The organism is Herbaspirillum sp. NPDC101397 (assembly GCF_044767325.1).
GTDB lineage: Bacteria > Pseudomonadota > Gammaproteobacteria > Burkholderiales > Burkholderiaceae_D > Herbaspirillum.
This window is the reverse complement of the sequence record NZ_JBIWNS010000001.1, coordinates 284021-745393: the sequence shown is the minus strand read 5'-3', so window position 1 is coordinate 745393 and position 461373 is coordinate 284021. Positions and strand designations below refer to the sequence as shown.

Here is a 461373-nt window from a genome sequence, read left to right as displayed (position 1 = left end):
ATGACGCCGCTGATGCTGGCGGCCGTACGCGGCCGTACGATGGCGGTGCGTTTGCTGAAGGAAGAGGGCGCCGACGTGACGCTGAAGAACGCCGACGGCATGACCGCGCTGGACCTGGCGCGTCGTTTCGACCAGAAGGAAACCGTTGAAGAACTGACCGGCAAGCACACGCCGTGGTCGCAGCAAAAGCCGGAGTAAATTCCCTTCACTTCAATCGTTCTGCAAAATAAAAAATCCCGGCGATGCTTGCGCAAGCCGGGATTTTTATTTGCTGCCTTGAATGAGATATCAGCGGCGGATCAGGATTTGCGGACCGACGTCCTTGATGTCCTTGGTGCCGGTCAGGGCCATGCTGACGTCGAGTTCCTTGTGCAGGATTTGCAGCATCTTCGTCACGCCTTCGCCACCCATGGCGCCCAGACTATACAGGAAGGCGCGGCCGATCATGGTGCCCTTGGCGCCCAGCGCGGTGGCCTTGAGGATGTCCTGACCGCTGCGGATGCCGCCGTCGAACCAGACTTCGATCTGGTCGCCGACTGCTTCGGCAATCGCCGGCAGCGCTTCGATGGACGACATCGCGCCATCCAGCTGGCGACCGCCGTGGTTGCTGACGACCAGCGCATCGGCGCCGGTTTGTGCCGCCAGCTTGGCGTCTTCGACGTCGAGGATACCCTTGAGGATCAGCTTGCCGCCCCATTGTTCCTTGATCCAGGCGACGTCGTCCCAGTTCAGGGTCGGATCGAACTGGCTGGCGGTCCATTGGCTCAGGGTCTGGATGCCGCTACCGCCGCCGGTGATGTGTCCGGCCAGGTTGCCGAAGGTCTTGCGGCCGGTCAGCGCGCGCAGCGCCCAGCCCGGCTTGCTGGCCAGGTCCATCAGCGTGTCGAGCGTCAGTTTCGGCGGCACCGACATGCCGTTCTTTAGGTCCTTGTGGCGCTGGCCGAGGATCTGCAGGTCGAGCGTGAGCACCAGTGCCGAGCACTTGGCCGCCTTGGCGCGATCGATCATCGACTTGACGAAGCCGCGGTCGCGCATCACGTACAGCTGGAACCAGAATGGTTTGGTCGTCACGCTGGCGACGTCTTCGATCGAACAGATGCTCATGGTGGACAGCGTGAAGGGGATGCCGAATTTTTCCGCCGCAATCGCGCCCAGCATTTCGCCGTTGGCCCATTGCATGCCGGTCAGGCCGGTCGGGGCGATCGCCACCGGCATGGCGACGTCGTGGCCGATCATGGTGGTGCGGGTGGAGCGCTGGTCAACGTTGATCGCCACGCGCTGGCGCAGCTTCAATGCAGCCAGGTCGTCGGTGTTGGCGCGATAGGTGCTCTCAGTGTACGAGCCGCTGTCCGCGTAGTCGTAAAAAGCCTTGGGAACCCGTTTCTTTGCGAGCACGCGCAAGTCTTCAACACAGGTGATCACGGGCATGTTTCTTCTCCAAAATAGGTTAAATCTATGAAATTTGACCGTATCGTAGATCAAACCGGCGCGTCATGGGGTGAATCCCTTTGACAGAAAGATGAAAAGTTTCGCTGAATAAAATTCGTGCAGGCGCAGACCGCTTACGAGAACAGCGCTGCTGCAGCAACCCCGCTGCGCACGGCGGCTTCCAGCGTTGCCGGATAGTCGCCGGCAACGTAGTCGCCGGCCAGCGCCAGGCCGGCGGGCATGCCGGTATTGTCCGGCCGCAGCAGTCCGGGTGTGCAGGAAAAGGTCGCGCGTTTTTCCGAGATGACTTTGCTCCACAGTGGCGTCTGCAGCAGAGGATTGCCCAGCTGGCGCGCCAGTTGTGTGGCAATGCCGTCGGTCATGGCAGCGTGACCCTCTGCAATGGCGTCGCCGGCGGCGCTGACCACGACCGCCAGCAAGCCGGCATCGGCGGCAACGCCGTTGAGCTGGCCGCGATCAAACACGAATTGCCCCCAGGCGGCAAGCCCGGCATCGTCGGTCAATGCGAAGAAGGGTTGTTCCAGTCTGACCACCGCCGGGTATTGCAGATAGCAGGTGGTGATCGGTTCGTAGGCGAACGCGCGCAGCGTGGTCGTGTCGCACAGGCCGTCGAGCAGATTGGCGGCGGCTTCCGGCGCGGTGGCAATGACCACGCCGTCGAATGATTGCGCGTCGGCATCTTGTTTGAAAGCGACGTTCCATCGTCCCGGCGTCGATGCCGAGATGGAGGCAACGGCCTGGCCGCAGGTCACGCTGCCGCCGCGGCTTTCCACAAAAGCGGCCGCCTGCTGTGGAAACAACGCGGTCAAATCGGTGCGCGGAATCAGCATGTCGGAGGCGGCGCGGCGTGCGCCCAGGCTGTCGCGCAGCACGTTCAGGAATATCTGCGCCGAAGCGCGCTGCGGCGGCGTGTTGAGCGCGGCGATGCACAGCGGCGTCCACATCAGGCGATTGAGCCGGTCGGTCTGGTCGAAACGGTCCAGCAATTCAGCGACGGAACAATCCTCGTGCAACTGCCAGCCCATCCAGCGCGCCGTGGTCGAGAAGCGCGCCAGCGCCAGCTTGTCCTCGCGCGCCAGTCCGGTGGCGCGGAACAAGGCGAGCAGCATGTGCCACGGCGCCGGCAGCCGCGGCGCGACGAAATCCATGCCGTCGGTGCCGGCCGGATAGCGCATCTGCAAAGGCAGGCGCAGCATCGCGCGTTCGGCGTCGATGCCGACGGTTTTCATGAGAGAGAGGGTGGAGCGGTAGGCGCCGAGCAGGATGTGCTGGCCGTTGTCGAGCGTGCGGCCGTCGACGTCTACGCGGCGTGCGCGGCCGCCGAGGGTGCGACCGGCTTCGAACAGGCTGACGCGTTTGCCTGCTTTGGCGAGGATGACGGCAGCGGCGCATCCGGCCCAGCCGCCGCCGATGACGGCGATGTGATCACTGCTTTTGTTCTCAGGGAATGTTCCCATTCTTGATCCGGTCCGGTAATTCCCGCTGCTGCACTTCTTCCCATGCCGTTACCTGGCCGGCGGAAGACACGTACAGCCGCAGGTAAGTGTCGAGCGACAATTGCTTGGTCGCCGTGAAGGTCAGCGTCTTCTGTGCGCCGCTTTCGCCGACGGCCAGCAACCTGTATTCATAGTATTGCCTGACGTAGGCGCCCGGCAGGATCTTCTTGCCCGGGTCGACCACGTAGACATAGAACTCGTCCTTGCCGACGCGCTTGAGCAACTCGTTGAAGCCCGGGCTCATCAATACGCAGGCGGCGAAGGCGACACCGGCGAGCAGCGATAGTACGTAAATGCGTTTCATGCTTCGGTCCGTCAATTTCGGAAAGTGAATTGACGTCCCGACCGCGCTAAAGTTCAGCCGCGAATATAGGTTTTCCAGGCCAGCCAGAGCTTGCGTATCGGCGTGAGCGAAATGCGCTGATTCAGCACGTGAAAGCCGTCGCGCTCGATTTCAGTGAGCAGCGTGCGGTAAATTGCCGACATCATCAGACCGGGACGTTGTGCACGACGGTCTTCTTTTGGCAGTAATGCGAACGCCTCATCGTAAACACGTTGAGCACGCTCCACCTGGAATCGCATCAGCTTCTCGAAATTTTCGCTGTGACGTGCATTCAGGATGTCGGCGGCAGTGACGTTGAATTGCTGCAATTCGTTGACCGGCAAATAAATGCGACCCTTGCGTCCGTCTTCGCCGACGTCGCGGATGATGTTGGTGAGCTGGAACGCCAGGCCGAGCTTTTCGGCGAACAGTAGCGTGCCGCCCTGGGTCACGCCGAAGATGCTGGCCGACAGGATGCCGACCACGCCGGCGACATGCCAGCAGTAACGCTGCAAGCCGGGGTAGTCGAGGTAGCGGGTCTGGTCCAGGTCCATTTCCATGCCGTCAATGATGGCCTGCAGATGCTCGCCCTTGAGGCCGTAGGTCGCCACGTGCGGCTGCAGCGCCAGCGTCACCGGATGGCTGGGGTTGCCGTTGAGCATGGAGGCGATTTCCTTGCGCCACCACATCAGCTTGGTGCGCGCCACGCCGGCATCCTCGATTTCATCCACGGTGTCGTCGACTTCGCGGCAGAACGCGTACAGCGCGGTAATGGCACGGCGGCGTTCCGGCGGCAGGAACAAAAAGCTGTAGTAGAAGCTGGAGCCGCTTTGGGCGGCTTTTTGCTGGCAATATTCGTCAGGAGACATGGGGTGGGATGAGGTAAAAAAGCGGGCGCCGCGAGGTCGCCGTCATGCAAGAAGCCGCTATGCTAGCCGACTAGGGGGCCGAGGGCAATCTGCTTCGCGTTCCGACATGGGTGCGCACCTTCGTAATTGCAGTGAAAGCTGGTTGCAGCAGCAGACGTTGTACATTAAGCTGAGGGCAACGAGGCATGACTGAGGACCGGCGGCAAGTTCGACGGGAACTGCAGAAAATCATGCCGATGCTGTTGATAAAAACACAAAACGACAGACGCATTGCGCGACTGGGGTGAGCAATCAAGGCGAGGAGACCATTTCTTCATGAACAGACTGGAAGCTTTCAGAAGCATTGCAGTGCAGGCCGGACGGGGCGAGCTGGTGTTCCCGACCAACGTCAATGCATCGATCAAACTGCAGCAGGCCCTCAACGATCCGAATTGCCACCTCGAGGCGGCGTCGAAACTGGTGATGGCCGAGCCCTTGCTGTCGGCGCGTACCGTGGCGATTGCCAATTCGGCTGCCTACAACCGTTCCGGCGGTGAAATCAACAACGTACGAACGGCCGTCATGCGGTTGGGGTTCAAGACCCTCAACGCCATCACGACGGCAGTCATCGTGCGCCAGCTCGGCCGCAATATTTCGGACCCCGAGATGCGCGTCAAGGCGGCGCAGCTGTGGGAGCACACCGCCAACGTTGCGGCTTTGGCGCAAGTCATTGCGCTGAAGATGACACGTCTCGATCCGGAGACCGCCATGTTCGCCGGCATCGTGCATGAAGTCGGCGGCTTCTATCTGCTCTCGCGCACCGATGAATTCCCCGGCCTGCTCGATGGCAACGCCGAAGACTGGGCGGAATACGGCGAAAAGATGATCGGTCGCGCCGTGCTCAAGAAGCTCGGCATTCCCGAAGCCGTGGTGGCTGCGGTCGAATCGCTGTGGCACGGCATCCGCGTGCTGCCGCCGGAAACGCTGGGCGATGTGCTGCTGCTGGCCAAGGAGTTGTCGCCGGTGCCGTCGCCGTTCCAGAAGAGCGTGCTTGAGGCTGGTCGCCAATCCGACACCATCGTTGATGAATACATGGGCGATGATTCGCTGCGCGACGTGCTGGAAGATTCCGCCGACGAAATCCGTTCGCTGACTTCGGCGCTGCTGATCTGACGCGACGTTTCGGAAGCAAAAAAGGCAGCCCTGAAACGGCTGCCTTTTTTATTGCGCGAAATGAATCGCAAATACGTCACAAATGAGTCGCATCAGGCGCTGCGCAGCAGACGCATCTTGAAGTTGCGGCCCTTGATGTTGCCTGCCTCAAGCTTCGCGCAGGCCTTCTCGGCGATGCGATGGTCGAGCGCGACATAGGTCGAGAATTCAAACACGTTGATCTTGCCGACCTGTTCCTTGCTCAGGCCGACGTCGCCGGTGAGCGCGCCCAGCAGGTCGCCCGGACGCAGCTTGTCCTTCTTGCCGCCCTGGATGCAGAGCGTACGCATTGGTGCGCGCAAGACCTTGTCTTCGTTGGTGTCGAGCGCGGCGAGGTCGAACCATTGGACCGGCGCGTGCTGGTATTCCTCGATCAGCTTGACCCAGCGCTTTTCGTTCGGGGTGCACAGGTTCAGCGCGAGTCCGCGCTCCTGGCCGCGACCGGTGCGGCCGATGCGGTGGATGTGTACCTCGGTGTCGCGCGTGACGTCGACGTTGACGACCGCGCTCAGGTTGGCGATGTCGAGGCCGCGTGCCGCCACGTCGGTCGCCACCAGCACCGAGCAGCTCTGGTTGGCGAACTGCACCAGGATTTCATCGCGCTCGCGCTGTTCCAGATCGCCGTACAGGGCGAGTGCGCTGAAGCCTTGAGCGCGCAATTCATCGGCCAGTTCGCGGCAATGGATCTTGGTGTTGCAGAAAGCCAGCGTCGACACCGGTTGATAATGCTGAAGCAGGCGCGCTACGGCGAAGTTGCGCTGTTCCGCCGAGACTTCAAAGAAGCGCTGCTCGATCTTGTCGCCGTCATGGCGGGCCTCGACCTTGATCTCTTCCGGGTCGCGCAGGAAGCGTGCGCTGGCCTTGCGGATGTCATCGGGATACGTGGCCGAGAACAGCAGCGTCTGGCGTCGCGCCGGGCAGGCGCTGACGATGCCCTCGATGTCTTCGTAAAAGCCCATGTCGACCATGCGATCGGCTTCGTCCAGCACCAGCGTCTGCACGGTCGACAGATTGATGGTGCCGCGGCCAATGTGATCGCGGATGCGGCCGGGGGTGCCGACCACGATATGGGTGCCGTGTTCAAGTGAAGCGATTTGCGGGCGCATTGCAGTGCCGCCGCACAGTGTCAGGATCTTGATGTTTTCCGTGAAGCGCGCCAGGCGGCGCAACTCGTTCGAGACTTGGTCGGCCAGTTCGCGCGTGGGACAAACCACCAGGCCCTGGATCGCGAAATAGCTGGGATTGAGCTTGTGCAAAATGCCGATGCCGAACGCCGCCGTCTTGCCGCTGCCGGTCTTGGCCTGCGCAATCAGGTCGCGTCCCTCGAGCGCCGCCGGCAGGCTGGCGGCCTGGATCGTGGTCATCTCGTGATAACCGAGCTGCTCGAGATTGGCGAGCATCGCCGGCGTCAACGGCAGGCTGGAAAAGGAAGATGAGGTCATGATCGGAGCAATCGAATGGGAGAGGTTCAGTCTAACAGGGCGTGGTCGGCGACTGTGCGACAACGCGGGTGTAAAAGCGAGCGCGCAAAACAAAAAGCCTTTGACGTCTAAACGCCAAGGGCTTTGATATGCCTGCTGATTCATTTTTTGGAAACTGGTTGCGGGGGCAGGATTTGAACCTACGACCTTCGGGTTATGAGCCCGACGAGCTGCCAGACTGCTCCACCCCGCGTCTGAGGGACCGAATTCTACAGAGCATCGTTTTGAATAGCAAGAAATCATTTCCGCAGAGGGATAAATAAGCGCTGAACGTGGACGCAGGCGCGCGCCGCGCATACACTGCGCGCTTGATGAACGATCAGATGGACGAAGGCGAGGGCGAGCAATGAGCAAGATGACTTATGAAGAATACCTGGACGAAGTGACGACGCTGATCACTGAGCTGTATGACGTCGCCGATCCTGATGCGATCAAACTGGTGGTGCAGGCGCAGGCCGCCGAGTTCTTCGTCGCGCACGACGATAACGAAAATTTGCGCACCGAGGAGCGAGCGCTGCAGGATGCGCGCACGATCTATAAACAGAGCCGGAAGAAGCGTTGAAGCAAGCGCTTTAACAATAAGTTTCAAATGCTTGAGAACCATCCTGAGTTTTTACCTTCTACTACACGTGCCCCTCGCAAAGCCAGACTGGAAGCGGTGTCCGGCGGTGTCTGACAGACATCGTGAATATGTCGGAGATTCGCTGTCAGTCGTTGTGATGCGACGGATTCATTTAACCAAGTAAAGGAGATTCACTCATGAAAACACGTCAGTTCATCATTGCAGCGGCAATGCTTGCCGTCACAGGCGGCGCCATGGCGCAACAAGCCAGCACCACTGAAGCAACATCTCCCGGCGTGACCGTTCCTGCATCGGCAGCCAACGGTGTCTCCAATGATCCGTATGTGCAAAAGCGTCAATCCGACGCCGACGCCAAGGCGGAATACAAGACACAGAAGAAGTCCATCAAGCAGCAAGCCAAGGCTGACAAGAAGGCCGCCAAGGCTGACCTGAAGGCGGAGAAGAAGGAAGCCACCGCCGAGCGTAATGCCCAGCTGGCTCAACCGCAGCCGAAGACCGACAAGACTCCGTAATCGTGCTTTAGCGTTTTCTGCTGCTTGACGAATGCCGCGACGCATGACCTGCGTTGTCGGCAATAAAAAAGCCTCTTCGATGAAGAGGCTTTTTTTCGTCCACACGACAGCGCGCCGTATCACATCGTCAACGCGCGCCACAGCACCAGCAGCCAATCGCGTTTGCCCAGTTTCGGCCGGCGCGTGAAGATGTCGCCCTCGGCTTGCTCCAGGCGTTCGAGGATACGCAGGCCGCCTTGCACCACCATACGCAACTCCCAGCCGATCCGTCCCGGCAAGCGGCGCGCCAGCGGTGCGCCTGACAGCATCATGGCGCGCGCGCGGTTGATCTCGAACTGCAGCAACGCCTGCCAAGACGGGCCGGCATTGGCTGAAGCGATGTCTTGCTCACTCACGCCAAAACGTCCCAGGTCTTCCAGCGGCAGGTAAATGCGCTGCTTTTGCCAGTCAATGGCGACGTCCTGCCAGAAGTTGATCAGTTGCAGCGCCGAGCAGATGGCGTCGGAGTCGCGCAGGTTTTCCGGCGTGGCGGCGTCATACAGATGCAGCATCAGCGTGCCGACCGGATTTGCCGAGCGGCGGCAGTAATCCAGCAATGCATCGAAATTCTGATAACGCGTCGTCACCACGTCCTGTCTGAAGGCCGACAGCAGATCGCGAAACGGCGCCAGCGGTAAGCGGTACGCGCGGATGACGTCGGCCAGCGCCGCAAACATCGGATCGGTGATGGGGCGGCTCGCGTCTATATCGTCAAGCGTCTGGTCGTATGCGGCCAGCGCGGCCAGCCGTTGCGGCGGCGTGGCGTCGCCTTCGTCGGCGATGTCGTCGGCGCTGCGGGCGAAGGCGTAGATTGCCTTGACGGCAGGGCGCAGACGCGCGGGAAGCAGTACCGAAGCGACAGGGAAGTTTTCGTAGTGGTCAACGGCCATGCCAGTGAAATATCCAATAAAAACGATGAAAACCCGATATATATCCAAACGGCGGGCCCGCGATTATAATTACTAACCGCAAAGTCAGTAAGTTGCTCGCATCACCATCCGCTTGTCTCAAGTCCGTAAAAAGCCGTCTACTCCTGCCGCAGCGGCGTCGCTCTAGGCGTCGCGCCGTCCGGTGCGCGTCGGCCTGTGTAATTTCTGCCCGAATAGTAAAGGAAAAACGTGATTGCTCCGACTTCCGTGCCCACTCCTGTGCGAGCGTTGACCCGACCGGCATCGGGCCGTCGTCGATTGCAGCAAGCCGTCGCGCTCTGTCTGGCTGTCTCCGCGCTGGCCGCGTGTTCAAAAAAGGTGGAAAAGGTCGAGGAAATCCGCCCCGTCAGGGCCATCGTCATCGCCGCCGGTAATGCCGATGTCGTGGCCGAGTTCCCGGGCGAAGTACGGGCGCGGGTGGAGTCTCGGCTCGGATTCCGGGTGGGCGGCAAGATCGTGGCGCGCAAGGTCGATGTAGGCAGCATCGTGCGACGCGGCCAGGTGCTGATGCAGCTCGATCCGCAAGATCTGCAACTGGCGCAACGCCAGGCCGATGCGGCGATGAAGTCGGCGCTGAGCAATCGCGATCTGGCCTCCGCTGAACTCAAGCGTTATCAGGAACTGCGCGACAAGAACTTCGTGAGTCAGGCAACCCTCGATTCCAAGCAGACTGCCTATCAGTCGGCATTGTCGGGCTACGACCAGGCCGTGGCGTCGCTGCGCAATCAATCGAATCAGACCGGCTATGCCGTATTGACGGCGGACGTTGACGGCGTGGTCACGGCGGTCGATGCCGAGGCCGGCCAGGTGGTTGCCGCCGGCACGCCCGTGGTCAGCGTGGCGCAGGCCGGCGACAAGGACGTGGTCATCGGTGTACCGGAAGACAAGGTCGATGTCTTGCGTCGCAGCGCCGATGTGCGCGTGCGCCTGTGGGCCAATCCCAAGGACACGATCGTCGGCAAGATCCGCGAAGTCTCGCCGATCGCCGACGCCGCCACACGGACCTATACTTTCAAGGTGGCCTTGCCCGATTCCGCGAAAGAGGTGCGCTTGGGCATGACGGCTTACGTCGCGTTCGCCGGCAAGACGTCCGGCGACATGATCCGCCTGCCGTTGACGGCCTTGTATCCGGTCAACGGCAAGACTTCGGTATGGCTGGTGGAAAACGGCGCTGTGAAGGTGGTCCCGATACAACTCGGCGGGCAGAGCGGCAATGACGTGCTCATCGCCAGTGGCCTGGCGCCTGGACAGACTGTGGTGACGGCGGGCGTCAACCTGCTCAAGCCGGGGCAGAAGGTGAGGATCTTCGGCGCTGAGCCGCTTACCGGTGATACGCCTGATGCCAAGACACAGCAAGGAAGAAATCCATGAGCGACGCCGAAAAGGATGCGCCGCCTGCTGGCAAGGCTGGCATCGACGCGGCTGCCCAACCGCGCGGCTTCAACCTGTCGCGCTGGGCGCTGGAACATGTCCCGCTGATCCGCTATCTGATCGTGGTGCTGATCATCGGCGGCGTCATCGGTTACGGCAAGCTTGGGCAGGACGAAGATCCGCCGTTCACGTTCCGCGCCATGGTGGTCACCGCAAAGTGGCCCGGGGCGAGCGCCTTGCAGATGGCCAACCAGGTCACCGACAAGCTGGAAAAAAAGCTGCAGGAGACGCCCTACATCGACGTCATCCGCAGCTATTCCAAGCCGGGCGAAACGCTGATTCTGCTGCAATTGCGCGAATCGACGCCGCCCAAGGAAGTGCCGCCGACCTGGTACCAGGTGCGCAAGAAAATCAGCGACATCAAGCTGACCTTGCCGTCAACGGTGCAAGGGCCGTTCTTCAACGATGAATTCGGCGACACCTACGGCTCGATCTTCGCGCTTTCCGCCGACGGCTTCACCTATGCCGAGGTCAAGGACTACGCCGACTTCGTACGCCAGCAATTGCTGCGCGTGTCGTCGGTCGCGAAAGTGGAATTATTCGGTGTGCAGGACGAAAAAATTTACATCGAATTTTCGCAGAAGAAATTTTCGCAACTGGGCGTTCCTTTCGACACCATCGTCAACCAATTGGCTGCGCAGAATGCACTGGAGTCCACCGGCGTACTGGTGACGCCGGGCGACAATCTGCAGGTGCGCGTGAGCGGCGCCTTCCGCTCGCCCAAAGAGCTCGAGGAGATGCAACTGCGCGCCAACGGCACCACGTTCCGGCTCGGCGATTTCGCCGTGGTCAAGCGTGAATATGTCGATCCGCCGGTGACCAAGATGCGCTTCAACGGCAAAGAGGCGATCGGTCTCGGCGTGTCGATGGAGAAGGGAGGCGACATCATTGCGCTCGGCCGCAACCTCGACAAGATGTCCGCCGAATTGCGCACCAAGCTGCCGGTCGGCATCGAGCTGGAGCGCGTATCCGACCAGCCGAAGATCGTCGCCGATTCGGTTGGTGAATTCATCCATACGCTGGTCGAAGCGGTGCTGATCGTGCTTGCGGTGAGCTTCATTGCGCTCGGCCTGCACACCAAGCCGCTGCGCATCGACGTACGGCCGGGGCTGGTGGTGGCGCTGACGATTCCGCTGGTGCTGGCGGTGACCTTCCTGTTCATGCGCATCTTCGACATCGATCTGCACAAGATCTCGCTCGGCGCGCTGATCATCGCGCTCGGGCTGCTGGTGGACGACGCCATCATTGCGGTGGAAATGATGGTGCGCAAGATGGAAGAGGGCCTCTCGCGCTTCGATGCGGCCACCTTCGCCTACACTTCGACCGCGATCCCGATGCTGACCGGCACGCTGATCACGGCGGCGGGTTTCCTGCCGATCGGCCTGGCCAAATCGGCGGCGGGCGAGTACACGTTTTCGATGTTTTCCGTCAATGCGCTCGCCTTGCTGATTTCGTGGCTGGTGGCGGTGGTGTTCACGCCCTACATCGGTGTGCTGCTGCTCAAGGTCAAGCCGGCGGCCAATGCCGACGGCCATCATGAATTATTCGACACGCCGTTCTATTCGCGCTTCCGCAAGCTGGTGACCTGGTGCGTGGAATGGCGCAAGACCACCATCCTGCTGACCTTGGCGGCGTTCATGCTGGGCCTGCTCGGATTCCGCTTCATCGAACAGCAATTTTTCCCGGATTCCAGCCGGCCCGAACTGATGATCGAACTATGGCTGCCGGAAGGCTCCGCCTTCAAGGCAACCGAGGCGCAGGCGAAGAAGTTCGAAGCCTTCATCCGTAAGCAGGACGGTGTGGAAAGCGTGACCAGCTACGTCGGCACCGGCAGCCCGCGCTTCTATCTGCCGCTGGACCAGATTTTCCCGCAGACCAACGTGTCGCAGATCGTGGTGTTGCCGAAAGACCTGAAGACGCGCGAGTCCCTGCGCCTGAAAATCGTCGACGCCTTCAAGAACGATTTCCCCGGGGTGCGCGGCCGCGTCAAGCTGCTGCCGAGCGGACCTCCCGTGCCGTACGCTGTGCAGTTCCGCGTGACCGGCACTGAAGTAGACAAGGTGCGCACCATTGCCGACCAGGTCAAGGCGGTGATGAACCGCAATCCCAACGTGATCGGCCTCAACGACAACTGGAACGAATCGGTCAAGTCCTTGCGCATCGATCTCGATCAGGACAAATTGCGCGTGCTCGGCATAGGTTCGCAAACCGTCATGCGCACCGTCAACACCTTGCTGACCGGTACCGCCGTCGGCCAGTATCGCGAGAACGACAAGCTCATCGACATCCTGGTGCGCCAGCCGCTGGAAGAACGCGCCACCATCGACGCGCTCAATCAGGCCAACATCCCGACAGCGAGCGGCAAGAGCGTGCCGCTGGCGCAGGTCGCGCGCGTGAGTCTGGCATGGGAGCCGGGCGTGGTCTGGCGTGAAGACCGCGAATGGGCCATCACGGTGCAATCCGACGTCGCCGACGGCATCCAGGGGCCGACCGTGTCGAGCCAGATCAGTCCGCAACTCGACGCCATCCGCGCCCAGCTGCCGGCAGGTTACGCGATCGAACTGGCCGGCGCCGCAGCCGACAGCAGCAAGGCGCAGGATTCGATCGCCGCCAACGTTCCGCTGGTGATCTTCATCATCTTCACCTTGCTGATGCTGCAGCTGCATAGCTTCTCGCGCGCCATGCTGGTGTTCCTGACCGGCCCGCTGGGTGTGGCGGGCGCAGCGGTAGCCTTGCTGGTGCTGCATCGTCCGTTCGGCTTCGTGGCGCAACTCGGCGTGATCGCCTTGTTCGGCATGATCATCCGCAACTCGGTGATCCTGATCGACCAGATCGAGCACGACATCGCCGCCGGCGCCGCCCCATGGGACGCCATCGTCGAATCTGCGGTGCGGCGCTTCCGTCCCATCATCCTGACCGCGGCGGCGGCGGTGCTGGCGATGATCCCGCTGTCGCGCTCGGTCTTCTGGGGCCCGATGGCGGTAGCCATCATGGGCGGCCTGGTGGTGGCGACGGCGTTGACGCTGCTGTTCCTGCCGGCGGCGTACGCGGCGCTGTTCAGGGTCAAAAAGCCCTAGGAAATTTGCAGGGGGGACGGATAAAAAACGCAGACAGCCCGCCAAGCTTGCAGTAGAATAGCGGGCTGCATTAAAACTGCTACCTCATTGACAGGACCTGGTTCTCCGGCGTACACGCTGAAAAATCCAGCGCAAGCCGGTCAATGATTGCACCTTTCAGCGAGGGTGGCGAAATTGGTAGACGCACCAGGTTTAGGTCCTGACGCCAGCAATGGTGTAGGGGTTCGAGTCCCCTCCCTCGCACCAGTCATTCCCTTTGTTTTTCCGTTCGCCCGGCTCCGCAGCGCTGACTTGTTCGCGCAATGCGCCGGGCGATTTTCATTGGCAACGTGATGTTTATCCAACCGGGAGCAGGCATGCGCTATCAGCATTACAAGGGCGGCATTTACGAATTCCTGTACGAGGCGACTCTGGAGTCGGACCTGACGCCGATGGTGGTGTACCGTGCCGTCAACGGCACCGTCTGGATTCGCCCGCGCGAGGTGTTTCATGAAATGATCGAAGTCGACGGCAAGCGCGTGCCGCGTTTTGCGGCAGTGACAGACGCTGGTTAGGCCTCGGCCAAGCTTGCTGCGCAATTCAGGAAAATTCAGTCATTCTTCTATCGGGCAGGCCGCGCGATATCTGCTAATGTCGCAGCCTCGTCTTCACCTCCATAGCAAAGGAAAAATCATGCGCAAGCTTTCATGTCTGGCAGCGATCACGCTGTCCTTGTCGGCCGTCGTCATGCCTGCCGCGGCGCAGGAACTCGGCGACGTCAGCACGGCATTCCGCTGGCTCGGCAAGAACGATCGCATCGCGGTGGAAGCGTATGACGATCCGAAGGTGGTCGGCGTGACCTGCTACGTGTCGCGCGCACGCACCGGCGGCGTCAAGGGCACCGTCGGCCTGGCCGAGGACAAGGCCGAGGCCTCGATCGCCTGCCGCCAGGTGGCGGCGTCGATTTCCTTCAAGGGAACCGTACCGGTGCAGGAAGATGTATTTTCGGAGCGCATGTCGATCCTGTTCAAGCGCCTGCACATCGTGCGGCTGGTCGATGTGAAGCGCAACACCTTGGTATATTTGACGTATTCCGACAAGCTGATCGACGGTAGTCCGATGAATGCCATCACTGCCGTCCCCGTATCGACGTCCACTCCCATTCCAGTGAAATAAATCATGAAAACCATCCGGGCTCTCGCAGCCGAATTGCAGGCAGGGCAAACCACCAGCGTCAAACTGGTCGAACAGGCGCTGGAGCGCATCGTCGCTTATCGCGGGCAGGGCGGTGCCGCCTATGTCAGCGTCGACGCCGACCAGGCCCTGGCCGCTGCGCGCGCCAGCGATGCCACACGTGCCGCCGGCAATGTCCCGTCGCTGCTGGCAGGCTTGCCGGTGTCGATCAAGGATCTGTTCGACGTCCAGGGCCAGGTGACGGCTGCCGGTTCGAAGGCGCTGGCGGATGCGCCGGCGGCACAGGCCGATGCGCCCGCCGTGGCGCGTCTGCGGCATGCCGGCGCGGTCCTGCTGGGACGCACCAACATGAGCGAGTTCGCATTTTCCGGACTGGGCCTGAATCCGCATTACGGCACGCCGCGCAATCCGCTGGATAGTGCGCGCGTCAGCGGCGGTTCGACCTCGGGCGGCGCAGTCAGCGTGGCGGGCGACATGGCGGTGATGGCGCTGGGCACTGATACCGGCGGTTCGATCCGGATTCCTTCGGCGTTCTGCGGCCTGACAGGTTTCAAGCCGACTGCGCGACGCGTCAGCCTGGACGGTGCGGTGCCGTTGTCGACCACGCTGGATTCGGCCGGGCCGCTGACGCGCAGCGTCGATTGCTGTGTGATTGCGGACGCCATCCTGTCGGGCGAAACTCTGGTCACCGATGCCGTGCCGCTGGCCGGATTGCGTTTCGGTGTGACGGAAGATTTCGTCAACGATGGCATGGACGATACCGTGCGCGCTGCATTCGAAGCGGCGTTGTCGCGCCTGCAAAAGGCGGGCGCATTGATCCAGCGTTTTTCCTTCCCTGAATTGAAAGAACTGCCGTCGATCAATGCCGGCGGCGGCTTCAGCGCAGCGGAATCCTGGGCCTGGCATCGCAATTTGCTGGAACGCGCCGGCGACAAGTACGATCAGCGCGTGGCGGTGCGTATCCGCCGCGGCGCGCAGCAAAGCGCGGCCGATTACATCGATTTGCTGGCGGCGCGCCGGCGCATGATCGCCCAGGCCGAACGCCGTCTGGCGGTGTTCGACGCCTGGCTGATGCCGACTGTGCCGGTGGTGCCGCCGCTGTTGCAGCCTTTGCAAGACAGCGATGAAACCTTTTTCGCGACCAACGGGCTGGTATTGCGCAATCCCAGTGTGATCAATTTCCTTGACGGTTGCGCGCTGAATTTGCCTTGTCCGTCCGACAGTAAGTTGCCGGTTGGCATCAGCATTTGCGGCAACCGCGGCGCTGATGCCCGGGTGCTTGCCATCGGCCGTACGGTCGAGGCGCTTTTGCACGGCGGGCAAGGCTGAGCGGCGTCTTTGGCGGTTTTTATCAGCTCCGATTCGCCGTTTTGGCGCAAGGGCATCTTTTCCGTATAAAATAGCGGACTTTAGCGCGGCCGGGCAGGGCAAAAAGCGATGGTTTCCACGCTTGTTCTTTCCGGGCCGCACCACGGAATTTATTAATTTTTGGACGATTCACATGGCAACTGCAGTCGAAACTCTGAGCAAACTTGAGCGCCGTATCACCCTGACATTCCCCCTGGCCGACGTGCAGGCTGAAGTTGAAAAACGCCTGAAAGTGCGCGCGCGCACAGCCAAGGCGCCAGGCTTCCGTCCAGGCAAAGTGCCGATGAAGATGGTTGCCGCCCAGTTCGGCTACCAGGTCGAAACCGAAGTGCTGAACGACAAGGTCGGTCGCGCATTCAACGACATCGCCGTCGAAAACAACCTGCGCGTTGCCGGTTACCCGAAGATCGAGCCAAAGACCAGCGAAGGCGTTGCTGAAGGTTCGTTGGCGTTCGACGCCACATTTGAAATCTATCCTGAAGTCGTCCTCGGCGATCTGGCCTCGGCTGAAGTCGAGAAGACCACATCGGCTGTTTCCGACACTGAAATCGACAAGACCCTGGACATCCTGCGCAAGCAACGCGTGCACTACCACGTCAAGGGCGAGCAAGGCGCGCACGGCGACGGCGGCGAGCCTGTTGCACAAAATGGCGACCGCGCCACTGTCGACTTCGTCGGCAAGATCGACGGCGTTGAATTCCAGGGTGGCAAGGCTGACGCTTTCCCGTTCGTGTTGGGCGAAGGCCGCATGCTGCCGGAATTCGAAACAGCGACACTGGGCCTGAAGGTCGGCGAGTCGAAGACTTTCCCACTGGCTTTCCCTGCCGATTACCACGGCAAGGACGTGGCCGGCAAAACTGCAGAATTCACCATTACGCTGAAGCAACTGGAATGGGCGCATCTGCCGGAAGTCGACGCAGAATTCGCCAAGTCGCTGGGCATCGAAGACGGCGACCTGACCAAGATGCGCGAAGACATCAAGCGCAACCTGGAACGTGAAGTCGCCGCCCGCACCAAGGCCAAGACCAAGGACAGCGTCATGGACGCCCTGATCAAGGTCAGCGAGCTGGAAGTGCCGAAGGCATTGGTCGAGCAAGACATCGAACGCCTGATCGAAATGGCGCATCAGGACATGCAGCAACGCGGCATGGATCCAAAGGGCATGCAACTGCCGCGCGAATTGTTCACTGCACAAGCGGAACGTCGTGTTCGTCTGGGCCTGATCCTGGCTGAAGTCGTCAAGACCAACAAGCTGGAAGCCACCGAAGAACAAGTCAAGGCGCAAGTCGAAGATTTCGCACAAAGCTACGAAGACCCGCAACAAGTCCTGAAGTACTACTTCAGCGACCGTCGCCGTCTGGCTGAAGTCGAAGCCCTTGTTTTGGAAGAAAACGTCGTCAACTACGTGCTGGGTAAATCCAAAGTTTCCGAGAAACCGGTCGCGTTTGACGCCTTGATGGGCAACCAGCCGCAAGCGTAATCCGACCTTCCCGGGTAACATCTGAGAAGACTACGACGCATAAGGAATGCACATGACAGGTTTGATTAGGCAGTCTGCACTGGATACAGAAATGCTCGGCATGGTGCCGATGGTGATCGAGCAAAGCGGTCGCGGTGAGCGTGCGTACGATATTTATTCGCGTTTGCTGAAAGAGCGCATCATTTTCCTGGTTGGTCCGGTCAATGATGCGACCGCCAATCTGGTGGTGGCGCAGCTGCTGTTCCTGGAGAGCGAAAATCCTGACAAGGATATCTCGCTGTACATCAACTCCCCGGGCGGTTCGGTCTCGGCCGGCATGGCGATTTTCGACACGATGCAATTCATCAAGCCGGACGTCTCCACGCTGTGCACGGGCCTGGCAGCCTCGATGGGCGCTTTCCTGCTCGCCGCCGGCGCCAAGGGCAAGCGTTTTTCGTTGCCGAACTCGCGCATCATGATTCACCAGCCTCTGGGCGGTGCGCAAGGCCAGGCGTCGGACATCGAAATCCAGGCACGCGAAATCCTGTACCTGCGTGAACGTCTGAACGCCATCCTCGCTGAAAAGACCGGTCGCACCATTGATCAGATCAGCAAGGACACCGATCGTGACAACTTCATGTCGGCGGAAGCCGCTGCGGAGTATGGCCTGATCGACCAGGTGCTGGAAAAGCGCGCGTAGTTCGGATTTGTCGCATGTGTGTCGCCGATTCGGCGTCGCATTGCTGCATTTCAAGAAAACAAGAAAATGCCCGGACTACGGTCCGGGCATTTTTCTTTTGCAGCGCATCATCGTACAACTCTGTCAACGCGCGCTGTCAATGCGGCGATTAGGGACGGATTTCCGTCTCATTGCTTTTTTTGTCTGCGATCCCATATGGAGTACTCTGGAAGCTCGTTTTTACCGGCTTCCAAATATGGCGATTCCGTGACGAATCATGAAATCGCAGGTATGATCAAGCCGAACTCTATTCACATTTGCCCTATATGTCCGAGAAAAAATCTTCCAGTGGCGAAAAGCTGCTTTATTGCTCGTTTTGCGGCAAAAGCCAGCATGAAGTCAAAAAACTGATCGCAGGTCCGTCGGTCTTCATTTGCGACGAGTGCATCGATCTTTGCAATGACATCATTCGCGACGAAGCTTCCAGCGTTGAGTCTGTCGCCGGTGCAAAATCCGACCTGCCGACGCCGCAGGAAATTTCCGAATTGCTCGACCAGTACGTGATCGGTCAGCAGACTGCCAAGCGCATTCTGTCGGTTGCTGTCTACAACCACTACAAGCGCCTGAAGCATCTCGGCAAGAAGGATGACGTCGAACTCGCCAAGAGCAACATCCTGCTGGTTGGTCCGACCGGTTCCGGCAAGACCTTGCTGGCGCAGACGCTGGCGCGCATGCTCAACGTGCCGTTCGTGATCGCCGATGCGACCACGCTGACCGAAGCCGGCTATGTCGGTGAAGACGTTGAGAACATCATTCAGAAGCTGCTGCAGAACTGCAACTACGAAGTCGAGAAGGCCCAGAGGGGCATCGTCTACATCGATGAAATCGACAAGATCTCGCGCAAGTCCGACAATCCGTCAATTACCCGCGACGTGTCCGGCGAAGGTGTGCAGCAGGCGCTGCTGAAGCTGATCGAAGGCACCATGGCGTCGGTGCCTCCGCAAGGCGGCCGCAAGCATCCGAACCAGGATTTTGTGCAGATCGACACGACCAACATCATGTTCATCTGCGGCGGCGCTTTCGACGGCCTGACCAAGATTATTTCCGAGCGTTCGGAGAAGAGCGGCATCGGTTTCGGCGCCAACGTCAAGAGTCAGACCCAAAAGACCGCCAGCGAAGTGTTGCTGCACGCGGAGCCGGACGATCTGGTCAAGTTCGGCCTGATCCCTGAACTGGTCGGCCGTTTGCCAGTGATCGCCGCGCTCAACGAATTGAACGAAGACGCACTGATTCAGATTTTGCTGGAGCCGAAGAATGCGCTGATCAAGCAGTATTCCAAGCTGCTGCAAATGGAAGGCGCGGAACTCGAGATTCGCCCGGCCGCGTTGCAGGCGATCGCCAAGAAAGCATTGGCCCGCAAGACCGGCGCGCGTGGCCTGCGCTCCATCCTTGAACACGCTCTGCTGGATGTGATGTACGAACTGCCAAGCCAGCAAAACGTCGCCAAGGTGGTGATTGACGAAAACACCATCACCAACGGCGCCAAGCCTTTGCTGATCTACCACGAGCAGCCCAAGGTTTCGGGCGCTTGATCCTCCTGTGAAACGGGCTCCGGCGACAAAAATCGCCGGCCCGATTCGCCTGGACTAAAAGCGGTACAATAAACCGCAGACATCACTCAGGCTTCCATCGTAAAGCCACCCGAGGGCGACTTCGTGTGTGGCTTTTTTTGTTTCAGATTTCATTGTTTGTTTGGCATTTTCTGTTTTTAGCAACCGCAGCACTTACCTGGTTTTACCCGAAAGTTGTCGTGTTTTTATTTCAATCTGGGCTTGTGTTTTAACAGCTCGCGCCAACATCACTAACAGTAACTTTTGATAAGGCTCGCCATGACGACTTCTACTCTCACAGAACAAACGCAATTGCCTCTGTTGCCGTTGCGGGATGTTGTTGTCTTCCCGCATATGGTGATCCCATTATTCGTCGGACGCCCCAAGTCGATCAAGGCCCTGGAAGCCGCGATGGAGCAGGGCAAGAGCATCATGCTTGCCGCTCAGAAAGCCGCCGCCAAGGATGAGCCGTCGGCTGATGACATTTACGAAATCGGCTGCGTCGCCAACATTTTGCAAATGCTGAAGTTGCCCGACGGCACCGTCAAGGTCCTGGTCGAAGGCGCACAGCGCGCGCGCATCCATCACATCAGCGAGCTGGACACGCATTTCGTCGCCGATCTGACGCCGGTCGAATCCGAACTGGGCGACGAGGCTGAAGTCGAAGCCATGCGCCGCACCATCGTTCAGCAGTTCGACCAGTACGTCAAACTTAACAAGAAGATCCCGCCCGAGATCCTGAGCTCGCTGGCCGGCATCGATGACGCCGGCCGTCTGGCCGACACCATCGCTGCGCATCTGCCGCTCAAGCTCGAGCAAAAACAGGTGATCCTGGAAATCTTCAATGTCGCCAAGCGCCATGAGCATCTGCTCGGCCAGCTGGAAGGCGAACTGGACATCCTGCAGGTTGAAAAGCGCATCCGCGGCCGCGTCAAGCGCCAGATGGAAAAGTCGCAGCGCGAGTACTACCTGAACGAACAGGTCAAGGCCATCCAGAAGGAACTGGGCGAAGGCGAAGACGGCGCCGATCTGGAAGAGCTGGAGAAGAAGATTCTCTCCGCCAAGATGCCGAAGGAAGCGCTGGAAAAGGCGCAATCCGAACTCCGCAAGCTCAAGCTGATGTCGCCGATGTCGGCCGAAGCCACGGTCGTGCGCAACTACATCGACACGCTGGTCGGTTTGCCATGGAAGAAGAAGTCCAAGGTCAACAACGACTTGCCGAATGCAGAGAAAGTCCTTGAAGGCGACCATTACGGCCTCGACAAGGTCAAGGAACGCATCCTGGAATACCTCGCCGTGCAACAGCGCGTCGACAAGCTGAAAGCGCCGATCCTGTGCTTCGTCGGTCCTCCGGGCGTGGGTAAGACCTCGCTGGGTCAATCGATCGCCCGTGCGACCAACCGCAAGTTCGTGCGCATGGCGCTCGGCGGTGTACGCGACGAAGCCGAGATCCGCGGCCATCGCCGTACGTACATCGGCTCCATGCCAGGCAAGATTCTGCAAAGCCTGTCCAAGGTCGGCGTGCGCAATCCATTATTCCTGCTCGACGAAATCGACAAGCTGGGCATGGATTTCCGCGGCGATCCATCGTCGGCGCTGTTGGAAGTGCTGGATCCGGAACAGAACCACACCTTCTCCGATCACTACATCGAAGTCGATTTCGACTTGTCGGATGTAATGTTCGTGGCGACGTCGAACTCCTTCAACATCCCGCCGGCGCTGCTGGACCGGATGGAAGTGATTCGCCTGTCGGGTTACACCGAAGATGAAAAGACCAGCATCGCACAACGTTACCTCCTGCCGAAACAGATCAAGAACAATGGTCTGAAAGAGGGCGAGATCAGTGTGGCAGAGTCGGCGCTGCGCGACATCATCCGCTACTACACCCGTGAAGCCGGCGTACGTTCGCTGGAACGCGAAGTGTCGAAGATCTGCCGCAAGGTCGTGAAGATGCTGCTGCTGAAGAAGCAGGAAAAGAAGGTCACCGTGACTTCGCGCAACCTGGACAAATTCCTCGGCGTGCGTCGTTTCGACTTCGGTATCGCCGAGAAGGAAAATCAAGTTGGTCAAGTCGTCGGCTTGGCATGGACCGAAGTGGGCGGCGATCTGCTGACCATCGAAGCCGTGACGATGCCGGGCAAGGGCGGCGTGATCCGCACCGGCACCTTGGGCGACGTGATGAAGGAATCGATTGAAGCGGCGCGCACCGTCGTCCGCAGTCGCGCCAGCAAGCTCGGCATCAAGAGCGAAGTGTTCGAGAAGCGTGACATCCATATTCACGTTCCCGAAGGCGCGACGCCGAAAGACGGTCCATCGGCAGGTATTGCGATGACCACGGCGATGGTGTCGGTGTTCACCGGTATCCCGGTTCGCGCCGATGTGGCGATGACTGGCGAGATCACCTTGCGCGGCGAAGTATTGCCGATCGGCGGTCTGAAGGAAAAACTGCTGGCGGCGCATCGCGGCGGCATCAAGACGGTCCTGATCCCTGAGCAAAACGTCAAGGATCTGACTGAGATTCCCGATAACGTGAAGAACAAGTTGGAAATCGTGCCGGTGCGCTGGATCGACAAGGTCCTGGAAATCGCGCTGGAGAGCCAGCCGGTTCCGTTGACCGAAGAGGAAGCCGCAGTGGTTGCAGTCGCACCGAAGGAATCGAACGATCCCAACGTCGTGAAGCACTGAGGTAATTCGTGCGGCGGCCTCACGGTCGCCAGTGATGAAAAGGCGCTCTCCGGAGCGCCTTTTTTTATGCATCGCCACATCAACACAGACAGTCGTTAATAAAAAGATAAACGTTTTACATCATTTCGAAAGCGGCGTTTCAGGAACCGGATGAAACCCCGGTAAACCGCTTGACACAAGGATTTGCGGCTTGTTTAATACCTTCTGCAGATTTTTCTGCTGGGTCCGTGATGCTTGTTTGGCTTCACCGAATCGAAGTCGCAGGCGTCACGAAATGAAGCTTTGTTCAATCTTTAGTCTGGAGGGGCGTAAGTGAATAAAACCGAATTGATCGATCATATTGCGAAGCAGGCCGACATCTCGAAAGCGGCATCGGCGCGTGCGCTGGAAGCCGTGATCGGCGCAGTGAAAACCACGTTGAAGAAAAACGGTTCCGTGACTCTTGTTGGTTTCGGCACCTTCTCTGTCGGCAAGCGCGCCGCACGCACGGGCCGCAACCCGCGCACCGGGGCCGCAATCAAGATCAAGGCTGCCAAAGTGCCAAAATTTAAACCTGGCAAAGGTTTGAAAGATGCGCTAAACTAGCGGTCTTTCGTCGTTGACAGACGATAAAAGACTGTTTGGGGTTAAGGTGCGGGTGCTTAGCTCAGTTGGTAGAGCAGCGCCCTTACAAGGCGCGGGTCGGGAGTTCGAGCCTCTCAGCACCCACCAAATCTCAAGTGGTCAGCAACGATTTAGGAGTGGTAGTTCAGTTGGTTAGAATACCGGCCTGTCACGCCGGGGGTCGCGGGTTCGAGTCCCGTCCACTCCGCCAGACAACAAACGCCCGCGCAAGCGGGCGTTTTTGCGTTTACCCCATGATTCGCAGCGCGAATCCCGAATTAAAAGCGGAGTGGAGGGAGCCGCCTGCGCGGCTCCCGGCGGGGCGAGAAGGGAATCGCTTGCAAGCGATTCAGCGGCCTGCAGCATGTAGGAGAGTCCCGTCCACTCCGCCAGACAACAAACGCCCGCGCAAGCGGGCGTTTTTGCGTTCATGTCTTTTTTCATTTTCACTGAGCAAAAAGCTCAGCTTCAACAAAAACGCCTGCCGGGAAATCGGGCAGGCGTTTTTGTTTGTATTCCACGTCAAATCAATAAGTCAGCGTAACTGTCACTGTGTCCGTATAGACGCCGGCCAAAGGTGTCTGGGCGCTGGCGATACGGCCGTAGACCGTGAGATTCTGGATCAGACCGTTGCCGGTACCGGCTTGTGTATCCGTGCCGATGGTCGAGCCCCAGTTGTTGGTGCGGCCCGAATCGCGATACAGCGCGTAGTTCAATGTGCCGCCCAGGGTTCCGCTCAGTTTGCGCACGCTGGTGGTGGCGCCGGTGCCGGCGCCTGCATCCAGGCCGATGGTGTAAGACGTGCCGTTGGTGCAAACCACGGCGATGTTGCCGGTCTGGTCGATCTGGGTGCTGGTGTAGTTGCCGAAAGCGATGGTGGAGCCGACCACGGCGCAGGCGGACAGGACGGTAGCGGTGTTGATCAGCGAACCGGTAGCTGTCGAAGCGGCGAGGACTGGCGCGCTGGAAGCCATGACGGCAGCGGCGAGGGTGACAGCGATGATGCGATTTTTCTTGGTTGTGAACATGGTGGTTTCCCCTAAGTCGGCCCCGTATTCTTGCCCTTGCAAGAATTTCTGATTCGCCGGGTACAACTGCACTTTATATTTCCAACATACTCGAGAGTATCGGGAGTTTCCTGAATCGTGCTTTAAATACATCAGGAGATTCCTGATCCCAGATTCTGTTGACTGGATCGCCTTGAAGCCACGGCAAGCAGTTCTGCCAAGCTTAGTAAGTCAGCGTCACCGTCACCGTGTCCGTATAGACGCCGGCCAAAGGTGTCTGGGCGGAAGCAATACGACCGTAGACGGTCAGGTTTTGCAGCAAACCGTTGCCGGTGCCGGCTTGTGTATCCGTCCCGATGGTCGAGCCCCAGTTGCTGGTGCGGCCGGAATCGCGATACAGCGCGTAGTTCAGTGTGCCGCCCAGGGAGCCGCTCAGCTTGCGTACGCTGGTAGTGGCACCAGTGCCGGCGCCTGCATCCAGGCCGATAGTGTAGGACGTGCCGTTGGTGCACAAGACGGCAAGGTTGCCAGTCTGGTCCACTTGGGTGCTGGTGTAGTTGCCGAAAGCAATGGTGGAGCCGACCACGGTGCAGGATGCCAGCACAGTCGCAGTATTGATCAGTGAGCCGGTGGCAGTCGAAGCAGCCAGGACAGGTGCGCTGGAAGCCATGACGGCGGCGGCGAGAGTGGCGGCGATGATGCGATTCTTGTTCGATGCAAACATGGTGAGTTCTCCTGATTCCCGGGATGGCTTCCACGTCCCATTACGTGGATTGCGATGTCGTCGGGCACAGGTGAACTTTACGTTTTTGAGGGGGCTTTCAAAATCAGGGGAATCCTGATTCTCTTGTTTTTTATGTCAGGAAATTCCCCATAGGCGAGCGAGACCGTGGCTGCAACGCCTGCAGCCGGCCGCTCAAGTGTGTACCGCCGGGAGCGGTCAATATGTCAGCGTAATCGTCACGGTGTCGCTGTAGACACCGCTCTGCGGCGTTTGCCCGCTGGGGATGCGGCCGTAGACGGTCAGGTTTTGCACGATGCCGTTGCCGCTGCCCGATTGGGTGTCGGTGCCGGCGGTCGAGCCCCAGTTGCTGGTGCGGCCTGAATCGCGGTACAAACTGTAATTGAGCGAGCCGCCAAGTGATCCCGTCAGCTTGCGAACCGCAATGGTGGCTCCGCTGCCCGCGCCGGCATCCAGGCCGACGCTGTAGGAAATGCCGTTGGTGCACACCACGGCAATCGAGCCGGTCTGGTCGACTTGCGTGGAACTGTAATTGCCGAATGCAATGGCCGAGCCGACCACCGTACAGGAGGCCAGCACAGCGGCCGAGGAATTCACACCGCTGGTGTTGTTTGCCTGCGCCGCCATGGGCGAGCCGGCCGCGAGCATCACGATGGACGCGGCGGCGCAGAGCCTGCGGGCACGATCTTGTTGTGCGAAAAACATGGTTTTCTCCCTATCCCGTCCTCTGCGCTCTCCTCTGTGAAGAGCTCCCCTGCAGCGGCGGGCGCCAGTGAACATCTGTATCAATCGGCGCTACGGCATCTTCGATGCGTTCAGCGCAAGACGGCTTGCAATCGGCCTGGAGCAGCGACAAGTCGCCACAGGCCGGTTGCACGCCGGGAAATTTTTAGTAGGTCAGGGTAACGGTGACGGTGTCCGTATAGACGCCGGCCAAAGGTGTCTGGGCGGAAGCAATACGACCGTAGACGGTCAGGTTTTGCAGCAATCCGCTGCCGGTGCCGGCTTGTGTGTCGGTCCCGATGGTCGAGCCCCAGTTGCTGGTGCGGCCGGAATCGCGGTACAGCGCGTAGTTCAGGTTGCCGCCCAGGGAGCCAGTCATTTTACGCACGCTCGTAGTGGCACCGGTGCCGGCGCCTGCATCCAGGCCGATGGTGTAAGAGGTGCCGTTGGTGCACAGAACGGCGATGTTGCCGGTCTGGTCAACTTGTGTGCTGGTGTAGTTGCCGAAAGCGATGGTCGATCCGACCACGGTGCAGGAGGCCAGCACTGTCGCAGTCACGACCAGCGATCCGGTCGATGTGGCGGCGTAGACCGGTGCGCCGGAAGTCATGACGGCGACGGCGAGTGTGGCGGCGATGATGCGGTTTTTGTTGATGTTGAACATGGCGTTTTCTCCTGATCGGCGGTCTCACATCCTTGTCCCATTACAAGAATGTCGAATTCGCCGGGTACAGGTGAACTTTAAGTTTTTGTCACCGTTTTCAAAATCGGGAGTTTCCTGAAACATGCAGGAAATGCATCAGGAAAAACCCTAACAGTTACGTATTCGAGGTAAGTCCTAGTAAGTAATGAGGATCGTCAAGGTATCCTGATAGCTGCCTGCGTAGACGTTCTGCAGCGCCGGAATACGTCCATAGGCGGTATAGGTTTGGGTCACCGGCACCAGCACCGAGAGCAAATAGCCACCGACATTGAATGCCGAGCCGCCGCTGCCATCGCCCCATACCGTCGCGCGCGTTGCATCGGTGTAGATCTGATACGACAGCTGCGAACCGGTGATGATCATCTTGCGCGCAGCGATATTGCCGCTGGCGCCACCGTTGAGTTTGACGGTGTAGGCCACCAGCAGCGCGATCGTGGCCTGGCATGTCACGGACACGCTGCCGGTGATGTCGCTCGGCGATGAGGCCTTGGGGTCGTAGAGACCAAACGCCACCGGTGTGGCCGACGCGATGCAAGCCTGGGCTTGGGCATTGGCGATGCTGTTCAGACCGGCAACCAGCAGCACGGCGACGCGAAACAGGTTACGTAGATTTTTCATCAGTGACATTCCAGTGTGTTACTGCTCATGCCGCCCTCGATATTGCGATCCGGGAGCAGTGACGCCTGGCATTTTTCGCCCGACGGCAGCACGATATCCAGCGTATTGACCGGCAACAACTCGGACAGGTAGGCCGCGCCTTCGTAGCCGACCGGCGCCTTCTGGCCGTTCTCGCGGATGGTTACGGTGGAGCCGACCGGCACGTATTCGCCGTTGGCGGTTTTCAGGATCAGGTTGACGTCAGAGGTGCGTTTGGTCTTGAAGCTGATCACCGCGCCGGAGCGGTCGCGCGGCTTGACGTATTGCTCGTTGTGATCCATCTGCAGCGTCATCGGCAGGTCGAGCACTTCGACCGAGACCTTGTTGACGTCGTAGGCGCGCAAATCGGTGATCAATAGTTGGCCGTTGCTGTCGGTCTGGCCGGCATAGCGGTTTTCGGTATAAATGCCGACGTCGCGGGCGCCTTCGGTATTGACCACGGCAAAACTGTCTTCCACCCAGTTGGAGAAGAACACCGAATTGTCCATCCACGCGATGGCGCCGCGCAGGCCTGCGCGCTGGCTGGTGATGTTGTTGCTCTGTGCGACCGTGAAGTTGGCGCGGCCGTTGCGTCCCTTGTAGTCAACCTCGCCGTAGCGCTGCTGGTAAGCGCCGTCTGTGGTCTGTACCTGCCAGCCGACGTCGCCCGGCGAAATGGTCGGCCGGCTGGCTTGGACGGAGACGGTGCGCTGGCCATTGTTGTTGCTGGCGCTGACGCCGCCTGCGCTGCTGTCTCCGAAAGGCATGATCAGGCCGATGGTCGCACCATAGCCGCCGTTGCGAAAGTCGCGAAAGCCGGTAACAAACATATTGGTGTTGCGTCCGACCGATTTGAAATACGACAGCGTCACGCTTTCGCTATCGGTGATGCCGATGCGGCCGTCGGCGGATAACAGCACAGGGCTCTTGGCGGACGTGTAGGCGACGCTCAGCGAACCATACGTGCCCAGGTTCAGCCCGATCGTACCGACCGTGGTGGAGCGGGTCGTCGGCGAGCCTGCCATCGCGCCGATATCGCGATAGTTCGATCCGGATTGTGTGCGCGTCAGCGACATGCTGACCAGGCTGGTGCTGCGCTCGAAGCCCAGCGCTAACTGCTGGCCGCTGCCGGCGTCCGAAGTGCTGGCCGAGAGCGCACCGGTCAGTACGCCCCAGTTATCTACATTGAACACCAGTCCGCCGCCAGCCAGCGTCATGCCCTTCATCGTTTCGCCGTGGCCTTCGATCGTCAGCGTCTTGCTGTAGCCGTGCCGAGCGGTGCCGGCGAGGGCGAACTCGCCATAGTTGTTGCTGCGCAGGCCGTAATTGCGTCGGACAAAACCGCTTTCCAGCGTATAGGACGACAGGTTTTCGGCGAGCAGCTTGTCGGTGGCGTAAAAGGAAATCGTGCGGAACGTCTGACGTCCTAATTCATCAGTCACCGCCACTGCGATCTGACCGGCGCCGGTGGCGATCGGCGCCTGGCGAATTTCAAACGGTCCGGGCGGCACCGGTTGCGACAATTGGCGCACACCGTTGACGAACAGGTCGACCGTCGACGGCACCACGGCTTCGCCGCCCAGGCTGGGCGTCGGATATCTGACCAAGTCCGGCCGCAGCGAAAAGTCTGTGCCGAACTGTGCACCGCCGAAGCGTACCGGGCGCGTCCAGAACAAGCCGCTGGTGATGAAATCGCCCACGCGGTAGCGCGTCAGCTCGCGTGGATTGGAATAGGTGTAGGTGGTTTCGAGCCGCGTGGAAGTGGCCGGCGTGCTGTCGAAATACGCCAGCCCGGTCGAGCTGAATACGCTGCTGCCGGCAAAGTAGCGGCCGTCGAAATAGCCTGCGATGCTGCGTACGCCCTGGCTGGTGGTAGCGAGCAAATCGTAATTGAGCAGGGCGCCGCGCGCGTTTTCCGTCAGCGGTACGTTGTCCGCTGTCTTGCCTGCCGTCGCGATATCGGTGGTGTTCAGAAAACTCATGGGCACGTCCATGTCGATTTTCAACGCCGACTGATCCAACTGGACCTTGCTGGCGATTCCGCTCACCGGCAGCAATTCGTCGTCCTTGCCGGGCGTCTTGATGCCGAGGCTGCGCAGCTCCGCCGCCGTCGCGAACAAACCGTCTTGCCGCTTCACGAACTGCGCCACCAAATCCGTCGGACGGCCGTTGATGGATACCTCCAGCAACAAATTTTCGACGGAACCTTCACTGGCGCCATGCGCATGGGCGCTGACGATCAACAGCAACAGGCCGATCCAGTTAGACGGTCTTCTCAAGGCGTCACGGTGATCTCGGTTTCAATCGGGCCGGTGTCGGAGTTCGCGGACATTTTCACCAGGGAGCCGGCAGCCAGCGGCGCATCGACATCGAACGGATATTGTCTGATCATGCCGGCCAGGGTGTAGGGGTTGGCGCCGGCGGGTGGAGTGATTTTCTTGCCGTTGGGAAGGGTCAGCACAAGATTGAGCAAGCGTCCGCGCCGGTTGCCGGTGTTGGCGACATTCAGGCGAGGCGCCTTTCCGGCGCTAAGCGTCCAGCCCATTTTCAGGTTGGGCGCAGTATTGGGCGCGATGAAGATCGGCATCGAAATGCGGAATTTGAAGTTGATCGCCGGACCGGCTGCAGCCGTGGGAATCTCGTCGACCAGCATGCGGTAAGCGACTTCATTGGCCTCGGCCGGACGTTTGGAGATGATGCGGATGGTCTGCGAGGCGCCCGGCGCGACGGTGAACACCGGCGGGCTGATGATCAGGCTCTGGGTAGGGTTGAGCACATCCTGGCTGTCCTTTTGCTCCCAGTCGTAGGCGCGGATCTGCAGCGAGACGTCATGATTGTCGTTATTGACAATCTTCACCACGCCCGCGGTGCGGGCTGACGATAATTCCAATACTACCGGGGATATTTCGAAGTTGGAGGCAATTGCCGCCGGGCTGCAAAGCGCTCCGGCTATGCATATGAGGAAAGACGAGCGAGCAAGGTAGCTAAAAATAATTTTCCCCCGTGACGACGAAAGAACGCTAATTCGACTACGAACAATGACTGCGGATGTGGGTGCTAAGTTGACTGCTAGTTAAGCAAGAATGTAATTTTGTTGTTGAGAATATCAGAAACGCACGAAAAATGGTGCGTATTAATTTCTCAGGCAGAACTTATTAGTACGAGAGTGTGATGCCAACAACATCGGTATAGCTACCGGTCTGGACATGTGGGCCACTGGGAATGTAGCCGTAGACGGGGAGGTTTTGCTGGGCGCCGTTGGCGGCCACGAGATTGATCGTGTAGCTGGTGTTGTTGGAGCAGTTAACGCCGACTGCAGGTGATTGCTTGACTGCGGAAGAGTTGCCGGTGCCGAAGGGCAGGGCTGCACTGTTGACGCTGCAAGTCGAGGTGACGATCGCGGAGACGGAAAGGTTGCCCGTGGACGTGGCCGCCTGAGCCAGGCTGCTTACGCACAGGACTACCATCCCCGTTACTACCCCGATTTTTTGCAGAGTTTTCATTTGAATAAAATGCTGTTTGGTAACGCCACTTGTTTGAGGCTATTATAAAATAACTTCTAAGGAATTCCCTGAGTTGACAGCTGGTTTTAGGTGGGTTCAGCAAATAAATGTGCGTAGTAGGTCACATTTAATGTCTGGATGAAAACTTTTGATGTTAATGAGGAAATTAACTTTCCCGTAAAAAATATAATAAAAGCAAATAGTTACGAATATTCTCTCAGTTGAAGTTGTTAGTAGATCCGAAGCCGAATGAACGAAAACGGATGGATGTGCATCGTTGGCGTCCGTGAATCCGTTTCGTCGATTTCGCCAGGCTGGAAAGCGCAAGAAAAAACGATCATGCAAGCCGATGCAGGAGAACGCTAATCGACGTAACCAAAAAGCTCTCTTTGAAGTGAATTCGAGCCGGTGTTGAAATACAGCCGGTCACTATCGACAAACCATCAGCCTTATCGGGGACCCGATATTACGATGCAGAGATCAAACAAGGCGGAACCGAAGAGCAGATCGGCGCTGGTCACCACCGGAGCGTTCTTCATTCTCGCCATGCTGCTGTCGATAGGGGTTACCGTCGTGGCCTATCGCAGTGTGCGTCTGTTCGAGGCGCGGGCGATCTGGGTCGAACACACGCACACCGTCTTGCAGCGGTTGGAAGAAACCCATTCCACCTTGCGCGACCTGGTCGCGAATGCGCGCGGGTATGCGCTGTCGAGCCGGCATGAATACCTGCTCGGCTTCGAATCGGATCGCAACTTGCTGCATCAATTGCTGGGCGGCTTGCGCGCGCTGCAGATCGATAACCAGGATCAACTGGATCGCCTGACGCACCTCAGCATCACCATTGCCCAGCGGATCGAGCTGGCGCGCACCCTGATCGAAGCGGACAAGGAAGTGCGCATCGACAACGCCTATGAGCATGGACGTGACCTGAGCGAAGACATCCGCAGGCAGTTCGTGGCCTTGAAGGAAGTCGAGCAGGCGCTGCTGACCGAGCGCTCCGCCGACACGCGGGAAAGCATTCGCTGGACCATCCTGGCCATCCTCGGCGGCAGCTTTGTCAGCATCGCCATCCTGATTGCGGTCTACCTGCGCCTCAAGCGGGAGACGCTGCGCCGCAGGGAGGCGCAAATCAAGGCACAGTTATATGCCGCCGAGATCGAGGACTTGTACAACCAGGCGCCATGCGGCTATCACTCCATTGATGAAAAAAGCGGCCTGATCGTGCAGATCAACGACACCGAATTGGCCTGGCTCGGGTATGCGCGCGAACAAGTGGTCGGCAAGATGACCCAGACCGATCTGATGACGCCTGCGAGCGCAGATCGCTATCGCCAGGAGTGGCGGCCGCGTCTCTTGCACGACAAGGCCGTGGGCGGCGTCGACGTCGATTGCCTGCGCGCCGACGGCACGCATTTTTCCACTCTGATGAGCATCAGCACCGTGCTGAACCCGGACGACGGCCGTGTGATGAGCCGCAACGTCATCTACGACGTCTCTGACCGCAAGCAGACCGAAAAGGAAATCGAAGAGCTCAACGCCAGCCTGAAGCGCCAGACCCAGCACCTGAGCAATATCAACAAGGAACTGGAGAGTTTCTCGTATTCGGTCTCGCATGACTTGCGCGCACCGTTGCGGGCCATTTCCGGCTACGCCTTGATGGTCGAGGAAGATTATGCCGATGCGCTCGATGCCAAAGGCCAGGAGCTGTTGCAGGTGATCCGCAGGAACGTCAGCAAGATGGACGCGCTCATCAACGACCTGCTGAAGCTATCCAAGTCGGCGACCGGCGAGCTGACGCTGGGAAATTTTTCCATGCAGGAGCAGGTTGAGCAAAGTATCGTTGGCCTGCGTCGCGAAAACGGGAATGTCGAATTCATCGTCGATCCGCTGGAGGACGTCGTCGCTAATCAGGGTTTGCTCAGCCAAGTCTGGGAGAACTTGCTGGGCAACGCCGTCAAGTTCAGCAAGAAGGCCGAGCATGCGGTGGTGCGCGTGTCGTCGACCTCGACGCCGGAAGAAGTCATCTATCAGGTGCAGGACAACGGCATCGGCTTCGACATGCGTTACGTGCACAAGCTGTTCGGCACCTTCCAGCGCCTGCATCGTCAGGAAGACTATGCCGGGACCGGCATCGGACTGGCGCTGGTGCAGCGCATCGTGGTCAGACACGGCGGGCGCGTATGGGCGGAAAGCCGATCAGGAGAGGGCGCCAGTTTTTATTTCACGTTGCCGCGACAGGCCCTGTAACGGCGCGACGACGAGGCAGGAAGACAACCACGACCGGCGCCAACGGGCGCCGGGCTCAACAACAATGAGGGCGGGAAGCGAGCATGAGCATATGAGTATTCCACTCCGGGTATTGTTTGTCGAAGACATGGAAGAGGATGTGATCCTCATGGTGCGCGAACTCAAGCGCGGAGGTTTCGAGCCGACCTGGCAACGTGTCGACACCGAGCCGGAAATGGAGGCCGCCCTGCGCGACAAGTGGGACATCGTCATTTCCGATTATTCGATGCCCATGTTCAGCGCCGTCGACGCGCTGGAACTGGTCAAGCGGCAGCACGACCAGATTCCTTTCATTATCGTCTCCGGCGCCATCGGCGAGCAGACCGCCGTCGAGGTGATGAAGGCGGGTGCACAGGACTACTTCCTCAAGAGCGCGATCGCCCGTTTGCCGATTGCCGTCGAGCGCGAATTGCGCGACGCCCTGGTACGCCGCAAGCAGCGTGCCGGCGCCGCCGCCTTGCGAGAAATGCAGGCGCGTTTTTATGCTTTCATGAGCGCCGCACCGATGCCGGCCTGGATCAAGGATGCCGACTTGCGCTATCTGTACGTCAATCCGGCGCAATCGACGTTTTTCGGCATGACCCCGAACGACATGATCGGCCTGAGCGACTTCGACATCATGTCCAGCGGCTCGGCGCAGAACGCCCAGAAAAATGATCGCAAGGTACTCGACGGCAATCAGGAGATGCATACGCAGGAAACCGTTTTCGACGCCGACCACAATCCCAAGATCATGGACATCGTGCGTTTTCCGATCGGCAGCGACGGCAAGATCCTGGCGGCCGGGCTGGCGATGGACGTGACCGAACGGGTCAATTCGCAAAAAGAACTCGAGGAGGCCATGCAGCGCCAGAAGATGCTGGCCAGCCGTGTGATCGAGGTGCAGGAGCGTGAGCGCCAGCATCTGGCGCGCGGCCTGCACGACGACGTCGGCCAGTCGCTCACGGCGCTCAAGATCAACCTTGAGACCATCAAGAAAACCGGCTCGCTGGAAGGTCCGTCGCTGCAGAACGGTATCGACATCGTCGCTGCGGTGCTGTCGCAGGTGCGCAGCTTGTCGCTGGACCTGCGGCCGCCGCAGCTGGACAACCTCGGCCTGATCGCGACCCTGCGTTCGTACGTGGAAAACAAGTCCACGCTGGCAAATGTAAAAGGCTGGTTCGAGAGTTCGCCCTTGTCGGGGGAGCTGCACCACGATATCGAGAACACCTGCTTTCGTATCGTGCAGGAAGCGGTCACCAATATCTTGCGCCACGCCCACGCCGAGAACATCTGGGTCAAGGTCAGCCAGCGCCAGGACCAGCTCAACGTCAGCATTCGCGACGACGGCAAGGGCTTCGACCTGGAAAAGGCGCGCAGCAATGCGATTTCCGGCACCAGCTTCGGTTTGCTGAACATGGAAGAACGCGCCGTGCTGGTGGGCGGCGAGATGGACATCACCTCTGCGCCCGGGGAGGGCGTGGAGATCGTTTTGCAATTACCTGTGACACCTGTCATGCGGAGGGGATAAGACATGTTGACAAGAATTGTGCTGGCCGACGATCACGCGCTGGTGCGCAGCGGCATCAAATCACTGCTCACTGCGATGCCCGGCATCGAGGTGGTGGGCGAGGCCGACGACGGCAATGCCGCCATCGAGCTGACCGAAAAACTCAAGCCCGATGTGGTCATCATGGATATCGCCATGAAAGGCATGAATGGCCTGGAAGCGGTGCGCCGCCTGCGTGCGGACCATCCGACCACCAAGTTCCTGATGCTGTCGATGTACGGCAGCGAGGAATACGTGATGCAGGCCCTGAACGCCGGCGCCAACGGCTATCTGTTCAAGGATTCTGCGGCCTACGAACTGGAGAAGGCGCTGATTGAAGTCATCCACGGCCGGCAATACCTGGATTCGCACATCTCCAAGGATGCGCTCGATCTGTACATGAAGAAAGTGGCCCAGGACGGCACGCCGGTGGAAGTATTGACGCCGCGCCAGCGCGAGATCCTGCAACTGATCGCCGAAGGCAACAACACCAAGGAGATCGCCTATCGCCTCAATGTCAGCGCCAAGACCATCGAAACCCACCGGGCCCAGCTCATGGAGCGCCTGGAGATCCGCGACGTGCCAGGATTGGTGCGCTATGCAATCCGCACAGGTCTGACGACGTCAGATAAGTGAAAAAAGGAAACAAAAGTCGATAAATAGCCCCATTTAAATGCCGGATCTAAGGGAAATCCTGATATCTTCCGTTGTCGATCATGCCATAATTAATTCACCCGACGTGATACCGCGAATGTCGATTCGCGGTAAAAGTCTGCGTCGTCCAAGCCTGCACTGGTCACAAGCCGGCGCAGAAACTGGTGGTGTCTGGGCAATAAAAAACGCAAGAAAGTGATCTGCACATGGAGCAAATGGATATCATGCTGGTGGACGATAGCCCGGAGGTTGCCGAGCTGACGCGTATTGCCTTGGACAGCAAGAAACTGGCCGACAAGATGACCTGGTTCGCCGACGCCGAAGAGGCTGCGGACTACATGTTTTCGGACAACGGTTTTGCCGCCCGCAAGGACCTGCATCCGCGTCTGATCCTGCTTGACCTGCACCTGCCGCTGATGAGCGGCCATGATTTTCTCAAGATCATCAAATCCAATGCCGCCACGGCGCATATTCCGGTGGTGATGTTTTCCTCCTCCGACGACCAGCGCGACATCGTGCAAAGCTACCAGCTGGGCGCCAACGGCTACCTGATGAAGTCGGCCGATCCGCGCGAATTCATCGGCACGGTGGTTGACGCCGGCATGTACTGGGTGAACCGCAACAAGGCGGTGCGCTGAGGCTGAGCTTGTTTGCATCGATCGCGAAAAACAAAAAATGCAGGCTGCGGCCTGCATTTTTTATGGCTGAAATGAACCCGGACAATTCACGAATGAAATTGCCGCAGCCCGTCCAGGTCGAGAATGGTGATGCTGCCGTAATCCACCTTGAGGAGGCCGGCCTTTTCAAGCACCTGCAAAGCCTGGTTGGCGCGCTGCCGTGATGCGCCCGACAGGTTGCCGACTTCTTCCTGTGAAATCTGCAGCTCCAGGCCGATGCCGGGATTCAGGTAAGGATTGAACAGCGCCGCCAGGCAACGCGCCACGCGTGCATCGGGTTCCAGCATGCGGTCGTACTCGACCAGCGAGATGAATAGTCCGAGGCGCTCGTTGAGCTGCGTCACGAGGAAGCGGTTGAATGGAATGCTGTTGTCGAGCAGCCAGAGATAGGTCGCCTTCGGCATGTACAGCAACTCGCTATCGCGCAGCGCCACCACGTCGTACTTGCGCGGCTCGTCCTTGAGCAGCGAACCTTCGCCGAGCCAGCCGCCGTTGGCCATGCCGGCGAACGACACGGTCTTGCCTTCGGGCGACACGCTGCTCATCTTCAGCAGACCTTCATGCACGCCGATCCAATGCGACACCGGATCTCCCTTGTGGCAGACAAAACCGCCCGCCGGAATCTTGCGGCTGAATACTTCGGATTGCACGCGCGCCAGTTGGTCACTGGTCAGCGCGCGCGCCCAGATGCTTTTGCCCAGCATGTCTTGAATCGTTGTCTTCGATGTCTCTATTGTCATTATGATGCGTTGCAATATCAAAAGTTTGGCGATTGTTCGGCAATTGTCCGCGAGATGACAACCCTGCCTCCCGACTCACACTACTATCATCGCACAAAAGCAGCGCACAACCGCCTGACTTGCCGCAGCACAAGAGCAGTAAGTGCAACGTAAGCATGTCGGTTCAGACTGACTTGACACACTGAACCCAGAACGTCCGGCACAAGACCGTTATCCGGCAAGCGGACGTTTATAAATAAAGGTGGGACGATGGTGGAGACAACACAACGTCCAGGAGCGCAGACATTTCCTCAGCTGCTCCTGATGCATGCACAGGCGCGCCCGGATCGTCCGGCGTTCCGCGAAAAGGATCTCGGCATCTGGCAAACCACGACGTGGGCCCAGGTGGCGGATGAAGTGAGAGCGTTCGCCTGCGGCCTGGCCGCGCTTGGTTTCAAGCGCGGCATGAGTCTGGCGATCATCGGCAACAATTGCCCACGCCTGTATTGGGCGATGTCGGCCACGCAATGCCTGGGGGGCATGCCCGTGCCGCTGTATCAGGACGCGCCGGCGGCCGACATGTCCTATGTGCTCAACGACGCCGAGATTGATTTCGTCGTCGCTGAAGACCAGGAGCAGGTCGATAAGGTCTTTGACATCAAGCTGAATTTTTCGGATGGCACCGAACGTCCGACGCACATCATCTATGACGACGAACGCGGCATGCGCAATTACCGCCAGCCGGAGCTGTCGTCGTTCGCCGGCGTGCAGGAACTGGGTCGCGCCTACGACAAGGCCAATCCGACATTCTTCATGGATCAGGTCAATGCGCTGACCACCGACGACATCGCCATCATCCTCTACACCTCCGGCACCACCGGCAAGCCCAAGGGAGTGTGTCACACCCATGCGGCGATGATCGCGACGGCGCAGACGCTGGTCGATTTCGACCAGCTGAACGAGAATGACGACGTGCTGTGCTACCTGCCGCTGGCGTGGGTGGGCGACTTCCTGTATTCATTCGCACAGACTCACGTGGCCGGCTTTTGCCTGAATTGCCCGGAGTCGCCAAGCACCGTCATGAGCGACTTGCGCGAAATCGGACCGACCTATTATTTCGCACCGCCGCGCATCTATGAAAACATCCTCACGCAAGTGATGATCCGCATCGAGGACGCCGGCTGGGTCAAGCGCAAGCTGTTCCACGGGTTCATGAAAATCGCTCGCCGCGTCGGCATGCGCATCCTCGACAAGAAGCCGGATGTCTCGCTGGCCGACCGCCTGCTGTACGCGATCGGCAACCTGGTCATCTACGGCCCGCTCAAGAACGTGCTGGGCATGTCGCGCATCCGCGTGGCCTACACCGGCGGCGAGGCGATCGGCCCCGACCTGTTCGACTTCTACCGTTCGCTGGGCATCAACCTCAAGCAGCTGTATGGCATGACCGAAACCTGCGTGACCGTGTGCATGCAGCCGTCCGGCGATGTCAAGCTCGATACCGTGGGCCGGCCGATGCGCGGCGTCGAAGTACACATCGACGCCAGCGGCGAAGTGCTGGTGCGTTCGCCCGGCCTGATGAAGTCCTACTTCAAGCGTCCCGACGCCACCGCCGAAGCGATCGACGAAAACGGTTACTTCCACACCGGCGACGCAGGGTTCTTCGACAGCGACGGCCACCTCAAGATCATCGACCGCGCCAAGGATGTCGGCAAGATGGCCTGCGGCACGATGTTCGCGCCCAAGTACATCGAGAACAAGCTGAAGTTCTTCCCCTTCATCAAGGAAGCCGTGGTGTTCGGCAACCAACGCGAGCAATGCACGGCTTTCATCAACATCGACATGGACGCCGTCGGCAACTGGGCCGAGCGTCGCAATCTTGCGTACAGCGGTTATACCGACCTGGCCGCGCACGAGAGCGTGTATGCGTTGGTGGCCGACTGCGTGGAAAAAGTCAACGCCGACCTGGTGCAGGATCCCTTGCTGGCCGATTCGCAAGTGCATCGCTTCCTGGTGCTGCACAAGGAGCTGGACCCCGACGACGACGAGCTGACGCGCACACGCAAGGTGCGGCGTGGTTTCATCGCTGAGAAATACGCGGTGCTGATCGATGCACTGTATTCCGGCAAACAGTCGCAGTACATCGAAACGCAGGTGAAATTCGAAGACGGTCGCCAGGGCATGATCGCGGCCGATCTCAGGATTGCCGACGTCAAGACTTTCGCCAACCTCAACCAAGCGGCATAGGCCTGCATGACCACCATGAAAAGACATATCACGGAAGAAGTGCAGCCGATGGAGCAGGAACGACAGGCCAGCGCAGGAGAAATGGGCGGCGAGGGTGAGGGTGACGGCGTGCGCAAGATCGGCGAAGTCATCCTCGACTTGCAGAACATCTCGCTGTCCTTCGGCGGCGTCAAGGCGCTGACCGACATTTCATTCAATGTGCGCGAACATGAAATTCGCGCCATCATCGGCCCCAACGGCGCCGGCAAGAGCTCGATGATCAACGTCATCAATGGCGTCTACCATCCGCAGAAGGGCAATATCGTGTTCCGCGGCGAGCAGCGTCACAGCATGCATCCGAGCAAGGTGGCGCGCCAGGGCATCGCCCGTACCTTCCAGAACATCGCCTTGTTCAAGGGCATGACCGTGCTCGACAACATCATGACCGGGCGCAACACCAAGATGCATTCGAGTTTCCTCGCCAACGCAATCTGGTGGGGCAGCGCCCGCAACGAAGAAATCCTGCACCGGCACAAGGTCGAAGAAGTGATCGACTTCCTCGAAATCCAGCACATCCGCAAGACGCCGGTCGGGCGCCTGCCGTACGGCCTGCAGAAGCGTGTCGAGCTGGCGCGTGCGCTGGCGGCCGAGCCGGAGATGCTGCTGCTGGACGAACCGATGGCTGGCATGAACGTGGAAGAGAAGCAGGACATGTGCCGCTTCATCCTCGACGTCAATGAACAATTCGGCACCACCATCGTGCTCATCGAGCATGACATGGGCGTGGTGATGGACATTTCGGATCGCGTGGTGGTGCTCGATTACGGCAAGAAGATCGGCGACGGCACACCGGACGAAGTGATGGCCAATCCCGAAGTCATCAAAGCTTACCTCGGCACTTCGCATTGAAGTTGTCGAGGATTGGAACAAGCAAAAGAAGCAGAACAAGCGGAACAAGTGGAGAGTGCAGATGCAATTTTTCTTTGAAGTGACGCTGAGCGGATTGTTGTCCGGCCTCATGTATTCCCTGGTGGCGCTCGGCTTCGTGCTGATCTACAAGGCCTCCGGCGTCTTCAATTTTGCCCAGGGCGCGATGGTGTATTTCGCCGCGCTGGCGGTGGTCGGACTGATGGAAAAGGGCATGCCGATGTGGGCGGCCATCATCGGCGCCTTCGTGGTGATGATCCTGGTAGGGCTGGCGACCGAGCGCTTCGTGCTGCGCAAGCTGGTCAATCAGCCGCCGATCACCTTGTTCATGGCGACCATCGGGCTGGCGTTTTTCCTTGAAGGCCTGGGACCTTTGCTGTTCGGCAGCGAAGTGCGTCCGATCGAACTGGGCATCGTCGACGAACCGATCATGTCGGTGATGGATAGCATCGGCATCGGTATTTCCAAATTCGACCTGTTTGCCTCCGGCATGGTGATCGGACTGGTGGCGCTGCTGGCGCTGTTCTTCCAGAAGACCAAGGTCGGTCGCGCTTTGCGCGCCGTCGCCGACGATCACCAGGCGGCCTTGTCGCTGGGTATTCCGCTGCAACACATCTGGGCGGTGGTGTGGGGCGTGGCCGGATTCGTGGCGCTGGTGGCCGGCTTGCTGTGGGGTTCGCGTAACGGCGTGCAGTTCGCGCTGACGATGACGGCGCTGAAGGCGTTGCCGGTGCTGATCCTCGGTGGTTTTACGTCAATCCCGGGCGCAATCGTCGGCGGCCTGATCATCGGCGCATCGGAGAAGCTGGCCGAGATTTACATCCCGCCGGTCTTGCAGGATCTGTTCGGCGGCAACTTCGGCGGCATCGAGGGATGGTTCCCGTACGTGTTCGCGCTGCTGTTCCTGCTGGTGCGTCCGGAGGGGCTGTTCGGCGAACGACACATTGATCGGGTCTGAGCGGGCCTGATCCCGGCCAAGCAATGAAAAATAAAGGACGAAGCACATTGACGCTTCGCCGCATGGAGACACAGGAGAAACACTATGCTTTATCGTGAGGCAGGGCAGTTCAAGACGTCGTACATCGCTGATAGCCAGATATTCCCGATCCGCCAGGATCGCATCGGCATGGCGATCCTGCTGGCCATCGCCTTCGTCGGCATTCCGCTGATTGGCAGCGAATATTGGTTTTCGGCGATCCTGATTCCCTTCCTGGTGTTTGCACTGGCGGCATTGGGGCTCAATATCCTGACCGGCTATGCAGGCCAGTTGTCGCTGGGCTCGGCCGCTTTCATGGCGGTGGGCGCCTACGCGGCCTACAACTTCCAGCTGCGCATCGAAGGCATTCCCATCGTGCTGTCCTTCATCCTGGCCGGCGGTTGCGCGGCGCTGGTGGGCATCGTGTTTGGTTTGCCTTCGCTGCGCATCAAGGGCTTCTATCTGGCCGTGGCGACATTGGCGGCGCAGTTCTTCGTGGTGTGGGCGCTGACCAAATTTTCCTGGTTCTCCAACAACAGCTCCTCGGGTGTGATCAGCACGCAGAAGATCGACTTCTTCGGCATCGCCATCAACTCGCCGGTCAGGAAGTATCTGTTCGTGCTCGCCATTGTTTGCGTGATGGCGATGCTGGCCAAGAACCTGGTGCGCTCCTCTACCGGCCGCGCCTGGATGGCGGTGCGCGACATGGATGTGGCGGCGGAAGTGATCGGCATCCAGCTGATGCGCACCAAGCTTCTGGCGTTTGCGGTGAGTTCGTTCTTCTGTGGCGTGGCCGGTGCGCTGTATGCGTTCTGCTACCTCGGTTCGGTGGAGCCGGACGGCTTCTCGCTGGACCTGTCGTTCCGCATTCTGTTCATGATCATCATCGGTGGCGTCGGCAGCATCCTCGGCGCCTTCCTCGGTTCTGCCTTCATCCTGCTGCTGCCGATTTTCCTCGACAACGTGCTGCCGCCGCTGGCGTCGCTGTTGCACCTGCCGTTCACGAATGCGACGGTGTCGCATATCCAGCTCATGCTGTTCGGCGGGCTGATCATTTTCTTCCTGATTGTCGAGCCGCACGGACTGGCGCGCCTGTGGCAGATCACCAAGGAGAAGTTGCGCCTGTGGCCGTTCCCGCATTAACAGATCTACTGTTTTTCAGAAGCAAAACGATGCGTTCAATACAAGTACGCACATGGGTAATAAAACTCAAGGAGACACGTATGAAAAATATCAAACAGCTGGTGCTTGCCGCGACCGTCGCTGCAAGTCTGTTGGCTCCCGCGTTGCCGGCGATGGCCCAGGCCAGCGACCAGTTCATTGCGATTCCGAGCTATCGCGTCGGCCCGTACGGCACCAACGGCCAGTCCTACTACGGCGGCTACGTCGATTACCTGAACTACGTCAATCTCAAGGAAGGCGGCGTCAATGGCGTCAAGCTGTCCTGGGAAGAGTGCGAAACCGAGTACAACAACGCGAAGGGCGTCGAGTGCTATGAGCGCATGAAGAACAAGAATCCAGTGACCAAGGGTACCGCGATCAACTCGATGGCGACCGGCATTTCCTACGCGCTGATCGACAAAAGCGTGGAAGACAAAGTGCCGCTGCTGATGATGGGCTATGGCCGTACCGATGCAGTGGACGGCTCGGTGTTCCCGTACGCCTTCCCGCTGGTGACGACTTACCAGATGCAGGTGTCGGCGATCGTCAAGTTCCTCACGACCAAGAACGGCGGTTCGCTGGCCGGCAAGAAGATCGTGTTCCTGTATCACGATTCGGCCTACGGCAAGGAGCCTATCGTGGCGCTGGAAGCTGAAGCCACGCTGGGCAAGTTCAAGGTGGTGCAGATTCCTGTCGCCCATCCGGGCAACGAGCAGGGCGCGCAATGGCTGAAGATCCGCCAGGAGAATCCTGATTACGTGATCTTCTGGGGCTGGGGCGTGATGAACCAGACTGCGCTGAAGGCGGCGCAGAAAGTCGGTTTTGCACGCGACAAGATCATCGGTTCGTGGTGGGCCGGCTCTGAGGAAGACACGATTCCTGCAGGCGACGCCGCCAAGGGTTACATGAGCGCGACCTGGAACGTGGCCGGCAAGGGTGTGCCGCTGATTGCCGATATCGAGAAAGTGGTCTACGGCGCCGGCAAGGGCAACCTGCAGGACAAGGCCAAGATCGGCTCGATCCTGTACAACCGCGGCGTCTCCGCAGCCATCGCCACGGTGGAAGCCGTGCGTACGGCACAAGGCAAGTTCGGCAAGAAGGTCATGAGCGGCGAAGACGTGCGCTGGGGCCTGGAGAACCTGAACATCACCAACGCGCGTCTGCAACAGCTGGGCGCTACCGGGCTGCTGCCTGAGATCAAGACTTCCTGCGACAACCACGAGGGTTCGGGCAAGGTCAAGATCCAGCAATGGGACGGTACTAAGTGGGTGCTGGTGTCGGACTGGATCGAAGGCAACAAGAACCTGATCCACCCGCTGTTCAAGGCCTCTGCCGCGAAGTACGCGAAAGAAAAGGGTATTACCCCTGCCTGCATGAAATAAATACAGGCCTTGGCGTCGGTGCGTTGAAATGTGTCGGGCGCATCGACGCTTTTTTGAGCAGGAAAAAATCTGAACAGGCAGGTCCGAACACGCAGGTCCGGACAAGTTTGTCCAAGCCGGAGCAAGCATGGGTACAGCACTCAACATCAACAACATCGAAGTCATCTACGACCACGTGATCCTGGTCCTCAAGGGCGTCTCGCTGGCGGTGCCGGAAGGCAAGATCGTGGCGCTGCTGGGCGCCAACGGCGCCGGCAAGAGCACCACGCTCAAGGCGATTTCCAATCTGCTGGGGGCCGAGCGCGGCGACGTCACCAAGGGCAGCATCGAATTCAAGGGCGAGCGTGTCGACCGCATGACGCCCAACGACCTGGTCAAGCGCGGCGTGATCCAGGTGATGGAAGGCCGGCATTGCTTCGGCCATCTGACGGTCGAAGAAAACCTGCTGACCGGCGCCTACACGCGCAACATCAGCAACGCCGAAGTGAAGCGTGAATTGGAAAAAATCTACGACTACTTCCCGCGCCTGAAGGTGCGCCGCAAGTCGCAGTCCGGCTACACCTCCGGCGGCGAGCAGCAGATGACCGCGATCGGCCGCGCCATGATGGCCAAGCCGTCAATGATCCTGCTCGACGAGCCGTCGATGGGTCTGGCACCGCAGATCGTGGAAGAGATTTTCGAGATCGTCAAAGACCTCAACACCAAGGAAAACGTGTCCTTCCTGCTGGCCGAGCAAAACACTATGGTGGCGTTGCGCTATGCCGACTTCGGCTACATCCTGGAGAACGGCCGGGTGGTGATGGAAGGTGCGGCCAACGATCTCGCCAGCAATGAAGACGTCAAGGAGTTCTATCTTGGCGTGTCGGCGGCGGGGCGCAAGAATTTCCGCGACATGAAGTTCTATCGGCGACGCAAGCGCTGGCTGGCTTGATGCAATCCTTCCTCAGTCCACGCATACGGTAAATTCATGTCCGACATTCTCGATCCTCTTGAACAACGCGATCCGCAACAACGCGAAGCCGCACTCATGTCTGCCTTGCCCGGCCTGGTGGCGCGTGCGCAGGGCGGCGAAGGCTGGAGCCGCATCCTCAAGGGCGTCAGCGCCGGCGACATCGGCACGCGTGCTGCACTGGCGCAATTGCCGGTCACGCGCAAATCGGATCTGAAAGATCTGCAGGCGACCACGCCGCCGTTCGGCGGACTCAACACCACGCCGCATCGCCAGCTGCGCCGGCTGTTCGTGTCACCGGGGCCGATCTTCGATCCGGAAGGACACAGCCAGGACTGGTGGCGCTTCGAGCGGCCGATGCGCGCGCTGGGGCTGCGCTCCGGGCATATCATCCAGAACTGTTTTTCCTACCATTTCACGCCGGCGGCTTTCATGGCCGAAGGCGCGGCGGCCAAGCTCGGCTGTGCGGTGATTCCGTCGGGCATCGGCCAGACTGAACTGCAGGTCCAGACCATGGTGTCGCTGCGTCCGGATGCTTATGTCGGCACGCCGTCGTTCCTCAAGATCATCATCGAGAAGGCGCAGGAAATGGGCGCCGACCTCGGCAGCCTGCAACGCGCGCTGGTCAGCGCCGAAGCATTGCCGCCGTCGCTGCGCAGCTGGTTCCACGACAACGGCGTGCCGAACGTGTTGCAGCTATACGCTTCGGCGGACATCGGCAACATCGCATATGAGTCGATCAGCGAAGGCAAGGTCAATCCGGGCATGGTCCTCGACGAAGACCTGATCCTCGAAATTGTCCGTCCCGGAACCGGCGACCCGGTCAAACCGGGCGAGGTCGGCGAAGTGGTGGTGACGTCGTTCAATCCCGACTATCCGCTGATCCGGTTCGGCACCGGCGACCTGACCGCTGCGCTGGACGGCGTCTCGCCGTGCGGCCGCACGAATACACGCATCAAGGGCTGGATGGGGCGTGCCGACCAGACCACCAAGGTGCGCGGCATGTTCGTGCATCCTTCGCAGGTGGCGGAGATTACGCGGCGCCACGGATTGATTCTGAAGGCGCGTCTGGTGGTCAGCGGCGAGATGGCCAACGACAGCATGACGCTGCATTGTGAAACTGCAGACATGGAAAGTGCAGCGGCGCAGGCGGTGGCGATTGCCGACAGCGTGCGCGACATTACCAAGCTGAGGGGAGAGGTTTTGTTTGCGGCGCCGGGAAGCCTGCCCAATGACGGCAAGGTCATCGAGGACGCGCGCAAGTACGAATAATCAGCGGGCGATCACTCTTCGGCGGTCTTGACCACGGTCAGGCGGGCGATCAGAAATTCGCCGTCGATCACCTTGCGAAAAGGCACGCCGGCAGCCTCGAAACCGGGGCCGCCGTGCTCGAGCCAGGTCTGCGCGACCGTATCGAACGTCTCCACATCCATGCCCAGCATCTGAAACGAGAGCACGAATTTCGCGCCTTGCTTTTGCCGTTTGACGATTTCTTCCAGCTTTGTCATGACCGATTCCTGTTTGCCTTGGGACGTTTACGGGCCGGATGATAACGCAAACTCGCGCAAACGCACCCTGATCCCCGTTTTTGACGCATTTCCCCAAGGCAGCATCGGTGACTTGGCGCAGCTGGCTGTGTATAATGACGCGCGGGCGTTGTTGCCAAGGCGGCATCTCCCAGAGCAGCGCAATCTGCTCCGCCAGCATGAGCATTGCTACGAGGCGAACGTGAGTTCGCCTTTTTTCTTATGCGTTCCTGTGTGCGCACTGGCTGACCGGTTTCCGGACGGCGAGTGTGCGGTAACTGATGTCATTTGATGTCCTTGTTTCTGATTTCGTGATCGGCTGACCAATGTTTGAATTTATCCGTAACCATCAGCGCCTGATGCAATTCCTGCTGCTGCTGTTTATTTTCCCGTCCTTCGCGTTCTTCGGCCTTGAAGGTTACAGCCGTCTGTCCGATGGCGACAATGCCGTGGCCAAGGTGGCCGGGCAGACCATCACCAAGGAAGAATGGGACGCCGCGCAGCGCCAGCAACTGGAGCGCATGCGCCAGATGTCCGGCGGTCAGATCGATCCGAAGGTGTTCGACACGCCTGAAGCGCGCCGCGCCGTGCTGGAAAACCTGATTGCCCAGCGTGCGCTGGCGGCTGAAGTCGTCAACGACAAGCTGTCCGTGTCGGACCTGACGCTGCAGCAAAGCATCATGCAGATTCCCGGCCTGCTGAAGGCGGACGGCACGTTCGACAGCGAACAGTACCGCGTCCTGCTGGCGGCCCAGGGCCTGACCCCGAAGGGTTATGAAGCCAGCCTGCGCCGCGACATGGGCCTGCAGCAGCTCAACGCCGCCGTGCAAGGCACCGCATTCGCGCCGAAGACGGTCGCCGCGCGCCTGTCCGACCTGAACGATCAGGAACGCACCGTGCAGGAATTGCCGTTCAAGGCAGCGTCCTTCGCCGGCCAGGTCAAGGTGACCGACGACATGCTCAAGGCTTACTACGACAAGAACGGCAGCAAGTTCGAAGTGCCGGAACAGGCAAAAATCGAATACGTGGTGCTCGACAGCGCCGCCGTGGCTGCGCAGGTCAGCGTGTCCGACGCCGACGTCAAGTCCTACTACGACCAGAACATCAAGCAATACTCTACCGACGAACAGCGTCGCGCCAGCCACATCCTGCTGGAAGTGAAGAAGGGCGCATCCGCCGCCGACAAGGCTGCCGTCAAGGCCAAGGCCGAGGGCCTGGTGGCGCAACTGCGCAAGACGCCGGGCGATTTCGCCAAACTGGCCAAGGCCAACTCGCAGGATCCGGGTTCCAAGGACCAAGGCGGCGACCTCGGTTTCTTCGGCAAGGGCGCCATGCTCAAGTCGTTTGAAGACGCTGCCTACAAGCTCAAGCAAGGCGAGATCAGCGATCCGGTCGAGTCCGACTACGGCTATCACATCATCCAGCTGACCGGCATCAAGCCGGGCTCGGTCAAGCCGCTGGACGAAGTGAAGGGTGAAATCTCCGCTGAGATCAAGAAGCAGTTGGGCGCCAAGAAGTACGCCGAACTGGCCGAGACCTTCAACAACACCGTCTACGAACAGGGCGACAGCCTCAAGCCAGTGGCCGACAAGCTCAAGCTGAAGATCGAAACTGCCACGGGCGTGACGCGCCAGGCCAATCCGACGCTGCCGCCGAACACGGTCTACAACAATCCGAAGTTCCTGAAGGCGCTGTTTACCGACGACACCATCAAGGGCAAACACAATTCGGAAGCGGTGCAGGTCGCACCGACCACGCTGATCGCCGGTCATATCGTCGAGTACAAGCCGGTCACCAAGCGCGCCTTTGACGACGTCAAGACCATCGTGCGTGAACTGGTGACGCAAACCGAAGAACTTGCCTTGGCCAAGAAGGCCGGTGAAGCCAAGATGGCCGAGCTGAAGGCCAAGGATGATGCCGCCGGTTTCGGCGAAGCCAAGGTGGCTTCGCGCGTGAAAACCCAGGGCTGGAACCAGGATGCCTTCCTGGCCGTCATGAAGGCCGATACCGCCAAGCTACCGGCTTATACCGGTATCGAAGTGCCGGGCCAGGGCTACAGCGTATTCCGCATCACCAAGGTGGCGCAGCCTGCTGCGCCTGACGCAGCCCGCCGCAAGACTGAGCAGGAGCAGATCGCCAACACGCTGGCTGAGCAGGAAATGCTCTCCTACATCAACTTCCTGAAGGAAAAGGCCAAGACCAAGATCCTGAAGGGCGGCGAAGCAGCCGGGGCGACCGACGGTAAACCAGCCGACGCTGCCAAATAAATTGCTTTTTCGCAAATTATTGCATCAGACAAAAAAGGCCGCTTATGCGGCCTTTTTTGCAGCTTCGGCGTGCCGCGCCGCACGTACAATCAACCTTAACCTTAGTCCTTGAAGCCGCGTCCATGTCAGCCTCAGTGTCAGCCGCAGTATCAGCATCTGTTCCAGCCGCAGCCGGATCGGTCACTCCCGTACTGATCATCCACACCGGTGACCCCGTCGACGATTTGCGCCAGTCGTACGGCAGCTATGCCGTCCAGCTGCAAAAAGCCGCCGGCCTGCACGATGACGAGACTGAAATCGTCTCGGTGTTCCAGGGCCAGTTCCTGCGTGAGCCGGAGCAATACCGCGCGGTGCTGATCACTGGTTCGCCGACCATGGTCACCGACCTGGTCGACTGGAGCGAGCGCACTGCGGCGTGGTTGCGTCGCGCGGCCGAACACGGGCTGCCGATGTTCGGCGTCTGCTATGGGCATCAATTGTTGTCGCACGCCTTCGGCGGCAAGGTCGGATACAACCCGGCCGGGCGCGTGGCCGGCACCATGGCGGTGACACGGCATGCGGTCGCTGCCGGTGAGCATTTGCTGAAAGAGATTCCGGAGAGTTTCGAAGCCCACATGCTGCATTCGCAAGTGGTGCTGGAACCACCGCCGGGCGCAGCCGTGCTGGCCAGCTCGCCGATGGACCCGCATCACATGCTGCGACTGGCGCCGAACATTTTCTCAGCGCAGTTCCATCCGGAATTCACCGGTGAGTTCGTTCGCGCTCATCTGGCCTATTACACCGAGGTCTACGGCAAATGCGGCATCGACACCGCCGCCATGTGCGCCCAGGTTTGCGAGACGCCGCAATCGGCGACGCTGCTGCGGCGCTTCCTCGATCTGCACGCGCCGGTCAAACAAATCCCCGTGACTATTTGAGCAAAGGCTTGAGCGCCGGCCAGACATTGTCCAGCAGCGTCTGCTGCGCCTGTTCGTTGGGATGCATGCGGTCGGCCTGAAACAGCGCCGGCTTGTCGGCCACATCCTTCAGGAAGAATGGCACCAGCGCGGTCTTGTTCTGCTTTGCAGCCGCAGGGAACAACTGCGAGAACTTGTTGGTGTAATCAGCGCCGTAATTCGGCGGAATCTGCATCCCCACCAGCACCACCTTGGCCTTGGCCGCGCGCGCCATGTCGATCAGCGCCTGCAGGTTGGCTTGGGTGGCGCTCAACTGCAGGCCGCGCAGCGCGTCGTTGGCGCCCAGTTCGATGATCACGATGTCGGGCGCATGCTTGCTCAGTAGCGCCGGCAGGCGGGTTTTGCCGCCGATGGTGGTTTCGCCGCTGATGCTGGCATTGATAACGGCGATGACGCCGGCGCCGATTTTCTCCTGCTGCAGCCGTTTATCGAGCAGCGCCACCCAGCCGCTGCCGCGCGTCAGGCCGTATTCGGCGGAGAGGCTGTCGCCAAGCACAAGCAGGTTTTTTGGTGCAGAATAGGCGCTCGCTGCGAGCATCAGCAGGGGCATCGTCAGCAGCGCGGCCAACAGGCGGCGCCAGCGTACATCATGTCTTTTCATCGCCTTCATCCATCTTCCATTCGATTGCATGCCTGATTCCTCTGTGTCTTCAAGTTCCACCATTGCCAACACTTCCGCCATCGAAGTCGTCAATCTATCCAAGCGCGTCGCTGATGTCGCCGCCGAGGCGACCGCCATCAGCAAAGCCGGCGAGCTGGCGATTTTGCACGACGTCAATTTTAACGTGCGTGCGGGAACCACGCTGGCCATTGTCGGTGCTTCCGGTTCCGGCAAGTCGACGCTGCTGGGATTGCTGGCAGGGCTGGATACGCCTTCCGACGGCACCGTCAGGATTGATGGCGTCGACATCTTTGCGCTCGACGAAGACGGCCGCGCGGCGCTGCGCAAGCACAAGCTCGGTTTCGTGTTCCAGTCGTTCCAGCTGCTCGGCCATCTCAACGCGGTCGAAAACGTCATGCTGCCGCTGGAGCTGCGCGGCGACGCCGATGCGCGCGGCAAGGCCGAACGCATGCTGGCGCGGGTCGGACTGGGCAGCCGTCTCAAGCACTATCCCAAATACCTGTCCGGCGGTGAGCAGCAGCGCGTCGCGCTGGCACGCGCTTTCGTGACCGAGCCGCCTCTGCTGCTGGCCGACGAACCGACCGGCAGTTTGGACGCCACCACCGGCGAAGCGGTGATCCAGTTGATGTTCGAGTTGAACAAGGAGCGTGGCTCGACGCTGGTGCTGGTCACGCACGATCCGTCGATCGCGGCGCGCTGCGCGCAGACGATCACGATTGCAGCAGGGCGGTTGGTCGAAACTTAAGCGGCTGTTTTCGCGGCATCCGCCATCGCCCGCAACGGATGCGCGCGCCGGTGTTCGACATACGCGATGCCCATGCCGCTGGCGCAGATGATGGCGATGCCGAGGATGGTGATGGCGTCGGGAAACTGGTTGAACACCAGCCAGCCCATCGCGCTGGCCGAGATGATCTGGCTGTAGGCGAACGGCGTCAGTACGGACGCTTCGGCGTGCCGGTAAGCGCTGTTCATGAAGAAATGGCCGATCGTGCTGGTGATGCCGGTCGACGCCAGGATCATCCATTCAGTCGCATCGGGCGTATGCGGCGACCAGAAAAACGGCACCATCAGGCTGCTGATCACCATCCCCACCAAACCACCGTAGAACAGCGTGACCATCGGATCGTCGGCCTGGTTGGCCTTGCGATTGAGGATCGACACGGTGGCATACGTCGCCGCCGACAGCAAGCCCAGCACCACGCCGTGCGCCGGAATGTCGCCGCCCGGACGGATCACGATCAGCATGCCGGCGAATCCCACCCCCACGGCGATCCAGCGCGAGATATACGTGGTTTCACCCAGCAGCCACGGGGACACCGCCAGCACGATCAGCGGCGCGCAGAAATTCATCGCGGTGCCTTCGGCCAGCGGCACGATCTTGAGCACTGAAAAGAACACCAGCGTCGACAGTAGCAACGCCAGTGCGCGCAAGACCTGCAGGCGTGGCCGGGTCGAATGCAGGATGCTGCGACCGTGGCGACGCTTGTACAGCGGCATCAGCGTGGCTGCCATGAACACGGTGTTGATGGTGTAGCGCATCCACGCAATCATCACCACGTGATAGCCGGCCATGCCGAGCAATTTGCCTGCGGTATCCAGCAACGACAGTGTCCACAATGCCGAAATCAGAAAGATGATGCCAAGCCAGAGCCGTGGGTGTGACGCAATATTAGCGGGCATGGTCTCTGATGATTTGATTGAGAAGGGTGCGCACCGCCGGAATCACTTCGCTGGCGGTCAGGCCGACCGGGCCGATGCCGAGGTCGACCAGTTGATCGGCGGCTTTGCCGTGCATCCAGACGGCCGCCAGCGCCGCCAGCGTCGTCGGCCAGCCCTGTGCCAGCAAGGCGCCGCACAGGCCGGACAGGACGTCGCCGGTACCGGCAGTGGACAGTGCCGGATTGCCGGTGGCGTTGATGACGATGTCGCCGTCAGGGAACGCGATGACGGTGCCTGCACCTTTGAGGATGGCGATGCTCTTGAAATGGCGCGCCAGCAATCGTGCGGCGGCCGGCCGGTCGTTCTGAATTTCGACGGTGGTGACGTCCAGCAGGCGCGCCGCTTCCAGCGGATGCGGCGTGATGATGCTGGTATGCTGCGGGCGACTCTGCAGCTTGTGCTGCAGGCCGGGTTCGGCGGCGATCATGTTCAGCGCGTCGGCGTCGATCACGATGCGGCCGTGTGCATCGAGTGCGCGCGACAGCACGTCATGCGCGTGGCGCGAGGTACCGAGGCCGGGACCAACCACCACCGAGGCGGCGCCGAATTCGACGCGATCGGCCTGGCGCATCATCAGTTCCGGATGCACGCTGTCGTAGGCCGGTGCATCGTCGACGAAGGCGATGAACACACGTCCGCTGCCGGCATGCGCCGCCATGCGCGCCGCCAGCACCGGGGCGCCGCCCATGCCGTGGGCGCCGCCGACTACGATGACGTCGCCGTAGCTGCCCTTGTGCGTGTTGCCGGCGCGGGGTTTCAAGGCGGACGCGAACAGCGCGAGTTCATTGAGTTGCGCATGCGGCGCGGGCAGGTGTTTTTCATCGATATCGAGGTTGTCGATGACGATCTCACCGCTGAAATCCTGACCGTCGCACGTGTACATGCCGGGCTTGTCGCCGATGAAACTGAGCGTGTGTGTGGCGCGTACCGCCATGCAGCCGGCGCCGCCGACGATGGCGCCGGTATCGGCGCTCAGGCCGCTGGCGATGTCGATGGCCAGCACCGGGCAACGCAGCGAATTGACGTAGTCGACGCAGGCGCGCAGCTTGCCGCCGATCGGCCGCGTCTGGCCGATGCCGAACAGGCCATCGATGACCAGCGTCCAGCGCTTATGTGTCAGATGTGCCGCGTCGGCGACGTCGAGGAATTCCACCTCGGATTCGCGCGCGCGTTGCAGCGCCTTGCGGGCATCCTCAGGTTGTTTTCCTTCATCGGCGTGCAAGGCGACCGCGACCTGCAGTTCAAATTGGGACAGGTAATGCGCCGCTTCCAGCGCGTCGCCGCCATTGTTGCCGGGACCGGCGAGGACGAGTACATGGACATCGTCGTCGCCGGCCACCAGGCTCAGCGCACGGCGGGCGCAGGCTTCGCCCGCGCGTTGCATCAGCGTGTAGGAGGGCAGTTCCGCCTGGGCGGCATGTTCGATCTGGCGAATCTCGGCAATCGAATAAAGCGCACTCATAGACGACGCAGCCCGATAAGGTAAAAGGTGAGTATGAAACGGAGGGAAAGCAGGAATGGTGCTGGCGCGACCATTCTAAGTCAATTGAAAAAAATCCGCAGACATGAAAACCGCGCAGGCTGTGGCGACCGCACCGCCGCCTGCGCGGCGTGTCAGCCTGGAACCGAGGAGATCAGCAAACCGTCGCTGTCGATTTCCGTCTCGCGGCCGGCCATGGCGTCGGCCAGCAACTTGCCCGAGCCGACGGCCGCCGCCCAGCCGTGGGCGCCGTGGCCGGTGTTGACGAAGACATTGCCGTGCGCGGTGCCGCCTACCAGCGGCATGCCGTTGGGTTGCAGCGCGAAGGTGCTGCTCCAGAAGTTGGCGGTGTTGAAGTTGGCCGCGTTCGGATAGTAGTCGTTGGCCACCTTGAGCAGGCTGGCGATGGCCTTGGGATGCGGCAGTTCGGTGCGCGGCAGGAAGCCGAGCAGGCCGGAGACGCGGATACGATTGCCGACACGGGCGATGGCGACTTTGTAGGTCTCATCGAACAGCGTCGTGTTGGGTGCTTCGTCGAGATTCTTGACGGCGGCCATGGCGTTATAACTCTGCACCGGGCACAACGGCAGGGACAATCCGAGCGGCTTGAGCAGCGGCAGGTTTTGCATGCCCGCAGCCAGCACCACGCCGTCAACGGTGAGGGTGCTGTCGCCGTCAGCGCTGCCGACGTCGATCGAGACGCGGCCACCCAGTTCAGGCCGGACTGCTTTCACCGATTGCGAAAAATGGAATTGCACGCCGATCGACTGGGCGATTGCGCGCAGTTGCTTGACGAACAGGACGCAGTTGCCGGCGCCATCTTTCGGGTAGTACAGCGCGCCCGAAATCGGCGTGTCCGACTGGAACGCCGGTTCGACCTCCCTGATGGCATTCTGGCCCTTGAGTTGCTGGCGCGGCAGTTCGAATTGTTTAAGGCTCGTCTCGATCGCGGCGCAGCGTTCTGCGTCCGCTTGATTACGGAACAGATGCAGCAGGCCCTGGCTGTTTTCTTCTTCCAGGGCGTACTGTTCCTGCAGGTGCTGGGTCAGCATCTGGCCGTAGGCCGACAAGCGCGTCAGGCGCTGCTTGTTGAGCGAAAAATAGTCCTGGTATTCGCGGCGCGATTTGCGCACCCAGCGCCAGCGCGACGGGTTGAAGCCGGACTTGACCAGGATCGGCGGTTCATTCTTGAACAGGTTGGAAAAAGCGGTGCGCGTGATCGCCGGCAGAACCAGCGGCTGCACCACGCTGGGCGCAAGCAGGCCGGAGTTGCCGAACGTGGCTTCTTCGGCGACGTTGGCGCGGCGTTCCAGCACCGCGACCTCGAAACCGGCACGCGCCAGGAAATAGGCTGTGGTTACCCCAGACAGGCCCCCGCCCACAATGGCAATCTGCTTCAGTGTTTTGTTATGCGTCACTATTATCGTCACTAATTCAATCGAGGCCGACCCGGTGGAAAAGCCTTGTCGACCCGTGCTGGCGCTGCTTGCCGAGGTGCGCCGATGATCCGTCCGGGGTGTTCGCCCGATACTCGCCCCGTAATGCGGCCTGAATGATACCAAATCGCGGCGGCGTACAGCGTAGTTGCCGCTTTTTGCGGCAATATCGCAGCGGGATCGAAAAAGGATCCAACCGATTTCGACATTTTGGGAATTGTCGCCCGGTTACGGGAACCTGCAACCTGACTTTTCCTCTGAAAGGGGCTTGTTATTTCAGGCGTTGACTGGTTACAGTAGCGCCAGCCGCAGCAAAGCGGTTTACCGGTTTGCCGGAACAAGCGTCTTGTATCTTGTAGTTTCGTATCAACACGCATCCATAAATTTAAAAAGGTGAACACCATGACCAAACGTTTTGCCACATTCTTTTTTGCCCTGTTCGTCTTGGCGCTGGCCGGTTGCGGTTCGACGCCCCAACAGGCCAGCACCGGCCAGTACATCGACGACTCGGTGATCACCACCAAGGTGAAGGCGGCGATCTTCGAAGAGCCGAACCTGAAAACGCTGCAAATCGGCGTCGAGACCTTCAAGGGCATCGTGCAACTGAGCGGTTTCGTGAACAACAGTGCTGCCTCGCTCAAGGCATCTGAGGTGGCGCGCAAAGTAGAAGGCGTCAAGGGCGTGAAGAACAGCCTGGTTGTGAAGTAAGCGACCGCATCTGTTCCCGCCGGCCCGGTTCGACGCCAGTCGACCGGGCCGTTTTTCATTTTGCATTTGATTCGTTCAATGCGTCCAGCGCGTCGAAACGCGTACGCAAAAACGCCACCAGCGCACGCACGGTCGGCGACGCGCTGTTGCGATGGGGGTAGACCGCGTTGAGCGGAATCTCTTCCTGGCAATACGCGTCCAGCACGGTCGCCAGCCGTCCGGCGCGCACGTCGCTGCGTACATCGATCCAGGATTTGTAGGCAATACCCACGCCCGCCACGGCCCATTCGCGCGCAATCGACGCGTCGTCGGTCATGCGGTCGCCTTGCACCTTGACGTCAATGGCTTGCTTGCCGTTCTGGAAACGCCATTGATTGAACAGGCCCTGTTTCAGGTAGAACAGCAGGCAGTTGTGACGCACCAGGTCGTTCGGCGTTTGCGGCGTACCTTGGCGACGGAGGTAATCCGGCGACGCCACCAGCACGCGCCGGCCGGTCGCCAATTGTTGCGACACCAGCGATGAATCGCCCAGTTTGCCGGAACGGATGGCAACGTCGACCGCGTCCCGGAACAGATCTGCGACCCGGTCCGAAAACTGCATCGTGAACTTCACCGCGGGATGCAGTGCCTGGAATTCGTTGAGCCACGGGAACAGCACATTGCGTCCGATGTCGGACGGCATCGACAGCCGGATATGCCCCTGGATCGCATCCTTGCCGCTGCTGAGCAGGGTTTCGCCTTCCTGCAGCAGCGCCAGCGCGTCGCGGCAATATTCCAGGAAAATTTCCCCCTCGGGCGTGAGCCGCATGCTACGCGTGGAGCGCGCAAACAGGCGAGTATTGAGGCGCTGCTCGATACGCTTAAGGCTGGCGCTGGCGGTGGCCGGCAAAACCCCGAGTATGCGCGCGGCCTGCGACAGGCTGCCGGTGTCGGCGGTGTGGATCAGCAATTGCAGGTCGGTGGTCGCGTACATGGCGAATGTTAATTTTCAAATTAAATTTGTAAGTAATTCAATTTTAAGTCTATTTATCTGTTTTTGCGATGCGGTGATAATGCCTCATCTCCCGGACGTTGCCGGGTGCTTTGATAAAGGAAAAACACCATGAAAGCCGTGGCCCTGAAGCGTTATCTGCCCATCGCCAACCCCGAATCCCTGTTTGATGTCGATCTGCCGCGCCCGACGCCGCAAGGCCGCGACCTGCTGGTGGCAGTCAAGGCAATCGCCGTCAATCCAGTCGACACCAAGGTGCGCGCACCCAAGGACAAGATCGAAGACGCGCCGCGCGTGCTCGGCTGGGATGCCGCCGGCGTGGTCGAAGCGATCGGCGCCGACGTCACCGGCTTCAAGGTCGGCGACCAGGTGTTCTACGCCGGCGACATCACGCGTCCGGGCAGCAACAGCGAATTCCAGCTGGTCGATGAACGCATCGTCGGCCACGCGCCGGCTTCGCTGTCGGTGGAGCAGGCTGCAGCCTTGCCGCTGACCGCCATCACCGCCTGGGAAGCCTTGTTCGAACGTCTGCGCGTTCCGCGCAAAGCGGCTTCCGGCAAGGCCCCCAGCATTCTCATCATCGGCGGCGCCGGCGGCGTCGGCTCAATCGCCATCCAGCTCGCGGCCAAGGTGGTCGGCCTGAACGTGATCGCCACGGCCTCGCGTCCGGAGTCGGAAAAATGGGTGCGCGAACTGGGCGCGCAGCAGGTGATCAACCATTTCGGCGACATCCCGGCGCAGCTCAAGGACATCGGTTTCGAGCAGGTCGACTATGTGCTGATCCTGAACGACACCGACAAGCATTTCCCGGCGGCGGCGCAGGCCATTGCGCCGCAGGGCACGATCGCCACTATCGTCGAGAACAGCGCACCGCTGGACGTGTCCTTGCTGAAAGCCAAGAGCGCCGGTTTCGTGTGGGAATTCATGTTCACGCGGTCGATGTTCCAGACCCCGGACATGGGCGAGCAGGGCAAGCTGCTCAATGAAATCGCCGCCCTGATCGACCAGGGCGTGATCCGCACCACGCTCAGCAAAGTGTTGTCGCCGATCAATGCCGCCAACCTGCGCCAGGCGCATGCCGACCTGGAAGGCGGCCGCGTGATCGGCAAGATCGTGTTGAAGGATTTTTAAGTCTTCGCCCCTGATGTTGCCAGTCGACTGCCATTCCGGATTGCTTTCCTGCCGGAATGGCGTTTTCGTGGGCTGGAACAGGGTGGGCAAGGTATAATTCGGGTTTTCGTATTTTCCGACGCAGATGCAGGGCCTGTTAACAATTAATTTGCGAATGCGAACGCGCGGCAGGCGTTGACTGTCTAGGCGCAGCGACGCGACGTAGCGGTGCTACGGCAAGGAGCTGCAACAACGACAGGCGACGCCTGCAGCCGTTCCCGAAGGGTTGCTGCCAGAAAGCGCGCTGGCGGCGTTGCATGGCTTGCAGGTGGGCCCACCAGCTGCTGCGCCACGCGCCTTGCCAGCACGCTTTCTGGCAGCAACGCATCTCGCAAATTAATTGTTAACAGGCCCTAACGCTCCGGACCTGATGCGACTCGATTCCACCGCCAAATCCTGACTTCCTGCCATGCTGATTCTGCCGGGCTCCAATGCCCTTTCCGCCTTCCGCACCCAACGCCTCCTGTCCCAACTGCAAGCTGTCGACGCCGCCATCACGGGCGTGACCGGACGCTTCATCCATTTCATCGACGCAGTCGGTGAGGTGTCGCAACAAGACCAGGATCGCCTCGACGGTTTGCTGACCTACGGCGAGCCGTTCAGCGGCGCCGCCGAGGGTGACGAATTCGTGGTGATCCCGCGCTTCGGCACCATTTCGCCGTGGGCCAGCAAGGCCACTGACATCGCCCGCAACTGCGGCATGGCGAACATTCACCGCATCGAGCGCGGCATCGCCTATCACGTGCAGGTCAAGAGCGGCCTGCTGGGCGGCGCCAAGAAGCTCGGCGAGGCCAGTATCGCTGCAGTCGCCGCACTGCTGCACGACCGGATGACCGACATGGTCCTGCGCACGCCGCAGGAAGCGGCAGGCCTGTTCAGCGAGCTGCAAGCCAAGCCGCTGGAATTCATCGACCTGCTGGCCGGCGGCAAAGCGGCGCTGGAAAACGCCAATACCGAACTCGGCCTGGCCCTGTCCGACGACGAGATCGACTATCTGGTCGACGCCTTCACCCGCGCCCAGCGCAATCCTACCGACGTCGAACTGATGATGTTCGCGCAGGCCAACAGCGAACACTGCCGCCACAAGATTTTCAACGCCGACTGGACCATCGACGGCGAGAAGCAAAGCAAGTCGCTGTTCGGCATGATCCGCAACACCCACGAGCTGCATCCGGAAGGCACCGTGGTCGCCTACAGCGACAACTCGTCCGTGATCGAAGGCGCCAACATCTCGCGCTTCTACCAGCGCGGTGCGGCCAAGGGCAACGTCTACGAAGCATCGGACGAACTGACCCACATCCTGATGAAGGTCGAGACGCATAATCACCCGACCGCGATTTCGCCATTCCCGGGCGCCTCCACCGGCGCCGGCGGCGAAATCCGCGATGAAGGCGCAACCGGCCGCGGCGCCAAGCCGAAGGCAGGCCTGACCGGCTTCACCGTCTCCAACCTGATGGTCACGCATGCCGTGCAGCCGTGGGAAAACGCCCGCGACGTCGCGCAAGCGCCGGCACAGCGCGATGCACTCGCGCAAGGCGGCATCTACGGCAAGCCCGATCGCATCGCTTCGCCCTTGCAGATCATGATTGACGGCCCGCTTGGCGGCGCCGCGTTCAACAACGAATTCGGCCGTCCCAACCTGGGCGGCTATTTCCGCACCTACGAACAAAATGTCGGCGGCAACGTGCAGGGTTATCACAAGCCCATCATGATCGCCGGCGGCATCGGCAGCATCAACGCCAAGCACACCAAGAAGAACGACCTGCCGGTCGGCAGCCTGTTGATCCAGCTGGGCGGTCCCGGCATGCGCATCGGCATGGGCGGCAGCGCTGCGTCGTCGATGGCAACCGGCGCCAATACGGCGGACCTGGACTTTGACTCGGTGCAACGCGGCAATCCCGAAATGGAACGCCGCGCGCAGGAAGTCATCAACGCCTGCTGGACCATGGGCGACGACAATCCCATCCTGTCGATCCATGACGTCGGCGCCGGCGGCCTGTCGAACGCATTCCCGGAAATCACCAACGACGCCAAGCGTGGCGCGATTTTCGACCTGCGCAAGATTCCGCTGGAAGAGAGCGGCCTGGCGCCGAAGGAAATCTGGAGCAATGAATCGCAGGAACGCTATGTGCTGGCGATCGCGCCTGAGCAACTGCCGCTGTTCCGCTACCTGTGCGAGCGCGAGCGCTGCCTGTTCGCCGTGGTCGGCACTGCCACGGAAGAGCGCCAGTTGAAGCTGGTCGACGCCGAGCAGAACAACAACCCGGTTGACATGCCGATGGACGTGCTGCTGGGCAAGCCGCCCAAGATGCACCGCGACGTCAAGCACGTTGCAGTGGAATTGCCGCCGGTCGATCTGACCGGCATGGATTTGGTGGAAGTGTCGCACCGCGTGCTGCGCCTGCCGACAGTGGCCGACAAATCCTTCCTGATCACCATCGGCGACCGCAGCGTCGGCGCCATGACCGTGCGCGACCAGATGGTCGGTCCGTGGCAGGTGCCTGTCGCTGACTGCGCCGTCACCGCAATGAGCCTGGAAGGCTATCTCGGCGAAGCAATGGCGATGGGCGAGCGCACGCCGCTGGCGGTGATCAACGCCGCTGCGTCGGGCCGCATGGCGGTCGGCGAAGCGATCACCAACATCGCCGCTGCGGCGATTGACAAGATTTCCGACATCAAGCTGTCGGCCAACTGGATGGCGGCTTGTGGCCAGCCTGGTCAGGACGCCGCACTGTTCGACACCGTCAAGGCCATCGGCATGGAATTGTGCCCGGCGCTGGGCGTGTCGATCCCGGTCGGCAAGGATTCGCTGTCGATGCGCACAACGTGGAAAGATGACGGCGCCGCGAAGTCCGTGATGTCGCCGGTGTCGCTGATCGTATCCTCGTTCGCACCGGTGCAAGACGTACGCCGCACGCTGACGCCGCAGATTCGCACCGACCTGGGCGACACCGTGCTGATCGCCATCGACCTCGGTCGCGGCAAGAACCGCATGGGCGCATCCGCTCTGACCCAGGTCATGCAACAGATCGGCAACGAAACGCCGGACGTCGACAGCGCCGAAGACCTCAAGGGCTTCTTCGCCGCGATCCAGCAATTGAACAAGGAAGGCCAGTTGCTGGCTTACCATGACCGTTCCGATGGCGGCCTGTTCGCCACGCTGGCGGAAATGGCCTTTGCCGGTCGCAGCGGCCTGTCGATCAACCTCGACATCCTGGCCATGGAGAGCGAACATGCCGCCGATTGGGGCGACTCCAAGAACTGGACCGCGCAAGTTGGCGAACGCCGCAACGAACTGACGCTGCGGGCCTTGTTCAACGAAGAGCTGGGCGCGGTGATCCAGGTGCGCGCCGACCAGAAGTCGGAAGTCATGAACGTGCTGCGCACTTATAACCTGGGGGCCTGCAGCCACATCATCGGCAAGCCGAACAATCGCGACGTGATCGAGTTCATGCGCGACGCCAAGAACATCTACAGCCAGCCGCGCAGCGCACTGCATCGCCTGTGGAGCGAAACCAGCTGGCGCATCGCGCGCCTGCGCGACAATCCGGCCTGCGCCGACGCTGAATACGAGCGCCTGCTGGACCTCGCCGATCCAGGCATCACACCGAAGCTGACGTTCGATCCGCAGGAAGACATCGCGGCGCCGTTCCTTAACATCGGTGCGCGTCCGCGCGTGGCGATCCTGCGCGAGCAGGGCGTCAATTCGCATATCGAAACCGCCTACGTGATGCACAAGTCCGGCTTTGAGTCGGTCGACGTGCACATGAGCGACCTGATTGCCGGCCGCGCCAAGCTGGACGATTTCAAGGGCCTGATTGCAGTGGGCGGCTTCTCCTACGGCGACGTGCTTGGCGCCGGCGAAGGCTGGGCCAAGACCATCCTGTTCAACGCGCAACTGGCGGAGCAGTTCTCGCAATTCTTCCAACGCCAGGACACGTTCTCGCTGGGCATCTGCAACGGCTGCCAGATGATGAGCAACCTGAAATCGATCATCCCGGGCGCGCAGGACTGGCCGAAGTTCACGCGCAACAAGTCGGAGCAATTCGAAGCGCGCTTCTCGATGGTCGAAGTGCAGGACTCGCCGTCGATCTTCCTGCAAGGCATGGCCGGCACGCAAACGCCGATCGCGGTCGCGCACGGCGAAGGCTTTGCCGACTTCTCGCTGACCGGCGACGTCAACAAGGCGCTGGTGGCGATGCGCTTCATCGACAACAAGGGCGCAGTGACCGAAGCCTATCCGTACAACCCGAACGGCTCGCCGCAAGGCATCACCTCGGTGACCACGCCGGATGGCCGTTTCAACGTGCTGATGCCGCATGCCGAACGCGTGTTCCGCAGTGTGACGCAGTCCTGGCACCCGGAGGGCTGGGGCGAGGATTCGCCATGGATGCGCATGTTCCGGAATGCGCGCAAGTGGGTGGGCTGACGTAGGCTGACGGCCCCCCGCTGCAAAAAGCGAACGCAATAAAAAAAGCGCAGTTCCGGAAGGAACTGCGCTTTTTGCTTTCTGACGCCGTCTGACTTGCGCCGCCTGCTGTGTAAAGCAGGCGGCGCGCGTCAGGCCGGATCAGAAAATGTGACGGATACCGACGCCGACAGTGGTCACGCTGTTCTTGCCAGATGCCGAGTTGGTCAACTCGTACACGGCTGCGTCGCGGGCCTTGTTGTAGTCGATCGTGGTGTACAGCTGGGTGCGCTTGGACAGCGCATAGTCGGCCCAACCGACCACGGCATAACGCTTGCCGTCGCCGACGTTGCCCAAGCCGGTGTACGACACGTTCTTGCTCTTGTCGTAGTAGAACGCGCCCGTCAGGGTCAGGGCGCTGGTGGCCTTGTAGCTGCTGCCCAGGAAGAAGCCATTATCCTTGCGCTGGTTGCCTGGAGTTGCCGCTACCGTGGTCGCGGTGGTCCAGCCGGTGCCGACATCGCTGTCGGCAGCCATATAGGCGCCGGTCAGGCCGGTTTGGTCCTTGATGTTGAACCAGCCGCCGAATACCTTGGCCGGGCCGAAGTCATAAGACGCCGACAGGTTCCAGACCTTGTCCTTGTAGCTGGAATTGGTGGCGCTGACGGTTTGCTGGTAGCCGCCGCCGATCGCGAAGCCGCCGACGGTATAACGCAAGGCGCTGCTGAACTGGCTGCCCGTGCGCAGCGAACCGGCCTGCTCACCGAACGCCCAGCTGACCGAAGCCGACACCGGACCGAAGTCGTTGTCATAGCGCAGCATGTTGGGAGTGCGAATCAGGGTGCCGGCGGCCGGCAGCCAGGAGTTGCTTGCATAGTTGCCGACGGTCAGCGGGTCGAAATGATCGGCCAGCAGATCGAACAGAGGGGTGTTCTGACGACCCACACGGAGCTTGCCCAAACTGCCTTGCAGGCCAACCCACGATTGACGGCCGAACAGTGAGCCGCCTTGCAGCATGGCGCCGTTATCGCTGCTGAAGCCGTTTTCCAGCTGGAACATGGCTTTCAGGCCGCCACCCAGATCTTCGGTACCCTTGAAGCCGATACGGCTATTGGCAATCGCGCCGTTATCCACGCGAACGTTGCTGTTGCCCTGGGCATTGGCGTTGCTGAGGTAGTGGATGCTGGTGTCGACGATACCGTAGATGGTGACGTTGGACTGTGCGAAGGCGCTGGTGCAGGTCAGACCTGCAATAGCCAGGGCCAGGTAAGTTTTTTTCATTTATATCTCCTGAACTTGCATCTGTTATGGATGGCAGGGAGCGTGCACGGTATCGTGTACCGGCTGCCTCCTGCCTTTCATCGTCGCGCTTGCTTTTGAATGTTGGTGCGCGGCGTCGCCCCGATAGAGGCAAGGCGCAAGAATATCAGGACGTTTTTCCGCTGAAAAAGGAAATCGGCGGCAACGGTGTTTTTTGTCGTTTTTCGGTAAATGCGTAAATAATTTCCTCATCCTTATTGACTGAAATGCGTGTTTCGCGCACGGATGGTAATTTTTTTTGGTTTTTTACGCATGAAGCGTCATTTTTTGTAGAAATCAAAAAACAAGGCCTTAAAATTAAAAAAACGCCCAAACCGTTTCCGGCAGGGCGTTTTTTTCGGTCCGCGGAACGCTTGCGCGCGCCACGAGATGATGCGGGGTACTACTGAGTCTTATTGAACCTTGGCTTTCTTGCGCAGTTCTTCCTGATAAGCCTGCAGCTTCTTCTGTTGCAGTGCTTCAGCGATTTGCGGCTTCACTTCTTCCAGGGTCGGGACCTTGGCCGGACGTGTGTCTTCCAGCTTGATCACGTGGTAACCGAATTGGGTCTTGACAGGTGTGTCGGTGACTTCACCCTTCTTCAGTGCAACCATGGCGTCGGAGAACGGCTTCACGAACGAAGCAGGCGTGGCCCAGTCCAGATCGCCGCCGTTGGCTGCGGAACCGGTGTCCTTCGATTGCTTGGCCAGGTCTTCAAACTTGGTGCCGGCCTTCAGCTTGGCGATGATTGCCTTCGCGTCTTCTTCCTTGTCGACCAGGATGTGGCGCGCGTGGTATTCCTTGTCGCCGGCTTGCGCCTTGAACTTGTCGTACTCGGCCTTGATGTCGGCGTCTGCAACCGGATGCTTCTTCAGATAGTCGCCGATCAGGGCGCGGATGACGATACCCTGGCGCGCCAGTTCGAGCTGGTTCTTGACGTCGGCGTTGTTGCTCAGGCCTTGCTTGTCGGCTTCCTGCATCAGGATTTCGCGGTTGATCAGCTCTTCCTTGACGGCGCCGCGCAGTTGCGGACTGTCAGGCTGACCTTGTGCAGTCATTTGCTTGACCATGGCGTCGGCACGCGACGATGGGATGGACTTGCCGTTTACGACGGCCAGGTTTTGCGCCATGACAGGCAGAGCAGCGGCTGCAAACAGCAGTACCAGCAAACGAGCAGGTTTGAATGTCATTATCGAATCCTAAAAAATGGAGGTAATAAGGTAACTAATAGCTAACAAGCTAGGAAGTGAGAGATATAAGAGGGGGGATAGTCTTGTTAGTTCGCTATTTCTGATGGTGCGATAGCCGTGATGGCCAGTGCGTGTATATCCTTGTGCATCATGTCAGCCAGGCAATCATACACCAGCCGATGCCGAATTAAACGATTTTTCCCCTCAAAAGCGGCTGAAATCAGGCGTACGCGATAGTGCCCGCCGCCCGACGCAGCGCCCGCATGACCGGCATGCAGGGCGGATTCGTCTTCCACCAGACACTCGCTCGGGGTGAAGGCGGCAAGCAGCCGTTCGCGGATGACATCCGGCCGCGCGCTCATTCCGCGTCCTTCATGTATTTCGACAGGAACACGCTCTGCGCGATGATGAAAGCGAACATCAGCCCCATGCTGCCGAACATCTTGAAATTGACCCAGACGTCGAGCGTGTAATTGAATGCCACATACAGATTGAGCAAGCCCATCGCGAGGAAGAAAACCGACCACGCCAGGTTCAGCTTGACCCACACCGGCTCAGGCAGGGAAACCTGTTTTTCCATCGTTGTGCGGATCAGATTCTTCTTGAAGAAAAGTTGGCTGACCAGCAAGGCGACCGCGAAGCACCAGTACAGAATGGTCGGCTTCCATTTGATGAACGTGTCGTCACGGAAGTAGATGGTGGCGCCGCCGAATACCACGATGATGGCCAGCGACACCCACAGCATGCCGTCGACCTTCTTGCGGCGCGCCAGCAGGTAACCGATCTGCGCCAGCGAGGCGACGATGGCGACCGCCGTAGCCAGTAGAATCGGCGCCAGCGTGGCCGTTGCCGTGCCGCCGGACATCACGCCCGACAGGTACTGCGACACCAGGCCCTGGGCGGCGTCGGCATGGCCTTCCCCCCATTTGAATACGCCAAAGAAGAGGATGACGGGAAACAGGTCGAACAAGAACTTCATGTGCGTGAGTCTTTTTAAAAGTAGATGGGCGGATGCCGCAGGATGATACAGACCCGCAGCTTATCAGGTGGCCGGATCAAAGCGCAATGAAGCCGAATTGATGCAGTAGCGCAAGCCGGTCGGCGGCGGGCCGTCGGGGAACACATGTCCCAGATGCGCATCGCAGACGTTGCAGACGATTTCGGTGCGGATCATGCCATGGCTCTTGTCGACGATCTCGCGCACGTTGGCCGGGTCGAGCGCCTTGAAATAGCTGGGCCAGCCGCAACCCGAATCGAACTTGGTGTCGGAGGCGAACAAGGGCGTATTGCAGCAGACGCAGGTGTAGATGCCGGCTTCGTGATGGTCCCAGAATTTACCGGTGAATGCGCGCTCGGTGGCTGCATGGCGGGTCACCTGGTATTCCATGGTGTCCAGTTGGGCGCGCCATTCGGCATCGGTTTTTTGAATTTTGGCAGTCATGGAGAGGCTCCTTGGCAAGGGTGATGAATATTTTTGAATGCGGTGCATATGGCTTGGTCGCGCGGCGCCGGACAATCTTACGCTCACGAGGAGCAGCTGACTTCCAGATGGCTGGCCCAGTCCGGCGGCAGGTCGGCGTACTTGTCGTGTTCCGGCTGCTCGTCGAAAGGCCGGCGCAGGATTTCCTGCAGCTTGGCGACCTCCGAGAAGTCCTTGTTCTGCGCCTTGTCGATGGCGACTTGCGCCAGGTAATTCCTTAGCACGTATTTGGGGTTGCTTGCATCCATTGCAAGTTTCCGTGCGGCATCAATGCTGTTTTCCTGTTGCAGGCGGGCGCGGTATTGTTCGGCCCAGGCATCGAAGGAAGCTCGTTCGATGAACAGATCGCGCAATGGTTCATCGCCACCCTTGTCGGCCGCATGCAGATCGCTCAGGCGGCGGAAGAACGATGTGAAATCGACATGGCCGGCCTGCAGGATGGCGAACATGGACTCGAACAGTTTGTCGTCGTCAGCCTGACGGGTCGCCAGGCCGAGTTTTGCGTGCAGCAAGTCATCGTTCTTTGCCGCGAATTCAGCCTCGTATTGGCCCAGCGCGGCTTCGGTCTCTTCCACGCTGTCGATCAGTGGCAGCAGCGCCTGACCCAGCGCAAAGCAGTTCCACTGGCCGATGCGCGGCTGCATCTGGTACGAATAGCGCCCTTGTTGGTCAGTGTGGTTGCAGATGTGGCGCGCATCGAAGGCCTCCATGAAACCGAAGGGGCCGTAATCCAGCGTCAGGCCGAGGATGGACATGTTGTCGGTGTTCATCACGCCGTGCATGAAGCCGACCGCCTGCCAGTGCGCCATCAGGTGCGCCGTACGGCGCGTGACTTCGGTCAGCAGCGCACGATAGGGATTGTCGGCGCCGAGCAATTCGGGATAGAAATTGGCGATGACGTTGTCGGCCAGCAGTTTCAGTTCATCGTGGCGCTTGTTGTAGTACCAGTGTTCGAACGAGCCGAAGCGGATGAAGCTGGGCGACATGCGTGCGACCACCGCCGTGGTTTCCAGCGTCTCGCGCCGGACTTGCTGATCCGATCCGGTCACGCACAATGCGCGTGTGGTCGGGATGCCGAGGCCGGCCATGGCTTCGGAACACAGGAATTCGCGGATCGACGAGCGCAGCACGGCGCGGCCGTCGCCCATGCGCGAATAGGGCGTCTGCCCGGCGCCCTTGAGCTGGATCTCCATGCGGCCGCCATCGCGTGCCGGCAGGTCGCCCAGCAGGATCGCGCGGCCATCGCCAAGTTGCCCGGCCCACACGCCGAACTGGTGGCCGGAATACACGGCCGCTAACGGCTTGGAGTGCTGCGCGATGACGTTGCCGGTGAAGACGTCGATGAAGTCCTCGCTGTCGGCGGTCGCAGCATCGATGCCGATCAGCGCAGCGGCGTCCGCACTGACGCCGACCAGATATGGCTGCGGCAATGGCGTCGGTTGCAGGCGTGTGAAGAACGCCGGCGGCAATTCCGCAAAAGCATTGGCAAAGGGCAGCGCGGCGGGATCGATATTGCCGGACGGGGTGACGGGTGCGTTCATGAACTTGGGCCAGCACAAAGAATCCGCCATTTTGACAGAGAAGCGGGCAGGCCATCGGATGAGGCTGCAGTTTGGGCTGGAGTTCAGGGCGCACTAGGTCCGGCATTTCTTCGGAGGATGTGAGACCATCCCGCCAAACCTTCACCGCGAGTCCTCCATCATGAGCACATTACCCAGCCGCATCCGTAGTCATGTCCTGTTGCTTGCCTTCCTGACAGGCAACGCCTTTGCCGAGGTTCCAGCCTATGCCCCGGTCAAGGCGCATGTCTGCGGCGAGTGCGCAGTCACCGTGCCGGCTGAAATGACGCCTGCGCGCGGCGTGGTCATTTCCCAGGGCGCATTCGGCACGACGGTCGGTTACTGGTCGGCAGTCGATCTCGACCGGCGCAGCATGACGCGCTTCATCACCCAGCTGAAAAGTCCGACCGAAAAGCCGGCGCTGGTGCAAAGCCGTACGGTGCAGCTGAGCGACGACGACCTGGCCGTTATCGTGCCGCTGATGAATGCGGTCTGGAGCCTGCCTGAAGCCTTGCCGCTTCAACGCAGCACGGATGCGGTATGGGCGCTTGAACTGTTCGATGGCGGCGTGCGGCGCAAGGAGTACGGCTTGGGCGCGATCCAGGCGCAGGGCGCCGAACTGAACAACGTGCTGGATGCAATCTGGCGCCGGCTGGCGCGCTGAAGCCACGCAAAGCGGGCGCATAAAAAAACGGCGGAGTCCCTTGCGGGCTCCGCCGTTTCTTATTGAGGATGCCGTCTTACTTGTTGACCAGCTTGGCCGGCACCGCCAGCGTCAGCAGCCCGCCCAGCAACAATGACGCCGCCAGTACGTACATGCCGGTGTTGGTGCTTTGGGTGGCGTCTTTCAGCCAGCCGACCAGGTAAGGGCTGACGAAACCGGCCAGGTTGCCCAGCGAGTTGATCAGCGCGATACCGGCAGCCGCCGCAGCGCCGCTCAGGAACGCCGTCGGCAGGCTCCAGAACAAGGGCAGCGTGGTCAGGATGCCGACCGCAGCCAATGTCAGCGAAGCCATCGCCAGCAAGGTGTTGTGATCGTAGACCGTGCTGAACAGCAGGCCGACGCAGCCCAGGAATGCCGGGATGGCGACGTGCCAGCGACGTTCGCGATGCTGGTCGGCGCTACGGCCGATCATGATCATCGCGACAGCGGCGACAGCGTAAGGAATCGCGGTCAGCAAGCCGATATTCAGCGGGTCCGTGACGCCGGTGGTCTTGATGATGGTCGGCAGCCAGAAGCTCACGCCATACAGGCCCATCACGAAGCAGAAGTAGATGATCGCGCTCAGCCATACCTTGCCGTCGGCGAACATCTGGCCCAGCGAGACTTCAATCTTCTCGGACTGTTCCTGTGCGATCTGCGATTCCAGCAGGCGCTTTTCATCTTCGCTCAGCCAGTCGGCGTCGCGGATGCGGTCCTTCAGGTAAAAGATCACGACCACGCCCAGCACCAGCGACGGGATCGCTTCGATGATGAACATCCATTGCCAGCCGGTCAGGCCGTGCACGCCTGGGAAGGCATGCATGATCCAGCCCGACAGCGGGCCGCCGATGACGCCCGAGATGGCGATGCCGGTCATGAACAACGCGGTGATCTTGCCGCGGCGATGCGACGGATACCAATAGGTCAGGTACAAGATCACGCCGGGGAAGAAGCCGGCTTCGGCCACGCCCAGCAGGAAGCGCATGACGTAGAACATTTCCGGCGTCGTCACGAAAATCATGGCGCCCGAAATGATGCCCCAGGTGATCATGATGCGCGCGATCCAGAGCCGTGCACCGACCTTGTGCAGGATGATGTTGCTGGGGACTTCAAAGATGAAATAGCCGATGAAGAAAATGCCGGCGCCAAGGCCATACACGGTTTCACTGAACTTCAGGTCCTGCAGCATTTGCAGCTTGGCGAAACCGACGTTGACGCGGTCCAGATAAGAAGCAACATAGCAGAGGAAAAGCAGCGGAAGCAGACGCCATGTGACTTTGGAAAAAGTCGCTTCTTCAAACGATACATCGGTGCCGGGCGACGCAGCGACGCCTTGTGCTGGGGTATACGACATGTCTCACTCCATACGTATTAAAAATGGATCAGTCTTGTTGTTATGAAAAGCCAGTCTCGTGGACTGGCCTTATTAAGTACTGATTGTGTTTTTTGGTTCTTGTTTTTTATTGCAGCGTGATTATAGGCACAAATTTCGCCGATTTAGCGTAAAGCGTTTCATCACTGACAAAACGCTTACAGCCGGTCTTGTGCTTGACTACACGCAGCGACCGCCATCGACTTCCAGGCAGGCGCCGGTAATGAACGACGCTTCATCCGAACCCAGGTACAGGCAGGCGTTGGCGATGTCGTCCGGCGTCGAGAAGCGGCCCAGCGGAATCGTCGCGGTGAATTTCTTGCGATTTTCCGGGGTGTCGGGTACGCCCATGAATTCGGTCAGCAGGCCGGTAGCCGAGATCACCGGATTGACGCAGTTGACGCGGATGTTGTCCGGGCCGAGTTCGGCCGCCATCGACTTGCTGGTGGTGATGACCGCGCCCTTGCTGCCGTTGTACCAGGTCAGGCCCGGACGCGGGCGGATACCGGCAGTCGAGGCGATGTTGATGAAGGCGCCGCCGCCGACCTTGCGGAAATAGGGCACGAAGGTCTTCGCACTAAGGAAGATGCTCTTCACGTTGATCGCATAGACGCGTTCGAACTCGTCCTCCTCGATTTCCAGCATCGGACGATTGCGGTGGGTGGTGCCGGCGTTGTTGACGACGATATGCACGCCGCCGAAAGCCTCCAGCGCAGCGGCCAGCATCGCCGCCGTATCGGCACTCTTGGAGACGTCGGTCTTGATGAAACGGGCCTGTCCGCCTGCCGCGACGATGTCGTCGACGACGCGCTTGCCGCCGGCTTCATTGATGTCGGCCACCAGTACGCGCGCACCTTCGCGCGCATAGCTCTTGGCGATGCCTTCGCCGAAACCCGAACCGGCGCCGGTCACGATGGCTACTTTGTCTTTGAGTCGCATGTCTTCTCCTTGTGGTGTTGAATGGTTTTTTTAGTCGTGTATTTAATCGTGTACAGGCGTGTACAGGCGTGTACTAGTCGTGTTTGATGGCGATGGTCTTCAGGACCGTGAAGCCGTACAGCGCTTCGAAACCTTTTTCGCGTCCGTGGCCGCTGGCCTTGACGCCGCCGAACGGCAACTCGACGCCGCCGCCCGCACCATAGTTGTTGATGAAGACTTGGCCGCTGCGGATCGCCCGCGCCAGGCGGAACTGGCGTCCGCCGTCGCGCGTCCACACACTTGCAACCAAGCCGAAATCGGTGCCGTTGGCGAGGCGGATGGCGTCGGCTTCGTCTTCAAACGACATCGCCGCCAGCACCGGGCCGAACACTTCTTCCTGCGCCAGACGGTGTTGAATCGGCACGTCGCGCAACAAGGTCGGCGCCTGGTAGAAACCGCCTGCCGGCGCGCCGTCGGCGATGCGGCCTTGCGCCACCACCGGGATCTTGCTGTCGGCGGCGTCGCGCAGGAAACCGGCCACGCGTTCCTGTTGCGTCTTGCGGATCAGCGGGCCGCAGTCGAGATCCATCGCCGCCGAGCCGACGCGCAATTTGCCGAAAGCGGCGCCGACCCGTTCCAGTACCTGTTCGTACGCACTGCGCTGGACCAGCAGGCGGCTGCCGGCGGAACAGGTCTGTCCGGAGTTCTGCACGATGGCGTTGACGATCACCGGCAGCATGGCGTCGAAGTCGGCGTCTGCAAACACCACCTGCGGCGACTTGCCGCCCAGCTCTAGCGTGACCGGCGTGTGATGTTCGGCGGCCGCGCGCACGACGATCTTGCCGACGTTGGGCGAACCGGTGAAGGAGACGTGATCGATGTCGGCATGCTTGACCAGCAGGTCGCCGGCTTCATGGCCGTAGCCGGTGACGATATTGAGCACGCCTTCGGGAAAGCCGACTTCGGCCGCCAGCTCCGCCACACGCAGCAGCGACAGGCAGGCGTCTTCGGCGGGTTTGACCACGCAGGTGTTGCCGGCGGCGAGGGCGCCGCCGACGCAGCGGCCGAAGATCTGCATCGGGTAATTCCACGGCACGATGTGCGCGGTGACGCCATGCGGCTCACGCAGCGTCAGCACGGTGTAGCCGGTCTGGTAGGGAATCGTCTCGCCATGCAGCTTGTCGGCCGCGCCCGCATAGAACTCGAAATAGCGCACGATGGCGGCGGCATCGGCGCGCGCCTGCTTGAAAGGCTTGCCGCAGTCGCGCGCTTCCAGTTGCGCCAGTTCTTCCTGGTGCTCGGCCAGCTTTTGCGACAGCTTCATCATCAGGCGGCTGCGGTCGGCGGCGCTGGTGCGGCTCCAGACGTTGTCATAGGCCTTGCGCGCTGCTTGTACCGCGAGGTCGATGTCGGCGGCGTTGCCGCGCGCCAGCGATTCGAAAACTTCGCCGTCGGAAGGATCGATGACGGGAATGCTTTCGCCCGAAGACGGCGCGGTCCAGCGATTGTTGATGAAGTGCTGTTTCATGGTTTCAAGGTCCTTTGATTTACATGGCAATCGACATGCCGCCATCCACGTACAGGACGTGGCCGTTGACGTAGGAGGCGGCGTTGGAAGCGAGGAACACGGCGGCGCCGGCGATTTCCGCCGGCTGCGCCCAGCGCCCCAGCGGCGTGCGCGTGGCGAAATGGGCGTTGATTTTTGGATCGGCGATTGAGGCGGCATTGGCTTCGGTGGCCACGCCGCCGGGTGCAATCGCGTTGCTGGTGATGCCCAGCGGACCGTATTCAGCGGCCAGCGCGCGCATCATGCCGGTCAGCCCGGCCTTGGCGCCGGTGTAGACCGCGTCGCCGGAGCGTGCGATCTGGCCGGCAATCGAGGTCACGGTAATCAGGCGGCCGCGCTTGTTCGGCACCATCAGGCGCGCTGCTTCGCGCGACAGCGTATAGCCGGCGATCAGGTTGGTCTCCAGCATGGCGACGATGTCGTCGTCGCTGAATTCGAGCAGCGGCTTGCGGTTGCGCACGCCGGCATTGTTGACCAGCACGTCGAGGCCGCCATGTTCCTTGGCGATGCGGGCAAAGGCATCCTTGACGGCGGCTTTGTCGGTCACGTCGAAGGCGAGAGCGCTGGCTGACAAGCCTTGCGTCGTCAGGCTTTGCACAGCGCTTGCCAAGGTCTCTGCGCTGCGGCCGTTGAGAATCACATGGGCGCCGCTGCCCGCCATGGCCCGGGCGATTTCCAAGCCGATGTCGCGCGCTGCGCCGGTGACGAGTACGGTCTTTCCTGCAAGCGAAAACTGTTCGAGGTAAGGCTGACTGTAAGGCTTATTCATGATTGGCTTTGATAAACAATGGACGGCAAAAGATATCACCGTCGCAGCCATTGAGCCGGACCGTCTGTCTCCTGTCGTTTTTGTTTTATGGGCAGCCGGTCGGAAGATCCCGCCGCTGCCTCGTCTGGGGTCAATGTAGTTTGATCGCCAAAAGATGTCAATTGATATTACTACTTATTGGATGGCGGCAATGCCACGAAAGGCCCATAAGGAGGGCTTATGGCCGCGGCGCAAATACGCTACCATGCGCAATCATCAGAACATCGCCATCGGAGACCCGCCATGCCGAAATCGCCGGCCGACCAGCCGCAGGAAAAGCAAGACGCCAAAGTCGTCAGCATCCGCACCCAACTGTCCACCGATGCGCTCGCACTGGCTGCCGCCGGCCTAGGTCCGGTGCGCCAGGAGCGTTTTGCCGAACGCGTCTACGAAAACCTGTTCCACGCCATCGTCGAAGGCAAGATCAGCGTCGGCAGCCGTCTGCCGTCGGAAAACGACCTGGCGACGCTGTTCGACGTCTCGCGTCCCATTGTGCGCCAGGCGCTCGACCGGCTGCGCGAAGACCAGTTGGTCGAATCGCGGCGCGGCTCCGGCACCTACGTCATGGACAGTCCCGGGGTCGCCGGCAAGTCCGCCACAGCCGAGCCGTCCGAGCGCATCGGCCACATCATGAACGGCCTCGAGCTGCGCATGGTGGTCGAGCCCGAATGCGCCTACATGGCGGCCCTGCGCCGCAGCACCGCCGACCTGACCCGGATGGACGAGTTGCTGACCGGGTTTGAAGAGGCCAACGCCGTCGGCGGCATTGCCCACCATTTCGATTTCGCCTTTCACGAGGCGATCGCCACGGCAACCGCCAACCTGCGCTTCGTGCAGGTGTTGAAGACGCTGGAATACGACGTCAGCCACGCCGTCAATATGCTGCGCCACCTGATGCACATCCAGCCGTGGAAGCGTACCCAGGATGCCATGGACGAGCATCGCAACATCTTCGAGCTGATCAAGCGCCAGGACGCTGAAGGCGCGCGCCGGGCCATGCGCGGGCATATCGAAAATGCGCGCAGCCGCATGTTCAACAGTCGTCCCGGCTTGTAATTAAAAATAACAACTTAAAACAACAACCTGAATCGGATCCGTCTGCATGGAATTGCGCCAACTCAGATATTTCGTCGCCATCGTTGATCACGGCTCGCTGTCGCGCGCGGCGCGCGTGCTGCACATCGCCCAGCCGGCGCTGACGCAGCAGGTTCGTCAGCTGGAAGAAGAACTTGAAGCGCAATTGCTGCATCGTTCCGCGCAAGGCGTCATTGCCACGGACGCCGGCAAGACCTTCTACGAACACGCGCAAGCCATCCTCAAGCAGGTCACCGATGCTAAATCGGCGGTGGCGCAATCCAACGACAAGCCGTCCGGCACCGTGGCGCTCGGCATTCCGCAAAGCGTCTCGGGTGCGCTGGCTCTGCCGCTGCTGACCGCCATTCGCGCCACCTATCCGGAAATCACCTTGCTGCTCACCGAAGAGCTGACCGGCAACCTGATCGTCCAGCTCAAGTCGGGCCGCATCAACCTGGCGGTGCTGTTCGATGACGGCCAGTTGTCGCCATTCGCCAGCACGCCGATGGTGGAAGAAGAGATGATGTACATCACGCGCGCCGATTCGCAATACGGCGCCGGCAAGAAAAAATCGGTCACGCTGGCGCAGGCCATCAAGGCGCCGCTGATCCTGCCCGGATTGCAGCACGGCGTGCGGCCGCGCATCGAAAACATCGTGCGCGCGCAGGGCATGTCGCTCGCCAACGTGATCGAGATCAATTCGGTGGCGATCCTGAAGTCGGCCATCCTCGCCGACATCGGCGCGACCATTTTGCCGGTGGCGCCCTTGCTGTCGGAAATCGAACGCGGCGACATGGTCGCACTGCCGATCAGCGGTGAGCGCATGGCGCGCACCTTGGCTTTGTGCGCCTCTAAGAATATCCCGCTGACCAATGCAGCGGCGGCGGTGGAACGGCTGGTGCTGGATGTGACCGATGACTTGTGCCGCAAGGGCAAGTGGCTGCACGCAGAGGGACTGGCGCGCGAGTAATTGTTTTTGCAGAGTCATCACTATCCCGGTACACATCGGGACAGTGTTGATTTCAGTTCTTGTCGACCGCCGGATCCGGCAACTTTGCGCCATCGAGCAAGGCGCCGATCACCCGTTCACCCAAGGCCAGGCCTACGCTCATGCCGATGCCGGTATGCATCAGCACCACCGTGGTCTTGCCGTCGACCGTTGTAGCCGAGAACGGTCCCGGCCCCTTGCTGCCGTAGACGCCTTGCCAGCGTTCCAGCACGTTCAGTTTCACGCCCAGCGTCTCTTCCGCCAGACCGATCATGAGCTGATCGATTTCTTCGTTATTGAACGGCGGCGCATCGACGCCGTAGTAGTGCGAGTCGCCGATGATCAGCTCCTGATAAGGCGTCGGGCTCACCAGCAGATGGATGCCGTGGCGGTTCAGCACCGGATACTGCGCCTCGATTTCCGCATTGACCCCGGCCGCACTCGGCAAGTCGGAGAACGCGCCGTAATGCGTGCACGACAAACCGGTCAGGACCGCATGCGTCAGCGGCAAGCGCTCCTTCGGCGCCGCGCGCAACATCTGCAGGCGGCATACCTTGAGATTCATTTCGCCGAGCTTGTCGGCAAACAGCGTCTGGTAATCGTGGCCGGAACAGACGATGGTGCGCTCCGCGCGGAACTCGCCGGCGGTGGTCGACAGATGACCGTCGCGTGCTTCCCGGACCAGCGTGTTGAAATGGAATTGCACGCCTTGCGATTGCAGGTAGCACACCAGCGCCGGCACCGCCTCGCGCGAATACAGCTGCAAGTCCTGGGTGCCGTGCAGGGCCGAGCGATGATGGCGGAAACGGCCGCCGTACAACGTGTCGAGCTGTGCGCCTTCCAGCAGCGAGGCGTCGTAGCCGTGCTGGCGCGCCCGCACGATCATGAATTCTTCGAGTACCGCGTGTTCGGCAGCGGTGCGGGCGAACAGCAGGGTGCCGGATTCGCGTGCGCTGAAGTTGGCGCGCTGCGCCAGGTGCAGCCACAGTGCGCGGCTTTGTTTTGCCAGGCCGAGCATGATGCCCGGCGGTTGGCCGGTGACCAGGCCCATGCCGAAATTGCGGATCGAGGCGCCGATCGGCGTCGAGCTGCGTTCGAACACGACCACACGCAGGCCGCGCTTGACTGCCGCAAAGGCGTGCGCCAGGCCGAGTATGCCGGCGCCGACGACGGCGACGTCGATGTGATCCTTGTTGGAATTGGTGTTGGTGTTGCCCATCTGATGCTCCACGTTCTTCTGTTCAGCGCCGCCCGCGCTTTAGATGGCGCGGGCGGCAGGTCTGCATGCTCTCAGCTTATTGCTTCTTTTCAGCCTTGCTTTCGTAGCGCTTGCTCCACTCGGTCAGGATGCGGTCGCGGTTGCTGCTGGTCCAGACGAAGTCGTTCTTGGTGAGGCGCTTTTCATAGTCGGCCGGCAGCAGCGGATCAGGCTTGGCGATGCCCGGCACGGCCAGCACGGCGAAGTTCTTTTCGTATTGCATCATGGCGTCCTTGCTGGCGGAGAAATCAGCCAGGCGCTTAGCGGCGTCGAGGTTCTTGGTGCCCTTGACGATGGCAGTCGCTTCCAGATCCCAGCCCAAGCCTTCCGACGGCAGGATGATGTCGATCGGGGCGCCTTCCTTCTTGGTCTTCACGGCGCGGTATTCAAACGCGATGCCGATCGGGAATTCGCCGGTGGCGGCTTGCTTGCATGGTTTGGAGCCGGAATGGGTGTACTGGCCGATGTTCTTGTGCAGCGCGTCCATGTAGGCCCATGCCTTGTCTTCGCCCATCATCTGGATCCAGGCGGTGACGTCGAGGTAGCCGGTGCCGGAGGAGGCTGGATGCGGCATCACGATCTTGCCGGCGTAGATCGGCTTGGTCAGGTCGGCCCACGAAGTTGGCTTCGGCAGACCTTGCTTTTGCGCTTCGACGGTGTTGAAGCAGATCGCCGAACCCCAGACGTCCATGCCGACCCATGCCGGCGGATTGGCCGGGCTGCGGTACTTGGCTTCAATCGCCGACAGGTTCTTCGGCGCGTAAGGCGTCAGCATGCCTTCCTTGTCGAGGATCGCCAGGCTGGAAGCAGCCAGGCCCCAGATCACGTCCGCCTTCGGATTGGCCTTTTCAGCCAGCAGCTTGGCGGTGACGATGCCGGTGGAATCGCGCACCCATTTGATTTCGATGTCCGGATTGCTCTTTTCGAACTCGGCTTGATAGGCCTTGATCTGGTCGGCTTCCAGCGCGGTGTAGACGGTCAGTGTGGTTGCTGCATGCGCGGACAGCAGGGCGCCTGCACCCAGTACGGAAGCAAGCAGTTTCAGAATGGTTGTAGGTTTCATGGTTGCTTTCTTGTGATGGAAAAGTAAAACGACGAACGAGTGAATCAATGGATCAATGCGTTTTCAATGTTGCTTGCCGGCGCTGCGCCATGCCTGCGCGCGGCGCACCCAGTAGCCCAGGCCCCAGTGCATCAGCAGCGAGACGGCAATCGAGGTCAGCAGGATCAGCGTGGACATCGCCGCGGCCGGGCCGACATCGCCGGCGTCGTCCATGTTCAGCACGGCGATCGCGGCCAGCACGGTGTTGGAGCTGTAGAGGAAGATCACGGCAGACACGGTTGTCATCGACGACACGAACAGGTAGCGGAAAATCTCCAGCACGGCCGGCAGGCACAGCGGCACGGTGATGCGCAGGTAGGTGCGCAGCAGCGGCACCTTGAGCGAAGCCGAGGCGGCCTCGAATTCGGGATCGATCTGCTTCAACGCAGTGACGGCGGTCAGGTGCGCGGTGGTGTAGAAGTGCATCACCGAACACAGGATCAGGATCGCCATGCTGCCGTACAGGAAGTTGAGCGGATTGGCCGGGTGATTGAAGAAGAACACGAAGCCCAGTCCCAGCACCAGCCCCGGCACCGCCATCGGCAGGAAACTGAGGAAGCGCAGTGCGTTGTCGAGCAGGCGGTTGCTGCGCGTCTTTTCCATCAGCCAGGCGCCGGTGAAGATCACGATGGTGCCGACGATGCTGGTACCGATGGCCAGGCGCAGGCTGTTCCAATAGGCCAGCCAGCCGCCGCCGTCCATATTGTCGAAGTCGTAGTGCATCAGCGTCAGCTTGAGGTTGTACGGCCACAGCTTGACCAGCGACGCGCCGACCGCCACGGCAATCATCAGCAGCAAGGTCGCGCTGATCGCCAGCAGGATCAGGGTATAGAGCGCGTCGCGACGCCATTGGCGGCGCGGCGTCAGCACTTCGGCGCGGCTGCTCATCTGGGCGCGCTGGCGTTTTTGCAGCCAGCCGTCGATGCAGAAAGTCAGCAATGCCGGAATCAGCAACAGCAAGCCGATCAGTGCGCCGCGGTCGAATTGCTGCTGGCCGACCACGGCCTTGTAGGCTTCCACCGCCAGCACGCTGAAGGCACCGCCGACGATCTTGGGCACGCCGAAGTCGGTGATCGCCAGCGTGAACACCAGACAGAACGCGCCGAAGATGCCGTAGCGCGTGGCCGGCAGCGTTACCGTGCGGAAGGTCTTCCAGCTGCCCGCGCCCATTGCCGAGGCGGCGTCATACAGGCGCGCATCGGCCAGCGACAGCGCCGACAGCAGGATCATCAAGGCATGCGGAAAGGTGTAGAACGCTTCGCCCAGCAAGATGCCCCAGAAGCCGTAGATGCTGCCGTTCATCCATTCCTTGAACAGGCCCTGGTTGCCGAACAGGTAGATCAGCGCGATGCCCGGCAACAGCGACGGCGCCAGCAGCGGCAACAGCGCGATGGCGCGCCACAAGCCCTTGAGCGGCGCCAGCGTGCGTTGCAGGCCGTAGGCGAACAGGTAGGCCAGCGGCACTACCAGCAGGGCGGTTGCGGCCGATACGCCGACGCTGCGCGCCACCATCGGGAAGAAGTTGGGATTGGCGACCAGCTTGCTCCACGGCGCCAGGCCGGCCCATGCGCCGTTGCGGTCGAGCAGCGCCTGGCCGAGCACGGCCACCAGCGGCAGGGCCAGCGCCAGCACCAGCAAGAGCAGCAGGAAGTATTTCAGGCCGTTCGCGGTCGCCGTGTCGCGATTGAAAGTCGACGCCGGCTTTGATACGGACGGGGAAGTGATGGCCAGTGGCGGCGCCTGGACGGAGGTATTCATGCCGGGCTCAGGCAAACAGATGCAGCGATTGCTGCGGCAAGGCGATCCACATGCGCTGGGCGGAGACGTCCGGCAGACGTGCACGTACGTCGTTGGTGACGTCGGCCATCAGGCGCTGGCCCGGCAATTCGTCGAGTTCCAGCATCATGCGGTAGCGGTCGCCGAGATAGATCTGATCGACCACGCGCGCCGAAAACCGGTTTGCTGCATCGGCTGCAGGCGCCACGTCGACCGCTTCCGGACGGCAGAACAAGCGGCCGTTGTCATTGTTGCCCATGTGCTGGCGCGGCGCCTCGTCAACCGTGAGCGTGAGCGCGCCGACGCTGACCTGATGCGGCGACAGGCGCTGGAACGGCAGCCAGTTGGCCTGGCCGATGAAGTCGGCGACAAAGGGTGTGGCCGGATGGCGGTAGATGCGGTCGGGCGTGTCGAATTGTTCGATGCGGCCGTGCTGCATGATGGCGATGCGGTCCGACATGACCATCGCTTCTTCCTGGTCATGCGTAACCATCAGCGTGGTGATGTTGAATTGCTTTTGCAGGCGGCGGATTTCCAGCTGCAGGTGTTCACGCACCTGCGCATCCAGCGCCGACAGGGGTTCGTCGAGCAGCAGCAGCGAAGGCGAGGGTGCCAGCGCGCGCGCCAGGGCGACGCGTTGCTGCTGGCCGCCGGAGAGCTGGCCGGGATATTTCTTCTCGCTGCCCGTCAGGCCGATCATGTCCAGCATCTCGGCCACGCGCTGCTGCATCTGCACGCGCGACAGGCGGCGCGCGTTGAGGCCGTAGGCGACGTTTTGCGCCACTGTCAGGTTGGGGAACAAGGCGTACGACTGGAACAGGATGCCATAGTCGCGTGATTGCGGCGGCAGGTGCGAGATGTCCGTGCCGTGGGCATGGATGGCGCCGTCGTCCTGTTTCTCGAGTCCGGCGATGGTGCGCAGCAGCGTCGTCTTGCCGCAGCCGGATGGTCCGAGCAGGCAAACCATCTCACCCTGGCGCACGTCGAGCGACACGTTGTCGAGCGCTGTGAAGGCGCCGAAGCGTTTGCGGATATTGCGGATCGACAGGAAAGTTGCGGAGGTCGGAGAGATCGCCTCGGCGGCAGTGGATTCAGATGCAGATGCAGGGGCAGTGACGGACAAGGAAGTAAGCATCGCGCTCTTTCGTCAGGACTATGCCGGGTTCGGCCAGAAAGTGAGCGGATATTACGTAGCTAATATGACCGCTGGATGACAGTTGCGACGTTATATATGGAATGGATTTCATCCATAGGTTGAGGTTATGGATGGATTGCTTCTGACAAGTAATCCGCTGCCGGAAGGCAAGCCTCTTGCCGCATGAAAACCCGATCTGAATTTGTCTGCAAAATAGCGGGAACGCACACGCATGGCGGCGTGGTCTAATCTGTATGGTCTAATGACTGCTAATGACAATCCCGATCTTCTCCTTGCCATGGATTACTCTTTGAACAAGTCCTCAATGAAAACTGTCGCCGTGCTGGTCGCCCTCGGCAGCATCAGCGCCGCGCTGCTATCGGCCTGTTCGTCGCAAAAGCCCGACACCCAGGCCAATCGGGACGCCACCGCCAAGGAGATCATCGAACAGGTGAAGACCACGCCCGACGGCACCTCCACGGCGGACTCGCTGGGCGCCTACAAGGAAGACCTGGCGCGCCGCATTTCGCAGGTCAACTCCACCAAAGTCCACGTCGAACGCCCGCAGGCCTTGCTGCGCTCGGTCATCGTGATCAAGTACGTGGTCGACAAGGACGGTAACCTGGTGCGCAGCGAAGTGGTGCGCACCAACAAGGACAAGATCACGGAAGCCACCGCACTGGCCACCTTGCGCAGCACAGCGCCTTTTCCCAAGCCGCCGGTGGCGCTGCTGAGCGGCGGCAAGGTCGAGTTGTCGGAGACCTGGCTGTTCAACAACGACGGCCGCTTCCAGCTGCGCACCATCGCGCAGCCGCAAAAGGGAGAGTGAGCAGGCTCTCGAACGCAATAGCTGCCGCCGTTCCTTCTTTTTATTTTCCGCAGATGGAGTATTGAGTTGATCAATCTGGTTGATTTCACACCGGGCCTGTCGCTGGCAGGCGGTTTAATGATCGGTGGGGCGATCGCCTTGCTGATCCTGTTTAACGGCAGGATAGCGGGCATCAGCGGGATTCTCGGTGGTTTGCTCAGTCTGCCGAAAAAAGATATCGCATGGCGTGCTGCTTTTCTGATCGGCATGATGCTGGCGCCTGTGATCGCGATCTGGGCCGGCAGAGGAATTGAGATCGAGATTCAGGCCGGCTGGGGAGAAATCCTGACGGCCGGTTTTCTGGTAGGTATCGGCACGCGTTACGCAGGCGGCTGCACCAGCGGCCACGGGGTCTGCGGAATATCGCGCGGTTCCGTCCGCTCCGTTGCAGCGACGCTGACGTTCATGGCGGCGGGTTTTGCCACGGTGTTTGTCAAACTGCATCTGGTCGCAGCATGAAGAACCTGAAGGACATCACATGGCCGCTGTAAGCGCCTTATTTGCAGGCCTCTTGTTTGGCCTTGGATTGATGGTTTCCGGCATGGTCGATCCAGCCAAGGTGCTGGGTTTCCTCGATCTGTTCGGAGCGTGGGATCCCTCACTGATATTCGTGATGGTGGGCGCCATCCTGCTGAGCGCGCCGGCTTTCTTCCTTGCGCGCCGACGGCGTCGCTCCATGCTGGGCCTGCCGGTGCAGATCCCTGCCGCAGCTGCGATAACCGTGCGATTGATAGCGGGCAGCGCGGTGTTCGGCATCGGCTGGGGCCTGGCCGGTTTCTGCCCCGGTCCTGCGCTGGTATCGGCTGCCGCCGGTTACCCCAAGGCGATCGGGTTCGTTGCGGCAATGATTGCCGGCATGCTGGTCTTCGATCAGCTGGAGCGCATAAGGCGCCGGTGAGGAGTGCCGCAGGCTGTTTCGTCCGGAGCTGGAAAATGCGCAGGCATAAGGCGACGAAGTCTAAGCCTGCTTGCGCGAAGCTTCGTGCAGGCGTCTCACCGCCAGCCCCAGTTCGTCGGGCGTCATTGACGCAAATCCCAATCTCAGTCCATTGACCGGCTGGTCCAGCGGCGAGAACTGACGCCCGCTGCGCACGAACAACTGCACGTCTGCGGCATGCCGCACCATGGCGTCGACGTCGATATCTTCGCGGAAGGTCACCCACAGCGCCAGTCCGCCTTCAGGATTGCGCAGCGTGACGCGTTCGCCGAAACGTGCGTGCAGCGACTCCATCAACGCATCCTTGCGCGCGCGATACAGCTTGGCGGCACGGCGCAGATGCTTGCGCAATTCACCATCGGCGATCAGATCCGCCAGCATCTTTTGCAGGACGGCGTCGCCGTGCGTGGAAATCAGCAACTGATTCTTGCCCAGCGCTTCGATCAGGTTTTCCGGTGCGACGATGAAGCCGCAGCGGAACGACGACCCCAGCAGCTTCGACAGGGAGCCGATGTAGACGACGCTGCGCTGGCCCGGATCGCTGGCCAGCGGCAGGTAGGGGCGGCCGTCAAAGTGGTACTCGTGGTCGTAGTCTTCCTCGATGATGGTGAAGCGATGCTGCTGCGCCAGCGCCAGCAGTTTCTGGCGGCGGTCGGCGCGCAGGCTGACGGTGGTCGGGAACTGATGGTGCGGCGTCAGATAGATCAGGCGCACCGGTTTCTTCAGGCACAGCGCTTCGATCTGGTCGACGCGGCAACCGTCGCGGTCGACGTCGATGACTTCAATCTGCGCTCCAAGCGCGCGGAAGATGGCCCAGGCCGGCGGATAACTGAGCCGTTCCACCAGCACCAGGTCGCCGGGGCGGATCAATGCGCCGGCAGCCAGGTGCAGCGCCATCTGTGTGCCCTGCGTGAGGCAGATGTTGGCGGCGCCGGCGGTCAGCCCGCGCGTGGCGCGCAGCATCTCGGCCAACGCCGTGCGCAACTGGCCGGCCGATTCCAGGTTGCCGTATTTGACCCAGTTGGACTTGAAGGCGGCCTTCATGGCGTTGCGGTAATAGCGATGCAGGACAGCTTGCGGCAACAGCCGATGATCCGGCGCGCCGTTGTCGAAATACATGGTGTCGCGCGTGCGTCCCGCACGCACCGCAGGTACGTAGAGGTCGTCGAAGTACGGCGGCAGCGCCGGCGTCATGAAGTCCGGTGCAAAGGCTGCACCGACACCGGCTGCACGTCGCGACTGCGGCGTTTTGGCGGCCGCCATGGCGTGGTCGGCGAAGCGCGCATTGACGAAGGTGCCGCGGCGCGGTTCACTGACCAGCCAGCCTTTGATGATGGCTTCTTCATAGGCCAGGATCACGGTCTTGCGGTTGACGTCGAGGATATCCGCCAGCTCGCGCGTGCCGGGCAAGGCTGCACCCGGCTCCAGTCGGCCGCTGCGGATGGCGTCGGCAAGGCCGTCGACGATCTTGCGGTAGGACGCTTTCTGTCCGGCGCCATCGGCGTCGAGATCGAGCAAGGGACGCCATTTTCTCATCTGGACCATGTGGATTGTTAAAATCTGGAGGTTTCAATGGTCCTATTCTACCGCCACAATCCTCGCATCCGATAAACGCTCGACGAGGACATCATGCAAGGCAAGCACATCATCACACTGGAGCAATCCGGCAAGACCTTCGTCGCAGGCGAGGAGTTGTTGCTCGACGCCGCGCTGGCGCAGGGCGTCTCGATTCCGTTTTCCTGTCGTCGCGGCGAATGCGGCTCGTGCAAGGTCAAGGTGCTGGAAGGCGCTCACGAGACCGAGCCGTACGTAGCCTTGGGCACGCCGTATCCGCTGGCGCATGACGAGATGCTGTTGTGCCGCAACCGCGCCTGCAGCGATATGCGCATAGCCATTCCGGGCTGGACGCCGGAAGCGCAGGCGTCGCGCTTCGAGGCGCACGTGCTGGAAAAACGCTTGCTGACGCCGGGCGTGGTACGGCTGGTGTTGCAGGCTACGGCAGCGATGCCGGTGCGTGCCGGCCAGTACGTGAAGGTCTACCTCGATGACGGCAGCAGCCGCTGCTTTTCGGTCGCCAACATTCCTGCCGACGATGACGGCAAACTGGTCTTCCATATCCGGCGCGTTGCCGGCGGCCGCTTTTCGGAAGGCATGCTCGACCGTCTCGCCGTCGGCGACGTGCTCAGCATCGAGGGCGGCTTCGGCGCCTGCACCTGGCAAACCGGCGAGCGTTCGGCCTTGCTGCTGTTTGCCACCGGCACCGGCTACGCCGGCATCAAGCCGATCCTGCTGGCGGCGCTGGCGGAAACAGATTCTGCCCCTGTGACCCTGTACTGGGGCGGCGCCCGCGCCGATGATTTCTACGACAGGGCATTCCTCGACGGTCTTGCCGCGACCGATGCCCGATTCACGTGGGCCGGCGTCATCGCGCAGGCGGAGCACATTGAAACCGGCATGCAGCAAGGCTACGTGCAGGACGTCGCAGCCGGCGGTGATCATGCCTGGACGAATGCTCGCGTGTATGCCTGCGGCAATCCGGCGATGGTCGCGGCCGTGCGCGAACGCTGCCTGGCGCTCGGCGTGGCGACGCATCACTTCATTGCGGAGGCGTTCGTGCCGTCCGGGGCCAGCACGGCGCCGATGGCGCGCGGCGGTTTCGATCCGGTGTGGGAGCGCGTCGGCCCCAAATATTCACTCGACGGCATGCTGGCGGCGCGCGAGCAATCGATCCGCGCGCTGGCGCAGATCGTCGGCAAGCTGCGCGTGGGCATGACGACCGGCGAGGCCGTGAGGATGGCGAATGATCATCTGCGCGCGATGGGTTCGTCGCATACATGGCATCCGACCTACATCCGCTTCGGCGACGACACGGTCAGGACGCCGCGCGAGGGCGTGGACAAGGAACGCCGACTGCGCGCCGCCGACATCGCGGTGGTCGATCTGGGCCCGGTGTGGGATGGTTATGAAGGCGATTTCGGCGACACCATCGTATTCGGCGACGACAGCCTGCACCGCGCCTGCGCGCAGGCGGCGCGCGATGTCTTCAGCGAAACGCGCGATGCCTGGCGCACCGGCCTGACCGGGCGCGCGCTGTACGATTTCGCCGAGGCGGCGGCGGCGCGCGGCGGCTGGCAGCTGGAGCGCAATCTGGCGGGGCACCGGGTGTCCGACTTCCCGCATGCGCTGTTCGGGCCGGCCAAGCTGGCCGAGATGGACATCGTGCCGGGCGACGCCGTCTGGGTGCTGGAAATCCAGCTGCGCCACCCGACCGAAGCGATCGGCGCCTTCTACGAAGATATCCTGATCGGCACGCCGTCGGCGCGTGCGGCGGAACCGGTTGCCGCAGTGCCTGCGTAGAAGGTCGACGTATTCGGCCGAAGCTCAGTCTTCGGCGACGATGCAATTGCGCCCGCGCTGCTTGGCCATGTACAGGCGTTTGTCGACGGCTTCCATGAATTCGATGCGCTGGTCCTGGCGGGACGGGATGATGGTCGCCATGCCGAGGCTGATGGTGACGACGCTTTCGACCTGCGATTTTTCGTGCGGAATTTTTTCTTTCACCACCAGCTTTCGGCAGCGTTGCGCCACCTTCAGGCCGGAGGCCCGATCGGTCTCGGGCAAGATCAGGACGAATTCTTCGCCGCCGTAGCGCGCGAAGAAGTCACGTGTGCGCGTGGCGGCCTTGCCCAGTACGCCGGCGATCTGCTTGAGGCAGGCGTCGCCGCGGATGTGGCCGTAGTGGTCGTTGTATTGCTTGAAGTAGTCAATGTCGAGCATGATCACCGACAGCGGCGTGCGGTTCCTGACGGCGTTGGCCCATTCCACTTCCAGCGCCGAGTCGAACATGCGGCGATTGGCGACGTCGGTGAGGCTGTCTCGGTAGGACAGCGCTTCCAGTTCCTTCTGCAGTTCGGCCAAACGTGCTTCATTCTTCTTGCGCTCGGTGATGTCGAACATGAAGCCGATCAGCGCGTCGACTTCACCATCCGGCTTGCGCACCACGTGCACCACGTCGCGGATCCAGACGTGCTCGCCGTCGCGCGTGATGGCGCGGTAGTCGGCTTCGTGATCGACGCCTGCCTTCGATTGCGCCACGCAAAAATTCACCACGCCTTCGCGGTCTTCCGCATGGATGCGCGCGGCCCAGTCCTCCACCGAGACCCAGCTCTCCGGCGTCCAGCCCAGCAGCGCTTCGATCTGCGGACCGACGTAGGCAAACTTCATCGTGCTCCAGTCGATTTTCCAGGGTATCGCCTTGGTCGATTCAAGCAGTGTTTTGTAGACGGCGCTGTCGGGTTCCATTTGTTTTTGTACTTGTTTGATCATGTGGACGTCGTGATGAATTTTGCCAAGGGTTGCTTGAGGTTTTGAGTAACTCCGGGCAGCCGTCGGCGGCAAGGAAGATTGTCGTAAGGATAACCCGGCGTGTTGCAAGACGTATGAAATCTGTGTGAAAAATACTCGAAAAAGTTTAAGTCAAATCGATGCCGATTCAGGCCGATAGCGGAGTTGCGGGGCTTATCGACGACGTTATTGCGTCAATAGTCATCATCAATTGATTTAAAACATTTAATCAATTGTGCAAAAGACTTTCGTCTGCTTTATCTTTTAGTACATGACTTGCAGAAAGATTCGACGCTGCCCGAGCAGCGCACTCGCCCCTCAACTCATCAAACAGGAACGCAGCACATGTCTTCGAATGCCTCCGCAACCACCCTCAGCTCGCCCGGCGAGCTTCAACAAGATTCGGCAATCTTCCGCGCACTGGCCGAGATGCTCGCTCACGGCGGCATCCGCATCAACGGCAACAATCCCTGGGATATTCAACTGCATCGCGCCGGCGTGCCGGAGCGCGCCTTCGCACAGGCCAATCTCGGCCTCGGCGAAGCGTACATGGACGGCGACTGGGACGCCGAACAGCTCGACGAATTTTTCTCGCGACTACTGCGCACGCGACTGACCGACAACATCAAGCCGCTGCGACTGGTCGGCCATGTGCTGGCGGCGAAATTCATGAATCGCCAGAACCTCAAGCGCTCGCGCATGGTCGGCGAAGTGCACTACGACCTCGGCAATGATTTCTATGCCGCGATGCTCGATTCCCGCATGACCTACACCTGTGGCTACTGGAACACCGCGACCACGCTGGAAGAAGCGCAGGAGGCCAAGCTCGACCTGATCTGCCGCAAGCTGCAACTCAAGCCCGGCATGCGTGTGCTCGACATCGGCTGCGGCTGGGGCAGCTTCATGTCCTTTGCCGCTGAACGTTACGGCGTCGAAGCGGTAGGCGTGAGCATTTCGAAAGAACAGATCGCGCTAGCGAAAGAGCGCTACGGCCATCTGCCGCTCGATTTCCGCCTGCAGGATTATCGTGAGCTCAACGAACGCTTCGATGCCATCGTCAGCATCGGCATGTTCGAACATGTAGGCCGGCGCAACTATCGCACCTACATGGAAGTGGCGCATCGCTGCCTGGCCGACGACGGCCTGTTCCTGCTGCACACCATCGGCAAGAACCAGCGCAAGTCCTCGCCCGATCCGTGGATCGACAAATACATTTTCCCCAACGGCGACCTGCCGTCGGTGGGCCAGATGGGCGACGCCTTCGATCACTTGTTCGTGGTCGAGGATTTGCACAATTTCGGCGCCGACTACGACAAGACGCTGATGGCCTGGCACAGCAATTTCGAAGCGGCGTGGCCGCGTTTCGAGGCACAGCTTGGCGCGCGCTTCCGCCGCATGTGGCGCTATTACCTGCTGTCCTGCGCCGGCGCCTTCCGCGCTCGCGACATCCAGCTGTGGCAATGGGTGTTGTCGAAGAAGGGCGTGATGGGCGGCTATCGTCGCGAACGGATCTGATCAGATCGACCGTCCGAAGGCGGATCGTTTGTTCAAATTGGATTCAAGATGAATTCAGTTTGCACCCAGACGATTCGCCAGCAAAGGCAACAGCAATTCCGCCGCCTCCTGGCATTTGAGTGACAGCAAAGGATCCGCGCGCGTGACGCCGCGGTTGATGGCGGCGATAGGTTTTCCCGCTTCCGCAGCCATGCGGCAAAAGCGGTATCCCGAAAACACCACCAGCGACGACCCCACCACCAGCACTGCATCGGCTGCCGCCACTGCGCGTTCGGCAGCTTCGCTGCGTGCACGCGGCACGCCGTCACCGAAGAACACCACGTCGGGTTGCAACATGCCGCCGCACACCGGGCAAGGCGGCACATGGAAATGGGCGAGGGCGGCTGTCTCCAGATCGGCGTCGCCGTCCGGCAAGGCAGCCGCATCACTGGCCGCCAGTTCGGGGTTGGCGTGTTCCAGCAAGTCCTGCACGCTGCGGCGTGCTTGCACCGTCGCGCAATCGAGGCAGACCACGCGATGGATGTTGCCGTGCAATTCGATGACCTCGCTGCTGCCTGCCTGCTGGTGCAGGCCGTCGACGTTTTGCGTGAGGATGGCGGAGACCTTGCCTGCAATTTCCAGCGTCGCCAGCGCACGGTGGCCAGCGTTCGGCGCGGTGCCGGCCAGCTTGGGCCAGCCGATCATGCTGCGCGCCCAGTAGCGCCGGCGCATGGCTTCCGAACTGCGGAAAGCGGGGCCTTCCATCGGCGCCTTGCCGCGCCGCACGCCGTTGGCGTCACGGTAATCGGGAATGCCCGATGCGGTGCTGATGCCGGCGCCGCTCAGGACCAGCACGTGGCGATGCGGCGCCATGAACGCGGCCAGCGCGTCCAGGTCCGCATCAAGCCGGCTGGAGATGTTGTCTTCCAAGAAAGTCTGTTCTTAAACCCGGTCCATGCCGGCGGTCACGATGAACGACACCAGCGCGGCCGTGATCGACCAGACCGCCAGGCGATATTGCGGGATGAATTTGGTGATGACCGGCAGCAGGAAATACAGGACGACGCCGATGAGGATGCAGGTGATGACTCTTTTCATGACTTGATCTTGTTGATGTTGATGAATATGCCCGCCGGCTCGTCGCCTGCGACCGTTGCGATCCTATCATTGATTGGGGGCAATGGCAGCAGGGTGACCGGCAACGGGCAGGGGCAAGAACGCACAAGGGTATATTTAAAACTTATACCCCCATCGACAAACGGTATTTCCTTGATCTTCTCTTAAAAGAATAGACTTCAGTCACAGCAGTTTCGGAGGACGGATTGTTGTGAAGGTCGCTACCACGGCCGCTTTGTCTGACAGTAACGCATCGTACCCGGTGCAGTAACGGCAGGCGATATCTGAATAATCATTTTGGAGACGTACATGGAATACCGTTCGGCAGCCGAGCCTGTTGAATTGTCAGCCCCTGACCGGTCGGGGCGGGCAGTGACACCGGCAGCAACCACTGTAGCAAACTCAGCGTCATCAGTATCTATTCCCGTCTCGGGGACCGCACCGCTCGCGACGGTGAGTCTCGACGACAAATATACGGCAACTTCGGGTTCGATCTTTCTGTCCGGCATCCAGGCGCTGGTGCGCTTGCCGCTGCTGCAGTATCTGCGCGACCAGAAAGCCGGACTCAACACCGCCGGCTTCATTTCCGGCTATCGCGGTTCGCCGCTGGGCGGACTCGACGAAGCCCTGTGGAAGGCGCAGCCGCATCTGGAGGCGCACAAGATCAAGTTCCAGCCCGGCACCAACGAGGACATGGCGGCCACCGCAGTCTGGGGCACGCAGCAGGTCGACCTGATCGGCCCGGCCAAGGTCGAGGGCGTGTTCTCCATGTGGTACGGCAAGGGCCCCGGCGTGGATCGCTGCGGCGATGTACTCAAGCACATGAACCATGCGGGCACCTCCGCCAAGGGCGGCGTGCTGCTGGTGGCCGGCGACGACCATGGTGCGTATTCGTCGACGCTGCCGCATCAATCCGATCATATTTTCTCGGCATCGATGATTCCGATGCTGTACCCCTGCAATGTGCAGGAATACCTCGATCTCGGCCTGCACGGCTGGGCCATGTCGCGCTTCTCCGGCTGTACGGTGGGCTTCAAGGCGCTGGCCGACACCGTCGAATCGAGCGCCTCGGTGGACGCCGATCCGTTCCGGGTCGAGATCAAATACCCGGCCGACTTCGTCATGCCCGAAGGCGGCCTCAACGCCCGTTTGTCGACCGACACGCTGGGCGTGCAGGCGCGCAAGCAGGAAGCGCTGATGCAGGATTACAAGATCTACGCCGCGCTCGCCTACGCGCGCGCGAACAAGCTCAACCGCGTGATGATCGACAGCCCCAAGGCACGGCTGGGCATCATCGCCTCGGGCAAGTCCTATCTCGACGTGCTGGAAGCGCTGAGCGAACTTGGCATCGATGAAGACTTCGCCGCCGAGATCGGCTTGCGCCTGTTCAAGGTGTCGATGCCGTGGCCGCTGGAGCCGGAAGGCGTGCGTGAGTTCGCCCAGGGCCTCGACGAAATCCTGGTGGTCGAAGAAAAGCGCCAGATGGTCGAATACCAGCTCAAGGAACAGCTCTACAACTGGCGCGACGACGTGCGTCCGCGCGTGATTGGCAAGTTCGACGAAAAGGGCGAGTGGGTTGCGCCGCGCGGCGAATGGCTGCTGACCTCCAAGGCGGACTTTTCGGTAGCCCAGATCGCGCGCGTGATTGCGGCGCGTATCGCGCGTTTCCACACCAGCGACCTGATCAAGGCGCGCCTGGCTTTCCTCGACGCCAAGGATGCGGTGCTGAACAAGGCGGTCAGCACGCCGCCGCGTCCGGCTTACTATTGCTCGGGTTGCCCGCACAACACCTCGACCAAGGTGCCCGAAGGCAGCTTCGCGCTGGCCGGCATCGGCTGCCACGTGATGGCCACCGCCATCTATCCCGAGTTCAACAAGCTGACCACGCACATGGGCGGCGAGGGTGGGCCGTGGATCGGGCAGGCGCCGTTTTCGAAGGTGCCGCACGTGTTCGCCAACCTCGGCGACGGCACCTATTTCCATTCGGGTTATCTGGCGATCCGCGCTGCGGTGGCGGCCAACGTCAACATGACCTACAAGATCCTCTACAACGACGCAGTGGCGATGACCGGCGGCCAGCCGGTCGACGGCACCACCTCGGTGCCGATGATCGCGCAGCAGATGGCGGCCGAAGGCATCAAGCATATTGCGCTGGTGAGCGAAGACATCAGCCGCTACAGCGATCGTTCCAATCTGCCGGACCTGGTCACCATCCACGATCGCAAGGACATGGACGCAGTGCAACGGGACATGCGCGAGTTGAAGGGTGTGACCGTCATCATCTACGACCAGACCTGCGCCGCCGAGAAGCGTCGTCGCCGCAAAAAAGGCGAATATCCCGACCCGGATCAGCGCCTGTTCATCAATGAAGCCGTCTGCGAGGGCTGCGGCGACTGCGGCGTGCAATCGAACTGCACCTCGATCCTGCCGCTGGAAACCGAGTTCGGCCGCAAGCGCGCCATCGACCAGTCCTCGTGCAACAAGGACTATTCCTGCGTCAAAGGCTTCTGCCCCAGCTTCGTCACCGTCAGCGGCGGCAAGCTCAAAAAATCGAAGACCGGCGTCATCAAGAAGGACAGCGCAGACGACTTCGGCGTGCTTCCTGAACCGGCAATCCCGTCCTGCGACACGCCGTTCAATATCCTCATCAACGGCATCGGCGGCACCGGCGTCATCACCATCGGCGCATTGATGGGCATGGCCGCGCACCTGGAAGGCAAGGGCGCGTCGGTGCTGGACATGACCGGCATGTCGCAAAAGAACGGTTCGGTGACCTCGCACGTGCGCATCGCGCGCACGCCGCAAGCGATCCGCGCCCAGCGCATCGCCACCGGCGAGGCCGACCTGATCCTCGGCTGCGACATGCTGACCGCCGGTTCGCATGACGCGATTTCCAAGATGCGTCCGGGCCGCACCCGTGCGGTCGTCAACGTGCATCAGCAACCGCCGGGGCAATTCGCCAAGAATCCCGACTGGCAATTCCCATTCGAAGACGTCAAGGCGCTGATCGAGGAGTCGGTCGACAATCAAGCTGACTTCATCGACGCCACACGCCTGGCGACGGCGCTGATGGGGGACTCGATTGCGACCAACCTGTTCATGCTGGGCTACGCTTATCAACGCGGCGAATTGCCGCTGACCGAAGCCGCCTTGCTGCGCGCCATCGAGATGAACGGCGTCGCCGTCGAGTCCAACAAGACCAGTTTCCTGTGGGGCCGCCGCGCCGCGGTCGACCTGGCGCGCGTCGAGCGCATCGCCGTGCCGGCGCAACCGGTGGTGATCCGCATGCCGGAGACCTTGGACAAGCTGATCAAGCGCCGTGTGGCTTTCCTGACCGATTACCAGGATGCGGCTTATGCTGAATCCTTCATGCGCTTCGTCGAGCAAGTGCGCGCGAAGGAAGCCGCCTTGGATCTGGGCGACAAGCTGACCATGGCGGTCGCACGCAATCTGTCCAAGCTGATGGCCTACAAGGACGAATACGAAGTCGCGCGGTTGTACACCGACGGTCGCTTTGTGGAACAACTGAAGCAGCAGTTCGAAGGTGACTTCTCGCTGAGCTTCAACCTGGCGCCGCCGCTGTTCTCGAAGAAAGATGCACAAGGCCGCCTGGTCAAGGCGAAGTACGGTTCCTGGATGATGTCGGCGTTCAAAGTGCTGGCGAAGTTCAAGGGACTGCGCGGCGGCAGCTTCGACGTCTTCGGCTACACCGAGGAGCGCAAGACAGAGCGTCGCCTGATCGCCGAATATCGCGATACGGTGACCACGCTGCTGGATGGCCTGAGTGCGGACAAGCTGGCGCTGGCCGTCGAGATTGCGCAGTTGCCGGAGCAGATCCGCGGTTACGGCCACGTCAAGGACAAGGCGCTGGCGCAGGCGCGCGGCAAGCAGGATGAATTGCTGACGCGCTATGCCGCCGCCGTGCCTGTCGGACTGGCGCAGAAGGTCAACGTGGCAAATATCGTTGCGGCTTGATTCTGTAGCCTGATTCAGAGGGGCGCGCGGTGTGCAGAGATGCAAAGCAGTTTGGGATTGCTGCACACCGCGCGCTATTGACCGGATCTCTCAGCCATTACCCCATTTCGTGCACAATGACTGTCGTGAATGACGGCTTCAGCTTCAGCGCCAATGTCGCCCAGGCGACATCATTGGCGCTGCTTTTGCGTTAGTCTTTTGCCAAACAAGATAAAACAGACCTCAGGAGACAAGCATGGATTTTGAACTGAACGAAGACCAGTTGGCCTTCCAGGCCAGCGCGCGCGATTTCGCCGCCGGCGAGATGGCGCCGCATGCGGCCCGCTGGGACGAGGAATCGCATTTCCCCGTCGACGTCATCGCCAAGGCCGGCGAACTCGGTTTCTGCGCGCTGTACACGCCGGAGGAAGTCGGCGGCCTCGGCCTGTCGCGCCTCGACGCCACCGTGGTATTCGAAGAACTGGCCTACGCCTGTCCGTCGACGGCGGCGTTCCTGACGATCCATAACATGGTGAGCTGGATGATCGCCTCATGGGCCACGCCGGAAGTCAAGGCGACCTGGTGCGGCGACCTCGCGGCGGGCAAGAAGATCGGCTCTTATTGCCTTACCGAACCGGGTTCGGGCTCCGATGCCGCCTCGCTCAAGACGACCGCCAAGCTGGTCGACGGCCACTACATCATCAACGGTTCCAAGGCCTTCATCTCGGGCGCTGGCGCAACCGACGTGCTGGTGCTCATGGCGCGCACCGGCGGCGACGGCGCCAAGGGCGTCTCGGCCATCGTGGTGCCGGCCAATACACCCGGCGTCAGCTACGGCAAGAAGGAAGTCAAGATGGGCTGGAACAGCCAGCCGACGCGCGCCATCAGCTTCGACAACGTCAAGGTGCCGGTCAATCATCTGCTCGGCGCCGAAGGCGAGGGCTTCAAGTTCGCCATGAAGGGCCTCGACGGCGGCCGCATCAACATCGCCACCTGTTCGGTCGGCGCAGCGCAGGCGGCGCTCGACGCGGCGCATGGCTACATGAAGGAGCGCACGCAGTTCGGCCGTCCGCTGGCCGACTTCCAGGCGCTGCAGTTCAAGCTGGCCGACATGCAGACCGAACTGGTCGCGGCGCGCCAGATGGTGCGCCTGGCTGCGGTCAAGCTCGATTCCAAGTCGCCCAATGCCACCACGTATTGCGCGATGGCGAAACGCTTTGCCACCGATCTCGGCTTCAAGATCTGCAACGAAGCGCTGCAAATCCACGGCGGTTACGGCTACCTCCGCGAGTATCCGCTGGAGCGCTATTTCCGTGACGTGCGCGTGCACCAGATCCTGGAAGGCACCAACGAAATCATGCGCGTGATCATCGCGCGCCATCTGCTTAGCAACGATTCCAACGAGGACATCCGATGACCAGTTACACCAATTTGCGACTTGAGAAAGACGGCCACACCGCCGTCCTCACGCTGGCCAATCCACCGGCCAACACCTGGACGCGCGAGGGCCTGGTCGATCTTAAGCGCCTCGTCACCGATCTCAACAATGACCGCAACATCTACAGCTTGGTGGTGACGGGCGAAGGCGAGAAATTCTTTTCCGCCGGCGCCGACCTGAAGCTGTTCGCCGACGGCGACAAGGCGTTGGCGCTTGAGATGGCACGCCGTTTCGGCGAAGCGTTCGAGACGCTGAGCCAGTTCAGCGGCGTCTCGATTGCCGCCATCAACGGCTACGCCATGGGTGGTGGTCTTGAGTGTGCGCTGTCCTGCGACATCCGCATCGCCGAGGCGCAGGCGCAAATGGCCTTGCCGGAAGCGGCGGTCGGACTGTTGCCTTGCGCCGGCGGCACCCAATTGCTGCCGCTGCTGGTCGGCGAAGGCTGGGCCAAGCGCATGATCCTGTGCGGCGAACGCGTCACCGCCGAAACGGCCTTGCGCATCGGCCTGGTGGAAGAAGTGGTTGAGAAGGGACAAGCGAAGCAACGCGCGCTGGAGCTGGCAAAGCAGGTCGACAAGCAGAGCCCGTCGAGCGTGGCCGCCAGCAAAAAGCTGATTCAAGGCGCACGTCATCAGCCGCCGATGGCCAACCTGCCGGTGGAGCGTGAACTGTTCATGGATCTGTTCAGCACCCAGGATCAAAAAGAGGGCGTCAATGCCTTCCTGCAAAAACGCAGTGCGGAATGGAAGAATGCCTGAGGCCGGAATACTGACCTGAAGTTGATGTTTTATAAACAATCAAAAAGCCGAAAGTGAAAACTTCCGGCTTTTTTTGTGTTTCAACAGGTTGCGCTGCAATATATTTGGTCCTTGGCATGGCATGATTACGATCGTTCTATTTTTCTTTTGATGTTAATTTACTGGTAAGACCATTCAAGTTCGTACTTCCTGCAGTTATAAAAATATGAAACAGCAAATCATCACACTGGGCGGCGGCGGTTTTTCGACCGAGAGCGATCCGTCTCTCGACGAATACATCCTCAAGCAAGCCCGCACTGCGCATCCGCGCATCGGCTTCGTGCCGACCGCCAGCGGCGATGCGCCGTCTTATCTCCTTAAATTCTATGCACGCTTTGCGGCGCTCGATTGCATGCCGACGCATCTGCCGTTCTTCGATCGCACGCCGGACCTGCGCGAATGGGCCATGGCGCAGGACGTGATTTTCGTCGGCGGCGGCAACACCAAGAGCATGTTGGCGGTGTGGCGCGCCTGGGGCTTCCCGGCGATCCTCAAGGAAGCGCTGCAAAGCGGCACCGTGCTGGCAGGCGTGAGCGCCGGCGCGATGTGCTGGTTCGAACACGGCGTGACCGATTCCAACGCCGGTGTGCTGGCGCCGCTGGATGGCCTCGGCTTCCTGCGCGGCACCTGTTGCCCGCATTATTCCCATGAACCGGAACGCCGCCCGGCGTTCGAGGCTTTCGTGCGCGACGAAAAATTACCGGCCGGTGTGGCTGTTGATGACGGTGCGGCCTTGCACTTCATCGACGGCAAGCCGGTGCGCGTAGTGGCCGGCAGGTCGGGCGCCGGCGCCTACCTGGTCAGCAAGCAGGGCTCGGTGATGTTGGCAGATAGTCAAGCATCGCATTAAACTGGGGAACTGACGTCCCGCCCCGGCGATCTCCTTTCAGAGTCATGAACAGGAGTCGCCTATGGAAATACCTTACCTCAACAATCTTCAACCGGGGCAGCTGCAGTCAGGCGTGATCGTCGCGGTCGCCGCCGTGCTGGCGATCCTGCTGGCGATGATCGTGCATCGCATTGGCATCGTGGTGTTGCGGCGGCTGGTGCGCAACCGGCCGTTCACCACCAACGCCACCCGCATTGCGTTTCGCGCCAGCCAGGTCTGCGTGGCCTTGTTCGCCGTGCGCGTGGTGCTGACGGCAGCCCCCGACGATACGCCCGGACTGCGTTCGCTGTCCTATGTCTGCACGGTGGCGCTCATCGTCGCGCTGACCTGGTTCGTGATGAGGTGCATCGTGTCCGTCAGCGCCACCATCACCCAGCTGAATCCCTACGACGTCGCCGACAACCTCAAGGCCCGCCGCATCCTGACGCAGACGCGCGTGCTCACGCGCAGCGCGTATTTCATCACCGGTTTGCTGGGACTGGCCTTTGTGCTGCTGACCTTGCCCGGTGCGCGCCAGTTCGGCGCCAGTCTGCTGGCCTCGGCGGGCGTGGCCGGGCTGGTTGCCGGTATTGCAGCGCGGCCGGTGCTGGGCAACTTCATCGCCGGTCTGCAGATTGCGTTTTCACAGCCGATCCGCATCGACGACGTGCTGATCGTCAACGGCGAATGGGGCCGCGTGGAAGAGATCACCGGCACCTTCGTGGTCGTGCGCATCTGGGATGAGCGCCGCATGATCGTGCCGCTGCAATGGTTCATCGAAAATCCCTTCGAGAACTGGACTCACACCTCGTCAACCATCCTCGGCACCGTGTTTCTGTGGCTCGATTTCAAAGTACCGTTGGCGGCGCTGCGGACCGAGTTCGAGCGCGTCTGCAAGGCAGCGCCACAATGGGACGGGCGTGTCTGCGTCTTGCAGGTGACTGATTCGAACGAGCGCGCGATGCAGGTGCGCATGCTGGTCAGCGCGCAGAATTCAGGCAACGCCTTTGACCTGCGTTGCGCCATCCGCGAATCGATGATCGCCTTCATCGCCGAACATCATCCTGAGGCCTTGCCGCGCCTGCGCTCGGCGATTGATCCGGTTGAACTGACACCATCCACTTTGGCCGACGCCGGAGTGCACGACAAGATATTGGATGGCGCGCCGATGCAGCGCTGACTTGGCTGGAATCGCCTATACTTGCGCGATTCCAAAAACTGGCGGCAAGGCAGCAGTAACGTGACGCAACAACGAGCAGGTTTTCTCCTCACCAGGCACTGGCGCGACACGCCGGCCGGGACCGAAGTCGAGTTCTGGCTGGCGACCGATGACGGGCCGCAACTGGTGCGCCTGCCGCCGCAGCATTCCGTCGCTTTCATCCCTGCAGAACAGCGCGAACAAGCCGAAGCGCTGCTGCGCAACGAGCGCGAGGTCGAGTTGCGGCCGTTGCAGCTGACCGACTTTTCGCACCGTCCGGTGCTGGGGTTGTATTGCCGGCAGCATCGGCAGCTGATCAAGATCGAGAAGCAGTTCCGGGACTATGGCCTCACCATTTACGAGGCTGATATCCGTCCGCCGGAACGCTATCTGATGGAGCGATTCATCACGGCGCCGGTGCTGTTCAGCGGCGACGCGAATGGGACGGGACCGTTGCTCAATACCCAGCTCAAGCCGGCGCCCGACTACCGTCCGCAACTGAAGCTGGTGTCGCTCGACATCGAGACGACCATGGGCGGCGATTTGTATTCGATCGCGCTGGAAGGCTGCGGCCAGCGCCAGGTCTACATGCTGGGCCCGCCCAATGGCGATGCCGGCGGGCTTGATTTCGACATGGAGTATTGCGACAGCCGCGCGCAGATGCTGGAGAAACTGAATCAATGGATGGCGCAGCACGACCCCGACGCCATCATCGGCTGGAACGTGGTGCAGTTCGACTTGCGCGTGTTGCGCGAGCACGCCGCGCGCTTCGGCATCCCGCTGCGGTTCGGCCGCGACGGCAGCGAGCTGGAATGGCGCGAGCACGGCTTTCAGCAGAATCATTATTTCGCTTCGGCGGCGGGGCGACTGATCATCGACGGCATCGAAGCGCTGCGCTCGGCGACTTGGAGTTTCCCGTCGTTCAGCCTGGAGTCGGTGTCGCAGACCCTGCTCGGCGAGGGCAAGGCGATCAACAATGCCTACCAGCGCATGGACGAAATCGACCGCCGTTTTGCCGAAGACAAGCCGGCGCTGGCGACCTACAACCTCAAGGATTGCGAACTCGTCACGCGCATCTTCGCCAAGACCGAATTGCTGAGCTTTCTGCTGGAGCGCGCCTCGGTGACGGGCTTGCCGGCAGATCGCAACGGCGGCTCGGTGGCGGCATTCGGCCATCTCTACATGCCGCACATGCATCGGCTTGGATTCGTCGCGCCGAACCTGGGCGATACGCCGGGCGAGCCGAGTCCGGGCGGCTTCGTGATGGATTCGCAAAGCGGCCTGTTCGACTCGGTGCTGGTGCTCGACTACAAGAGCCTGTATCCGTCCATCATCCGCACCTTCCTGATCGATCCGGTCGGCCTGATCGAAGGACTGGCGCATCCGGGCGACGCCGACTCGGTGCCGGGTTTTCGCGGCGCGCGCTTTTCGCGCAGCAAGCACAGCCTGCCGGCCATCGTCGAAAAGATCTGGCAAGGCCGTGAAGTCGCCAAGCGCCGGCAGAACAAGCCTTTGTCGCAGGCGCTCAAGATCATCATGAATTCGCTCTACGGCGTGCTCGGCTCGACCGGTTGCCGCTTCTTCGATGCGCGCCTGGCGTCGTCGATCACGATGCGCGGCCACGAAATCATGCATCGCACGCGCGAGCTGATCGAAGAACAAGGTTATGAAGTCATCTACGGCGATACCGATTCCACCTTCGTCTGGCTCAGGAAGGCGCACGACGAAGCGGCTGCCGACGCCATCGGCAACGCGCTGGTGCGGCACGTCAACGACTGGTGGGCGGCGCATCTGCAGGAAACCTACGGCCTGGCCAACGCGCTCGAGCTGGAGTACGAAACCCACTACCGGCGCTTCCTCATGCCAAACGTGCGCGGCACCGATTTCGGCAGCAAGAAGCGCTACGCCGGCATGGTCATCAAGCCGGACGGCCGCGAAGAAATGGTCTACAAGGGACTGGAATCGGTGCGCACCGACTGGACGCCGCTGGCGCAGCAGTTCCAGCAGGAACTGTATCAACGGATTTTCCGACGCGAGCCGTACCAGGACTACGTACGCGACTATGTCGAACGCACGCTCAGCGGCGCACTCGACGACGCGCTGGTGTACCGCAAGCGCTTGCGGCGACCGCTGGATGCCTATGAGCGCAACGTTCCGCCGCACGTGCGCGCCGCGCGCATGGCCGACGAGTTCAACCGGGAACAGGGGCGACCGCTGCAATACCAGGACGGCGGCTGGATCAGCTACGTCATGACCACCGCCGGTCCTGAGCCGCTGGAGACGCGCCGCACCGCCATCGACTACGACCACTACGTCACGCGTCAGCTGCAGCCGGTGGCCGACGCCATCCTGCCGTTCTTGCAGGATGACTTCAGCGCACTGGTTGGTGGGCAGAAGGAACTGTTCTAGTCGGCCACCTTCACCACCACCTTGCCGAACTGCTTGCCGGATTCCAGGTGAGCGTAAGCCTGCGGCGCCTCATCGAAGGCGAACACGCGATCGACGACGGGACGCAGTTTTGTCGCGGCGATGAAATTGCTCAACTCATCCAGCATGGCGCGGCTGCCGACGAAAATGCCGCTGAGTCGCTTTACCCCTGCAATCAGCGCCAGCGGCTCGATGCTGGCGCCGCCGAAACCCGTCAATCCGCCGATCACCGACACCACGCCACCCATGCGCGTGGCCGTGAGCGAGCGCGCGATCGTATCTTCGCCGCCGACTTCGACGGTGAGGTCGACGCCGCGGCCGCCGGTCAGTCGCAGTACTTCGTCCTGCCACTCCGGCGTGGTCCGGTAGTTGATGGTCTCGTCGGCGCCGAGCTCACGCGCGCGCGCCAGCTTGGCGTCGCTCGACGAGGTGATGATCACACGCAAGCCGGCCGCCTTGGCGACTTGCAGCGTGAATATCGAGAGCCCGCCCGTGCCTTGCAGCAATATCGTCGCGCCCGGCAACAGCCCGCCGTCGCTGAACAGCGTGTTCCAGGCGGTCGTGCCGACGCAGGACAGCGTCGACGCTTCTGCATAGTCGAGATGCGGCGGGATGGCGACCAGCGTGTCTTGCGGCGCGACAAAGAATTCCGCCAGCGTGCCGTTGATGTGCGTGCCGAACGCGGCTGCGGTCTTGTACGGGTCCGGCTTGCCGTCGATCCAGCTTTCAAAGTAACTGTGAGTAACGCGGTCGCCGACGGCAAAACGCGTCACGTCCGCGCCGACTGCGACGATCTCGCCCGCGCCGTCGCCGGCCGGCACCAGCGGCGCCTCGGCCAGGTTGATGTAGTTGCCGCGCGCATACATCAGGTCGCGGTAGTTGAGCGCGGCGGCGTGGGTCTTGATCAGCACTTCATGCGGACGCGGCTGCGGTGTCGCGATGCGCGTGAGCGCCAGTTCGGCGACGCCGGCGCCGGGGCGCAGTTGATAGGCTTTCATGGTGGAGAGGCTCATGGTGGCTCCGAAAAAATGTTGCAGGGAAGGCGGTGCAAAAATTTCACCGAGCAGCTACGATATAAGAGATGTTATGGAAGCATTGGATAGAATTCGATCAATCATTGATTCTGAAATGGAACCAATATGAATGAACGCCTGGATGGGATTTCAGTCTTCGTCGACGTTGCCGAAGCCGGCAGTTTTGCGCTGGCGGCGCAGCGCCTCGGGGTCACGCGCTCGGCGGTCGGCAAGATCGTCGCGCGGCTGGAGCAGCGACTCGGTGTCCGGCTGTTCGTGCGCACTACGCGACGCCAGACGCTGACCGAGGACGGCCAGATTTATTACGAACGCTGCCTGCGCGCTCTGGCTGAACTGGAGGCCGCCGAGGAAGCCTTTGAAGGCGGACGCCGGGCGCCGGCCGGGCGTTTGCGCATCAGCGTGCCGGTCTTGCTGGGGCGGCATTGCATCGCGCCGGTGATGCTGCGCCTGATGCAGAAATATCCGTCGCTGCAGATCGAGATGTCGTTCAACGACCGCGTCGCCGATCTGGTGGAGGAGGGCTACGATCTTGCCGTCAGGGTCGGCACGCTGCCCGACAGCGGCAAGCTGGTGGCGCGACGTTTGGGCGTACAGCGCATGGGCATTTGCGCGTCGCCGTCCTATCTCGCGCAGCATGGAACGCCGGTGAATGCGGAGCAACTGGCGCAGCATGCGGGCATCGCCTACAACAACGGCGGCCGCGATGCACCATGGGAGTTGCAAGGCGACGATGGTGAAATACATGAAGTCAGGGCGGACTGCCGTCTGCATCTGGACGATTTGCAGGCCATCAACGATGCGGCCGTCGCCGGAGCTGGCCTGGCGTGGCTGCCGTGCTGGATGATCCTGCACGAATTGCGCCAGCAGCGTCTGTCGCTGGTGATGGGCGCGGATCAACTGGTGGCGAGTCCGATCCACGTGGTGTGGCCGCAAGCGCGCCACTTGCCGTCCAAGGTGCGCGTCGCGATCGATGCGCTGGTGGAAGAGGTGCCGCCGCTGTTGGGACAGGACGAGGTGCTGGCGAACTATCCCGCCACGCTGCTGCAGACGCAAAAAAGCCCGCCGGTGGAACTGGCGGGCTAACAGGAGCTAATGGAAGCTAACAGAGGACTACCGCTAAAAACGGTGATTACAGATACTGCACTTCAATCGTGGCCGAGCCGTCGAGGTCGATGTTCTGCGTCAGCGGCAGGTTGGCGCCCTTGTCCAGAACAGCGGTGACGCCCAGGTTGCCGGAGATGGTCTTGTACGAACCGGGCACGGTCGAACCGCTGGCGGAGAACGACTGGCGGCCGGTGCCGTCAGCGTTGAAGCGGCCGTAGGTCGACTTGGCCCAGGTGTTGTTGTTGGCGGCGTCGGCGACGACATCAGGGGTAGCGCCATCAGCGGTGAACGAACCGACGATGGAGCGCACGCTGTAGGCGCCGATGTTCTTGCCGCCTGCTGCGCCCAGACCGTAGGCATGCTTGTCGGCCAGATTGGAGTTGATCGCAGTCATCAGGCCGGCGACGACGGTGGACGCCTTGTTGTCGATGGCGCGCACGGCAACTTTGGTTGCTGCATCGCAAGTGACGGTGAAGGCGATGGTTTTTTCATCCAGTACGTTCGGTGCGGTGGCGCTCAGGCCCTTGGCGGCGATGGTGCCGTAGTCGACCACGTTGGTGCCGGTGAAACTAGGTGTACAGGCCGAAGGGCGGATCACGCCTTTGACCTTCAGTTCAGCGGTGTCGGCGGCTTGCGCAGCGAAGGACACCAGCAGGGACGCCGACAGTGAAGCAGCCAGGGCGGAGAAGAGGGCGATTTGCTTGTTCATGATCGTTTCCTTAAAGAGTCAAAATGGGTTCAATTCGGTTTGCATTCGTTGTGCCTGAGCACCTTGTGTTTGCTTAAGCAGTGAAGCCATTTTGACGATTTAAAGATCGGATTTATATGAGAAAACTCTCAAAAAATCGGTGTTGCGGAAATGTGGAAATTACTAAGTTGGACTCCCGGCGCCAGGCCGGGAGCGGGATTGCAGAGGGATGAGAGAATTTCTGTTGCTTTGAGGAATTGGGGTGGGACGCTTAATTCAGCGCTTCCTTGGCAGCTTCTTCCGGCGTCAGGCCGTCATAAAACAGGTCAGTGAACCATTCGACTTCTTCCTCGATATGTTCTTGCGCCTGTTCCAACGTGGCGCCGCCTTTGACGAGGAATTTTTCGACTTCGGTACACCACTGAATGAGTGCTTCGGTTTCCGGATCGAGCTTTTCTTTCTTGGGCATGATGATTTCCTTGTTTCGTTATTGCAGGGGGTGTTATCCGGATGGTGTTGCAAGCATATGCCAAAGCGCGCCATTGTGCAGGAGCGAAATCAGCTCAGCGCCGCCCACAGCAGCGACAAACCCGATGCCAGCAGCAACAGGTCCAGCAGGCGCTGGAAATTGGCTTCGCTCATTTTCATGACGAAGACTTTGCCGACAAAGGTGCCGGCCATCAGCGACGCGCCCACCAGCACGCCTTGCAGGAACACCGACAAGGGCATCGCGCCGAGCTCGCGGAAAGTCAGTACCTTGCTGACGTAGAGCAGCAATGAACTGGCCGCTTCGGTGGAGAGGAAAGCGCCCTTGCTGAGGCCGTAGGCGGTGAACACGGGTACGCTGAGCGGCCCGGTCGACAGCACGATGCCGGTCAGGTAGCCGATCAGGGCGCCGGCCAGCGCGAGCTGCCAGAGACGGATGCTGAAGTTGCGTTTTTTGACCCAGTGGCGGAACGGGATCATGACGATGAAGAACAAGCCGAGGCTGATGTCGATGAAGTGCGGCGGCAATTCCAGCAAGGTGCGCGCGCCCAGCGCCGCGGCCGGCACGCCGGGAATGGAGTACGCCAGGAAGGCGCGCCAGTCGACTACGCGCCACCACACCAGCACGCGCGACAGGTTGGCCATCACGGCGGCCACCGCCATGATGGGCACCGCCTGCTTGGGACCGAAGTTGTAAACCAGCACCGGCAACAGCATGATGGAAGAGCCGGTGCCGATGATGCCGCTGACCATGCCGGCAATCAGGCCGACGCTCAGGACGAAGATGTAAGCTGCCACAGGGTGTGTTCTGAAGGAGTTTTTATGGAATGCTGCGGCGGTATTGTACGCCGTCGTTCAGCACCCCGTTGGCGGCCGCGCTATTGACTAAGGACGTTCGCCGGCCTTGAGTCGCGTGGCGATCTCATTGACTACTGCCGGCAGGTCCGCCACCGAGTCGATGACGTAATGCGCGCCGGCTTCGCGCAGGCGCATTTCGGCCAGCGCCTTGAGCGCCTTGATCTGTTCCGGCGACAGCTGCGCCAGTTCGGCCTTGGTGCAACCGACTTCGTTGCCGGACAGCGAGACGCCGACGGTCCACATGCCGGCGTGGATGCCTTCTTCAATGCCGGGTACGGTGTCGTCGACCTTGATGCAGGCGGCGACGTCGCCGATCTTCAGCGCCAGCATGTTAGCCAGCGCCATGTAAGGACCGGGACGGCCGCCGGCTTCCAGTTCATCGCCGGCGATGACGTGGTCGGGCGCGATGCCTTCGGCCGCCGCCAGTGGCAGCAGCACGTCCAGCACCTGGCGGGGATAGCCGGAGCAGGAGCCGACTTTCAGGCCCTTGTTGCGCAGCCATGCCAGCATGTCGGCGGCGCCGTCGATGGCTTGCGAATACTCGCCGACCTTGGCGATCTGCATCGGCATGAAGCGCGCATAGATGGCGTCGACGTCGGCGTCGCTTGGAAGATTGCCGTGACATTCCTGCCATTGGCGGGCGATGTCAGGGTTGTCGAGCAGGGTGCGGATGTGCTGCCACTTGGACAGGCCCATCGGACCGCGCGCCTGCTTGAGCGAGATGTTCATGTCGAAGCTCTTGAAGGCATCGACGAAAATCTGCGTCGGCGCCAGCGAGCCGAAATCGACCAGCGTGCCGGCCCAGTCGAAGATCACCGCTTGCAGGTCGATGGAGGCGTGGAGGGGACGTGTCATGGAAATTCCTTTACGGTCAAAAATGCGATCAAGAGTGGATGGCGGCGATGAAATTGCGTCCGCGCGGACCTTGCAGTGCGCGTTGCACCAGCGCGTCCCAGGCTTCGGCGACGCCGTAGTGCGCGGGATCGGTGCTGACGCCGAGATGTTCCAGGAAGGCCGACAGGGTGGCGACGGCTTGCTGCGCATCGGCGGCGCCGAAGATGTCCAGCAGCAGGGCGTCGACGGCGTCATCGTTGCCGAAGGCCAGCGCCATCACATGCGGCAGCGAGAACGAGCAGGCGATGCCGTGGGCGACGCCGTGGTGCAGCGTGATGTCGTAGGACAGCGAATGCGCCAGCGCGGTCTTGGTGTTGGAAAACGCCAGGCCGGCTTGCAGCGCGGCGGTGGCCATGCGTTCACGCAGCGCCAGTTCGCGCGGATGCGCCATGAGGTCAGGCAAGGTCGCCACGATGTTGCGTGCTGCGGCGGCGGCCAGGCTGGAGGAGACCGGATTGCGGTTGACGTTCCAGATCGATTCCAGCGCGTGCGACAGCGCATCGAGGCCACTGGCCAGCGTGATGCCTTGCGGCAGGCTCAGCATCAGTTGCGGATCGATGATGGCGGCGGTCGGCCAGGTCCATGATTGATGCAGGGAATACTTGCTGCCGGCATCGGCATCCCAGATGGTGGCCCAGGGCGTGACTTCGCTGCCGGTGCCCGCGGTGGTGGGAATGGCGATCAGCGTCTTGGCGCCGTCGCCAGACAAAGGTGATCCATCATTTAAACCCTGTAAATGCGCCAGCAATTCATCGAAGCGGCCCGAAGGCGTGCGCGTCAGCATGGCCTTGGCGCAGTCGATGACGCTGCCGCCGCCGAAGGCGACGATGCAGTCGACATCGGCATGTTCACGCCACACGCGTTCATACATCGCGGCCAGCCAGCTGACGTCGGGATTCGGTTGTACGGCGTTTTCAATACCGGCCAGTTGCGGGCCGAGCAATTGCGCGATGCGTGCCTCCAGTCCGAGTGCGGCGGCTTCGGGGAAAGTGATCAGCAGGGCGCGCCTGCCGTTGAGCAGCGCCGGCACTTGCGCCAGGCTGCCGCTGCCGGCCTGGATGGCGACCGGGTTGTGATAATTCCACATAAGGTTCTTTGCTAGAAATTAATGGGTCTTGCCGTCCTGGATCATCTGGCGCAGGCGGCTGGAGATGGTGTCGGCAACCACCACCATCAGCGTCACGACCACGATGCAGGTGGCGGTGTCCTGGTACTTGAACAGCTTCAGGCTGCTGACCAGTTCGAAGCCGAGGCCGCCGGCGCCGACCATGCCCAGCACGGTGGCCTGGCGCAGGTTGACTTCAAAGCGGTACAGCACGGTGGCGATCCAGGCGGTGATGACTTGCGGCAGCACGCCGAAGACGATCACCTGCAACGGCCGCGCGCCGGTGGCGCGCAGGGCTTCCAACGGGCCGTCGTCGATTTCCTCGATGCTTTCGGCAAAGAACTTGCCGACCATGCCGATGCCGTGCAGCGCCAGCGCCAAGACGCCCGGGAAAGGACCGAGGCCGACCGCGGAGACGAACACCAGGGCCAGGATCAGCTCGTTGATGCTGCGCGTGACGTTGAGCATCTGGCGCACGGCCTGATAGACGACACGGTTGCGATTGAGGTTGCGTGCCGCCAGGAAGGACACGGGAATCGCGCCGATCACGCCCAGCAGCGTGCCCCAGATGGCGATCTGAACGGTTTCCACGGCGGGACCGACCAGATTGCCGAGGATCTTCCAGTTGGGCGGGAAGGAGCGGCTCAGGAAGTCGCCGATCTGCGGCAGGCCGTCGGCCAGTTCGCCCCAGCTCAGTTGCGTGCCTTGCGCGCTCCAGGCCAGGATGAAGGCGACTGCAGCCACGGCGGCGATCGACAGCAGCCAGGAGCGCAGGGTCAACGGGCGGGCGCCGGTCCAGACGTAGTCGTGATAGCTGGCGCGGTCCATTTGAGTAGACAAGGGCGTGCTCATGACAGGGCTCCTTCCAGGACCATTTCCGACGGTTGTCGCGCAGCGTATGTTTCGTCCTGCGCCTTGACCTGATCCAGACCGGAATAGATGAGATTGAGATGAGACTCGCGCAGCTCGTCGCCGCGGCCGTCGAACACCAGCTTGCCGCCGGCCAGGCCGACGATACGATCGCCGAACTCGCGTGCATAGTCGACCTGGTGCAGGTTGCAGACCACGGTGATGCCGAGTTCGCGGCAGGCGGCGCGCAGGTATTGCAGCACCAGGCGCGAGGTTTTCGGATCGAGGCTGGCGACCGGTTCGTCGGCGAGGATGACTTGCGGACGCTGCGCCAGGGCGCGGGCGATGCCGACGCGCTGGCGCTGGCCGCCGGACAGCGCATCGGTGCGCTGTTCCGCCTTGTGTTCCAGTTCGACGCGGCGCAGGCAGTCCATCGCCAGCGCCACATCGTGGCGGCTGAACAATTGCAGCACCGAGGCGAGCGTCGAGGTCTGGCCGAGCCGGCCGGTCAGTACGTTCTTCAGTACCGACAGGCGCGGCACGACGTTGTGATGCTGGAAGATCATGGCCACTTGCTGGCGCAACTTGCGGATGTTGCCGTTGCGCGCATCGGTGGCGTCGAATCCGGCGGCCACCAGTTCACCGGAAGTGGGCGTGGCCAGACCATTGATACAGCGCAGCAAGGTCGACTTGCCGGCGCCGGACGGTCCCAGCACGACCAGGAATTCTCCCGGAGCGACATCGAGGTCAATGCCGCGCAGCACGGCATTGCTGCCGTATTGCTTGGTGAGCGAACGGATCTTGATCATTTCATTGCCTTGAGATCGAGATTGAGGATCTTGGCGGTATCGCGCACGATGTTGTAGGCGGCGTCATTGGTCGGCACGAAGCCGTTGAGCACGCCCTGGTCGCCCCATTCGACGTTCTTGATGTTGGCGAAAGCGGCGGCGATCTTCTTCTTCAGCTCAGGATCGAGATCCTTGCGCCAGACCATCGGCGATTCAGGAATGTCCGGCGAGGTCCAGACGATATTGAAGTCGCTTTGCTTGACCACGCCCTTGGCGAGGGCGGCAGCGAGGATACGGTCGGCCACGGCGGCGGCGTCAACCTTCTTGTTGGCGACGGCGAGGATGCTGGCGTCATGCGAACCGGAGAAGATCACGCGGGAGAAATACTTGTTCGGCTCGACGCCTTGCTTTTGCAGGCCGGCGGTCGGGAACAGATGGCCGGAGGCCGACGACGGATCGACGAAGGCCATGGTATGGCCCTTGAGCGCGGCGACGCTGTCGATGCCGCTGTCCTTGCGCACGATGATCAGGCTCTTGTAGGCGCTCTTGCCGGTCTTCTTGGTTTCAGCCACGGAGAAGGCTTCGACGTTGGCGATCGAGGTCGCCAGCACGTAGGAGAACGGACCGAGGTAGGCGACGTCGAGCTTCTTCGAACGCAGCGCTTCGATGATGCCGTTGTAGTCGGTGGCGATGAAAGGCTTGACCGGCATGCCCAGTTGTTCTTGCAGGCTGTCGATGACCTTCTTGCTGTTTTCCAGCATGGCTTGCGAATCTTCGGCGGGTATCAGGCCGACGGTAAGCTGTTGGGGCTGGGCGGCGAACGAGACTGAGGCCGAAACCAAGCTGAGGCACAAGGCCACAGGGCGTAACAAGGCGGAAAGGCGTTTCATGATGCTCCTGGCGGTAGTGATGCTGAGGAAGGTCCGCCGCGGACGGCGCGTCCAGGCGGGTTTTTGTTCATGACCGCAAGATTAAGGCGCTTTTGTGACGTCTTTATTATCGATATAATCAGGAGATTGACGCTTACCTATTGATTGGATCTATAGATGACGCCTTCACAACTACGTGCTTTCCTCGCCGTCGCCCGCAATCGCGGCTTCAGCGCCGCCGCGCGTACGCTCGGCGTGAGTCAGCCGACGCTGACCTCGCAGGTGCAGGCGCTGGAGCGCCAGCACAATGTGGAGCTTTTCTATCGGCGCGGCCGCAGACTTGATCTGACCGACACCGGCCAGCGCCTGTTGCCGATCGCACAAAAGATCGCCGAGCTCGAACTTGATGCTTACAACCTGCTGTACAACTCCGGCGTGCTGAATATCGGCCATCTGAAGCTGGGTGCGGTGGGGCCGTTCCACGTGATCGAAATGGTCGACGCCTATCGCCGCAAGTTTCCCAATGTCGAGCTGTCGATCCGTATGGGCAATTCGGCCGAGACCATGGCCGATCTGGAAAACTACGTCACCGACGTCGCCGTCCTGGCCAGCTTCAACGACGATCCGCGCTTCGTGGCGGTGCCGTACGCCGACCATGCGATCGTGGTGTTTGCCCATGTCGATCATCCGTTTGCCAAGCGCGATTCAATCACCTTGCAGGATTTGCACGGACAGCCGATGGTGATGCGCGAGCAGGGTTCAACCACCCGGCTGGCGCTGGAGAAGGTGTTGAAGGAAGCCGACGTCATGCCGCGCGTGGTGATGGAGATCGGCAGCCGCGAAGCGCTGCGCGAGGCGGTGGCGCGCGGCATCGGGCTGGGGGCGGTGTCGGAGGCGGAGTTCGTGCCGGATCCGCGCTTGAAATTGCTGCGGATCGAAGGCAATCCGGTCAGCACGCATACCTACATCTATTGCCTGGCCGATCGCAAGGACAGCCGGCTGGTGGCGTCGTTCCTGGAGCAGGTGGCGACGCTGTAAGTGTTCAAGTTGCTGCGGTCATGCGTTGCAGGATGAAGTCGCGCATCAGGTCGAGCACCGCCTGCGGCTGCTCCTGGTGCGGGCTGTGGCCGCAATCGGGCAGCATGGCTTTGTGCGTCGGCGGACCGTTTTCTTTTGCTATTCCGGTCACGATGGCGTCAACCTGAGCCGGCGTGCCGTACTGATCGTCAATACCTTGCATGATCAGCGCCGGACAGGCGATACGCGGCAAGTCGGCCTCGATGTTCCAATCGGCAAAAGCCGGCGTAAGCCAGGTGTCGGACCACGCCTTGAAGATCTGTTCGGTCTTGTCGCCATGATATTTTTGCAGGCCCTTGAGCTTGCCATCAGCATAGGCGCGGTCGGCCACGCGGATTCCTTCCAGCGTCACCGGTTCGACAAAGACGTGCGCCGCTTCGGTGACGATCGCCTGCAGCAAGGGCGGACATTGTGCGGCATGCAACAAGGCGATGCTGCCGCCGTCCGAATGGCCGATCAGGATATAGGCTTGTCCGGGCAACAAGAGGGCCAGCACTTCCGGCAATTCGTCGAGCGCATAGCGATGCAGATAATCCGCTGCACGGGTTTGTTGCAGTGCATCGGAAAGGCCGTAACCAAGACGGTCGAAAAGCAGCCCGCGACAGCCGGTCGCCATACACAAACGCTGCGGAAAATCCTTCCACATTGCAGTGCAACCCAAACCTTCGTGGAGGAACACCAGCCAGGGTTTTGCTTGATCGCCTTCGATGATTTCGTAGTGGATTTGTTGTCGTTTGTTATTCGTCAGGAAAGGCATCGGGACCGGGTTTTGCGAGTCGTAAGAACGGCTAGTTTTCCATGTTTTTAAAACGCAGTGCAAATATCTTCAAATCTCTGCCGCGCAGAAAAATAAATCTGCTATCTTTATAAACGGCACTGACCTGAAACCACGAGGAGACGCATATGGATTTGGTTGAAAAATTTGACGCCAAAGGCAAGACAGGAGGCGCTTATCACGTCGAGGTGTACCAGACGGAGATAGAAGAAGCCGATAAGGCTGCTCCGCCCGGACTCAAGACCTACAAGCTGGCTGACGGCCGCGCGCTCGATCCCTTGTCGGACGCCAAATTCAAGATTGTCCAGACCGGCGAAAAGATATACCGGGTCTGACAGAATAAAGAAGCGCGCAAGCGCAAGCTCAAACGGCAGACTTTTCGTCTGCCGTTTTTTATTGGATCAGGATTTTATTGCGTCAAGACTTCGCGTTCTTAACCTGAGGTCGGCTTGCGATAACCGCCTTCAACCCAGCGCTCGGCGCTGGCGGCGCTCAGTTTGAAGTTGGGAGCGACCTGCGCCTTGGCCAGCATCTCACCCATCTCATCCCAGGCCTTCAGATCGGCATACGGGAAGTCGTCATCGGGCACGATGTCCAGCGTCACCTTGATGCTGCCTTCGGGACCGTCCACGGTCACATGCTTGTGCAATTGCGCATGCAACTGCTGCTCGCTGCGGCGGCGGAATTCCGAGGCCGTCTTCACCAGCGTGTTGAAGGCGTTCTTGTCCATCGGTTTCGGGTTCTTCTTGTCGCGGCCCATGGTCCAGGGACCGATCAGCGTCGGTTCGCGTTCGCCTTCACGCGTCATCTCCACCGCCCAGCCGTCATCGTCGTCGTTCTTGATGATGCGCGCGGTCCAGCCTTCGTCACGCCACAGGCGCGGCTCCTGAATCACGTCGGAAATGTCGGTGGCGGGTTCTTCGGTATCGGGGGATTCGGGCACAAGGTCGGACATGAGGGACTCAATGAAGCAAAGTCCGCCATGATACGACAGGTTTGCGGGTAAACTCCCGGCCATGGAAATCGAACTCAAATTACTTATCGCCACCGAAGATGTGGCGGCTTTCTGCGCCTTGCCCCTGCTGCAGCAACACGCCGTCGCGGCGTCGGAATCTCAGGATCTGTTCAGTACCTATTTCGACACGCCCGCGTTGCATCTCAAACAACATCGATCGGCGTTGCGTGTGCGCAAGGCCGGCGCATTGTGGATCCAGACCTACAAGGGCGGCGGCAGCGTCGCGGCGGGGCTGCATCAGCGCCATGAATGGGAATGCGAAGTGGCCGGCCCGCGCATCGAGTTGGCGAAGCTGCTGCCGCTGGTCGACAATCCCGCTGCGTGCACCGCGCTGGAACTGCCCGGACTGGCGCAGCAGTTGGAGGAGGTCTTCACCACCAGTTTCCGCCGCACCGCCTGGCAGTTGCGCCTGCCGCAGGGCACTGAAGTAGAACTGGCGCTCGATCAGGGCGTGGTCGAGGCGGGTGGTCGTACGCTGCCGATCTGCGAGATCGAACTGGAACTGAAATCTGGCCAGACCGACGAACTGCTGGCGTTTTCGCAGGCGCTGCGGCAGGCGATTCCCCTTGCGCCGAGCAATGTCAGCAAGGCCCAGCGCGGCTTTGCCTTGCGCTTCCCGGGCAAGGACAGTTCGCTGTAACAGTGCTGTAACGGCGAATCAGCGCTGCAACATTTTTTCCCAACAATTTTCCCCGACATTCGGATGGAGTCTCGTTCCTGCAGTGGCATGGATGCTGCTTGCCTGGAACAGGACGGCAAACTTCGCTGATTTGCACAGCAATGGTGCAAATCGAGGTGACCGTCACGGATTCGATTCATCCAAGACAGGGGAGCCCATGAACACCATCGCCGCAGCCGCGCCTGCCAACATCGACATCGCCGTGGAAGAGCGCGACGTCACCTTCCGCCGCGTCATCTGGCGCATTGTCCCGTTCGTCACCCTGATCTGGTTCCTGGCCTGGGTCGACCGCGTCAATGTCGGTTTCGCCAAGCTGACCATGATGAGCGACCTGCAATGGTCGGATGCCGTCTACGGTGCCGGTGCGGGGATTTTCTTCATCGGCTACTTCATCTTTGAAGTGCCGAGCAACCTGGCGCTGCAAAAATTCGGTGCGCGCAAAACCATCATGCGCATCACCATCGGCTGGGGCATCACCTGCGCGCTGATGGCGTGGGTGCAGACCTCGACGCAGTTCTACGTCTTGCGCTTCCTGATGGGCGCGTTCGAAGCCGGTCTGCAACCTGGTGTGATCCTCTATCTGACCTACTGGCTGCCGACGCACCGGCGCGGCAAGGCGCTGGGGATTTTCGTCTCGGCCTCGGCCGTGTCGCTGGTGGTGGGAAGTCCGCTGGCGGCTTACATCATGGAGTTGTCGCAAGGCATGGGCGGCTTCAAGGGCTGGCAATGGCTGTTCGTGATCGAAGGGGTTCCATCGATCCTGGCCGGCGCGGCGGCTTATTTCCTGCTGACCGATCGTCCGCGCGATGCACGCTGGCTCAGCGAGCGCGAAAAGGAACACGTCGAAACCGAACTGGCCGCCGAAGACCAGGCGCTCGGACCGCGCGAGCACAGCTTCTTTGCATCCCTGCGCAGCGCGCGCATGTGGGCGCTGATCGCCGTGTTTTTCTGCATCATCGCCGGCAACGCCACGCTGGTGTATTACGGCCCGAGCCTGGTCAAGGAAGTCGGCTTCACCGATATCAAGACGCTGGGCTGGGTAATGGGTGGGATTTATTGCTGCGGCTGGTTCGGAATGCTGCTCAACGGCTATCTGTCGGACCGCAACAAGGAAGTGCGTATCCACACTGCGGTGGCGGCGGCCATCGGTGCGCTGGGTTTGCTGCTGGCAGCGTATTTCCTGGGCGAGAAGAGCGCCGCAGGCGTGGTGTTTGCGCTGGCGTTGTCATCGGCCGGCACGATGGGCGCGATTCCGGTGTTCTGGCAGTTGCCGGGGCGCTTCCTGTCTGGCACGGCCATCGTGGTCGGCCTGGCGGTGATTAATTCGGTGGCCAACCTGGCGGGCTATTTTTCGCCGCAGCTGCTGGGCTACCTGAAAACCACCACCGGGCAATACGGCAAGGGCCTGACCACCATCGCCATTGTCGAGCTGATGGCGACGGTGATGATTTTTGCGTTCATCAGCAAGACGGCCCGGCTGGGGGAGCAGGCTTTAGCCAGATGAGTTGCCCGGCCTTCGTTCAATCATGCGCACCAGATGGCATAGCGTTTCGGTGACCGGGGCCGGCACTTGATGGGTGCGTGCCACGGCGACAATGGCGCCGTTGATGGATTCGATCTCGGTAGCCCGTCCCTGCAGAATATCCTGCAGCATCGAAGGCTTGTGCTGCGCGTGTTCGACAAACACGGTGCGGATCGATTGCCAGATCGCATCCGCGTCGATCACAATGTTCTTGGCGCGGGCCACGTCCGCGGTCTCAGTGACGATCTGCCTGGCCAGAACGGGGCCGGACATGCTCGCGCCAACTTGGCCGACGGTCATGCCGGTGACGGCCGTCAGGCTGTTCATCGCGGCATTGAAGGCGACCTTTTCCCAAATGGCGCGTTCGACGTCGGCGTCCAGCGTGCAATTGAATCCGGCTTGGCACAACGCATCCGCTATCGCCTGCTGGGCATCGGAGCATAGACCGGCCACGCCGTAAATACGGATATAGCCGCTGCCATGCGATGACACATGGCCGGGACCTTTCAGGTCGCTGGGGTAGTTGGTGACGCCGTGCATCAGCCGTTCAGCCGTGGCGAACCTGCCGAGGGTTTCAACATTTCCCAATCCGTTTTGCAAGGTGAGCAGGTACGTCTGTTCTCCGAATAAATGACGGACGGATTCCAAGGCTGTCGCCGTATGCAGCGTCTTGGTAAAGACAATGACCAGATCCGGGTGGACATTGATATCGGCGGCGCTGCCGGCTTTTATCCGCACGGTGTGTTCGCCATCATCGCTGTGGAGTTTCAAGCCGGCGGCATTGATGGCCTCGATATGTTCACGCCATACGTCGACCAGCGCGACATCGTAGCCGGCTTGCGTAAGCCTGGCGCCGAACAGGCAGCCCATGGCGCCGGCGCCGAGAATCATGATTTTGTTCATCGGTGACTTTCAGAATGGATAGTGGCGAGGGGTGGTCTGCACTGTGACCCAGCGCAAATCGGTAAAAGCGTCGATGCCGGCCTTGCCGCCGAAATGACCTACGCCGCTGCCTTTGACGCCGCCGAAGGGCATCTGCGGTTCGTCGTGGACGGTGGCGCCGTTGATGTGGCAAATGCCGGATGCGATGCGCTGGGCGACACGCAACGCGCGCGCTGTGTCGCGACTGAAGACTGCAGACGACAGCCCATACTCGTTGTCGTTGGCGCAGGCAATGGCGGCGTCGTCACCACTGACGCGAACGATTCCCTTGACAGGGCCGAACGATTCTTCACCGTAGATGTTCATGTCGGGCGTGACATGGTCCAGCAGGGTGGCCGGCATCAGCGTGCTGTCGGTTTTGCCGCCGCACAGTAACGTGGCGCCCTTGGCGACGGCGTCGTCGATCAGGGCATTGCAGCGGATGACCGTCGTCCGGTCGATGACCGAGCCGAGTACGACCGGCCCACGACGTGGATCGCCAAGGGACAATTTGCCAGCTTTGGCGGCCAGGCGCCGGACGAACTCATCAGCGACCTTGTGATCGACAATGATGCGTTCGGTGGACATGCAGATTTGCCCAGAATTGGCGAAGGCGCCAAACGTGACGCCGTCGACCGTCGCATCCAGGTCTGCGTCGTCCAGCACCAGCAGCGGCGCTTTGCCGCCCAGTTCCAGTACGGCGGGCTTCAGGTGGCCGGCGCAATGTCGGGCGATGATTTTACCGATGCGCGTTGATCCGGTGAAGTTGACGCGCCGTACTGCGGGATGCGCGATCATTGCCTCCACTACGGCGGCAGCATCGTCCGGGGCGTTGGTGATGAAGTTGATCACGCCCTTGGGCAAGCCGGCTTCCTGCAACGCATCGATGATCAGGCCGTGCGTGGCCGGACACAATTCGGAACCTTTGAGGACCACGGTATTGCCGCAGGCCAGCGGCACCGCGATGGCGCGTACGCCGAGGATCACCGGCGCATTCCATGGCGCGATGCCCAGCACCACGCCGGCAGCCTGGCGGATGCCCATCGCCAAGCTGCCGGGAAGATCTGAGGGGATCACCTCGCCGCTGATCTGCGTGGTCAGGGCCGCGGCTTCGACCAGGATATTGGCAGCGAGATGGACGTTGAAACCGGCCCAGATCGCGGACGCGCCGGTCTCCGCCGCCATGGCGGCGGCAAACGCATCGCCCTTTGCCTCCAGTGCATGCGCCGCTTTCAGCAGCAAGGCGCGGCGCTCTCCCGGGCCGGTCGCCGACCAGAACGGAAATGCCGCGGCCGCTGCATCTACCGCCCGGACGGCATCGCTGGCCGTGGCAGCCGGAGCGCGGGTCGCGACTTGCCCATCAAGGGGACTATGACGTTCGAAAGTGGCGCCGTTGCCGGCCATGGTGCGCTCGCCGTTGATTGACATGGTGATGGTGTTCATCATGCGACCTCGATTTCGACTAAGACGGGGGTTGGTGAATTCAGGGCTTGCAGCAATGCTTCGCGCAGCGCTGATGCTTCCGACACGCGTACTGCGCCGCAACCCATGCCGTTGGCGAGCGCAACGAAGTCAATTGCCGGCAGTTCGGTTCCTTGCACGACGTCAGTTTCGGAAAAGCCGAATACCGGTGCGAAGTCCTGCAGCGCCGCATAGCGCCGGTTGTTGAGGATGACGAACGTCATCGGCAGCCTGGCTTGTGCCGCGCTCCACAGCGACTGGATCGAGTACATGCTGGAGCCGTCGCCGAAGATGCCGATGATGCGCGCGCCTGGCTTGGCCAGTGCGACACCGACTGCGGCGGGCATGCCGTAACCGAGGCCGCCGCTGTCCATCGTGAAGAAGCCCTCGCTGCGCGTGATCGGCAAATACTTCTGCATGACCGAGCGCGCGCTGGGGGCTTCTTCCACCACGATGTCGGAAGTTGCGCGGACCTCCGACAAGGTCTGCAGTGCATAGGCGACCGAGATGACCTGGGACGGTTCGGCTCGCGGCGGGATGGCGCGCGCGGCCGGCAGCGGCCGAACCGGGGAGGATGGCCGCGCCAGCAAATCAAGTACGCTCAGGCGGATGCTGCCCAGTGCCGACGTCCCCAGCGGCGTCCAGGCTGCGGTCGCGGGATCGTCGGTGAGCTGGCAAAGCGTGGCGCCCGGCGGGATGTGCGGTCCGTTGCCTTCGATGTGGTACGTGAACGCCGGCGCGCCGAGTGCAAAGATACAGTCGTGTCCTTCAAGCAGCTGCACGATTTTTTCGCGCATCGCGGGCAGGAAGCCGGCAAACAGACGATGGTTTTCCGGAAAGCTGCAACGTCCCGACATCGGCGCAGCCCAGACGCGCGCATGGTGTTTCTCGGCCAACTGCACCACCGCTTCCCACGCATTGTCGCGATCAACGGCCGCACCGACCACGAAGGCGGGACGCTGGCTGGCCTCGAGCGTCTTGCCGATCTGATCCAGCAGCAGCGGTTCCGCGCGGAGTTCGGTACTGACGCTGCGGGCGGACAGCAATTGCGCCGGCTGGTCCCAGTCATCAGCCGGGATCGAGATCAGGACCGGCCCGCGCGGCGGCATCATCGCGAGGTAGTAGGCACGGGCGAAAGCCAACGGGACGTCTTCGGCGCGCGCCGGTTCGATGCTCCATTTGACGTAGGGCTTGGGCAGTTCCGTCGCCTGCGCCGATGACAGAAACGGATCGAAAGGCAAGATGGATCGCGCCTGCTGGCCGGCGGTGATCACCATCGGCGTCCGGTTCTTGTGCGCGGTAAAGATATTCCCCATGGCATTGCCGACGCCCGCAGCCGAATGCAGGTTCACCAGCGAGGCATTGCGCGTGGCCTGCGCATAGCCGTCGGCCATGCCGACCACGACGGCCTCCTGCAAGCCCAGAACATAACGAAAATCCTCGGGAAAGTTTCGGAACATGGGCAATTCGGTAGAACCGGGATTGCCGAATACGGAGGTCATGCCGAATTGGCGCATCAAATCAATGACTGCATCTCGGACGGTAGTGGGGGCGGTAGGGGACAAAGGACTCACGGGACATTCTCCTGTTGGCAATGAGAGAGGGAGAGCAATCGGCTCAGGTCGGTGTTTTTGGCGTGGCGCGCGGGATGTGGTTTCGCACCACGGCCAGCGCGATCAACACGAAGGCCATTGCAGTTCCGAGCATCGCCAGATAGCCGCTTGCGCCGGTCGCGGTGATGATGGACGCCCCTGCGAATGCGCTCAGGATGGCGCCGATACGGCCGAAGGCCAGTGCCGATGCGGTGCCGGTGGCGCGTACATTGGTCGGATAGATGTAGGCGCACAGCGGATACATGGTCGATTGGACTGCGTTGACGAACATCCCATGCACGCCCAGCCCGAAGATGAACAGGTTGGTGTGGTTTGCTGCATCGATGCTCAGCAAGAGCACGGCGCTGGCCACGCCGCCCGCAGCGCAGGCAATCAGCGGCAGGCGCGAGCCGATTCGCATGATTGCCAAGGCGCAGCTCAGGGCGCCGATGACGCCGCCAAGGTTGTAGGCGGTCAGTCCGGAGCCGGCGATGCTGACGCTGAGGCCTTCAGCCGCGAGCATGGTCGGCAACCAGCTGAAGGCGCTGTAGATCGCCAGCAGGCACATGAAAAACGCCGCCCACAGCGCCAGCGTATCGCGTGTCTTACGCGTGCCGAAGAGCGATGAGAAGCCTTCGCGCTGCTCGTTTTTTTGCTCAGCGGCATCGATAAACACCGCATCGGCGGGAACCGGCCTGGACAGGCGTCCCAGCAATTCCCGCAACTCGGACCAGCGATGCCGCTGATGCGCCAGATAGCGCGGCGACTCAGGCAGCGTCAGCAGCAAAAGCACGGTCAGTCCCAGAGGCAGTGCGCCGCCGATGAAAAACAAGGCGCGCCAGCCGTAAGCAGGGATTACCACGCTGGAAAACAAACCTGCCAGCATGCCGCCCAATGGCACGCAGACGATGGTGGCGGTGACCGCCATGGTGCGATAGCGCGTCGGCGTAAATTCTGCGGTCATGGTGGTCGAGCTGGGCAGGGCGCCGCCAATCCCCAGACCGGCGATGAAACGCAGAACGGCAATGGTGAAAACATCAGGCGCCAGCCCGATGGCGCAGGTCGCGGCGCCAAAGACGAATACGCTGCCGATCACGGCCCAACGCCGGCCGAAGCGGTCCGCGAACAAACCGGCGCAGGCGCTGCCGATCGCCATGCCAATCAGGCCGGCCGCCACAGCCGGGGCAAAGGCGCCGCGGGTGATGCCCCATTCCTTGATCAGCACGGGAATGGCAAAGCCGATCAGTTGCCCGTCAAAGCCGTCCAGCACGATCGACAGCGCCGCCAGGCAGACCACGATTTTCTGCATGGTGGTGTAAAGCCCGTCGTCGAGCGTTTTTCCAATATCGATGAAAGCATTTGCAGGTGTAGTCGATGTATTCATTTTTCCTCCGCTCAGGCAAATCAGGCAAACGCCAGTCCCACATAGTTTTCGGCCAGCGCCGTGGCTGCCGCCCGTGAACTGACGATATAGTCCAGTTCGGATCTCTGTAACTGCCGCTCAAACGGCGACGCTTCCCTGGAGGTATGCAGCAGGCTGGTCATCCACCACGAAAAATGCTCGGCGCGCCAGATGCGTTTCAGCGCGGTGGCGGTGTATTCATTCAACTCGTCTCGCTTGCCCGTGGTGTAGAAGCGATCCAGTCCACGCGCCAGAAGACGGACGTCGGATACCGCCAGATTGAGCCCCTTGGCCCCGGTCGGCGGCACGATGTGGGCGGCGTCACCTGCCAGGAACAGACGGCCGTGCTGCATCGGCGTCGAGACGAAACTGCGCATGCCGATGATGTTCTTCTGGAAAATCTTTCCTTCCTTGAGCTGCCAGCCGTCGTGATTGGCCAGGCGTGCGTTGAGCTCGGACCAGATGCGATCGTCCGACCAGCGATTGACGTCGTCATTGGGATCGCATTGAAAGTACAGCCGCTGTACCTGGGGCGAGCGTGTACTGACAAGCGCGAAGCCGCGTTCATGTTGCGCATAGATCAGTTCGTCCGACGACGGCGGCGCGTCGACCAGAATGCCAAACCAGCCAAACGGGTAGATTCGTTGGAAGTCCTGGCGTTGTGCTGCCGGCATTGCAGAGCGCGAGACACCGTGAAAACCGTCGCAGCCGATCACGAAATCTGCCCTCAGGGTGCGCGGTTCGCCTGCTCGCTGATACGTCACCGACGGCGTGTCGGTATCGAGCTGGTGCAGCCTGACCTCGCTGACTTCAAACTCGATTCTGCCATCGGCCGCCAGACGCGCAGCAACCAGATCCTTGATGACTTCGTGCTGGGCATAGACGGTAATGGCGCGTCCCGTCAATCCGGTCAGATCGATACGATGCCGTTGTCCGCCGAACGCCAGTGCAAAGCCATGATGCACCGTGCCCTCGCGCTGCATGCGCGCGCCGATGCCGCTCTCGTTCAGGATATCCATGGTGCCTTGTTCCAGCACGCCGGCGCGGATGGTGGCTTCGATTTCTGCGCGGCTGCGCGTTTCCAGTACGACCGATTCGATTCCCTGCAGGTGCAGCAGGTGTGACAGCAGCAGGCCGGCAGGGCCCGCGCCGATGATGGCGACTTGCGTTGACATAGGTCTCCTTTGAGGCGATGCCCGGAACAGCCTCGCATCCGGGATTCGCGATCAATTGTTTTTTTGAAATGTTCTTTTTTGAATGCAACAGATCATAGGGAGTCCATACGTGTGAATCAATGCGAAAGACTGCCGTGATAGCCGCTTATCGCCCAACATGCGCGATAAACGCCCAAACGAAAAAAATGTGAAGAGACGTGAATTAACCGACGACTATCTGCGAGAAAAAATATCGGTCATTAGCAGCTTTAGCGGCAGAGAGGCGGCCGCGCAGTGCACAGGATTCAGTTGGGGGAAGAGGAGGGGCTCGCGATCAACCTCAGCGTGCATGCATTGCACATGCACGCTGATTTTTCGATAGATCAGAGATCCGGTGGCGGCGGCGCCAGCACATCGCGGCTGCCGCTCTTGGACATCGACGACAGGATGCCGGCGGCTTCCATCTGCTCCACCAGGCGCGCTGCGCGGTTGTAGCCGATACGGAACTGGCGCTGCACCGACGAGATCGATGCGCGCCGACTGCGTGTGACGTAGGCCACCGCTTCGTCGTAGAGCGGGTCGGCTTCATCGCCGGGTTCGCCGAACATGTCACCTTGTTGCGGCTCTTCCGACGCCGGGCCGGCCAGGATCGCTTCCTCGTATTGCGGCTCGCCGTGGGCCTTCAGGTGTTCCACCACGCGGTGCACTTCCTCGTCCGACACGAACGCTCCATGCACGCGCTGCGGATAACCCGAGCCCGGCGGCAGGAACAGCATGTCGCCGTGACCGAGCAGCGTTTCCGCGCCCATCTGGTCGAGCACGGTGCGCGAGTCGATCTTGGACGACACCTGGAAGGCCACGCGCGTCGGGATGTTGGCCTTGATCAGGCCGGTGATGACGTCGACCGAAGGCCGCTGCGTCGCCAGGATCAGGTGGATGCCGGCGGCGCGCGCCTTTTGCGCCAGACGCGCGATCAGTTCTTCGATCTTCTTGCCGGCCACCATCATCAGGTCGGCCAACTCGTCGATCACGACCACGATCATCGGCAACGGATCAAGCGGCTCAGGCGCATCCGGTGTGAGCGAGAACGGATTCTTCACGCGCTTCTCGGCGGCGATGCCGTCGGCGATCTTCTGGTTGTAGCCGGCGAGGCCGCGTACGCCCAACGCCGACATCAGGCGATAGCGCTTGTCCATTTCGGCAACACACCACGACAGCGCATGCGCTGCCAGCTTCATGTCGGTCACGACCGGCGCGAGCAAGTGCGGGATCCCGTCGTAGACCGACAGTTCCAGCATCTTCGGATCGATCATGATCAGGCGCACGTCGTCGGGGGTGGCCTTGTACAGCAGCGACAGAATCATGGCGTTGATCGCCACCGACTTGCCGGAGCCGGTCGTGCCGGCCACCAGCATGTGCGGCGCACGCGCCAGGTCGGTCGCGACCGGGACGCCGGTGATGTCCTTGCCCATCGCCAGCGTCAGGTGCGACGCCGAGCGCGCATAGGCTTCGGACTGGATGATTTCGGCCAGGCGGATCATTTGCCGCTTGGGATTGGGCAGCTCCAGGCCCATGCAGGTCTTGCCGGGGATGGTTTCCACCACGCGGATCGAGGTCAGCCCGAGTGCACGCGCCAGGTCTTTCATCAGGTTGACGATCTGCGCGCCGCGCACGCCCAGCGCCGGTTCGATTTCAAAGCGTGTAATTACGGGGCCGGCGTAGGCGCCGAGGACGGTGACCGGGACCTTGAATTCCTTCAGGCGCTGCTCAATGAGCTGGCCGATTTCCAGCAGTTGCGTTTCGTCCATCTCGATCGGCATGTCGCTGCCCTGGTCGAGCAGTTCGATGCCGGGCAGGGGGACCTCGGTCGGACGATACGGGCGCACCGGCGCCGCAATGGGAGCAGTCGGTTGCGTTGCCGGCGCCTGCGTCCAGGTGCGAATCTGCATGGGCGCAGCTGGGGTGGCGACAGGCTCCTGAATCGGTTCTTCAAACAGCAAAGCCGGCGCTGGTGCCTGCGCGACGTAGGCGGGCTCGGAGATCGCAGCGACTTCCGGTTCAATACGGGTGTCGATGATGTTGAATGGCTCGGGCGCAATGATGACTTCCGGTTCCGGCTCGGGGGCATGGAAGGCGACGGTATGCGGTACAGCCGGCGGCAGGACCGGAATAAGACTCGCAGCAACCGGAGGAATAATGACCGGTTCAACAGGCGCGGCCGGTTCGCGCCCACGCAGCGAAGCGCTCAGCGATGTCGGAATCGCCTGGCTGCGGTCGCTGGCGGTGCTGATGCGGACCTTGGTGCTGCTGCCGACGATAGGAGTGATCTTCGGTTTGCTGATGATGCTGGTGGCAAGCGAGGGCTTGGGCGCCGCACTATGTGCCGGCGCTTCAGGTTGCTGACTGGAAGTCGAACGCGCCAGCATCGCTTGTGTCGGCCGCAGCGATTCAAATGCCGCCCATTCGGACGCGGGACGCGCCGGGCGTTTGGGTGGTTCAGCTTTTTGCTGGGCAGTGCCCGGCCAGTTGCCGGCAGGATTGGCAGCGCGCGGCAGTTCATTGGGCAGCGGCCAGGGATCACGCTTGCGGGTCAGGTTGCCAAAGGCAGCTGCAGCGGGTGCGGCGGGCGGTTTTGGTTGTGCAGGCGGCGTACGGTGCGACTGCGCGGCCGGCATGTTGCGAATGGTGGGGGCGATGTTGGCCTGGGTGCGGCGCGGCACCGACGCCTGCAACGGCAGGGAACTGGTGTCGACCTCGAGGTCGACCTTGGCCTTGCGGCGGCCGAACAACCAGAACAGCCCGATCAGTCCTGTTGCCATCAAGGAAATAACGGCGATCAGCTTGCCGAAGGCGGCGGTGACGTTGCGTGCGAGCGCCTGGCCGAAGAGGTCGGTTTCCAGTACAGCATCGCCCTGCGAGCGCAGCATGGCCTCGATCGCGCTGCTGGCGCACAGCACGGCCAGCGTGCCGAGCCAGATGCGGATCGAACCGCGTCCGCGCAGGCCTTTTCCGGACAGCAAAGACAGGAAAACTCTGCCCAGCAGGGGCAGTATCCACAAGAACGACCAGCCAAACCAGTCAAGTAAAAATAAGCGCATCCCGCAAGTTTACAGGAAGCGGGGACAGAATCTGAAACTTGGCGCAAATTTCCCGAAGGAAGGCTGAAAAAACACTGCAAGCGAAGACGAAAAAGTCCCGCTTTCCAGAAATCAGAGAGAGGGACTGCGGGCTGGAATGATTACTTTTCCAGCGGCACCGTCAACGGCTTGCCGTCCTGCACCAGCGACCAGACCAGTAACTTTGCCGGTTTGCTGGCGCTGGCGTTGCGCGACACCAGGTGCGGCGTGTCCGGCGCTTCATACCAGGATTCACCTGCCTTGTAGGTCACCGGCGCGCCGCCCTGCAACTGCGAGATGACCTCGCCTTCCAGTACGTAGGCGAAGATCGAGCCGGGATGGCGGTGCGCCACCGAGCTTTGGCCCGGACCGTAGGCGACGACGGCCATGACGCCGCTTTTGCCGGGCGCATCGGACAGGGCCTGATGCTGCAAGGGCGTGACGACCTCGTCGCCATGTTTGCCGTCGTGGGCGCCTGCACCGGCCGCCAGGGCCAGCAGAGTAAGCAGCAGCGCGCTTTTCGCTGTAGAGATGAATCGCATGTCAGGCTCCTTGTCCGTCACTGTTTCAGGCGACAGGCATCTTGCGGAAGCCGATGGCGAAACGGTTCCAGGCGTTGATGGTGTTGATGGCCAGGGTCAGGTTGACCAGTTCGGCATCGGTGAACTGGGCGCGCGCCAGGGCGTAGTCTTCGTCGGGAGCGCCGGTTTGCGAGATCAGGGTCAGCGATTCGCTCCAGGCCAGGGCGGCGCGCTCGCGTTCGGTGAAGAACGGGGTTTCGCGCCAGACCGGCACGGCGTAGAGACGGCGCTCGGTTTCGCCGGCCTTGCGGGCGTCGGCAGTGTGCATGTCGACGCAGAAGGCGCAACCGTTGATCAGCGACACGCGCAGGCGGACCAGTTCCAGCAGGGAGGTTTCGAGGCCGAGCTTGCCGACCACGTTTTCGAGGGCGATCATGCCCTTCAGGACTTCAGGGGATGCTTTGTAGAAATCGACGCGTTGTTCCATGGTAATGCTCCTTGGTAAGTGAGTTAAGTCAGTAAGTCAGTAAGTAAGTCGGTCAGTGAAAATCGTCTTGGCGGTATTGCGTGTTTGCTTAGCCAGTGACGTCATCATAAGGAGACCACTCCCTGTCGCGGATAACCAATTCCTCGAAAAAACAGGAGACCACTTTTGATCGCCCGGCTAGAATCGCCAGGAAAGAACAAGCAGCAAAAAACAAACAAAAACGCATGAGCACAAGGGAGCAGGCGCCGTATGGAATTGCATATCGTCATCGAAGGCAGCAAGGACCTGGCCGGCCAGGTGTATCGCCAGTTGCGCGACGCCATCCAGAGCGGTCGCCTGGCGCCGGGCGAACAGGTGCCGCCGTCACGCCTGCTGGCCACGCAACTGGGCCTGTCGCGCAAGACCGTATCGGAAGCCTATGGCCGCCTGACGCTGGACAAGCTGCTGGTAGGGCGGACCGGCAGCGGCACCTTCGTCAATGCGCCGGCCGAACCGAAAGCCAAGCCGAAACGCTTCGAGAGCGATGACCTGGCCTCCGGAAAACTGATCGCGCACTGGCTGAATCAGTCGTTCCCATTGCTGATGCGCCACGTCGGCCCGGAAACCCGTTCGCACTACGATTTCATGGGCGGCATCCCGGTGCGCCGGCAATTTCCGCAGGAAGAGTGGCGCCAGTGTGTGCAGTACGGGTTGCGCCAGATCGCCGAATCGCGCGGCTTCTATGCCGAGACCGAAGGCCTGCCGGCATTGCGCGAAGCGATTGCGCGGCATGTTTCGTTCTCCCGCGGCGTGCAATGCACGGCCGCTGATGTGCTGGTGACCAATGGCGCGCAGCAGGCGCTGGACCTGATCGCACGCGTGCTGGTGGAGCCGGGCAGTGTGGTGGCGGTGGAAGATCCCGGTTATCCGCCGGCGCGCATGCTGTTCTCGGCGCAGGGGGCTACGGTGGAGAGTGTTCCGGTGGACAGCGAAGGCATGCAGGTCGATCTGATTCCGGACGGCACGCGCCTGATCTACACGACTCCGGCGCATCAGTTTCCGCTCGGCATGCCGATGAGCCAGGCGCGGCGCACGGCCTTGCTGGCGCGCGCACGGGAATTGCGCGCCATCGTCATCGAAGACGACTACGACAGCGAATTCCGCTATGAAGGGCGGCCTCTGGATTCGCTGCAGAGCATGGATCAGGATGGGCTGGTGGCATTTGTCGGCACGTTTTCCAAATCGATGAATCCGGAGTTGCGGGTCGGCTACGTGATTGCGCCGCCGGCGATTCTGCGCGCCATGACCGTGGTCAAGGGCCTGTCGGACTGGCATACGCCGACCATGACGCAATGGGCCATGGCCAGGTTCATCGACGAAGGCTACTTGCAAAAGCACATCCGCCGCTGTCACGGCATCTACGTTGCGCGGCGCGAAAAGCTGCATGCCGCGCTCAACGGCAGTCTCAAACCCTGGATGCGCGCGGTGCCCACCAACGCCGGCTTCCACCTGGCGGCGCAGATGACGGCCGAGGTCGACATGACGCAGTTGTTGCGGCTGGCACGCCGGGTTGACGTCGCACTGTACACGCTGGACGAGTTCTACTACCGGGTCAAGCCGGAGCCGGCGCTGTTCTTCGGCTATGGCGCCATCGAGTCGCTCGACATCGAGACGGCGCTGGGACGTGTGAAGACGATCCTGGAAGAACTTGGCAACTGAGCAGCAACGAGCACCGGCCAGGCCTGGTCTGGCTCAGACCTTCTCGATCATGGGATAGAAATCACGGTCTTCGCGCTGCATGCGGTCGAATAAAGTCTTCAGCACCTTGTTGGCTTCGTTGCGGAAACCGTCCGGATCGGCCGCCACGTGGCCGGCATCGTTCCATTTGCGGGCAAATTCGCCATACGCTTCGGCGATGTGCGTCATTTCATGCTGGTATTGCTTGCCCATCATGGCCAGGCGCGGATTGTTGGCTTCCTGCAAGGCTGGATAGAGGAATTTGTCCTCGATCGACAGGTGCAACTTGATGACCGAACTCATCTTGATCACCTGCGCCGCGATGTCGGCGGCGTGTTCGGCGATGCCCAGATGGGAAAATTCCTTGAGCTTGCGGATATTGTCGAAGATGACGGTGTGCTGGTGTTTGTATTTGTCGATGTCCATGATGTGTCGGTGAAAACCTGATCAATTCTGAAAAGACGCCGGACTGCGTGCAGCCCGGCGCACGAGAACTTAGTCCAGCGAAGAAGCCGGGCCGAAGAACTCGTAACGGGCCTGCGCTGCCGGTACGCCCAGCTCATGCAGATGGCGCTTGACCGCCTTCATGAAGGACTTGGGGCCGACAAAATAGGCGTCCACGTCCATCGATTCAGGCAACCAGCCGGCCAGCTTGTCGCGGTCGATGTAACCGATCGCATGCGGCGCCTGGTCCTGTTCGCGCTGTTGCTCGTAGCAGAAGTAATGCCGCAGCTGCGGATGCTCCTGCGCCAGGTCGGCGATTTTCTTGCCAAAGGCGTGCACACCGCCATGGCGCGCCGCGTGGATGAACACCACCGGACGCTTGCTCGGCAGCGCCGCATCCAGCATCGCCAGCATCGGCGTGATGCCGACGCCGCCGCTGATCAGCACCAGCGGGCGTTCGCTCTCGGTCAGCGTGAACTCGCCCGACGGCGGCATCAGATCGATCTGCTTGCCGACGGTCATGTGGTCGTGCAGGAAGTTCGAGACCTTGCCGTTCGGCTCGCGCTTGACGCTGATGCGGTACATCTTGCTGTTCGGCGCGGCCGAGAGCGAGTACTGGCGGCGCATTTCTTCGCCGTCGACCGTGACGCACAGGCCGATGTACTGGCCGGGGTGGTATTCCAGAATGGCTTTGCCGTCTTCCGGCGCAAAGTAGAAGGAGGTGATTTCCTCGCTTTCGTCGACGCGGCGCACCACCACGAACTTGCGCAGGCCGCGCCAGCCGCCGTCGGCCTTTTCGGTGGCCTGGTAGATGCCTTCTTCGGCGCCGATCAGGATGTCGGCCAGCTGGCCGTAGGCGGCGCCCCAGGCTTCGATGACCTGGTCGGTGGCGATTTCCGCGCCCAGCACTTCACGGATCGCGCGCAGCAGGCAGTCGCCGACCATCGGATAATGTTCGGGCTGGATTTGCAGCGCAACGTGCTTGTTGATGATGGTGGTGACCAGGCCGCCCAGTTGCTCGAGCTGGTCGATATGGCGCGCGTACATCAGCACGCCGTTGGCCAAAGCGCGCTGCTGGTCGCCGCTGCCTTGGTGGGCTTTGTTGAACAACGGGATGACTTGCGGGTAGTCGCGCATGAGCATCTTGTAGAAGTGCGTGGTCAGCGCTTCGCCGCCGCTTTCGAGCAGGGGGACGGTGGATTTGACGATGGCGCGGTGGGCGTCGGAGAGCATGGCGGTACCTTTCAGTGTTGAACAAGCGGGGTCGAGGTCAAAAATCCTCGGTTTTTTGTATCTTCTTATCCCTTCTTAATCAAACTCCATGCCAGACTGAAAATCTTTTATAATCAGTCACTTAAAAAATGACCGAGTCGAATCGACCTGAGTCATAACGACTCAATAAGGGTAAAAATGACTCCAAAGCTCATGTTGGACGCATTGATTCCGCTGATGGCCGATTTGTCCAAGGAGCTGCACGACAGCGAACGCTATCGCCGCCTGCTGGACACGCTGCGCATGCTGTTTCCGTGCGACGCTGCGGCCTTGTTGCGGCTTGACGGTGACGTATTGGTGCCGCTGGCGATCAACGGTTTGAGCAGCGACACACTCGGGCGGCGTTTCCGCGTGAGCGAACATCCGCGCTTTCGGGTGCTGTTGTCGAACGTGCCGCCGACGCGTTTTCCGGCCAACTCGTCCTTGCCCGATCCTTACGACGGTCTGGTCGAAGCGCATTCCGGCGAACTTCACGTGCACGATTGCATGGGCTGCCAGATCACCATGAATGGCCGTCCCTGGGGTTTGCTGACGCTGGATGCGCTCGGTCCCGGCCGCTTTGATTCCGTCGACACGGCCTCACTGCAGGCCTTCGCCAGTTTGGCCGCCGCCACCGTCAACGTCGCCGAACGCATTCATAACCTTGCTGAGACCAGCGAGCAGGAGCGCCAGCGCGCCGAAGCCTACCGGCTCGCCGCCAACCAGAGCCGGCGCGAACTGATCGGCCAGAGTCCCGCGCACAAGCGCATGATGAAAGAGGTGCGGCTGGCCGGGCCGAGCAACATGACCGTGCTGATCACCGGCGAAACCGGCACCGGCAAGGAGCTGGTTGCCAACGCCATCCACGCCGCCTCGCCGCGTGCGCGCAAACCCATCATCAGCCTCAACTGCGCCGCCTTGCCGGAAACCCTGGTCGAGAGCGAGCTGTTCGGCCACGTGCGCGGGGCGTTTTCGGGCGCGGTCAGCGACAGGCGCGGCAAGTTCGAGCTGGCCGACGGCGGCACCTTGTTTCTCGATGAAGTGGGAGAATTGTCGCTGACGGTGCAGGCCAAGCTGCTGCGTGCGCTGCAAAGCGGGCAGATCCAGCGCGTCGGTTCGGACGAGGAGCACAAGGTCGACGTGCGCGTGATCGCCGCCACCAACCGCGATCTGGAGGAAGAAGTGCGGCTGGGCCGCTATCGCGCCGACTTTTACCATCGCCTCAGCGTCTATCCGTTGGCCGCGCCGCCGTTGCGCGAACGCGGTCACGACATTTTGCTGATCAGCGGATTTTTCCTGGAAGAAAACCGTTTCCGGCTGGGTTTGCTGAGCCTGCGCCTGGCAACTGATGCCCAGGAAGTGCTACTCAGTTATCGTTGGCCGGGCAATGTGCGCGAGCTGGAGCACGTGATTGCCCGCACCGCGCTCAAGGCGCTCGGCAAGCATCCCGAGCGGCCGCGCATCCTGACGCTGGCGGCTGAGGATTTCGATTTATCCAATGAGAAGGCGAACGCACTGTCATCGCATGAGGCGTCGCTTGAAGAACAGGTCCAGTCCGAGCTTGACCTGCAGAACGGCAGCGGCCTGCGTGACGCCGTAAGCGCCTATGAGCGCAAGTTGGTCAGCGCCTGCCTGGCGCGCAACGGCGGCAATGTGGCCTCGGCTGCACGCGAGCTGGGTGTGGACCGGGCCAATCTGAACCGGATGGCCAAGCGGCTCGGTCTGAAGTAAGCGGCTGCGACCGCCTTAAAACTGTTCCCACGAACCTTCATCATGCGCGAGCGCAGGGCTTGGACTGGCAACGGCTTTACCTTCCGGGGTCGATACCGCACGCAGTGCAGGTCGGGAAGCAGCTTTCGGTGCGGCGGCAGCAGGGCGCTTGAGCATGGTCCTGGCTGCAGAGGGCGGCGCCGCTGCGTTGCCGTCGAGCTTGAAGACGCTGACGGTCTGGGCCAGCTTGCCGGCCTGTTCCTGCAGCGACTGCGCGGCGGCGGCCGCTTCTTCCACCAGCGCGGCATTCTGCTGGGTGACTTCATCCATTTGCGCAATGGCCCGGTTGATCTGTTCCAGGCCGGTGCTTTGTTCCTGGGTGGCCGACGAGATTTCCCCCACGATATCGGTCACGCGCTTGACGCTGCTGACCACTTCATCCATGGTCGATCCGGCCTGTTCCACGAGCTTGCTGCCGACATCGACCTTGGCGACGGAATCGTCGATGAGCGTCTTGATTTCCTTGGCGGCGGCCGAGGACCGCTGGGCCAGGCTGCGTACTTCCGACGCCACCACGGCGAAGCCGCGGCCTTGCTCGCCGGCGCGGGCGGCTTCGACGGCGGCGTTCAATGCCAGGATATTGGTCTGGAAGGCAATGCCGTCGATCACGCTGATGATGTCGAAGATCTTGCGCGACGACTCGTTGATCGATCCCATGGTGTCGACCACCTTGCCCACCACGGTGCCGCCCTGGACCGCGACTTCCGAGGCAGTGGTTGCCAATTGGTTGGCCTGGCGTGCGTTGTCGGCGTTCTGTTTCACGGTTGAAGTCAGTTCTTCCATCGCCGAAGCGGTTTCTTCCAGTGAGCCTGCCTGCTCCTCGGTGCGCGACGACAGATCAAGGTTGCCCGAGGCAATTTCGCTGGACGCCGTGGCAATGGTATCGGTGCCCTGGCGTACGCTGCCGACGATGCGCAGCAGGTTGTCGTTCATTTGCCTGAGCGCGCCGAGCAGCTGGCCGGTTTCATCTTCGCTGTTTTGTCGGATGTCGGCAGTGAGGTCGCCGTCGGCAACCTGGCGGGCGACTTTGAGGGCCTCCGTCAGCGGCCGTGAAATGATGCGCGCCACCATGATCGCCAGCGTCATTGCCGCGACGATGCACAGCACCAGCATGGCGATGATCCACAGCCGTGCGCTGCTGTAGGTGTCGTCGGCCAGCTTGTTGGAGATGTTCGAGCCGCGCTCGTTGACGGCGGTCAGCTGATCGAGGAGCTCAATGGCCTTGCGATAGTTTTTGGTCGATTCGCCCTTCATGAGGGCGCGTGCTTCGACATTCTTGTTGTCGCGCGACAGGGCGATGATCTTGGGATGTTCCGCGACCACGACGTCCAGCATCTTGCTGACTTCCGGATAAATGGCGCGTTCTTCAGGCTCTGTGATCTGGCTCTCGTACAGCTTGCGCGATGCGGCAAGGGCTTCGAGCTGCTTGTTGGCGCTCTGCTCGATTTCCGCAAACTCCTTGGCGTCGGAGGCAAGAATATGTTGCTGCTCAAAGCTGCGGATACGCGAGGCCGTGAATTTCAGCTGCGCCAGGGTGCGGATGGTCGGCAGCCAGTTGGTGGCGATATCGGTGGAGGCGCGATTGACCTTGTCGAGTTGCCCGATGGCGAAAATGCCGAGGCTTGTCGCCAGCACGATCACGGCGAGAAAAGCGGCGATCAGCTTGGTGGCGATCTTCAAGTCGTAGAACCATTTCATTACGTTTCTCCCCGCTTTTTTTTGTGAGTCGGCGCAACGATTTCCCGGCGCGTCGGATCCTGTCCGGAGCAGCGGGCAGTTGCTCACAGAATTGCATGAAAGATAACGTTGCTCAAACAAACATCGTTGTTATTTGTGTATTTTTTGATAATTTTTCTTCTTGCAATCCAAAGGGGATATGCAGGTGCTGACAACAAGCTGGCGATGTTGCAGAAACGGTTTTTTGGACGATGCGACGGGAGATCGTCAGCGGTTCAGGCCAGCGTGATGGCGATGCCTTGCGCTTGGTAAGGCGCGATCAATTCGGGGGCGGTGTCGCGGTTGATCACGATGCGGCTGACCTCGGCCAGCGGCACGATTTCGAACGGCGAGGTGGTGTCGAGTTTGTCCGGAGAAGCCAGCACCACGGTGTCGGCGGCGGCGCGGCTGAAGGCGCGCTTGATGCCGGCTTCGTCGAAGTCGAGCGAAGTGATGCCGGTGCGCGGATGCAGGCTGCACACGCCCATGAAATACTGGTCGGCGCGCACGCGTGCAATCTCCTCGATGGTGCCGCTGCCCATCGCCACCACGGAATGCTTGAACAGCTTGCCGCCGATGATGATGACGTCGATATGCGCATGGTTGGCCAGCTCGACCGCGATCGAGGGGCTATGCGTCACGACCGTCGCCTTGAGATCGGGAGCAAGGTGACGCGCCAGCTGGACGCAGGTCGTGCCGCCGTCGATGAACACCACCTGGCCCGGCAGCACCAGCGCCGCCGCCGCGCGGCCGATGTCGGCCTTGGCGCCGGGTTCGATGTGCTGGCGATCGGCGAACATCACCATCGCCGGCGTGCCAAGCAAGGGCAAGGCGCCGCCATGCACACGCCGCAGCAATCCTTCCCTGGCCAGTTCACGCAGATCGCGCCGGATCGTGTCTTCGGACACGTCCAGTTGTTCGCTCACCGGCTTGGCGACGATGCGGCCGTCGCGGCTGAGCAGGTCGAGCAGGTGTTTCTTTCGTTGACTGGTCAGCATGCTGGTTTGATCCGATCTGATGTATGAGCTGGGGAGTGTACAAGAAATGCGTAAATTCGTGCAGTTTCATGGAATTAATCGCGACATTTTTGCACGAATATTCTTGATAATTCCTGATGTTGCATGATATTTTAAATAAAGCGTGCAATACCGGCATGGATGAATGCGGGTTTGCGGTCTTACGAATTCACTGCACAGGAGTAAAACAATGGAAAACGAGCGCGTCCGCATCCGCAATGTCAAAGTCTTGTCCGACGACTGGTACCTGCTCAAGAAGACTACCTTCGACTACCGCCGCGCCGACGGTGTCTGGCAGACGCTCGACCGCGAAACCTACGATCGCGGCAACGGCGCCACCATCCTGCTGTACAACCTGGAACGGCGCAGCGTCATCCTGATCCGGCAATTCCGGTTTCCGACGTATTGCGACGGTCACGACGGCTTCCTGGTCGAAACGCCGGCAGGTTTGCTGGACAATGCCAGCCCGGAACAACGCATACGCGCCGAGGCGGAAGAAGAAACCGGCTATCGCGTCGGCGACGTTCGCAAGGTGTTCGAAGTCTTCATGAGCCCGGGTTCCGTCACCGAGAAGCTGCATTTTTTCGTCGGCGAATACGCAGCGGATGCGCGCCCAGGTGAGGGCGGCGGCAATGTCGCCGAAGGGGAGGATATCGAAGTGATGGAAGTGCCGATCCAGCAGGCGCTGATGATGATTGCCGAAGGCGAAATCGCCGACGGCAAGACCATCATGCTGCTGCAGTACGCGCAATTGCACCTGTTCGGCGCGGGGCCGAACTAAAGCAGGCGAATCAGAATCAGGACGGCCTGGCGACGCGCCACTGACGCCACACGTGGCGTGTCACGACCGCCACCGGAATGCCCAGACCCAGCCAGCACAGCCAGTCCCAGATGCCGTCGCCGAAAATCCCGGCCGCCAGTCCGCCCAGCGACAGTGAGCCGAGCAGCAGCGGCATGCTCCACGTTCCCTTCATGCTTTTTCTCCAGATAAGCTCAGTGCCGATTCCAGTTCTGCTTCGCCGCCAACGACCTTGCTGCGCCGATGCCGTTTGAGCCAGACCACGAACCCGGTCACCGTGGCTCCCGCGGTCATGATGGTCAGCAGCGCCCACAGGATCTGCAGAGGACGTCCGGCGTAATTGCCGAAGTGGAACGGTCCCGACAGCAGCAATACCTGCAAATACCACGGCATGCCGCGCACCGCCGATACGGTGCCGTTATCGGCGTCGACCATGGCGATGGTGAAGACGCGTTTTTCCAGTTCGGTATGGCCGCGCAGGACCACGCCGTAATGGCGGCCGGTGGAATATTCCGTGCCCGGGTAGAACACGTAGGCGATGTCCTTGCCCGGCACTACCGCCTGGGCGGCGTTGATGGCGCTGTCGACCGCGATCAGGCGCGACGGTGTCGGCCCCGGCAGTGTCTCGATCAGGTGCTGCAATTCGGTCTTTTGCCACAGACCGAGGATCAGCGGCGAGAACGACAGGAAGGCGCCGGTCAGGCCTACTACCAGCGCCCACACCATGACGACGATGCCGAACAGGTTGTGGAAGTCGGCATTGACCACGCGCGTGGTTTTGCCGAAACGCAGCAGCCCGAATGCCAGTTTGCGCATGAACGGTGCATACAGGACCAGCCCGCTGACCAGGCTCAGCACGAAGATGATGCCCATGACGCCCATGAACAATTGCCCCGGCAAGCCGAGGAACAGGTTCACGTGCAGCTTAAGGATGAAGCCGCTGAAGGTTTCGCCGGGAACGGTATTGTTGCGCTCGCCGGTGGCGCCGTTGAATTGGACGCTCTTGCCGACGGCCAGCTTGGGTTCGCCGGGCGGGCCGACGCGCACGTTGACGAAGTGTTCATCGCCGAAAAAGATGGATTTGGCGACTTGTCCGGCATGCATGGCCTGCGCCATGTCGATCAGCGACTGCACTGATGGTTTGGGGCCGGCCTGCGCCATGGTCGCTTCGGGATGGCCTTGTCCCAGCCAGTCGTCGATGTCGTCATGGAAAATCAGTAGCAGCCCGGTCAGGCACAGCACCAGCAGATTAAGGGTGCAGATCAGGCTGGTCCAGCGGTGAATGGCATACCAGGTCCGTAAAGTGGACGCTTTCATCAGGGGGTTCCTTGCGCGATGCCGACCGGTCGTCATGGGACAGAGCGAGGCGGTTGTTGTGATTGTTGTTGATTCTTGGGGACGACTTTTTCGTGCAGGCGATTATAGATGAAAATAATTCTTATTCATATTCGATTGATTCACTATAAATCAGTAGTGAATAGCAGGCATTGTTGCGGCGTTGATAGTGGACATAGAAGGTTGGAGTGTTGGCAAAGTGAAAATCCGCCGATGTTAAAACTTGTCATGGATGCAATAAGAAATATGCTTTTCCGCTGAAAGCCGCTGTAGAAGGGGTCTTTACATCTACGGGGATTGTGACGTGGTATCGGCATGGATTAAAATAAGAATCATTCTTATTAATTCAGATCCTTCGCCGTGGCCGAATCCACCTTTCAGCCGGACATGCATTCCTTTTACAGCAGCCATCACGGCTGGCTGTACGGTTGGCTGCGCAAGAAGCTGGGCTGCGCGCATAACGCCGCCGACGTCGCGCAGGATACTTTCATGCGCATCATCGCCTCGCGCGACGCCTTGCTTGGCGTGCAGGAGCCGCGCGCCTACCTGACTGCCACAGCCAAACGGCTGATGCTGGACCGGGCGCGCCGGCAAGTCATCGAACAATCCTATCTGGCGGAACTGGCGCTGACCATGGAGCAGGCCGAAGGCTACCCAAGTCCCGAAGAAATCCTGCTCGCCGTGGAAGCGCTTGAGCAGATCAGCGCCGCACTGCAGGCCGTCGCCGCCAAGGCGCGGGATGCCTTCCTGCTGCATTACCTGGAGGGGCAGACGCAGGCGGAGGTGGCGCTCGCGCTCGGCGTATCTACCCGCATGGTGGGCAAGTATCTGGTGCAGGTGCTGGTCAAATGCAGGCTGGAGCGAGCATGAGGCGAGACCTGTGAAGCGCGACCTCGAATTCGACGCGGACACTGCGCAAGAAGAGCGCATCGCCGAGCACGCAGCACAGTGGATCGTCCAACTGAGCGCTGACGACGAAGCGCTTCGCATCACTGCGCAACGCGACTTCGACGCCTGGAAGAACGCCGATCCGCGCCACGCCGTTATGGCTGCGCGGGTGGAAGGTTTCATCAGTCGCGTGCAAGGCTTGCGCGGTACGGACGGCAATCAACGGCAACCGGCGCGCGCCGCGCTTGAAGCCACTTTTTCGCTCCAGCAAAAACGCAGCGGCCGCATCAAACAGGTCAAACGCATAGGCGCCGCCGTGGCGATTGCAATGGCGCTGGGTTTGCCGGCATGGCTTGCGGTGCGGGTATTTCCGCCGGCTTACCTGACCGCAGACCTGCGCACCGCCACCGGCAAATGGGAAACCCGGGTGCTGGCCGATGGCAGCAGCATCACCCTGAACAGCGCCAGCGCGGTCAACCTGCATTTCAACGCCGCACGCCGGACGCTGGAACTGGTGCAGGGAGAAATCCTGCTCGACGTCGCCAAGGATTCCGAACGTCCTTTCGTGGTGGAGACTGCGCATGGCAGCGTTCGCGCTCTCGGAACGCGCTTCGTGGTCAGCCGCGAGGCTGACGCCACGGTGCTCAGCATGCTGGAGTCGCGCGTTGAAGTGCGCGCGGCGCGTCAAAATCCCGATCATCCGACGGTGGTGGCGGCCGGCCAGCGCATACGCTTCACTGCCGACAACATCGGCTCGATTGAAGACATCGACGCCCGCAGTCTTGCCGACGCCTGGAAATTCCATCAACTGGTGGTGCGCAACCAGCGCCTGCCCGACGTGCTCGACGCGCTGGACCGCTATCGTCCCGGCACCATCAGCTACAACCGCGAGCAGATCGCCCGCATCAATGTGTCGGCAGTGCTGCCGCTGGACGACACCGGCCGCGCGCTGCAATTGTTGGGCAATAACTTCCCGGCGCTGCGCATACGGACCTTGTCGCCGTATCTGGTGCGCGTGGATGCGCCCGCCGTGTCTGATGAATCTGCGGCGCGCTGAGCGATGGAAGATTTTTTCAACTTATTTTTCAAACAGTAGTTCCACTTTTCGTTTTTCGTGCGTCAAGCGGGTATGACCAACGAAAAGGAAGTCTCCACCATGCAGCACCACGACGTTCATCCACAGCACCGGCATACAACCCGGACATCTTCCCGTTTCAACCTGCGACCGCTGGCGTTTGCGGTCCGGATCAGCCTGCCGACCGTGCTTTTGAGCGGCGCGGCAATGCAGGCGCACGCGCAAACCGCAGCGCAGACGATTTCCTACGACGTCCCGGCGGGCCCGCTGGCCGATGCATTGAATCGCTATGCGCAGCAATCGGGCATCTCGATTGCGATCGATGCCGACAAGGTTGCGGGCAAGCAAAGCGCCGGCATCCGCGGCAGCTACGGCGTGGACGAGGGTTTCCGCGTGCTGCTGCGCGATACGGGATATGAGATGCGCAAGACGGATGCAGGTTATGTACTGGTCGCGCCAACTGCAGACAACCGCAGCAGCGGCAGTCTGCCGGCTGTGAGCGTGACGGCGGCGGCCGACAGCGGCCTGCATCTCAACGAACGCGTGACCAGCGGTGCGCTCGGTACGCGATCGCAACTGGACACGCCGTTTTCGATGGCCGTGATCAAAGCCGACGACCTGGCCGAGCGCCAGGTCACCAAGCTGGGTGACGTGTTTGCGCTGGACGCCTCGGTTACCGATAACAGCGGCGGTTACAGCAGCTGGGCCAGCTATGTGACCGTGCGCGGCCTGCCGCTGGACTGGCAGAACGCTTACCGCATCGACGGCCGCCCGTTCATGAGCTATGCGATCACCTTGCCGTATGAGCACTTCGAGCAGATCGACCTGCTCAAGGGTTCGTCGGGCTATATGTACGGTTTCGGCGCGCCGGGCGGCATGATCAATTACGTCACCAAGCGTCCGACCGATGAGCCGGTGCGCAGCGTCGAAGTCGGTTTCAAGTCGAACAACATCTGGAGCGAGCATGTCGACCTCGGCGGACGCTTCGGCCAGGACGGCATGTTCGGCTACCGCGTCAACGCCACGCACGAGCAGGGCCGCACCTTCAACGAGGGCAACGTGCGCCGCGACACGCTGTCGCTGGCGCTGGACGCGCGCCTCACGCGCGACCTGACCTGGGACTTCCAGTCCATGTATCACAACCGCAATTCGGAAAACCAGACCCCTTCGATCAGCACCAGCAAGCTGACCGGCAACGTCCTGCCGGGCGTGCCGGCCGGCGACGACCAGTCGTTGCAGGGCCGCGGCCAGCATCTGAACACCAACTTCCAGTTCTATTCGACCGGCCTGAAGTACGCCATCAATCCCGACTGGAAGCTAAGCCTGAACTACAGCCACAGCACCTCGCGCCGCAGCCGCAACGAGTCGTCGCTGTATCTGGCCAACGCAGCCGGCGATTACGGCGATACGCGTTCGGACAGCCGCGAAGGACATACTTTCGACTACTGGCAGGGCGTTCTCGAAGGCAAGGCGAAGACCGGCTTCATCGACCACCAGATGGTGTTCGGCGCCTCCTGGCAAAAGCAGGTCAACGACTACACCATCAGCAGCTTTTACCAGTCCATCGGCAACGGCAACCTGTATCGCCAGAACACCAACGATTACGTCAGCGCGACCGACCTGCGTACTTACCACGACTCGGATATCAGACAGCAGTCGCTGTTTGCCAGCGATACGCTGACATTCTCCGAACAATGGTCGTTGCTGGCCGGCCTGCGTTACACCAATTTCGAGCAGAACAGCTACGGTCTGACCGGCGCGCGCACCGCGCAGTACAAGAAGGATGGCGTCGTCACGCCGACCGTGGCGCTGATGTTCAAGCCCGAACCGAACACCACGATCTACACCAGCTACGTCGAATCGCTGGAGCAGGGCGGTATTCCGACCATCGACAATTCCAATTACCGCAGCACGCTCAATCCGCTCACCAGCAAGCAATATGAATTCGGCGTGAAAACCGAACAGGACCGCTGGAGCGCCACGGCTGCGCTGTTCCGCATCGAGCGCGGCGCCGAGTACACCAATACCGTCACCAAGGCGCTGGTGCAGGACGGCGAGTCGGTCTACCAGGGCCTGGAGCTGGGCGCAGGCGTGAAGCTGGGGCACGACTGGAAAGTGTCCAGCAACCTGATGTTCCTCGACAGCAAATACAAGAAGGGACTCACTTATAATGGCAACCGTGTCGCCGGTGCCCCCGATTTTGTCGCCGCCGGACAGGTGGTTTATCAGGTGCCGCAGATCAGCGGCCTGAAACTGTCGACCGACGCCAAGTACACCGGCACCACCATGCTGCGCGCCGCCAACGATATCAAGCTGGCCGGCTATACGCTGTTCAACGTGGGCGCCAACTACACCACCCGCATCGGCAAGTTCGACACGACATTCCGTGCGGCCGTCAATAACATTACGGACAAACGTTACTGGGAATACCAGTACGAAAACTGGATCAAGCCGGGCGATCCGCGTACCTTCAGCCTTAGCGTCAAGGTGGATTTCTGATCCATTTGCAACGCGGTTGAATAGTTAACCTGCCGGCGGTCTTGCTTCGATACCGAAGCAGGGCCGCTCAGGCATTTTTTGAAGCGACTTTATGCGTGCTGTTCTCGTCCTCCTTCATCGCTGGTTCGGCCTCGGCGTGGCCGTGTTCCTGTTCATTTCAGGCGCCACCGGCGCGATCATTTCGTGGGATCACGAGCTCGATGCCGCGCTCAATCCGACCTTGTTCCGCGCCAACAGCGCCAACCCCGGCAACGTAGCCGGCACGCCCAAACCGGGCCTGGAACTGGCAAACATCATTGAGGCGCGCGAGCCGAAGCTGCGCGTCACCTACGTGATGAACGAGAGCGAGCCCGGCCACACCAGCAGCATGATGGTCGAGCCGCGCCTCGACCCGGCCACCGGCAAGCCGTACGAGCTGAGCTACAACCAGATCGCAGTCGACCCCGTCACCGCCGAAATCCAGGGCAAGCGCATGTGGGGCGCAATTTCGCTGAGCCCGGAAAACCTGCTGCCGTTTCTCTACAAGTTGCACTACACCATGCATCTGCCCGAGATCGGCGGGATCGAATTGGGCATTTGGCTGATGGGCATCATCGGCATCGTCTGGGCGCTGGATTGCTTCATTGCATTGTGGCTGTCTTTCCCCAACTGGAAGAGCTGGCGCAAGTCGTTCGCGTTTCGCTGGAAGGACGGCGGCCACAAGCTCAACTTCGACCTGCACCGCTCGGGGGGCGTGTGGGTGTGGGGCTTGCTGCTGATCCTGGCCGTGACTTCGGTGTCGATGAACCTCAACAACCAGGTCATGACGCCTCTCGTCAAGATGTTCTCGACGGTCACGCCGACCGCTTTCGACACGCGCACGCCGGTGGCGCCTGACAAGGTGGTCGAGCCGAAAGTGTCGCGCGAGCAGGTGACACTGCTGGCAGTGGAAGAGGGCAAGCGTCGCGGCTTCGAGGTGCCGGCCGGCGGCGTGTTCTACTCCTCGATGTTCGGCCTGTATGGCGTCGGCTTCTTCGAGGCCGGCAACGACCATGGCGACGTCGGCCTCGGCAACGCCTGGCTGTACTTCGATGCTGCTACCGGCGCACCGGCCGGCACCCGGATCCCGGGCACCGGCAGCGCCGGCGACTTGTTCATCCAGGCGCAGTTCCCCTTGCATTCGGGACGCATCCTCGGCTTGCCGGGGCGCATCTTCATTTCCTTCATGGGGGCGCTGGTGGCGATGCTGTCGGTGACCGGCGTGGTGATCTGGATGCGCAAGCGCAAGGCGCGCGTGGCGCAGAAGCGCAAAGGGCAGGAGAAGGAGAAGGAGAAATCAGGATCAGCCTCGCCACGACCGGCCGTCGCCAAAACGGCAAAGCAAGTGGACGGCCGCGAGAGCACATCCTTGTCGTAACACGATTCAGCTTAAAAAAAGAGCCGCATCAACCTGGTTGAGCGGCTCTTTGTCTTTGCTGGTTCATCTTCATCGCACCGGCAGGTTGCGGGTGGTCCAGTACGACACGGCGTCGACCACGGTATCCATCATCTGGCCTGCATCGGCGGCCTTGTACAGATAGCCGTTGGCGCCCAGCTCGTAGCTCTTGCGGATATCTTCGCGATCGGTTGAGGTCGAGAACATCACCACCGGAATATGTGACGTCGCCTTGTTGCCCTTGAGCATGCGCAGCAGGTCATGGCCGCTCAGGCGCGGCATGTTCAGGTCCAGCAGGATCAGGAACGGATGCAGGTCGCGGCGCGCGGTGTATTCGTGATGGAACAGGAAATCCGACGCCGTCTCGGGATCGTTGAACCAGGTCCATTTTTCAGTAAGCTTCTTGCGCAGGATGGCGAACTTGGTCAGTTCTGCCACTTCGGAGCTGTCGTCCACCAGAAGGATGTCGGATTGTTGTAAGTCTTGCATGCTCATCGCCTTCACAAAATAGGAACTCAACCTGTTGACTGAGTCCATCCACACCGGCAAAGCGCGATACGGCTGGCAACCGCTGCATCTCGTTTACCCGGTGTTCATGAAGCCATTTTGGCACGCACGTACAGAATGGATATCGGGCAATTCCTTAATACATACTGATCAGTAGGTTTTGTGGGTGTTGTCGTGACGAGAGCGCGCGGGCAGGCTTACTCCAGCATCGCATCCAATCCGGCCGTCAACTCCTTCAACGGCGGCATTGCCTTGTCCGGATCGCTCTTGCCGGTGCCTGCGGGGGACCAGCCGGAATCGACGCCAAGGCGCTTGGCCACAGCGGCCGGATAGCTGGCCGCCATGTCTTCGTCACTCAGTTCCAGCACTGCTGCACGTGCGCGCCAGGCGCCCAGGTGGACCCATCCGGCCATCCGGTCGAACGGCGTGGAGGCGAGCGGGGCGGGGATGTCCTTGAGGGCGTTGGAGAGCGTTTCGGGAAAATTCCAGATCTTCGCCAGTTCCGCTGATACGTCGGCGAAGTGGAAGCCCAGTTTCTCTTTTTCGAGTTCGGCGCGGCCTGCGTCGAGCACGTTGAGTTGCTTGTCCAGCGGCGCCACTTCGGCGGCCGCGACGGCATGCAACTGCAACTGGCCGATGCCATGCATCATGCCCAGCGTGAAGGCGGCGTCGCCGTTGTCGCCCTCCCGGTGCGCCAGCCAGCGCGCGGCGCAGGCGGTGTAGAGGTTGTAGCGCCAGAACTGCTGCAGCTCCATGCCCTTGGTGTTCTTGAAGGCGGCCACCATGCCATTGCCCAGCACCAGGTTGCGCACCATCACGAAGCCGAGCATGCGCAGCGCGTCGTCGACCGTGCCAACCGTGCGCGAGACGTGGAAGTAAGCTGAATTGGCCAGGCGCAGCAGCTTGGCCGAGAGCGCCGGGTCGCCGGCGATCAGGTGGGCGATCTCATTGGCGGAGATGTCTTCGGAGTTGAAGCTCTCGATCAGTTGCTGGACGACTTTGGGGACGGTTGGCAGCTTGTTGGGCTGGTCGACGAGGCTCTTGAGTTCCATGCGTTGTTCCCTTGTGTCAATACTGGGTATCGATATTGTGCGTGCGCGGTTCGTACGTGAAGCGTTCCTGCCGATTTCATCAAAACCGAAGCGAGACAGGTCTATGCTTCAATTCAACGAATTGCGGTTTTATTGTCGCAGAGATCAGAGGCTGTGATTGCGTCTTTCTCGGTATGATGTTTCAGAACATTGTATATTCCAACACTCAGGAGCGGACTCATGGCCACGCGCAAGACCCCGGCAGCAACGCGAAAAGACGAAGCAGCTTCATCGCAAGCCGCTCCTGCAGTGGGAATGCCGCAGATGGGCGACGTCAATGCCTACCTGACCGACGCCATGCAGCGCACCTACCTGTTCCTCGACACCTTGCTCGATCGTGGCAACAACTATCTCGAACATCTGGACCAGGGCACGCCTCCGCTGCTGAAGTTCGAGCATGAAGTGGTGATGGATGGCCACGACCTGCCGAACCCCTGCAACTACGCCTTGCTGCGGCTGCAGCCGCCGGCCTCGATGCCGGTCAAGCCCGAAGCGCGGCCGGTGGTGGTGGTCGATCCGCGCGCCGGACACGGTCCCGGCATTGGCGGCTTCAAGTTCGATTCCGAAGTCGGCATGGCCATGCGCGCCGGTCACACGGTGTATTTCGTCACCTTCCGGCCTGAGCCGGAAGACGGCCAGACGCTGCTGACTGTGATGGACACCGAAGCCCTGTTCATCGAAGAAATCATCAAGCGCCATCCGCAATGCCCGGCCAAGCCGGTGGTGATCGGCAACTGCCAGGCCGGCTGGGCCATGATGGCGCTGAACGCACGGCGCCCGGAGCTGTTCGGCCCGCTCATGATCGTCGGCGCGCCGGTGTCGTACTGGGCCGGCAGCTCGACGCTCAATCCGATGCGTTACAGCGGTGCTTCACTGGGAGGATCCTGGCTGGCGTCGATGACCAGCGACCTTGGCGCCGATCGCTTTGACGGCGCCTATCTGGTGGAGAATTTCGAGAAACTCAATCCCGCCAACACCCTGTGGAACAAGTATTACAACCTCTGGGCCGGCGTCGACACCGAAGCCGAGCGCTTCCTTGAGTTCGAGCGGTGGTGGGGCGGCTACTTCCGCATGACCGGCAGCGAGATCGAATCCATCGTCGAGAATCTCTTCGTCGGCAACAAGCTCGCTCGCGGCACCATGATGGCCGGCGACAAGGCTATCGACCTGCGCAACATCACCTCGCCGATCGTGGTGTTCGCCTCCTGGGGCGACAACATCACGCCGCCGCCGCAGGCGCTCAACTGGATCATCGACACCTGGGGCGACGAGCGCGCGATTGCCGCTGCGGGCCGCACCATCATCTACGTGCTGCATGAAAGCGTCGGCCACCTCGGCATCTTCGTCGGCGGCTCGATTGCGCTCAAGGAGCACGATCAACTGGTGACCTCGCTGGACGTCATCGAAAGCCTGCCTCCCGGCCTGTACGAAATGAAACTCGAAGCCAAGGCGGGCAAGGACGAACAACGCTGGGATCAGCTGGAACCGGGCGACTACACGGTGCATTACCAGCACCGCACCATGGACGACATTCGCAAGATCAATCCGGAAGGGCGCGAAGAAGAAGAAATGTTCTCGACCATCGCGCAATGGTCTGAATTCAACGCCAACCTTTACAAGACCTATGTGCGCCCGTGGGTGAAGATGAGCGCCACCCGAGAGATGGCCAACGCCATGGTCAAGATGAACCCTTTGCGCATGCAGCGCCAAATGTTCTCGGACAGCTTCTTCATGGCGCCGTTTATCCGCCAGAAGGCGGCAGAAGCACGCGCTGAGCGAGCTACAGTTCCCGAGGACCATCCGCTGAAGCAGCTGGAAAAGAAAATGGCGCAGCAGATCACCGACGAACTCAACCTGTACCGCGATCGTCGCGACGAGCGCACCGTCAAGATGACGCGGCAACTATTCGGTCCCACGGGACTGGGTGCGTGGCTCAAGCCGCATGAGCCCGACGCCGTCGTTGCGCATGAACGCGCATTGCGCGAACTCGAGGTTTATCGTGAAAAGGCGCTGGCGCACATCGCCGAAGGTGGTTTTGCCGAGGCAGTGTGCCGCATCGTGGTGTCGGGGATGATCTCGATCGGCGCATTTGAACGACGCAGCCTGCGCCTGGCGCGTCTGCTGGCGCAGCTGCCGATGCATGCGAGCGTGTCGCCCAAGACCAACTGGGTGCAATTGCTGAAGGATCAGGCGCGCCTGACGGCCGTGGCGCCGGTGGAGGCGCTCAATGCCCTCGAACAATTATTGCCCGATACGGCTACGCGCGAGCGTGCGCTGGCGGTGTCGGCGGCGGTGATGATGATCGAGCCGACGCTGGCCAATCCGCGCTCGGAAATCATCGAATTCCTGATCGGTACCCTGGGTGTCGATCCGCAACGCGTGATCGGGTTGGCGCGCAAGTTGACGGATGCGCTGGAGAAGCCGGAGGCCAAACCGGCGTCGGCGAAGAAGTCCGCCGTCAAGAAGGCGGTTGCAAAGCCGGCTGCAGCAAAGCCGGCATCGAAAAAAACGACAGCCGTAAAAAAAGCTGCCGCCAAGCCCAAAACAGCAAAGGGCAAGGCGACAGCAAAGGCGGCTTAGCGCCTTCGAAAATTGCTAAGCCGCTTCCACAACTGCTCTTTGCACGACCGCCCTTAACGGTTCGCTGGTCGGACGTCCCTTGAAGTCCGTCCAGCACAGGCGATCGAAGTCATACAGCTTGCAGCGCCGTGCGGTATCGAAATACCAGCGCCACGAAAATTGTTGGATCACGATGCGGCCCGGCAGCATCGTCTCCAGCAGCTTCTGCGCCTTCTTCAGGCGATACAGCGGCACGCTCATGTCGACGTGATGGGCGGTGTGCTCCATGATGTGATGCAGCGCCGCGCCGACGCCATGGCGGAAGGTCAGGTGCACCGTGGTCGAGACGAACGGTTGCGCCGCCGACCATTCCGACTTGTCCTGGTACCAGGCCACGCCGACGTGGGTGTGATGGACGTAGACCACGAAGCCGATCATCGCCTTCCAGAACAGCACCGGCACCACGAACGCCGTCAGCAGCAGTGTCCAGAACGATTGCCCGCCGGCCTGCGCGGCCCAGGCCAGTCCGCCTATCCAGATCGCGGCGGCGAAGGTGACCAGCACGCCGTCCCAGATGAATTCCGCACGGCGCGTCGGCATCTGCTTGCGCGACGGGAAGTACATCTTCTTCCACCACATGTCCACCGTGTAATACAGCCAGGGCGCCCAGCCGCTGCGGTAGAGGCGCTCGAGCTTCTGGCGCCAGCGCGGCAGCGCCCGGAACTCCTGCAGCGAATGCGGCTGCCAGACGAAGTCGAAGCCTTTCAGGTTGGTATAGCCGTGATGCACCACGTTATGCCCGACCGCCCACAGGCTGTATGGCGTCAGCGAAGGCATGAACACCAGCCGGCCGAGCCAGGTGTTGAGCCGGCGGTTGGCGGTGAAACTCTGATGGCAGGCGTCATGCCCGAGAATGAACAGGCGGCCGATGATGAAGCCGGTCAGCATGCCCAGCAAGACTTTTGCGACGAAGCTGTCGACCGCAATCGTCGCCGCCAGCGCCAGGCCGAACAGGCAGAAATCCAGTACCACCAGCGCAATCGCCAGCGGCGTGCTACGCGCGACGATGGGCGTCAGCCAGGAACGGATGACCTTGCGATGCGGCATGGGGACGTGCGGATCGACGGGCGTCAGTGTTGAATCATGATGCTGCATTGGATAAGACCTCAAAACATGGATGAGACGTTTCTTGCCGGTGTCGCATTCGGGCTGACGAGACCGCGTCGCGGCGGCGTCAGCCCGTCAGACTCAGAAGCGATAGCCGACGCCGACGCCGATCAGCCACGGATCGATCTTCACCGTGCTGAGCTTGGTGCCGTTGGCGGCCAGCACATCGCTGCGGATCTGCACTTTCTTGATGTCGAAGTTGATCAGCCAATTGCGATCCAGCTTGACGTCGAAGCCGGCCTGCAGGGCACCGCCGATGCTGTGGTTTTCCAGGCGGGCGCCGCCGTTGAGCAGGTTGACGTCGGAGATGCGCGTGTAGTTAATGCCGGCGCCGACATACGGGCTGAAGGTCGAAGCGGGCGTGAAGTGATACTGCGCCAGCAGGGTCGGCGGCAGGTGTTTGAAGCTGCCGATGTTCTGGCCATCCAGGCGTACGTCATGTTTTTGCGGATAGGTCAGGACCAGTTCGGCAGCCCAGTTGGGCGTGAAGAAATAGCTGATGTCCACTTCCGGGATGGTCTTGGAGCTGACGGTCAGGCGATCCGAGGCGCCGACGCCGCCGACCGGATCGGATTTGTTGTCGGGGCTGATGTTGACGGCGCGCACACGCACCAGCCAGGGGCTTTCTTGCGCTGCAGCGAAGGGAGCAGCGACAGACAGGGTGGCGACGATGGCGACTGGTGCCAGCAGCATTGCGATCTTTTTCATGATGGATTCCCCGCGCCTTCTCTCGATGAAAGCGCATTGTTGTGAATGAAGTTGCGACGCAGCGAAATGTACGCGTGATGACGGCCGCAAGATTTGATGTCGATCAAAAAGAGAAAAAGAAGCGTCTTGGGCGGACTCGCCAATCGGCGGCAATGCCCTGATTCATCAGCGTTTGCGCGCCTCTTGATGTAGGTCAAGGTATATGGGGGTGCGACTCCTTACACTTGCACCGTTTGGGTCGTAGTCCGTCCTATCTCATCTTCAACTCGCTCATTTCATTTTTTCGCTGCGACCAGCCTCTGGAGCTAACAACATGGTGGTATCCGCAATGACGATGGTCGCTGAACCGTCAGTCGAATTCGACGCCCGGCTGATTCGCAAGCTGAGCCAGTCAGGCCCGCGCTACACGTCGTATCCCACCGCAGACCGTTTCAGCGACACGTTCGGTTATCGCGACTACCTGCAGGCGGTGGCGGGGCTGCGCACGCGCGGCAGCCGCAATCCCTTGTCGCTGTATGTGCACATCCCGTTTTGTGAAAACATCTGCTACTACTGCGCCTGCAACAAGATCGTCACCAAGAATCGCGACAAGGCCGGCATCTACCTCAGCTATCTGAAGCATGAGATTGAAATGCAGGGCAAACTCTTCGACGGCATGAACCAGATCGAGCAGTTGCACCTCGGCGGCGGCACACCGACCTATATTTCCGATGCGCAGATGGGCGACCTGATGGCGCATCTGCAGCGCTGGTTCCGCTTCGCTTCGGATGAAGTCGGCGAATACTCGATCGAAGTCGATCCCCGCACCGTCTCGGCCGAGCGCGTCGCCAGCCTGCGCGCGCAGGGCTTCAATCGTCTCAGCCTGGGCGTGCAGGATTTCGATCCGCTGGTGCAGCGCGCCGTCAACCGCGTACAGCCGGAACACCTGACCATCGACATCATCAAGGCCGCGCGCGCACAGCGTTATCGCTCGGTCAGCATCGACCTGATCTACGGCCTGCCGGGACAAAACGTGATCAGCATGGCGCAGACGCTGGCCAAGGTCATCCAGGCCGGGCCCGATCGCATTTCTCTGTACAACTACGCGCATCTGCCGCACCTGTTCAAGCCGCAGCGCCGCATCCTCGAGGCGCAGCTGCCGGGCGCGGAAGCCAAGCTCGACATGCTGGCGCTGGCGATCCGTCGCCTGACCGACGCCGGCTACGTCTACATCGGCATGGATCATTTCGCGCTGCCGACCGACGACCTGGCGATCGCGCAGCAGCAGGGCCGGCTGCATCGCAACTTCCAGGGGTATTCGACGCATGCCGAGTCGGACATGGTGTCCTGCGGCGTGTCGGCCATCAGCGCCGTGGCGTCGACCTACAGCCAGAACGTCAAGACGCTCGACGCCTACTACGACGCCATCGACAAGAACGAACTGCCGATCGTGCGCGGCCTGCGCATGAACATGGACGACGTCCTGCGGCGCCTGATCATCCAGCGCCTGATGTGCAACTTCGAGTTGTCGATCGCCTCCATCGAGACCGCGTATCCGATCACGTTTTCTTCGTACTTCGAGGGGGAGATGGAGGGATTGCGCCGTCTTGAGCTGGATGGGCTGGTGGTGATCGACGAAGAGTGGATCACGGTCACCATGAAGGGGCGCCTGTTGATTCGCAATATCTGCATGGTGTTCGATCGCTATCTGCAATCGCGGCCGGACGAGCAGCGCTATTCGCGCACCATCTGAGTCGCCATGACCGGCCTGAGTCTGATCCCCGTCTTCATGATCGGCCTGCTCGGCAGCGTACACTGCATCGGCATGTGCGGCGGCATCGTCGGCGCGTTCTCGATGGCGCCTGTGACGGTCCGGACGAAGCCGTTTCCCGTGGTGGTCAATGTCATGAAGAGCGAAGCCAACGGCACGCTGCTGTTGCGCACGCTCTCTTATAACCTTGGCCGCATCGGCAGCTATGCCGTCGCCGGGGCACTGGCGGGCAGCGTTGCCGGCGGCGCACGGCTGCTGGCGGACATGCAGGTATGGCAGGCCGGCGCCTACGTGCTGGCGCACCTGATGCTGGTCGCCTTGGGGCTTTATCTGATGGACGCCTGGCGCGGCCTGACCAGGATGGAAGCATTCGGCAACATCCTCTGGAAACGCCTGCGGCCATTGACCGGCTTGCTACTGCCTCTCGACAGTCCTTTCAAGCTGGTGCTGGCCGGCGGACTGTGGGGCTGGCTGCCTTGCGGCATGGTCTACAGCGTGTTGCTGACGGCGCTGTTGAGCGGTTCGGCCCTGTCGGGTGCGGCGGTGATGCTGGCGTTCGGTCTCGGGACCTTGCCGGTGCTGCTGGCGGCCGGCATGTTCGGCGCGCAGTTGCGCGGCGTCCTGCAGCGACGCAGTGTCCGCTTGGCCAGCGGCATGGTGGTGTTGCTGTTCGGCGTGTTCGGCCTGCTGCGTGCGCAACATGGCCTCACGCCTGACTGGCTGGCGGCCTTGTGCATCACGCCCACGCATGTCGCGGGATCTGCGGCGGGGCAGCCATGATTGCCGTCGAGCGCGGCGTGAGGGACGTGATTGGCGGGGCCGATGCAGCCGGCACCGCCTGTTTCCACTGCGGCTTGCCGGTGGCTTCGGAAACGGCATGGCGCGTGACGATAGACGGCGCCGAGCGCGCCATGTGCTGCCCCGGATGTGAGGCGGTGGCACGCAGTATTGTCGATAGCGGCTTCTCCGATTACTACGCTTCGCGCACCGGCTTTGCCGCCACGGTCGACGAACGGGAGTTGATGCCGCCTGAACTGCTGCTGTACGACCATGAGTCCGCAGCTGCAAATTCCGCAACTTCGGCAACGGATGCGCATGCCGCAGCGGCGATCTATACGGTGTCCAATATTCGTTGCGCTTCCTGCATTTGCCTCATTGAGCTGCGTCTTGCGCGCGTGCCCGGCGTACTGAGCGCCGAGGTCAATGCGGTGACCGAGCGCCTGCACGTGCGCTGGCGTACCGATGCATGCAAGCCCAGCGACATCCTCGCCGCCATGCGGGCGATCGGATACCCGTCCTATCCCTACGATCCGGTGCGACACGGCGAGCAGTTGGAACGCGCGCGCAAGACGCTGTTCCGGCAACTCTTCATCGCCGGCTTGTCGATGATGCAGGTGATGATGTACGCCGTGCCCGCCTACCTGGCGGGCGAGGGCGGCATGGATGACGACATGGCAAGCCTGATGCGCTGGGCCGCCTTGCTGATGACCGTGCCGGCGCTGGTGTATTCGGCGCAACCGTTCTTCCTCGGCGCCTGGCGCGACATCCGCAACCGCGCGCCGGGCATGGATGTGCCGGTGACGCTGGGCATCATTGCCGCATTTGCTGGCAGTGCGCTGGCGACATGGCGCGGAGCGAGCGGGGGCGAAGTGTACTTCGACTCGGTGACGATGTTCATCTTCCTGCTGCTGTGCAGCCGATACCTGGAGCTGACGGCGCGGCGCAAGGCCGCTTCGGCGCTGGACCGGCTGCAACGGTCGCTGCCGTCATCGGCGCTGCGCGTACTGGCCTATCCGCAGCCGGATGCCGAGCTGGTGGCGGCCGCACGGCTGTGCGCGGGCGACGTCATCCTGGTCAGGCCCGGCGAGGCATTGGCAGCAGATTGCGTCGTGCTCGCAGGATCATCGTCAGTCGATGTGTCCCTGCTGACCGGAGAAAGCCGCCCGGTGCACAAGAAGGTCGGCGACGCCATCCCCGGCGGCGCCGTCAACATCGCACAGGCGCTGACCGCGAAAGTCGTGCGCACCGCCGGCGACAGCACGCTGTCGGCACTGGTCGGCCTGGTCAACCGGGCCGGGCAAGCCAAACCAAAACTGGCGCTGTGGGCCGATCGCGTAGCGGGTTGGTTCGTGGCGGCGCTGTTGCTGCTGGCGGTCGTGGTGTTTTGCGCCTGGTACGTGATCGACCCGGCCCGCGCGTGGCCGGTGGCGATTGCCGTGCTGGTGGTGTCCTGTCCTTGCGCCTTGTCGCTGGCGACGCCGACAGCCCTGGCGGCGGCCACTGATCGCCTGCTGCGGCAAGGCATCCTGGCAGTGCAGCCGCATGTGCTGGAAACGCTGCATCGCGCCACCCACATCGTGTTCGACAAGACCGGCACGCTGACCGTCGGCAAGCCCGCGCTGCGAGAGATTTTGAAGCTGGGCGCCTTGTCCGCGGCGGACTGCCTGCGCATTGCCGCCGCCATGGAGCGCACCAGCGCGCATCCGCTGGCGCAGACCATCCTGCAGGCGGCAGCGGAGCAGCAACTGCACGATATTCCGGAAGCAAGCACGCTACGCCATGCGGCCGGACAGGGTGTGGAAGCGACCGTTGACGGGGTGCTCTGCCGGCTCGGCAATTTCGCGTTCGTACACGCATTGATTCCGACTGCGTCGAGCATGCCGGCAGCCGATGCCGACGAGCAGGCCGAGGCCAGCTACGTGTTCCTGGCGTCGAGCAACGGTTGGCTGGCGCGCTTCGATATCGCCGACGCTCTCCGACCGGAAGCGCAGGCGGTGGTCGCGCATTTCCAGGGGCAAGGCAAGAGCCTGGTGTTGCTGAGCGGCGATCGCCATGAAGTGGCACAACACGTGGCCGACCGGCTCGGCATCCAGACTGCGCTCGGTGACTGCCTGCCTGAAAGCAAGCTGTCCTTCGTGCGAAGGCTGCAGCAGGGCGGCGCCATCGTCGCGATGGTAGGCGACGGCGTCAACGACGCCGCCGTGTTGCGTGCGGCCGATGTCTCCTTCGCGATGGGCAACGGCGCCGCGCTGGCGCAGACCAGCGCCGATTGCGTGCTGCTGTCGGGGCAACTGTCGGCGCTGTGCGAAGCCGATCGCGTCGCCACGAAGACGCTGGCCGTAATCCGCCAGAACCTGGCCTGGGCCACGCTCTACAACGCAGTGGCGATTCCGGCGGCGGCGCTGGGCTGGATCAACCCGTGGCTGTCGGGCGTGGGCATGTCGCTGAGTTCGGTGGTGGTGGTGCTGAACGCGCTGCGTCTGCGCCGGGCCGGGAAAGGGAACTGAAGATGGAAGCACTCTACCTGCTGGTGCCGCTCAGCATTGCCATCGTGTTCGCGGCGATCTGGCTGTTCTTCCGCATGTCCGACGACGGCCAGTTCGACGACCTGGTGAGTCCGGGCTGGCGCATCCTGCAGGATGACGACAAGGCGCCGCCATCGTCCATGGCGAGTGAAATTCCCCTTGAGGACGACGCCGTCTCCCATTGATGCCGGTCCTTTTGATGCACATCAAGGACAGTGACGGCGGATAAAACTACTCTCTCCCCATCAACATCGCCCATGGTCGACATGGGCGAAAAATTCCGGGAGAGGGTGTGGACAAAGAACTCAATTACAACTACAGGATCGTGAAGCAGTTCACGATCGCCACCGTGGTGTGGGGCGTCATCGGCATGCTGGCCGGCGTCTTCATCGCAGCGCAGCTGGCATGGCCGGCGCTCAACTTCGACATTCCCTGGCTGACCTATGGTCGGCTGCGGCCGCTGCACACCAACGCGGTGATCTTCGCGTTCGGCATTTGCGGACTGTTCGCGACGTCTTACTACGTCGTGCAGCGCACCTGCCAGGTCCGGCTGTTCTCGGACAAGCTGGCCGCCTTCACGTTCTGGGGCTGGCAACTGGTGCTGGTATCAGCTGCAATCACCTTGCCGATGGGCTTCACGCGCGGCAAGGAATACGCCGAACTGGAGTGGCCCATCGCCTTGCTGATCACCGTCGTGTGGGTCAGTTACGCGGTGGTGTTCTTCGGCACCCTGATCAAGCGCAAGGTCAAGCACATCTATGTCGCCAACTGGTTCTTCGGCGCCTACATCATCGCGGTGGCGCTGCTGCATGTCGTCAACGGCGCCGCCATGCCGGTGTCGATGTGGAAGTCCTACTCGGCCTACGCCGGTGTCCAGGATGCCATGATCCAGTGGTGGTACGGTCATAATGCGGTCGGCTTCATCCTGACCGCCGGCTACCTCGGCATGGTGTATTACTTCATCCCCAAGCAGGCCGAACGTCCGGTGTACTCGTACCGGCTGTCGATCGTGCACTTCTGGGCGCTGATCTTCACCTACATGTGGGCCGGTCCGCATCACCTGCATTACACCGCGTTGCCGGACTGGACCCAGTCGATCGGCATGGTGTTTTCGCTGATTCTGCTGGCGCCGTCGTGGGGCGGGATGATCAACGGCATCATGACGCTGTCGGGCGCGTGGCACAAACTGCGTTCCGATCCGCTGCTGAAGTTCATGATCGTGTCGCTGTCGTTCTATGGCATGGCCACCTTCGAAGGCCCGATGATGTCGATCAAGACCGTCAACTCCTTGTCGCACTACACCGACTGGGGCATCGCCCACGTTCACTCGGGTGCGTTGGGTTGGGTCGGCTTCATCACCATGGGTTCGATCTATTACCTGATCCCGCGCATGTCCGGCAAGCGCGAGATGTGGAGCGTGCGCCTGGTCGACCTGCATTTCTGGGTGGCCACCATCGGCGTGGTGCTGTACATCGCCTCGATGTGGATCGCCGGCGTGATGCAAGGGCTGATGTGGCGCGCGGTCAATGCCGACGGCACGCTGACCTACACCTTCGCGGAAGGCGTCAAGGCGACCTATCCCTACTATGTAGTCCGCTTCACCGGAGGCCTGTTGTATCTGACCGGCATGGTGATGATGGCCTACAACACCTTCATGACCATGCGGGACGGGCAGCCGGTTGAGGCACGCATCCCGGCATTGTCCACCACCCACGCATGAGCAGGAGCATCGAATGAAATTTTCCCATGAATGGATCGAGAAGAATCCCTGGCTCCTGATCGCGCTGGTGGTGCTGGTGGTCAGCGTCGGCGGTCTGGTGGAGATCGTGCCGCTGTTCTTCCAGCGCTCGACCACCGAACCGATTGCCGGTCTGAAGCCGTACTCGCCGCTGCGCCTTGCAGGTCGCGACGTCTACATCCGCGAAGGCTGCTACAACTGCCACTCGCAGATGATCCGGCCGTTCCGCGCCGAGACCGAGCGCTATGGTCACTATTCGGTGGCGGGCGAGTTCGTCTACGACCATCCGTTCCAGTGGGGCTCCAAGCGCACCGGGCCCGACCTGGCGCGCGTCGGTGCACGCTACAGCGACGAATGGCATCGCATCCACCTGAACAATCCGCGCGACGTGGTGCCCGAGTCCAACATGCCAGGCTACCCATGGCTGGCCAGGACCAAGCTCGATCCGAAGAGCATCGCGCCCAAGATGCGCGCGCTGCATCGCCTGGGTGTGCCGTACTCGGACGAAGAGATCAACGCCGCATCGGCCGAACTGGTCGACAAGACCGAGGAAGACGCACTGATCGCGTACTTGCAAGGCCTCGGCACGCAAATCAAGACAAGAAACTAGGGGAAACAAATGGCTATCGACAATTTCACGATCCAGGCCAGCAGCGTGATGACGGTCATCAGTCTGACCACGTTCATCGGCATCCTGTGGTGGTCGTTCAGCAAGCGCCGTGACGACGATTTCGCGGAGGCAGAGCGCATCCCGTTTGCCGACGACTTCATGGACGCGCCCTCGGCAGAAGCCTCGGAGAGCCGCCATGTCTGATTTCACGAGCGGGTTCTGGAACATCTACATTACCGGCCTCACCATCATCAGCATCATCGGCTGCGGCGTGCTGCTGTGGTCGCAGTCGAAGGTCAAGGTCGAGAAGAAGCCCGACCAGGATCCCGCGACCGTCGGCACCACCGGCCATGTCTGGGACGGCGACCTGACCGAGCTCAATACACCCATGCCGCGCTGGTGGATGTGGCTGTTCTACCTCACCATCGTGTTTGCACTGGTCTACCTGTACCTGTATCCGGGGCTGGGTACGTACGCCGGCAAGCTCGGGTGGAAGTCCAGCGAGGCCTACCAGGGCGAGTTGAAAAAGGCCGACGCCGACTACGGTCCGCTGTTCAACAAATACCTGCAGCAAGACATCAAGACGGTCGCCGCCGATCCGCAAGCGCATGTGATGGGCGAACGCCTGTTCCTGACCTATTGCGCGCAATGCCATGGTTCGGACGCGCGCGGCAGCAAGGGCTTTCCCAACCTGACCGACAAGGACTGGCTGTACGGTGGCGATCCGGAAGTGATCAAGACCACCATCCTGCACGGCCGCAACGGCCAGATGCCGTCGATGGCGGCGGCGCTGGGTTCGGACAAGGACGTCGAGAACGTTGCGCACTATGTCCTGAGCCTGTCGGATTCGACGCATGATCCGATCAAGGCGGTGTTCGGCAAGTCCAAGTTCGCGGTCTGCGCCGGCTGCCACGGCGCCGGCGGCACTGGCAACCAGGCGCTGGGTGCGCCCAACCTGAGCGACAAGATCTGGCTGTATGGCGGCGGCGTCGAAACCGTCATGGAAACCATCCGCAAGGGCCGCAACAACACCATGCCGGCATTCGAGAGTTTCCTCGGCGAAGCCAAGGTACACGTGCTGGCCTCCTACGTCTGGAGCCTGTCGAACGCGCCGTCCAACGCTGACCAGAAGTAGGGACGCACGACCATGGACAAGCCGCCGCCGGACATTGCCGTCGTCAAGATGTACGCCGCCCGCGAGGACATCTATCCGCGCGAGATCAAGGGGCGATACGCCAGCCTGCGCTGGGTCTGCCTGTGGCTGACCCAGCTGGTGTTCTACGGCGTCCCGTGGCTGCAGTGGAACGGCCGCCAGGCGGTGCTGTTCGATCTTGGCGCACGCAAGTTCTACATCTTCGGCATCGTGCTGTGGCCGCAGGATTTCATCTACCTGGCGGCGTTGCTGATCATCTGCGCCTACGCGCTGTTCCTGTTTACGGCAGTGGCGGGGCGCGTGTGGTGCGGCTTCTCCTGCCCGCAGACGGTCTACACGGAAATGTTCCTGTGGATAGAGCGGCGCATCGAAGGCACGCGCAGCGCGCGCATGCGGCTGGACCGCCAGCCGTGGGGTGCGGAGAAGTTGTTCCGGAAGGGCTCCAAACATGCCGTGTGGATTGCGTTGTCCTTGTGGACCGGCTTCAGTTTCGTCGGCTATTTCACACCTGTCCACGACCTGATGCACCTTGTCACCTCGCTGTCGCTGGGGCCGTGGGAGACGTTCTGGATTCTGTTCTACAGCTTCGCCACCTATGGCAACGCCGGCTGGATGCGCGAGCAGGTGTGCAAGTACATGTGTCCGTATGCCCGCTTCCAGAGCGCGATGATCGACAAGGACACGCTGATCATCACGTATGACCGCGAGCGCGGCGAACCGCGCGGCGCAAAAACCAAAGCGGCGCAGAAGACCGGTGACTGCATCGACTGCTCGATGTGCGTGCAGGTTTGCCCGACCGGCATCGACATCCGCAACGGCCTGCAATATGAGTGCATTGGCTGCGCCGCCTGCATCGACGCCTGCAACGGGGTCATGGCCAAGGTCGACTTGCCACCCGGACTGATCCGCTATTCGACCGAGCGCGCGCTGACCCTGCATTTGTCGCTGCAGGAAATGCGCCGGCGCGTTTTGCGGCCGCGCGTGCTCGCGTACACGGCGCTGCTGGTGTTGATCGTGGCCGGGTTCTGTACCGCGCTGGCGCTGCGTACGCCGCTCAAGCTCGACATCATCCGCGATCGCGGCATGATGGCGCGCGAAGTCGAAGACGGCATGATCGAGAACGTCTACCGGTTGCAGATCATGAATACCGGCGAGACGCCGCATCGGTTCCGCATCAGCGTGTCCGGCATTGCCGGCATCACCCTGGCAACGCCGGCCGAGATCGACATTGACGGCGCCGCCACACGGGCCGTCCCGGTGCGGGTGCGGGTGCCGCACGGCGCGGGTGAGCACGGCACCAACAAAGTGGCGTTCGAACTGAACGCCGTCGACGATCCTCTGTTGCAGGTGCAGGAAAAAGCAGTCTTCTACGTGCCGCGCTGACAATGAAAAGGAACATCATGCAAGCTACTCCGACAATGCGCCCCTGGTACACGCACCGCTGGCCCTGGCTGCTGATGCTGGGTCCGGCGCTGGTGATCGTGGCCGGCTCCTTCACGATCTGGCTGGCGGTGACGCGCGAGGATGCCATGGTGGTGGGCGACTACTACAAGGAAGGCCGCGCCATCAACCAGGACTTGCGTCGCGACCGCGTGGCGACCTCGCTGGGCGTGGCGTTGCATCTCGCTTATGACGCCGCCTCGGGAAAACTGATCGGCAACGTACAGACCCACGGCGGACCGCTGCAAGGCAAGCTGCAATTGCACCTGGCGCATCCGACCCGGCCCGAAAAGGACCTGCGCCTGCCCATCGAGACTAACGAGCGCGGCGACTTCAGCGTCGCTTTGCCGATGCTGGAACTGGCGCGCTGGCAGGTGTTGCTGGAGAACGATGCGCGCGAGTGGCGCGTGGCGGGTGTCTGGCACTGGCCGCAGCAGCGCATGCTGGACCTGATCGCGGACCAGCCGGCGGCCGGCTGAAAACGGAATTCACGAAGGAGATTGCCATGCAACGCATCGTGCCGAATATCCTGTGGGCCTCGTTCCTGGCGGCGATCGCAGCGGAGGGGTGTTTCTTTGCCTGGTTCGATCCGAATGAATTGCTGAATCTTGCCGACCAGCGCGAGCGGCTGGCGGCTTATACGGTGGGATTCTTTTTCCTGTGGCTGTTTTGCGCGCTGTCCGCCGGGCTGGCATTCCTGCTCAACCTGCCGGGCCAGCGCGAGTACCTGGTCAGGCCATCGGACAAGTCTCGGTCCCGGCGGCAAGAGCCTTGATGCGGACCGGGTCGAGCAGCTGGATCTCGCGCTTGTCGACGCCGAGCCAGCCGAGCTTGCGGAACTTGGAGACGAGCCGGCTGATGCTTTCGATGGTCAGGCCGAGATAGTTGCCGATGTCTTCGCGCGACATGCGCAGCTGGAAACTGGTGGAAGAATAACCGCGCGCCGCATAGCGCGACGACAGGTTGATCAGGAAAGCGGCGAAGCGCTGTTCCGCGCGCATGTTGCCGAGCAGGAGCATGGCGTTCTGCTCGCGGGTGATTTCCTGGCTCATGATGCGGTGGAAATGGCGCAGCAGCATCGGGATCACGCCAAACAATTCCTCCAGTCGCTGGAACGGAATCTCGCACACTTCGCTGTCTTCCAGCGCGGCGACGTCACAATGATGCTTGTCGGTGCTGATGGCGTCCATGCCCATGAGTTCGCCGGCCATCTGGAAGCCGGTGATCTGCTGTTCGCCGCCGGCATTAAGTTGGTAGGTCTTGAAATGGCCGAGCCGAATCGCATACAGATTCTTGAACGGGTCGTCCATGCGATACAGGCTCTCGCCGCGCGCCACCCGGCGGCGACGGCCGATGATCTGGTCCAGCCGGTTCATGTCGGAGTCGTCCAGTCCCATCGGCAGGCACAGCTGGTGCATGCTGCAATTGACGCAACTGGTCTTCATCGCGTGGAGGGGCGACGGCAAGGGCCGCTGGATCTGTTGAAGCTCGCTCATGGCAGTGGACGTGTGGACGCCTGTCGTTGTTTTGCCAAATATAGCGCAGGGCGAAGCCCGGGAGACAGCGTACGGCGGGGTTTCTGGACACTCCTTGATCTGGATCAAGCAGCGCGTGGTTAATCGGTCGGGCCCGGATGGCACGATGAGCATGTTGCTTGCATCAATCCAATAATTCAATAATAATTGAATCATTGTATTGACCGAGATCGCCATGGACAACAAAACCGCCATCACCGCGCTGGCCGCGCTCGCCCAGGAGTCGCGCCTGGCCGCGTTCCGTCTGTTGGTCCAGGTGGGACCGCAAGGCCTGGCCGCCAGCAAGATCGCCGAGCAGCTGGAGGTGGCGCCGTCGGCGCTGTCCTTCCACATGAAAGAACTGTCGCATGCCGGCCTGGTCACTGCACGCAGCGAAGGGCGCTTCGTCATCTATTCGGCGAATTTCGACCGGATGAACGGTCTGCTCGGCTTTCTCACCGAGAACTGCTGCGGCGGCAATGTGTGTTCGCCGGTGCAGGAGTGTTGTCCCGGCACGGAAGAGGAATAGGGCGGAACGGTCATGAACATCCAACCTGAACTTGCCGTCCGTGCGAAGACGGCGGTCATCCCGCTAAGCCTGTTCGAACGCTATCTGACGCTCTGGGTGGCGCTGTGCATCGTCATCGGCGTCGTGCTGGGGCAGGCCTTCCCATCGACCTTCCGGATCATCGGCGGGATGGAAATCGCCCGCGTGAACTTGCCGGTTGGCGTGTTGATCTGGGTGATGATCATCCCGATGCTGCTCAAGGTCGACTTCAGCGCCTGGCGCCAGATCGCCGGACACGGCCGCGGCATTGCCGTGACGCTGTTCGTCAACTGGGCTGTCAAGCCGTTCTCGATGGCCTTGCTCGGATGGCTGTTCATCCGGCACTGGTTCGCGCCGTATCTGCCCGACACGCAGCTGGATTCCTACATCGCCGGGCTGGTATTGCTGGCGGCGGCGCCGTGTACGGCGATGGTGTTCGTCTGGAGTCGCCTGACTGGCGGCGATCCTTATTTCACCTTGTCGCAGGTGGCGATGAACGATCTGATCATGGTGTTCGCCTTTGCCCCCCTGGTCGGCCTGCTGCTGGGCGTGTCGAGCATTACCGTGCCGTGGGCCACGCTGCTGACCTCGGTCGGACTCTACATCGTCGCGCCCGTCATCATCGCGCAAGTCTGGCGCCGGTCGCTGCTGCGTGGCGGGCAAGCGCGGCTGGATAGCGCGACTGCACGCATACAGCCGTGGTCGGTTGCGGCGTTGCTGGCGATGCTGCTGTTGCTGTTTGCCTTCCAGGGCGACGCCGTGATCAGGCAGCCGCTGGTGATCGCCTTGCTGGCGGTACCTATCCTGATCCAGGTCCTGTTCAATTCCGCTCTGGCGTATTGGCTCAACCGCGCGGTCGGCGAAAAACATGCGGTGGCATGTCCTTCGGCGCTGATCGGCGCTTCCAACTTCTTCGAGCTGGCCGTTGCCACCGCGATCAGCCTGTTCGGCTTCGAATCCGGCGCGGCGCTGGCGACGGTCGTCGGCGTGCTGATCGAGGTGCCGCTGATGCTGCTGGTGGTCGGTGTCGTGAACCGCACGCGGGGCTGGTACGAGGACGGCCCCGGAGCATCTTCGCTTAAACACCATTCAACCCGGGAGCCATTATGACCATACGCATTTATCACAACCCCGCCTGCGGCACCTCGCGCAATACGTTGGCGCTGATACGCAATTCAGGAGAGGAGCCCGAGGTCATCGAGTACCTCCTGCATCCGCCGTCGCGCGAAACCCTGCTCGCCCTGATCGGTGACGCGGGCCTCACCGTGCGTGACGCGATCCGCCAGAAGGGGACGCCTTATGCCGAACTCGGCCTCGACAATCCGCAGCTGAGCGACGACCTGCTGCTTGACGCGATGCTGGCGCATCCGGTGCTGATCAACCGGCCCTTCGTGGTTACGCCGAAAGGCGTGCGCCTGTGCCGCCCCTCGGAGCTGGTGCTGGACATTCTCCCCAATCCGCAGCAAGGTCCGTTCACCAAGGAAGATGGTGAAGTCGTCATCGATGCGGAGGGACGCCGTGTCGCTTCCTGATCTGCCCAACATCGACGCCGCACTGTTCCATGCGCCGCAGGCGAGCGACTTCGCTGCAGTCGGTCGCGCCACGCATGCGCCGCGCTTTCTGCTGCTGTACGGATCGCTGCGCGAGCGCTCCTACAGTCGCCTGCTGACGTTGGAAGCGGCGCGCTTGCTGCAAGCCATGGGTGGTGAAACGAAGATTTTCGATCCACATGGTTTGCCATTGCCCGACAGCGAGCCGGAGACCCATCCCAAGGTGCAGGAGTTGCGCGAGCTGGCGCAATGGGCCGAAGGCATGGTGTGGTGCTCGCCGGAACGGCACGGCGCCATGACCGGCGTCATGAAGGCGCAGATCGACTGGATCCCGTTGTCGTCCGGCGCCATCCGGCCGACGCAGGGCAAGACGCTGGCGGTGATGGAAGTCTCCGGCGGATCGCAGTCGTTCAACGCCGTCAACCAGATGCGCATCCTGGGACGCTGGATGCGCATGCTGACCATCCCGAATCAGTCGTCGGTGGCCAAGGCATTCCAGCAATTCGACGAGTCCGGCCGCATGCATCCTTCCGCGTACTACGACCGCGTGGTGGATGTGATGGAAGAGTTGATGAAATTTACTTTGCTGACACGCGACGTCTCGCCAACGCTCGCAAATCGTTACAGCGAGCGGAGGGAGAGTGCGGAGATGTTGAGCAAGCGGGTCAATCAGGGCACCATCTGAAATTGCGAGCATAAAGTTCCAGCAGCATCGACCGTAAAGCAGCTAGCGGATGTCCTGATCCCGGATGTCCATTTACCACTTCTTTGCTGTTACTTGTTGCCATGACAAACTTATCCGCAGTGAGCACCTCGGTGCCGGTCACGCCGGTGACGACGACACGCAACGCCTCGGCTCAGAGCGCGGCGTCGAACCAGAGTCTCGCGCAATCCTATACGTCCGTTACGCTGGGCGGCAGCAATGCGGCCGCGAGCGCGCAACTGTATTCCATGTCCGGCACAGCGCCTTCGACGGACAAGACGCCTTCGTGGCTGAACAAATCCAACGACGCCGTCAGCACCATGATGGCGGGGAATTTTTCTTCGTCATCGCTGGGCGCCCGGTTCAAGGGACTCGGCGCGGCGCTGCTCAATCGCTTCGATAGCGACGCAGGCAATTTCTCGCAATCGGTGGTGGCGCTGCCGGCCGGCACGCCGAAGGGATCGGCGTTGGAAACGACGTTGCGGGCACAGACCGATGCCCAGAGCGACAACAAGATTTCACTGACCATCGTGACGGCTTCCGGCGCGCAGGTCGACCTGACGTTGTCCAATCAGGAAGACGGTCTGTCGGTGCAGGTGCAGGTCAGCAAGGGCAAGCTGACCGACGCCGAACGCGGCGCGCTGCAAAAGCTGTCGGACGGATTCCAGACCGCCATCGACGGCATTGCCGCCAGTCCGCCGAGCCTGAAGCTGGATGGCCTGACCCAGTTCGACACCAGCCTGTTGGCGTCGGTAGACCTGCATGCGAGCGTGCAGGTCGGCGGGCAGTCGCAGACCATCGACTTCCATGCCGACAGCAAGCAGCGCACCGTGAGCGCGGCCGGACCTGCGGGTACGCTCAAAGTCAGCGTCGACCTCAGCAACCTGGCTATTGTCGGCACGGCCAAGCAACAGGGCGAGGCCATCAAACGTTATCTGAAGCAATTCGACGACGCGCAGAGCCGCGGTCATGGCGACGCCTCGCTGGTGGCCATGTTCAAGGATGCTTTCAAGGAAATGAACAGCAACGTCACCAACGCAGCGCAACAGGCGCGCGCGCAGTCGCCGGCGGCGATCTGGCTCAACAAGGCCGATCAGAGCATGACCACCGGGCTGGCGGATTTCAGCGCCTCGATGACGCAGGAAGCGACGTCGCCGAACCCGGCGCGTCAGAATGAAAACGACACCTTCTCGTACCAGACTTCACAGAGCAGCAATGTCAGCGGCAATGGTCAACTCAACCGCGCCATCACGCAGCAGCAGGAGTCGCATCTGAGCGCGAGCTACCACGAGTCGCTGTTGGCGGACGTGCCGCTCAGGCTGACCACCGACAAGAATTCGCAGAACTACACGTATCACCAGATCAAGGACGACGCCAGCAGCAAGGCCACCATCGCCTACGACAAGGGCGTGCTGGTCAAGGCCTCGCTGCAGCAGTCGGCCAGCCAGTCGACGCGCGTGCAGAAGTACATCATGGGTGAGATGATCAGCGATCAGACCACACCGCAGAATGCCACGCTGTCGCGTGACTTCCTCGACCTGCTCAAGCCGCTGCAAAAGAAAGAGGGCGCCACCAGCGCAGCCGATATTTCCAAACTCGATCAGGCGCTGGCGACCATCAATAATCTGGTCTATCTGCAACCCGATCCGCTGACACTGCGCAGCGAGCGCTAGTTCGCGTCCGCTGTGGCGGCGATAGTTTGCAGGAAGGTGACGGCGGCCTGTTCCAGTTGGGCGATGCCGGGTTGCTCGATGGGGAAGTGGCCGCAATTGTGGAGCAGGACCAGCTCCTTGCGTCCCTTGATGCGATCGAAGAACGGCCGGCTCGAGGCGATGGTGGTCCATTGATCGGCGGCAGGATGCGCGAGCAGCACGGGACAGGCGTCGAAGTCATCGGGTTCGACGTCCGGTTTCACCGTAAATATCGACGCCATGAATCCGACCGGCACGCGCGCGCCGCCGCCGCAAGGATCGGCCGCCACCAGTCGGGCCAGCGTCCGGTCGTTGGACATGGCGTGCATCTTCGTGAACCATTTGACCGGTAACCGGAGTCTCCCGCCGAGTGCGGCGAATACCGGCATCAGCGGCATCAATCCATGGCGGACCAGCGCATTGCGCGCGAACTGTTCTTTCGTCAATTCCAGACGTGGATCGGCCAGCGTCGTGGCGATGACGCCGGCAATCGCGCCGCGCGGCATTTTCGCTGCACACAAATAAGCCAGATATCCGCCCAGGCTGCCGCCGAGCAATACGATGCGACGGCTGCTGCGTTGACGTTCGGTAGCTGCAATGTCGGTCAGCAAATCAACCCAAGCGTCGTAGCGAATCAATTTGGACGGGGCATCGCTGAGTCCGTAGCCGGGCAGGTCGGGGGCAATCACTTCATAACCTGCCTTGTGCAGCAACAGCGCCAGCGGCGCGAACAGGCGACCGTAACCGCCGCCGCCATGCGCCAGGATCACGGTCAGCGGCGCGTCGTCGCGGCGATAGCGATCCAGGTGGATATCGGCGCCGCGCCAATGCAGCCATTCCTCGTCAGGCGCATTGGCGGCGTCGACGCGGGCGTGCGGCGGAAAGAAGCGCTGATACTGCTGCCAGTAAGTGATCGTGCGATAAGTCTTTTTCTGCATGCGCGTGCCGGTGTCAGTCAGCGCGAAGCCGCCAGCGCGTCGCGCACCGCCGCCAGCCACAAGCCTACGGCATGAGCGCCCGGATCGGCGAAACCCAAGGCACGGTCGCCCAGGTAGCTGGAGCGGCCACGTTTGGGCGTCATCGAGGCGGTCTTTGCGGCACCGTCAACTGCGGCGTCCACGGCCGCACTGATTGCCGCGTCTTCATTTTTCCCACTATCGAGCGCAGCTTGCAGCGCCTGTGCGGCAGGGTGCAGTGCATCGATCATGGTGCGGTCGCCGGGATGTGCGCCGCCCAGCTCCGAAACGCCTTCGACTGCCGCGCTGAAGGCGGCACTCCAGGCGCGCACGTCATTTGTTTTTACATTGTCGAGCGTCGCCGCAGCGCGCATCAGCAGGATGGCGTAGAGCGGGCCGGAGGTGCCGCCGACCACGCGGCGGATGGTCGCCGACATGGCGCGCAGCACCGCGGCCGGATCAGTTTCTGCGGGCCATTCGTCGATTTCGTCACGGATGCCTTGCGCCGCGCGCGCCATGCTGATGCCGAGGTCGCCGTCGCCGACGCGCTGGTCCATGTCGGTCAGTACGGCTTCGGCGCCGGTCAGGCAAGCGCAGACGGCTTCAATGACCCGACGCAAGCGCGCATCGGCGGCCATGCGGTCGCTGCGTTTGGCATGGGGTGCCGCCGGAGCCGGTTTTACCGGCGTTTTTGCCAGATGGCCGCCCAGCGTCGGCCAGGCGCTGGTGAGCGCGGGTGCGTCGAGCAGGCTGAGGAGCTGGTCGTGCACGCGCACGACGGTCAGCGATATGCCGGCCATGTCGAGCGCACTGAGGAAGGTGCCGGCCCAGGCGCGCTCGACTTCGACGCCGCGTGTACGCAGGTCGCGCAGGGCGGCGTCGGCGACGATGTCCAGCTCACTGGCGGGCGTGCCGCCGAGGTTGTTGACCAGCAGCGCAACACGGTCGCCGCGCTGGAGCTTGAGGTCGCCGGCGATCTGTTGCAGCAGGCGCGCTACGATGGCGTCGGCCGGCACCAGCGCGCCGCGTTCGATGCCGGGTTCGCCGTGGATGCCCAAGCCCCATTCGATTTCATTGTCGGCCAGCGTGAAGCCGGGCTTGCCGGCGGCGGGCACGGTACACGGCGTCAGCGCCACGCCCATGGTGGCGAGCGCGGCGATGGTGTCGCGCGCGACCTGGGCTACTTCAACCAGCGATGCGCCTTGGGCGGCAGCGGCGCCGGCGATCTTGTGGACCAGCACCGTGCCGGCCAGGCCACGTCGTCCGGCATGTTGGCCGTGCGCGGAGAGGGCGACGTCGTCGGCCACGATCACCATCTCCACCGGGATGCCTTCGGCGCGCGCGATCTCCGCAGCGAGGCCGAAGTTGAGACGGTCGCCGGTGTAGTTCTTGACGATCAGCAGCACGCCCGCCGGACCCGCGACTGCGCGGATGGCGTCGAGCACGGCATCGGTCGAGGGTGAGGTGAAGACTTCGCCGGCGACAGCCGCGCTCAGCATGCCGGCGCCGACATAGCCGCCATGTGCCGGTTCATGACCGGCGCCGCCGCCCGAGATCAGCGCGACTTCGCCGCGCGCCGCCGCCTGCGCCGCATCGGCGCGCACCACGATGGTCTTGCCTTGCAGCAGCGCCAGATGCGGATTGAGCGCGACCAGGCCGTTGAGCATGTCGGGCACTACTTGCGAAACGTCGTTAATGAGCTTTTTCATGGGTCTCCAGTCGGTGAAAGTGGGGCGCTTATTCTGTTGTTGTGTTCGCCTTGGGTATGCAGGGATTCTATGCGATTGACGGCATTCGCCTCAGGATGCTTCGGCGACAGCCTGTTTCGCCTGGCGCCGATACAGTCCCGGACTGACGCCGGTGCGGCGTTTGAAGGCCTTGTTGAAGGCGGCCTCGGATTCGTAGCCGACGGCCGCGGAGATTACCGCCAGCGCCTGCTCCGAGTGGCGCAGCATGCCTTGCGCGCGGAACATGCGCCAGTGCGCGAGATAGTCCAGCGGCGGCCGGCCGACCTTGTCGCGGAAGCGCTGGGCGAACGCCGAACGCGACATCCCTGCGGCTACCGCCATCGACTCGACCGTCCAGCCGGCGGCAAGGTCGCGATGCACCAGCCGCAGCGTGGCGCCGATCTTGTGGTCCGCCAGTGCTGCCAGCCAGCCGGTGGCGCCGTCCGTCGCCAGGGATTGGACATGAGCGCGCACCGCCTGCGCGAACAGGATGTCGGCGAGGCGGCTGACGATCAGCCCGGAACCGAGGCCCGGTTGGCTGGTTTCCAGCGCCAGCAACTGCAGCGAAGACTGCAGCATGCGCGTGCGTGCGTCGTCCATGCGGACATGCAACAGCGGCGGCAATAGTTCGAACAGCGGGCGTGCGCCGTGCGGATCGACGTGGAACCAGCCGCTGAGTAAGGTTGCCCGGTCTTTTTCATTCCTGCCCCCTTCGTCTTTATCGCCGATCACGACCACGCCGTCCACGCTGTTGCGCACGGCGTCGACGCAATTGATGGTGGGCGAGCCGAGCTCGTCCTGCAGCGTATAGGCGGCGCCCTGCGGGATGAAGAAGCAATCGCCCTCGGCCAGTTGCACCGGCTCTGCGCCGTCTATGCTCAGCCAGGCGCGGCCACGCAGCATCAGGCCGAAGCGGGTGGTACCGTCGATACGGCGCGTATGCAGGCCCCACGGGGCGGTTGCTTCGAGCCGGGCGTGCAAGGCTTGTTCGACGCGCATGGCGGCGAAGACTTCATCAAGCGGATCCATGGCGGACAATGATTTGGACGAACGGACAATAAATATAACCTGTCAGGCATGGCTCGTCTTGATGCTGCCCTTTAGGATGGCGCATCGATCAAGGAGCCGGAAATTTTCCGGTCTCGTCGGCACCTTTTTCAGGACATCAAGATGACGCTTCAGGCACAAGAACTGGCGGACCGTTACGCCGCCGCATGGAATCAATCCGACGCCGCCACACGCGCCGCCGAAATCCGCGCCCTGTGGGCGGCAAACGGCGAACATTACGTCAAGGAGCGCGAGGTGCGCGGCTACGAAGAGCTGTATGTCCGCGTGACCGGTTCGTACGAAAAGAACGTGCTGGGCAACGGTTTCCGTTTTCGCGCCGTGCGCGATGCCCAGAAGCTGCGCGACGTGGTGACGTTTCATTGGGAAATGATCCGGCCGCAGACCGGCGAGGTGCTGGCGACGGGACTGGAAGTCTTGCGGCTTGATGCCGACGGAAAAATTCTGGTCGATTACCAGTTCATTGTGGGGTGACCGGAAACGCTCACCCCAGCCGCTCCAGCACGAAGTCGACGAAACTGCGCACCTTGGCGCTGGGACGGTTTTCCGGCCGGCGCACGATGTGCAGTGCCCGGGTCGGCAGTCGCCAGTCGGGCAGCAAGGCTGTCAATCGGCCGGCGGCGATGTGTTCTTCCAGCAGGGTATCGGTCTGAACGAGTACGCCCATGCCGGCCAGCGCCGCCGCCAGCAACGCCTGCCCGTTGTTGCTGGCGAAGCTGCCTTGCACCGGCACGTGGACAGTCTCGGCGTCGCGGCTGAAGCGCCATGTATGGCCGGGTTCCAGCGCGCCGAAGATCAGGCAGTCGCGGCGAGCGAGATCGTCCGGATGTCCCGGCGTACCGCGGCGCGCCAGGTAGGCCGGGCTGGCCGCGATCAGCATGCGCGCCGGTCGCAGCGGCCGCGCGATCAGGCCATCATCGGATAGTGGGCCGGAGCGCACCGCGACGTCGACGGCTTCTTCGGCGAGGTCAACCACGCGGTTGTTGAGCGCCAGATCGATGTGAACCTGCGGATGGATGGCGGCATATTCGCCGATCACCGGCATCAGTCGCTGCAAGCCATAGGAAACCGGGGCGCTCACGCGCAGCACCCCCTGCGGCATGGCGCGCAAGGTCTCCGCCACGCGGTCGGCATTGTCCACGCTGGCCAGCACATCGCGGCATAACTCCAGGTAGCGCGCGCCGATTTCGGTAAGGGCCTGTTTGCGGGTGGTGCGCTCCAGCAAGCTCGCCCCCAGTTGCTGCTCAAGCGTTCGTACGTGTTTGCCCACCATGACCGCCGAAATATCGAGTAGTTGCGCCGCGGCGGCAAAGCTCTCTGCCGTCGCCGCCGCCACGAATACTTCCATGCTGCGTAGTTTATCGCTCATTTTAATCGCCCATTTTGTGCTCTTCTCCGCAGTATTCCGAACTATAAGTTCTGAATGATCGAATAATTATGCCATTTATCGGTTCACGGCTTCTATTGATAATGGCCCCAAGACGATCTCGCCGCCATCCGGCAGGCGGGAAGTACGTCGGTTTTTCGACAGGAGAGCAAGCATGGCTGCCTATGCAATCGGTGCGCTGACAGTGCGCAATACGGACTGGCAAAAGGAATATGGTGAAAAGATGGCGCTGCTGATCAGGAAGTACGACGGCAAGGTTATCGCCAAATCGGCGCCGCAGGTGCTGGAAGCGGTGAATCCCACGCCCGATGCGGTGGTGGTGATCGAGTTTGCCTCGGCTGAGCAGGTGCAAGCTTGGTACGACGATCCGGATCATGCGCCGCTGAAGCAGCTGCGTCGCAGCGGCAGCGACATCGATTTATTGCTGGTCAAAGGCCTGTAACACAGGCGACGCCCATAAAAAAACCGAAGCCGAAGCTTCGGTTTTTCATTTCAGCATGTCAGCGTTGCAGACCAGGATCAGGTCGGCGCCGCAAACCGCACTGCCTGGCGCGCCAGCAGACGCCATTGGCCGCCGGTCTTTTTCCAGACCATCAGGATCTTCAGCGACACGTTGCCCGGCTTGCCTGAGTCGTTGGTCGCTGCTGTCAGCGTGTGGCGGACCACGGCGACGTTTTCCTGGACGTTGACGGTTTGCGCCGTCAGGTCAATCTTGACGAAGGTCGATTCGCCGCTGACCAGTTGGCCGATGAATTCAGCCTTGGTCTGCACCACGCCGTTCGAGTGGCCGTAGCTCAGTTGCTCTTCGGTCAGCGCATCCAGTGCGCCGCGGTCGATCTGCGACGTCATTGCCACGCGCAGCTTTTCAACCGCTGTCGCCACTGCCTGTTCGTCGGCGCTTGGGGCAGCCGCTGCGCCTTGGGCGATCACCATTGAGCACACCATGGCGCTGGCCAGATACATCCATTTCCTGAACATCTTGTCTCCTTGAGTAGTTGTGGTTGGGTAAGACTGATCATGGCTTGTTGTTCTGTCATTGCGGACCCAGCTTGGCGATCAGCGCGCCCAGTGCTTCGCATTCCGCGGCGTTGAGGTCGGTCAGCGGTGCGCGCACCGGACCGGCATCGTGGCCGACCAGGCGGGCGCCGGCCTTGACGATGCTGACCGCATAGCCTTGCATGCGGTTACGGATCTCCAGGTAGGGCATGAAGAATTCGCGCAGGAGGTGATGTTGGGTGGCGAGGTCGTCTGCGGCGACGGCGTGGTAGAACTCCATCGCGGTTTTCGGGATGAAGTTGAACACCGCCGACGAATACACCGGCGTGCCCAGCGCCTTGTAGGCCGCAGCATAGACTTCGGCCGTCGGCAGGCCGCCGAGGTAAGCAAAGCGGTCGCCCATCTTCATGTAGATCGAGGACATCAGTTCGATGTCGCCGATGCCGTCCTTGAAGCCGACCAGGTTCGGGCAACGCTCGGCCAGGCGCGCCAGCGTGGCGGGCGTCAGGCGGCATTGGCCGCGGTTGTAGACGATGACGCCGAACTTGACGCTCTTGCACACTGCTTCCACGTGTGCAGCCAGGCCATCCTGGCCGGCTTCGGTGAGGTAGTGGGGCAGCAGCAGGACGCCGTGGGCGCCGGCTTTTTCCGCGGCCTGGGCGCATTCGATGGCGTAGCGGGTCGGGCCGCCGGCGCCGGCGATGATCGGCACCTTGCCGCGGCAGGTGTCCACCGCGGTCTTGATGATGGTCGGGTATTCGTGACCGGTCAGCGAGAAGAACTCACCGGTGCCGCCGGCGGCGAACAGTGCGCTGGCACCGTAGGGAGCCAGCCATTCCAGCCGTTCGGCGTAGCCGCGCGCATTGAAGTCGCCGTTGGCGTCAAAGTCGGTCAGGGGAAACGAAAGCAGGCCGGAGCCCATGATGGTTTTAAGTTCTTGTGGCGTCATGATGGCGTGAAGTTGGCTGAAGAAGTGTCTCGGGAAGGCGTTGTTATTGATGCGTTACTATTATTTGTTATCAGTCATCATACAATGTGAATTCTGAATTTGCCAATGGCTACTTGCAACTATTTTTGAGAACCGTGGGCAGGAGCGGAGGAGGAACGGAAGGCGTTGTGCATCGCGGTGAAGCGGTCCGAGATTACGGATTCATTCATTCTATTTCACTTTATATATCTTCCTCAATGCATTGTATTTAAACGACTATTATTATTTAAAATAGTTAATGTAATTTCTGAAGAGTGCGATTTTTTTGATGCTGTTCTTGGTTATCTTCTGCTGCATTGCGAAACGAATTATTTTTTGAATTTTCAACGACTTCGTTTGACAAGGAAACGAGGCGAAGTCGATAATCCTTGCTTTCGTTATAAGACAACGTATCACGCGGCGCAACATTTCCACCCGTTGGAGCAGCGCGCCGCCACAGACTGATCAATTGGAATACAACCATGGCCGACCAAGCATCACGGGCAGCAGAAGACAAGAATCAACCCAAACTGGGCCGCCTGTTGCTGACCGGCGCTGCCGGCGGCCTCGGCAAGGTACTGCGCCCGCGATTGGCGGCGTTTGCCGACGTGCTGCGGGTATCCGACCTGGGCGCCGCCCTGGGCAACGATGCCGCGCCGCATGAAGAAGTGGTGGCCTGCAACCTGGCCGACCGTGCGGCCATGGATGCCCTGATCGCCGGCTGCGACGCCATCGTCCATCTGGGCGGCGTGTCGGTCGAGCGGCCGTTTGAAGAAATCCTGGAAGCCAATATCAAGGGCGTGTTCCACGTCTATGAAGCGGCGCGCCGCCATGGTGTCAAGCGTGTAGTGTTCGCCAGTTCCAACCATGTCACCGGCTTCTATCGCCAGGATGAGCGCATCGATGTGCGCGACCTGCGCCGTCCGGATGGTTATTACGGCCTGTCGAAGTCCTATGGCGAAGACATGGCGCAATTCAATTACGACCGCTACGGCATCGAGACCGTCAGCATCCGCATCGGCTGGTCGTTCCCGGAACCCAAGGATCGCCGCTCGCTGGCCAGCTGGCTGAGCTACGACGACCTGACCGAACTGATGCGCTGCTGTCTGTTTACGCCGGATGTCGGCCACACCGTCGTATATGGGATGTCGGATAATCCATCGACCTGGTGGGATAACCGCTACGCCGCGCATCTCGGTTTCAAGGCGCGTGACACGTCCGACATCTTCCGCGCCAAGATCGAGGCGCAGCCGCTGCCGCCGGCCGATGATCCGGTGCGGGTCTATCAGGGCGGCATCTTCACGGTTACCGGTCCTTTCGAGCCGAAGTAACAGATATCGGGATTGCAGCAAGGTAACGCGAAAACGCAAAAAAAGTTATCGCGCCCGGTTCTACATTCTGGATTGTATGTTATCGTACATCTATGTTATCTTTGCTGCCGCCTGAAGTTCGGACGCCGCGAAATAGAGTGAATGCAGCCGTGAAAGCCATGGTGCAAACGGGCGCCTGAACAGGTTGCGACAAGAGATGACGGCAATAGCAATAACGAGCAACACAGGCTGGTAACAATACAGCCGCCTTGTCCGGCAACCCGGCGGAGACAGCGCAACGCGCCGGCGTTTGACAAGGTGAAGGGAGACGGTAGTAGTGACGGTGAGCGACAGTAAGCAAAAACAATAACGCACACACCGCAGGCAGCGACGCTATCGCAGAGGGTGCAGCACAGACCTCGCTGATGACGCCGCAAGCTCAGGGAAAAATCGATTAGTTTCGTTCCACGGTGGATCGCCTTGTTGTCGGTCGGCTCCTCGTGTCCTCCACTGTCATTACATCGCCGAACTAAACGCCACGTATAAAGGGCATCATCGGCATGGGTTTTTCACTTAATTTCGCTCCTCTGGCGCCATACTGGCCGGTCTTCCTGACCGGCGCGTGGCTGACGCTGAAGATGACGACGGTCGCCATTGTGGTCGGCGTCTCGATCGGTACGCTGATCGCCTTCCTCAAGCGCGGCAGCAATCCTTATATCGCCAAAGCCTGTTCCGCCTATATCGAGGCGGTCCGCAATACGCCTTTCCTGGTGCAGATTTTCTTGCTGTACTTCGGCCTGGCCAGCCTCGGCATCCACATGCCGACGTTTGCCGCTGCGGTGCTCGCGATGATCATCAACATCGCCGCCTATGCCGCTGAAATCATCCGCGCCGGCCTGGAATCGGTGCCAAAGGGCCAGATCGAAGCAGCCGAATGCCTCGGCCTGTCGCGCTGGCGCATCGCGTGGCACGTGATGCTGCAACCGTCGATCGAGCGCGTCTATCCGGCGCTGACCAGCCAGTTCCTGCTGATGATGCAAGCCTCCGCCATGGCTTCGCAGATCTCGGCCGAAGAACTGACCGCGATCGCCAACACCGTGCAATCCGACACTTTCCGCTCGCTGGAAACCTATATCGTCGTCGCCTTCATGTACCTGGCGCTGTCGATCCTGGTCAAGCTGCTGGCATGGGGCTTCGGCGAGTACCTGTTCAAGCGCCGCCGCATCATCCGCCGCGCCGCGCTGGAAGCCGCTCGCCGCCGTCCGCCTGCGATTCCGCCGTTCAAGCCGGGTGTCGCGACTGCAGCCGCTACAGCTACGAACACGACTAACACCACCAACGGGAGCGCATCATGATCGGCAGTTTCTCCTGGGGACATTTCTTCTATCTGGTGCAGTCGATCTGGTGGACGCTGGTGCTCTCCGGCCTGGCCTTCATCCTCGGCAGCATCGGCGGGTTCGGCGTGATGCTGGCGCGCATTTCGCCGCGCCGCTGGCTGTGGATGCCGACACTGGTGTACATCGAGTGCATTCAGGGCATTCCACTGCTGATCCTGCTGTTCATCGTGTATTTCGGCCTGTCGGTGTACGGTTTCGCCTTGCCGGCTTTGGTGGCCGCGGGTCTGGCGATGATGGTCTACACCAGCGCCTATCTGGGGGACATCTGGCGCGGTTGCGTCGAAGCCATGCCGCGTCCGCAATGGGAAGCCGCCGAATGCCTGTCGCTGACGCGCTGGCAGACGCTGCGCCTGGTGATCATTCCGCAGGCCTTCCGCCTGTCGCTGCCGCCGACCGTGGGTTTCCTGGTGCAGGTCATCAAGATGACTTCGCTGGCGTCCGTAATCGGCTTTATCGAACTGACCCGCGCCGGTCAGATCATCAACAACTCAATTTTTCAGCCTTTCCTGATTTTCAGTCTGGTAGGGGCGTTCTATTTTGTACTGTGCTACCCGCTCTCGCGCTGGAGTGAATCGATGGAGAACAAGCTCAATGTCAGCAATCGTTAAACTAGATCAGATTTACAAGAGCTTCGGCTCCAACCAGGTACTGAAGGGCGTTTCCTTCGAGGTGCAAAAGGGCGAGATGATCGCCATCATCGGCGCCAGCGGCTCCGGCAAGAGCACCGCGCTGCGCTGTATCGACCGCCTCGAGAAGATCGATTCCGGCACCATCGAAGTCTGCGGCATGCGCGTCGACGACCCGGCCATCGACCTGCACAAGCTGCGCCAGGAAGTCGGCATCGTGTTCCAGAGCTACAACCTGTTCCCGCACCTCACGGTGCAGGAAAACATCATGCTGGCCCTGCGCCACGTCAAGCAGCAGCCCAAGGCGCAAGCTTTGACCGTGTCCATGGCGGCGCTGGAGCAGGTCGGCCTGGGCAACAAGGCCGATGCCTATCCCGAGCAACTGTCGGGCGGCCAGCAACAGCGCGTGGCGATTGCCCGCTCGCTGGCGATGTCGCCCAAGGTCATGCTGTTCGACGAAGTCACCTCGGCGCTCGACCCGCAACTGACCGGCGAAGTGCTGCGCGTGATGGAAGACCTCGCCGCCGGCGGCATGACCATGCTACTGGTCACGCACGAAATGGCCTTCGCCAAGCGCGTGGCCGACCGCATCATCTACATGCATCAGGGCACCGTATGGGAAGTCGGCCCGGGCGAGATGCTGGACAACCCCAAGACACCGGAATTGCATGCCTTCCTGAACAACGGCCTGTAATTCCTACGTAGCTTTTCATTGCAACACAATCAAACCAAGGAGACCTGCATGAAACTGAATCACATCTTCGCCCGTACCTGCATCGCTGCACTGCTGACCGCGGGCCTGGCCCACGTCGCCATGGCCGATCAGCTCGACGACATCAAGAAGGCCGGCAAGGTGCGCGTGGCGATTGCCATGGGCACGCCGCTGTTCAGCTTCGCCGACGCCAACCTGCAACCAGCCGGTTCCGACGTCGAAACAGCCGAACAATTCGCCAAGGACCTGGGCGTCAAGCTGGAAATCGTGCCGGTTACCAACGCCGCGCGCATCCCGACATTGCAAGCCAACCGCGCCGACGTCGTCATCGCCGACTTGTCGATCACGCCTGAGCGCGCCAAGGTGGTTGACTTCTCCGTGCCTTACGCCGTCATCACCATCATCGTCGGCGGTCCGAAGAACATCCAGATCAAGGATTACAACGATCTCAACGGCAAGCGCATCGGTCTGACCCGCGCTACCGTCAACGACACGCTGACCACGGCGCAAGCCAAGGGCGCTGAAATCGTGCGCTATGAAGACGACGCCACGCTGATCACCTCGATGGTGACCGGCCAGGTCGAAATCTTCTCCAGCACCCCATCGAACCTGGGTGAAATGATCAAACGTGCACCAGGCAAGAACCTGGAACTGAAATTCGCGCAAAAGGACTTTGACCTGGGCATCGCCTTCAACCAGAACCAGCCGCGCCTGAAGGAATGGATCAATAACTGGGTCCTGACCAACATGCGCAGTGGCAAGCTGGACCAGATCTACGTGAAATTCCACGGCCGTCATCTGCCGGCTTCGGTTGCCAAGCAATAAGCAACAAGAAACAAGCAGTTGCAAACAAGTTATAAGCGATAAAAACAGCCGTACCTTATTGTTCCTGCTTTGGCAGGGACGAACTGAAAGCCGCTCCTCGGAGCGGCTTTTTTATTTGGATCGCGACACGTGGAATCAGGATCAGGATTGCGGCAAGCGTCGCGCTCCCTTGAAGCGGCTCTTCCAGTAAGGCTCGTTGAGCCGGGATTGGTAGATCACGCCATGCTTGCGCGAGGCATGCACGAAGTTTTCGTCGCCGACGTAGATGCCGACATGCGCGATGCCACGCTGCGCATTGCGAAAGAACACCAGGTCGCCCGGCTGCAGGGCGGCGACATCGACGGCGGCGCCGACTTCGCTGATTTCACGGGCGGTGCGCGGCAGCTCGCCGCCGCCGGCGTCCCTGTACAGAAGCGCGATGAAGGCGCTGCAGTCGAGGCCACTGTCGGGATCGGTGCCGCCGAACTTGTAGCGGATGCCGCTGGACAGGCTGCTGACCGCACGGGCGGCAAAGCGCTCCGAAGATGGCGGAGTTTCGCCCGCACAAGCGATGGTATTGATGAGACACAGCAGCGGCAACAGCCATCGGCGTGGAAAAATCGGCATGAGCGAACTCCCGAGCGCAGTCCGTGAGGACGCGACCTGATGAAGATGGATAAGTGGAAGGCGCATGTGCGCCGGACGACGAAGCGAAAAGATGAGACGAAGCGAAGCGAACGACTGCAGGCAGTGTAGGGGGAGGGCGTCCTGCAAACTATAAGAAAACTCTCAAAAGCAGTGGTAAGAAGGCAGGAAAAATACAAACCGCAATAAGAAAGCCGCCCCTGAAGGGCGGCTTCTTGCTTATCCCCGCATGGGATAGGACCTAAGAACCTCGAACAGGCTGCGCAATATTGCGCTTACGTGTTCTCATGGCTTTGGCGGCCGGAGGCGGCATGTTGCTCGCTGGAGCCGCCGCGCGTGCCGGAACCGGAAGCTGAGCTGCCCGAATTCGACCCGCTTGCGTTCTTGTGGCCTTGCTGACCTTGACCTGCATGCATCTGCTGGTTGTGCGAACCGCTGCGCGGTGATGGCTGTTGCTGATGTCCGTTGTTCTTGTGACTTTGCTCGCCCGCCCGGACGTGCTGATCTTGGTTACCGCCGCGATTCTGATTGGATTGTGTAGTCATCATGTTTCCTTTTTCAAAAATGGAAAGGCTCATTGAAGCTGTCACCGCCCGGCGTCAGGAAAGCCGAAAACGACGCCGAACGATCATCCCCGGAGGACGCCACGCAAGGAGGAGGGGCCTGCGCCGCGCCGATATCCGGGAATGAGCAACCATGGTAGGCCTTCAGCGTGGCCATGCCTATGTGGCATCCTCCGATTCGGGCGTGGGAGGATGTTGTCGGACCTGACAGAGAGACTCTGTAGCCGATGACGATAATCAGGCCCCGTGGCGGGCCTGGACCTGAAGACTGAGCGAGGAGGCGAAGTCCCACAAGCCAATCAGCGCAGTCCTACTGCGCCGGACTTCGGCAGGGGATATGATCAAGGTGTCGCCACTCCCACCGGACGCCATGTTTTCACAAGACCTGATTGTCGACCGCCTGCAGCATTCCGCCTTCCGCATGCGCTTTGCGCTGAAGCCGCCGGAGTACCGTTATCTGCAGGAGCACGGTCTGGAAGAAGTATTGCAGCATGCCGAGAGTTTCATTGCGACGCGTCTCGCGCCTGCGCATCCCGACAAGGACGGCAAGCAAACGCCGTTTCGCGGTCATCCGGTGTTCGTGGCGCAGCATGCGACCGCGACCTGCTGCCGCTCCTGCCTGGAAAAGTGGCATGGCATCGGCATGGGCCAGGCGTTGACGACGCTACAGACCCAGCACGTCATCGACATGCTGGCGCGCTGGCTGCAAGACCAGAAGGCGCCGGTGGACATCCCGCGTCCTGCGCGCAAGAAAGCCGCAAAGCCATCTCCCCGCAATGCCCTCGCCGACGAACGCCAAGGCGTATTGTTCTGAAGCGGTTCTGAAGCGGGGCGCGCTTCCCGCATGCAGTTCCGCCCTTCATCTCCTTCCTGCATCCGCTTCCGTATTTCCCTCCGCCGTCTTCAAAAAATCTGACGCCCGAACAGGGCGTCCGCTTATGTCGCCCGCATCGCTTTGTCGCTAGGCTCGTCCTTGGCTAGCGTAGTAGCGCGTCTTCACGGTGTGCATGCGCTGTTTTTCGAGTGCATACATAAAGAGGTTTTCATCATGGCAGTAAAAAAATCAGGTAACGGCGTTAATGAAGCCGCAGGGTCCGTGCTCGGCACCATGTCGGGCGCGGCGGTGGTCAGTTCCAACAGCGGCAAAAAAGTCATACCGGCGGACTTGCTGAAAAAGGTCGTCGGCGGCGCCGATCTGGCTGCCGCCATCACGCATAACGCCTCCAAGCCGGACGAATTCCTTCGTCCCGGCGACGACACACCGCATATTCCCGACGCCGGCACCATCGCTGCACCCGGCTCGCCGCAGGCCACTGCCGGGACCATCAGCGAAGCCGTCATTTCGGACAAGACGGGTGGCGCTGCGGTCCCCAGTCACAATGCGGTCGGCGGCAACCTGGATCGCGTGCGTGTCGACTCCGGCGCACAGGCCCTGACCACCAACCAGGGCGTCGCCATCGCCGACAACCAGAACTCCCTGAAAGCAGGCGTACGCGGACCGACCGCACTGGAAGATTTCATCCTGCGCGAAAAGATCACCCATTTCGACCATGAGCGCATTCCCGAGCGCGTGGTGCATGCGCGCGGTTCGGGCGCGCATGGTTATTTCGAATGCTACAAGGACCTCAGCGCATTGACCCGTGCCGCGCCGTTCTCCGGCGATGGCAAGCGCACCCCGGTGTTTACGCGCTTCTCGACGGTGGCCGGTGGCGCCGGTTCGGCCGACACCGTGCGCGATGTGCGCGGCTTCGCCGTCAAGTTCTACACCGACGAAGGCAACTGGGATCTGGTGGGCAACAACATCCCGGTATTCTTCATCCAGGATGCGATGAAATTCCCGGACCTGGTCCATGCGCTCAAACCGGAACCGCATTTCGGCATGCCGCAGGCCTCCAGCGCGCACGATACCTTCTGGGACTTCGTCTCGCTGATGCCGGAGTCGACCCACATGCTGCTGTGGCAGATGTCGGACCGTGCGATTCCACGCAGCTATCGCATGATGCAGGGGTTCGGCGTGCACACCTTCCGCCTGGTCAACGCCGCCGGTGAGTCGGTGTTCTGCAAATTCCATTGGACCCCGGTGGCCGGTACGCATGCTCTGGCCTGGGATGAAGCGGTCAAGATCGGCGGCGCCGATCCTGATTTCCATCGCCGCGATCTGTGGGAAGCGATCGAATCCGGCCATGCGCCGGAGTGGGAACTGAGCCTTCAGGTGTTTTCGGAAGAGCAGGCCGAGGGTTTCGATTTCGACGTGCTCGACCCGACCAAGCTGGTGCCGGAAGAACTGGTGCCGCTGACGCCGGTGGGCAAGATGGTGCTCAACCGCAATCCCGACAATTTCTTCGCAGAGACTGAACAGATTGCGTTCTGCACCGCGCATATCGTGCCGGGCATCGACTTCAGCAACGATCCCTTGCTGCAAGGACGCATCCATTCCTATCTGGATACCCAGATCAGCCGGCTCGGGGGTGTCAACTTCCACGAGCTGCCGATCAATGCGCCGCTGGCGCCGGTGCACAACAACCAGCGCGACGGCATGCATCGCCAGGCGGTGCACCGCGGCCGCGTCTCGTACGAGCCCAATTCGCTGGGCGGCGGCTGTCCCTTCCAGGCCGGTGCCGCCGGTTTCACCAGCTTTCCGCAGCCGGTGGAGGGCGACAAGGTGCGTGCGAAGCCCGAGAAATTCGCCGAACATTACGCCCAGGCCAAGTTGTTCTGGAGCAGCCAGTCCGCCGCCGAGCAACGCCACATCATCAAGGCTTTTCGCTTTGAGCTGACCCGTGTGCAGACGCCGGCGATCCGACAGCGCGTGGTGTCGCTGCTGGCCAATGTCGACGATCTGCTGGCCGAGAGCGTGGCCGAAGGCCTCGGCTTCAGCGTACCGGACCCTGCACCCGATGTGGGGCCGGTGGTCAAACCTGTTTATGCGCCGTCACCGGCCCTGTCGCTGACTGCCTATCCGGGCGACGGCAGCATCCGTACGCGCCGCATCGCCATTCTTGCGTCGGACGGCGTTGACGTCGAGGCTCTTTCCAAAATCTGCGATGTGTTGTTGCAACAAGGCGCAGTACCCCGGGTGCTGGGATCAAAGCTCGGCGCAATCAAGGGTGCGGACGGCAAAGCCGCAAGCGGCTGGCAAGCGGACGTCACCATCGAAGCGGCGCCCTCGGCGCTGTACGACGCACTGATCGTTGCGCCGGGTGAAGCCTCTACTATCAGCCTGTGTGAAAACGGCCTGGCAATCGAATTCGTCAAGGACCAGTATCGCCATTGCAAGCCGATTCTCGTGATCGACGGCGGTGCCGATCTGCTCGACCGAGCCGGATTGCCGGCGGTGCTGCCAACCGGCGACCCCGACTTTTCGCTGATCGACGTGGCCCTCGATCAGCTCGATGAAGGGATGGCGCAATTTATCCAGGCCCTCGGCGGGCCGCGCGAACTGGATCGTGAAACCGATCCGCCGGTGGTCTGATGAATACGTCCGCTAAAGATAGCGTCGACGGCATCCGCCGCTTTCTCGCGGCGTTGCCGGAGCGGCCTGATGCCGGGCAACTACTGTGCGAGATGGTCGACGCCGGGCTGGATCGCCTTAGCCTGCCGGGCTCGGGACAGACGCTGCAGCGTTGGCGCACGCTGGCGGCCGTGGCGGCTTATGACCTGAGTCTGGTCAAATTGTACGAAGCCCACACCGATGCGCTCGCCATCCTTGCCGAGGCCGACGCCGACATCGCGCCGCCGCTCAGTGTCTGGGGCGTGTGGTGCGCCGAACCGCCCAAGGCGCGGCTCGACATCCACGCGGCCTCTGCCGAAGATCCGGGACGCGTCATCGTCGACGGCGTCAAAGCGTGGTGCTCCGGCGCCAATGCGCTCAGCCATGCCATCGTCAGCGGCTGGAATCCCGACGGCCATCCTTGCCTGGCGGCGGTCGACCTGGATCAGCCGGGCGTGACGGTGACCGACGAAGGCTGGAACGCCGTCGGCATGGCCGAGACCATGAGTGTCAACGTGCATTTTGACAACGCCCGCGGCACGGCCGTCGGCGGCGCTGATTTCTATACCGACCGGCCCGGTTTCTGGCAGGGCGGGGCCGGCGTCGCGGCATGCTGGCACGGTGCGGCCGCGCAACTGGCAAGTTACCTGCGGCACCAGCTGGCCGGCCGCGACGATGCCCATGCGTTGGCCCATCTCGGACGCGCCGACGTGGCGTTGAGCGCATCGGCGGCAGGGCTGCGCGCCGCAGCAGAAGCCATCGATGCGGCGCCGGCAGCGGACGGTTATCGGCTGGCGATGCGTGTGCGGTTGGCGACCGAGCAGGCCGCCGTCGAGGTCATGCAGGCGGTGGGACGCGCGCTGGGCGCTGCGCCGCTGTGCCGCGACCCTTGGGTCGCCCGCATGATGGCGGACTTGCCGGTGTTCCTGCGCCAGAGCCACGCAGAACGCGACCTGGCGGCGCTGGCGCAATCGACGCTGCAACAGGCCGAACACGAGAACGCGGGAGAAGAAGAATGGCGACTCTGACAGAAGAAACACGCGGCGAGACCGATCTTCCCGCCACCGATGAAGCGCGTTGGCGCGACGACCCGCAACTGGCCAAGGTGCCGCAAGTCCATCCCGAAACCCTGGTATCGCCCGATTCGCGCGCCGTTATCGTTGCGCCCCATCCTGACGACGAGGTGCTCGGCTGCGCCGGCCTGTTGATGCAACTGGCGGGCAGCGGGCATGAGATCCTGCTGATCGCGGTGTCCGACGGCGAGCACAGCCACAGCAACGAGTCGGCGTTCAGCAGCGACTTGCTGTCGCATGTACGCCCGGCCGAAACCAGCGAAGCCCTGACCGCGCTGGGCATTTCCAATATCACCATCATGCGCGCGCAGCTGCCCGACAGCAGGGTGGGCGAACATCAGCGCAAATTGCAGGACTTGCTCGGCGCCTATCTGCAGCGCGGCGACACCGTCTTCGCCAGCTGGCATCGCGACGGTCATCCGGACCATGAAGCAGTTGGCCTGGCCAGCCGGGACGCCGCGCGCGCCATCGGTTGCCGGCTGATCGAAATCCCGATCTGGATGTGGCATTGGCGCACTCCCGAGCATCACGAAATTCCCTGGCAGCGCGCACGCAAACTGATGCTTGGCCCGGACATGCGGGCCCGCAAGAAGGCGGCGCTGGAATGCTATCGCAGCCAGCTTGAGCCGGATCATTCGACCGGCAACGCCGCGATCCTGCCGCCCGAGGTGCTGGCGCATTTCCATCGGGACTTCGAAATTTACTTCGTCTGAACGGACAGCACGCCATGCGCGCCTCTTCACAAGATTATTTCGACGCGCTCTATGAAAGGAGCGACGATCCCTGGCGCATCGCCGGCAACTGGTACGAGCAGCGCAAGCGCGGCCTGGTCACGGCCATGCTGCCGCGCTTGCGCTTCCGCCACGCGTTCGAGCCGGCCTGCGGGAGCGGCGAACTCTCGCTCGAGCTGGGGCGGCGTTGCGACCGGCTCCTGTGCAGCGATTTTTCGGCCACGGCGGTGGAAATCGCGCAAGAACGCTGGCAGCAAGCCGGTGCCGGCAGCCGCGGTGCGACCTGTGACGCCCGCTTTGTCCGCATGGCGGTGCCCGAGGAGTGGCCGGAGCAGCTGGGGCCGGCGTTCGACCTGATCATCCTGAGCGAATTCGGCTATTACCTCGCCCCCGACGCCCTGAACACCTTGCCTGCGTTGGCCAATGCTTCGCTGGCGGCCGACGGCGTGCTGGTGGCCTGCCACTGGAAACACGACTTCGCGCAGCGCGTGCACAGTACGGCGGCCGTGCATGCGCTTTTCGACGCACTGGACGGATTGCACCGCTGTGGGCATTACGAGGACGCCGATTTCCTGCTCGACGCCTGGAGCCGGGAGCCGCGCTCGGTGGCGACCCTGGAGGAATTGACATGATCGGCGTCGTGATTCCCGTTCACAACGAAGAAGATTATCTGCGCGCCTGCCTGGCGTCGGTGCAGTTGGCGATTGCGCATCCGGGTTTGCCTGCCGAAGAGGTGCGCGTCCTGGCGGTGCTGGATGCCTGCAGCGACGGCTCCAGCGGCATCGCGCAGGGGCTGGACATCGATTTCCTCAGCATCGACTCACGCAATGTCGGCCTGGCACGGGCAGCGGGCGCCGCTGCATTGCTGGAGGCGGGCGCGCGCTGGCTGGCATTTACCGACGCCGACAGCGTGGTTGCACCGGCCTGGCTGGCGACCCAGCTCGCCCTGTCGGTACAGGACGCAGCCGATGCTGTCTGCGGCACCGTCGCGGTGGACGACTGGTCGGCGCATGGCGAGCGCGCCCAATTCCTGCGCAAGCACTTCCAGTCGACCTATTTCGACCAGGATGAGCATCGCCATATCCACGGCGCCAACCTGGGCGTGTCGGCGGCGGCATACCGGCTCGCCGGCGGCTTTGCGGCGCTCACCTGCGGCGAGGACGTGGCGCTGGTGCAGGCGCTGCTGGCCTGCGGCGCCCGCATCGCCTGGAGCGCCGCCCCGCGCGTGACCACCAGCAGCCGCATCGCCAGCCACGCGCGGGGCGGCTTCGGCGATACCTTGTCCGCCGTGGCAATGCGCGGCGCATAGGAAGACTTCCGTTTGTCCTACAAGAAAATCGGTGTTCGGCCACCTCCTCAAATCCTGCGGCGATGAGGATACTCGCTGCTTGCGCTTTGCAATTACTTGCGCAAGGAAAACTCCGTCGAAAAATAGTGCCACAGGGTACAAAAATGCGGGCAATCCGTACAGGGGAAGGGGATGCACATCACTATCGAAGCATGGTTTCCGCGCGGCTCCACGCCGGCGCGACCGGGACCTTTCTGCCAAATTCAGATCCTCCGGACGAACACATTCACGCCCCTTTGCGGACGCCATAGGCACGCGTGCAGCTAAAGCACCCGGCAATCCCATTGACTCTTTTCAATTTCATACAAGACCCCAAGGAACAGCATGCCGACCAACAATGACGCCGCACAATTGGCAACGTTGATACAAAAATTCCACGAACCGATCCTTCAGAGCTGGTTCGAGCAACTGAAGTCGAAGGCAATGACCTTCGATTCCGGCGCCGGCGACACCACGCGCAAGCAATGCGCACAGTTGCTGAGTCTGCTCGGCAGCGCCGCCCAGCGCGGCCAGCTGGACAACATCGAAGGGCGCGAATGGGATGAAGTGCGCCAGTTGCTGGCCGAGGTGTCGCAGAATCGCGCCCGCCAGGGCGCCACGCCCAGCGAGACGGCGATCTTCGTGTTTTCGCTCAAGCAGGCGCTATTCCCGTTCCTGCGCAGCGAACTGGAAAAACAGCCGGAGGTGCTGGCCAGCACCACTTGGTCCATCACTGGCTTGCTTGAACAGCTCGGCCTGTACACCGTCCAGGTGTTCCAGGAGAGCCGCGACCGCATCATCGCGCGCCAGCAACAGGAACTGCTGGAGTTGTCCACGCCCGTGGTCAAGCTGTGGCAAAACATCCTGGCGCTGCCGCTGATCGGGACGCTCGACAGCGCGCGCACGCAGGTGGTGATGGAAAACCTGCTGCAAAAGATCATCGAGACCGGCGCCGCCATCGCCATCATCGACATTACCGGCGTGCCCACCGTGGACACGCTGGTCGCCCAGCATCTGCTCAAGACCATTGCGGCGGCGCGCCTGATGGGTGCGGACTGCATCATCAGCGGCATTCGTCCGCAGATCGCGCAGACCATCGTCCACCTCGGCGTCAACCTGGAGGATGTGATCACCAAGGCGACGCTGGCCGACGCCTTCCTCATTGCGCTGGAACGCACCGGCGCCAAAATCACAGTGGACAACAAGGGGTAAGCCAGGCATGGAGCGCATTCCCATTCTTCGCATGGGCAACCTGCTGCTGGTCACCATCCAGGTGGACATGCACGACCGGCTTGCCATGACCTTGCAGGACGACTTGACCGACCGCATCGTCAAGGACGAGGCCAAGGGCGTCCTGATCGACATTTCCGCGCTGGATCTGGTGGATTCCTTCATCGGCCGCATGATCAGCAACACTGCGGCAATGGCGCGCGTGCTTGACGCCAGCACGGTGGTGGTCGGCATGCAGCCGGCGGTCGCCATTACGCTGGTCGAACTCGGCCTGACGCTGACCGGCGTCAAAACGGCACTCAACGTTGAGAAGGGCGTGGCGTTGCTGGAAAAGAGCATGCGCAGATGAGCGGCTATGCGGTGCCGGCATTTGAATTTGCCCCCAGCCTGCTCCCCGTCGGCGGAGCGGCGGTCCAGCAATCGCAGAGTTTGCCGCTGCATTCGGACGAGCACGTCGTCATGCTCAGGAAAGTGGTGCGCGAGCGCGCCATCGAACTGCAGTTCGGCCTGGTCGATCAGACCAAGCTGATCACCGCCGCCAGCGAAATTGCGCGCAACACGCTGAAGTACGGCGGCGGCGGTGAAGTGCGCCTGCAAAACCTGGTCACTGGCGCAAAAGTGGGCATATGCCTGACCTTCGTCGACGACGGCCCCGGCATCGTCGACATGGAGCGCGCCATGACCGACGGCTACACCAGCGGCGGCGGCCTGGGACTTGGACTGGGCGGTGCACGCCGGCTGGTCGATGATTTTGAAATATGTACACAACCGGGGAAAGGCACAGCTGTGATTCTGATCAAGTGGAAGCGATGCTGAGCAATGGGCAGCAAGCCTTCACGATTGCCCATTCCAGCGATATCTCCTCGGCGCGCCGCTATGCGGCGCTGCTGAGTTCGTCGCTTGGCTTCGGCGAAGTGCAGGCCGGCCGTCTGGCGATCATCGTCACCGAGGCGGCAACCAATATTCTCAAGCATGCCGGCGACGGACTGATGCTGGTCACGCCGGTGTCCGATGGGGCCCGGCAGTCGATCGAAGTGCTGGCGCTGGACCGCGGCAAGGGCATCGCCAACCTCGGTGAAAGCCTGGCCGACGGCGTCTCCACCAGCGGCACGCAGGGTACGGGACTGGGCGCCATCCGACGACTGTCGCGCACGTTCGACGTCTATTCGGCGCCGGGCAAGGGCAGCGCCTTCTATGCGGTGATTGACCATGTGGAGGCCCAGACTGCACCGCTGCGGCCGGTCGAACATGCCGCCATTTGCATCCCGATCGCAGGCGAGGACGAGTGCGGCGACGCCTGGGCTGTGGAAATCGACGACACCGGTGTTTCCATGATGGTGGCCGATGGCTTGGGGCACGGGCCTGAAGCGGCGCGTGCATCGGGCACGGCAGTCCAGGAGCTCAAGTCCCGCCCCGGACTGGCCCCGGCGGTCGCCATGGAACACATCCACAAGGCCTTGCGACCCACACGCGGCGCCGCGATCGCTGTAGCGCGCCACGCCTTGGGCAGCGAGGAACTCGTATTCGGCGGCATCGGCAACATTGCGGCCGCCGTGATGGGACCGGAGTCGCGCAAGCAAATGGTCTCGCACAACGGCATCGTCGGGCACAACATGCGCAAGGTGCAGGAATTCGCAGCACCATGGCCGCAGGAAGCGGTCTTCATCATGTGTTCGGACGGCATCACCACGCAATGGGACATCGCCGGCTATCCCGGTTTGTTTGCGCGCCATCCGGCGGTGATTGCAGGCGTGATTTACCGCGATTTTTTGCGCGGTCGCGACGACGCCACCGTGCTCGTCGTCAAAAAAAATGCATAGGCAAGTCATGATCCATCCACTTTTCAGCCTCGGCATCGGCAGCGAGCAGGACATCGTCACCGTCCGCCAGCGCGCGCGCGAAGTATCGGCCATGCTGGAATTCAGCGGACAAGACCAGGTACGCGTGGCGACCGCCGTGTCCGAACTGGCGCGTACGATTTTTGGATATGCGTCAGGCGGGCAGGTCGAATTTGAAATCGGCAGGGCCGGTTCGCTGCCGGCACTCTACATTCGCATCAAGAGCAGCGGCGGCGGGATTCGCGCGGCCACTGCCGATAGCGCGGCCGCCAGAAACATGCCGTGGCGCCAGGACGAAGCGCTGGACGCCGCACTGGTCAGCGCGCAGCGCCTGATGGACGGGTGCGATATCCGCGAAGAGAGCGGTCGCATGCTGGAAATCGCCTTGCACAAGTACATGCCGTCAAGCGTGGTGCTGACGCCGGAAAAAATCGTGGAAATCGTCCGTCTGGAAGCGCGCCGGCCGGTCACCAACACCTATCAGGAAGTGCAGTTGCAGAATCGCGAGTTGCTCGACACGCTGGCCGAGTTGCGCGTCAAGCAGGACGATCTGCTGTCGCTGACGCAAGAACTGGAAGACACCAACCGCGGCGTGCTGGCCCTGTACGCAGAGATTGAAGAGAAGGCCGAGCGCTTGCGCGAAGCCGACGCCATGAAATCCCGCTTCCTGTCCAACACCAGCCATGAGCTGCGCACGCCGCTCAGTTCCATCCGTGCGCTGTCGCAGATATTGCTCGATCGTATCGACGGCGAACTGACCGGTGAACAGGAAAAGCAGATCCAGTTCATCAACCAGGCGGCCACCAATCTGTCGGATCTGGTCAACGACCTGCTCGATCTGGCCAAGATCGAATCCGGCAAGACCGAGATCAACAGCAGCAGCTTCACCATCGGCAACTTGTTCAGCACCTTGCGCGGCATGCTCCGGCCCCTGTCGGAAAACGCCACTGTGGAACTGTTCTTCGAAGAGCCGGGATCGCTGGAAATGGTCACCGATGAAGGAAAACTGTCGCAGATCCTGCGTAATTTCATTTCGAACGCGCTCAAATTCACCGAGGAAGGTTCGGTGCGCGTCTCCGCAAGTGCGGACGCCGGACTGCAAACCATCCGTTTCAGCGTGGCCGACACCGGCATCGGTATTTCACCCGAGAACCTGCAATTCGTCTTCGAAGAATTCAGCCAGATCGAAAGCCCGCTGCAACGCCGCGTCAAGGGCACCGGCCTCGGCCTGCCGCTGTGCCGCAAGCTGGCCGCATCGTTGGGCGGGCACGTCGAACTGGCCAGCGAACCGGGCAAGGGCTCGGTATTTTCCGCCGTACTGCCGCTGGTATATCGTCCCGCACCGAACGACGGCGCCCGTCGCGCCGAGCCTCTCATCACAGCATCATCCGTAAAAGGCTCACCATGACCTCGCCCACGAACTTACCGTTTCCGGCACTGATCCTCAACGTCGACGACGACGACGGTGCGCGTTACGCCAAGACGCGCATCCTGCAAGTCGCCGGCTTCAACGTCATCGAAGCCGCCAACGGCGCCGACGCGCTGGCGCTGGTGCAAAGCCGGACGCCCGACCTGGTGTTGCTGGATGTGAAGTTGCCCGACATTAACGGCCTCGAAGTCTGCCGTCGCATCAAGGCCGCGCCGGCTTCGGCCACGGTGCTGGTGCTGCAGACCTCGGCCGCGCTGACCGGTCGCGCCGACAAGGTGCGCGGCCTGGAAGGCGGCGCCGACAACTACCTGGCCGCGCCCATCGGCGCCGACGAACTGGTCGCCAACGTCAACGCCTTGCTGCGGTTGCGCCACACCCAGGCGGCGCTCGTGGAGTCGCAGGAACGCTTCCGCGAGCTGGCCGAAAATATCACCGACGTGTTCTGGATATTTTCGCTGGGCGACCACGCCTTGCAGTACGTCAGTCCGGCCTATGAACTGCTGTGGGGGCGCACGCTCGATACGCTTGCGGACGATGCCGGTTCGTGGCTGTCGGCGGTGCATCCGGACGACGTCATTCGCATCCGCAACAGTTTCGACGCCATGTTCAGCGAGCAGCGTTTCGACGAACAGTACCGCATCACGCTGCCGTCCGGCCAGTTGCGCTGGGTGCACGACCGCGGTTTCCCGGTGCGCGACGCCGCCGGCGAGTTCTATCGCATGGCGCGCATCACCAGCGACATCACCGCCACCAAGGAAGCCGAACGGGCGCTGCGCGAAGCCGACTTGCACAAGGACGAATTCATCGCCACGCTGGCGCATGAGCTGCGCAATCCGCTGGGCCCCATCCGCAACGCCATCGCCATCATGCGCCAGGTCGCGCCGCCGGAGATCAAGCCGTTGTCGGCAGCCTATGGCGTGGTGTCGCGACAGGTCGACCACATGGCGCACCTGATCAACGATTTGCTGGACGTGGCCCGCATTTCCCACGGCAAGATCGCGCTCAGGATGGCGCAAATCAGCGTTGATAACATTCTCGATGCAGCGCTGGAGACATCGGCGCCCTTCATTGAAGAACGCGGCCACGTACTGGAAGTGAGCAAGAATCATGGCAACGCCATCCTGCACGGCGATGCCATCCGGCTTGCGCAAGCCGTAGGCAACCTGCTCAACAACGCCGCCAAGTACACGCCTTACGGCGGCTCGATCAAGGTCTCTACCGCCGCGGGTCCTGGCAGCATGGTCAGCATTACCATCACCGACAATGGCATCGGTATCCCGGCCGAGCGCACCACCAGCATCTTCCAGATGTTTGCGCAAGGCGACACGGCGCCCGATCGTGCACAGGACGGGCTCGGTATCGGCCTGCCGCTGGTCAGGCAGATCGCCGAACTGCACAAGGGCGCGGTGCGCGTGGAAAGCCGTGGAACAGGGCAGGGCAGCACCTTCACCCTGGTGTTGCCGGCGGAACATCCGGTGCGCGAGGACAGCCCGGCCGAGAACGCACTTGACGGCGCCAGCGCCGACGCCTCGGTGCGCAAGGTGCTGATCGTTGACGACAATATCGACGCTGCGGAAATGATGGCCATGCTGCTGTCCTCCTATGGACACGAGGTGCAGACGGCCGGCGATGCCGAGTCAACGCTGCGCATCGCCAACGAATTCGTGCCGGATGTGATCCTGCTCGATATCGGCTTGCCGGGCACGGACGGCTATACGATCGCGCGCATCTTGCGGCGCGATCCGCGTTTCCATACCACCACGCTGATTGCCTTGACCGGCTATGGGTCGGCGCGTGATCGCGAGCGCTCGATGGAAGCCGGATTCGACCATCACGTAGTCAAGCCGGCTCAGGTTGACCAACTGCTGTCGATGATCGGGACGCCGGAAGAGTAACGTCGGCGCCTTTCGCGTCAGCGCCCGTCTGACAAGGCATTCAGCCGATTGCTGACTGAATCGGCAGCGACTTTGCGCGATACTTTTTCCCATTACAGGGGAAGGCTATCATGCGACGAGCACTGTGGAAGGGCGCGATCAGCTTCGGGCTGATCAACATACCGGTCGAGCTGTTCACGGCCGAGAAGCATGACGAGCTCGATTTCACCATGCTCGACAAGCGCGACCTGTCGCCGGTCGGCTACAAGCGCATCAGCAAGAAAACCGGCAAGGAAGTGGTCTGGGACAATATCGTCAAAGGCTACGAATATGAAGACGGCAAGTACGTGTTGCTGTCCGACGAAGACTTGCGTCGCGCCAACGTCGAAGCCACTCAGACCATCGACATCGAATCCTTCGTCGATGCGATCCAGATTCCGATCACCTACTACGAACAGCCGTATTACCTGGCGCCCCTGAAAAGCGGCGCCAAAGCCTATGCCTTGCTGCGCGAGACGCTGCGCAAGAGCGGCAAGGTGGCGCTGGCGCGCATCGTCATCCGCACGCGCCAGCACATCGCCGCGCTGACGCCGTTCGACGACATCATCAATCTGATCACTCTGCGCTATCCGGCGGAGCTGCGTGCGCCGGACGACTTGCCGGTGCCTGATGCCAATCCGAAGAAAGCCGGTTTGAGCGCCAGGGAAGTGGAGATGGCGCAATCGCTGGTGGAAAGCATGTCGGGCGACTGGGACCCGGAATCGCTGCGCGACACCTACCGCGACGACATCCTGGCGATGGTGCAAAAGAAGATCAAGAGCCGCCAGACCCACGAGATTGCCGAGCCGGAAGACGATGAAGACAGCAAGCCGCGCAGCAGCGCCAAGGTCATCGACCTGATGGCCTTGCTCAAGCAGAGCATCGACGGCAAGGGCGACGGCAAGAAAAAGCCGGCTGCCCCGGCCGCAAAACGCGCCAAAGCAACAGCCAAGCCTGCCGCCAAGGCCCGCACCCGCACCGCGCCGTCGGCGCGCGCCCGCGCATGAGCCTGGCACGTTACCGCGCCAAGCGTGATTTCAAGATCACGCCCGAGCCGCCGCCTGCCCCGGTTGTGCGCCGGGCCGGCAAGACGCTCAGCTACTTCATCCAGCGCCATCACGCGCGCGCCTTGCACTACGACTTTCGCCTCGAGGTCGGCGGCGTGCTCAAGAGCTGGGCGGTGCCCAAAGGGCCGAGCCTGGATCCGCACGACAAGCGTCTCGCGGTGCACGTGGAAGACCATCCCTACGACTACGGCAGTTTTGAAGGCCGCATCCCGGCGCACCAGTACGGCGCCGGCGAGGTGGTGCTGTGGGATCGCGGCGAATGGCTGCCGCTGGGCGATCCGGTGGCCGGTCTCAAGAAGGGGCACCTGGAATTCGAATTGCGCGGGGCCAAGCTGAACGGGCGCTGGAACTTGGTGCGCATGGGCAAACCGGCGGACAAGGATGGCAAGGCCAAGGAGAACTGGCTGCTGATCAAGGAAAAGGACGACGCCGCACGCGAAGGGAAGCAAGCCGATATCACCAGCTTGCGGCCGGAAAGCGTGGCGAATGCATCGGCGGACACAGCTGAAAAGAGCATTGAGAAGCCTGCCGGATCTACGCCGAAAAAACGCAAAGGCCGTCGCGCCGCCATACCCGACAAGGTCGGCGTACAACTGGCGACCTTGGCCGAGCACGCCCCCGCAGGCGACGAATGGCTCAGCGAAATGAAGTTCGATGGCTATCGCGGTCTGTGCCGGATCGAAGGCGGCAAGGCGCGCATCTTCACGCGCGAACATCTGGACTGGAGCAAGCGCTGGCCGCAACTTACGCAGGCGCTGGCGGCGCTCGAGGTCGATGAAGCCTGGATCGACGGCGAAGTGGTGGCCCTGCTCGATGACGGCAGCATCAGTTTCGAAGCGCTGCAGGATCAGGCCGGCTATGACGGCGTCACGCTGGCGATGTACGTGTTTGACCTGCTGTGGCTGAACGGCGAAGACCTGCGCGACATGCCACTGCTGGAACGCAAGCGCCTGCTGCGCGAAGTGGTGCCGGGCGTGGATGACAGCGGCCTGATCCGTTTCAGTGAACACATCGTCGGCGATGCCGCTGACGTCTATCGCCACGCCTGCCAGCACGGCATGGAAGGCACCGTAGTCAAACGCGTCGACGCCGCTTATGCAGGACGGCGCGACCGCAGCTGGCTCAAGCTCAAATGCGCCATGCGTCAGGAATTCGTGATCGCCGGCTACACCGATCCGGGCGGCAGCCGGGTCGGCTTCGGCGCGTTGCTGGTGGGCGTGCATGACGCCGCCACCGGGGAGTTGCATTACGCAGGCCGCGTCGGCACCGGTTTCGACGACCGCAAGCTGACACAGTTGCTCAAGCGCTTCAAGACCTTGGAGCGAGATCAACCTGCCTTCGTCGATCCGCCAAGAGGTCGCCTGGCGCATGGCGTGCACTGGCTGGCGCCCAGGATGGTGGCGGAAGTGAAGTTTGCACAATGGACCAAGTCGGGCATCTTGCGCCACGGTGCGTTCGTCGCTTTGCGCGAAGACAAGAAGGCGGAAGAGATCGTGCGTGAAAAGGCGCCCCCGACGTCAAAAACGAAAACAAAAGCGGACGAAAAAGAATCGTCTCAAACCGCCTCGAAAACCAAGGCAGCGCGGAAACCGGCTTCCGGCTCCGCCACCGACACCTTCGAAGGCACGCGCCTGACGCATCCCGACAAGGTGCTGTTTTCCGATCCCGACCTGACCAAGCGCGACCTCGCGCACTATTACGCAAGCGTCGCCGATTGGTTGCTGCCGCATGTGCAGCGCCGCCCGATGACCATGGTGCGCTGCCCCGACGGCAGCGTCGGCAAGTGCTTCTTCCAGCGCCATATCGGCCAGGGTGTTCCTGCCGCGGTGGAAAAGATCGAGGTGCCGGAAGGCGAGGGCAGCGCCGACTACATGATGGTCAACGACCTCGCCGGGCTGGTCGCCACCGTGCAGATGGGAGTGCTGGAGCTGCATACCTGGGGCGCGCGCGAGGGCAAACTGATGCAGCCCGATCGCGTGACTTTCGATCTCGATCCGGCGCCCGACGTCCCTTGGAGCAAGGTGGTCGACGGCGCCAGGCTGGTGCACGGCCTGCTTGAGGAGATCGGCCTGCGCAGTTTCGTCAAAACCTCCGGCGGCAAAGGCTTGCACGTGGTGGTGCCGATCGTGCCGGAACATGACTGGGACATCGTCAAGGAATGGTCGCGCAGCGTCGCCGAGCATATGGCGCAAGTGCTGCCGGACTATTTCACCGCAAAGATGGCGAAGGCGGCGCGCCATGGCAAGATCTTCATCGACTACCTGCGCAACGCGGCGGGGGCGACCACGGTTGCCGCGTACTCCCCGCGTGCCCGGCCCGGCGCGCCGGTATCGGTGCCGTTGACCTGGGACGAACTGGGCGGCAAGTCACGCGCGGAGAATTTTACCGTGGCCACCGTGCCGAAGCGGTTGGCTTCGCTCAAGCGCGATCCCTGGCACGACTACGCCGGCACGAAGCAACGTCTCACCAAAAAAATCCTGTCGCTGTTCAAAACCCAAAAGGAGTCATCATGACCGTACCCATCGATCTGCCCGGCGGCGAGTATTTGCCGGAGCTCAGCAGCCCTTCCTTGCAAGCCGGCATTGCGCGTCTCGGCCCGTCGCGCTACCGCGGCATCGTGCTGGTGGACGGCGGCTATCAACCCAGCTATAGCTGCTTGGAAGTGCGCGCCACAGAGATGGCGGCGATCTGCGATGCGCAGGAATTCATTGCCATGCAGGCCGCCGAGACTTGCAAGCAGCGCCGCGCCTGACTCAGGCCGGATCCGCTCCGGCAGGGGTGCCGACCGCCACGCTGCCGGGCAGGTCGGCAGCCGGCGTCGCGGCCGATTCGGCCAGTGTGCTGCGGATCAATTCTTCCACCACATCGATGTCCACCGGCTTGACCAGGTGATGATCGAAGCCGGCCTGCAACGAACGCAGTTTGTCGCTGGCCTGGCCGTAACCCGTCAGCGCGATCAGGCTGATGCCCTGCAGATGCGGCATGGCGCGCAAATGGCCGGCGACTTCGTAACCGTCCATGATCGGCAAACCGATATCCAGCAAGGCGATGCGCGGGGTGAAATGCTTGACGATGTCGAGCGCGGACGGCCCGTCGTAGGCGATGCGGATCTCGTGTCCCTGCATCGTCAGCAACTCGCCGAGGATCTGGGCGGCGTCAAGGTTGTCGTCGACGATCAGGATGGCGCAGCCTTCGTCGACCGGTTGCAGCGCCTGCATGTTCTCGCTGGTCAACGGCAGCAGGATCGGCGTCGCATCGCTGAGCACGGCCGGCAGTTTGATCGTGAAGACGCTGCCTGCACCAGGGCCGGCGCTGAACACGTGCACCGAGCCGCCATGCAGTTCCGTCAGGCTGCGCACGATCGCCAGGCCGAGGCCGAGGCCGCCGCCGGCGCGGTCGATGGCCTGGGTTTCCTGGGCGAACATTTCGAATACGTGCGGCAGCATGTCGGCACGGATACCGATACCGTTGTCGCGCACTTCCACCACGATCTGGTTGTTGTCGAGCATGGCGTCGACGCGAATGTGGCCGCGGTTTTCAGTGTACTTGCAGGCATTGGTCAGCAAGTTGGCGAGGACCTGGGTCAGGCGCTCCGGATCGGCATGCACCTGCAGGCCTTGCGCCGACACGTTCAGGGTAAGGCGATGCTGGCGCTCTTCGAGCAGCGGGCTGGCGGTTTCGATGGCCTTCGAAATGATGTCGGCGATCTCGAGTTTCTTTTTCTGCAGGTTGATCTTGCCTTGCGCCACGCGGGACACGTCCAGCAAGTCGTCTACCAGCCGCACCAGGTGGCGCGCCTGGCGTTCGATCACGCTGCATTCCTTTTCCATGCCGCCGCCACCGCGCAGGCGCATCAGATGCACCGCCGTCAGGATCGGCGTGAGGGGATTGCGCAGCTCATGGCCGAGCATGGCGAGGAATTCGTCCTTGGTGCGGTTGGCGACTTCGGCGGTCTGGCGTGCGCGCGTCAGTTCGGTGACTTCGAAGGCGACTACCGCAATGCCTTCGATGCTGCCGTCGGTCTTGAGCATCGGCTGGTAGACGAAATCAAAGAAACGTTCTTCCGCCGCGCCCGGGCTGCGCCGCAGCATTACCCCCTGCGAACGGCCGATGTAGGGCTCGGCGGTGCGGTAGACGTTGTCGAGCAGGTCGAGCACCACCTGGCCTTCCAGTTCCGGCAGCGATTCACGGACGGTGCGGCCGATGATGGGGCGATTGCCGACCAGCTCCTGGTAAGGCGCGTTGGCCAGTTCGAAGACATGATTGGGGCCGCGCGTGATGGCGATGGCCACCGGCGCCTGCGCGAAAATCGTCGCCATGCGGTCGGCATGGCGCTTTTCCATGGCGCGGATCTGCGAACGCAGCAGCATGGATTCGATGCGGGCGATCAGTTCCCGGCTGGAAAACGGCTTGACCAGGTAATCGTCGGCGCCGGCGGCCAGTCCCTCAAGCCGCGCCTCTTCGCCGGAGCGTGCGGACAGCAGGAAAAACGGGATGTCCTTGCTCGCATCATCGCTGCGCAGCGCAGTGAGCAGGCCGAAACCGTCGAGCTGCGGCATCATGACATCGGACAGGATCAGGTCGGGCGGATTGGCGCGTACGGACTCCAGCGCCTCGACGCCGTTGCCGACCGCTTCAATGCGCCAGTGCGATTGCAGCAGATTGCACAGGTAGTCGCGCATGTCGGCGTTGTCGTCGGCCACCAGGATGCGGGCGCCTGCCGACAATACCTGGTTGGCGCGCGTGGGCTCGGCGGCGATGGCTTCATCTGGTTCGGCGGCATTGCTCGTCTTCACGCCGCCCCAGCGGTTCGCTTCGGCGGCGTAGGCGTCGGCCAGTGCACTTCTGCTGGAATTGACCGGATCGATCGAGTCGACCACGCGATCGGCCGGCAGGTGTTCGCGTCCGGCCGGGATCGTCAGCGTGAACGACGAACCTTGCTGCAAGTTGCTGTCGACCTCGATCAGGCCTCCCTGCAGCGTGACGAGATCGCGCACCAGCGCCAGCCCGATGCCCGAGCCTTCATGGGTGCGCGACTGGGAACCTTCGATGCGATGGAAACGCTTGAACACCAGCGGCAGTTGCTCGCTGGCGATGCCGACGCCGGTGTCGATGACGGTCAGGCTGATGTGGTCGCCATGGCCCCTGAGGCGGATGCCGATCTTGCCGGCGAAGGTGAACTTGTAGGCGTTGGAGAGCAGGTTGAGAACGATCTTTTCCCACATGCCGGGGTCGACGTAAGTCGTTTCAGCCAACGGCGGGCAGTCCACCTCAAACGTCAGTCCCGCGCCTTCGATGGTCGAGCGGAAGGTGCTTGCCAGGTCGGCGGTGAACGCCGCCAGGTCGATCTGTACATAGGAGGCCTGCGTACGACCAGCCTGGATGCGCGAAAAATCGAGCAGGGAATTGACCAGGCGCTGCAGGCGCAAGGCGTTGCGCCGGAGCATTACGGCACGCTCCTGCTGCGCCGCCGGCAGGCTGTGTTCCTTGTCGGCCAGCATGTCGTCCAGGGGACCGAGTATCAGCGTGAGTGGCGTGCGGAATTCGTGGCTGACATTGCTGAAAAAAGTAGTCTTGGCCTGGTCCAGTTCGGCCAGCAAGTCGGCGCGCTGCTTTTCGGCTTCGACCGTACGGGCGTTCTGGATGGCCATGCCGACCTGGCCCGCAAGCAAGTCGAAGAAGGTCGCGTAGTCCTCATCCAGCGGGCGGGTCGGGTTGACGCCGCAGATCAGCACCCCGAGCGGATGCTCCTGTCCGGGCGTTTGCAGCGGTATCATGACGGCCTGGCGCAGCCGCTGGTCGGCCAGTCCGAGCGGCAGCGTATCGACGCCGCTGACATCCACCACGATTTTTTCGCCGCTGCTCAGTACCTGATTGAACGGCCAGAACGCGCTGTCGTCGCTGTCGCAAATGTCAGCGCTGTCGGGCGCCACCAGGTTCAGCGGCAAGACGTTCACGCTTTGCTCGCGCAACACCTGGCGGCGACCGCAATCGGTCAGGTACAGCAGCGCGAACGGAATGTCGTCCGGATTATGGGCGAGGATGGCAGCGGCCGTGGCGCAGGCACCGGCGGCGGTTTTTTCGATCAGGGCGCGTTGGGCCAGGTCGGACAAGGTGCGCAGGCGACGCGCATTGAGATGCTTGGACGTCATCTCGGCATTGGTGCAAAACAAGCCGGCGACTTTGCCCGATTCGTCGCGGATCGGGCTGTACGAGAAGGAAAAGTAATTTTCTTCGGGGCCGTAGTCGCGGCGCATGAACAGCCGGATATCGTCCACCAGCGGCGCTTCGGCATGCTTGAACACGCGTTCGGCCAGCGGTCCGCAGATATCCCAGATTTCCGCCCATACCTCGGTGACCGGGCGGCCCAGCGCCCACGGATGCTTGGATTCGCTGAGGATGGCAATGTAGGCGTCGTTGTAAAAGAAGGTGGCGTCTTCACCCCAGCCCAGCCACATCGGCTGGCGCGAGTTGATCATCAGGCTGATGGACGTCTTCAGGCTCTGTGGCCAGTTGTCGATCGGGCCCAGCGGCGTGGCGGACCAGTCGTGTTCCAGTATCAGTTGTCCCAGGGTCCCTGTGCCCCGGAGAAAACTGTACTGCGTCAATGTTGCGTCAAGCTTCATGTGCAGCCTCTGTATTCACCTTGGTGGAGCATTTTTTTTGGATTTTGAATAGTGAATCTTCTGACCTGAGGAATCAGTCTCCGGTCGAACGGCTGGTGCGGAAGGTTCGGACAACAGAGGGATTTCTTCGCCTGCTATGTTACGAAGATTTTGAAGAAAAGGGGGAGATCGCCGCGAGCGCAGCGAACTTTCTTACCGGGGATTCAGTGTTTGTCCTACATGAAACGTTGTCATTTCAGACAGTCTTTGCGGCGCGCTCCCATTCACCCAACCAGGCGCCCAGCGCATCAGCCGGCATCGGTCGTGCGATGCCGTAGCCTTGCGCCAGTTCGCAACCGATCTTGAGTAGCTTGGCGGCGTGCTGCTCGGTTTCCACGCCTTCGGCAATGACCTTGCGCCCGAACGCCTTGGCCAGGCCGATCACGCCGCGCACGATGGCCAGGTCTTCGCGGTCGCTCAGCATGTCGCGCACGAAGCTCTGGTCGATCTTCAGCATGCAGGCCGGCAAGCGCTTGAGGTAAGTCAGCGACGAATAGCCGGTGCCGAAGTCGTCGATGGAGAAGTGCACGCCAAGCTGGCGGCACGACTGCATTACGCGCGAGACCGCTTCGATGTCTTTCATGGCGCTGGTTTCGAGGATCTCGAGTTCAAGGTCCCCGGGCGCGACATGCGGATGCCGCGCCAGCAACTCGCGCAACACCGCCGGGAAGCGGGCGTCCTGCAACTGGTTCGGCGCCAGGTTGATGCTGACCGGCATGCGGATGCCGGCCTGACGCCATTGTTCCATCTGCGCCAGCGCGCGGCCGGCCACCCAGATACCGATATCGTCGTTGAGATGATGTCCTTCGATCAGCGGCAGAAACAGCGCCGGCGCCAGCAGGCCGCGCTCCGGATGCTGCCAGCGCAGCAGCGCTTCGACGCCGACCACCGCGCGGGTCTTCATGTTCACCTTGGGCTGGTAATGCAGCACCAGTTCATTGTTCTCTATGGCCTGGGTCAGGCGGCGCACGTAGATATGGCGGCTCTTGTCTTCGGCCTCGCGGAAGGCGTCGAACAGATGGTAGCGATTCTTGCCGGCCTGTTTGGCTTGGTACATGGCGAGATCGGCGTGGCGCATCAGCTGATCTTCGCTGACCTCGTCGTGCGGATACGTTGTCACGCCGATGCTGGCGGTGACTTCCAGCCGCTTGTCGGCGATATGGACCGGGATGGCGCAGGCCCTGAGAATACGGTCCAGCACGCGTTTGAGCTTTGTATTGCTGTCGATGTCGACCAGCACCGCGACGAACTCGTCGCCGCCGATGCGTGCCAACGTGTCGGTGTCGCGCAGGGTGTCGCCAATGCGTTTTGAAATCGCCATCAGCAATGCATCGCCGACGTCATGACCGTGCTGGTCGTTGATCTGCTTGAAGCCGTCGAGGTCAAGGTATAGCACCGCAAGCGGTTTGCCGCTGCGCTTGCTCAGGGCGATCGCCTGGCGCAAGCGGTCCGACAGCAGCAATCGGTTGGGCAGGTCGGTGAGCGCATCGAAATGCGCCAGGTGTTCGAGCTGTTCCTGATGGCGGCGCAGCATGCTGATGTCGCGCGCGATCTTGGATGCGCCGACAATGTTGCCCTCGCGGTCGCGGATCGGCGAGATGGTCGCCGACACGTGGATGCGATTGCCGTTCTTGTGAATGCGTACGGTTTCAAAGTGTTCGACCTTTTCACCGGCGAGAATTTTGCCGAGGATGAAGCTTTCTTCCTCGATGCGATCCTGGGGAAACAGGCGCAACATGGGCTGGCCCAGCATTTCCTTTTCGGTATAGCCGAAGATGGCTTCAGCGGCACGATTCCAGCTGCTGATGCGGCCCTGCAGGTTTTTCGAGATGATGGCGTCGTCGGAACTGTCGACCAGGGCGCGGAACTGCTCCGCGGCAACTTCGAGATTGACCTGTTTGCTGATGTCACGGGCGATGGTGGAGGCGCCGATGACATCGCCATCCTTGCCGCGCACGGGAGAAATCGACACCGACACATGTACCTGCGAGCCGTCCTTGTGGATGCGAACGGTGTCGAACGGCGCCACATGCTCGCCGTTGAGGAGGCGTTCAAGGATGTAATACTCCTCGTCCAGCCGCTCGATCGGGAACAGGCGTAGCAGCGGCCGGCCCAGCATTTCCTTTTCGGTATAGCCGAAAAGGCGCTCGGCGCCTTCGTTCCAGCTGGTGACGATGCCGTTCAAGGTCTTGCCGATGATGGCGTCGCCGGACGATTGCACGATGGCCTGGAAGCGGTCGTCTGCGAGATTGCCGCCGATCGAAACGACCACCGGTTTGAGCCGCAATTTTGGCGGGCGCCGGTGTTGCATGCCGCCGTTGGTCCGGGCTGCAGAGACGCTGTCACACTGATGAGTTTTCATGGAAGCGGTCCTTTGCAAGGCAGTCGGCGTACGGAAGGGGACGGTGTAGAGGACATGGTACGTGCGCATGTCCGGCACCAGTATCGGGATTTTCCTGAACAGGGCGCGCATGCCTGCAAATGCGCCTCCCGGTTGCATCGGCAAAAATGTTTTACTATCTGAAAAGCAACAAAATCGCGCCTACCCGCACATGCAGCCACTTACGGAGACAACATGCCAGAGCTTCCCGATTACAACGACGTGGTCGCCGCCGCCGGACGCATCGCCGGCCATGCCAACAAGACGCCGGTGCTGACGTCGCGCACGGTCGACGCCGAGATCGGCGCTCAGGTGTTCTTCAAGTGTGAAAACTTCCAGCGCATGGGCGCGTTCAAGTTTCGCGGCGCGATGAATGCCTTGGCGCGCTTCACTCCGGAGCAGCGCAACGACGGTGTCGTGACGTTTTCATCCGGCAACCATGCGCAGGCCATCGCCCTGGCCGCTCGCGAACTCGGCATGCCGGCCACCATCGTCATGCCGGAAGACGCGCCCGAAGCCAAGGTCGCCGCTACGCGCGGTTACGGCGGCAAGGTGGTGCGCTTTAATCGCTATACCGAAAACCGCGAAGAGATTTGCGCCGCACTGGCCGAGAAGCACGGCCTGACCATGATTCCGCCCTACGACCATCCCGACGTGATTGCCGGGCAGGGCACCGCCGCCAAGGAACTGATCGAAGAAACCGGGCCGCTGGACGCGTTGTTCGTCTGCCTCGGCGGCGGCGGACTGCTGTCGGGCTCCTTGCTGGCGGCCAAGGCCTTGTCGCCGGATTGCCTGACCTACGGCGTCGAGCCGGAAGCCGGCGACGATGCGCTGCAATCGCTGCGCGCGGGCAAGATCATCCACATCGACACGCCCAAGACCATCGCCGACGGCGCTCAGACCCAGCACGTCGGTCATTACACTTTCGAGATCATCCGCCGCGACGTGGCCGACATCCTGACCGTCAGCGACGACGAGCTGGTAGCGTGCATGCGCTTCTATGCGGAACGCATGAAGATGATCGTCGAGCCGACCGGCTGCCTCAGCTTCGCCGCCGTGCGCAAGATGAAGGACCAGCTCAGGGGCAAGCGCGTCGGCGTGATCGTCAGCGGCGGCAATGTCGACCTGGCCAAGCTGTCGGGCTACTTTGCCGCAGCCTGACGCTTTTCACTATCTTTAGCAGACATCAAGGAACAGGAATAATGAGCAACACCAACGACACCGCATTGCGCACGCTGTATCCACCCATCGCGCCGTATGAGAGCGGCATGCTCGACGTCGGCGACGGCCACAGCGTGTATTGGGAAACCTGCGGCAACCCCAAGGGCAAGCCGGTGGTGTTCCTGCACGGCGGCCCGGGCGGCGGCTGCGGCCCTTCGCACCGGCAACTGTTCAATCCGGAGAAATACCGCATCGTGCTGTTCGATCAGCGCGGTTGCGGCCGCTCGCAGCCGCATGCCAATCTCGACGCCAACACCACCTGGGACCTGGTGGCCGACATCGAGCGCTTGCGTGTGCTGCTGGGTATCGACAAATGGCAGGTGTTCGGCGGCTCATGGGGCAGCACGCTGGCGCTGGCTTATGCCGAGACGCATCCGGAACGCGTCAGCGAACTGGTGCTGCGCGGCATCTTCCTGTTGCGTCAGTCCGAGCTGGACTGGTACTACCAGGAAGGCGCGTCATGGCTGGCGCCGGATCGCTGGGACGAGTTCCTGGCGCCGATTCCGGAAGCCGAACGCGGCGACCTCATGAGCGCCTATCGCAAGCGGCTGGTCGGTGACGACGAAGCTGCCAAGCTGGAAGCGGCGCGCACCTGGAGCCGCTGGGAAGCCAGCACCGTGACGCTGGTGCCCAATGAAGGCATGATCGCCGGCTTCAGCGACGCGCACTTTGCATTGGCGTTCGCGCGCATCGAGAACCACTATTTCGTCCATCACGGTTTCATGGAAGAAGGCCGGTTGCTGGCCAATGCCGGCCGCCTCAAGGGGATTCCGGGCGTGATCGTGCAGGGCCGCTACGACATCGTCACGCCGGCCAAGTCGGCATGGGACCTGCACAAGGCCTGGCCGGAGTCGACCCTGCACCTGGTCGGCAGCGCCGGCCATGCCTATAACGAGCCGGGCATCCTGGATCAGCTGATCCGCGCCACCGACGGTTTTGCCGACTGACGAAAATTCTTCATTCCGGACGCGTCTTGTGCGAAACGACTTCGTCGATCAGGCCGTACTCACGAGCACGTTCGGAGGACATGAAGTTGTCGCGCTCAAGGTCGCCGGAGACACGCTCCAACGGCTGTCCGGTGTGATGGGCCAGGATGCTGTTGAGGCGCTCGCGCAGGTAGAGGATTTCGCGCGCCTGGATTTCAACGTCGCTTGCGGTTCCCTGCGAGCCGCCGGACGGCTGGTGCACCATGATGCGGGCGTTGGGCAAGGCCAGCCGCTTGCCGGGCGCGCCGGCCGCCAGCAGGATGGCGCCCATGCTGGCGGCGAAGCCGGTGCACAGCGTCGACACCTGCGGCCGGATGAACTGCATGGTGTCGTAGATCGCAAGCCCGGCATAGACAACGCCGCCGGGCGAATTGATGTAGAGGGAGATGTCCTTGTCTGGATCCTCCGATTCAAGGAACAGCAACTGCGCCACGATCAGGTTGGCCGATTGATCGGTGACTGGACCGACCAGAAAGATGATGCGCTCGCGCAGCAACCTCGAGTAAATGTCGTAGGCGCGTTCGGAGCGTCCCGATTGCTCGACGACCGTGGGGACCAGGTCCAGAGCGCGAGGGGAAAATGCAGGCATGGCGTGTCCTTTTTCGATGAAGAAGTTGATGTAAGGACATGACGGCTGCCGGCGGCCTCCCGTGACGAAATGAAAATATTTTTCGCAAGCTGTCACGTTTCGGTCGGCCCGGACGTCAACAAGGAGCAGTCGCTCGGCGCTGCATACATGGAGAGATCACATGACAAGAACCCCGATCAGCGCCACCGCCACGTTCGAAGCCGCACGGCGACGGCTGCTGTCGATCGCCTATCGCATGCTGGGCAGCGTGGCCGAGGCAGAAGACGTCGTCCAGGAAACCTGGATCCGCTGGCATGAAGCGCAGGAGTTGGCGTTGAAAACACCGGTAGCCTGGCTGACCACGGTCGCCACGCGGCTGGCGATCGACCGCCTGCGGCATCTGCAGTACGAGCGCGCGACCACCGCCGTGCCTTGGCTGCCGGAGCCATGGATGGACGAGCACGCGCCGTCGGCCGAAGATGCCGTGTCGATGTTGTCTGACTTGTCATACGGCGTGCTGCTGATGCTGGAGCGCCTGAGCCCGGACGAGCGCGCGGCCTTGTTGCTGCATGAAGTGTTTGATTGCCAGTACGAGGAAATCGCGCGCACGCTGGACAAGACGCCGGTGCATTGCCGTCAGCTGGTGCGACGGGCGAAGGAACGCGTCCAGTCGGATCGCGTACGCCGGGTCACGGATGAGCAGGCATGTCGCGAGACGGCGCGAGAGTTCGTGGCGGCGATCTGCCGTCAGGACAAGCAGGCCATGCTGCAATTGCTGGCGCCGGATGCTGTGGTGATGGGCAATGGCGGCATTGGCGCCCAGGCTGCGAGCAGCTTTGTCGACGGCGTCCTGTCGATGCAGGCGAGCGGCATGCAGGTCGCTTGCGCCGGCATCAACGGCGGCTGGGGCGCGACATTCTTGCAGCACGGAAAAATTGCGCTCGTCCTCAGCTTCGAGATGGACGGACCGGCGATCCGTACGGTGTACGCGATCGCCGGTTCGGGCCGGCATGGACAGAGCTGTCCACCGGCGGCCATGCAATTACTTCAAGAGGCTGTTTTGGCCTGAGGCCGTTTGCGGATCAACGCTTTTGGCCGGCCGCTTCCAGAATGAGGCTGGTGATTTCATCCGGGTGCGACAGCATCGACACGTGGCTCGATGCGATTTCGATGGTTTTGGCCTTCATGCGTTGCGCCAGGAAACGTTCCAGTTGCGGCGAGGTGGTGCGATCGTTGGTCGACACGGCGTACCAGGTCGGCTTGCTGCGCCATGCCGCCTGGGTGGTGCGTGAAGCGAACAGCGTTTCCGAGATGCGGCCTTGCACGGCATACATCGCCTTGGCCTTTGCCGGATCGATGTCGCCGGCGAAATCACGTACGAAGGCTTCTTCGTTCAACTGGGCATAGCCGCCCGACTTGACCAGTCCGGCGCCGGCCGGCGCAGGCGGGAAGGTCCCGGCCAATGCCGCGTAATCTTCGCCTGCGTCCGGCGCACGCGCTGCCACATACACCAGACCAACCACCTTCGGATCGACGCCGGCTTCACTGATCACGGTGCCGGCCCAGGAATGGCCGACCAGGATGGTCGGGCCGTCCTGCAGCGCCAGGATGCGGCGTGTGGCGTCGACGTCGTCGGCCAGCGACGATAGCGGGTTCTGTACCGAGGTGACGTGCAGGCCGGCTTTTTGCAGGCGCACGATGACTTCCGACCAGCTGGAGCCGTCGGCGTAGGCGCCGTGCACGAGGACCACATTTTTTACCGGAGCGGCGACAGGTTTGATGACTTCCTGTGCGCTGGCGGCGTGAGCAAGCAGCACGGCAAGCGAAGCAGCGCCGGCCAGGGTGGAGCGGATGAAGTTGCGTTTGTTGAGCATGGTGTTCCTCAGTGGTGGATGAATAAGTAAATGAACAAAGGCGAGCGGCGAATTCATGCGACGTGCCGCTGCCTGGTCGAAAAGCAGCACGCACGTCTCCATCCGCTCCGGTCAGCGGTTGTGTTTTACAACGGGGAAGTCAGATCAGGACTGTGGTCGGTTCGGTTCTACCGCGCGTTGTACCGGCAGCGCCGACGGTGAATCGGCCGGGCTGACCACGGCGTAGAAGTAACGCCCCTGGCGCCAGTACTGCGTCAGCAGGTTGCCGTCCTGGCGATTGCCGGCGCCGAAGTTGAACAGTTCGCCGGGCGGGCGCACGTAATACACGATGGCCTGGCCCTGGTCGTTCACGTACGTCACCATCGCCGCGGCACCCTTGTCGCTGGCCATCAGGCGTCCGCCCACAGGACGGAAACCATAGGCGCTGAAGTCCGGCATCGGCGCCGCCTGGACGAAGTGATGGTTGAGCCAGGATTGCAGCTGCGCCGGCTGGTCAGTCTTCATGTCGACCTTTTGCGCCATGTCGCCGATGGCGAACAGGCGATAAGCCTGGGTGGCATCGGCCATCGGCAGGTACGTTTTGCGCATCGACATGTCGCGCAACTGCCAGCCGCCCAGCGTGCCCAGGCTCAAGGTCAGCACCAGCGACGCGGCGATTGCCATGCGTCGCTGTGAGCGCGCACGCAACTCGCGGCGGACGCGAAACGGATCGAGGCGGGCCGGTGTTTCCGTGGCGGGGATGTTGTCGAGCGCAGCGCGCAGACGCTGGCTTTCCTGGCGCAGCAGTTCGACTTCACGCGCCGCTTCGGGATGGGACTCCAGATACAGCGCGACCTGGCGGCGCAGCGTCTCGTCGACCTGACCGTCGGCATAGGCCTGCAGATCGTATTCGGAAGGAGAGAAGGCGTTCATTTCAAAATCCGTAGTGGAGGAGTGACAGGCTGGCCATCATTGAATCCACGCAGCGCCTTGCGGGCGCGCGACAGGCGCGACATTACGGTGCCGAGCGGGATGTCGAGGGCGTCGGCGGCTTCCTGGTAGCTGAGTCCTTCGACCGATACCAGCAACAGCAGCGCGCGCTGCTCGGCCGTCAGCTTGCCGAAATCCTGCAGCGCGGCGCGCGACATGGCGACGTCTTCGGCTGAGGGCGCCAGTTCTTCTTCGCGGCCGGCGAACAGCGACAGCAAGCCGGCATAGCGTTTGGCGCGGCGCTCGCCGTCGAGGAAGCGGCGGTACATGATCTGGAACAGCCACGCCCGCAAGTCGCCGTCTTTGCGACGCCGGTCGCTGTGCGAGAGCGCACGTTCCAGGCAGGACTGCACCAGGTCGTCGGCGCTGTTTTCATGGCGCGTCAGCGACAGCGCAAAGCGCCGCAGCCGGGGCAGCAGTTCGCGCAAGTCGTTGTCGTTGAAATCGGTGCTCATGTGCAAATGTTGTCAGTGGCGGTCAAGCGCGTCATATCGTTCGTGCACAGTAAGACGAACGGGCTCCGGGCTTATTCCCTTGCCGTGCAATTATTTTTTGAGCAGCGACAGACGAGCAATGGATTAGCAATAAATTAGCAAGAAGCGCCGTGCGCGCCGGCTTGCTTTGTCGCATCATAGCGGCTTGCCAGCGGCGTTCCTATTATTGACATGACAACAAACACCAGCAGCGACGTGCCCGGACTGATCACGACGGAAGATGGAACAACATATTGCGCCTGGCATGCAGCCATGCCCGAGTACCACGGCGGCGAATGGGGCCGGCCGGTGGCTGACGATGTGCGACTGTTCGAGAAAATCTGCCTGGAAGGATTCCAGTCGGGCCTGGCGTGGATCACCATCCTGCGCAAGCGCGAGAATTTCCGTGCGGCGTTCGACGGTTTCGATTTCCACCGGGTGGCGCGTTATACCGAGGCAGACATTGAACGCCTGCTCGGCGACGCCGGCATCATCCGCAACCGCGCCAAGATCGTCTCGGCCATCAACAATGCCCGCCGCGCCATCGAACTGATCGACGAAGCCGGTTCGCTGGCCGCCTGGTTCTGGCAATTCGAACCCGCCGCCAAAGATCGGCCCAAGACGCTCACGCTCGATTACTGGCAGGCCAATCCCACCTCGGAAGCTTCGGTGGCACTATCGAAGGCGCTCAAGAAACGCGGCTGGACTTTCGTCGGCCCGACCACCATCTACGCCTTCATGCAGGCGATGGGGCTGGTCAACGATCACCTGACCGGCTGTGCCTGCCGCACGACGGTGGAAGCAGAGCGCAAGGCGTTCAGGCGGCCGGGCTGAGCAATCAGATTCCGCCCATGCACAGATACTTGATGACCAGGTAGTCGTCAATGCCGTAGTGCGAACCTTCGCGACCCATACCCGATTGCTTGACGCCGCCGAACGGCGCCACTTCGTTGGAGATCAGACCGGTATTGATGCCGACGATGCCGCTCTCCAGGCCTTCTGCGACGCGCCAGATGCGGCCGATGTCGCGCGAATAAAAATAGCTCGCCAGCCCGAACTCAGTATCGTTGGCCTGTGCCAGCACTTCCTCATCGGTCTTGAAACGAAACAGCGGCGCCATCGGCCCGAAGGTTTCTTCGCGCGCGATCTTCATGTCGGCGGTGACGTCGGCGATCACGGTGGGTTCGAAGAAACTGTGTCCCAGCGAGTGGCGTTTGCCGCCCAGCAGCACACGACCACCCTTGGCCTGCGCATCGGCGACGTGCTGCTCCACTTTCTGCACCGCCTTTTCATCGATCAGCGGACCTTGGGTCACGCCGCTGTCGAGGCCGTTGCCGACTTTCAGCTTTGCCACCGCGGCGACCAGCTTGTCGGCGAATTTGTCATAGACCCCGTCCTGCACATAAATGCGGTTGGCGCAGACGCAGGTCTGTCCGGTGTTGCGGAATTTGGAGGCGATTGCGCCTTCCACCGCAGCGTCCAGATCGGCGTCATCGAACACGATGAAGGGCGCATTGCCGCCCAGTTCCAGCGATATCTTCTTGACGGTTGCCGCACATTGTTCCATCAGCAACTTGCCGACCGCGGTCGAACCGGTGAAGCTCAGCTTGCGCACGATGGAATTGCCCGTCATCTCGGCGCCAATCACCTTGGACGATCCGGTAACCACGCTGAATACGCCTGCCGGCACGCCCGCGCGTTCGGCCAACACCGCCAGCGCCAGCGCGGAAAACGGTGTCGCCTCAGCCGGCTTGAGCACCATCGGACAGCCTGCTGCGAGCGCAGGACCAGCCTTGCGCGTGATCATCGCCGCCGGGAAATTCCATGGCGTGATTGCCGCACAGACACCGATCGGTTCCTTGATCACCACGATGCGGTTGCCGGGCACCGGCGAGGGAATGGTGTCGCCGTAGGTGCGCTTGGCTTCTTCGCCGAACCATTCGATGAATGATGCGGCATAGGTGATTTCTCCTTTGGATTCGGCCAGCGGCTTGCCTTGTTCGGCCGTCATGATCAGCGCCAGGTCATCGGCGTTGGCCAGCATCAGGTCGTTCCATTTGCGCAGGATCGCGGCGCGTTCTTTTGCTGTCTTCTTGCGCCAGACCGGCCATGCCGCCTGTGCAGCTTCGATGGCGCGGCGGGTTTCATCCGTGCCCATGTCGGGCACCGTGCCAAGCTTGTCACCGGTGGCCGGATTGGTGACCGCACGCGTGCCGCCGCCGTCGGCATTGCACCAGGCACCGTTGATATAGGCCTGCTGACGCAGCAGGGAAGGATCCTTGAGTTGCAGCATTGATAACTCCTGTCCGTTGAAAAGCGTCACTGCAGTCACGATGTCTGCAGCAGATAATCTTTTGGATCGGTTTTGCCCGAAAGGTTCGGATGTTTTTCTGCGCCGCAAAGAACAAGGCCCGTCGCGCATGCAGCGCGACGGGCCTTGAAAGCAGAAACCGCGAAGGATCAGGCAAACACGCTGCGATACCAGGCAAGGGCGCGGCCAAGGAAGCCTTCCGCTTCTTCTTCAAACAGATAGGGTTTCTTGTCGCGCAAGCGATCGAGGATTTCTTTTTCGTCCTTTTCCTTGACCGTGCCGTAGGCAATGCCGAGCGTCAGCAGCGTGCGCAGGGAACCCAGCTTCTCTTTGGCGACCGAGCCGCGCGCATGTTCAACAGCGATCTTGGCGTCGTGCAGTTGCTGCGCCCACGAGCGCGACAGGCGCCATGCCGGGGTCTTCAGCGCTTCTTCGGCTTTCGCAATGCTGATCGCAGCCGATTTGATTTGTGCGGCGAGGACGTCGATTTGCGATTCGTCCCCCTTGGCTTGCTTGACGATGGACGTGGCCCAGGCCTTCGACGCGGCGGTCAGTTCATCGACGCTCCAGTCATGCCGCACGGCGATGTGGAAACCGTAATTGGACGCCTGCGAGATCAGGATCGCGACCACGTCCGGGAAGTCCTTGTCGAGCGCGCGCTTGGCCCATGCGTACTGGCCCGACAGCATCAGATGCTGCACGGCGGCTTCGGTCAGGAAGGTGGTGTTGTCGGAGAGCTTGGCCAGCATGAAGCTTTCAAAGCTCGGCGAGACGAATCCCGAATCGCACTTCAGCGAAAGGCGGTTGAAATTTTTGTAGTCGCGATCGAGCGAATCGTAGACTTCATCTTTGAGGTTGATGTTAAGTTTTTTCATATTGTTTCCCTGGAGCCCTGGCGTGTTGTCGGATCGACATGCATGCCGCTGTCGAACATCGAAATTTTAATCGCAAATCAGCCGCTGCATTGGATCCGCAGCGGCAGGGCGTTGACGCATGAGAGCGCATGGAACGTTAACGGCAGCAATCGGAAAAACTTTTTCTATGGAAATTTTGCGCCAGATCAAGGCATTGACCACGATTCCGTTTTATATTCCTCTTGTCGTTCACCTTCCCGTGTATCGACGCCGAAATTTTTATCACGCATTTTAGCGCCGAGACGTAGCCATGCGGCAAGATCAAACGGCAAACGACCTGCGGATGAGACGGGAGCTCATCCCTTCAGAATTACTTCTACCCTAGCAAAGACGCAGATCATCGCTTTCAAGTGAACGCATCGATGCCCACGTGATTTGGTCGCGCGTGGTGGTCGATCTTCGACACCTTGTCATCGGGTTGCTTATGCTCAGTGCCATTGCCGGATTGCCAACAGCAATTCCGGAGGTTGCTTTGTTTTCATCGTCGGTCATCGGATATAACCGGGTGCAAACAAAGCTTGGGCAGATTCAAATAGACGCAGTATGTGGGATGCTCGTCGCGGCGCTGCGATCTGGCAGGCCGATGTCGTGCCCGACATGCATGTCGAGACGGTATTTTTCACGCTGTTCATCTTCGCGCCCGGCTTTTCCGGCGGTCCGCAATCCCTCTTCAATTCCAACTACCCGTGCGACTTCAAACTTCGTGCTGCCGCTGGCGGGGCTGGTGCGGCGATTTCAGCTTAAAGCGTGAAGATTCAACGAATTCATCAGACGGAAAGGTCTTAATCATGGAATGGCTGCATCACTTGTTCGCGCGCTCTCCCGAGATCGCATTGTTTCTCTCGCTGGCGGTCGGCTACTACGTTGGCAAGATCCAGTTCGGCAAATTCCAGCTCGGCGGCGTCGCCGGCTCGTTGCTGGTGGCGGTATTGGTCAGCCAGGTCGGCGTGACCGTCGACCCCGGCGTGAAGTCGGTGCTGTTCGCGCTCTTCATCTACGCGGTCGGCTATGAGAGCGGCCCGCAATTCTTCAACTCGCTGGGCAAGCAATCGATACGCGAAATCATCCTGGCCGCCGTGCTCGCCATCACCGGCCTCGCAACCGTGGTCATCATGGCCAAACTGTTCGGGCTGGACAAGGGACTGGCGGCAGGAGTCGCCGCCGGCGGCCTGACGCAATCGGCGATCATCGGCACCGCCGGCGACGCCATCACCAAGCTGGGGCTGGCAGCCGATGAAGTCAAGCGCCTGCAGGGCAATGTCGCAGTCGGGTACGCCGTGACCTATGTGTTCGGTTCGTTCGGTGCGATCCTGGTGTGCGTGAACCTGTTGCCGAGGCTGATGGGGCGCAGCATCAAGGAAGACGCCGTACGCGCCGAAGCCGCCATGCAGCAGGGCGTGCAGGTGCTGGCGCCGGGCCAGCTGGACGCCGCGCCGGACCTGGTCGGACGGATCTACCAGATCGGCGGCGGCACAGGCGCCGCCGGCCTCACCGTCAACAAGCTCGAACATGAGCACGCCGCCCATGGCATCACCATCGAACGCGTCAAGCGCGCCGGCAAGATCATCGAAGTCACGCCCGAACTGGAACTGCAAGCGGACGACATCATGCTGGCGGTCGGGCGGCGGCAGGCGATGGTCAGTATCGCACCGGTTTTCAGCAAGGAGCTGTACGCCGTCGAAGGCATGGAACTGACCATGGAACGGCGCGACATCGTGCTCTCCAACAAGGAATATCAAAATCGCACGATCGCCGATATCCGCACCAACACCTCGCAGCAGGTGCGCCACGGCATCTATGTCGTGCAGCTGATGCGCATGGGAAAGGTCCTGCCGATGCAGGAAAAAACCATCGTACAGATCGGCGACGTGGTGTCGGTATTCGGTTCCGAGCAGGACGTCAAGCGCGTCTCCTCGCTGATCGGCTACGTGATCGTGCCGAGCGCCAAGACCGACTTCGTCTATCTCGGCGCCGGCCTGGTGGTGGGTTTGCTGGTCGGGCTGCTGACGGCGCGCGTCGGTTCGATCCCGCTGACGCTGGGCAGCGGCGGCGGGGCGCTGCTGTCGGGCCTGCTGTTCGGCTGGCTGCGCGCCAAGCGCCAGACCTTCGGTGCGATGCCCGGCGCTGCGGTGCAGATATTGAAGGACCTCGGGCTGGCCGGCTTTGTCGTCGTGGTCGGTTTGTCGTCCGGCCTGCAGGCGGTGCAGACCGTCAAGGCACAGGGACTGACCCTGTTCGGCGTCGGCGTGGTCGTCACGATCTTGCCGCTGGTGTTGACCATGCTGATCGGCCGCTATGTTTTGCGCTATGAAAACACGGCTGTTTTTGCAGGTGCGCTGAGCGGTTCACGCAGCGCCAATCCGGCCTTCGGTGAAGTGCTCGACAAGGCCGAAAACGCCATTCCCACGGTTCCCTTCGCGATCACCTATGCGCTGGCCAACGTTTTCCTGACCTTGCTGGGGCCGCTGATCGTGGCACTGGTGTAGCGCCATAACGGAAGAGCGGAACGATTCATTTTTACTTTGCATGTTCATCAATAAAGGAGCAACACCATGGATTTCAGCGACCCGGAAAAACTCGCCCTGCTAAGCCCCTTCGAGCTCAAGGACGCACTCATACAGAGCGCGCTGAAGAATAACAAACTCATGCTCAACGCCGGCCGCGGCAATCCCAATTTCCTGGCCACCACGCCGCGCCATGGCTTCTTCCAGTTCGGCCTGTTCGCCATGAGCGAGGCCGAACGTTCCTATATCTATATGGACGGCGTGGGCGGCTTCCCGCAGCGCGACGGCATCGAGGCGCGCTTCGAACTGTTCGCCAAGAACCACGCCGGCGTGCCCGGCATCCGGTTCATCGAAGCAGCGGTTTCGTATGTCCGGGACCAGCTGGGCATGTCGGCCGGCGACTTCATCTATGAGATGTGCGAAGCCATCCTCGGCTGCAACTATCCGGTGCCGGACCGCATGCTGCGCATGACCGAGCGCATCGTCGGCAACTATCTGCACAAGGAGATGATCGGCACGCATCCCTTCGTCGGCCATTTCGACATGTATGCAGTGGAGGGCGGCACCGCCGCGATGACCTACCTGTTCGGCAGCCTGAAGGCCAATCACGTCATCAAGGAAGGCGATACCATCGCGCTGGGCATGCCGATCTTCACGCCGTATATCGAGATCCCGCATCTGGCAGAATTCAACCTGGTCGAGCTGGTCATCGACGCACCGCAATCGAACAACTGGCAGTACACCAAAAAGGAACTCGACAAGCTGCTCGATCCCAAGGTCAAAGCCTTCTTCCTGGTCAACCCGAGCAATCCGCCTTCGGTCAAGATCGACGACAAGACGCTGGCCTACATCGCCGAGATCGTCAAGAAGCGGCCGGACCTGATCATCCTCACCGATGACGTCTACGCCACCTTTGCCGACAACTTCACCTCGCTGTTTGCAATCTGCCCATACAACACCATCCTGGTGTATTCGTTTTCCAAATACTTCGGTGCGACCGGCTGGCGCATGGGCGTGGTCGCCACGCACAAGCACAACGTCATCGACGAGCTGATTTCAAAATTGCCGGAAAAGACCGCTCGCCAGCTCGACGAGCGTTACAGCTCCATCACCACCGCGCCGCGCACGATCAAGTTCATCGACCGGCTGGTGGCCGACAGCCGCACCGTGGCACTGAACCACACCGCCGGCTTGTCGACGCCGATCCAGGCACAGATGAGCCTGTTCTCGCTGTTCTCGCTGATGGACGAAGCGGGCAGCTACAAGGCCTCCATGAAGCGCATCGTCCTGCGTCGCAAGGAAGCGCTGTATCGCGAGCTCGGCCTGCCCATGCCTCACGATCCCAACTCGGTGCGCTACTACCATTTGCTGGACATGGAATCGCTGTCCGCGCAAATGCATGGCGTCGAGTTTTCAAAATGGCTGCTGAAGCGTCTGAAACCGAATGAGGCGCTGTTCCGGCTAGCCGAGGAAACCGGCGTCATCCTGCTGCCGGGACGAGGCTTCGGCGCCGCGCATCCATCCGGTCGTGTCTCGCTCGCCAACCTCAACGAGTACGATTACGCCAACATCGGGCGCGCGATCAGGAAGATGGCGTCAGAGTACTTTGAATTGTTTGAAAAAGAGAAGGGCGGGGGGAAGGCCAAGACCGCCAAAACGACGAAGAGCAAGCGCTGAACGTGGCTTGATCCACTCCTGACGGCAAAAAGAAAAAGCCCGGCGAGACCGGGCTTTTCGCATGCATTGGCGAGGCTTTCCCTTAAAATACGCTCACTCAGGATCGAAAGCACACAATATGAACAACAAGCCGCAACCCGATATGGTCACCATCGTGATCCAGCACGACATCCGCGCCGGCGCCCATGCCAGGTATGAGGAATGGCTGAAGCACATCGTGCCGCGCGGTGCATGCGCGCCGGGCCATCGCGGCGTCAACGTGATCAAGCCCTCCGACGGCGGCAACCGCTATACCATCACGCTGCGTTTCGACAGCCTGGAATATGCCGAGCAATGGCTAGGCTCCGCCGCCCGGCGCGAACTGATCAGCGACGTGTTGCCGATGCTCGAACAGGAAGAAAAAATCGACACCGTCACCGGCATGGAATTCTGGTTCACGCCGCAGGGACAAGCGCAGAAGCGCGCCAAGCCGTACAAGCAATTCCTGCTGACGCTCTCCGTCATCTACCCGCTGACGCTGATCCTGCCGTGGATCCTGGCGCCGCTGTTCGACGCGGCGCCGGTGCTGCAGCACCACCTTCTCAGCCGCCTGATTGTGGCGGCAATCATCGTCGGCCTGATGACTTACGTGATCATGCCGCGCTATTCCAAACTGGCGCAGAAGTGGCTGTATAGCTGAACTGCCGCCGTCACGCCACAAAAAATGCCGATTGGTCTGTAGCGCAAACGTGCTACAGCGCCGCGGCGCAAGCGGATTGACTTGTCGGGACCGGAAATGGAGACTGATCGGCTTCGGCAGATTCCGCCCAATTGCCGGCTTTTAAAAAAATAAACGGAAAGTGAGACAGGCGGTCAAGCCCGTGAAGAAACATCCATTATCCTGACGACAAAATCACCAGACACGTCGTACAAGGAACCAGCGGGCAGCATGAGCAAACTAGAACAACGGCGGCAGGCGGTCAGCAGCGGGCGTCTGACGCTCCTGACACCGCTGACACTCCTGGCGCTGGCATTGTCAGCGGCGCTCGCGACGATGAGCGAGGGGCGCGCCCAGAACGTCAACAATACCGGCAACGTCAACACCAGTTTCGCGTGGCTCGACAACGGTTCCGGCACGATCACCAGCGTAACCAATAGCGGCACCGTCGTCGCGCGCCTTGGCGTCATCGCCAACGGCGGTACGATCGGCAGCGTGGACAACAGCGGCACCCTCGCCACGTATGGAAGAAGTACCGCCATCCTCAACACCGGGTCGATCGGCAGCATCACCAACAGCGGCAGCATCAGCGGCGACTATGTTTTTGCCAGCTTCGGCAGCACCGGCATCTCCAACAGCGGCACCATCGGCAATCTGAACAACAGCGGCGAGCTCCGGGGCACCACGGCGCTCTATCTGGCGCCGGGCAGCACGCTGACGTCGTTTACCAATTCCGGCACGATTTACGGCGCCATACTCAACAGTTCGGCAGCGCCGCTCACCATCAACGGCGGCACCGGCGCCAGTGTCGGCACGTTGACGGGAAACTCCCGCGACGGCCGCGAGGTGGGTCGCATCAACAGCGAAGCGGGCGTTATCTTCGCCAGCGGCAATCATCTGCTCAACGACATCATTGACGCTGGGTCGGGTACCGTCACCAACGCCGCCACGTTGCAAATCAATAATCCGATCGCCATCTACGGCAACTTTGTTCAGAATGCGGGCGCGACGCTGATTTTCGGCGGCGGCGATTCGTACGGCTTCGGCAGTGTGCTGGTCAATGGCAACGCGACCTTCGCCGCCGGCTCCACCATCAGCCTCAAGCCGCTCAACTACCATTTTGCCCAAGGCCAGCGCTACGTCGTGGTCACCGCAAGCGGGACCGTGACCGTCAATGGCGTCACCTATTCGGCGCCCGGTTTCAGTGTCAGCGGCGCGGTCCAGGACAATTCGCTGGTGCTGACGCTGGGGCGCTTCGGGCTGGGCAGCGGCGGCAGCGTCCCCGTCAACAGCGCCACCAACGACGATGCGGCGTCCTCGTTGCACGGACTGTTCAATTACAGCGGGACGAATACGTCCCTGTTGGCCTTGTTCAATCCGGCGGCGGCACTGGATACGGCGGATGCCGCCAACAAGGCGGGCGAGATGTTGAGCCCCGCATCGATCAAGGGCGCCGCCAACGATGCCCAGGGTGTGCTCAACCAAGTCATCGGCAACGTGGCGAATGATCACATGGACGGCTTGCGCGTGGCCCAGGGCAACGGCAATAGCAGCAATAGCGGCGTCGCCACCGGCGAGGCCGTTCGCGACTTTACGCTGTGGGGGCAAGTGTTCGGCGGCGGCGCTTCACAGGGGCTGCGCGACAACATCTCGGGATATCACGCCAATTACCGTGGCTTGCTGATCGGCGGCGACAGCCTGGTCAGCGATACGCTGCGCATCGGTGCGCTGGTCAATGCCGCCAAGACCTCGCTGGCCAGCGACGGCGACAATACCGGCAGTTCGGTCAATATCAACAACTACGGAGTGACTGCGTACGCCAGCTACAGCGGCTCGCCGTGGTACGTCAACACGCAGGCCGGTTTTGCCCATCAGCAGTACAGCACCACGCGCGTCATCAATTACACCGGCTTCAACGGCGTCGCCAGCGGCAGCTTCAATGGCCGCCAATACATGACTTCGGTGCAGGCCGGCTATCCGCTCGCCCTGGATGCCTGGCTATCGGACGCTACCCTGACGCCGATTGCCGGCTTGAGCTACAGCACGCTGCGTCAGGATGGCTATGTCGAAACCGGCGGCAACGGCGCAGCGTTGAAGGTCGACGCATCGTCGGTCAATTCGCTCAAGAGCGAACTGGGAGCCAAGCTGGAGCGCGGTTTCGAGACCTCGTCCGGCAAACTGGCGCCGTCGCTGCAACTCGGCTGGCGGCACGAGTACCGGGGTGGCCGGACACATGCCGGCGCCAGTTTTGCCGCCGACAGTACCGGCTCAACGGCTTTTGTCACGCAAGGCGCCGCGCCGGTTGCCGATATCGGCGTGCTCACGCTCGGGATGACGCTACTGCAGGGAAAGCAGCTGAATCTGACCGCCCGGTACACGCTGGAATCCGGCGGCGGCTACAGGGCGCAGACCGGCAGCCTGCAGGCGCGCTGGCAGTATTGATATTTGCAGCACCATTCGGGTTGCAATAAGGAAATTTTTTTCAGGCTACGCAGCGTGGCGCGCCAATCCCCAGGATTATTTTGAAAATGTGAGACAAGATGTCAATTCCGGATGCCATTCAATGGCACTATGGCAAGCAGAAAATCGCCTCGTTTTTTTAACAGGGAAAAGATGAAAAGCGCAGCAATGCTGGCCATGACCGGCAGCGCTCAGGGGAGTGGGATGCTGGAACGTACGACGCCGGAAAACACGATCATTGCGACACTCAGGACACAACTGCTGGCGGTGCCTGCGGTCACGGCCGTTCACCTCGTCGCAACTGCGGCGCAGGCCGGTGCCAACGCTACTGTCTATGTGGTCGGCGGCCAGCGCAAGGCGCTGGAGACCGTCATTGCCGAGGCCGGCTATCCGGGCCGGATCGCATTGGTGCGCGTGCACGCCTTGCCGTTGCGATCTGACGGCGCTGTGGATGAAGAAGCCCTGGCCGCATTGCCGGCATGGGATGATGCATCACTACCGATGACGGCGGTTTACCGTCCGATCGCACCATTGCGCCCGCGCGTGCATCTGGCCGATATGCTGCCGGATTACCCCTTGCTGACCTCCACGGTGCAGGAGATTGCCGTTGTCAGGACTCCCATGGCCGGTGCGGCAAGCACACCGGCCGTTTCCGTTCTCAAACCGCTTCCTGCACAACCCTGGATGCCGGCCAGCCTGGCCGCAGCGTTGGAACGCGCGGCGCAGCAACCGGAACTCGGCATCGTCCATGTCGCCGCCGACATGAGCGAAACCCGCGTCAGCTACGCCGAACTGTTCGAGCAGGCGCGCCGGATGCTGGGCGGTCTGCGCTCGCAAGGCCTGCGTGACGGCGATCTGGTCGTGGTCGATGCCGGCGACAGCCGCAGCCTGTTGCCGCTGTTCTGGGCCTGCCTGCTCGGCGGCATGGTGCCGGCGCCATTCAAGGTGGCTGCCGCGGCAACCGGCGGCGCAGCGCTGAAACGTCTGCGCGACTCATGGGAAGTCTTGGGACGGCCGGTGATTGCCGCCGACCCGGTGAGTTTGCAGGCGCTGGCGCCGCTGGGCGCGGAGGCGCTGGAGGGAATGACGTTTCTGGATGCGGCAGCACTGGCCGATGGCGCGAGTGCAACGCCTGCACCGGTCACGGACTTGCAGGCGTTGGCGATGGTGTTCATGACCTCCGGCAGCACCGGTCTTCCCAAAGGCGTCATGCTGAGCCAAGCCAATGTACTGGCGATGATCGGCGGCGCCGCCGAGCGCGGGGAGGCATTGAAGCCGGGCGCGACCAGCATGAACTGGATGCCGCTCGATCACGTCGGCGGCCTTGGTTTCCTGTCGATCCTGCCGCTGGTGCTCGGCATGAACCAGATCCAGGTTGACACAGCGACCGTGCTGGCGGCTCCCGTGCGCTGGCTCGACCTGGCGCACCGGCATCGGGTCTGCATGGTCTGGACGCCCAATTTCGCATTCGACGTATTGCAGCAGGCGGCATCTGCGCCAGGCGCTGCACGCGACTGGGACTTGTCGAACCTGCGCATGATTTTCAATGGAGGCGAAGCGGTTTCCGACAGCGTGTTAACCGCTTTTGCGAAGCGTTTCGCAGAAAACAAATTGCCCGCCGGCGCGATCTGGCCTTCGTTCGGAATGACGGAAACCGTCAGTGGATTTTCCATGTCGCCTTGGGCTCCAGGCCACGGCGAGGTAGTTTCTCTCGGGACGCCGATTTGCGGTGCGGCGCAGCGTATCGTCGATCAGCATGGCGCGGTGGTGCGGGAAGGCGTGATCGGCGCCGTTGAGTTATCCGGCGCGTCCCTGTTCACGGGCTATTTCGGCCGCGACGACCTGACCGCCGAAGTGATGAGCGACGGGTGGTTCCGCACCGGCGACATGGGCATCATCCGTGATGGCGAGCTGTTTGTGGTCGGCCGCATCAAGGAAATGATCATCGTCAACGGCGCCAATTTCTACAGCAGTGAAATTGAAGAAGTCGTGGCGCAGACGGAAGGCGTCGAGCGCCTGAGTGTGGCCGCCATCGGCGTGCGCGCGCCGGGTGCGCGCACTGATCAGCTGGCCTTGTTCTTCGATGCTCCCGTTGCGCGTGACGGCACCGCGCTCAAGCGTGTCATGCAGGACATGCGCATGCGCCTGGGCAAACAGTTATCGCTGATGCCGGCGTATTTCATCCACGTGCCGGCCGATCGTCTGCCGCGCACCAATTCGGGCAAGGTGCAGCGCCTGGAACTCAGACGCCTGCTGGAAGCCGGCGCTTTCGACGCCGAGATCAAGCGGGCCGCATGTCTGCTGGAGGCTGCGGGCACCATACCGCGCTGGTTCGCCGAGCCGTTCTGGAAACCCTGCGCTATCGGGGCAAGTGTGTCGGTACGAGGGCAGAGCGTTGCGGTCCTGGGAGACGCCTCCCTCGGCGACGCGGCGATCCGGGCGACGCTTGCTGCGGCAGCTGCCGATATCGACTGGCGACAGTGCGCGCTTGAGGACGGCGATCCAGACAGCGTCCTCCATGCGATGACGCAGCAGCCGTCGCCGGACGTGATGCTGGTATTGCCCGGCTGGGCTCGTTTGCCGCTGCTGCTGCTGCTGTGTCAATCACTGGCGGCGACCCCGCGCGCGAACCGTCCTGCGCGCCTGATCGTGTGCGGCGCTGTCGGGGATGCTGCTGCAGCAGCTTTCTTGCGTACCTCGGCGGCGGAAATCGACGGCGTGCATTGCATGCATATCCAGTTTTCCGGTACAGACTTTGGCAGCGACGCCGGCATGATTCTCGGTGATCTGCGCAACGTCACGCACGAAACCGAATTGGCATATATCGACGGCCGGCGCCATCTGCGGCGCTGGCGCGAGGTCGCATTATCGAAACCGGATCATCCGGCATTGCGTTCCGGCGGCCTGTACCTGATCAGCGGCGGGCTTGGCGGCGTCGGTCTCCTGTTGGCGCGCCATCTGCTTGATCGCCATGACGCCAGATTGCTGATTGTCGGCCGTACCGCGCCGTCGCAACTCGACGACGCCCGCACCAAGGCGTTGCGTGAACTGGAACGCAGCGACCGCGTGCTGTACGCCTGCGCCGACGTGACCGATGGCCATGCCTTGCGGGTTGCCGTGGAACAGGCGCACGCCCGTTGGCAATGCGGCCTGGATGGCATTCTGCATCTGGCGGGAGAGGGACGGCAGACTGAATTGGTTCACGAAACTGCGGCAACGCTGGCGCAGATGATGCGCGCCAAGGTAGCCGGCAGTCTCGCCTTGCATGCACTGCTGCAAGATCATCCCGAAGCATGGTTCGTGCTGGTCGGCTCCGTTGCCGGCATGGTGGCGGGGCGGCAGGACGCCGCCTACGCCGCCGCCAATGCCTATCAGGCGGCGCTGGCCGAACAACTCACGGCCGCCGGCAATACGCGCTGCCGTTACCTGGGATTCTCCTCCTGGCGCGATACCGGCCTCAGCAAGCACGGCGCAGCGGTGTCGACCATGGAAGCGGCAGGCTATTTTTCGCTGGAGCCGGACAACGCCCTCGCCAGTTTTGACATTGCGCTCTCGACCTCCCGGCCAGTGCTGGCGATCGGACTCGACCTGCAGCATGCGCGTCACGCCGCGCTGCAAGACGCCGCCATTGCAGTGGATGAGCCCGTCATCGTTCAAACCGACACCGCATCCGAAAATTGCATGGCCTTGCGCGACCACTCTGGCCGCAGCATGCCGGTTCCCGTGATGACGGTGGCGGCGATACCGCACGATGCGTCGGGCGCGATCGACCGTGATCAGTTGACCCGGCTGGCCGGCGGATTTCTGCAGGCGGGGCGGCCGGACAACGAATTCGAGCGTTACATGGCGCAACTGTGGCGACGGACACTCGACTTGCCCACTTGCGGCGTACATGACGATTTCTTTGCGCTGGGCGGAAATTCGTTGCGCGCAGCACAAATCGCGGCAGTCACGCGCGAGCGCTTCCGCCTGGATGTGACGATGCCCGATTTGCTGCAACACCCCACTGTAGCTGGATTCTGCGCGCACGTGCGGCGCGGCGAAAGCAAGCCCGGCATCACCGAAGCCATCGCCCGTCGCTGGCTTGAGATCGAACAAATGACAACCGAACAAAAAGCGGCACGTGTTGCTGCGAGGACTGTATGACAACACCCGACATGTCGGCGATGGATGACGGACTGGATGCGGCGCTGCTTGCCGAGTTGCTGGCTGAAGACGGATTCGAATTGCCGTCGGAAGGACCGGCGATTGCTCGTCGCGCTGCCTCTGCACGCGTGCTCGCCACGCCTGCCCAGCAGCGCCTGTGGACGGTGGAACGCATCGACGGCGTGACCGGCGAATTCAATCTCGGCCTGGATATCCGCTTCAATGCACCGGTCGACGTGGCCGCGCTGGAGCGCGCCTTGCTGGCGCTGCTGCAGCGTCACGAAGGCTTGCGCGTCCGCTTTTCCGATCAGGATGACGGCGTCATCGAGCAGAACTTCACGCAGGTCAACAGCATTTCCTTGCCGCAGCATGCCGTAGCCGTCGCGCTGTGGCCATCGCATTTGCGCGACGCCGTGGCGCAACCTTTCGACCTGGCTGCCGACCTGTTGCTGCGTGCGCAGGTGCTGCACGACGATAAGTCGGGTGAAAGCGCCTTGTTGCTGACCTTCCACCACAACATCATCGACCTGTGGTCGGGACAACTATTGCTGCGCGAACTGGTCACGCTGTATGCGCGCGAACTCGGTGAAGCGGCGGCGCTGCCCGAGCCGGTGCAGTTCGGCGACTACGCGGTCTGGTTGCGCGAGCCGAAGCAAGTCGCTGCGCGCGAACAGTTGCACGCTTACTGGCGGAAGCGCCTGGCGCAATTGCCGGTAGCGCTCGAGATACCGTTTTCCGGTCCACGCGGACAAGCCGGGTCGGCATTGTGCGAACGCATTCCGGTATTGTTGCCCGCATCGCTCACCGCGGCCGTCAAACGCTTTGCCGATACGGTGGGGACCACGCCCTTTGTGGTCGTACTGTCCGCGTTCCATACCGTACTGGCGCGCTATTCCGGCATGGACGACATCGCCATCGGCGTGCCGGTGGTCAACCGTGCGCAGCAACAGACCCAGGCCATCGTCGGCTTCCTGGCGGAGAACATGGTGTCGCGCAACGTCTCGGAAGGCAGCCAGAGTTTCCAGGCCCTGACCGAACAGGTGCGCGATCACATGCTGGAAGACATGCGTCATCAGGATCTGGCGTTCGACGAGGTCGTCAATCTCGTCAATCCGGAGCGACGCAAAGGTCTGGCGCCATTGTTCCAGGCGATGCTGGTGTTCCAGACCATGGCGCCGCTCGAAGCGCAAGCCGGTGCAGTACACGCGCACGCCATGCCGGTTCCGCTGCCTGCCGCCCGGGCCGATCTGGTGCTGGAACTGGATGCCGGCGCAGAAGAGATCGCCGGCGGACTCGAATATCGCTGCAATTTCGTCGATCCCCGGCTTGCCGCCGCGATGGCGGCGTCGCTGGAGGTCTTGCTGGAAGCCGGGATGGCCGATCCGCAGCTGCCTCTGTCGCAATTGCCGCTGCAACGCCAGGCCGAAGCGCGCGATATGCTGGCCAAACTGAATCCGCCGTTGCCGGCGGCGTCGCCGCGCACAGTGAGCGCCTGGTTCGTGGAGCAGGCGGCGCAGATGCCGGAGGCCGTAGCGCTGATTGAGAATGACCGGGAAGTCACCTACGCCGAACTCGACCTGCGCTCTGCCGCGTTGGCGGCGCATCTGGCGCAGCTGGGCGTCGCTGCAGAAACGCCGGTCGCAATTTGCCTGCCGCGTTCGGTCGACCTGGCCGTGGCCATCCTGGCGACCATCCGCGCCGGCGGCGCCTTCGTCCCGATGGATCCCGAATTTCCGACCGAGCGTTTGCTCTACATGCTCGGCGCCAGCAGCGCAACGGTGCTGATTACTGCAGGAGCGGGAGAATGGCTTCCGGCCGACTCGGCCGTGAGACTGGTCGATCCTGCGCAGGCATTGCTGCAAGTGCCTGCGCCACAGGACCTCAATCACGCAGACAGCCTGCTGTACATTCTTTTTACGTCCGGATCGACAGGACGGCCGAAAGCCGTGATGGGCTTGCATCAAGGCGCAGTAAATCGTATTGCCTGGATGTTGGAGCGCTATCCATTCGAGCCGACTGACCGCTACTGCCAGAAAACCACGCCGACCTTCGTCGACTTTGTCTGGGAGTTGTTTGGCCCGTTGCTGGGCGGCGTGCCATCCGTGATTTTGTCGGCAGCCCAGGTGCGCGATCCGCGTGCGCTGGCGTCGGCGATTCAGCGTTACGGGGTCACGCGCCTGACGTTGGTGCCATCGTTGTTGAAATCGCTGCTCGATCATGTTCCCGATGTCGGCAACGTCCTCGGCGGACTGCGTCATTGCATCTGCAGCAGCGAGACTTTTCCGGGCGATCTGGCGCGCCGCTTCCGGCGCTGGTTGCCTGACTGCCAGCTGCTCAATCTCTACGGCTCGTCGGAAGCATCGGCGGATTCAACCTGCCATGAAGTAGATGTCGCTGACGGAGCGCAGGTGCACATCGGCCTGCCCATTCCGGGAAATCTTCTGGCGATTCTCGATCCGGCCGGCAATGTGCTTCCCATGGGCGCCGCGGGCGAGATCGTGATCGGCGGCATCGGCCTTGCGCGCGGTTATCTCAATCAAAATGACGGCGAACCCCGCTTCATCAACTTGCCGGCGGACGTCGCCGGCGGGCGGGCATTCCGTTCAGGCGACATCGGACGTTGGCGTCCTGACGGCAACATCGATTACCTGGGCCGGCGCGACCGTCAGGTCAAGATTCGCGGTGTGCGCATCGATCCGGAAGAAGTCAGGGCGGCATTGCGCCGATGCCCCGGCGTGACGGACGCGGTTGTGGTGGCGCGCGAAATCGGTGGCGACCTGATTTTGATGGCCTATGTCGTGGCGAAAGAAACCGTGGAGGCGGCCATGCGACGATGCCTCCAGGATATCTTGCCGACCGCGCTGCAGCCTTCACGCTACGTGTTCATGCCGGCCTTGCCGCATAACACCAATGGAAAAATCGATTTCCTGAGCTTGCCCGCACCCGATTCGGAATCACCTCAGCCGGCGCAGGAGCAGCAAGAGATCGCCCTGACGCTGGAAGAAAGCCTGCTGGCCGATATCTGGCGTCAGATCATCGGCCATCGGCTGCGACAAGCCGATGCCAATTTCTTCCAGTCGGGCGGACACTCGTTGAGCGCAATACGCCTGGTCGTCGCAATTGAAAAGAATCTCGGCGTACGCTTGCCGGTGACGGCCGTCTTTGACGCGCCGACCTTGCGCGCCATGGCGCTGGAAGTGCACCGCGCGCAACCCGGGGCCGACGTGCCGGAGCCGGTGGCCGGCGGTCCGCACCGGCGCGCGCGGGCGTCGTTCAATCAGGAGCGCCTCTGGCTCATCGAACAATCCGGGCAACAACGCGGCGCCTACAACCAGGCGGTGGCTTACCGCTTGCGCGGCCGCCTCGATATCGCACGCCTCGAACTGGCGTTCCGGTGCGTGATGCAACGCCATGAAGCGCTGCGTACGCGGCTGGTCCTTGCCGATGGCGACTTATGGCAGGAAGTGGACGCCTCTCCCGAATTTATCCTCAAACGAATCGACGCCGGCATTGATGCGGCCGAACGGCAGATGAAGGAATTCAGCGAACGAATTTTCTCGCTGTCGGACGACCTGCCGTTGCGGGCACAGCTGATCCGGCTCGGGCCTGACGATCATTTACTGGCAATCGTGGTCCATCACACGGCCTTCGACGGCGGTTCAGGACGCGTGATCGTCGAAGAACTGGGGCAGGCTTACGGCGGCACGTTGGATGCCGCACCTGCAGCATTGCAGCAGATCGATTTTTCGACATGGCAGCGGGATTGTGATGAACAGGGCGCTTTCGAAGCGCAAGGCAATTACTGGCGCGATCAGCTGGCCGGCGCTCCCGCCGTCCTCGGCCTGGCGTTGAGCCGGATGCCGGAGCAACGCGACTTCCGCCTTGGACGCGCACCGCTGGCGCTGGGACGGGAGCGCAGCCAGCGTTTGCAGCAGGCGGCCAACGCTGCCGGAGTGAGCACGTTCGCGCTGTTGCTCGGCGTATGGGGATTGACGCTGGCGCGCTTCGGTGACGAGCACGAGGTTGTCGTCGGTATTCCGGTAGCCGCTCGCAGTCGTACCGGGCTGGACGGTGTGGTCGGCTTTCTTGCCAATACCTTGCCGATGCGCCTGGATTGCCGGGCCGCCAACCTTGCTGAATTCGGACGGCGTGTGCAGCAGCGTGTCGCCGGGGGATTGCAGCATCAGGATATTTCCTTCAGCCGTATCGTCGAAGCCGCCGGCGTCGAGCGCGTGCCTCAGCGCCCGCCGTTGCTGCAGGCGATGTTCGTGCTGGCCGATCTGCGCCAGTGGCAATTGCAGCTGGACGATATCGACGCAGTGGCCCAGCCGGGATCGGCGCCGCTGGCGCGTACGGATCTCAGCATGGCCTTGCAGGAGGACGAACAAGGCATCGCCGGCGAGATGGAATATGCGGCTGACATCATTGCGCCCGCACTGGCCGAACGTATCGCGGCGGGCTTCGTGCATTTGCTGGACGCCTTGCTGGCGCAGCCCGACGCACCGCCTTTGTCACACTCGCTGCTGGATGCACAGGCGCGCACTTTGCTGATGCAGTTCGGGCGCGCGCGCCGCGTCTTGCCGCCGGCAACCCGGCCCTTGCGGTTGCACGACCTGTTGCGCGCCAGTGCACAGCGCAACGGCGATGCAGCGGCGCTGGCGACACCCGAGGGCGAGGTCAGCTATCGGCAACTGGATGATCTTGCCGGCGCCTTTGCGCAGAGTCTGCGTGCGGCAGGCCTGAATCCGGGTGCGCGCATCGCGCTGATCGGGGAGCGGTCCGTCGGCCTGATCGCCGCGTTGCTGGGCATCTCCAAAGCCGGCTGCATCTTCGTACCGATTGATCCTACTTATCCGGCGCCGCGTATTGAACAGATGCTGCTGGATGCCGAAGTTGCGTTGGTGGTCGGTGATTGTCCCGCTGCGTGGGACGAGGCGCGGTGGATGCGCCTGCCTGCACTGCGAGACTTGCCGTCTGCGCAGGAACCTGATGAGGCCGGGCATGGCGATATTGCCGACACGGACTTCGCGGCAACGGCGTGCATCATCTTCACGTCCGGCTCTACCGGTCGTCCCAAAGGGGTGGCGCTGGCGCATCATGCCTTGTGCCGCCTGGCGTCGAGTGCCGTGGAGGAGTTTTCGGTGCAGCAGGACAGCCGCATCCTGCAACTGGCTGCCTTCGGTTTCGACGTCGCAGTGTCCGACATCGTGTTTGCGCTGGCGGCCGGCGCCTGCCTGTGCCTGGCGCCGCGTGAGCATCTGTTGCCCGGGTCGCCGCTGGTGCAGACGCTGGACGCAATGAATATCAGCCACCTGCAGATTCCGGCGTCGTTGCTGGCGGCAATGCCTGCCGCACCGCTACCCTTGTTGCGCACGCTGATCGTGGGCGGGGAGTTGTGTCCGGCGTCGGTGGCGGCACAGTGGGGGCAAGGCCGTGACCTGTTCATCGCCTACGGCCCGACGGAAACCACCGTGACCGTGACCGCCGGTCGTTACCTCGGTCCGGATGCGCCTTTGCAGATCGGCCGTCCGGTGGGCGACGCCCGCATCTACGTACTGGACGGGCAGGGCGCACCGGCGCCGGTCGGCGTCGTGGGCGAATTGTGCATCGGCGGATCCGGCGTGAGCATCGGCTACCTCAACAATCCGGTCTTGACGCAAGAGCGATTCGTACCTGATCCGTTTTCCGATGATCCCCAGGCCCGCATGTACCGCAGCGGCGACCGGGCGCGCTGGCGTGAAGACGGGACGCTGGACTTCCTCGGCCGCAGCGACCGCGAGTTCAAGCTGCGCGGCTTCCGTATCGCACCGGCTGAAATCGAAGCCGCTTTGTCGCAGCAGGCCGGCGTGACGCAGGCCCTGGCGATGCTGCGTCCCGATGGCGCCGGACAGACCCGCCTGGTGGCATACGTGGTCGGCACCGACGTGAATGCAGCGGCGCTGCGCGCAGCATTGCGACATGCCTTGCCATCCTTCATGGTGCCTGATTTCATCTCTGTCCTGGATCGCATGCCGCTAACAGGCAACGGCAAGATCGACCTGAACGCCTTGCCGCCGCCGGTGTTCGGACGCGAGGGAGGCGCAGTTGCTCCGGGTCGCGATGCAGGCGATTGTCTGACGCGCGTTACCGGCCTGTGGCTTCAGGTGCTCAACCTCACCGACGTCGATCCGGACGCCAACTTCTTCGACGTCGGCGGGCATTCGCTGCTGCTGGTCCGGCTATACGACATGGCCGTCGCCGAGTTCGGCGCGGTGCTGTCGATCAGCGATCTGTTCCGTTTTTCCACGATCCGCAGTCTCGCCGCGCATTTGTCCAGTCGTGGCGAGATAGCCAAGCCCGTGGAGCCGGCGCAAGCGCCTCTGCCTGCTCAAGCGGAAATTGCCGTTATCGGCATGGCGTGCCGTTTTCCGGGGGCGCCGGATGTCGACGCGTTCTGGCAGCTTCTGGTCGAAGGCCGGGAAGGCATCAGCCGCCACGATGCGGCGTCGCTGGCAGCCGCAGGGCGGCCCGGCAACGTACTTGACCACGCCAACTTCGTCGCCGCCGGCGGCGAGATCGATCACGCCGACTGCTTCGACGCCGACTTCTTCGGCCTCGGTCCGCGCGATGCCGTGACGCTGGACCCGCAGCATCGGGTGGCGCTGGAATGCGCCTGGCACGCGCTCGAGCACGCCGGTTACGCCGCGACGGAGTCGCGCGGCGATGTCGGCGTATTCGTAGGGGTGGGCGTCAATACTTATCTGCAGGGACAGTTGTTCGCCGCCGGGCCGATGCCCGAAGGCGCCGACAGTTATCACGCAATGTCCGGCAACGACAAGGATTTCGGCGCCACGCGGATTGCCTATCACCTTGATCTCAAGGGGCCGGCGCTGGCCGTGCAGACCGCATGCTCGTCCTCCCTGACGGCTCTCGACATGGCCTGCCGCTCGCTGCGCAGCGGTGCTGCGACCATGGCGCTGGCGGGCGGCGTGGCGATCCGTTTCCCGCAGGGCGGCGGCTATTTCCATGAACCGGGCATGATCCTTTCGCCGGATGGACATTGCAGACCGTTCTCGGCCGATGCGCGCGGCACCGTCCCCAGCGGAGGCGTCGGCATGGTGCTGCTCAAGCCGCTGGCGCAGGCACAGGCCGACGGCGACAACGTGCTGGCGGTGATCCGCGGCAGCGCCGTCAACAACGACGGCGGCCGCAAGGTCGGCTACGCCGCTCCCGGCGTCGACGGCCAGGCCTCCGTGATTGCCTCCGCATTGCGCCAGGCGGGACTGGAGCCGGCCGATATCGATTATGTCGAAGCGCACGGCACCGGCACCGAGCTGGGCGATCCTGTGGAAGTCGCGGCATTGACGCGCGTCTTCGGGGGACGGCAACGACCGCTGGCGCTGGGCTCGGTCAAGAGCAACATTGGCCACGCCGATGCCGCCGCCGGCGTGGCCGGCTTGATCAAGACCATCCTGGCGTTGCAACACGGTGTATTGCCGCCCAGTCTGCATTTTTCCGAACCCAATCCGCACGTCGATTTCACGACGGCGTCGATCAGCGTTGTCGGTGCGGCGCAAGCCTGGCCGGATCATGGCGATGCGCGTCCGCGCCGCGCCGGCGTCAGCGCCTTCGGCATCGGCGGCACCAATGTGCACGTGGTGCTGGAGCAGGCGCCTGCGCGCGTTCAAGCAGTTTCCGTAACGGCCTCGCCGCAGATCCTGCCGCTTTCCGCGCGTACGCCGGAAAGCTTGCGCAGCAGCATGCTGGCGCTGGCCGAAGCCCTGCAGCGTCAGCCGCAACTGTCATTGCGCGACGCCGCCTTTACCTTGCAAGAGGGACGCGCCGTCTTCGGCTCCCGCCATGCCGTGGTTGCGTCCACGGTTGAAGAAGCCGTCGCGGCTTTACGCACGGCGACGCAACCGGTGGCGGTCGCAGGAACAGGCAAGGTGGCCTTCCTGTTCCCCGGCCAGGGCAGTCAATATCCGCGCATGGCGCAGGCGATGTACGAGGGCGACCCCGACTATCGATTCTGGTTCGACCGCTGCGCCGTCGCGCTGTTGCCGCATCTGCAGCTGGATCTCCGCAGCGTGCTCTATGGCGCCGATGTTGACGAATCCGCCGCCGCAATCGCGCTCAGGCAGACCGCGCTGGCACAGCCGGCGCTGTTCGCCGTGATGTATTCGCTGGCGCGCAGCCTGGAAGCGCGCGGCGTCGAAGCCGTCGCCATGCTGGGACACAGCCTCGGCGAGTACGTCGCGGCGTGCCTGGCCGGTGTGTTCGGGCTGGAGGATGCGCTGGCGCTGGTGGCTGCACGCGGTCGCCTGATGCAAGCCCTGCCGGGCGGCGCCATGCTGGCGGTGCAGGCGGATGAAGCGCAGGCGCACGAACTGATCCGTAGCAGCAATGGCGCTGTCAGTCTGGCCGCCGTGAATGGACCGGGCCAGTGCGTGCTGGCCGGTGCGACCGGGGCAATTGATGCATTGCAGGCAGGCCTGGATGCAATCAACGTGGCGGCCGTGCGTCTCGACACCTCGCATGCTTTCCATTCGTCCTCCATGGATGCGGTGCTGCCGGCTTTCGTCGCCGAGTTTGACCGGATTACCCTGAGTCCGCCGCAACGTCGCTTCATCTCCAACGTCACGGGCACATGGATCAGCGACGCCGATGCCGTCGATCCCGCCTATTGGGCGCGCCATTTGCGCCAGGCCGTGCGTTTCGGCGACGGTCTCGGCACCTTGCAGCGCGAGGGTATCGATTTGTTGCTGGAAGTGGGCCCCGGCAGTGCTCTGCAAAAGCTGGCGCGTACCAGCGGCTGGTCTGCGCAGCAACTGGTTGCGCTGGGGCTGAGCCGGCAACAGCCGCAACAAGCGCCGGCGCTGGCCGCCAGCGTGGCGCAACTGTGGACGCGCGGTGCGACGATAGCCTGGCGCAAGACAAGCCGTCCGGAGCATGCCGAGGAACCTGCGCCGTCGCGTATCGCATTGCCCGGTTACGTGTTTGAGCGCAAGCGTCATTGGCCCGCGACACCCGTGCCCTCTATGGTGCAAGAGAATTCCCCGGTACGGCGTGCAGAGATCGCCGACTGGTTCTACCTGCCGGGCTGGCAGCGCGCACCGCAACTGCCACCGGTCTCTTTGGCCGCGGCATCGACCGATGTCTGGCTGTTGCTGGGTTCCGAAACCGATGCCGGCCGCACCCTGGCCGCAAGCCTGCGCGCGCTGGGCAGGCAGGTCGTTGAAGTCAGGGCCGGAGCCGGATTCGAGATGTTCTCTGCGCAGGACTACGCCATCGACCCGACCCGCGAGGGGGACTATCGCCGCTTGTTGGACAGCACCGCAGCGACGCACGTTGTGCATCTGTGGAGCAGCGAAAGGCAGCCCTTCGTGACGGCGCTGGAACGCGGCTTTGACAGTGTCATGCTGCTGGCGCAGGCATTCGGCGCACGCTCGCAGGCGCGTCCGCTGCAACTCGACATCGTCACCTGCGGCGGCGCCGACGTCACCGGCGACGAGCCGTTGGCGGCGTCGCTCGGCACGCTGCTCGGCCTTGCCAAGATAATTCCGGTGGAATACCGCAGCCTGGCCTGCCGTGTCATCGATGTCGAGGCCGGCGACTCCGGCGCCATGCTGCTGAGTGAACTCCTGCACGGCCAAGCCGCGGCCCAGGTTGCCTTGCGTCGTCGCCATCGCTGGATTCCGCAGGTGCAGCGGGTACCGATCGCCGCTCCGGTGACGGGTGGCGATCGCCTGCGCGAGCAGGGTTGCTACCTGATCACCGGCGCGTTCGGCGGCATGGGCGCGAGCATTGGCCGCGATCTCGCCGCGCGTTGCCGCGCACGACTGGTATTGCTGGGACGTCATGTCGATCACGGCCTGGTTGGCGAGCTCGAAAAGGCCGGAGCCGACGTCCTCGCAAGCGCCTGCGACGTTGCCGACTCGGTCGCGCTGACGCAAGCGATTGCGGCGGCGCACGCGCGCTTCGGCATCATCCATGGCGTATTCCATTGCGCCGGCGTGGCGGATCTCGGCGGCATCATCCAGAACCGCAGCGTCGCCTCCATGTATCAGGTGATGGCCGCAAAAGTGCACGGTACGGTGTGGCTGGATCGCTTGCTGGAAGACGATGCACTTGATTTCATGGTGCTGTTCTCGACGCTGGGCAACCTGCTGCCGCAGGCCAAATTCGGGCAAGCCGCCTATGCCGCCGCCAACGAATTCCTCGATCTGTTCGCGCAGGAACGCAATGCACGCGGCGGCTTCACCATCGCACTCAATTGGGACGACTGGAGCGAAGCCGGCATGACCGTCGAAGCGGGCCGACGGCGCGGCCTCGCAGCTCCCGACAGCAGCGAGGCAATGCGCTCGGAAGAGGGCGTCGAGGTCTTGCGCAGGGTCTTGTCGGCGCCGCATGCGCGGGTCGCCGTCTCAATACGCGACCTGCCGGGCCTGCTGGCGCGCGCAGACACGTTGCTGGACAAGCTGTCGATGCCGTTGGCGGCAGCGAGTGCCGGGACGTCGCCATTACCGTCATCGGCTGCTGCAGGCATGACCGACACGGAAGCAAAACTGGCCGCCACCTGGCGCAGCATCCTGGGCGTTGCCGACATCACGCGCGAAGCGAATTTCTTCGAATTGGGCGGACATTCGCTGATCGGCATGCGCCTGCTGGCGTTTGTACGGGAGAGCTTCGGCGTCGATCTGAACATCGCTGCGATTTTCGAGTACGCCACGCTTGCCGCGCTGGCCGGCCATATTGATGCATGCCGCTCCACGGACGACGGCATAGAGGAGTTTACGATTTGAACAGCGTTGAACAGTTGATCGTACAACTGGCGGAGCTCGGCGTGACGCTGGCGTGCACCGGCAATGATTTGCGCGTGCGCGGCCCGGCAGGCGCCTTGTCGCCTGCGCTGCGCGCCGAGCTCGGCGCGAGGAAAGCCGAACTGGTCGCGCATTTGCAGTCGTCGTCGATCCCAGCTGCAACGTCGTCGTTCCCGGAACTGGCGCGCAGCGCGGTGCAGCGTACGACCGCGCCGCTGTCGTTCAACCAGCGCCGCCTGTGGTTCCTCGACCGGCTCGAAGGCGGCGGCAGCGCTTTTGTCATCATGGCCGGATGGCGGTTGCAGGGCACGCTCGACCTGCCGGCGCTGGAACGTGCATTCGGCACGCTGACGGCGCGGCATGAGCTGCTGCGCAGTGTGATCCGCGATGACGGGGTCGAGCCCGAGCTGCACATTCTTCCCATCGTACCGTTCTCCCTGAGCGTCGAATTCCCTGCGCCCGGCAGCCGCCCCGATGCGGCCGAGCAGGCGTTGCTTGCCCGAGAAGCTGCTCTGCCTTTCGATCTGACCGTCGCGCCGCCGTTGCGCGTGAGCCTGTTGCAGCTGACGTCGCGCGACCACGTGCTGACGCTGGCAATGCATCACATTGTGTCCGATCACTGGTCCATGGGCGTATTGATCAATGAACTGGGAATGCTGTACGCGCTCGAAACCGATGCATCTTCACTGCAGCCGACCGCACTGGCGATCCAGTATTCCGACTATGCGGTATGGCAACGCGCCATGTTCAGCGAGGAACGACTGGCGCCCCATCTGCGTTATTGGCGCGAACAACTGGACGGGGTCGTCACCGAGCTGGCCTTGCCGCTGGACCGGCCGCGTCCCGCTGAACGCGGCAACGCCGGCGCCATGCATCAGCTGCGACTGGCGCCAGGCACGGTGCAGAAAGTGCAGGCCATCGGCTTGCGCACCGGCGCGACGCCATTCATGGTGCTGCTGGCTGTCTACGCGCAAGTCTTGTCGCGCTGGTCGGGGCAAGATGAAGTGGTGATCGGCTGTCCGGTCGGCAACCGCGATCGCAGCGAGACGCATGGACTGGTCGGCTTCTTCGTCGACACCATGCCGTTGCGGATCAGCTTGCACGGCGACCCGGATCTCGCCGAATTGATCCGACGCGTTCGCACCACCTGCCTGGAGGCGTTTGAACACCAGCAGGCGCCGTTCGAGCGCATCGTCCAGGCCGTACGGCCTGAGCGCGCGTTGAACAAGGCGCCGCTGTTCCAGACCATGTTCGTACAGCAAAGCGGCGCGAGCCCGCAGCTGGCGCTCGCGGGACTGCAGGTGGAAGCGGTGCCGCCGGCAGCGGGCGCCCCGGAGCTGGACCTCAATTTTTTCGTGCATCTCGATGGCGACGACTATCGCTGCGTGATGGAGTACGACACCGACTTGTTCGATCAGCACACCATCGCCGGATTCTGCGAGCAATTCGCCTATGTACTGCAGCACGCGACCGTCGACGAGTCGACGCCGTTGTCTTGTGTGCAACTGGCGCTGCCTTCTGCGCCGACGCTGCCAGACGTCGAACCGGAGCCGTGGCTGCCGCAAATGATCACCGCCGGCGCGCTGCGTCATCCGGACCGGGCGGCCGTAGAGGAGGGCGCAACAAGCCTTTCCTATCGCGACCTGATGCTCCAGGCCGACTTGCTGGCGCGACGCCTTGTCGCCGCCGGAGTCCAGTCCGGGGCAGTAGTCGGGCTCGGATTCTCCTCCTCCGTTGGATTGGTGGCGGCAATGCTGGCGACCTGGCGCGCCGGCGCGGCTTACGTGGTCCTGAGTCCGCAGCAACCGGCGGCGCGGCGCGCGCAGATGATCGCCACGGCAGGTATTGCACTGGTGGTTACGACCGCCTCGGAACAGGACGGCTGGCCGGTGCCGGTCTTGTTGTCGGATGTGCGCGAAACCTCACCGCGGTTGCCGGCGCTGCCTGCCGTCGCGGAACATGCCGCGGCATTGGCCTACATCTGCTTTACCTCCGGCTCGTCCGGTACGCCCAAGGGCGTCGCCGTGACACACGCCAATCTCGCCAATCATGCGCGCGCAGTGGTGCAGGATTTCGGGCTGAGCGAGAGCGACCGGGTCATGCAATTTGCCGCAGCAGATTTTGACGTCGCAGCGGAGGAAATCTTCCCTGCGTTGATGGCCGGCGCTTGCGTGGTGATCCGCGCCGAGGGCGTCACCGACAGCATTGACGCTTTCCAGGAGCACGTGCAGCAAGCAGGCCTGACCGTACTGAATCTGCCGGCGGCGTTCTGGCATGAGTGGGTGCGTGCGCTTGGCCATGCACGTCGTGCGCCGCCGGCTTGTCTGCGTCTGGTCGTGACCGGCAGCGACCGGGTATTCGCCCGTCGCTGGCGCGAGTGGCAGGCCCTGTGTGCGCATCCGATTGCTTTTCGCAGCGGCTATGGTCCGACCGAAGCGACTATCACGTCTTCCTTCTTCAATCCCGCCGCACAGGCGCTGCCATCGGCCGCCGACGTCTTGCCGGTCGGCCGGGCGATTGCCGGCGTCGTGCTGGAAGTCGTGGATGGCCGCGGTCTTCCGGTGCCGCCGGGCGTCATCGGCGAAATCCTGATCAGCGGTGCCGGCGTCGCGCAAGGCTACGTGGGCCAGCCCGGCCAAACCGCCGCCGTCTTCCAGGCACATCCGCTGGTTCCTGCGTTGCGCAGTTACCGCAGCGGTGATCTGGGACGCCGTCGTGTTGATGGCACGTTGGAGTTCATCGGCCGCAAAGACCAGCAAGCCAAGGTGCGCGGTTACCGGATCGAACTGGCAGAAATCGAGGCGGCGCTGATGGCGCATCCGCAGGTACACGAAGCGGTCGTACTGATGCGGGCGGACAGTGCAGACAGCGCAGGTGCGGGCCAATTGCTGGCCGCGGCAGGCTGCGATGCGAAACTGGAATCAGGCTCGTTGCGGGCGTGGCTGGGTGAACGTCTGCCCGCATACATGGTGCCGGCGCTGTGCGTCACGCTGCCTCGATTGCCCCGCACCGCATCGGGCAAGACAGACCGGCGCGCATTGCTGGAGATGGACGTCACACGCGATCTCCCGTCTCTGCACGATGTTGCTGTCGTAGCCGCCTCGGCGGCCGAAGCGCCGCTCGCGGCATTGTTTGCCGAGGTGCTGGACCGGCCTTCGGTCGGACCTTGCGACAATTTCTTCGAGCTGGGCATCGATTCGATCCGCAGCCTGCAGGTCGTTTCGCGCGCACGGCAGTTGCAGCTGAGCCTGACGGTGCGTGACATTTTCCGGTTCCAGACGGTGCGCGACCTGATGCGCGCGCTGGAGTCGCGCGGGCAAGCCATGTCCGGCTACAAGCCGCCTGAGATCGCTGACGGTGAATTGCCGGCAACGCCGATTCAGGCCTGGTTCTTCGAGCAGGCGGGAGAACATCGCGGCCACTACAACCAGTCGGTCGTGCTGCAGACGCCGGCGCAGGTCGATGCGGCTGCACTGGAACGTGCTTTGCAGGCGGTGGCGGCGCGCCATCCGATGTTGCGGCTGCAGGTCGAGGGAGAGGATTTGCACGTTGCCGTCGCTGCGCCGGGGACGATCCTGCGCGTGCTGGACGGCGTTGATGCCGAATTGCCGGCGCGCATAGCCGCCTATGAGCAGGCGCAGCGCAACATGGATTTGCGCAGCGGCCGGGTGCTGCAGGCGGTGCTGGCAAAGCCGGCTGCGCGGCTGATGATCGCGGTGCATCATCTGGCGATCGATGCCTATTCATGGTCGGTCTTGCTGGATGACCTGAGCCTTGCCTACGACCAGGCGTTGCGTGGCGAGATTGTGTTGCCGGCGGCGACCACCTCGTATCGCACCTGGTCGCGCAAGCTGCGCGAACTGGCCGCCACGCCGGCGGCGCAGTCGTCGGTAGAGTATTTTGTCGAACGCTTCGCCGATCGCGGGCTTTCCGTGTTGCCCGCGGATTTGCCGGCCGGCGCCGCAGGCGCTGCAGAGACCATGTCGCTGTCGCTCGACAGCGAGACCACGACCATCCTTTTGCAATTGGCGCCGGGCGTTTTCAACGCCCGCGTCGATGAAATGCTCATGGCGGCATTGTTCATCGGAGCCGGCCGCATCGGCCTCAAGGGAGCTTTGCAGATCGATCTGGAGCGCAATGGCCGCGTCGACCTGTTTGACGATGTCGATCTCTCGGGCACCGTCGGCTGGTTTACGGCAGTGCAACCGGTGCTGTTGCAATGGCCGGAAGCAGGACCGACTCCATCCGAAGCAGTGGCGCACGTGTGCAAGCGGGTACGGGAATCGCCGTGCCAGGGGCTGGCGCTGGGCGTCATGCGTTACCTGTCGGCAGATCCCGCACAGCGCGCCGCGTTGCAAGGGTTGCCTGGCGCCGGGATCCTGCTGAACTACCTCGGCAGGCTCGATATCGGCGCTGCCGGAGGCGAGGGTTTTGCCGCCGTGGATGAAGACAGCGGGCAAGGGCAGAGCGCGGCATTTGCGCGCAGCCACGTCATCGAAATCAATGCCGGCATCCGTGCCGGCTGCCTCAGCGGCGCAATCAGCTTCCCGGCCGGCGCAGCGCAGCGCGAACGCGTCGGCGCGTGGCTGCACGAAGCGACGGCGGCATTGCACGAGATCGCCGCTGACGCACAGCGACGTGCTGCTTCACCGCAGGACAGCATTGAGGAAGAACTGCCGCTGACGCCGTTGCAGCAAGGCATTGTGTTCCATAGCTTGCGTGACCCGGATATTTACTGCAACCAGCTGCGCCTGACGCTGGACGGTGAACTCAACACCGAGGCCTTGCGGCGCGCATGGGAGCAGGCGCAACAACGTCACAGCATGCTGCGCACCAGTTTCCACTGGCGCGACATACCTGCGATGCGCCAGCGCGTGCATGCTCATGTCGCATTGTCGTGGAGCGTAGCCGACTGGCGCGGCCTCGATGAAGCCGGCCGCGTGGCGGCGCTGGATCAATTGATGCGCGCCGAGGTTGCGCGCGGCTTCGAACTTGAGCAGGCGCCGCTGCAGCGTTTGCAACTGGTACGCGTCGCGGAGCAGCGCCATGAGCTGGTCTGGAGTTCGCATCATTTGCTGCTGGACGGCTGGTCGGTGTCGCTGCTGCTGGCCGACATCTTCGCGCTGTACCGCCAGGCGCAGGGCGACGCCTCGGTGCGGCTCAAGATTGCGCCGCGTTTTAGCGACTATGTGCGCTGGAGTGAGCGACGTGATGACGCTGGGCGCAAGGACGACATCGCCTTCTGGCAGCGGTCGTTGCAAGGAATAACAGAGCCGACCTCGCTGGCGTTCGCCACGCAGGCGGGCGATGCCGTCTCGGGAGACGCGGCGGTGCACACGATGGAATTGTCGTCGTCACGCACGCAAGCAGTACAAAAACTGGCGCAACGCGCCCGCACCACGTTCGGTACGGTGTTGCAGGCAGCCTGGGGGTTATTGCTGGCGCGCTGCAGCGCAAGCCGCGACGTGGTCTTCGGCGTAACCGTCTCCGGCCGGCCGGCGGAACTCGATGGCGTCGAAGAAATGATCGGCATGCTCATCGCCACAGTGCCGGCGCGCGTGACGATCCCTTCTGCGACGCCATTGTCGGATTGGCTGGCGCAATTGCAGGAGCAGCATCTGGAACGCGAGCAGCATGCCGGCGCGTCGCTGATTGAAATCCGCCAGGCCGCGGCCTTGCCCGGCAGCCAGGAATTGTTCCAGAGCTTGCTGCTGGTGCAGAATTATCCGAAGGCGCAGTCCCTGTCCGGCGGCGGCCTGCGCCTGGCCGGTGTGGAAGTGAGGGAGCGCACCAACTATCCGCTGACGCTGGCTTGCAGCGCCGGTGAAACCCTGAGCCTGGCATTGCACCGCGACGGCAGCATTCCCGCAGCAGCAGCCGAACGCCTGCTGGCGCAACTTGGACGCTTGCTCGATAACATGGCCGCGCATCCCGACTGGCCGGCGGCACGTCTGCTGGCGCTGGACGATATCGACGCGCAGGCGGCATTGGCGGCGGGTCGCGGTCCCGTTGAGGCGATTGCGCCGGCATACTTGCCCCGGCAGATTGACGCCTGGGCAGAGCGATCACCGGATGCGCCGGCCCTGACCGATCAGGAACGGGCTCTGAGTTACGAGGCCTTGCGTACCGAATCAACACTGCTCGCGCGACGCCTGCAGGCGCTCGGCGTCGGCGTAGAAACCAAGGTCGCGCTCTGTTTGCCGCGCTCGGCTCGCTATGTGATTGCGGTGATTGCCATCCTGCGTTGCGGCGCAGCCTTCGTTCCCCTCGATCCCGCCTATCCGGTCGCGCGCAGACGCTTCATGCTGGAAGACAGCGGAGCGTCCTTGCTGATTGCCGATCGCGCGTGCGCCGAAGCCTTGCAGGCGCAGGCGATCGCGCAGGATCCGGATGTCTTGTTTGCAACGTCGACTGCTGAAGAAGCCGACGACGCCGATGCGATCGCCGCTGTCGACCTTCAGCAGCCGCATCCGCAGTCGCTGGCTTACGTGATCTACACATCCGGTTCGACCGGCACCCCCAAGGGCGTCGGCAACACCCATGCCGGCCTGCGTTCACTGGCGCATGCCCAGCGCAGCACATTCGGCCTGCAGCCGGATGCACGCGTCTTGCAGTTTGCGTCGCTGTCATTCGATGCCTCGATCTGGGAAATGACGATGGCTTTCGGCGCCGGTGCGGCGCTGATCGTGCCCGGCGCCGATACCGCCCGGGTCGGTGAAGGACTGGAGCAATTCATGCAACACCAGCGCATCAGTGCGGCGACCTTGCCGCCGACTGCACTGGCGACGCTGGATGAACGTCGTCTGCCAGGTTTGCAAACACTGGTGGTCGCAGGCGAAAGCTGCGCGCCCGAACTGGTCCTGCGCTGGGGACCTGGGCGCAAGTTCTATAACGGTTACGGCCCGTCCGAAGCATCGGTGGCCGTCAGTGTCGAAGCCTGGTCCGCCTCCAAGGACAGCTCCGGACAACTGCCACTCGGCCGGCCGCTGCCGAACATGCAGCTGCATGTGCTGGACGCCGATATGCAACTGCTGCCGCCCGGCGTGGTCGGCGAGCTGTACATCGGCGGAGCAGGGCTGGCGCGCGGCTATCTGAACCGTCCTGATCTGACGGCGGCGAGTTTCTTGCGGGATCCCTACGGAGCTCCCGGCTCGCGCCTGTATAAAACCGGCGATCGCGGCTATCGCCTCGCCGATGGCAGGGTGCAGTTCGTCGGACGCAACGACCATCAGGTCAAGCTGCGCGGTTTCCGCATCGAGCTGAGCGAGATCGAGGCGGCGCTGATGCGACATGCCGACGTGCGTCACGCCGCCGTGCTGCTGCGTAGCCACGGCTCGGAGGATCGCCGCCTGACGGCCTATCTTGAGACACGCGTTCCGGTGGCAACTGACGGCTTGCGGGCCTTCCTCGGCGAACAGTTGCCGCCGCATATGGTGCCGGCGCATTTCGTTACATTGGAATCGATGCCGCTGACCGTCAACGGCAAGATCGACCGCAAGGCGCTGGAGATGCTCGAGACCATGCCGGAGCAGCCGCCGGCGGCCATCGTGATCGACTATGCCGGCGAGACCGAGCGCCAATTGGCGGCCATCTGGGCGCAAGTGCTCAATGTGGCGCAGGTGCTGCCGGGGCACAACTTCTTTGAACTCGGCGGCGACTCGATCCTGGCGATCCAGGTAGTGTCCAAAGCCAACCGCCAGGGCATTGCGCTGACGCTCAATCAGATCATGGATCCGGATGCGTCGACCTTGGCGGCGCTGGCGGCACAGGTTGACGCCGGGGTGGGGCAGAGCGCACAACGTGCGCCGATGCCGATGCTGACCAGCGGCCCCGTACCGCTGACGCCGATCCAGCATTGGTTCCTGCAGCAGAATCCGCCAGACCTGCATCACTACAACCAGAGCTTCTTGCTCGAGGTGCCGGCCGAACTGGATGCGCAGGCATTGCAACGCGCACTCGACGCCGTTTGTGCGCGCCATGATGCGTTGCGGCTGCGGTTCGAACAAATCGACGGCGTCTGGCATCAGCATCTGAACGAGCATATCAGCGAGCATGTTGCGGCACTGCTGGAGATCGTGCCGCCGCCGGCAGACCCGGCCGGATGGCATGCCTTGCTTGAACAAGGCGCAGCAGACAATCAGACGCGCCTCGACATCGAACAAGGTCCCTTGCTGCGGCTGGTGCTGTACGCACCGCCGGCGGGATCGGCGACAGCAAGACTGCATATCGTGGCGCATCACCTGATCATCGACGCGGTGTCGTGGCGTGCGCTATTGGAAGATCTGTTCGACGCCTATGCGCAAGCGCGGACATCCGCGACCATCAGCCTGCCGCTTGCGCGTGCTTCCTTCGCGCAATGGGCTGCTGCGGTGGAGCGGCATGCAGTGTCTGCACAAGCACGCAACGAACTTGGCTACTGGCTGGACCAGCCGCGCAACATGGTGCGACTGCCGCTGCTGCGTACCGACATCGCCGCTACCGCAGGTGCCGCGCACACCATGGGGTTCACACTGGATGAAGCCGTCACCGGCATGCTGGTGCGGGAGCTGCCGCGCTGCCGTGGGGTGCAAGTACAGGAAATTCTGCTGACGGCATTGAGCGTGGCGTTGGGCGAACTGATCGATGACGCAGGCCGGCGCGGGATCGGCAGCGAGATCGGCATTGCACTCGAGTCCCACGGCCGCGACGTCGTGCTGGAAGGCGTCGACGTTGGCGGCATGCCGGGTTGGTTCACCGTGCTGGCGCCGTGGAGCATGCCGCTGGGCGAGCAGCGTATCGACAAGGTGCGCGAGAAACTCAAGGCAATGCCGCGGCACGGATTCAGCTTCGGCGTTCTGCGTTTCCTCTCTCCCGATCCCTCCGTGCGCGAAGCGCTGGCGGCGTTGCCGGTTCCGCAGATCGCTTTCAACTATCTCGGCCAATGGGATACGGCATGGCCTGAAAACCTGTCTGTCCGCCCGGCGCCGGAAACCGACGGCGCCGGCTTTGCGCCGTCGACGCCGCGTCCTTATGTGCTGGAAGTCAACGCCATGATCGCCGGCGGGCGTCTGCAGCTGGACCTGACTTTCGATCCGCGCGTGCTGCCGCAGGACTTCGCCGGGCGCTTGAGCGACGGGATGCGCAACTGGCTGCAGGAGTTGGCAGGGAGTACGCAACAGGAAGAGGCGCGGCGTTACCCATTGGCGCCACAACAGGTCTCCATGCTGGAACACGCCGTTGCGTATCCGGAGTCCCCCGCCTACGTGGTGCAATTCACGGCGCGTCTGCCGGCGCAACTGGAGGTCGACGATTTCATCGCCGCATGGCGGGCGGTGTTGTCGCGTCATTTGGCATTGCGCGCCGGTTTTGCGATCGGGGAGAGCGGCGAGGCCGGTCAATATTTCGGCGAACCATCGACACTGGTCTGGCAGCGCGAAGACTGGAGCGGCTTGCCGGAAGCAGAGGCCGGCGCCGCTGTAGACGCCTATTGCAGCCAAGACCGGCAGCGCGGCTTCGACCTGGCCAAGCCGCCGCTGATGCGCTTCGCGCTGCTGACTACCGGGACCGGCTGGCATTTCGTCTGGACTTATCACCACATCCTGGTCGACGGCTGGTCGATGCCGGTGTTGCTCGGCGAGGTCATGGCTGCGTATGCCAAGCAGCTGACCGCTGCACCGGCGCCGGACTTCCGGATTTTCCTTGATTGGCTGGAACGCCAGGACGGGGTGGCCGCACGCAGCTTCTGGCGCGGTGAGCTGGCGGGGATGAAACCCTCACGCTGGCCTGCCGGGCCGGGCGCTGCGTGCAGCGGCAACTTTGCGGAAATCAGCGTGCAGCCGCAAGCGGGAACCGGCGCGCGCCTGAGTACGTTTGCACGCAAGCATCGCCTGTCCGCGCCCAGTATTTTCATGCTGGCATGGGCGCTGGTGCTGGCGCGTCACAGCAGTGCGCACGAGGTCTGTTTCGGCGTCACCACGGTATTGCGTCCGGCTGACGTCGACAGTATCGAATCCATGGTGGGCAACCTGATCAACACGCCGCCGTTGCGATGCGAGATCGATCCGGCCGCGGACTTCGTTGCCGCCTGCCTGCAGATTCAGCGCAAGCGGACGGCCACAACCGCGCACGCCACGCTGGCCTTGTCGGACATCGCAGAGTGCATCGGCCTGTCGGACGGCGACGCTTTGTTTGGGACGGCGCTGCGCATCCAGAATTATCCGCTGGGCGAGGTCGGACAAGGCAATGCCGCGCTGCAAGTCAGCGATGTCGCCATTTGTGACCAGTGGCATTACCCGTTCAATGTGGAAGTCACGCCGGGAGAGCAACTGAGCCTGATCGCGGTCTATGACGCCGGCCTGGTTTCAGCGGCACAAGCCGAGGCCATGTTGCGCTCCTACGCCGGGCTGCTGGATGTGCTCGGTGTGCCGGATGAATCGACGCTGGGAATCCTGATGGCGGGCATGCATGGTTGACGCCCTTTATTCCCTGCGATACGGCGTTAAACCGGGCATTTTTCCAACCGGTCAGTACGGAGGGGCCGGCATATGAGATGAATCAAGAAAGTAATCAGGTTTTTTTGTTGGGAATTTGTTGAATATATTGGCTGTATGCCCAATAATTTCTGCGGTCTGCGTATATTGACGATGAGTTGACGATGAGTTGACGCGTTGGCCTCATATTCGACGATTTCCCGATAGTGACGCTCTGTCGAACGCGGCAGAGTCTTTTTCCCCCGCCTTGAGTCATGCAGCAAGCCTCATGTGCGTCAGGGCGTTTAATTGATGAAGGAGATTTCCATGAGCACTACGGATCAAGCAGAACAAACCATCGCCGCAGAAGAACCGGTCGCAGAGCAGGCGGCCGAGTTGACCCCGGAAGAGCGCCAGAACGAAGCGCTGCATTCCATCAAGAACCATGCAATGACCGCCATGGGCGTCGGCATCCTGCCGATCCCGGGCCTCGACCTGATCGCCCTGACCGGTGTGCAACTGAGCCTGCTGCGCAAGCTCGGCGGCCTGTACGGTTTTACGCTGTCCGACGAAACCGGCAAGAAACTGCTCGGCTCCGTGCTCAGCGGCTATCTGCCGTTGCTCATCGCTGGTCCCGTCGGCAGCATCCTGAAATTCATCCCGGGCGTGGGCATCGCCGCAGGCGTACTGGCGCAATCGACGCTGGCGGGCGCCACCACCTATGCGATCGGCAAGCTGTTCCTGCAGCACTTTGAATCGGGCGGCACCTTCCTCGACGTCAAGACCAAGGAAATGGGGCAGAAGCTCAAGCAGCAGGTTCAGGAAGGCAAAGACTTCCTGAAGAAGCACGTTCCCGGCGGCAAGAAGGACGCGGTCTGATCCTTGCCTGCACAAGCTGCGGGCAAGGCATACCGGGAGTCAATGCGCTTCCGGTATTTTTTTACGCGTCCCGACGGTGACTGCTGACATGAACGTCCTTCAATGAGTCCGCTGCAAGAATCACGCGCCTGGTTTCCTTTCGGGCTGGGCCGGGAAGACGCGCATATGCGCCTGTTCTGCCTGCCGTTTGCGGGCGGTGGGGCATCCAATTTCCTTTCCTGGCGCACGCGTCTGGAAGATGCCGGGGTGGCCGTGGCGCCGCTCCAGTATCCGGGGCACGAGACGCGCCTGGGCGAAGCGCCGCTGCACGCATGGGATGACATGCTGACGGCCTTGCAGGAAACGATCATGCCTCTGCTGGATCGCCCGTATGTCTTGTTCGGCTACAGCATGGGCGCGCGTCTGGCATCCGCGCTGGCGGCCAGGCTGGCGAACGCCGGTTGGCCGCCGATGCAGCTGATCGTCGCGGCGCATGTGCCCCCGGACTTGCCGTCGCCGGCATTACGGGCGATCGGCCTGGACGACGACGCATTCAAGGCGCTGTTATTGCAGTACGGTGGGATCCCTGTCGAGATGTCGCACGAGCCGGCCTTCTGGGAGATGGTGCTGCCGGTGATGCGGGCCGACTTTGCGCTGGCCGCAGCGCCATTCGCGGCCGCGCCTGCCGCATATCCGATCACGGCGTATGCCGGTGCCGACGACAGGCATGCCGATGCAGAAAGCATGGCCGGGTGGCAGCGTTTTACCACAGCAGATTTCGTGCTGAAAGAATTCGCAGGCGATCATTTTTTCCTCCGTAGCGCGGATGTCTGCGCGGCGTTGAACACCGACCTTGCACGTGTTGCGCGTGTGCGGTCGGCCGATTTACACCCACTTGTCTCCGCCTGAGCGGAGCTGCCTCATGAACATCAAAAGAATATTGCCGAAGGTCGTCGCACGTACAGTCACAGGGGCAGGCTGCGTACTGCTGCTGTCGGCGCTGAGCGGCGTGCTGCCGGCCCGAGCCAATGCGCAGGACGCCAGCCATCATCTGGGCGCAGGCGCCTTCGTTTCCGATCAGCCGCTGCAGGAGCTGCTCAAGAAGCGTCGCCCGAAAGGCCTGATCTATCTTGCGGTGCCGCAGGCGATCATGGTCGCCAACGAGGGCGGGGCCAAGAAGACCAGTTGCTCGCCGCAAATCCAGCTGACCAATTCGTCCAACCAGACGCTGGAAGAACTGGTTGTCGGCATCCGGTACAAGAAAGCCGGCAAGACCATCGGCAGCACGTTGTCGCGCTTCTATCTGATCAAGACCGGCAAGCAGGACATGCATTTCTTCCCCAGCGTGCTCGACACTTCCAGCTGCGAAGAAACCATCGGTGAAGCGGAAGTCATCCAATGCCTGTACGACACCGGCGAGAGCTGCGCCCAGGACGTGCGTGCGTTGGAATACGGCGCCGTGCCATTGAAAATCCAAGACAAGAAATAACAAGGAGTCAACATCATGCCTATCGCATTCTTAATCTATCTGGTGCTGTGCGTTCTGGTCGCCTTCGTCGCGCGCAGGAGCCGGCTGGGATCCCTGCGCACGCTGTTGCTGGCGTTCCTGCTGACACCGCTGGTGGCGTTTATCTATGTGCTGCTGTTCGCCGCCATCGACGACAAGAGCAAGGTGTTCTACAACGGTCCGGCCGAGCGATGATCTGATGCGTCTGACCGAACTTCTTATTCGCGATTCAAAGACGTCGCTGCAACGTCTCGGATTAATGGCCCTCCTGGCCGGCGGCGCCAGTACCGGGATACTGGCGGTGGTCAACTCGGCCGCCACCACGCAGGCCAGCGGCGGCAACCAGCTTATTCCCATCCTGCTCTACGGCCTGGCCTTGCTGGTGTACATTTTCAGCCAGCGCTACGTTTTGCAGACCACCACCGACGAGGTCGAGCGCATTGTCGACGAGCGTCGCCGCAGCCTGATCCGCAAGCTGGCCGACTGCGAACTGCTCGGGGTGGAAAAGATCGGCCACGGCGCCATCTTTTCCGCGATCAACACCGACACGCAGACCATCTCGCAGACTGCCGGCAGCCTGATCCTCGGCGTTCAGGCGGTGATGATGATCTTCTGGACCACCATTTACATCGCCACCTTGTCGATTCCGGCGCTGGCGCTGGTGGTCGTGGTCCTGCTGGTGGCAGCGCGGCTGTATCGCAAGCGCGGCGAGCGTGCCAGTATCGACTTGCGGCGCGCACACGATGAAGTGGTGTCCCTGCACGAAATGGTCGAAGGGCTGCTGGCCGGCTTCAAGGAAGTGAAGCTGTCGAGCCGGCGCGCTGCGGAGTTGTTGCAGGATGCCGTCATGGTGTCCGGACGGACGGCGTTCTTTCGTTCATTGGCGCAGCGCGCGCTGGGCGTCAATTTCGTCTTTTCACAAGTCGCCATTTTCATCTTGCTGGGCACGCTGGTCTTCATCTTGCCCGCGCTCAGCACCACCTTCGCCGACAGCACGGTGAAGGTGCTGACAGCCGTACTGTTCCTGGTCGGCCCGGTATCGGGTGTGATCTCGGCGGCGCCGCAGATTACGGTGGCCAATGCCGCCGCCGAGAATCTGCTGAAGCTGGAAAAACTGTTCGATGAAAACGTGGAACAAGGCATTCCCTCCGGCGACCAGCGCGAGGCCGCAGCGCCGACGGCTGCCTTCGCGGACTTCAATACCCTTGAATTGCGACATCTGACGTTTGCGCGAGGCGAGGGCAGTGAGCGCTTCTCCGTCGGCCCGGTTGACCTGAGCATCCAGCGCGGCGAGACCCTGTTCATCACAGGCGGCAACGGTTCCGGCAAGACCACGTTCATCAAGATGCTGACCGGGCTTTATCCTGCAGACTCCGGCGAGATACTGGTCGACGGCCGGCTGGTGGTCAGGGCCGACATGCAGCGTTATCGCGACATGTTCGGCGCGGTGTTTTCCGATTTTCACCTGTTCCCCACGCTGTACGGCGTCGAGCGCATCGACCGCGAACGTGCGGCCGGCCTGATCGACGAGATGGAAGTCGAGAACAAGGCGCATCTCGACGGTCGCCGCTTCTCCACCGTCGACTTGTCGACCGGCCAGCGCAAGCGGCTGGCCCTGGTGGCGACGCAACTGGAAAACCCGCCGATCATGGTGCTCGACGAATGGGCCGCCGATCAGGACCCGCACTTCCGCGCCAAGTTCTACCAGCTTGTGCTGCCGCGTCTGCGCGCCGACGGCATCACCGTCATCGCCATCACCCACGACGATAAATATTTCCACCACGCAGACCGCCGCCTCCATTTCGAGGAAGGCCGCGTTACCAGTATCTCCAGCAAGGGAGCCGCAACATGAGCACCACAGAAGCATTCCACGCCCCGGCAGTCACCGTCTGGGAGCGATTGTGTCGGCGCCTGAAGTTTTTCAGCAACGACCTGATGATCGTCGCGGTGATCCTCGTGGTGATGATCGCGTTCTTGCTGCCGTCGATGATCGTCACGATTCCGGCCGGCCACCTGGGCGTGTTGTGGAAGCGCTTTGGCGGCGGCACGGTGATCGATCACGTGGAGACGGAAGGCACGCATCTGATGATGCCGTGGGACGTCATGTACGTCTACGACGCGCGACTGCAGAGCGTGGAACGCGAATTCGAAGTGCTGTCCTCGGACGGCCTCAAGCTGATGGCGACGCTGGCCTGGCGCTTCCGCGTGATTCCCGAACACCTCGGCGAGCTGCACAAATATGCCGGTCCGGAGTACGCCGAGACGCTGCTCGGTCAATCGGTCGGCGCGCGTGCACGCGACGTGATTGCGATCTATCGTCCGGAAGACATCTACACCAGCCATCGCCTGGAAATCCAGAATCAGATCTCCGAGTCGGTGCGTTATGACATCAAGAACCGCTTCAATACGGAGCTCCGTTCCGGCCAGAACTGGATCCTGATCGAAGACGTGCTGGTCAAGCGCATCGTGCTGCCGGACGGCGTGGAAGACGCCATCGTGCGCAAGAACGTGGCGCGCCATGAGGTCGAGCAATATGCACTGATCGTCGAGAAGGAACAGCAGGAGAGCGAACGCAAGCGCGTGGAAGCGCTCGGCATCCGCAACTTCCAGGAAATCATCAGCGGCGGCATGTCGGATGCCTATCTGCGCTGGCGCGGCATCGAGGCGACGCTGGAACTGGCGCGTTCCGAGAACGCCAAGGTGGTGGTGATCGGCAACGACAAGACGGGCGGCCTGCCCTTGATTTCCATCAACGGCGACGGCGTGCCGCAGAAGAAGGACGCCAAGGATAAAGCGAACGCTCCGCGCGCAGACATCGGCAGGGGCGATACCACGCTTGAGCTGAAATCAGGCGCACGCAACAGCAAGAATGCGGGTGCCGACCCGGTTCCTTCAGAGAAGAGCGCAACGGCAAAAGCGGCCGCCGCTGCCGCTGCCCTCAAACCGGCGGATTCCGCTCGCGATCTCCAGGCACGTGAAGCACACCGGGAACAACGGCCTTTGCGCGACCACCCGCCGATGCCGATGCCGCCGCCTTTGCGCTAGATCGGCAGAGGGCTTGAATCAGGCGTGCGCTTCGGCCAATTCCGGCGAAGCCGACGACTGGCGTTCGCCGATTTCTCCCGGCGAGGGCAGGTCAATGCGTCCGTTCGCAATCAGTCGGCCCATAAGCAGTTCTCCGAGCACGTAAGTGTAGGCGGCGCTGAGGCCGGCCGAGGGCAGGGTGCCGGCAAAATAACTCGCGAACGACAGATAGCGCAACGCGGTGGCGCTGAGGCTGCCCGGCGACAAGCCGCCCAGGATTCCCGTGATGACGTCGCGCGCGGCAGTGCGATTGAATTCGGCGCCGTACAGCGCGCATAGCTTTTTCGCCATGCGCACTTGTATCGACAAGGCCGCAGCCATGTCGAGCAAGGGCAAGGGAATGGCCATGCTGGCGCCGGCCATGGAGGTATGCCGGATGATCACGTCCTGCGCGTGCAAACGGCGTAACGCGGCGCGGGTGAGCGGGGCGGGCGCAGTCATGTTTTCTCCTGGATGTTCGGGGGGAGGGTATCGATGGACAACCTGCTTGATGGAGTACTTATTCTAGCCTGCCGGGATCATTTAGGTCTGGTCTCAATCTTCAGTTGCCAGGTTGAAATCCGCCGGCAATCTCCGTAAGCGGCAACGGCCCCGACATAATCCGCTGCCCGCGGAAGATCGGAGCAACGCCAGTCGGCAAGCCGGGTTCCGGCCGGCGCATGCGTGAGCCAATCCATCGCGCCGACACGGATGTCGACCGCGTAGCTATCCAGCGCAAGGGACAGTCCGCGTCCCACCGCCTTTGCCACCGCCTCCTTGCGGCTCCAGCAGCGCATCATCGCGTGCGGCGAATCGGGGGCCTCTCGTATCGACCGCAGTTCCTGCGGATGAAATGCGGACGCAATATCGATAAAGTCAGCAGGCGCTTGCACGGACTCGATATCGATCCCCACGTCGCAGTCGCGCCCCAGCACCAGCCACACCTGCGTTCCCGAGTGACTGATGTTGCCCTGCAGCGCAGCGCCGGGCAGCATCGGCTTGCCCCACGGATTGACATCGAATTCTTGTACGCCTGACATGACGCCGCAAGCAATCGCGGCGCGACGCAGCAGGGCGCGTCCATACAAATGCCGGACCGCATCGGCAGCGTGCAGAAAGCGTGCGGCGCGATCCTGTTCCGATGCCGAAGTGTATGGAAGGCAGCAGGCAGTAAGGGCGGCGAACCGGTCCGGCGCAAGCGTGACGCCGATGCACAGCGCGCTATGCGACGGCAGCGCCGGGAGGGCAATGTCGAGCGCGGCCTCGGCTGAAAGTACGGCCGCAGGAATTGTCAGCAAGTCAGGTGCAGCCATGGCGAGTCGTCCGGATCATGCGTCATTGCGTCGTGGAATGTTGTCGGTATTTTATGCGCCAAACTCTGGCCCGAAGGCTTTTTTTGAAATGTGAGACGCACGGTATAGTCGCCGAAAATGCCGGTGCTACCATGGCCGGCAAAGCAGACCGGAAGCCTATGCCAATCAAAATTCCAAGCCGTTTGCCCGCACGAGCCACGCTCAGGGCCGAAGGCGTCATGGTGGTGGATGACCAGAGCGCATGGCCTCGGCACCAGCGATCGCTACGCATCGGCTTGCTTAACCTCATGCCGGACAAGATCAATACGGAAACCCAGATTGCCCGCTTGCTCGGCGCTACCCCCTTGCTGGTCGATCTGACACTGGTGAAGATGACGAACCATGTGCCCAGGAACACGCCGGGCGAACACATGGCGTCGTTTTACCGGAACTGGTCGGACATCAAGGGGCAGAACTTCGACGGCTTCATCATCACCGGCGCACCGATAGAAACGATCCCGTTTGAGGAGGTGCGCTATTGGAATGAGCTCACCGATATCTTTCGCTGGACGCAAACCAACGTCCACAGCAGCTTCAACATCTGCTGGGCGGCCCAGGCGGCGTTGCATTATTTTCATGGCATGCCGCGATACCTGCTGGAGGAGAAGGCGTTCGGCATATTCCGGCATCACGGGCTGGATGCAGGCTCGCCGTATCTGAAAGGCTTTCCGGCCGATTTCAATATTCCGGTGTCACGCTGGATGGAAATTCGGCGCGCCGACATTCCGGCGGACAGCGGCATTTCGGTTCTGATGGGTTCCCCGGAAACCGGTCTCTGCCTGCTCAACGATCCGCAACATCGCGCGCTGCATTGCTTCAACCACGTCGAGTACGACACCCACACGCTGGCCGACGAATACTTCCGTGACCGGAAAGCGGGCAAAAACATCGGCCTTCCGAAAAACTATTTTCCCGGCGACTGCGAAACCCTGCCACCGGAAAACCAGTGGCAGGGGCATGCGCATCGCTTATTCGGGAACTGGCTGCATCAGATTGCCGGGACGATCGCCGATAAAACTACGATGGGCGATTTGCATCCAGGACCGTCAGCGCCGCCATGTTGATGATGCGTCGCACGGTGGAGCTTGATGTCAGGATATGCACCGGCGCGTTCACGCCGAGCAGGAACGGACCCACCGCCACGTTGCTGCCCGCGGCTGTCTTGAGCAGGTTGTAGGCGATATTGCCGGCGTCGACATTCGGGCAGACGAGCAGGTTGGCGGAGCCCTTGAGTCGCGAACTCGGCAGGATCTGCAGACGCAGTGCCTCGTCCAAGGCGCAATCGCCATGCATCTCGCCGTCGACCTCCAGCGTCGGCGCCCGCTCGGTAATGATGTCCAGGGCGCGACGCATCTTGCTGCCGGAGGCCGAACTGGCGGAACCGAAATTGGAGCGCGACAGCAGCGCTGCCTTCGGGACGAGGTTCAACCGGGTCATTTGTTCTGCGGCCGCGATGGTGAATTCGGCGATCTGTTCGGCGCTGGGGTCATCGTTGACGTGTGTGTCGACCAATGCCACCGTGCGCTGATCCAGCAACAGGATGTTCATCGCGGCATAGGTGTTCGCACCGGGTTTCTTGCCGATGACCTGGTCGACATAGCGCAGGTGGTCGTGATACGCGCCGACGGTGCCGCAGATCATGCCGTCGGCGTCGCCCAGGCGCACCATCATGGCGCCGATCAGGGTCAGGCGTCGGCGCATCTCGACGCGCGCCATCTCCTTGGTGATGCCTTCACGGCACATCAGGTCCCAGTAGGTGGTCCAGTATTGATGGAAGCGCTCGTCATAATCCGGGCTGGTGACTTCTACGTCCTGCCCCAGGCGTAGCCGCAAGCCGAATTTCTGGATGCGCGCCAGCAAGACTTCGGGACGGCCGACCAGGATCGGGCGCGCCAGTTTTTCATCGACGATCACTTGCACTGCGCGCAGAACGCGCTCGTCCTCGCCTTCGGTAAAGACGATGCGCGCCTTGTCGCCGTCGCGTACGCGTTGCTTGGCAGCTGCGTACAAAGGCTTCATGAACGCGCCAGAGTGGTAGACGAATTGCTGCAACTGTTCCACGTAGGCATCCAGATCGGCGATCGGTCGCGTGGCGACGCCGCCCTCCATGGCGGCCTTGGCGACTGCCGGCGCGATGCGCACGATCAGGCGTGGATCGAACGGCTTCGGGATGAAGTACTCGGGACCGAACGACAAGTCGTAGCTGCCGTAGGCTGCTGCGACGACATCGTTCTGTTCTTCTTCCGCCAGGCCTGCGATGGCGTAGACCGCGGCAATTTCCATTTCGCGGGTGATGGTGGTGGCGCCGACGTCCAGCGCGCCGCGGAAGATGTACGGGAAGCACAGCACGTTGTTGACCTGGTTCGGATAGTCAGAACGTCCGGTCGCCATCACGATATCGTCACGCACCGCCAGTGCAACCTCGGGCAGGATTTCGGGAGTCGGATTGGCCAGCGCCAGGATCAGCGGACGCGCCGCCATGGTAGCGACCATTTCCTTTTTCAGCACGTTGCCGGCGGACACGCCGAGGAACACGTCGGCGCCTTCGATCACCTGTGCCAGCGTGCGCAAGTCGGTCTTGCGCGCATAGCGTTCCTTGTCCGGATCCATCAGTGTCGGGCGTCCTTCGTAGACCACGCCTTCGATGTCGGTCACCCAGATATTCTCCAGCGGCAGGCCCAGGTCCATCATCAGTTCCAGGCAGCCCAACGCGGCTGCGCCGGCGCCCGACACCACCACTTTGACTTCGGCGATGTCTTTCTTGACGACTTTCAGACCGTTGATGAAAGCGGCCGATACCGTGATTGCGGTGCCGTGCTGGTCATCATGGAATACAGGGATCTTCATGCGATCGCGCAGCTGGCGCTCGACGGTGAAGCATTCAGGCGCCTTGATGTCTTCCAGGTTGATGCCGCCGAAGGTCGCTTCCAGGCCGGCAATGATCGTCACCAGCTTGTCCGGATCAGTCTCGTTGATCTCGATATCGAAGACGTCGATGCCGGCGAATTTCTTGAACAGGACCGCCTTGCCTTCCATCACCGGCTTGGACGCCAATGCGCCGATATTGCCGAGCCCGAGGACCGCGGTGCCGTTGGTGATGACGCCCACGAGATTGCCGCGCGCCGTGTAGCGGAAAGCATTGAGCGGATCGGCCACGATCTCTTCGCAGGCCGCGGCCACGCCCGGCGTATAGGCCAGCGTCAGGTCGCGCTGGGTGACCAGGGGCTTGCTGGCATTGACGGTAATTTTGCCGGGGGTAGGGTACTGGTGGTAATCCAGTGCTGCTTGGCGGTCTGTCGTGTTCATGTGTTCATCCTCTTCCAGAATGCGCCGGCCGATGGCTCAAGGCGCTTGGTTGTCGATTTGTTGTCAGTTTGTTATCGGTGTTGAGTTTCTTGCTGTTGTTGGCGCTCACACCGTTTTTTCTTGGTCATCGTCACCGCAATGACTTGAGGCAAGTTTAGGCAACAACTATATGGAGATCATTTTGATTTATTATGACTCCATCATATTTTTCTAATGAAAGACCATCCTCATGGAGGTTTTTGACGCCAATGCGCTGCTCAGACGCCTAAGCACCCGCCTGAAAATGCGCCATCTGCTCTTGTTGTTGCAAATACGGCAACACAAGTCGCTCACGCGCGTGGCCGAGCACATGGCCAGCACGCAACCGGCCATTACCAATGCGCTTTCCGAATTGGAAGGGATGTTCGGCGGCGCGCTGTTCGATCGTTCGGCGCGCGGCATGGCGCCCACGGAACTAGGCAAGGTGGTGCTGGAGCGGGCAGAGGCGATGGTCCACGACCTGCGCCATCTGGTGCGCGACATCGAGACGCTTTCCTCCGGCCATGCCGGCCATCTGCACATCGGCATCACGCCTTTCATCTCGGGTCAGCTACTGACCAGCGCGATTCAGCGCACCCGGCCTGACGGCGACCAACGGCTGACCGTGACGATTCATGAAGGAACCAGCGACCAGCTCCTGGCGCAATTGGGCGAACACGCCCTCGACCTGGTCATCGGGCGCGCATCCTCCGGTGTGAACCTGGAGAACATCCGGTTCGAGGTGCTGTACCGTCAGCAGCCGCGGTTGATCGCCAGCCGCCGCCTGGCGGCGCAACTGGGCCGCGTGCGCCTGGACTGGCACAAGATGGTTGAGCTCGACTGGATCCTCGGCGCCCCCAATACGCCGATGCGGGAGCAGGTGGCCGATATTTTCCTGGGCGCGGGTATCGTCCCTCCGGCGCCGGTCGTGGAAAGCTACTCGGCGAAGTTGATCGGCGAGATGATCGTCTCCAACGAAAGTGCGATATCGATTGTTCCGTCCGATATCGCAGAAGAACTGGTGCGCGTCGCCGGCGTGGCGATCGTGCCGTATTCGTTTGACTGGACGCTGTCCCCGATCGCCTTGTTCATGCGCTCGGACGGGGTCGAGCGCAAGGCAGACCAACTGTTCGCCGAAGCCTTGCGCGCGGTCTGCCAGGAGACGTACTCAGGCAGTTAGCGCGGAAGCGACCGGGGCAACCCCGGTTTGCGGGAACATCAAAAGACTGGGATGATTCCGGCAGGCAGATACACATTCTCATGAAGGCATATTGAAAGCGACTATGGTGGAGACAAAGAAAAAGATTGCAGTGGTTGGAACAGGCGTGATCGGCGCGAGCTGGGCTGCGCATTTCCTCGCGCACGGCTTCGACGTGGCGGCGACGGATCCGGCAGAGGGCGCTGAAGAGCGGTTGCGCATGCTGGTCGACCGCTTCTGGCCGGCGCTGGAACGCATCGGCCTGGAGGAGGGCGCCTCGCGTGACCGCCTGAGCTTCCACACATCGCTGGAGGACGCTGTCGCCGGCGCTTACCTGGTGCAGGAGAACGGTCCAGAGCGCATCGACGTCAAACGCGCGTTGATTGCCGAGATCGACGCCTTTGCACCGCCCGAGGCCCTGATCGCCACCAGCTCGTCAGGCATCGTCATCAGTGAAATCCAGGACGCCGCAAAGCACCCCGAGCGCGTGCTGCTGGGACATCCGTTCAATCCGCCGCACCTGATCCCGCTGGTGGAAGTGATCGGCGGACGCCTCACCTCAGAGGACGCCATTGCGCGCGCCATGGCGTTTTACGATTCGGTCGGAAAGAAGGCCATCCACATCCGCAAGGAAGTAAAAGGCCACGTCGCAAACCGCCTCCAGGCGGCGCTATGGCGCGAGGCTTTTCATCTGGTCGAGGAGGGCGTGGTATCGGTCAGCGACATCGACACCGCGATTGCTTACGGCCCCGGCCTGCGCTGGGCGCTGCTTGGTCCGTTCATGAACCTGGAGTTATCCGGCGGCGCTGGTGGGATCGGTCATATGCTGGAGCATCTGGGGCCGCCGATCGAATCCTGGTGGAAGGATCTGGGCGACGTCTCACTGAATCCAGAGCTGATCGGGCGCTTTGCTCAGGGTGTGAAAGACGAGTTGGGGGATCGCGATATCGTGGCCGTGCAGGCGGAGCGGGATGATGTGTTGCTTTCTTTGTTGGCGCTTAAGGATGGGGCTTCGCATTTGTGAGTGCGTTGTTGAAGGGCCAGCAAGAGCGCGGCTCGGTACGCTTTCCCATCACTTCCTGCGATCGATCTGGCCGAGCACTGTGGGTGCCAATGACCGCGCGCAAAACCCCGCCGACACAGCGCATAAGCGCCTTGACGGCATCGGAGAACAAAATGACAAAAGGGGGAACCGTGCGATTTGACTACACCGAAGACGAAAAAGACTTGATTGTAAATTTCAAGGTTGCAGAGGCAAAAGCCGCGTTGGCGAACGAATATTCCTTTCCAATGGCATTTCTTGCTGCGGCAGTTGTTTACCTAAAATGGGAAAATTGGTTTTTCTCCATAGTGGTTTTCGCTTTAGGAATTTACTGGATAGGGCGTGCAGAGAAAAAGCGCGCGGATAAATTGGAGGAGGGGCACGAACGATTGATGAACCAAAAATACTCGGATGCCCTTTCTGACGAATAGAAAAAAGCCCGGTTCGTCGCCGGGCTTTTTCTTTTACAGTTTTGAATCGAAAAGGCCTTTGCGACTAATCCCGTGTTGCGCGTGATTTTGGGCTAGGCTATTGGCCTGGACCTGAAAGAGCTTATTGACCGCCCCGTAAGACAATGCGCTTGAGAACAATGAATTGTATGAGCGCCGACTATTCACAACTTCAGCCACATACAATTTATCGTCAGAATCGACATACTTCGACAGGTGGTCAAAGACTGCGTCGCAGCTGAGGTCCGTTTCAACCTCAAACTGAGAGAGCAGAACTTTCGTGGTTGTGCCAAGCAGATAAATCGCATTGATAATCCTGTCGTATTTCTGAGCAGGGGCAATCAAGTCGTATCCGACAGTTACTTTTCTAGGCATAATTGCGAGTCCTTTATGCAAGTTGAGGAAATGCTTACCTTTCGCGTCGAAACTCAAGGTAGGCGAGGCCATTGTATTCCTTTTTTTTGAGGGGTCCTGGCTCGTACTGTTGTTTTAAACAGCAGGAACGACAAAAAGCCCCGGTTTCGGGGCTTTTTGTTATCAAAACACCACCTAATTTTAATTGCGTCTGTGCAATAAAGAGGCGTTAAACAGCGTCGTCAATCGCATGAAAACGTCAGCGTGACCTCATAGTCGTCGTCACTGCCAAGGCCAGGAATCCATGCGCCTGTCAGTGATGCCAGTTCGCCGACCTTGTTCAGGTTGCGGTTGGTCGACTCGCTGACGACGCCCTTGTATTTGGTTTCCTCGCTGGCGACATCGTGACGCTTGCTGGATTTGCTGCACGTCGATGCGGCGACCTTTAATGCCGCGCCCTAGGCTTCGTTCTGTGACTCGCCAAAACCGGTCGTGCGGAACGTGCCGCCAGCCATCGGGACGACGTTAGCCGGTTTGGTAGCGCAGGATGCCGAGTTGATAGCGGACCGGCCGCATGTTCATTTCCCGCAGAACGTGAGATTGCTCCAGGCGCTGGAGCCGGAGCAATTCAGGAATCCACTACACGTATTAATTCGCATAATTTACATTATGTAAAACCGAACCTTATGTAATCTGGTGTTCATGGCCGTGGCTAAGTCTATGTTTTTGTTATGTTCTGTAGCTTGCCAACTTTAATATAGAACCTAATGTATTAAGTGTTCACCACTTTATATAAGTTCTTGATTTGAATTACCTTTCTCATCAAAATTGAATCAGGGCTTGTCATATGTTTGCGGCCGCCTATCATGGCGGCCATGCGAATAATTTCTTGCCGATTGTCCAGTGGACGACGTACTCCAGTCTTGTTTCGAGATACACCGCCTCAACCGGTGTTACTGCCATTTCTCTACCTTACTCTCAAGCGACAGTACAAGGCGTACAACACAATTCGCAATGATCTGGTAACGATCAAGGCCTTCTACGATTTCTTTGCGCAGGACGGAATCGACGTCGATGAGGTATTAATTGATGGTCAGTTTGCCATCCTGCTAGCTAGAGTCGAACAGTTTTTGGCCTGGCTTAGCACCGAGAAAATTGCTCATAATGTGGTTGGCCGACTTGGCAGTGTCGAGCCTACAAGTCATTACGGAATCGATCCAGTAACGAGAGATGGATATGTGCGTGCTCTCAAAAGTTACTTACTTTGGTGCGTAGACCGTTATGGTCGATCGACGTCAGTCAAAGAGATCGGTACCCTTCTCTCTGCATCCTCAAGCGCAATAGCCTCGCGATTCGACAGCTTCCTGGTTGCGACTAGCCGGCGCAATTTCAATTTTAAAAGCTTCACTGATGCAGAAATAGCTGCAATCAGAGAGTTCGCTTATCCGGGTGATCCAAAGAATCCCTTTCGCAATACAAACCAATTCCGCAATTGGCTTATTGTCGATGTGCTTTTTGAAACAGGTATTCGCGTTGGTGAGCTTTTGGGTCTTTCCACCAACTCCATTCATCGAGGTGACAGCACTTGTTATCTAAGCATTGTCCGTAATCCAAATGCTGGAATAGATACGAGATCGCGAGCGCCATCGCTAAAGACTCTGCATAGCCAAAGAACCATTGCTATTTCAGAGCATCTCTTCGAACGAATTCAACACTACATTCTTCACAAACGACGCCCTATCCGAAATGGACGTTCACTCAAGCTCAAACATGGTTACTTGTGGGTAAGCGAACGCGGCAAGCCGTTAGCGGCGAACTCAGTCGGGAATTTATTTGAACGCCTCGCAAATGGGATTCGAGCACAGACACCGGAACTCTTGCGATCGGCATCTCCACATTCTTTTCGTCATACGTTTGCAGAACGCTTTCTTCAATATCTTCTTGAAGTGAAGGGATGCGATATGGAACGAGCGAAGGATGAGTTGCGTGCAATCTGTGGTTGGAGTAACGACTCAACAATGCCGCAATATTATTCGAGGCGATATATCCATAACCTGGCCAACTTACATAATCAGAATCGGATCGAATCCGCATGGGAAAGACTTAAGTCGGCCCCTGCCAACACATCGAGTAATCGGAGCCTCTAATGCAGTTTGCACTGTTTGACTCAGCACCTGAGCCAGGGAATAGCTATAAGTTTGCAAATCCAGGTAGGGCAAAAACTAGGCGTCGGACGGAGGACTCAAGCCCTTATGTGGACACTTCAAAATCCATTTGGTCGTGGTCTGAGGATGGTGCGGTCTATCACATGAAATGGGACGAGTTAGACTGGTCTCAGACTGAAACGGAGATCGCAAAAGCCTACATATTCCATAGATTGGAGTCCCGATCTCCACATACCGTTGCTTCCGACGCGTTGATGATCAAAACCGTTTCTGTACTCAGCCGATCCCATAACGCCCCGTGGTCAACACCTGGAGCTCTATCATTACTGACCCAACTTTACCAACATCACGCAGCTGAATTGGCCATCTTGTTTCGGGTGTTCTACTGCTGGTGTGCATCTAGCGGAAAACCAGGTTTTTCGCTCGAAACATACTTTCACCTAGACGAAACAACGCTCTATCGAAGAAGTTCATATGAATCCCTCTTTCTCCATCAGCGATATGTCACGCCTGAGCAAGAAACATTGATACTACGCCTTATCGATGAATCATACGATCCTGACGACTGGCATTCACTTCAAACGAATGTGATTCTTCATTTAGCGTTTGAGCTTGCGCCTCGCCCTTCGCAAATGTATGCATTGAATGCCGATGATCTTGAGGTTGTCGAAGCATCCGGGGGAACAGCGAACGAAGATAATTACTTTAGCTTGTGGCTTCCACTCGGCAAACAACGTGGCGCCGGCGTTCCGGAACGGCGTCCTCGGCGTATAAGCGCTCAACTGGGGAAGAAGATTCAGTTCCTCACGGCTCTCAATGAAGGACTATTTGGAAAACCGGTAAAGGCATTATTTTGGTCGGCCCGCGAAGAGCGACTCCGAGCGAGCTATATAGGCGTGGCACTGCGTGATGCAATGATGCTTCTTGACGGACAAACCGTTGGTGCAAGACTGATGCGCCATCATTTAGGCCAAGGATTGGCGGATCAAGGAGCATCAGCAGACGTCATTGCGGAGGCACTTGGCCACAATTCAACTGTTGCCGCACGTGCCTATATTGCTGCTACGCCTACCATTGCAAAAATAAAATCTCGCGCTTTAGGCAAAAGCGACAGCTATAAGAACATTATGAAAATGATGTTGACAGGGGATATCTCTGATAAGCAGAGCTTTCCCAAAGAGCGTTGGGTCAAAGGCGTAGTGCATTTACAGTATGTCGTGGGCGTTGGCGGATGTGGTCTGCCGGCGAATAACCATTGTCCGAAGAATCCAATTTACTCCTGTTATACATGTCGCAAATTCCATCCATTCTCTGATGGTCCGCACGAAGAAGTTCGTTCAGCGCTGGAAATGCAGGCACAGACATTTATAGATAGCGCTGCAAACGCCGCAGAACTCGGTCGAACAAGGGTACCAGTTCAATTGGAAAAAACATTGGAAGCAGTTAGTGCCGTTGTTCAGAAATGCCGAGAAAAGCTGGAGGCTGGAAATGCGTGAGAAAGGTGTACATGCTGTTCCTAAGGTTACGGAACATCAGCTAATCGTTCCGCAACGACTACATGAATTCATTCAACTAGAGAAACAGCATCTTGCCCAAGCGGCTCCTGATATCAATTGGTCACATGAATGTTGGAACACCAAAAATTGGCTGCTCAATCGTAGTAAAGATCAAACACTTCTTTTTCGCGAGCTTTCGGATGCCGGCAGTGCGCAGAGAAAAAACACACCTTTACCAAGGGATTTCGCGGATTTTTGTAAAGCAATTGTCGTTCACTTTCAACGGACACGTGGTCTAACCCATATGGGCGTGCGGGTCTATCTGTTTGATCTTCGCCGCGTTTTTAACAGCTTTCGCAAACAAGGATATATAAGCCCTCTTCCCTTTTTAAGATGGCATTTTGAAGAGACTGTTCAGGCAATGCAGGAACAGAATTATTCTGGCATCTATGATTCGTGCACGCGCTTACAGGCGATATCGGAGCTGATTGATAAAAAGCAGCTCACTAAATCGCCAATTGGCTTTCAGCACGGCATGACGCCCAACAGCAAGTATTTGCGATACGTTCCGCTTATTGATCCAGGTAGGGATGAAAAAATTCGCAAAGATGCTGAAAAACTTCCAAGTAGAGAGGCACTAGAGGCATACGCGCAATGCACAAACGATCCGTTTAATGACGATGAAGAAATTCTGCTTCGGACAATCGATCTCCTCATCGTGATGGGGCAGAGAGGAAATGAAATCGCTTGTCTCCCATTAGATTGCTGGGTAGAACACCCTATCAAAGACAGCAATGGCAACCTAACATTGGACGCAAACGGCCACCCTATCTTAGAGGTCGGGATTCGGTACTATCCAGAAAAGAATTTTGAAACCAGAATTCATTGGCTTGCAGATCAAGACATTCCCTTGGCTCGGCGAGCAGTCACTCGACTAGAAGCGTTAACAGTGGAACCACGCACGATAGCGAAATGGCAGGAGGGTAATCCAGGACGTTTGTGGGACATTGCTCCTGACGAATGGCTGGATGAGAAGCGCCTATTGATGCTGTTGGGCTATGCGAGCAAGCGCAATCTTTATTTATATCTTAAGAATAAAGGAATTGTGCCCAGAGAGGTCCGAGCACAGTCGATTGATCGTTACTATCGAGCCGGTGATATAGAAGGCTTATTGGCGCCTAAAATTGATCATACCGTTCTTAAAAAAAGAGTGAATGGCAAATGGCACGTTGTTTTGCTGACCAGCGAAACTCTCAGTATCAGATTTGATGGAGCGTTTCGTTTTATCCGCGAAGCGAATGTCACAAGGGTACTTCCGCGGAGAACCACTCTTCTAGAAATTAACACTGGACTTGGATCAAATCCGCCACAGCAATCTATTTTTGAACGACGGAACTTAACAGAAAAAAATGGCGAGCGAATTGCAGTCACCAGCCATCAGCCTAGGCATTGGCGTAACACCCTGTACGAATTGGCGGGGATGAGCAATGTGCAGCAAGCATTGGCGATGGGAAGAAGGCGGCTTGATGAAAACGTCGTATATCAACATACCACTCTGCAAGAACGAACAGAAAATCACGATGAGTTTCTGAAATTCAGTAATGCCCAAGAAAAAATGTCTTTTGTACATGAAGCTATTCGTAATCGCCGAATTCTTGGGGGCGTAACTGATACGTACCATCGAATAAAATCAGAGCAGGATATTGTTGCAGCAGAAAGATTTTTGAGCATGCATGCTCAAGCGATGCATGTGACCCCCTATGGAGCATGTTCACACGATTTTAGTCAGGCCCCCTGCCCTAAACACCTGCAATGCTGGAATAGTTGTAGTCACTTGCATCGAACCAATTCGTCCACTGAAGAGCAAGCGATTAAGCTTCAACTTTACCGAAGCGAACTAGCTTTAGAAAAAATGAAAGCAGAAGCTGATGATGAGTTCGGTTCGGACGTTTGGATTGACGATTTAGAAAAGAAGATTGGCGGCATGAAAAAATCGCTGGCGATGACGGTAACCGGACTTCCCGTTCCTGTCTTTCAAGCTTCAGAGTCCATTAACCATGCTTCTACCATAGGGCGGAGCTCGGTATCAGAGGATTAGGACCCCATATGCTTAGGAACACGCGTGGTCAAAATCTCGACCAAAAGCTGGAGAAATTGCTTGCAGAAATGCTTACTCAAGGATTTGAGAACGCCCCCATTTCTCGTACTTCAGTTCAAGAATTACTACGACTCAAAAGCCGTAGTACGCTTGTCGGAAGACGCGGAGAAAAAATCGACGCTGCGCGAGCAGCTCAATTGAAAGCTTCAGGTTCCTACGATGATGGGAAGCGACGCCGGCTTTTATTAGAAGATCAAAATGAAATCCTAAAAAAGAAGGTCGAGGAGCTTCAAAATGCTAGAGACCACTACGTCGAGCAACTACTGACCATAGTTCAGCAGTTGCAAAGCAAAGGAGTCAATATTGAAGAGTCGCTCGTCGTGTTGAGGCCCAATAGGCCGTAATCCGATGTTCGGGCATTGACTCCTCGGAATATCAGTCAGAGGTTTAGAAAATTTGGACCTGGTGCTGCCCTTGGCGATTGGTTTTGGTCAGCTTACTTCTGACCGAACATCTGGAAACACGTGTGGAAAGAATACGCCCAAGACTCAACCCTTGCGGCCTGCGACTAACACGGATACTCCGGCCCTCAAGTCCGAAGAATATACGCTGCCCAACTTTGAAGCCGGTCGCTGTCTGCGGCAGCACGATACGGCCATTTTCACTATCCAAGCTGGCCAGGATCACGGGAAGATGTATCTTGAGTTTCATGATTGGAAATCTTTTCTAGTACGAAATATTCATTATTGCCTGATTCATTTCGGCTTCCAAGCTGAGATGACGCGTTTCGAGTAAGCATAAAAGCTGAGGCCTTGCGCTTACGCTGAATCGGCCCCCCTTACCGGCAATTACCGTCTTTCTCGCCGTCGCGCCTAGACTATTTGGCACTGTGCTGTCGTCCTTTTTCTGAAAACATCTCGTCTTCATTACAGGCTATAGCGTCCAATAGATCTACTGCGCCGATGCATTGCGTTCGAAAATAAGACATTCCTCTTCGAATTCAACAAAGTTGGCTGTTCCAACAATTCTATCCTCAGAATACATATGCAAATCATCGAATTCCGCGCGCAAATAATGCTCAATCAAATCAACAATTGTTTTTGGTTTTCCGACTGCTACTGGGATGACTTGTTCTATCCAATCCTTCATTCCAAAACTGAATCGATTTGAGCTTTCAGCCTCCGTCAGATCGAGTAACGTGTCAGAATGTTCGAAGTTACCGAAATCTGACTGAGACATATCATCCGGGCATTCGACGTCGCCGCCAAAGCAGACAAGTTCGCTCACTTCGCCAGATCTAAACTGCTCTATAAGGTCAAGGATCGTGACTAGTTGGCCATCTAATCTTCCGACAACAGAGGTTTTATCTCCGCAGTCAAGGCTCACGATTTTCTCGGTGAGCGACGGTACGACATTTGGAGTCGCAGAAAGCTGACGCTCTGCCCACTGGCGTAAAGTCGAGCTATTAACTACAGGCACCGCATTGCGCCTGGCTAAATCAACGCTATTTCCCGCCAATATATATCCAATAATTCCTTCACAATTGCCTGTTCGCAAGCCGCAGTGTACTAATGCACCGGTATTGTCCGACCTATACCACCGATTTCTATCTAATAGCAACGCTGCGCGCCCAACTATTTTTCCATTCTCATCGATCATGGGTTGAAGGCGGGCAGCATAACGTTTTAGTGCATCCGCGGTCATATTCACTTTTAGCCGGCACAGAAGATCGTACGGATCTAGTGTCTCCCAATCATTAGCTTTAATCGCTTGTACTGGTGAAACCGCACCGTCCTGACACCAAACATCGATATCCAATGTCGGCGCCAGGTGAGCGACTAGATCTTCAACTTGGGGCACTTTTTTTTGTTCAACACGTTGAGGAACGTTTTTAAGAAGCGTCTTGCGCCCTTCGCGCAACCTAACAGAAATCCGAGTGCCGCTTTCTGTTAGGAGTTCATCCTGAGTAGCTTGCAATAAGATCGGCCGTTCAACAACGCGATTTCGCAGATGAAGCGTAACTTGATCTGTGATGGCGTTGCCATATCGCCATGTCGTTACTTTTACTTCGTCGCCTAACATAAACACGGAGAAGAAACCGATTCCATACTTCCCTACCGGAGAAAAACCTTTGCTGGCCAGACCGCGCCATTGATCGCGCAGCGAGGCATCCTTCCAGAGGGATCTACCAAAGTCGAGCAATACTTCAGTAAGAACGTACCGGCTCATTCCTAGGCCATCATCAACGACATCTAACCATACGCTGCCATCAACTGTATTTCGCAGTGAGATTTTAATTTTCCCATGTGTTTGATTTCCAACTTGAAATCGGCGGGCGCGGATTGCGTCAGCGGCGTTCTGAATGAGCTCGCGCAGGGCTATTGCGGGATCATCACCATACAATCTTTCTCCACCGAATTTTTCAATTACGCTACCTACTTGACTAACTTGATAATTAAAATCAAATGGATGCCAACCTTCCACCGGCACGTTTTTCTGGAACACTTCAACATCATTTGCCCCCATAACTCCAATCGCAACCATAGTTTTTCGTCCATGATCTAACAAAATCCGATTGGATGTACGTATTTCCCGATCGATCATCTGGCACGCTTCATAACAACGCCACCAAGCGTCAGATTGCGTAACGCCAAACGCAGAGCCTGACCAATATAGTTCGCTTTTTGCATTGATAGCTATAGAACTGAGCTTATTCTGGAAAGTCCAGTGCCTTCTAGACTCGCCAGTTGGCGAATTCAGCATCAGAGGAACATCAGGCGCACGCAAATTATCGATATGCGCGGCATCAATGCAACGAAGGAGCATCGCCAACTTTAATCTATCAACACCCCAGTTTTCTGTGGCGTCTAAGCCCAGTGAACTGTGAGGCGCGATGGGTGACGCTGATGCCCATTCCTGCTCAACCACACTAGCGTCCCAGCCATGGCTAGAGGCAACTTTTCCAATCGTCTTTCCGTAATGATTTCTGAGCTCGACGTCTTCTAATAAATAGCGACTTTGACCATTTAAGTCTTCCCAGTTCTGCGCTAACAAGTTTTCAGCGCGGGTCGCATGAAGCAATCGGAGCGTCTCAAACAACACTTGCTGGTATTGGGGTTCTCCTTGGCGGAGTTGGTCTTCGGTAAAACCCTGCTGCGTTACATAATCCTTCCACTCGACTGAATCTCGGAGGCCAGCAATTCCATCTGGGTACGCAAACGACGATGTTGCAGCATCGTGTAATAGAAATGCCATTCCAAGAACATACGCCTCTGCAGGATTGATTTCAAAATCCGCCCCCAACAGCTTGTCTGCAACATGCCAGAGTGTGTCGAGATGCGTCACATCGTGCAATGTCAGAGACGGTAATTCCATCTCAATTTTTCGTACCAAGGGAATTACTGCGTCCCGTGTCCGAATAAAGGACTGTGCCAGTCGCGAACGTGCAACTTGGCACTTGTCGTCGACGCCTTGCGGCGCAAGAGTGCGCTTCCAAATCCCCGATTGTTCAAAATTTTGCATATTTTTTTGACCTATCAATTGATCTATTTACCATTTGGGACAAGTATTGGTTGGTAGAAAAGCTCCGAAAAAAGAGTTATCCCATCACAGAGTAACGGCATTTTCTAAAATAGAAATGTCGCTCCACCTCAGAGTTGTATTTGGAAGTTCATCACTTTGTCCAATTAGGTAATTCAATAGTTGACTAACCCGTTGACGAATTTTTTCATCTTGGCGAACATTCGCCCATGCATTGTATGGTTTCTCGCCGCTTGCGTTGGCGCCAAACATGGCCTGTTCGAAATTATCTATCGATGCCACCAGTACGGCATTGCCGTTAGGCGCGGCAGCTACAGCTTCGGCAATTTTCGTATTTGCTGCCCATGCGGAATTCTTTCTCGTTTCCCCTTTTTTATTTGTGATGAGGGGCGTATCAGCATCATGTAATACGGCATATGGATTGCCAAATTGGTTAAGTATCTTACACAACGCTACGATAGTGAATTTTCCCCTTGCACGAACAATATGGACGTTCTTATACCGATCTCGGTCTGATTGAATTAATTCTTTGAATGCAGAATGCTCAGTGTCTCCCTCCACAATTACAACTCGGCCACCAAAGAAAAATTCCGCAACATAAGGGTCAAACATGTTCAATAGCTTTAGTTCTTCCTTTTCCTCGCAACTCAATTTAACTAGGTTTGGCCTAAAAATCGTGGTGCCAGTTACGTTGCCTGTGGCAGTTCGTTCTACTCTGACGATGGACGTGTTATCTCTGGATAGATCAATAAATATCGGTGAATGGGTGGTCACCATAACCTGCCACTTTCCACCGTTAGGAAGTGAATATAAGACGTTACAAGCATCTCGTATTGCGTTCGGATGCAAACACATCTCCGGCTCGTCAAGCAAAAGGACATGCGGTCGCTCAGAATTAGCATCTCCTACTTTTGGGGGCCGTTTGTGCTCTGCAAGAATACGCAGTGCCGTCCACAATAAGGTACGTCTAGCACCGCTTCCTTGACGGTCAAGTGTCGATTGATGACCATCATTAGGCCCCATACGAAGCAGCGGGATCGTCTTGCAAAGCGTGACTGCTTTTTCAAGGTCGTCTTCTGCGCGAGCGTCTAATGTGATCGTATAGCCAGGAAAGACCTCAGCGATGGAGCTATTGAGTGCGGTTTTCACTTCCGTAATTGCTTCTTCTGCGCTACTCGCCACTCTTTTTTGAAGATCTGCGACAGCATCTAATAACTTGTCGTAGTCGTTTTTTTCTTCGCCGTCTACGCTACGCTTCTGAAATTCTTTGACTCGCTCTTTGATTGCCTCTTGCAGCAAACCGACGATATCCGCGCCCTGCTTTGATGGATCTTCAAAGGCCTCAATTCGATGAGGTTCTGGCCTGTTAGGTTGCGCAACACCAGCAGCTCCCCAAGGACCGTGATTTTCATCCCAGCAGCCAGTTACTACATCAAAGCCTATTTTCTTTGGTGCACCAACGTCCGACCATATCCAGCGCTCCCGTACATGGCGATCACCATTTTGGCGCGTATCCATCCAACGTTCTGCTGGGAGCCGGCTGTCCTGAAACAACACCGTTTCCAGTTCTATTGTGGGGAAGCCATTAGGCTCATCCGGATTTGGGAGTTGCCCATTCGGAAAGTCTTCTAAGGAAAGGTGCCCCTCTTTACCTGCTTGCATTACCACTTCGTAGGCTCTTAGAACCGAGCTTTTTCCCGCATTATTCGGCCCGACCAGAACCACAATATCGTCAAGTTCAATGGTGACCGGAGATGCCCCTATCGCTCTGAAGTTTCTGATGATTAGTTTATGCAATCGTGCTCGCGGTGCAATCTCATCAGTTTTTTCAGTCGCTACTTTTTTTCCTGTTGCCATGTCTCCCCCCTTCTTGGAATACGTCTTATCTCAACGGGCATACCGCACCGTCTAATTCTTAAATTTTGGGCGTATCGATCCTGGCTTATATGGTAACAAATAGTCAAGTTGCGCTTTATAATGCCGTAACTCAACACCTCGACTGAATAGCATACAGCCATTCACTGTTGGAAGATTTTGGTCCGATTTCAGATTTAATAAAAGCAGCTTCTCCTCGCTCAAGACCCTCAGTTGAGGAACTGCAGAAGGTTATCCGATACACGCGCTGATCACTCACGCCGCGAATCTATTGCCGAACACAATCCTGAGGCGGTAGTTTGATCATCCATGTCATATAGAACATACCGTACGCAATAGATAAAATTTTGAGGAGGCTTTACCGTGCGAATCAATTATTTAAGTCCGCGAGGAGTCTTGGAGGTTGAACACGCTGCTCTACGAGAACTAGAAGCTAAGCTCCCCAAATCTTGGGGAGCCTATGCTGCGTTTCGCTTGCTCACTCGAGGGTCTAAGCAGCCACTGGATATCGACTTACTGTTATTGACGAATAGTCGAATTCTGGTAGTCGAGTTGAAAAACTGGTACGGTGATATCGAATACTCCTCCGGTCAGTGGTTTCGTCGAGGCGACGCAGTACCCTCACCGGTGGACACTACGGACAACAAAGTTCGGGCTTTGAAAACTTTTATTCGCGAGAAAAACACGCAAATAAAAGTCCCATTTATCGAATCTGTTGTGGTGCTGTGCCATCCCAAGTGTCGCTTGGTCAAGTTTCCAGACGAGCAGCGGCGTTTCGTCATGACGCTCCCTGAGTTCATACACGCCGCCTCAGACGACAATCGCTATAAAAAACGATTCCCTGACATTCCGCCGTCTTTCAGCTATAAATCATCCAATCCGCTGCCGGATCGGCAACAATACGACGTCATCATTTCGACGAAAAACCCAGAGGTACGAAAGCGCCACACAGTATTACACGGGTTCGAACAAATCGATGATCATGAGGATTACATTCACCCACGAAAAATTTGGTCGGAATTTCGTGCCGAACATCAGGAGAGTAGAAGTTCGAAAGCACTATTGCGAAAGTGGGACTTTGAAAATCTTGCCGACGGCGGTACGTCCGAAATTGAGCGCCAAACCATTGGCTTACGTGAGTTACGTCTGAATGAAACACTGCGTGTTCAGGCACCCGAGCTGCATGAAGATCTACTAGAGCCCGTCGGCTCGGCGACTGCTGACGACATTACCACCAACTTCGTCGAAGCTTATCGCCTTCCCACCGGCATCGAGCGGCTTGGTGAGCACATGTCTCGTAACGCAGACATGGACGAACAAGACAGGCGCTCCCTGGCGAAGAGTATTTTGGCTCGGTTCGCGAAGCTACACGATCTGGGCATAGCCCATCGCGACATCACCAAACGCACGCTATGGGTACTTGAACCATCCCGGATCATCCTATCAACGTTCGCCGCGGCACGCGTTCCGGAGATGCATACGGTTGGAGTTCATCGAGTTGAGTTGGAAACTGGCTCCATCGAATTGCCGGAAGACGAAGATGCTTCCCCACAAGATCGCTCGTCTGATCCGTTTGTTCGAGATGTATTCTTACTCGGAGTATTAATCTACGAATTGCTGGAAGGCAGAGATCTTGACCGTCTAAATCAAGTCCCTGTCTATGACAATACCCTATCGCTCATCGTTCCGGCCTTGGCAAGTTGGTACTCAAAATCAATGGATCTCGACCCGGCAGCACGGTACCGAGATGCCTCTGACGCTCTAGATGCGCTGAATGCATGCTTGGCGGTCGACGCAGGGCCGGATATTTGCTCAGATGACTTCGGAGGCTATAAGACAAGTTCCAGCATCGTCACGCTACCACCTAAACGTATGATCTCGGAGACTTCGGCAAAACTGGTCTACGAATCGGTCCAGAATGGGGTTCGTATCTTGGTAAAATGCTGGCCTCAACTCAAATACGATCCAAAATACACTGCACGTAACCTTCGTCTTCTCTCGTTTCTGCAGCAAGCGCGTTCACTGCGGCAATCTGGTTTTGATGCAGCCCCTGACGTAATTGATTTTGGTCTCAGCAACTTTGGACTAATGCTAGTCACACGATGGACTGAAGGACAGACGCTCACAGAGTGGTTAGGAACAAGTCCCGATGGACGTCAACGAGCATTCGTGGCACTCGCATTGTTGAACGCAGTGCAACGCCTTCATATGCTTGGGCTTTCTCATGGTGACGTAAAGGCCGCCAATATCATCGTGCCAGAAATCCCAGAGGGAGAATCTCCACGCGTCGTTCTAGTAGACATCCCCGACCTAAGCGCAGATGGTGACGATGGTATCACTATAGGTGCTATTCCTTCTGCACTTGAAAATGCATCTCCATTGCACAGAGATACATTTGCGGTATGCGCCTTGGTTCTTGAATTGCTACCAGAAGACTTCTCGGACACTAGAAGCAACGTAGCGCGAGCTATCGAACGAGTAGATGCTCTACCCCCATTAGACCTGCTAGCGGAAACGTTACAGGATGAACTCCATCCCAAACCTAACACGAATGCAACCTTCAAGGTAGTACTGAAGCACCGCAGCCGAAGTGGCCCCACATCATTCGCGTTTATATCTAACAACGGCGAATACTCCGTGCGAGCCAACAGGCATTTAGAGTCTCAGCAAATACGGTTTTATGTTGTCGGGACGAGGCAAGAGCTCTACATCAAATACGATCCAATAGAAGATGCGGTGCTCGATGCTGCCGTAAAAGAAATCGATCACATCGATTTCGTCAGTGCTTACCGAAGAAGACTTTTCACGTTAAGCGCCGAAATTCAAATTGGCTATGCGGAAGAGCATGATATTGCCGCACTGGCGGGGCTGCTATTCCAGCACTACAGTGTCAACCTCCCAGATGAAACCGAAAGTGGAGGGCAAGTAAAAGCAATCACCGCCGATCCGTATGCACACCAGAGCGAGGCCGGCCTTCTGGGCCTCGTGACTGCGGTAGATCTCTGGAGTGCGCTAGCTGATACCGACGAGATGAACGTCACTACAATCACTGTACGCGGCGCAAAGCAGGTTCCACCCAGGAGCGGTGAATGGATAATCTCTTTCGATTGCGATGGCGGCGTGCTTGATTTCTCTGAAGACGAACGCATTGAACTTTTGCAACGAGGTTTCGACGTTAGCGATGGAGGAGAACGATGGTTCACCGTGGGATCGGTATTGCCTGATTTGGGCAAGGATGTAATGAGAGTCCATTCCAAGAGCATGCGATTCTCTCCCACGCAAGGCGACGTTTTGCACATACGAGGAACTTTTGAGAAGGCAGCGTCCGAACGCCGTGTTGCGGCAATGAAACGGGTACTTGCCGGCGGCGGCCTCATTCCTTCATTAGTCGACTATTTTGACCCCGACACTGAGCAAATGCCGAGGCATGAATCGAAGATTGAGCCGAGCGATCTTGGCGAGTATGAGTTGAACGAATCACAGGAAGAAGCACTTCGGGCAGCACTTTCTTTCAGCCCCATTTCTTTACTTCAAGGTCCTCCTGGAACAGGAAAGACAAAGTTTATAGCGTCGTTTGTCCATCTACTTTTATCACGCAACATGGCCGACAACATACTATTAGTCAGCCAATCGCACGAAGCGGTTAATAACGTTTTAGACAAGGTTGCAGGATCGCTACGTGCGTCCAGCCTAGAAGCATCAATAGTGCGAGTCGGACTTCAATCAATGGTGTCCCCGGGGTTACGTAGCGTTCAGGAAGACTCGCTGCGGCAACGCTACCGAGAGTCCTTTGATGCAGAGATTAAAGAACGAGTACGTGCAGTTGGCGTTGCCATGGGTCTGCCAGAAGGCTATGTTCGTGATGCTACTGAACTGCACCTTACCTTAGGCCCATTAATTCAACGTGTTGATAGGCTTGCTAGCACTGTTGAAGAGAGCGATACGACAGATGAATCGGCAGAAGAACATATACGACGCCTTCGGCAGGTAATTACCGAAATCGCAGCCCGCCAGTTCGAGATAGACACGTCAGGCTCCGACGACGAACTTTTAGGCATACTAGAAATAGAACTTGATGCCTTAGCTGAGCAATACGGTTCACCAAGCCCCGCTAAATGTGCACGTCTGGGAGAAATTGCACGCCTATCGACGGAGTTTGCTCAGGTCTTGCGAAGTCCTAGATCGAACTACACAGCGTTCCTCGCTCGGAGTTCGAATATCGTAGCCGGCACTTGCGTCGGTGTTGGCAAGCAGATGCTTGGAATCACTGAAGTTCCTTATGACTGGGTCATCGTGGACGAGGCAGCACGCTCCTCGCCGATGGAGCTCGTGGTTGCGATGCAGGCTGGAAAACGTGTGCTGCTTGTCGGCGACCATCTTCAGCTGCCACCTTCCTATCCTCGGGCTGTTGAGGATCGAGCATCCACGTTGCTTGGCGTACCCCGCAAGGATTTCAGGAAAATCAACAATTTCCAACGAGTATTCTCTTCCAAATACGGCAAGTTGGTCGGACGAACCCTTAAGGTTCAGTACCGTATGGCAGAACACATCAGTCGACTTGTTTCGCATTGCTTTTATGCCGATGCCTTAGAGGTCGGACGAGTACCTCCAGGTGAAGAGTACGCGCTATTGCCTGATTTTCTTGCCTCGCAGGTAGTATGGATCGACACACGAGATCAGGGGCGCGCCGGATTCCATCGTTCGTCTGGAACCCAAGAAGGGGCACTAGTGAACGAGGCTGAAGCCGCTGCCGTAGTGGAAGTCATTCGAAGCATATTGACATCGACTGAGTTTTTGGAAAGCGTTCGCGCCATAGAAACGGGACACGAACCGATTGTCGGGATCATAGCTATGTATGCCGCCCAACGAGATCTAATCAGGCGGAAGCTTGAACAGGCCGAATGGGCATCAGGTCTTCGAGACTACTTCACAGTGGGCACGGTGGACAGCTACCAGGGTAAAGAGAATCGCATCATCGTGCTCTCGGTCGTGCGTAATGACGAGAACGAACATATCGGCTTTCTTGTTGACCCGGAGCGAGTCAATGTGGCGATGTCTCGAGCCAAAGATCGATTGATAATTGTCAGTTCTTCAGCTATGTGGCGAGCGCGGACCACGACGCCCATGAAGCGCGTACTCGATGAAGTCGAGCGTCTTGCGGAGCATCAATTGGCGCACATCGTTCCTTCAAATGACTTGAAACGGACCTTAACCTATGCGTGAGCGTTTTAACACCGTCGCGGTCGCCATTCCTGCGCAAATCTTCTACGTTCGTTGCCATGTCTCGATTGACCGCCAGGTTCCGGTCATGACGGACTTCGCAGTGCGTCTACTACACTTAAGCGGGCCTATGGAAGTCAGCGCCATAAGAGAGTACTTCGGATTTTCAGCTGGACAACTTCGTGACTTGCTGGACATTCTGAGGGAAGAAGGACTTGTAGGCGAAGCCAATGGCCGCATTTCATTGACGTCTTACGCCGAGTCTCGTTTTGCAGTGTCTGAAGACGGACTGCCGCGCTTTACAAAAATAGCAGAGCGGCAAAGCCGTCCTATTTTTGAACTGCTTAGCTACACCCCTCTGCCCAAGGTATTGGCGAACAACTATTGGGACAATGCCTTGGAACTCAAATGGGATGAAAATAGCGACGTAGCAGGAAAAACCATCGAGCGAGCAGAAGCGGCATTTCACAAGCATTTTCTTGATATCGAACGCCTGGAATTTGAAGACGAAAAGAGGCGCGCCTACTCCTGCTATAAGGTCGACGATATCAGAGCCGGACGCCCATTTAGCATACCGCTTCCAGTACACTTTGACGTAGACATCGAGGGAAATGTCGAGTTCGAGATTGATGCGCAACTTGAACTATTACCTGAATCGCTACGATCTCAGGTGCGCACCCTTACTGCCGACAGGATAGCTACCCTCTCAACTCACAGTGATCACTTACGCACATTTGTTGAGTACTTTAACGACGAGTTACTTGCCCGCTACCTTCATAAGTCAACTGAAGATAAAAACAAAGGTGTCGTGATCAACGCTGACGGAAAAATTGGTCTACGTAGAGAGCCGACGATTGATTTCGCAAAATATGTCCGCGACGTTCATGGTCAAGCGAACGGTGAAGTATATGAGGGTGGCAAAAGCAAAGCCGTTCTCGGTGCGCTATATATGCCAAAGAACCAATCTCGCCTACTAGATGAACTTAGAAAATCGTTTTCATCAATTAAGAAAAGTCGCAATACTGGAATGCCAGAGGCGATCTTTTGGGTGATTCCAGACTCCGAGCTATGGGGGCGCACAAGCTTAGTTCGCGATCTCATCAATGGCATCCAAGGTGTGTTTCAAGATACGTTTGACTCGCCGAAGGAAATCACGGCCATCGCACCATGTCATCAAAGCGAACATCGTGACCGTCTTTTTAAGCGCGCACACCACCTGATTGATGCAGGATTCAGCCGCGTTATCTTAAGTCCGTACCAACCCAAGCATCAATGTGTCGAGGTTTTGCTAATTCCAGGAGTCTTTGGCGTTGCGACTTATCATTGGAAGACCCCGAATGCGACTCAGTACAATGTACCTTTTGGGTTCTTAACACAATCCCAAGCTAAGCTACAGAAGATGGCAGTATTCACTATGTCCACCCTTACCGCATCACTACATAAAGTTAGCCGCGGCAATAGCAACACTCCCGATGACCGTCGTTTTAAGCTCGAAGATGCCGTAGTATCCGAGTTCGTGTTCCTCGACCATTACATTGGATCTTCTCGAGCACCAATCACATAGAGGCAACAAGGCTCCAGAATCTTCTTGACTGTGCACTACTGCACCAAGGATAACCAATTTGAAGCACAACTCGCTCGGCAAGGGGCTTAGTTTCTTGCTCCATGTTGGTCCAACCCGAGAGGACAACGATATGAACATATTTTCGTGAACAAAAGTGACGTCTAGTCACGGAAATGACCTGCGAATCAATTACTTATCGCACCAATGAACAAACAACATTGAGGACTCGTTAAATGACATAAGCAAGTATTTGAGATGTTCCTGGCGATTCTCTATAACCCGCCCGACGCTGCCCGACAGCCGTCTCCCCGAATACCAGCCTCCCATCCATTCTTGCCCGTCATGGAAAGGTCAAGTCCAATCCCAGCGTCCTGGCAAGGACGTAAGTGAAAAGCCCCAGGCCCGCCAGCGATAGCACCACGACCGTGACCACCTTGCCGCTCGCGCGCAACACCGCACGCGGTCCTTTCTCCTTCCCTTGATCGTAATGCCACTTGATGGCGTAGAACATGCCCGTGCCGAGCACGAGAACTTTGAACGTAACGAAGACTATCGGGACCCATTCCATCTTTTTAATACTTCCAGGCTATTGCTTGATACCAGTTATCGTGCGGAGAACTACCTTGAAACGCGACGTCAGCAGCTTCATTTTTACCCGAACCATCACCGCCAGGCGGCCATGCAAGGATGGCGCTGCTGCACGTCCTGACGCATACTACTTGAAAGCAATTTCCATACATTGAGACAAAATGTCCCAGTCAAAAAGCATACAAGATGAAAATTCGCCGCTCTGGTTGCCGCGCCTGGCTGTGCATGGCGGGCCACGGTTTTTGCAGATTGCGGATGCGTTGCAGGCGGCGGTGGCCGAAGGATCGCTGAAACCGGGTGCCCGTCTGCCTACGCAGCGCCAATTGGCGGCACGGCTGGGCGTCGATCTGACGACGATCACGCGCGCCTACGACGAAGCCAGGCGCCGCAACTTGCTGGAGGGCCGAGGCGCCCGCGGCACCTATGTCGCGGCGCCGAAAGTCGAATTGACCGCTATCCTCGACCTGAGCATGAACACCCCGCCACCGCCGGCTGGCGTGGATTTTGACGACATGTTGAAGCAAGGTTTGTCTCAGGTGCTGATGCGGGCAGACAATGAATTGCTGATGACTTACCACCTGGCCGGGGGAAGCGACTCCGACCGCAAGGCCGGCGCCAAATGGCTGGCGCCGATGTTTGGGCATCTGGATTTTGGGCAAGTTGTGGTTTGTCCGGGTGCGCAAGCGGCGATCGCCGCATTGATCCTTGCGTTGACGGAGCCTGGCGATGTCATCCTGGCAGAACCAGCGAGTTATCCCGGCTTGCGTACCGCAGCGGCTCAATTCGGCCGACGCATCGTTGCGGTGGAAGCGGACAAGCACGGGATGGTGCCTGAGCGACTTGAGGAAGCGTGTCGCCAGTACCAGCCTGGGCTGGTTTACCTCAATCCGACGTTACAGAACCCGACCGCCGTCACCATTCCGGAACGGCGGCGCAAGGAGCTCGCCGGCATCGCCAGGCGCTGCAATGTACGCATCGTCGAGGATGATCCCTACTGGCTCCTTGCCGATGCCCCGCCGCCTGTCGCCACGTTTGCCCCGGAACATGTGGTCTACATCTCTACCCTGTCGAAATGCCTCACGCCCGGCTTGCGCGTCGCTTTCGTACTGATACGCGACCCGCACGAACGCGAACGTTTCCTGGTCGCGCTCAGATCGTTTGCGCTGATGGTGGCGCCGCTGACTGCTGCGCTGGCCACCCAGTGGATCATGGATGGTTCGGCGGGCGGATTGATGGAAGGCGTACGCAACGAGGCGCGCCTGCGCCACCGGATGGCGCGGGATATTCTGGCGGGGCGGTATAGCGGCACCGGCGACGGCTTGCATGTATGGCTCGAGTTGCCGGGCTATTGGAACTCCTCGCAGCTTGCGCGTGCAGCCGGTAGCGAGGGCATCGCAGTCACGCCGGCGGAGGCGTTCGCAACTGGCGGCGCATCCGTGAATGCAATTCGGATCTCGTTGGGAAGCATCAAGGATCGCGGACGTTTGCAGGCCGGTCTTCAGCGGCTGTCGCATCTGCTCGCGCGGCGGCCGGAGTCGTTCAGCGCCGCCGTGGTTTAACTGTCCGGAAGCCGGCGTTTGAAGTTACCGCCAGGCCGAATCAGGAATGGTGCTCAATTTCCTGAATCCAGGTTTGGCGAACCAATAGCCCTGCATGAGCGTGATGCCCGCGCTCAGTAGAAAGTCGCGTTCGGCAGCGGTTTCGATACCTTCCGCAAGCACGCGGATATTCAGACTTTTACAAATGGCGGCGATCCCGGCCACGATTGCCTGGCGCGGCTTGTTGCTATCCACATCGCGTACCAGGTCCATGTCGATCTTGATGAGATCAGGCTGATACTCCGCCAGCAGGTTCAAGCCGGCATAACCGGCGCCGAAATCGTCAATGGCCGTCTGGAATCCAAAACGATGGTACTCCTTGAAAATGTTGACCAGATGCGGCCGGTCCTGGACCCGCTCGCCCTCGGTCACTTCGAAGATGATGTTTTCAATCGGGAAGTTATATTTGCGGGCCGCCGCGAACGTGCTGCGGATACAGACTTCGGGGCGATACACCGCGTTGGGAAGAAAGTTGATCGATAACAGTTCGGTCATCCCGAGTATCGATGCCCCCTCCACCGCCCTCACCCGGCATGCCTGGTCAAACCGGTAGCGATTGTTGTCGTTGACCTGCGCTAATACGCTGGCGGCAGACTCCCCTTGCGGACCGCGCACCAGCGCTTCATACGCATAAATCGATTTGGTTGTGAATTCAACAATCGGCTGATAGGCATAGTCGAATTGGATGTCCAATTCTGCAGAGTCGGCGCAGCCGCTGCAACCACGTTCGAGCGCTTGGCCCTCGCTGTCGTGAGGGATGTCCGGGCGTATGGGGATCATGTCAATTCCATCCATCAAGATTTGTGTGGAATCGCCATCATGCCCCAGGAAGCCATATTTTTTGCATTTTTTATTGGGTCGCCTGTCGAACCTCCGAGAGTCGAGATGATGTCGCGCGCGCCCGAACTGACGTCACCGCGAAAACCGCTGCACTTCGCGCCAGCCTATCCATTCTTTCGCCGCCTGTTTCATCACCTCGGTCACATCTTCGGCCGACAGGCCGATGGCGGCGGCTCGTTCAAACAGCGACGGCATCGCCTGCAGCTTCTCTTCTTCGGCTGCGACGTCGATGTCGGCAATCAATGCGGCCAGGTTCAGCAAGCGCACCAGTTGCTGGCGGCGGCTGTCTTCCACCCAGCCCGATAACGCCGGCGTCTTGTAGAACCGCACCGCGCCGACGAACAGGCTCGGAATTTTCCAGTCTTCCATCATGGAGACCGACAATTGCACGCGATCGCAGCCGAAGCGTTCCCGTTCCAGCTTCATCAGCTCGTCGACGGTGGCCGAGGCGTTTGCCGACAGGAGTTCTCCATACGCATCGGGACGCACCGCCGCCAGGCCCAGTCTGCCGATACCCGCCAGCAGTCCGCAAGTGAACAATTCAGCCGTTGGTGCGATCGGACGGCGCTCGCCGATTGCCTGGGCCACGCATGCCATGGCCAGCGACCGCGACCAGAACTGGTTGTAATCGAATCCGCGGCAGGCGCCGCTCTGGTAAGAACTGATGAGCGATACGCCGAGTGCGACCTGGCGCACCGCCTGTATGCCGATAAGCAGCAGGACTTCCGTTGACACGGCAATGATCGGGCGTGCCTGGGCGCGCTTGCCGAGGTTTGCGAGCTGGATCAGCCGTCCCGCCAGTACCGGGTCGGCCTGTATTTGCGCAGCCAGGTCGCTCAACGAGACATTGTCGCTACGGCACATGCGCATGACGTTCAGGGCCACGCCCGTCGGCGATGGCAACGTCCGGACTTCCTTGAGTTCGTTGAAATCTATTTTGTCGCTCATGGCTAGTGGATGTCCTCATCTTTATGGGCGTTGAGGATGGCGTGGATTTGTCCCATGTCTCTCAATAGCGCTTCCACGCAGTCGGGATCGAAATGGCTGCCGGCATTCTGCCTGAGCCAGCCGGTGGCTCTTTCGATGCTCCAGGCCGCCTTGTATGGACGGCTTGACGTCAGCGCGTCGAAGACGTCAGCAACGGCGACGAGGCGCCCATAGAGCGGGATATCTTTGCCTTTCAGCCCGTGCGGATAGCCGCTGCCGTCGAATTTCTCGTGGTGTGTCAGCGCGATCACCGAGGCGTTACGCATGAGCTTCGAATTGCCATCCTTGAGAATCTGCGCGCCGATCAACGGGTGGGTCCGCATGATTTGCATCTCCGCATCGTCCAGTCGACCTGGCTTGAGCAGGATGTGGTCAGGGATGCCGATTTTTCCGATGTCGTGCAGTGGCGCGGCGTCATGGATATCGTTTTGTTCTTCCACAGATAGCCCGAGGTTGGCCGCCGCCAGACGGGCATAGCCCGCCATGCGCAGCAAATGCGCACCTGTTTCCGGGTCCCGGTACTGGGCTGCAGTTGCAAGCCGGCCAGCAGTTGCCTGCTCGTTTTGCTGCATTTTTTCGTCGGCCTCCTGCACTTTGCATTCGAGGCTGCGGGCAAGCCCGCTTTGGCGCAGTTGAGATTTGCGCAGGTTCAACATGTTGCAGACGCGGGAGCGCAACTCGACCTTGTTGACCGGTTTGGTGAGGAAGTCGTTGGCGCTCAGCTCCAGCGCCGCGTGCCTCACGGTGGTTTTGGCGTCTGTGCTGATCATGATGACCGGAACATGATCCTGTCCCGACAAGAGTCGGAATTGCTCAAGGAAGGCAAAGCCGTTCATATCCGGCATCATGTAATCCAGCAGCAGCAAGTCCGTTTCATGCTCGCGGCACCAGTCCAGGGCATGGGCAGGATCGGAGGCCCCGAAGATGGTCGTATCCGGGATGTCTTCCAGCAGGTGCGAAAACAGGGCGAGGTTGATGCGGTCGTCGTCGACGATCAGTACGTTCATGTTGTTTCCTTCATTTCTTCAATACGCTGTTGCACGCAGTGAAATGCCTTGAGCAACTCCTGGCAACGCTGGTTGAGTTGGAGGCAGTCGCCCTCTCGTGCCGCCGCTTCGGCGACGCCCGCCAGCGCAGCGATTCGGGACGCCCCGAGATTGCCGGCGGATCCGGCCAGGCGATGCAGTAACTCAAGGGCGGCGGGTATGTCCCGGTTCAGTGCCGCTTGCTGTAACGCGTCGATGACCGGCCGGGTGTTGACGACGAAGAATGACAACATCGATTGCATGGTGTCGCGGTCGTCGTCGAACAGTTCTTGCAGGCGCCTCATGTCGAGCGCTTCCGGCTGCCCGGCGCCCAAGCCAGAACCGGCAGCACTGCCGTGCCGCTGTACATGTCCGGCCAGCACCGATTCCAGTCGATCGCGCAGGATCGGTTTGCTGAGGTAGTCATCCATGCCGGCTTCCAGGCACCGCTCGCGGTCGCCCATCATCGCGTTTGCCGTCATGGCAATCACCGTAATGTGCTGGCCGCTGGTATGTTCGCCCGCGCGGATGCGTCGCGTCGCCTCGAAGCCATCCATTTCCGGCATCTGGCAATCCATCAGCACCGCAGCATAGGTGCCGCGGTCGAGCATTGCCAATGCCTCCCTTCCATTCACGGCGACGTCGACGTCGTATCCCAGAAAATTCAGCTGATGCACTGCGACCTTTTGATTCATGAGGTTGTCTTCGACCAGCAGGATGGGCAGATTGACGTACGTTTTTTTTACGGGGGGAACGGCGGTCTGTTCGTCCGGGGCGGCTGGCTTTGCCGCATCGGGGATCGCCGGCGGGATGCTGCGCGCCGCCAGAGCATTGCAGAAGACGTCTTTCCTGAGCGGCAACATGAGAATCGGGGCATCGGTGGCCATCGCCAGATCGTCACGGACGTCTTCATCGGCGGCCAACAGCAGCCAAGCCCCTGCCCGGTTCCACGCGGTGCGGACCTCGGCGAGTTTTTCGAGGCAAAAGTCATGTACCGCGGTGTCGATGACGACGATGGCGCCAGGGGCCAGCCTGGCTGCAAGCTCCCGCCCCTGCCCCAGGCTCAGGGCGCTGCGCACCGACATTCCCGCTGCGGCGGCATACTTGCGCAAGGCCCTGGCGCTCTCGTCGTCCGGCGCCACCAGCAGCATCTCTCCCTGCAACTGGTTTGAATTTCCGGCCTTCTTGATGACCGGCATCGCAAGCTCGAACCAGAATGCCGAACCATGCCCAACGCGACTTTCGACGCCGATCTGCCCTCCCATCAGGCTGACCAGGCGCTTGCAGATGGAAAGTCCGAGGCCGGTGCCGCCGTACTTGCGCGTCACGGATCCGTCGGCCTGGACGAACGGCATGAAGAGTTTGTCCAGGGCCCGGCTGTCGATGCCGACCCCGGTATCGGTCACCTGGAAGCGGACGCGGCACTGGCCGGGCGCCTCGTCGACGAGCCTGGCACTGACGGCTATTTCCCCAAAGGAGGTGAACTTGACGGCGTTGCTCAACAGGTTGAGCAATATCTGCCGCAAACGACCGGGGTCGCCGCGGACCATGTCCGGCAGGTTGGGATCGACATAGCTGCTGAGGCGTACGCCTTTTTCCCTGGCGCGGGACGCGAGCACGTCGACGCTGGCTTCGACGATGCCCAGCAACTCGACTTCGCGCGCTTCGATATCCAGTTTTCCGGCATCGATCTTCGAGAAATCGAGGACGTCGTCGATGATGTTCATCAACGATTGTGCAGACTCCTCTATCCCTTTGGCGAAGCCGTCCTGTTGCGCGTCCAGCGGTGTGGTCCGGATCAGCCCTGCCATGCCCAGGATCGCATTCATCGGCGTGCGGATTTCATGGCTCATGGTCGACAGGAACTCGCCGCGCGCGGAGTTGGCCTTGTCGGCGGCATCCTTTGCGTTTTGCAACTGGCATTCCACATCTTCCCGCCGCCGCATGAAACGCCAGAGCGACACGCTGTAGATGAAGATGGCCGCTGCCAGCACGAACATGGCCAGTTGCAGTTGGTGCACGGCAGGCAACGCCGCGTCCAGGCGAAGGCTGCAGCCCAACGCGGCGATTGCCAGCAATAGGCCCGCCGACAGGAACACATGACGCACGCCGACACAGCGCCAGAGGCCCGACAGTCGTGCGGTTGCTGAGGTCACAACATGTTCCCGTAAGCCAGCGCGTCTGCGCCGACCTGGACTGCGACATCGTTGAGGATGTGGTCGATCTTGGACAAATCGCCGAGTACGGCATTGAGTTCCGCCAGTGCCGCAATGGAAGCCTTGGTGGGCGGCAGGCGGGTCTCGTAGACAGAGCCTTCCCATACGAACTCGACAACTCCGGATGCCATGGCCAGCTTTTCCTGGTCGATCCGCTGTTGCAGGAGCCGGCATTCATCCATCAGCGCCCGCACGAATGAGACACGGCGTTCGCACATCAGTCGGGAATAATCGGCAATACCGGTTGCCATAACGAATTCGTGGTTTTTCATATTTCCCCTAGCCCCTTTCAGATTTGCACGTTTCATCCCATAATGGGACCCAAAGTTGCCGTAAAGCAGGCAGCAAAACAAAATCTCATCGAATAAATCAATTTTAACAAATTAAACATTAAATTTGCAAATTTATTTAATTCGTTTAAAATTCAATCAATATGATAGGAAACGTTGCCATGACGACTGCCGAGGTATGCACAACCCAGGAAGCTGCCCAGATCCTGGGCATTTCCGTGACATCGGTTCAGCAACTGGTGGAATCCGGCGTGATCGAGGCGTGGAAGACAAAAGGCGGACATCGCCGCATCCCTCTGGCTGCCGTGGAAGCATATAAAGCCGCGCCGCATACGCCGCAAGACACTCACGACAAGCCGGTGCTCAACAAGAAGACCTCCATCCTGGTGGTGGAGGACAACAAGATGCAACGCGACATCTACGCAAAGAAGATCGCGTCGTGGAACTTGCCTGCGACCACGACGTTTTGTGAAAACGGCTATCAGGCCCTGGTGGAAATCGCCAGCAACAAACCGGACATCGTGCTGGCCGACATCGTCATGGACGGCATCGACGGCTACGAGGTGATCACCACCATCCTCAGCTACCCTTCGCTGTCGGACATCAACATCGCCATCGTGTCGAGCCTGGCGCCGGAAGAACTGGATGCGCGCGGCGGCGTTCCGGAAGGCGTCGTGTTTTTCCGCAAGCCGGTCAACTATGACGAGCTGTCCGGCTATCTCCGCGCATGCTGCGCCCAAAAGGCCCGGGCAGCGCGCGCCTAGCCACTTTTTAGAAGTATGACGCCATGAGTTTTTCACATCGTCCCCAGATGCCTGTCTCGCGCCTGCAGAAATTGCGCGACGCACTGGAGGCCTGCGTCGGCGTCATCCTTTGCATCTGCGCCGCCCTGCTCCTCGCCGGACTATGGGCGTCGGCATGGTGGCAGCTGGACAAGAGCTATCGTGACGAAGTCGACAGCGCAAGGCGAGACGCGATCAGCCTGTCCCTGTTGTTCAAGGAACACGCCACCCGCACGGTCGAATCCACCGACCAGGCTGTGGTTTATCTGCGCTCCCGATATAACGCCCTGGGAAGCAGCCTCGACATCAACAAGGAATTGAAGGACGGCGTCGCGCCGTCGGAGGTCTTCAATCTTTTCTCCATCGTCAACGAGAAAGCTGACGTCATCCTGTCGACCAAGCCGTTCAAGCCTCTTAATCTTGCTGATCGCGAACACATCAAGGTGCACATGCAATCGGCCAACACGGGTTTGTACATCAGCAAGCCCTTGCTCGGCCGTGTCTCGGGAAAATGGTCGCTGCAGATGACGCGCCGCATCAGCGGGCCTGACGGCGCGTTCAACGGCGTGGTCATTGCGTCGATGGATCCGGGATATTTCACCTCAATTTACCAAAAGGTCGACGTCGGGCAGCTGGGCTCCATTTCACTTGTGGGCGACGATGGCGTGCTGCGCGTGCGCCATATCGGAGCAGACGACTCCATGGGGCAGGACATCTCGGGCAGCGAGGTATTCCAGGCGATGCGCAGCCACGGCAGCGGCATGCTGCGCGCCACCAGCATCATCGATCATCGCGACCGTTTCTACGCTTATCAGAAACTGGACAACTATCCTTTGTACGTCACTGTCGGCATCGATCTGGATGAACGTCTCGACGGCTATCGCAAGACCCGGAGTCAGACGTTGACGCTGACGAGCCTGGCGTCGCTGCTCATCATCCTCGGCACCGCCGCACTGGTCATCCTCATCGGCCACCTGATAGAAAGCCGTCGCGAAGCCCTGCTGGCGCGCAAGGCTAAACTACATTTCCTGTCGAACATGTCCCATGAGTTCCGCACTCCGCTAAACGGCATCCTGGGCTATTCGGAAACACTGGCCGAAGACCTCGCCGGCACCCGGCACGGCGAATTTGCAGGCGCCATCCAGGAAAGCGGGCTGCGTTTGCTCGCGTTGGTTGATTCGGTACTGGAACTGAGCGCCCTGCGTTCGGGAAAAATCAGCCTGAGTATCAGCCAGGAGAAACTGGCCGACATCATCACGCACGCCGTCAGTACGCATCAGGAAGTTGCTGCCAAAAAGGGACTGCAAATCCAATCCCGCATCGCCGCTGACGTGCCGCCTTACGTGCAATGCGATCGGGTCAGGCTACTGCAGGTGCTGGACAAGCTGCTCGATAATGCGTGCCGGTTTACCGACAGCGGATTCGTGCGTCTGACGGTGGAAACCGATGGAAAGGGATTGCTGTTCAGCATCATCGATACGGGCCCGGGCATCCCTGTTGCCTTGCAGAAAACCATTTTTGAAAAATTCACGCAGACCGACGACTCGGCTGCGCGTCCCCATGATGGCGCGGGACTCGGACTGACCATCGCCGCCCTGCTGGTCGAGCTCATGGGCGGTGAAATTACCGTCCGCTCCGATGTCGGCGCCGGCAGCACTTTTTCTTTCCGCCTGCCGTCATTGGACGGGACAGTGCCCGATGCAACGCGTACAATAAAACGACAATAAGCCAGAGAGGCACCAGGGGATGCGAGCATGACGTCACGCTATCGGCAAATCGATCCGTCGGTGCTTCTGGACGCCGCCGGACAGGATGTCCAGGCCTTCCTGGAATTGTCCGCTACCTTTCTCGACATCGCTCCGCCGATGTTCGAGCGCCTGCAACAGGCCATCCAAGCCGGACATACCTCGCGCATTACGCTGGAAAGTCATTCCCTCAAAGGAACCGTCGCCCTGGTCGGCGCCGAACGTCTCGCGGGCATGCTTGGGCGTGTCGAAGCGCTGTCACGTTCCACCTCCGACGTAGAGATCCCCATGCTCTGGAACGATCTCGCCGACGCCTATGCGGAAACGATTGCCGAAGTGCGCAGCAGCATCCTGCATTTCGAGCAGTCTCCAGGATCTGCCGACAACCGGCGCAACGGCTGACGCCCGATGCCAATGTCTTCCGCGACCTCCCTGCTATTCGCCCCGTTGCATCCTTTGCTGTGGCTTGGCCGCAGCGCACGCCGCGCCACGCTTGTTGTCGGGCTGCTGTTGCTGATCCTGCTGGGCGGAGTGACGTTGAGCGCCAGCGCCCTGCTCTATGAATGGGCCGTCGACGACTGGCAGGAAGATATCGGCAACCTCTCCCTGGTCTTGTCGGAAAACGCTGCCCAGGCAATGGCCTCCGCCACGCTGGTGCTCAACGATGTGAGCCAGCTTTCCCAGACCAGTGCAGACGGGCGGCACGACTTCCTTGCCGCCGCCTCCGATCCCGCAATTGCCCAGATGATGCGCGACAAGATCAGCGGCTTGCCCCAAATCTCGGGCGTCGCCATTGTCGGGGGCGACGGCGACGTTCTCGCATTGACGCGCAAACTGCCTCCAGGCGGCATCAATGTTAGCGACCGTGACTATTATCAGCACCATCTGACAAATGACAGCGACGATATCTTCTTCAGCAAAGCGGTGCGCAACCGGGCCGGAAACGACTGGACCTTTTACCTGAGCCGGCGCATCAACGACGTCCGCGGCAACATGGCTGGCATCGTTCTGGTGGGCATCTCCTGCGACTTCTTCACCGGTTTTTTAAAAAGCATCAGCCTGGACAAGCACGTATCCATTGAACTGACCGGCCGGGACGGCACCCTGCTGGCGGGTTGGCCGCTGAAAACCGGAGACGCGGGAAAGAGCCGTCCCGGAGATCGTGGAGATACCTCGACGCTGACAAGCAGGCTGTTCGCGGGCGTCAGGAACAACACGCCTGATATTCTTTCCCGCCGCCCGATCCGGCAAACGCCCCTGAACATCACCGTCAGCATCACCGAACAAGGCTTCAAGGAAGAATGGGTGCGCGTCATGCGTATCCTCGGCGGCATAGCCGGCGCCAGCATGCTGGTGCTGCTGATTGCATTCAGCGCCATGGCGATCATCCTGAAGCGGCGCGAAGACGATGCCGTCGCCGCCGCGCTGCTCAGGGAGCAGGCAGACGCCTCGAACGAGGCCAAATCACGATTCCTGGCGATGATGAGCCACGAGATCCGCACGCCGATGAATGGCATTCTCGGCATGAGCGAGCTGCTGCTTGATACCCGGCTCGACAAGACCCAGCACAATTATGCCCGGCAAGTGCATGAGGCCTCGTCGGAGCTGATGCGCATCATTAACGAGATTCTCGATTTTTCAAAAATCGAATCCGGGCGCATGGACTGCGAAAGCAGTAACTTCTCTCCATCGCAGCTGCTCAACGACGTGGTCGCCCTGCATCGTGCGCCGGCGCAGAAAAAAGATTTGCACATCGATATCGGTATCGACGAACCGGAAGGAATTGTGGTCGACGGAGATCTTGCCCACATCCGGCAGGTGCTCGGGAATCTGCTCAGCAACGCCATCAAGTTCACTGCTTCCGGGCATGTCAGCGTGAGGTTGCAATGCAGCCCCGATGCGGCGGATTCCGATGGCGTCATCTTGCGCTACGCGGTCGCCGATACCGGCATCGGCATCGGGATCGAACAGCAGGCGCGACTGTTTCAGCCGTTCACCCAGGCGGACACCTCCATCAGCCGAAAGTACGGCGGCACCGGGCTGGGCCTGTCGATTTGCAAGCGGCTGGTCGAATTGATGCACGGCACGATTTCCTTCCAGAGCGAGGCCGGCAAAGGAACTACATTCCGTTTCGAAGTCCCCTGCCGGCGCATCAGCGGCTTCGCAGACGAGAGAACGCCGCTGCCGGCATCCTATTCATCTTCGGCGATCAGCAGCAATGCGCATAATAAGGACGACTTGCCGGCCCCGGCATCGACGCATGCCGCGAGGCGCATTCTGGTGACCGAAGACACCCTGATCAACCGCCAACTGGCGCGCATGCTGCTGACCAAGAAGGGTTATCAGGTCGACGAGGCGGAAAACGGTGCGCAGGCCCTGACGGCGCTGGCGCAAGGACCCTACGACCTGGTCCTCATGGACTGCATGATGCCGGTCATGGACGGGTACGAGGCGACGCGCCTGTTGCGTGAGCGCGAAGCGGCTGCCGGGCTCCCCCGCCTCCCCGTCATTGCCCTGACCGCCAGCGTGATCGAGGGCGACCGTGAGCGCTGCCTTGCCGCCGGCATGGACGACTATCTTCCCAAGCCCTTCACCGCAGCCGCATTCCTGACGATGATCGAGCGGTGGCTGTCGGCGACGCCTCCCGATTCTTCGGCACAAACCGACGGCGGCGTTTCTCCCCATGACAGTGGCCGGTCAACCGCTGCGGCTGATGCGGCGCGTTCAACCCGGAAAGACCTAAAATAAAGCAAATAAAACAAATAAAACAAATATTTGATTTATTTAATTAAATTGTTATAATTGTTGCGTCGAGCCATGCGCAACGCCATTCATGCCATGCGTCCCCGCAGGTCGACGATATTTTCTACATAGTCGGCCTGAGGAGATCCACATGAAATGGTTTTACGATCTGAAGATTGCCAGGAAATTGATTTTGTCCTTTTCGGTGATCCTTTTGTTTGTCACCGCCCTGGGCGGCTTCGCCCTGATGCAGCTTGGCAAGGTCAATGAGGTGTCCGGCGAAATAGCCAATAATTGGCTGCCAAGCATTCGCACGCTCGCAGACATCAAACTGTCGCTTTCGCGCGTGCGCAGCTTCGAGCTTCAATATATCTCCGCGCTTTCGCCGGAACGCGCTGTCGAAGCGGACAAGAATGCAAACCAGCAGCTTGGTATCGTCGCAGAACATCAAAAGCTGTACACAACTCAAATCTCGGAAGACGAGGAGAAAGTGGTCTATCCTGAGGTCGAAAAAGAGATCGGGATATTCGTCGGCGAACACGCCAAGATCATGAAGTTGGCGGTGGCGGGAAAAAAAGACGAGGCACTCGCACTGCTCAATGGCGCCTCGACCTCATCGTACCGCGAAGCCATGAAGTCCCTGGAAAAACTCGTGGTGGTCAACGAACAAGGCGCCAAGAAATCCAATCTCTTGTCTGCGGATACCTACGCCAACGCCAAGATTCTCATTTCGGCATTCCTGGTCGCCGCAATCGCCCTGTCGATGTGCCTGGCGGTATGGATTGCAAGAATTGTCTCTCGTCCGCTGGCTGAGGCGCTCGACGTTGCACAACGCGTCGCCGCAGGCGACCTGACCGCCGACATCGAAGCGCACAGCACGGATGAAACCGGCGAACTGATGCTGGCGCTCAAGTCGATGAACGCTAATCTGCTCAAAATCGTCAGCGAAGTGCGTGCCAGCACGGACACCATCAACACTGCCTCCGGCGAAATCGCTGCAGGTAACCTGGATTTATCCTCGCGCACCGAAGAACAAGCGGGCTCCCTGGAAGAAACCGCCTCCGCCATGGAAGAACTCACGTCAACCGTGAAGCAGAACGCCGACAACGCCCGCCAGGCCAATCAACTCGCGGTGTCTGCCTCGGAAGTGGCGATCGAGGGCGGCAATGTCGTCGGCCGCGTCGTCAGCACGATGGATGAGATCAATGACTCTTCACGCAAGATCGTGGACATCATCAGCGTCATCGACAGCATCGCCTTCCAGACCAACATCCTTGCACTCAACGCGGCCGTCGAAGCAGCGCGCGCCGGCGAACAGGGGCGCGGCTTTGCCGTGGTTGCCTCGGAAGTGCGCAATCTGGCGCAACGCTCCGCGGCAGCCGCCAAAGAAATCAAGACCTTGATCGACAACTCCGTATCGAAGGTGGGCGACGGCAGCAAACTGGTTGCCCAGGCCGGCACCACGATGAATGAAGTGGTCGCCAGCGTCAGACGCGTCACCGACATCGTCGGCGAAATATCGGCGGCGAGCGCGGAACAAAGCACCGGCATCGAACAGATCAACCTGGCCATCACACAAATGGACGAAGTCACCCAGCAAAATGCCGCACTGGTCGAAGAAGCGGCCGCGGCCGCCCAGTCGCTGCGGGATCAAGCGGAACGCCTGTCGCAGTCCATTGGTGTCTTCAAACTGGAGCAAAGCGACAGCCTTGCACTGAACGCCGCGCCGGCCTCGGCAAAACGGACGATCGACATCACCCCGCGCGCAGCCCAGCTGCCGCGCAGAGACGTCCGTTCGGTGGCGCAAAAACAATTGGCCGCCGCAACCGGCGAGGTCAGTGGTTCCTGGGAGCAATTCTGAAGCACAGCCGGCTCGCCCCTCGTCACTGAGGACGCAAGACAACATCGCACCTGCCGGCATGCCTCGCATGTCTGCAGAACACCATACTGAGGCTCCCATGGATTCATTTCAAAAAGAAATCGACGAACGCACCAATCTCACCAGCAGCAACAAATTCGAACTGCTGTTGTTTCGCCTCGGTGGCGGCAGCGAAGAAGTACCGGGCGAACTGTTCGGCATCAACGTCTTCAAGATCCGCGAGATCGTCCCGATGATGCCCATTACCAAAGCCGCGGGCACGCAGTCGCCGGTGCTTGGCATGGTCAATATCCGCGGACAGGTCATCTCCGTCATCGACCTGCCGGCAGTGGCGGGCTGTACGCCGCGCACCGGTCTCAACATCCTGCTGATCACCGAATACGCGCGCAGCACCCAGGCTTTTGCCGTCGAATCGGTGGAGGAAATCGTCCGTCTCGACTGGAGCCAGGTCCTGTCGGCCGAATCCAGCGCCGGCGGCGACATCGTCACCAGCATTGCACGCCTGGATTCAAACGTTGAGGGCGGCCAATTGGTTCAGGTGCTCGACGTCGAGCAAATCCTGCACATCACCTCGCCGATCCAGAAGATGCTCAAGCAAACGCAGGTCAGCTCGCTGCAATCCATGATCACTCCCGGCGCCATCGTGCTGGCTGCGGATGACTCCAAAGTCGCCAGGGCCCTGATCGAAAACGGACTGGAGTCGCTGGGGCTGCCGTACATCATGACCAAGACCGGCAAGGAAGCGTGGGAAAAGCTGCAATCCATCGCCGCCGAGTCGCAACGCGCAGGAACGCCGATCAGCGACAAGGTCGCCTTGATTCTGACCGACCTGGAAATGCCGGAAATGGATGGCTTCACCCTCACCCGCAACGTCAAGTCCGACACCCGCCTGAAAAGCATCCCTGTCGTGATTCACTCTTCGCTGTCCGGTTCGGCCAATGAAGATCATGTGCGCAGCGTCGGGGCCGACGGCTACGTGGCCAAATTCGCAGTCGAGGAGTTGGCCGCGACCATCAAAACTGCCTTGCAGAAAAAAGCTGCCGTGGCAGCACCCGGCTTGCACGCCGTTCAGGCCTGATATCGGCAGCCGGACTGGAACAGGTTTACTTTTTTTAAAAAAATGAGCCCAATCAAAAAGATCAGGATCAGCGAACTGCGTCTTGGCATGTACCTGCATGGCTTCGACGACGCTTGGATAAAACATCCGTTCTGGAAAAGCAGGTTCCTGCTGCGCGAATACGCCGATCTGCAAGCGGCATGGACCTGCGGCATCGAGACCTGCTGGATCGACACCAGCAAAGGAAGGGATGTGCTGCAGGAAGAACCCGAGTCGGACTGCGAAGCCGCCGAAACACGCCCTCCTGACGTGGTTGCCATCGAGCAGGAAAACACGTCCTTTGACGAAGAACTGCAGCGCGCGGCCATTCTCTGCAGGAGCGCCCGCGCCGCCACCGTTTCCATGTTCAACGAGGTCAGGCTTGGCAAGGCCATCGACGTCGAAGGCTGCCTGCCGCTGGTGGCCGAGATTGCGGCCTCGGTCCTGCGCAATCCCGGCGCGTTGATCAGCCTGGCCCGGCTCAAGACCAGCGACGACTACACCTACATGCATTCTGTTGCCGTATGCGCGTTGATGGTGTCGCTCGGGCGCACCCTGGGAATGGACGAAGAGTATTGTCGCGAAGCCGGCATCGCCGGTCTGCTGCATGACATCGGCAAGGCGCTGACCCCGCTGGAAATCCTGAACAAGCCCGGCCGATTGACCGCGGAAGAGTATGAAACGGTGAAGCTGCACACTTCTCTCGGTCACCAGCTGCTGAGTCGCGATGCCGCCATTCCGGAAGCTGCCGGCGACGTCTGTCTGCATCACCATGAAAAAATGGACGGCAGCGGCTATCCCCGGGGCTTGTGCGGAAACAAGATATCCTTGCTTGCGCGCATGGGCGCGGTATGCGACGTCTACGATGCGGTCACTTCGAACCGGCCGTATAAAAACGGGTGGGATCCCGCGGAGTCGCTGGCTCGCATGGCGTCATGGAAAGGTCATTTCGACCGGACGGTTCTTTCCGCATTCATCAAGAGCGTGGGTATCTATCCGACCGGCGCTCTCGTCAGGCTCCACTCCGGGCGACTGGCGGTCGTGCTGGAACAAAACAAGGCGTCGTTGACCAAGCCGGTGGTGAAAGTATTCTTCTCCGAGCAATCGCGGGAGCCGATCGAGGTGGAGCGTCTGGACTTGTCGGATTCGCAGGTTGACGATGCGATTGTCGGGCGGGAGGAACGGGAGCGCTGGAATTTCCCCAGCCTTGAGTCGCTCTGGGCCGGCCAGTTGAGCGCTCGGCATTAAAGAAGCGGACAAGCGCGGGCAACTACGCCAGTTTCGCCCGCTGAACGGCCGCAGTCAGCTCCGTCACTGACAAAACGACAACCCCTTCTCACTCATGTTTTATCTTGCCTCGCCGCCAACTGACCCAACCAATCAACGATCACTTGATCCAGGACAGGTAAACGCGAGCCAATGCCTTTATTTAAGCGAGGGGAAGCGTACACTGCCTCATCTCGGGACCTTTTATCAACCGTATGTCCGTCGGAGTCAATCATGAACCATGCCCTGAATGTCACTGCCCCGCCTTCCCCGCCCGCGCAGATCGTTGCTCTCGGCTCGGCAGCGAGGAGCTGCTCCGGTTGCAGCATGCATCAGTTGTGCCTGCCGACCGGCCTCAATGACTCCGATACGCAGAGGCTGGACAAGATCATTTCCCGGCGCAAGATTCCGCGCGACGGTTTTCTCTATCGGATCGGCGACCGCTTCACTTCCTTGTACGCCGTACGTGTCGGCCATTTCAAAAGCTATCAGCAGAACCTTGCCGGCGATCGTCAGATCACAGGCTTTCAGATGAAGGGCGATTTGCTCGGGATGGACGCCATCAATACCGAACGCTATCAGTGCGATGCCCTCGCGCTGGAGGACAGCGAGGTCTGCGAAATCCCGTTCCAGATGCTGGAAGCCCTGTTTGCGCAGATGCCCACCCTGCTCCACCACTTTCATCGCACCCTGAGCCTGGAAATCACCAACGAGCAGAAGATCATCATGTTGCTGGGAAACATGCGCGCCGAACAACGCTTTGCGGCTTTCCTGGTCAGCTTGTCAATGGCCTATGCTGCGCGCGGCTACTCGGCGACCCGCTTCCAATTGCGGATGACCCGGGAAGATATCGGCAACCATCTGGGCCTGACCATCGAGAGCATCAGCCGCATGATTGCCAAAATGCGCAAGGATGTACTGATTCAGGTACGCCAGCGCGATGTCGAAATACTCGACATGCCGGCGCTGATCAGACTGGCGTCAGGTACCCAGACGCTGACTTCCACGCCGGTGTGCCACCCGCAGCACTGATCCGGCGCTTTTCTCACGAACTCATGAGAAATCCAGCACGACCCGTGACGGCACGTCGCCGCGCTGCAGCCGCTCGAAGACGGTGTTGATGGCCGACAACGGCTGCAACTCGAAATCCGCCTTGACCTTGCCGGCGGCGGCGAATGCCAGCGCGCTCACCATGTCCTGGCGTGTGCCGACGAACGAGCCGCGTATGGTGATGCAGTTGGCCACCACATCGAACAATGGCGTAGGAAACTCTCCGGGCGGAAGGCCGACCAGCACGCAGGTGCCACGCTTGCGCGTCATGGCGACGCCCTGGTGGAATGCTTCCAGTGACGGCGCGGTGATCAGTACACCGTGCGCGCCGCCATCGGTAACTTCGCGCAGGCGCGCAACCGGATCGCCGACACGCGCATTGACGACGGCATCCGCGCCGAGACGTTGGGCGTGGGCCAGCTTGCCATCGTCGATGTCAACGGCGCACACGCGCAGTCCCATCGCCTTGCCGTATTGGACCGCCAGATGGCCGAGTCCGCCGATGCCCGACACGGCCAGCCAGTCCCCCGCCAGCACCTGGCATTCCTTGATGCCCTTGTAGGACGTCACGCCGGCGCAGATGATCGGGGCGGCCGCGGCCGCTTCCAATCCTGCGGGGATATGGGCGACATACCTGGGGTCGGCCAGAATGTACTCGGCGAAGCCGCCGTTCTTTGTGTAACCGCCGAACTCCGCCTGCGCACACACGGTTTCCCATGCCGCCAGACAGTGCTCGCAATGACCGCACGCTGAGTAAAGCCACGGTACGCCGACACGATCGCCCATGTTCACTTCGCTGACGCCGGCGCCCAGGGCCACCACCACGCCTATTCCTTCATGCCCGGGCACAAATGGCAGGGACGGCTTGACGGGCCAGTCGCCGTGCGCTGCATGCAGGTCGGTATGGCATACGCCGCACGCCTCCGTTTTGACCAGAATCTGTCCGGGGCCCAGTGACGGCAGCGGGATTTCCTTGATGACGAGCGGTGCGCCGAATTGTTCGACTACCGCAGCGAGCATGGTGTTTTTCATTGCATTACCCAATAGGATGCGGCGTCATCGTCTGACGCCGTGAAACAAGAACCGGCCTGACGGCAACGCTCAGTAAACGATGGACAGCTTGTCGACGACTTTATGAACGCCCGGAGTCCGCGCCGCTGCCGCAAACGCTTCCTCGCGCTCGGCCAGCGAGGCGACCGATCCCTTGAGCGTGATCTGGTCGCCGTTCACCGCCACCTCGATCGCTTTCACGGTCGAGTGTGCGCGCCGCTGCAAGGCAGCTTCGATATGGGTCTTGATGTCGGTCGGCCGGGCGACATGTTTCACTGCGATCTGATTGCTGATGCCGATGACGCCGAGCAGGCTGCGCAAGGCGTTCTCGGCCGCCATGCGTTGATACTGATGATCGACTTCGCCGCTCAATGTGATCCAGCCGTCTTCCACCATGATCTTGACGCTGTCTTTCGGCACCAGGGCATTCCATTCCAGTCCGTGGGACGCCGTTCGCGCAATGTCGGCATCCGTGCGACGGCTTGAACCCGGCAGCACGACGTCGATTTCCACCGCCAGTCCTTTGACGCCGGCGACCCGCTGGGCGGCTTTTTCGGCGGCATATTTTTCCGCATAGCTATCGAGATTTCCTGTCAGGGTGACCACGCCGTCGCGCACCTCGATGCCAATCTCGTTGTCGTTCACGGCTGCGTCCCACGCCAGTTCGTCGGCGACGTCCTGCTTGATATGAGAATCTGTTTTCATGGCAATACCTTCACTCGGTTATAAGTTGCGTCGCCCGATTGCGGCGACTTCATTTGAATACCAGCACCGGGATTTTGCTGTACGTCAGTACCTTCTGCGTTTCACTTCCCAGTATCAGTTTGTCCAATCCCTTGCGTCCGTGCGACGCCATGAAGATGGAGTCGCAACCGTATTCGGCGGCAAAGCGGAGGATCTCTTCATGCGCATGCGTGCCCTTGACGGTATGGACTTCGCAGTCCGCGCCTGCTTTTTTTGCACAGTCGGCAACGTAGTCGGCATTGAGTTTGGATTGTGCGAATATCTCGGCTTCGATTCCCTGCAGGTCGTATCCTGCGCCGAGCTCGGGCATGATCAGGCTGGGAAAGACTTCGGAGACGGCCAGGCCGACGATCTTGCTTCCATACGAGGCAGCAAAATCCACAGCAGCCGCCACCGCTCGTTTGGACAATTCCGATCCATCCGTTGCCAGCAATATCTTTTTGAGCATGATGCCTCCAGGAGAAAGAATGCGATGAAGGTCATCGTATGCCTCGTTGCGGAGTATCCATTTGACCTGGATCAAAATCGCGCCATGCAAAAAAAGTGTTTGTCATGCCGCAGCTTCTTGCCGTTCCGTTTGATGCAAGTCAATTCGATCCGCGCCCAAACCATTAGCATGTCGTGATCCGATGGGCCTCACATCAAGGAGCACGCAATGCGCTATCGATCAATTCTGATTTACGTCAGCAACGCCATCGATCTGGAACGCCGCGTCCGGCTTGCTGCCCGCCTGTCATCAGGTGAACCTGTCACCGTGATCGGCCTTGCCATCTCAGGCATGTCGAGATTCATGTCGCAAGTACTTCCGGCAGTAACCGGCAGCGCCGGAGAAACGCTTCCCGGAACAATGCTTCCAGCCGAAGAACAGGAACGGCGCGAGAAAAAGCATCTCGACATGACCGCTTCATTGGAACGATTCGAGGTCCTGGCGCAGGAATTCGGCATTGCCAGAATCCAGACGCTGCGGGTTGACGACGATGCAGCCGCCGCGCTGAGCAACTATGGCAATACCGCCGATCTGATCATCCTGGGCAAAAGCGAACTGCACGGCGTCGATGATCACAAGGACAGCGACTTCATCGAGTTTGTCGCGCTCAACGCAGCAGCCCCGGTATTGGCGATCAGCGAAAAGCCGTTTTCCTGGCGCCATGCCCTGATCGCGTGGAACAGCAGCAGCGCCGCCGCGCGCGCCGTGCGCAACGCCATTCCGTTATTGCAAGACGTCGACGCCATCAGTGCAGTGATTTTCGGTGATGGCATTGTTCCCGGCGCCGGCGCTTCGGCCTCGGAAGACGAACTGAATCAATGCCTGTCGCCGCTCGGAAAACCTGTCGCCATCCTGCATCGTCCGGCCGCGGCAGATGTCGGGCATGCGTTGCTGGCGCTGGCGGCGGAGCTTGATGCCGATCTCATCGTCATGGGCTGCGTTGCGCATCCGCGCTGGCGCGGCGTCCTGCTGGGCGGGACCACCGGCGTCGTGATCGCGGAGTCGCCGGTCGCGCTGCTGCTGTCGCGATGAGATGCCGCCGCTTTCGTATCTCTTCCCGCCTGCGCAGTAAGCGACGTCACTGACGATGCTGCTCATGCAGACGCTGGCAATGCGTGCATCGTTTTGCGATGGGATAGGCTTCCAGCCTCGCTTCCGCGATCGTGCAGCCGCACTCTGAACACAGCCCGTACTGCCGTTGGCTGATTCTGAGTTTGGCCGCTTCGATGTCCGCCAGCTCCGCAAACTCCTTGTTGCCGAGCGCGTCGTCCACCTCAGTCACATCGCAGTCGTCCGGTTCCGCCGGTATGGTGAGCCTGGCCCTGAAGCGGATCGTCGCCTCCTGTCGTTCGAGGAGGTCTCGAAAGTGCGTCAACTGTTCTTCCGTGAGATAGGACATGCTGTGTTCCTTGTGAATGCAGTTTAATGAAACCGGTGCTGCGGGCGCCGGTCAGGGCTCCGTCAGATCTTTGCCCGCGCTTCTTGCTCCTGCGGCGAGCCGATCCCCGTTCTTCATCGCCCACAAGGCCGATATCAGAACGACGCCGCCGGCGACGACGCAAATCAGGGCCGCGCCGCGCTGGCTTTCGAAGCCGAGGATCCAGGGCGACGCCACCGACCAGCAGCCCAGCATGAGCAATGCTGCCTCTTCCCAGAGCGCCGGCGCAACGATGGCCAGCACGGCAAAGACCGTGATCGCAGATCCGGTCGCCACCGAATTGCGGGAAATCAGGTGCTGCGGATAGTCCGTCAACCAAGGTGAGACCAGCAGCGCTATCCCCGCGGTCGCCATGACGCAAGCCTGCCAACGCGAGTCAACATCCGGTTCGGCAAACGTGTTCATGGCAGTCCTCCTGATTCAGCATGTGATCCGATTATGAAGTCTGCGACGCACGGCACGTTGATCTGCATCAAAAGCCGGAACATCCGCGTCCGATGAATGCCGCCGCGGATTCGCCGTTGTGAGGCGCTCATTTGACATCGATCAAAGCAGGCCCCGGGCGCTGACGTATGCTTGAAAAGCGGAAAATGTCAACGGAGGATGCATGTTCAAGAAAATACTGGTGCCCACGGACGGGTCCGATCTTTCCAACCGTGCAGCGCGGGCGGCGATAGAGTTCGCGAAGGATCACGGCAGCGCGGTGGTCGGGTTGTCGGTCGCACAGCCCCTCCCCTATGACGCTTTCACGCTCATCAGCCGGCGCGAAGACTTCTCGTTGCTGTCGGAGTCGCTCCGCCAGCGCGCGAGGGACTACGTGCACATCATTGAAGATCTCGCCGAAAAGGCCTGCGTCCCTTGCCAGGTGCACATTATCGACAGCCAGCAGCCCTGGAAAGCGATCGTCGATGCCGCCGCAGAGCATGCATGCGATTGCCTATTCATGGCGTCGCACGGCCGCAGCGGCCTCAACAGCATCCTGCTCGGAAATCAGACCCACAAGGTGCTGGTGCATAGCAATGTGCCGGTGATCATCTTCAAGTAACCGGAGGCGGTGCTCACGTCCGGTTCACGCCTCCGGGCCACGTTCCACACGCTCTTTTCGGGCATAAATCCGTCGGCTTGATCTGCATCAACGCGTCGGCGATCCAGATCGTTAGGCTGACCTCATTGCATTGATCGAGGTCTCCATGGCAACAAAGAAAACTTCGCCGTCGGTCGGCGCCGAACGTCTTGCCAGCGCATGGCTGACGCCACTGGCATTTGCGTATCCGGAGGCCGACAATGACGCCGCCCGCCTGGATCTGATGAGCAACGCCTGGCTGGGACGGCTGACCGGCAATATCTCCCCTGCCGCGCTGCTCAACGCCTATGTCGACTGGTCGACGCATCTGGCGCTGTCTCCCACCAAGCGCGCCGCTCTGATGCAGACAGCCTGGCAAAACTGGTGGCGCATGTATGTCTACAGCCGCAGTTGCCAGCTTGGCGGCGAACAGGCCTGCATAGAACCTCTTCCCCAGGATCGCCGCTTCAGCGATCCGGCCTGGCAGCAATGGCCGTTCAATGCCATCCATCAGGGGTTTCTTCTGCAGCAGCAATGGTGGCACCGCGCCACCACCGGCGTGCGCGGACAATCCCAGCATCACGAGGACGTCGTCACGTTTACCGTGCGCCAGATCCTGGACATGCTGGCGCCGTCGAATTTCCTGTCGACCAATCCGGTGGCGCAACACGCGACGATTGAGTCGGGCGGACGCAATCTGGTGCAGGGATGGATTAACGCGATGAGCGACTGGCGCAAGAGCATATCACCCGGCGAGGAGGAACAGCCCGGCGACTTCAAGGTCGGCAAGGATGTGGCGGTGACGCCGGGAAAGGTCGTCTTTCACAATGACCTGATCGAGCTCATTCAATACGCCCCGTCGACCAGGACAACCCACGCCGTTCCTCTGCTGTTCGTCCCCGCGTGGATCATGAAGTACTACATCCTCGACCTGTCGCCCCGGAATTCACTGGTGAAATATCTGGTTGACCTGGGCTATACCGTCTTCATGATCTCCTGGAAGAATCCGCAGAAAGAAGATCGCGAACTGTCCATGGAGGACTATCGCAGGCTCGGCGTCATGGCGGCAATCGACGCCGTCACCGCGCAGACCGGAGCGAAACGCATCAACGCCGTAGGCTACTGCCTGGGGGGCACGCTGTTGTCGATCGCCGCCGCAACCATGGCGCGCGACGGCGATGACCGTCTGGCCAGCATGAGTCTGTTCGCTTCGCAGGTCGATTTTGAAGAACCCGGCGAATTGTCGCTGTTCATTGATGAGAGCCAGGTCAGCTTCCTTGAGGCCGTCATGTGGGAGCAAGGCTACCTGGACACCAAACAGATGGCCGGCGCCTTTCAGCTGTTACGCTCGAACGACCTGATCTGGTCGCGCCGGCTCAGGCAATACCTGCTTGGATTGCCCGAGGAAAAAAGCGACCTGATGGCATGGAACGCCGACGCTACCCGCATGCCCTATCGCATGCATTCCGAGTATCTGCGGCAGTTGTTCCTGCATAACGACCTGGCTGAAGGCCGTTACTGCACCGAGGGCAAGCCCATCAGCCTGAGCGACATCCGCCTGCCGGTGTTTTCCGTGGGCACCGTGACCGATCACGTAGCGCCCTGGCGCTCGGTGTTCAAGATACATCGCCTGACCGACACAGAAGTGACCTTCGTGCTGACCTCGGGGGGCCATAACGCCGGCGTCGTTTCTCCTCCCGGCCATCCGCGTCGCAGCTATCAGATCGCCACCCATGCCGATAAGCAGGGCATGGTCGACGCCGATACCTGGCAGGCCAGCGTGGCGCTTCATGACGGCTCCTGGTGGCCGGCCTGGGAGGCCTGGCTGCGCAAGCATTCCGGCAAGCGTATTGCACCGCCGTCCCTGCCCGCGCACAAACTCGCAGCGCCCGGCAAATATGTCCTCCAGCCTTGATGAACGGAACCTGACCATGCCCGGCTCGCCCGCCATCGCTTCCGCGCCGCCGCTGGTTCCTGGCCAGGACGTTCATCCGGATGCGCGCCGGCCCCCCTCCCATACCCCGGCGCAAGCTGCGGAAACCACGTTGCGCAGCATGGCCGCCATGACGGCGGAAGCCGGATTGGCGCAGCAGGCCTCCTCACTGCAAGGCCTGACGACAGAGGAAGCCGGCAAGCGACGCCGGCAATACGGCGCCAACGTCATTGCCGCGGGTCCCCGCCTGCAGGGTTGGCGCCAGTTCCTCAAGCTGTTCGCCAGTCCGTTGTCGCTGTTGCTGCTCGCGCTCACGACCGTCAATCTGCTGATCGGCGAGACCTGGGGCGGGATCATGATCGGCGTGATGGTCGTGCTGTCGTCGCTGCTTTCCTTTGTGCAGGAACACCGTGCCGACAAGGCGGCGCAGCAGCTGCGCTCGATGGTGGCGACTACCGCCACGGTGCAGCGCGCCGGTCAGGGACGCGTTGAACTGCCGCTTGCGGAACTGGTGCCGGGCGACATCATCGCCTTGTCGGCCGGCGATATCGCCCCTGCCGACGTACGCATCCTGTCGGCCAGGATGCTGTTCATCAGCCAGGCTGCGCTGACCGGAGAATCACTGCCGATTGAAAAAACACCTGCGGCGTTGGCGGACGCTGCGAACGGCAGCCTGACCGACCTGGCCAACCTCGCCTTCATGGGCACCAACGTGGTGAGCGGAACCGGTGCCGCGCTGGTGGTGGCGACGGGTGAACGCACCGCATTCGGCCATATCGCCGCCGACCTCGTCAAAGCGCGCGAGATGACCAGCTTTGATCGCGGCGTCGACAGGTATATCCGCCTGATCATCCGCATCATGCTGGTCATGGCGCCGCTGGTGTTCCTGATCAACGGGCTGACCAAGGGCGACTGGCTCGAAGCCCTGCTGTTTGCCGTCGCCGTGGCGGTGGGACTGACGCCGGAGATGCTGCCGATGATCATCACCATCAACCTCGCCAAGGGCGCGCTGGCGATGGCGGAAAAGAAAGTCATCGTCAAGCGGCTCAACGCGATCCAGAACTTCGGCGCGATGGACATCCTCTGTACCGACAAGACAGGCACGCTGACCCAGGACCGCATCATCCTCGAAAAACACGTCGACATCGACGGCGTGGACTCGGCTAAAGTGATCAAGTACGCCTATCTGAACAGCTTCTTCCAGACCGGCTTGAAGAACCTGCTGGACATGGCAATCCTGAGCTACGCCGAGCCCCGCGAGAAATCAGGAACACCGTCGGAGACGGAAAAGGAATTCCGAAAAATCGATGAACTGCCCTTCGATTTCGAGCGGCGCCGCATGTCGGTCATCGTCGAGCAAGCCGACCGCACTCGCCTGCTCATCTGCAAGGGCGCACCGGAAGAAATCCTGGCCGTCTGCACGCACGCCGAGCACGCGGGCACACCGATGCCGCTGGCAGGGCATCACGGCGCGGCGCTCAGCAAGACGGTTGACGATCTCAACGAAGACGGTTTCCGCGTGATTGCCGTCGCTTACAAGGAGCTCCCTGCAGTCGGATCTGACGATGTTCCCGCGCTCAGCAATGCCGATGAATCGGCACTGATCCTGGTGGGCTACATCGCCTTCCTCGATCCTCCCAAAGACAGTGCCGTCGAGGCGATCGCCGGACTGCATGCCTGCGGCGTGACGGTGAAAGTGCTCAGCGGCGACAACGGCGCGGTGGTGCGCAATGTCTGTCGCCACGTGGGATTGTCCGGGGAACCGGCCGTGCTCGGCGGTGATATCGACGCGCTCAGCGACAAGGCGCTCGGCGGGCTGGCGGAACGCAGCAACATCTTCGCCAAACTCAATCCGCAACAGAAGGCCAGGATCATCCGCTGCCTGCAGGCTCGCCGGCATGTCGTCGGCTACCTCGGCGACGGCATCAATGACGGGGCTGCGCTGAAAGCGGCGGACGTCGGCATCTCCGTCGACAGCGCCGTGGACATCGCCAAGGAGTCGGCCGACATCATCCTCATGCGCAAGAGCCTGATCGTGCTCAAGGACGGCGTACTGGAAGGCCGCAGGGTATTCGGCAACATCACGAAGTACATCAAGATGAGCTCCAGCTCGGCGTTCGGCAACATGCTCAGCGTTTTGGGGGCGAGCGCCCTCTTGCCTTTCCTGCCGATGGCGCCGGTGCAGATCCTGCTCAACAACCTTCTCTACGACTTTTCCCAGACCACGATAGCGACGGATCACGTGGACGAGGAGTACCTGCAACAACCGCGGCGCTGGGAAATCCTCGATATCGGCCGCTTTATGATGGTGCTGGGGCCGGTCAGCTCGCTGTTCGATTACATGACCTTCGGCGTGCTGTGGTTCGTCTTTGGCGCCGCCGGCCAGCCGCTGCTGTTCCAGTCGGGATGGTTTGTCGAGTCGCTGCTGTCCCAGACGCTGGTGGTGCATGTCATTCGCACCGGGAAAATCCCGTTCATCCAGAGCAAGCCCAGCCTGCCCCTGCTGGCCACGGCCGCGGTCATCTGCGTGCTGGCGTTCTGGCTGCCGGCGTCACCCATTGCGCACACGCTCGGATTGATGGCATTGCCCTTGAATCTGAATGCGGCGATTCTGGCGATCGTTTTCGCTTACCTGCTGATGACGCAATTGATGAAGTCCTGGCTCATCAGGCGTTTCGGTTTGAAGTGACTGCTGCATCTTCCGGCGCGCATTTGATTGATATCAAGAAGCAACAGCCGGGCGCCCCGTAGACTGTGCTGCATGGCATCAATCCACGCGGGAGCGAAAGTGAGTTCAGCAAGAACGGCTGCGACAAAGAGAAAACGCACTGCGCGCAGCCTGCTGATCATGGCGCTCGCCGCGTTGCAACTTGGCGGATGCGTGTCGCTGGCGCCGGACTACATCCGGCCGGCGCTTCCGGTCCCCACGCATTACCCCAATACCGCAGCCGCGTTGCGCGAGCCCCTCGAACCCATCGGCTGGCGCAGTTATTTCCAGGATGCGCACCTGCAATCGCTGATCGAACTTGCATTGCAGAACAGCCAGGATCTGCGCCTCGCCCTGGCCCGTGTCGACGAGGCAAGGGCTGCCTACGGGATCGAAGCTGCTGCGCAGTTTCCCACTGTCGGCGCCCAGGCCGGACTGGATCGCTCGCGCGTGCCGGGCGATCTCAACCTGACCGGCAAACCGCTGGTTTCCAGCCAATACCAGGTGGGCCTGGGCATGGCCAGCTGGGAGCTGGACTTCTGGGGCCGCGTGCGCAGTCTGAAGGACGCTGCGCTTGAAAGTTACCTCGCCTCCGATGCCGCCCGACGGGCCGTGCGCATCGACCTGATTGCCCAGGTGGCCATCAGTTACCTGACGCTCTCCGAGCTCAACGAACGCCTGTTCCTCGCCGGCCGGACGCTTGCCAGCCGCGCCGAAAGTTATCGGATATTCAAGCGTCGCGTCGAGGTCGGTTCGACCTCGCGGCTCAATCTCACGCAAGTCGCGGTGCTGCTGACGCAGGCGCAAAGCCTGGTGGCGCAACTGGAGCAGGAACGCGAGATGCAGATACATCGACTCGCCCTGCTGGTCGGCACGCAACTGAGCGAAACAACGCTGCAGCAACGTTTGTCGGAGGTCGAGGCGCCTCGCCGCGTCCATCCCGGCATTCCATCCGACCTGCTCAACAACCGGCCTGACATCATCGCCGCCGAACATCAGCTGCGCGCGGCCAACGCCAATATCGGCGCGGCGCGTGCGGCGTTCTTTCCTCGCATCGCCCTGACCGGATCGGCCGGCACCGCCAGCGCCGAGCTGGGCGGCTTGTTCGACAGCGGCAGCCGCGCCTGGACTTTTTCGCCCAGCATTTCCCTGCCGCTGTTCGACGGCGGTCTGCGCAACAGCAATCTCAAGCTGACCGAAGCGCGTCGCCACATTGCCGTGCTCAACTACGAAAAAGCCATCCAGAGCGCCTTCCGTGATGTCTCCGATGCCTTGTCCGCCCGCGTCTGGCTGGACTATCAGGCGGACATCGCCGCCGTGACGCTGGAGGTGCAGGCTGAGCGCGCACGCCTGTCGACCCTGCGTTACGACAACGGCTCTGCCTCCTTCCTCGAGGTGCTTGATGCACAACGGGACCTGCTCGTCGCGCAGCAACAGCTGGTCCAGCTGCAACGCGCACTGGCAACCACCAATGTCAGTCTCTACGCCGCGCTGGGCGGAGCCGCAGACGATGCCGCCGGCCGCCGGCCGCCCGATCCCAAGAACAATCCGGACAACCCGCCATGACCACTCCTCCGCGTCGCACGCTGTATTCCCTTTTGCTCGTCATGGCCGTCCTGGCGGCGGCCTGGTATGGCTGGAAACATTTCCGCAATACCGGTCCCGGCGTCGACTTCGCCAGCGGCAACGGCCGCATCGAAGCCACCGAAATCGACGTCGCGGCGAAACTGCCCGGACGTATCGACGACATACTCGTCAATGAAGGCGACTACGTCAGCGCCGGCCAACCGCTCGCGCATATGCAGATCCAGGTGTTGCAGGCACAACGTGACGAGGCCGTCGCGCAGAAGCAGCAAACCGCGGCCGCCGTGGCGAGCGCCCAGGCGCAGGTGGCCGTGCGCGAGAGCGACCGGCAGGCTGCGCTGGCGCAGGTGGCGCAACGTGAAAGCGAACTCGACGCCGCGCAACGGCGACTGGTCCGTTCCGAAACGCTGGTCCAGGAAGGCGCATCCTCCATCCAGGAGGTCGATGACGATCGTACCCGCGTGCGCACCACGCAGGCCGCGCTCCGTGCGGCAACGGCGCAAGCCGGCGCTGCTGCGGCGGCAATCAATGCCGCCCATATGCAGGTCACCGGCGCGATGGCCTCGGTGACCGCCGCCACCGCAACGGTCGCCCGCATCGACGCCGACATCGCCGACAGCGCATTGACGGCGCCGCGCGGCGGACGGGTCCAATACCGCGTTGCGCAACCGGGCGAAGTGCTTGGCGGCGGCGGCAAGGTCCTCAATCTGGTTGACCTCAGCGATGTCTACATGACCTTCTTCGTACCGGAAGCTGCCGCCGGCAAACTGGCCATTGGCAGCGACGTGCGGCTGATCCTCGACGCCGCGCCGCAGTACGTGATCCCGGCCAGGGTGTCGTACGTCGCCAGCACGGCGCAATTCACGCCGAAGACCGTCGAGACCGCCAGCGAACGCCAGAAACTGATGTTTCGCGTCAAGGCGCAGATTGATCGCGACTTGCTGGTCAAGCATCTGCATCTGGTAAAGACCGGCCTGCCCGGCGTAGCCTGGGTCAAAACGGCGGCACAGGCGGAATGGCCCGCAGAACTCGCGGTGAAGGTACCCAAGTGAATGCGCTTGCCTCCGATGGCGCGCAGGAAGTCGTTGCACGCCTGAGCGGCGTGAGCCTGGTGCTGGGCAAGACACAGGCGCTGTCGGCCATCGACCTGGTCATCCCGGCCGGGCGCATGGTCGGCCTGATCGGTCCCGACGGCGTCGGAAAATCCAGCCTGCTGTCACTGCTGGCAGGCGCCCGCCGCCTGCAGCAAGGCCATGTCGACGTGCTGGGCGGCAGCATGGCCGACCGGCGTCATCGCGACCGGACTTGCCCGCGCATTGCGTACATGCCGCAGGGACTCGGGAAAAACCTGTATCCCACGCTGTCTGTGGAGGAAAACCTGCAGTTCTTCGGCCGCCTGTTCGGCCACGACGCCGCCACGCGCCGGCGCAGGATTGATGAACTGACTCTCAGCACCGGCCTGAGACCGTTCCTGTCGCGCCCCGCCGGTAAATTGTCCGGCGGCATGAAACAGAAACTCGGCTTGTGCTGCGCCCTGATCCACGATCCCGATCTGTTGATCCTGGACGAACCGACCACCGGCGTCGATCCGCTGTCGCGCGCGCAGTTCTGGGACCTGATCGGCAAGATCAGGGGTGAGCGCAAAGGCATGAGCGTGATAGTCGCCACCGCCTACATGGAAGAAGCGGATCGTTTCGACTGGCTGGTCGCGATGGACGATGGCAAGATACTGGCCACCGGGACGCCGCGCGAGCTGCACGAGCGCGTCGGCGCGGCATCGCTCGAAGCGGCGTTCATCGCCATGCTGCCCGAGGCCAAACGCCGCAATCATCGCGCCGTGGTCGTCACCCCCTTGCAACCCTCCGACAACGACGAGATCGCCATCGAGGCGAAGGGGCTGACGATGCGCTTCGGGGATTTCGTGGCTGTCGACCATGTCGATTTCAAGATACGGCGCGGCGAGATCTTCGGTTTTCTCGGTTCCAACGGTTGCGGGAAATCCACCACCATGAAGATGCTGACCGGCTTGATTCCCGCCAGCGAAGGCAAGGCATGGCTGTTCGGCCGCGAAGTCGACGGCAGCGACATCACTACGCGCCAGCGCGTCGGCTATATGTCGCAGGCCTTCTCGCTCTATGGTGAATTGACCGTCAGGCAAAACCTGATGTTGCACGCACGCCTGTTCCAGGTGCCGGAAAGCGCCATCCCAGCAAGAATCGACGAAATGGCGCAACGCTTCGACCTGCGCCAGGTGCTCGATGAATTGCCGGAAGGATTGCCGCTGGGTGTGCGCCAGCGATTATCGCTGGCGGTGGCCATGGTCCATCGTCCGGAACTGCTGATCCTGGACGAACCGACCTCCGGCGTGGATCCGATCGCACGCGACATGTTCTGGCAATTGATGATCGACCTGGCGCGCAAGGACCATGTGACGATTTTCATCTCCACCCATTTCATGAACGAGGCTGAACGCTGCGACCGCATCTCGCTGATGCATGCCGGCCGCGTGCTGATCAGCGCCAGCCCGGCCGATCTGGTGCGGCAAAGCGGTGCGGCAACGCTGGAGCAGGCGTTCATCGGCTATCTGCGGGAAGCCGCCGGTGAGCAGGATGCCGTCGCGACTGAAGCCCTTGCGCCTGCTGTCGCAGCAGCTGCATCGACTTCGCCGCCGCAAGAAAACAGCGGCGGCTTCCGCTTCGGACGCGCGTACAGCTACGCCCTGCGCGAGACCATCGAATTGCGGCGCGATCCGGTGAGAGCCACGCTGGCCCTGCTGGGAACGGCGATCCTGTTGTTCATCATCGGTTACGGCATCAGCCTCGACGTCGAGAATCTCTCCTACGCTGTCCTCGACCGCGACCAGACCGCGCTGAGCCAAAGCTACGCGCTCAACCTGTCCGGCTCACGCTACTTCATCGAGAAGGCGGCGCTGTCGGACTACAACGACATCGACCGTCGCATGCGCAACGGCGAACTGGCGCTGGCCATTGAGATACCGCCAGGCTTCGCACGCGACCTGGAACGCGGCGCCCCGGCCCAGATCGGCGCATGGATAGACGGCTCCATGCCGATGCGCGCGGAAACCGTGCGCGGCTACGTCCTGGCGATGCACCAGCTGTGGATGGTTGACATGGCAACGCGCCGTCTCGGCGTGCGTCCGGTTGCCGCCAGTTCGGTGGAGACCCGCTATCGCTACAATCCCGACGTCAAAAGCCTGCCGGCCATGGTGCCGGCAGTGATTCCGATGCTGCTGATGATGATTCCGGCGATGCTGACCGCGCTGTCGGTGGTGCGCGAGAAGGAACTCGGCTCGATCATCAACCTGTACGTGACGCCGGTGACCCGCGCGGAATTCCTGCTGGGCAAGCAAGTTCCCTATGTGCTGTTGGGCATGCTCAATTTCCTGCTGCTGACGCTGCTGGCGGTGACCGTGTTCGGTGTCCCGATCAAGGGCGATTTCGCTTCGCTGGCCTTGACGGCCTTCGTGTTCATCATCTGTTCGACCGGTTTCGGCCTGCTGGCATCGACCTTCACCAGGAGCCAGATCGCCGCCATTTTCGTCACCATGATCGGCACCATCATTCCGTGCGTGCAGTTTGCCGGCTTGCTCAATCCGGTCTCTTCTCTGGAAGGCGTCGGCGCCTGGATCGGACGTCTGTATCCGGCGTCGCATTTCCTGACCATCAGCCGGGGCATCTTCAACAAAGCGCTCGACCTGTCGGGACTGATGCCGTCCTTCTGGTCGCTGCTGGCGGCGGTGCCGGTGATACTCGGCGCCTCCATCCTGCTGCTCAGGAAGCAGGAGCGTTGACATGAAAAGCCCCCTTTCCTGGCGCGCGGTCGCCAACATCGCCCGCCTCGGCGTCAAGGAATTGTGGAGCCTTGCCCGCGATCCGGCGATGCTGGTCCTGATCGCCTATACGTTCACGGTGTCCATCTATGTGGCGGCGACGGCCATGCCGGACAGCCTGCACAATGCCGCGATCGCGATCGTCGACGAAGATGGCTCGCCCTTGTCGGCGCGCATTGCCGCCAGCTTCTATCCGCCCTATTTCAAGACGCCCGACATGATTTCCCTCAGCCGGATGGACGTCGGCATGGACAATGGCGACTACACCTTTGTGCTCGACATTCCGCCGGACTTCCAACGCGACGTACTGGCGGGCCGTTCTCCTGCCGTGCAGCTGAACGTGGACGCCACGCGCATGAGCCAGGCATTCACCGGCAACTCCTACATCCTGGAAATCATCAACACAGAAGTCGCCGAATTCCTCCAGCGCTATCGCGGCATCGCCGCCGCGCCGGCCGAACTGGTGCTTCATTCCCGCTTCAATCCCAACCTGGAGCGCGCCTGGTTCGGGGCGCTGATGGAAATCATCAACAACGTCACCATGCTGTCCATCATCCTCACCGGTGCGGCGCTTATTCGCGAGCGCGAACACGGCACGATCGAGCATCTGCTCGTTATGCCCGTCACGCCCTTGGAGATCATGCTGGCCAAAGTCTGGTCCATGAGCCTGGTGGTCTTGCTGGCGGCGGCAGCGGCGCTCGTGTTCATCGTCCAGGGAGCGTTGCGGGTGCCGGTCCAGGGCTCGGTCATGTTGTTTCTTGCCGTGGCGGCCTTGCACCTGTTCGCGACCACGTCGATGGGCATTTTCATGGCGATGCTGGCGCGCTCGATGCCGCAGTTCGGCATGCTGGTGGTGCTGGTGTTGCTGCCCTTGCAATTGCTGTCGGGCGGGTCGACCCCGCGCGAAAGCATGCCGGTGCTGGTGCAGAACATCATGCTGGCGGCGCCGACGACGCATTTTGTTTCTGCCGCCCAGGCGGTGCTTTACCGGGGCGCGGGGGCGGCAGTGATCTGGCCCCAGATGCTGGCGATCGTGGGCATCGGTGCAGTGCTGTTCGTTGCCGCGCTGATGCGCTTTCGAAAAACCATCGGACAGATGGCCTGAGCCGGCATCAACACCGCCGATCCATACCGACAACTTATTTTCATCCGGAGAACCGCATGCACAAAGACGACCTGCTCCTGGTACAGAATCGTACTTTCGATGAAATCGCCGTCGGCGACAGTGCCTCGATAGAACGTACGCTGACGGCACAGGATATCCAGCTGTTCGCCATCCTTTCCGGCGACGTCAATCCGCAGCATCTGGACGCCGAATTTGCCTCCTCAACCCGTTTCCATGGCGTCATCGCGCATGGCATGCTGGGTGGAGCGCTGATCTCGGCCGTCCTCGGCACACGCCTGCCGGGGCCGGGAACGGTTTATCTTGGGCAAACGCTCAATTTCAAGGCGCCGGCGCGCATCGGCGACAGGCTCACGATCAACGTACGCGTCACCGAGCGTCACGAGGCCAGCAAACGGCTGTCGCTGGCGTGCGCCTGCATCAACCAGGACGGCGTGACGGTGATCGAGGGCCAGGCCGATGTCATCGCACCCGTCGAGCGCATTTCGATGCCGCGCACCACCTTGCCCGAAGTGCGGCTGCTGGGCAGCGACAACGGCTTGTTGCGACTGCTGGAACATGTGCGCCCCATGGGCGCGGTGGCGACTGCGGTGGTACACCCCTGCGATGCGCTGAGCCTGTCCGCCGCGCTTGACGCGCAGGCCGCCGGCCTGATCGTTCCGGTACTGGTGGCGCCGCGCGCCAAACTGCAAGCGGTCGCCGATGACAACCAGCTGGACATCTCGGCCTTGCGCATCGAGGACGTGCCGCACAGCCATGCTGCCGCCGCGCGCGCCGTCGCCCTGGCAGCCAACGGCGAAGTTGCCGCTCTGATGAAAGGCAGCCTGCATACCGATGAACTGATGTCGGCCGTGCTGGCCTGCCCCGACCTGCGCACCGGCCGGCGCCTGAGCCATTGCTTCCTGATGCAGACGCCCAGTTATCCGCGGCCTTTTATCATCACCGACGCGGCCATCAATATCGCCCCCAATCTGGACGAAAAAGCCGACATTATCCGCAACGCCATCGGACTGGCCCAGGCCATCGGCGTACAGCAGCCGCGCGTGGCGATTCTCGCTGCGGTGGAAACCGTCAATGCGCGCATGGCGGCCACGCTGGACGCCGCCGCCCTCTGCAAAATGGCCGACCGCGGACAGATCACCGGCGCCATCGTGGACGGTCCGCTGGCGTTCGACAATGCCGTCTCCATCGCAGCCGCGCGCATCAAGGGAATCGTCTCCGAGGTCGCCGGACGCGCTGACATCCTGGTGGTGCCGGATCTGGAAAGCGGCAACATGCTGGCCAAGCAGCTCGAATACCTGGGCGGCGCGGCCAGTGCCGGCATCGTGCTGGGCGCGCGCGTACCGATCGTCCTGACCAGCCGCGCCGACTCGCGGGAGTCCCGCATCGCCTCCTGCGCGATTGCGCTGTTGCTGGCCAATCGCGCACGGGAGGCGGCATGAACGACTGCATCCTGGTATTGAACTGCGGCTCCTCAAGCATCAAGTTCGCGCTCTTCAATTCGCCGCTTCCGATGCAGCGCACCCCGCTCTGGAGCGGCAAGGCCGACGGCATTACCGGATCTTCGCCGACCTTTTCCGTTTCCGGCCAGGCGACTGAACAGATGCCGGTTGATCGGGATGCGCCCTATCACGCCGCGCTGTTGCGCATCCGCGAGTACACCATCGGCAGGCTGGGCGGCAATCGCCTCATCGCCGTGGTGCACCGGGTGGTGCACGGCGGCGCCAACTATTTTGAACCGGTCTGCGTCGATCACGACGTGCTTGCCGACCTGCGCAGCTTCATCCCGCTGGCGCCGCTGCACCAGCCGTTTGCGCTGGAGGCGATCGAGAGCTTCCTGCAAGCGCGGCCGGGACTGACGCAGATCGCCTGTTTCGATACCGCCTTCCATCACAGCCTGCCGCGTGTCGAAAAGATGCTGCCCATTCCCTACCCGGCCTGGGAACGGGGCCTCCGCCGCTACGGCTTTCACGGCCTGTCGTATGCATACATGTCCGTCGTGCTGGCGGAACGCCACGGCGATGCGGCCCGCGGCAACACCATCGTCGCTCATCTGGGCAGCGGCGCCAGCCTGTGCGCCATGCAGGACCTGCGCAGCGTCGCAACTACCATGGGATTCTCCGCGCTGGACGGCCTGATGATGGGAACCCGCTGCGGGTCGCTCGATCCCGGCGTACTTCTCTATCTGATGGAGACCGAACAGCTTTCCCCGCAACAACTCGGGCACCTTCTGTACCACGAGTCGGGACTGCGGGGCATCTCCGGCACGTCCTCGGACCCGCGCGAGCTGATCGCGGCGGAGGCCGTTGATCCACGGGCGGCCGACGCGCTGGCGTTATACGTGCGTCGCATCGTACGGGAAATCGGCGCGCTGACGGCTGTGCTCGGCGGCCTCGACATGCTGGTGTTCACCGCCGGCATCGGCGAGCACAACGCTGAGCTGCGGTCCCGCATCTGCAAGCATCTTGGGTTTCTCGGCCTGGTCCTGGACGATGGCGGCAATCAAGTCGCAGCCTCGTTGATTTCGTCGCCGCAAAGCCGCGTCGCCGTCGCCGTGGAGCCGACCAACGAGGAATGGATGGCGGCGAGCCTGGCGCAACCCCTGCTGCCGCCAACGTCTGTCCGATACACCGCGTAGCACTCATCACTCATTACATCAGGAGCGCATCATGTACAACACGATTCTTGTCCCTATTGACGGCAGCGTCACCGCCGAATCTGCAGTCGGAGAAGCCTGCGCGCTGGCGGTCTTGTGTAAGGCGCGCGTGCGTTTGCTGCATGTGCTGGACATGACCACGCTGAGCAATGGCTTCGAAGACCCGAACGTCTACATCACGACCACCAGACCGCTCGCATTGAAGGAATCCGAAGACATGCTCGCCCGCACCGCTGCAATGCTGAAAAAGTTCGGGATTGCGGTGGACGTTGAAATACGGGAGGCCATGGGCGCGCGCGTCGCCGACGTGATCATCGAACGCGCCGTCACCAACAAGGCCGATCTGATCGTGATCGGAACTCACGGACGCCGGGGTGTGCATCGCTTCCTCATGGGCAGCGATGCGGAGCAGGTCGCCCGCTTGTCGCCGGTGCCGGTATTGTTGATCAAGAAAGCCCAGGCCCCGCGTCCGGGGACGACGACCTGAAAAATTGATGCACCGTCAAAAAAAGCGCGACAGCATCGACAAGAGGAACAATCGATACTGTCGCGCTACGGGGGAAAAACGTTTTATTTCCGACTGCGTGTTTTCACCGCCGGGGCGGCATCCTTGCCGGCGGCGGCATGCGCCAGATCGGTTTCCACGGCATCCATTGCGTTCAAGGCGCTGCTGGTCCATTGCGCATAGCCCTTGCTGGCCTGGTCGACCATATTCTGGAGGAATGCCATGGCCGGGGCGTTCGATGCCGGCGCGGAGGCAGTGGCTTGTGATTCCGTGTTGGCTGCCGCCGCATTCCACGTGGTGGCACGCTGTTGGGCGAACTTGGCCAGGTCTCCCTGCAAGTCCAGCATGATTTTGGTGATTTGTTGCCCGTAGGTGGTGATGTTTTCAAGATCTTGCTTGAGATGACTGGCGTCGAGCCATCCGGGGAGTTTTTTGGCGTCCTGCAATTCCAGCGTCTCCGAACGTTTCGACCAGTTGGCGACGCCTTGCTTCCACATGCAGAAATTCAGATCGGCGATGCGGAACGCCACGTCGACGGCATTGCTCGTCACTGCGTTACACAAGCGCAGCTCGGCGTTGAAGGTGCGCCGGATGTCATCCGGGCTTTGCATGGATGGAAAAGAAAACATGGAGAACTCCTTGGTGAACGACCTTCGTCAGGAAAGCCAGGTGAGATTGACGGGACAGGTTCCGCGCATCGTTACAACGGAGCAATTTCTGCATGTTTCGCCGGTTGCGCGCCCGCCACGTTCAGTGCCTTGACCAATGCCGAATCCATTCTGACCAGATGGTTCAGGAACCACTGGGGAAGCATGTTGAGAATCTGTCGCGGCAGCACGTAATCGCCGCTCATGGCCTTGGGAACAACATGGTGCAAGGTGCTCAGCAACTCCGCATGTTCCTCCCGGTGCAGGCGCAGCTCGGGATAATTTATCTTTTCCATCAGTGTTTCTTCTTCCCGGAAATCGTTTTCCAGCAAGGCGACAATGCGCAGAAGACGTCCGGAAAATTCCGGGTCGGGTGCGCTCATGATGTCTGTCAGTTCCTGAATCAGTTCCTTGTGGGCGTTGTCCATCTCGACGATGCCCAACGACATCTGCGGCGACCATGTCAGTGCTTCCATATCTTCCTCCTGCGTACATCGTGTTCAAAAAAAATCCCGCGTCATGCCATGAACTGTCCGCCGTTGGCATCGAAGGTTGCCCCGGTGATGAAGCTTGCGGCATCATCGACCAGGAACAGGACCAGGCGCGCGATGTCGCTGCCGTTGCCGAGGCGACCGACGGGGATTCCGGCAAGGATTTTTTCCAGCAAATCCTTGGGAACGGCAGCCACCATATCCGTATCGCAATAGCCCGGTGCGATGGCATTGACGGTGATATTCTTGCGCGCGCTTTCCAGTGCCAGGGACTTGGTAAAGCCCAGGATTCCCGCCTTGGCGGCGGCATAGTTGGCCTGCCCGACTTGTCCCCGTTCACCGTTAACTGAGCTGATGTTGACGATGCGGCCGAAGCCGCGTTCGCGCATGCCCTCGATGACGTTGCGCGACATGTTGAATACGGATCCCAGATTGGTGAGGATGACTGCCGACCATTGTTCCGGCGTCATGTGATGCAGCACCGCGTCGCGGGCGATCCCGGCGTTGTTCACCAGGATGTCGACCGGACCGAGTTCCGACTCGACCTGCCGGATGCCTTCCCGGCAAGCCGAAAAATCGGCGACGTCCCAGCAAAACACCGGGATGGATGTCTTTTCCCTGAAGGACTGCGCAGCGTCGACGTTGCTCCGGTGCACTGTCGCAACACGATGACCGGCATCGCGCAAGGCGACGGCAATGGCCGCGCCAAGACCTCGGGTTCCGCCGGTAACCAATGCAACTCTGTCCATATTGTCCGCTCCTCGCGCAAGCTGAAAGTATTCCCTATGGACAAACTCTATTCCGAAGCTTTTTTTTGTACTTGATCCAGGTCAAAGGAAAAGAATTCACGTCAAAAATCGCCCGAAGTTACAGGCTGATCAGCCTGGCTGCCTTGCTCTACGCTTCCTCCTGTCGGCTGTCTTCGCCGGATGTTGCAGGCAGATGGCGCTTCTCAAGCAGCGCGTCCCGCAGTTCTCCGCGCAGCGCTGCAATCTCGGCGCGCAGCATGCGCGTATCCATATGCAGCTCATGGCGCAGGCGTTTTTCATCCTCGCCGACCAGAATGGCCGAAATACTTGCCGTGAATATCGAGAACAATGCGTAGCCCAGCAAGACGATGAAGACCGCAAATATCCGGGACCCCGGTACGGAGGGAACCAGGTCCCCATATCCCAGCGTCGCCACCGTCAGGAACGCCAGCCACACGCCGTCCGCATAGGTGTGGATTTTCGGCTCCAGCAACAGGAAGCCCTCCCCCGCTATCGCCAGGACGAAAAGCGCAAACACGCCGATCTGGAGCAATTTGTGCGGGCCCACGTAGCGGGCCAGCAAGACCGACAATCGCAAGAACACCACGACGCAATACGCCAGCCTGAACAGCCACTCGGTGAAATGCCATGATGATTCGTACGACCAGGCGCTCGCGATCGCGCCGAAGAGTATCAACAAGTCCACTACGGCCAGGCGCCTGTATTGGGAGCCCGAAGGATTTTTCCGATACAGACGCCACATGTCCACGGCAATGAGCAACGCCACGATCACATAGAGCGATCTTCCCGTATCGCGATAGGGAGACACGTCGTTGTTGAGCATCATGTAGAACGCGGGAATGCTCAGCAACAAGGCAAGCAGCAGCAGCGGCCGGGATGACTGGGAACGTGCATCGGATTTCGACACGGCTACCTCGCTGAACGCTTTGATGAAGATGGATGCCCCTACTATGGTCCCTGGTAAGGAAAACGGAATTGAGATAGCTCAAACCAGCTGGCTTTTTCTTGTTTTTCTCTTCAACGCGCACGTACTGAGACATCAGGAAATCTTCTTCGAGCGGAAATACGATATCAGGGTAGTATCGGAGGCAGGCGATATGTCAGTAGTTTCAAATAAAAATACCAATCGGTAGGTTCCCTGCGCTGGAAGCCGACTCAGGAACTATCCGTCACCACTAGGCATATGAAAAATCATCCGGAAGAAGAAGCAACTGGCGGACGCAGGATCGATTTCAGCGATGCGCCGTTTCAGACCGCGGCGCGACACGATCCCGCGACCTGCTCAGCCAAGGCCTATTTCGAGGGAATCATTCAATCCTGCGACGACGCCATCATCAGCAAAACGCTGGATGGTATCGTCACCAGCTGGAATCCCGGTGCGGAAACGATCTTTGGCTATACCGAAAGTGAGATGCTGGGCCAACCCTTGTTACGCCTGTTCCCCAATGACCGGATCAACGAAGAAGCCCTGATACTCGAGAAGATCATCAATGGTGAGCGCGTAACGCATTTTGAAACCATGCGCATCTGCAAGAATGGTTCGCCCATCAAGGTCTCGGTCACCATCTCGCCGATACGCGACGGGCAAGGCAGGATCGTCGGCGCCTCGAAAATTGCACGCGACATTACCGCCCAGTCGCATCTGGAGACGACCGCAGAACAGTTTCATGCGCTGGTGACTTCGTCCGACGACGCTATCATCAGCAAGACCCTCGACGGCAAGGTGACCAGCTGGAATACTGCTGCGCAGGCCATGTTCGGCTACAGCGCAGAAGAGATGCTGGGCGAACCGATGCTGAAGCTGTTTCCGCAAGACCGGCAGGATGAAGAACTGTTCATTCTGGAAAAGATGCTGGCCGGCGAAAAAATCGATCACTTCGACACGGTCCGCTTGCACAAGGACGGATCGCCCATCCACGTTTCCGTGACCATCTCCCCGATTCGCGACAAGCACGGGACGATCATCGGCGCGTCGAAAATCGCGCGCGATATCACACTCCGGAAAATCGCGGAAGCCAACTTCAAGCTGACCTCCAGCGTTTTTACCCATACCAGCGAAGGGATCGCCATTACCGATAGCCACGGCGTCATCGTTGAAGTCAATCAGGCGCTGACATGCATTACCGGCTATGCGAGGGAAGAGTTGGTGGGCCGGACATCCAGCGTCTTCAGATCGAGCCGCCAGGGGCCCGATGTCGAAAAGGCAATACTGGCCAATCTGCTGCAAAGCGGCCATGCACGGACTGAAATCTGGAGCCGGCGTAAAGACGGAGAATCGTACACAGGCCTGCTGACAATCAGCGCCGTGACCGATGAGTCGGGCAAGACACACAAATACATCGCCTTGTTTACCGATATCACCTCATTGCGAAAACAGCAGGAAAAGCTGGAGCACGTCGCCAATTTCGACATGCTCACCGATTTGCCTAACCGCTTGCTGCTCTCTGATCGATTGCGCCAGGCCATGCACATGAGCAAGCGCAATGGCAAGGATCTGGCCGTGCTCTACCTTGACCTGGATGGTTTCAAGCTGGTCAACGATGAGCATGGACATGAAGTGGGTGATGCGTTGCTGATTGCGCTCTCGCAACGCATGCTTTCCGTATTGCGCGACATCGATACGCTCGCGCGCATGGGCGGAGATGAATTCGTTGCAGTTCTGGTGGACGTTGGCGGCCGCCAGGAGCTCGACAGTCTTGCGGGAAAAATTCTCAAAGCCTGTTCGGATCCGATTGTCATCGGCAATCACGTGATCCAGGTTTCCGCCAGCATTGGCGCCACCCTTTTTCCCGACGATGACGTTGACGAGGACCAGCTCATACGGCATGCCGATTTCGCGATGTATGAAGCCAAGCAATCCGGGAAGAACAGATACCACATCTTCGATGCGGCCCGGGACGCAGAGGAAAAAGGCCGCGGAGCACAGCTGCGGCGACTCGCACAGGCGCTGGAACACGGTGAATTCGTCCTGTATTACCAGCCCAAGGTGAACATGAAAACCGGCGCCGTCACCGGGGCCGAGGCGCTGATCCGCTGGCAGCACCCCGAGCTGGGGCTGGTTCCCCCGGCGTCGTTTCTGCCGTTGATCGAAGGACATCGTCTCAGTGATGACATCGGAACCTGGGTGATCGGAACGGCGCTTGCGCAAATGAGCACCTGGAAAAAAATGGGACTGACGCTCGCTGTCAGCGTCAACCTGGGACCGAGACAACTGCAGCAAGAAAATTTCTACCTGGTGCTGTGCGACATGCTGGCCCGCCATCCTGACGTCGCCCCTGAAAACCTGGAATTGGAAATTCTTGAAACCAGCGCTTTGCAAAACATCGATGCCGTGTCCCAGGTAATGCGCGTATGCCGCGATCTCGGCGTACATTTTTCCATCGATGATTTCGGTACGGGCTACTCGTCGCTGACTTACCTCAAGCGCCTTCCGGCGGAAACGTTGAAGATCGATCAAAGCTTCGTCAGGGATATGCTCAGCGACCAGGAAGACCTCGCAATCGTGCGCGGCGTTATCGGCCTGGCCGATGCGTTTCATCGCAACGTCATTGCCGAAGGCGTGGAAACGATCGCACACGGGGAAGAATTGCTGCGTATCGGCTGCGAGCAGGCGCAAGGCTACGGCATATCAAGGCCCATGCCTGCTTCGATGCTCCCTGAGTGGCTCGCTTCCTGGCGGTCTCCGCAGGAATGGAAGAGCATTTGCTGATGCACAAGTTCCTGCCACGCACGTCGCTGCATGCCCTCTAGAGCGTCGCCAGCATGGCAACCACGGCAATTGCCATCATCAGCGCCGCCAGCCAGCCCAGGACTTGCAGCTTGCGCCTGATCACGAATGTTCCCATGATGTCCGTGCGCGAGGCCATCAGCATCATCACCGTCATGATCGGAACCGAAATCACGCCGTTGATGACCGCACTCCAGTACAAGGCCTTGATCGGGTCGATCGCGCTGAACCCAAGGCCGGTGCCCACCACCGTTGAAACGATGATGACGCCATAAAAAGCCTTCGCTGCGTTCAGCTTGCTCTCGAGGCTGTTCTTCCATTCGAAGGTGCCGGCCATCGCATACGCGGATGCCCCCGCCAGCACAGGAATGGCCAGCAGGCCCGTGCCGATGATGCCGGCGCTGAACAGGAAGAAGGCAAACTCGCCGGCAATCGGCCGCAAGGCCGTGGCCGCCTGCGCCGAGGTCTGGATGTTACCCACCCCGTGCAGGTTGAGCGTGACGGCGGCCGTCAGGATGATGAAGAAGGCCACCATGTTCGAGAATCCCATGCCGATAAAGGTATCGAGCTTGATGCGTCGCAGGTTGGCTTTTGCCTGGTGCGGCGCCTGGATCAGTGGTGCGGCGCCCGGTGTCGCCAGTTGCTCTTCCACTTCCTGCGAAGCCTGCCAGAAAAACAGATACGGACTGATGGTGGTGCCGAAAACGGCAACCACCGTGGTGATGTATTCCGTCTTCCACGACAAATGCGGCGCGAAAGTACGCAGCGCCACTTCCGTCCACGGTACATGGACCACCAGCACCGTCGCCACATACGAAAGCAGGCCCAGTGTCAGCCATTTGAGGATGCGGACATAACGCTTGTAGGCCAGGAACACCTGCAGCAGCAGAGACAACAGGCCGAACCCCACGGCATACAGCTGACTGGGACCGCCCGCGATCAGGTGCATGGCGTCGCCCATGGCAGAGACGTCGGCGGCGATGTTTATCGTATTGGCCAGCAATAGCAGAGCGATGACGGCGTACAAAAGCCATCGGGGGTAATGCAGGCGGATGTTGGTGGCGAGGCCGTGGCCGGTCACGCGACCGATACGGGCGCTGACGATCTGGATGCCGACCATCAGCGGATAGGTGAACAACACGGTCCACAACATGCTGAAACCGAATTGCGCTCCGGCCTGCGAATAAGTCGCTATGCCGCTGGGATCGTCATCTGCAGCGCCGGTAATCAGCCCGGGCCCCAGTTTTTTCAGCCAGGAACCGCCCTCTTCTTGTTCTTTTCCTGCGATATCCATATGCCGATCGGTGTGTTCGCCGGCCATGCTGCGGTCGACGTGGGTACGCTCCGGCTTGCGTCATGGGATGACACGCAGGCGGGTTGGCGGGAAAGCAAACTGTAACATCAATACCTGGTGCAATGATGCGGTTCGGTGGCATTGACACGCAAAGCGAAGAAAGCCGGTCAAATCGACTGCACGGGTGCCGGCAACGTGACGGCAAGGCTGCTGCCGTCACCTGCCCCTGCGCTGAAGACGTCAACTTCACCGTGATGCATCTGCGCCACGGAGCGGCTGCGGATGGATTCGCCATCGATGAACAAAGAAATGTCGACAAGGCCTTCATTGCCGACAACGGCGATTTCGACCGTCGATCCGTTCTCCAATACAGACCGCATGAAGACGATCGCAGAAGCGGGGAAATAGACAAGTCGAGCCCCCTCCCAATTCATGAAAACCTGCCCCGGCGGTATTTCACGATGTCTGACATATACGCCAAACCGTTGATTCGCACAGGTCGGATCCGAAGCTTTACCGCGCCCCAACTGCCGTTTGGAACACCTGGTTTTACGGTTTTCCGTACAATGCCGGTTTCGCCACGCTGCTCACTCAGGCGAGGCGCTTTTCCCTCCTTCACCAATCAATCCATCGTGAATCGTTCCTCCATTCCAACACCCCCTTCTTTTGACCAACCCCAAGCCGCCCTTGATCATCTGGTCATCAACACCCATTACGATATCGATGCCGCACAGGGGCTGCTGGAAGGCCTGGGCTTCATTGTCACGCCGCGTGGTTACCACACGCTGGGCTCGGTCAATCATCTCGTGGTGCTGCCCGGCGGCTATCTGGAACTGATCGGCCAGCCGCGCGACAGCGACAAGGTCCGCCAGGAAATCCTCGACAGTCCGGTCGGCATCGATGGCCTGGTCTACGCCGTCGACGACATCGACGCTTGTCACGCCCGCTGGCTTGGCCTGGGACTCGATGCGCAGCCGGTCCAGCATTTTTCGCGGCCGGTTGAGGTGGCGGAAAAATCGGTCGACGCGCGCTTTTCCACCGTTCGCCTGCGCCCCGGTCAATTTGCCGCCGGACGTGTGTATGCATGCAGGCACCTGACGCCGGAGCTGGTCTGGCGGCCGGAATGGATGGCGCATGCCAATGGCGTGCAAGGCATTGCCGGCATGTTGGTGATCGATGAAGATCCTGTGCAGGCAGCAGCAAGCTACCAACGCCTTGGCGGCTGGGGTCCGGACTTTGCATTGGAGTTCGCCGATGCCAACAGCTTGGCTGTGCGCTTCGGCGAGCTCGCCGCGCATGCGCCGCAGCGGGAGGCGTTCTTTGCGGCGATCCGCTTCCGCGGCGGCGATCGCGGTCTCATTTCCGCCCGGGCGCGTGCGCTTGGATTGCCGGTTCGGGAGGACGCCGACAAGCTCGAGGTGGCCTTGCCTGCGTTCCGGACCTTGCTGGAATTTGCAGGATGACAATCGACTAAAAGAAAAAGCCCCGGAACCGGGGCTTTTTTTCGCAACGCGACGAGCATTCCATCTCAGCTCACTGCGACATCATCCTTCTTCAGCGCTTCCGCCAGTTTGGACTTGATGCTGAGGTTCTGCTCATTGTCGTCCTCATCTTTGCGTTTCTCGACTGTCACGGCATGGGTGACCTGGTACTTGGTATAGGCCGCCAGCAAGTCCGCGCGGAAGTCCTTGGTATCCTTGACCGGTTGCCATCCCTTGGCGCCCATTTCGTCAACGCCGATGCTGGCGCCATTGAAACTGAGGCTGTAGGTGTCGTTGGCCTCCTCGTCCAGGAAATCTGCTGCGAAGGCTTCAATGCCGGGGCTGGGGGATTTTCCGAGGAAGTCGCGAACCACGTCCTTCAGCGCGTTTTTACGCGCCATGTCCTGCTGGCCGATCATGCCGTTGAGCGTGGTCTCCAGCGCCGGATTGGCCTGCAGCATGGCCTGGAACTTGGCGTTGCGGTTGTCGCCGGACAGCTCGAGGCCGTTGGCACCGGTAGTGATGCGCAGGGCCGGCGGCACCGAGATGCCGAACTGGGACAGCGCAGCGCTGAGAGCCGCAACGGCGGCAGCGTCCGGACTTGGCGCCACAGCCTGGGTTTCCGCGGCCTTTGCCTGCGCGCTCAGCAAGACGCCGCTGAATGGCGCATTGGTGATGGTTGGCGACAGTGCTTTGGCTTTGACGAACGAGGACAGGTCGTCCTGACTGGCTACTCTTAACATTTTCTCTCCCGCTGAATGGCTGCCGATATTGATTATTGTGTGACGGTCGCCGCAAGTATAACGAAAAAATGTATTTGCGTTGCCGCGCAGAATGATTGAAATGTCAGGATTTCGGATCGTCCACCAACAGGAAGTTCGTCCCCGGCGCCGCCAGCGTCTGCGCGTCTCCCGCGCTCTCATCCTTGAGACCGACGCCGGTCAACTGGCGCCTGTGCGCTTCCGCCAGCAGGTAATCGAGTTTGCCGGCGGCTTCGTCATAGCGCATGCCTTCGGGCCTGACGTTGGAGACGCAGTTGCGCTCGGCGTCGGTCATGCCCACGCGCGGCATCCAGCTCAGGTACAAGCCCATGCTGTCCGGTGAACTGAGGCCCGGTCGTTCGCCTATCATGACCACCACCAGCCGGGTACGCACCAGGCTGCCGATTTCGTCGCCGATGGCAACACGGCCCTGACGCACGATGGTCGGCGGCGCCTGCCTCCAGTTGCGCGGTGCGATGCGTTGCTGGACTGCCTGCAGAAACGGCACGGCATTTCTGGCGATGGCCAGCGATGACAAGCCATCGGCAATCACGAAGGCAAGATCGTAAATCCTGTCTTCCTGCGCTTGCGGAATTCCCACGGCACGGCTCAGCAGCGCGCGCGACGCGTCGCTGAGGCGCCTGCCGAGATCCGGGCGCTGCAGATAGGTCAGGCGGTCGGCGGCCGCGCTGTCGAGCACCTGGCAGGCATCGGCGCCGGGGATGTCCGCTTGCAGCAATTGCGCGCGCAGCGTGTCGGTATCCAGGGCCAGATGCACGGCGTCGCGCGCCTGCGCATGCGCCAGCTGGAAGGCCAGTTGCGGCGCGGTCGGCAGGCTGACGCCGGCGCGTCCCAAGGCAATACGGGCGGCCGTAAACTGCCGCAGCGCTTGCCACGGATTGTCGATGACGGGGGATTTGTTGTCAGGCATCGCCGCGGCTCCCGGACTTCACGACAGATGCCGCAAGGCGTCGCGAAAAGTGGGCGGCAAGCCGTCGTTGAGGCGGAACTGCGGCTCGCTGCTGAAGATCTGCGTGCGCTGCAGCCATGTCTCGAACTCGGGCGCCGGCGCCAGGCCGAGCACGCGCCGTACGTACAGCGCGTCGTGGAACGAGGTGGTCTGGTAGTTGAGCATGATGTCATCGGAACCCGGAATGCCCATGACGAAGCTGCAGCCCGCCGTCGCCAGCAATGTCAGCAGGTTGTCCATGTCGTTCTGGTCGGCTTCGGCGTGGTTGGTGTAGCAGACGTCGCAACCCATCGGCAGGCCGAGCAGCTTGGCGCAGAAATGGTCTTCCAGTCCGGCGCGGATGATCTGCTTGCCGTCGTAGAGGTACTCGGGACCGATAAAGCCGACCACGGTGTTGACCAGCAGCGGCTTGAACTTGCGCGCCACCGCATAGGCGCGCGCTTCGCAGGTATGCTGGTCCATGCCGTGGTGGGCGCCGGCCGACAGCGCGCTGCCCTGCCCGGTTTCAAAATACATGACGTTGTCGCCGACCGTGCCGCGCCCCAGCGACAGCGCCGCGCCGCGCGCTTCCGCCAGCAGGGCCAGGTCGATGCCGAAGCTGCGGTTGGCGGCCTCGGTGCCGGCGATCGACTGGAACACCAGGTCGACCGGGGCGCCGCGTTCGATGGCGGCGATCGTGTTGGTCACGTGGGTCAGCACGCAGGACTGCGTCGGGATCTCGTAACGCGCAATGATCTCGGCCATCATCGTCACCAGATTGACCACTTGCGGGACATTGTCGGTGGCCGGATTGATGCCGAACACGGCGTCGCCGCTGCCGTACAGCAGGCCGTCAAGCAAGCTGGCCGCGATGCCGGTGGCGTCGTCGGTCGGATGATTGGGCTGCAGGCGCGTCGACAAGCGTCCCGCCAGGCCGATGGTGTTGCGGAAGGCGGTAACGACGCGGCACTTCTTCGCCACCAGGATCAGGTCCTGATTGCGCATGATCTTGCTCACCGCTGCCGCCATTTCCGGCGTGATGCCTGGCGCCACCGCACTGAGCGCGGCGCTGTCGACGTCGTCTCCGAGCAGCCAGTTGCGGAAATCGCCAACTGTCAGGTGGCTGATCGCGGCGAACGCGGCGGCATCGTGCTCGTCGATGATCAGGCGCGTCACCTCGTCGGTCTCATACGGCGCGAGCGCTTCAGTGAGGAAAATCCGCAGCGGCAGTTCCGCCAAGGCCATCTGCGCCACCGCGCGCTGCTCTGCGCTGGCGGCGCCGACGCCCGCCAGCATGTCGCCGGAACGCAGCGGCGTCGCCTTGGCCATCAGATCCTTGAGATCGCGGAACTGATGTGTGATGGCGCCGACGGTATGGCGGAATTGATAGGACTGCACGTTTCCTTTTCCTCAGATGATCCCGACCAGATGCGGCCAGGTGCGGTCAGGCGGTCAAACGATCAAACTGTCAGCAGCGGCGTCGTCTTGCCGTACTTGATGCTGGTTTCCACGGGCAGCCAGTTGCCGGTGGACTCTTGCCTGCCCTGCAACAGGAAGCGCGGCTGGCCGGCGGTGATCTGCGCTGCCGCCAGTTTCGACAACTCGCCGATCTTGCCGTTCTTCATGCGGTTCACGATCAGTCCGTAGCGCGTGTCGGTGAAGTCCCTGAGCATATCGTAATCGCCATCGCTGTCGCCCGCCACGAAAATCGGCCCGTAGCCTTTGGCCGCGACCAGTTCGCTTTTGATCGCCACCGTCTTGCCCGGGCCCCAGGTCAGCGGCCAGTTTTTCAGGTAAGCGTTCTTGTAGGTGCTGCCGTCGCGTTCGAGGCGCAGGCCGATGATGTTTTCGCGGGCCACGTTGTAACCGTACTTCGGATTGGTCGCGAACACCGCCACCACGTCCTCGAGCGAGGCGGTGCACACGTAGATGTCGATGCCGTGATCGCGGAACGTATCCATCATGCCGCCGATCTCGGTACAGAGCCGGATGCCGTGGAAATGGCCGACGCTGACCACGCCGGCCTTGCCTGGACGGTCGGCGGGGCTGGTGTATTTGACCTTGGTGAGCGCTGCGCCGAGGGCTGCGTCATTGGATGCCTCCGCCAGCGCCGACACTTCAGCCACGGTCATGTTGGCGAAGAAATAAATCACCCACGGATAACCGACATTGACGCCGTGGGTATCGTTGACGGCTTCATACAGGTAGTACAGCTTGGCGCGGAAGTCGAGGAATTCGCTGGTCGCGCTGATTTCTTCAAGAGACTTGCCGCCGGCGAACCCCTTGTAATTCGCATGCAGGAAAGCGTAGTCGGCATCCAGGTCGGCGCAGATCGAATCGAGATCGACCACTTTGCCGGCGGCATTCTTGAAATCTGCGGTGAACGGACCCGGCGGCACGTTCTGGCGGATGATCGCGCTGAATTCGGCCGGCGTGAGCTTGAACGACAAGGTGTTGATCTGGTGCATCAGCAGTGCTTCTTCGCAGTCGTTCATGATGCTGGTGTTGTCCCAGTCGAACACGGCGTAGGGCTTCTTGCCGCTCTTGTAGCCGCGCGACGTGTTGCCATATGCTGCGATCATCTGCTCCACCATGGCACGATTGCGCGGCGCCCATTTGGCGCGATCAAGACCGACCGGCGTCTTGACGGTTTTTGCTTGCGCGGCCAGAGGTGCGCCGACCATGGCGACGCCGGCCGCAGAAGCCAACGCGCGTCCCAGAAATCCCCGTCGCGCGATGGCCTCGGTGACCGGCGCGTTTCCCTGTTGATTATTTTTCATGTGATGGACTCTCTTGTTAGTGACTATCTATGGCTCAAAGAAGGATGAAGCGTGCTGCAAAAATGATTGCCGACTTCAATTGACGGCAGCCGTCGCACGTTGGCTTCCGGTCATCAGGAAATAGCCGTAACCGAGCGCCAGGAACGCCAGGAAGATGACGAAAATCAGCGGGTTGTAATAGATCATGGTCGCCATGCAGACCAGCGCGCCGAACAGCGCGAACGCCGGGAAGAACGGATACAGCGGCGCCCGGAACGGCCGCATCAGGCCGGCTTCGCTGCGGCGCAGTTTGAACAGGCTGAGCATGCTCAGGATGTACATCAGGATTGCACCGAATACCGACATCGTGACGATGTTGGCTGTGAGCGTCTGACCGCCGATGGTGATCAGTTCGTCGCTGTAGATCGCCGCGATGCCGACTGCGCCGCCGGCCAGGATGGCGCGGTGCGGCGTCTTGAAGCGCGGATGCACCTTGGCGAAATAGGCAGGCAGGTAGGCTTCCCGCGACAAGGCGAAAATCTGGCGTGAATAGCCCAGGATGATGCCGTGGAACGACGCCACCAGGCCGAACAGGCCCAGCCACACCAGCATGTGCAGCCAGTTGCTGTTGGCGCCGACGATCAGTTTCATCGCCTGCGGCAGCGGATCGTTGATGTTCGACAGCTTGCTCCAGTCCCCTGCTCCGCCGGCGAACAGCATCACGCCGATGGCCAGCACCACCAGCGTCAGGATGCCGGTGATGTAGGCGATCGGAATGGAGCGTCGGGGATCCTTGGCCTCTTCCGCCGCCATGGCGACGCCTTCGATCGCCAGGAAAAACCATATCGCGAACGGGATCGCCGCGAACATGCCCGGAATCGAGGCCAGGCTGAAACTGTCGCTGCCGGACCAGCCGCCCTTGGTGAAATTGGCGAGCGAAAAGCCCGGTGACACCACGCCCATGAATACCAGCAGTTCGAAGATCGCCAGCAGCGTCACGCACAGTTCGAAGGTCGCGGCGATCTGCACGCCGACGATATTGAGCGTCATGAAGACGAGGTAGGCCCCCAGCGCCGCGAGCTTGGGATCGACCGTCGGAAACTGCACGTTGAGATAGGCGCCGATGGCCAGCGCGATCGCCGGCGGTGCGAACACGAACTCGATCAGCGTCGCCGCGCCGGCCAGGTAACCGCCGGTCGGACCGAATGCCCGCTTGCTGTAGGCGAACGGACCGCCCGCATGCGGGATCGACGTGGTCAGTTCGGTGAAGCTGAAGATGAAGGTCGTGTACATCGCTGCGATGAACAGCGCGGTGACAGTGAAGCCGAGCGTACCGGCCGACGCCCAGCCGTAACTCCAGCCGAAATATTCGCCTGAAATCACCAGCCCGACGGCAATGCCCCACAGCTGCAATGTGCTCAACACCGGCTTGAGACCCGCATGCTGGCTGGATGTCGCTGAATCCATATGAATGCTCCTGTGCAATGGCGAATGCGATTGATCGGAGACCAATCGGAACGGGGCAACGGCCGTTGCGGGCATAACGTTTGCTTGCAAACGTTTTCATTGGCCCCGGCATTGAATATAACAACGGGGAAAAGCCGGCGTTATCGAAAATCGGCAAAGTTGCGGTGTCGTCACCTCACCGGAAATTGCCACGCTCACTTCAACGGGATAAATCTCTTGTCAATGTTCCATCCCTCATCTTCGTCGGCCCGTCCGGGTGCACCGCCGGTGCACATCGGCGATGTACTGCGCACCGTTGTCGCGCACGACGTGGATGAGCACGCCCACAATCTGACCAATTGGGAGCAACGCTACGACCAGATCACGCACGGTCGTTTTTGCGGCGAATTGAATGAATGGCAAGCCGACGGCTTGCAGATATTCCGGGAACGCAGCAGCCGCGCCGTGCTGCAATCCTGCTGTGTCTGGCCGGATGCTTTCTGGTTCGGCATCGAGCCGCAGGCGGGCGGCATGCGCATCAACGGCCGCAGTGTCGGCGCCGGCATGATCATGACGCAGCCGGGCCACCACGAATTCGAACTGATGACACCCGACGATCATGCCATCCTCGGCATCGTTATCCAGCGCAATACCCTGCTCGCCGCGGCCGATCGCCTAGGCTGCCGGATCGAATGGTCCAAGCTGGCCTCGGCGGAATTGCTGCACGTCGGCCAGGGCGCACTCAATGCCTGCGCGCAGCACATCCAGACCTTGCTCGATCCGGCAACCCCGCACAGCGCGAAGGCAATGCAGCAAGACCAGGTTGTCACGACGCTGTTGGCGATGCTCGACGCCGGCGAAGTCGAGAGCGAAGCCTGCACCAGCCTGCTGCGGCGTCGGCGCATCGTCGGCGATGCGCGCGACTACGCGATGGACAACCAGGATGTGCCGATCACGATTTCCATGCTGTGCGAGCAGCTGCACGTGAGCCGCCGCACGCTGCAATATTGTTTTGAAGATGTGCTGGGCATCAGCCCGATGACCTACCTGCGCTCGCTGCGCCTGAATGGCGTGCGACGCCAGCTGATGCAGGGTGCCGCCGCCGGCGCATCGCAGGCGGTGCGCATCGGCGACGTTGCAGCCGCCTGGGGATTCAGCAATTTCAGCCAGTTTTCCTGCGACTACAAGAAGCTTTTCGGCGAGTCGCCGTCCAGCGTCTTGCGCACCGCCGCCTGAACAGACTCAGGCGCCGACCAGTTTCTTGAACGTGGCCAGTACGGCGTCGCCCTTGAATGGCTTGACGATCCAGCCCTTGATGCCGGCCGCCTTGCCGCGCTCTTTCATGATCGGCGAATTTTCCGTGGTCAGCATGATGATGTTGACAGCGGCGTTGCCGAGTTCGCTGCGGATCTTCTCCGCCATGGTCAGGCCGTCCATGTTGGGCATGTTGACGTCGGATACCACCAGCTTGATCGACGGATCGCCCTTGAGCTTGACCAGGCCGTCGCGGCCGTCCACGGCCAGGGCCACGTCGAGGCCGTTCTTCTTGAGGAAATCGCCTACTTCGGCGCGGACCGTGCTGGAATCGTCGACTACGAGGATTTGTGCCATGGGTTCTCTATGGTTCTTTGCGTTGGATGAATGGAGTTAAAACAGCTCTAGCTCGCCGGTGTCGCTGCCCAGTTCGTCGGCCGACACCGCAAAATCGATGTCGGCATAGGCCGAAACGCTCAGCGTGACGTGGAAACGCGGCGCGCCGTCCATGTCGACCGCGAAGTGGCGCACATGCTGGCAGTTGAGCGTTTGCAGGTAGGCGGCACAGTTGCTGTCGATGACGTTGGGCGTGGACATGCCGATATGCGGGAAGAAATTGCCGAGATCGCGGTTGAGGATGCCGCAGCACAGGTTGCCGCTTTCGGCGATGGCGTCCATGAAGGTCTGCTCGCTCATCTCGGCAGCGTCGATATTGTTGAGACGCGCGAAATGGGCGCGGGTGGCCGCGTCGGGCGTGAAATAGAACATCGCCATCAGACGGAACAGATAGGACGACACCGTCAGCACCACCATCTTTTTTTCCGGAATCACGGCGTCGTCGGCCAGGACCGATACCTCAACCGGCGTGCCGGACGGCGCCATGCCGGATTTCAGCGATTGCGTGAGCAGCGTGTCGAAGCCGTCTTTAGCGGATTGGGTCAGCATGGTCTGTTTCTCAATGTCAGGCGGCCAGCGCTTCTTTGGTTTTCTTGTTGATCAGGTCGAGGCCGATGACGGCGCCGATGATCATCTTGCCGCCTGCCTGCAGATCCTGGAACGTGGTAGTGGTGATCAGGTCGTTCTGATACAGGTTGGCGCGATAGCTCTTGGACAGTTTCTCAGCGCGCTGCGCCAGGTCGCGCACTTCCGACGCCACTACCGCGAAACCGCGGCCGTGGGTGCCGGCGCGCGCCGCTTCGATCGACGCGTTGAGCGCGACAATGATGACCTGGTTGACGATCAGCGCAAATTCGTCGTTCTTGCGGTGCATCTCGCGGTTGTGCGTGATCAGCACGTTCATGTCGTCGTGCCAGCGTTCGAAGGTGCGCATCAGGCCGAGCAGATTCGAGATGGTCTCCTGCGAGGCGTCGCAATTCTCCAGCACGCGAGCAACGCTTTGCGAATTCTGCGAACTCAGCTGCGCCACCACCTTCTCGGTGTCGCGCTGCGTTTGCGACAGGCGCACGTCATTGTCGCGACGTTGCGCTTCCAGCTCTTGCCGGTGCGCGTCGATATTCTGCTGATGCTCGTCCAGCGTCAGCTGGACGTTGCGTTTGAGCGTGTCGACCTGGTCGACGTCGACCATGCGCCGCATGCGCGTGTTCTGGCGTTTCAGCATCAGGGCCAGCGGCAAGCCTGACAACAGCGCCCCCAGCAAGACAAAAAGAATCTGGTTCAACATCATGAAACGTTCCTTGCGATAAATCCGTTACGGCAATAGTCTTGCCCTGCTCCGCCCGTTCAGGCCACCTGCGGATCACTGCCGGCGACAAGAATGCCGGCCGGTGCTGCCTGATCAATATCCGGCAATGGATAAGCGACATCGATGCCGTCGACTTCCACGGCGATGCTTTCCGGCAGCAGGACATTGATCTGGAAGGCGCGGAAATCGGCGCCTTCTGCGTGATCCAGGAACTCGATCTCGATACGGCCGTGCTCCTGCGTCACGAAATCCAGTACTGCGTCCATGCCGACGCCGCGGCCGGACACGTCGGTCACTTCGCTGCGCGTCGAGAAGCCGGCGCGCATGATCAGGCGCGCCAGTTCGGCGTCGCTCAGCACCGCATCCGCGGCGATCAGTTGCTTGTCGACCGCGGTGCGGCGGATGTGCGCCAGCGCCAGGCCGCGGCCGTCGTCGGACAGCGCCATGTGCAGCATGTTGTCCATCACGCCGAGCTGCAGGCGGATCGTGCCGGTTTCATTCTTGCCCTTGGCCCGGCGTTCTTCCGGCGTTTCCAGTCCGTGATCCATGGCGTTGCGGATCAGGTGCATGAATACATTCTGCAGCAGCGCCGAGGCATGGGCGTGGATGACATAGCCGTTGTCTTCGATCGCCACGACCGGTGCGTTTTTACCGAGCTCGCTTGCCAGCGCCGGCAGCGAGTCAGTGACGCTGGCCAGGATGTCGGCCACCGGCTCGGTGCCGAGCAGGCGCAGCGTCTTGCGCACGGCGTTGCGGACTGCGACCAGTTCATGCAGGTTGGCGGTGTTGACGGTTTCGAGGCGATGCAGGCTTTCCTGGATGTGTTTGCGGTCGATGGTCAGGATGTGACGTTCCACCGCTGCCGCCTGTTCCGGCGCGGCCTGGCGACCCAGCGTGACTTCGTTGATGCGGGCGTAGCGGTCGATGGCGACGCGCACGCGGGCCAGATCCTGCACCAGGCGCTCCTGTTCCCAGACAGCGCCGGTGTCGGGATGGCGCAGGTCGTCGTAGTGCTGCTCGACGTCGTGCACCACGTTGCTCAGGTGCAGCAGGCCGTAGGTGCGGCCGTTGCCCTTGATGGTGTGCATGTTGCGGAACAGCTTGGCGATGGCGAAGGCAGTGGCTTCCGGATTCTGATGGACGATCTGCTCGTTCTCGTCGAGGAAGCGGCGCGACGTAGCGATGAAGTCTTCGAACTTCGGCGCGGCCACGGCGAGGATTTCGCCGATCATTTCCAGCTCGTGTTTCTGTTCGTTGGCTTCCGCCGCCAGCTTGCGCAGTTCGGTGACGTCGCGCACGCACAGCATCAGGCGGATCACGGTGTCGGCGTCGTCGGTGATCGGCGACCAGCTCAGGTCGAGGATCTTGATGCGGCCGTCGGCCATCTTCTTCTCGACTTCGCCGACCATCAGGTGTTCGTTGAACTCGAAGTTCATGATGTCTTCGCCGATGCAGGCGCCGCCGATGGCTTCGATCTGTGACAGCGTATCGGCGCCCAGCGTGGTGCCGGCGAATACCAGGTCCATCAAGTCGCGGCCGGCGATGTCGGTGGTCTCGAACACGGTTTCGAGGAAAGCTGAATATTCCGGATGGACCTTGTTGCCGTCGACCACGGTCAGGATGCCTTGCGGGATGTTCTGCAGCATGGCCTGCATGTCGGCAGTCTTTTGCTTGACCAGCGCCGAGGCTTCCTCGATCTTTTCGACCATGCCGTTGAAGGCGACGATGGAGTGTCCCACTTCATCCATGCGATCGACCGGCAGGCGGCGCGTGAAATCCTGGCTGGCGGCGATTTCGGTCATCATGGTTTGCATGCGGCTGATCGGGCCGGTGATCTGGCGATACAGCAGGAAGCCGATCAGCGCCAGCGCGATCACGGCCACGGCGGTGACGCCGGAGATCGTCGTGGTGGTCGACGCCAGGTTCTGGTTCAGGGCGGCGATCGCACTGTCCTTGCTGCGGTTCTTCTCGATGCGCAAGGTGTCGACCACGCCTTCGAGTTCAGCCTGGTATTGCACCACGTTGCCGAAGAAGGATGCCTGCGCCAGCGCATCCTTGCCGGCCAGCTTGAACTTGGCGGTGCTGTCGATGGCGCCGAAATAGTTGTCCAGGCTTTCCTTGGCCTGTTCGATCAGGCCCTTTTGCGCCTGGCTTGCGGCCTGCCCTGCCTGGAACTCCAGCGCTTTTTCGAGTGTGGCCTTCTTGGCGGCGAGCTTCTCATTTTCCTGGATGACCAGTTGCGCATCGGTCTCGGCCACCATCACCATGGCCGCCAGTTGGACATCCTTGAGTTGGCCCACCAGGTCCGACGATGCCAGCACGCTCGGCACCACGCCTTCCGTCACGGACTTGACCTCGACCGCGCTGCTGCGCGACTGGAACACGGCGTAGCCGCCGATGGCTGAAATGGCGATGAACGTAAGGATGACGAGCAAGGTAATGCGCAGACGGATAGTCATTTGTCTTTTCCCTGGAGACTGGCAAGCGGCACGCCCTCTGGGGTGGAACGCGCGGCTCTTTTGTGATGGCCGCATTGTTGCATTCAAGTATTACTACTCCATGACAACACGGGTCAAACAGGGGAATAGAATGACTATTGCCGTGCATCAATTAATTTGGAGCCGGACAAACGTAACTCGTCACGCCGCATGCAAACGCGCCGAGTCGTACAGCGTCTGCCGTATCAGCAAATCGGTCGCCGCATGCCCGGACATGCCTTTCCCGAAGTAGTAACCCTGTGCCTGGTCACAACCCTGGCGGCGCAGGAAGTCCAGTTGCCGCCGCTCCTCCACGCCCTCGGCGACGATATTGCGCTGCATGGCATGGGCCAGCGCGATGACCGCCTTGACGATCTCGGCGTCGTCGTTGTCGATGGCGATGTCGCGGATGAAGCTGCGGTCGATCTTGAGCGTGTGGATGGGAAAACGCTTCAGATAGCTGAGGCTGGAATAACCGGTGCCGAAATCATCGATCGCCAGCTTCACCCCCATCGCGCTGAGCTGGCGCAAGACTTCAGCGGCGGCTTCCGGCGTTTCCATGACGACGCTTTCGGTAATCTCCAGCACCAGGTTGTCTGCCGCGCAGCCGGTGCGATCGAGCGTACGTCGGACCATCTCGACAATGTCGTCCTGGCGGAACTGGGTCGCCGACAGGTTGACCGACATCTTGATCTCGCCGCCCAGCCCTGCTTGCTGCCACGAGACCACCTGGCGGCAGGCAGTGTCGAGCACCCACTCGCCGATGGGGACGATAAGGCCGGTCTCTTCCGCGATGGAGATGAACTTGTCGGGGAACACGACCGGCTGCCCCGGCGGCTTCCACCTGATCAGCGCCTCGAAGCCGACGATGCGCCCGGTCGGGATGTCGACCTGCGGCTGGTAGTCCAGCACGAACTCGCGGCGTTCCAGCGCGCGCCGCAATGCGCCCTCCAGCCGCAGGTAGTCCATCGCGCCCTTGCTCATGGCGTCGACGTAGAACTTGTGGCGCCCTTTGCCGGCCTGCTTGGCCTGGTACATCGCGGTGTCGGCGTTCTTGAGCAGCGTCGCGCTGTCGTCGCCGTCGTCGGCGTACAGGCTGATGCCGACGCTGCCGCTAAGGTACAGCTCGTGGCCGCGCAGCAGCATCGGCTCGGCGATGGTGTCGAGAATCTTGCTGCTGATCGCCGCCACGTCTTCGCGCCGGCTGACGTCGTTGAGTATCACCACGAACTCGTCGCCGCCCAGGCGCGCCACCGTATCGCCGGCCCGTACCGACATCGACAGGCGGCGCGCCGCCTCGATGATCACCAGGTCGCCGACGTCGTGACCGAGGCTGTCGTTGATGTTCTTGAAGCGATCAAGGTCAATGAACAGCACCGCCACCGACTTGCCCGAGCGCCGCGCATGATGGATAGACTGCGACAGGCGGTCCGTAAGCAGGCTGCGATTGGGCAGGTTGGTCAACGCGTCGTGGCTGGCCAGGTGACGCATCTCCTGATCCACTGCACGCCGTTGCGTAATGTCTTCGATCGCCGCGATGAAGCGCACGTTGCCGCGGCTGTCGAGCATGGCCGACACCGCCACCCGGCTCCAGATGTATTCGCCGTCCTTGCGCTGGTAGCGTTTTTCACGCGTGTAGTCCTTGATCTCACCGGACAACACGCGCCCTATCATCGCAAGGTCCTGTTCGATGTCATCGGGGTGCGTGATCGTCTGCAAGGTCAGTCCGGTCAGCTCGGATTCGTCGTAGCCGAGGATCTGTTGCAGCTTCTCATTGGTGCGAAGCAGATGGCCGTTGGGCGCCAGATGCGCCAGTCCGACCGCGGTCTGGCGGAACGACAGGCGGAAGCGCTCTTCGCTCTCGGCCAGCTCGGCCTTGGCGTCGAGAATGGATGAAATATCCTGCGCAATCAGCAGTAGCAGGTATTCGCCCTCGACCTCGGTACGCGTGAGACTGAACTGGAAATTGGCGGCGCCCGCAATCCCGCCCTCGCCCGACAAGTCCAGCGCGAAGTGCGGCGTGCCTGTGATCAGGGTGTCCTGCGCCGCGCGCCGCAGTGGCTCCACGCTGGACACATGCGGCAACACCCGGTATTCCACCGGCTCAGCCTCGTCCATGCCCAGCAGGCGGCGCATCACCGGATTGATCGAGCGGATGCGGAACATCGCGTCCATCACCAGCAAACCATTCGGCGTGCAGCTGACGATGTGTTCGGCGTAGTTGCGGTAGCGCAGCAGGGATTGGTGATCCGCCGCGGCATAGGTGTCGAGCGCCAGCCCCATGTCGAAGAACACCACCTTGAGCAAGGCGTTGGTTGCCGCGAAGAAGCGTGCCGGCTCCTGCGCCAGCAGCTTCCACAACACCGGCAGCAATCCCGACAGATACTTGCGATAGGCGCCGATGTACCAGTGCGTATCGAGGCCAATGGTCTGGTGCACGGCGCCGACCCGCAGGCGATCGCGCACATAATCGCCACCGTAATCGCCCGCCGTCATGCCGTCGAAGTAACCGGCCATGGTGTGCTTCAGCCTGTCCACGCGCCCTTCTTCCACGAGCAGGTCCTGCAAGCCGGGGAATTGCAGCAGATGGGCATAGAAATCCTCTGTGAACTCGCTGCGATTCTCACGCAGCAGTGCATGGATGCTGCGTAGCTGCTCGACGTCGGCGTCCGTGAATTCGAGGAACTGCTTGCGGCCGGCGATGACCTCGGCGCTGTCCAGCCCGGTGTCGCGCACGATGCCGGCGATGAGTTGGTCGATGTTTTCCATGGTGTGCATCTCCTGCCGGCATTCCATTGAATCCGGACTGTTGAGGACTGCGTGGTGTTGCGCTGGAACCGGACCGCGTTGACGGCGGCCCGGTATCGATTGAGACGTCTAGTGCGCGGCCGCTGCCGCGGCTGCCGAAGAACCGCCGGATGCCGGTTTGGTGATCCAGATCAACGGGATGATGGCGACGAAGATCACCGCCGAAATCCAGAAGATGTCATTGATGCCGAGCATCGTGGCCTGCGAATTGAGTGTCTGTTCAAAGCGCGCCTGGGCTTGTTCCAACGTCATGCCGAAGTTGTTGCGCAGCAGCGCGATCGACTCGTTGAAGGCCGGGTTGAGCGGGCTGGCCTGCTCCATCAGGCGCGAGTGATGCAGGATGTTGCGGTCGCTCCAGGCAGTGCTGGCAATCGCGGTGCCGGCGGCGCCGAAGAACACCCGCACGAAATTGGATAACCCAGCGGCGGCGGGAATCTTGTCGGGCGACAGGCCGGACAGGATGATTGCGGTGAGCGGCACGAAGAACAAGGCGGTCGGAATCCCCTGCAGCAGCGTCGGCAGCACCAGCGTCCAGGTATCGGCTTGCGTGGTGTAGAGCGAGCGCATGAAGAACACGATGGCAAAGCCGACGAAGGCCATGGTCGCCAGGATGCGGGTATCCGACTTCGGCACCAGCTTGCCCATCACCGGCGCCAGCAGCACTGCAAAGACACCAAGCGGTGCGGTGGCGAGACCTGCATCGACCGAGCGATAGCCGAGGTATTGCTGCATCCACTGCGGCAGGATCACCAGATTGGCGAAGAATACGCCGTACGCCACCGAGATCGCCACCGTGCCACCCAGGAAATTGCGTCCCAGGAACAGGCGCAGGTCGATGATGGGGTTCTTCTCGGTCAGCTCCCAGATCACGAAGAAGATGAAGCTGACCAGCGCGAAGGCGCCCAGCCCGATGATCACCGGCGAATGGAACCAGTCCAGGTCCTTGCCCTTGTCGAGCATGATTTGCAGCGCCGACACCCAGGCGATCAGCGACAGCAGGCCGACCTTGTCGATGGGAATCGACTTGGTTGCCGTGTCGCGATCCTTGTAGATGACCCAGGTCACGGCGGAGGCAAAAATGCCGACCGGGATATTGATGTAGAAGATCCACGACCACGAATAACTATCGGTCATCCAGCCGCCCAGCGCCGGACCGGCGATCGGGCCGACGGTGGCGGTCATGGCCCACAGCGACAGCGCCAGCGAACTCTTGGCCTTGGGATAGGAACTCAGCAAGATTGCCTGCGACAGCGGAATCAGCGGACCGGCCACGGCGCCCTGCAAGATGCGTGCAGCCAGCAGAATCGGCAAGGTCGGCGCCACGCCGCACAGCCACGACGAAAACGTGAAGAGCAGGATCGCAATCACGAACAGGCGTATCTGCCCGATGCGTTGCGTGAGCCAGCCGGTCAGCGGGATCGAGATGGCGTTGGCGGCGGCGAACAGGGTGATGACCCAGGTGCCCTCGTCCACCGAGACGCCGAGGTTGCCGGAGATGGTCGGGATCGCGACGTTGGCGATGGACGAATCCAGCACGTTCATGAAGGTCGCCAGCGCGACGGCGAAAGTGGCGAGGACCAGCTTTCCTCCCGTCAGCGGAGGCGGCGGCGCCGGCGGTCCTGGCGGCTTTTCCTGCTCAGATTGATCAAGTGTGTTCATGGGTCACCTGTGAGGTATCAGCTACCGATGCGGTTTTGTTTGATGATGCGATCGATCTCGGCATCGGCCTGTTGCGCGTAGTTGTCGAATACACGGGTCTGATACGAGGCGTTCTTGGCAGCGGCCAGTTCGGTGCCGTCCTGCTTGCGAGTGGCGACGTCGACTTGCATCGACAGGCCGACGCGCAGCGGATGGGCGCGCAGTTCTTCCGCATCGAGCTGGATCCGGACCGGCAGGCGTTGCACCACCTTGATCCAGTTGCCGGTGGCATTCTGCGCGGGCAATGTGGCGAAGGCGCTGCCGGTGCCGGCGGAAAAACCGACCACCTTGCCGTGGTACTCGATGTCGCCGCCGTAGACGTCGGCGTGCAGCGTCACGTCCTGGCCGATACGGATATGCCGGACCTGGGTTTCCTTGAAATTGGCATCGACCCAGACGCCGTCCAGCGGCACGATGGCCATCAGCGGCGTACCCGGGGCTACCCGCTGGCCGAGCTGCACGGCGCGCTTGGCGACGTAGCCGGTGACCGGTGCCGGCAAGGTATTGCGTGCATAGTTGAGATAGCTTTCGCGGACTTTGCCGGCGGCGGCGATGACGTTGGGATGCTGCGCTACTGAGGTCTTGCCGGTCTGCGCATGGTTCGACGCCAGCTGTTCTTGCGCGACCTGCAGGCCGGCCTTGGCGGCGGTCACGGCAGCGCGTGCATGGGCCATGTCTTCGGCCGAGACGGCGCCGCTATCAGCTACGCCAACACTGAGGCGGCGCTTCAAGTCGTCTTCGGCGCGCGCCAGGTCGGAGTGACGCTGGGCGATCTGGGCTTCATAGACACCGTTGTTGACGTACAGCGTACTGACTTGCTGCACTGCCTGCGCGAGCGCCGCTTCAGCCTTGATCATGTCGACCTTGGCGTCGGCCCGGTCAAGCTGGATCAGCGGTTCGCCGGCCTTGACGATTTGCGTGTCGTCGGCGTTGATGGTCACCACCGAGCCGGCGACTTGCGAGGTCAGTTGGACCAGGTTGCCGGAGACGTAGGCATCGTCGGTCTCCTCGTGATAGCGGCTGTAACCGAAATAGTAGGCGGCATACGCAGCCGATGCGGCGATCACGCCAACGCCGAGCCAGACCAGCATGGTCTTGCGCTTGCCGTTGTTGCCCGCCAGGCCTGCAGAGGCCGCTTTGTTTGGCTGCGTTGTGGGTCCGAGGTTTTCCTTGTTTTCCATGATGAGCACCTGTTTTCTTGAATTGAGTAAATTAGTAAGTTGAATTCGCTTGATCGATTGATTTGTTCAGTCGGCGTGGTCCGCAGGAGCGACAAAGCCGCCGCCCAGCGCTGCCGCCAAGGCGATCTGCTGACTGCGGCGGTTCATGCCGAGATTGACGATCGCCTGCTCGGCCGCCAATGCGCCAATGCGCGCTTGCAAGACACTGGTCTGACTGCTGAGGCCGCCGCGATACTGGCTGTCGGCCAGTTTCCAGCTACGGTTTGCAGCCTGAGCGGCAAGGCGTGCATCGACCAGCTGTGCATCGCCGGAACGGATGCGCGCCAGTTGCGTGGCGATATCCGACAGCGCCGACACCAGCGTGCCGTTGTAGGCGGCCACGGCGGCGTCGTAATCGGCATAGCGTTCCTTCAGGCGAGCGCGCAATGCGCCAGCGTCAAAGATAGGAATATGGATGGCCGGACCTGCGCTCGCGGTGCGGCTGGCGGCGTTCAGGAAACGGCCGAAGCCGAAGGCATCCAGGCCGATGGCGGCGCTCAGGTTGATGTTTGGATAAAAGTCGGCCTTGGCGACATCGATGCCATGCGTCAGCGCATCGACGCGCCAGCGCGCTGCCGTCAAATCCGGACGGCGTGCGACCAGATCGGCCGGCAGGTTGTCAGGCACCGTCACCGCGTCGCCGCTGCCCAGGTCTGGACGTGCAATGTGCAAACCGCGATCCGGGCCTTGACCAAGCAAGGCGCTCAGTTGATAACGGGTGTCGAACATGCGGCCGTCCAGCGCGGTCAGTGTCGCGCGGGCGGCAGCCAGGTTGCGTTGTGCGCCCTGCTGCTCGACTTCGGTATCGAGGCCGGAGCGCAGACGGCGTTGCGCCATATCGGCGATGCCTTGCCAGGCCAGCACTTCCTCTTGCTCCAGATCCCGCAATGCAGTCAGACGTGCGAGTTCGTTATAGGTGACGGCGACGGCGGCGCTCAGCGTCAGTTTCACTTTTTCCTGCTCCGCTTCGGCGGCGCGCAGTTTGGAGATCGAGGATTTCCATGCCGCGCTGTTCTTGCCCCAGACATCGAGTTCATACGAGGCGCTGACAACAGCCTTGTTTTCCGACTGCCAGGAACCGGCGTACGGCGGTGGCACCAGCACGGTCGAGGAATACTGCTGGCGTGAGTACGCATAGTCAGCGCCGACCTTCGGCAGCGTCTGGGCGCGCGCTTCTTCGGTGAAGGCGGCGGCGGCTTGCAGACGCGCCTGCGCTTCGGCCAGCGTCGGGCTGGACTTGAGCGCTTCATTGATCAGTGCGGCCAGTTGTGCGTCGCCAAACTGATTGGCCCAGTTGGCGGCCGGCCAGTTTCCATGCGGCGCCGCCAGGCTTTGCTTCTGTTGCAGATCGGCTGCTGCCGTCAGTTTGCTGTCGCTGCCGATACCGGCGTAATTGGCGCAGGCCGACATCATCGCTGCAGCCAGCAAGGCCGCGAACATGGCGCCATAGCGACCGGGGCGCTGGCTTTCCCGATTGATAGATAATTGATTATTCATTTTCTGACTTGTCAAATAAATGTTTAAAAAAATGGGGCATAAAAAGCCCGTGACTGATTCAACAGCGATCCTGCAACTGACAAAAAACGGTGTCCGGCTACCCCTGCAAGAACTTTTCCAGCAAGCGGTGAAACTCCAGAAATTCTTCCTGTGTGAAATCCTTGAGACGGCGGTTCAATGCTTCCGGCGCCACCTTCGGAATCTCCTTCATTGTCGCAACGCCCTGCTCCGTCAAACCGAGATTGACGCTGCGGCGGTCTTCCACGCTGCGCTCACGCGCCAGCAGGCCTTGTTTCTCCAGCTTGTCGAGCATGCGGGTCATCAGGCCCGAATCGATTTCCAGCATCTTGCTGAGTTCGAACGGCGTGGTGGCGATGCCGCGACCCACGCACAAGATGATGCCCATCTGCTGCGCGGTAATGTCCAGGCCCTTCAGCACCGCGTCCATCTCGGCGATGACCACGTTGCGGGCCTTGACCAGAGAAAAGCCGACGCTTGTGGTGGGATGGAAGTTGTCTTTCGTGTAGTGTTTCATGTGCTCTCCGTGATGGCTTCAATATATTTGACTAGTCAGATATTGTCAATGCAGATTCGACATCTGTCCGGACAAGCGCCCTTAAATAAGATGATCAGTACGCTCAAAGCCTTTGTGGATCTGTCTTTCCGGGCGGGATGCCAATCCCGTCGAATTACCGGAGTCCAATCGAAACCTGGCTTTTTCCCCGAAAACATGAAATCCCAAAGCCGGATACCATGTTTACCTGGCCCACCGGCCTACCCCAACCGACGACAAGCCGCGGCACGCATCGCGGCAACGAGGACACCAGGAGACAGCATGCAGACACTCGAACAAGCCCCTAGCTTTGCCCGTACCGCCCGCCATCCCGGCGCGCCCGACCCCGTGCGCATCGTCAGCCTGGCCGGCCCGGCCATGGCGGTGACCATCACGCTCGAAGCCGGGCGCAACCTGCGCGACGCCATCGCCATTCCGCTGGCGGCCGCCGGCATTGCAGGCGGCACCATCCGCATCGAAAACCTCAAGGTTTCACCGCACCACTATCTGATGCCGGCGCTGTCCCACGATGGCAAGCACGCCGCTTTCTACAGCGATCCGCACGAAGTCGCCGGCGGCGTCACGATCGAGCTGGCCTGCGCCACGTTCGGCCGCCGCGACGGCGCGCCCTTCGTGCATTGCCATGCGGTGTGGACCGACGAACAAGGCCGGCGTCGCGGCGGCCACATGCTGATGGATCAGAGTATCGTCGCCGAAACCGCGCAGGCGCAAGCCTGGGGCGTGCACAATGCCACCATGGAAACGCGCTTCGATCCGGAAACCAATTTCACCCTGTTCCACCCTGCCATGGTGGCGGCAGAGACCGGCGACGGCGGCCGTCGCACCTTGCTGGCGCGCATCCGGCCCGATGAAGACCTGACCATGGCGATAGAGGAAGTCTGCCGCACGCACAGCATCAAGAACGCCATCGTGCGCGGCAGCGTCGGCAGCATCATCGGCGCGGAATTCGACGACGGCCGCGTGATCGAGGATCGCGCCACCGAAATCCTGGTGCGTTCCGGCCACGTCAGCCGAGGCCATGAAGGCGTACGGGCACAGCTCGATATCGCCCTGATCGATCCACGCGGCCACGTGTGCGAAGGCGTGCTGGCGCGCGGACGCAATCCGGTGCTGATCTGCTTTGAACTGGTATTGGAAGAGGTGGAGTGACGCGGGAGGAACGAGATGAAGGCCAGAAGCGATCCGGCCTTATCTCTGTTCTCGCTGTTTTGATTTACTGCTGCAGAGTCGCGCCATGGCGATCGCAGCACGCCAGGCCTTCTTGCGTTTGGACACAATCCTGACGCCGCTCGGCGTCATGTCCAGCGGCGGCACCTTACCGATGAACTGCTCGACGTAACAGGCGAACTTGTGCTTGTCCAGCTTGAGCACGCAAGGCACGTATTCAATTGTTGCTGTCGATGCGGTCTTTTTCATGCTGCCTCCTGCCGAAACAATCACCCGGCAAATCCAGACACTCAGACAACCGGACAACCGGACAAAAAACTGCCGCCAGACTCATGCAGGGGAACATGTGCGCCTGGCGGCAGGCGGGGGGTGCAACTCGGGGATTCGGTATGTATGTCGCAACGCTACTTCGTAGTTCTACTTACTTCTTGGCGTCCAGCTTGGCCTTCAGCGCATTCGCCATGTCCAGGTGATGTTGCAGGCCAGGCAAGGTCTTGGCGGCAAAATCCTTGACGTCCGGATCCTTGGCTTCGGCGGCGTTCTTGCTGAACAGCTTGACCGCGTCCTTGTGCGCCGAGACGCCGATCATGCTCACGTATTGTTTGTCGAAGGTCGCGCCGTCGAGTTTCTCCAGCACGGCGATCTTGGCGCGCTGGGCGACGCTCGGTTCGGTCGGCGGTTCGACGTTTTTGGTGGCGGCCAGTTTCTTGAGATTGTCGCCGACGGTGGTGTGTTCGTCGACCATCAGCGTGGCGAAACTCTTCACATCGGGATTGGTGGTCTTTTCCAGCGCGATCTTGCTGGCCTTGACCTCGGCGTTGCCGGCTTCGGCGGCGCTGTTGAGGAAACTCTTGTCGGCGCGCGGCAGTTCATCGGCGCGTGCATGGCCCATCAGCAGCGCCAGGCTCGCGACGCTCATGGCAGTCAGGCCAAAGACCTTGATCAGGGTGCCGGAACGGCGTGGCGCAATATTGGCGGATGGCATGCGGAAAGTGGATGACATGGTGGTTCTCCTTATTGAATTTGAGTGTGGCTGCGGACGTCGCCGCTGCAACTTGTGTTCAATGTAATGCAGCAAAACGTCGCGAAAAATCGGACAGCGCCGCTCTTGCCTGTAAGAATTCAGGAGCTTGGATGGATTCCTACAGCGATTTACCGCAGTTGCCGATACTGGCGTCACCAAGGCAAGCCTATGCTGAACGGCTACTCCACCCTGTCGAGGAAGCCATGTCCACCACCGTCGCCGAAATGCTCGTTGAAACCCTCCACACCATCGGCGTCCGACAGATATTCGGCGTCGTCGGCGATGCGCTCAATCCCTTCACCGAAGCCGTGCGCAAGGACAAGCGCATCGAATGGATAGGCGTACGCCATGAAGAAGGCGCCGCGCTGGCCGCCGCCGGACAGGCCAAACTCACCGGCAAGCTCGCGGTCTGCTGCGGCACCACCGGCCCAGGCGCCAACCACCTCGTCGCGGGGCTGTACGAAGCGCGCAAGGATCATGCGCCGGTGCTGGCGATTTCCGGCGGCGTTCCGGCCAGCCGGCGCGGCATTGACTACCTGCAGGAAAACAATCCCGACCTGCTGTTCCGTGATGTCGCCGCCTACACCCAGACCATCATCGATCCCGCGCAAGCCGTGCAAGTCGTGCACCAGGCCATCGCCCAGGCCTATCATCAGCGCGGCGTTGCCCACATCAGCATCCCGGCCGACGTGATTGGCGCCAAGCTGCCCGGCCCTGCTGCCGTGGCCAGCCTCAACACCTTGCGGCCGCAACCGGAAGTGACGCCGCCCGAAAGCGAAATCGCCCATGCCGCGCAACTGATCAATGCCGCCAAGTCGGTCGCTATCTTCGTCGGCAACGGTGCGCGTTCCTCCATTGCCGACATCGCCGTGCTGGCAGAAAAGCTGCAAGCCCCGGTCGCGCACACCTTCCGCGCCAAGGACATGCTGCCCTACGATCACCCGCACTGGATCGGCGGCGTTGGCCTGATCGGCGGCGCCCCCGGGATGGACGCCATGCGCGACGCCGAACTGCTGCTGATGCTCGGCACCGACTATCCCTATTCCGAATTTCTTCCCACACGCACCCAGACCGTACAGATCGACGAGCGCGGATTCGTCCTCGGTCGCCGCATGCCGGTCGACCTCGGCATCACCGGCTCGGTTGGCCCGGCGGTGACGCAGTTACTGCAACAGGTGCAGGGCAAGACCGATACCGCCTTCCTGCGCAAGGTCGGTGAGCATCGCAAGCAATGGAACGAGACGCTCGACAAGCATGCCGTGCTGCCGAAGGATCCGGACAAGGGCCCGATCAAGCCGCAATACCTGGCGCGCCGCCTGAGTGATCGCGCCGCCGATGATGCAGTGTTTGTGGTCGACACCGGCGTGGTGACGCTTTGGTGCGGCAACTGGATACGCCAGAGCGGCCGCCAGCGTCTGCTGGCTTCGTTCAACAACGCCGCCGTCGGCACCTCGCTGGGCCAGGGCAACGGCATCCAGGCGTTGGATCGGAATCGGCAGGTGATCGTGGCCGCAGGCGACGGCGGCTTCACGATGTTGCTGGGCGAGTTCATGACTGCGGTGGAACACAAACTGCCGGTCAAGGTGGTGGTGTTCAATAATCGCGAATGGGGATTGGTGCATCTGGAAATGGAAGAAGCCGGCCTGCCCGCCTTCGAAGGCGCCGAATTTCCCAACCTCGACTTTGCGTTGTTCGCCGGCGCCTGCGGTGCGCAAGGCTTTGCGGCCAAGACGCCTTCGCAGCTCGAAGAAGTGCTGGGACCGTTCCTTGCTGCGCCCGGACCGGCTATCCTGAACGTATTCATCAATCCGTCCGAGCTGCCGATCATGCCGCATATCAAACTGGACCAGATCTGGCATTTCGGCATGGCCAAGATCAAGGAAGCGATGATTTCGATGGGCGGCGCCGGTTGAGCCCGCCAAGGAAAACCCAGATGAGGAAGACATGAAACTCAAAGGATCCTGCCACTGCGGCGCCGTCACCTTCACGCTCAACAGCGACACGCCCTACCCTTACCAGCGCTGCTATTGCTCGATCTGCCGCAAGACTCAGGGCGGCGGCGGTTACGCCGTCAACCTCGGCGGCGATTTCCACAGTCTCAAGGTCAAGGGAGCCGACGACGTCAGCGTCTATCACGCCCGTCTCAAGCGCAAAGGTGAGAAACGTATCCACACCAGCACCGGCCAGCGCCATTTTTGCCGCCGTTGCGGCAGCGCGCTGTGGTTGTACGATCCGACCTGGCCGGACCTGGTGCATCCATTCGCGTCCGCCATCGATACGCCCTTGCCGACGCCGCCCGAATACACGCACCTGCTGCTGGATTACAAAGCGCCGTGGGTCGAAGTCAAGGCCGGGCGCAAGGATAAGCAGTTCGGACAATTCCCCAAGGAATCGCTGCTGGAATGGCATCAGCGCCACGGCTTTGCTGAGTCTGAATCTGGCAGTGAAGATTAAATCTTCGCCGGATCTTCGTTGCGCTGCTTGTGCAGTACATCGCGGAAGCGGCCCGCCGTTTGCGGCTTGATGAACAGTGCCACAATTTCCGGATGCAGCGCATGCAGTCGCGTCTCCATTTCAATGACCAGCGCTTCGATCTGCGGCGTCTTGAGATCGTCTTCAAATTCCACGCTGAGCGCCACCAGGATCTGATGCGGCGCCAGGTGGACGGTCAGCACGCCGTTGGCGCCTACCACGCCGTCCAGCGAGGTCGCTTCTGCGAGGATGGAATCGAGCACCTCCTGCCGCGCACGCTCGCCGATCAGCAAGCCCTTGGTTTCTTGCCCCAGCACGGCGGCGGTCGCTGCCAGAATCACGCCGATCACGATGGAGGCGACGCCATCCCAGGCTGGTTCATTGAAATGCTGCGACAGCCAGATGCCGATGAAGGCGGCAATAATGCCCAATATTGCGGCCGTGTCCTCCAGCAGCACGATGAACGTCGGCGGGTCTTTGCTGTGCCTCACCTCGTCGGGCAGGTCGGCATAACGCTTGCCGCCCTTGAACTTGTGCAAGGTCAGCAGCCAGGAGCAACCTTCGAAGATGGCCGCCGCAAACAGCACCAGGTAGCTGGCGACGACGTTTTCAACCGGTTCGGGATCGAGGATGTGATGGATGCCCTCATAGATCGACAGGCCGGCCCCGAGCGTAAAGATCAGCACCGCCACCACGAAGCTCCAGAAGTACACTTCGCGGCCGTAGCCGAGTGGATGATCGTGGTCGGGACGCTGATTGGCGCGATGCAAACCGTACAGCAGCAGTAACTCGTTGCCCATGTCGACCAGGGAATGGATGCTTTCGCTGAGCATGGCCGAACTCCCGGTCCATATCGCCGCCCACAGCTTGGTGATGGCAACCAGGAAGTTGCCTGCGAGCGCCGCATAGATGACCAGCCGCGACGATTCTGCGGGCTGCTGCAAGCGGCTCAATAGTTGCCGGGAGGAGCGCGCCATCAGCTATCCCCGGAGTCTCGCGGCGCGCGGCGGCGATTGCGCAGGTACACTACCTGCCCCACCAATGCCGCACACAAGGTCGCCGCATTGGACGCCACGAACACCCAGTTGTCGACGCTGGCGCTGTAGATCACGAATCCGGTCGAGGTAGCCAGCTGGCCGATGAACATCCAATGCGAAACGCCCTTGGTGCTGCCGCTGCGCCATTGCGTAAAGACCTGGGCGGACACCGTCAGCAGCAACAATAATGCGCTGATCCATCCGACTACATCCATCATGGCGGCCTTCTTTCTTTGTATTTGTTTTGTATTTGTGCCTTGGCGTCGTCCGCGCCGTCCTACAGGGCAATCAGGCGCTGTCCGATGCCGTGCCGGGTCCCGGGGGATTAGGCTTGGACCTGACACGCCAACCTGCAAGGAGCCATTGATGAATGCCCATCCGAATGAACCGCAAGCCCGCGAACAATATGCCGACGAACTGATGCGCCGTTATCTTGAGCTGCGCCGCTGGGCCGTGGAAAACTGGCCCAACACGGCCCAACCGCTTCAGGCGTCCGATTTCATCGCGACCGACCGCGAGCTGCAATTGCTGCTCGGCGCGCGCCTGAATTCAGGCAAACATGCAGATCAGCGTCCCGCCAACGCGCAAAATTCGCAATATGAAGACGTGACGCCGATGCCTTGGCCCTAATCCCGGATCAGATTCGACCCGTATAGGAGCGATTGCCCTGCAGGTCGACGTAGCGCGGGGGCGCCAGCGGATCGAAGTCGTCCCAGTCGCCGTGCTCGATATGCCCCTCGCTGCGCTCGATGTCGGCCGCCTTGAGTGAATGCAGCAAGGCGATCGCTTCGTTTTCCTGCGGCGTGCCTTCCACCGCCACGGCCACGCGCATGCCGGCCTTGCGCACTTCTACTTCCTGCGTATGACGACCACCCTCGTCGGTATCATCGGTGGTGTTGAGCGTACCCACCAGAGAACCCAGATGCGCGCCGACCAATCCACCCAGTGCAGGGCCTATGGGCCCGGTGACCGGTGCAGTGGCAGAACCTACCGTGGCGCCGACGACGGCGCCAGTCGCTGCGCCTGCCGCCACGCCGGCGGGCGTGTCCTTGGCGCCGGGCGATTCGTCGCGGTCGCCGCCAACCGGATAGGTGTCGTGCTGACCGGCCGGATTGAGATAGAAAGTGGTGATCGCGTCGCGCGAATAGCCGGCCTGGACCAGCTCATCCACTGCGTACTCGGTCTCATCCACCAATTGAAATCTGCCTAATATGATCGAGGACATGTAAATCTCCTTGCAAATGTAAGCCGCCAAGCACTCTTGTCGTCTTGTACCGATACTAGTCGGCGCACAAGCGCTTCACGATAGGCGAGCTCCGCATTTTCCTGTAGGAATTGCTGCGGCCTCACTTCGACAGCACGAGTACATCTACCGGCAATACCCGGAGTACGTCCGCCGCGACAATCCGCTGCTCGCGCACGGCGCCTTCGGCGCCGGACAGGACGCTTTGCCATTCGCCCGCCGACATGTCCTCCGGCAACTGCACTGCCGCGTCGCCCCATTGCTGCGGAGGAATCAGCGGCGTCGCCGCATGCAGTGTTTGCGCCGTATGGCTGCTGACGATAGCCCGCGCAGCATGACGGCTGACCAGGACAATGACCGTTAGTCCTTCGCTGCGGCGTGCAAATGCAATCAGCTTGTCCGCGAGTTCACCCGTGACCGTCAGCGGTACATAGTCGCCGATGGTGAACAGGTCTTCCCTGCCGCTGCGGAAATGCAGCAGCGTGCGGATCACTTGTTGTTTACAGGCGCCATTGCGCCAGTCTTCCAGCGTCAGCGGTGCTGTCTGGCTGGTGTGGATCAGCTGTTGCCGCATGGTGTAATCCACCGGCCGCCGGTTGTCCGGATCGACCAGGCTGAAATCCCACAGATCGCATCCCTGGTACAGATCCGGCACGCCTGGGACCGTCAATCGCAACACGGTCTGACCCAGGCTGTTGAGCGCACCGGCGGCGGCCACTTCCTGGACAAAATGGCGCAAGGCCGGCAGGAAGGCATTGTCGGCACCGGGGCGCAGGATGCGCCGCAGGAAGCCGTCGCATTGTCCTTCGTAGTCAAGGTCGGGCGCATTCCAGTCGGAGCGTCGCTTGGCTTCGCGCAAAGCCTTGCGCTGCCAGGCCGACACGCGTTCCAGCAAATCCGCTTCGCCGGCTTGCTCCAGCGGCCAAGCCCCGATCAGCGTCTGGTACAGCATCAGCTCGTCGACCGCATCGATCGGCATCTGCCTGCGCGCGGTCTGATTGAGCGCACGCCAGCGCTGCAAGGTGCTTTGCCAGTGTCCGGGAATTTCGCTGAGCACGGCCAGGCGCATGCGGGCATCTTCGCCACGCTTGTGGTCATGCGTCGCCGTGGCCAGCATCGCCAGTGGAAAATCGCGCTGGCGGCGCATGACGTGGCGATGAAAATCGTCGACCTCGATCCCAAGTTGCGCGGGTTCGGAACCGACTTCATTGCGCGACAGCAAACGGCCGTAGCGATAAAACGCGGTGTCCTCGGTCGATTTTGCGGTCAGCGGCGGCGTCAGCTGCTGGAAGCGGGTCAGCGCGCGCCAATGCAGCTGCTGATGACGTTCGTCCTGCATCTCGGGCTGTGGCGGATCGGCGAGCAGGCCGACAATCGCGTCCAGCGCGGACTGATCCGATTTCGCCAACAGGTCGCGCACACGCATCGCGGTAGCCCGAATTACGAAGGAGTCGCCACTGTTGCAGCCGGCACGAACGCCGTAGGTGCGGTACACCGGAAAATACACCAGCAACTCCCGCATGCAGCGCCGGATCGCCATCAGCGACAGGTCGCGTGTAGTGACCGCAGAGCGCGCCAGCGCATGCAGCGCCGAGGTCAGCGCATTGAATTCGCTGGCGAAATTGCGCTCCAGCAAACGGCGCCGCGTGCTGTGCACCAAGTAGTCGAAGCCGTCGGAATCGGTGCGGTATTCCTTCCAGATGGCGTCCAGCACAGAGGCGCCGCCGGCGTCATGCAACACCGCCGCGGCCTGATCCATGAAGTCGTAGCCGGTGGTGCCGTCGATGCCCCAGTCAGTCGGCAGGCTTTCTTCCGCACCTAGGATCTTCTCGGCGACGATGTAGGCCGGCGCGCCCTGCTTCAATGCTTCCAGCCGTTGGCGCAGCCGTTGCACGTAGGCCGCGGGCTCCGCCAGACCGTCGATGTGGTCGAGCCGCACGCCGTCGATCAGGCCTTCGCCGACCAGGCGGAACAGCAAGGCGTGCATCGCTTCGAAGACATCGTCCTGCTCGACGCGCATGCCGATCAGGTCGCCGATTTCAAAGAAACGGCGCCAGTTGATTTCGTCGCCCGCATTGCGCCAGTCGCACAGGCGGTAGTGCTGGCGCTCCAGCAACTCGTGCAAGGCGGTCGCGCCATCCGGCGTCAGCGAGGAGAATTTGTCCAGTCCTATTTGCACATCCGCGTGCACCGCCGGATCCTCAAACGCTTGCGCAAGCACGCGCCAGGCTTGCGTGGCGCAGCCCTGGCGTTCTTCCTGCACGGCCGCTTCCTGCACGCGCCGGAATGCCGCAATGGCTTCCGCCAGCCGCGAGGAATCCGCCGCTCCCAGAACATTGACATAGTCTTCGGGCGCCAGCGGCAGGCGATTCCCGGGACAGACGACGTACAAACGGCCGGCGTCCATTTCCAGCTTGATGTCGCCGGCGCGCAGCAACTCGCCGTAGGGCTTGCCGAGCACCGGCAGCAATACTTTGCCGTGCAGCGCCGGATCGGCGCCCAGCCATTCGATATCGAACCAGCTCGCGTAGGGACTGTGCTGTCCCCACAGGAGAACGTCGCACCACCACGGATTCTGGTCGCCCAGCGCCATATGGTTCGGAACAATGTCAACGATCAGTCCCATGCCGCGTTCGTGCAAGGCCTGCATTAGCCGGCGCAGGCCTTCTTCGCCGCCCAGTTCAGGATTGATGCGGGTCGGATCGACGACGTCGTAGCCGTGCGTCGATCCGCTGCGCGCGGTGAAAATCGGCGACGCATACAGGTGGCTGACGCCGAGTCCGGCAAAGTAGTCGACTTGCGCCAGTGCGTGGTCGAAGGTGAAATCGCGATGGAATTGCAGGCGCAGCGTGGCGCGCGGAATCAATGTCCGGGGAGATGCGGGGGCGTTCAATGTGTCCTGCCAGTCTTGTCGATGTTTTTTGTATGTACGGTGCGCTGCAACAGCCGCATGCGGCGGCGGCAGTCGGCCTGGTCCAGCAGCGTATCCGCGGTGACCGGCAGGCGGCGTTGCCAGTTGGGATGGGTGTCGATGGTGCCGGGCAGGTTCGGCTGTTCTTCCAACCCCAGCAAATCCTCGATCGGGAGCAAGGCCAGCGGCGCGGGCGTCTGCGCGATGAAGGCGGCGGCGCCGTCGATCACATCCTGCGGCGCGTCGTCGGGGGGCTGGTCGCCGACGACGCAGCCGGCATCCAGCAAGGCCTGCCACAAGAGGCTGCGATCCTCGCCGCGGTCGGCGCGGGTCTGGGCGTCGGTGGCGCCCGGCATCAGCAAATCGAGCTTCGTGCGCCAGCCGATGTCACTGCCCCGCCACCAGCCCGCCACCGTCGGCAGGTCATGCGTGGAGGTAGTGGCGATGGCGTGCCCCGGCCATTGTTGCGGCGGCAGGAAATTGGCGCGCGCATCGCGCTGGAACCACAGCACGCCGATACCCATCAAGCCGGCTTCCTTGAGATCGGCGTCGAAACCTTCGGGCACGGTGCCGAGGTCTTCTCCGATAACGACGGCGCGATGCCGCCACGACTCCAGCGCAATCAGCCGCAGCAGGTCGCGCGCCGGATAGCGCAGGTACGCGCCTTCATTGGCGTCGCCGCCTTCGGGCGCCAGCCATAGCCGGGTCAGGCCCATGACGTGGTCGATACGCACGCCGCCGGCGTTGGCGAAGGCCGAACGCAGCATGGCGATATAAGAACGGAACCCCTGCGCGCGCAGCGCCAGCGGCGAAAAGGCGCCGATGCCCCAGTTCTGTCCGCGGGTGTTGAGCAAGTCAGGCGGAGCGCCCGCTGACAAGCCGGTGATCATCTCGGAGCTGTGGCTCCACGCCTGGCTGCCGCCATTGTCGGCGCCGACCGCGAGATCGGCAATCAGTCCGACCGCCATGCCGGCTTCCCGCGCAGATTGCTGCGCCGCCTGCATCCAGCGCGAGGCCTGCCATTGCAGGAATATATGGAAGTCCACTTCACCGCTCTGCTCTTCCGCAAGACGTTTCAGTTCGGCGCTGCCGGGCCGGTGATAGCGCTCGGGCCAACGCCGCCAGTCGCTGGCGATGTCGATGTTTCTGGTCTGTTGCCAGTGATGCAGCGTCTCGAACAGCGCGTGATCCGCCAGCGCTTGCCCGCCCTGCAGACGGAATGCCGCGAGTTCGGCCGACGGTCGTTCCTGCATGCGGAACATGGCGTAGAGATGGCGCAGCAGCATCATGCGGTGGGCGCCGGCTTCGGGCCAGTTGACCAGGCTGGTTTGTTCCAGCCGCTGGTGCCGTGCGAGCAACTCGGCGCCACCTTCATTGAGCACCTGCGCCACGGCATCCGCACCGAGGACGGCAGCCGGATCGATGTGCAGCACATTGAGGAACAGGCGGCTCGACGGCGAATAAGGACTGAAGCGATGCGCATCGGCGGCGAACATCGCATGCACCGGAGAGATCGCCAGCGCTGCAGCGCCCTCGGTGCCGGCCCGTGCAGCCAGTTCGGCCAGGCCGGTGAAGTTGCCGATGCCGCCGTCGCCCTGACTGCGCAAGCCGTACAGTTGCAAGGCCAGGCCCCAACCGCGATCTGCATGCGCCTTGAAATGTTTGTGCGGCGTGGCGTCGAAGGCATCGGCGACGCTGTAGCAGCGGCGCGGCGCCACCGCCAGCGTCACTTCGGCATCTCCCACTTGCAGGCGGTGATAGCCGTATTCATCGATCGCTTCCAATGTCGGCGTGCGGCTGTCGTCGTCCGATACGCGCCGGTCAAGCTTGCGGCCGGATTCCAGCGTGATGAGACACGCGCGGCCATGCAGGCCGCAATGTTCGGGCAGCGAGACCGGCTGATCAATCTCTGCGGTGATCAGCGGCGGCAACTCGCGCGACTGGTTGGCGCGTTGCAGCTGCGCCATGCTGTCAAGTGCCTGGCGATGACTGTCGCACGGCAGGCCCAGAGCCGCAAGGATGGTGCGCAGCGACGCCGGCGTCACACGTTGCGGCTGGTTGTAGGCGTCAATCCAGTCCACCGAAATGCCGGCCAGTGCCGCCAGCGTAAAGACCGCTCTGTCGTAGTCGCTGGGCGGGTTTTCTTCAACAGGAGCGAAAGTCATCTTGCAGCCTCTCGTATGACCAGGATGGAATGCCCCGGCAGCGTGCCGGAAGCCAGCGCGTCAAGCACGCCGCCGCTGTCGAACAGGACGTCGGCGCCGGCCGGGGTCACCAGTGTTTCAAGCGACTCGCGCAGCGGCTGCTCGCCCAGATTGACAGTGATGTTGAGCACCGTGCCGTTATTCAGCCGCCAGCGCGCATACACGGCTTTCAGGCCGATGGCCTGGGCGTCGAGCGCGACTGCGCCAGGCAAGTACGGCGTGATGGCTTCGCGCCGGATCTGCAGCAGGCGATAGCACCAGCCCATCCACTGGCCGGCACTCTTGTCTTCTTCGGGCGAAACCGGCTCGGGAATCGATGCCATGAAAGTGGAAAAGCTGTTCGGATCCGGCAAGGCGTCCAGCGCCTGCGGATCGGAGAACTCGGGAAAGCGCGAGAACTCCTTGCGCCGACCATTGCGCACGGCGTCGGCCAGCTTTTCATCGGCGTGGCTGGTGAAGTAATAGAACGGCTGCGGCGCGCCGTATTCTTCCCCCATGAACAGCATCGGGATCTGCGGCGACAGCAGCAGCAAGGCCTGCGCTGCACGCAGGGCATCCGGATGCGCCAGCGCGGTCAGCCGTTCGCCCTGCGCGCGATTGCCGATCTGGTCGTGGTTCTGCAGGAACAGCACGAACGAGGTCGGCGGCAGTTCGACGCTCGGTTCACCGCGTACTTCATTGTCACGGTACGGCGACGGCTCGCCCTGATAGACAAAACCTTCGCGCAGGCAGCGCGCCAGTTTCTCGGCCGGCTGCACCGCATAATCCGAGTAGTAGCCGCCGGTCTCGCCGGTCAGCAGCACGTGCAATACGTGATGGCCGTCGTCGTTCCATTGCGCGTCGTACTTGTCGCCCTCGCCCGGCTTGCCTGCGCCGCCGTCGAGCAGAGAGGCGGCGTTACCGTCATGCTCCAGCACCAGATGCACGTGCCGACGCGACAAGCCGATATCGGCGTCTTCCTGCTCGATCGCGCGCCGCACCTTGCGGGCCAGGTCGCGCAGCCAGCCCTGCTCGCTGATGGCATGGACTGCATCCAGGCGCAGGCCGTCGAAACGGTATTCCTGCAGCCAGTACAAGGCATTCTGGGCGAAGAAGTCGGCCACTTCGGGACGACGGAAGTCGATGGTCTCGCCCCACGGCGTGGTGGTGTCGTTGCGGAAGAACGGCGCCGCGTAGCTGTTGAGGTAATTGCCGTCCGGGCCGAAATGGTTGTACACGACGTCGAGGAACACCATCATGCCGAGGCCGTGGGCGGTGTCGATCAGTTGTTTTAGCTGCTCCGGCGTGCCGTAGCTGGCGTCGGGCGCATACGGCAGCACGCCGTCGTACCCCCAGTTGTAGGCGCCGGGGAATTCCGCCACCGGCATCAGTTCGATCGCGGTAATGCCGAGTTCGGCCAGCTCCGGCAGGCGTTGCAACACGCCGGCGAAACCGCCCAGCGCACCCACGTGCAATTCATACAGCACGGTCTCGTGCCAGGGACGGCCGCGCCAGTCCACGGTCTGCCATTCGTAAGCGGAGGCGTCGATCACCATGCTGTCGGCATGCACGTCGCCGGCCTGGCCACGCGACGCCGGATCGGGCACGCTGATCTCGCCGTCGGTCTGCGACATTAGCTCGTAACGGTACTGGCTGCGCGCCTCGCAATCGGTCTCGACCTCGAACCAGCCTTCGTCGGCCGGCGTCATCGGCACCTTGCGCTGACCGTCGATCAGCACCGAGGCGGTCTTGGCAAGCGGCGCCCACAACCGGAAACTGGTGCGGCCGTTGCCGAGGTATTCGGCGCCGAACGGCAGGCGGTAGTGGAAACGAACGTTGTTCGGATGGAGTGGGAGCGGCGCTGGACTGTTCATGATTTTTCCCGGCATGGACGATTGGCGAAAACCTGCACGCTGTGCGCCGCAACTTCGACGCTGGCGGTGGTACAGGCTTCCCTGGAAACGGCGCCGTCGGGGATGTTGCTGTCGATGAGCAGATAGTGCGCATCCTCGGCGCGCGGAAAAGTGAACTCAATCGGTTCGTGGCCGGCGTTGAAGAACATCAGCACAATGTCCGGCTGCTCAGCCTCGCCTTCGGGGACGGCGGCATCGACGTTGCCGGCGCCGGCGCATTGCAGCGTCAGCGCGCGCGCCACCGGGTTCTGCCAGTCCTCGATCGAAATCGGCGTGGCGCGCTCGTCGAACCACGACACGTCCTTGAGGCCAGGCAGGATTTCACGATTGCCGTGCAGGAAGCGATCCCCTTGCAGCACAGGGAAATCACGGCGGATGGCCGTGAGCCGTCCGACGTAGCTGATCAGCGCCTGGCCCTCTTCGCTGGCGGCGTCTTTCCAGTCAACCCAAGAAATGTCGTTGTCCTGGCAATAGGCGTTGTTGTTACCGCGCTGGGTGCGATGGAATTCGTCCCCCGCCAGCAGCATCGGCGTACCCTGCCCGAGGAACACGCAGGTCAGCATCGAGCGCTGCACGGTGGCGCGCAGTTGCAGGATTGCCGGATCGTCGGTCGGCCCTTCCACGCCCCAGTTGGCGCTGTAATTCTCGTTGTGGCCGTCGTTGCCGTTTTCACCGTTGGCCTCGTTGTGCTTGGTCTCGTAGCTGACCAGGTCGCGCAAGGTGAAACCGTCGTGTGAGGCGATGAAATTGACCGAGGCCCAGGGCTTGCGGTGATGATGATCGAACAGGTCCGACGAGCCCAGCATGCGGCCGGCGAACTCGCCGCGCAGGCCTTCGCCGCCGGCCCAGAAGTGACGGACGGCGTCTCGGAACTTGTCGTTCCATTCGGCAAAGCGTGGCGGATGGTTGCCGAGCTGGTAACCGCCGGGTCCGATGTCCCACGGTTCGGCAATCAGCTTCAGTTGCGACAGCACCGGATCCTGCATCAGCGCGTCGAAAAAGCCGCTGTTCGGATCGAAGCCGGTCGGCTCGCGCCCCAGCGTCGAGCACAGGTCGAAACGGAAGCCGTCGATATCGAAGGCTTCCGCCCAGTAGCGCAGCGAATCCAGAACCAGCTGGATCACGCGCGGATGCGACATGTTGACCGTGTTGCCGCAACCGGTGTCGTTGATGTAATAGCGCTCCTCACCCGGCAGCAGGCGGTAGTAGTTGGCATTGTCGAGGCCGCGCATGCTCAGCGTCGGACCCAGTTCGCTGCCCGAGCAGGTGTGGTTGTAGACCACGTCGAGGATCACTTCGATGCCGGCTGCGTGGAAATGGCGGACCGCCATGCGCAGTTCGTTGAGGTCGCCGGTGGAAAGATAAGCAGGCTCCGGAGCAAAAAATCCCAGAGTGCTGTAGCCCCAATAATTGCGCAGGTCGCGTTGGAGCAGGAAGTTCTCTTGCAGGAACGCATGCACCGGCATCAGCTCCACCGTGGTGACGCCGAGTTTTTGTAGATGGGCGATGAAATCGGGATGACCGAGCGCCGCGAAGGTGCCGCGTTCATGCGGCATGACGCCGTCGCGCATCATTGAAATGCCGCGCACATGGGCTTCGTAGATCACAGTCTTGGACCATGGCACGCGCGGGCGTGGGAATTTTTTCCCGATCGGTATCTCTTCTACGACGACGGCCTTGGGCATGGCGGCGGCACTGTCGCGTCGGTCGAAGCTGAGGTCGCCCTTGGCCGAATGCAGACGATAGCCGAACAAGGCATCGGTCCAGCGCACCTGGCCGACCAGCTGGCGCGCATACGGATCGAGCAACAGTTTGTTGGGGTTGAAGCGATGGCCCTTTTGCGGCTCGTAGGGGCCATAGGCGCGATAGCCGTAGACCAGTCCCGGCGAAGTGTCGGGCAGATAACCGTGCCACACCTCATCGGTGCATTCCGGCAAGGTCAGGCGCTCGACTTCGCGACGGCCGGTGGCGTCAAAAATACATAATTCGATCTTGGTGGCGTTGCCGGAAAACACGGCGAAGTTGACGCCCAGCCCGTCGAAATGGGCGCCCAGCGGGTAAGGCGATCCTGCTTGCAGATGGCGTGGTGTTACTAAAGTCATGTTATTTTCCTCGGCGCAGGATGATGGTGGAAAGTGGTGGCAAGGTCAGCAGCAGCGAGGCCGGATGGCCATGCCACTCTTGTTGTTGCGCAGTGACGCTGCCGGCATTGCCAAGATTGCTGCCGCCGTAGATATCGGCGTCGGTATTGAGAATTTCCTTCCATTCGAATTCGTTGGCGGCGCCGGTCGGTACTCCGATGCGGTAGTTGTGGCGCGGCACCGGCGTCATGTTGACCGCCACCAGAAGCGGCTCATCGCCCTCGGCTTCATTGCCATGGCGGAAATAGGCGAACACGCTGTTGACGCTGTCGTTGCCAACCACCCACGAGAAGCCCTCGGCGCGGGTATCGTTCAGATGCAGCGCCGGCAAGCTGGTGTACAGGCCGTTCAGGTCACGCACCAGGCGCTGGATGCTGCGATGGCGCGGGTCGTCGAGCAGGTCCCATTGCGGCGACTTGTCGTGATCGAACTCCTGGTACTGGCCGAATTCGCACCCCATGAACAACAGCTTCTTGCCTGGATGGGTCCACATGAAGCCAAGGTAGGCGCGCAGGTTGGCCAGCTTCTGCCAATAGTCGCCGGGCATTTTCTCCAGCAGAGTGCGCTTGCCGTGCACCACTTCATCGTGCGAGATCGGCAACACGAAGGCTTCCGAATAGGCGTAGATCATGCCGAAGGTGAAATCGTGATGGTGATAGCGGCGGTAGATGCTGTCTTCTTCCACGTAGCGCAGCGTGTCGTGCATCCAACCCATGTTCCACTTGTAAGTGAAGCCCAGTCCGCCCTCCTTCACCGGCGCCGTGACGCCGGGCCAGGAGGTCGACTCTTCCGCGATCATGAGCGCGCCGGGGCAGCGTTCGATGACGGTCTGGTTGAGTTCTCGCAGGAAGTCGACCGATTCCAGGTTCTCGCGCCCGCCGTGGATGTTGGGCACCCATTGGCCGGGCTCGCGGCTGTAGTCGCGGTACAGCATCGACGCCACCGCATCCACGCGCAGCCCGTCGACGTGGAAATGCTCCAGCCATTCGAGCGCGCTGGCGATCATGAAGCCGCGCACTTCATTGCGGCCGAGGTTGTAGATCAGCGTATTCCAGTCCTGATGGAAGCCCTCGCGCGGGTCGCTGTGCTCGTACAGCGGCGTGCCGTCGAAGTACGCCAGGCCATGTCCGTCCGACGGGAAATGCGCAGGCACCCAGTCGAGGATCACACCCAGGTCTTCACGATGGCAACTGTCGACGAAGCCGGCAAAGTCCGCCGCCGAACCGAAGCGCGCACTCGGTGCGAATTGCGATAGCGGCTGATAGCCCCAAGAGCCGCCAAAGGGATGTTCCATCACCGGCAGAAGCTCCAGATGCGTGAACCCCATGCCCTTGGCATAAGGAATCAGGCGCTCGGCCAGCTCGTTCCAGTTGAGGCTGCGGCCCTCTTCTTCGAGGATGCGCATCCAGGAGGCGGCATGCACTTCATAGATCGAGATCGGCGCCTGCAGGGATTGTCTCTGCGCGCGTTGCGCCATCCACTCGTCGTCGCGCCAGCGCCAGCCGTCGCGGTCGTCGATCACGCGCGACGCGGTGGCCGGCGGCAGCTCGGTGGCGCGCGCCATCGGGTCTGCCTTGGATGGCTGCACACGGCCGTCGGGACCGGTGATTTCGTATTTGTAGAGTGTGCCGTCGCGCAGGCGCGGCACGAACAGCTCCCACACGCCGGCGCTCTGGCGCAGACGCATAGGGTGGCGGCGGCCGTCCCACTGGTTGAAGTCGCCGATCACCGACACGCGTTGGGCATTGGGCGCCCATACCGCAAAGCGCACGCCGTCAACGCCGTCGATGCGCGTGACTTGCGAACCGAGACAGCGCGCCAATTGGCGATGCCGTCCCTCGCGGAACAGATGCAGGTCGAAGTCCGAGATCAGCAAGCCGAAGGCATAGGGATCTTCGGTGATCTGCACCTCTTCCAGTTTGCCGTTCTTGCCCGGCCAGGCCACGTGCAGCACGTAAGGGATCTCGCGATGTGCCTGCGCCGGCAAGTTGACGTCGCCGTAGAAAATCCCGTTGGCGCTGCCTTCCACCGCGCCGAGCTGGATCAGGTTGCCGAGCAGCACGCCGTGCGGATCGCGCTCGTCGGCCGGCCGCGAAAATACTTGCACCGCGATCGCGCCGGGGTAGTAGCAGCACAAGCGCAGGCGTTGACCTCCGCCCGGCAGGTCTGCATAGCGCGGTCCCAGCAGCGCGAACGGATCGCCCAGCCTGGCCTGTTGCAAACTGCTCGCCAGTTGCAGGTCCGGCACCGCGTGATCGACTTCCCGATCATTTTGGTGCGTGTCGTTGCGTAGAGATAACGCCATCTTGATTCCTCTTGGTCTTGTTCTTGCGTGTTGGTGGTGCAGCCGCCGAATCACGCTGCTTCGCGACTGCTTTTCCGACTATTTGCCGCCCAGCAGCCGCGCCGCGATGGCATGGATTCCGCCCAGCGGCACATGCAGCCAGGCGGGACGGTTGGCTGCTTCGTAACAGATTTCGTAGGCCGCCTTTTCCAGCGTGAACAGATCGAGCAAATCGTTTTGCGCCGCCAGCGGCAGGCTGTGCATCAGCGTCGGATTGCCGACGCGATAGCCCTCCAGGAACGCCGCCTGACATTCCGGCGCAAAGCGTTTGAGCACCTGTTCCTTGCCGGCGCGGGCAGCGGCGTCGAGGTCGCCCGGCCCCATGTTGTTGCCGAACGCCGCCGCATACTCGAACGAGCGCAGCAGGCCCGCGACGTCGCGCAAGGGACTGCCCTTGGCGCGGCGTTCTTCCAGCGTGCGCGCCGGTTCGCCTTCGAAGTCGATGATGAAGACATCGTTGAAGGCGATCAGGATCTGGCCGAGATGCAGGTCGCCGTGCAGGCGAATCGCAGCCGAGCCGTTGCCGGCCATCGCCAGTTGTTCGATGCGTTTCTGCAGCGGCTCGCGTTGCGCCAGCAAGCGGGCTACCTGGCGCGCCTGGTCGACATCGATCCAGTCGTTTTTCTTGCGCAGAATGTCGCAGGCGGCATTGAGCTGCTCGGTGGCCGAACGCGCCCAGCCCTGGAAGGTGGCGGTGTGCACGATCTCCGGAGAAAATGCCGGATCGTCACTGGGCTTGCCGAGCAAGGTGTGCATTTCGCCGAGACGCTGTCCGAGCAAGCGTGCAAACGATGCCAGCTCCGCCAACGCGGTATTGTTGTGGCGGGAATGCTCCCCATGCAAAGGCGAAGAGTCGGCCAGGGTGTCGCTCTGGATAGCGCGTTCCAGCGTGTCCATGGTCCAGCGCCAGGCGTCGCCCTGATTGTCGACGTAACGCTGGAGCACGATCAGCGCATAGGGTGTGCCGTCGCCGGCATGACGCGTCACTTCGCCCAAGGTGGCGGGCACGTTGGGGAAACCGTGACTGGTCAGGTAGCGCCCCATTTCGATTTCCGGATGCACGCCGGGCTTGACCATGCGCAGCACCTTCATGACCATGGCGTCGTTGATCACCACCGAACTGTTGGACTGTTCCTGTGCGACGCGGCGCAATTGCAACGGCGCCTGCAGGACCGCGCGGTCGAATGCAGCGGTCGGTACGAACCGCATATTGCCGTCGCCGGCCGCGACATCGGCATCTTCCGCCAGCAGCTCCAGCACCGTCATGATGAAGGAATCGAGCGCAAATGCATCGGTCAGGAAACCGACATGACGGTTGCGGCGCACACGCGACAAGGCCAGCTGGTGCGGCAGCGCCGAGACGGTGTCTTCCTCGCGGATGAAGCCGAGTGGCAGCAGGTAGCGCTGTTGTCCCCCGCCATCGTCGTGTACGACGATTTCACTCATCAGGATGGGCAGGCTGCCGGGGACGTTCTTGGACATCGGCAGCTCGGTAGCGGTGGCCAGTTCGATGCGCGCGATCTGCTTTTGCTTGGCGGCGTACCAGCGCCGCTTGAGCAGGTAGTGCGGCAACACTTCCCGCTCCAGCGTGCCGCGCGCGGGCTCTTCCATGATTTCTCCGACGCCCTGGCGCAACACCAGCGTGACGTATTCAGGCAGCGGCTCTGGCGTGGCGGCGTACCACGACGGCATGGTCGCTTCGTTGGCCAGCAGGAACCAGTAAAAACCGAATGGCGGCAACGTCAGCAGATAGTTGAGCTTGCCGATCGGCGGGAAGGCGGTGCCCCCCATCATCTCGATCGGGATGCGATCGGCAAATGCCGACAATTCCAACTCGACCGCCTGCGCCGATTGCGACAGGTTGGCCACGCACAGGATGGTCTCTGTGGCGCCGCCCTCCTTGGGGTCGGTGAACTCGCGCAGGTAAGCCAGGATCTTGCGATTGCTCGGATAGATGACCTTCAGCGTGCCGCGGCCGAAGGCCTGATGCTGCTTGCGTACGCTGAGCAGCCGGCGCATCCAGTTGAGCATCGAGTGACGGTCGTCGCTCTGCTGTTCGACGTTAACGGTCTGGTAGCCGTATTGCGGATCCATCAACGGCGGCAGCACCAGCCGCGCCGGGTCGGCGCGCGAGAAGCCGCCGTTGCGGTCCAGCGTCCATTGCATAGGCGTACGCACGCCGTCGCGATCGCCCAGGTGGATGTTGTCGCCCATGCCGATCTCGTCGCCGTAATAGATCACCGGTGTGCCGGGCATCGACAGCAGGAAGCTGTTGAGCAGCTGGATGCGGCGCGCATCGCGCTCAACCAGCGGCGCCAGCCGGCGACGGATGCCGAGATTCAGGCGTGCACGGCGATCTGGCGCGTAGAAATTCCACAGGTAGTCGCGTTCGGCATCGGTGACCATTTCCAGCGTCAGCTCGTCGTGGTTGCGCAGGAAGATCGCCCATTGGCAATCGGCCGGGATCTCCGGCGTCTGGCGCAGAATATCGGTGATCGGGAAACGATCCTGGCTGGCCAGCGCCATGTACATGCGCGGCATCAGCGGGAAATGGAATGCCATGTGGCACTCGTCGCCCTCGCCGAAGTACTGCTGCACATCTTCCGGCCACATGTTGGCTTCGGCCAGCAGCATGCGGTCGGGATATTTGCGGTCCATCTCCGCGCGAATGCGCTTGAGGATGGCGTGCGTCTCGGGCAGGTTTTCGTTGGAGGTGCCTTCACGCTCGATCAGGTACGGCACGGCGTCGAGGCGCAGGCCGTCAATGCCGAGGTCGAGCCAGAACGCCATGACGTTAAATACCGCCTTGAGCACCTGCGGATTGTCGAAATTCAGGTCCGGCTGGTGCGAATAGAAGCGATGCCAAAAATAGGCCTTGGCGACCGGGTCCCAGGTCCAGTTGGATTTTTCGCTGTCGAGGAAGATGATGCGGGTGCCGGCGTAGCTCTTGTCATCGTCGGACCAGACGTAAAAATTGCGCGCCACCGAACCGGCACGGGCATTGCGGGCACGCTGAAACCAGGGGTGCTGGTCCGAGGTATGGTTGATCACCAGCTCGGTGATCACGCGCAGGCCGTGCTCATGCGCGGCGGCGATGAAGCGCCGTACGTCGCTCATGTTGCCGTAGTCGGGATGGACGTTCTTGTATTCGGAAATATCGTAGCCGTCATCGCGCCGCGGCGACGGGTAGAACGGCTGCAGCCAGATGGTGTTGACGCCGAGTCCGGCGATGTAGTCGAGCTTCTTGATCAGCCCGGCGAAATCGCCAATGCCGTCGTCGTTGGCGTCGAAATAGGATTTGACGTGGATCTGGTAAATGACCGCGTCCTTGTACCACAGCGGATCGTCGGTAAACGGCAGGCCGTCTTTGCCGGCGCGCGCCTTGGCGCGGCTGGCCTTGTCCTGATGGCCGCCCTTGCCTTCCTTCTTTGCACTTTTTTCGCCCTTGGCTTTCTTGATGTCGGCAGGTGGTTCGCGGGTGCGCAACATCGTGCTGTCTGTTGGAATTTCCATCTCATGTCTCCATGGCGCGCAAGCGCCAGATGCCGTACGGATTTTTATCGGGATTCAGGCTGAGCGGCTGGCGGCGGCCGGTCCAGTTGAAACGTCTGTCTGTCAGTAAATCTTCTACCTGCACGCGGCTGTCGTCGCCGAGACCGAAGCCGTGCAAGGGAATGTCGATGTCGCCGTACTGTTCGTTGAACGGATCCAGGTTGATCGCCACCAGGATCACGTTGTCGCCGAAGCGCAGGCGTTCGTCAGATGCATCGGCGCTGTAGGCCGGCGCGGTCGATTTGACGAAATACAGCACCTTGTCGTTGGACGACGGCAGGAAATGCACGCCCAGATGCGTCTGCAACGCCGGATTCTCGCGGCGGATGCGATTGAGGCGAGTGATGTCCTCGATGATGTTGCCGGGTCGCTGCCAGTCCCAGGCGCGCACTTCGTATTTCTCGGAATCCAGGTACTCTTCCTTGCCCGGCACCGGCTGCGCTTCGCACAACTCGAAGCCGCTGTAGACGCCCCACAGGCCCGACAACGTGGCCGCCAGTGCTGCACGGATCACGAAGCCGGCACGGCCGGAACGCTGCAGGAAATAAGGATTGATGTCGGGCGTGTTGACGAAGAAATGCGGCCGGAAAAAATCGCACGGACGGTTGTCGCCGTCCGGTGCTGCGGTGAGCTCTTCGAGATAGTCGATGAACTCCTGCTTCTCGTGGCGCCAGGTGAAATAGGTATAGGACTGCGAGAAGCCGACCTTGGCCAGCCGATACATCGGCTTCGGGCGCGTGAAGGCTTCCGACAGGAAGATCACCTGCGGATAACGGCTGCGCACCGCAGCGATCATCCATTCCCAGAACGGAAACGGTTTGGTGTGCGGATTGTCGACGCGGAACACATTGACGCCCTGCTGCACCCAGTACATCACGATGTCGCGCAAGGCGATCCAGAGATCGGGGATGGCGTCCTCCGCGTAGAAATCGACGTTGACGATGTCCTGATATTTCTTGGGCGGATTTTCGGCATAGCGCATCGAGCCGTCGGGGCGCCAGGCGAACCAGCCCGGATGCTCCTGCAGCCACGGGTGATCGGGCGCACATTGGATCGCAAAATCAAGCGCCAGCTCCAGGCCATGCGCCGCCGCCGCGTCGCGCAGGCGCAGGAAGTCGTCCAGCGTGCCGAGCTCGGGATGGATGGCGTCGTGGCCGCCTTCCTCGCTGCCGATGGCGTAAGGACTACCGGGATCGTCGCCGGACGGCGTCAGGCTGTTGTTCTTGCCTTTGCGATTCTTTTTGCCGATCGGATGGATGGGTGGAAAGTACAGCGTGTCGAAGCCCATCGCGCGAATGGCCGGCAGGCGTGCGACTACGTCATTGAAGGTGCCATGCACGGCCGCATCGCCGCTTTGCGAGCGCGGGAACAATTCATACCAGCTGGAATACGTTGCCGCCGGACGCTCGGTTTCCAGCGGATATTCGACCGCGCTGCGCACCAGGAAAGCGCGCGCGCCGGCCAGTGCGGCCAGGCGGTCGATCTGCTGTGCGGTGGCGTCGGCCAGCAGCACGGCCAGGCGGTCGCCGTTCTTTTCGGTCAGGGATTTCAGCAAGGCTGCGCTGGCGTCCAGCACGGCGCCGTCGACGCCGTTTTCCAGAGCCTGCTCGGCCAAGTTGGCCACCAGCAGGCGCCCTTCTTCCAGTTCCAGGTCGACGTTGAGGCCGGCCGACGCCTTCTTTTGCAAGCCGTCGCGATAGCTTTCATACACGTCGCTCCAGGCTTCGATGCAAAAGTAATGGCGACCGAGTCGCGGCAGCGACAGGCTGGCTTGCCAGCGATCGTTGCCGACGTGTTGCAGGGGAACGCGTCTCCATTGCTTTTCGTCGGCGGCACGCACCAGCACGGCTGCAGCCAGGTGATCGTGGCCGTCCATGAAAATGTCGGCGCTGATCGTGAAGCTCTGCCCCACGGTGCGCTTGGCGGCGAAACGGCCGCCGTCGACAGTGGGCGCCACCTGTTCGATGGCGATGCGGCCGGTGCGCACTTTCTCGGCCACCGGCTTCTTGCGGCGATTGAGATCGGGGGCGACTGCGGGAGGCGTCTGCAACTCGATCAGGGCGATTTCACCCGGTTGCAGGACGAACTCGTGTTCCGGCGGCCAGTCGAGGATGCGGCCGCCCAGACGCTGCTGCCAGTCGCCGTCGTCGAGATGCGCCATGCGGCCGAGGTGCGGATTGACGGCGATCAGCTGATGCACGCCTACCTCGCGCGCCAGCAGCAACACCGGCGCTTCCGGCGCGCTCACGGTGCGCAGGCGGAAACCTCCGGCCGACATGGCCTGGTTGGCGGCGCGCACTTCGGCGTCAAGGTTGAAATCGGATTCGGCGCAGGCCTGGACGAATTGCTGAGGCGTGCGCATGCGCGTCGATGCGGCGGCGTTGCGGGCAATACCGAGCGGTTCGGTCAAGCCGAATTCGAACCCCATCGGCATCAGCCATCCGCTGCCGCTCAATGCAGCGAAGCGCAAGGCGCGGACGGCGCCGAGGCGGCGCGTGTCCTTGTCATGCCAGCCATGCACGCGTGCGGCGCGCGGGCCGAAAGGATCTTCAGGAAAGCCCAGCACGGGCGCAATGGCGGCCAACTTTTCGTGTTCGCGGAAATACCAGGGGGCGCGGAAATCCCACCACGCGCCGGAAGAAAACACGGCGTCGAAGCCGCAACCGGCCAGGCGCTCCAATTGTTGATACGAGCAGCCCGGCGTCCACGCCAGGAAGTGACAGCACGACCGTTGCTCCCGCGTGCGTTCGACCAGCCGGCACCAGAAGTTGCCGGGCAAGCCGGCCGGATCGTGACAGACGAAGCCGGCCACGCCGGCATCGATCAGCATCGCCAGGCGCATGTGCCAGCATTCGAGCAAGGCCTCGGCGACTTCGGGAGAATTGAAGCGTGGCTGCGGCGTCAGGACCTTGCACGCGCCGCCGTCGCGACGGCGCGGATCGGGAAGCTGGCCGCCCTGTTCCGATGCGTGCGAGGAGGTGTCGACGACGGCAAACCACTCCGGATGACTGTGCAGCAACTGGTCGCTGCGGTGCAGGCTGGTGACGGAAAGATCGAGCAGCAGTCGCAGATGGTGTTCCGTCGCCAGATGCGCGAGTTCTTCCAGGTGTTCCAGGCTGCCCATGCCGTAACCGGCGACGGGATTCTCGACATTACCCTCGTCACCGGCAAACAGGCCGGCGATCAGTCCGTCGCCGCACAGCAGGACATGATCGAATCCCATGCCGGCGCAGCGCGCGAACAGATCGCTCCATCCTCCGCTGCCAACCAGCGTGGGATCAATGCAATAGATACGCGGTGAAAAGGCCTCGGCGGCATGGTTTTCCAATGCTTAGTCTCGCTTGTTGTCTTATGCCGCTTGCTCCAGAGCGACCTGTACATCAGGCGCTTTGCGTGCAAACAGCGGTTTCGCTTCGGCCGGGGCAATCGCGGCATAGGCGTCGACATAGGCGGCCGCAGCCGTTTGCCAGTCGAAGTCGGTGTTCATTGCGTTGCGTTGCATGACGCGCCAATCATCTGCGTTGCGGTGCAGTGCGAAGGCGCGCTCGATGGCGGCTTCCATGTCCTGCGCGGTTTCGCCGTCGAACAGCACGCCGCTGGCGCCGGCCGCAGCCGGCCCCTGTGCGCCGGCATCGGCGATGGTGTCGGTCAGGCCGCCGACCCGTGAAGCAATCGGGATGGTGCCGTAGCGCATGGCGTACAGCGGCGTCAGACCGAACGGTTCGAAGCGACTTGGATGCAGCAGCATGTCGCAGCCGGCGTGCAAGGCATGGGCACGCTCTTCGTCGTAGCCGATGTGGACGCCGACACGGCCCGGATAGCGGCGCGCCAGATCGAGGAAGCCATCTTCATAGCTGCGTTCGCCGCAGCCGAGCACCACCAGTTGCATGCGTTCATGGCGATCGAGGACATTCGGCAAGGTCTGCAGCACGACGTCGGCCATCTTCTGGTGCGACATGCGGCTGCCGATACCGATGATGGGGGCGAACGGATCGACCGGGAGCAGGCCGAACATGTTTTGCAGCTCGCACTTGGAGAGTGTTTTTCCGCGCATGTCGGCGACCGTGAAGGAATGACGCAGCAGCGGATCGGCGGCCGGGTTCCAGACTTCGCTGTCGATGCCGTTGGGAATTGCACGCAAGGCGGCGCGTCGTTCGTTGAGCACGCCCTCCATGCCGTAGCCGAAACGCGGCGTCAGGATTTCCTGGGCGTAGGTCTTGCTGACGGTGGTGACGCAGTCGGCATACTGCAGGCCTGCCTTGAGAAAACTGATCTTTCCCCAGTATTCGAGGCTGGCCATGGCTTGCGCATCATGGACAAGGCCCAACTGTGCGGCCAGATCCCAGTCGTAGTTGCCCTGGAACGCCAGGTTATGGATGGTCAGCATGGAGGCCACGTGATTCAGGCCGGCGGTCTTCAGCAGGAAGGGAATCAGTCCGGCATGCCAGTCGTTGGCATGCACTACGTGCGGCGCCGGCACGGCGGTTTCACCGGCGCAGATCGCCACGGCGGCGTGCGCGAGATCGGCGAAGCAGATCGCGTTGTCGCAGAACTCGTTGCCGCTCTGATCTATATAAGGGTTGGCGCTGCGCTGCTGGAAGCGCTCGGTGTCGAGCAGCAGCACCGGCACGTCAGTGCCCGGCATCACGCCGCGCAACAGGCGCGCCGGACCGCCCGGCAGATCCCGCGGCAAAGCCAGCGGCTGCAGCGGTGCAGTGGTCGCGTCCGCCTCGGCATGCGCGATGGCGACGCCGTAACCAGGCATCAGGATGCTGGCGTCGATGTTGAGTTTGCGCAGGCTGACGGCCAGCGCGGTGATAACGTCTGCGAGGCCACCGGTCTTGACGAGCGGTACGGCTTCGGAACTGACTAAGAGGACGCGAGCTTGCAATTGATCACCCCGTTCATGGCAAAGGCATGGATAAAATTTGGACCGGAAGATGCACTTCGAAAACCTTGCATCGGAAAGCGCGGGATGGCGAGGCGGCGTTGACCCTCTTCTTTTTCTTGATCGTTCAGACGCGTACTCTTGATTCCCGGCATGGTTCTTACCTTAGCCAATCATGTTGCAGTGAACCATCGGACACCGGCGCATATCACTGTAGGATGCCTCCTACTGCCATGTCGGGCGAACACCTTGGTGCGATGCTGCGATGCAGCTACATCGCCCGCCACGCCCTACTTTTCGATGCGAAAACCGATCTTCAGCGTGACCTGGAAATGCGCCACCTTGCCGTTTTCGATATGGCCGCGCTGGTTCACGACCTCGAACCAGGCCAGGTGATGCAGCGAGCCTGATGCATCGGCGATAGCGTTGCGCACGGCATCGTCGCTGCCCTTGTCTGAACTACCGACGACTTCAACGACTTTGTAGCTGTGGTTTCCTGCGGCGGCGGATGTGCTCATGGGGTCTCCTGAAGGCAAGTGGAAGGCGAATGAAATACAGTGGATCAGGAGCGAGGCTAGACAGATGGCGCAGGCAAACCTATAAGCGGCCGCCTGAAAGCCCTGTAGGAAAAGCTGCGGTTGCCGTTCGTCTTACAGGCGTATACGGCGCACGCCGATGGCGGCGGCGGGGATGCAAAACTAGACTTGGATTCAGTCGCGCATTGCGTCCGATGCGCCCGCAGCTTTTTCATTGCACCCTTGAGGAGAACCGCCATGTTGAAATCTCAACCGAACAAAACCGCACCGAACGCCAAGGATATCCAGCAGGACGCCGCCAGGAACGACAGCGAGATGGAGGCGGAACAGGTGCGTCATCGCACTGCCCTGCGCATTGCCGGCATTGAAGGCGTCGACGGTTTTGCCGATGTCGCCGAAAAGGCGGAAGCAGGCACTCCGTCCTGATTGCAAGCTGATTGGCGGCAGCCATTTCACGTTGTTGAGCACAATGGCGGCCTTCCCGGCCGCCGTTTCATTTCCGGCATCGGCTTTATTCCGATGCGTCTGCAAGGAGCAGCCATGTCCCATACCTCCCATCAATTGCATGAGCAAGCCCGTCGCGCCCAGCGCCACGCCGAACTTGAGGACGTCCATCCCGGCAAGACGCCGCAGGCGCATCCCACCCCCGTGAAAGGCACCGCTCCTCCAGCACCGCCCGCGCACGAAGATGAAGCCTTCCGCGTTTTCGACGGCGACGCGCCGCAAAGTGACGGCTGAAGTTTCTTCGCATCGCTCTTTTCTCCACTACTCCTGCACTCCTGCAGGTCACCGAATACTTTGCGATAAAGGCATGTTTCAAAACGCCTCAAGCATGTTAGCGCTAACATTGCTATCATTACGCCATCCCAGCCAATAAGAAATCGCAGGAATTCACATGCGCCAGGTTCCACCACCCAGCAAAAGAGCCGCTTCATGAAGTCACCTTCTTCATCTTTCCCGGCTCCCGACCGGTCTCCCGCGACAGTCGGCAAAGCCACACTGACCGGCGGCATCAGCCGGCGCCATATCCTGATCGGTCTCGCCGCGCTGGTTGCCGAAGCAGGCTTCTGGAGCAACCCGTTGTTCAGCAATGCGCAGACGCCGGCCGCTCCGGCTGCAGCGCCACCACCAAGTCCTGAAGCCCTCACCTTCCTGAATTTCTCCAAACGCATCACCGGCCATGCCGACCTGAAGACCGATACCGGCGTCAGGATCGAAGCCGCTATGCGCAAGACCTATCCTGATTTCGCCGCGCAGTCGTCGCGCCTCGGCGCGCTGCTGCAGGACGGCCAGGAACCGAAGGCCTTGCTGGCTGCGGCTACCGATGCCGGATTGCGCGACCTGACGCTGGCCATCGTTGCGGCCTGGTACACCGGCACCATCGGCAAAGGCAAACAAGCCGTGGTGGTGTCGTACGCTGAAGCGCTGATGTACCAGCCGGTGTCGGACGGCCAGACCGTGCCGACCTATTGCAACTATGGCCCGCTGTGGTGGACCAAGGCGCCGCCCGCGATCCGCGTTTCCGCTCCCGTCGCCCCTGCGCCTGCCCCGGCGCCCGCCACTACCGGCACTCCCGAACCAAAAGCAAAAACATGAAACAACCACTCTTTACTGCCGATGGCGACGCCACGGCCGATGTCGTCATCGTCGGATCCGGCGTAGTCGGCGCGATGATCGCCGATCAGCTTGTGACCCAGGGCTATTCGGTGCTGATGCTGGAGGCCGGTTTGCGTATCGAACGCGCGCAAGCGGTCGAGAACTGGCGCAACATGCCGTTCGAAAATCGTGTCGGCTCGGACTATCAGGGCCTCTATCCGCAAGCGCCCAACGCCCCGGCGCCGCTGTACTTTCCGAAGAACGACTACATCGCGCTGTCCGGTCCGGACGGCAACGGTTTTCAGCAGGGCTATCTGCGTACGGTCGGCGGCACCACCTGGCACTGGGCGGCGTCTTGCTGGCGCCATCTGCCGGTCGACCTGAAGATGAAGTCGACCTATGGCGTCGGCCGCGACTGGCCGATTTCATATGAAGAACTGGAGCCGTACTACTGCCGCGCGGAAGAAGAAATGGGCGTGGCAGGACCGAACGACCCGGCCCTGCAGTCGCCCAGCCAACGCAGCAAACCGTATCCGATGGACATGGTCCCGTGGGGTTATGCCGACAAGCGTTTCGCCGAGGTGGTGAATGCGCACGGCTACAACTCCGTGCCGATTCCGCAGGGACGCAGCACACGACCGTGGCAAGGCCGCCCGACCTGCTGCGGCAACAATAATTGCCAGCCGATCTGCCCGATCGGCGCGATGTACAACGGCATCCATCACGTCCAGCGCGCCGAAATGAAAGGCGCCAAGGTGCTGTCCGAGGCGGTGGTGTTCAAGGTCGACACCGACCAGAACAACCGCGTCACCGCGGCCTACTGGTACGACGCCGGCAAGAAGCCGCACAAGGCGACGGCAAAAGCGTTCGTGTTCGCCTGCAACGGCATCGAGACGCCGCGCCTGTTGCTGCTGGCCGCCAATGCCGCCAATCCGAACGGCTTGGCCAACTCGTCCGATCAGGTCGGCCGCAACATGATGGATCACTCCGGTTTCCATTGCACCTTCCTCGCCAACGAGCCGATCTGGACCGGCCGCGGTCCGGCCCAGAGCAGCTGCCTGGTGGGTCCGCGCGACGGCGACTTCCGTGCCGAGTACTCATCCAACAAGATGATCCTCAACAACATCACGCGCGTCGGTCCGGCCACGCAACAGGCGCTGAAGCTGGGCCTGGTCGGCCCGGAACTCGACGACGAGATCCGTCGCCGCGCGGCCTTCGGCGTGGACTTGTCGATCAGCCTCGAGCCCCTGCCGGAAGCGCACAACCGCCTGACCCTGAGCAAGACACGCAAGGATCCGCTGGGCCTGGCTTGCCCGGACATTTATTACGACGTCGGCGACTACGTGCGCAAAGGAGCGGAAGCGGCGCACAAGCAGCTGGAACACATCGGCCAGCTGTTCGGCGCGGTCGAGTTCAATATCACCACCAGCCTCAACGCCAACAATCACGTCATGGGCGGTGTGATCATGGGCAGCGATCCGAAAGACTCGGTGGTGGACGGCAATTGCCGTGCGCATGACCATGCCAATCTGTGGCTGCCGGGCGGCGGCGCCATGCCGTCGGCCAGCGTGGTCAACAGCACGCTGAGCATGGCGGCGCTGGGACTGCGTGCTGCCGACGACATCGGCAAGATGCTGGCGAAGGGGTGATGATGATCGCTCGCTCCCTCCTCGTTTTTTCCTTGTTCTCGTTGATTGGCTTGACCTCGGTGCATGCGCAGGAACAGTCATTGACCAAGCCGCCTGCCCCGGCATCCTCGACATCCTCTACCTCTGCTTCGGGACAGGTCGGCTCTGCCAAAAACGACATCGAAAGCGGCCGCTACCTGGCGATCGCGGCCGACTGCATGGCCTGCCACACCGCACCGGCCGGCAAGCCGTACGCCGGCGGCTACGCCATCGAGTCGCCACTGGGCACGATCTACGCCACCAACATCACGCCGTCGAAAACCGCCGGTATCGGCAACTACAGCGAAGCCCAATTCGCGCGCGCCCTGCGCGAAGGCGTGCGCGCCGACGGCAGCCATCTGTATCCGGCCATGCCGTACACCAGCTACGCCATGCTGACCGACGGCGACGTGCACAAGCTGTACAGCTACTTCATGCAAGCGGTCGAACCGGTCGATACGCCCGCCGCCAGCCAGACCACGCTGCCCTTCCCGTTCAATGTGCGCATGTCGATGCTGGCATGGAATGCCATCTTCCTCGACACCAAACGCTTCGTTCCCGATACGGCCAAGTCGCAGCAGATCAATCGCGGCCGTTACCTGGCCGAAGGACTGGCGCACTGCAGCGCCTGCCATACGCCGCGCAATTTCCTGATGGGTGAAAAAGGCGGTTCCGCGCTGGCCGGCGCGCCGCTGGGTTCATGGCATGCGCCCAATATCACGTCCGACAAGGTCAGCGGCGTGGGCGGCTGGAGCGACGCCGAACTGGTGCAATACCTGAAAACCGGTCACGCCGAGGGCAAAGGCCAGGCCGGTGGCGCGATGGCAGAGGCGGTGACCAACAGCTTCCAGCATCTGCGTGATGATGACGTGGCTGCCATCGTTGCCTACCTGCGCACGGTGCCGCCGGTGCGCGACAACGCCCAGGCGCAGCCGGCCTACAGCTACGGCAAAGCGGCCAGCGATGAGGCGACGCTGCGCGGCGCCAACGGCCCCAATGAACACAACAGCCTCAACAGCGGCGCGGTGCTGTTCAGCGGCTATTGCGCCAGCTGCCACGCCGCATCGGGATCAGGCAGCAGCGGCCAGGACTATCCGTCACTGTTCCACAATACGACGACCGGGGCGCGCAATCCGGCCAACCTGGTGTCGGCCAACCTGGTGTCGGCCATCCTGTACGGCGTCGAACGCAAAGTCGGCGACCAGGAAGTCCTGATGCCGCGTTTCGACGCGCATTCCTACGTCAATCCGCTGACGGACCGGCAGATCGCGCTGATCTCGAACTACGTGCTCAAGCAATATGGCAATCCCGAGGTGCAGGTTAGCGAGGCCTATGTGGCGCAAGCGCGCAAGGGTGGCGAGCCGCCGGTGCTGGCCCGGCTGCAACCCTTCATCGCGCCGGCCATCGGCGTGGCGATCTTGCTGTTGTTGTTGATTGCGGTGGCCGTCATCACGGTGCGTCGCCGTCGACGGATTCCCTTCAAGTAAGGATTTTCACCGCATAAAAAAACGCGGAGTCTGCGCCTGGCGCAGCTCCGCGTTTCCGTATTCCGGGAAAGCGAATCAGCGGCGTTCCAGCCGATTCGGCAGGATAAAACTGAAGCGCGAGCCCTTGCCCGGTTCACTGCTGACATCGAAGCTGCCTTCATGCGCCTCGACGAAGGTCTTGAAGATCGCCAGCCCGAGACCAAGCCCGCCCTGCTCCTTGGTTTCAGTCTCGAATTTCTCGAAGATCAGGTCCATGCGGTCCTTGGAAATGCCCATGCCGTTGTCGCTGACCCAGCATTCGATGCCGGCGCCGTCCGCCGTCGGTGCTGCGCCGATTACCACTTCGCCTTGCGGCGTATGCGTGATGGCGTTGGCGATCAGGTTCTGCATCATGCGCCGCAGGAGATTGGCGTCCGCATAGACCACCAGCTCTTCCGGCACGTCATTGAGCAGCCGCGTGCTGCCGGTGCCGGCGACCGGATTGAGATCGTAGACCATGCTTTCCACCAGCGGCCACAGATCGACGTTGCGTCGCTCCAGCTTGACGCCGCTTTCGGTTTTCATGCTGTCGTTTTCTTCGATGACCTTGGCCACCAGCCCCGACATGCTTTGTACGTTGCGCTGCAGGACCTTGATCATGCGCGCTGCACGCGGATCGGCATTCTGGGTATCGAGCGTCGACTCAAGCACCTTGGACGCCAGCGCCACGGCGTTGAGCGGAGTGCGCAGATCGTGGGCGATGAAGGACAGGTATTCCTCGCGGCGGCGCTGCACTTCCAGCGCACGATTGACCGAGAAGGTCTGCACCGCGAGACCGATGGCGCTGTCGAAGACCAGGTTGATCACGTGGAACGGCTTGCCTTGCAGGTTGATCTGGTGCGCGCTCGCCAGATCGTGAATACAGCCTCGCAGCAGATTGTATTCGGCCACCACTTCCTCGATCAGGTAGCCGTTATGCAGGCGCTGCAGGCCGTGTTCCGGCGGCGTGCCGTCGGCCAGCACTTCGGCGATCGATTCGTCCGAATTGCGGCGAAAGGCCAACGCAATCTCATCCAGCAAGGCCGGCACGTGGTCATTCAGGGTGGGCGTGCTGAGGTTGCGTGCCGATGGCAAGGCGCGCACCATGCTGCGCCAGCGCGTGAGCAGCGTTTCGCGATTCTGTTCGACCAGAAAAGCCAGTTGTTCCAAGGTATTGATAGCGTTCTCCGGGGTCTGAAGCGGTGCGGCAAAACAGCGCCGCCGGGCGTCGTTTGCTGTTGGCTTACTGCAATTGCTTGCCGATGTTGTCCAGGATGTCCTGCAGCTGCTCGATGTCATAGGGCTTGGGCAGCGAGAACGCGCCGGGGCCGATGTTCTTGCTGATCTGTGCGCCGTAACCGGAGGCGAAAATGATTTTCAGCGCCGGCGTTTTTTCGCTGGTGCGTTTGGCCAGTTCGATGCCGGACATGCCCGGCAGGCTGACGTCCGTAAACAGCACGTCGTATGCCTGCTGCTCCAGTTCGGTCAACGCCTCTTCGGCGCTGCCCACACCTTCGGCCCGATGGCCCAACGCCGCGAGCAATTCGCAGACCAATTGCTGGGAGTCCAGGTTGTCCTCCACGACCAGGATATGGAGGCCAGACGCGTCAGCCTGGTCCGCCATGCTCGATACGCTTGTCGTCATTGTTGTTTGTATTGTCATTTCAACATCTGTTGATGTGGTGGTAGGAACGCGGGAAGCCCCGTTTTCCATAAATTTGCACATGTCGATAGTAATGCATTCTGACGCTCGTGCAATAGCGCGAGAATAAATTGAAGCAAATCGAGAAAAATCAAGAAGCCTTATGCGGCCTGCATTTGCGGCCCAACTTCAAAATGTCTTACAAAAGATTCAGGGGTCATCTGACAGGGTGGAAAATAGGCCTGCTGCTACAGTAGGCTCCATAAAAAAAGCGGTCGCGGCAGCCTGCCCCGATCATCACAACCTAACGATATCGACGTGATGGCTACACAACAAAACCACCTCACACCGGATCGCGCTCCTGATCCCACTCCAACCCGATCCGCGACCGGCATTGACGGCCTGGACATTATCCTGGGCGGCGGTATTACGCGTGACCGCCTGTATCTCGTTGAGGGCACCCCGGGCACGGGCAAAACCACCTTCGGCCTGCAGTTCCTGCTGGAAGGCCTGAAACAGGGCGAGTCCGGTCTCTATATCACCTTGTCCGAAACCGCCACGGAACTGCGCGCGGTAGCAGAGTCGCACGGCTGGTCGCTCGATGGCTTGTCCCTGTACGAACTGATCGACGAAGAAGATCTCAATCCCGATTTCCAGCAATCGGTGCTGCACCCGTCCGAGATCGAACTGGGCGAAACCATCAAGAGCGTGATCGCACGCGTTGACGAACTGAAGCCCGCTCGCATCATCTTCGACAGCTTGTCGGAAATGCGCCTGCTGGCGCAGAATCCGCTGCGCTACCGCCGCCAGATCCTGGCGTTGAAGCATTTTTTCTCGACGCGCAAATGCACCGTGCTGATGCTCGACGATCGCACCGCCGAGGCCGGCGATCTGCAGTTGCACAGCATCGCTCACGGCGTGATCAGCCTGGAACAACTGGCCCAGGATTTCGGCACCGAGCGGCGTCGCCTGCGCGTCATCAAGATGCGCGGCATCAGCTTCACCGGAGGCTTTCACGATTTCGTCCTCAAGACTGGCGGCATGCATGTGTTCCCTCGCCTGGTTGCAGCCGAACATTTCACCGAATTCGAAGACAAGATGACCAGCACCGGCGTGACGGCGCTGGACGACCTGCTGGGTGGAGGCCTCTCGCGCGGCACCAACACGCTGCTGAGCGGCCCTTCCGGTGTGGGCAAGACCACTACCGCACTACGCTGTGCGCTGGCCGCCTTGCAGCGCGGCGAGCGCGCCGCCTATTATCTGTTCGACGAGGGCCTGGGCACACTGATGAGCCGGGCCCGTACCCTGGGCATGGATGTGGAACCGTACATTGCCGACGGCAGCCTCAAGCTGCATCAGATCAATCCGGCGGAAATGTCGCCTGGCGAATTCGCTACCACGGTGCGCAACGGGGTCGAGAACGAGAATCGCAGTTTTGCAGTGATTGACAGCCTCAACGCCTACCTGCAGGCGATGCCGGGCGAGAAATTCCTGCTGCTGCAAATGCACGAGATGCTGTCCTACCTGAGCCAGCAAGGCGTGACCACGCTGCTGGTGCTGGGCCAGCACGGCCTGGTCGGAGAAATCCGCTCGGACGTCGACCTCAGCTACCTCAGCGATACCATCCTGATGTTCCGTTTCTTCGAAGCGCGCGGCGACATCGCCACTGCAGTCTCGGTGGTCAAGAGCCGGACCAGCAATCACCCCCGCTCCATTCATGAATTCCGACTCAGTCCGAACCACGGACTGCAGGTGGGCGAGGCTTTACAGGATTTTGAAGGCATCATGAGCGGATTGCCGACGTACCGTGGCAGAACTCCCATCATGGCAACCAATGCCGATTAATCTCCCGCTGGAGGAACGCATCCTCATCCTGGCGCCCCATGGCCGGGATGCGGAAGTCATCGAGCAGACGCTGTCGGCGGAAGGCCTCAGATGCGCCATCTGCAGCAGCTATGCCGCATTGCTGGAAGAGTTGGAGAGCGGCGCCGGCGCGGCCTTGATTACCGAAGAAGCGCTCAGCAACGCGGATTTCTCGCTACTGCACCGCTGGGTGGAAAAGCAGGAATCGTGGTCTGACTTCCCCTTCGTGATCCTCAGCGCCAAGCAGCGCAACCTGGGCCGCAATCCGGTGCTGGACGTGCTGGAACGCCTGGTCAACATGATCTTGCTGGAGCGCCCGGTCAACAGCGAAACACTGCTGCGCGCCGGTGTCTCGGCGCTGCGCGCGCGACGCCGGCAATACCTCAGCCGCAGTCATCTGCAGGAACGCGCCCGCTCGGAAGAGCATCTGCGCCTGGCGCTGCACGCCGGCCGACTCGGCTCGTGGAGCCTGGAGCTGGCCAACTCCATTCTGATCGTTTCGGATTCCTGCAAGATGCACTTCGGCATTGCGCCGGAAAGCGAATTCACCTACGACGACCTGATCAATGCCATTCACGCCGACGACCGGCAGCGCCATCTGGACGTGATCGAAGCGGCCTTGCTGTCGAAGGACGATTTCTCGATCGAGTATCAGGTGGTGTGGCCGGACAGCTCCGTCCATTGGGTGCAGATCCGCGGGCAGACGTTGCACAATCGCGTCGGCGTGCCCGTCCAGATGGCCGGCGTATCGCTCGACATCAGCGATCGTCGCGCTGCCGAGGACCTCCTGCTGGAGAGCCAGAGCAGTTTGCGCCAGTTCAACGAGACGCTCGAGCTGCGCATCCAGGAGCGTACTTCCGAGCTGGCCCAGGCCAATGATCGCCTGATGAAGGAGATGTCCGAGCGCGAACGCACCCAGATCGCCCTCGTGCAGGCGCAGAAGATGGAGGCGATCGGCCGCCTGACGGGCGGCATCGCGCACGACTTCAACAACCTGCTTAACGTGATCATCGGCAACGTCGACCTGATCGAACGGCTCTCTTCTGACGAACGCATCAAGCGCATGGCCGGGTCCGCGCGCAACGCCACCAAGCGCGGCGCCAAGCTGACCGGGCAGTTGCTGGCGTTTTCACGCAACCAGACGCTGGACTTGAAGGCGGTCGACATCGCCTCGGTCATCGAGGGCATGAAGGATCTGATCGCCGTGTCGGTCGGTTCGGGCGTCGGCATTGCGATCAATATTGCGGAGGATTTGCCGCGCGCCGTGGCCGATGCCAACCAGATTGAAATGGCAATCCTCAATCTCGCCATCAATGCACGCGACGCCATGCCCGACGGCGGCAACCTGACCATCAACGTCCAGCACCTCTACGCCCACGACGGCGTGCTCAAGCCCGGCGCCTACATCGTCATCGAGGTCAAGGACACCGGCACGGGCATCACGCAGGAAATTCTGAGCAAGGTGTTCGACCCCTTCTTCACCACCAAGGCGGTCGGCAAAGGCACCGGACTCGGGCTCAGCCAGGTATACGGCATCGCCGATCAGTCCGGCGGCCTGGCGCGCATTGACAGCACCGTGGGCAGAGGCACGACGGTGGAGGTGTGGCTGCCGGTGGCCGGTGCGTTGCCTGTACGTGAACATGATCAGGAAGCGCTGGACCAGCCGCTGGAACCGAAGGAATCCGGCACCATTCTGGTGGTCGAGGACGATGCCCAGGTCCGGCAGTTCATCGTTGAATGCCTTGAAATCCTGGGCTATACAGTGGATCAGGCCGAGAACGGCTGGTTCGGGTTGGAAAAGCTGAACGCGGGCCATTTCGATCTGCTGATCGTGGACTTCCTGATGCCGGGAATGAACGGCGCTGAAGTGATCGCCGCCGCCCGCGCGCGCAATCCGCAACTTCCCATCATCATGGCAACCGGCTACGCCGACATGCAGGCCGTCGAAAAAGTCATCGACCTCAACGCGGTGTTGCGCAAGCCGTTCCAGATCACCGAGCTGGCCAACAGCGTCAAGCGCGCCATGCGTGCCGGCAACGACGTGCAGCGCCATCACGACGCCCCACCCTCCCGCTCCTGAGTCGGCTGACTCCTTTTACCTGCCCGAATTTACTTGATGCGCTGCTTTTCCAGCTTGCGTGCGAGCGTGCGCCTGTGCATGCCGAGACGGCGAGCGGTCTCCGAAATGTTGAAGTCGGTTTCCACCAACACTTCGTGGATGCGCTCCCATTCGAGGTTCTTGATTGAGGTCGAGCGCGCCGTGAGCTCCACTTCCGTATTGCCCGCGATGTGGCCGAAGGCGGCTTCGATGTCGTCGGTGTTGGATGGCTTGGCGAGATATTGGATGGCGCCCAGCTTGATCGCTTCGACCGCAGTGCCGATGCTGGCGAATCCGGTCAGCACCACGATCAGCATGGCGTCGTCGTGTTGATGCAGCATCTGCACGCAGGACAGGCCAGACGTATTGCCGTTCAGCTTGAGATCGACCACGGCGTAGCCGGGATTGTGCTGCGTCAGCAAGGCTGCGGCTTCTGCCTGGCTGGCGGCGTGCAATACGGTATAGCCGCGCCGTTCGAACGAGCGGCTCAACGTGCGGGCAAATGCCGTGTCGTCTTCGATGATGAGCAGCAAGCGTTCAGTCGACATGATTATTGTCCTCGCGGGTTGCTGCGCCATCAGCTTCCAGGCTGATGGCCGACAACGGCAACGTCAGGCGCACGGTGGCGCCGGCGACGTGACCATTTTCAGCGCGATTGTGTGCAGTGACGGCGCCGCCGAGCTTGCGCGCCACATTGACCACGAAGAACAATCCCAGTCCACCGCCGGTCTTGGCCTTGGTCGATTGATACGGTTTGCCGATCTGGTCGAGCATGGACGGCACGAAACCGGGACCGGTGTCGTCGACGCTCAGGACCAGTTCGTCGCCATCGCGCACCGCCGTGAAGCTGAGCCAGCGCGGCGAGGCCTCCAGCGCGTTGTCGAGGACGTTGCAGATCATCTGCTTGAGGGCGGAATCGAAGGCAACCGGCATGTCCTGTTCGATGTGATTCTGATAGTCGAAGGCAACGATGGGACGCGTGGCGCGGAATTCGTCGGCGATGTCGCCCAGGAAGGTGTTGAGCGTCGTCTTGACGGAGGACTCGCCGCGCGCTTCACCGGCCGACAGCAAGATGCCGCTGACGATGGTTTTGCAGCGCTGCAGCTGGACCTGCATTTCGCTGATTTCTTCGATCAGCACCGGATTGCTGCTGAATTCCGGCATGCGCTTCCAGTCGCCGAGGATCACTGCCAGCGTCGCCAGTGGCGTGCCCAGTTCATGGGCGGCACCGGAGGCCAGCAGGCCCATGCGCACGATGTGGTCTTCTTCCGCCGCCCGTTGACGCAGGGCTGCCAGCTGGGCGTCGCCGGCGCGGCGGTTACTGCTGATGCGCGTGATGAAGATGGCCAGCAAGGCGGCGATGAGCAGAAAGCTGATCAGCATGCCTTCGACGTACAGGCTGAACAGGCCTTCGTCGTGATCCGGCGGCAACGACAGCGGCATGAAGAATTGCGACAGGCCGGCGAAGCACAGGCCGGTGATGCAGACGATGGTCCAGGTCGACCAGGCTTCCAGCAGCACCGCACTCAGGATCACTTGCAGCAGGTACAGGAAGGCGAACGGATTGCTGGCGCCGCCGCTGAGGTACAACTGCGCGGTCAGCGTGGCGACGTCCACCAGCAGCGCCAGGAACAGCTCGCGATTGGTGACGAACGGCCGCTCATGCCAGCGCAGGTGGCTGCCGATGTTGAAGGCGATCAGGCAGGCCAGCACTTCCAGCATGTGCGGCAGCGGCAAGTGGATGTCGAAACCGAAAATCACCACGATGATGGTGGTGATCTGGCCGAACACGGCGATCCAGCGCAACTGGATCAGTTGCAGCATGTTCTTGTGGCCGGCGGCGCGATCGGGCGCGCGGGCGATTTCAGGGCCTGGCGGGATTACGCTGTCCATGTGGCGGGCGTGGTGTACGGGTGAATTGGCGGATCGGAAGCAAGGAATTTGCCGGAATTATCCCGCGTCTCGGTCTTGCTTGCCATCTTTGTTTTTCCCGTTGGCGGAGAGGCGGCGCTTTTCATCGCGCCTGATCCAGAACATGGCGCCGGCCGTCATTATCGCCAGCCCGAACCAGGTCAGCGCATAGACCAGATGATTGTTGGGGAAGGAAATGACGGTCAGCCCTCCCACGGCTTGTCCGTTTGCAGCGCGTTGCTGTTCCGATGCAACTGTATCCGAGGCTTCGGCATCGACGAAATACGGCGCGACGCGCTCCAGCTGACGCGATGCCGCGATGGCCTGCACGTCGCGCGAATACCAGCGATCACCGGCAGCGTCGTTCTTGCGCAGGAAGCCGCCATGCGGTTCGCTGATGCGCAGCAAACCGGCGACGTCGGCCGGCGCATCGGCTGCGCCCTCCTTCTCGTCGCGTGCGCCGGCAGCGATGAAGCCGCGATTGACCAGCATGGTCACCCCGTCGGCGCCGCGCAGCGGGGTCAGCAGCCAGAAGCCGGCGCCCAGCCGCGACAAGGCCTGCACGCGCGCGGTCTTGGCGTACAGGAAGGTGCCGCTCAGGCGCACGTGCTGGTATTCGTAAGAATCCGCCGTCACGTTCCGCCAGACATCCGGCCCTGGAGCCGCAATCGCCGCCGCATGCACGCGGCGGTCGACGCGCTCGATCAGGTCAAGCTTCCAGAACAGGCGTTTGACCTGCCAGGCGCCGAGCGCAAGGAATCCGAGGAAAACCACGAGGATGCACGCCGCAAGGAAACGGCGCAGCCCGGAAGACCGAGGGCGCGGCGCTGCTTCCGCAACGGCGCGCCCTGGAGAGTGGCTTGAGGTCACTGCTGACTACAATGCGTTCAGATGTAGATTCAGAATCAGGCGAATCACTTCATGCCAGGCATGTTGTGCTGCATGTTCTGCATCGAACCCGGTACGGCTTCCTGGATCAGATCCTGGCTCATGCCCGGCATCATGTTGTGATTCAGGTGATACATGACCCACAGCGAACCGGCCAGCATGATGACCACGACCATGATCGTGAAGATCAGCGCCAGGATGGTCCAGCCGCCTTCGGACTTGGAGTTCATGTGCAGGAAGTAAATCATGTGCACGACGATCTGTACGACAGCCAGGCCCAGCAGGACAAAACCTGCAGTGCTCGATTTTTCGATCACGTTGCCCATGACCAGCCAGAACGGAATGGCCGTCAGGATCACCGCCAGCACAAAGCCGATGGTGTAGCTCTTCAGGCTGCCGTGGTCGGCAGTATGGTCGTGATGATGGACGTCGAAGCCGTCCTGATGGCCGTATTTCTCGGCGTGCGACGGGTGTTCTTGATGCTGTGGCGCGCTCATGGCAGGACTCCCATCAGGTAAACAAAGGTGAAGACGCCGATCCAGACCACGTCCAAAAAGTGCCAGAACATCGACAGGCACATCAGGCGACGGCCGTTTTCAGGTGTCAGGCCGTGCTTGTTGATCTGGAACATCAGCGTGATCAGCCAGACGATGCCGAAGCTGACGTGCAGGCCGTGGGTCGCCACCAGCGCGAAGAACGAGGTCAGGAAACCGCTGCGTTGCGGACCCGCGCCTTCATGGATCAGGTGCGCAAACTCATACAGTTCCAGGTAGATGAAGCCGGCGCCCAGCAAGCCGGTGACGGCCAGCCAGATCAGCGTGGTCTTGACCTTCTGCTTTTGCATTTCCAGCATGGCGAAGCCGTACGTAATCGACGACAACAGCAGCAAGGAAGTATTGATCGCCACCAGCGGCAGATCGAACAGTTCGGCGCCGGTCGGACCGCCCGCATAGTTGCGGCCGAGCACGGCGTAAGTGGCGAACAGGCAGGCGAAGATCAGGCAGTCGCTCATCAGGTACATCCAGAAACCGAGCAAGGTGCCGTTTTCGGGATGATGTTCCTTGACGAAGTAACGCGAACTAGGCGATGCGTCCATGGTGGCGGCGGAGTGATGGGAAATCTCAGACATGGCTATCCAGCAAGCGTGTGCGGTTGGCTTCAGTAAGGACGACGTCGTCGGCCGAAATGTAGTAATCGCGTTTGTAATTGAAGGTGTGCGTGATGATCGCGGCCATCAGGGCGACGAAGCCGACGACGGCCAGCAGCCACATTTGCCAGATCATGCCGAAGCCGATCACTGCGCTCAGCGCGGCGATGATGAAACCGGCGCCGGTGTTCTTCGGCATGTGGATAGGCACGAAACCATCTTGCGGACGAGTGTAGCCGTTGGCCTTCATGTCAGCCCAGGCGTCGTTGTCATGCACGCGCGGAGTGAAAGCGAAGTTGTAGTCCGGCGGCGGCGAGGAAGTCGACCATTCCAGCGTGCGTGCGCCCCATGGATCGCCGGTCGTGTCGCGCAGCTTGTCGCGGCGCAGGTAGCTGACTACCAGCTGGATGATGAACGAGCCGATACCGGCTGCGATCAGCAAGGCGCCGAAGGCGGCGATCTGGAACCAGATCTGCAGCGACGGATCTTCGAAGTGGCTCATGCGGCGGGTAACGCCCATGAAGCCCAGCACGTACAACGGTGTGAACGCAACCCAGAAACCGATGCACCAGAACCAGAAGCTGCAACGGCCCCAGAAATCGTCCAGTTTGTAACCGAAAGCCTTCGGGAACCAGAAGTTGATGCCGGCAAACATGCCGAACACCACGCCGCCGATGATCACGTTGTGGAAGTGAGCAATCAGGAACAGGCTGTTGTGCAACACGAAGTCGGCCGGCGGAACCGCCAGCATCACGCCGGTCATGCCACCGATGACGAAGGTGATCATGAAGCCGATCGTCCACAACATGGGCACTTCGAAACGGATGCGGCCGCGGTACATGGTGAACAGCCAGTTGAAGATCTTCGCGCCGGTCGGGATCGAGATGATCATCGTGGTGATACCGAAGAAGGAGTTGACGCTCGCTCCGGAACCCATGGTGAAGAAGTGATGCAGCCAGACCAGGTAGGACAGGATGGTGATCACGACGGTCGCATACACCATCGAGGTGTAGCCGAACAGGCGCTTGCCGCTGAAGGTCGAGACGATTTCCGAGAAAATGCCGAAGGCAGGCAGGATCAGAATATAAACTTCAGGGTGACCCCAGATCCAGATCAGGTTCACGTACATCATGGCGTTGCCGCCGAGATCGTTGGTGAAGAAGTTGGTGTCGAACACGCGGTCCAGCGACAGCATGCCCAGAACAGCGGTCAGGATCGGGAACGCGGCGACGATCAGCACGTTGGTGCACAGCGCAGTCCATGTAAAGACCGGCATCTTCATCATGTTCATGCCCGGCGCGCGCATCTTGACGATGGTGGCGATCAGATTGATCCCTGATAGCAGCGTCCCTACCCCGGCAATCTGCAATGACCATATGTAATAGTCCACCCCCACATCAGGACTGCCGAGGATACCCGACAGCGGTGGATAGGCCAGCCAGCCGGTGCGGGCAAATTCGCCGACGAACAGCGACGCCATGACCAGGCCGGCGCCGAAGGTCGTCATCCAGAAACTGAAATTATTCAGGAACGGGAACGCCACGTCGCGGGCGCCGATCTGCAGCGGCACGACGTAGTTCATCAGGCCCGTCACCAGCGGCATCGCCACGAAGAAGATCATGATCACGCCGTGGGCGGTGAAGACCTGGTCGTAGTGATGCGGCGGCAGGAAGCCGGCCGAATCGCCGAAGGACAGCGCCTGCTGGGCGCGCATCATCAGTGCGTCGGCGAAGCCGCGCAGCAGCATGACGATGCCGAGGATGACATACATGATGCCGATTTTCTTGTGGTCGATGCTGGTGATCCAGTCGCGCCACAACGGGCCCCACAGGCGGAAATAGCTGACCGCGCCGAGTACGGCAATACCGCCGATCAGCACGCCGATGAAGGTGATCAGCAGGATGGGTTCATGGAAGGGAATCGCTTCCCAGCTCAGACGGCCGAAGATCAGCTTGGTCATGTCAATATGGTCTAGCATCGTTACTTTCCGCTGAAAAAGAAGGTCGCCGCGCCATGCGAAACTGCCTGCATGACGCTCTTGCCGGCTGCGCGCAACAATGCCGCCGGCTGTTCTTTCGATTGATTATTCATGGTGGTGCTGGCTGCCGGCCATCGCGACTTCCTGGGGAGCGGCCTTGGCGGCGCCCTTTTCAGTCTTTTCGCCCTTGCCTTCGCCCTTGACGTTCTTGTCGGTCATCATCTGCTGGTCCATGCAGACCTGGCCTTCGGCGACGCAACGGTTCAGGATCGCGTGGAACAGCGTGCCGTCAACGGCGTTGAAGTGCTGCACCGGATCCTTGATGCTCGGCTTTTCCAGCGCGATATATTCAGCGCGCTTGAGGGCGCCGCTGCCGGACTTGACCTTCTTGACCCAGGCATCGAAGTCTTCATTGCTCACGCCATGGAACTTGAAGCGCATGTCCGAGAAACCGGCGCCGCTGTAGTTGGCGGAAAAGCCTTCAAACTCGCCCGGCTTGTTGATGACGGCGTTGAGTTTGGTCTGCATGCCCGGCATCGCGTAGATCTGTCCTGCCAGGGCCGGGATATAAAACGAGTTCATCACGGTCGAAGCGGTAATCTTGAATTCGATCGGGCGGTCGACCGGCGCAGCCAGCTCATTCACGGTCGCGATACCCTGCTCCGGATAGATGAACAGCCATTTCCAGTCCAGCGCGACGACTTCGACGACCAGCGGCTTGACGTTTTCAGGAATCGGACGCTGCGCATCGAGGCGCGAGAGCTTGCGGTACGGATCGAGCGTATGGGTGCTGATCCAGGTCAGCAGGCCGAGTGCGATGATGATCAGCAGCGGCGCGCCCCAGATGACCAGCTCCAGCTGGGTGGAGTGATCCCAGTCCGGCTCGTAGCGCGCGGCGGTATTGTTCTGGCGATAGCGCCACGCAAAAAGGCAGATCAGCACGATCACCGGAACGATGATCAGCAGCATCAGGATGGTGGAAATAATGATCAGTCTGCCTTGCTGGTTGGCGATGTCTCCCGAGGGATTCAGGACGACCGTATTGCAGCCAGCCAATAAAATTGCAGGCAGAAAAATGAATCCGCGGCGAATGAGATGTGAAAACATGCAGGGAAAGTCCAGTCGGAGCTATCAAATCATGCTAATGTACACTTACCGTTCGGCATTGGCGATTGGACAATTTGTCCTACCCTCGCGGTCATCTTGATGGTGAGTTTCCCAATGTGCCGGCGGAACGTAGCGGCATTACAGACCGAACCAAGAAAGAGAGACAATGATCATGGCTAGCACTCATATTCATCACCCTGAAGTTCCTGGCAAATTTTCTGCAAATACGCCTGTCGGTGGTTCTGATAATGTAAATAATGCCAAATCTGATCATCCAGTGATTGCACCCGGCGATATTGCAATCGGCGTGGTCATCGGAAGGGCTTCAGAATACTTCGATTTCTTCGTGTATGCCATAGCCTCGGTGTTGGTTTTTCCCACCATTTTCTTTCCATTTGAACAACGCCTCGAAGGAACGCTCTACTCCTTCACCATTTTTGCCTTCGCATTTCTGGCGCGTCCGTTCGGCACGGTCCTCTTCATGGCCATCCAGAAAAAGCTCGGGCGCGAAGTCAAGCTGACGCTCGCGCTGTTCCTGCTGGGCCTGTCGACGGCCGGCATCGCCTTCCTGCCGACTTATGATCATCTGGGCTTCACCGCCATTGTTCTGCTCTCGGTGCTGCGCATCGGCCAGGGCCTGGCGCTGGGCGGCTCGTGGGACGGCTTGCCGTCGCTGCTGGCGCTCAACGTGCCGAAGAACAAGCGCGGCTGGTACGCGATGCTGGGTCAACTCGGTGCGCCGGTAGGCTTCATCGTCGCCGGCCTGGTGTTCGCCTACCTGATCGGCAACCTGAGCAACGACGACTTCCTCGACTGGGGCTGGCGTTATCCGTTCTATGTCGCCTTCGCGATCAACGTCGTGGCGCTGTTCGCCCGTCTGCGCCTGGTGGCGTCGGAAGAATATTCGCAACTGCTGCAGGAACGTGAACTGGAACCGACCAGCGTCGTCGAGATCACCCGCACCCAGGGCCGCAACCTGATCATCGGCGCCCTCGCCGCACTGGCCAGCTACGCGTTGTTCCATCTGGTATCGGTGTTCCCGTTGTCGTGGATTTCGCTGTATTCGATGCGCTCGATGAGCGACTTCCTGATGGTGCAGGTGTTCGGCGCCGTGCTGATGATGGTCGGGATCGTATTGTCCGGCCCCATCGCCGACCGCTTCGGCCGCCGCACCACGCTGGGCGCGCTGGCCGTGCTGATTGCGGTGCTGAGCGGCTTCGTGCCGACGCTGATCAACGGCGGCGACACCGGGCAGGACATCTTCATCCTGGTCGGCTTCGCCCTGCTCGGCTTGTCGTATGGCCAGGCAGCCGGTGCCGTGACCGCCAACTTCCCGGCCAAGTATCGCTATACCGGCGCGGCATTGACGTCCGATCTGGCGTGGCTGGTCGGCGCAGGTTTTGCACCGCTGGTGGCGCTGGGATTGTCAGCCCACTTCGGTCTGGCTTACGTCAGCATCTACCTGCTGTCGGGCGCAGTCTGCTCGCTGGCGGCGCTGAGCGTAAACCGCGCGCTGGATATCCGCTGATCTGATCCGTCCATAAAAACGGCCTGGCTGCTCACGCATGCCAGGCCGTTTTTACGTTTACTTCTCTACCGCTTACTTCTCTGCCTTAAGCTACCCGTCCCAGAACGTCAGTCCCACTCTGCTGATATATCCTGTGCGCCGGCCGCGCCAGTCCCAGATTCTCACGCAAGGTTTTTCCTTCGTATTCAGTACGGAACAAGCCGCGCCGGCGCAATTCCGGCAAGACCAGCTCGACGAAGTCGTCGAGTCCACCCGGCAAAGTCGGCGGCATGATATTGAAACCGTCGGCGCCGCCTTTGACGAACCACTCTTCAAGCCGGTCGACAATACTTTCCGGCGTGCCGTGTATGGACCAGTGACCGCGCGCAGTCGCCACGCGCAGATACAGTTGACGGATCGTCAGCTGCTCGCGTCGCGCCAGCGCCGTCACCAATTGGAAGCGACTCTTGGTGCCGTTCGGCTCCTGCAGGTTTTCCGGCAGCGGACCGTCGAGCGGATAACCGGACAGGTCGATGCCTCCCAGATGCTGCTGCAGCAACGACAGGCCGACGGTCGGATGGATCAGCGATTGCAGCTCTTCGAACTTCTCCTGTGCTTCGCTTTCGCTGCGGCCGACCACCGGGAACACGCCCGGCATGATCTTCAACTCATCCGGCTCGCGTCTGTACTTGGCGAGGCGCGATTTCAGCCCGCTGTAGAAATGCTGTGCATCCTCCAGCGATTGCTGCGCCGTGAAGATCACTTCGGCCGTACGCGCCGCCAGCTCCTGGCCCGGCTCGGATGAACCGGCCTGCACTACCACAGGATGTCCCTGCACCGGACGCGCCACGTTGAGCGGACCGCGCACCGAGAAATGCTTGCCCTTGTGATGGATCGCATGCAGCTTGTTGTGATCGAAATGCACGCCCTCGGCCTGGTCGAAGCGGAAGGCGTCATCCTCCCAGCTGTCCCACAAGCCGCGCACCACGTCGACGAATTCTTCGGCGCGTTCATAGCGGGCGCCGTGCTCGGGATGCTTGTCGAGATTGAAGTTGTGCGCCTCCGACTCCGACCACGAGGTCACCACGTTCCAGCCCGCACGGCCGTTGCTCAGGTGATCGAGCGAGGCGAATTTGCGCGCCACGTGATACGGCTCGTTATAGGTGGTCGACACCGTCGCCACCAAGCCAATGTGTTCGGTCGCCTGCGACAACGCCGACAACAGCGTCAGCGGTTCGAAGGTGGCGGCGCGCGAAGTCAGGTGCAAGGTCTCCGCATCGTGCGAACGAATCGCCACGCCGTCGGCCAGGAACAAGGCATCGAACTTGGCGCGCTCGGCGGTCTGTGCGATCTGCCGGTAATGCGCGATGTTCTGGCCGGCGTCGGCTTGCGCGCGCGGATGGCGCCAACCCGCCACGTGATGACCGGTCGCCTGCAGGAAGGCGCCCAGCCGCAGCTGTTTCTTCGGGCCGCTCATGACGCCACCGCCACTTTCGAATCGACAGCGACGTCGGACGTGCGCACCTTGTCCTGAGGCTTGTCCTGACTGTTGCGCGACACGCTGCGGCGACCATCGACGCCGACCGGCACGTCGCCGGCAATCGTCACGCGCCGCACCACGCGGTGCTGGCTGCCGTAATCGTTGATCGCATAGTGTTGCGTCGCGCGGTTGTCCCAGATCGCGATGTCGCCGGCCGTCCAGCGCCAGCGCACGGTGTTTTCCAGGCGGATGACGTAGCTTTCCAGCAGCTTGAGCAGATGCTCCGAATCGCCGGTCGGATAGCCCAGCAGCTTCTTGACGAAATGCCCCAGCACCAGGGTGCGTTCGCCGGTCTCCGGATGCACGCGCACCACCGGATGCTCGGTTTCATAGATCGTCGAGGTGAAGATTTCCCGATAGCGCTTCAATCCGGCGTCATCGGTATTGAAGCGCGCCGCGTAATCATAGTCGTTGGTGTGCAGCGCCCACAGGCCGTCGGCCAGCTGGCGCAAGGCGGGCGGCAGATCCAGATAAGCCTGCGCCGTGTTCGCCCAGACGGTGTCGCCGCCCGCTTGCGGAATCACCACCGTGCGCAGGATCGATGCCTGCGGATAGGCCAGATCGAAGGTGACATCGGTATGCCAGGAATTGGCCCGGCCGCCATGCACCGAATCCAGTTCAAGCAAATAACCGGTGCCGTCGCGCACCGGCACCGTTGGATGCGCCACCAGCTCGCCCCACAGTTTGGCGAAGGCTTCCTGGCCGGCATCGTCGAGATGCTGCTGCCCGCGGAAAAACAGGACTTTGTACTTCAGCAGCGCCTGGCGGATGGCGTTGAACGTCTCCCCGCCGAGGTCGCCGGACAGGCGCACGTCGCGGATTTCAGCGCCGATGCGGCCGGCAACGGGATGCAGATCGAGCAATGCTTCGGACATCTTGTTCTCCTTCACGAAAATGACTGGCTAGAGGGTTACAGCTTGCAGGGTAAAGATTGCTGCTATGGCTCACGTCTATGGCTTGCGTCTTGCTGGAATGCTGCAATTCTTTTGGCAGGCGACGTTGGTCGTATCGGGACGGGTGTCGCCGATAAAGCCGTCGCGGTTGGGCATGCGCACCTTGGGCAGCGAGCGCGCATCAAGCACCGTGTCCGCCGCCACTACGCCGTTCAGGTACAGCAGGTAAGCCGTCACCGAATACACCTCGTCCGGCGTCAGGCTCTGCGGCGCGTTGTACGGCATCGCGCGGTTGATGAAATCGAACACCGTGGTCGCATACGGCCAGAAGCTGCCGATGGTCTTGACCGGATTGGCCGACGCCAGCGTGCCTTTGCCGCCCACCAGCTGATCGGCCGGCTTGCCCTCGCCTTTGGCGCCGTGGCAGGCTGCGCATTGCTGCGCGTAGATAGTTTTACCGCCGGCCACACTGCCGCTGCCGGCAGGCAAGCCGGCGCCGTCGGCGGCGACGTCGATATTCCATGCGGCCAGGTCGCGCTCGCTGGCTGCATGGCCGACGCCGTACACCTGGGCCTGCACGCTGAATGACAGCGCAAGCACAACGACGCCGATGAAAACGCTAAACCTGAACATTGGTAATGACCCCGTCGCTCGCCACGTTCCAACTCTGGATGGCGTTGAAGTGATAGTTGGATTCGAAACCGCGCGCAGCAACCAGTTGTGCGCCGCTGGGCTGCACGAAGCCGCTCTCGTCCAGCGCCCTGCTTTGCAGCACGGCCGGCGCACCGTCCCAGCGCCACGGCAAGCGGAAGCGCGTCAATGCGCGATCCAGCACTGGTTCCTGCAGGCGCGCTTCGGTCCAGCTGCGTCCGCCGTCGATCGACACGTCGACGCGCTTGATGCGCCCGCGCCCGGTCCAGGCCAACCCGGAAATTTCATAGAAGCCCTTTTCCTTGAGCCTATGGTCCGGCGCCGGAAACGTGATCACCGACTTTGTTTCCATCAAAAACGTGAACTGGCGCGCCGTGCCGTCCGGCAGCGAGTCGGTGTACTTCGACGTCTCTTCGCGCGACATGAACGGTTCGCGTCCGACCTTGAGGCGACGCAGCCATTTGACGCTCATGTTGCCCTCGAAGCCGGGCAAAAACAGTCGCAACGGATAGCCGTGCTCAGGCCGCAGCCGTTCGCCGTTCTGCGCGTACACCAGCAAGGCATCGTCGAGCGCCTTGCCGATCGGAATGCTGCGCGTCATGCCTGCCGAATCGGCGCCCTCGGCCAGAATCCATGCGCCCTCAGGCTTGATGCCGACTTCTTCCAGCACGGTCGCCAGCGGTACGCCGGTCCATTCGCAACACGACAACAAGCCATGGCTGAATTGCAACGAGGCTGTGCCCGGCCCCTTCCATTCGCGGCCGGTATTGCCCGAACACTCTAGGAAGTGGATGCGCGACACCGAAGGCAGCCGCACCAGGTCGTTCATTGTAAAAATCGTCGGCCGCTCGACCAGGCCATGCACCGCCAGCCGATGCTGCTCCGGATCGATCTGCGGGATGCCGGCATGATGGCGCTCGAACACAAGCCCGGTCGGCGTGATGATGCCGTGCAGGTCCTGCAACGGCGTCATCGACGAGTTCGCTCCCGGCAACGGCGCCGCGCCGCGCGAGCGGCGCACCACGTTCTTTTCGAACGGCGATGGTTCCCCATACGGATGCCACAGCACCGGTTCGCCAGGCGTCTTGCTCCACGGCGCCACCGTCAATGGTTCGGCGCGCGCGCCGGCGGCCAGGCTGGCGCCCAGTACGGCGCCGCCGCGCAGGAAACGCCTGCGCCCTGCTGTCTGATTCTGTTTGCTGCTCATTGGGTGCTTGTTTCGTTACGTTGTCGTTATGTTTTCGGCTTCAGATAGCGAACTGCCATTGCTGCGGCTTTTGAGGTTCGACTGCATCGCTGCGCAAAGGCGGCTCGGCAAGGCTGGCGCTGTCGCCGGAGAACTCACGCAGCACCTGCTGCTTGACCTCGGCAAAACCGACGGCCGCGCGCTCCCGCGGATGCGCGAGATCGACCGGCACGATGCGGCGAATGCGCCCCGGCCGCGGCTCCATCACCACCACCTTGTCGCCCAGGTAAATCGCTTCTTCGACGTCATGCGTCACCAGGATCATGGTGATGCCCTCGGCTTGCCAGATACGATGCAGCTCCTGCTGCAGGTAAGCGCGCGTCAGCGCATCGAGCGCGCCGAAGGGTTCGTCGAGCAGCAGGATCTCCGGCTTGCTCACCAGTGCCCGCGCTATCGCCACGCGCTGCGCCATGCCGCCCGACAACTGATGCGGATAAGACTTCTCGAAGCCTTCCAGGCCCACCAGCGCGATGTGTTCGCGCACCGCCAGGCGCTTCTGGCCCGGCGTCAGGTCGGCGTTGAGCAGCCCCAGCTGGATGTTGTTCTCCACCGTCAGCCAGGGAAACAGCCGGTGCTCCTGGAACACGATGCCGCGCCGCAGGCTGGTGCCGACGATGCGCTCGCCATCCAGCAGCACCTGGCCCTGGTAGTCTTCTTCCAGTCCGACGATCAGGCGCAGCAAGGTCGACTTGCCGCAGCCGCTGGAGCCGACGATGCTGACGAACTCGCCCGGCGTGATGGTCAGGGTGACATCTTCGAGGACTGCCAGGTCGCCATCCTTGACCGGATAGGATTTACTGAGATGCTGGATATCCAGCGTGCCGGCTTGCGACATATCGATTCCTTAAAATTGCGCGACCGAACGACCGCGCCACGCCAAAAGCCGGCGCTCAATCTGCGCCGCCAGCCAGTTCAACGCGAAGCCGACAAAGCCGACCACGATCACGCCGAAGATCACCAGGTCCATCAAGAACAATTCGCGTCCATCGATCATGGTGTTGCCGATGCCCTTGCCCGACACCAGCAGGTATTCAGCGCCGAGCGTCGCCAGCCACGCATAGATCAGCGCCAGATGGATGCCCGCCAGGATCGACGGCGACGCCGCCGGCAGGATCAGCTTGAACAGCCATTGGCGACGATTGAATTTCAACACCCGCGCCGCTTCGACCAAGTCGGCCGGCACGCTGCGTATGCCTTCGAAGGTGTTGAGCACCACCGGGAAAAACGCCGCCAGCGACAGGAACGCCACCTTGGCCGGATCGCCCAGGCCGAACCACACCGACAGCAGCGGGATCCACGCGAACAATGAGATTTGCTTGAGCGTATGAAAGGTCGGCCCGATCAACCTCTCGAACAGACGCGACAAGCCGAAGGCCACGCCGAACACCAGACCCGCGCTGACGCCGATGGCAAAGCCGATCAGGTCACGCCGCAAGCTGGCTTCCAGTGCAATCGCCAGTTCTCCGCTGCGGATTTGCTGGACCGCGGTGTCCCACACCTTGTCGACCGGCACCAGCAAGGGCGAGGTCGACCAATTGAATTTCACCGCCAGCCACCACAGCAGCACGAGCGCCGCCGGCAGGATCCAGCCGCGCAGGAATTTCGGCACGGGGTGTTTGTCCTTCGAGTGGTAAGAAGAGGATCGCGCCATGATGACTTCCTGTTCAGAAGCCGGCACGGCGCCAGCCGAGCAGCACGATTTCAATGCGCGCCAGAACGCGGTCCAGCACATAGCCGACCGCACCGACCACCACCACCGCCGCCATCACGACGTCCAGCTGGAACAACTGGCGACCGAAAACGATCATGTAGCCGAGGCCTTCCGACGACGCCAGCAACTCGACCACCACCAGCGCCAGCCAGGCGTGTGTGAAACCGTAGCGCACACCGTTCCAGATCGGTGGTAGCGCCGCCGGGAAGATCACGCGCGTCAGCAGCTGCCAGCGCGAGAATTTCAGCACGCGCGCCACTTCGACATAACGCGCCGGCACGTTCTCGATACCCTTGAACGTATTGAGCGCAATCGGCACCAGCGCCGCCTTGGAGATCAGGATGATCTTGAGCGCCTCGTCGATGCCGACCAGCAGCATCAGCAGCGGCAGCCAACCCAGCACCGGCACCTGACTGAACGCCTTGAACAACGGATAGACATAGTCCTTGAACACCGGCGACAAGCCCATCGCCACGCCCAGCAGCAAGCCGCCTGCCAGGCCCACGCCGAAGCCGAGCAGCACGCGCAGCAGGCTGATCTTGAGGTTGTCGAACATCTCGCCCGACGCCACCAGGTCGATGAAGGTCAGCGCCACTGATTGCGGCGACGGCAGTACCTGCGGCGCCACCCATTCGAATTGCGCGGCGACATACCAGAGCAGCAACAGGAACAAGGGGAACGGCAAGGCCAGCCAGCGCGGCGACCAGTTGCTGTAGAAGCGTGCACGCGGCTCCTGCACTGATATCGATGAACCCGTCGATGATGCGGGTGAAGACACGGATGACGGCAACTCCAGGGCTGCCTGCTGCGCGCTCATGGATCAGGTCCCCAGGATCTTGCCGTTGACCTGGAAGATCGGCCAATAGGTTTCCAGGTTCAGTTCTTTCAGCGCGGCCTTGAGATAGCGCTGATCGATCCACTGATCGACGTCGAACTTGGAGCGGCTCAGTTTCAGGCGATAGGCCTGCTCGACCGAATCCTTGTAGCGCGCGACCAGGAAAGGATCGAAGTTGGGATTGATGCGCACGCGCAGCGGCTGGCCGTCGTAGTCTTCGCGCCAGTGCTCGTAAGGCGTGCCGGCCTTGGCCCACAGGCGCAGCACTTCTTCGCGGTTGACTTCGTCCGACGCCCACTTCGACGTCTTCACGAAGGTCTTGACCACGCGCGCCGTGATTTCCGGATATTGCTGCGCAAACTCTTCCGTCACCAGCACGTGCGATTGCGTGGTGAAAATCGGCGAACCGCCCTTACTGCTGTAGACGATGCGCGCGGCGTTCTTGTCGCGCAGGCGCAGGAGGTTGATGTTGCCGAACGCGGCGTCGATGTCCTTGGTGCTCAACGCCGCCAGCGTGGTGGCCTGATCAAGATTGATGGCGCGCAGGTCGCGCTCCTGCAGGCCGTTCGCCTCCAGCACGCGATTGATCGGCAACTGCGCGTTGGTTCCCTTGAAAATGGCCACGCGCTTGCCGCGCAAATCCTTCACGGATTGAATCGGAGAATCCGGCGGCACCGCGAGATAAATGTTGGAGCGCACGCCCGTGGCCAGGATCAGCTTGGTCTTGAGCCCCGCCGATTTCGCCACGATGGAAGGCAGGTCGCCCTGGAACGCAAAGTCCAGCTGCTTGTTGCTCAAGGCCTCGTTCACGGCCGGACCGGCCCCCTTGAAGAAGAACCACTCGACCTTGATGCCGTCGGCCTTGAACTCTTCTTCGACCCAGCCCTTGGCGTTGGCGACCGCTGCCGAGCTGCCCGAGAATTGCGGTGGATTGCCGATGCCCGGCTGCGCCACGCCGATGCGGATGATCGCGGGCTTGTTGGCGGCACGCGCCTGCAGCCCCAGCATTGCCGTACCGACGCCTGCGCCTGCTGCTGCCAACTGTTTGAGTACGGTTCTGCGATCCAGCGTCATGAGTTTTCCTTTGCGTATCCATGTCGAAGCAAAAAGCTGCGATCAAGTATAGGTAAGCGAAAACTGTCGACAAACGAATGAATTCGTATGTCCTTATGCGAAAGTATTTCTCGTCAGTACGACGTCAGCCCAGCGTCAGCAAGGGATTGCGACGCAATAGCAGAAATTGTTATCGATTCTGTTTCAAGCGCGCCGCGATCACTGCGTCCGCCGCTTCGACGAATCCTGCGCCGCCCGGACCTTGCGTGATCCAGCGCGGATGCACCGGTATCCGGTCCAGGCAGTCGACCACCGTGCTCACGCCGACAGTGTGCCGGAAGAACGCAAACATCGGCGCGTCGTTGGTCGAGTCGCCGGTATACAACACTGAATTCCGCCCTGCTTCGGCATCGATGTCGATACCGTAATGCCCAGCGAGAATCCGGCGCGACATCGACAGCTTGTCGTAGCCGCCGAGCCAGCCGAGTATCCACAAATTATTGACGGTGACGTCGGCGCCGGCGCATCGCAAGGCATCTGCGATCCGATCGCGTTCGGCTGCTTCCTGGGGAATTGAAAACGCCACGCTGGTGGTGCGAAATTGCTGGTCGTCAGCAAATTTCGCTTCCGGCACTTCACGCTGTACGCGAGCAGCGATAGCTTGCAGTTGCGTGGCAACGCCCTTAACTGCGTTGCCATGCCAGAACTCGCGGACCAGCGCATGTGCATCGTTTTCATCACGCCGAAAGAACAAGCCGCCGTTCTCGCCAATGACGCCGTCGACCGGCCACATGCGCGCCATCTGGTCGCACCAGCCGGCCGGCGCCGCGGTGACCGGGATCACCCGCACGCCATTTTCCTGCAAGCGCTCCAGCGCACGATACGTCTGCGCGGCCAGCCGTCCGTTATACGTCAGCGTCTCATCCATGTCGGTGAGCACGAAATGCACATTGCTGAATTCATCACTGGTCGCGGTCGACAAGGCTTGCACAGGAACTCCGTTAAAAAAGAAAACCGCCCGGCATCGCGAGCGCGTCAGCCGGGCAGATTAACCTGCGGGAGATTCCTTTGCCAAGTGCAATAACTTATTTGCGCAGCTCCGCCAGCAAAGGCTGCGCCAGGTACAGCACTTCGTAGCCGTCGCCGGCATGCTTCGCATCGTAGGACGATGACGTTATGTGGAAGCGCACCAGCTTCCATCCCGCCGGGTCGAGCGCCGTCACAGCGACAACCGTCTCCGCACGGTGCGTCAGTGCACGATTGCGTTCGTGCTCGGCTTCGCGCAGCGCGTGCATGTCGGTGGTATCGCCAAACGGCAGGTCTTCCCGATAGATCCATCGCCCTTGTTGCGCAGGCCCGACCTGGGCATCCAGCGGCAGCCACAATTCGATGCCGGGCCGACCGAAGGCGGCGAGTACGGCTTCGAAGCGATCGCTGGTCAGGAATTCGGATGCGGCCATAGCGTCCTTCCACAGATAGATCGAGGAATAGACGTTGGTGGGCGCGCCGTTCTTGCCGGCTTCGCGCAACGAGAAGGACTTGAAATACAGACCCGGCGTATCGTCCCACATCGGGCCGCGCGCGGCGGCGCGTCGGCGGATGGCGCTGACGTCGTAGTCGACGGGAAGGCGGTGTGAATACTGTTTCGAAAGCATGCTGGTTCCTTGTTGTTTGACCGTGATAAAGCTTAGGCCCATGCCTGTTGAGCGACCAGCCGCTGCGGACGATTTCTGTGATGAGTCTCTTAAATGATCCGCGCCGGGCAAACATGCGGCATGCGAAAAACACGCATGGATATGCGGTAACGGTCTTTGTCAGCGCGATTCTTTGGAATTACGATGTCCCGTTCGTCTATCCATCTCACCATCCCACAAAGAAAAACAATGTTCCCGTCCATCAAGAAATTTTCCTCCAGCCTGTCGTTCGCGCTGAGCGCACTGGCTGCGCTGAGCTTCAGCAACACCGTCCACGCCGACGCCCTCAAGGAAATCAAACTCGACTACGCCTACTACTCGCCCGAAAGCCTGATCATCAAGCGCAACGGCTGGCTGGAAGAAACCTTCAAGGCGCAAGGCACCAGCGTGCAATGGGTATTCTCGCGCGGCAGCAACAATTCGCTGGAATTCCTCAATAGCGGGGCCTCCAACTTCGCGCTGACCTCCAGCATTTCGGCGCTGGTGGCGCGCGTCAACGGCCAGCCGGTCAAGACCGTCTACAGCTACCTGTGGGCCGAGCCGAGCGCGCTGGTAGTGCTAGGCAATTCGCCGATCAAGACCGTCGCCGACATCAAGGGCAAGAAGATCGCCGCCACCAAAGGCACCGATCCCTACTTCTTCCTGCTGCGCACGCTCGACGCCCACGGCCTGAAACCGTCCGACGTCGAGATCGTCCACCTGCAGCATCCCGACGGCCGCGTCGCGCTTGAACAAGGCCGCGTCGACGTCTGGGCCGGCCTGGATCCGCACATGGCGGGCGCGCAGGCTGCCGGCGCCCGTTTCGTCTACCGCAATCCGGCCTTCGGCCTGGCGGCGTTCCTCAACACCAGCGAATCCTTCCTCAACGAACATCCGCAAGAAGTGCGCATCGTGTTGAAAGCGTACGAGCGCGCGCGCCGCTGGATCATCCAGAATCCAAAGGAAACCGCCGCCCTGATCGCCGAAGAAACCAAGCTGCCGGTGGACGTCATCGGCCTGCAGCTGGCGCGCTACGATTTCAGCCGTCCGGTTCCCGGCGCGGCGCATCTGGATGCGATCAAGCCGGTGGTGCCCTTGCTGCAGAAGGACGGCATCCTGCGCCGCGGCGCCGATGTTGACGGTCCGCTGAACACGCTGATCAACGCTCGCATCGCCAGTGAAGTCGTGGCGGAGAAATAAGCATGTCGCGTTCCGCCGCCATCGACAGCAAGCGCAGCACACCGGCGCAGGGGCTGAAGATCCGTCCGGCGCTGTTGCGCGGACTGGTGATTCCGGTGGTGCTGCTGGCCGGGCTGGAGATCGCCGGTCGCGCCGGCTGGGTGCCGGGCTACCTGATGCCGATGCCCAGCGACTTGCTGGTGACGCTGCTGGAACTGGCGGAAGGTCCGCTGTGGAAACACATCACCGCCAGTACCTTGCGCGTGGCCGCCGGCTTCGGCATCGGCGCGTTGCTGGCGCTGGTGTTCGGCGCCTGGGTCGGCCTCAGCACGCTGGCCGAGGACTACATCGAACCGATCTTCCAGGCGCTGCGCGCCGTGCCCGGCCTCGCCTGGGTGCCGCTGCTGCTGATATGGCTCGGCATCGACGAGACTTCCAAGATCACGCTGATCGCGATCGGTTCGTTCTTCCCGGTCTACATGAATCTGGTCGCCGGCATTCGTAACGTCGACCGCAAGCTGGTGGAAGTGGGCACGATGTACGGCTTCAGCCGCTTCGACCTGGTGCGCAAGATTTTCATCCCCGCTGCAAAACCGTATCTGTTCACCGGCCTGCGCAACGGCCTGTCGATGGCCTGGCTGTGTGTGGTTGCCGCCGAACTGCTGGCTGCCACCCAAGGCATCGGCTACCTGCTCACCGATGGCCGCGAAGTGTCGCGCCCGGACCTGGTGCTGGTCGCCATCGTCGCGCTGGCGGTGATGGGCAAGCTCAGCGACTCGCTGCTCAAATACTGGGAAAGCCGCAGCCTGTCATGGCGCGACGCCTTCACAGGCGAGCATTCCTGAAACTCATTCTGCAAGGATTGCCATGAGCACCATTCTCGACATCAAGGTCCGCCGCAAATCCTTCGGCGACGAAACCATCCTGCAAGGCGTCGAACTGGCGCTGGCCGAACGCGAAGTGGTTGCCCTGCTCGGTCCGAGCGGCTGCGGCAAGAGCACGCTGCTGCGCATCGCCGCCGGTCTCGACAAGGATTTTCAGGGCAGCGTGACGCGCGCCGGCGAATTGGCCGGCCAGCGCAACGGCGGCGTCGCCTTCGTCTTCCAGGAACCGCGCCTGATGCCGTGGCTGACGGTGGCGCAGAACGTCGGCTTCGCCGATGGCGATGGCGCCGACCGTGCCTGGATTTCGCAATTGCTGGAAGAAGTCGGCCTGGCCGGCTGGGAAAATAGCCTGCCCAAGCAATTGTCCGGCGGCATGGCGCAGCGCGTGGCGATCGCGCGCGGCCTGTACTCCCGTCCGCGCGTGCTGCTGCTGGACGAACCGTTCAGCGCAGTCGACGCCTTCACCCGCATGAAACTGCAAGACCTGCTGCTGAGCCTGGCGCAGCAACATCAGATTTCATTGCTGCTGGTCACGCATGACATCGACGAATCGCTGTACCTGGGCGACCGCGTTCTCGTCATGGGCAGCCGTCCAGGCAGCATCCGCAACACCATCCTGGTCGACCTGCCGCAGCCGCGCCAGCGTGCCGATCAACGACTCAGCGTATTCAAGGCGCACGCCTTGTCGGAGTTGCACGAGGCGCACGCGTTCTGACGCGAAAAGGAAAACATCATGAGCGAACTGAGCATTTCGCAATCATCGCTGCAAGAACTCTTGTCCAGTACGGAAGAAGTCGCCGTACTCGATGTCCGGGAAGCACGCACTTTCAATGCGGGCCACCTGAACCTGGCGCGCCATGCGCCGCTGAGCACGCTGGAACTGCGCATCGCCAGACTTGTGCCGCGCCTCGCGACGGCGGCTGTCCTGATCGATGACGACAACGCCATCGACGGCCCGGCCGCGGCCGCATCCGAGTTGCTGCAACGCTCCGGCTATACCGACGTGCGTCGCCTGAGCGGCGGCATGCGCGCCTGGAACGGCGCCGGCTTGCCCGCCACCGACGGCTACAACACGCTGGTCAAGGCCTTTGCCGATCTCGCCAAACGCCATTTCCGCACGCCGACCTTGCAAGTGGGCGAACTGGCCGAGCGACGCAAGCAAGGCTTGCCGACTACCGTCATTGATGCACGCCCGCGCAACGAATACGAACTCCTCACCATCTCCGGCGCCGCCAACTATCCCGGCACCGAGCTGGCGCTACGACGCTATCCTGCAGACAATGCACAGCATGTGCTGGCGATCAATTGTTTCAGCCGCACGCGCGGCATCATCGGCACCACCACCTTGCGATTGCTGGGTTTGAGCGATCAAGCGGCGTTCGTCGAAGACGGCGTGATGGCCTGGGGCCTGCAAGGCTCGGCGGTCGAACAGAGCGCCGCCAATGCAATCGACATCCTGCCCTTGCCCGCTGCCGAACTGCGTGTGCTGGCGGATGGTTTGACCACGCGCTTCGGCTTGCAGCGCATCGATGCGGCGCAATTGCTGCGCCTGCAGGAAGACAGCGAACGCAGCCTCTACCTGTTCGACGTCAGGCAAACGGCTGGCGACGATCCGCAGTCGGCGATCCGCTCCGTGGCCGGCGGGCAGTTGCTGATGCATTACGAAAACTTCATCGGCACACGTAATCCGCGCATCGTCCTGATCGACGACGCCCATGGTCTGCGTGCGGCCATTACCGCGTTCTGGCTGAGCCAGTTAAACCAGGCCGAGGTCTACATTCTCGACGAGCAACCGGCACCGTCCGAGTTGGCGAAATTCAAACCACCGTCGTTGAACGCCAACGTACAGACGCCGGCCCCGGTCATCACCGTGGAAGAACTGCTGCGCCGCCGCGACAGCTTCGCCGTGGTCGACGTCGGGCCAAGCATCGATTTCGAGCGCGAACATGTTCCAGGCGCGTATTTCCTGCTGCCATCCTCGTTCAAGCCCTTGAAAAAAATCTTGGCGCCAGGCCGCACCATCGTCTTCACCTCGCCCGATGGCGCAGCTGCAAAAATCGCCGCGCGCGACGCGCAATTGCAATGGCCGGAAGCACGCGTAGCCGTACTTGCCGGCGGCACGCAGCAATGGAAAGTCGCCGGGCTCAAGCTCGAAGCCAGGTACGATCCTGCGCAATTGCTGAGCGCTTTCGACGACGACTGGGGTTCGGTGATGCGGGTATTCGGTCCGCGTCGCGATGAAGCCTGGCGCGAATATCTGGAGTGGGAGAAAACCTTCAGCGAACGCGTCGTCAAGGACAAGACTGTGCAGTTCCGCTTCTTCGCTGCGGAATAATCCGGATCATCAATAAAAAAAGGTCGCTGATTGCGACCTTTTTCTACGTTTTCAATCGGCTTACTTCGTCGCCGGCTTCCAGACGATTTTCTGCACATCCACCTTGCGCGGCACCAGTCCCAGTTCAGCGAAACGATTTGCCACGTCCTGCTGCTGAGCCGTGATGCCGTCGTCCAGATACTTGATGGCGAAGGTGCCGCGATCAACCACGATGCGTTCGATGTCGAGCGGAATGCCGGTCTGGTCGGTCAACAGTTGTGCCAGTTGCGGACGATTGCTTTCCGCCCATTTGCCGATATCGATCAGGCGATCGACGATGCGCTTGAGCAGATCGGGATGCTTGAGCGCGAATTCGCGGTTGGCCATCAGGTAATTATTGGAATACACCACACGCTGATCCTTCGTGATGTTGCGCGCCTGATGCACCTTCTCGGCAATCGCCAGGTAGGGATCCCAGACCACCCAGGCGTCAATGTCGCCCTTGTCGAATGCGGCAGTGGCGTCGGCCGGCGCAAGATAGACCACCTTGATTTCATCGAGCTTGATACCGGCCTTGTCGAGCGCAGCCACCAGGAAATGGTGCGAACTGGTGCCCTTGGCGACGCCGATGCGCTTACCGCGCAGATCGGAGATCTTCTTGATCGAGGAGTTGTCTTTCGCCAGAATGCCTTCGCTGTTCAGGCCGGCCGGCTGTGTGGCGGCATAGACCAGATTCTCACGCGCCACCTGGGCGAAGATCGGCGGCGCGCTGCCGGCCGAACCGAAGTCGAGCTGGTTGGCGTTCAAGGCTTCCAGCAGCGGATTGCTGTAAGGGAATTCGTACCATTTCACGGTGATGCCGAGTGGTTTGAATTCTTCTTCCAGTACCTGGCGTTGCTTGGCGATTGCCAGCAGACCGCCCTTTTGCAAGGCGACACGGATTTCCTTGATTTCCTGGGCGGAGGCGATGTTCGCCGTGAACGCAATCGCCCCAAGAACAAGAGCGGCTGCCAGCCTGCCTGCCGAAAACTTCATGCGCATGATGAATCCTTTCGTTGATTCAAAATGGCGAAGTATAGATTTGCAGGTCGGCCCGACGAACGAAGATTTCCGCGCTGTGATATGCGAAAAACAACTGCTCTACATTTTGAACCCGCTGACGATCGTCGCCAGACTGGTCGCCTGATCCTGCAGCGATTGCGCGGCGGCGGCGGCTTGCTCCACCAGCGCCGCGTTCTGCTGCGTGGCTTCATCCATGTGCGTGATGGCGCGGTTGATCTCTTCGATGCCGGTGCTTTGCTCGGAGCTGGCGTTGGCGATTTCGCTGACGATGGCGCTGACGTTCTTGACGCTGTCGACGATCTCCACCATGGTCTGCCCGGCCTTCTCGACCAGCAGGCCGCCGTCGCTCACCTTCGATACCGACGAATCGATCAGCACCTTGATTTCCTTGGCCGCCTGCGCGCTGCGTTGCGCCAGGCTGCGCACTTCGCTCGCCACCACCGCAAAACCACGTCCCTGCTCACCTGCCCGCGCCGCTTCCACGGCCGCATTCAAGGCAAGAATATTGGTCTGGAACGCAATGCCGTCGATCACGCCGATGATATCGACGATCTGGCGCGAGGATTGATTGATGGCTTCCATGGTGGCGACGACGTTGCCGACCACTTCACCGCCTTCCTTGGCGATGGCTGACGCCGCCAGCGCCAGCTGATTGGCCTGACGTGCATTGTCGGAGTTCTGTTTGACGGTGGAGGTCAGCTCTTCCATCGCCGAGGCCGTCTGTTCCAATGCGCCGGCTTGCTGCTCGGTGCGGCCGGACAGATCGAGATTGCCGCTGGCGATTTCGGATGACGACACCTTGACGGCGTCGCTGGTGTGCCGGATTTCCTGCAGGATGGTGGTGATTTTTTGCACGAAGACATTGAAGGACCTGGCTATCTGGCTGACTTCATCCTTGCCGTCTTCCGGCAGACGCATGGTCAGGTCGCCGTTGCCGGAGCCGATGCTGTCCATCGCGTTGCGCACCTGCGACAGGCGCCGGAATACCGCCGTGGTGATCAGTCCCAGGATCAGCGCGGCCAGCGCCGCCACCAGCACGATGGCGATCAATGATGATTGCGTGGCATGGCGCATGCCGGCGTTGACGTCGGCCTTGTCGATCGCCACCAGCAGCGTCCATTCGGTGTCTTTGACGGCAACCGCCTGGACCAGCTTGGCGGCGCCGTTGAGCACGATTTCCTTGCTGGCGTCATTTCCTGCCAGGCTGTTGAGACGCTCTGTCGTCAATTCAGGATTCCACTCCTTGACCGGCTTGTTGATCCATTGCGCATCGGGATGCGCCAGCATCATGCCGTCGCGATCGACCAGGAAAGCGAAACTGGCCGGCGTTGGATGCACCGCTTTCACCACGTTGCTGACACCGTCGAGAAACACCGCAGCCGCCACCACGCCTTGCAGTACGCCATCCTTTTTTACCTGCGCGGTGAAGGACACCATCGGTTTCTTCGTCACCACATCGGTGTAAGGCTTGGTCACCACGGCCTTGCCCGCCTTGACCGATTGCTGGTACCAGGAGCGGCCGGTCGGATCGTAACCGGCCGGCAATCCTTCCGCTGCGGACGTGTAGGCGGTCTTGTCTTCCTTGCCGAAGGTGGTGACGTAGAAGCCGCCGCTCTTCTGCAATTGCTTGATGACGAACACCGGGTCGGCCTGCAACACGCCGTCCGCCGCTGCCGCCGCCATGCTGGCCTTGGCCGCAACCCACTCGTTGATTGCCGAGGCATAGCCGTCGGCGATGGAACGCGAACTCTCGTCGATGGCGTGATCGTTGTCGGTCTTGACGATGACATACGACACGGCACCGACCACGCCCAGACTCGCCACGAGCAAGGCAATACTGAAAAATAAAATACGCGTTCTGATTGAGGTAAACATGCCGGCCCTTCCCTGTTTGTTTTTATTCAACGATCTGACGAATCGTCTCAGACGAAATTACCGATGCGCGCCACTACCGCCTCCCGCACCGAACCGCTGATAATGAACGAATGCGCCACCTGGATATCGTTATGGAACCAGCGGTCGCCGTCGAGGCATGCCGGGATCTGCTTGCGAATTTCTTCATAAGCCGCCTGCGTGCCTTCACCCAGCACGAAGTCCTTGAGCAACTCCTCCGTCATGGTCAGCCCCTGCGCCGCCAGCAGCATTTCCACGCCGACGATGTACTGCGTGTTGGCCACTACCGTGGCCGCCTTGCGCGCGCACCAGGTCGAGTTGGAGACGTGGTCTTCGCTGTTGCCCTTGGACGGGATGCTGTCGACGCTGCCCGGCATGGACAAAGTACGATTTTCCATGACCAATGAACTCATCGAACACTGCACCACTGGATAGCCGGTATTGACGCCACGCACGCCGCTCATCAGGTTGCGCGGCAAGCCCCACGACAAGGTCGGATCGATCAGGCGGGCGATGCGGCGTTCGCAGATGCTGCCCAGATCGGTGATCGTCATGGCGAGCAAGTCCATCGCCTGCGCCAGGTACTGGCCGTGGAAGTTGCCGCCGGAGATGATCTCGAAGCCGCCGCCTTCCTTGTCAAAGATCAGCGGATTGTCGGTGGCGGAGTTGATTTCCTTGTCGACGATGGTGTCGATGTAATCCAGCGCATCGAACACCGGGCCGTAGACCTGCGGCGCACAGCGCAACGAGTAGACGTCCTGGATCCGCGACGAGTACGGAATGTCGGTGCGGCGCGATTCGTCCGGCAGTTGCACCGAGCGTGCCTCATGCGTGGTGCGGGTCGAGCCTTTGAGCAGCGTGCGGATGACGGCGGCGGTCTTGATCTGGCCGGCGTGCGGACGCGCTTGCTGAATGCGGGCGTCGAAGGCGGACATCTCGGCACGCATGGCTTCCAGCGTGAGACCGAGCGACAGGCAGGCGTCGGTCAGCAGGTTGCGCGAATCGTGTGCGGCCAATACGGCGACAGCGAGCGAGGCGGTGCAACCGTTGATCAGGGCCGAGGCGTCCTTGGCCTTCAAGTCGAACTTGACCGGGCCGATGCCGGCCTTGGCGATGGCTTCCGGTGCGCTCATGCGCTTGCCTTGGTACATCACTTCGGCTTCGTCGAAACCGACGATGGCGGCGGCCAGGTAGGCCAGTGGGGCCAGGTCGCCGGAGGCGCCGACCGAGCCCTTTTGCGGCATGATCGGATGGATGCCGGCATTGATGAAGTCCAGCAGGCGGTCGACCACTTCCACGCGCGGCGCCGAGTAATTGCTGGCGAAGGCGTTGGCGCGCAGCAGCATGGTGGCGCGGCTGACTTCTTCGGAGAACGGTTCGCCGATGCCGGCGCTGTGAGCCTTGATCAGCTGGGTCTGGAACAGTTCGATATGTTCGACCTTGATGCGGGTGTCTTTGAGCAAACCGACGCCGGTGTTGAAGCTGTACATCATGGGCGCTTCGTCGTGCATCCAGGTCGACTCGATGAAGTCGCGGCTTTGCTTGAGGGCGGCGCGCGAGGACTCGGCGAGCGCGACCTTGGGGTACACGCCGTTGGTACCGCGCGAAACGCTGACGACTTGCGCGGCGTTGAGGTTGAAACCGTCGATGGTGATGGTGGCAGCAGTCATGGAGAATTCCTTTGCAATAAATTGGAGAGCGCGGCGGACCGGGTCAGGCCGCGAAGCTTTCGACGAAGCGGCTGAACACCTGCGCAGCAATTGCCGCGTCTTCTTCGGTCATGATTTCGTCGGGGTGATGGCTGATACCGCCGTTGCCGCAACGGACAAACAACATCGCCACGTCGGCAATGGCCGCAATCGCCATGGCGTCATGTCCGGCGCCGGACGGCAGACGACGCAGCGGCAGGCCACATGCTTCGATGGCATTCGCCAGTTGCTGTTGCAGGTGATCGGCGCAAGGCACGCTGCCGGCCTGGTGTGTTTTGCGCAACGTAATGGCGACGTTGCGACGCGCGCAGATACGTTCGATTTCGGCCTCGACGTCCGCCACCGCATCCTCGCGCACCCCATCCTGCTCGGCGCGGATGTCGATGGAAAACCGCGCGCTGCCCGGCACCACATTGGCGGCGCCGTTCGGTACTTCCATGATGCCCATGGTGCCGACCAGGCCGGGCCGGCCACTGCAGCGCTGTTCGATATACAGGCCGATTTCCGCCGCAGTCATGGCGGCGTCGCGGCGCATGTGCATCGGCACCGTGCCGGCATGGCCGGCCAGTCCCTGCAGCTCCGCCATGAAACGCGTCGCTCCGGAGATCGCGGTCACGACGCCGACCGGTAAGGCTTCATTGAGCAGCAACGGTCCCTGCTCGATATGCACTTCGACAAAGGCCGCGACGGCTGCCGGCTGCCATGCCGACGCATCGAGCCGGTCCGGATCGAAGCCGGCTGCGCGCATGACGTCGCGCATGCTGTTGCCCTGTTCGTCAAGGTTGTCGAGCACGCTCTTGTCAAACGTGCCCGCCACGGCGCGACTGCCCAGCAAGGTCGCCTTGAAGCGCACACCCTCTTCTTCCGCGAAGCCGATCACCTCGACGGGAAACGGGAAACGCCGGCCTGCACGATGCCACTCCGCTATACACGACACCGGCAACAGGATGCCGAGATTGCCGTCGTACTTGCCGCCATTGCGCACCGTATCGAAGTGCGAACCGGTGACCAGCGCCGCGGCATTCTCATGACCGGGCGCGGCCTCATAGCGGCCGATGACGTTGCCGGCGTCGTCGCGGCGGACCTGCATGCCGGCGGTGCGCATCCACTCGCTCAGTTGTTGCGCGGCGGCATGATGCATGGGCGTCAGGTAAGTGCGCGTCATCATGCCGGCAGCCTCCGTATGGACGGCGAGCGCCTCGGCGCGCCGCATGATCTCTTGCCCGCAGGACAGGTATTGCTCTGGAACAGTTTTCACGGCAGTCTCCTTGAAGTCGTCAGGATTGCATATTTTTATTGTATTCACAAATTGTATGCAATATAGTGAGCTTGTTCCGGCGCGTCAAAACAATTTTCAAACGACGTGTGTAATTAGCAAAGGAACAACGACCGGAGGAGCGGCCGTGCAGTCAAGAAGTACAAAAGAAATTACAAGCTGAATCCAAATACAGCGGGCATGCCCTTGTGCAAGCGCACAGAGACGCATACAGGCGCCCATCCAGAACCACACCAGGAGACCAAGGTGAATCGATTTTTCAAATCTTTGTTCGGGCAGGTTGTCATCGCCCTGATTGCCGGCATCGTCGTCGGATTGTTCTATCCCGACTTCGGCCAGAGCCTCAAGCCGCTGGGCGACGGCTTCATCAAGCTGATCAAGATGATCATTCCGGTGATCGTGTTTTGCGTGGTGGTGCAAGGCATTTGCGGCGCCAGCGATCTGAAGAAGGTCGGCAGCGTCGGCATCAAGGCCATCATCTACTTTGAAATCGTGACCACCATCGCGCTGCTGCTCGGCCTGGTGCTGGCGTTCGTGTTCCAGCCCGGCGCCGGAATGAACATCGACCCCACCAATCTCGACGCCAGCGGCCTGTCCAGCTATGTCGAGACCGCCAGCAAGGTCAAGGGCACCAGCTTCGCCGACTTCATCATGAAGCTGATCCCCGGCACCATCGTGAGCGCATTCACCTCCGGCGACGTGCTGCAGGTCTTGCTGATCTCGGTCATCTTCGGCTGCGCCCTGCTACTGATCGGCGACAAGGGTCAACCGACCGTCTCGCTGATCGCCTCGCTGTCGGAAGCCTTCTTCAAATGCATGTCCTTCATCATCCGCCTGGCGCCGCTGGGCGTGTTCGGCGCCATCGCCTTCACGGTCGGCCGCTACGGCATCGGTTCGCTCAAGCAGCTCGGCATGCTGGTGCTGCTGTTCTACGGCGCGGTGGTGTTCTTCGTGGTGGTGGTGCTGGGTGCGATCCTGCGCACCTCCGGACTGAACATCTTCAAGCTGATCGCCTACCTGCGTGAAGAACTGATCGTGGTGCTGGCGACCGCGTCCTCTGACAGCGTGCTGCCGCAAGTCATGCGCAAGCTCGAGCATATGGGCATCAAGAAGTCGACCGTCGGCCTGGTGATCCCGACCGGCTACTCGTTCAACCTCGATGCGTTCTCGATCTACCTGACCATGGCGGCCGTGTTCATCGCACAAGCCACCAACACGCATCTGGCGATGGGCGACCTGCTGATGATCCTGGCGATCGCCTTGATCACCTCCAAGGGCGCACACGGCGTGCCGGGCTCGGCCATCGTGATTCTGGCGGCGACGCTGACGACGATTCCGGCGATTCCGGTGGTCGGTCTGGTGCTGGTGCTGTCGATCGACTGGTTCATCGGCATCGTGCGTGCGCTGGGCAACCTGCTCGGCAACTGCGTCGCCACCGTGGTCGTCGCGACCTGGGAAAAGGACATCGACAAGACTCGCGCCCGCGCCGTGCTGAACGGCGAGATTCCGGCGGCAACATTTGAATAACATACTGGAATAAGGTCGCAGGATGGATGGCGAAAATACAAGGGTACAATTCGGTGTCTTGCCAGAATTCGCCTAACACAGCGCCTCACACAACAGAACCACCCATCCTATGACCGAAGCAGTACTTCCTCCCGACAGTTCAGAAGCGATTGCGCGCGACATCACCATCGCCATCGCCGAACAGCGTCTTCCACCCGGGGCAAAACTCCGCGAAGAAGCGCTGGCGCGCGTCTACCAGGTCAGCCGCACCAAGATCCGCGCGGCGCTGGTGATGCTGGCCAAAGACAAGCTGATCGACCTGATCCCGGACAAGGGCGCGTTCGTCAGCAAGCCGACCGTGGAAGAGACGCGCAACATCTTCTTTGTGCGACGTACGCTGGAAGCGGCCATGGTGAGGGAATTCGTCGCGCGTGCGACCCCTGCCGACTACGCCACGCTGGAAACTCATCTGCGTGAAGAACGCCGCGCCATTGAAGAGAACAATCCGCAAGTCCGCTCGACCCTGTTGAGCGACTTCCATATCCTGCTGGCGAACATCGTCGGCAACGAGGTCCTGACCGACATCCTGGTCAAGCTCGCCGGCCGCAGTTCGCTGATCACCATGTTGTACCAGTCGACCCGCGACGCCATCTGTTCGACCGAAGAACATTGCGACTTCATCGCCGCCGCCAAGGCCGGCAAGGTCGAGGAAGCCGTCGAGCTGATGCTGCATCACCTGCACCACGTGGAACAGGCGCTGGAATTCGACACGCCGTCCGATCCCAAGCGCGATCTTGCCAAGGAATTGTTGCTGTAGCTGCGGCGGCTTGCTCCTTCGCTTTCGTTTTCTCTCTTCCGCTCGTTTCAATGCATCCCGAACGCAATCTGCGCTGAGCCGCGCCGGGTTGCGCTGGGGAGCCTTGATTTCCGCGAACATGCGCAACCACGCAGCATTCGCTCCCGCCTTATACGAAAAACGATTTACAACCACCCGAAAAGCCGCGTCATAACGGCCTTTCCGGCGTTGTGACGCCACTGCGTTTCTACGCATATCGAATCTCGAATTACTTCGTTCCCAGGCCTTGGCAACGCGACTTAGACTCGCAGCACTTCATCGCTCAAGACCTGTTATGACAACTTCATTTCCCGGCGTCGCGCCTCCCTCCGTTGCGGCGGTCGGCAACATCGAGATCCGCGACCTGTCGGTGCGCTTCGCCCAGGCCAGTCAGGGCGGCCAAAGCGTGCAAGCGGTGCAAGGCGTAACGCTGGACGTGCGCAGCGGCGAATTCGTCAGCGTCATCGGTCCGTCCGGCTGCGGCAAGTCGACCTTGTTGAACCTGGTCGCCGGCTTCGTCGCGCCGACCGAAGGCACCGTCAGCCTGGACGGCAAGGCCATCACCGGCCCCGGCGCCGATCGCGGCGTGGTGTTCCAGCAGTACTCGCTGTTCCCGTGGAAGAACGTACTGGCCAATGTCGAATTCGGCCTCAAGCTGCAAGGCGTCGACAAGCACACGCGCCAGCAGCGCTCGCGGCAGCTGCTGCAACAGGCGGGGCTCAGCGAGTTCGAGAAATTCTATCCGGCGCAATTATCGGGCGGCATGAAGCAGCGCGTCGGCATCATCCGCGCCCTCGCCGCCAATCCGCGCATCCTGCTCATGGACGAGCCGTTTGGCGCACTCGATACGCAGACCCGCACGATCATGCAGCAGTTGCTGACCGACCTGTGGCAGGCACTGGGCATTTCGGTGCTATTCATCACGCACGATATCGACGAAGCGATCTTCCTGTCGGACCGCATCTATGTCATGACGGCGCGCCCCGGCACGGTCAAGGCGGTGCTGCCGGTGACGCTGAAGCGCCCGCGCCTGGCCGACGTCGTGCTGAGCAAGGAATTCCTCGATATCCGCGCGCGCTTGCACGGGCTGATTGCCGACGAGAGCCTGCAGTCGTTCCGGAACGAATCCGTATCGGCCTTGCCGCCGCAACGCATCGCCGCCTGAACTCTTCCGGCGTTCATTCACCAATCCAACAACAAAGGGTATCTGCATGCATCATCATATCGGTCGTTTTGTCTTGGCGGGAACCGCCATCCTGCTCGCGCTCTCCTCCGGTTTTTCCAACGCCGCGGACAAGATCCGCCTGGCGCAGAACCTGGCGCCGATCTCCGGCCTGGCCATCATCGCCAAGCAAAAGAACCTGTTCGAAAAATACGGCCTTGACGTCGCTGTAAACAACTTCACCAGCGGCCGTCAGGCGCTGGAAACCGTGCTCGGCGGCGGCGCCGACATCGCGACCACGGCGGAAGCGCCGATTACCGCGGCAGCATTGGCGCGCCAGAAGATCGCCTTGCTGGCGCGCATGGAATATTCCGACGACAAGACCCTGGTCAACAAATCCGCGGGCATCAACTCGGCGGCCGACCTGAAAGGCAAGCGCATCGGCTACACGGTCGGCACCGGCAGCGAGATCTATACGCTGACGCTGCTCAAAAAAGCCGGCCTGACCAAGAGTGACGTCACGCTGGTCAACCTGCGGCCGCAAGACATGGTAGCGGCGCTGTCAACCAACAGCATCGACGCCTACAACACCTGGGAGCCGCACATCAGCAACGGCAAGAAGGCGCTCGGCGACAAGGTCAAAGAGCTGGACACCAAGGGCGTCTATGCCGAAACCTTCAACCTGGTCGTGACCGAGGAATACTTGAGCAAGAACGAGAAGAGCGTGACCGCCTTCCTGCGCGCGATACTGGATGCGGAACGTTTCCTGAAGGCCAACCGTGATGAGAGCATCACCATCATCGCCGCCGCGACCGGTATGAAGAAGGAAGAACTGGCCGAGATCTGGAACGACTACATCTTCGAACTGGTGCTCGACGAACGCGTGTTGTCGACGCTGAAGAACCATGCCGAGTGGCGCCTGGAATCCGGCAATGCGCCGGCCGGCGCCACCCTGCCCGACTTCCACAAGTTCATCTTCGCCGCGCCGCTGAAACAGGTTGCGCCGGAGCGCGTCAAGATTCCAGGTCTCTGATCAGCCATGCGCATTCCTGCCGAACAATGGGCCAAGCTGCTGTCGATTCCGGTCTTCCTGGCGATCTGGCAACTGGTGGCCGGACTTGAACTGGTCAACCCGCTGCTGTTCCCACCGCCGACGATGGTGGTCAAGGCCTTCTTCGACTACATGCTGCATGGCGACGGTGTCACCGACGCCGGCTGGAGCATCGCCCGCGTGGTGATCGGCTACAGCGCCGGCGCGGCGGTCGGTGTCGTCATCGGCGTACTGACCGGCGGTAGCGCCATCCTGTCGGGATTGCTGACGCCGGTGTTCCAGCTGCTGCGGCCGATTCCGCCGATCGCCTTCGTGCCCATCGTGATCGTCTGGTTCGGCCTGACCGAACTGGGTAAATGGTTCCTGGTGTTCTGGGGCGTGTTCTTCACCGTCTGGCTGGCCACGCACATGGGCGTACAGCGCGTGACCGAGACGCTGGTGCGCGCGGCGCAAAGCCTGGGGGCGACGCGCTGGCAATTGCTGTGGACGGTGCAGTTGCCGGACGCCTTGCCGGTGATCTTCGTCGGCCTGCGCACTTCGCTCAGCATCGCGTTCTACACGCTGGTCGCGGCCGAGCTGGCCGGCGCTTATGCCGGTGTTGCCTATCGCCTCGAAGTCACGCAACAAAACATGCAGATCGGCCACATGATGGCCGGCCTGCTGGTGCTCGGCTTCATTTCCACGGTGTCGGACCGGCTTTTCCAGTCGGCTTCACGACGCCTCTTGCATTGGTCCACCTGAGGCCGTCTTTCATGAATAAGCCACTTGATTTGTCCTTACCTGAACTGCAAACGCTCAGCTTCGATTTCCCCACGCTATCTGCGGCCTATCGCGACGGTCTCTCTCCACTCGCACTGGTGGAAGAAGTCCAGCGCCGCATCCGCGAACACCGTGACCAGTACATCTGGACCCATGTGATTCCGCAGGAGCAACTCGTGGAACAGGCGCGCCGGGTTGAGCAAGCCGCCGCGCAAGGCGCATCGTTGCCGCTGTTCGGCCTGCCCTTCGGCGTCAAGGACAACGTCGACGTCGCAGGACTGCCGACCGGCGCCGCCTGCGCCAGTTTCACCCACACCGCCACGCGCACGGCGCACGTGGTGGAACGCCTGCAAGCGGCCGGCGCGATCCTGATCGGCAAGCAGAACATGGATCAATTCGCTACCGGACTGGTCGGCATCCGCTCGCCGCAAGGCTATTGCCGCAATCCCTTCAATTCCGACTACGTGCCCGGCGGCTCCAGTTCGGGCTCGGCGGTCGCGGTCAGCACGGGGCAGGTGAGTTTCTCGATCGGCTCGGACACCGGCGGCTCGGGACGCGTGCCGGCGGCGCTGAACAATATCGTCGGCCTGAAACCGACGCCGGGACGCGTCAGCAGCTACGGCTTCCTCTACTGCAACCGCAGCTTCGACGTGCCGCCGGTATTCGCGCTGACCAGCGAAGACGCCTATGCCGTGCTGGATCAGATCGAAGGCTACGACGCGCGCGACATTTACTCGGTGAACATTCCGCGCGAAGAGCCGCCGACACGCCTGCCCAAACATTTCCGCTTCGGCCTGCCGGCTGAAAAACACCTGAACTTCTTCGGCGACCAACTCGCCGAGGCGCAGTTCGAAACATCCGTGCGCAGGCTGATCGACCTGGGTGGCGAAGCGGTGAAAATAGATTTCGAGCCCTTCGCTGAAGCAGGCAAGCTGGTCTTCAACAGCGCCTTCATCGCCGAGCGCTGGCTGACCTACGGCGCCACCGCAGAACCTGCCGATCCCCACGTCCATCCGGCGGTGCGGCTGGCGATCCTGGCGGCAAAACGCTACAGCGCCGCCGATGCCTTCGACGCCGTCTATGCGCTCGAAGCGCACAAGCGCAAGGCCGCGCAGGAGCTCGACAAGGTCGACATCCTGGCCTTGCCGACGGCGGGAACCATCTATCGCATCAAGGACGTCGAAGCCGATCCGGTCGCGCTCAACGCCAACCTCGGTTATTACACCTACTTCGCCAATCCCTTGCGGCTGGCGGCGATCAGCGTTCCCGCCGGTTTGCGCAGCGACGGCCTGCCGTTCGGCCTGTGCCTGCTCGCCAGGTCCTTCGAAGACAAGCGCCTGCTGCCGTATGCGCAGGCCTTCCACGACGCCGTCGGCGGCAAGCTCGGCGCCACCGGCCATGCCTATCACGGCGCTGCGCAAACCATATCGGGAGTACTCGCATGAGCAAGCCTGCATTGAGCTGGAAAGAATGGGGACGGCTGGACGCCGTCGCGCTGGCAAATCTGGTGCGCACGCGCCAGGTCAGCGCGGCCGAGACCGTCGCACAGGCCATCGCAGCGGCGCGACTGTTGGAGCCGCAGTTGGGCGCAGTGCTGGAGACCTTCGACGACATCGCCGCAACACCCTCGGCCGACGGCGCCAATCCTGATGGCGCCTTGTGGGGCGTGCCGCTGTTCATCAAGGATCTCGGCTCGACCATCGCCGGCCGGCTTGCTGAAAACGGCTCGGCCCTGAACAAGGACAAGCGCAGCCCCCGCACCGATCCGCTGATCGCCAACCTGCATCGCGCCGGACTGATTTCGGTCGGCCGTTCGACCACGGCGGAACTGGGCATGACCTATGACACCACGACCACGTATCGTGGGCTCAAGGTCACTCGCAATCCGTGGAATCTTGACTACACGCCGGGCGGCTCGTCGGGCGGCAGCGCCGTGCTGGTTGCGGCCGGCGTGACGCCGCTGGCGCATAGCACCGACGGCGCAGGCTCGACGCGCATCCCTGCCGGCCTGACCGGCCTGATCGGCCTCAAGGTGTCGCGCGGACGCCTGCCCTTGCCGTGGAGCTTCAACGAATACGGCAACGCCACCATCGGCGAAGGAACGTTCTCGCGCACCGTGCGCGATACGGCGGCTTTCCTCGACGCCGCCGCGTCCGATTACCCGGCCGGCAACAGTTTCGTCTCCAGCAAATCGCCGACACACACCTTTGCCTCTGCCTTGCAACGCCCGCCGGGCAAGCTGCGCATCGCGCTGTCGACCGGAGCATGGGGCCGCGCTACAGCGTGCCACGCCGACATCGCCGCGCGCACGCGAGAGGTTGCCGCTGCACTGCAGGAGCTCGGCCATGAAGTCGAAGAAATCGGCGACGACCTCATCACCGACTGGAATCGTTTCTGGCCCTCGTTCCGCACCTTCTGGCTGGGCATGCGTCCTGCGATGTGGGGCCTGCCCTATGAAGACGGCATCCCGTCCGGCTTGCAGGAGCAGCTGGCGCCGATGACGCGCAAGTTCTGGCTCAACGCCCAAGGCTACGACAAGCGCGACGTCCTGCGCCACCAGGCCGGCAACAATGCGCATGCCTTGCGACTCGGCGAATTCTTCGGCAAGTACGACGCGCTGCTGGCGCCCGCCTTTGCGATTCCCGCACCCAAGGCCAACGGTCCGCTTTCGCTGGCCAATGACCGCGACTTCGACGGCTACATCAATGAACTGCTGGACGCCGGACGCTACGCCATCCCCGCCAGCGAGGCAGGCCTTCCCGCCATCAGCCTGCCGGCCGGCAAGGACGCCAACGGTATTCCGGTGGGCGTGCAGCTCTACGCCAAATGGTTCGAGGAAGCGCGCCTGCTGCAACTTGCGGCACAACTGGAAGCGTCGCGCCCGCACTGGTTCAACACGCCGCCGCCGGTGCATGTCGGCACGCTGAGTTGAGGCAACGACGGCGTCAAAATCATTTTCTTCATAAGCATGTGCGAAGAGATTCGTTCTCAAGGCAAGCCAGGCTCTCTACTATCCGGGCATTGGTCATAACCTGTCATGACAGGTTAATTTGAAGATAACTAGCGATAGCCAGGACAAGCAATGCCGGATTTCCAGATCGTCGAACCCTCCCCGGTCCCCCTGTACGTACAGGTCAAGGACATGCTGCGCGAACGCATCTTCGACGGCACCTACGGGCCGCACGCGCAGTTGCCGCCCGAGAGCGAAATGGGCGCCATCTTTGGCGTCAGCCGCATCACGGTGCGCCAGGCGCTGAGCGACCTGCAGCGCGAAGGCGTGATTTTCAAGATTCCGGGGAAAGGTACATTCGTCGCCAAGAAAAAGGCCGCGCAGGAGTTGACCCGGCTGGAAGGTTTTGCCGAGGCGATGACGCGCAAGGGTTATGAAATCCATAACCGCGTGGTCGGTCATCGCACCCTGCCCGCCACTGCCGAAGTCGCGCAGCAACTGGGTGTCGAAGTCGGCGCGACGGTCGCGGAAATCCGCCGCGTGCGCCACCTCAACCGCGAACCGGTGTCGCTGGAAATCACCTACCTGCCGGAAGAACTCGGCCAGCGCCTGCGCAATGAAGACCTGTCCGGCCGCGACATCTTCCTGATCTTTGAAAACGATTTCGGCATCGCGCTCGGCCACGCCGACCTGCAGATCGGCGCCGTCATCGCCGACCATGCACTGGCCGAAGCCCTGCAGGTCAGCGAAGGCACCGCGCTGCTGCGCATTGAACGCCTGACCTATACCGCCGACGGCAAGCCGCTGGATTTCGAATACCTGTACTTCCGCGGCGAGACCTTCCAATACCACTTGCGCATTGCACGCCGTCCGACAACAGCAGAATAAGCGCCGGACAAATACAGGACACAGGAGAACCTCATGGAAACCCATATCCAAACCGTCGACGTGCTGGTCATCGGCGGCGGCACCGCCGGTCCGATGGCGGCCGCCAAAGCCAAGGAAGCCAATCCCGCCTTGCGCGTACTGCTGCTGGAAAAAGCCAACGTCAAGCGCAGCGGCGCCATCTCGATGGGCATGGACGGTCTCAACAACGCCATCGTGCCCGGCTTCGCCACGCCCGAACAATACGTCAAGGAAATCACCACCGCCAACGACGGCATCGTCAACCAGAAGACCGTGATGGCCTACGCCCAGGGAAGCTTCCCGATGATCGAGGAACTGGACCGCTGGGGCGTCAAGTTCGAGAAGGACGAGACCGGCGACTACGCCATGCGCAAGGTGCACCACATGGGCACCTACGTCCTGCCGATGCCGGAAGGCCATGACATCAAGAAGGTGCTGTACCGCCGCCTCAAGCGTGCGCGTGTAGAGATCACCAACCGCTTGGTAGCGACGCGCCTGCTCACGGCCGAGGACGGCAGCATTGCCGGCGCGATGGCGTTCGATTGCCGCACCGGCGACTTCCACGTGATCCGCGCCAAGACCGTGGTGCTGTCCACGGGTGCAGCCGGTCGGCTCGGCCTGCCGGCGTCCGGCTACCTGTTCGGCACGTATGAAAACCCGACCAACGCCGGCGACGGCTACAGCATGGCATATCACGCCGGCGCCGAACTGTCGGGCATCGAATGCTTCCAGATCAATCCGCTGATCAAGGATTACAACGGCCCGGCCTGCGCCTACGTCACCGGCCCGTTCGGCGGCTTCACGACCAACAGCCACGGCGAACGCTTCATCGAATGCGATTACTGGAGCGGCCAGATGATGCAGGAGTTCTACAACGAACTGCAAGGCGGCAACGGCCCGGTGTTCCTCAAGTTAAACCATCTCGCCGAGGAAACCATCAGCGCCATCGAGACCATCCTGCATACCAATGAGCGTCCCAGCCGAGGCCGCTTCCACGAAGGACGCGGCACCAACTACCGCGAGCAGATGGTGGAAATGCACATCTCCGAAATCGGCCTGTGCAGCGGCCATTCGGCTTCCGGCGTGTGGGTCAACGAACATGCCGAGACCACGGTGCCTGGCCTGTATGCCGCCGGCGACCTCGCCTGCGTGCCGCACAACTACATGCTGGGCGCCTTCGTCTACGGCAAGCTGGCCGGCGAAAGCGCGGCGCGCTATTGCGCCGAACAGCCGCTGGCCGACGTCAGCCAGCAACAAGTCGACGTCGAACGCGCGCGCGTCTGGGCACCGCTGCAACGCACCGACGGCCTGCCGCCCAACCAGGTCGAATACAAGCTGCGCCGCATGGTCAACGACTACCTGCAGCCGCCCAAGGTCACGCGCAAGATGGAGATCGGCCTGTCGCGCTTCGAATCCATCCGCGAAGACCTCGACCGCCTGCAGGCGCGCAACCCACATGAGCTGATGCGCGCGCTGGAAGTCCACGCCATCCGCGACTGCGCCGAAATGGCCGCGCGCGCCTCGCTGTACCGCACCGAAAGCCGCTGGGGCCTGTACCACAACCGGGTTGACTATCCCGAGCGCAACGACGCCGAATGGCTGGTGCATGTGCAACTGCAGAAGCAGCAGGACGTCATGACCTGCTTCAAGCGCCCGATCGAGCCGTACATCGTCGCGCTCGACGACCAGGAAAAAGACGCCTACCAGCACCTGCGCATCAAGAAGGATGCCGACGCTGCAGCCGAACCCGCCGCAGCCTGATAACTGAAAACGAGTGAGTATCCACCCATGCCGACCGCCTTCAACATCACCAACGTCCCCGTCACCATCGACGAAGACAAATGCATCGCCGAAAAAGGCTGCACCGTCTGCGTCGACGTCTGCCCGCTCGATGTGCTCGCCATCGATCTCACCAAAGGCAAGGCCTTCATGAAGTTCGATGAGTGCTGGTATTGCATGCCCTGTGAGAAGGACTGCCCGACCGGGGCAGTCCATGTCGACATACCGTATCTGTTGCGCTGACCGCCTTCGCGCGGCAGTCGGCCATACGGATCTTTTCATCAGGGGATATAACAATGCAATTGCGTCACAACATCTACAAAAGCCTGTTCAGCTTGTCGCTGGCCTTCGCGTCCGTCTCCGTGGTCGCCACCACCTCTGCGCGCGCGGAAACCATCCGCATCGCCATCGGCACCCAGGACACGACCATCAACTGCGCCACCGGCGGCCTGCTGATCCGCGAGTTGAAACTGCTGGAGAAATACCTGCCGCACGACGGCAAATACAAGGATGCGCAATACGACATCCAATGGAAGAACTTCACCTCGGGCGCGCCGCTGACCAATGAAATGGTGGCCGGTAAACTCGACCTCGGCGCGATGGCCGACTTCCCAGGTTCATTCAACGGCGCGGCGTTCCAGAAGGCCGGCAAGCGCAGCCTGTTCATTACCGTACTCTCCGGCAGCACGACCGGCAGCGGCAACGGCATCGTGGTGCCGAAGGCGTCGACCGTGCAATCGCTGGCCGAACTGAAAGGCAAGACGATCTCGGTGCCGTTCGCCTCCACCGCGCACGGCATGCTGCTGCGCGCCGTCAAGGACCAGGGCTGGGATCCGGAAAAGGATGTAAACATCATTACCCAGGCGCCTGAAGTGGCCGGCTCCGCGCTGCAGAGCAACAAGATCGATGCGCACGCCGACTTCGTGCCGTTCGCCGAGTTGTTCCCGCATCGCGGCTACGCACGCAAGATCTTCGACGGCTCGCAAGCCAACACGCCGACGCTGCATGGCAGCCTGGTCGATTCCGACTATGCGAAGAAATATCCCGAGATCGTGGTCGCCTACCTGCGCGCCGCCATCGAAGCGGATCGCCTGTTCACCGCTGAGCCCGAGAAGTACAGCGAGCTGATCGAGAAAGTCACCGGCATCGAAGCCGAAGTCAATTACCTGTTCCACGGCCCGCTCGGCCTGCAGACGCGCGACTTCACCTGGAAGCCGGAATATCGCCAGGCGGTCAAGACCTCGATCGATACGCTCAAAGCCATGAAGCGCACCGAAACCGATCTCGACGCCAACACCTTCATCGTCGACGAGTACCTGCGCACGGCGTTCAAGCAAGCCGGCCTCGACTACGAAGCGCGTCTGAAAAATTATGCGAAATCGCCGCTGACCGCCAAAGACAGCCTGACCGGCAAAGCCATCACCGATCCGAAGCGCGTCGGCCAGATCTGGGTACAGGGCGAACCGCTGGTGCGTCATTACGCCTCACTGGAAACCGCCTTGTCGGAAGCCCGCAAGCTGGAGAAATCCGGCAAGAAATTGCGCACCGTCTATGTGCATGATCGCGACAGCGGCCTGAAGCTACTGGCCGCCGATGCGTGGTTCGTGCAAGGCAAGAACGACGTCAGCGCTTTCCTGCTGAAGAGTTCCGCCGAGGCGTGGGCGAAGAAGAACAACGGCAAGGTGCTGGACTTCAGCGCCGCCAAAGCCGGTTCGGTGTAAAGCCTATTACGACGGAGTCAGATCATGGCCTTGAGTTCTTCCTACAGTCCGGCAGCGGATAGAGTGCGGCAGGACAATGCGGCATCGCCGACCTTATCTGCATCTTCGGCGCTGCCCTCGCTGGACGCGGTCCTGAGGCAGTGGCTGCACTATGGCCTGCGCCTGGCTTCCGTCGCGGTCTGCCTGTTGCTGTGGCAATGGGCTTCTACCGTACATCTCAACCTGGGACTGATCACGTTCCAGAACGTGCCGTCGCCGAAGGAAGTCCTTCAGGCCGCCTGGACGCTGGCGCAATCGCCCAAGCTGCTGTCGCATCTGAGCGCCAGCCTGTACCGGGTGTTCGCCGGCTTCGTCGTCGCTGCACTGGCGGGGATCGTGCTGGGCATGCTGATCGGCCGGATGCGCTGGCTCGCTGACGTCTTGCTGCCGCCGCTGGAATTGTTGCGGCCGATTCCGGCGGTGGCGTGGATACCGCTGTCGATCCTGATGTTCCCCTCATCGGAAATCTCGATGATCTACATCACCTTCATCGGTGCGTTATTTCCGATTTTGCTCAACACCATCCACGGCGTCGAAGGCGTCGACGCCCGCCTGATCGCTTCGGCGCGCAGTCTGGGCAGCGGCCGGCGCGCCATCTTCATCGAAGTCATCCTGCCGGCGGCGGCGCCCAGCATCGTCACCGGCCTGTCGATCGGCATGGGCACTGCCTGGTTCTGCCTGGTCACGGCGGAAATGATCGCCGGCCAGTTCGGCATCGGCTATTACACCTGGGCCTCGTACACGATCCAGAACTACGCGGACATCATCGTCGGCATGCTTTTCATCGGGGTCATGGGCATGGGCAGCAGCGCCCTGATCAAGAAATTGGGCGGCCTGCTGATGCCCTGGTATCTGTTGCAAAGGTAAGCGCATGACGACAACGCAAAAATTCGGCAAGGTCGACATTGATCGCCTGCATATCGAGCTTGGCGAAGGCAAGCGTCGCTTTGAAGCGCTGCAGGACGTTTCCATATCCATCGCGCCTGGCGAATTCGTCTGCGTGCTCGGTCCGTCCGGCTGCGGCAAGTCGACCCTGCTGGGTGCGCTGGCGGGCCATCTGCTCGCCAGCGCCGGCAGCGTGCGCGTGGACGGCGCGGCAGTCGACGGCCCGCATCCGGATCGCGGGCTGGTATTCCAGCATCACACGCTGTTCCCGTGGAAGCGCGTGCTCGACAACGTCGCCTTCGGCCTGAAGATGAAAGGCGTGGCGCGCGGTGAGCGTCATCAGCGCGCACGCGACCTGCTGAAACTGGTCGGACTGGAAGACTTCGAACACAGCTATCCGGCGCACTTGTCCGGCGGCATGCAGCAGCGCGTGGAAATCGCGCGGGTGCTGATCAACCATCCGCGCGTGATGCTGATGGATGAGCCGTTCGGCGCGCTCGACGCGCAGACCCGGCTCAAGATGCAGGAGCTGTTGCTGGAAGTCTGGGCGCGCATCGAGACCACTATTCTGTTCATCACCCACGACATCGACGAAGCGCTGTTCCTGGCCGACCGCATCCTGGTCATGAGCCCGCGGCCGGGACGCATCATCGAGGAAATCAAACTGGATTTCGCCCGCCCGCGCGGACCGGAGCTGGTGACCTCGCGCGCGTTCACCGAACTCAAGCGGCACTGCCTCGCCCTGCTCCATCCGGAAACCCGGGTGGTGCCGCTGGAACGGCTGAGCCCGCTGGGCGCGCCCGACCTGTCCCATATTCAATTCGCCATTTAAGGAAACGCAGTGAGCGCAGTCATCAACCTCGACACCTCTTCCAACGTCAACCCGGACGACGACATCGGCCAGTTCCGCACGCGTCTGCGCGACCCCGACAGCGCGGTGCGGCGCATTGCCATTCTCGATCTGATCGACGTCGCCGGCGATGAGCATGCGCCGCTGCTGGTCGAGGCGCTCGGCGATCCTTCCCCTGAGGTGCGGCTGGAAGCGGTGCGTGCGCTGGAGGCATTTGAAAGCGACGACAGTGTCGCCGGCCTGATCGTGCTGCTGACCGACGAAGACACCGAAGTGCGCGAAGCCGTCGCCCATGCGCTGAGCGAATTGAAAGACCCGGCCTCGGCGGAATTGCTGTTGCCGCATGCACAGGATGAACGCCCTTTCGTGCGCGTCGCGATCCTGCGGGCCTTGCGCGAGCTGCGCGTGCCCGACAGTCTGGAGCCGGCGCTGGCGGCCCTCGCTCACGCCGATGCGTCGGTGCGGCGCGAAGCGATTTCCGTGCTCGGTTATCTGAAGCAAGGCCGCGCGCTGGCGCCCATCATGCAACTGGCTGCGAGCGACAGCGATCCGGAAGTGCGACGCGCCGCAACCGGCGCGCTCGGCTTTGCCACCGACGAAAGCGTCTTGCCGGCCTTGTTGTCAGCCTTGCGCGACGCCGCCTGGCAGGTACGCGAAGAAGCAGCGACCACGCTCGGCAAGCTGCGCCTTGCGGCGGCTACGCCGGAATTGATTACAGCGTTGGAAGATGCCTACTGGCAAGTGAGATTGCGCGCTACACGCAGTCTTGGACGGCTGCGCAGCAAGGAGGCGATTGTCCCCTTGCTGGCGACCTTGCGTCACGAGATCAGCAACCTGCGCAAGGAGGCGGCGCTGGCGCTCGGAGAAATCCGCGACGCGTCAGCCTTGCCGGCCTTGCTGGAAGCGGAACAGGACGGCGACCCGGAAGTACGCAAGGCGGTCCGGCTGGCGCTGGAACAGATCCGCCTTGCTGTTTGAATTCAAAAAGAAATCCCATGGCGCATCCGCTCAGCCTCCGCAACCACAAGCCTTTGGCCACGCTGCATATCGCGTGGGACGACGGCGCCCAGCAAGCGCTGACGCATGCCTTGCTGCGTGGACAATGCCAGTGCGCCGATTGCAAAACCATCCGCCGCAATTCAGGCGAGGCCTTGACGGTGCAGGACGACATCCAGCTGGCCGATATCCGTCCGGTGGGCGAATATGGCGTGCAGCTGGTGTTCAGCGACGGACACGACCGCGGGATTTATCCCTGGGTCTTCCTGCGCTCGCTGTCCACATGAGGTCAGTACGGCGTCACCGAACACCATACGCAATCGGTCCCCAGCTGCCCCAGCATGCGCAGCAGCGCAGTGTCCAGTTCGGCCACATGGGCGGCGCATGAGAACATCAGCAAGGTCGCCAGTATGAACGCCGATGCGCGCTGTCGGTGAAGCGTGGCGGCGTTGCCGGCCCTGCCGTAAGTGCGCAAGAAGTGCTGAACGGATTTGTTGTCCATGGCAATACTCCCTCAATAAAAAACAACGCAAAGGCAAGGTCGACGCGCCCCTTTGCTAGACGACTACCAGTTTCACAACGACCAGCAGCACCGCGATGAAAATACCGACACCGACCAGACCGGCGCCGATCACGTAAAACGGATTGAACGAGGTCGCGTCCTTCTCGTAGTCGGCAAGGCGGCGCAGCCCGACGAACGACCAAAACACCGCCGCCAGCGTGGCGAAGAACGAACGTTTCTCCAACTCTTTGGATTGCATCGATGCCATTTGAATTCCCTCCTTAAACAGGTATTGCGTCAACGGACGCGCCCTTGCGGCTGCCCATCAACCTGAACAACAACACACCCGACACGGCGGCGATTGCAGCCGCCGCCAGCATCAGCAAGGCAAACGCATGGGCGAAACCGGCCTGCGCGATATGCAGTGCCTCCAGGCTGTTCCCCAGCGCCGGCAAGGCCGCTGCGCTGTCGCCGGCGACAATGCGCTCGACCACGTCGGTGAAGCCGGCCGGCTGCGGCAAGTTGGCGCCGGTCAATCCTTCCTTGAGATAACTGCCGGTGCGTACCGTCAGCACGCAGCCGAGGCAGGCAATCGCCAGCACGATGGCGGCAAAACGCGTGGTGGTGCTGATGCCGGAAGCCATGCCGGTGCGCTCGCGCGGCACGCAGTTCATGATGGCTTTCTGCGTGTTGCCGTTGAGCAGGCCGGCGCCGCTGCCGGTGACCAGCATGCCGGCCAGCACCATCCAGTAGGTCCCGACATAGGCAGCGATAGCCACCAGCACGTTGCCGGCGCACACCAGCGCCATGCCCAGCCCCATCACGCCGTGCAGCGGCATGTAGCGCGTCAGCGCAGCGCCGACACGCGGGAAGATCATCATCGCCAGCGCGAACGGCAGCATCGCCAGACCAGCCACGATGGCCGAGTACGAGAAAGCGTTTTGCAGGTACAGCGGCAGGAAAGTCATCATCACCTGCGCCGAACTGGCGTAGCCGAACATCGCCAGCACCGCGCCGACAAACGGCGCATGACGGAACAGGCGCAGGTCGATCATCGGTCGTTTCTGCATCAGCTCCACCGGCACGAACAAGGCCAGCATCAGCACCCCGCCACCGGCGCGCAGCAAGGTCGCGGCGCTGCTCCAGCCGGCCGCATTGGCATTGATCAGCGCCCAGATCACGCAGCCCAGCCCGCCGCTCAGCAACAGGCTGCCCCAGGGATCAAGTCGGGCGGCATTGGCGTCGCCAGACTCTGCAACCTCGCGATACACCAACGTGCCGAGGCACAGGCACACCGGCAAATTGAGCAGGAAGATCCAGCGCCAGCCGAGTAATTCAGTAATCACGCCGCCCAGCAACGGCGACACCGTCATCGACACGCCCATGCAGGCGCCCCACACGGCCCAGGCGTGAGTACGGTCTTTTTCGGTATGGAAGACGTGCCCGATCACGGCCAGCGCCGAGGTCAGCAACATTGCCGCACCAACGCCCTTGACTGCACGCGCGATCTGCAGGGCGCCGGCCGACCAGGCCAGGCCGCAACCGAGCGAGGCCAGGCTGAACAAACCGAGGCCGAGCAGCATCATGCGCTTGCGGCCGAAGCGGTCGGCAAGGCTGCCGGCCGGCAACAGCAAGGAGGCGAACGCCAGCATGTAGGCGCTGACGATCCATTCAATGTCGCTGAAATCGGCATGCAGCGAACGCGCCACCGACGGCAGCGAGACGGCGACGATGTTGGTGTCGAGCGTGATCAGCGCGCACACGCTGGAGCAGATCAGCAGGATGTTGCGCTCCTTGCGGCGGCGCGTGTCATCAGTCGCGTCGGCGTTGCTGGAAGTCTGAATGTTGCTCATGGCAGGATCACGGCTTCCCTGTATTTACGGTTTGACGGCGGCAAGGCCGGCGCGTGCAATCAGGCTGTCGTGTGCCTTGGTGTCGGCGCTGACGCCGATGGCGCCGATCACCTGGCCGTCGACCACGATGGGCAGGCCGCCTTCCATCATCACCAGGCCGGGCGCTGTGATGGCGGCGGGACGACCGTTGTTGATGGCGTTCTCAAGATCGGCGGAGGGCCGCTTGAACAGCGCAGCGGTGCGTGCCTTTTCGGCGGCGACTACCGGACCGACCGTGGTGGCGGCGTTGTCCATACGTTCGGAAGCGATCAGCCAGCCGCCATCGTCGACCACGGCAATGGCGCCAGGCCAGCCGTTCTTGCGCGCTTCTTCATGGGCGGCGGCGAGGATCGCCTTGGCGCTGTCGAGCGTGAGAACGCGTTTCACGGCGACGGGTGCGGCGCTCGTTTGTTGGGCGGAGGCCGTTTGAACCAGTCCGGTGCCAGAGAGGCACAGGAAAAGAACGGCAGCGATGCGGCGCAGTGGCATGAAAGGCTCCTGATAAAAGTATTCAGACCATTCTAATACCGCCGATAATTATCTTTATTACAGTTAAAATTCTATTTAATTTCTTTCAGGTTAATTATCAGATTATTGGAGAATGCCGTGGAGCTTCGTCACTTCCGCTGTTTCACCGCCGTCGCCGAGACGCTGCACTTTGCCCGCGCCGCCGAACAGCTCGGCATTTCGCCGCCGGCGCTGACCAAGCAGATACAGGAAATCGAACGCCTGCTGGACGTCCGCCTGTTCCAGCGCACCAAGCGCTCGGTCAGCCTGACCTCGGCCGGCGAGGTGTTCCTGGAAGAGGCCTTGCGCACGCTTCAACAAGCTGAGCGCGCTGAAGACGCAGCACGTCGCGCCGGTCGGGGTGAAATCGGCCGCATCGAGATCGGCTACATCGCTTCTGCGGCGTATTCCGGCTTGCTGCAAACCGAAGTGGCGCGCTTTCGTGCCGACTACCCGCTGGTGCAGCTCAACCTCATCGAAGCGCCGATGGATACGTTGCCGGTCGGTGTCAGCAACGGCAGCCTCGATCTCGCCTTCATCCGGCCTCCCGTACCCTGCCCGGCCGACGTCAATTTCCTGACCTTGCTGTATGACGATTTCGTCGCGGCGCTGCCTGAGCATTCGCCGCTGGCGCAGCACGAAACCGTGCCGGCAGCCGCGCTCGCATCGCAGTATTTCATCTTGCCTGAGCAGGCTTCCGGCACCATGGAAGTGGGTCGCCGCGGCCGTTTCGTGCCGCGCACCTTGCCCAATCCGGGCGGTCTGGTGGCGGTGGTGACGCTGGTATCACTGGGTCAGGGCGTGGCGATCGTGCCGGCGTCGGTGATGCAGCGCGTGAACATGCCGGGCGTCACGTATCGGCAGATTGAGGGAAAGATCATTCCGGGCGCCATCGCGCTGGCGTCGCGCAAGCACGAGAAATCGCCGGTGGTGCGCGCCTTCCTGAAGCAGCTGAAATCGCGTCAGGCCGACAGGTAGCGCGTGACGGTCGACGGCAGGCGCCCGGGCAAGCCGCTGTGGACGCTGCTGTCGTGGAAACGATAGGCGCCCTTGCCCGCTTTCTTGGCGGCGTACATGGCGGCGTCGGCCTTGGACAGCAGCTCATCAACGGTGTGACCGTCGTCCGGATACAGTGCGATGCCGATGCTGAGGCTGGTGCCGACTTCGTGACCGCCTAGATTGAGATACGGCGCACCGACGGCCTTGATCAATTTGTCCGCGATGTCGGCGATCTGGCTTTGGTATTTGATGTCGGATAGCAAGACCACGAACTCGTCCCCACCCAGGCGCGCCACCAGGTCGTACTCGCGCAGGTTGGTGCACAGGCGCTGCGCCACCGCTTTCAGCAGCAGGTCACCCACCGCGTGGCCGAGCGTGTCGTTGATCGGTTTGAAGCCGTCCAGGTCGATGAAGAACAGCGCGTAAAGGTTGGCGCTGCGCTTGGCGCGCGACAATTCCGCGCCGGCCAGCTCGCTGAACAGCATGCGGTTGGGAATCCCCGTCAGGTAGTCATGCGAGGCCAGTTGATAGGCGCGCGTTTTCTCTTTTTCCAGCTGTTCGATGAGGCATATTTTTTCGCGTTCGGAGCGCGCCAGGCGCTCGTACAGTTTCTTGCGATGGTAAGAAATCCCGATCAGGATGAGCGTCAACGTCACCACCGCGATGGAAATGACGATGGCGTAGCGTATATATTCGTAATGCGATTGCGTCAGGTCGGAGACCACCGAATCGGGATCGATGGTCACGCTGACGCTGAGTGGATAAGCGATCAGTTTTTGCCTGTTGCTGACACTGGAGGCGGACATGGATGCCATGCTGTTGTCGCCGATCAGCAGCCGGCGGTCGTTGAGCGCCACCAGCGGCGTGCCGGCGCCGCCATTGACCGCGATCAGGTAACCGTCGCCGATCTGCTGGTAGTCGTTCAGGAACCGCCCCAGATCGAGTATCGCGACCAGGTAGCCGCGTGCACCGGTCTTCGGCGCTTGCAGCGCGATCAGCATCGGCATGCGCCAGTTATGGCGGTCGGTCTTGCCGAACAGGACAGTGCCGGCTTTCGGTGCATCGTTGCCCGAGGCCGCCTGCGGGTAGGCGCGTTCCAGCAACTGGGCGAATTCGCTTTCCTCGGGCAGACCGGCGGAGGAATAGCGCAGGCGCATCTGGTCGTCGAAGACGGCGGCGCGCACGTAGGCGCTGTCGCCGTTGAAGAGCAGGCCCAGGTAATCGGCTGCAGTACTGTCGCCGTCGAGGACTTTGCTGCCGACCGTGGCGTACTGCCCGGCACGGCTGAGGCGATCATTGAGATTGGCGGCCATGATGGCTGCCATGTTGCGGCTCTCGGAAGACGCGCTCTCCATGGCCAGCTTCTTTTCACTGGAGACATGCGTCAGGGTGATGCCCCAGATCACGACCAGCACCAAGGATGACAGCAGCACGAAACAGGCGGACAGACCCCAGCCGTCCTGAATCAGGATCCTGGGCCATTTTGCCTTGAATGAAAATCCGCGCCGCAATTTACCTCCGGAATGCCTGAATGGTGGAAAGTACCGGGTGCGTCCTTGTTGCCGTCGCTGCAGGAAACGAATGCAAGCTGCATGCCTGCCGAATCCATTGTAGACACAAACTTCGTTGCGGTCTGTCACCCGAAAGGACTAGAACGGACTTAAAACGCCAAAAACAAGCCGGGAACAGGTCAGGCGCGCCATAAATACAACGAGCAGCACTGTGAGAGTGCCGCGCAGCAAGAATGTTCCGGCGATGCCGTGTTTCGAACGTTGCATAGGAATAGTGCGGATCAGCATGATTCCGGTCAGCAGGAGTTGCCGGGTGCCTGCAAGGGATAGCCAAAATAGTGGTCATCGGCATGTTGCCACAACAACTTGCGCTGCCGTGTCACCACTTTGTGCGACAGACAAGCCCGGTAAAGACGCCTAGGATGATCCGGTGTTTTGCTCCGATGCCTGAAAACCATAACAACAACGATCCATGACTGCATCCATCCCGCCGGCAATCATCTCCACCGATGCATTGACACATGTGGATGTCGTGCTGGCCTGCCCACGTTGCGGCGCCGTCGTGGCGCGACTCGTCAACGGTGCGCGTCCGATTCAGGAACAACGCATCGCCTGCCCGCAATGCAAGCGGTCATCCCGTTACGCCAAGCTCAGGACGGACTCTGGCGATACTTTACAGGTCTATATGCGCGCGTTATTTGCAGGCAGGCAGGCTCGCATAGACGCGCCCGACCGCGCGGGTGTGGCAAGCAGCCAGGAAGCCGGCTTACAGGTCAGACGCTGTAAATCACCGTGCGTATCGGCTGTTGCTGGCCGATCGGCATGATGGTTTGCAGGGCATCGAATTCCGCCAGGATCAGCTCGGCCTGGTAGCAGTGCGTGTTGGCGGATTTGAGCGCGTTGCGGAAGGCTTTCAGGGTCGCCGGCTTGGGTACGCTGCCGTGGCCTCTGTTGGCGCGTACGGCATCGGCGACGATATCGGACAGCAAGGCGTCGGCGCAGCTCTGCGCTTCCTTGAGTTGCACCAAACAATCGAGCAGAGCGAGAGTCTTATCCATGGCAGCACCTCAAGATGAAGTTGTCGGAAGGAAATTCTAACCAATTGACTGGGGCTTGCACAAGCACTTCCTGCACTGAATCTGCAATATCATGGGTAGCTTGGAAGCCGCGCCAGTTCTGGCATTGCAGCATAATCGCTGACCATGGGCGCGTCCCTGAAACAGATGAGCAAAGAGCAACCACACCAGTATAGACAGTAGCGCGAAAGAATCCATTGTCGGTCTTTCATCACTTTGCAAATGATTTTGGCAGTCCTCTCAAGTGCCTCTTTTCGCCCCGCCTTCTTTTTTGTAACCGCCGCCAATGACTGTATAAAACACCAGTAAAATAGCTTCCTTTTGCCGCCGCACCAAGGCTCAGCATGAACGTCGACTATCTGGAAAAACTCAACCCCGACCAACGCCGGGCGGTGGAATTCGGCATCGTCCCCCGACTGCCGGGACAGCAGGCCATATCTCCAGAGCCTGGCCGCCCTTTGCTGGTGATTGCCGGCGCAGGTTCGGGAAAAACCAATACGCTGGCGCACCGGGTTGCCCATCTGATCGTCAACGGCGCCGATCCGCGCCGCATTTTGCTGATGACTTTTTCGCGCCGCGCCGCCGCAGAAATGACGCGTCGGGTCCAGCGCATCTGTGGCGAAGCGCTCGGCGCCAACGGTCGCATCATGGCCGACGCCTTGTCCTGGGCAGGCACCTTCCACGGCATCGGCGCACAGATCCTGCGCGAGTACGCCGACCAAATCGGACTCGATCCCAATTTCTCCATCCATGACCGTGAGGATTCGGCCGACCTTATGAACCTGGTGCGACATGAGCTGGGCTTGTCGAAGACCGAAAAGCGCTTCCCGCTCAAGGCCACCTGCCTGGCCATCTACTCCCGAGTGGTCAATTCGGAAGCGCCGCTGGACAGCATCCTGCACAAGGTGTTTCCGTGGTGCGCGGAATGGGAGGCGCAGCTGCGCACGCTGTTCGGCGCCTACGTCGAAGCCAAGCAGGCGCACAACGTACTCGACTACGATGACCTGCTGCTGTACTGGGCGCAGACCATCGGCGAGCGCGTGCTGGCCGACGACATCGGTGCGCGCTTCGACCACGTGCTGGTGGACGAATACCAGGACACCAACCGCCTGCAATCATCGATCCTGCTCGCGCTGAAACCCGACGGCCGCGGCCTCACCGTGGTCGGCGACGACGCCCAGGCTATCTACTCGTTTCGCGCAGCGACGGTGCGCAACATCCTCGACTTTCCGCGCGCCTTCGACCCGCCGGCCGACATCGTCACGCTGGACCGCAACTACCGCTCGACCCAGACTATCCTGGCCGCCGCCAACAGCGTGATCGACAAGGCGCTGGAACGCTTCACCAAGAACCTGTGGACCGAGCGCGCCTCGGATCACAAGCCGCAACTGGTGTCGGTGCGCGACGAAGCCGACCAGGCGCGCTACATCGTCGAACGCATACTCGAGAACCGTGAAGCCGGCAGCACGCTGAAGGACCAGGCGGTGCTGTTCCGCGCCTCCGATCACAGCGGCCCGCTGGAGATTGAACTGGTGCGCCGGAACATTCCCTTCGTCAAATTCGGCGGTCTCAAATTCCTCGACAGCGCGCACGTCAAAGACATGCTGGCGATGCTGCGTTTCGTGCAGAATCCACGCGACCGCGTGGCCGGTTTCCGCCTGATGCAGCTATTGCCCGGCGTCGGTCCGGGCTCGGCGCAAAAGGTGCTGGAAGCCATGTCCACGCATGCAGATCCGATTGCCGCGCTGTCCGAATTGCCGGCGCCGCCGCGCAGCGGCGATGACTGGCGCGGCTTCGTCGAGGTGCTGCAATTCATGGCGCAAGGCAAGACCGGCTGGCCCGGCGAGATCGCCCATGCGCGCAACTGGTACGCCCCGCATCTGGAGCGCAAGCACGAAGACGCCACCACACGCCAGGCCGACCTGCTGCAACTGGAGCAGATCGCCTCCGGCTATCCCTCGCGCGAACGCTTCCTGACCGAACTCACGCTCGATCCGCCGGACGCCACCAGCGACCAGTCGGGCGTGCCGCTGCTGGACGAGGACTACCTGATCCTGTCGACCATCCACTCATCCAAAGGCCAGGAATGGAAATCGGTGTACGTGCTCAACGTCGTCGACGGCTGTATCCCGGCAGACCTGGCCACCGGCAGCACTGACGAGATCGAAGAAGAACGCCGCCTGCTCTACGTCGCCATGACGCGCGCCAAGGACGACCTGCATCTGATGGTGCCGCAAAAGTTTTTCACCGGCGGCCAGCACGCGCAAGGCGACCGCCACGTCTATGCGTCGCGCACGCGCTTCATTCCTCCCGGCGTGCTGCCGCATTTCACCAGCAGCGCCTGGCCGGTAGTCGCAGTCGGCCCGAGCGGCCGACCCGATGCGCGGCAGATGCGCGTCGACGTCGCAGCGCGCATGCGCGGGATGTGGAAATGAGCGACGCGCATTCGGCCGCCTATCCGGTGTCGGTCAAAGGCGTCTTGCTGACGCCGGACGGCGACGTCGTACTCTTGCTGAACGAACGCGACGAATGGGAACTGCCGGGCGGCCGGATTGACTTGGGCGAGTCCTCAGCCGAGTGCCTGGCGCGCGAAATCCGCGAAGAACTGGACCTGCATGTCAGCGTTGGTGCGCCTCTCGACACCTATCTGTTCGAAGTGATCCCGGGAAAATACGTCTTCATCGCCACCTACCGCTGCACGCTGACCGGCTCCTATGCTCCGGCCGTGAGCCACGAGCACAAACGCCTGGGCACGTTTCCTCCTCATGCCTTGCCGGTCGATCTGCCGGAGGGATACCGGCGTTCCATCGAGGCGGCTTGCGGTACATCTACCGCAAGCAACTGAGCCTGCATCGCTGTCTTCAGCCTTTCCTGCATTAGCACTTCGACCTGCGCTTGACCGGGAGCGTGGGCTAGCGACGACGATAAAAAGCCCGCACAGGGCGGGCTCTTCAATCGGTTTTCCAATCCATCAAGCATGCAGATGATGTAGTCAACCGATCATCTTCGTATACGCAGCCGCATCAAGAAACTGCGATTCATCGAAAGTCTCCACCGGACGCAGCCTGAAAATCCATTGTTCGTAGGGCGCGCCGTTGATGGCCTCCGGTGTGTTGGCGAGTTCGTCATTGACGGCAATCACCTCGCCCGCCACCGGCGCGTGCACGTCGGATGCGGTCTTGTTGGATTCGACCACGCCGGCGTCGGCGCCGCGCTGGAGCACGCTGCCGACCGCCGGCGTCTGTACGTACACCAATGGCCCGAGCTGGTCCTGGCCGAAGTCGGTGATGCCGACGGTCAAGGTGCCGTCGTCTTCCTGCCGGATCCACTCGTGCGTTTCGGCGTAAGTGAGGGTGTCTGGTATCAGCATGCGACTCTCCTTGTCTGCTCGATTATTGGATTATTGCGCCGCCGGGAAGACCGGCTCGCCCAGGTTCAGCATGAGGCGGTTGGCCCACGCGAAAATGGCGACCGAATGGATCAGGTCGAGGATTTCCTGCTCGCTGAGACCGACGTCCTTGAGCGCCTGGATGCCGGCGGCATTGACGTCGTTGGGATTCTTGGTGAGATCGATGGAAAACTGCGAGATGGCTTTCTCGCGCGCATCGGTGCCGGCAGTGTACGGATCGTCGAAAACCTGCTGCACGGTGTCGCTGCGCTTGGCCAGTTGCTCGAAACGCTGTGCATGCACCGAAGCGCAATACACGCAGCCGTTGATGCGCGACACCACCATGGAGCCGAGTTCACGTTCCGCACGCGACATGCCGCCCGGGGCGTACATGATGGCGTTGAAGGCGGCCGAGCGCTGGCGCAGGATTTCCGGCTGATGCGCGAGGAACAGGTAATAGTCCGACGTCTTGGCCTTGGGATGGCTCTCTTCCAGCACCTTGATCTGGTCTTCGCTGGCTTGCTCGATGTCGATGACGTCGAGCCATGCGTCCCACTCCAGCACTTCGTTGGTGAAGCCGTGCGATTTAATGATGGTGCTCATGCTTGCTCCTTGCTTGCCAGTTTCATGGCCTTCAGACCGGCGACGACGCGGATCTGGTACGAGATGAAGGCGATCAGTTGCGACAGCGCGACCACGGCGGGCGTGCTGATGCCGGCAGCCGGCAAGGTATGCAAGGCGGCTTTGTCGCCATCCACCGGACGCTCGGTCAGCGCTCGTGTGAAGGCCAGCATGGCGCGCAGGCGGCCTTCCGGTAATTGCTCCGGGGCGCCGTCGGCAGCGACGGCAATCTGTGCCGTGTCGGCCGGCAAGGCGTCCAGCCGTGCGCGGTAATGCGCGGCGACTTCACGCGCGCCGGCCAGGCGACAGGCGTACAACGCAACCAGCAGGCGCTCGTCCAGGGAGATACCTTCCAGCGCCGGGTCGAACAGCGCGTCATAGCTGCCCTGCGAGGCGACCGCGACTTTTTCGCGCTGGTGGCGCAAGGCATGCAGGCTGTTGCCCGCTTGAAGGCCGGACAGCCGGTCGATGACATCGTTGCCGATGTTGTATTCCACTTGCGTCGTCATGATACTTCCTTTCGTGATGGCTGCGCGGAGCGCGCGAGATGCGCTCCGACTGCATTCCTGAGAAACTCCAGGGCGTGCTGCAAGGAGTGTTTGTCGGCGTGCGCATTGGCGGCAGGCACGCCGCCGCCGGTGCTGATGCGCTTCGACACCGGATGGGCGTAACTGATCTGGGTAGTCGGCACGTAAGGGAACAAGATGGCGTGGCCGGCATCCTGGTAGTCGTGCCATTCCACGGCGTGCGGATGCGCGACTTCGTCCAGCTTGTCGCGCACCATTTTTGAATAGATGCTCGACGGCCACGAGCCGTCGTCGGTAGCCGACAGCAGCAATACGGGCGCATCGATGTGCTCGACCAGGATGCGCGCCTTCGCCACCGCCTCCTTGTCCTGCAAGGCGGTCAGCATGGCGAGCACATGCCGATGCGGCGGCGTCCCCTCGTCGAACGGCGCCCAGCTGGCGTGCCGGTTGTTTTCCCATTGGTGCGTAAGCGGCTTGCCGTCGAGCAGCCAGGTCGGTCCTTCGCGCCCGATCGCCGGGTCGCAGGCGTTCTGGCCGCTGTGCACCAAGGCGCTCGGCACGTAAGCCAGCACCGCCGAGACTTTTTGCGGAAAGGTCGCCCCCAGCAGCAGCACCAGCTCACCGCCGCGCGACTGGCCGCTGATGGCGACGAAGTCGCCGAGCGGCTTGACCGTGGCGCGCAGCCAGTCAAGACCTTTTTCAAAGTACTCGAGCGGCGTGTTGGAGATGTAATCCGACAGGCCCGGCGCCTTGAAATACGCCAGCGCAAACGCCGCATAACCGTGCGACGCATACAAGGCCGCACGCGGTTCATTGATGCCGCCACCGGAGCCGTTGAGGATCATCACCGCCGGATGCGGCCCCGGACCGGCTGGCAGGAACAAAGTCCCGACCAGCCCCTGCTCGCGCACTTCTTGTCGCGTCACGCCATCGGCGCACAGCCGCTGCGTCAGTTCCGCTTCGGCCTTGCCGGCAGCACTGCTTGCTTCCAGCACGGTCGTCAGCGCTTGCTGCACGTCGGCATGGAACAGCTCGCGCTTGCCCGGCTGTTCCGGCGCCTGCGACCACAGCAGCCCCATCGCTGAAATACCCTCGTAATCTCCCTCCGCCGCCGGCGCCAGCGTCAGGTCGACGTGCCCCGCCGCGTCCGCGACGAATCGCGCACTGCTGCGCCAGACGACGCCGGCGCGCACGGTACGGCTGACGACCTGCACCAGCTCGCCCGGCTGCGCGCCGGTGACGACGATGCGACGCGGCACGTCGATCAGGTCGTCGGCGGGACTGATGGTGATGTTCAGCGTGGACATGGCCACCTCCTCAACGAACTTACTTCTTTTCCTGCGTCACCATCATGGCGGTGGTGCGGTCACTGCTGGCCGGCGTCACCTTCAGGCCCTTCTTGGCGGCCCAGATGTTCTGATAGTGGTACAACGGAATGATGCCGGCGTCGTCGGAAACAATCTTGGCGGCGTTGCGCAGGATCGCTTCACGCTTGGCCGCGTCGAACTCGGCGGTCGAATCAGCCAGCGCCTTGTCGATGGCAGGGTTGCTGTAGTGATTCCAGTTGGAGGCGCCCAGGCCTTTCTTGCTGTCGACGGTTGCCAGCACGTTGACCAGCGCATAGCTTGCCTCGCCGGTGCCATTGCCCCATGCCAGCACGCTGACGGCAAACTCGTTCTTGTTGGCGCGCGCCGAATACGAAGCCCACGGCAGCACTTCCACTTGTGTCTTCACGCCGATGCGGGTCCAGAACTGCGCCACCGCCTGCATGGTTTCCGGCGCTTGCGGATAGCGATCGTTAGGCACGTGGATGGTCAGCTTGAAGCCCTGCGGGAAACCGGCGTCGGCCAGCAGTTTCTTGGCCTGGTTGACGTCGTTCGGAATGTTCTTGATATCCGGGTTGTAGCCGAAGGTATCGGCCGGCATCCATTGGTTGGCTTCGGTCGCCGCGCCTTGCAGGATGCGGTCGACCAGCGCCTTGCGATTGATCGCCAGCGACAAGGCCTTGCGTACGCGTGCGTCCAGCAGCGGATTCTTGTCGAGCTGCTTGCCGGCGTTGTCGGTGATGTACTGGTTCGGACCTTCATGGAAAGTCGGTTGCAGCAACAGCACGCGCAGGCCGTTGTACGGGAACACCTTGACGTTCGGCGATTGCTTGAGCTTGGCCAGGTCGGACACCGAGACCTTGTCGATCACGTCGACGTCACCCGACAGCAAGGCTGCAGTGCGCGCGGCGGCGTTGTTGATGTAGCGGTAGTTGACCTTTTCCCAGATTTGCTTCTGGCCCCAGTAGTCGTTGTTGCGTTCCATCACGACGCGGTCGCCCGGCGTGTAAGAGACGTATTTGTACGGACCGCTGCCGACCATGGCGGCGCCGCTGTTGTAGTTTTCAGTTTGCGATTTTTCACCGACATGCTTGCTGACGATGTGTACCGACGCCAGGTTCAGCGGCAGGTCGGGATTGGCGATATTGGTCTTGATGATCAGCGTCAGCGGATCCTTGGCAGTGACCGATTCCACCGTGCGCAGGTAGCCGGCGAAGGTCGCCACGCTGCCCGGCACCGCGCGTGCGCGCTGGTAGGAGAAGATCACGTCGTCGGCGGTGAACGGCTTGCCGTCCTGCCACTTGACGTTGGGACGCAGCTTGAACTCCCAGGTCTTGGCGTCGATGTTCTTCCAGCTGGCGGCCAGGCCGGGTTGCAGCTTGTTGTAGTTGTTTTCGACCAGCAGGTCCCAGAAATGCAGGTCGACGGAACGGTCGCCGGCATGGTTGTTGAGCTGCGGATCGAGCGACGACAGCGGATCGGCAAACGCGATGTTCAGGGTCTGTGCGCCGGCGGAGCCGAAGCCCAGCAATGCGACGGCCAGGAGGCTGGAAAGTACGGTTTTCTTCATGTTCATCATCCTCGGTTGGGTGGGATAAAACTGCGTTTCTAAATATTACTGATCGTTCAAATGACAGGCGCTCAGATGACCCGGCGCGACTTCCTTGAGCGCCGGAACCTCGGCACGGCAACGCGGCATGGCATGCGGGCAGCGCGGGTTGAAATGGCAGCCGGACGGCGGATTGAGCGGACTCGGGATTTCCCCCTTGATCGCCGTGAAGGACTTGTTGCGCGCCTGCAGGCGCGGCACTTCGGCCAGCAAGGCTTGGGTGTACGGATGGTTCGGACGGGCGAACAGTTCCTCGACGGCGGCGCTTTCGACGATGCGGCCCAGGTACATGATGACCACGCGGTCCGACACGTGCTCGACCACGCCGAGGTCGTGGCTGATGAACAGATACGTCAGCCCGAGTTGCTCGCGCAGGTCGGAAAACAGGTTCAGGATCTGCGCCTGGATCGACACGTCCAGCGCCGCCACCGCCTCGTCGCAGACCAGCATGGCCGGTTGCACCGCCAGCGCGCGGGCGATGCCGATGCGCTGGCGCTGGCCGCCGCTGAACTGGTGCGGATAGCGGTCCCTCAGCTCCGGATCGAGTCCTGCACGCAGCAATTGCGCGCTGACGTAATCGTCCAGTCCGGCCTTGTCGGTCATGCCGTGGATCAGCGCCGCTTCGCCGACGATCTGGTCGACGCGCAGGCGCGGATTGAGACTGGCATACGGATTTTGGAAGATCATCTGCACCTTGCGCCGCGCCGCCTGCATGTCTTGTGCGCTGAAGTCCTTGCGATCGACGCCATTGACCAGCACCTCGCCTGCCGATGGCGCCAGCAGGCCGCTGACGATGCGGCCCAGGGTCGACTTGCCGCAGCCGGATTCGCCGACCAGGCCGACCACTTCTCCCGGCATCACGTGCAGGTCGACGCCGTCGAGCGCCTGCGTCACGGCGGCCGGACGCATCCAGCCCCGCGCCGTCAGCTGCCGCTCGAACGGACGCGGCTTGCGCTCGCCGAAACGCTTGACGATGCGGCGCGCATCGATCAGCGGGACGGCTTGTTGATTCGACTCGTTCAACTTATCCATGCTGCAACTCCGTCGTTTCGTTCTGACTCGCAGGATGGAAGCAACGCACCAGATGATCCGGCAAGGGCTCGGTAATGTCCGGACGCGTCAGGCATTGTTCGCTGACCCGCTCGCAGCGTGCGGCGAACGCGCAGGTCGGCGGCAGGTGCAGCAGGTTCGGCGTCAGGCCGGGAATCTGGCGCAGGCGCTGGCCGCGCCGGTTGTTGCCCGGCAGGCTGCCGATCAGGCCTTGCGTGTAAGGATGCTGAGGCCGGTCGAGCACCTCGGCGACTGAGCCTTGTTCGACGATGCGGCCGGAATACATCACGGCAATGTCGTCCGCCAACCCTGCCACCACTGACAGGTCGTGGGTGATCCAGATCAGCGCGGTGCCGTTCAGGCGCGCGAGCTTTTGCACCTCCGACAGGATCTGCGCCTGGATGGTGACGTCGAGCGCGGTGGTCGGCTCGTCGGCGATGATCAGGTCGGGCTTGTGCAGCATGGCGATCGCAATCGCCACGCGTTGGCGCATGCCGCCCGACAGCTGATGCGGATAGGCGCGCAGCCGTTCGTCCGGACTGGCAATGCCCATCAACCCCAGTGTATCGCGCGCCAGTTCGCGCGCCTGCTCGCGGCTGACCTTGCTGTGCGCGAGCACGGCGTCGATCATCTGCGCTTCCACGCGCAGGACCGGGTTGAGCGTCATCATCGGATCCTGGAAGATCATGGCGATGCGATTGCCCTGCAGGCTGCGCAGCGACTTCTTGTCCAGCGTCACGAGGTCCTGGCCTTTGAACAGGATCTGTCCGCCGACGATGCGGCCCGGCGCATCCAGCAACCCGAGGATGGAAAAGCCGGTCACGGTCTTGCCTGACCCGGACTCGCCGACCAGGCCGAGGATGCGGCCGCGCTCGAGCGTCAGCGAGACGTCGTCGACCGCCGGCAGCACGCCGGCCGGTGTGTAAAAATGCGTGCGCAGATTGCGCACTTCAAGCGTCGGGACAGAATTACGCGTGCTCATTTCTGCCACCTTGGATTCATGACATCACGCAGGCGATCGCCGACCATGTTGATCGCCACGATCACGACCACCAGCGCGACGCCGGGATAAAAACTGATCCAGTATTCGCCGGACAGCAAGAATTGATAGCCATTGGAAATCAGCAGGCCCAGTGACGGCTCGGTAACCGGCACGCCCAGGCCGAGAAAGCTCAAGGTCGCCTCCAGCGTAATCGCGCGCGCAATCTGCAGCATGCCGATGACGAGCAGCGGCGGCAGGCAGTTCGGCAGGATGTGGCGCACCATGATGCGCCAGCCCGAGACGCCCAGGCCGCGGGCGGCTTCGACATATTCCTTCTGCCGCTCGACCAGCGCCTGGCCGCGCGCGGTGCGGGCGTAATAGGCCCACTCCAGCACCACCAGCGTCGCCATGACGTTGAAGATGCCCTTGCCCAGATAAGCCAGGATCAGCATCGACACCAGGATCGACGGGAACGACAGCACCAGGTCGGCCAGGCGCATCAGCAGAGCGTCGACCTTGCCGCCGGCATACGCGGCAAGCAATCCGACCAGCGTGCCGATCACGCCCGCCAGCAGCGCAGAGCCGACGCCGATGCCGACGCTGATGCGCAGCCCGTACAGGATGCCGGAATACAGATCGCGTCCCTGCCCGTCCGTGCCGAGCCAGTAGGTATAGGTGCCGAGTCCGTTGGCGGTGCCGGGCGGCAGGCGCGCGTCGAGCACATCCAGTTGCATCAGGTCGTAGGGATTTTGCGGCGTCAGCCACGGTGCCGCCACCGCAGCGATCATCAGCAGCGCGGCGACGGCAAGGCCGAACATCGCGGTTCGTGAAGCGAGGAAGCCGCGCAAGATGGCGCGCCATGGCGATTCGCGGCGCGGCGGCTGGAATGCCGACAAGGCGGCGACCTTGGCGCGCACTTCCTGCTGCGTCATCGGCGTTGTTTTGTTGACCGATACTTCGCTCATGCCGCCACCTCCACCCGCACGCGCGGGTCCAGCACTTTATAGAGGACGTCGACGATCAGGTTGAGCGTGACGAACAGGCACACGATCACCATCATGTAAGCCACGATCACCGGCCGATCCAGCGCATTGATGCTGTCGAGAATCAGCTTGCCCGCGCCGGGCCAGGCGAAGATGCTTTCGGTCACCACCGCGAACGCGATGGTCGAGCCGAACTCCAGCCCGAGGACGGTCACCAGCGGGATCAGCGTATTGCGCAGCACGTACATCAGCACCACGCGCAATGGCGTCAGCCCTTTGGCGCGTGCGAACTTGACGAAATCCATCGGCAGCACTTCGCGCACATTGGCGCGCGTGAGGCGGATCACCAGCGAGATCTTGAACAGCGACAGGTTGAGCGCCGGCAGGATCAGGTGGCGCAGGCCGTCGACCGTCAGCCACGACCATTGCACGCCGAACAGGCCGGCCGTCTCGCCGCGCCCGCCCGAAGGCAGCCAGCCCAGCGACACGCTGAAGGCCATGATCAGCATCAGGCCGATCCAGAAGGTCGGCAGCGAAAAGCCGAGGATGCTGCCGGTCATGATCATGCGGGAGAAAAAGGTTTCTGGAAACAGGCCGGCCAGCAGGCCGAGCGGGATCCCGATCAGCACCGCCAGAATCAGTGCGGCAAAGGCCAGCTCCAGCGTCGCCGGCAGGCGCAGAAAGATAAGCTTGATGGCCGGTTCGTTATAGACGAAACTTTTACCGAGGTTGCCGTGCAGCGCGCCATTGACGAAGGCCAGGTACTGGCGCCAGATCGGCTGGTCCAGACCGAGTTCTTTAATGATGCGCAGGCGATCGACCTGGTCGACGTCGGGGCCGATCAGGGTATCGACCGGATTACCGATCATGTGCAGGCCGAAGAAGACGATCACCGTCATCAGCAACAACACCGCCAGCGCCTGCAAGACGCTGCGCGCAATCGCGCCGCTCATCGCTGCAGCCCTTCGCGTTCTTCGGCGGTCGGCTCGGACGGCGTCCATTCGTTGCCGATCAGCTCCGGTTCGGCGTAGGCCTGCAGGTTGCGGTAGTGCGTCTCGACGTCTTCGCCGTAGAGCAGCGACGCGATGCCTTGCGCCAGTCGCTGTGCGCCTTCGCTGATGGCGGGAATATCGCCCGACAGCGTGCCGTGAGTGATGGTGGCCGGATAGCAGAAGCAATGGATGCGCTCGAGCCCGGGCAAGCCGCCCGGCTGCTTTTGCTGGAATTCGAAGGCTTTGCCGAGATCCGGCGAATCGGACAGCTCCGCATCTTCGTCACCGGGTGGCGGCATGTAACGTGCGCGCCAGCTGCGGATATGCGGCGCGATCACGGCGAACTCGGGACGCACGCTCCAGTCCACGCGAAAACCGGTGGAGAAGATCAGGAAGTCCAGATCGAATACGCCGCGCGGCGTGCGCACGCGCAGGCTGTCGCTGTCTTTGCCTGTGATGACCTCCACGCGCTCGATCGGCGCGCCGAAAATGAAACGCGCGTTGGCGAACTTCGACACGCGCTGCACGCTGCCGCTCGGCGGCGGAATTTGCTGGACGTTGACGTAGTGGCGGATGCGCCATTTCCACTCGTCCGGAAGATTCACGTGACCGCTGGTCAGGCCGGGATTTCCCGAGCCCTTGCCCTTGTTGATGCGCGGCAGTTCGGTGCGGCGGATCAGGATGTCGACGCGTTCGGCGCCCGCTTCCAGCGCTGTTCCCGCGCTATCCATGGCCGACGAACCGGCGCCGATGATGCCGACGCGTTTTCCGGTCAACTTGCCGTAGTCCATGTCGTCCGACGAATGCGCCCACAGGGCGCGCGGCAGGCTGTCCGCCAGCGGCGGCACCAGTGCACCGCCGAGACCGTCGCGGCCGGTGGCGAGCACCACGCGGCGCGCCAGCACCACCGACTTGCCGGATGGTGAGGTGATGTGCAGTTCCACCAGGCCGTCGGCGCGCGGCCGGATCAGCTCCATGCGATGGTCGTTGCGTATGTCGAGATCCATCACCTTGCGATACCAGCGCAGGTAGTCCATCCACTGCAGGCGCGGGATCTTGTCCAGGGCTTCCCATGCGTCGAGTCCGAATTGAGCCTCGAACCAGGCGCGGAAGGTCAGTGCGGCGAAGCCCAGCGCCGGGCCGGTCAGCTTCTTCGGCGAACGCAGGGTTTCCATGCGCGCGGTGGTCGCCCACGGGCCTTCGAAGCCAGCCGGCGACTGATCGTAAATCACGGCGTTGATGCCCAGGTGCAGCAGCGACACCGCTGCCGCCATCCCGGCCTGGCCACCGCCGATGACGGCCACGTCCAGTACCGGCTGGTTGTCCACCGTCTTTTGGGGAACCCAGGACTTGGCCGGCAATTCCAGCCAGGCCAGGTCTTGCCGCAGGCGCGCTTCCAGCGCGGCCAGTCCGCTTGCTGCCGAGGTCGTCGCTTCACTCATGATGCACGCCCTTCCCGTGTGGATATCGCCGAAATTGAATTGTATGTCTGCATGTTGCCTGTTCTTGCCTTGTCCATGATGCCGTTACAGCAAATCGTCGTGGTCGCCGGCATCGCGTCGGACGAAACCGTGCAGGATGTTGCGCGCCGCCGTCTCGATGGCCACGATCAGCGCCTGCGTCACGGCGTCCACCGGCTTGCCGAACGGCGTGACCACGCCGAAGTAAAACGGGATGTTGACCGCCAGCGGCCGCACCGCCAGGCCTTCGATGGGCATGCCCAGCGCGGTCATCGGTTCGACCAGCGCCACGCCGAGACCGGCATGCGCGGCCATGACGGCGTTGAATGAGGTATTGGTTTCGATGGCGACGTCGAGCGGCTTGTCCTGCGCCAGCGCCATGTCGATACGCTGGCGCAGGCGATAGCGGTTGGACATGGTGATGACGCGCTCGCTGCGCAAGGCGTCGACGGTGACGACATCCAGCCTGGCCAACGGACTGTCTGCGCGCACCACCGCCACGCACGGCGCCTGGCCGATCCAGTGCAGGTCGAGGCCGCGATGGGCAACCGGCAGGCTGGTCAGGCCGAGGCTCACCGTCCGATGCAGCACCGAATGAACGACCTGTTCGGCCGAGGCGCTGCGCAGGTGGATATGTTCGGGCAAGCCGTGCTTTTCGATTAGCTTGAGCGCGGCCGGCGCAATCGTCGAGGCCAGCGCGGGCGTCGCCACCAGATGGATGGGCTGGAGTTCTTCGCGGCCGATTTCCAGCGCGCGTTCGCGAATCGTCCGCAGCCCGACCAGCGAGCGCTCCACTTCTTCGTACAAGAGGAATGCCTTGTCGGTCGGCGTCACGCGCGGGCCGTTGCGATCGAACAAGGCATAGCCGAGTTCGCCTTCCAGATCCTGGAGCGCCTTGCTGACGGCGGGCTGCGAGCGGCCGAGGCTGCGCCCGGCGCCAGTCACGCTGCCGATGGTCATCACCGCCGAAAAGGCTTCCAGTTGATTTAAGTCCATACTATGATGAGTTATATTATTTTCGAATTATAGACAGACATTTATTCTGATTAAGTATAATCATTTTGCATAAGTTAATACGAAAATCAGCTTAAGAATCTCCCGCGACGTATGCCCGCCCGCCAAGGCGCACCCGCCTGGACTTTACATTGCAAATTACACAAACGAATAATGAAATGATTTTATATTCGTTTTTCACCTATCATTTTCGTCGTAACGTAAGCGCATCTTTCTTCCGGATTCCGCCATGAACGCTTCCTCCGCCTGTATCTCCACTGCTGCGGCCAACCCGTCCGCGCTGCAATTCCCTATCTATCTGGACTATTCGGCGACGACGCCGGTCGATCCGCTGGTCGCTACACGCATGGTTGCCTACCTGACGGAAAAATTCGGCAATCCGGCCAGCAGTTCCCATTCATTCGGCTGGGAAGCCAAGGCTGCCGTGGAGAAGGCGCGCAAGCAGGTCGCCACGCTGGTCGGCGCGCAGGCCAACGAAATCGTCTGGACCTCGGGCGCCACCGAATCGAACAACCTGGCGCTGAAAAGCGCGGCCCATGCGCTGCGGGCAGCCGGTCGCGGCCAGCACCTGATCACCGTCAGCACCGAGCACAAGGCGGTGCTGGACACCATGCATACACTGGAGCGCGCCGGCTTCGACGTCACTTTTTTGCAGCCGCTGGCCGATGGCCTGATCACCGTCGAGCAATTCAAGGAGGCGCTGCGTCCGGACACCATCCTGGCGTCGGTCATGATGGTCAACAACGAAATCGGCGTGATCCAGCCGATCGCCGAACTGGGCGAAATTTGCGCCGCCCGCGGCATTGTCTTCCACGTCGATGCGGTGCAGGCGGTCGGCAAGATCGCGATTGATCTGGCCACGCTCAAGGTGGATCTGATGTCGTTCAGCGCGCACAAGATCTACGGCCCGAAAGGCATCGGCGCTCTGTTCGTTCGCAACAATCCCGCACTCAGGCTGGAAGCGCAGATTGACGGCGGCGGTCATGAAAACGGCATGCGTTCAGGCACCTTGCCGACACACCAGATCGTCGGCATGGGTGAAGCGTTTGCGCTGGCGGCGAGCTTGCAGGATACCGAAGCCGCGCGCATCGGCGTGCTGCGCGATCGTCTTTGGGATGGATTGAAGGATTTGCCGGGAGTGGTGCTGAACGGCTCCGCAACGGCGCGCATTCCACACAACCTCAATGTGAGTTTCGACGTCAGTGGGGAAATGCCGGTGGCGGGACAACTGCTGGATATTGCGGTGTCGGCCGGATCGGCCTGTAATTCGGCCAATGCGGCGCCGTCTTACGTACTGACGGCGCTGGGCCGATCGGCGGCGCTGGCGCGCAGCGCGATCCGGTTTTCACTGGGCCGCTACACGACGGACGCAGAAATCGACTACACCGTGGCGACGCTGCAAAAACTGTTGCTGAAGTAGCTCAGCTTTGGATTGGCGCTGAATCGGAAGTCGCGGGCGCCGATGACTCTTCGGCCTGGCGCTTGGTTACGGCAGCGAAATGTTCCGCATATTCAGCGCGGCGCGCCTGGTCGGACTCGATCAGCATCTGGTATCGGGTTTCCGACACGCGCTGCTGCAGCACAGCCGAATAACGCTCGCGCTGCAACCATTCGATGATGATCGCGGCCAGCATCACGATGCTGCCGTAGACCACGATCAGGAACACGTCCTTGCTGCCCAGGCCATCCATCATGTAATACGGCTTGCGGAAAAAATACAGCGCTGTCGGGATCGCCAGCACCAGCAGTCCCAGCGAATACACATAGCCAAAGAAGTAACTCATGATGATGCAGTTGATGGCGAAGAACAGCATCGACATCGATTCGTCGACCACCGAGCTGAGCACATAGCGCAGGATGAACGCCACCACGAAGCCGCACAGGCAGAACAGGATGGGATAGAAGCCGCCGTTTTTCCAGCGCTTGGAATTTTTGAGTTTGATGATGCTCATGGAAGATCCTCTGCACCGCCGGTCAGCGGCGATCTTTCAGCGGAGAGTTGTGCAACAGGTATTTCAGCGAGATGTCGTTGCTGTGCATCTCGATGTTGCGCCGGATGAACTGGGCCGCTTCGTTGGTCACGATCTCGCGTTCATTATCAACGGTGATGATATGGTAGCAGTCGCCCAGCCAGATCACCTTGCGCACTTCCGAGTTGATGTTGGCCAGGATCATTTCGGCATTGCGCGGCGCCGCCGTCTCGTCATCGATGGAATGGATCACCAGCGTGCTGGCGCGCACCTGCGACAAGGACTGCCTTACATAGGCCATCAGCTTTTGCGCCGCCCACAGATGGCGCGCCGGAATCGCCGCTGCACCGACCGCCGCGACGCCGTCCTTCTTCAGCGCCGCCGCCACGCGCCGGCGCATTTCAAAATTCTTGATGCCGTAAGGATCGCTTTCCTTGTAGGTCCAGTTGCGATAACCGAGACTATACGGAACGTTCATCAGGCGGTGATACCAGGGAATCGACCAGCCGTCATAGCGCAGCACCGGCGACAGCAGCACCACGCTGAGGATTTCCTTGCTGAAGCTGGCCACCGCCAGCGCCAGGGTCGCGCCCATGCTGAGGCCGCACAGCGAAACGGTCTTGTGCTCTTCCTTGAGCTTGACCACCTTGCTCTCGACCATGGCGCACCAGTCCATCCAGTTGGGCGTGACGCGCGGATCGGTCATTGAGGCGGAATAGTTCGGAATCTGCATCTCGACCACGGTGCAGTTGGCCTTCTTGAGCGCCTTGGGGATGGTGCCCAGTTCCAGGCTGGAGCCGCATAGCCCGTGCAAAAGGATCACCGCATGCTCTTTTTGGCGGTCTGCCTGGCGCTCTAGCTGATGGTCGTTGCGAACAGTCTGGTTCATGCGATGGTGGACAACGAGATACTAAATAGGATGATATTTAATCAACCCTCATTGTAGACGGGTATGAGAATTATTTCAGCCGGTTTTGCGAGGAACGCCAATTTGGCACCTCCTTTTCGACTGCCCAGCAACATCCGGGTTCAACGCGCCGGCAAGATGATGGTCGCGATCAGGCCGCCCTGTGGATGATTGCGCAGCAACAGTTCGCCGCCGTGCGCCTGCACGATGTTGCGGGCGATTCCCAGCCCCAGTCCCATGCCGCCGCTGTTGGCGCTGCGTCCGTGTTCGAGCCGGACATACGGCTGGAACAGGCTGCCCATCGCGTCTTCGGGTACGCCTGGGCCATGGTCGCGGATCTCGATTTCGACCATGTCGCCTTCCAGCGCCTGCGACTGGCGGATGGCGATTTCGACCTTTTCGCCGTAATGCAGTGCGTTGTCGAACAGGTTGCCGATGGCCCGTTTGAGGGCCAGCGGCTTGGCCATGACGTTGACGCCGGACGGCTCGAACGCCACCTCATGCCCGGCCATGCTGGCGTCGCGGATCATGCGCGCCACGAGCGCATCCAGCCGGACTTCGGTGCGGTTTTCGTGGATGTCGCTGTCTTTCACCGATTGCAGCGCGCCCTTGACCATCATGTCGAGCTCGTCGAGGTCGTCATGAAACTCGGTGCGCATGTCGTCGTCGTCGAGCAGCTCGGTGCGCAGCTTGAGCCGTGTGATCGGCGTGCGCAGGTCATGCGAGATCGATACAAACAAGCGCTCGCGATCTTCCAGGTAGCGCTTGATACGTTCGCGCATGCCGCTGAAGGCGCGCGCGGTCTTGACGAATTCACGGCTGCCGGTCTCCGGCAGCTCCGGCACGGTCTCGCCTTTGCCGAAGGCTTCAGCGGCGTCCGACAGTGCCGCCAGCGGCCGGGTGGTCCAGCGCACCACCAGAATCGTCAGCAGCAAGATCGCCGCCAGCGACAGTCCCTGCAGGACCACGCGGTCCAGCGACAAGGGATTGCTGCTGTCGAGGAAATACGGATTGGGCATCAGCGCCGCCAGGTACAGCCATTTTCCGGACTCGATCTGGGTCTGGATCACCAGCACCGGCGCCGGATTCGGCTTGATCAGCAGGATGTGCTGCACCCAGCTGTCGGGCAGGTCGCCGATCTTGAGCCCGTCGTCGGACACCGGCAGGTTGTCGGGCCAGGCGAAGCTCAGGTGGAATTCGGGCAAGAAAGCGAGGTCGGATTTCAGCGTTTCGGCCGCCGCCTCGGTGGCGATATCGGCCAGCGAATTGGGCGCGATCGGCGGTATCGGCACCAGCGCGCTATTGGCGTTGATGAAGAAGCGCGTGCCCCCCATTTCGCGCAGTTGCTGGATCATGATCGGCCGGTAGTTCGCCGGCAGCGTCATGAAATAGCGGATCGCCCCGGACGCGCTGTGCGCCAGATGCTGCGCCGCCACGCGTGTCTCCGCCTCTGATTTGGTGCGCAGCTGCGCGGCCCAGATCAATCCGCCGGCCAGTTGCGTCACCAGCACGCCGAAAATCATCACCACCGACAAGCGTCCCAGCAGCGAGTTAGGCAGCACCCGGTCGAGCACGCGCGTGACCGTTGCTGAGGCGCGGCTGCGCCATGCCAGGGGCGGCGGCAATCCTGACATGATCAGGCTGCTGCCGCCGTCACGTCGGCCGAGAACACATATCCCGCACCACGCACCGTCTTGATCAGGTGCGGCTGCTTGCCGTCATCACTGAGACGCAGGCGCAGTTTGCTGATCTGCACGTCAAGCGAACGGTCCAGCGGCCCGGCGTCGCGCCCGCGGGTTTCTTCGCTGAGCACGTTGCGGTCCAGCACGTCGCCGGGATGCTCGACGAAGTACTTCAGCAACTGATAATCCATCCCGGTCAGCGCCACCACCTGCCCTGCACTGTCGAGCAAGGTGCGCTCCACCGTGTCCAGCGTGAAACCGACGAAGCGATAGAAGCGCGGCGCGGCGGCATTGTCGATGCCGGTGCGGCGATGGATGGCCTTGATGCGCGCCAGCAGTTCGCGCGGGCTGTACGGCTTGGCGATGTAGTCATCCGCACCCAGCTCGAGTCCGACCACCCGATCGGTTTCGTCCGAACTGGCGGTCAGCATGATGATCGGAACATTCGATTTGCGCCGCACGATCTTGCACAGCGCGAAGCCGTCGGTATCCGGCAGCATGACGTCTAGGATCACCAGCGACAGTTCGTCGGCGTAGCGCTGGAATTCGGCAAGGAAGGCTTCGCCGTTATGCGCCAGGCGCACTTCGTACTGGTTCTTCTCCAGGTAGGTCTTGAGGAGAGTCCGGGTTTTCTGGTCGTCGTCGACGATGAGGATTTTGCGCGTCATTACGGTGATCTTTACTCCACTTTTCCGGTTCGCGAAAGCGCCCTGGCGATCGAGGCGAGCCGTCGCTGCGCCTCGGCTTCGCTGATCTGGTCATCGACGAAGAAACGCCGCAGCTCGGCCACGATGGCGTCCTTGGTGGTTTCGTCGGTGGCCATGCGATGCACCAGGCTGGGCGCGAGATAAGCCGAGCCCTTGCTGAACACGCGCCAGGAATTCTGCGAACAGCTGTCCATCTTGCCGGTGTCCGGCGAACGCCAGACCGGGATGGCGCCCTTGAATTTATTGTAGTCGGATTGCACCGCCGGCGACATCGCAATCTGCGCCAGCACTTCCTGCGCCGGCTGGTGTGAATAATCGTCCGCGAACATCGCCAGCGTGTCGATGCTGTACAGGTGATAGTCGGCCGTGCCCGGCACGGCGGTACAACCGAATTGCTGGTCGACGCTCAGGCCCCAGGCGTTGAAGTCGCCCTTGGCCCAGTCGCCCATGATGAACATGCCCGCCTCGCCGTCAGCCAGTTGGCGCGCCACTTCGGTCCACGGACGTTCCTTCACCGGCAACTGCATGACCTGCTTCAGTTCACGCAGGCGTTTCAGCGCACGCAGCAAGCGTGCGTCGGCGAATGCGCGCGGGCTGAGGTCGACAAACAATTGACGGTAATAAGCCGGTCCGCCTTCGGACAGCACCAGCGTTTCGAACAGCGTCGCCACCTGCCACGACTCGCTGCTCTGCGCCAGCGGTGCAATGCCGGCCTGCTTCAATTTGGCGGCGACCTTGTCGAACTCGTCCCAGCTGCGCGGCACGCTCAGGCCAAGCCGGTTGAACACGGCAATGTTGTAATAGAGATTGTTGATGCGATGGATGCCGAGCGGCGCCGCGACAACGTGGCCGTGATTGTTCAGCAGCGACCACACGGTCGGAAACAGCAGCTTCTGCCAGTTGCCTTGGGCGGCGACGTTGTCCAGCTCAAGCAGCAATCCCAGATCGGCCCATTCGCCGAAGATGACGCCGTTGAGTTGCGTGACTTCAGGCGCATGTCCGGCCAGCACCATGCTTTTCAGTACCTTGCCGGCGCCGATGCCGGCGCCGCCGGGAATCGCGAAATCGCGCCACTGGATATTCTGTTCCGCCAGCTTGTTGCTCAGGACGTCCACCGCCTTGCGCTCGCCGGAAGAGGTCCACCAGTGCAGCACCTGCAGTGAGGCCGGCGAGTTTGACGGTCCAACTGGACCGGCGGCACGCGCGACTTGCGCAGCAAACAACAGCCACAACGACAGCAGCGCCGCCAACAAGCATGTTGCGGCGCGCAGCGTCATCTCCCGGTGTCTCGTCAATGCGGGCCTTGTCATTTTTATCATTCTGAGTTTTTTGCCGTCTCCAAAGCGCGTGTGACTATAGCGTAAGTCCGCGCCCCAACGCGATAAGAACATTAATTGGATTCACGTTTTGTAAAGAAATGTAATGTTTTATTTAGTTTCCTGTTTTGGTGCGAAGCCGCCTTACAGACGCGGCCGCAGCGCTGCGCTTGGGGCGACCGGGAACGGCTTAAATCCTCTGTAAATATATGTAATCCATCCGTACCGAAAATTTAACAAATTTCAATTTAAATCAATAACTTAGCGGTTTTCTTAAGGCGTATTTCCAAACGCTCGCATCACACATTCTCCGGTGCTACTGTCGCGCCGCTGGCTCTGCAATTGCGAATTTTTTCGGAAGCTCAGAGCGGCCTTCATCAATGTAAAAAAACCAGGAGACCTTTGATGCAAACCGTTAAAAAAGCCCTCGCCCTCGCCACCCTCAGCAGCGCCGTCCTGCTCGCGCTGGCCGGCGGCAACGCGCAAGCCGGCACGCTGACTATCGAAAGCTGGCGCGTCGACGACCTGGCGCTGTGGGAAAACGTCCTGATCCCGGCCTTCCAGAAGAAGAACCCCGGCGTCACCGTCAAGTTCTCGCCGACCGCACCGACCGAATACGACTCCACCCTGACGGCGCGCCTGGCCGGCGGCACCGCCGGCGACCTGGTCGCCTGCCGCCCGTTCGACGTCTCGCTGTCGCTGTACAACAAGGGCCACCTGGAAAAACTCGACGGCAAAGCCGGCATGGAATCCTTCCCGGCCTCCGCCAAGGTGGCGTGGCAGACCGATGACGGCAAGGACACTTTCTGCATGCCGATCGCCTCCGTCATGCACGGCTTCCTGTACAACCAGAAGATCTTCAAGGAACTGAACCTGCAGCCGCCGAAGACCGAAGCCGAATTCCTCAAGCTGCTCGAGACCGTCAAGGCCAGCGGCAAATACACGCCGCTGGTACTGGGCACCGCCGATCAATGGGAAGCGCACCAGGTGCTGTTTACCGGCGTCGGCCCCAACTACTGGAAGGGCGAAGCCGGCCGCAAGGCGCTCATCGCCGGCAAGGCCAAGTTCACCGATCCGCAATTCCTGAACGTCTGGGAATATGAAGCCAAGCTCGGCAAGTACCTGTCCAAGGGCGCGTCGGCACAGACGTACGGCGACAGCCAGAACATGTTCGCGCTGGGCCAGGGCGCGGTGTATGCCGCCGGTTCGTGGGACATCGCCTACTTCAACGCCAATGCCAGCAGCAAGCTGGAACTGGGCGTGTTCCCTCCTCCGGTGCCGAAGGCCGGCGACGCCTGCTACATCTCCGACCACAACGACATCGGCATGGGCGTGAACAAGAAATCCAAGAACAAGGAAGACGCCTACAAGTTCCTGGCATGGCTGGGTTCGCAGGAGTTCGCCGACATCTACACCAACAAGGTCACCGGTTTCTTCTCGCTGTCGAACCACCTGATCTCGGTCAAGGATCCGATCGCCAAGCAGATGATCGACTGGCGCAAGTCCTGCTCGTCGACCATCCGCGTGAACTCGCAGATCCTCAACCGCGGCACGCCGAGCATGGAAAACGAAATGTGGAACGTCAACGCGCAAGTCCTGAACGGCAAGATGACGCCAAAGGATGCGGCGACCAAGATCCAGACCGGATTCGCCAAGTGGTACAAGCCACAGCAATAAAAAAACCACAAAAATAATCAGCATCGCAGCAACGCCGGCGCAGCACCATCTGCGCCGGTGCTTGACTGCCCACGCACTCAGGTTTTTCCAGTCTTCACTTTCGGAGTCACAGTGAAAACAGCTCGTCCCTGGCACATCGTCGCTTTCCTGGCGCCGGCGGTCATCATTTATTCCATGTTCAGCGCGCTGCCCCTGCTCGACACGCTGCGCCTGGGCTTCTACACCAGCAACGACGCCGGCGTGCACAGCTTCGTCGGCCTCGACAACTACCGCACCATCCTGTTCGATTCGGACTGGTCGACGGCGTTCTGGAACGCCATGTGGAACAACGTCAAGTTCTTCTGCATCCACATGCTGCTGCAAAATCCGATCGGCCTGCTGCTGGCCACGCTGTTCAGCCTCAAGGGCCTGCGCGGCGCCCGCACTTACCGCACCCTGATTTTCCTGCCGACGCTGTTGTCGGTGGTGATCATCGGCTTCATCTGGCAACTGATCATTTCGCCGCTGTGGGGCGTCGGCGAAAAGCTCATGACGCTGGTCGGCCTGGGCGACTATTTCGCCCCCTTCCTCGGCCAGGAATCCACCGCGCTGTTCACGCTGTCGCTGATCTCGGTGTGGCAATACATCGGCATCCCGATGATGCTGATCTACGCCGCGCTGTTGGCGGTGCCTGAAGAAGTGCTGGAAGCCGCCCATGCAGAAGGCGCCAGCGCCCTGCGCATTTTCTGGCAAATCAAGCTGCCGCTGATCTGGCCGACGCTCGGGCTGGTCACGATCCTGACCTTCGTCGCCAACTTCAACGCCTTCGACCTGATCTATTCGGTCAAGGGCGCGCTGGCCGGACCGAACTATTCGAGCGACCTGCTGGGCACCTTCTTCTATCGCACCTTCTTCGGCTACCAGGCGCAAGTCGGCAGCCCGACCATGGGCGCGGCGGTGGCGACGCTGATGTTCCTGGTGATCCTGGCCGGTGTCGGTACGTATTTTTACCTGGTGCAGCGCAAGCTGACCCGCTATGAGCTTTAAGGAATCGCGATGACTTCAGCTTCTTCCACGATCGCACCGGCGACGCCAGAGAATCGCGACAAAGTGCGCACCGCGCGCGGCCCGTCGCTGATCCAGCGCAGCTTCGGCCCGGCCGGCCACATCTGGGTGCACATCGTGCTGTGTCTGTATGCGGTGATAGCGCTGTTTCCGATTGCGCTGATCCTGATCAACTCGGTCAAGTCGCGCCAGGCGATTTTCGATAACCCGATGGCCTTGCCGACGGTCGACAGCTTTTCGCTGATCGGCTTTCACAAGGTGCTGTCGAACACCAATTTCCTGCTCTACTTCGGCAACAGCCTGGTGGTGACGATAGGATCGCTGATCCTGATCGTGCTGTTCGGCGCCATGGCCGGCTGGGCGCTGTCGGAATACAAATTCCGCGGCAACCGCCTCATGACGCTGTTCATGGCGATCGGCATCATGATCCCGATCCGGCTCGGCACCGTGTCCATCCTGCAACTGGTGGTGGCGCTCGACCTGATCAACACCCGCACCGCGCTGATCCTGGTCTACACCGCGCAAGGCCTGCCGCTGGCGGTCATGATCCTGTCCGAATTCATCCGCCAGATCCCGACCGAGCTGAAGGACGCGGCGCGTTGCGACGGCGTCGGCGAATTCAAGATCTTCTTCCAGGTCATCCTGCCGCTGATCCGCCCCGCCATCGCCACGGTGGCGGTGTTCACCATGATCCCGGCGTGGAACGACCTGTGGTTCCCGCTGATCCTGGCGCCGGGCGACCAGACCAAGACCGTGACGCTGGGCGTGCAGCAATTCATCGGCCAATACGCCACCGACTGGAATTCGGTGCTGGCGGCTTTGTCGATGGCGGTCATCCCGATCCTGATCTTGTACACGCTGTTTTCACGACAGTTGATCCGCGGCCTGACTTCCGGCGCAGTGAAGTAACCCATTCAAGGTAGACAATCATGGCAAACGTAAGCATCAAAGACTTGAAGAAATCCTACGACGGCAAGCAGAACGTGCTGGCCGGCCTCAACCTCGACATCCGCGACGGCGAGTTCTGCGTGCTGGTCGGCCCCTCCGGCTGCGGCAAGTCGACGCTGCTGCGCATGCTGTGCGGCCTCGAAGACATCAGCGGCGGCGAGCTGGCCATCGGCGGCGACGTCGTCAACCACCTGCCGCCGGCCAAGCGCGGTATTGCCATGGTCTTTCAAAGCTATGCGCTGTACCCGCACATGAACGTGTACAAGAACATGGCCTTCGGCCTCAAGATCGCCGGCAGCAACAAGGCCGACATCGACGAGCGCATTCGCCACGCCGCCGGCATCCTCAAGATCGATCACCTGCTCGAACGCCTGCCGCGCGAACTGTCCGGCGGCCAGCGCCAGCGCGTCGCCATCGGCCGCGCCATCGTGCGCAAGCCGCGCCTGTTCCTGTTCGACGAGCCGCTATCCAACCTCGACGCGGCGCTGCGCGTGCAGACCCGGCTGGAGATCGCCAAGCTGCACAAGCAACTGGCCGCCACCATCGTCTACGTCACGCATGACCAGGTCGAGGCGATGACGCTGGGCGACAAGATCGTGGTCATGCACGACGGCCATATCCAGCAAGCCGGCACGCCGCTGGAGCTGTACCAGCATCCGCAAAACCTGTTCGTGGCCGGCTTTATCGGTTCGCCGAAGATGAACTTCCTGCCGGGCCTGGTCACGGCCGTGGCGGAAGACGGGCTTGAAGTTGCAGTGACAGGCGGACGCAAAGTGCGCGTCGACGTCGTGCCCGGCAACGCCAGCGTCGGCGACAAGGTCACGCTGGGCCTGCGCGCCGAACATATTCATGAAAACACCAGCGGCTCCGAACAGTTCAGCGGCCAGGTGAATCTGGTTGAACATCTGGGCGAAGCCAACTTCATCTACGTCACGCTGTCCGGCGGACAAGACATCGTGGTGCGCGGCGACGGCAACCGCAACGTCGACATCGGCGAAGAGATCGTCCTGTCCGCCGACAGCAACGCCTTCCATGTGTTCGACGCCGACGACAACGCGCTGCGTCGCTTAAAGCCCGGCAACTTGGTGTCGTCGCGCCATCATTGAGACCGGGCATGGAAACTTCCTGCGACTATCTGATCGGCGTGGACGGCGGCGGCACCAAGACCCTGGTGCGCGTGGCGGACCTTAACGGCGCCGTGCTGGCCGAAGCCATCGGTCCCGGCTCGGCCCTGCGCAACGGCGCACCAGCCGCCTGGAACGCCATCCTGACCACGCTGCAAAGCACCTTCGCTCACGCAAAGCTCGCCATGCCGCCCTTGTCACACATGGCCGCGGGCATCGGTGTCGCCGGTTACAACGTGGCGCAATGGGCGGCAGAGTTCCGCACCCACGCTCCCGCATTCGGCGCCCTGGAGATCGCCAGCGACGCCACCACCACCCTGCTCGGCGCGCATCAGGGCCGGCCCGGCGCCATCATCGCGGTCGGCACCGGCACCATCGGCGTGGCCTTGTATCCCGACGGCAGCGAACATGTGGTCGACGGCTGGGGCTTCCCCTCGGGCGACGACGCCAGCGGGGCCTGGATGGGCTTGCGCGCGATCAATCACGCGCAGCACGTGGTCGATGGCCGCGCGCCGCATGGCGCCTTGTCGGCGGCGACGGTGGCATTTTGCGAAGCGGACGGCGCAATCATGAATCCCGGCGTCAATCCCGGCCGCAGCGAACGCGACGTCGTGCTCGATTGGTTATCGCAAGCCGACCAGGCCGCCTTCGCCCGGCTCGCGCGCCTGGTCATCGCCCACGCCGCCGACGACGAGGCGGCACGCACGATCCTGATCCAGGCGGCGGCGGAGCTGGAACTGATGGCCGCCACGCTCGATCCCGGCAGGCAATTGCCGCTGGCGCTGTGCGGCGGCCTGGCCGGGGCGCTGCACGACTATTTCTCGCCGGCGCTGCGGCAACGCATCATGCCGGCGCTGGCCGATGCGGCCGACGGCGCCTTGCTGCTGGCGCGCCGCGCCTTGACCTCAAGTCTGACTATCTGAAAACGGAGATAAGCCCATGTCCTCCATCACCCAGGTCCGCGGCAACGTTCTTACGCCGCACGGCTGGATCGACGGCGCCATCAATTTCGGCGACCTGATCTGCAACATCGACGGCACGCCGCTGGAGTTCGAGCCGGCCGACGGTACCCCGCATGCCAACAAGGGCGACTACATCCTGCCCGGCTTCATCGACCTGCACGTGCACGGCGGCGGCGGCAAGGACGTCATGGAAGGCGGCGACGCCATCGACGTCATCGCGCGCCTGCATGCACGCTACGGCACCACCAGCCTGCTCGCCACCACCATGACCGCGCCGCTGGATGAACTGGAAGTCGCGCTCAAGGCCATCGGCAGCGCCAGCCGCAGGCGCGAACCAGGCAGCGGCCGCGCGCGCATCCTCGGCGTGCATCTCGAAGGCCCGTACATCAATCCGGGCAAGCTCGGCGCGCAACCCGACTTCGCCATCGAAGCAACGCTGGAACAAGTCGACTGGCTGGCCAGCTTCGCCCCGATCAAGCTGATCACCATCGCGCCCGAAGTGGACGGTCACCTGGAACTGGTGCGCATCCTCACCACCGGCGGCATGCTGGTGCAGATCGGCCATACGCTGGGGACCTATGAGGACGGCGTCGCCGCACTGAAGAACGGCGCCGCCGGCTTCACCCATCTGTTCAACGCCATGAGCGGCTTCCACCACCGCGAGCCCGGCATGGCCGGCGCCGCGCTGGCGCATGCCGAATACGCCGAACTGATCCCCGACCTGCTGCACGTGCATCCGGGCGCAATCCGTGCCGCACTGCGCGCCATCCCGCGCCTGTACTGCGTGACCGACTCCACCGCCGCCGCCGGCATGCCCGACGGCGACTACACGCTGGGCCGCCAGGTGGTGCACAAATGCGCCGGCGGCGTGCGCCTGGCCGACGGCACCCTGGCCGGCAGCACGCTGACCATGGACCAGGCGCTGCGCAACCTGATCGCCATGGGCCTGGATATTTCCGAAGCCTCGCTGCGCACCTCGACCTATCCGGCCGACTACCTCGGCGTCAAGGAACGCGGCCGTCTCAAGCCCGGCTGTTTTGCCGACATCCTGGTGTTTGATCGCCAGTTCAAATTAAAAGAAGTCTACGTAGAAGGAGAAAAGATTGACCTCGCTCATGCTTAAGGAGGCCCGTTCAGCCGGCTGCCATGTCGCCGAACAGTTGGCCCGCGACCAGGCCCGCTATGCCGAACTGGGACGCTGGCTGCGCACCGCGCCGCCCTCGGGCATCGTCACGGTGGCGCGCGGCAGCTCCGACCACGCCGCCAACTATTGCGCCTACCTGACCATGGTGCGCCTCGGCCATATCGTGGCCTCGCTGCCGATGTCGCTGGTGACGCTGAACAAGGCCCCGCTGATCGCACGCGACGCACTGGCGATCGCCATTTCGCAATCGGGCCAGAGTCCGGATGTGATCGAGCCGATCCGCTACTTCCGCGACGGCGGCGCCACCACGGTGGCCCTCGTCAACGACGCCGAATCGCCGCTGGCGCAGACCGCCGAATGGAGCATGCCGCTGCACGCCGGCGCCGAACTCAGCGTGGCCGCGACCAAGAGTTTCATCGCCAGCCTGGTCGCCGGCGCCTTGTTCGCCGGTCACTGGCAAGACGACGCCGGCTTCCTGCATGCGCTGGAAAGCCTGCCCGAGTCGCTGCAGCGCGCCGCCGACAGCGACTGGTCCAAGGCCGTCGAGATACTCGCACCAGCCAAGAACATCATGGTGGTCGGACGCGGTATCGGTTTTCCGCTGGCGCTGGAAGCGGCCCTCAAATTCAAGGAAACCTCCGCCATCCAGGCCGAAGCATTCAGCGGCGCCGAAATCAAGCACGGCCCGATGGCACTCATCAACGAAGGCTATCCATTGCTGATGTTCGCCACACGCGGGCCGACCCAGGCCGGCATGCTGCAGCTCGCCGCCGAAATGCGCCAGCGCGGCGCCAAGGTCTTGCTGGCCGCGCCGGCAAACATCGCCGAACGCGACCTCACGCTGCCGACCGCCGTCACGCCCGACCTCGACCCCATCGTGGCGATCCAGGCGTTCTATGTCATGGCGGCACAACTCTCGGTGGCGCGCGGCATGGATCCGGACAAGCCGCGCCATCTGAGCAAGGTCACCAAGACCAGCTAAGCGTTCCTCCCTGTGACACCTTGTTGTACGGTGTTCTTCGCCGCCTGCGCCCGCAAGGGTCCAGGCGGCTTTCTTTTGTTGATGCGCCAACGTCGTCAGCACTTTGTCAGCATAGTTGCTCTGCTCAGCAAAATAAATGAAAGTTGAAAGCTGTTAGAAAGCTATCCCCAAAACGATTGGGATAGACTCGCAGCGTCGATGAACAACAATAATTTCAGCGTCGATGCACTGCCCAGAAAATCAATGAGTCCTGACCATTCAGGCATACACAGAGAGACACGACATGACTTCTCCCACGACAGCTTCGTCCTCGAAATTAGCCACCGTCCTGCGCGTCACCAGCGGCAATTTCATGGAAATGTTCGACTTCTTCCTGTTCGGCTTCTACGCCAGCTACATCTCGAAAGCCTTCTTCCCCAGCGGCGATGAATTCGCCTCGCTGATGCTGACCTTCATGACCTTCGGCGCCGGCTTCCTGATGCGTCCGCTGGGCGCCATCATCCTCGGCGCCTACGTCGACCGCGTCGGTCGCCGCCAGGGCCTGATCGTCACGCTGGCGTTGATGGCGCTGGGCACGGTGCTGATCGCCTTCGTGCCTGGCTACGCCACCATCGGTTTGCTGGCCCCCGCACTGGTGCTGATCGGTCGCCTGCTGCAAGGTTTCTCGGCCGGCGTCGAACTCGGCGGCGTGTCGGTCTATCTGGCCGAAATGGCGACGCCCGGCCGCAAGGGTTTCTACGTCAGCTGGCAATCCGCCAGCCAGCAGGTCGCGATCATCGTTGCGGCGGCCATCGGCTACGGCCTCAACATCTGGCTGACCAAGGACCAGGTCGGCGACTGGGGCTGGCGCGTGCCGTTTTTCATCGGCTGCATGATCGTGCCGGTGCTGTTCGTGATCCGTCGCTCGCTGCAGGAGACCGAAGAATTCCTGGCGCGCAAACGCAAGCCCAACCTGAATGAAATCTTCCGCTCGATGGTCGAGAACTGGAAGCTGGTCATCGCCGGCATGATGCTGGTGTCGATGACCACGGTGTCGTTCTACCTGATCACCGTCTACACCCCGACCTTCGGCAAGAACGTGCTCAAGCTGAGCACCGAAAGCGCGCTGATCGTCACCTTCTGCGTCGGCATCTCCAACTTCATCTGGCTGCCGGTCATGGGCGCCCTGTCGGACCGAATCGGTCGTCGTCCGCTGTTGCTGGTGTTCACCGTGCTGACGATCCTGACCGCCTACCCGGCCATGACCTGGCTGGTCGGCGACGCCACCTTCGGCAAGATGCTGGTAGTCGAACTGTGGCTGTCCTTCCTCTACGCCAGCTACAACGGCGCAATGGTAGTGGCGCTGACCGAAGTGATGCCGGTGGACGTACGCACGGCCGGCTTCTCGCTGGCATACAGCCTGGCCACAGCGGTCTTCGGCGGCTTCACTCCCGCCATCGCCACCGGCCTGATCGAAATCACCCACGACAAGGCCGCACCCGGCCTGTGGATGAGCTTCGCCGCGGTCTGCGGCCTGATCGCCACGCTGGTGCTGTATCGTAAAAAATCACTGGCAGTGCCGCTGGCGGCCTGATCGGTCTGCACAAAAGAAAAGCGGGAAGCGGCTTGCGCCCTTCCCGCTTTTTTACGTCCGCGTTTTCCGGAGAAAAGACAAATACGCGGCCGCAGCGTTAAACGCTCAGGCCGTGCTATGCGCGGCGAGGTTGCAATATTGTCCTTTGTAATACAGCAATGGCTGTGTTGCAGCGGTCGCTTGCAGGTTTAACGCTTTCACTTCGCCAATCACGATCAGATGATCACCTGCGGTGTGCTCGGCGACAATGTCGCAATCAAGCCAATGCAGGCTGCCGGGAATGATCGGGTTGCCCAGCGGCGATTCCTGCCATTCGATTCCGAGCCACTTGTCCGTGCCGCGCCGGGCGAACCGGTTGGAAATCCCGACTTGCTCGTCTGACAGGATATTCACTGCGAATCGACCTGCCTGGCGAATTTTGGGATAGCTGGCCGAACCGGACATGACGCTGAATGACACCAGCGGCGGACTCATCGACACGCTATGGAACGACTGGCAAGTGAAGCCAACCGGCTCGCCGTCGATGCGCGACGTAATCACCGTGATGCCGGACGCATAGTGACCCAGCGCTTCGCGAAAGTGCAACGGCTCGATAGAAAAACGGGTAAGTGACATGGCAGGTAATAAGTAATCAGTGCGACTCGAACGTGTTAAAGAACGCCCGAAGTCATCCGCTAATGCCGGCTGACTTCAGCGATTTTCCAATAGTGAAAGCGCTCCATCGATCAGAACCAACCACATCGCCCACGCCATTCTTCGCGTTTGACCGTCGCGAGCTGCTCACGACGGTCAGTTTCCGCCTCAAAATCAGTTCGAGAGTTCTCTGCGGATGATTTCTGCACCTGCACTCAAGGCGTTCAGCTTTCCTCTTGCGACGTGACGAGACAAAGGGGCCATGCCGCAGTTCGTGCAAGGATAGAGCTTGTCGGCATCGACAAACTTCAGTGCTTTGCGCAGGGTATTGGCAACTTCCTCTGGAGTTTCAATGGTATTGCTTGCCACGTCGATGGCGCCGACCATCACTTTCTTGCCCCGAATAAGCTCAATCAGATCCATCGGAACGTGGGAGTTGTGGCATTCCAGTGAAACGATATCGATACTGGATTTTTGCAGCTTGGGGAACGCTTCTTCGTATTGCCGCCATTCGGATCCCAGCGTTTTTTTCCAATCCGTATTGGCCTTGATGCCATAGCCATAGCAGATATGGACAGCAGTCTCGCACTTCAGCCCTTCAATGGCCCTTTCCAGCGTGGCGACGCCCCATTCATTCACCTCGTCAAAGAAGACATTGAACGCAGGCTCATCAAACTGAATGATATCGACGCCAGCAGCTTCCAATTCCCTGGCTTCCTGATTGAGAATCCTGGCGAATTCCCAAGCCAGTTTTTCGCGACTTTTATAGTGGCTGTCGTAAAGCGTATCGATCATCGTCATCGGGCCTGGCAGCGCCCATTTGATCGGCTGCCCGGTCTGCTGACGCAAGAACTTGGCATCTTCAACAAAGACCGGTTTTTGGCGAGAAACGGCGCCCACGACCGTTGGCACGCTCGCGTCATAGCGATCACGAATCCTGACGGTCTCACGCTTCTCAAAATCAACGCCGTCGAGGTGCTCAATAAACGTCGTCACGAAATGCTGGCGCGTCTGCTCGCCATCACTGACGATATCAATACCTGCATGTTGTTGTTCTTGCAGTGACAAACGCAAGGCATCTTGCTTGCCGGCATTCAATTCGTCGCCTTGCAATTTCCAGGGTGACCAAAGTTTCTCGGGTTCCGCCAGCCAGGAAGGTTTGGGAAGGCTGCCGGCAGTTGACGTGGGTAATAATTTTTTCACAGTAGATGACCTTAGGTTTTTGATTAGTCAAAGAGCGTAGCTGGCGGACCACTTCTCAAGAATCGCTTGGTACGGCTTGATGAAATTCTCCTCGACAAACCGCCCCTGCTCGATAGCCAAGCGGCCACGTTCTTCCCGATCGTAAACAATCCGGGTTAAGGAATAGTCCTGGTGCTTCAAGCTGGGTTGATAGGATTTTCCCGCCGCAGAATTTGCGTTGTAAATCTCGGGCCGGTAAATCTTCTGGAAGGTGTCCATCGTGCTGATGGTGCTGATCAGTTCAAGGTTCGTGTAGTCACTCAGCAAATCACCTGAGAAATAAAAAGCCAATGGCGCGGCGCTATTCGACGGCATGAAGTAACGAACCTTCATCCCCATCTTCTTGAAATAGTCATCTGTCAGGGAATATTCATCCTGCTGGTATTCCACGCCCAACACGGGATGCTCATTTTCGGTCCGATGATAGGTCTTGCTGCTCGACACACTGAGACATATCACGGGCGGCTTGCTGAAATGCTCTTTGTACGTGCTTGAATTGACGAAGCACTTGAACAGCTTGCCATGCAGATCCCCAAAATTATCCGGGACGCTGAATCCGGGTTGCGTCTTTGAGTGTTCCAGCAGCAGCACGCTAAAGTCATAATCGCGCACGTAAGAGGAAAAATTATTCCCGACGATGCCCTCGATGCGTTCGTTGGTTTTTCGGTCAACGATATTCGTCTTCAATATTTCAATCAGCGGGAGCGCGTTGCAATTGTTCCCGCCATCGATATTCATCTCAACCGAAACGATTTCAAGCTGGAGCGTATAACGATCGCCTTTCGGATTATCCCAATGCGCCAGGGCGTTGAAACGGTTGTCGATCATCCTGAAGGTGTTGCGCAGGTTTTCCTCGCGGCTCGCCCCTCTGGCCAGATTGGCAAAGTTGGTGGTGATACGCGTGTTGTCTGATGGGTGATAGTCCTCATCGAAACAGATGCTCTTGATGGCAAATGTGAATTCGTTATTCATGGTGATCTGGCGCCCTAATTTTTGAGATAACACCGGCGGTTATCCCTTGTTTTTTCAGTACGTCCCAATGCGCTGGCCGGTTGTTTTGATTTACCCGTTTTGGCATTGTCGATGTCTGAAGCGGATTTTATGCTGCCCCATCGATGAATAAAAATGATTTGATCTCATGAAATCATTAGTTATGCTCATGAGCAAAGGCGTGTCGATTTGCTTGCAGGCTTACTGCTCTCTTCAGCGGGGATAAAGGACGGCGAAAGAAATGGCCGAAAGCCCGCTCGATCTTGTGCGGAGTCGCAGCAGTACAGAGGGCGAGCTCAGGATTCGATTGCGAGGCTGTAGCTGTAGCTGTAGCCGCCGCAGAACTTCACGGCGATCACGAAGAGTCAAGCTGCGACCGGTCTTCTCGCCTGTTCGATGAATGCGCGCAGGTAATCGATACTCACATCCGCCTCGCGAGCACCCAGGAAGATGTTTTTCGCAATGCCGTTCTTGCCCAGCCGGACCGGCACCACATCCATTTTGTCTGCGTATTCCAGCACCAGCCAGCGCGGCAGCGCAGCTACGCCGCGCCCGCTGGCGACCATCTGCAGCATGATGTCGGTGGTCTCGATCGCCTTGTGGCGTTTGGGCGTTATGCCGGCCGGCGCGAGAAACATGCTGTAGATGTCCAGGCGATCGACCGGCACCGGGTAGGTCACCAGTACCTCATTGGTCAGCTGTTTGGGCTTGATGTATTCCTCCCCGGCCAGTTTGTGATTGCCGGCAACCACAAGGACTTGCTCATAGTCGAACACCGGTTCGAATACAAGGCCAGGCTTGTCCAGCGGATCGGGCGTGACCAGCAGATCGATCTCGTAGCCGAACAGCGCGCCGATGCCGCCGAACTGAAATTTCTGCTTCACGTCCACGTCCACATCCGGCCACGCGGCGAGATAGGGCGAGACGACTTTCAACAACCATTGGTAACAGGGATGACATTCCATGCCGATGCGCAGCGCACCCCGCTCGCCCTGGGCGAACTGCCGTAAACGTTCTTCTGCCAGATCCAGCTGCGGCAGCACCCGGTTGGCTACCGCCAGCAAATATTGGCCGGCCTGGGTCAGGCGCAGGCTACGGCCTTCGCGCAGCCAGATGTCGGTGCCCAACTGCTGCTCCAGCTTCTTCATGCTGTGGCTCAAAGCCGATTGCGTCACGTGCAGGACGCCTGCAGCGGCCGTCAGCGAACCTTGCTTTTCCACCTCTTGCACGATGGACAAATGAATGCGATCAATCATGATAAATGAGTAAAATTCATATTTTTTCAAGAAAAAACCATTTTACTTCATCATTTATTCTGCAGTGAGAAGCCCCTGATGCAGTCAAGACCGCGTGATTGGCTACATTCGCAAGAAGAAAAGAAGCCCGCTCGATGCGGGCTTTTTTATCGGGGGATTCGCATCAACACCATGTTCAACCCGGTGCTCCACTGAACTCCGCGAGCCGCGGGACTACAGGGAGAAGTCCACGACGGTCTTGCCGATTTGCGGACGGGTCCGGTTGCGTTCGATCGCGGCGGGCAGCTCATCAAAACTCACCACGGCGTCGATCCTGGACTGCAAGCTTCCTCCCGCCACCTCGTCGGCAATCAGGCGCAGCCTCTCGGCATCCGGCTTGTTCATGAACCACAGCCCACGGCGACCGGCCGGCGTGCTTGACAGGATGGCCGGCGATGCCGTGCTGACGATCGCGCCGTTTTCAGCGAGCACTTCCCACGATCGGTCCAGGACCTCTCCACCGACATAATCAAGCACCAGGTCGATGCCCTTGACGGCGACCTCGAATCGACCTTGCTCGTAGTCGATGACATGGTCCGCGCCCAGGCCATGGACATAGTCGAAATGGCTTTTCAACGCGGTGGCAAATACCACCGCGCCGGCCTGATGTGCAAACTGCACGGCAAAGCCGCCCAGTCCGCCGGCCGCGCCATGGACCAGAATGCGCTGCCCGGCCTGTATCGGGCCCGCAAAATGAAGACTTTGCCACGCGGCGACGGACGCCACGGGCAAGGCCGCAGCTTCCACGAAACTCAGCGCCTCCGGCACCAGGCTGAGATTTTCCTCGCTCACCGCCACCAGTTCGGCATACGCGCCGAGTGCGCCAAGCGCCCCCACCACGCGGTCGCCTTTACGCAAACGGCTCACGCCCGGCCCGACCGCTTCGACGACGCCGGCCAGTTCGATCCCGAGGACGGTCGGCAACTGCAAAGGAAAGGCATCCCTGACGTAACCCTCGCGGACCTTCCAGTCCAGTCCGTTCACGCCGGCGGCCTGGACACGGACCAGCACCTGGCCGGCGCCGGCGGTCGGGGCCTCCACCGTGGCAATAGTGAGGGCGTCAGGACCGCCGTATTGAGTAAGCATCAATGCACGAATGTTCTTCATTTTGAAACTCCATATAGTTGGGTACAAGCCAAAGATAAGGGGTTTCATATTTAAAACAAAGACCATAAAATAGAGACAATACGTATCAATATTGGAACAGCTATGGATCTGAACGCCCTTGAAGACTTTCGGCTGGTGGCCACTCACGGTGGTTTCGGCCGCGCCAGCCGGGCCAGCAGCCGCTCCAAAGCGACCTTGTCGCGCCGTGTCGCCGACCTGGAAGAAGCCTTGGGCGTCCGCCTTGTCGAACGCGGCATGCGTAGCCTGGAACTGACGGAAGCCGGCCAGCTGTTGTTGGCAGGGACGGAGAGGCCGATGCGCGACATGGTCGACACGCTGGCGCAAGTGCGCGAGGGCATGGCCAGTCCCAAAGGCCGTTTGCGCATCGCGGCGCCACTGGTGTTCTCACAGCTGGCGCTGGGACGGCTGGCAGCCCGGTTCGTGGCGAATTATCCCGAAGTCGAAATTGAAGCCGTGGCGGACGACAGGATGGTTGATCTGGTCGAAGAGCATTTCGACGTGGTCATCCGCATCAATCCGCGCAAGGACAGCAACCTGGTCGGACGATGCATTGCGCGGGATCGCCTGGTCCTGGCCGCGGCCCCCTCTTTTCGGTTGCCACGCAAACGCAGCGACAAGCCTTTCGCGGTCCCGGCGGTGGTGACGCCGAGCTATCGCGATGGAGAAACCTGGACGGTGCGCGACAGCAGGCTCGTCATCGAGCCACGACCTGTGTTGCGCCTGTCCTCGTTGCTGATGGCGCGCGACGCGATCATTGCCGGCGCCGGCGTGGCATTGGTGCCCCGGTCCATGATCGGGGGCGCGGTCGAGAGAGGGGAACTGACGGTATGGGGGGAAGTCGGCGAAGAAGTCGAGCTCTGGATCCTGCACATTTCACGCCGCCTGCAGAGCCCGAAAGTCCGCGCCTTCGTGGAGTTCATGTCTGCGCAGTATCCGGATGGTGCGTTCACTATTTGATGCCGGTTTGCTGCCGGGAAGACACTAGCTGATGCCGGCGCAGATCAACCCGCCATTCAAACTTGCCACGCCCCATCCCGATAAACCAGCTCGTCATCAAGATAAACGCCCTCCGTCACCGCAAACACGTCAATGTGATAACGCGCGGTCGTGCGCCTGATGTTGGGCTTGCTGTAGACACCGTGTTTGGCGCCGAGCGACAGGTGGATGCCGCACATGCGTTCGTAGGTGCCGATATCGTCGACCATGCAGTCGCGTGAAAACGCACGGTTCATGCCGAAGCCCAGCTCGCGCAGCCAGACCTCGCCTTCGTCGGCGCGAATCTTCTCCAGCACCTGATCGAAGTCCGGCGTGGAGTCGACTACCCCGGTCACGCGGCCTTTGGCGACCACCAGCGTGATCGGTTGCTCGGGCCGGTTCACCCGGAAGGTGGTGTCGCCAAACACGAAAATGCGTACGCGTCCGTTCACCGCTTCCAGGTCCTGTGATTCCGTGAACACCTCGCCGATGGGAAATTGTCCCCCGACGTTGTTCATCTCGCTGTAATCGCCGATGTTCAGCTTGGCCGGTTCGAACGGCGCCGCAAAGACCAGCCGCTCGCCGCCGCTGTCGACCACCCCGCTCTGCGCACGATCAATGCGGGTCTTCAAGGCGTAACCGACACCGCGGAAATACGCCGGGTCATAGGCCAGCGAAGCGATGTAATAGTCGGCCTGCACGCCGGGCATGCGCGACAGATGGGGATGCTCGATGACCTTGAGCGAACGTTTGAACAGCTCGACCCGCAGGCGGAAAGCCTCCAGACGGAAGTTGGTGGATTGAATCAGCACCACCAGATCGTTGGCCTCAAGGCCGGCAAAGGCGGCCAGCACCTCGTCCGGTGCGACGGCGTCGAAATCGATGAAGCGCGCCGTCGGCAGGCAACGCCGATACGCTTCCGTCAAGGCGACGGCAAGATCGCAACGCGTGTCGGCTACCACCACGGCAGCACGCGGCGGCGCATGCTCGATCGCCATGCTGAGGATGTCGTGCACATGTTTTTGCGCGAGATCGACCGATTCGGCGGTAATCGTGCCGAAGAAAGGCGTGGCTGGTTCCTGGTTTTCCATGGGGTGCATCGTCATTTTGTCGCGTCAGGCCTGCATTCTAATCGACATTGGACGGCGTTCCGCAGCGGAGTCTGCTGTCGTACCGGCTGCACTCGCGCGCACGCACGAAGGTATTCACCACCTGCGCCTGCTCAGTCGAACCAATAGGTGAGCGTGTAACTGTGCTTTCCAGACTCGCGATGGATGATCAGGTCGCCCATGAGGCCCGCCAGTTCTCCCGTTCCCGATCCTGGCGCGACCTTTACGCTCAAGGTCGAGCTGCCGGCGTGCATCTGTCCGAAATGAACGAGGGCGAATCCGCCGGTGCGCCCGTCCAGCGTCCCCTGCACCGACTCGATGGCGACGTAGCTCGCTTCCCCCTGTGCCGGTTGACCGGCGGTCAACATCTCTCCCTGGGAATTTCCCGCCAACGCTCCCTGATATTCCTTGACGATGACATGACGCCCGATGGCGGGGCCCAGGCTCTCTGCATCAACTGCAGCAGGCGGCTTGATCGTCACGGAAAACTCGCCGCTGACGGTGAACTGTTCTGAAGACGGAGAAGAAGATTGCATACATGC

General features: G+C 61.2%; 380 protein-coding genes and 4 tRNA genes (2 of these 384 only partly in view). 196 read left to right on the top strand and 188 right to left on the bottom strand.

The genetic code is table 11. The features are described from left to right. Nucleotides 1-198, top strand: the 3' portion of a protein-coding gene (locus ACIROW_RS03275) for an ankyrin repeat domain-containing protein (RefSeq protein WP_402271838.1). The gene continues 483 nt to the left of window position 1, outside the view; the window shows 198 of its 681 coding nt (coding positions 484-681); its start codon lies beyond the left edge, outside the window; its stop codon occupies nt 196-198. A 90-nt stretch (nt 199-288) separates the two neighbouring features. On the opposite strand, the gene ACIROW_RS03270 is transcribed toward ACIROW_RS03275, so the two are convergent. From ACIROW_RS03270 to hpnD, 4 genes are all read right to left on the bottom strand, one after another. Then, nucleotides 289-1428 carry an alpha-hydroxy acid oxidase gene (locus tag ACIROW_RS03270; protein ID WP_116432586.1) on the bottom strand — a complete coding sequence of 380 codons (1140 nt, stop codon included), beginning with the start codon at nt 1426-1428 and terminating at the stop codon, nt 289-291. A 134-nt stretch (nt 1429-1562) separates the two neighbouring features. Next, entirely contained in the window at nt 1563-2906 is a 1344-nt protein-coding gene (gene hpnE, locus ACIROW_RS03265; RefSeq protein WP_402271836.1) for a hydroxysqualene dehydroxylase HpnE, read from the bottom strand. Next, entirely contained in the window at nt 2890-3249 is a 360-nt protein-coding gene (locus tag ACIROW_RS03260) for a YxeA family protein (protein ID WP_402271834.1), read from the bottom strand. The genes hpnE and ACIROW_RS03260 overlap by 17 nt, the downstream gene beginning before the upstream one ends. 53 nt (nt 3250-3302) lie before the next feature. Further along, the gene (hpnD, locus tag ACIROW_RS03255) at nt 3303-4136 is read right to left on the bottom strand and encodes a presqualene diphosphate synthase HpnD (RefSeq protein WP_016832581.1); all 834 of its coding nucleotides are present in this window, start codon (nt 4134-4136) and stop codon (nt 3303-3305) included. A 315-nt stretch (nt 4137-4451) separates the two neighbouring features. Here hpnD and ACIROW_RS03250 point away from each other — a divergent pair, with 315 nt between their 5' ends. Beyond that, nucleotides 4452-5288, top strand: a complete 837-nt coding sequence (locus ACIROW_RS03250; RefSeq protein ID WP_402271833.1) for an HDOD domain-containing protein — start codon at nt 4452-4454, stop codon at nt 5286-5288. 92 nt (nt 5289-5380) lie between these two features. Here the strand turns inward: ACIROW_RS03250 and dbpA are convergent, their stop codons facing one another. Next, nucleotides 5381-6769 (bottom strand): ATP-dependent RNA helicase DbpA, encoded by a 1389-nt coding sequence (gene dbpA, locus ACIROW_RS03245; protein WP_402271831.1) that lies wholly within the window; start codon nt 6767-6769, stop codon nt 5381-5383. Nucleotides 6770-6924: 155 nt separating this feature from the next. Continuing rightward, nucleotides 6925-7001, bottom strand: a tRNA-Met gene (locus ACIROW_RS03240). Between the two features lie 162 nt (nt 7002-7163). On the opposite strand from ACIROW_RS03240, the gene ACIROW_RS03235 reads away from it, so the two are divergent. Continuing rightward, nucleotides 7164-7370: a hypothetical protein gene (locus ACIROW_RS03235; protein WP_265214140.1), complete on the top strand. Its 207-nt coding sequence runs from the start codon at nt 7164-7166 to the stop codon at nt 7368-7370. A 197-nt stretch (nt 7371-7567) separates the two neighbouring features. Continuing rightward, nucleotides 7568-7903, top strand: coding sequence for a hypothetical protein (locus ACIROW_RS03230; protein WP_402271829.1), 336 nt, complete (start codon nt 7568-7570; stop codon nt 7901-7903). A 119-nt stretch (nt 7904-8022) separates the two neighbouring features. On the opposite strand, the gene hpnC is transcribed toward ACIROW_RS03230, so the two are convergent. Beyond that, nucleotides 8023-8832 carry a squalene synthase HpnC gene (gene hpnC, locus ACIROW_RS03225; RefSeq protein WP_402271828.1) on the bottom strand — a complete coding sequence of 270 codons (810 nt, stop codon included), beginning with the start codon at nt 8830-8832 and terminating at the stop codon, nt 8023-8025. A gap of 228 nt (nt 8833-9060) precedes the next feature. Here hpnC and ACIROW_RS03220 point away from each other — a divergent pair, with 228 nt between their 5' ends. The 13 genes from ACIROW_RS03220 (at nt 9061) to ACIROW_RS03160 (ending at nt 23167) form a co-directional block, all read left to right on the top strand. Further along, nucleotides 9061-10242, top strand: a complete 1182-nt coding sequence (locus ACIROW_RS03220) for an efflux RND transporter periplasmic adaptor subunit (RefSeq protein WP_402271826.1) — start codon at nt 9061-9063, stop codon at nt 10240-10242. After that, the gene (locus tag ACIROW_RS03215) at nt 10239-13379 is read left to right on the top strand and encodes an efflux RND transporter permease subunit (protein WP_402271824.1); all 3141 of its coding nucleotides are present in this window, start codon (nt 10239-10241) and stop codon (nt 13377-13379) included. Before ACIROW_RS03220 ends, ACIROW_RS03215 begins: the two co-directional genes overlap by 4 nt. Before the next feature lie 159 nt (nt 13380-13538). Beyond that, nucleotides 13539-13625 (top strand) — tRNA-Leu (locus ACIROW_RS03210). Nucleotides 13626-13735: 110 nt separating this feature from the next. Next, complete coding sequence (locus ACIROW_RS03205) at nt 13736-13933, top strand: DUF1653 domain-containing protein (RefSeq protein WP_402271822.1); 198 nt, start codon at nt 13736-13738, stop codon at nt 13931-13933. A 118-nt stretch (nt 13934-14051) separates the two neighbouring features. After that, nucleotides 14052-14534: a CreA family protein gene (locus tag ACIROW_RS03200; protein ID WP_402271820.1), complete on the top strand. Its 483-nt coding sequence runs from the start codon at nt 14052-14054 to the stop codon at nt 14532-14534. A gap of 3 nt (nt 14535-14537) precedes the next feature. Further along, nucleotides 14538-15881, top strand: a complete 1344-nt coding sequence (locus ACIROW_RS03195; protein ID WP_402271817.1) for an amidase — start codon at nt 14538-14540, stop codon at nt 15879-15881. 172 nt (nt 15882-16053) lie between these two features. Continuing rightward, complete coding sequence (gene tig, locus ACIROW_RS03190; RefSeq protein ID WP_402271816.1) at nt 16054-17400, top strand: trigger factor; 1347 nt, start codon at nt 16054-16056, stop codon at nt 17398-17400. 52 nt (nt 17401-17452) lie between these two features. Continuing rightward, complete coding sequence (gene clpP / locus ACIROW_RS03185) at nt 17453-18079, top strand: ATP-dependent Clp endopeptidase proteolytic subunit ClpP (protein WP_402271814.1); 627 nt, start codon at nt 17453-17455, stop codon at nt 18077-18079. A 305-nt stretch (nt 18080-18384) separates the two neighbouring features. Then, nucleotides 18385-19650, top strand: a complete 1266-nt coding sequence (clpX, locus tag ACIROW_RS03180) for an ATP-dependent Clp protease ATP-binding subunit ClpX (protein ID WP_402271812.1) — start codon at nt 18385-18387, stop codon at nt 19648-19650. Between the two features lie 297 nt (nt 19651-19947). Further along, nucleotides 19948-22353, top strand: coding sequence for an endopeptidase La (gene lon / locus ACIROW_RS03175; RefSeq protein WP_402271810.1), 2406 nt, complete (start codon nt 19948-19950; stop codon nt 22351-22353). Nucleotides 22354-22665: 312 nt separating this feature from the next. Next, nucleotides 22666-22938: an HU family DNA-binding protein gene (locus ACIROW_RS03170; protein ID WP_402271808.1), complete on the top strand. Its 273-nt coding sequence runs from the start codon at nt 22666-22668 to the stop codon at nt 22936-22938. Nucleotides 22939-22988: 50 nt separating this feature from the next. Next, nucleotides 22989-23064, top strand: a tRNA-Val gene (locus tag ACIROW_RS03165). Between the two features lie 26 nt (nt 23065-23090). Then, nucleotides 23091-23167 (top strand) — tRNA-Asp (locus ACIROW_RS03160). Between the two features lie 316 nt (nt 23168-23483). Here ACIROW_RS03160 and ACIROW_RS03155 read toward each other — a convergent pair. The 8 genes from ACIROW_RS03155 to ACIROW_RS03120 form a co-directional block, all read right to left on the bottom strand. After that, nucleotides 23484-23984: a spore coat U domain-containing protein gene (locus ACIROW_RS03155; protein WP_402271806.1), complete on the bottom strand. Its 501-nt coding sequence runs from the start codon at nt 23982-23984 to the stop codon at nt 23484-23486. A 202-nt stretch (nt 23985-24186) separates the two neighbouring features. Beyond that, entirely contained in the window at nt 24187-24687 is a 501-nt protein-coding gene (locus ACIROW_RS03150) for a spore coat U domain-containing protein (protein ID WP_116432621.1), read from the bottom strand. Nucleotides 24688-24903: 216 nt separating this feature from the next. Further along, nucleotides 24904-25410: a spore coat U domain-containing protein gene (locus tag ACIROW_RS03145; protein WP_402271804.1), complete on the bottom strand. Its 507-nt coding sequence runs from the start codon at nt 25408-25410 to the stop codon at nt 24904-24906. A gap of 184 nt (nt 25411-25594) precedes the next feature. After that, nucleotides 25595-26092 carry a spore coat U domain-containing protein gene (locus ACIROW_RS03140; RefSeq protein ID WP_402271802.1) on the bottom strand — a complete coding sequence of 166 codons (498 nt, stop codon included), beginning with the start codon at nt 26090-26092 and terminating at the stop codon, nt 25595-25597. Between the two features lie 174 nt (nt 26093-26266). Continuing rightward, nucleotides 26267-26749 (bottom strand): spore coat U domain-containing protein, encoded by a 483-nt coding sequence (locus ACIROW_RS03135; protein ID WP_402271799.1) that lies wholly within the window; start codon nt 26747-26749, stop codon nt 26267-26269. Beyond that, complete coding sequence (locus ACIROW_RS03130) at nt 26749-29046, bottom strand: fimbria/pilus outer membrane usher protein (protein ID WP_402271797.1); 2298 nt, start codon at nt 29044-29046, stop codon at nt 26749-26751. The genes ACIROW_RS03135 and ACIROW_RS03130 overlap by 1 nt, the downstream gene beginning before the upstream one ends. Then, complete coding sequence (locus tag ACIROW_RS03125; protein WP_402272464.1) at nt 29043-29672, bottom strand: molecular chaperone; 630 nt, start codon at nt 29670-29672, stop codon at nt 29043-29045. Before ACIROW_RS03125 ends, ACIROW_RS03130 begins: the two co-directional genes overlap by 4 nt. 250 nt (nt 29673-29922) lie before the next feature. Further along, nucleotides 29923-30270, bottom strand: a complete 348-nt coding sequence (locus tag ACIROW_RS03120) for a spore coat protein U domain-containing protein (RefSeq protein WP_402271795.1) — start codon at nt 30268-30270, stop codon at nt 29923-29925. A 471-nt stretch (nt 30271-30741) separates the two neighbouring features. On the opposite strand from ACIROW_RS03120, the gene ACIROW_RS03115 reads away from it, so the two are divergent. The 4 genes from ACIROW_RS03115 to ACIROW_RS03100 all read left to right on the top strand — a co-directional run bounded on the left by ACIROW_RS03115 (nt 30742) and on the right by ACIROW_RS03100 (nt 35376). Beyond that, nucleotides 30742-32517 (top strand): ATP-binding protein, encoded by a 1776-nt coding sequence (locus tag ACIROW_RS03115; protein ID WP_402271792.1) that lies wholly within the window; start codon nt 30742-30744, stop codon nt 32515-32517. A 91-nt stretch (nt 32518-32608) separates the two neighbouring features. Further along, nucleotides 32609-34066 carry an ATP-binding protein gene (locus ACIROW_RS03110; protein WP_402271790.1) on the top strand — a complete coding sequence of 486 codons (1458 nt, stop codon included), beginning with the start codon at nt 32609-32611 and terminating at the stop codon, nt 34064-34066. A 3-nt stretch (nt 34067-34069) separates the two neighbouring features. Beyond that, nucleotides 34070-34720, top strand: a complete 651-nt coding sequence (locus ACIROW_RS03105) for a response regulator (protein ID WP_402271788.1) — start codon at nt 34070-34072, stop codon at nt 34718-34720. A gap of 224 nt (nt 34721-34944) precedes the next feature. Continuing rightward, complete coding sequence (locus ACIROW_RS03100; RefSeq protein WP_402271786.1) at nt 34945-35376, top strand: response regulator; 432 nt, start codon at nt 34945-34947, stop codon at nt 35374-35376. 86 nt (nt 35377-35462) lie between these two features. Here the strand turns inward: ACIROW_RS03100 and ACIROW_RS03095 are convergent, their stop codons facing one another. Next, nucleotides 35463-36119 (bottom strand): Crp/Fnr family transcriptional regulator, encoded by a 657-nt coding sequence (locus tag ACIROW_RS03095; protein WP_402271784.1) that lies wholly within the window; start codon nt 36117-36119, stop codon nt 35463-35465. Between the two features lie 285 nt (nt 36120-36404). Here ACIROW_RS03095 and ACIROW_RS03090 point away from each other — a divergent pair, with 285 nt between their 5' ends. The 7 genes from ACIROW_RS03090 to ACIROW_RS03060 all read left to right on the top strand — a co-directional run bounded on the left by ACIROW_RS03090 (nt 36405) and on the right by ACIROW_RS03060 (nt 45024). Beyond that, nucleotides 36405-38378, top strand: a complete 1974-nt coding sequence (locus ACIROW_RS03090; protein WP_402271782.1) for an AMP-dependent synthetase/ligase — start codon at nt 36405-36407, stop codon at nt 38376-38378. Nucleotides 38379-38459: 81 nt separating this feature from the next. Further along, nucleotides 38460-39266 carry an ABC transporter ATP-binding protein gene (locus tag ACIROW_RS03085; RefSeq protein WP_402272461.1) on the top strand — a complete coding sequence of 269 codons (807 nt, stop codon included), beginning with the start codon at nt 38460-38462 and terminating at the stop codon, nt 39264-39266. A gap of 61 nt (nt 39267-39327) precedes the next feature. Then, the gene (locus ACIROW_RS03080) at nt 39328-40242 is read left to right on the top strand and encodes a branched-chain amino acid ABC transporter permease (RefSeq protein WP_402271781.1); all 915 of its coding nucleotides are present in this window, start codon (nt 39328-39330) and stop codon (nt 40240-40242) included. An 84-nt stretch (nt 40243-40326) separates the two neighbouring features. After that, nucleotides 40327-41403 carry a branched-chain amino acid ABC transporter permease gene (locus ACIROW_RS03075; protein WP_402271778.1) on the top strand — a complete coding sequence of 359 codons (1077 nt, stop codon included), beginning with the start codon at nt 40327-40329 and terminating at the stop codon, nt 41401-41403. Between the two features lie 80 nt (nt 41404-41483). After that, nucleotides 41484-42803 (top strand): ABC transporter substrate-binding protein, encoded by a 1320-nt coding sequence (locus ACIROW_RS03070; protein ID WP_402271776.1) that lies wholly within the window; start codon nt 41484-41486, stop codon nt 42801-42803. 127 nt (nt 42804-42930) lie between these two features. Further along, nucleotides 42931-43734 carry an ABC transporter ATP-binding protein gene (locus ACIROW_RS03065; RefSeq protein ID WP_116432636.1) on the top strand — a complete coding sequence of 268 codons (804 nt, stop codon included), beginning with the start codon at nt 42931-42933 and terminating at the stop codon, nt 43732-43734. A 36-nt stretch (nt 43735-43770) separates the two neighbouring features. After that, entirely contained in the window at nt 43771-45024 is a 1254-nt protein-coding gene (locus ACIROW_RS03060; RefSeq protein ID WP_402271773.1) for a phenylacetate--CoA ligase family protein, read from the top strand. 11 nt (nt 45025-45035) lie between these two features. Here ACIROW_RS03060 and ACIROW_RS03055 read toward each other — a convergent pair whose 3' ends face one another. Further along, entirely contained in the window at nt 45036-45260 is a 225-nt protein-coding gene (locus ACIROW_RS03055) for a hypothetical protein (RefSeq protein WP_402271771.1), read from the bottom strand. A 344-nt stretch (nt 45261-45604) separates the two neighbouring features. Here ACIROW_RS03055 and ACIROW_RS03050 point away from each other — a divergent pair, with 344 nt between their 5' ends. Both ACIROW_RS03050 and ACIROW_RS03045 read left to right on the top strand, forming a co-directional pair. After that, entirely contained in the window at nt 45605-47545 is a 1941-nt protein-coding gene (locus ACIROW_RS03050; protein ID WP_402271768.1) for a SurA N-terminal domain-containing protein, read from the top strand. Nucleotides 47546-47667: 122 nt separating this feature from the next. After that, on the top strand, nt 47668-48462 hold the full coding sequence (locus ACIROW_RS03045) for a glutamine amidotransferase (protein WP_402271765.1): 795 nt from the start codon (nt 47668-47670) through the stop codon (nt 48460-48462). Here ACIROW_RS03045 and ACIROW_RS03040 read toward each other — a convergent pair. Further along, nucleotides 48455-49102 carry an arylesterase gene (locus ACIROW_RS03040; protein WP_402271762.1) on the bottom strand — a complete coding sequence of 216 codons (648 nt, stop codon included), beginning with the start codon at nt 49100-49102 and terminating at the stop codon, nt 48455-48457. The two genes, ACIROW_RS03045 and ACIROW_RS03040, sit on opposite strands and share 8 nt — an antisense overlap. Nucleotides 49103-49130: 28 nt before the next feature. Here ACIROW_RS03040 and ACIROW_RS03035 point away from each other — a divergent pair, with 28 nt between their 5' ends. Then, a complete protein-coding gene (locus ACIROW_RS03035; protein WP_402271759.1) occupies nt 49131-49868 on the top strand; it encodes an ABC transporter ATP-binding protein in 738 nt (245 codons plus the stop codon). On the opposite strand, the gene ACIROW_RS03030 is transcribed toward ACIROW_RS03035, so the two are convergent. From ACIROW_RS03030 to ACIROW_RS03020, 3 genes are all read right to left on the bottom strand, one after another. Further along, on the bottom strand, nt 49865-50803 hold the full coding sequence (locus ACIROW_RS03030; RefSeq protein ID WP_402271757.1) for a DMT family transporter: 939 nt from the start codon (nt 50801-50803) through the stop codon (nt 49865-49867). The two genes, ACIROW_RS03035 and ACIROW_RS03030, sit on opposite strands and share 4 nt — an antisense overlap. Further along, nucleotides 50793-52304: an NAD(P)H-hydrate dehydratase gene (locus ACIROW_RS03025; protein ID WP_402271754.1), complete on the bottom strand. Its 1512-nt coding sequence runs from the start codon at nt 52302-52304 to the stop codon at nt 50793-50795. The genes ACIROW_RS03030 and ACIROW_RS03025 overlap by 11 nt, the downstream gene beginning before the upstream one ends. Before the next feature lie 152 nt (nt 52305-52456). Beyond that, on the bottom strand, nt 52457-53740 hold the full coding sequence (locus tag ACIROW_RS03020) for an FAD-dependent oxidoreductase (RefSeq protein ID WP_402271753.1): 1284 nt from the start codon (nt 53738-53740) through the stop codon (nt 52457-52459). A 420-nt stretch (nt 53741-54160) separates the two neighbouring features. Between ACIROW_RS03020 and ACIROW_RS03015 the strand changes: the two genes are divergently transcribed. Beyond that, the gene (locus ACIROW_RS03015; RefSeq protein WP_402271751.1) at nt 54161-54466 is read left to right on the top strand and encodes a BON domain-containing protein; all 306 of its coding nucleotides are present in this window, start codon (nt 54161-54163) and stop codon (nt 54464-54466) included. Between the two features lie 55 nt (nt 54467-54521). On the opposite strand, the gene ACIROW_RS03010 is transcribed toward ACIROW_RS03015, so the two are convergent. Continuing rightward, nucleotides 54522-55439, bottom strand: a complete 918-nt coding sequence (locus ACIROW_RS03010) for a LysR family transcriptional regulator (protein ID WP_402271749.1) — start codon at nt 55437-55439, stop codon at nt 54522-54524. A gap of 129 nt (nt 55440-55568) precedes the next feature. Here ACIROW_RS03010 and ACIROW_RS03005 point away from each other — a divergent pair, with 129 nt between their 5' ends. Together ACIROW_RS03005 and purL are read left to right on the top strand one after the other, a co-directional pair. Further along, the gene (locus ACIROW_RS03005) at nt 55569-56588 is read left to right on the top strand and encodes a zinc-binding alcohol dehydrogenase family protein (protein ID WP_402271747.1); all 1020 of its coding nucleotides are present in this window, start codon (nt 55569-55571) and stop codon (nt 56586-56588) included. Between the two features lie 448 nt (nt 56589-57036). Next, entirely contained in the window at nt 57037-61056 is a 4020-nt protein-coding gene (gene purL / locus ACIROW_RS03000; RefSeq protein WP_402271745.1) for a phosphoribosylformylglycinamidine synthase, read from the top strand. A 141-nt stretch (nt 61057-61197) separates the two neighbouring features. Here the strand turns inward: purL and ACIROW_RS02995 are convergent, their stop codons facing one another. The 6 genes from ACIROW_RS02995 to ACIROW_RS02970 all read right to left on the bottom strand — a co-directional run bounded on the left by ACIROW_RS02995 (nt 61198) and on the right by ACIROW_RS02970 (nt 66575). Then, entirely contained in the window at nt 61198-62316 is a 1119-nt protein-coding gene (locus tag ACIROW_RS02995) for a porin (RefSeq protein WP_402271742.1), read from the bottom strand. 431 nt (nt 62317-62747) lie between these two features. Next, complete coding sequence (locus ACIROW_RS02990; protein ID WP_116432649.1) at nt 62748-63524, bottom strand: peptidylprolyl isomerase; 777 nt, start codon at nt 63522-63524, stop codon at nt 62748-62750. Nucleotides 63525-63610: 86 nt separating this feature from the next. After that, nucleotides 63611-63886, bottom strand: a complete 276-nt coding sequence (locus ACIROW_RS02985) for a BolA family transcriptional regulator (RefSeq protein WP_116432650.1) — start codon at nt 63884-63886, stop codon at nt 63611-63613. Beyond that, a complete protein-coding gene (locus ACIROW_RS02980; RefSeq protein ID WP_402271738.1) occupies nt 63883-64503 on the bottom strand; it encodes a septation protein A in 621 nt (206 codons plus the stop codon). Before ACIROW_RS02980 ends, ACIROW_RS02985 begins: the two co-directional genes overlap by 4 nt. A gap of 63 nt (nt 64504-64566) precedes the next feature. Continuing rightward, entirely contained in the window at nt 64567-64965 is a 399-nt protein-coding gene (gene msrB / locus ACIROW_RS02975) for a peptide-methionine (R)-S-oxide reductase MsrB (RefSeq protein WP_402271736.1), read from the bottom strand. An 83-nt stretch (nt 64966-65048) separates the two neighbouring features. Next, nucleotides 65049-66575 carry a YdiU family protein gene (locus ACIROW_RS02970; protein WP_402271733.1) on the bottom strand — a complete coding sequence of 509 codons (1527 nt, stop codon included), beginning with the start codon at nt 66573-66575 and terminating at the stop codon, nt 65049-65051. A 130-nt stretch (nt 66576-66705) separates the two neighbouring features. Between ACIROW_RS02970 and ACIROW_RS02965 the strand changes: the two genes are divergently transcribed. Next, nucleotides 66706-67227, top strand: coding sequence for a hypothetical protein (locus ACIROW_RS02965; protein WP_402271730.1), 522 nt, complete (start codon nt 66706-66708; stop codon nt 67225-67227). Between the two features lie 76 nt (nt 67228-67303). On the opposite strand, the gene ACIROW_RS02960 is transcribed toward ACIROW_RS02965, so the two are convergent. The 4 genes from ACIROW_RS02960 to ACIROW_RS02945 form a co-directional block, all read right to left on the bottom strand. Next, nucleotides 67304-68620: an MFS transporter gene (locus ACIROW_RS02960; protein WP_402271727.1), complete on the bottom strand. Its 1317-nt coding sequence runs from the start codon at nt 68618-68620 to the stop codon at nt 67304-67306. A gap of 198 nt (nt 68621-68818) precedes the next feature. Continuing rightward, nucleotides 68819-69577: an SDR family oxidoreductase gene (locus tag ACIROW_RS02955; RefSeq protein WP_116432655.1), complete on the bottom strand. Its 759-nt coding sequence runs from the start codon at nt 69575-69577 to the stop codon at nt 68819-68821. Nucleotides 69578-69650: 73 nt separating this feature from the next. Then, a complete protein-coding gene (locus tag ACIROW_RS02950) occupies nt 69651-71084 on the bottom strand; it encodes an aldehyde dehydrogenase family protein (protein ID WP_402271723.1) in 1434 nt (477 codons plus the stop codon). A 19-nt stretch (nt 71085-71103) separates the two neighbouring features. After that, nucleotides 71104-71892, bottom strand: a complete 789-nt coding sequence (locus ACIROW_RS02945) for an SDR family oxidoreductase (RefSeq protein WP_402271722.1) — start codon at nt 71890-71892, stop codon at nt 71104-71106. Between the two features lie 282 nt (nt 71893-72174). On the opposite strand from ACIROW_RS02945, the gene ACIROW_RS02940 reads away from it, so the two are divergent. Continuing rightward, the gene (locus tag ACIROW_RS02940) at nt 72175-72987 is read left to right on the top strand and encodes a FadR/GntR family transcriptional regulator (protein ID WP_402271719.1); all 813 of its coding nucleotides are present in this window, start codon (nt 72175-72177) and stop codon (nt 72985-72987) included. A gap of 46 nt (nt 72988-73033) precedes the next feature. Continuing rightward, complete coding sequence (locus tag ACIROW_RS02935; RefSeq protein WP_402271716.1) at nt 73034-73975, top strand: LysR substrate-binding domain-containing protein; 942 nt, start codon at nt 73034-73036, stop codon at nt 73973-73975. A 52-nt stretch (nt 73976-74027) separates the two neighbouring features. Here ACIROW_RS02935 and ACIROW_RS02930 read toward each other — a convergent pair whose 3' ends face one another. The 4 genes from ACIROW_RS02930 to ACIROW_RS02915 form a co-directional block, all read right to left on the bottom strand. Next, nucleotides 74028-75212: a TIGR03364 family FAD-dependent oxidoreductase gene (locus ACIROW_RS02930; RefSeq protein ID WP_402271714.1), complete on the bottom strand. Its 1185-nt coding sequence runs from the start codon at nt 75210-75212 to the stop codon at nt 74028-74030. A gap of 76 nt (nt 75213-75288) precedes the next feature. Further along, nucleotides 75289-76314: a putative 2-aminoethylphosphonate ABC transporter substrate-binding protein gene (locus tag ACIROW_RS02925; RefSeq protein ID WP_402271711.1), complete on the bottom strand. Its 1026-nt coding sequence runs from the start codon at nt 76312-76314 to the stop codon at nt 75289-75291. Nucleotides 76315-76377: 63 nt separating this feature from the next. Further along, nucleotides 76378-78111, bottom strand: a complete 1734-nt coding sequence (locus ACIROW_RS02920) for a putative 2-aminoethylphosphonate ABC transporter permease subunit (RefSeq protein ID WP_402271709.1) — start codon at nt 78109-78111, stop codon at nt 76378-76380. Between the two features lie 7 nt (nt 78112-78118). Next, the gene (locus ACIROW_RS02915) at nt 78119-79264 is read right to left on the bottom strand and encodes a putative 2-aminoethylphosphonate ABC transporter ATP-binding protein (protein WP_402271707.1); all 1146 of its coding nucleotides are present in this window, start codon (nt 79262-79264) and stop codon (nt 78119-78121) included. A 325-nt stretch (nt 79265-79589) separates the two neighbouring features. Here ACIROW_RS02915 and ACIROW_RS02910 point away from each other — a divergent pair, with 325 nt between their 5' ends. The 3 genes from ACIROW_RS02910 (at nt 79590) to ACIROW_RS02900 (ending at nt 81030) form a co-directional block, all read left to right on the top strand. Beyond that, nucleotides 79590-80093, top strand: a complete 504-nt coding sequence (locus ACIROW_RS02910; RefSeq protein WP_402271704.1) for an energy transducer TonB — start codon at nt 79590-79592, stop codon at nt 80091-80093. Nucleotides 80094-80210: 117 nt separating this feature from the next. Further along, nucleotides 80211-80591: a YeeE/YedE family protein gene (locus tag ACIROW_RS02905; protein WP_402272458.1), complete on the top strand. Its 381-nt coding sequence runs from the start codon at nt 80211-80213 to the stop codon at nt 80589-80591. 19 nt (nt 80592-80610) lie between these two features. Continuing rightward, on the top strand, nt 80611-81030 hold the full coding sequence (locus tag ACIROW_RS02900; RefSeq protein WP_402271702.1) for a DUF6691 family protein: 420 nt from the start codon (nt 80611-80613) through the stop codon (nt 81028-81030). A 60-nt stretch (nt 81031-81090) separates the two neighbouring features. Here ACIROW_RS02900 and ACIROW_RS02895 read toward each other — a convergent pair whose 3' ends face one another. Continuing rightward, nucleotides 81091-82614 carry a PLP-dependent aminotransferase family protein gene (locus ACIROW_RS02895; RefSeq protein WP_402271700.1) on the bottom strand — a complete coding sequence of 508 codons (1524 nt, stop codon included), beginning with the start codon at nt 82612-82614 and terminating at the stop codon, nt 81091-81093. A gap of 84 nt (nt 82615-82698) precedes the next feature. On the opposite strand from ACIROW_RS02895, the gene ACIROW_RS02890 reads away from it, so the two are divergent. Then, on the top strand, nt 82699-84426 hold the full coding sequence (locus ACIROW_RS02890; RefSeq protein ID WP_402271698.1) for a M24 family metallopeptidase: 1728 nt from the start codon (nt 82699-82701) through the stop codon (nt 84424-84426). Between the two features lie 24 nt (nt 84427-84450). Here ACIROW_RS02890 and ACIROW_RS02885 read toward each other — a convergent pair whose 3' ends face one another. Next, a complete protein-coding gene (locus ACIROW_RS02885) occupies nt 84451-85395 on the bottom strand; it encodes a GGDEF domain-containing protein (protein WP_402271697.1) in 945 nt (314 codons plus the stop codon). Between the two features lie 363 nt (nt 85396-85758). On the opposite strand from ACIROW_RS02885, the gene cfa reads away from it, so the two are divergent. Beyond that, a complete protein-coding gene (gene cfa / locus ACIROW_RS02880) occupies nt 85759-86928 on the top strand; it encodes a cyclopropane fatty acyl phospholipid synthase (protein WP_402271695.1) in 1170 nt (389 codons plus the stop codon). A gap of 54 nt (nt 86929-86982) precedes the next feature. On the opposite strand, the gene ACIROW_RS02875 is transcribed toward cfa, so the two are convergent. Together ACIROW_RS02875 and ACIROW_RS02870 are read right to left on the bottom strand one after the other, a co-directional pair. Beyond that, entirely contained in the window at nt 86983-87837 is an 855-nt protein-coding gene (locus ACIROW_RS02875; RefSeq protein ID WP_402271692.1) for an NAD-dependent protein deacetylase, read from the bottom strand. A 12-nt stretch (nt 87838-87849) separates the two neighbouring features. Next, a complete protein-coding gene (locus ACIROW_RS02870) occupies nt 87850-88005 on the bottom strand; it encodes a hypothetical protein (protein WP_167552701.1) in 156 nt (51 codons plus the stop codon). Between the two features lie 471 nt (nt 88006-88476). On the opposite strand from ACIROW_RS02870, the gene ACIROW_RS02865 reads away from it, so the two are divergent. The 6 genes from ACIROW_RS02865 (at nt 88477) to ACIROW_RS02840 (ending at nt 98687) form a co-directional block, all read left to right on the top strand. After that, nucleotides 88477-91998 (top strand): indolepyruvate ferredoxin oxidoreductase family protein, encoded by a 3522-nt coding sequence (locus ACIROW_RS02865; RefSeq protein ID WP_402271689.1) that lies wholly within the window; start codon nt 88477-88479, stop codon nt 91996-91998. 235 nt (nt 91999-92233) lie between these two features. Beyond that, nucleotides 92234-93394 carry an acyl-CoA dehydrogenase family protein gene (locus ACIROW_RS02860; protein WP_402271686.1) on the top strand — a complete coding sequence of 387 codons (1161 nt, stop codon included), beginning with the start codon at nt 92234-92236 and terminating at the stop codon, nt 93392-93394. After that, nucleotides 93391-94173: an enoyl-CoA hydratase gene (locus ACIROW_RS02855; protein ID WP_402271684.1), complete on the top strand. Its 783-nt coding sequence runs from the start codon at nt 93391-93393 to the stop codon at nt 94171-94173. Before ACIROW_RS02860 ends, ACIROW_RS02855 begins: the two co-directional genes overlap by 4 nt. 205 nt (nt 94174-94378) lie before the next feature. Beyond that, a complete protein-coding gene (locus ACIROW_RS02850) occupies nt 94379-95062 on the top strand; it encodes a Type 1 glutamine amidotransferase-like domain-containing protein (protein WP_402271681.1) in 684 nt (227 codons plus the stop codon). A gap of 61 nt (nt 95063-95123) precedes the next feature. Next, on the top strand, nt 95124-96260 hold the full coding sequence (locus ACIROW_RS02845; RefSeq protein ID WP_402271679.1) for a mechanosensitive ion channel family protein: 1137 nt from the start codon (nt 95124-95126) through the stop codon (nt 96258-96260). Nucleotides 96261-96320: 60 nt separating this feature from the next. Next, nucleotides 96321-98687: a DNA polymerase II gene (locus tag ACIROW_RS02840; protein ID WP_402271677.1), complete on the top strand. Its 2367-nt coding sequence runs from the start codon at nt 96321-96323 to the stop codon at nt 98685-98687. Here the strand turns inward: ACIROW_RS02840 and ACIROW_RS02835 are convergent. Next, on the bottom strand, nt 98684-99703 hold the full coding sequence (locus tag ACIROW_RS02835) for an NAD(P)-dependent alcohol dehydrogenase (RefSeq protein WP_402272456.1): 1020 nt from the start codon (nt 99701-99703) through the stop codon (nt 98684-98686). The two genes, ACIROW_RS02840 and ACIROW_RS02835, sit on opposite strands and share 4 nt — an antisense overlap. Before the next feature lie 141 nt (nt 99704-99844). Between ACIROW_RS02835 and ACIROW_RS02830 the strand changes: the two genes are divergently transcribed. Continuing rightward, on the top strand, nt 99845-100822 hold the full coding sequence (locus ACIROW_RS02830; RefSeq protein ID WP_402271675.1) for a LysR substrate-binding domain-containing protein: 978 nt from the start codon (nt 99845-99847) through the stop codon (nt 100820-100822). Nucleotides 100823-100868: 46 nt separating this feature from the next. On the opposite strand, the gene ACIROW_RS02825 is transcribed toward ACIROW_RS02830, so the two are convergent. The 8 genes from ACIROW_RS02825 to phnD form a co-directional block, all read right to left on the bottom strand. Continuing rightward, nucleotides 100869-101552 (bottom strand): DUF1120 domain-containing protein, encoded by a 684-nt coding sequence (locus ACIROW_RS02825; protein WP_402271673.1) that lies wholly within the window; start codon nt 101550-101552, stop codon nt 100869-100871. A 250-nt stretch (nt 101553-101802) separates the two neighbouring features. Beyond that, a complete protein-coding gene (locus ACIROW_RS02820) occupies nt 101803-102000 on the bottom strand; it encodes a hypothetical protein (RefSeq protein WP_029363050.1) in 198 nt (65 codons plus the stop codon). Nucleotides 102001-102089: 89 nt separating this feature from the next. Further along, on the bottom strand, nt 102090-102815 hold the full coding sequence (locus tag ACIROW_RS02815; RefSeq protein WP_402271670.1) for a sulfite exporter TauE/SafE family protein: 726 nt from the start codon (nt 102813-102815) through the stop codon (nt 102090-102092). Between the two features lie 87 nt (nt 102816-102902). After that, nucleotides 102903-103730: a phosphonoacetaldehyde hydrolase gene (gene phnX, locus ACIROW_RS02810; protein WP_402271668.1), complete on the bottom strand. Its 828-nt coding sequence runs from the start codon at nt 103728-103730 to the stop codon at nt 102903-102905. 28 nt (nt 103731-103758) lie between these two features. Then, nucleotides 103759-104856, bottom strand: a complete 1098-nt coding sequence (gene psrA, locus ACIROW_RS02805; protein ID WP_402271666.1) for an iron-containing alcohol dehydrogenase PsrA — start codon at nt 104854-104856, stop codon at nt 103759-103761. An 18-nt stretch (nt 104857-104874) separates the two neighbouring features. Continuing rightward, on the bottom strand, nt 104875-105726 hold the full coding sequence (gene phnE / locus ACIROW_RS02800) for a phosphonate ABC transporter, permease protein PhnE (protein ID WP_116432678.1): 852 nt from the start codon (nt 105724-105726) through the stop codon (nt 104875-104877). Beyond that, nucleotides 105723-106532: a phosphonate ABC transporter ATP-binding protein gene (gene phnC, locus ACIROW_RS02795; RefSeq protein WP_402271663.1), complete on the bottom strand. Its 810-nt coding sequence runs from the start codon at nt 106530-106532 to the stop codon at nt 105723-105725. Before phnC ends, phnE begins: the two co-directional genes overlap by 4 nt. Beyond that, nucleotides 106529-107401 (bottom strand): phosphonate ABC transporter substrate-binding protein, encoded by an 873-nt coding sequence (phnD, locus tag ACIROW_RS02790; RefSeq protein ID WP_402271661.1) that lies wholly within the window; start codon nt 107399-107401, stop codon nt 106529-106531. The genes phnC and phnD overlap by 4 nt, the downstream gene beginning before the upstream one ends. A 156-nt stretch (nt 107402-107557) precedes the next feature. Here phnD and ACIROW_RS02785 point away from each other — a divergent pair, with 156 nt between their 5' ends. Beyond that, on the top strand, nt 107558-108418 hold the full coding sequence (locus tag ACIROW_RS02785) for a LysR substrate-binding domain-containing protein (protein ID WP_402271658.1): 861 nt from the start codon (nt 107558-107560) through the stop codon (nt 108416-108418). 4 nt (nt 108419-108422) lie between these two features. Here the strand turns inward: ACIROW_RS02785 and ACIROW_RS02780 are convergent, their stop codons facing one another. Then, nucleotides 108423-109214, bottom strand: a complete 792-nt coding sequence (locus tag ACIROW_RS02780; RefSeq protein WP_402271656.1) for an alpha/beta fold hydrolase — start codon at nt 109212-109214, stop codon at nt 108423-108425. Nucleotides 109215-109360: 146 nt separating this feature from the next. On the opposite strand from ACIROW_RS02780, the gene ACIROW_RS02775 reads away from it, so the two are divergent. Next, on the top strand, nt 109361-109567 hold the full coding sequence (locus tag ACIROW_RS02775; RefSeq protein WP_402271653.1) for a hypothetical protein: 207 nt from the start codon (nt 109361-109363) through the stop codon (nt 109565-109567). Between the two features lie 98 nt (nt 109568-109665). On the opposite strand, the gene ACIROW_RS02770 is transcribed toward ACIROW_RS02775, so the two are convergent. Then, nucleotides 109666-110187 carry a hypothetical protein gene (locus tag ACIROW_RS02770; RefSeq protein ID WP_116432684.1) on the bottom strand — a complete coding sequence of 174 codons (522 nt, stop codon included), beginning with the start codon at nt 110185-110187 and terminating at the stop codon, nt 109666-109668. Nucleotides 110188-110248: 61 nt separating this feature from the next. Here ACIROW_RS02770 and ACIROW_RS02765 point away from each other — a divergent pair, with 61 nt between their 5' ends. Both ACIROW_RS02765 and ACIROW_RS02760 read left to right on the top strand, forming a co-directional pair. Further along, complete coding sequence (locus ACIROW_RS02765) at nt 110249-110887, top strand: CYTH domain-containing protein (protein WP_402271651.1); 639 nt, start codon at nt 110249-110251, stop codon at nt 110885-110887. Nucleotides 110888-111083: 196 nt separating this feature from the next. Further along, the gene (locus tag ACIROW_RS02760) at nt 111084-112430 is read left to right on the top strand and encodes an MFS transporter (protein WP_402271649.1); all 1347 of its coding nucleotides are present in this window, start codon (nt 111084-111086) and stop codon (nt 112428-112430) included. On the opposite strand, the gene ACIROW_RS02755 is transcribed toward ACIROW_RS02760, so the two are convergent. The 8 genes from ACIROW_RS02755 to ACIROW_RS02720 form a co-directional block, all read right to left on the bottom strand. Further along, nucleotides 112419-113351, bottom strand: coding sequence for a ketopantoate reductase family protein (locus tag ACIROW_RS02755; protein ID WP_402271647.1), 933 nt, complete (start codon nt 113349-113351; stop codon nt 112419-112421). The two genes, ACIROW_RS02760 and ACIROW_RS02755, sit on opposite strands and share 12 nt — an antisense overlap. Nucleotides 113352-113360: 9 nt before the next feature. Next, a complete protein-coding gene (locus ACIROW_RS02750) occupies nt 113361-114812 on the bottom strand; it encodes an aldehyde dehydrogenase (protein WP_402272453.1) in 1452 nt (483 codons plus the stop codon). Next, nucleotides 114812-116404 carry a benzoylformate decarboxylase gene (mdlC, locus tag ACIROW_RS02745; RefSeq protein ID WP_402271644.1) on the bottom strand — a complete coding sequence of 531 codons (1593 nt, stop codon included), beginning with the start codon at nt 116402-116404 and terminating at the stop codon, nt 114812-114814. Before mdlC ends, ACIROW_RS02750 begins: the two co-directional genes overlap by 1 nt. A gap of 43 nt (nt 116405-116447) precedes the next feature. Then, the gene (locus tag ACIROW_RS02740; protein WP_402271642.1) at nt 116448-117806 is read right to left on the bottom strand and encodes an MFS transporter; all 1359 of its coding nucleotides are present in this window, start codon (nt 117804-117806) and stop codon (nt 116448-116450) included. A 20-nt stretch (nt 117807-117826) separates the two neighbouring features. Beyond that, complete coding sequence (locus ACIROW_RS02735; protein ID WP_402271640.1) at nt 117827-118999, bottom strand: 4-hydroxybenzoate 3-monooxygenase; 1173 nt, start codon at nt 118997-118999, stop codon at nt 117827-117829. 362 nt (nt 119000-119361) lie between these two features. After that, nucleotides 119362-122076: a DNA translocase FtsK gene (locus tag ACIROW_RS02730; RefSeq protein ID WP_402271638.1), complete on the bottom strand. Its 2715-nt coding sequence runs from the start codon at nt 122074-122076 to the stop codon at nt 119362-119364. Between the two features lie 140 nt (nt 122077-122216). Next, complete coding sequence (locus ACIROW_RS02725; protein ID WP_402271636.1) at nt 122217-122636, bottom strand: cupin domain-containing protein; 420 nt, start codon at nt 122634-122636, stop codon at nt 122217-122219. A gap of 25 nt (nt 122637-122661) precedes the next feature. Then, nucleotides 122662-123102 carry a carboxymuconolactone decarboxylase family protein gene (locus tag ACIROW_RS02720; protein ID WP_016832519.1) on the bottom strand — a complete coding sequence of 147 codons (441 nt, stop codon included), beginning with the start codon at nt 123100-123102 and terminating at the stop codon, nt 122662-122664. Between the two features lie 249 nt (nt 123103-123351). Here ACIROW_RS02720 and ACIROW_RS02715 point away from each other — a divergent pair, with 249 nt between their 5' ends. Continuing rightward, nucleotides 123352-124800: a PLP-dependent aminotransferase family protein gene (locus ACIROW_RS02715; protein ID WP_402271633.1), complete on the top strand. Its 1449-nt coding sequence runs from the start codon at nt 123352-123354 to the stop codon at nt 124798-124800. A gap of 33 nt (nt 124801-124833) precedes the next feature. On the opposite strand, the gene ACIROW_RS02710 is transcribed toward ACIROW_RS02715, so the two are convergent. Then, nucleotides 124834-125244, bottom strand: coding sequence for a hemerythrin domain-containing protein (locus ACIROW_RS02710; protein WP_402271631.1), 411 nt, complete (start codon nt 125242-125244; stop codon nt 124834-124836). A gap of 69 nt (nt 125245-125313) precedes the next feature. Next, a complete protein-coding gene (gene hmpA / locus ACIROW_RS02705; RefSeq protein ID WP_402271629.1) occupies nt 125314-126495 on the bottom strand; it encodes an NO-inducible flavohemoprotein in 1182 nt (393 codons plus the stop codon). 177 nt (nt 126496-126672) lie between these two features. Here hmpA and norR point away from each other — a divergent pair, with 177 nt between their 5' ends. Then, on the top strand, nt 126673-128244 hold the full coding sequence (gene norR, locus ACIROW_RS02700) for a nitric oxide reductase transcriptional regulator NorR (protein ID WP_402271627.1): 1572 nt from the start codon (nt 126673-126675) through the stop codon (nt 128242-128244). 15 nt (nt 128245-128259) lie between these two features. Here the strand turns inward: norR and ACIROW_RS02695 are convergent, their stop codons facing one another. After that, the gene (locus ACIROW_RS02695; RefSeq protein WP_402271625.1) at nt 128260-129981 is read right to left on the bottom strand and encodes a methyl-accepting chemotaxis protein; all 1722 of its coding nucleotides are present in this window, start codon (nt 129979-129981) and stop codon (nt 128260-128262) included. 254 nt (nt 129982-130235) lie between these two features. Further along, the gene (locus tag ACIROW_RS02690) at nt 130236-130997 is read right to left on the bottom strand and encodes a DeoR/GlpR family DNA-binding transcription regulator (protein WP_402271622.1); all 762 of its coding nucleotides are present in this window, start codon (nt 130995-130997) and stop codon (nt 130236-130238) included. A 208-nt stretch (nt 130998-131205) separates the two neighbouring features. Here ACIROW_RS02690 and ACIROW_RS02685 point away from each other — a divergent pair, with 208 nt between their 5' ends. Next, nucleotides 131206-131796: an NUDIX domain-containing protein gene (locus ACIROW_RS02685; RefSeq protein ID WP_402271620.1), complete on the top strand. Its 591-nt coding sequence runs from the start codon at nt 131206-131208 to the stop codon at nt 131794-131796. A gap of 16 nt (nt 131797-131812) precedes the next feature. Here ACIROW_RS02685 and ACIROW_RS02680 read toward each other — a convergent pair whose 3' ends face one another. Further along, nucleotides 131813-131989, bottom strand: coding sequence for a hypothetical protein (locus ACIROW_RS02680; protein WP_402271617.1), 177 nt, complete (start codon nt 131987-131989; stop codon nt 131813-131815). Beyond that, on the bottom strand, nt 131986-133131 hold the full coding sequence (locus tag ACIROW_RS02675; protein ID WP_402271614.1) for a PepSY-associated TM helix domain-containing protein: 1146 nt from the start codon (nt 133129-133131) through the stop codon (nt 131986-131988). The genes ACIROW_RS02680 and ACIROW_RS02675 overlap by 4 nt, the downstream gene beginning before the upstream one ends. 405 nt (nt 133132-133536) lie before the next feature. On the opposite strand from ACIROW_RS02675, the gene ACIROW_RS02670 reads away from it, so the two are divergent. The 4 genes from ACIROW_RS02670 to ACIROW_RS02655 all read left to right on the top strand — a co-directional run bounded on the left by ACIROW_RS02670 (nt 133537) and on the right by ACIROW_RS02655 (nt 139007). Continuing rightward, nucleotides 133537-134019 carry a sigma-70 family RNA polymerase sigma factor gene (locus ACIROW_RS02670; RefSeq protein ID WP_402271612.1) on the top strand — a complete coding sequence of 161 codons (483 nt, stop codon included), beginning with the start codon at nt 133537-133539 and terminating at the stop codon, nt 134017-134019. A 10-nt stretch (nt 134020-134029) separates the two neighbouring features. Beyond that, entirely contained in the window at nt 134030-135094 is a 1065-nt protein-coding gene (locus tag ACIROW_RS02665; protein ID WP_402271609.1) for a FecR family protein, read from the top strand. Nucleotides 135095-135166: 72 nt separating this feature from the next. After that, entirely contained in the window at nt 135167-137611 is a 2445-nt protein-coding gene (locus ACIROW_RS02660) for a TonB-dependent siderophore receptor (protein WP_402271606.1), read from the top strand. Nucleotides 137612-137702: 91 nt separating this feature from the next. Then, nucleotides 137703-139007 (top strand): PepSY-associated TM helix domain-containing protein, encoded by a 1305-nt coding sequence (locus ACIROW_RS02655; RefSeq protein ID WP_402271603.1) that lies wholly within the window; start codon nt 137703-137705, stop codon nt 139005-139007. Nucleotides 139008-139076: 69 nt separating this feature from the next. On the opposite strand, the gene ACIROW_RS02650 is transcribed toward ACIROW_RS02655, so the two are convergent. Both ACIROW_RS02650 and ACIROW_RS02645 read right to left on the bottom strand, forming a co-directional pair. After that, nucleotides 139077-139514 (bottom strand): response regulator, encoded by a 438-nt coding sequence (locus ACIROW_RS02650; RefSeq protein WP_402271601.1) that lies wholly within the window; start codon nt 139512-139514, stop codon nt 139077-139079. 215 nt (nt 139515-139729) lie between these two features. Next, nucleotides 139730-140584 (bottom strand): HDOD domain-containing protein, encoded by an 855-nt coding sequence (locus tag ACIROW_RS02645; protein WP_402271599.1) that lies wholly within the window; start codon nt 140582-140584, stop codon nt 139730-139732. 219 nt (nt 140585-140803) lie between these two features. On the opposite strand from ACIROW_RS02645, the gene ACIROW_RS02640 reads away from it, so the two are divergent. Then, the gene (locus ACIROW_RS02640) at nt 140804-143203 is read left to right on the top strand and encodes a DUF3141 domain-containing protein (RefSeq protein WP_402271597.1); all 2400 of its coding nucleotides are present in this window, start codon (nt 140804-140806) and stop codon (nt 143201-143203) included. Between the two features lie 15 nt (nt 143204-143218). Here ACIROW_RS02640 and ACIROW_RS02635 read toward each other — a convergent pair whose 3' ends face one another. Together ACIROW_RS02635 and ACIROW_RS02630 are read right to left on the bottom strand one after the other, a co-directional pair. Then, nucleotides 143219-144337: a fatty acid desaturase gene (locus ACIROW_RS02635; protein ID WP_402271595.1), complete on the bottom strand. Its 1119-nt coding sequence runs from the start codon at nt 144335-144337 to the stop codon at nt 143219-143221. A 93-nt stretch (nt 144338-144430) separates the two neighbouring features. Further along, entirely contained in the window at nt 144431-145057 is a 627-nt protein-coding gene (locus ACIROW_RS02630) for an OmpW family protein (protein WP_402271593.1), read from the bottom strand. A gap of 313 nt (nt 145058-145370) precedes the next feature. Here ACIROW_RS02630 and hemN point away from each other — a divergent pair, with 313 nt between their 5' ends. The 11 genes from hemN (at nt 145371) to ACIROW_RS02575 (ending at nt 155828) form a co-directional block, all read left to right on the top strand. Further along, complete coding sequence (gene hemN / locus ACIROW_RS02625) at nt 145371-146789, top strand: oxygen-independent coproporphyrinogen III oxidase (protein WP_402271591.1); 1419 nt, start codon at nt 145371-145373, stop codon at nt 146787-146789. Nucleotides 146790-146795: 6 nt separating this feature from the next. Next, nucleotides 146796-147587: a sulfite exporter TauE/SafE family protein gene (locus ACIROW_RS02620; protein ID WP_402271589.1), complete on the top strand. Its 792-nt coding sequence runs from the start codon at nt 146796-146798 to the stop codon at nt 147585-147587. After that, the gene (locus tag ACIROW_RS02615; RefSeq protein WP_402271587.1) at nt 147584-150094 is read left to right on the top strand and encodes a heavy metal translocating P-type ATPase; all 2511 of its coding nucleotides are present in this window, start codon (nt 147584-147586) and stop codon (nt 150092-150094) included. Before ACIROW_RS02620 ends, ACIROW_RS02615 begins: the two co-directional genes overlap by 4 nt. Nucleotides 150095-150096: 2 nt before the next feature. Next, on the top strand, nt 150097-150297 hold the full coding sequence (gene ccoS, locus ACIROW_RS02610; RefSeq protein ID WP_402271585.1) for a cbb3-type cytochrome oxidase assembly protein CcoS: 201 nt from the start codon (nt 150097-150099) through the stop codon (nt 150295-150297). 107 nt (nt 150298-150404) lie between these two features. Then, on the top strand, nt 150405-151832 hold the full coding sequence (gene ccoN, locus ACIROW_RS02605) for a cytochrome-c oxidase, cbb3-type subunit I (RefSeq protein ID WP_402271582.1): 1428 nt from the start codon (nt 150405-150407) through the stop codon (nt 151830-151832). Between the two features lie 13 nt (nt 151833-151845). Further along, a complete protein-coding gene (ccoO, locus tag ACIROW_RS02600; RefSeq protein WP_402271580.1) occupies nt 151846-152460 on the top strand; it encodes a cytochrome-c oxidase, cbb3-type subunit II in 615 nt (204 codons plus the stop codon). A 9-nt stretch (nt 152461-152469) separates the two neighbouring features. Beyond that, nucleotides 152470-152664, top strand: a complete 195-nt coding sequence (locus ACIROW_RS02595) for a cbb3-type cytochrome oxidase subunit 3 (RefSeq protein ID WP_402271578.1) — start codon at nt 152470-152472, stop codon at nt 152662-152664. After that, nucleotides 152657-153595, top strand: coding sequence for a cytochrome-c oxidase, cbb3-type subunit III (gene ccoP / locus ACIROW_RS02590; RefSeq protein WP_402271577.1), 939 nt, complete (start codon nt 152657-152659; stop codon nt 153593-153595). Before ACIROW_RS02595 ends, ccoP begins: the two co-directional genes overlap by 8 nt. A gap of 12 nt (nt 153596-153607) precedes the next feature. Then, nucleotides 153608-154996 carry a cytochrome c oxidase accessory protein CcoG gene (gene ccoG, locus ACIROW_RS02585; RefSeq protein ID WP_402271575.1) on the top strand — a complete coding sequence of 463 codons (1389 nt, stop codon included), beginning with the start codon at nt 153608-153610 and terminating at the stop codon, nt 154994-154996. A gap of 17 nt (nt 154997-155013) precedes the next feature. Further along, the gene (locus tag ACIROW_RS02580) at nt 155014-155532 is read left to right on the top strand and encodes a FixH family protein (RefSeq protein ID WP_402271572.1); all 519 of its coding nucleotides are present in this window, start codon (nt 155014-155016) and stop codon (nt 155530-155532) included. Between the two features lie 26 nt (nt 155533-155558). After that, the gene (locus ACIROW_RS02575; RefSeq protein ID WP_402271570.1) at nt 155559-155828 is read left to right on the top strand and encodes a hypothetical protein; all 270 of its coding nucleotides are present in this window, start codon (nt 155559-155561) and stop codon (nt 155826-155828) included. Here the strand turns inward: ACIROW_RS02575 and fnr (ACIROW_RS02570) are convergent. After that, nucleotides 155785-156549 (bottom strand): fumarate/nitrate reduction transcriptional regulator Fnr, encoded by a 765-nt coding sequence (gene fnr, locus ACIROW_RS02570; RefSeq protein WP_402271568.1) that lies wholly within the window; start codon nt 156547-156549, stop codon nt 155785-155787. The two genes, ACIROW_RS02575 and fnr (ACIROW_RS02570), sit on opposite strands and share 44 nt — an antisense overlap. A 214-nt stretch (nt 156550-156763) precedes the next feature. On the opposite strand from fnr (ACIROW_RS02570), the gene ACIROW_RS02565 reads away from it, so the two are divergent. The 5 genes from ACIROW_RS02565 (at nt 156764) to ACIROW_RS02545 (ending at nt 161040) form a co-directional block, all read left to right on the top strand. Beyond that, nucleotides 156764-157096, top strand: a complete 333-nt coding sequence (locus tag ACIROW_RS02565; RefSeq protein WP_402271566.1) for an ArsR/SmtB family transcription factor — start codon at nt 156764-156766, stop codon at nt 157094-157096. A 12-nt stretch (nt 157097-157108) separates the two neighbouring features. Beyond that, nucleotides 157109-158224, top strand: coding sequence for an ACR3 family arsenite efflux transporter (gene arsB, locus ACIROW_RS02560; protein ID WP_402271564.1), 1116 nt, complete (start codon nt 157109-157111; stop codon nt 158222-158224). Continuing rightward, complete coding sequence (gene arsC, locus ACIROW_RS02555; RefSeq protein WP_402271562.1) at nt 158221-158646, top strand: arsenate reductase (glutaredoxin); 426 nt, start codon at nt 158221-158223, stop codon at nt 158644-158646. The genes arsB and arsC overlap by 4 nt, the downstream gene beginning before the upstream one ends. After that, on the top strand, nt 158618-159349 hold the full coding sequence (gene arsH / locus ACIROW_RS02550; protein WP_402272450.1) for an arsenical resistance protein ArsH: 732 nt from the start codon (nt 158618-158620) through the stop codon (nt 159347-159349). The genes arsC and arsH overlap by 29 nt, the downstream gene beginning before the upstream one ends. Nucleotides 159350-159450: 101 nt before the next feature. Next, nucleotides 159451-161040 carry a hypothetical protein gene (locus ACIROW_RS02545; protein ID WP_402271560.1) on the top strand — a complete coding sequence of 530 codons (1590 nt, stop codon included), beginning with the start codon at nt 159451-159453 and terminating at the stop codon, nt 161038-161040. Here ACIROW_RS02545 and ACIROW_RS02540 read toward each other — a convergent pair. From ACIROW_RS02540 to ACIROW_RS02530, 3 genes are all read right to left on the bottom strand, one after another. After that, complete coding sequence (locus tag ACIROW_RS02540) at nt 161037-161996, bottom strand: alpha/beta hydrolase (RefSeq protein ID WP_402271558.1); 960 nt, start codon at nt 161994-161996, stop codon at nt 161037-161039. The two genes, ACIROW_RS02545 and ACIROW_RS02540, sit on opposite strands and share 4 nt — an antisense overlap. A gap of 17 nt (nt 161997-162013) precedes the next feature. Beyond that, complete coding sequence (gene dhaK / locus ACIROW_RS02535; protein ID WP_402271556.1) at nt 162014-163723, bottom strand: dihydroxyacetone kinase subunit DhaK; 1710 nt, start codon at nt 163721-163723, stop codon at nt 162014-162016. 90 nt (nt 163724-163813) lie between these two features. Then, on the bottom strand, nt 163814-164770 hold the full coding sequence (locus ACIROW_RS02530) for an AraC family transcriptional regulator (protein WP_402271554.1): 957 nt from the start codon (nt 164768-164770) through the stop codon (nt 163814-163816). Between the two features lie 141 nt (nt 164771-164911). On the opposite strand from ACIROW_RS02530, the gene ACIROW_RS02525 reads away from it, so the two are divergent. Beyond that, nucleotides 164912-165280, top strand: coding sequence for a hypothetical protein (locus ACIROW_RS02525; RefSeq protein ID WP_402271552.1), 369 nt, complete (start codon nt 164912-164914; stop codon nt 165278-165280). Between the two features lie 10 nt (nt 165281-165290). Here the strand turns inward: ACIROW_RS02525 and ACIROW_RS02520 are convergent, their stop codons facing one another. Then, nucleotides 165291-166175: a LysR substrate-binding domain-containing protein gene (locus ACIROW_RS02520; protein WP_402271550.1), complete on the bottom strand. Its 885-nt coding sequence runs from the start codon at nt 166173-166175 to the stop codon at nt 165291-165293. A 172-nt stretch (nt 166176-166347) separates the two neighbouring features. Here ACIROW_RS02520 and ACIROW_RS02515 point away from each other — a divergent pair, with 172 nt between their 5' ends. Further along, nucleotides 166348-166635 (top strand): DUF1330 domain-containing protein, encoded by a 288-nt coding sequence (locus ACIROW_RS02515; RefSeq protein WP_402271548.1) that lies wholly within the window; start codon nt 166348-166350, stop codon nt 166633-166635. Nucleotides 166636-166712: 77 nt separating this feature from the next. Here ACIROW_RS02515 and ACIROW_RS02510 read toward each other — a convergent pair whose 3' ends face one another. Together ACIROW_RS02510 and kdgD are read right to left on the bottom strand one after the other, a co-directional pair. Beyond that, on the bottom strand, nt 166713-167171 hold the full coding sequence (locus tag ACIROW_RS02510; RefSeq protein WP_116432724.1) for a nuclear transport factor 2 family protein: 459 nt from the start codon (nt 167169-167171) through the stop codon (nt 166713-166715). A gap of 55 nt (nt 167172-167226) precedes the next feature. After that, nucleotides 167227-168138 carry a 5-dehydro-4-deoxyglucarate dehydratase gene (gene kdgD / locus ACIROW_RS02505; RefSeq protein WP_265213560.1) on the bottom strand — a complete coding sequence of 304 codons (912 nt, stop codon included), beginning with the start codon at nt 168136-168138 and terminating at the stop codon, nt 167227-167229. A 500-nt stretch (nt 168139-168638) separates the two neighbouring features. Here kdgD and ACIROW_RS02500 point away from each other — a divergent pair, with 500 nt between their 5' ends. The 5 genes from ACIROW_RS02500 to ACIROW_RS02480 all read left to right on the top strand — a co-directional run bounded on the left by ACIROW_RS02500 (nt 168639) and on the right by ACIROW_RS02480 (nt 173026). Then, nucleotides 168639-169487, top strand: a complete 849-nt coding sequence (locus ACIROW_RS02500) for an NAD-dependent epimerase/dehydratase family protein (protein ID WP_402271545.1) — start codon at nt 168639-168641, stop codon at nt 169485-169487. Between the two features lie 539 nt (nt 169488-170026). After that, nucleotides 170027-170821: an amino acid ABC transporter permease gene (locus ACIROW_RS02495; RefSeq protein ID WP_402271542.1), complete on the top strand. Its 795-nt coding sequence runs from the start codon at nt 170027-170029 to the stop codon at nt 170819-170821. Further along, the gene (locus ACIROW_RS02490; protein WP_116432728.1) at nt 170818-171471 is read left to right on the top strand and encodes an amino acid ABC transporter permease; all 654 of its coding nucleotides are present in this window, start codon (nt 170818-170820) and stop codon (nt 171469-171471) included. Before ACIROW_RS02495 ends, ACIROW_RS02490 begins: the two co-directional genes overlap by 4 nt. Beyond that, the gene (locus ACIROW_RS02485) at nt 171455-172183 is read left to right on the top strand and encodes an amino acid ABC transporter ATP-binding protein (protein ID WP_402271539.1); all 729 of its coding nucleotides are present in this window, start codon (nt 171455-171457) and stop codon (nt 172181-172183) included. The genes ACIROW_RS02490 and ACIROW_RS02485 overlap by 17 nt, the downstream gene beginning before the upstream one ends. 48 nt (nt 172184-172231) lie before the next feature. Beyond that, on the top strand, nt 172232-173026 hold the full coding sequence (locus tag ACIROW_RS02480; RefSeq protein WP_402271537.1) for a transporter substrate-binding domain-containing protein: 795 nt from the start codon (nt 172232-172234) through the stop codon (nt 173024-173026). A 141-nt stretch (nt 173027-173167) separates the two neighbouring features. Here the strand turns inward: ACIROW_RS02480 and ACIROW_RS02475 are convergent, their stop codons facing one another. Continuing rightward, nucleotides 173168-173632: a C40 family peptidase gene (locus ACIROW_RS02475; protein WP_402271534.1), complete on the bottom strand. Its 465-nt coding sequence runs from the start codon at nt 173630-173632 to the stop codon at nt 173168-173170. Nucleotides 173633-173925: 293 nt separating this feature from the next. Beyond that, nucleotides 173926-174228, bottom strand: a complete 303-nt coding sequence (locus ACIROW_RS02470; RefSeq protein ID WP_402271531.1) for a hypothetical protein — start codon at nt 174226-174228, stop codon at nt 173926-173928. A 355-nt stretch (nt 174229-174583) separates the two neighbouring features. Here ACIROW_RS02470 and ACIROW_RS02465 point away from each other — a divergent pair, with 355 nt between their 5' ends. The 15 genes from ACIROW_RS02465 (at nt 174584) to ACIROW_RS02395 (ending at nt 191063) form a co-directional block, all read left to right on the top strand. After that, nucleotides 174584-175027 carry a DUF4186 domain-containing protein gene (locus ACIROW_RS02465; RefSeq protein ID WP_402271528.1) on the top strand — a complete coding sequence of 148 codons (444 nt, stop codon included), beginning with the start codon at nt 174584-174586 and terminating at the stop codon, nt 175025-175027. 234 nt (nt 175028-175261) lie between these two features. Beyond that, nucleotides 175262-177685, top strand: coding sequence for a catalase (locus ACIROW_RS02460; protein WP_402271526.1), 2424 nt, complete (start codon nt 175262-175264; stop codon nt 177683-177685). After that, the gene (locus ACIROW_RS02455; RefSeq protein WP_402271524.1) at nt 177685-178731 is read left to right on the top strand and encodes an acyl-CoA dehydrogenase; all 1047 of its coding nucleotides are present in this window, start codon (nt 177685-177687) and stop codon (nt 178729-178731) included. Before ACIROW_RS02460 ends, ACIROW_RS02455 begins: the two co-directional genes overlap by 1 nt. Next, complete coding sequence (locus ACIROW_RS02450) at nt 178719-179489, top strand: PIG-L deacetylase family protein (protein ID WP_402271520.1); 771 nt, start codon at nt 178719-178721, stop codon at nt 179487-179489. Before ACIROW_RS02455 ends, ACIROW_RS02450 begins: the two co-directional genes overlap by 13 nt. Nucleotides 179490-179503: 14 nt before the next feature. Further along, complete coding sequence (locus ACIROW_RS02445) at nt 179504-180139, top strand: methyltransferase domain-containing protein (protein WP_402271517.1); 636 nt, start codon at nt 179504-179506, stop codon at nt 180137-180139. Then, nucleotides 180136-180816 carry a glycosyltransferase gene (locus ACIROW_RS02440; RefSeq protein ID WP_402271515.1) on the top strand — a complete coding sequence of 227 codons (681 nt, stop codon included), beginning with the start codon at nt 180136-180138 and terminating at the stop codon, nt 180814-180816. Before ACIROW_RS02445 ends, ACIROW_RS02440 begins: the two co-directional genes overlap by 4 nt. Before the next feature lie 363 nt (nt 180817-181179). After that, on the top strand, nt 181180-182046 hold the full coding sequence (locus ACIROW_RS02435; RefSeq protein ID WP_402271512.1) for an STAS domain-containing protein: 867 nt from the start codon (nt 181180-181182) through the stop codon (nt 182044-182046). A gap of 7 nt (nt 182047-182053) precedes the next feature. Further along, nucleotides 182054-182413: an STAS domain-containing protein gene (locus tag ACIROW_RS02430; RefSeq protein WP_402271509.1), complete on the top strand. Its 360-nt coding sequence runs from the start codon at nt 182054-182056 to the stop codon at nt 182411-182413. After that, a complete protein-coding gene (locus ACIROW_RS02425; RefSeq protein WP_402271506.1) occupies nt 182410-182880 on the top strand; it encodes an anti-sigma regulatory factor in 471 nt (156 codons plus the stop codon). Before ACIROW_RS02430 ends, ACIROW_RS02425 begins: the two co-directional genes overlap by 4 nt. Next, entirely contained in the window at nt 182874-183884 is a 1011-nt protein-coding gene (locus tag ACIROW_RS02420) for a SpoIIE family protein phosphatase (protein WP_402271504.1), read from the top strand. Before ACIROW_RS02425 ends, ACIROW_RS02420 begins: the two co-directional genes overlap by 7 nt. Before the next feature lie 7 nt (nt 183885-183891). Beyond that, a complete protein-coding gene (locus ACIROW_RS02415) occupies nt 183892-185310 on the top strand; it encodes a sensor histidine kinase (protein WP_402271502.1) in 1419 nt (472 codons plus the stop codon). Next, nucleotides 185307-187226: a response regulator gene (locus ACIROW_RS02410; RefSeq protein ID WP_402271499.1), complete on the top strand. Its 1920-nt coding sequence runs from the start codon at nt 185307-185309 to the stop codon at nt 187224-187226. Before ACIROW_RS02415 ends, ACIROW_RS02410 begins: the two co-directional genes overlap by 4 nt. Nucleotides 187227-187336: 110 nt before the next feature. After that, complete coding sequence (locus ACIROW_RS02405; protein ID WP_402271496.1) at nt 187337-188251, top strand: Ku protein; 915 nt, start codon at nt 187337-187339, stop codon at nt 188249-188251. After that, the gene (gene ligD, locus ACIROW_RS02400) at nt 188248-190824 is read left to right on the top strand and encodes a DNA ligase D (RefSeq protein ID WP_402271494.1); all 2577 of its coding nucleotides are present in this window, start codon (nt 188248-188250) and stop codon (nt 190822-190824) included. The genes ACIROW_RS02405 and ligD overlap by 4 nt, the downstream gene beginning before the upstream one ends. Continuing rightward, entirely contained in the window at nt 190821-191063 is a 243-nt protein-coding gene (locus ACIROW_RS02395; protein ID WP_402271492.1) for a hypothetical protein, read from the top strand. The genes ligD and ACIROW_RS02395 overlap by 4 nt, the downstream gene beginning before the upstream one ends. Before the next feature lies 1 nt (nt 191064). Here ACIROW_RS02395 and ACIROW_RS02390 read toward each other — a convergent pair whose 3' ends face one another. Together ACIROW_RS02390 and ACIROW_RS02385 are read right to left on the bottom strand one after the other, a co-directional pair. Then, nucleotides 191065-194937 carry an ATP-binding protein gene (locus tag ACIROW_RS02390; protein ID WP_402271489.1) on the bottom strand — a complete coding sequence of 1291 codons (3873 nt, stop codon included), beginning with the start codon at nt 194935-194937 and terminating at the stop codon, nt 191065-191067. A gap of 235 nt (nt 194938-195172) precedes the next feature. After that, nucleotides 195173-197338 carry a putative bifunctional diguanylate cyclase/phosphodiesterase gene (locus ACIROW_RS02385; protein WP_402271486.1) on the bottom strand — a complete coding sequence of 722 codons (2166 nt, stop codon included), beginning with the start codon at nt 197336-197338 and terminating at the stop codon, nt 195173-195175. Between the two features lie 213 nt (nt 197339-197551). Between ACIROW_RS02385 and ACIROW_RS02380 the strand changes: the two genes are divergently transcribed. Both ACIROW_RS02380 and pip read left to right on the top strand, forming a co-directional pair. Continuing rightward, nucleotides 197552-198517, top strand: coding sequence for a threo-3-hydroxy-L-aspartate ammonia-lyase (locus ACIROW_RS02380; protein ID WP_402271484.1), 966 nt, complete (start codon nt 197552-197554; stop codon nt 198515-198517). A gap of 74 nt (nt 198518-198591) precedes the next feature. Further along, nucleotides 198592-199524 carry a prolyl aminopeptidase gene (gene pip, locus ACIROW_RS02375; RefSeq protein WP_402272447.1) on the top strand — a complete coding sequence of 311 codons (933 nt, stop codon included), beginning with the start codon at nt 198592-198594 and terminating at the stop codon, nt 199522-199524. Between the two features lie 10 nt (nt 199525-199534). Here the strand turns inward: pip and clpP (ACIROW_RS02370) are convergent, their stop codons facing one another. Then, nucleotides 199535-200152 (bottom strand): ATP-dependent Clp endopeptidase proteolytic subunit ClpP, encoded by a 618-nt coding sequence (clpP, locus tag ACIROW_RS02370; protein WP_402271482.1) that lies wholly within the window; start codon nt 200150-200152, stop codon nt 199535-199537. A 160-nt stretch (nt 200153-200312) separates the two neighbouring features. On the opposite strand from clpP (ACIROW_RS02370), the gene ACIROW_RS02365 reads away from it, so the two are divergent. Continuing rightward, on the top strand, nt 200313-201200 hold the full coding sequence (locus ACIROW_RS02365; protein WP_402271480.1) for a sigma-70 family RNA polymerase sigma factor: 888 nt from the start codon (nt 200313-200315) through the stop codon (nt 201198-201200). A gap of 13 nt (nt 201201-201213) precedes the next feature. On the opposite strand, the gene ACIROW_RS02360 is transcribed toward ACIROW_RS02365, so the two are convergent. The 3 genes from ACIROW_RS02360 to ACIROW_RS02350 form a co-directional block, all read right to left on the bottom strand. After that, nucleotides 201214-202005 carry an alpha/beta hydrolase gene (locus ACIROW_RS02360; RefSeq protein WP_402271478.1) on the bottom strand — a complete coding sequence of 264 codons (792 nt, stop codon included), beginning with the start codon at nt 202003-202005 and terminating at the stop codon, nt 201214-201216. 144 nt (nt 202006-202149) lie between these two features. After that, nucleotides 202150-202917, bottom strand: coding sequence for an anti-sigma factor family protein (locus ACIROW_RS02355; RefSeq protein WP_402271476.1), 768 nt, complete (start codon nt 202915-202917; stop codon nt 202150-202152). Further along, a complete protein-coding gene (locus ACIROW_RS02350) occupies nt 202914-203429 on the bottom strand; it encodes a sigma-70 family RNA polymerase sigma factor (RefSeq protein ID WP_402271475.1) in 516 nt (171 codons plus the stop codon). The genes ACIROW_RS02355 and ACIROW_RS02350 overlap by 4 nt, the downstream gene beginning before the upstream one ends. A 210-nt stretch (nt 203430-203639) precedes the next feature. Here ACIROW_RS02350 and ACIROW_RS02345 point away from each other — a divergent pair, with 210 nt between their 5' ends. After that, nucleotides 203640-204281 carry a DNA-3-methyladenine glycosylase I gene (locus ACIROW_RS02345; RefSeq protein WP_402271474.1) on the top strand — a complete coding sequence of 214 codons (642 nt, stop codon included), beginning with the start codon at nt 203640-203642 and terminating at the stop codon, nt 204279-204281. 4 nt (nt 204282-204285) lie between these two features. On the opposite strand, the gene gabD is transcribed toward ACIROW_RS02345, so the two are convergent. Both gabD and ACIROW_RS02335 read right to left on the bottom strand, forming a co-directional pair. Further along, nucleotides 204286-205740 carry an NADP-dependent succinate-semialdehyde dehydrogenase gene (gene gabD / locus ACIROW_RS02340; RefSeq protein WP_402271471.1) on the bottom strand — a complete coding sequence of 485 codons (1455 nt, stop codon included), beginning with the start codon at nt 205738-205740 and terminating at the stop codon, nt 204286-204288. Nucleotides 205741-205907: 167 nt separating this feature from the next. Then, nucleotides 205908-206633 carry a DUF4088 family protein gene (locus ACIROW_RS02335; protein ID WP_402271468.1) on the bottom strand — a complete coding sequence of 242 codons (726 nt, stop codon included), beginning with the start codon at nt 206631-206633 and terminating at the stop codon, nt 205908-205910. Between the two features lie 42 nt (nt 206634-206675). Here ACIROW_RS02335 and ACIROW_RS02330 point away from each other — a divergent pair, with 42 nt between their 5' ends. From ACIROW_RS02330 to ACIROW_RS02260, 15 genes are all read left to right on the top strand, one after another. Further along, nucleotides 206676-207026 (top strand): hypothetical protein, encoded by a 351-nt coding sequence (locus ACIROW_RS02330; protein WP_402271466.1) that lies wholly within the window; start codon nt 206676-206678, stop codon nt 207024-207026. 189 nt (nt 207027-207215) lie between these two features. Next, nucleotides 207216-207416 (top strand): hypothetical protein, encoded by a 201-nt coding sequence (locus tag ACIROW_RS02325; RefSeq protein WP_402271463.1) that lies wholly within the window; start codon nt 207216-207218, stop codon nt 207414-207416. A 44-nt stretch (nt 207417-207460) separates the two neighbouring features. Then, nucleotides 207461-209158, top strand: coding sequence for an aspartate-alanine antiporter (gene aspT, locus ACIROW_RS02320; protein ID WP_402271461.1), 1698 nt, complete (start codon nt 207461-207463; stop codon nt 209156-209158). A gap of 66 nt (nt 209159-209224) precedes the next feature. Next, nucleotides 209225-210853 (top strand): bifunctional aspartate transaminase/aspartate 4-decarboxylase, encoded by a 1629-nt coding sequence (locus ACIROW_RS02315; protein ID WP_402271460.1) that lies wholly within the window; start codon nt 209225-209227, stop codon nt 210851-210853. Between the two features lie 118 nt (nt 210854-210971). Beyond that, a complete protein-coding gene (locus ACIROW_RS02310; RefSeq protein ID WP_402271459.1) occupies nt 210972-211532 on the top strand; it encodes an antibiotic biosynthesis monooxygenase in 561 nt (186 codons plus the stop codon). Between the two features lie 249 nt (nt 211533-211781). Continuing rightward, nucleotides 211782-213992, top strand: a complete 2211-nt coding sequence (locus ACIROW_RS02305; protein WP_402271457.1) for an autotransporter domain-containing protein — start codon at nt 211782-211784, stop codon at nt 213990-213992. 171 nt (nt 213993-214163) lie between these two features. Further along, a complete protein-coding gene (locus tag ACIROW_RS02300) occupies nt 214164-218156 on the top strand; it encodes an SDR family NAD(P)-dependent oxidoreductase (RefSeq protein ID WP_402271455.1) in 3993 nt (1330 codons plus the stop codon). Continuing rightward, the gene (locus ACIROW_RS02295; protein WP_402271454.1) at nt 218153-228937 is read left to right on the top strand and encodes an amino acid adenylation domain-containing protein; all 10785 of its coding nucleotides are present in this window, start codon (nt 218153-218155) and stop codon (nt 228935-228937) included. Before ACIROW_RS02300 ends, ACIROW_RS02295 begins: the two co-directional genes overlap by 4 nt. Beyond that, nucleotides 228934-239406, top strand: coding sequence for an amino acid adenylation domain-containing protein (locus tag ACIROW_RS02290; RefSeq protein ID WP_402271451.1), 10473 nt, complete (start codon nt 228934-228936; stop codon nt 239404-239406). Before ACIROW_RS02295 ends, ACIROW_RS02290 begins: the two co-directional genes overlap by 4 nt. 324 nt (nt 239407-239730) lie before the next feature. Beyond that, entirely contained in the window at nt 239731-240282 is a 552-nt protein-coding gene (locus ACIROW_RS02285; protein ID WP_402271448.1) for a YcjF family protein, read from the top strand. Between the two features lie 102 nt (nt 240283-240384). Beyond that, on the top strand, nt 240385-241170 hold the full coding sequence (locus ACIROW_RS02280; RefSeq protein ID WP_402271446.1) for a thioesterase II family protein: 786 nt from the start codon (nt 240385-240387) through the stop codon (nt 241168-241170). 13 nt (nt 241171-241183) lie between these two features. After that, nucleotides 241184-241750, top strand: coding sequence for a hypothetical protein (locus tag ACIROW_RS02275; protein WP_402271444.1), 567 nt, complete (start codon nt 241184-241186; stop codon nt 241748-241750). Between the two features lie 15 nt (nt 241751-241765). Then, nucleotides 241766-241963, top strand: a complete 198-nt coding sequence (locus ACIROW_RS02270; RefSeq protein WP_116432771.1) for a hypothetical protein — start codon at nt 241766-241768, stop codon at nt 241961-241963. Between the two features lie 4 nt (nt 241964-241967). Next, entirely contained in the window at nt 241968-243620 is a 1653-nt protein-coding gene (locus ACIROW_RS02265) for a cyclic peptide export ABC transporter (RefSeq protein ID WP_402271442.1), read from the top strand. After that, entirely contained in the window at nt 243617-244813 is a 1197-nt protein-coding gene (locus tag ACIROW_RS02260) for a prohibitin family protein (protein ID WP_402271440.1), read from the top strand. Before ACIROW_RS02265 ends, ACIROW_RS02260 begins: the two co-directional genes overlap by 4 nt. Nucleotides 244814-244831: 18 nt before the next feature. On the opposite strand, the gene ACIROW_RS02255 is transcribed toward ACIROW_RS02260, so the two are convergent. Together ACIROW_RS02255 and ACIROW_RS02250 are read right to left on the bottom strand one after the other, a co-directional pair. After that, entirely contained in the window at nt 244832-245293 is a 462-nt protein-coding gene (locus tag ACIROW_RS02255) for a DUF697 domain-containing protein (RefSeq protein WP_402271438.1), read from the bottom strand. Nucleotides 245294-245370: 77 nt separating this feature from the next. Then, nucleotides 245371-246144 (bottom strand): 4'-phosphopantetheinyl transferase family protein, encoded by a 774-nt coding sequence (locus tag ACIROW_RS02250; protein WP_402271435.1) that lies wholly within the window; start codon nt 246142-246144, stop codon nt 245371-245373. Between the two features lie 131 nt (nt 246145-246275). Here ACIROW_RS02250 and ACIROW_RS02245 point away from each other — a divergent pair, with 131 nt between their 5' ends. Next, entirely contained in the window at nt 246276-247247 is a 972-nt protein-coding gene (locus tag ACIROW_RS02245) for a homoserine O-succinyltransferase (protein WP_402271433.1), read from the top strand. Here ACIROW_RS02245 and ACIROW_RS02240 read toward each other — a convergent pair. Then, nucleotides 247201-249489 carry an NADP-dependent malic enzyme gene (locus ACIROW_RS02240; protein ID WP_402271431.1) on the bottom strand — a complete coding sequence of 763 codons (2289 nt, stop codon included), beginning with the start codon at nt 249487-249489 and terminating at the stop codon, nt 247201-247203. The genes ACIROW_RS02245 and ACIROW_RS02240 overlap by 47 nt on opposite strands. A 229-nt stretch (nt 249490-249718) precedes the next feature. On the opposite strand from ACIROW_RS02240, the gene ACIROW_RS02235 reads away from it, so the two are divergent. The 3 genes from ACIROW_RS02235 to ACIROW_RS02225 all read left to right on the top strand — a co-directional run bounded on the left by ACIROW_RS02235 (nt 249719) and on the right by ACIROW_RS02225 (nt 252178). Continuing rightward, the gene (locus ACIROW_RS02235; RefSeq protein WP_402271428.1) at nt 249719-250687 is read left to right on the top strand and encodes a LysR substrate-binding domain-containing protein; all 969 of its coding nucleotides are present in this window, start codon (nt 249719-249721) and stop codon (nt 250685-250687) included. Nucleotides 250688-250790: 103 nt separating this feature from the next. Continuing rightward, nucleotides 250791-251729, top strand: coding sequence for a 3-hydroxyacyl-CoA dehydrogenase NAD-binding domain-containing protein (locus tag ACIROW_RS02230; protein WP_402272444.1), 939 nt, complete (start codon nt 250791-250793; stop codon nt 251727-251729). Next, the gene (locus ACIROW_RS02225) at nt 251726-252178 is read left to right on the top strand and encodes a hypothetical protein (RefSeq protein WP_402271426.1); all 453 of its coding nucleotides are present in this window, start codon (nt 251726-251728) and stop codon (nt 252176-252178) included. Before ACIROW_RS02230 ends, ACIROW_RS02225 begins: the two co-directional genes overlap by 4 nt. A gap of 33 nt (nt 252179-252211) precedes the next feature. Here ACIROW_RS02225 and ACIROW_RS02220 read toward each other — a convergent pair whose 3' ends face one another. Next, nucleotides 252212-252643: a hypothetical protein gene (locus ACIROW_RS02220; protein ID WP_402271425.1), complete on the bottom strand. Its 432-nt coding sequence runs from the start codon at nt 252641-252643 to the stop codon at nt 252212-252214. An 830-nt stretch (nt 252644-253473) separates the two neighbouring features. Here ACIROW_RS02220 and ACIROW_RS02215 point away from each other — a divergent pair. From ACIROW_RS02215 to ACIROW_RS02200, 4 genes are all read left to right on the top strand, one after another. After that, on the top strand, nt 253474-254697 hold the full coding sequence (locus ACIROW_RS02215; protein WP_402271422.1) for a tyrosine-type recombinase/integrase: 1224 nt from the start codon (nt 253474-253476) through the stop codon (nt 254695-254697). A gap of 161 nt (nt 254698-254858) precedes the next feature. Further along, entirely contained in the window at nt 254859-256211 is a 1353-nt protein-coding gene (locus ACIROW_RS02210) for a hypothetical protein (protein ID WP_402271420.1), read from the top strand. After that, nucleotides 256204-258309 (top strand): hypothetical protein, encoded by a 2106-nt coding sequence (locus ACIROW_RS02205; RefSeq protein ID WP_402271418.1) that lies wholly within the window; start codon nt 256204-256206, stop codon nt 258307-258309. Before ACIROW_RS02210 ends, ACIROW_RS02205 begins: the two co-directional genes overlap by 8 nt. Nucleotides 258310-258317: 8 nt before the next feature. Then, the gene (locus tag ACIROW_RS02200; RefSeq protein WP_402271416.1) at nt 258318-258713 is read left to right on the top strand and encodes a hypothetical protein; all 396 of its coding nucleotides are present in this window, start codon (nt 258318-258320) and stop codon (nt 258711-258713) included. 547 nt (nt 258714-259260) lie between these two features. Here ACIROW_RS02200 and ACIROW_RS02195 read toward each other — a convergent pair. Together ACIROW_RS02195 and ACIROW_RS02190 are read right to left on the bottom strand one after the other, a co-directional pair. Next, entirely contained in the window at nt 259261-261684 is a 2424-nt protein-coding gene (locus ACIROW_RS02195; RefSeq protein WP_402271414.1) for an ATP-binding protein, read from the bottom strand. 231 nt (nt 261685-261915) lie between these two features. Next, nucleotides 261916-263706, bottom strand: a complete 1791-nt coding sequence (locus tag ACIROW_RS02190) for an ATP-dependent nuclease (RefSeq protein WP_402271412.1) — start codon at nt 263704-263706, stop codon at nt 261916-261918. Between the two features lie 381 nt (nt 263707-264087). Between ACIROW_RS02190 and ACIROW_RS02185 the strand changes: the two genes are divergently transcribed. Together ACIROW_RS02185 and ACIROW_RS02180 are read left to right on the top strand one after the other, a co-directional pair. Beyond that, the gene (locus ACIROW_RS02185; RefSeq protein WP_402271410.1) at nt 264088-268947 is read left to right on the top strand and encodes an AAA domain-containing protein; all 4860 of its coding nucleotides are present in this window, start codon (nt 264088-264090) and stop codon (nt 268945-268947) included. Next, on the top strand, nt 268940-270508 hold the full coding sequence (locus ACIROW_RS02180; protein ID WP_402271408.1) for a hypothetical protein: 1569 nt from the start codon (nt 268940-268942) through the stop codon (nt 270506-270508). Before ACIROW_RS02185 ends, ACIROW_RS02180 begins: the two co-directional genes overlap by 8 nt. A 340-nt stretch (nt 270509-270848) precedes the next feature. Here ACIROW_RS02180 and ACIROW_RS02175 read toward each other — a convergent pair whose 3' ends face one another. Continuing rightward, entirely contained in the window at nt 270849-271076 is a 228-nt protein-coding gene (locus ACIROW_RS02175) for a hypothetical protein (protein ID WP_402271406.1), read from the bottom strand. Nucleotides 271077-271257: 181 nt separating this feature from the next. On the opposite strand from ACIROW_RS02175, the gene ACIROW_RS02170 reads away from it, so the two are divergent. After that, on the top strand, nt 271258-272655 hold the full coding sequence (locus ACIROW_RS02170) for a PLP-dependent aminotransferase family protein (RefSeq protein ID WP_402271404.1): 1398 nt from the start codon (nt 271258-271260) through the stop codon (nt 272653-272655). 24 nt (nt 272656-272679) lie between these two features. Here the strand turns inward: ACIROW_RS02170 and ACIROW_RS02165 are convergent, their stop codons facing one another. From ACIROW_RS02165 to ACIROW_RS02145, 5 genes are all read right to left on the bottom strand, one after another. Then, on the bottom strand, nt 272680-273474 hold the full coding sequence (locus tag ACIROW_RS02165) for an EAL domain-containing protein (protein ID WP_402271402.1): 795 nt from the start codon (nt 273472-273474) through the stop codon (nt 272680-272682). A gap of 132 nt (nt 273475-273606) precedes the next feature. Next, nucleotides 273607-274482 (bottom strand): HDOD domain-containing protein, encoded by an 876-nt coding sequence (locus ACIROW_RS02160; protein WP_402271400.1) that lies wholly within the window; start codon nt 274480-274482, stop codon nt 273607-273609. Between the two features lie 2 nt (nt 274483-274484). Next, complete coding sequence (locus tag ACIROW_RS02155) at nt 274485-275528, bottom strand: HD domain-containing phosphohydrolase (RefSeq protein ID WP_402271397.1); 1044 nt, start codon at nt 275526-275528, stop codon at nt 274485-274487. After that, nucleotides 275525-277702, bottom strand: coding sequence for an ATP-binding protein (locus ACIROW_RS02150; RefSeq protein WP_402271395.1), 2178 nt, complete (start codon nt 277700-277702; stop codon nt 275525-275527). Before ACIROW_RS02150 ends, ACIROW_RS02155 begins: the two co-directional genes overlap by 4 nt. Further along, the gene (locus ACIROW_RS02145) at nt 277699-278034 is read right to left on the bottom strand and encodes a hypothetical protein (RefSeq protein ID WP_402271392.1); all 336 of its coding nucleotides are present in this window, start codon (nt 278032-278034) and stop codon (nt 277699-277701) included. The genes ACIROW_RS02150 and ACIROW_RS02145 overlap by 4 nt, the downstream gene beginning before the upstream one ends. Before the next feature lie 179 nt (nt 278035-278213). On the opposite strand from ACIROW_RS02145, the gene ACIROW_RS02140 reads away from it, so the two are divergent. The 8 genes from ACIROW_RS02140 (at nt 278214) to fnr (ACIROW_RS02105) (ending at nt 288594) form a co-directional block, all read left to right on the top strand. Then, complete coding sequence (locus ACIROW_RS02140; protein WP_402271390.1) at nt 278214-278816, top strand: excisionase family DNA-binding protein; 603 nt, start codon at nt 278214-278216, stop codon at nt 278814-278816. Nucleotides 278817-278839: 23 nt separating this feature from the next. After that, nucleotides 278840-280561: an ATP-binding protein gene (locus ACIROW_RS02135; RefSeq protein WP_402271387.1), complete on the top strand. Its 1722-nt coding sequence runs from the start codon at nt 278840-278842 to the stop codon at nt 280559-280561. 27 nt (nt 280562-280588) lie between these two features. Next, nucleotides 280589-280981 carry an Hpt domain-containing protein gene (locus ACIROW_RS02130; protein WP_402271384.1) on the top strand — a complete coding sequence of 131 codons (393 nt, stop codon included), beginning with the start codon at nt 280589-280591 and terminating at the stop codon, nt 280979-280981. 12 nt (nt 280982-280993) lie between these two features. Continuing rightward, complete coding sequence (locus ACIROW_RS02125; RefSeq protein ID WP_402271381.1) at nt 280994-283327, top strand: ATP-binding protein; 2334 nt, start codon at nt 280994-280996, stop codon at nt 283325-283327. A 145-nt stretch (nt 283328-283472) separates the two neighbouring features. Then, entirely contained in the window at nt 283473-285182 is a 1710-nt protein-coding gene (locus ACIROW_RS02120) for a methyl-accepting chemotaxis protein (RefSeq protein ID WP_402271378.1), read from the top strand. Between the two features lie 97 nt (nt 285183-285279). Then, the gene (locus ACIROW_RS02115; protein WP_402271376.1) at nt 285280-286278 is read left to right on the top strand and encodes a chemotaxis protein; all 999 of its coding nucleotides are present in this window, start codon (nt 285280-285282) and stop codon (nt 286276-286278) included. Between the two features lie 42 nt (nt 286279-286320). Beyond that, complete coding sequence (locus ACIROW_RS02110) at nt 286321-287544, top strand: HD-GYP domain-containing protein (protein WP_402271374.1); 1224 nt, start codon at nt 286321-286323, stop codon at nt 287542-287544. Nucleotides 287545-287796: 252 nt separating this feature from the next. Next, nucleotides 287797-288594, top strand: a complete 798-nt coding sequence (fnr, locus tag ACIROW_RS02105) for a fumarate/nitrate reduction transcriptional regulator Fnr (RefSeq protein WP_402271371.1) — start codon at nt 287797-287799, stop codon at nt 288592-288594. A 21-nt stretch (nt 288595-288615) separates the two neighbouring features. Here fnr (ACIROW_RS02105) and ACIROW_RS02100 read toward each other — a convergent pair whose 3' ends face one another. The 3 genes from ACIROW_RS02100 to ACIROW_RS02090 form a co-directional block, all read right to left on the bottom strand. Continuing rightward, on the bottom strand, nt 288616-289644 hold the full coding sequence (locus ACIROW_RS02100) for a zinc-dependent alcohol dehydrogenase (RefSeq protein ID WP_402271368.1): 1029 nt from the start codon (nt 289642-289644) through the stop codon (nt 288616-288618). A gap of 69 nt (nt 289645-289713) precedes the next feature. Beyond that, entirely contained in the window at nt 289714-290367 is a 654-nt protein-coding gene (locus tag ACIROW_RS02095) for a BON domain-containing protein (RefSeq protein WP_402271366.1), read from the bottom strand. Nucleotides 290368-290416: 49 nt separating this feature from the next. After that, nucleotides 290417-290929, bottom strand: coding sequence for a universal stress protein (locus tag ACIROW_RS02090; RefSeq protein WP_402271363.1), 513 nt, complete (start codon nt 290927-290929; stop codon nt 290417-290419). A gap of 132 nt (nt 290930-291061) precedes the next feature. Between ACIROW_RS02090 and ACIROW_RS02085 the strand changes: the two genes are divergently transcribed. Next, nucleotides 291062-291925, top strand: coding sequence for a universal stress protein (locus ACIROW_RS02085; RefSeq protein WP_402271361.1), 864 nt, complete (start codon nt 291062-291064; stop codon nt 291923-291925). Between the two features lie 46 nt (nt 291926-291971). Here the strand turns inward: ACIROW_RS02085 and ACIROW_RS02080 are convergent, their stop codons facing one another. Together ACIROW_RS02080 and ACIROW_RS02075 are read right to left on the bottom strand one after the other, a co-directional pair. Next, nucleotides 291972-292292, bottom strand: a complete 321-nt coding sequence (locus ACIROW_RS02080) for a TraR/DksA family transcriptional regulator (protein ID WP_402271359.1) — start codon at nt 292290-292292, stop codon at nt 291972-291974. Nucleotides 292293-292343: 51 nt separating this feature from the next. Continuing rightward, nucleotides 292344-292736, bottom strand: coding sequence for an SPW repeat protein (locus tag ACIROW_RS02075; RefSeq protein ID WP_402271357.1), 393 nt, complete (start codon nt 292734-292736; stop codon nt 292344-292346). A 202-nt stretch (nt 292737-292938) separates the two neighbouring features. Between ACIROW_RS02075 and ACIROW_RS02070 the strand changes: the two genes are divergently transcribed. The 10 genes from ACIROW_RS02070 (at nt 292939) to ACIROW_RS02025 (ending at nt 307734) form a co-directional block, all read left to right on the top strand. Further along, a complete protein-coding gene (locus ACIROW_RS02070; RefSeq protein ID WP_402271354.1) occupies nt 292939-293376 on the top strand; it encodes a universal stress protein in 438 nt (145 codons plus the stop codon). Between the two features lie 145 nt (nt 293377-293521). Further along, on the top strand, nt 293522-295309 hold the full coding sequence (locus ACIROW_RS02065; protein ID WP_402271352.1) for a PHA/PHB synthase family protein: 1788 nt from the start codon (nt 293522-293524) through the stop codon (nt 295307-295309). 16 nt (nt 295310-295325) lie between these two features. After that, nucleotides 295326-298016: a magnesium-translocating P-type ATPase gene (mgtA, locus tag ACIROW_RS02060; protein WP_402271349.1), complete on the top strand. Its 2691-nt coding sequence runs from the start codon at nt 295326-295328 to the stop codon at nt 298014-298016. A 159-nt stretch (nt 298017-298175) separates the two neighbouring features. Further along, nucleotides 298176-299600: an efflux transporter outer membrane subunit gene (locus tag ACIROW_RS02055; protein ID WP_402272441.1), complete on the top strand. Its 1425-nt coding sequence runs from the start codon at nt 298176-298178 to the stop codon at nt 299598-299600. Then, complete coding sequence (locus tag ACIROW_RS02050) at nt 299597-300670, top strand: HlyD family secretion protein (RefSeq protein WP_402271346.1); 1074 nt, start codon at nt 299597-299599, stop codon at nt 300668-300670. The genes ACIROW_RS02055 and ACIROW_RS02050 overlap by 4 nt, the downstream gene beginning before the upstream one ends. Next, nucleotides 300634-303429: a ribosome-associated ATPase/putative transporter RbbA gene (gene rbbA / locus ACIROW_RS02045; protein WP_402271343.1), complete on the top strand. Its 2796-nt coding sequence runs from the start codon at nt 300634-300636 to the stop codon at nt 303427-303429. Before ACIROW_RS02050 ends, rbbA begins: the two co-directional genes overlap by 37 nt. Before the next feature lies 1 nt (nt 303430). Continuing rightward, nucleotides 303431-304573, top strand: a complete 1143-nt coding sequence (locus tag ACIROW_RS02040) for an ABC-2 transporter permease (RefSeq protein WP_402271341.1) — start codon at nt 303431-303433, stop codon at nt 304571-304573. A 56-nt stretch (nt 304574-304629) separates the two neighbouring features. Next, a complete protein-coding gene (locus ACIROW_RS02035; RefSeq protein ID WP_402271340.1) occupies nt 304630-306033 on the top strand; it encodes a bifunctional enoyl-CoA hydratase/phosphate acetyltransferase in 1404 nt (467 codons plus the stop codon). Continuing rightward, nucleotides 306030-307229, top strand: a complete 1200-nt coding sequence (locus tag ACIROW_RS02030; protein ID WP_402271337.1) for an acetate/propionate family kinase — start codon at nt 306030-306032, stop codon at nt 307227-307229. Before ACIROW_RS02035 ends, ACIROW_RS02030 begins: the two co-directional genes overlap by 4 nt. Nucleotides 307230-307260: 31 nt before the next feature. Next, on the top strand, nt 307261-307734 hold the full coding sequence (locus ACIROW_RS02025; protein ID WP_402271335.1) for a universal stress protein: 474 nt from the start codon (nt 307261-307263) through the stop codon (nt 307732-307734). A gap of 83 nt (nt 307735-307817) precedes the next feature. Here ACIROW_RS02025 and ACIROW_RS02020 read toward each other — a convergent pair whose 3' ends face one another. From ACIROW_RS02020 to ACIROW_RS02005, 4 genes are all read right to left on the bottom strand, one after another. Then, nucleotides 307818-308381 carry a hypothetical protein gene (locus ACIROW_RS02020; protein ID WP_402271333.1) on the bottom strand — a complete coding sequence of 188 codons (564 nt, stop codon included), beginning with the start codon at nt 308379-308381 and terminating at the stop codon, nt 307818-307820. A 71-nt stretch (nt 308382-308452) separates the two neighbouring features. Next, nucleotides 308453-308875 (bottom strand): bacteriohemerythrin, encoded by a 423-nt coding sequence (locus ACIROW_RS02015; protein WP_402271331.1) that lies wholly within the window; start codon nt 308873-308875, stop codon nt 308453-308455. Nucleotides 308876-308916: 41 nt separating this feature from the next. After that, nucleotides 308917-309639 (bottom strand): acetoacetyl-CoA reductase, encoded by a 723-nt coding sequence (gene phbB, locus ACIROW_RS02010; protein ID WP_402271328.1) that lies wholly within the window; start codon nt 309637-309639, stop codon nt 308917-308919. A gap of 148 nt (nt 309640-309787) precedes the next feature. Beyond that, complete coding sequence (locus ACIROW_RS02005) at nt 309788-310567, bottom strand: potassium channel family protein (RefSeq protein WP_402271325.1); 780 nt, start codon at nt 310565-310567, stop codon at nt 309788-309790. 276 nt (nt 310568-310843) lie between these two features. Between ACIROW_RS02005 and ACIROW_RS02000 the strand changes: the two genes are divergently transcribed. Further along, nucleotides 310844-313369 (top strand): PAS domain S-box protein, encoded by a 2526-nt coding sequence (locus ACIROW_RS02000; protein WP_402271323.1) that lies wholly within the window; start codon nt 310844-310846, stop codon nt 313367-313369. Between the two features lie 37 nt (nt 313370-313406). Here ACIROW_RS02000 and ACIROW_RS01995 read toward each other — a convergent pair whose 3' ends face one another. Next, the gene (locus ACIROW_RS01995; RefSeq protein WP_402271320.1) at nt 313407-314681 is read right to left on the bottom strand and encodes an NRAMP family divalent metal transporter; all 1275 of its coding nucleotides are present in this window, start codon (nt 314679-314681) and stop codon (nt 313407-313409) included. An 83-nt stretch (nt 314682-314764) separates the two neighbouring features. On the opposite strand from ACIROW_RS01995, the gene ACIROW_RS01990 reads away from it, so the two are divergent. Continuing rightward, nucleotides 314765-316144 carry a VOC family protein gene (locus tag ACIROW_RS01990; RefSeq protein ID WP_402271318.1) on the top strand — a complete coding sequence of 460 codons (1380 nt, stop codon included), beginning with the start codon at nt 314765-314767 and terminating at the stop codon, nt 316142-316144. Between the two features lie 65 nt (nt 316145-316209). Here ACIROW_RS01990 and ACIROW_RS01985 read toward each other — a convergent pair whose 3' ends face one another. The 5 genes from ACIROW_RS01985 to eat form a co-directional block, all read right to left on the bottom strand. Then, entirely contained in the window at nt 316210-316905 is a 696-nt protein-coding gene (locus ACIROW_RS01985; RefSeq protein WP_402271315.1) for a hypothetical protein, read from the bottom strand. 103 nt (nt 316906-317008) lie between these two features. Continuing rightward, on the bottom strand, nt 317009-317854 hold the full coding sequence (gene eutC / locus ACIROW_RS01980) for an ethanolamine ammonia-lyase subunit EutC (RefSeq protein WP_402271313.1): 846 nt from the start codon (nt 317852-317854) through the stop codon (nt 317009-317011). Between the two features lie 18 nt (nt 317855-317872). Next, the gene (locus ACIROW_RS01975; RefSeq protein ID WP_402271311.1) at nt 317873-319270 is read right to left on the bottom strand and encodes an ethanolamine ammonia-lyase subunit EutB; all 1398 of its coding nucleotides are present in this window, start codon (nt 319268-319270) and stop codon (nt 317873-317875) included. Between the two features lie 62 nt (nt 319271-319332). Next, nucleotides 319333-320652, bottom strand: a complete 1320-nt coding sequence (locus ACIROW_RS01970; protein ID WP_402271309.1) for an HAD family hydrolase — start codon at nt 320650-320652, stop codon at nt 319333-319335. Between the two features lie 75 nt (nt 320653-320727). Then, entirely contained in the window at nt 320728-322098 is a 1371-nt protein-coding gene (gene eat / locus ACIROW_RS01965) for an ethanolamine permease (RefSeq protein WP_402271307.1), read from the bottom strand. A 222-nt stretch (nt 322099-322320) separates the two neighbouring features. Here eat and ACIROW_RS01960 point away from each other — a divergent pair, with 222 nt between their 5' ends. Beyond that, nucleotides 322321-323313 (top strand): helix-turn-helix domain-containing protein, encoded by a 993-nt coding sequence (locus tag ACIROW_RS01960; protein WP_402271305.1) that lies wholly within the window; start codon nt 322321-322323, stop codon nt 323311-323313. A 6-nt stretch (nt 323314-323319) separates the two neighbouring features. On the opposite strand, the gene ACIROW_RS01955 is transcribed toward ACIROW_RS01960, so the two are convergent. The 9 genes from ACIROW_RS01955 to ACIROW_RS01915 all read right to left on the bottom strand — a co-directional run bounded on the left by ACIROW_RS01955 (nt 323320) and on the right by ACIROW_RS01915 (nt 335268). Next, nucleotides 323320-323688 carry a response regulator gene (locus ACIROW_RS01955; protein ID WP_402271303.1) on the bottom strand — a complete coding sequence of 123 codons (369 nt, stop codon included), beginning with the start codon at nt 323686-323688 and terminating at the stop codon, nt 323320-323322. A gap of 36 nt (nt 323689-323724) precedes the next feature. Continuing rightward, on the bottom strand, nt 323725-324276 hold the full coding sequence (locus tag ACIROW_RS01950; protein WP_402271301.1) for a hypothetical protein: 552 nt from the start codon (nt 324274-324276) through the stop codon (nt 323725-323727). A 16-nt stretch (nt 324277-324292) separates the two neighbouring features. Beyond that, nucleotides 324293-325012 carry a methyl-accepting chemotaxis protein gene (locus ACIROW_RS01945; protein ID WP_402272438.1) on the bottom strand — a complete coding sequence of 240 codons (720 nt, stop codon included), beginning with the start codon at nt 325010-325012 and terminating at the stop codon, nt 324293-324295. Between the two features lie 59 nt (nt 325013-325071). Beyond that, nucleotides 325072-327492, bottom strand: coding sequence for an ATP-binding protein (locus ACIROW_RS01940; RefSeq protein ID WP_402271298.1), 2421 nt, complete (start codon nt 327490-327492; stop codon nt 325072-325074). Between the two features lie 180 nt (nt 327493-327672). Beyond that, on the bottom strand, nt 327673-330279 hold the full coding sequence (locus ACIROW_RS01935; RefSeq protein WP_402271296.1) for an EAL domain-containing protein: 2607 nt from the start codon (nt 330277-330279) through the stop codon (nt 327673-327675). 108 nt (nt 330280-330387) lie between these two features. Then, nucleotides 330388-331977 (bottom strand): DHA2 family efflux MFS transporter permease subunit, encoded by a 1590-nt coding sequence (locus ACIROW_RS01930; RefSeq protein ID WP_402271293.1) that lies wholly within the window; start codon nt 331975-331977, stop codon nt 330388-330390. Nucleotides 331978-331994: 17 nt separating this feature from the next. Continuing rightward, the gene (locus ACIROW_RS01925) at nt 331995-333197 is read right to left on the bottom strand and encodes an HlyD family efflux transporter periplasmic adaptor subunit (RefSeq protein ID WP_402271290.1); all 1203 of its coding nucleotides are present in this window, start codon (nt 333195-333197) and stop codon (nt 331995-331997) included. 66 nt (nt 333198-333263) lie between these two features. Next, nucleotides 333264-334733, bottom strand: a complete 1470-nt coding sequence (locus tag ACIROW_RS01920; RefSeq protein ID WP_402271287.1) for an efflux transporter outer membrane subunit — start codon at nt 334731-334733, stop codon at nt 333264-333266. A 97-nt stretch (nt 334734-334830) separates the two neighbouring features. Beyond that, on the bottom strand, nt 334831-335268 hold the full coding sequence (locus ACIROW_RS01915; protein ID WP_402271285.1) for a MarR family winged helix-turn-helix transcriptional regulator: 438 nt from the start codon (nt 335266-335268) through the stop codon (nt 334831-334833). A 300-nt stretch (nt 335269-335568) separates the two neighbouring features. Between ACIROW_RS01915 and ACIROW_RS01910 the strand changes: the two genes are divergently transcribed. Next, a complete protein-coding gene (locus ACIROW_RS01910) occupies nt 335569-336456 on the top strand; it encodes a PCC domain-containing protein (RefSeq protein ID WP_402271283.1) in 888 nt (295 codons plus the stop codon). Between the two features lie 39 nt (nt 336457-336495). On the opposite strand, the gene ACIROW_RS01905 is transcribed toward ACIROW_RS01910, so the two are convergent. Continuing rightward, nucleotides 336496-336723 (bottom strand): hypothetical protein, encoded by a 228-nt coding sequence (locus ACIROW_RS01905; RefSeq protein ID WP_402271280.1) that lies wholly within the window; start codon nt 336721-336723, stop codon nt 336496-336498. Between the two features lie 172 nt (nt 336724-336895). Next, nucleotides 336896-337477 (bottom strand): DUF4142 domain-containing protein, encoded by a 582-nt coding sequence (locus ACIROW_RS01900; RefSeq protein ID WP_402271278.1) that lies wholly within the window; start codon nt 337475-337477, stop codon nt 336896-336898. 224 nt (nt 337478-337701) lie between these two features. On the opposite strand from ACIROW_RS01900, the gene ACIROW_RS01895 reads away from it, so the two are divergent. Both ACIROW_RS01895 and ACIROW_RS01890 read left to right on the top strand, forming a co-directional pair. Beyond that, complete coding sequence (locus ACIROW_RS01895) at nt 337702-339411, top strand: thiamine pyrophosphate-binding protein (RefSeq protein ID WP_402271275.1); 1710 nt, start codon at nt 337702-337704, stop codon at nt 339409-339411. A gap of 31 nt (nt 339412-339442) precedes the next feature. Continuing rightward, nucleotides 339443-339952: a GFA family protein gene (locus ACIROW_RS01890; RefSeq protein WP_402271273.1), complete on the top strand. Its 510-nt coding sequence runs from the start codon at nt 339443-339445 to the stop codon at nt 339950-339952. Here ACIROW_RS01890 and ACIROW_RS01885 read toward each other — a convergent pair. Continuing rightward, nucleotides 339949-340947 carry a cation diffusion facilitator family transporter gene (locus ACIROW_RS01885; protein ID WP_402271271.1) on the bottom strand — a complete coding sequence of 333 codons (999 nt, stop codon included), beginning with the start codon at nt 340945-340947 and terminating at the stop codon, nt 339949-339951. The two genes, ACIROW_RS01890 and ACIROW_RS01885, sit on opposite strands and share 4 nt — an antisense overlap. Continuing rightward, nucleotides 340947-341225 (bottom strand): hypothetical protein, encoded by a 279-nt coding sequence (locus tag ACIROW_RS01880; protein WP_402271268.1) that lies wholly within the window; start codon nt 341223-341225, stop codon nt 340947-340949. Before ACIROW_RS01880 ends, ACIROW_RS01885 begins: the two co-directional genes overlap by 1 nt. 148 nt (nt 341226-341373) lie before the next feature. Here ACIROW_RS01880 and ACIROW_RS01875 point away from each other — a divergent pair, with 148 nt between their 5' ends. After that, nucleotides 341374-341637, top strand: a complete 264-nt coding sequence (locus tag ACIROW_RS01875; protein ID WP_402271266.1) for a hypothetical protein — start codon at nt 341374-341376, stop codon at nt 341635-341637. A gap of 7 nt (nt 341638-341644) precedes the next feature. Here ACIROW_RS01875 and ACIROW_RS01870 read toward each other — a convergent pair whose 3' ends face one another. The 10 genes from ACIROW_RS01870 to ACIROW_RS01825 all read right to left on the bottom strand — a co-directional run bounded on the left by ACIROW_RS01870 (nt 341645) and on the right by ACIROW_RS01825 (nt 362700). After that, nucleotides 341645-342232, bottom strand: coding sequence for a hypothetical protein (locus tag ACIROW_RS01870; protein ID WP_402271263.1), 588 nt, complete (start codon nt 342230-342232; stop codon nt 341645-341647). 121 nt (nt 342233-342353) lie between these two features. Next, the gene (gene treY, locus ACIROW_RS01865) at nt 342354-345143 is read right to left on the bottom strand and encodes a malto-oligosyltrehalose synthase (RefSeq protein ID WP_402271260.1); all 2790 of its coding nucleotides are present in this window, start codon (nt 345141-345143) and stop codon (nt 342354-342356) included. Next, entirely contained in the window at nt 345140-347326 is a 2187-nt protein-coding gene (malQ, locus tag ACIROW_RS01860) for a 4-alpha-glucanotransferase (RefSeq protein WP_402271257.1), read from the bottom strand. Before malQ ends, treY begins: the two co-directional genes overlap by 4 nt. Next, complete coding sequence (treZ, locus tag ACIROW_RS01855; protein ID WP_402271254.1) at nt 347323-349218, bottom strand: malto-oligosyltrehalose trehalohydrolase; 1896 nt, start codon at nt 349216-349218, stop codon at nt 347323-347325. The genes malQ and treZ overlap by 4 nt, the downstream gene beginning before the upstream one ends. Beyond that, complete coding sequence (gene glgX / locus ACIROW_RS01850) at nt 349215-351359, bottom strand: glycogen debranching protein GlgX (RefSeq protein WP_402271251.1); 2145 nt, start codon at nt 351357-351359, stop codon at nt 349215-349217. The genes treZ and glgX overlap by 4 nt, the downstream gene beginning before the upstream one ends. Before the next feature lies 1 nt (nt 351360). After that, a complete protein-coding gene (gene glgB / locus ACIROW_RS01845) occupies nt 351361-353703 on the bottom strand; it encodes a 1,4-alpha-glucan branching protein GlgB (RefSeq protein ID WP_402271248.1) in 2343 nt (780 codons plus the stop codon). A gap of 78 nt (nt 353704-353781) precedes the next feature. Continuing rightward, the gene (gene treS / locus ACIROW_RS01840; RefSeq protein ID WP_402271246.1) at nt 353782-357255 is read right to left on the bottom strand and encodes a maltose alpha-D-glucosyltransferase; all 3474 of its coding nucleotides are present in this window, start codon (nt 357253-357255) and stop codon (nt 353782-353784) included. Nucleotide 357256: 1 nt separating this feature from the next. Continuing rightward, entirely contained in the window at nt 357257-360622 is a 3366-nt protein-coding gene (locus tag ACIROW_RS01835) for an alpha-1,4-glucan--maltose-1-phosphate maltosyltransferase (protein WP_402271244.1), read from the bottom strand. Nucleotides 360623-360643: 21 nt separating this feature from the next. Then, entirely contained in the window at nt 360644-362185 is a 1542-nt protein-coding gene (gene glgA / locus ACIROW_RS01830; protein ID WP_402271242.1) for a glycogen synthase GlgA, read from the bottom strand. A gap of 287 nt (nt 362186-362472) precedes the next feature. Then, a complete protein-coding gene (locus tag ACIROW_RS01825; RefSeq protein ID WP_402271239.1) occupies nt 362473-362700 on the bottom strand; it encodes a dodecin in 228 nt (75 codons plus the stop codon). A 255-nt stretch (nt 362701-362955) separates the two neighbouring features. Between ACIROW_RS01825 and ACIROW_RS01820 the strand changes: the two genes are divergently transcribed. From ACIROW_RS01820 to ACIROW_RS01800, 5 genes are all read left to right on the top strand, one after another. Continuing rightward, entirely contained in the window at nt 362956-363144 is a 189-nt protein-coding gene (locus ACIROW_RS01820) for a hypothetical protein (protein WP_402271236.1), read from the top strand. A gap of 114 nt (nt 363145-363258) precedes the next feature. Further along, entirely contained in the window at nt 363259-363456 is a 198-nt protein-coding gene (locus ACIROW_RS01815) for a hypothetical protein (RefSeq protein ID WP_402271234.1), read from the top strand. 195 nt (nt 363457-363651) lie between these two features. Beyond that, nucleotides 363652-364314 carry a sugar dehydrogenase complex small subunit gene (locus ACIROW_RS01810; RefSeq protein WP_402271232.1) on the top strand — a complete coding sequence of 221 codons (663 nt, stop codon included), beginning with the start codon at nt 363652-363654 and terminating at the stop codon, nt 364312-364314. Then, entirely contained in the window at nt 364311-365963 is a 1653-nt protein-coding gene (locus tag ACIROW_RS01805) for a GMC family oxidoreductase (protein WP_402271230.1), read from the top strand. Before ACIROW_RS01810 ends, ACIROW_RS01805 begins: the two co-directional genes overlap by 4 nt. An 80-nt stretch (nt 365964-366043) precedes the next feature. Continuing rightward, on the top strand, nt 366044-367468 hold the full coding sequence (locus tag ACIROW_RS01800) for a c-type cytochrome (RefSeq protein ID WP_402271228.1): 1425 nt from the start codon (nt 366044-366046) through the stop codon (nt 367466-367468). Between the two features lie 75 nt (nt 367469-367543). Here ACIROW_RS01800 and ACIROW_RS01795 read toward each other — a convergent pair whose 3' ends face one another. Together ACIROW_RS01795 and ACIROW_RS01790 are read right to left on the bottom strand one after the other, a co-directional pair. Next, complete coding sequence (locus ACIROW_RS01795; protein WP_402271226.1) at nt 367544-368656, bottom strand: ATP-binding protein; 1113 nt, start codon at nt 368654-368656, stop codon at nt 367544-367546. A gap of 73 nt (nt 368657-368729) precedes the next feature. Then, complete coding sequence (locus ACIROW_RS01790) at nt 368730-369131, bottom strand: response regulator (protein WP_402271224.1); 402 nt, start codon at nt 369129-369131, stop codon at nt 368730-368732. A gap of 318 nt (nt 369132-369449) precedes the next feature. Here ACIROW_RS01790 and ACIROW_RS01785 point away from each other — a divergent pair, with 318 nt between their 5' ends. Together ACIROW_RS01785 and ACIROW_RS01780 are read left to right on the top strand one after the other, a co-directional pair. After that, nucleotides 369450-370973, top strand: a complete 1524-nt coding sequence (locus tag ACIROW_RS01785) for an ATPase domain-containing protein (protein ID WP_402271222.1) — start codon at nt 369450-369452, stop codon at nt 370971-370973. After that, on the top strand, nt 370963-373071 hold the full coding sequence (locus tag ACIROW_RS01780; RefSeq protein ID WP_402271220.1) for a response regulator: 2109 nt from the start codon (nt 370963-370965) through the stop codon (nt 373069-373071). The genes ACIROW_RS01785 and ACIROW_RS01780 overlap by 11 nt, the downstream gene beginning before the upstream one ends. 29 nt (nt 373072-373100) lie before the next feature. Here ACIROW_RS01780 and ACIROW_RS01775 read toward each other — a convergent pair whose 3' ends face one another. The 7 genes from ACIROW_RS01775 to cyoA form a co-directional block, all read right to left on the bottom strand. Next, a complete protein-coding gene (locus ACIROW_RS01775) occupies nt 373101-373637 on the bottom strand; it encodes a response regulator transcription factor (RefSeq protein WP_402271218.1) in 537 nt (178 codons plus the stop codon). Continuing rightward, entirely contained in the window at nt 373627-374982 is a 1356-nt protein-coding gene (locus ACIROW_RS01770) for an ATP-binding protein (RefSeq protein WP_402271216.1), read from the bottom strand. The genes ACIROW_RS01775 and ACIROW_RS01770 overlap by 11 nt, the downstream gene beginning before the upstream one ends. Before the next feature lie 57 nt (nt 374983-375039). Next, nucleotides 375040-375774 (bottom strand): SURF1 family protein, encoded by a 735-nt coding sequence (locus tag ACIROW_RS01765; RefSeq protein WP_402271214.1) that lies wholly within the window; start codon nt 375772-375774, stop codon nt 375040-375042. 140 nt (nt 375775-375914) lie between these two features. Next, nucleotides 375915-376385 (bottom strand): cytochrome o ubiquinol oxidase subunit IV, encoded by a 471-nt coding sequence (cyoD, locus tag ACIROW_RS01760; protein WP_116432826.1) that lies wholly within the window; start codon nt 376383-376385, stop codon nt 375915-375917. Beyond that, nucleotides 376382-377017, bottom strand: a complete 636-nt coding sequence (gene cyoC / locus ACIROW_RS01755; RefSeq protein WP_402271211.1) for a cytochrome o ubiquinol oxidase subunit III — start codon at nt 377015-377017, stop codon at nt 376382-376384. Before cyoC ends, cyoD begins: the two co-directional genes overlap by 4 nt. After that, nucleotides 377010-379013: a cytochrome o ubiquinol oxidase subunit I gene (cyoB, locus tag ACIROW_RS01750; protein WP_402271209.1), complete on the bottom strand. Its 2004-nt coding sequence runs from the start codon at nt 379011-379013 to the stop codon at nt 377010-377012. Before cyoB ends, cyoC begins: the two co-directional genes overlap by 8 nt. A gap of 105 nt (nt 379014-379118) precedes the next feature. Beyond that, complete coding sequence (cyoA, locus tag ACIROW_RS01745) at nt 379119-380120, bottom strand: ubiquinol oxidase subunit II (protein WP_402271207.1); 1002 nt, start codon at nt 380118-380120, stop codon at nt 379119-379121. A 172-nt stretch (nt 380121-380292) separates the two neighbouring features. On the opposite strand from cyoA, the gene ACIROW_RS01740 reads away from it, so the two are divergent. Beyond that, nucleotides 380293-381648 (top strand): MFS transporter, encoded by a 1356-nt coding sequence (locus ACIROW_RS01740; protein WP_402271205.1) that lies wholly within the window; start codon nt 380293-380295, stop codon nt 381646-381648. Between the two features lie 85 nt (nt 381649-381733). Here the strand turns inward: ACIROW_RS01740 and ACIROW_RS01735 are convergent, their stop codons facing one another. From ACIROW_RS01735 to ACIROW_RS01690, 10 genes are all read right to left on the bottom strand, one after another. Continuing rightward, nucleotides 381734-383104 (bottom strand): LLM class flavin-dependent oxidoreductase, encoded by a 1371-nt coding sequence (locus tag ACIROW_RS01735; RefSeq protein WP_402271203.1) that lies wholly within the window; start codon nt 383102-383104, stop codon nt 381734-381736. Next, entirely contained in the window at nt 383101-384042 is a 942-nt protein-coding gene (locus ACIROW_RS01730) for a TauD/TfdA dioxygenase family protein (RefSeq protein WP_402271201.1), read from the bottom strand. Before ACIROW_RS01730 ends, ACIROW_RS01735 begins: the two co-directional genes overlap by 4 nt. A gap of 75 nt (nt 384043-384117) precedes the next feature. Further along, nucleotides 384118-384693 (bottom strand): c-type cytochrome, encoded by a 576-nt coding sequence (locus ACIROW_RS01725; protein WP_402271200.1) that lies wholly within the window; start codon nt 384691-384693, stop codon nt 384118-384120. Next, the gene (soxC, locus tag ACIROW_RS01720; RefSeq protein ID WP_402271198.1) at nt 384680-385918 is read right to left on the bottom strand and encodes a sulfite dehydrogenase; all 1239 of its coding nucleotides are present in this window, start codon (nt 385916-385918) and stop codon (nt 384680-384682) included. Before soxC ends, ACIROW_RS01725 begins: the two co-directional genes overlap by 14 nt. 40 nt (nt 385919-385958) lie before the next feature. After that, nucleotides 385959-386792: an ABC transporter ATP-binding protein gene (locus ACIROW_RS01715; RefSeq protein WP_402271196.1), complete on the bottom strand. Its 834-nt coding sequence runs from the start codon at nt 386790-386792 to the stop codon at nt 385959-385961. 9 nt (nt 386793-386801) lie between these two features. Further along, nucleotides 386802-387608: an ABC transporter permease gene (locus tag ACIROW_RS01710; protein ID WP_402271194.1), complete on the bottom strand. Its 807-nt coding sequence runs from the start codon at nt 387606-387608 to the stop codon at nt 386802-386804. A gap of 13 nt (nt 387609-387621) precedes the next feature. Next, nucleotides 387622-388485: an ABC transporter permease gene (locus tag ACIROW_RS01705; protein WP_402271193.1), complete on the bottom strand. Its 864-nt coding sequence runs from the start codon at nt 388483-388485 to the stop codon at nt 387622-387624. Nucleotides 388486-388488: 3 nt separating this feature from the next. Next, nucleotides 388489-389577, bottom strand: coding sequence for an ABC transporter substrate-binding protein (locus ACIROW_RS01700; protein ID WP_402271192.1), 1089 nt, complete (start codon nt 389575-389577; stop codon nt 388489-388491). Nucleotides 389578-389746: 169 nt separating this feature from the next. Continuing rightward, nucleotides 389747-390547 (bottom strand): HAD-IIB family hydrolase, encoded by an 801-nt coding sequence (locus tag ACIROW_RS01695; RefSeq protein ID WP_402271190.1) that lies wholly within the window; start codon nt 390545-390547, stop codon nt 389747-389749. A 94-nt stretch (nt 390548-390641) separates the two neighbouring features. Further along, a complete protein-coding gene (locus ACIROW_RS01690) occupies nt 390642-391211 on the bottom strand; it encodes a DUF4865 family protein (RefSeq protein ID WP_402271187.1) in 570 nt (189 codons plus the stop codon). Nucleotides 391212-391439: 228 nt separating this feature from the next. Here ACIROW_RS01690 and ACIROW_RS01685 point away from each other — a divergent pair, with 228 nt between their 5' ends. Genes ACIROW_RS01685 through ACIROW_RS01670 form a run of 4 tightly spaced genes read left to right on the top strand, consistent with a single transcriptional unit; the run spans nt 391440 to nt 395627 of the window. Beyond that, nucleotides 391440-392429, top strand: a complete 990-nt coding sequence (locus tag ACIROW_RS01685) for an aliphatic sulfonate ABC transporter substrate-binding protein (protein ID WP_402271186.1) — start codon at nt 391440-391442, stop codon at nt 392427-392429. 2 nt (nt 392430-392431) lie between these two features. Further along, nucleotides 392432-393253 (top strand): ABC transporter permease, encoded by an 822-nt coding sequence (locus ACIROW_RS01680; protein ID WP_402271184.1) that lies wholly within the window; start codon nt 392432-392434, stop codon nt 393251-393253. A gap of 22 nt (nt 393254-393275) precedes the next feature. Continuing rightward, complete coding sequence (locus tag ACIROW_RS01675; RefSeq protein ID WP_402271182.1) at nt 393276-394007, top strand: ABC transporter ATP-binding protein; 732 nt, start codon at nt 393276-393278, stop codon at nt 394005-394007. Between the two features lie 18 nt (nt 394008-394025). Continuing rightward, nucleotides 394026-395627, top strand: coding sequence for a rhodanese-like domain-containing protein (locus ACIROW_RS01670; RefSeq protein ID WP_402271181.1), 1602 nt, complete (start codon nt 394026-394028; stop codon nt 395625-395627). 60 nt (nt 395628-395687) lie between these two features. On the opposite strand, the gene ACIROW_RS01665 is transcribed toward ACIROW_RS01670, so the two are convergent. The 4 genes from ACIROW_RS01665 to ACIROW_RS01650 form a co-directional block, all read right to left on the bottom strand. Next, nucleotides 395688-396647: an aliphatic sulfonate ABC transporter substrate-binding protein gene (locus ACIROW_RS01665; RefSeq protein WP_402271180.1), complete on the bottom strand. Its 960-nt coding sequence runs from the start codon at nt 396645-396647 to the stop codon at nt 395688-395690. A 99-nt stretch (nt 396648-396746) separates the two neighbouring features. Next, on the bottom strand, nt 396747-398543 hold the full coding sequence (locus ACIROW_RS01660) for a methyl-accepting chemotaxis protein (protein ID WP_402271178.1): 1797 nt from the start codon (nt 398541-398543) through the stop codon (nt 396747-396749). Nucleotides 398544-398590: 47 nt separating this feature from the next. Further along, nucleotides 398591-400231 carry a histidine ammonia-lyase gene (hutH, locus tag ACIROW_RS01655; RefSeq protein WP_402271177.1) on the bottom strand — a complete coding sequence of 547 codons (1641 nt, stop codon included), beginning with the start codon at nt 400229-400231 and terminating at the stop codon, nt 398591-398593. Between the two features lie 43 nt (nt 400232-400274). Further along, nucleotides 400275-401528 carry an allantoate amidohydrolase gene (locus tag ACIROW_RS01650; protein ID WP_402271174.1) on the bottom strand — a complete coding sequence of 418 codons (1254 nt, stop codon included), beginning with the start codon at nt 401526-401528 and terminating at the stop codon, nt 400275-400277. Nucleotides 401529-401792: 264 nt separating this feature from the next. Here ACIROW_RS01650 and ACIROW_RS01645 point away from each other — a divergent pair, with 264 nt between their 5' ends. From ACIROW_RS01645 to ACIROW_RS01575, 15 genes are all read left to right on the top strand, one after another. Further along, on the top strand, nt 401793-403073 hold the full coding sequence (locus tag ACIROW_RS01645; protein ID WP_402271173.1) for a C4-dicarboxylate transporter DctA: 1281 nt from the start codon (nt 401793-401795) through the stop codon (nt 403071-403073). A 109-nt stretch (nt 403074-403182) separates the two neighbouring features. After that, on the top strand, nt 403183-403869 hold the full coding sequence (locus ACIROW_RS01640; protein ID WP_402271172.1) for a GntR family transcriptional regulator: 687 nt from the start codon (nt 403183-403185) through the stop codon (nt 403867-403869). Between the two features lie 313 nt (nt 403870-404182). Further along, complete coding sequence (locus tag ACIROW_RS01635) at nt 404183-405052, top strand: ABC transporter ATP-binding protein (protein WP_402271171.1); 870 nt, start codon at nt 404183-404185, stop codon at nt 405050-405052. Between the two features lie 46 nt (nt 405053-405098). Beyond that, nucleotides 405099-406082: an ABC transporter substrate-binding protein gene (locus ACIROW_RS01630; protein WP_402271169.1), complete on the top strand. Its 984-nt coding sequence runs from the start codon at nt 405099-405101 to the stop codon at nt 406080-406082. 6 nt (nt 406083-406088) lie between these two features. Beyond that, a complete protein-coding gene (locus tag ACIROW_RS01625; RefSeq protein ID WP_402271167.1) occupies nt 406089-406841 on the top strand; it encodes an ABC transporter permease in 753 nt (250 codons plus the stop codon). Nucleotides 406842-406852: 11 nt separating this feature from the next. Beyond that, nucleotides 406853-408304 carry an allophanate hydrolase gene (locus tag ACIROW_RS01620; RefSeq protein WP_402271164.1) on the top strand — a complete coding sequence of 484 codons (1452 nt, stop codon included), beginning with the start codon at nt 406853-406855 and terminating at the stop codon, nt 408302-408304. After that, a complete protein-coding gene (locus ACIROW_RS01615; protein ID WP_402271162.1) occupies nt 408301-409791 on the top strand; it encodes an amidase in 1491 nt (496 codons plus the stop codon). The genes ACIROW_RS01620 and ACIROW_RS01615 overlap by 4 nt, the downstream gene beginning before the upstream one ends. 150 nt (nt 409792-409941) lie before the next feature. Then, nucleotides 409942-410697, top strand: a complete 756-nt coding sequence (locus tag ACIROW_RS01610) for a GntR family transcriptional regulator (protein WP_402271161.1) — start codon at nt 409942-409944, stop codon at nt 410695-410697. 33 nt (nt 410698-410730) lie between these two features. Continuing rightward, complete coding sequence (locus ACIROW_RS01605; protein WP_402271160.1) at nt 410731-412476, top strand: fumarate reductase/succinate dehydrogenase flavoprotein subunit; 1746 nt, start codon at nt 410731-410733, stop codon at nt 412474-412476. Nucleotides 412477-412503: 27 nt separating this feature from the next. Next, nucleotides 412504-412737, top strand: a complete 234-nt coding sequence (locus ACIROW_RS01600; RefSeq protein WP_016833720.1) for a ferredoxin family protein — start codon at nt 412504-412506, stop codon at nt 412735-412737. A 53-nt stretch (nt 412738-412790) separates the two neighbouring features. Continuing rightward, nucleotides 412791-414215 (top strand): ABC transporter substrate-binding protein, encoded by a 1425-nt coding sequence (locus ACIROW_RS01595; RefSeq protein ID WP_402271158.1) that lies wholly within the window; start codon nt 412791-412793, stop codon nt 414213-414215. Between the two features lie 24 nt (nt 414216-414239). After that, nucleotides 414240-415121 (top strand): ABC transporter permease, encoded by an 882-nt coding sequence (locus ACIROW_RS01590; protein WP_402271155.1) that lies wholly within the window; start codon nt 414240-414242, stop codon nt 415119-415121. A gap of 4 nt (nt 415122-415125) precedes the next feature. Then, a complete protein-coding gene (locus ACIROW_RS01585; RefSeq protein WP_402271153.1) occupies nt 415126-415971 on the top strand; it encodes an ABC transporter ATP-binding protein in 846 nt (281 codons plus the stop codon). Between the two features lie 9 nt (nt 415972-415980). Then, nucleotides 415981-416967, top strand: coding sequence for a HEAT repeat domain-containing protein (locus ACIROW_RS01580; RefSeq protein ID WP_402271151.1), 987 nt, complete (start codon nt 415981-415983; stop codon nt 416965-416967). Between the two features lie 17 nt (nt 416968-416984). After that, entirely contained in the window at nt 416985-417272 is a 288-nt protein-coding gene (locus tag ACIROW_RS01575; RefSeq protein WP_402271148.1) for a gamma-butyrobetaine hydroxylase-like domain-containing protein, read from the top strand. A 2-nt stretch (nt 417273-417274) separates the two neighbouring features. On the opposite strand, the gene ACIROW_RS01570 is transcribed toward ACIROW_RS01575, so the two are convergent. The 4 genes from ACIROW_RS01570 to ACIROW_RS01555 are packed head-to-tail and all read right to left on the bottom strand — an operon-like array spanning nt 417275 to nt 419766. Then, complete coding sequence (locus ACIROW_RS01570) at nt 417275-417487, bottom strand: hypothetical protein (protein ID WP_402271147.1); 213 nt, start codon at nt 417485-417487, stop codon at nt 417275-417277. 55 nt (nt 417488-417542) lie between these two features. Further along, nucleotides 417543-417746: a DUF2970 domain-containing protein gene (locus tag ACIROW_RS01565; protein WP_402272436.1), complete on the bottom strand. Its 204-nt coding sequence runs from the start codon at nt 417744-417746 to the stop codon at nt 417543-417545. A gap of 22 nt (nt 417747-417768) precedes the next feature. Next, on the bottom strand, nt 417769-419340 hold the full coding sequence (locus ACIROW_RS01560; protein ID WP_402271145.1) for an MFS transporter: 1572 nt from the start codon (nt 419338-419340) through the stop codon (nt 417769-417771). Between the two features lie 24 nt (nt 419341-419364). Continuing rightward, a complete protein-coding gene (locus ACIROW_RS01555; protein ID WP_402271143.1) occupies nt 419365-419766 on the bottom strand; it encodes a heme-binding protein in 402 nt (133 codons plus the stop codon). A gap of 219 nt (nt 419767-419985) precedes the next feature. Here ACIROW_RS01555 and ACIROW_RS01550 point away from each other — a divergent pair, with 219 nt between their 5' ends. Then, nucleotides 419986-420864: a LysR family transcriptional regulator gene (locus tag ACIROW_RS01550; RefSeq protein WP_402271142.1), complete on the top strand. Its 879-nt coding sequence runs from the start codon at nt 419986-419988 to the stop codon at nt 420862-420864. Here ACIROW_RS01550 and ACIROW_RS01545 read toward each other — a convergent pair. Beyond that, a complete protein-coding gene (locus ACIROW_RS01545) occupies nt 420849-422318 on the bottom strand; it encodes a diguanylate cyclase domain-containing protein (protein WP_402271141.1) in 1470 nt (489 codons plus the stop codon). The two genes, ACIROW_RS01550 and ACIROW_RS01545, sit on opposite strands and share 16 nt — an antisense overlap. Before the next feature lie 851 nt (nt 422319-423169). Further along, nucleotides 423170-423454 (bottom strand): hypothetical protein, encoded by a 285-nt coding sequence (locus ACIROW_RS01540; RefSeq protein WP_402271140.1) that lies wholly within the window; start codon nt 423452-423454, stop codon nt 423170-423172. 362 nt (nt 423455-423816) lie between these two features. Between ACIROW_RS01540 and ACIROW_RS01535 the strand changes: the two genes are divergently transcribed. Both ACIROW_RS01535 and ACIROW_RS01530 read left to right on the top strand, forming a co-directional pair. Then, nucleotides 423817-425907 (top strand): ATP-dependent helicase, encoded by a 2091-nt coding sequence (locus tag ACIROW_RS01535; RefSeq protein WP_402271139.1) that lies wholly within the window; start codon nt 423817-423819, stop codon nt 425905-425907. Beyond that, complete coding sequence (locus ACIROW_RS01530; RefSeq protein ID WP_402271137.1) at nt 425904-426317, top strand: NUDIX domain-containing protein; 414 nt, start codon at nt 425904-425906, stop codon at nt 426315-426317. Before ACIROW_RS01535 ends, ACIROW_RS01530 begins: the two co-directional genes overlap by 4 nt. Before the next feature lie 147 nt (nt 426318-426464). Here ACIROW_RS01530 and gcvH read toward each other — a convergent pair whose 3' ends face one another. From gcvH to ACIROW_RS01475, 11 genes are all read right to left on the bottom strand, one after another. After that, on the bottom strand, nt 426465-426842 hold the full coding sequence (gcvH, locus tag ACIROW_RS01525; protein WP_402271135.1) for a glycine cleavage system protein GcvH: 378 nt from the start codon (nt 426840-426842) through the stop codon (nt 426465-426467). Between the two features lie 30 nt (nt 426843-426872). Further along, the gene (locus ACIROW_RS01520) at nt 426873-427463 is read right to left on the bottom strand and encodes a peroxidase-related enzyme (RefSeq protein ID WP_402271134.1); all 591 of its coding nucleotides are present in this window, start codon (nt 427461-427463) and stop codon (nt 426873-426875) included. After that, entirely contained in the window at nt 427460-427990 is a 531-nt protein-coding gene (locus ACIROW_RS01515) for a CMD domain protein (protein WP_402271132.1), read from the bottom strand. Before ACIROW_RS01515 ends, ACIROW_RS01520 begins: the two co-directional genes overlap by 4 nt. Beyond that, nucleotides 427987-429315, bottom strand: coding sequence for an acyl-CoA thioester hydrolase/BAAT C-terminal domain-containing protein (locus ACIROW_RS01510; protein WP_402271131.1), 1329 nt, complete (start codon nt 429313-429315; stop codon nt 427987-427989). Before ACIROW_RS01510 ends, ACIROW_RS01515 begins: the two co-directional genes overlap by 4 nt. A gap of 19 nt (nt 429316-429334) precedes the next feature. Then, entirely contained in the window at nt 429335-430903 is a 1569-nt protein-coding gene (locus tag ACIROW_RS01505; RefSeq protein ID WP_402271130.1) for an ABC transporter substrate-binding protein, read from the bottom strand. Nucleotides 430904-430948: 45 nt separating this feature from the next. Next, the gene (locus ACIROW_RS01500) at nt 430949-431974 is read right to left on the bottom strand and encodes an ABC transporter ATP-binding protein (RefSeq protein ID WP_402271129.1); all 1026 of its coding nucleotides are present in this window, start codon (nt 431972-431974) and stop codon (nt 430949-430951) included. Next, nucleotides 431967-432974: an ABC transporter ATP-binding protein gene (locus ACIROW_RS01495; protein WP_402271127.1), complete on the bottom strand. Its 1008-nt coding sequence runs from the start codon at nt 432972-432974 to the stop codon at nt 431967-431969. The genes ACIROW_RS01500 and ACIROW_RS01495 overlap by 8 nt, the downstream gene beginning before the upstream one ends. Next, nucleotides 432971-433939, bottom strand: a complete 969-nt coding sequence (locus ACIROW_RS01490; RefSeq protein ID WP_402271126.1) for an ABC transporter permease — start codon at nt 433937-433939, stop codon at nt 432971-432973. Before ACIROW_RS01490 ends, ACIROW_RS01495 begins: the two co-directional genes overlap by 4 nt. Next, nucleotides 433936-434910, bottom strand: a complete 975-nt coding sequence (locus tag ACIROW_RS01485) for an ABC transporter permease (protein ID WP_402271125.1) — start codon at nt 434908-434910, stop codon at nt 433936-433938. Before ACIROW_RS01485 ends, ACIROW_RS01490 begins: the two co-directional genes overlap by 4 nt. After that, on the bottom strand, nt 434907-436391 hold the full coding sequence (locus ACIROW_RS01480) for an NAD(P)-binding domain-containing protein (RefSeq protein ID WP_402271124.1): 1485 nt from the start codon (nt 436389-436391) through the stop codon (nt 434907-434909). The genes ACIROW_RS01485 and ACIROW_RS01480 overlap by 4 nt, the downstream gene beginning before the upstream one ends. Before the next feature lie 84 nt (nt 436392-436475). Next, nucleotides 436476-437405 carry a LysR family transcriptional regulator gene (locus tag ACIROW_RS01475; RefSeq protein ID WP_402271123.1) on the bottom strand — a complete coding sequence of 310 codons (930 nt, stop codon included), beginning with the start codon at nt 437403-437405 and terminating at the stop codon, nt 436476-436478. A 247-nt stretch (nt 437406-437652) separates the two neighbouring features. On the opposite strand from ACIROW_RS01475, the gene ACIROW_RS01470 reads away from it, so the two are divergent. Beyond that, nucleotides 437653-438843 (top strand): IscS subfamily cysteine desulfurase, encoded by a 1191-nt coding sequence (locus tag ACIROW_RS01470; RefSeq protein WP_402271122.1) that lies wholly within the window; start codon nt 437653-437655, stop codon nt 438841-438843. A gap of 1 nt (nt 438844) precedes the next feature. On the opposite strand, the gene ACIROW_RS01465 is transcribed toward ACIROW_RS01470, so the two are convergent. The 5 genes from ACIROW_RS01465 to ACIROW_RS01445 form a co-directional block, all read right to left on the bottom strand. After that, nucleotides 438845-439375, bottom strand: a complete 531-nt coding sequence (locus ACIROW_RS01465) for a DUF4118 domain-containing protein (protein ID WP_402271120.1) — start codon at nt 439373-439375, stop codon at nt 438845-438847. Nucleotides 439376-439397: 22 nt separating this feature from the next. After that, on the bottom strand, nt 439398-440216 hold the full coding sequence (locus tag ACIROW_RS01460; protein WP_402271119.1) for an alpha/beta hydrolase: 819 nt from the start codon (nt 440214-440216) through the stop codon (nt 439398-439400). 206 nt (nt 440217-440422) lie between these two features. After that, nucleotides 440423-441934, bottom strand: a complete 1512-nt coding sequence (locus tag ACIROW_RS01455) for an ATP-binding protein (RefSeq protein WP_402271118.1) — start codon at nt 441932-441934, stop codon at nt 440423-440425. A 2-nt stretch (nt 441935-441936) separates the two neighbouring features. Beyond that, the gene (locus ACIROW_RS01450; RefSeq protein ID WP_116432880.1) at nt 441937-442650 is read right to left on the bottom strand and encodes a response regulator; all 714 of its coding nucleotides are present in this window, start codon (nt 442648-442650) and stop codon (nt 441937-441939) included. A gap of 11 nt (nt 442651-442661) precedes the next feature. Continuing rightward, nucleotides 442662-443966 carry an ABC transporter substrate-binding protein gene (locus ACIROW_RS01445; protein WP_402271116.1) on the bottom strand — a complete coding sequence of 435 codons (1305 nt, stop codon included), beginning with the start codon at nt 443964-443966 and terminating at the stop codon, nt 442662-442664. A gap of 444 nt (nt 443967-444410) precedes the next feature. Here ACIROW_RS01445 and ACIROW_RS01440 point away from each other — a divergent pair, with 444 nt between their 5' ends. The 8 genes from ACIROW_RS01440 to ACIROW_RS01405 all read left to right on the top strand — a co-directional run bounded on the left by ACIROW_RS01440 (nt 444411) and on the right by ACIROW_RS01405 (nt 453459). Continuing rightward, entirely contained in the window at nt 444411-445682 is a 1272-nt protein-coding gene (locus tag ACIROW_RS01440) for an ABC transporter substrate-binding protein (protein ID WP_402271113.1), read from the top strand. Nucleotides 445683-445793: 111 nt separating this feature from the next. After that, on the top strand, nt 445794-446708 hold the full coding sequence (locus ACIROW_RS01435; RefSeq protein WP_402271111.1) for a carbohydrate ABC transporter permease: 915 nt from the start codon (nt 445794-445796) through the stop codon (nt 446706-446708). A 9-nt stretch (nt 446709-446717) separates the two neighbouring features. Then, complete coding sequence (locus ACIROW_RS01430) at nt 446718-447635, top strand: carbohydrate ABC transporter permease (protein WP_402271110.1); 918 nt, start codon at nt 446718-446720, stop codon at nt 447633-447635. Nucleotides 447636-447655: 20 nt separating this feature from the next. Continuing rightward, nucleotides 447656-448780, top strand: coding sequence for an ABC transporter ATP-binding protein (locus ACIROW_RS01425; protein ID WP_402271108.1), 1125 nt, complete (start codon nt 447656-447658; stop codon nt 448778-448780). Nucleotides 448781-448788: 8 nt separating this feature from the next. Continuing rightward, nucleotides 448789-449721 carry a BadF/BadG/BcrA/BcrD ATPase family protein gene (locus ACIROW_RS01420; RefSeq protein ID WP_402271107.1) on the top strand — a complete coding sequence of 311 codons (933 nt, stop codon included), beginning with the start codon at nt 448789-448791 and terminating at the stop codon, nt 449719-449721. Nucleotides 449722-449737: 16 nt separating this feature from the next. Next, the gene (gene nagA, locus ACIROW_RS01415) at nt 449738-450883 is read left to right on the top strand and encodes an N-acetylglucosamine-6-phosphate deacetylase (protein ID WP_402271106.1); all 1146 of its coding nucleotides are present in this window, start codon (nt 449738-449740) and stop codon (nt 450881-450883) included. Next, nucleotides 450876-451886, top strand: a complete 1011-nt coding sequence (locus tag ACIROW_RS01410) for an SIS domain-containing protein (protein ID WP_402272434.1) — start codon at nt 450876-450878, stop codon at nt 451884-451886. The genes nagA and ACIROW_RS01410 overlap by 8 nt, the downstream gene beginning before the upstream one ends. Before the next feature lie 283 nt (nt 451887-452169). Further along, complete coding sequence (locus ACIROW_RS01405; protein ID WP_402271105.1) at nt 452170-453459, top strand: MFS transporter; 1290 nt, start codon at nt 452170-452172, stop codon at nt 453457-453459. 105 nt (nt 453460-453564) lie between these two features. Here ACIROW_RS01405 and ACIROW_RS01400 read toward each other — a convergent pair whose 3' ends face one another. From ACIROW_RS01400 to ACIROW_RS01380, 5 genes are all read right to left on the bottom strand, one after another. Next, nucleotides 453565-454074 carry a flavin reductase family protein gene (locus ACIROW_RS01400; protein WP_402271104.1) on the bottom strand — a complete coding sequence of 170 codons (510 nt, stop codon included), beginning with the start codon at nt 454072-454074 and terminating at the stop codon, nt 453565-453567. 192 nt (nt 454075-454266) lie between these two features. Continuing rightward, nucleotides 454267-455295, bottom strand: coding sequence for a methionine synthase (locus tag ACIROW_RS01395; RefSeq protein ID WP_402271102.1), 1029 nt, complete (start codon nt 455293-455295; stop codon nt 454267-454269). A gap of 27 nt (nt 455296-455322) precedes the next feature. Then, nucleotides 455323-456306, bottom strand: a complete 984-nt coding sequence (locus ACIROW_RS01390; protein WP_402271101.1) for a DUF1852 domain-containing protein — start codon at nt 456304-456306, stop codon at nt 455323-455325. A gap of 383 nt (nt 456307-456689) precedes the next feature. Continuing rightward, nucleotides 456690-457580, bottom strand: coding sequence for a LysR substrate-binding domain-containing protein (locus ACIROW_RS01385; RefSeq protein WP_402272432.1), 891 nt, complete (start codon nt 457578-457580; stop codon nt 456690-456692). 213 nt (nt 457581-457793) lie between these two features. Beyond that, nucleotides 457794-458726 carry an NADP-dependent oxidoreductase gene (locus ACIROW_RS01380; RefSeq protein WP_402271099.1) on the bottom strand — a complete coding sequence of 311 codons (933 nt, stop codon included), beginning with the start codon at nt 458724-458726 and terminating at the stop codon, nt 457794-457796. 102 nt (nt 458727-458828) lie between these two features. Between ACIROW_RS01380 and ACIROW_RS01375 the strand changes: the two genes are divergently transcribed. Continuing rightward, nucleotides 458829-459704 (top strand): LysR family transcriptional regulator, encoded by an 876-nt coding sequence (locus tag ACIROW_RS01375; protein ID WP_402271097.1) that lies wholly within the window; start codon nt 458829-458831, stop codon nt 459702-459704. Nucleotides 459705-459760: 56 nt separating this feature from the next. Here ACIROW_RS01375 and ACIROW_RS01370 read toward each other — a convergent pair whose 3' ends face one another. Both ACIROW_RS01370 and ACIROW_RS01365 read right to left on the bottom strand, forming a co-directional pair. Beyond that, nucleotides 459761-460822 (bottom strand): hypothetical protein, encoded by a 1062-nt coding sequence (locus ACIROW_RS01370; RefSeq protein WP_402272429.1) that lies wholly within the window; start codon nt 460820-460822, stop codon nt 459761-459763. A 122-nt stretch (nt 460823-460944) separates the two neighbouring features. Further along, nucleotides 460945-461367, bottom strand: a complete 423-nt coding sequence (locus tag ACIROW_RS01365; RefSeq protein ID WP_402271096.1) for a DUF3224 domain-containing protein — start codon at nt 461365-461367, stop codon at nt 460945-460947. Nucleotides 461368-461369: 2 nt separating this feature from the next. Between ACIROW_RS01365 and ACIROW_RS01360 the strand changes: the two genes are divergently transcribed. Further along, nucleotides 461370-461373, top strand: partial view of a hypothetical protein gene (locus ACIROW_RS01360; protein ID WP_402271095.1) — the 5' end (the start) only. Its footprint extends 236 nt past the window's final position; only the first 4 of its 240 coding nucleotides appear in the window; it begins with the start codon at nt 461370-461372; the stop codon falls past the right edge of the window.

What these genes read in the sequence shown, in the direction of transcription:
- ACIROW_RS02080 (WP_402271359.1), bottom strand. Translation starts at nt 292,292, where the DNA reads ATGTCCTATCTCACGGAAGAACAGTTGACGCACTTTCGAGACCTCCTC.
- ACIROW_RS02870 (WP_167552701.1), bottom strand. Translation starts at nt 88,005, where the DNA reads ATGAAAAGAGTCATCACCTGCATCCTCATCGGCGTCGTCCTGTATTTC.
- ACIROW_RS01365 (WP_402271096.1), bottom strand. Translation starts at nt 461,367, where the DNA reads ATGCAATCTTCTTCTCCGTCTTCAGAACAGTTCACCGTCAGCGGCGAG.
- ACIROW_RS02530 (WP_402271554.1), bottom strand. Translation starts at nt 164,770, where the DNA reads ATGGATCCGCTTGATGAAGTCTTCGCCGCCATGCGCGTCGAACAAGCC.
- clpP (WP_402271814.1), top strand. Translation starts at nt 17,453, where the DNA reads ATGACAGGTTTGATTAGGCAGTCTGCACTGGATACAGAAATGCTCGGC.
- ACIROW_RS03085 (WP_402272461.1), top strand. Translation starts at nt 38,460, where the DNA reads ATGGGCGGCGAGGGTGAGGGTGACGGCGTGCGCAAGATCGGCGAAGTC.
- ACIROW_RS01890 (WP_402271273.1), top strand. Translation starts at nt 339,443, where the DNA reads ATGAAACTCAAAGGATCCTGCCACTGCGGCGCCGTCACCTTCACGCTC.
- ACIROW_RS02670 (WP_402271612.1), top strand. Translation starts at nt 133,537, where the DNA reads ATGCATTCCTTTTACAGCAGCCATCACGGCTGGCTGTACGGTTGGCTG.
- soxC (WP_402271198.1), bottom strand. Translation starts at nt 385,918, where the DNA reads ATGAGCAGCAAACAGAATCAGACAGCAGGGCGCAGGCGTTTCCTGCGC.
- ACIROW_RS02335 (WP_402271468.1), bottom strand. Translation starts at nt 206,633, where the DNA reads ATGAAAAAACTTAACATCAACCTCAAAGATGAAGTCTACGATTCGCTC.
- ACIROW_RS02305 (WP_402271457.1), top strand. Translation starts at nt 211,782, where the DNA reads ATGAGCAAACTAGAACAACGGCGGCAGGCGGTCAGCAGCGGGCGTCTG.
- ACIROW_RS02310 (WP_402271459.1), top strand. Translation starts at nt 210,972, where the DNA reads ATGAACAACAAGCCGCAACCCGATATGGTCACCATCGTGATCCAGCAC.
- ACIROW_RS02480 (WP_402271537.1), top strand. Translation starts at nt 172,232, where the DNA reads ATGAAACTGAATCACATCTTCGCCCGTACCTGCATCGCTGCACTGCTG.
- ACIROW_RS03110 (WP_402271790.1), top strand. Translation starts at nt 32,609, where the DNA reads ATGAGTATTCCACTCCGGGTATTGTTTGTCGAAGACATGGAAGAGGAT.
- ACIROW_RS02730 (WP_402271638.1), bottom strand. Translation starts at nt 122,076, where the DNA reads ATGCGCTTATTTTTACTTGACTGGTTTGGCTGGTCGTTCTTGTGGATA.
- ACIROW_RS02935 (WP_402271716.1), top strand. Translation starts at nt 73,034, where the DNA reads ATGGAATTGCGCCAACTCAGATATTTCGTCGCCATCGTTGATCACGGC.
- ACIROW_RS03205 (WP_402271822.1), top strand. Translation starts at nt 13,736, where the DNA reads ATGCGCTATCAGCATTACAAGGGCGGCATTTACGAATTCCTGTACGAG.
- ACIROW_RS02430 (WP_402271509.1), top strand. Translation starts at nt 182,054, where the DNA reads ATGGAGCGCATTCCCATTCTTCGCATGGGCAACCTGCTGCTGGTCACC.
- ACIROW_RS02175 (WP_402271406.1), bottom strand. Translation starts at nt 271,076, where the DNA reads ATGGAATGGGTCCCGATAGTCTTCGTTACGTTCAAAGTTCTCGTGCTC.
- ACIROW_RS01740 (WP_402271205.1), top strand. Translation starts at nt 380,293, where the DNA reads ATGGCTAGCACTCATATTCATCACCCTGAAGTTCCTGGCAAATTTTCT.
- ACIROW_RS02765 (WP_402271651.1), top strand. Translation starts at nt 110,249, where the DNA reads ATGGAAATCGAACTCAAATTACTTATCGCCACCGAAGATGTGGCGGCT.
- ACIROW_RS02455 (WP_402271524.1), top strand. Translation starts at nt 177,685, where the DNA reads ATGAATACGTCCGCTAAAGATAGCGTCGACGGCATCCGCCGCTTTCTC.
- ACIROW_RS03005 (WP_402271747.1), top strand. Translation starts at nt 55,569, where the DNA reads ATGAAAGCCGTGGCCCTGAAGCGTTATCTGCCCATCGCCAACCCCGAA.
- ACIROW_RS02055 (WP_402272441.1), top strand. Translation starts at nt 298,176, where the DNA reads ATGGCGCTCGCCGCGTTGCAACTTGGCGGATGCGTGTCGCTGGCGCCG.
- ACIROW_RS03080 (WP_402271781.1), top strand. Translation starts at nt 39,328, where the DNA reads ATGCAATTTTTCTTTGAAGTGACGCTGAGCGGATTGTTGTCCGGCCTC.
- ACIROW_RS01675 (WP_402271182.1), top strand. Translation starts at nt 393,276, where the DNA reads ATGAGCACCATTCTCGACATCAAGGTCCGCCGCAAATCCTTCGGCGAC.
- phnD (WP_402271661.1), bottom strand. Translation starts at nt 107,401, where the DNA reads ATGAAACGCCTTTCCGCCTTGTTACGCCCTGTGGCCTTGTGCCTCAGC.
- ACIROW_RS01885 (WP_402271271.1), bottom strand. Translation starts at nt 340,947, where the DNA reads ATGGCGCGCTCCTCCCGGCAACTATTGAGCCGCTTGCAGCAGCCCGCA.
- ACIROW_RS01895 (WP_402271275.1), top strand. Translation starts at nt 337,702, where the DNA reads ATGTCCACCACCGTCGCCGAAATGCTCGTTGAAACCCTCCACACCATC.
- ACIROW_RS02580 (WP_402271572.1), top strand. Translation starts at nt 155,014, where the DNA reads ATGCAAGCTACTCCGACAATGCGCCCCTGGTACACGCACCGCTGGCCC.
- ACIROW_RS02445 (WP_402271517.1), top strand. Translation starts at nt 179,504, where the DNA reads ATGCGCGCCTCTTCACAAGATTATTTCGACGCGCTCTATGAAAGGAGC.
- ACIROW_RS01880 (WP_402271268.1), bottom strand. Translation starts at nt 341,225, where the DNA reads ATGATGGATGTAGTCGGATGGATCAGCGCATTATTGTTGCTGCTGACG.
- hpnC (WP_402271828.1), bottom strand. Translation starts at nt 8,832, where the DNA reads ATGGCCGTTGACCACTACGAAAACTTCCCTGTCGCTTCGGTACTGCTT.
- hemN (WP_402271591.1), top strand. Translation starts at nt 145,371, where the DNA reads ATGGTGGTATCCGCAATGACGATGGTCGCTGAACCGTCAGTCGAATTC.
- fnr (WP_402271371.1), top strand. Translation starts at nt 287,797, where the DNA reads ATGAACCATGCCCTGAATGTCACTGCCCCGCCTTCCCCGCCCGCGCAG.
- ACIROW_RS01560 (WP_402271145.1), bottom strand. Translation starts at nt 419,340, where the DNA reads ATGAGCAACATTCAGACTTCCAGCAACGCCGACGCGACTGATGACACG.
- ACIROW_RS01930 (WP_402271293.1), bottom strand. Translation starts at nt 331,977, where the DNA reads ATGAACACACTTGATCAATCTGAGCAGGAAAAGCCGCCAGGACCGCCG.
- ACIROW_RS02635 (WP_402271595.1), bottom strand. Translation starts at nt 144,337, where the DNA reads ATGCAGCATCATGATTCAACACTGACGCCCGTCGATCCGCACGTCCCC.
- ACIROW_RS02280 (WP_402271446.1), top strand. Translation starts at nt 240,385, where the DNA reads ATGAGTCCGCTGCAAGAATCACGCGCCTGGTTTCCTTTCGGGCTGGGC.
- ACIROW_RS03200 (WP_402271820.1), top strand. Translation starts at nt 14,052, where the DNA reads ATGCGCAAGCTTTCATGTCTGGCAGCGATCACGCTGTCCTTGTCGGCC.
- ACIROW_RS02130 (WP_402271384.1), top strand. Translation starts at nt 280,589, where the DNA reads ATGACGTCACGCTATCGGCAAATCGATCCGTCGGTGCTTCTGGACGCC.
- ACIROW_RS02930 (WP_402271714.1), bottom strand. Translation starts at nt 75,212, where the DNA reads ATGGGCAACACCAACACCAATTCCAACAAGGATCACATCGACGTCGCC.
- ligD (WP_402271494.1), top strand. Translation starts at nt 188,248, where the DNA reads ATGAGCCTGGCACGTTACCGCGCCAAGCGTGATTTCAAGATCACGCCC.
- ACIROW_RS02135 (WP_402271387.1), top strand. Translation starts at nt 278,840, where the DNA reads ATGAGTTTTTCACATCGTCCCCAGATGCCTGTCTCGCGCCTGCAGAAA.
- rbbA (WP_402271343.1), top strand. Translation starts at nt 300,634, where the DNA reads ATGGCCCGCAGAACTCGCGGTGAAGGTACCCAAGTGAATGCGCTTGCC.
- eat (WP_402271307.1), bottom strand. Translation starts at nt 322,098, where the DNA reads ATGGATTCAGCGACATCCAGCCAGCATGCGGGTCTCAAGCCGGTGTTG.
- ACIROW_RS02660 (WP_402271606.1), top strand. Translation starts at nt 135,167, where the DNA reads ATGACCAACGAAAAGGAAGTCTCCACCATGCAGCACCACGACGTTCAT.
- ACIROW_RS01825 (WP_402271239.1), bottom strand. Translation starts at nt 362,700, where the DNA reads ATGAGCACATCCGCCGCCGCAGGAAACCACAGCTACAAAGTCGTTGAA.
- gabD (WP_402271471.1), bottom strand. Translation starts at nt 205,740, where the DNA reads ATGCTGCAACTCAAGGATCCTTCCCTGCTGCGTCAGCAGGCCTATATC.
- ACIROW_RS02180 (WP_402271408.1), top strand. Translation starts at nt 268,940, where the DNA reads ATGCGTGAGCGTTTTAACACCGTCGCGGTCGCCATTCCTGCGCAAATC.
- ACIROW_RS03010 (WP_402271749.1), bottom strand. Translation starts at nt 55,439, where the DNA reads ATGTACGCGACCACCGACCTGCAATTGCTGATCCACACCGCCGACACC.
- ACIROW_RS02630 (WP_402271593.1), bottom strand. Translation starts at nt 145,057, where the DNA reads ATGAAAAAGATCGCAATGCTGCTGGCACCAGTCGCCATCGTCGCCACC.
- ACIROW_RS02970 (WP_402271733.1), bottom strand. Translation starts at nt 66,575, where the DNA reads ATGGCGGATTCTTTGTGCTGGCCCAAGTTCATGAACGCACCCGTCACC.
- ACIROW_RS02300 (WP_402271455.1), top strand. Translation starts at nt 214,164, where the DNA reads ATGAAAAGCGCAGCAATGCTGGCCATGACCGGCAGCGCTCAGGGGAGT.
- purL (WP_402271745.1), top strand. Translation starts at nt 57,037, where the DNA reads ATGCTGATTCTGCCGGGCTCCAATGCCCTTTCCGCCTTCCGCACCCAA.
- clpX (WP_402271812.1), top strand. Translation starts at nt 18,385, where the DNA reads ATGTCCGAGAAAAAATCTTCCAGTGGCGAAAAGCTGCTTTATTGCTCG.
- ACIROW_RS02715 (WP_402271633.1), top strand. Translation starts at nt 123,352, where the DNA reads ATGGAATTGCATATCGTCATCGAAGGCAGCAAGGACCTGGCCGGCCAG.
- ACIROW_RS01570 (WP_402271147.1), bottom strand. Translation starts at nt 417,487, where the DNA reads ATGGACAACAAATCCGTTCAGCACTTCTTGCGCACTTACGGCAGGGCC.
- ACIROW_RS03145 (WP_402271804.1), bottom strand. Translation starts at nt 25,410, where the DNA reads ATGTTTTTCGCACAACAAGATCGTGCCCGCAGGCTCTGCGCCGCCGCG.
- ACIROW_RS01780 (WP_402271220.1), top strand. Translation starts at nt 370,963, where the DNA reads ATGCCGATTAATCTCCCGCTGGAGGAACGCATCCTCATCCTGGCGCCC.
- ACIROW_RS02960 (WP_402271727.1), bottom strand. Translation starts at nt 68,620, where the DNA reads ATGTCGTATACCCCAGCACAAGGCGTCGCTGCGTCGCCCGGCACCGAT.
- ACIROW_RS02385 (WP_402271486.1), bottom strand. Translation starts at nt 197,338, where the DNA reads ATGAAAACTCATCAGTGTGACAGCGTCTCTGCAGCCCGGACCAACGGC.
- ACIROW_RS02405 (WP_402271496.1), top strand. Translation starts at nt 187,337, where the DNA reads ATGCGACGAGCACTGTGGAAGGGCGCGATCAGCTTCGGGCTGATCAAC.
- ACIROW_RS02925 (WP_402271711.1), bottom strand. Translation starts at nt 76,314, where the DNA reads ATGAAACCTACAACCATTCTGAAACTGCTTGCTTCCGTACTGGGTGCA.
- ACIROW_RS01450 (WP_116432880.1), bottom strand. Translation starts at nt 442,650, where the DNA reads ATGACGCGCAAAATCCTCATCGTCGACGACGACCAGAAAACCCGGACT.
- ACIROW_RS01690 (WP_402271187.1), bottom strand. Translation starts at nt 391,211, where the DNA reads ATGCTTTCGAAACAGTATTCACACCGCCTTCCCGTCGACTACGACGTC.
- ACIROW_RS01380 (WP_402271099.1), bottom strand. Translation starts at nt 458,726, where the DNA reads ATGAAGAACATTCGTGCATTGATGCTTACTCAATACGGCGGTCCTGAC.
- ACIROW_RS01870 (WP_402271263.1), bottom strand. Translation starts at nt 342,232, where the DNA reads ATGTCCTCGATCATATTAGGCAGATTTCAATTGGTGGATGAGACCGAG.
- ACIROW_RS01945 (WP_402272438.1), bottom strand. Translation starts at nt 325,012, where the DNA reads ATGTTGAACCAGATTCTTTTTGTCTTGCTGGGGGCGCTGTTGTCAGGC.
- ACIROW_RS02190 (WP_402271412.1), bottom strand. Translation starts at nt 263,706, where the DNA reads ATGGCAACAGGAAAAAAAGTAGCGACTGAAAAAACTGATGAGATTGCA.
- ACIROW_RS02655 (WP_402271603.1), top strand. Translation starts at nt 137,703, where the DNA reads ATGCGTGCTGTTCTCGTCCTCCTTCATCGCTGGTTCGGCCTCGGCGTG.
- lon (WP_402271810.1), top strand. Translation starts at nt 19,948, where the DNA reads ATGACGACTTCTACTCTCACAGAACAAACGCAATTGCCTCTGTTGCCG.
- arsC (WP_402271562.1), top strand. Translation starts at nt 158,221, where the DNA reads ATGACCATACGCATTTATCACAACCCCGCCTGCGGCACCTCGCGCAAT.
- ACIROW_RS02260 (WP_402271440.1), top strand. Translation starts at nt 243,617, where the DNA reads ATGAGCACCACAGAAGCATTCCACGCCCCGGCAGTCACCGTCTGGGAG.
- ccoO (WP_402271580.1), top strand. Translation starts at nt 151,846, where the DNA reads ATGAAATTTTCCCATGAATGGATCGAGAAGAATCCCTGGCTCCTGATC.
- phbB (WP_402271328.1), bottom strand. Translation starts at nt 309,639, where the DNA reads ATGGACAGAGTTGCATTGGTTACCGGCGGAACCCGAGGTCTTGGCGCG.
- mgtA (WP_402271349.1), top strand. Translation starts at nt 295,326, where the DNA reads ATGCCCGGCTCGCCCGCCATCGCTTCCGCGCCGCCGCTGGTTCCTGGC.
- ACIROW_RS03195 (WP_402271817.1), top strand. Translation starts at nt 14,538, where the DNA reads ATGAAAACCATCCGGGCTCTCGCAGCCGAATTGCAGGCAGGGCAAACC.
- ACIROW_RS02095 (WP_402271366.1), bottom strand. Translation starts at nt 290,367, where the DNA reads ATGAAAACAGATTCTCATATCAAGCAGGACGTCGCCGACGAACTGGCG.
- ACIROW_RS02615 (WP_402271587.1), top strand. Translation starts at nt 147,584, where the DNA reads ATGATTGCCGTCGAGCGCGGCGTGAGGGACGTGATTGGCGGGGCCGAT.
- ACIROW_RS01640 (WP_402271172.1), top strand. Translation starts at nt 403,183, where the DNA reads ATGACCGAAGCAGTACTTCCTCCCGACAGTTCAGAAGCGATTGCGCGC.
- fnr (WP_402271568.1), bottom strand. Translation starts at nt 156,549, where the DNA reads ATGAGCGAGCTTCAACAGATCCAGCGGCCCTTGCCGTCGCCCCTCCAC.
- ACIROW_RS02780 (WP_402271656.1), bottom strand. Translation starts at nt 109,214, where the DNA reads ATGCCTTTCCTGACGAATAACAAACGACAACAAATCCACTACGAAATC.
- ACIROW_RS02755 (WP_402271647.1), bottom strand. Translation starts at nt 113,351, where the DNA reads ATGAACAAAATCATGATTCTCGGCGCCGGCGCCATGGGCTGCCTGTTC.
- ACIROW_RS02825 (WP_402271673.1), bottom strand. Translation starts at nt 101,552, where the DNA reads ATGAACAAGCAAATCGCCCTCTTCTCCGCCCTGGCTGCTTCACTGTCG.
- ACIROW_RS02990 (WP_116432649.1), bottom strand. Translation starts at nt 63,524, where the DNA reads ATGACATTCAAACCTGCTCGTTTGCTGGTACTGCTGTTTGCAGCCGCT.
- ccoP (WP_402271577.1), top strand. Translation starts at nt 152,657, where the DNA reads ATGTCTGATTTCACGAGCGGGTTCTGGAACATCTACATTACCGGCCTC.
- ACIROW_RS03270 (WP_116432586.1), bottom strand. Translation starts at nt 1,428, where the DNA reads ATGCCCGTGATCACCTGTGTTGAAGACTTGCGCGTGCTCGCAAAGAAA.
- ACIROW_RS02140 (WP_402271390.1), top strand. Translation starts at nt 278,214, where the DNA reads ATGACGACTGCCGAGGTATGCACAACCCAGGAAGCTGCCCAGATCCTG.
- ACIROW_RS02845 (WP_402271679.1), top strand. Translation starts at nt 95,124, where the DNA reads ATGGAAATACCTTACCTCAACAATCTTCAACCGGGGCAGCTGCAGTCA.
- ACIROW_RS01670 (WP_402271181.1), top strand. Translation starts at nt 394,026, where the DNA reads ATGAGCGAACTGAGCATTTCGCAATCATCGCTGCAAGAACTCTTGTCC.
- ACIROW_RS02125 (WP_402271381.1), top strand. Translation starts at nt 280,994, where the DNA reads ATGTCTTCCGCGACCTCCCTGCTATTCGCCCCGTTGCATCCTTTGCTG.
- ACIROW_RS01420 (WP_402271107.1), top strand. Translation starts at nt 448,789, where the DNA reads ATGGAAACTTCCTGCGACTATCTGATCGGCGTGGACGGCGGCGGCACC.
- ACIROW_RS02475 (WP_402271534.1), bottom strand. Translation starts at nt 173,632, where the DNA reads ATGCCGATTTTTCCACGCCGATGGCTGTTGCCGCTGCTGTGTCTCATC.
- hutH (WP_402271177.1), bottom strand. Translation starts at nt 400,231, where the DNA reads ATGACTGCTGCCACCATCACCATCGACGGTTTCAACCTCAACGCCGCG.
- ACIROW_RS02675 (WP_402271614.1), bottom strand. Translation starts at nt 133,131, where the DNA reads ATGAAAGCGTCCACTTTACGGACCTGGTATGCCATTCACCGCTGGACC.
- ACIROW_RS01370 (WP_402272429.1), bottom strand. Translation starts at nt 460,822, where the DNA reads ATGCACCCCATGGAAAACCAGGAACCAGCCACGCCTTTCTTCGGCACG.
- ACIROW_RS01700 (WP_402271192.1), bottom strand. Translation starts at nt 389,577, where the DNA reads ATGACGCTGGATCGCAGAACCGTACTCAAACAGTTGGCAGCAGCAGGC.
- ACIROW_RS01715 (WP_402271196.1), bottom strand. Translation starts at nt 386,792, where the DNA reads ATGTCGCAAGCCGGCACGCTGGATATCCAGCATCTCAGTAAATCCTAT.
- ACIROW_RS02545 (WP_402271560.1), top strand. Translation starts at nt 159,451, where the DNA reads ATGACAAACTTATCCGCAGTGAGCACCTCGGTGCCGGTCACGCCGGTG.
- ACIROW_RS03155 (WP_402271806.1), bottom strand. Translation starts at nt 23,984, where the DNA reads ATGTTCACAACCAAGAAAAATCGCATCATCGCTGTCACCCTCGCCGCT.
- ACIROW_RS03105 (WP_402271788.1), top strand. Translation starts at nt 34,070, where the DNA reads ATGTTGACAAGAATTGTGCTGGCCGACGATCACGCGCTGGTGCGCAGC.
- ACIROW_RS02420 (WP_402271504.1), top strand. Translation starts at nt 182,874, where the DNA reads ATGCTGAGCAATGGGCAGCAAGCCTTCACGATTGCCCATTCCAGCGAT.
- ACIROW_RS01625 (WP_402271167.1), top strand. Translation starts at nt 406,089, where the DNA reads ATGCGCATTCCTGCCGAACAATGGGCCAAGCTGCTGTCGATTCCGGTC.
- ACIROW_RS02360 (WP_402271478.1), bottom strand. Translation starts at nt 202,005, where the DNA reads ATGCTCAACAAACGCAACTTCATCCGCTCCACCCTGGCCGGCGCTGCT.
- ACIROW_RS01970 (WP_402271309.1), bottom strand. Translation starts at nt 320,652, where the DNA reads ATGAAAAATAATCAACAGGGAAACGCGCCGGTCACCGAGGCCATCGCG.
- ACIROW_RS02945 (WP_402271722.1), bottom strand. Translation starts at nt 71,892, where the DNA reads ATGAATAAGCCTTACAGTCAGCCTTACCTCGAACAGTTTTCGCTTGCA.
- ACIROW_RS01725 (WP_402271200.1), bottom strand. Translation starts at nt 384,693, where the DNA reads ATGTTCAGGTTTAGCGTTTTCATCGGCGTCGTTGTGCTTGCGCTGTCA.
- ACIROW_RS02955 (WP_116432655.1), bottom strand. Translation starts at nt 69,577, where the DNA reads ATGCGACTCAAAGACAAAGTAGCCATCGTGACCGGCGCCGGTTCGGGT.
- ACIROW_RS01685 (WP_402271186.1), top strand. Translation starts at nt 391,440, where the DNA reads ATGTTCCCGTCCATCAAGAAATTTTCCTCCAGCCTGTCGTTCGCGCTG.
- ACIROW_RS03120 (WP_402271795.1), bottom strand. Translation starts at nt 30,270, where the DNA reads ATGAAAACTCTGCAAAAAATCGGGGTAGTAACGGGGATGGTAGTCCTG.
- ACIROW_RS01385 (WP_402272432.1), bottom strand. Translation starts at nt 457,580, where the DNA reads ATGATTGATCGCATTCATTTGTCCATCGTGCAAGAGGTGGAAAAGCAA.
- ACIROW_RS02920 (WP_402271709.1), bottom strand. Translation starts at nt 78,111, where the DNA reads ATGAATACCTCCGTCCAGGCGCCGCCACTGGCCATCACTTCCCCGTCC.
- norR (WP_402271627.1), top strand. Translation starts at nt 126,673, where the DNA reads ATGACTCCAAAGCTCATGTTGGACGCATTGATTCCGCTGATGGCCGAT.
- ACIROW_RS02210 (WP_402271420.1), top strand. Translation starts at nt 254,859, where the DNA reads ATGAAATGGGACGAGTTAGACTGGTCTCAGACTGAAACGGAGATCGCA.
- ACIROW_RS02025 (WP_402271335.1), top strand. Translation starts at nt 307,261, where the DNA reads ATGTACAACACGATTCTTGTCCCTATTGACGGCAGCGTCACCGCCGAA.
- ACIROW_RS02415 (WP_402271502.1), top strand. Translation starts at nt 183,892, where the DNA reads ATGATCCATCCACTTTTCAGCCTCGGCATCGGCAGCGAGCAGGACATC.
- ACIROW_RS02040 (WP_402271341.1), top strand. Translation starts at nt 303,431, where the DNA reads ATGAAAAGCCCCCTTTCCTGGCGCGCGGTCGCCAACATCGCCCGCCTC.
- treS (WP_402271246.1), bottom strand. Translation starts at nt 357,255, where the DNA reads ATGGAAATTCCAACAGACAGCACGATGTTGCGCACCCGCGAACCACCT.
- ACIROW_RS02830 (WP_402271675.1), top strand. Translation starts at nt 99,845, where the DNA reads ATGAATGAACGCCTGGATGGGATTTCAGTCTTCGTCGACGTTGCCGAA.
- ACIROW_RS02070 (WP_402271354.1), top strand. Translation starts at nt 292,939, where the DNA reads ATGTTCAAGAAAATACTGGTGCCCACGGACGGGTCCGATCTTTCCAAC.
- ACIROW_RS02450 (WP_402271520.1), top strand. Translation starts at nt 178,719, where the DNA reads ATGGCGACTCTGACAGAAGAAACACGCGGCGAGACCGATCTTCCCGCC.
- ACIROW_RS03065 (WP_116432636.1), top strand. Translation starts at nt 42,931, where the DNA reads ATGGGTACAGCACTCAACATCAACAACATCGAAGTCATCTACGACCAC.
- gcvH (WP_402271135.1), bottom strand. Translation starts at nt 426,842, where the DNA reads ATGCTGATACCAGACACCCTCACTTACGCCGAAACGCACGAGTGGATC.
- ACIROW_RS03140 (WP_402271802.1), bottom strand. Translation starts at nt 26,092, where the DNA reads ATGTTCAACATCAACAAAAACCGCATCATCGCCGCCACACTCGCCGTC.
- ACIROW_RS03070 (WP_402271776.1), top strand. Translation starts at nt 41,484, where the DNA reads ATGAAAAATATCAAACAGCTGGTGCTTGCCGCGACCGTCGCTGCAAGT.
- ACIROW_RS02035 (WP_402271340.1), top strand. Translation starts at nt 304,630, where the DNA reads ATGCACAAAGACGACCTGCTCCTGGTACAGAATCGTACTTTCGATGAA.
- ACIROW_RS03135 (WP_402271799.1), bottom strand. Translation starts at nt 26,749, where the DNA reads ATGAAAAATCTACGTAACCTGTTTCGCGTCGCCGTGCTGCTGGTTGCC.
- ACIROW_RS02145 (WP_402271392.1), bottom strand. Translation starts at nt 278,034, where the DNA reads ATGAAAAACCACGAATTCGTTATGGCAACCGGTATTGCCGATTATTCC.
- ACIROW_RS02860 (WP_402271686.1), top strand. Translation starts at nt 92,234, where the DNA reads ATGGATTTTGAACTGAACGAAGACCAGTTGGCCTTCCAGGCCAGCGCG.
- glgX (WP_402271251.1), bottom strand. Translation starts at nt 351,359, where the DNA reads ATGACTTTAGTAACACCACGCCATCTGCAAGCAGGATCGCCTTACCCG.
- ACIROW_RS02245 (WP_402271433.1), top strand. Translation starts at nt 246,276, where the DNA reads ATGGCCGGCAAAGCAGACCGGAAGCCTATGCCAATCAAAATTCCAAGC.
- ACIROW_RS01635 (WP_402271171.1), top strand. Translation starts at nt 404,183, where the DNA reads ATGACAACTTCATTTCCCGGCGTCGCGCCTCCCTCCGTTGCGGCGGTC.
- ACIROW_RS02775 (WP_402271653.1), top strand. Translation starts at nt 109,361, where the DNA reads ATGGATTTGGTTGAAAAATTTGACGCCAAAGGCAAGACAGGAGGCGCT.
- ACIROW_RS03025 (WP_402271754.1), bottom strand. Translation starts at nt 52,304, where the DNA reads ATGAGTGCGCTTTATTCGATTGCCGAGATTCGCCAGATCGAACATGCC.
- ACIROW_RS01770 (WP_402271216.1), bottom strand. Translation starts at nt 374,982, where the DNA reads ATGGACAGCGTAATCCCGCCAGGCCCTGAAATCGCCCGCGCGCCCGAT.
- ACIROW_RS01905 (WP_402271280.1), bottom strand. Translation starts at nt 336,723, where the DNA reads ATGAAAAAGACCGCATCGACAGCAACAATTGAATACGTGCCTTGCGTG.
- ACIROW_RS03260 (WP_402271834.1), bottom strand. Translation starts at nt 3,249, where the DNA reads ATGAAACGCATTTACGTACTATCGCTGCTCGCCGGTGTCGCCTTCGCC.
- ACIROW_RS03055 (WP_402271771.1), bottom strand. Translation starts at nt 45,260, where the DNA reads ATGACAAAGCTGGAAGAAATCGTCAAACGGCAAAAGCAAGGCGCGAAA.
- ACIROW_RS01595 (WP_402271158.1), top strand. Translation starts at nt 412,791, where the DNA reads ATGCAATTGCGTCACAACATCTACAAAAGCCTGTTCAGCTTGTCGCTG.
- ACIROW_RS01790 (WP_402271224.1), bottom strand. Translation starts at nt 369,131, where the DNA reads ATGACGACAAGCGTATCGAGCATGGCGGACCAGGCTGACGCGTCTGGC.
- ACIROW_RS01590 (WP_402271155.1), top strand. Translation starts at nt 414,240, where the DNA reads ATGGCCTTGAGTTCTTCCTACAGTCCGGCAGCGGATAGAGTGCGGCAG.
- ACIROW_RS01660 (WP_402271178.1), bottom strand. Translation starts at nt 398,543, where the DNA reads ATGTTTACCTCAATCAGAACGCGTATTTTATTTTTCAGTATTGCCTTG.
- ACIROW_RS01950 (WP_402271301.1), bottom strand. Translation starts at nt 324,276, where the DNA reads ATGCTGACCCAATCCGCTAAAGACGGCTTCGACACGCTGCTCACGCAA.
- ACIROW_RS02785 (WP_402271658.1), top strand. Translation starts at nt 107,558, where the DNA reads ATGACGCCTTCACAACTACGTGCTTTCCTCGCCGTCGCCCGCAATCGC.
- ACIROW_RS01785 (WP_402271222.1), top strand. Translation starts at nt 369,450, where the DNA reads ATGGCTACACAACAAAACCACCTCACACCGGATCGCGCTCCTGATCCC.
- ACIROW_RS03030 (WP_402271757.1), bottom strand. Translation starts at nt 50,803, where the DNA reads ATGCCCGCTAATATTGCGTCACACCCACGGCTCTGGCTTGGCATCATC.
- ACIROW_RS01600 (WP_016833720.1), top strand. Translation starts at nt 412,504, where the DNA reads ATGCCGACCGCCTTCAACATCACCAACGTCCCCGTCACCATCGACGAA.
- ACIROW_RS01405 (WP_402271105.1), top strand. Translation starts at nt 452,170, where the DNA reads ATGACTTCTCCCACGACAGCTTCGTCCTCGAAATTAGCCACCGTCCTG.
- tig (WP_402271816.1), top strand. Translation starts at nt 16,054, where the DNA reads ATGGCAACTGCAGTCGAAACTCTGAGCAAACTTGAGCGCCGTATCACC.
- ACIROW_RS01805 (WP_402271230.1), top strand. Translation starts at nt 364,311, where the DNA reads ATGAAACAACCACTCTTTACTGCCGATGGCGACGCCACGGCCGATGTC.
- ACIROW_RS02460 (WP_402271526.1), top strand. Translation starts at nt 175,262, where the DNA reads ATGGCAGTAAAAAAATCAGGTAACGGCGTTAATGAAGCCGCAGGGTCC.
- ACIROW_RS02170 (WP_402271404.1), top strand. Translation starts at nt 271,258, where the DNA reads ATGTCCCAGTCAAAAAGCATACAAGATGAAAATTCGCCGCTCTGGTTG.
- ACIROW_RS02350 (WP_402271475.1), bottom strand. Translation starts at nt 203,429, where the DNA reads ATGAGCACCGATTTCAACGACAACGACTTGCGCGAACTGCTGCCCCGG.
- ACIROW_RS02330 (WP_402271466.1), top strand. Translation starts at nt 206,676, where the DNA reads ATGCCGCTGTCGAACATCGAAATTTTAATCGCAAATCAGCCGCTGCAT.
- ACIROW_RS02255 (WP_402271438.1), bottom strand. Translation starts at nt 245,293, where the DNA reads ATGACTGCGCCCGCCCCGCTCACCCGCGCCGCGTTACGCCGTTTGCAC.
- ACIROW_RS02895 (WP_402271700.1), bottom strand. Translation starts at nt 82,614, where the DNA reads ATGGTCCAGATGAGAAAATGGCGTCCCTTGCTCGATCTCGACGCCGAT.
- ACIROW_RS02995 (WP_402271742.1), bottom strand. Translation starts at nt 62,316, where the DNA reads ATGAAAAAAACTTACCTGGCCCTGGCTATTGCAGGTCTGACCTGCACC.
- ACIROW_RS01710 (WP_402271194.1), bottom strand. Translation starts at nt 387,608, where the DNA reads ATGGCGCGATCCTCTTCTTACCACTCGAAGGACAAACACCCCGTGCCG.
- ACIROW_RS02510 (WP_116432724.1), bottom strand. Translation starts at nt 167,171, where the DNA reads ATGTTCAGGAAATGGATGTATCTGGCCAGCGCCATGGTGTGCTCAATG.
- ACIROW_RS02905 (WP_402272458.1), top strand. Translation starts at nt 80,211, where the DNA reads ATGATCGGTGGGGCGATCGCCTTGCTGATCCTGTTTAACGGCAGGATA.
- ACIROW_RS02850 (WP_402271681.1), top strand. Translation starts at nt 94,379, where the DNA reads ATGAAACAGCAAATCATCACACTGGGCGGCGGCGGTTTTTCGACCGAG.
- ACIROW_RS03095 (WP_402271784.1), bottom strand. Translation starts at nt 36,119, where the DNA reads ATGCTGGGCAAAAGCATCTGGGCGCGCGCGCTGACCAGTGACCAACTG.
- ACIROW_RS01815 (WP_402271234.1), top strand. Translation starts at nt 363,259, where the DNA reads ATGTCCCATACCTCCCATCAATTGCATGAGCAAGCCCGTCGCGCCCAG.
- ACIROW_RS02725 (WP_402271636.1), bottom strand. Translation starts at nt 122,636, where the DNA reads ATGCGATTCATCTCTACAGCGAAAAGCGCGCTGCTGCTTACTCTGCTG.
- ACIROW_RS01735 (WP_402271203.1), bottom strand. Translation starts at nt 383,104, where the DNA reads ATGAGCGGCCCGAAGAAACAGCTGCGGCTGGGCGCCTTCCTGCAGGCG.
- ACIROW_RS02735 (WP_402271640.1), bottom strand. Translation starts at nt 118,999, where the DNA reads ATGTCAACGCAAGTCGCCATCATCGGCGCGGGCCCTGCCGGCCTGCTG.
- ACIROW_RS03100 (WP_402271786.1), top strand. Translation starts at nt 34,945, where the DNA reads ATGGAGCAAATGGATATCATGCTGGTGGACGATAGCCCGGAGGTTGCC.
- ACIROW_RS03040 (WP_402271762.1), bottom strand. Translation starts at nt 49,102, where the DNA reads ATGAAAAGACATGATGTACGCTGGCGCCGCCTGTTGGCCGCGCTGCTG.
- arsH (WP_402272450.1), top strand. Translation starts at nt 158,618, where the DNA reads ATGCGGAGGGACGCCGTGTCGCTTCCTGATCTGCCCAACATCGACGCC.
- ACIROW_RS02640 (WP_402271597.1), top strand. Translation starts at nt 140,804, where the DNA reads ATGGCCACGCGCAAGACCCCGGCAGCAACGCGAAAAGACGAAGCAGCT.
- ACIROW_RS02835 (WP_402272456.1), bottom strand. Translation starts at nt 99,703, where the DNA reads ATGAAAGCCTATCAACTGCGCCCCGGCGCCGGCGTCGCCGAACTGGCG.
- ACIROW_RS03230 (WP_402271829.1), top strand. Translation starts at nt 7,568, where the DNA reads ATGAAAACACGTCAGTTCATCATTGCAGCGGCAATGCTTGCCGTCACA.
- ACIROW_RS01490 (WP_402271126.1), bottom strand. Translation starts at nt 433,939, where the DNA reads ATGAGCGAAGTATCGGTCAACAAAACAACGCCGATGACGCAGCAGGAA.
- ACIROW_RS01470 (WP_402271122.1), top strand. Translation starts at nt 437,653, where the DNA reads ATGAACGCTTCCTCCGCCTGTATCTCCACTGCTGCGGCCAACCCGTCC.
- ACIROW_RS01820 (WP_402271236.1), top strand. Translation starts at nt 362,956, where the DNA reads ATGTTGAAATCTCAACCGAACAAAACCGCACCGAACGCCAAGGATATC.
- ACIROW_RS01505 (WP_402271130.1), bottom strand. Translation starts at nt 430,903, where the DNA reads ATGAAGAAAACCGTACTTTCCAGCCTCCTGGCCGTCGCATTGCTGGGC.
- ACIROW_RS03150 (WP_116432621.1), bottom strand. Translation starts at nt 24,687, where the DNA reads ATGTTTGCATCGAACAAGAATCGCATCATCGCCGCCACTCTCGCCGCC.
- psrA (WP_402271666.1), bottom strand. Translation starts at nt 104,856, where the DNA reads ATGTGGAATTATCACAACCCGGTCGCCATCCAGGCCGGCAGCGGCAGC.
- ACIROW_RS01630 (WP_402271169.1), top strand. Translation starts at nt 405,099, where the DNA reads ATGCATCATCATATCGGTCGTTTTGTCTTGGCGGGAACCGCCATCCTG.
- ACIROW_RS01680 (WP_402271184.1), top strand. Translation starts at nt 392,432, where the DNA reads ATGTCGCGTTCCGCCGCCATCGACAGCAAGCGCAGCACACCGGCGCAG.
- ACIROW_RS02250 (WP_402271435.1), bottom strand. Translation starts at nt 246,144, where the DNA reads ATGGCTGCACCTGACTTGCTGACAATTCCTGCGGCCGTACTTTCAGCC.
- ACIROW_RS02890 (WP_402271698.1), top strand. Translation starts at nt 82,699, where the DNA reads ATGCAAGGCAAGCACATCATCACACTGGAGCAATCCGGCAAGACCTTC.
- ACIROW_RS03015 (WP_402271751.1), top strand. Translation starts at nt 54,161, where the DNA reads ATGACCAAACGTTTTGCCACATTCTTTTTTGCCCTGTTCGTCTTGGCG.
- phnX (WP_402271668.1), bottom strand. Translation starts at nt 103,730, where the DNA reads ATGACACGTCCCCTCCACGCCTCCATCGACCTGCAAGCGGTGATCTTC.
- ACIROW_RS01585 (WP_402271153.1), top strand. Translation starts at nt 415,126, where the DNA reads ATGACGACAACGCAAAAATTCGGCAAGGTCGACATTGATCGCCTGCAT.
- ACIROW_RS03075 (WP_402271778.1), top strand. Translation starts at nt 40,327, where the DNA reads ATGCTTTATCGTGAGGCAGGGCAGTTCAAGACGTCGTACATCGCTGAT.
- hpnE (WP_402271836.1), bottom strand. Translation starts at nt 2,906, where the DNA reads ATGGGAACATTCCCTGAGAACAAAAGCAGTGATCACATCGCCGTCATC.
- nagA (WP_402271106.1), top strand. Translation starts at nt 449,738, where the DNA reads ATGTCCTCCATCACCCAGGTCCGCGGCAACGTTCTTACGCCGCACGGC.
- ACIROW_RS01775 (WP_402271218.1), bottom strand. Translation starts at nt 373,637, where the DNA reads ATGTCGACTGAACGCTTGCTGCTCATCATCGAAGACGACACGGCATTT.
- ACIROW_RS02205 (WP_402271418.1), top strand. Translation starts at nt 256,204, where the DNA reads ATGCGTGAGAAAGGTGTACATGCTGTTCCTAAGGTTACGGAACATCAG.
- ACIROW_RS01475 (WP_402271123.1), bottom strand. Translation starts at nt 437,405, where the DNA reads ATGGACTTAAATCAACTGGAAGCCTTTTCGGCGGTGATGACCATCGGC.
- ACIROW_RS01610 (WP_402271161.1), top strand. Translation starts at nt 409,942, where the DNA reads ATGCCGGATTTCCAGATCGTCGAACCCTCCCCGGTCCCCCTGTACGTA.
- ACIROW_RS02950 (WP_402271723.1), bottom strand. Translation starts at nt 71,084, where the DNA reads ATGAAACAGCACTTCATCAACAATCGCTGGACCGCGCCGTCTTCGGGC.
- ACIROW_RS02440 (WP_402271515.1), top strand. Translation starts at nt 180,136, where the DNA reads ATGATCGGCGTCGTGATTCCCGTTCACAACGAAGAAGATTATCTGCGC.
- ACIROW_RS01445 (WP_402271116.1), bottom strand. Translation starts at nt 443,966, where the DNA reads ATGACGCTGCGCGCCGCAACATGCTTGTTGGCGGCGCTGCTGTCGTTG.
- ACIROW_RS02490 (WP_116432728.1), top strand. Translation starts at nt 170,818, where the DNA reads ATGATCGGCAGTTTCTCCTGGGGACATTTCTTCTATCTGGTGCAGTCG.
- ACIROW_RS01985 (WP_402271315.1), bottom strand. Translation starts at nt 316,905, where the DNA reads ATGTTAAGAGTAGCCAGTCAGGACGACCTGTCCTCGTTCGTCAAAGCC.
- ACIROW_RS02690 (WP_402271622.1), bottom strand. Translation starts at nt 130,997, where the DNA reads ATGCTGACCAGTCAACGAAAGAAACACCTGCTCGACCTGCTCAGCCGC.
- dhaK (WP_402271556.1), bottom strand. Translation starts at nt 163,723, where the DNA reads ATGAAAAAGCTCATTAACGACGTTTCGCAAGTAGTGCCCGACATGCTC.
- ACIROW_RS03050 (WP_402271768.1), top strand. Translation starts at nt 45,605, where the DNA reads ATGTTTGAATTTATCCGTAACCATCAGCGCCTGATGCAATTCCTGCTG.
- ACIROW_RS02000 (WP_402271323.1), top strand. Translation starts at nt 310,844, where the DNA reads ATGAAAAATCATCCGGAAGAAGAAGCAACTGGCGGACGCAGGATCGAT.
- ACIROW_RS02720 (WP_016832519.1), bottom strand. Translation starts at nt 123,102, where the DNA reads ATGGAACAACGCGTCGATTTCTACAAAGCATCCCCTGAAGTCCTGAAG.
- ACIROW_RS02050 (WP_402271346.1), top strand. Translation starts at nt 299,597, where the DNA reads ATGACCACTCCTCCGCGTCGCACGCTGTATTCCCTTTTGCTCGTCATG.
- ACIROW_RS02110 (WP_402271374.1), top strand. Translation starts at nt 286,321, where the DNA reads ATGAGCCCAATCAAAAAGATCAGGATCAGCGAACTGCGTCTTGGCATG.
- phnE (WP_116432678.1), bottom strand. Translation starts at nt 105,726, where the DNA reads ATGAGCACGCCCTTGTCTACTCAAATGGACCGCGCCAGCTATCACGAC.
- ACIROW_RS03235 (WP_265214140.1), top strand. Translation starts at nt 7,164, where the DNA reads ATGACTTATGAAGAATACCTGGACGAAGTGACGACGCTGATCACTGAG.
- ACIROW_RS01510 (WP_402271131.1), bottom strand. Translation starts at nt 429,315, where the DNA reads ATGTCCACGCTGAACATCACCATCAGTCCCGCCGACGACCTGATCGAC.
- ACIROW_RS02200 (WP_402271416.1), top strand. Translation starts at nt 258,318, where the DNA reads ATGCTTAGGAACACGCGTGGTCAAAATCTCGACCAAAAGCTGGAGAAA.
- ACIROW_RS01875 (WP_402271266.1), top strand. Translation starts at nt 341,374, where the DNA reads ATGAATGCCCATCCGAATGAACCGCAAGCCCGCGAACAATATGCCGAC.
- ACIROW_RS02575 (WP_402271570.1), top strand. Translation starts at nt 155,559, where the DNA reads ATGCAACGCATCGTGCCGAATATCCTGTGGGCCTCGTTCCTGGCGGCG.
- ACIROW_RS02020 (WP_402271333.1), bottom strand. Translation starts at nt 308,381, where the DNA reads ATGTTTTCTTTTCCATCCATGCAAAGCCCGGATGACATCCGGCGCACC.
- ACIROW_RS02285 (WP_402271448.1), top strand. Translation starts at nt 239,731, where the DNA reads ATGAGCACTACGGATCAAGCAGAACAAACCATCGCCGCAGAAGAACCG.
- clpP (WP_402271482.1), bottom strand. Translation starts at nt 200,152, where the DNA reads ATGCCTGCATTTTCCCCTCGCGCTCTGGACCTGGTCCCCACGGTCGTC.
- ACIROW_RS02465 (WP_402271528.1), top strand. Translation starts at nt 174,584, where the DNA reads ATGTTTTCACAAGACCTGATTGTCGACCGCCTGCAGCATTCCGCCTTC.
- ACIROW_RS02120 (WP_402271378.1), top strand. Translation starts at nt 283,473, where the DNA reads ATGAAATGGTTTTACGATCTGAAGATTGCCAGGAAATTGATTTTGTCC.
- ACIROW_RS01705 (WP_402271193.1), bottom strand. Translation starts at nt 388,485, where the DNA reads ATGAGCGCGCAGCAGGCAGCCCTGGAGTTGCCGTCATCCGTGTCTTCA.
- ACIROW_RS03090 (WP_402271782.1), top strand. Translation starts at nt 36,405, where the DNA reads ATGGTGGAGACAACACAACGTCCAGGAGCGCAGACATTTCCTCAGCTG.
- ACIROW_RS02435 (WP_402271512.1), top strand. Translation starts at nt 181,180, where the DNA reads ATGCCGACCAACAATGACGCCGCACAATTGGCAACGTTGATACAAAAA.
- ACIROW_RS02345 (WP_402271474.1), top strand. Translation starts at nt 203,640, where the DNA reads ATGACAACAAACACCAGCAGCGACGTGCCCGGACTGATCACGACGGAA.
- ACIROW_RS01910 (WP_402271283.1), top strand. Translation starts at nt 335,569, where the DNA reads ATGCAGACACTCGAACAAGCCCCTAGCTTTGCCCGTACCGCCCGCCAT.
- arsB (WP_402271564.1), top strand. Translation starts at nt 157,109, where the DNA reads ATGAACATCCAACCTGAACTTGCCGTCCGTGCGAAGACGGCGGTCATC.
- ACIROW_RS02685 (WP_402271620.1), top strand. Translation starts at nt 131,206, where the DNA reads ATGGAAAACGAGCGCGTCCGCATCCGCAATGTCAAAGTCTTGTCCGAC.
- kdgD (WP_265213560.1), bottom strand. Translation starts at nt 168,138, where the DNA reads ATGACGCCACAAGAACTTAAAACCATCATGGGCTCCGGCCTGCTTTCG.
- cyoA (WP_402271207.1), bottom strand. Translation starts at nt 380,120, where the DNA reads ATGTTTTCACATCTCATTCGCCGCGGATTCATTTTTCTGCCTGCAATT.
- ACIROW_RS01575 (WP_402271148.1), top strand. Translation starts at nt 416,985, where the DNA reads ATGGCGCATCCGCTCAGCCTCCGCAACCACAAGCCTTTGGCCACGCTG.
- ACIROW_RS02100 (WP_402271368.1), bottom strand. Translation starts at nt 289,644, where the DNA reads ATGAAAAACACCATGCTCGCTGCGGTAGTCGAACAATTCGGCGCACCG.
- ACIROW_RS02425 (WP_402271506.1), top strand. Translation starts at nt 182,410, where the DNA reads ATGAGCGGCTATGCGGTGCCGGCATTTGAATTTGCCCCCAGCCTGCTC.
- ACIROW_RS01540 (WP_402271140.1), bottom strand. Translation starts at nt 423,454, where the DNA reads ATGGATAAGACTCTCGCTCTGCTCGATTGTTTGGTGCAACTCAAGGAA.
- ACIROW_RS01410 (WP_402272434.1), top strand. Translation starts at nt 450,876, where the DNA reads ATGCTTAAGGAGGCCCGTTCAGCCGGCTGCCATGTCGCCGAACAGTTG.
- ACIROW_RS02525 (WP_402271552.1), top strand. Translation starts at nt 164,912, where the DNA reads ATGACGCTTCAGGCACAAGAACTGGCGGACCGTTACGCCGCCGCATGG.
- ACIROW_RS01440 (WP_402271113.1), top strand. Translation starts at nt 444,411, where the DNA reads ATGCAAACCGTTAAAAAAGCCCTCGCCCTCGCCACCCTCAGCAGCGCC.
- ACIROW_RS01960 (WP_402271305.1), top strand. Translation starts at nt 322,321, where the DNA reads ATGTTCCATCCCTCATCTTCGTCGGCCCGTCCGGGTGCACCGCCGGTG.
- ACIROW_RS01665 (WP_402271180.1), bottom strand. Translation starts at nt 396,647, where the DNA reads ATGCGCATGAAGTTTTCGGCAGGCAGGCTGGCAGCCGCTCTTGTTCTT.
- ACIROW_RS01955 (WP_402271303.1), bottom strand. Translation starts at nt 323,688, where the DNA reads ATGGCACAAATCCTCGTAGTCGACGATTCCAGCACGGTCCGCGCCGAA.
- ACIROW_RS03060 (WP_402271773.1), top strand. Translation starts at nt 43,771, where the DNA reads ATGTCCGACATTCTCGATCCTCTTGAACAACGCGATCCGCAACAACGC.
- ACIROW_RS02390 (WP_402271489.1), bottom strand. Translation starts at nt 194,937, where the DNA reads ATGAAGCTTGACGCAACATTGACGCAGTACAGTTTTCTCCGGGGCACA.
- ACIROW_RS02195 (WP_402271414.1), bottom strand. Translation starts at nt 261,684, where the DNA reads ATGGAATTACCGTCTCTGACATTGCACGATGTGACGCATCTCGACACA.
- ACIROW_RS01495 (WP_402271127.1), bottom strand. Translation starts at nt 432,974, where the DNA reads ATGAGCACGCGTAATTCTGTCCCGACGCTTGAAGTGCGCAATCTGCGC.
- ACIROW_RS01810 (WP_402271232.1), top strand. Translation starts at nt 363,652, where the DNA reads ATGAAGTCACCTTCTTCATCTTTCCCGGCTCCCGACCGGTCTCCCGCG.
- ACIROW_RS01925 (WP_402271290.1), bottom strand. Translation starts at nt 333,197, where the DNA reads ATGGAAAACAAGGAAAACCTCGGACCCACAACGCAGCCAAACAAAGCG.
- ACIROW_RS02355 (WP_402271476.1), bottom strand. Translation starts at nt 202,917, where the DNA reads ATGAACGCCTTCTCTCCTTCCGAATACGATCTGCAGGCCTATGCCGAC.
- ACIROW_RS01605 (WP_402271160.1), top strand. Translation starts at nt 410,731, where the DNA reads ATGGAAACCCATATCCAAACCGTCGACGTGCTGGTCATCGGCGGCGGC.
- ACIROW_RS02015 (WP_402271331.1), bottom strand. Translation starts at nt 308,875, where the DNA reads ATGGAAGCACTGACATGGTCGCCGCAGATGTCGTTGGGCATCGTCGAG.
- ACIROW_RS02985 (WP_116432650.1), bottom strand. Translation starts at nt 63,886, where the DNA reads ATGAGCGCGCGGCCGGATGTCATCCGCGAACGGCTGCTTGCCGCCTTC.
- ACIROW_RS01935 (WP_402271296.1), bottom strand. Translation starts at nt 330,279, where the DNA reads ATGGAAAACATCGACCAACTCATCGCCGGCATCGTGCGCGACACCGGG.
- ACIROW_RS02980 (WP_402271738.1), bottom strand. Translation starts at nt 64,503, where the DNA reads ATGAAGTTCTTGTTCGACCTGTTTCCCGTCATCCTCTTCTTTGGCGTA.
- ACIROW_RS01995 (WP_402271320.1), bottom strand. Translation starts at nt 314,681, where the DNA reads ATGGATATCGCAGGAAAAGAACAAGAAGAGGGCGGTTCCTGGCTGAAA.
- ACIROW_RS02265 (WP_402271442.1), top strand. Translation starts at nt 241,968, where the DNA reads ATGCGTCTGACCGAACTTCTTATTCGCGATTCAAAGACGTCGCTGCAA.
- ACIROW_RS02235 (WP_402271428.1), top strand. Translation starts at nt 249,719, where the DNA reads ATGGAGGTTTTTGACGCCAATGCGCTGCTCAGACGCCTAAGCACCCGC.
- ACIROW_RS03215 (WP_402271824.1), top strand. Translation starts at nt 10,239, where the DNA reads ATGAGCGACGCCGAAAAGGATGCGCCGCCTGCTGGCAAGGCTGGCATC.
- ACIROW_RS02650 (WP_402271601.1), bottom strand. Translation starts at nt 139,514, where the DNA reads ATGCAAGACTTACAACAATCCGACATCCTTCTGGTGGACGACAGCTCC.
- ACIROW_RS02155 (WP_402271397.1), bottom strand. Translation starts at nt 275,528, where the DNA reads ATGAACGTACTGATCGTCGACGACGACCGCATCAACCTCGCCCTGTTT.
- ACIROW_RS02500 (WP_402271545.1), top strand. Translation starts at nt 168,639, where the DNA reads ATGGCCGACCAAGCATCACGGGCAGCAGAAGACAAGAATCAACCCAAA.
- ACIROW_RS01465 (WP_402271120.1), bottom strand. Translation starts at nt 439,375, where the DNA reads ATGAGCATCATCAAACTCAAAAATTCCAAGCGCTGGAAAAACGGCGGC.
- cfa (WP_402271695.1), top strand. Translation starts at nt 85,759, where the DNA reads ATGTCTTCGAATGCCTCCGCAACCACCCTCAGCTCGCCCGGCGAGCTT.
- ACIROW_RS02820 (WP_029363050.1), bottom strand. Translation starts at nt 102,000, where the DNA reads ATGCCCAAGAAAGAAAAGCTCGATCCGGAAACCGAAGCACTCATTCAG.
- ccoG (WP_402271575.1), top strand. Translation starts at nt 153,608, where the DNA reads ATGGACAAGCCGCCGCCGGACATTGCCGTCGTCAAGATGTACGCCGCC.
- ACIROW_RS02240 (WP_402271431.1), bottom strand. Translation starts at nt 249,489, where the DNA reads ATGAACACGACAGACCGCCAAGCAGCACTGGATTACCACCAGTACCCT.
- ACIROW_RS03045 (WP_402271765.1), top strand. Translation starts at nt 47,668, where the DNA reads ATGTCAGCCTCAGTGTCAGCCGCAGTATCAGCATCTGTTCCAGCCGCA.
- ACIROW_RS01535 (WP_402271139.1), top strand. Translation starts at nt 423,817, where the DNA reads ATGAACGTCGACTATCTGGAAAAACTCAACCCCGACCAACGCCGGGCG.
- ACIROW_RS02470 (WP_402271531.1), bottom strand. Translation starts at nt 174,228, where the DNA reads ATGAGCCTTTCCATTTTTGAAAAAGGAAACATGATGACTACACAATCC.
- ACIROW_RS01515 (WP_402271132.1), bottom strand. Translation starts at nt 427,990, where the DNA reads ATGACGACGCAAGTGGAATACAACATCGGCAACGATGTCATCGACCGG.
- glgB (WP_402271248.1), bottom strand. Translation starts at nt 353,703, where the DNA reads ATGGCGTTATCTCTACGCAACGACACGCACCAAAATGATCGGGAAGTC.
- ACIROW_RS02065 (WP_402271352.1), top strand. Translation starts at nt 293,522, where the DNA reads ATGGCAACAAAGAAAACTTCGCCGTCGGTCGGCGCCGAACGTCTTGCC.
- ACIROW_RS02410 (WP_402271499.1), top strand. Translation starts at nt 185,307, where the DNA reads ATGACCTCGCCCACGAACTTACCGTTTCCGGCACTGATCCTCAACGTC.
- malQ (WP_402271257.1), bottom strand. Translation starts at nt 347,326, where the DNA reads ATGACTTTCGCTCCTGTTGAAGAAAACCCGCCCAGCGACTACGACAGA.
- ACIROW_RS01455 (WP_402271118.1), bottom strand. Translation starts at nt 441,934, where the DNA reads ATGTCAGGATTGCCGCCGCCCCTGGCATGGCGCAGCCGCGCCTCAGCA.
- ACIROW_RS01520 (WP_402271134.1), bottom strand. Translation starts at nt 427,463, where the DNA reads ATGAGCACCATCATTAAATCGCACGGCTTCACCAACGAAGTGCTGGAG.
- ACIROW_RS02680 (WP_402271617.1), bottom strand. Translation starts at nt 131,989, where the DNA reads ATGAAGGGAACGTGGAGCATGCCGCTGCTGCTCGGCTCACTGTCGCTG.
- ACIROW_RS02910 (WP_402271704.1), top strand. Translation starts at nt 79,590, where the DNA reads ATGAAAACTGTCGCCGTGCTGGTCGCCCTCGGCAGCATCAGCGCCGCG.
- ACIROW_RS01615 (WP_402271162.1), top strand. Translation starts at nt 408,301, where the DNA reads ATGAGCAAGCCTGCATTGAGCTGGAAAGAATGGGGACGGCTGGACGCC.
- ACIROW_RS02520 (WP_402271550.1), bottom strand. Translation starts at nt 166,175, where the DNA reads ATGAGCGATAAACTACGCAGCATGGAAGTATTCGTGGCGGCGGCGACG.
- msrB (WP_402271736.1), bottom strand. Translation starts at nt 64,965, where the DNA reads ATGACTGCCAAAATTCAAAAAACCGATGCCGAATGGCGCGCCCAACTG.
- ACIROW_RS03115 (WP_402271792.1), top strand. Translation starts at nt 30,742, where the DNA reads ATGCAGAGATCAAACAAGGCGGAACCGAAGAGCAGATCGGCGCTGGTC.
- ACIROW_RS02740 (WP_402271642.1), bottom strand. Translation starts at nt 117,806, where the DNA reads ATGAATACATCGACTACACCTGCAAATGCTTTCATCGATATTGGAAAA.
- cyoD (WP_116432826.1), bottom strand. Translation starts at nt 376,385, where the DNA reads ATGAGCGCGCCACAGCATCAAGAACACCCGTCGCACGCCGAGAAATAC.
- hpnD (WP_016832581.1), bottom strand. Translation starts at nt 4,136, where the DNA reads ATGTCTCCTGACGAATATTGCCAGCAAAAAGCCGCCCAAAGCGGCTCC.
- ACIROW_RS02565 (WP_402271566.1), top strand. Translation starts at nt 156,764, where the DNA reads ATGGACAACAAAACCGCCATCACCGCGCTGGCCGCGCTCGCCCAGGAG.
- ACIROW_RS02030 (WP_402271337.1), top strand. Translation starts at nt 306,030, where the DNA reads ATGAACGACTGCATCCTGGTATTGAACTGCGGCTCCTCAAGCATCAAG.
- ACIROW_RS01375 (WP_402271097.1), top strand. Translation starts at nt 458,829, where the DNA reads ATGGATCTGAACGCCCTTGAAGACTTTCGGCTGGTGGCCACTCACGGT.
- ACIROW_RS02325 (WP_402271463.1), top strand. Translation starts at nt 207,216, where the DNA reads ATGTGGGATGCTCGTCGCGGCGCTGCGATCTGGCAGGCCGATGTCGTG.
- ACIROW_RS02915 (WP_402271707.1), bottom strand. Translation starts at nt 79,264, where the DNA reads ATGCTTACTTCCTTGTCCGTCACTGCCCCTGCATCTGCATCTGAATCC.
- ACIROW_RS02595 (WP_402271578.1), top strand. Translation starts at nt 152,470, where the DNA reads ATGGCTATCGACAATTTCACGATCCAGGCCAGCAGCGTGATGACGGTC.
- ccoS (WP_402271585.1), top strand. Translation starts at nt 150,097, where the DNA reads ATGGAAGCACTCTACCTGCTGGTGCCGCTCAGCATTGCCATCGTGTTC.
- cyoB (WP_402271209.1), bottom strand. Translation starts at nt 379,013, where the DNA reads ATGCTAGACCATATTGACATGACCAAGCTGATCTTCGGCCGTCTGAGC.
- ACIROW_RS02115 (WP_402271376.1), top strand. Translation starts at nt 285,280, where the DNA reads ATGGATTCATTTCAAAAAGAAATCGACGAACGCACCAATCTCACCAGC.
- ACIROW_RS02085 (WP_402271361.1), top strand. Translation starts at nt 291,062, where the DNA reads ATGCGCTATCGATCAATTCTGATTTACGTCAGCAACGCCATCGATCTG.
- ACIROW_RS02645 (WP_402271599.1), bottom strand. Translation starts at nt 140,584, where the DNA reads ATGGAACTCAAGAGCCTCGTCGACCAGCCCAACAAGCTGCCAACCGTC.
- ACIROW_RS02695 (WP_402271625.1), bottom strand. Translation starts at nt 129,981, where the DNA reads ATGAAATGGTTCTACGACTTGAAGATCGCCACCAAGCTGATCGCCGCT.
- ACIROW_RS01915 (WP_402271285.1), bottom strand. Translation starts at nt 335,268, where the DNA reads ATGAAACACTACACGAAAGACAACTTCCATCCCACCACAAGCGTCGGC.
- ACIROW_RS01480 (WP_402271124.1), bottom strand. Translation starts at nt 436,391, where the DNA reads ATGAGTGAAGCGACGACCTCGGCAGCAAGCGGACTGGCCGCGCTGGAA.
- ACIROW_RS02750 (WP_402272453.1), bottom strand. Translation starts at nt 114,812, where the DNA reads ATGAACACCATCACCATGTCAATCAACGGCGAGCGCACCATGGCCGGC.
- ACIROW_RS02855 (WP_402271684.1), top strand. Translation starts at nt 93,391, where the DNA reads ATGACCAGTTACACCAATTTGCGACTTGAGAAAGACGGCCACACCGCC.
- ACIROW_RS01430 (WP_402271110.1), top strand. Translation starts at nt 446,718, where the DNA reads ATGACTTCAGCTTCTTCCACGATCGCACCGGCGACGCCAGAGAATCGC.
- ACIROW_RS02770 (WP_116432684.1), bottom strand. Translation starts at nt 110,187, where the DNA reads ATGTCCGACCTTGTGCCCGAATCCCCCGATACCGAAGAACCCGCCACC.
- ACIROW_RS02230 (WP_402272444.1), top strand. Translation starts at nt 250,791, where the DNA reads ATGGTGGAGACAAAGAAAAAGATTGCAGTGGTTGGAACAGGCGTGATC.
- ACIROW_RS01920 (WP_402271287.1), bottom strand. Translation starts at nt 334,733, where the DNA reads ATGAATAATCAATTATCTATCAATCGGGAAAGCCAGCGCCCCGGTCGC.
- ACIROW_RS01400 (WP_402271104.1), bottom strand. Translation starts at nt 454,074, where the DNA reads ATGTCACTTACCCGTTTTTCTATCGAGCCGTTGCACTTTCGCGAAGCG.
- ACIROW_RS02380 (WP_402271484.1), top strand. Translation starts at nt 197,552, where the DNA reads ATGCCAGAGCTTCCCGATTACAACGACGTGGTCGCCGCCGCCGGACGC.
- ACIROW_RS02220 (WP_402271425.1), bottom strand. Translation starts at nt 252,643, where the DNA reads ATGGCCTCGCCTACCTTGAGTTTCGACGCGAAAGGTAAGCATTTCCTC.
- ACIROW_RS01425 (WP_402271108.1), top strand. Translation starts at nt 447,656, where the DNA reads ATGGCAAACGTAAGCATCAAAGACTTGAAGAAATCCTACGACGGCAAG.
- ACIROW_RS01730 (WP_402271201.1), bottom strand. Translation starts at nt 384,042, where the DNA reads ATGTCCGAAGCATTGCTCGATCTGCATCCCGTTGCCGGCCGCATCGGC.
- phnC (WP_402271663.1), bottom strand. Translation starts at nt 106,532, where the DNA reads ATGATCAAGATCCGTTCGCTCACCAAGCAATACGGCAGCAATGCCGTG.
- hmpA (WP_402271629.1), bottom strand. Translation starts at nt 126,495, where the DNA reads ATGCTCTCCGACGCCCACCGCGCCATCGTCAAATCCACCGTCCCCCTG.
- ACIROW_RS01530 (WP_402271137.1), top strand. Translation starts at nt 425,904, where the DNA reads ATGAGCGACGCGCATTCGGCCGCCTATCCGGTGTCGGTCAAAGGCGTC.
- ACIROW_RS02965 (WP_402271730.1), top strand. Translation starts at nt 66,706, where the DNA reads ATGAGCACATTACCCAGCCGCATCCGTAGTCATGTCCTGTTGCTTGCC.
- ACIROW_RS01390 (WP_402271101.1), bottom strand. Translation starts at nt 456,306, where the DNA reads ATGAATAACGAATTCACATTTGCCATCAAGAGCATCTGTTTCGATGAG.
- treZ (WP_402271254.1), bottom strand. Translation starts at nt 349,218, where the DNA reads ATGAACAGTCCAGCGCCGCTCCCACTCCATCCGAACAACGTTCGTTTC.
- ACIROW_RS02540 (WP_402271558.1), bottom strand. Translation starts at nt 161,996, where the DNA reads ATGCAGAAAAAGACTTATCGCACGATCACTTACTGGCAGCAGTATCAG.
- ACIROW_RS02620 (WP_402271589.1), top strand. Translation starts at nt 146,796, where the DNA reads ATGACCGGCCTGAGTCTGATCCCCGTCTTCATGATCGGCCTGCTCGGC.
- ACIROW_RS02885 (WP_402271697.1), bottom strand. Translation starts at nt 85,395, where the DNA reads ATGATCAAACAAGTACAAAAACAAATGGAACCCGACAGCGCCGTCTAC.
- ACIROW_RS03035 (WP_402271759.1), top strand. Translation starts at nt 49,131, where the DNA reads ATGCCTGATTCCTCTGTGTCTTCAAGTTCCACCATTGCCAACACTTCC.
- ACIROW_RS02315 (WP_402271460.1), top strand. Translation starts at nt 209,225, where the DNA reads ATGGATTTCAGCGACCCGGAAAAACTCGCCCTGCTAAGCCCCTTCGAG.
- ACIROW_RS03250 (WP_402271833.1), top strand. Translation starts at nt 4,452, where the DNA reads ATGAACAGACTGGAAGCTTTCAGAAGCATTGCAGTGCAGGCCGGACGG.
- ACIROW_RS01500 (WP_402271129.1), bottom strand. Translation starts at nt 431,974, where the DNA reads ATGGATAAGTTGAACGAGTCGAATCAACAAGCCGTCCCGCTGATCGAT.
- ACIROW_RS02485 (WP_402271539.1), top strand. Translation starts at nt 171,455, where the DNA reads ATGTCAGCAATCGTTAAACTAGATCAGATTTACAAGAGCTTCGGCTCC.
- ACIROW_RS02275 (WP_402271444.1), top strand. Translation starts at nt 241,184, where the DNA reads ATGAACATCAAAAGAATATTGCCGAAGGTCGTCGCACGTACAGTCACA.
- ACIROW_RS02760 (WP_402271649.1), top strand. Translation starts at nt 111,084, where the DNA reads ATGAACACCATCGCCGCAGCCGCGCCTGCCAACATCGACATCGCCGTG.
- ACIROW_RS02160 (WP_402271400.1), bottom strand. Translation starts at nt 274,482, where the DNA reads ATGAGCGACAAAATAGATTTCAACGAACTCAAGGAAGTCCGGACGTTG.
- ACIROW_RS02365 (WP_402271480.1), top strand. Translation starts at nt 200,313, where the DNA reads ATGACAAGAACCCCGATCAGCGCCACCGCCACGTTCGAAGCCGCACGG.
- ACIROW_RS02515 (WP_402271548.1), top strand. Translation starts at nt 166,348, where the DNA reads ATGGCTGCCTATGCAATCGGTGCGCTGACAGTGCGCAATACGGACTGG.
- ACIROW_RS02270 (WP_116432771.1), top strand. Translation starts at nt 241,766, where the DNA reads ATGCCTATCGCATTCTTAATCTATCTGGTGCTGTGCGTTCTGGTCGCC.
- ACIROW_RS01940 (WP_402271298.1), bottom strand. Translation starts at nt 327,492, where the DNA reads ATGACTATCCGTCTGCGCATTACCTTGCTCGTCATCCTTACGTTCATC.
- ACIROW_RS01565 (WP_402272436.1), bottom strand. Translation starts at nt 417,746, where the DNA reads ATGCAATCCAAAGAGTTGGAGAAACGTTCGTTCTTCGCCACGCTGGCG.
- ACIROW_RS01900 (WP_402271278.1), bottom strand. Translation starts at nt 337,477, where the DNA reads ATGTCATCCACTTTCCGCATGCCATCCGCCAATATTGCGCCACGCCGT.
- cyoC (WP_402271211.1), bottom strand. Translation starts at nt 377,017, where the DNA reads ATGTCTGAGATTTCCCATCACTCCGCCGCCACCATGGACGCATCGCCT.
- ACIROW_RS02900 (WP_402271702.1), top strand. Translation starts at nt 80,611, where the DNA reads ATGGCCGCTGTAAGCGCCTTATTTGCAGGCCTCTTGTTTGGCCTTGGA.
- ACIROW_RS02075 (WP_402271357.1), bottom strand. Translation starts at nt 292,736, where the DNA reads ATGAACACGTTTGCCGAACCGGATGTTGACTCGCGTTGGCAGGCTTGC.
- ACIROW_RS02710 (WP_402271631.1), bottom strand. Translation starts at nt 125,244, where the DNA reads ATGGACATCGACAAATACAAACACCAGCACACCGTCATCTTCGACAAT.
- eutC (WP_402271313.1), bottom strand. Translation starts at nt 317,854, where the DNA reads ATGCCTGACAACAAATCCCCCGTCATCGACAATCCGTGGCAAGCGCTG.
- ACIROW_RS02165 (WP_402271402.1), bottom strand. Translation starts at nt 273,474, where the DNA reads ATGATCCCCATACGCCCGGACATCCCTCACGACAGCGAGGGCCAAGCG.
- ACIROW_RS01485 (WP_402271125.1), bottom strand. Translation starts at nt 434,910, where the DNA reads ATGAGCGGCGCGATTGCGCGCAGCGTCTTGCAGGCGCTGGCGGTGTTG.
- dbpA (WP_402271831.1), bottom strand. Translation starts at nt 6,769, where the DNA reads ATGACCTCATCTTCCTTTTCCAGCCTGCCGTTGACGCCGGCGATGCTC.
- ACIROW_RS02295 (WP_402271454.1), top strand. Translation starts at nt 218,153, where the DNA reads ATGACAACACCCGACATGTCGGCGATGGATGACGGACTGGATGCGGCG.
- ACIROW_RS02395 (WP_402271492.1), top strand. Translation starts at nt 190,821, where the DNA reads ATGACCGTACCCATCGATCTGCCCGGCGGCGAGTATTTGCCGGAGCTC.
- ACIROW_RS01620 (WP_402271164.1), top strand. Translation starts at nt 406,853, where the DNA reads ATGAATAAGCCACTTGATTTGTCCTTACCTGAACTGCAAACGCTCAGC.
- aspT (WP_402271461.1), top strand. Translation starts at nt 207,461, where the DNA reads ATGGAATGGCTGCATCACTTGTTCGCGCGCTCTCCCGAGATCGCATTG.
- ACIROW_RS02495 (WP_402271542.1), top strand. Translation starts at nt 170,027, where the DNA reads ATGGGTTTTTCACTTAATTTCGCTCCTCTGGCGCCATACTGGCCGGTC.
- ACIROW_RS02940 (WP_402271719.1), top strand. Translation starts at nt 72,175, where the DNA reads ATGCCGAAATCGCCGGCCGACCAGCCGCAGGAAAAGCAAGACGCCAAA.